476 protein-coding genes, 10 pseudogenes, 6 riboswitches and 1 other annotated feature (2 of these 493 cut by a window edge) are annotated in these 461,373 nt (G+C 37.8%); of the genes and pseudogenes, 349 read left to right on the top strand and 137 right to left on the bottom strand.

Going from position 1 to position 461,373, the window contains the following annotated elements:
* From LBYS11_RS14110 to LBYS11_RS14090, 5 genes are all read left to right on the top strand, one after another.
* Window positions 1-783 carry the end of a methylmalonyl-CoA mutase family protein gene (locus LBYS11_RS14110; protein ID WP_103118407.1) on the top strand. It extends 921 nt beyond the left edge of the window, so only the last 783 of its 1,704 coding nucleotides appear in the window; its start codon lies beyond the left edge, outside the window; the stop codon is at window positions 781-783.
* Window positions 780-2,933: a methylmalonyl-CoA mutase gene (gene scpA, locus LBYS11_RS14105; protein ID WP_004231201.1), complete on the top strand. Its 2,154-nt coding sequence runs from the start codon at window positions 780-782 to the stop codon at window positions 2,931-2,933. Before LBYS11_RS14110 ends, scpA begins: the two co-directional genes overlap by 4 nt.
* On the top strand, window positions 2,933-4,030 hold the full coding sequence (meaB, locus tag LBYS11_RS14100; protein WP_103118406.1) for a methylmalonyl Co-A mutase-associated GTPase MeaB: 1,098 nt from the start codon (window positions 2,933-2,935) through the stop codon (window positions 4,028-4,030). The genes scpA and meaB overlap by 1 nt, the downstream gene beginning before the upstream one ends.
* Window positions 4,031-4,191: 161 nt before the next feature.
* Window positions 4,192-4,632, top strand: a complete 441-nt coding sequence (locus LBYS11_RS14095) for a BrxA/BrxB family bacilliredoxin (protein WP_004231203.1) — start codon at window positions 4,192-4,194, stop codon at window positions 4,630-4,632.
* A 152-nt stretch (window positions 4,633-4,784) separates the two neighbouring features.
* Window positions 4,785-5,795, top strand: coding sequence for an aromatic acid exporter family protein (locus LBYS11_RS14090; protein ID WP_081010952.1), 1,011 nt, complete (start codon window positions 4,785-4,787; stop codon window positions 5,793-5,795).
* Window positions 5,796-5,817: 22 nt separating this feature from the next.
* Here LBYS11_RS14090 and prli42 read toward each other — a convergent pair whose 3' ends face one another.
* A complete protein-coding gene (gene prli42 / locus LBYS11_RS23985) occupies window positions 5,818-5,913 on the bottom strand; it encodes a stressosome-associated protein Prli42 (protein ID WP_009370219.1) in 96 nt (31 codons plus the stop codon).
* A 125-nt stretch (window positions 5,914-6,038) separates the two neighbouring features.
* Here prli42 and mce point away from each other — a divergent pair, with 125 nt between their 5' ends.
* The 6 genes from mce to LBYS11_RS14060 all read left to right on the top strand — a co-directional run bounded on the left by mce (window position 6,039) and on the right by LBYS11_RS14060 (window position 11,984).
* Entirely contained in the window at window positions 6,039-6,452 is a 414-nt protein-coding gene (gene mce, locus LBYS11_RS14085) for a methylmalonyl-CoA epimerase (protein WP_004231207.1), read from the top strand.
* A 5-nt stretch (window positions 6,453-6,457) separates the two neighbouring features.
* Complete coding sequence (locus LBYS11_RS14080) at window positions 6,458-8,005, top strand: acyl-CoA carboxylase subunit beta (RefSeq protein WP_009370220.1); 1,548 nt, start codon at window positions 6,458-6,460, stop codon at window positions 8,003-8,005.
* Between the two features lie 106 nt (window positions 8,006-8,111).
* Window positions 8,112-9,068: a hypothetical protein gene (locus LBYS11_RS14075; protein WP_103118405.1), complete on the top strand. Its 957-nt coding sequence runs from the start codon at window positions 8,112-8,114 to the stop codon at window positions 9,066-9,068.
* Between the two features lie 134 nt (window positions 9,069-9,202).
* Window positions 9,203-10,318, top strand: a complete 1,116-nt coding sequence (locus LBYS11_RS14070; RefSeq protein ID WP_048392312.1) for a M20/M25/M40 family metallo-hydrolase — start codon at window positions 9,203-9,205, stop codon at window positions 10,316-10,318.
* 23 nt (window positions 10,319-10,341) lie between these two features.
* Complete coding sequence (locus LBYS11_RS14065; protein ID WP_004231214.1) at window positions 10,342-10,830, top strand: chemotaxis protein CheW; 489 nt, start codon at window positions 10,342-10,344, stop codon at window positions 10,828-10,830.
* A 137-nt stretch (window positions 10,831-10,967) separates the two neighbouring features.
* Window positions 10,968-11,059, top strand: a riboswitch (cyclic di-GMP riboswitch).
* 43 nt (window positions 11,060-11,102) lie between these two features.
* Entirely contained in the window at window positions 11,103-11,984 is an 882-nt protein-coding gene (locus LBYS11_RS14060; protein ID WP_233732040.1) for an amidase, read from the top strand.
* A 45-nt stretch (window positions 11,985-12,029) separates the two neighbouring features.
* Here LBYS11_RS14060 and nspC read toward each other — a convergent pair whose 3' ends face one another.
* From nspC to LBYS11_RS14045, 3 genes are all read right to left on the bottom strand, one after another.
* Window positions 12,030-13,169 carry a carboxynorspermidine decarboxylase gene (gene nspC, locus LBYS11_RS14055; RefSeq protein ID WP_004231219.1) on the bottom strand — a complete coding sequence of 380 codons (1,140 nt, stop codon included), beginning with the start codon at window positions 13,167-13,169 and terminating at the stop codon, window positions 12,030-12,032.
* Window positions 13,166-14,395 (bottom strand): saccharopine dehydrogenase family protein, encoded by a 1,230-nt coding sequence (locus tag LBYS11_RS14050; protein ID WP_048392314.1) that lies wholly within the window; start codon window positions 14,393-14,395, stop codon window positions 13,166-13,168. The genes nspC and LBYS11_RS14050 overlap by 4 nt, the downstream gene beginning before the upstream one ends.
* A gap of 439 nt (window positions 14,396-14,834) precedes the next feature.
* A complete protein-coding gene (locus LBYS11_RS14045; RefSeq protein WP_054549177.1) occupies window positions 14,835-15,041 on the bottom strand; it encodes a hypothetical protein in 207 nt (68 codons plus the stop codon).
* A 202-nt stretch (window positions 15,042-15,243) separates the two neighbouring features.
* On the opposite strand from LBYS11_RS14045, the gene LBYS11_RS14040 reads away from it, so the two are divergent.
* From LBYS11_RS14040 to LBYS11_RS14030, 3 genes are all read left to right on the top strand, one after another.
* Window positions 15,244-16,956 carry a methyl-accepting chemotaxis protein gene (locus LBYS11_RS14040; protein WP_054549178.1) on the top strand — a complete coding sequence of 571 codons (1,713 nt, stop codon included), beginning with the start codon at window positions 15,244-15,246 and terminating at the stop codon, window positions 16,954-16,956.
* 105 nt (window positions 16,957-17,061) lie between these two features.
* On the top strand, window positions 17,062-17,790 hold the full coding sequence (locus tag LBYS11_RS14035; RefSeq protein WP_233732036.1) for a tetratricopeptide repeat protein: 729 nt from the start codon (window positions 17,062-17,064) through the stop codon (window positions 17,788-17,790).
* 102 nt (window positions 17,791-17,892) lie between these two features.
* A complete protein-coding gene (locus LBYS11_RS14030) occupies window positions 17,893-18,525 on the top strand; it encodes a LysE family translocator (RefSeq protein ID WP_048392317.1) in 633 nt (210 codons plus the stop codon).
* 30 nt (window positions 18,526-18,555) lie between these two features.
* On the opposite strand, the gene LBYS11_RS14025 is transcribed toward LBYS11_RS14030, so the two are convergent.
* Window positions 18,556-19,605 (bottom strand): Cj0069 family protein, encoded by a 1,050-nt coding sequence (locus LBYS11_RS14025; RefSeq protein WP_048392318.1) that lies wholly within the window; start codon window positions 19,603-19,605, stop codon window positions 18,556-18,558.
* 160 nt (window positions 19,606-19,765) lie between these two features.
* A complete protein-coding gene (locus tag LBYS11_RS14020; protein WP_103118402.1) occupies window positions 19,766-20,683 on the bottom strand; it encodes a DMT family transporter in 918 nt (305 codons plus the stop codon).
* Between the two features lie 106 nt (window positions 20,684-20,789).
* Between LBYS11_RS14020 and LBYS11_RS14015 the strand changes: the two genes are divergently transcribed.
* The 4 genes from LBYS11_RS14015 (at window position 20,790) to LBYS11_RS14005 (ending at window position 28,806) form a co-directional block, all read left to right on the top strand.
* Window positions 20,790-21,683 carry an AraC family transcriptional regulator gene (locus LBYS11_RS14015; RefSeq protein ID WP_103118401.1) on the top strand — a complete coding sequence of 298 codons (894 nt, stop codon included), beginning with the start codon at window positions 20,790-20,792 and terminating at the stop codon, window positions 21,681-21,683.
* Window positions 21,684-21,780: 97 nt separating this feature from the next.
* Window positions 21,781-22,824 carry a beta-carotene 15,15'-monooxygenase gene (locus LBYS11_RS14010; protein ID WP_103118400.1) on the top strand — a complete coding sequence of 348 codons (1,044 nt, stop codon included), beginning with the start codon at window positions 21,781-21,783 and terminating at the stop codon, window positions 22,822-22,824.
* Between the two features lie 473 nt (window positions 22,825-23,297).
* Window positions 23,298-23,468, top strand: a complete 171-nt coding sequence (locus LBYS11_RS23705; protein WP_233732034.1) for a hypothetical protein — start codon at window positions 23,298-23,300, stop codon at window positions 23,466-23,468.
* A 202-nt stretch (window positions 23,469-23,670) separates the two neighbouring features.
* Window positions 23,671-28,806: an ATP-binding protein gene (locus tag LBYS11_RS14005; protein ID WP_103118399.1), complete on the top strand. Its 5,136-nt coding sequence runs from the start codon at window positions 23,671-23,673 to the stop codon at window positions 28,804-28,806.
* A gap of 21 nt (window positions 28,807-28,827) precedes the next feature.
* Here LBYS11_RS14005 and LBYS11_RS14000 read toward each other — a convergent pair whose 3' ends face one another.
* Together LBYS11_RS14000 and LBYS11_RS13995 are read right to left on the bottom strand one after the other, a co-directional pair.
* Window positions 28,828-29,529 (bottom strand): response regulator transcription factor, encoded by a 702-nt coding sequence (locus LBYS11_RS14000; RefSeq protein ID WP_048392324.1) that lies wholly within the window; start codon window positions 29,527-29,529, stop codon window positions 28,828-28,830.
* A 176-nt stretch (window positions 29,530-29,705) separates the two neighbouring features.
* On the bottom strand, window positions 29,706-30,170 hold the full coding sequence (locus tag LBYS11_RS13995) for a hypothetical protein (RefSeq protein WP_103118398.1): 465 nt from the start codon (window positions 30,168-30,170) through the stop codon (window positions 29,706-29,708).
* A gap of 139 nt (window positions 30,171-30,309) precedes the next feature.
* Between LBYS11_RS13995 and LBYS11_RS13990 the strand changes: the two genes are divergently transcribed.
* The 6 genes from LBYS11_RS13990 to LBYS11_RS23980 all read left to right on the top strand — a co-directional run bounded on the left by LBYS11_RS13990 (window position 30,310) and on the right by LBYS11_RS23980 (window position 34,764).
* The gene (locus LBYS11_RS13990; protein ID WP_048392326.1) at window positions 30,310-30,492 is read left to right on the top strand and encodes a DUF4177 domain-containing protein; all 183 of its coding nucleotides are present in this window, start codon (window positions 30,310-30,312) and stop codon (window positions 30,490-30,492) included.
* A gap of 191 nt (window positions 30,493-30,683) precedes the next feature.
* The gene (bioD, locus tag LBYS11_RS13985) at window positions 30,684-31,388 is read left to right on the top strand and encodes a dethiobiotin synthase (protein ID WP_103118397.1); all 705 of its coding nucleotides are present in this window, start codon (window positions 30,684-30,686) and stop codon (window positions 31,386-31,388) included.
* Window positions 31,369-32,745, top strand: coding sequence for an adenosylmethionine--8-amino-7-oxononanoate transaminase (bioA, locus tag LBYS11_RS13980; protein ID WP_103118396.1), 1,377 nt, complete (start codon window positions 31,369-31,371; stop codon window positions 32,743-32,745). Before bioD ends, bioA begins: the two co-directional genes overlap by 20 nt.
* Window positions 32,738-33,331 carry a biotin transporter BioY gene (locus LBYS11_RS13975; protein WP_048392329.1) on the top strand — a complete coding sequence of 198 codons (594 nt, stop codon included), beginning with the start codon at window positions 32,738-32,740 and terminating at the stop codon, window positions 33,329-33,331. Before bioA ends, LBYS11_RS13975 begins: the two co-directional genes overlap by 8 nt.
* Window positions 33,328-34,323 (top strand): biotin synthase BioB, encoded by a 996-nt coding sequence (gene bioB / locus LBYS11_RS13970; protein ID WP_048392330.1) that lies wholly within the window; start codon window positions 33,328-33,330, stop codon window positions 34,321-34,323. Before LBYS11_RS13975 ends, bioB begins: the two co-directional genes overlap by 4 nt.
* A gap of 318 nt (window positions 34,324-34,641) precedes the next feature.
* On the top strand, window positions 34,642-34,764 hold the full coding sequence (locus LBYS11_RS23980; RefSeq protein ID WP_004231260.1) for a hypothetical protein: 123 nt from the start codon (window positions 34,642-34,644) through the stop codon (window positions 34,762-34,764).
* 41 nt (window positions 34,765-34,805) lie between these two features.
* On the opposite strand, the gene LBYS11_RS13965 is transcribed toward LBYS11_RS23980, so the two are convergent.
* Entirely contained in the window at window positions 34,806-35,393 is a 588-nt protein-coding gene (locus LBYS11_RS13965; RefSeq protein WP_103118395.1) for a LysE family transporter, read from the bottom strand.
* Window positions 35,394-35,506: 113 nt separating this feature from the next.
* Here LBYS11_RS13965 and LBYS11_RS13960 point away from each other — a divergent pair, with 113 nt between their 5' ends.
* Window positions 35,507-36,061, top strand: a complete 555-nt coding sequence (locus LBYS11_RS13960) for a helix-turn-helix domain-containing protein (RefSeq protein ID WP_054549190.1) — start codon at window positions 35,507-35,509, stop codon at window positions 36,059-36,061.
* Between the two features lie 42 nt (window positions 36,062-36,103).
* Here the strand turns inward: LBYS11_RS13960 and LBYS11_RS13955 are convergent, their stop codons facing one another.
* The gene (locus LBYS11_RS13955) at window positions 36,104-37,267 is read right to left on the bottom strand and encodes an aminotransferase-like domain-containing protein (protein WP_048392333.1); all 1,164 of its coding nucleotides are present in this window, start codon (window positions 37,265-37,267) and stop codon (window positions 36,104-36,106) included.
* Between the two features lie 128 nt (window positions 37,268-37,395).
* Here LBYS11_RS13955 and LBYS11_RS13950 point away from each other — a divergent pair, with 128 nt between their 5' ends.
* Genes LBYS11_RS13950 through LBYS11_RS13940 form a run of 3 tightly spaced genes read left to right on the top strand, consistent with a single transcriptional unit; the run spans window position 37,396 to window position 40,857 of the window.
* Window positions 37,396-38,793: an aminotransferase-like domain-containing protein gene (locus LBYS11_RS13950; protein ID WP_103118394.1), complete on the top strand. Its 1,398-nt coding sequence runs from the start codon at window positions 37,396-37,398 to the stop codon at window positions 38,791-38,793.
* Between the two features lie 48 nt (window positions 38,794-38,841).
* The gene (locus LBYS11_RS13945) at window positions 38,842-40,080 is read left to right on the top strand and encodes a DNA polymerase IV (RefSeq protein WP_103118393.1); all 1,239 of its coding nucleotides are present in this window, start codon (window positions 38,842-38,844) and stop codon (window positions 40,078-40,080) included.
* A gap of 24 nt (window positions 40,081-40,104) precedes the next feature.
* Window positions 40,105-40,857, top strand: a complete 753-nt coding sequence (locus tag LBYS11_RS13940; protein ID WP_066036236.1) for an alpha/beta fold hydrolase — start codon at window positions 40,105-40,107, stop codon at window positions 40,855-40,857.
* A 47-nt stretch (window positions 40,858-40,904) separates the two neighbouring features.
* Here the strand turns inward: LBYS11_RS13940 and LBYS11_RS13935 are convergent, their stop codons facing one another.
* From LBYS11_RS13935 to LBYS11_RS13925, 3 genes are read right to left on the bottom strand one after another with little or no spacing between them, the layout of a single operon-like run.
* Entirely contained in the window at window positions 40,905-41,759 is an 855-nt protein-coding gene (locus LBYS11_RS13935; RefSeq protein WP_054549191.1) for an SDR family oxidoreductase, read from the bottom strand.
* Window positions 41,756-42,784 carry a polysaccharide biosynthesis protein gene (locus LBYS11_RS13930; protein WP_054549192.1) on the bottom strand — a complete coding sequence of 343 codons (1,029 nt, stop codon included), beginning with the start codon at window positions 42,782-42,784 and terminating at the stop codon, window positions 41,756-41,758. Before LBYS11_RS13930 ends, LBYS11_RS13935 begins: the two co-directional genes overlap by 4 nt.
* Before the next feature lie 30 nt (window positions 42,785-42,814).
* Window positions 42,815-43,414, bottom strand: a complete 600-nt coding sequence (locus LBYS11_RS13925; RefSeq protein WP_016993848.1) for a glycosyltransferase family 2 protein — start codon at window positions 43,412-43,414, stop codon at window positions 42,815-42,817.
* Window positions 43,415-43,670: 256 nt separating this feature from the next.
* Between LBYS11_RS13925 and LBYS11_RS13920 the strand changes: the two genes are divergently transcribed.
* Both LBYS11_RS13920 and LBYS11_RS13915 read left to right on the top strand, forming a co-directional pair.
* Complete coding sequence (locus LBYS11_RS13920) at window positions 43,671-44,759, top strand: glycosyltransferase family 4 protein (RefSeq protein WP_103118392.1); 1,089 nt, start codon at window positions 43,671-43,673, stop codon at window positions 44,757-44,759.
* A gap of 118 nt (window positions 44,760-44,877) precedes the next feature.
* Window positions 44,878-45,318: a GNAT family N-acetyltransferase gene (locus LBYS11_RS13915; RefSeq protein WP_048392339.1), complete on the top strand. Its 441-nt coding sequence runs from the start codon at window positions 44,878-44,880 to the stop codon at window positions 45,316-45,318.
* A gap of 97 nt (window positions 45,319-45,415) precedes the next feature.
* On the opposite strand, the gene LBYS11_RS13910 is transcribed toward LBYS11_RS13915, so the two are convergent.
* The 5 genes from LBYS11_RS13910 to LBYS11_RS13890 all read right to left on the bottom strand — a co-directional run bounded on the left by LBYS11_RS13910 (window position 45,416) and on the right by LBYS11_RS13890 (window position 51,695).
* Entirely contained in the window at window positions 45,416-48,913 is a 3,498-nt protein-coding gene (locus LBYS11_RS13910; protein ID WP_103118391.1) for a S8 family peptidase, read from the bottom strand.
* Window positions 48,914-49,060: 147 nt separating this feature from the next.
* Window positions 49,061-49,897: an energy-coupling factor ABC transporter ATP-binding protein gene (locus tag LBYS11_RS13905; protein WP_103118390.1), complete on the bottom strand. Its 837-nt coding sequence runs from the start codon at window positions 49,895-49,897 to the stop codon at window positions 49,061-49,063.
* Window positions 49,894-50,667, bottom strand: a complete 774-nt coding sequence (gene cbiQ / locus LBYS11_RS13900) for a cobalt ECF transporter T component CbiQ (RefSeq protein WP_103118389.1) — start codon at window positions 50,665-50,667, stop codon at window positions 49,894-49,896. The genes LBYS11_RS13905 and cbiQ overlap by 4 nt, the downstream gene beginning before the upstream one ends.
* A 5-nt stretch (window positions 50,668-50,672) precedes the next feature.
* Window positions 50,673-50,945, bottom strand: a complete 273-nt coding sequence (locus LBYS11_RS13895; RefSeq protein ID WP_009370241.1) for an energy-coupling factor ABC transporter substrate-binding protein — start codon at window positions 50,943-50,945, stop codon at window positions 50,673-50,675.
* A 3-nt stretch (window positions 50,946-50,948) separates the two neighbouring features.
* Window positions 50,949-51,695, bottom strand: coding sequence for an energy-coupling factor ABC transporter permease (locus LBYS11_RS13890; RefSeq protein ID WP_048392343.1), 747 nt, complete (start codon window positions 51,693-51,695; stop codon window positions 50,949-50,951).
* Window positions 51,696-51,843: 148 nt separating this feature from the next.
* A riboswitch (cobalamin riboswitch) is annotated at window positions 51,844-52,029 on the bottom strand.
* Window positions 52,030-52,280: 251 nt separating this feature from the next.
* A riboswitch (cobalamin riboswitch) is annotated at window positions 52,281-52,463 on the top strand.
* Window positions 52,464-52,608: 145 nt separating this feature from the next.
* Between LBYS11_RS13890 and LBYS11_RS13885 the strand changes: the two genes are divergently transcribed.
* The 28 genes and pseudogenes from LBYS11_RS13885 to LBYS11_RS13750 all read left to right on the top strand — a co-directional run bounded on the left by LBYS11_RS13885 (window position 52,609) and on the right by LBYS11_RS13750 (window position 79,031).
* Window positions 52,609-52,980 carry a (2Fe-2S) ferredoxin domain-containing protein gene (locus tag LBYS11_RS13885; RefSeq protein WP_004231296.1) on the top strand — a complete coding sequence of 124 codons (372 nt, stop codon included), beginning with the start codon at window positions 52,609-52,611 and terminating at the stop codon, window positions 52,978-52,980.
* Between the two features lie 4 nt (window positions 52,981-52,984).
* Complete coding sequence (gene cobJ, locus LBYS11_RS13880; protein WP_103118388.1) at window positions 52,985-54,652, top strand: precorrin-3B C(17)-methyltransferase; 1,668 nt, start codon at window positions 52,985-52,987, stop codon at window positions 54,650-54,652.
* Window positions 54,653-54,666: 14 nt separating this feature from the next.
* Window positions 54,667-55,617: a sirohydrochlorin chelatase gene (locus LBYS11_RS13875; protein ID WP_103118387.1), complete on the top strand. Its 951-nt coding sequence runs from the start codon at window positions 54,667-54,669 to the stop codon at window positions 55,615-55,617.
* A complete protein-coding gene (gene cobK / locus LBYS11_RS13870) occupies window positions 55,614-56,375 on the top strand; it encodes a precorrin-6A reductase (protein ID WP_103118386.1) in 762 nt (253 codons plus the stop codon). Before LBYS11_RS13875 ends, cobK begins: the two co-directional genes overlap by 4 nt.
* Window positions 56,376-56,387: 12 nt before the next feature.
* Window positions 56,388-57,047 (top strand): precorrin-8X methylmutase, encoded by a 660-nt coding sequence (locus LBYS11_RS13865; RefSeq protein WP_004231303.1) that lies wholly within the window; start codon window positions 56,388-56,390, stop codon window positions 57,045-57,047.
* Complete coding sequence (locus LBYS11_RS13860) at window positions 57,047-58,180, top strand: cobalt-precorrin-5B (C(1))-methyltransferase (protein WP_054549201.1); 1,134 nt, start codon at window positions 57,047-57,049, stop codon at window positions 58,178-58,180. The genes LBYS11_RS13865 and LBYS11_RS13860 overlap by 1 nt, the downstream gene beginning before the upstream one ends.
* Complete coding sequence (cbiE, locus tag LBYS11_RS13855) at window positions 58,137-59,357, top strand: precorrin-6y C5,15-methyltransferase (decarboxylating) subunit CbiE (protein WP_103118385.1); 1,221 nt, start codon at window positions 58,137-58,139, stop codon at window positions 59,355-59,357. Before LBYS11_RS13860 ends, cbiE begins: the two co-directional genes overlap by 44 nt.
* Complete coding sequence (cobI, locus tag LBYS11_RS13850) at window positions 59,350-60,057, top strand: precorrin-2 C(20)-methyltransferase (RefSeq protein WP_004231310.1); 708 nt, start codon at window positions 59,350-59,352, stop codon at window positions 60,055-60,057. The genes cbiE and cobI overlap by 8 nt, the downstream gene beginning before the upstream one ends.
* Window positions 60,057-60,842, top strand: a complete 786-nt coding sequence (cobM, locus tag LBYS11_RS13845) for a precorrin-4 C(11)-methyltransferase (protein WP_004231312.1) — start codon at window positions 60,057-60,059, stop codon at window positions 60,840-60,842. The genes cobI and cobM overlap by 1 nt, the downstream gene beginning before the upstream one ends.
* Window positions 60,835-61,956, top strand: a complete 1,122-nt coding sequence (locus tag LBYS11_RS13840) for a cobalt-precorrin 5A hydrolase (RefSeq protein ID WP_103118384.1) — start codon at window positions 60,835-60,837, stop codon at window positions 61,954-61,956. Before cobM ends, LBYS11_RS13840 begins: the two co-directional genes overlap by 8 nt.
* A gap of 11 nt (window positions 61,957-61,967) precedes the next feature.
* A pseudogene (locus LBYS11_RS13835) lies at window positions 61,968-63,334 on the top strand (cobyrinate a,c-diamide synthase).
* Window positions 63,327-63,965: a precorrin-2 dehydrogenase/sirohydrochlorin ferrochelatase family protein gene (locus LBYS11_RS13830; RefSeq protein WP_009370253.1), complete on the top strand. Its 639-nt coding sequence runs from the start codon at window positions 63,327-63,329 to the stop codon at window positions 63,963-63,965. The pseudogene LBYS11_RS13835 and the gene LBYS11_RS13830 overlap by 8 nt, the downstream one beginning before the upstream one ends.
* Window positions 63,962-64,729, top strand: coding sequence for a uroporphyrinogen-III C-methyltransferase (cobA, locus tag LBYS11_RS13825; RefSeq protein WP_054549204.1), 768 nt, complete (start codon window positions 63,962-63,964; stop codon window positions 64,727-64,729). The genes LBYS11_RS13830 and cobA overlap by 4 nt, the downstream gene beginning before the upstream one ends.
* 33 nt (window positions 64,730-64,762) lie before the next feature.
* On the top strand, window positions 64,763-65,323 hold the full coding sequence (locus tag LBYS11_RS13820) for a nitroreductase family protein (protein WP_048392353.1): 561 nt from the start codon (window positions 64,763-64,765) through the stop codon (window positions 65,321-65,323).
* A 13-nt stretch (window positions 65,324-65,336) separates the two neighbouring features.
* Window positions 65,337-65,873: a cob(I)yrinic acid a,c-diamide adenosyltransferase gene (locus LBYS11_RS13815; protein ID WP_048392354.1), complete on the top strand. Its 537-nt coding sequence runs from the start codon at window positions 65,337-65,339 to the stop codon at window positions 65,871-65,873.
* Between the two features lie 88 nt (window positions 65,874-65,961).
* The gene (locus tag LBYS11_RS13810) at window positions 65,962-67,461 is read left to right on the top strand and encodes a cobyric acid synthase (protein WP_103118383.1); all 1,500 of its coding nucleotides are present in this window, start codon (window positions 65,962-65,964) and stop codon (window positions 67,459-67,461) included.
* Window positions 67,458-68,294 carry a class I SAM-dependent methyltransferase gene (locus tag LBYS11_RS13805; protein ID WP_103118382.1) on the top strand — a complete coding sequence of 279 codons (837 nt, stop codon included), beginning with the start codon at window positions 67,458-67,460 and terminating at the stop codon, window positions 68,292-68,294. Before LBYS11_RS13810 ends, LBYS11_RS13805 begins: the two co-directional genes overlap by 4 nt.
* 98 nt (window positions 68,295-68,392) lie before the next feature.
* On the top strand, window positions 68,393-69,325 hold the full coding sequence (rnz, locus tag LBYS11_RS13800) for a ribonuclease Z (RefSeq protein ID WP_103118381.1): 933 nt from the start codon (window positions 68,393-68,395) through the stop codon (window positions 69,323-69,325).
* Window positions 69,326-69,647: 322 nt separating this feature from the next.
* Window positions 69,648-71,642 (top strand): methyl-accepting chemotaxis protein, encoded by a 1,995-nt coding sequence (locus LBYS11_RS13795; protein ID WP_103118380.1) that lies wholly within the window; start codon window positions 69,648-69,650, stop codon window positions 71,640-71,642.
* Window positions 71,643-71,707: 65 nt separating this feature from the next.
* On the top strand, window positions 71,708-71,938 hold the full coding sequence (locus tag LBYS11_RS13790; RefSeq protein WP_009370265.1) for a hypothetical protein: 231 nt from the start codon (window positions 71,708-71,710) through the stop codon (window positions 71,936-71,938).
* Between the two features lie 115 nt (window positions 71,939-72,053).
* The gene (locus LBYS11_RS13785; RefSeq protein WP_103118379.1) at window positions 72,054-72,635 is read left to right on the top strand and encodes a TetR/AcrR family transcriptional regulator; all 582 of its coding nucleotides are present in this window, start codon (window positions 72,054-72,056) and stop codon (window positions 72,633-72,635) included.
* 81 nt (window positions 72,636-72,716) lie between these two features.
* Entirely contained in the window at window positions 72,717-74,096 is a 1,380-nt protein-coding gene (locus tag LBYS11_RS13780; RefSeq protein ID WP_103118378.1) for an MDR family MFS transporter, read from the top strand.
* A gap of 88 nt (window positions 74,097-74,184) precedes the next feature.
* Window positions 74,185-74,805, top strand: a complete 621-nt coding sequence (cdaS, locus tag LBYS11_RS13775; RefSeq protein ID WP_054549207.1) for a sporulation-specific diadenylate cyclase CdaS — start codon at window positions 74,185-74,187, stop codon at window positions 74,803-74,805.
* A gap of 100 nt (window positions 74,806-74,905) precedes the next feature.
* Window positions 74,906-75,349: a MarR family winged helix-turn-helix transcriptional regulator gene (locus tag LBYS11_RS13770; RefSeq protein WP_004231341.1), complete on the top strand. Its 444-nt coding sequence runs from the start codon at window positions 74,906-74,908 to the stop codon at window positions 75,347-75,349.
* A 58-nt stretch (window positions 75,350-75,407) separates the two neighbouring features.
* Window positions 75,408-76,349, top strand: a complete 942-nt coding sequence (locus tag LBYS11_RS13765) for a ring-cleaving dioxygenase (protein WP_103119093.1) — start codon at window positions 75,408-75,410, stop codon at window positions 76,347-76,349.
* A gap of 16 nt (window positions 76,350-76,365) precedes the next feature.
* Window positions 76,366-77,421 (top strand): LLM class flavin-dependent oxidoreductase, encoded by a 1,056-nt coding sequence (locus LBYS11_RS13760; RefSeq protein ID WP_103119092.1) that lies wholly within the window; start codon window positions 76,366-76,368, stop codon window positions 77,419-77,421.
* Between the two features lie 13 nt (window positions 77,422-77,434).
* Window positions 77,435-78,001, top strand: a complete 567-nt coding sequence (locus tag LBYS11_RS13755; protein WP_103118377.1) for an NADPH-dependent FMN reductase — start codon at window positions 77,435-77,437, stop codon at window positions 77,999-78,001.
* Window positions 78,002-78,356: 355 nt separating this feature from the next.
* Window positions 78,357-79,031: a serine/threonine protein kinase gene (locus tag LBYS11_RS13750; protein WP_103118376.1), complete on the top strand. Its 675-nt coding sequence runs from the start codon at window positions 78,357-78,359 to the stop codon at window positions 79,029-79,031.
* A gap of 371 nt (window positions 79,032-79,402) precedes the next feature.
* Here LBYS11_RS13750 and LBYS11_RS23700 read toward each other — a convergent pair whose 3' ends face one another.
* On the bottom strand, window positions 79,403-79,561 hold the full coding sequence (locus LBYS11_RS23700) for a hypothetical protein (protein ID WP_233732031.1): 159 nt from the start codon (window positions 79,559-79,561) through the stop codon (window positions 79,403-79,405).
* Window positions 79,562-79,785: 224 nt separating this feature from the next.
* Here LBYS11_RS23700 and LBYS11_RS13740 point away from each other — a divergent pair, with 224 nt between their 5' ends.
* Window positions 79,786-80,001 (top strand): DUF3955 domain-containing protein, encoded by a 216-nt coding sequence (locus tag LBYS11_RS13740; RefSeq protein WP_103118375.1) that lies wholly within the window; start codon window positions 79,786-79,788, stop codon window positions 79,999-80,001.
* Window positions 80,002-80,380: 379 nt separating this feature from the next.
* Entirely contained in the window at window positions 80,381-80,659 is a 279-nt protein-coding gene (locus LBYS11_RS13735; protein ID WP_103118374.1) for a YuzB family protein, read from the top strand.
* Between the two features lie 49 nt (window positions 80,660-80,708).
* Here LBYS11_RS13735 and namA read toward each other — a convergent pair whose 3' ends face one another.
* Window positions 80,709-81,719 carry an NADPH dehydrogenase NamA gene (gene namA, locus LBYS11_RS13730; RefSeq protein ID WP_103118373.1) on the bottom strand — a complete coding sequence of 337 codons (1,011 nt, stop codon included), beginning with the start codon at window positions 81,717-81,719 and terminating at the stop codon, window positions 80,709-80,711.
* A gap of 48 nt (window positions 81,720-81,767) precedes the next feature.
* Entirely contained in the window at window positions 81,768-82,571 is an 804-nt protein-coding gene (proC, locus tag LBYS11_RS13725; protein ID WP_004231357.1) for a pyrroline-5-carboxylate reductase, read from the bottom strand.
* Between the two features lie 347 nt (window positions 82,572-82,918).
* On the opposite strand from proC, the gene LBYS11_RS13720 reads away from it, so the two are divergent.
* The 16 genes from LBYS11_RS13720 to LBYS11_RS13645 all read left to right on the top strand — a co-directional run bounded on the left by LBYS11_RS13720 (window position 82,919) and on the right by LBYS11_RS13645 (window position 97,567).
* Window positions 82,919-83,908 carry an MBL fold metallo-hydrolase gene (locus LBYS11_RS13720; RefSeq protein ID WP_199768262.1) on the top strand — a complete coding sequence of 330 codons (990 nt, stop codon included), beginning with the start codon at window positions 82,919-82,921 and terminating at the stop codon, window positions 83,906-83,908.
* 8 nt (window positions 83,909-83,916) lie between these two features.
* The gene (locus LBYS11_RS13715; RefSeq protein WP_048392368.1) at window positions 83,917-84,672 is read left to right on the top strand and encodes an SDR family NAD(P)-dependent oxidoreductase; all 756 of its coding nucleotides are present in this window, start codon (window positions 83,917-83,919) and stop codon (window positions 84,670-84,672) included.
* Window positions 84,673-84,781: 109 nt separating this feature from the next.
* Window positions 84,782-85,576 carry a MerR family transcriptional regulator gene (locus tag LBYS11_RS13710; protein WP_004231362.1) on the top strand — a complete coding sequence of 265 codons (795 nt, stop codon included), beginning with the start codon at window positions 84,782-84,784 and terminating at the stop codon, window positions 85,574-85,576.
* 74 nt (window positions 85,577-85,650) lie between these two features.
* Complete coding sequence (locus LBYS11_RS13705) at window positions 85,651-86,457, top strand: CPBP family intramembrane glutamic endopeptidase (RefSeq protein ID WP_004231364.1); 807 nt, start codon at window positions 85,651-85,653, stop codon at window positions 86,455-86,457.
* 287 nt (window positions 86,458-86,744) lie between these two features.
* Entirely contained in the window at window positions 86,745-87,938 is a 1,194-nt protein-coding gene (locus LBYS11_RS13700; protein ID WP_004231366.1) for an argininosuccinate synthase, read from the top strand.
* Window positions 87,939-88,019: 81 nt separating this feature from the next.
* Window positions 88,020-89,399: an argininosuccinate lyase gene (gene argH / locus LBYS11_RS13695; RefSeq protein ID WP_009370279.1), complete on the top strand. Its 1,380-nt coding sequence runs from the start codon at window positions 88,020-88,022 to the stop codon at window positions 89,397-89,399.
* Window positions 89,400-89,601: 202 nt separating this feature from the next.
* Window positions 89,602-89,979, top strand: coding sequence for a carboxymuconolactone decarboxylase family protein (locus tag LBYS11_RS13690; RefSeq protein WP_048392371.1), 378 nt, complete (start codon window positions 89,602-89,604; stop codon window positions 89,977-89,979).
* A gap of 623 nt (window positions 89,980-90,602) precedes the next feature.
* Entirely contained in the window at window positions 90,603-90,980 is a 378-nt protein-coding gene (locus LBYS11_RS13685; protein ID WP_103118372.1) for a GntR family transcriptional regulator, read from the top strand.
* A 7-nt stretch (window positions 90,981-90,987) separates the two neighbouring features.
* A complete protein-coding gene (locus LBYS11_RS13680) occupies window positions 90,988-92,067 on the top strand; it encodes a DUF1648 domain-containing protein (RefSeq protein ID WP_103118371.1) in 1,080 nt (359 codons plus the stop codon).
* Between the two features lie 13 nt (window positions 92,068-92,080).
* Window positions 92,081-93,364: an alpha/beta hydrolase gene (locus LBYS11_RS13675; protein ID WP_103118370.1), complete on the top strand. Its 1,284-nt coding sequence runs from the start codon at window positions 92,081-92,083 to the stop codon at window positions 93,362-93,364.
* A gap of 11 nt (window positions 93,365-93,375) precedes the next feature.
* Window positions 93,376-93,690, top strand: a complete 315-nt coding sequence (locus LBYS11_RS13670) for a DUF3784 domain-containing protein (protein ID WP_054549218.1) — start codon at window positions 93,376-93,378, stop codon at window positions 93,688-93,690.
* A 224-nt stretch (window positions 93,691-93,914) separates the two neighbouring features.
* Complete coding sequence (locus tag LBYS11_RS13665; protein ID WP_048392374.1) at window positions 93,915-95,102, top strand: membrane protein; 1,188 nt, start codon at window positions 93,915-93,917, stop codon at window positions 95,100-95,102.
* Between the two features lie 17 nt (window positions 95,103-95,119).
* Window positions 95,120-96,292, top strand: a complete 1,173-nt coding sequence (locus LBYS11_RS13660; RefSeq protein WP_048392375.1) for an amidohydrolase — start codon at window positions 95,120-95,122, stop codon at window positions 96,290-96,292.
* A 137-nt stretch (window positions 96,293-96,429) separates the two neighbouring features.
* Complete coding sequence (locus tag LBYS11_RS24140; RefSeq protein WP_369823989.1) at window positions 96,430-96,552, top strand: YpzG family protein; 123 nt, start codon at window positions 96,430-96,432, stop codon at window positions 96,550-96,552.
* Between the two features lie 119 nt (window positions 96,553-96,671).
* Window positions 96,672-97,208, top strand: a complete 537-nt coding sequence (locus LBYS11_RS13650) for a hypothetical protein (protein WP_103118369.1) — start codon at window positions 96,672-96,674, stop codon at window positions 97,206-97,208.
* A gap of 20 nt (window positions 97,209-97,228) precedes the next feature.
* Entirely contained in the window at window positions 97,229-97,567 is a 339-nt protein-coding gene (locus LBYS11_RS13645) for a cupin domain-containing protein (protein ID WP_103118368.1), read from the top strand.
* Window positions 97,568-97,597: 30 nt separating this feature from the next.
* Here LBYS11_RS13645 and LBYS11_RS13640 read toward each other — a convergent pair whose 3' ends face one another.
* A complete protein-coding gene (locus LBYS11_RS13640; protein WP_199768261.1) occupies window positions 97,598-98,089 on the bottom strand; it encodes a GNAT family N-acetyltransferase in 492 nt (163 codons plus the stop codon).
* A gap of 69 nt (window positions 98,090-98,158) precedes the next feature.
* On the opposite strand from LBYS11_RS13640, the gene LBYS11_RS13635 reads away from it, so the two are divergent.
* The gene (locus LBYS11_RS13635) at window positions 98,159-98,587 is read left to right on the top strand and encodes an NUDIX hydrolase (protein ID WP_004231389.1); all 429 of its coding nucleotides are present in this window, start codon (window positions 98,159-98,161) and stop codon (window positions 98,585-98,587) included.
* Between the two features lie 52 nt (window positions 98,588-98,639).
* On the opposite strand, the gene LBYS11_RS13630 is transcribed toward LBYS11_RS13635, so the two are convergent.
* The 3 genes from LBYS11_RS13630 to mscL all read right to left on the bottom strand — a co-directional run bounded on the left by LBYS11_RS13630 (window position 98,640) and on the right by mscL (window position 101,762).
* Window positions 98,640-99,800, bottom strand: coding sequence for an aminotransferase class I/II-fold pyridoxal phosphate-dependent enzyme (locus tag LBYS11_RS13630; RefSeq protein ID WP_103118366.1), 1,161 nt, complete (start codon window positions 99,798-99,800; stop codon window positions 98,640-98,642).
* 3 nt (window positions 99,801-99,803) lie between these two features.
* The gene (locus tag LBYS11_RS13625) at window positions 99,804-100,919 is read right to left on the bottom strand and encodes a methionine biosynthesis PLP-dependent protein (protein WP_026023403.1); all 1,116 of its coding nucleotides are present in this window, start codon (window positions 100,917-100,919) and stop codon (window positions 99,804-99,806) included.
* A gap of 453 nt (window positions 100,920-101,372) precedes the next feature.
* Window positions 101,373-101,762, bottom strand: a complete 390-nt coding sequence (gene mscL, locus LBYS11_RS13620) for a large conductance mechanosensitive channel protein MscL (protein ID WP_009370295.1) — start codon at window positions 101,760-101,762, stop codon at window positions 101,373-101,375.
* Between the two features lie 204 nt (window positions 101,763-101,966).
* On the opposite strand from mscL, the gene LBYS11_RS13615 reads away from it, so the two are divergent.
* Window positions 101,967-102,665 carry a lytic transglycosylase domain-containing protein gene (locus tag LBYS11_RS13615; protein ID WP_016995260.1) on the top strand — a complete coding sequence of 233 codons (699 nt, stop codon included), beginning with the start codon at window positions 101,967-101,969 and terminating at the stop codon, window positions 102,663-102,665.
* Window positions 102,666-102,700: 35 nt separating this feature from the next.
* Here LBYS11_RS13615 and LBYS11_RS13610 read toward each other — a convergent pair whose 3' ends face one another.
* Window positions 102,701-102,958, bottom strand: a complete 258-nt coding sequence (locus LBYS11_RS13610; RefSeq protein WP_004231402.1) for a GlsB/YeaQ/YmgE family stress response membrane protein — start codon at window positions 102,956-102,958, stop codon at window positions 102,701-102,703.
* 803 nt (window positions 102,959-103,761) lie between these two features.
* Between LBYS11_RS13610 and LBYS11_RS13605 the strand changes: the two genes are divergently transcribed.
* The 17 genes from LBYS11_RS13605 to LBYS11_RS13525 all read left to right on the top strand — a co-directional run bounded on the left by LBYS11_RS13605 (window position 103,762) and on the right by LBYS11_RS13525 (window position 126,409).
* Window positions 103,762-104,937 (top strand): amino acid deaminase/aldolase, encoded by a 1,176-nt coding sequence (locus LBYS11_RS13605; RefSeq protein ID WP_103118365.1) that lies wholly within the window; start codon window positions 103,762-103,764, stop codon window positions 104,935-104,937.
* Window positions 104,925-106,247 (top strand): D-arabinono-1,4-lactone oxidase, encoded by a 1,323-nt coding sequence (locus tag LBYS11_RS13600; protein WP_054550477.1) that lies wholly within the window; start codon window positions 104,925-104,927, stop codon window positions 106,245-106,247. Before LBYS11_RS13605 ends, LBYS11_RS13600 begins: the two co-directional genes overlap by 13 nt.
* Before the next feature lie 369 nt (window positions 106,248-106,616).
* Window positions 106,617-108,287 carry a dihydroxy-acid dehydratase gene (ilvD, locus tag LBYS11_RS13595; protein WP_103118364.1) on the top strand — a complete coding sequence of 557 codons (1,671 nt, stop codon included), beginning with the start codon at window positions 106,617-106,619 and terminating at the stop codon, window positions 108,285-108,287.
* A gap of 485 nt (window positions 108,288-108,772) precedes the next feature.
* Window positions 108,773-110,566, top strand: a complete 1,794-nt coding sequence (gene ilvB / locus LBYS11_RS13590) for a biosynthetic-type acetolactate synthase large subunit (RefSeq protein ID WP_103118363.1) — start codon at window positions 108,773-108,775, stop codon at window positions 110,564-110,566.
* Window positions 110,535-111,050, top strand: a complete 516-nt coding sequence (gene ilvN, locus LBYS11_RS13585; protein ID WP_016991907.1) for an acetolactate synthase small subunit — start codon at window positions 110,535-110,537, stop codon at window positions 111,048-111,050. The genes ilvB and ilvN overlap by 32 nt, the downstream gene beginning before the upstream one ends.
* Before the next feature lie 86 nt (window positions 111,051-111,136).
* Complete coding sequence (ilvC, locus tag LBYS11_RS13580; protein WP_016991908.1) at window positions 111,137-112,171, top strand: ketol-acid reductoisomerase; 1,035 nt, start codon at window positions 111,137-111,139, stop codon at window positions 112,169-112,171.
* Complete coding sequence (locus tag LBYS11_RS13575; RefSeq protein ID WP_048392386.1) at window positions 112,158-113,693, top strand: 2-isopropylmalate synthase; 1,536 nt, start codon at window positions 112,158-112,160, stop codon at window positions 113,691-113,693. Before ilvC ends, LBYS11_RS13575 begins: the two co-directional genes overlap by 14 nt.
* A gap of 184 nt (window positions 113,694-113,877) precedes the next feature.
* A complete protein-coding gene (gene leuB, locus LBYS11_RS13570) occupies window positions 113,878-114,978 on the top strand; it encodes a 3-isopropylmalate dehydrogenase (protein WP_004231422.1) in 1,101 nt (366 codons plus the stop codon).
* A gap of 17 nt (window positions 114,979-114,995) precedes the next feature.
* Window positions 114,996-116,405, top strand: coding sequence for a 3-isopropylmalate dehydratase large subunit (gene leuC / locus LBYS11_RS13565; RefSeq protein WP_048392387.1), 1,410 nt, complete (start codon window positions 114,996-114,998; stop codon window positions 116,403-116,405).
* A gap of 33 nt (window positions 116,406-116,438) precedes the next feature.
* Window positions 116,439-117,029 (top strand): 3-isopropylmalate dehydratase small subunit, encoded by a 591-nt coding sequence (leuD, locus tag LBYS11_RS13560; protein WP_048392388.1) that lies wholly within the window; start codon window positions 116,439-116,441, stop codon window positions 117,027-117,029.
* 404 nt (window positions 117,030-117,433) lie between these two features.
* Window positions 117,434-118,318, top strand: coding sequence for a ribokinase (gene rbsK / locus LBYS11_RS13555; protein WP_066037795.1), 885 nt, complete (start codon window positions 117,434-117,436; stop codon window positions 118,316-118,318).
* Window positions 118,319-118,574: 256 nt separating this feature from the next.
* Window positions 118,575-120,425 (top strand): dynamin family protein, encoded by a 1,851-nt coding sequence (locus LBYS11_RS13550; RefSeq protein ID WP_103118362.1) that lies wholly within the window; start codon window positions 118,575-118,577, stop codon window positions 120,423-120,425.
* 104 nt (window positions 120,426-120,529) lie between these two features.
* Entirely contained in the window at window positions 120,530-121,750 is a 1,221-nt protein-coding gene (locus LBYS11_RS13545) for an RtcB family protein (RefSeq protein ID WP_054550473.1), read from the top strand.
* A 72-nt stretch (window positions 121,751-121,822) separates the two neighbouring features.
* Window positions 121,823-122,824 (top strand): LacI family DNA-binding transcriptional regulator, encoded by a 1,002-nt coding sequence (locus tag LBYS11_RS13540; RefSeq protein WP_231595618.1) that lies wholly within the window; start codon window positions 121,823-121,825, stop codon window positions 122,822-122,824.
* A gap of 100 nt (window positions 122,825-122,924) precedes the next feature.
* Window positions 122,925-124,346: an aldehyde dehydrogenase family protein gene (locus LBYS11_RS13535; RefSeq protein ID WP_103118361.1), complete on the top strand. Its 1,422-nt coding sequence runs from the start codon at window positions 122,925-122,927 to the stop codon at window positions 124,344-124,346.
* A gap of 27 nt (window positions 124,347-124,373) precedes the next feature.
* Window positions 124,374-125,219 carry an AhlS family quorum-quenching N-acyl homoserine lactonase gene (locus LBYS11_RS13530; RefSeq protein WP_048392394.1) on the top strand — a complete coding sequence of 282 codons (846 nt, stop codon included), beginning with the start codon at window positions 124,374-124,376 and terminating at the stop codon, window positions 125,217-125,219.
* A 17-nt stretch (window positions 125,220-125,236) separates the two neighbouring features.
* Window positions 125,237-126,409 carry an iron-containing alcohol dehydrogenase gene (locus LBYS11_RS13525; RefSeq protein ID WP_103118360.1) on the top strand — a complete coding sequence of 391 codons (1,173 nt, stop codon included), beginning with the start codon at window positions 125,237-125,239 and terminating at the stop codon, window positions 126,407-126,409.
* A gap of 119 nt (window positions 126,410-126,528) precedes the next feature.
* Here the strand turns inward: LBYS11_RS13525 and LBYS11_RS13520 are convergent, their stop codons facing one another.
* Window positions 126,529-127,038, bottom strand: coding sequence for a ferritin (locus LBYS11_RS13520; RefSeq protein ID WP_048392396.1), 510 nt, complete (start codon window positions 127,036-127,038; stop codon window positions 126,529-126,531).
* Window positions 127,039-127,237: 199 nt separating this feature from the next.
* The gene (locus LBYS11_RS13515; RefSeq protein WP_016994674.1) at window positions 127,238-127,999 is read right to left on the bottom strand and encodes a TerC family protein; all 762 of its coding nucleotides are present in this window, start codon (window positions 127,997-127,999) and stop codon (window positions 127,238-127,240) included.
* A 415-nt stretch (window positions 128,000-128,414) separates the two neighbouring features.
* Between LBYS11_RS13515 and LBYS11_RS13510 the strand changes: the two genes are divergently transcribed.
* Together LBYS11_RS13510 and LBYS11_RS13505 are read left to right on the top strand one after the other, a co-directional pair.
* Window positions 128,415-130,175, top strand: coding sequence for an ABC transporter ATP-binding protein (locus LBYS11_RS13510; RefSeq protein ID WP_054550469.1), 1,761 nt, complete (start codon window positions 128,415-128,417; stop codon window positions 130,173-130,175).
* Between the two features lie 296 nt (window positions 130,176-130,471).
* Window positions 130,472-130,891: an SRPBCC family protein gene (locus LBYS11_RS13505; protein ID WP_066037792.1), complete on the top strand. Its 420-nt coding sequence runs from the start codon at window positions 130,472-130,474 to the stop codon at window positions 130,889-130,891.
* Between the two features lie 39 nt (window positions 130,892-130,930).
* On the opposite strand, the gene LBYS11_RS13500 is transcribed toward LBYS11_RS13505, so the two are convergent.
* The 5 genes from LBYS11_RS13500 to LBYS11_RS13480 all read right to left on the bottom strand — a co-directional run bounded on the left by LBYS11_RS13500 (window position 130,931) and on the right by LBYS11_RS13480 (window position 136,008).
* Complete coding sequence (locus LBYS11_RS13500) at window positions 130,931-132,412, bottom strand: spore germination protein (RefSeq protein ID WP_048392399.1); 1,482 nt, start codon at window positions 132,410-132,412, stop codon at window positions 130,931-130,933.
* Complete coding sequence (locus LBYS11_RS13495; RefSeq protein WP_048392400.1) at window positions 132,412-133,536, bottom strand: GerAB/ArcD/ProY family transporter; 1,125 nt, start codon at window positions 133,534-133,536, stop codon at window positions 132,412-132,414. The genes LBYS11_RS13500 and LBYS11_RS13495 overlap by 1 nt, the downstream gene beginning before the upstream one ends.
* Before the next feature lie 148 nt (window positions 133,537-133,684).
* Window positions 133,685-134,575, bottom strand: a complete 891-nt coding sequence (locus LBYS11_RS13490) for an anti-sigma-V factor RsiV (protein ID WP_054550465.1) — start codon at window positions 134,573-134,575, stop codon at window positions 133,685-133,687.
* On the bottom strand, window positions 134,568-135,086 hold the full coding sequence (locus tag LBYS11_RS13485; protein ID WP_004230723.1) for an RNA polymerase sigma factor SigV: 519 nt from the start codon (window positions 135,084-135,086) through the stop codon (window positions 134,568-134,570). Before LBYS11_RS13485 ends, LBYS11_RS13490 begins: the two co-directional genes overlap by 8 nt.
* A gap of 154 nt (window positions 135,087-135,240) precedes the next feature.
* Window positions 135,241-136,008 (bottom strand): sulfite exporter TauE/SafE family protein, encoded by a 768-nt coding sequence (locus LBYS11_RS13480; RefSeq protein WP_048392402.1) that lies wholly within the window; start codon window positions 136,006-136,008, stop codon window positions 135,241-135,243.
* A 215-nt stretch (window positions 136,009-136,223) separates the two neighbouring features.
* Between LBYS11_RS13480 and LBYS11_RS13475 the strand changes: the two genes are divergently transcribed.
* From LBYS11_RS13475 to LBYS11_RS13450, 6 genes are all read left to right on the top strand, one after another.
* Window positions 136,224-136,649 carry a hypothetical protein gene (locus LBYS11_RS13475; RefSeq protein WP_048392403.1) on the top strand — a complete coding sequence of 142 codons (426 nt, stop codon included), beginning with the start codon at window positions 136,224-136,226 and terminating at the stop codon, window positions 136,647-136,649.
* Window positions 136,650-136,723: 74 nt separating this feature from the next.
* Window positions 136,724-137,719, top strand: coding sequence for an LLM class flavin-dependent oxidoreductase (locus LBYS11_RS13470; protein WP_103118359.1), 996 nt, complete (start codon window positions 136,724-136,726; stop codon window positions 137,717-137,719).
* A 711-nt stretch (window positions 137,720-138,430) separates the two neighbouring features.
* Window positions 138,431-138,820: a GntR family transcriptional regulator gene (locus LBYS11_RS13465; protein ID WP_004230719.1), complete on the top strand. Its 390-nt coding sequence runs from the start codon at window positions 138,431-138,433 to the stop codon at window positions 138,818-138,820.
* Entirely contained in the window at window positions 138,817-139,506 is a 690-nt protein-coding gene (locus LBYS11_RS13460; RefSeq protein ID WP_048392404.1) for an ABC transporter ATP-binding protein, read from the top strand. The genes LBYS11_RS13465 and LBYS11_RS13460 overlap by 4 nt, the downstream gene beginning before the upstream one ends.
* A complete protein-coding gene (locus tag LBYS11_RS13455; RefSeq protein WP_103118358.1) occupies window positions 139,503-140,330 on the top strand; it encodes a hypothetical protein in 828 nt (275 codons plus the stop codon). Before LBYS11_RS13460 ends, LBYS11_RS13455 begins: the two co-directional genes overlap by 4 nt.
* 13 nt (window positions 140,331-140,343) lie before the next feature.
* The gene (locus tag LBYS11_RS13450; protein ID WP_103118357.1) at window positions 140,344-141,558 is read left to right on the top strand and encodes a hypothetical protein; all 1,215 of its coding nucleotides are present in this window, start codon (window positions 140,344-140,346) and stop codon (window positions 141,556-141,558) included.
* A gap of 105 nt (window positions 141,559-141,663) precedes the next feature.
* On the opposite strand, the pseudogene LBYS11_RS13445 reads toward LBYS11_RS13450, so the two are convergent.
* Window positions 141,664-141,867, bottom strand: a pseudogene (locus LBYS11_RS13445) (radical SAM/CxCxxxxC motif protein YfkAB); the annotation flags it as partial.
* Window positions 141,868-142,089: 222 nt separating this feature from the next.
* Between LBYS11_RS13445 and yfkAB the strand changes: the two are divergent.
* Window positions 142,090-143,193 (top strand): radical SAM/CxCxxxxC motif protein YfkAB, encoded by a 1,104-nt coding sequence (gene yfkAB, locus LBYS11_RS13440; RefSeq protein ID WP_066037786.1) that lies wholly within the window; start codon window positions 142,090-142,092, stop codon window positions 143,191-143,193.
* A 282-nt stretch (window positions 143,194-143,475) separates the two neighbouring features.
* Here yfkAB and LBYS11_RS13435 read toward each other — a convergent pair whose 3' ends face one another.
* The gene (locus tag LBYS11_RS13435) at window positions 143,476-143,730 is read right to left on the bottom strand and encodes a hypothetical protein (RefSeq protein ID WP_066037785.1); all 255 of its coding nucleotides are present in this window, start codon (window positions 143,728-143,730) and stop codon (window positions 143,476-143,478) included.
* Between the two features lie 14 nt (window positions 143,731-143,744).
* A complete protein-coding gene (locus tag LBYS11_RS13430) occupies window positions 143,745-144,590 on the bottom strand; it encodes a hypothetical protein (RefSeq protein WP_103118356.1) in 846 nt (281 codons plus the stop codon).
* A gap of 62 nt (window positions 144,591-144,652) precedes the next feature.
* Here LBYS11_RS13430 and LBYS11_RS13425 point away from each other — a divergent pair, with 62 nt between their 5' ends.
* The 8 genes from LBYS11_RS13425 (at window position 144,653) to LBYS11_RS13390 (ending at window position 152,483) form a co-directional block, all read left to right on the top strand.
* A complete protein-coding gene (locus LBYS11_RS13425; protein ID WP_103118355.1) occupies window positions 144,653-145,357 on the top strand; it encodes a YjjG family noncanonical pyrimidine nucleotidase in 705 nt (234 codons plus the stop codon).
* Window positions 145,358-145,530: 173 nt separating this feature from the next.
* Complete coding sequence (gene nikA, locus LBYS11_RS13420) at window positions 145,531-147,126, top strand: nickel ABC transporter substrate-binding protein (RefSeq protein WP_233732028.1); 1,596 nt, start codon at window positions 145,531-145,533, stop codon at window positions 147,124-147,126.
* Window positions 147,127-147,131: 5 nt separating this feature from the next.
* On the top strand, window positions 147,132-148,073 hold the full coding sequence (locus tag LBYS11_RS13415; protein WP_103118353.1) for an ABC transporter permease: 942 nt from the start codon (window positions 147,132-147,134) through the stop codon (window positions 148,071-148,073).
* Window positions 148,073-148,876 (top strand): ABC transporter permease, encoded by an 804-nt coding sequence (locus tag LBYS11_RS13410; protein ID WP_103118352.1) that lies wholly within the window; start codon window positions 148,073-148,075, stop codon window positions 148,874-148,876. The genes LBYS11_RS13415 and LBYS11_RS13410 overlap by 1 nt, the downstream gene beginning before the upstream one ends.
* Before the next feature lie 17 nt (window positions 148,877-148,893).
* Window positions 148,894-149,766 carry an ABC transporter ATP-binding protein gene (locus LBYS11_RS13405; RefSeq protein ID WP_103118351.1) on the top strand — a complete coding sequence of 291 codons (873 nt, stop codon included), beginning with the start codon at window positions 148,894-148,896 and terminating at the stop codon, window positions 149,764-149,766.
* Window positions 149,760-150,572 carry an ABC transporter ATP-binding protein gene (locus tag LBYS11_RS13400; protein WP_048392412.1) on the top strand — a complete coding sequence of 271 codons (813 nt, stop codon included), beginning with the start codon at window positions 149,760-149,762 and terminating at the stop codon, window positions 150,570-150,572. Before LBYS11_RS13405 ends, LBYS11_RS13400 begins: the two co-directional genes overlap by 7 nt.
* Window positions 150,569-151,765 carry a staphylopine family metallophore export MFS transporter CntE gene (locus LBYS11_RS13395; RefSeq protein ID WP_103118350.1) on the top strand — a complete coding sequence of 399 codons (1,197 nt, stop codon included), beginning with the start codon at window positions 150,569-150,571 and terminating at the stop codon, window positions 151,763-151,765. The genes LBYS11_RS13400 and LBYS11_RS13395 overlap by 4 nt, the downstream gene beginning before the upstream one ends.
* A gap of 82 nt (window positions 151,766-151,847) precedes the next feature.
* Window positions 151,848-152,483, top strand: a complete 636-nt coding sequence (locus LBYS11_RS13390) for a 50S ribosomal protein L25/general stress protein Ctc (protein ID WP_103118349.1) — start codon at window positions 151,848-151,850, stop codon at window positions 152,481-152,483.
* 311 nt (window positions 152,484-152,794) lie between these two features.
* Here the strand turns inward: LBYS11_RS13390 and LBYS11_RS23100 are convergent, their stop codons facing one another.
* The 5 genes from LBYS11_RS23100 to LBYS11_RS13375 all read right to left on the bottom strand — a co-directional run bounded on the left by LBYS11_RS23100 (window position 152,795) and on the right by LBYS11_RS13375 (window position 154,644).
* A complete protein-coding gene (locus LBYS11_RS23100; protein ID WP_158651954.1) occupies window positions 152,795-152,950 on the bottom strand; it encodes a hypothetical protein in 156 nt (51 codons plus the stop codon).
* A 45-nt stretch (window positions 152,951-152,995) separates the two neighbouring features.
* Window positions 152,996-153,268, bottom strand: coding sequence for a hypothetical protein (locus LBYS11_RS23695; protein ID WP_233732025.1), 273 nt, complete (start codon window positions 153,266-153,268; stop codon window positions 152,996-152,998).
* Window positions 153,268-153,600: a DUF2812 domain-containing protein gene (locus LBYS11_RS23690; RefSeq protein WP_233732021.1), complete on the bottom strand. Its 333-nt coding sequence runs from the start codon at window positions 153,598-153,600 to the stop codon at window positions 153,268-153,270. The genes LBYS11_RS23695 and LBYS11_RS23690 overlap by 1 nt, the downstream gene beginning before the upstream one ends.
* Window positions 153,587-153,874 (bottom strand): PadR family transcriptional regulator, encoded by a 288-nt coding sequence (locus LBYS11_RS13380; RefSeq protein ID WP_054550495.1) that lies wholly within the window; start codon window positions 153,872-153,874, stop codon window positions 153,587-153,589. The genes LBYS11_RS23690 and LBYS11_RS13380 overlap by 14 nt, the downstream gene beginning before the upstream one ends.
* Window positions 153,875-154,017: 143 nt before the next feature.
* Window positions 154,018-154,644, bottom strand: a complete 627-nt coding sequence (locus LBYS11_RS13375; protein WP_004230690.1) for a YczE/YyaS/YitT family protein — start codon at window positions 154,642-154,644, stop codon at window positions 154,018-154,020.
* A 162-nt stretch (window positions 154,645-154,806) separates the two neighbouring features.
* Between LBYS11_RS13375 and LBYS11_RS13370 the strand changes: the two genes are divergently transcribed.
* Together LBYS11_RS13370 and ade are read left to right on the top strand one after the other, a co-directional pair.
* Window positions 154,807-155,229 carry a pyridoxamine 5'-phosphate oxidase family protein gene (locus LBYS11_RS13370; RefSeq protein WP_048392416.1) on the top strand — a complete coding sequence of 141 codons (423 nt, stop codon included), beginning with the start codon at window positions 154,807-154,809 and terminating at the stop codon, window positions 155,227-155,229.
* 95 nt (window positions 155,230-155,324) lie between these two features.
* The gene (gene ade, locus LBYS11_RS13365; RefSeq protein WP_103118348.1) at window positions 155,325-157,070 is read left to right on the top strand and encodes an adenine deaminase; all 1,746 of its coding nucleotides are present in this window, start codon (window positions 155,325-155,327) and stop codon (window positions 157,068-157,070) included.
* 178 nt (window positions 157,071-157,248) lie between these two features.
* Here the strand turns inward: ade and LBYS11_RS13360 are convergent, their stop codons facing one another.
* Together LBYS11_RS13360 and LBYS11_RS13355 are read right to left on the bottom strand one after the other, a co-directional pair.
* Window positions 157,249-158,043, bottom strand: a complete 795-nt coding sequence (locus LBYS11_RS13360; RefSeq protein ID WP_103118347.1) for an SDR family NAD(P)-dependent oxidoreductase — start codon at window positions 158,041-158,043, stop codon at window positions 157,249-157,251.
* A gap of 111 nt (window positions 158,044-158,154) precedes the next feature.
* Complete coding sequence (locus tag LBYS11_RS13355; protein ID WP_103118346.1) at window positions 158,155-159,165, bottom strand: helix-turn-helix domain-containing protein; 1,011 nt, start codon at window positions 159,163-159,165, stop codon at window positions 158,155-158,157.
* A 508-nt stretch (window positions 159,166-159,673) separates the two neighbouring features.
* Here LBYS11_RS13355 and LBYS11_RS13350 point away from each other — a divergent pair.
* Together LBYS11_RS13350 and LBYS11_RS13345 are read left to right on the top strand one after the other, a co-directional pair.
* Window positions 159,674-160,213 carry a flavodoxin family protein gene (locus tag LBYS11_RS13350; RefSeq protein ID WP_054550452.1) on the top strand — a complete coding sequence of 180 codons (540 nt, stop codon included), beginning with the start codon at window positions 159,674-159,676 and terminating at the stop codon, window positions 160,211-160,213.
* A gap of 261 nt (window positions 160,214-160,474) precedes the next feature.
* On the top strand, window positions 160,475-161,374 hold the full coding sequence (locus LBYS11_RS13345; protein ID WP_103119090.1) for a LysR family transcriptional regulator: 900 nt from the start codon (window positions 160,475-160,477) through the stop codon (window positions 161,372-161,374).
* 22 nt (window positions 161,375-161,396) lie between these two features.
* Here LBYS11_RS13345 and LBYS11_RS13340 read toward each other — a convergent pair whose 3' ends face one another.
* Both LBYS11_RS13340 and LBYS11_RS13335 read right to left on the bottom strand, forming a co-directional pair.
* Window positions 161,397-162,425 (bottom strand): S-layer homology domain-containing protein, encoded by a 1,029-nt coding sequence (locus LBYS11_RS13340; RefSeq protein ID WP_054550451.1) that lies wholly within the window; start codon window positions 162,423-162,425, stop codon window positions 161,397-161,399.
* Window positions 162,426-162,550: 125 nt separating this feature from the next.
* Window positions 162,551-163,288 (bottom strand): SDR family NAD(P)-dependent oxidoreductase, encoded by a 738-nt coding sequence (locus LBYS11_RS13335; protein WP_016991666.1) that lies wholly within the window; start codon window positions 163,286-163,288, stop codon window positions 162,551-162,553.
* A 160-nt stretch (window positions 163,289-163,448) separates the two neighbouring features.
* On the opposite strand from LBYS11_RS13335, the gene LBYS11_RS13330 reads away from it, so the two are divergent.
* The 15 genes and pseudogenes from LBYS11_RS13330 (at window position 163,449) to LBYS11_RS13265 (ending at window position 177,563) form a co-directional block, all read left to right on the top strand.
* On the top strand, window positions 163,449-164,057 hold the full coding sequence (locus tag LBYS11_RS13330) for a TetR/AcrR family transcriptional regulator (RefSeq protein WP_103118345.1): 609 nt from the start codon (window positions 163,449-163,451) through the stop codon (window positions 164,055-164,057).
* Window positions 164,058-164,262: 205 nt separating this feature from the next.
* Window positions 164,263-164,424, top strand: a complete 162-nt coding sequence (locus tag LBYS11_RS23290; RefSeq protein ID WP_004230657.1) for a hypothetical protein — start codon at window positions 164,263-164,265, stop codon at window positions 164,422-164,424.
* A 150-nt stretch (window positions 164,425-164,574) separates the two neighbouring features.
* The gene (locus LBYS11_RS13325; RefSeq protein WP_103118344.1) at window positions 164,575-165,489 is read left to right on the top strand and encodes a metal ABC transporter solute-binding protein, Zn/Mn family; all 915 of its coding nucleotides are present in this window, start codon (window positions 164,575-164,577) and stop codon (window positions 165,487-165,489) included.
* Between the two features lie 9 nt (window positions 165,490-165,498).
* Window positions 165,499-166,227, top strand: a complete 729-nt coding sequence (locus tag LBYS11_RS13320; RefSeq protein ID WP_103118343.1) for a metal ABC transporter ATP-binding protein — start codon at window positions 165,499-165,501, stop codon at window positions 166,225-166,227.
* Between the two features lie 11 nt (window positions 166,228-166,238).
* Window positions 166,239-167,111 carry a metal ABC transporter permease gene (locus LBYS11_RS13315; protein WP_054550447.1) on the top strand — a complete coding sequence of 291 codons (873 nt, stop codon included), beginning with the start codon at window positions 166,239-166,241 and terminating at the stop codon, window positions 167,109-167,111.
* Entirely contained in the window at window positions 167,108-167,977 is an 870-nt protein-coding gene (locus LBYS11_RS13310; RefSeq protein WP_048392426.1) for a metal ABC transporter permease, read from the top strand. Before LBYS11_RS13315 ends, LBYS11_RS13310 begins: the two co-directional genes overlap by 4 nt.
* 220 nt (window positions 167,978-168,197) lie before the next feature.
* Window positions 168,198-169,394 carry an MFS transporter gene (locus tag LBYS11_RS13305; RefSeq protein ID WP_103118342.1) on the top strand — a complete coding sequence of 399 codons (1,197 nt, stop codon included), beginning with the start codon at window positions 168,198-168,200 and terminating at the stop codon, window positions 169,392-169,394.
* Between the two features lie 149 nt (window positions 169,395-169,543).
* Window positions 169,544-170,197, top strand: a complete 654-nt coding sequence (locus LBYS11_RS13300) for an ArsR/SmtB family transcription factor (protein ID WP_103118341.1) — start codon at window positions 169,544-169,546, stop codon at window positions 170,195-170,197.
* A gap of 44 nt (window positions 170,198-170,241) precedes the next feature.
* Window positions 170,242-171,510 carry an MFS transporter gene (locus tag LBYS11_RS13295; RefSeq protein WP_103118340.1) on the top strand — a complete coding sequence of 423 codons (1,269 nt, stop codon included), beginning with the start codon at window positions 170,242-170,244 and terminating at the stop codon, window positions 171,508-171,510.
* A gap of 16 nt (window positions 171,511-171,526) precedes the next feature.
* Window positions 171,527-172,018, top strand: coding sequence for a kinase (locus LBYS11_RS13290; protein ID WP_048392706.1), 492 nt, complete (start codon window positions 171,527-171,529; stop codon window positions 172,016-172,018).
* Between the two features lie 407 nt (window positions 172,019-172,425).
* Window positions 172,426-173,214, top strand: a complete 789-nt coding sequence (locus LBYS11_RS13285; RefSeq protein WP_054550492.1) for a lipid II flippase Amj family protein — start codon at window positions 172,426-172,428, stop codon at window positions 173,212-173,214.
* 140 nt (window positions 173,215-173,354) lie between these two features.
* Window positions 173,355-174,029 carry a response regulator transcription factor gene (locus LBYS11_RS13280; protein WP_103118339.1) on the top strand — a complete coding sequence of 225 codons (675 nt, stop codon included), beginning with the start codon at window positions 173,355-173,357 and terminating at the stop codon, window positions 174,027-174,029.
* Window positions 174,026-175,423 (top strand): sensor histidine kinase, encoded by a 1,398-nt coding sequence (locus tag LBYS11_RS13275; RefSeq protein ID WP_103118338.1) that lies wholly within the window; start codon window positions 174,026-174,028, stop codon window positions 175,421-175,423. The genes LBYS11_RS13280 and LBYS11_RS13275 overlap by 4 nt, the downstream gene beginning before the upstream one ends.
* 152 nt (window positions 175,424-175,575) lie before the next feature.
* Complete coding sequence (locus LBYS11_RS13270; RefSeq protein ID WP_103118337.1) at window positions 175,576-176,514, top strand: alpha/beta hydrolase; 939 nt, start codon at window positions 175,576-175,578, stop codon at window positions 176,512-176,514.
* A 177-nt stretch (window positions 176,515-176,691) separates the two neighbouring features.
* A pseudogene (locus tag LBYS11_RS13265) lies at window positions 176,692-177,563 on the top strand (DMT family transporter).
* Between the two features lie 19 nt (window positions 177,564-177,582).
* Here LBYS11_RS13265 and LBYS11_RS13260 read toward each other — a convergent pair.
* Window positions 177,583-178,269, bottom strand: coding sequence for an ArsR/SmtB family transcription factor (locus LBYS11_RS13260; RefSeq protein WP_103118336.1), 687 nt, complete (start codon window positions 178,267-178,269; stop codon window positions 177,583-177,585).
* An 88-nt stretch (window positions 178,270-178,357) separates the two neighbouring features.
* Here LBYS11_RS13260 and LBYS11_RS13255 point away from each other — a divergent pair, with 88 nt between their 5' ends.
* The 4 genes from LBYS11_RS13255 to LBYS11_RS13240 all read left to right on the top strand — a co-directional run bounded on the left by LBYS11_RS13255 (window position 178,358) and on the right by LBYS11_RS13240 (window position 181,040).
* Window positions 178,358-178,666, top strand: a complete 309-nt coding sequence (locus LBYS11_RS13255; protein WP_016991657.1) for an antibiotic biosynthesis monooxygenase family protein — start codon at window positions 178,358-178,360, stop codon at window positions 178,664-178,666.
* 25 nt (window positions 178,667-178,691) lie between these two features.
* Window positions 178,692-179,522: a CbrC family protein gene (locus LBYS11_RS13250; protein WP_103118335.1), complete on the top strand. Its 831-nt coding sequence runs from the start codon at window positions 178,692-178,694 to the stop codon at window positions 179,520-179,522.
* A 24-nt stretch (window positions 179,523-179,546) separates the two neighbouring features.
* A complete protein-coding gene (locus LBYS11_RS13245) occupies window positions 179,547-180,656 on the top strand; it encodes a PA2928 family protein (RefSeq protein WP_103118334.1) in 1,110 nt (369 codons plus the stop codon).
* Window positions 180,657-180,749: 93 nt separating this feature from the next.
* Window positions 180,750-181,040 carry a hypothetical protein gene (locus LBYS11_RS13240; protein WP_048392436.1) on the top strand — a complete coding sequence of 97 codons (291 nt, stop codon included), beginning with the start codon at window positions 180,750-180,752 and terminating at the stop codon, window positions 181,038-181,040.
* A gap of 113 nt (window positions 181,041-181,153) precedes the next feature.
* Here LBYS11_RS13240 and rpoN read toward each other — a convergent pair whose 3' ends face one another.
* Window positions 181,154-182,473, bottom strand: coding sequence for an RNA polymerase factor sigma-54 (gene rpoN, locus LBYS11_RS13235; RefSeq protein ID WP_233732810.1), 1,320 nt, complete (start codon window positions 182,471-182,473; stop codon window positions 181,154-181,156).
* Between the two features lie 779 nt (window positions 182,474-183,252).
* Between rpoN and LBYS11_RS13230 the strand changes: the two genes are divergently transcribed.
* The 9 genes from LBYS11_RS13230 to LBYS11_RS13190 all read left to right on the top strand — a co-directional run bounded on the left by LBYS11_RS13230 (window position 183,253) and on the right by LBYS11_RS13190 (window position 193,393).
* Window positions 183,253-184,380, top strand: coding sequence for a sigma-54 interaction domain-containing protein (locus LBYS11_RS13230; protein WP_233732018.1), 1,128 nt, complete (start codon window positions 183,253-183,255; stop codon window positions 184,378-184,380).
* A 321-nt stretch (window positions 184,381-184,701) separates the two neighbouring features.
* Window positions 184,702-185,472 carry an SDR family NAD(P)-dependent oxidoreductase gene (locus LBYS11_RS13225; protein ID WP_103118333.1) on the top strand — a complete coding sequence of 257 codons (771 nt, stop codon included), beginning with the start codon at window positions 184,702-184,704 and terminating at the stop codon, window positions 185,470-185,472.
* A gap of 27 nt (window positions 185,473-185,499) precedes the next feature.
* Complete coding sequence (gene gcvPA / locus LBYS11_RS13220; protein WP_103118332.1) at window positions 185,500-186,888, top strand: aminomethyl-transferring glycine dehydrogenase subunit GcvPA; 1,389 nt, start codon at window positions 185,500-185,502, stop codon at window positions 186,886-186,888.
* A gap of 22 nt (window positions 186,889-186,910) precedes the next feature.
* On the top strand, window positions 186,911-188,494 hold the full coding sequence (gcvPB, locus tag LBYS11_RS13215; protein WP_103118331.1) for an aminomethyl-transferring glycine dehydrogenase subunit GcvPB: 1,584 nt from the start codon (window positions 186,911-186,913) through the stop codon (window positions 188,492-188,494).
* Between the two features lie 12 nt (window positions 188,495-188,506).
* The gene (locus LBYS11_RS13210) at window positions 188,507-189,253 is read left to right on the top strand and encodes an SDR family NAD(P)-dependent oxidoreductase (protein WP_103118330.1); all 747 of its coding nucleotides are present in this window, start codon (window positions 188,507-188,509) and stop codon (window positions 189,251-189,253) included.
* 20 nt (window positions 189,254-189,273) lie between these two features.
* Window positions 189,274-190,101, top strand: coding sequence for an ABC transporter substrate-binding protein (locus LBYS11_RS13205; RefSeq protein ID WP_103118329.1), 828 nt, complete (start codon window positions 189,274-189,276; stop codon window positions 190,099-190,101).
* A gap of 207 nt (window positions 190,102-190,308) precedes the next feature.
* Window positions 190,309-191,004: an amino acid ABC transporter permease gene (locus tag LBYS11_RS13200; RefSeq protein ID WP_048392444.1), complete on the top strand. Its 696-nt coding sequence runs from the start codon at window positions 190,309-190,311 to the stop codon at window positions 191,002-191,004.
* Window positions 190,979-191,701, top strand: coding sequence for an amino acid ABC transporter ATP-binding protein (locus LBYS11_RS13195; RefSeq protein ID WP_004230601.1), 723 nt, complete (start codon window positions 190,979-190,981; stop codon window positions 191,699-191,701). The genes LBYS11_RS13200 and LBYS11_RS13195 overlap by 26 nt, the downstream gene beginning before the upstream one ends.
* A 39-nt stretch (window positions 191,702-191,740) precedes the next feature.
* On the top strand, window positions 191,741-193,393 hold the full coding sequence (locus tag LBYS11_RS13190) for a M20/M25/M40 family metallo-hydrolase (protein WP_103118328.1): 1,653 nt from the start codon (window positions 191,741-191,743) through the stop codon (window positions 193,391-193,393).
* Window positions 193,394-193,903: 510 nt separating this feature from the next.
* Here the strand turns inward: LBYS11_RS13190 and LBYS11_RS13185 are convergent.
* Genes LBYS11_RS13185 through fdhF form a run of 3 tightly spaced genes read right to left on the bottom strand, consistent with a single transcriptional unit; the run spans window position 193,904 to window position 198,383 of the window.
* Window positions 193,904-194,950: an Mrp/NBP35 family ATP-binding protein gene (locus LBYS11_RS13185; protein WP_103118327.1), complete on the bottom strand. Its 1,047-nt coding sequence runs from the start codon at window positions 194,948-194,950 to the stop codon at window positions 193,904-193,906.
* 12 nt (window positions 194,951-194,962) lie between these two features.
* Window positions 194,963-195,442 carry a helical membrane plugin domain-containing protein gene (locus LBYS11_RS13180; RefSeq protein ID WP_048392447.1) on the bottom strand — a complete coding sequence of 160 codons (480 nt, stop codon included), beginning with the start codon at window positions 195,440-195,442 and terminating at the stop codon, window positions 194,963-194,965.
* 4 nt (window positions 195,443-195,446) lie between these two features.
* Entirely contained in the window at window positions 195,447-198,383 is a 2,937-nt protein-coding gene (fdhF, locus tag LBYS11_RS13175) for a formate dehydrogenase subunit alpha (RefSeq protein WP_103118326.1), read from the bottom strand.
* A gap of 574 nt (window positions 198,384-198,957) precedes the next feature.
* Here fdhF and LBYS11_RS13170 point away from each other — a divergent pair.
* The 3 genes from LBYS11_RS13170 to moaA are packed head-to-tail and all read left to right on the top strand — an operon-like array spanning window position 198,958 to window position 201,150.
* The gene (locus LBYS11_RS13170; protein WP_004230595.1) at window positions 198,958-199,305 is read left to right on the top strand and encodes a Na-translocating system protein MpsC family protein; all 348 of its coding nucleotides are present in this window, start codon (window positions 198,958-198,960) and stop codon (window positions 199,303-199,305) included.
* A gap of 12 nt (window positions 199,306-199,317) precedes the next feature.
* Window positions 199,318-200,133, top strand: coding sequence for a formate dehydrogenase accessory sulfurtransferase FdhD (gene fdhD, locus LBYS11_RS13165; RefSeq protein WP_004230594.1), 816 nt, complete (start codon window positions 199,318-199,320; stop codon window positions 200,131-200,133).
* Window positions 200,134-201,150 carry a GTP 3',8-cyclase MoaA gene (gene moaA / locus LBYS11_RS13160; RefSeq protein WP_103118325.1) on the top strand — a complete coding sequence of 339 codons (1,017 nt, stop codon included), beginning with the start codon at window positions 200,134-200,136 and terminating at the stop codon, window positions 201,148-201,150.
* A gap of 50 nt (window positions 201,151-201,200) precedes the next feature.
* Here moaA and moaC read toward each other — a convergent pair whose 3' ends face one another.
* From moaC to LBYS11_RS13145, 3 genes are read right to left on the bottom strand one after another with little or no spacing between them, the layout of a single operon-like run.
* On the bottom strand, window positions 201,201-201,683 hold the full coding sequence (moaC, locus tag LBYS11_RS13155) for a cyclic pyranopterin monophosphate synthase MoaC (RefSeq protein WP_048392450.1): 483 nt from the start codon (window positions 201,681-201,683) through the stop codon (window positions 201,201-201,203).
* Complete coding sequence (locus tag LBYS11_RS13150; protein WP_103118324.1) at window positions 201,676-202,266, bottom strand: molybdenum cofactor guanylyltransferase; 591 nt, start codon at window positions 202,264-202,266, stop codon at window positions 201,676-201,678. The genes moaC and LBYS11_RS13150 overlap by 8 nt, the downstream gene beginning before the upstream one ends.
* A complete protein-coding gene (locus tag LBYS11_RS13145; protein WP_103118323.1) occupies window positions 202,263-202,757 on the bottom strand; it encodes a MogA/MoaB family molybdenum cofactor biosynthesis protein in 495 nt (164 codons plus the stop codon). Before LBYS11_RS13145 ends, LBYS11_RS13150 begins: the two co-directional genes overlap by 4 nt.
* A gap of 107 nt (window positions 202,758-202,864) precedes the next feature.
* Between LBYS11_RS13145 and LBYS11_RS13140 the strand changes: the two genes are divergently transcribed.
* From LBYS11_RS13140 to moaD, 5 genes are read left to right on the top strand one after another with little or no spacing between them, the layout of a single operon-like run.
* A complete protein-coding gene (locus LBYS11_RS13140; protein WP_103118322.1) occupies window positions 202,865-203,881 on the top strand; it encodes a thiazole biosynthesis adenylyltransferase ThiF in 1,017 nt (338 codons plus the stop codon).
* Between the two features lie 13 nt (window positions 203,882-203,894).
* Complete coding sequence (gene glp / locus LBYS11_RS13135) at window positions 203,895-205,184, top strand: molybdopterin molybdotransferase MoeA (RefSeq protein ID WP_103118321.1); 1,290 nt, start codon at window positions 203,895-203,897, stop codon at window positions 205,182-205,184.
* The gene (mobB, locus tag LBYS11_RS13130) at window positions 205,154-205,672 is read left to right on the top strand and encodes a molybdopterin-guanine dinucleotide biosynthesis protein B (protein WP_103118320.1); all 519 of its coding nucleotides are present in this window, start codon (window positions 205,154-205,156) and stop codon (window positions 205,670-205,672) included. Before glp ends, mobB begins: the two co-directional genes overlap by 31 nt.
* Window positions 205,669-206,145, top strand: a complete 477-nt coding sequence (locus LBYS11_RS13125; RefSeq protein ID WP_048392456.1) for a molybdenum cofactor biosynthesis protein MoaE — start codon at window positions 205,669-205,671, stop codon at window positions 206,143-206,145. The genes mobB and LBYS11_RS13125 overlap by 4 nt, the downstream gene beginning before the upstream one ends.
* Window positions 206,142-206,375, top strand: a complete 234-nt coding sequence (gene moaD / locus LBYS11_RS13120; protein ID WP_004230585.1) for a molybdopterin converting factor subunit 1 — start codon at window positions 206,142-206,144, stop codon at window positions 206,373-206,375. Before LBYS11_RS13125 ends, moaD begins: the two co-directional genes overlap by 4 nt.
* A 37-nt stretch (window positions 206,376-206,412) precedes the next feature.
* On the opposite strand, the gene modB is transcribed toward moaD, so the two are convergent.
* A complete protein-coding gene (modB, locus tag LBYS11_RS13115; RefSeq protein WP_103118319.1) occupies window positions 206,413-207,069 on the bottom strand; it encodes a molybdate ABC transporter permease subunit in 657 nt (218 codons plus the stop codon).
* A 3-nt stretch (window positions 207,070-207,072) separates the two neighbouring features.
* Window positions 207,073-207,852 (bottom strand): molybdate ABC transporter substrate-binding protein, encoded by a 780-nt coding sequence (gene modA, locus LBYS11_RS13110; RefSeq protein WP_103118318.1) that lies wholly within the window; start codon window positions 207,850-207,852, stop codon window positions 207,073-207,075.
* A gap of 163 nt (window positions 207,853-208,015) precedes the next feature.
* Here modA and LBYS11_RS13105 point away from each other — a divergent pair, with 163 nt between their 5' ends.
* The 3 genes from LBYS11_RS13105 (at window position 208,016) to LBYS11_RS13090 (ending at window position 210,554) form a co-directional block, all read left to right on the top strand.
* Complete coding sequence (locus LBYS11_RS13105) at window positions 208,016-208,942, top strand: helix-turn-helix transcriptional regulator (RefSeq protein ID WP_004230582.1); 927 nt, start codon at window positions 208,016-208,018, stop codon at window positions 208,940-208,942.
* A 228-nt stretch (window positions 208,943-209,170) separates the two neighbouring features.
* Window positions 209,171-209,797, top strand: coding sequence for a trimeric intracellular cation channel family protein (locus LBYS11_RS13095; RefSeq protein WP_233732807.1), 627 nt, complete (start codon window positions 209,171-209,173; stop codon window positions 209,795-209,797).
* Window positions 209,798-209,852: 55 nt separating this feature from the next.
* Window positions 209,853-210,554 (top strand): SIR2 family NAD-dependent protein deacylase, encoded by a 702-nt coding sequence (locus LBYS11_RS13090; RefSeq protein WP_103118317.1) that lies wholly within the window; start codon window positions 209,853-209,855, stop codon window positions 210,552-210,554.
* Window positions 210,555-210,584: 30 nt separating this feature from the next.
* On the opposite strand, the gene LBYS11_RS13085 is transcribed toward LBYS11_RS13090, so the two are convergent.
* Genes LBYS11_RS13085 through crcB (LBYS11_RS13075) form a run of 3 tightly spaced genes read right to left on the bottom strand, consistent with a single transcriptional unit; the run spans window position 210,585 to window position 211,638 of the window.
* Window positions 210,585-210,932 (bottom strand): hypothetical protein, encoded by a 348-nt coding sequence (locus tag LBYS11_RS13085; protein WP_048392463.1) that lies wholly within the window; start codon window positions 210,930-210,932, stop codon window positions 210,585-210,587.
* Between the two features lie 14 nt (window positions 210,933-210,946).
* Window positions 210,947-211,276, bottom strand: a complete 330-nt coding sequence (gene crcB, locus LBYS11_RS13080) for a fluoride efflux transporter CrcB (protein ID WP_054550415.1) — start codon at window positions 211,274-211,276, stop codon at window positions 210,947-210,949.
* Window positions 211,273-211,638: a fluoride efflux transporter CrcB gene (gene crcB, locus LBYS11_RS13075; protein ID WP_103118316.1), complete on the bottom strand. Its 366-nt coding sequence runs from the start codon at window positions 211,636-211,638 to the stop codon at window positions 211,273-211,275. The genes crcB (LBYS11_RS13080) and crcB (LBYS11_RS13075) overlap by 4 nt, the downstream gene beginning before the upstream one ends.
* A gap of 913 nt (window positions 211,639-212,551) precedes the next feature.
* On the opposite strand from crcB (LBYS11_RS13075), the gene LBYS11_RS13070 reads away from it, so the two are divergent.
* Together LBYS11_RS13070 and LBYS11_RS13065 are read left to right on the top strand one after the other, a co-directional pair.
* The gene (locus LBYS11_RS13070) at window positions 212,552-214,294 is read left to right on the top strand and encodes an ABC transporter ATP-binding protein (protein WP_103118315.1); all 1,743 of its coding nucleotides are present in this window, start codon (window positions 212,552-212,554) and stop codon (window positions 214,292-214,294) included.
* Complete coding sequence (locus tag LBYS11_RS13065; protein WP_048392469.1) at window positions 214,291-216,024, top strand: ABC transporter ATP-binding protein; 1,734 nt, start codon at window positions 214,291-214,293, stop codon at window positions 216,022-216,024. The genes LBYS11_RS13070 and LBYS11_RS13065 overlap by 4 nt, the downstream gene beginning before the upstream one ends.
* A 44-nt stretch (window positions 216,025-216,068) precedes the next feature.
* Here LBYS11_RS13065 and LBYS11_RS13060 read toward each other — a convergent pair whose 3' ends face one another.
* Entirely contained in the window at window positions 216,069-216,437 is a 369-nt protein-coding gene (locus tag LBYS11_RS13060; RefSeq protein WP_103118314.1) for a hypothetical protein, read from the bottom strand.
* Between the two features lie 195 nt (window positions 216,438-216,632).
* Here LBYS11_RS13060 and LBYS11_RS13055 point away from each other — a divergent pair, with 195 nt between their 5' ends.
* From LBYS11_RS13055 to LBYS11_RS13035, 5 genes are all read left to right on the top strand, one after another.
* Complete coding sequence (locus LBYS11_RS13055) at window positions 216,633-217,136, top strand: RNA polymerase sigma factor (RefSeq protein WP_066037741.1); 504 nt, start codon at window positions 216,633-216,635, stop codon at window positions 217,134-217,136.
* Window positions 217,126-218,130 carry an anti sigma factor C-terminal domain-containing protein gene (locus LBYS11_RS13050; protein ID WP_233732013.1) on the top strand — a complete coding sequence of 335 codons (1,005 nt, stop codon included), beginning with the start codon at window positions 217,126-217,128 and terminating at the stop codon, window positions 218,128-218,130. Before LBYS11_RS13055 ends, LBYS11_RS13050 begins: the two co-directional genes overlap by 11 nt.
* Window positions 218,131-218,302: 172 nt before the next feature.
* The gene (locus tag LBYS11_RS13045; protein WP_048392472.1) at window positions 218,303-219,058 is read left to right on the top strand and encodes an SDR family NAD(P)-dependent oxidoreductase; all 756 of its coding nucleotides are present in this window, start codon (window positions 218,303-218,305) and stop codon (window positions 219,056-219,058) included.
* Between the two features lie 25 nt (window positions 219,059-219,083).
* On the top strand, window positions 219,084-219,512 hold the full coding sequence (locus LBYS11_RS13040) for a MarR family winged helix-turn-helix transcriptional regulator (protein WP_004230567.1): 429 nt from the start codon (window positions 219,084-219,086) through the stop codon (window positions 219,510-219,512).
* Between the two features lie 601 nt (window positions 219,513-220,113).
* Window positions 220,114-220,887 carry an IclR family transcriptional regulator gene (locus tag LBYS11_RS13035; protein WP_036077236.1) on the top strand — a complete coding sequence of 258 codons (774 nt, stop codon included), beginning with the start codon at window positions 220,114-220,116 and terminating at the stop codon, window positions 220,885-220,887.
* A gap of 27 nt (window positions 220,888-220,914) precedes the next feature.
* Here the strand turns inward: LBYS11_RS13035 and LBYS11_RS13030 are convergent, their stop codons facing one another.
* Both LBYS11_RS13030 and LBYS11_RS13025 read right to left on the bottom strand, forming a co-directional pair.
* Entirely contained in the window at window positions 220,915-222,114 is a 1,200-nt protein-coding gene (locus LBYS11_RS13030; RefSeq protein WP_103118313.1) for an aminotransferase class V-fold PLP-dependent enzyme, read from the bottom strand.
* A gap of 14 nt (window positions 222,115-222,128) precedes the next feature.
* Window positions 222,129-223,217 carry a M24 family metallopeptidase gene (locus tag LBYS11_RS13025; protein WP_103118312.1) on the bottom strand — a complete coding sequence of 363 codons (1,089 nt, stop codon included), beginning with the start codon at window positions 223,215-223,217 and terminating at the stop codon, window positions 222,129-222,131.
* Between the two features lie 292 nt (window positions 223,218-223,509).
* Here LBYS11_RS13025 and LBYS11_RS13020 point away from each other — a divergent pair, with 292 nt between their 5' ends.
* From LBYS11_RS13020 to LBYS11_RS13000, 5 genes and pseudogenes are all read left to right on the top strand, one after another.
* A complete protein-coding gene (locus LBYS11_RS13020) occupies window positions 223,510-224,445 on the top strand; it encodes an LCP family glycopolymer transferase (RefSeq protein WP_054550408.1) in 936 nt (311 codons plus the stop codon).
* 351 nt (window positions 224,446-224,796) lie between these two features.
* Window positions 224,797-224,907 (top strand): hypothetical protein, encoded by a 111-nt coding sequence (locus tag LBYS11_RS13015; RefSeq protein ID WP_004230560.1) that lies wholly within the window; start codon window positions 224,797-224,799, stop codon window positions 224,905-224,907.
* A 149-nt stretch (window positions 224,908-225,056) separates the two neighbouring features.
* A pseudogene (lepB, locus tag LBYS11_RS13010) lies at window positions 225,057-225,616 on the top strand (signal peptidase I).
* A gap of 399 nt (window positions 225,617-226,015) precedes the next feature.
* Window positions 226,016-226,115, top strand: a riboswitch (purine riboswitch).
* A 73-nt stretch (window positions 226,116-226,188) separates the two neighbouring features.
* Window positions 226,189-227,379, top strand: a complete 1,191-nt coding sequence (locus tag LBYS11_RS13005) for an MFS transporter (protein ID WP_009370354.1) — start codon at window positions 226,189-226,191, stop codon at window positions 227,377-227,379.
* A gap of 253 nt (window positions 227,380-227,632) precedes the next feature.
* Window positions 227,633-230,239 carry a cation-translocating P-type ATPase gene (locus LBYS11_RS13000; protein ID WP_103118310.1) on the top strand — a complete coding sequence of 869 codons (2,607 nt, stop codon included), beginning with the start codon at window positions 227,633-227,635 and terminating at the stop codon, window positions 230,237-230,239.
* Window positions 230,240-230,287: 48 nt separating this feature from the next.
* Here LBYS11_RS13000 and LBYS11_RS12995 read toward each other — a convergent pair whose 3' ends face one another.
* Window positions 230,288-230,770 carry a DUF3231 family protein gene (locus LBYS11_RS12995; RefSeq protein WP_048392480.1) on the bottom strand — a complete coding sequence of 161 codons (483 nt, stop codon included), beginning with the start codon at window positions 230,768-230,770 and terminating at the stop codon, window positions 230,288-230,290.
* A gap of 97 nt (window positions 230,771-230,867) precedes the next feature.
* Window positions 230,868-231,524, bottom strand: a complete 657-nt coding sequence (locus LBYS11_RS12990; RefSeq protein ID WP_349679724.1) for a cupin domain-containing protein — start codon at window positions 231,522-231,524, stop codon at window positions 230,868-230,870.
* A 239-nt stretch (window positions 231,525-231,763) separates the two neighbouring features.
* Between LBYS11_RS12990 and LBYS11_RS12985 the strand changes: the two genes are divergently transcribed.
* Genes LBYS11_RS12985 through LBYS11_RS12970 form a run of 4 tightly spaced genes read left to right on the top strand, consistent with a single transcriptional unit; the run spans window position 231,764 to window position 233,926 of the window.
* Window positions 231,764-231,985, top strand: coding sequence for a transcriptional regulator (locus LBYS11_RS12985; RefSeq protein ID WP_048392481.1), 222 nt, complete (start codon window positions 231,764-231,766; stop codon window positions 231,983-231,985).
* Window positions 231,982-233,241, top strand: coding sequence for a Y-family DNA polymerase (locus tag LBYS11_RS12980; RefSeq protein ID WP_103118309.1), 1,260 nt, complete (start codon window positions 231,982-231,984; stop codon window positions 233,239-233,241). The genes LBYS11_RS12985 and LBYS11_RS12980 overlap by 4 nt, the downstream gene beginning before the upstream one ends.
* Before the next feature lie 12 nt (window positions 233,242-233,253).
* Window positions 233,254-233,589 (top strand): YolD-like family protein, encoded by a 336-nt coding sequence (locus tag LBYS11_RS12975; protein ID WP_009370357.1) that lies wholly within the window; start codon window positions 233,254-233,256, stop codon window positions 233,587-233,589.
* Window positions 233,573-233,926, top strand: a complete 354-nt coding sequence (locus tag LBYS11_RS12970; RefSeq protein WP_009370358.1) for a YhjD family protein — start codon at window positions 233,573-233,575, stop codon at window positions 233,924-233,926. Before LBYS11_RS12975 ends, LBYS11_RS12970 begins: the two co-directional genes overlap by 17 nt.
* Window positions 233,927-233,987: 61 nt before the next feature.
* Here LBYS11_RS12970 and LBYS11_RS12965 read toward each other — a convergent pair whose 3' ends face one another.
* The 5 genes from LBYS11_RS12965 to LBYS11_RS12945 all read right to left on the bottom strand — a co-directional run bounded on the left by LBYS11_RS12965 (window position 233,988) and on the right by LBYS11_RS12945 (window position 236,740).
* Window positions 233,988-234,728 carry a hypothetical protein gene (locus LBYS11_RS12965; protein WP_103118308.1) on the bottom strand — a complete coding sequence of 247 codons (741 nt, stop codon included), beginning with the start codon at window positions 234,726-234,728 and terminating at the stop codon, window positions 233,988-233,990.
* 206 nt (window positions 234,729-234,934) lie between these two features.
* Window positions 234,935-235,411 carry a GNAT family N-acetyltransferase gene (locus tag LBYS11_RS12960; RefSeq protein ID WP_048392488.1) on the bottom strand — a complete coding sequence of 159 codons (477 nt, stop codon included), beginning with the start codon at window positions 235,409-235,411 and terminating at the stop codon, window positions 234,935-234,937.
* Between the two features lie 87 nt (window positions 235,412-235,498).
* Complete coding sequence (locus LBYS11_RS12955; protein ID WP_036076476.1) at window positions 235,499-235,783, bottom strand: hypothetical protein; 285 nt, start codon at window positions 235,781-235,783, stop codon at window positions 235,499-235,501.
* A 359-nt stretch (window positions 235,784-236,142) separates the two neighbouring features.
* Window positions 236,143-236,268, bottom strand: a complete 126-nt coding sequence (locus LBYS11_RS12950) for a YjcZ family sporulation protein (protein WP_103118307.1) — start codon at window positions 236,266-236,268, stop codon at window positions 236,143-236,145.
* A gap of 247 nt (window positions 236,269-236,515) precedes the next feature.
* The gene (locus LBYS11_RS12945; RefSeq protein WP_103118306.1) at window positions 236,516-236,740 is read right to left on the bottom strand and encodes a hypothetical protein; all 225 of its coding nucleotides are present in this window, start codon (window positions 236,738-236,740) and stop codon (window positions 236,516-236,518) included.
* Window positions 236,741-236,939: 199 nt separating this feature from the next.
* On the opposite strand from LBYS11_RS12945, the gene LBYS11_RS12940 reads away from it, so the two are divergent.
* The gene (locus tag LBYS11_RS12940) at window positions 236,940-237,920 is read left to right on the top strand and encodes a DUF2268 domain-containing putative Zn-dependent protease (protein ID WP_103118305.1); all 981 of its coding nucleotides are present in this window, start codon (window positions 236,940-236,942) and stop codon (window positions 237,918-237,920) included.
* A gap of 531 nt (window positions 237,921-238,451) precedes the next feature.
* Here LBYS11_RS12940 and LBYS11_RS12935 read toward each other — a convergent pair.
* Window positions 238,452-239,438: an SDR family oxidoreductase gene (locus LBYS11_RS12935; RefSeq protein ID WP_036076497.1), complete on the bottom strand. Its 987-nt coding sequence runs from the start codon at window positions 239,436-239,438 to the stop codon at window positions 238,452-238,454.
* 92 nt (window positions 239,439-239,530) lie between these two features.
* Between LBYS11_RS12935 and LBYS11_RS23285 the strand changes: the two genes are divergently transcribed.
* Window positions 239,531-239,701 carry a hypothetical protein gene (locus tag LBYS11_RS23285; RefSeq protein ID WP_167444824.1) on the top strand — a complete coding sequence of 57 codons (171 nt, stop codon included), beginning with the start codon at window positions 239,531-239,533 and terminating at the stop codon, window positions 239,699-239,701.
* A 68-nt stretch (window positions 239,702-239,769) separates the two neighbouring features.
* Here LBYS11_RS23285 and LBYS11_RS12930 read toward each other — a convergent pair whose 3' ends face one another.
* Entirely contained in the window at window positions 239,770-241,269 is a 1,500-nt protein-coding gene (locus LBYS11_RS12930) for an S-layer homology domain-containing protein (RefSeq protein ID WP_255409670.1), read from the bottom strand.
* A gap of 155 nt (window positions 241,270-241,424) precedes the next feature.
* Between LBYS11_RS12930 and LBYS11_RS24135 the strand changes: the two are divergent.
* The 9 genes and pseudogenes from LBYS11_RS24135 to LBYS11_RS12885 form a co-directional block, all read left to right on the top strand.
* Window positions 241,425-241,562: pseudogene (locus tag LBYS11_RS24135) on the top strand (hypothetical protein); the annotation flags it as partial.
* A 161-nt stretch (window positions 241,563-241,723) separates the two neighbouring features.
* Window positions 241,724-242,446: an SDR family NAD(P)-dependent oxidoreductase gene (locus LBYS11_RS12920; RefSeq protein ID WP_103118303.1), complete on the top strand. Its 723-nt coding sequence runs from the start codon at window positions 241,724-241,726 to the stop codon at window positions 242,444-242,446.
* Between the two features lie 335 nt (window positions 242,447-242,781).
* Complete coding sequence (locus tag LBYS11_RS12915) at window positions 242,782-243,330, top strand: hypothetical protein (RefSeq protein WP_036076496.1); 549 nt, start codon at window positions 242,782-242,784, stop codon at window positions 243,328-243,330.
* Window positions 243,331-243,701: 371 nt separating this feature from the next.
* On the top strand, window positions 243,702-244,763 hold the full coding sequence (locus tag LBYS11_RS12910) for a suppressor of fused domain protein (protein WP_103118302.1): 1,062 nt from the start codon (window positions 243,702-243,704) through the stop codon (window positions 244,761-244,763).
* A gap of 65 nt (window positions 244,764-244,828) precedes the next feature.
* The gene (locus tag LBYS11_RS12905; protein ID WP_103118301.1) at window positions 244,829-246,490 is read left to right on the top strand and encodes a DUF6138 family protein; all 1,662 of its coding nucleotides are present in this window, start codon (window positions 244,829-244,831) and stop codon (window positions 246,488-246,490) included.
* A gap of 13 nt (window positions 246,491-246,503) precedes the next feature.
* Window positions 246,504-247,199, top strand: coding sequence for a DUF4274 domain-containing protein (locus LBYS11_RS12900; protein ID WP_103118300.1), 696 nt, complete (start codon window positions 246,504-246,506; stop codon window positions 247,197-247,199).
* Window positions 247,200-247,216: 17 nt separating this feature from the next.
* A complete protein-coding gene (locus LBYS11_RS12895; RefSeq protein WP_103118299.1) occupies window positions 247,217-248,017 on the top strand; it encodes a hypothetical protein in 801 nt (266 codons plus the stop codon).
* Window positions 248,018-248,155: 138 nt separating this feature from the next.
* Window positions 248,156-248,623 carry a DUF4259 domain-containing protein gene (locus tag LBYS11_RS12890; protein ID WP_103118298.1) on the top strand — a complete coding sequence of 156 codons (468 nt, stop codon included), beginning with the start codon at window positions 248,156-248,158 and terminating at the stop codon, window positions 248,621-248,623.
* Between the two features lie 21 nt (window positions 248,624-248,644).
* Window positions 248,645-249,112 (top strand): hypothetical protein, encoded by a 468-nt coding sequence (locus tag LBYS11_RS12885; RefSeq protein WP_103118297.1) that lies wholly within the window; start codon window positions 248,645-248,647, stop codon window positions 249,110-249,112.
* Window positions 249,113-249,173: 61 nt separating this feature from the next.
* On the opposite strand, the gene LBYS11_RS12880 is transcribed toward LBYS11_RS12885, so the two are convergent.
* Both LBYS11_RS12880 and LBYS11_RS12875 read right to left on the bottom strand, forming a co-directional pair.
* Window positions 249,174-250,208: a YdcF family protein gene (locus LBYS11_RS12880; protein WP_048392508.1), complete on the bottom strand. Its 1,035-nt coding sequence runs from the start codon at window positions 250,206-250,208 to the stop codon at window positions 249,174-249,176.
* Window positions 250,209-250,324: 116 nt separating this feature from the next.
* The gene (locus tag LBYS11_RS12875) at window positions 250,325-251,491 is read right to left on the bottom strand and encodes an immunity 26/phosphotriesterase HocA family protein (protein WP_103118296.1); all 1,167 of its coding nucleotides are present in this window, start codon (window positions 251,489-251,491) and stop codon (window positions 250,325-250,327) included.
* A gap of 177 nt (window positions 251,492-251,668) precedes the next feature.
* On the opposite strand from LBYS11_RS12875, the gene LBYS11_RS12870 reads away from it, so the two are divergent.
* The 4 genes from LBYS11_RS12870 (at window position 251,669) to LBYS11_RS12855 (ending at window position 254,244) form a co-directional block, all read left to right on the top strand.
* Entirely contained in the window at window positions 251,669-252,109 is a 441-nt protein-coding gene (locus LBYS11_RS12870) for a GNAT family N-acetyltransferase (RefSeq protein ID WP_233732011.1), read from the top strand.
* A 12-nt stretch (window positions 252,110-252,121) separates the two neighbouring features.
* Window positions 252,122-252,613, top strand: a complete 492-nt coding sequence (locus LBYS11_RS12865) for a nucleoside 2-deoxyribosyltransferase (RefSeq protein ID WP_103118295.1) — start codon at window positions 252,122-252,124, stop codon at window positions 252,611-252,613.
* On the top strand, window positions 252,613-252,927 hold the full coding sequence (locus tag LBYS11_RS12860; RefSeq protein ID WP_004225046.1) for a YbjQ family protein: 315 nt from the start codon (window positions 252,613-252,615) through the stop codon (window positions 252,925-252,927). Before LBYS11_RS12865 ends, LBYS11_RS12860 begins: the two co-directional genes overlap by 1 nt.
* Window positions 252,928-253,299: 372 nt before the next feature.
* Window positions 253,300-254,244 carry a helix-turn-helix transcriptional regulator gene (locus tag LBYS11_RS12855; protein ID WP_233732001.1) on the top strand — a complete coding sequence of 315 codons (945 nt, stop codon included), beginning with the start codon at window positions 253,300-253,302 and terminating at the stop codon, window positions 254,242-254,244.
* 32 nt (window positions 254,245-254,276) lie between these two features.
* Here LBYS11_RS12855 and LBYS11_RS12850 read toward each other — a convergent pair whose 3' ends face one another.
* On the bottom strand, window positions 254,277-254,642 hold the full coding sequence (locus tag LBYS11_RS12850) for a DUF5301 domain-containing protein (RefSeq protein WP_233731998.1): 366 nt from the start codon (window positions 254,640-254,642) through the stop codon (window positions 254,277-254,279).
* Window positions 254,643-254,800: 158 nt separating this feature from the next.
* On the opposite strand from LBYS11_RS12850, the gene LBYS11_RS12845 reads away from it, so the two are divergent.
* The 6 genes from LBYS11_RS12845 to LBYS11_RS12820 all read left to right on the top strand — a co-directional run bounded on the left by LBYS11_RS12845 (window position 254,801) and on the right by LBYS11_RS12820 (window position 260,994).
* Window positions 254,801-256,489 carry an AAA family ATPase gene (locus LBYS11_RS12845; protein ID WP_103118292.1) on the top strand — a complete coding sequence of 563 codons (1,689 nt, stop codon included), beginning with the start codon at window positions 254,801-254,803 and terminating at the stop codon, window positions 256,487-256,489.
* A 198-nt stretch (window positions 256,490-256,687) separates the two neighbouring features.
* Window positions 256,688-257,197, top strand: coding sequence for a TetR/AcrR family transcriptional regulator (locus LBYS11_RS12840; protein ID WP_103118291.1), 510 nt, complete (start codon window positions 256,688-256,690; stop codon window positions 257,195-257,197).
* Window positions 257,198-257,289: 92 nt separating this feature from the next.
* Entirely contained in the window at window positions 257,290-257,709 is a 420-nt protein-coding gene (locus LBYS11_RS12835; RefSeq protein ID WP_103118290.1) for a DUF3995 domain-containing protein, read from the top strand.
* Window positions 257,710-257,753: 44 nt separating this feature from the next.
* The gene (locus LBYS11_RS12830) at window positions 257,754-258,371 is read left to right on the top strand and encodes a histidine phosphatase family protein (RefSeq protein ID WP_103118289.1); all 618 of its coding nucleotides are present in this window, start codon (window positions 257,754-257,756) and stop codon (window positions 258,369-258,371) included.
* Between the two features lie 78 nt (window positions 258,372-258,449).
* Complete coding sequence (locus LBYS11_RS12825; protein ID WP_103118288.1) at window positions 258,450-259,286, top strand: D-alanyl-D-alanine carboxypeptidase family protein; 837 nt, start codon at window positions 258,450-258,452, stop codon at window positions 259,284-259,286.
* 445 nt (window positions 259,287-259,731) lie between these two features.
* Window positions 259,732-260,994, top strand: a complete 1,263-nt coding sequence (locus tag LBYS11_RS12820; RefSeq protein ID WP_103118287.1) for a polysaccharide deacetylase family protein — start codon at window positions 259,732-259,734, stop codon at window positions 260,992-260,994.
* Between the two features lie 48 nt (window positions 260,995-261,042).
* On the opposite strand, the gene gltS is transcribed toward LBYS11_RS12820, so the two are convergent.
* Both gltS and hutG read right to left on the bottom strand, forming a co-directional pair.
* Window positions 261,043-262,227: a sodium/glutamate symporter gene (gltS, locus tag LBYS11_RS12815; RefSeq protein WP_048392524.1), complete on the bottom strand. Its 1,185-nt coding sequence runs from the start codon at window positions 262,225-262,227 to the stop codon at window positions 261,043-261,045.
* A complete protein-coding gene (gene hutG, locus LBYS11_RS12810) occupies window positions 262,224-263,189 on the bottom strand; it encodes a formimidoylglutamase (protein ID WP_054550383.1) in 966 nt (321 codons plus the stop codon). Before hutG ends, gltS begins: the two co-directional genes overlap by 4 nt.
* A gap of 140 nt (window positions 263,190-263,329) precedes the next feature.
* Here hutG and LBYS11_RS12805 point away from each other — a divergent pair, with 140 nt between their 5' ends.
* The 5 genes from LBYS11_RS12805 to LBYS11_RS12785 all read left to right on the top strand — a co-directional run bounded on the left by LBYS11_RS12805 (window position 263,330) and on the right by LBYS11_RS12785 (window position 267,940).
* A complete protein-coding gene (locus tag LBYS11_RS12805; RefSeq protein ID WP_103118286.1) occupies window positions 263,330-264,217 on the top strand; it encodes a LysR family transcriptional regulator in 888 nt (295 codons plus the stop codon).
* A 150-nt stretch (window positions 264,218-264,367) separates the two neighbouring features.
* On the top strand, window positions 264,368-265,603 hold the full coding sequence (locus tag LBYS11_RS12800) for an acyl-CoA dehydrogenase family protein (protein WP_103118285.1): 1,236 nt from the start codon (window positions 264,368-264,370) through the stop codon (window positions 265,601-265,603).
* The gene (locus tag LBYS11_RS12795; protein ID WP_048392531.1) at window positions 265,600-266,376 is read left to right on the top strand and encodes an SDR family oxidoreductase; all 777 of its coding nucleotides are present in this window, start codon (window positions 265,600-265,602) and stop codon (window positions 266,374-266,376) included. The genes LBYS11_RS12800 and LBYS11_RS12795 overlap by 4 nt, the downstream gene beginning before the upstream one ends.
* 13 nt (window positions 266,377-266,389) lie before the next feature.
* The gene (locus tag LBYS11_RS12790; RefSeq protein ID WP_103118284.1) at window positions 266,390-267,433 is read left to right on the top strand and encodes a phosphotransferase family protein; all 1,044 of its coding nucleotides are present in this window, start codon (window positions 266,390-266,392) and stop codon (window positions 267,431-267,433) included.
* Between the two features lie 291 nt (window positions 267,434-267,724).
* Complete coding sequence (locus LBYS11_RS12785; RefSeq protein ID WP_233731995.1) at window positions 267,725-267,940, top strand: DUF3955 domain-containing protein; 216 nt, start codon at window positions 267,725-267,727, stop codon at window positions 267,938-267,940.
* 36 nt (window positions 267,941-267,976) lie between these two features.
* Here the strand turns inward: LBYS11_RS12785 and LBYS11_RS12780 are convergent, their stop codons facing one another.
* Both LBYS11_RS12780 and LBYS11_RS12775 read right to left on the bottom strand, forming a co-directional pair.
* Window positions 267,977-268,462, bottom strand: a complete 486-nt coding sequence (locus LBYS11_RS12780; protein WP_103118282.1) for a tetratricopeptide repeat protein — start codon at window positions 268,460-268,462, stop codon at window positions 267,977-267,979.
* 30 nt (window positions 268,463-268,492) lie between these two features.
* Window positions 268,493-268,936 carry an SMI1/KNR4 family protein gene (locus tag LBYS11_RS12775; RefSeq protein WP_103118281.1) on the bottom strand — a complete coding sequence of 148 codons (444 nt, stop codon included), beginning with the start codon at window positions 268,934-268,936 and terminating at the stop codon, window positions 268,493-268,495.
* A gap of 185 nt (window positions 268,937-269,121) precedes the next feature.
* On the opposite strand from LBYS11_RS12775, the gene LBYS11_RS12770 reads away from it, so the two are divergent.
* The gene (locus LBYS11_RS12770; protein ID WP_103118280.1) at window positions 269,122-269,964 is read left to right on the top strand and encodes an alpha/beta fold hydrolase; all 843 of its coding nucleotides are present in this window, start codon (window positions 269,122-269,124) and stop codon (window positions 269,962-269,964) included.
* An 81-nt stretch (window positions 269,965-270,045) separates the two neighbouring features.
* On the opposite strand, the gene LBYS11_RS12765 is transcribed toward LBYS11_RS12770, so the two are convergent.
* From LBYS11_RS12765 to LBYS11_RS12755, 3 genes are all read right to left on the bottom strand, one after another.
* Window positions 270,046-270,468: a hypothetical protein gene (locus tag LBYS11_RS12765; RefSeq protein WP_103118279.1), complete on the bottom strand. Its 423-nt coding sequence runs from the start codon at window positions 270,466-270,468 to the stop codon at window positions 270,046-270,048.
* 142 nt (window positions 270,469-270,610) lie between these two features.
* On the bottom strand, window positions 270,611-271,186 hold the full coding sequence (locus LBYS11_RS12760) for a GNAT family N-acetyltransferase (RefSeq protein ID WP_048392543.1): 576 nt from the start codon (window positions 271,184-271,186) through the stop codon (window positions 270,611-270,613).
* Window positions 271,187-271,202: 16 nt separating this feature from the next.
* Window positions 271,203-272,069 (bottom strand): AraC family transcriptional regulator, encoded by an 867-nt coding sequence (locus LBYS11_RS12755; RefSeq protein WP_199768260.1) that lies wholly within the window; start codon window positions 272,067-272,069, stop codon window positions 271,203-271,205.
* 267 nt (window positions 272,070-272,336) lie between these two features.
* On the opposite strand from LBYS11_RS12755, the gene LBYS11_RS12750 reads away from it, so the two are divergent.
* On the top strand, window positions 272,337-273,092 hold the full coding sequence (locus tag LBYS11_RS12750; RefSeq protein WP_103118277.1) for a class I SAM-dependent methyltransferase: 756 nt from the start codon (window positions 272,337-272,339) through the stop codon (window positions 273,090-273,092).
* 47 nt (window positions 273,093-273,139) lie between these two features.
* Here the strand turns inward: LBYS11_RS12750 and LBYS11_RS12745 are convergent, their stop codons facing one another.
* Window positions 273,140-274,333 carry a Ger(x)C family spore germination protein gene (locus LBYS11_RS12745; RefSeq protein WP_103118276.1) on the bottom strand — a complete coding sequence of 398 codons (1,194 nt, stop codon included), beginning with the start codon at window positions 274,331-274,333 and terminating at the stop codon, window positions 273,140-273,142.
* A 122-nt stretch (window positions 274,334-274,455) separates the two neighbouring features.
* Here LBYS11_RS12745 and LBYS11_RS12740 point away from each other — a divergent pair, with 122 nt between their 5' ends.
* Window positions 274,456-274,785, top strand: a complete 330-nt coding sequence (locus LBYS11_RS12740) for a VOC family protein (RefSeq protein ID WP_103118275.1) — start codon at window positions 274,456-274,458, stop codon at window positions 274,783-274,785.
* 161 nt (window positions 274,786-274,946) lie between these two features.
* Here the strand turns inward: LBYS11_RS12740 and LBYS11_RS12735 are convergent, their stop codons facing one another.
* Window positions 274,947-275,861, bottom strand: a complete 915-nt coding sequence (locus LBYS11_RS12735; RefSeq protein ID WP_103118274.1) for a class I SAM-dependent methyltransferase — start codon at window positions 275,859-275,861, stop codon at window positions 274,947-274,949.
* Between the two features lie 134 nt (window positions 275,862-275,995).
* Here LBYS11_RS12735 and LBYS11_RS12730 point away from each other — a divergent pair, with 134 nt between their 5' ends.
* Window positions 275,996-276,430: a hypothetical protein gene (locus tag LBYS11_RS12730; protein ID WP_103118273.1), complete on the top strand. Its 435-nt coding sequence runs from the start codon at window positions 275,996-275,998 to the stop codon at window positions 276,428-276,430.
* Window positions 276,431-277,810: 1,380 nt separating this feature from the next.
* Here LBYS11_RS12730 and LBYS11_RS12725 read toward each other — a convergent pair.
* The 3 genes from LBYS11_RS12725 to LBYS11_RS12715 form a co-directional block, all read right to left on the bottom strand.
* On the bottom strand, window positions 277,811-278,545 hold the full coding sequence (locus LBYS11_RS12725) for a class I SAM-dependent methyltransferase (protein ID WP_103118272.1): 735 nt from the start codon (window positions 278,543-278,545) through the stop codon (window positions 277,811-277,813).
* Between the two features lie 294 nt (window positions 278,546-278,839).
* Entirely contained in the window at window positions 278,840-279,364 is a 525-nt protein-coding gene (locus LBYS11_RS12720) for a hypothetical protein (RefSeq protein WP_103118271.1), read from the bottom strand.
* A gap of 353 nt (window positions 279,365-279,717) precedes the next feature.
* Window positions 279,718-281,031 (bottom strand): VanZ family protein, encoded by a 1,314-nt coding sequence (locus tag LBYS11_RS12715; RefSeq protein ID WP_233731993.1) that lies wholly within the window; start codon window positions 281,029-281,031, stop codon window positions 279,718-279,720.
* Window positions 281,032-281,429: 398 nt separating this feature from the next.
* Between LBYS11_RS12715 and LBYS11_RS23280 the strand changes: the two genes are divergently transcribed.
* Window positions 281,430-281,591, top strand: a complete 162-nt coding sequence (locus LBYS11_RS23280) for a hypothetical protein (protein ID WP_199768259.1) — start codon at window positions 281,430-281,432, stop codon at window positions 281,589-281,591.
* Between the two features lie 463 nt (window positions 281,592-282,054).
* Here the strand turns inward: LBYS11_RS23280 and LBYS11_RS12710 are convergent, their stop codons facing one another.
* Window positions 282,055-282,516: a DinB family protein gene (locus tag LBYS11_RS12710; protein ID WP_048392558.1), complete on the bottom strand. Its 462-nt coding sequence runs from the start codon at window positions 282,514-282,516 to the stop codon at window positions 282,055-282,057.
* A 625-nt stretch (window positions 282,517-283,141) separates the two neighbouring features.
* Here LBYS11_RS12710 and LBYS11_RS12700 point away from each other — a divergent pair.
* The 3 genes from LBYS11_RS12700 to LBYS11_RS12690 all read left to right on the top strand — a co-directional run bounded on the left by LBYS11_RS12700 (window position 283,142) and on the right by LBYS11_RS12690 (window position 290,180).
* Complete coding sequence (locus LBYS11_RS12700; protein WP_054550367.1) at window positions 283,142-283,651, top strand: ClbS/DfsB family four-helix bundle protein; 510 nt, start codon at window positions 283,142-283,144, stop codon at window positions 283,649-283,651.
* 496 nt (window positions 283,652-284,147) lie between these two features.
* A complete protein-coding gene (locus tag LBYS11_RS12695) occupies window positions 284,148-285,989 on the top strand; it encodes an S-layer homology domain-containing protein (RefSeq protein ID WP_103118270.1) in 1,842 nt (613 codons plus the stop codon).
* Between the two features lie 63 nt (window positions 285,990-286,052).
* Window positions 286,053-290,180: a chitobiase/beta-hexosaminidase C-terminal domain-containing protein gene (locus LBYS11_RS12690; protein WP_103118269.1), complete on the top strand. Its 4,128-nt coding sequence runs from the start codon at window positions 286,053-286,055 to the stop codon at window positions 290,178-290,180.
* Window positions 290,181-290,238: 58 nt separating this feature from the next.
* Here LBYS11_RS12690 and LBYS11_RS12685 read toward each other — a convergent pair whose 3' ends face one another.
* The 6 genes from LBYS11_RS12685 to LBYS11_RS12655 form a co-directional block, all read right to left on the bottom strand.
* Entirely contained in the window at window positions 290,239-291,618 is a 1,380-nt protein-coding gene (locus LBYS11_RS12685) for a flagellin N-terminal helical domain-containing protein (protein ID WP_103118268.1), read from the bottom strand.
* Between the two features lie 208 nt (window positions 291,619-291,826).
* The gene (locus LBYS11_RS23685; protein ID WP_233731989.1) at window positions 291,827-291,967 is read right to left on the bottom strand and encodes a hypothetical protein; all 141 of its coding nucleotides are present in this window, start codon (window positions 291,965-291,967) and stop codon (window positions 291,827-291,829) included.
* An 886-nt stretch (window positions 291,968-292,853) separates the two neighbouring features.
* Window positions 292,854-293,243, bottom strand: coding sequence for a hypothetical protein (locus LBYS11_RS12670; RefSeq protein ID WP_048392570.1), 390 nt, complete (start codon window positions 293,241-293,243; stop codon window positions 292,854-292,856).
* Between the two features lie 284 nt (window positions 293,244-293,527).
* Entirely contained in the window at window positions 293,528-293,866 is a 339-nt protein-coding gene (locus tag LBYS11_RS12665; RefSeq protein ID WP_048392571.1) for a hypothetical protein, read from the bottom strand.
* An 847-nt stretch (window positions 293,867-294,713) separates the two neighbouring features.
* Window positions 294,714-295,946 carry an MFS transporter gene (locus LBYS11_RS12660; protein ID WP_103118267.1) on the bottom strand — a complete coding sequence of 411 codons (1,233 nt, stop codon included), beginning with the start codon at window positions 295,944-295,946 and terminating at the stop codon, window positions 294,714-294,716.
* A 73-nt stretch (window positions 295,947-296,019) separates the two neighbouring features.
* Window positions 296,020-296,649 (bottom strand): LysE family translocator, encoded by a 630-nt coding sequence (locus LBYS11_RS12655; protein ID WP_048392575.1) that lies wholly within the window; start codon window positions 296,647-296,649, stop codon window positions 296,020-296,022.
* A 236-nt stretch (window positions 296,650-296,885) separates the two neighbouring features.
* On the opposite strand from LBYS11_RS12655, the gene LBYS11_RS12650 reads away from it, so the two are divergent.
* On the top strand, window positions 296,886-297,566 hold the full coding sequence (locus LBYS11_RS12650) for a TraR/DksA C4-type zinc finger protein (protein ID WP_103119087.1): 681 nt from the start codon (window positions 296,886-296,888) through the stop codon (window positions 297,564-297,566).
* Between the two features lie 267 nt (window positions 297,567-297,833).
* Window positions 297,834-298,391 carry a hypothetical protein gene (locus LBYS11_RS12645; protein ID WP_103118266.1) on the top strand — a complete coding sequence of 186 codons (558 nt, stop codon included), beginning with the start codon at window positions 297,834-297,836 and terminating at the stop codon, window positions 298,389-298,391.
* 788 nt (window positions 298,392-299,179) lie between these two features.
* Here the strand turns inward: LBYS11_RS12645 and LBYS11_RS24085 are convergent.
* Window positions 299,180-299,557, bottom strand: coding sequence for a CBO0543 family protein (locus tag LBYS11_RS24085; RefSeq protein WP_304481706.1), 378 nt, complete (start codon window positions 299,555-299,557; stop codon window positions 299,180-299,182).
* Between the two features lie 336 nt (window positions 299,558-299,893).
* Between LBYS11_RS24085 and LBYS11_RS12635 the strand changes: the two genes are divergently transcribed.
* On the top strand, window positions 299,894-300,082 hold the full coding sequence (locus LBYS11_RS12635) for a hypothetical protein (protein WP_054550360.1): 189 nt from the start codon (window positions 299,894-299,896) through the stop codon (window positions 300,080-300,082).
* A 228-nt stretch (window positions 300,083-300,310) separates the two neighbouring features.
* Window positions 300,311-300,433, top strand: coding sequence for a hypothetical protein (locus LBYS11_RS23975; protein WP_255409618.1), 123 nt, complete (start codon window positions 300,311-300,313; stop codon window positions 300,431-300,433).
* Between the two features lie 169 nt (window positions 300,434-300,602).
* On the opposite strand, the gene catA is transcribed toward LBYS11_RS23975, so the two are convergent.
* A complete protein-coding gene (gene catA, locus LBYS11_RS12630) occupies window positions 300,603-301,253 on the bottom strand; it encodes a type A chloramphenicol O-acetyltransferase (protein ID WP_103118264.1) in 651 nt (216 codons plus the stop codon).
* A gap of 472 nt (window positions 301,254-301,725) precedes the next feature.
* Between catA and LBYS11_RS23275 the strand changes: the two genes are divergently transcribed.
* The 11 genes from LBYS11_RS23275 to LBYS11_RS12580 all read left to right on the top strand — a co-directional run bounded on the left by LBYS11_RS23275 (window position 301,726) and on the right by LBYS11_RS12580 (window position 311,122).
* Window positions 301,726-301,902 carry a hypothetical protein gene (locus LBYS11_RS23275; protein WP_199768258.1) on the top strand — a complete coding sequence of 59 codons (177 nt, stop codon included), beginning with the start codon at window positions 301,726-301,728 and terminating at the stop codon, window positions 301,900-301,902.
* Window positions 301,903-302,128: 226 nt separating this feature from the next.
* Window positions 302,129-302,611, top strand: a complete 483-nt coding sequence (locus LBYS11_RS12625; protein WP_233731988.1) for a hypothetical protein — start codon at window positions 302,129-302,131, stop codon at window positions 302,609-302,611.
* Window positions 302,612-303,321: 710 nt separating this feature from the next.
* Window positions 303,322-303,747: an acyl-CoA thioesterase gene (locus LBYS11_RS12620; protein WP_004225136.1), complete on the top strand. Its 426-nt coding sequence runs from the start codon at window positions 303,322-303,324 to the stop codon at window positions 303,745-303,747.
* Between the two features lie 11 nt (window positions 303,748-303,758).
* Window positions 303,759-304,133, top strand: a complete 375-nt coding sequence (locus tag LBYS11_RS12615; RefSeq protein ID WP_103118262.1) for a DUF423 domain-containing protein — start codon at window positions 303,759-303,761, stop codon at window positions 304,131-304,133.
* A gap of 162 nt (window positions 304,134-304,295) precedes the next feature.
* Window positions 304,296-305,627 carry an SPFH domain-containing protein gene (locus tag LBYS11_RS12610; protein WP_103118261.1) on the top strand — a complete coding sequence of 444 codons (1,332 nt, stop codon included), beginning with the start codon at window positions 304,296-304,298 and terminating at the stop codon, window positions 305,625-305,627.
* Between the two features lie 14 nt (window positions 305,628-305,641).
* Complete coding sequence (locus LBYS11_RS12605; RefSeq protein ID WP_048392586.1) at window positions 305,642-306,745, top strand: TFIIB-type zinc ribbon-containing protein; 1,104 nt, start codon at window positions 305,642-305,644, stop codon at window positions 306,743-306,745.
* A 443-nt stretch (window positions 306,746-307,188) separates the two neighbouring features.
* Entirely contained in the window at window positions 307,189-308,394 is a 1,206-nt protein-coding gene (locus LBYS11_RS12600; protein ID WP_036076413.1) for an EAL-associated domain-containing protein, read from the top strand.
* Between the two features lie 324 nt (window positions 308,395-308,718).
* Window positions 308,719-309,369 carry a copper amine oxidase N-terminal domain-containing protein gene (locus tag LBYS11_RS12595; protein ID WP_103118260.1) on the top strand — a complete coding sequence of 217 codons (651 nt, stop codon included), beginning with the start codon at window positions 308,719-308,721 and terminating at the stop codon, window positions 309,367-309,369.
* Between the two features lie 17 nt (window positions 309,370-309,386).
* Window positions 309,387-309,644, top strand: coding sequence for a hypothetical protein (locus tag LBYS11_RS12590; protein ID WP_054550292.1), 258 nt, complete (start codon window positions 309,387-309,389; stop codon window positions 309,642-309,644).
* A gap of 52 nt (window positions 309,645-309,696) precedes the next feature.
* The gene (locus LBYS11_RS12585) at window positions 309,697-310,578 is read left to right on the top strand and encodes an FAD:protein FMN transferase (protein WP_233731987.1); all 882 of its coding nucleotides are present in this window, start codon (window positions 309,697-309,699) and stop codon (window positions 310,576-310,578) included.
* On the top strand, window positions 310,568-311,122 hold the full coding sequence (locus LBYS11_RS12580) for a ferric reductase-like transmembrane domain-containing protein (protein WP_103118258.1): 555 nt from the start codon (window positions 310,568-310,570) through the stop codon (window positions 311,120-311,122). The genes LBYS11_RS12585 and LBYS11_RS12580 overlap by 11 nt, the downstream gene beginning before the upstream one ends.
* Before the next feature lie 115 nt (window positions 311,123-311,237).
* Here the strand turns inward: LBYS11_RS12580 and LBYS11_RS12575 are convergent, their stop codons facing one another.
* Complete coding sequence (locus tag LBYS11_RS12575) at window positions 311,238-312,497, bottom strand: sensor histidine kinase (protein ID WP_103118257.1); 1,260 nt, start codon at window positions 312,495-312,497, stop codon at window positions 311,238-311,240.
* Between the two features lies 1 nt (window position 312,498).
* The gene (locus tag LBYS11_RS12570; protein ID WP_036076407.1) at window positions 312,499-313,164 is read right to left on the bottom strand and encodes a response regulator transcription factor; all 666 of its coding nucleotides are present in this window, start codon (window positions 313,162-313,164) and stop codon (window positions 312,499-312,501) included.
* Between the two features lie 264 nt (window positions 313,165-313,428).
* Here LBYS11_RS12570 and LBYS11_RS12565 point away from each other — a divergent pair, with 264 nt between their 5' ends.
* Window positions 313,429-313,929, top strand: a complete 501-nt coding sequence (locus LBYS11_RS12565) for a hypothetical protein (protein ID WP_016992196.1) — start codon at window positions 313,429-313,431, stop codon at window positions 313,927-313,929.
* Window positions 313,930-314,636: 707 nt separating this feature from the next.
* Window positions 314,637-315,029: a RidA family protein gene (locus LBYS11_RS12560; RefSeq protein ID WP_103118256.1), complete on the top strand. Its 393-nt coding sequence runs from the start codon at window positions 314,637-314,639 to the stop codon at window positions 315,027-315,029.
* Window positions 315,030-315,082: 53 nt separating this feature from the next.
* Here the strand turns inward: LBYS11_RS12560 and LBYS11_RS12555 are convergent, their stop codons facing one another.
* Window positions 315,083-315,328 (bottom strand): hypothetical protein, encoded by a 246-nt coding sequence (locus tag LBYS11_RS12555; RefSeq protein WP_048392591.1) that lies wholly within the window; start codon window positions 315,326-315,328, stop codon window positions 315,083-315,085.
* A 428-nt stretch (window positions 315,329-315,756) separates the two neighbouring features.
* On the opposite strand from LBYS11_RS12555, the pseudogene LBYS11_RS12550 reads away from it, so the two are divergent.
* Window positions 315,757-316,610, top strand: a pseudogene (locus LBYS11_RS12550) (malate synthase).
* A gap of 358 nt (window positions 316,611-316,968) precedes the next feature.
* Here LBYS11_RS12550 and LBYS11_RS12545 read toward each other — a convergent pair.
* Both LBYS11_RS12545 and LBYS11_RS12540 read right to left on the bottom strand, forming a co-directional pair.
* The gene (locus LBYS11_RS12545) at window positions 316,969-318,015 is read right to left on the bottom strand and encodes a DUF418 domain-containing protein (RefSeq protein ID WP_103118255.1); all 1,047 of its coding nucleotides are present in this window, start codon (window positions 318,013-318,015) and stop codon (window positions 316,969-316,971) included.
* Window positions 318,016-318,105: 90 nt separating this feature from the next.
* Window positions 318,106-319,059, bottom strand: coding sequence for a helix-turn-helix transcriptional regulator (locus LBYS11_RS12540; protein ID WP_103118254.1), 954 nt, complete (start codon window positions 319,057-319,059; stop codon window positions 318,106-318,108).
* A gap of 100 nt (window positions 319,060-319,159) precedes the next feature.
* Between LBYS11_RS12540 and LBYS11_RS12535 the strand changes: the two genes are divergently transcribed.
* Window positions 319,160-319,690: a dihydrofolate reductase family protein gene (locus LBYS11_RS12535; RefSeq protein WP_048392599.1), complete on the top strand. Its 531-nt coding sequence runs from the start codon at window positions 319,160-319,162 to the stop codon at window positions 319,688-319,690.
* A gap of 14 nt (window positions 319,691-319,704) precedes the next feature.
* Here LBYS11_RS12535 and LBYS11_RS12530 read toward each other — a convergent pair whose 3' ends face one another.
* On the bottom strand, window positions 319,705-320,712 hold the full coding sequence (locus LBYS11_RS12530; RefSeq protein WP_103118253.1) for a serine hydrolase domain-containing protein: 1,008 nt from the start codon (window positions 320,710-320,712) through the stop codon (window positions 319,705-319,707).
* Between the two features lie 140 nt (window positions 320,713-320,852).
* Between LBYS11_RS12530 and LBYS11_RS12525 the strand changes: the two genes are divergently transcribed.
* Window positions 320,853-321,374 carry an AAA family ATPase gene (locus LBYS11_RS12525; protein WP_048392603.1) on the top strand — a complete coding sequence of 174 codons (522 nt, stop codon included), beginning with the start codon at window positions 320,853-320,855 and terminating at the stop codon, window positions 321,372-321,374.
* Between the two features lie 31 nt (window positions 321,375-321,405).
* On the opposite strand, the gene LBYS11_RS12520 is transcribed toward LBYS11_RS12525, so the two are convergent.
* On the bottom strand, window positions 321,406-322,227 hold the full coding sequence (locus tag LBYS11_RS12520; protein WP_004225181.1) for a non-homologous end joining protein Ku: 822 nt from the start codon (window positions 322,225-322,227) through the stop codon (window positions 321,406-321,408).
* A 106-nt stretch (window positions 322,228-322,333) separates the two neighbouring features.
* On the opposite strand from LBYS11_RS12520, the gene LBYS11_RS12515 reads away from it, so the two are divergent.
* Window positions 322,334-324,151: a DNA ligase D gene (locus tag LBYS11_RS12515; RefSeq protein ID WP_103118252.1), complete on the top strand. Its 1,818-nt coding sequence runs from the start codon at window positions 322,334-322,336 to the stop codon at window positions 324,149-324,151.
* A 193-nt stretch (window positions 324,152-324,344) separates the two neighbouring features.
* On the opposite strand, the gene LBYS11_RS12510 is transcribed toward LBYS11_RS12515, so the two are convergent.
* A complete protein-coding gene (locus tag LBYS11_RS12510; RefSeq protein WP_103118251.1) occupies window positions 324,345-325,307 on the bottom strand; it encodes an MBL fold metallo-hydrolase in 963 nt (320 codons plus the stop codon).
* 138 nt (window positions 325,308-325,445) lie between these two features.
* Between LBYS11_RS12510 and LBYS11_RS12505 the strand changes: the two genes are divergently transcribed.
* The 6 genes from LBYS11_RS12505 (at window position 325,446) to LBYS11_RS12480 (ending at window position 331,122) form a co-directional block, all read left to right on the top strand.
* The gene (locus LBYS11_RS12505) at window positions 325,446-326,921 is read left to right on the top strand and encodes a methyl-accepting chemotaxis protein (protein WP_103118250.1); all 1,476 of its coding nucleotides are present in this window, start codon (window positions 325,446-325,448) and stop codon (window positions 326,919-326,921) included.
* A gap of 271 nt (window positions 326,922-327,192) precedes the next feature.
* Window positions 327,193-327,666 carry a GNAT family N-acetyltransferase gene (locus tag LBYS11_RS12500; RefSeq protein WP_103118249.1) on the top strand — a complete coding sequence of 158 codons (474 nt, stop codon included), beginning with the start codon at window positions 327,193-327,195 and terminating at the stop codon, window positions 327,664-327,666.
* Between the two features lie 46 nt (window positions 327,667-327,712).
* Window positions 327,713-328,369 carry a hypothetical protein gene (locus LBYS11_RS12495; protein ID WP_103118248.1) on the top strand — a complete coding sequence of 219 codons (657 nt, stop codon included), beginning with the start codon at window positions 327,713-327,715 and terminating at the stop codon, window positions 328,367-328,369.
* Window positions 328,370-328,577: 208 nt separating this feature from the next.
* Complete coding sequence (locus LBYS11_RS12490; protein WP_103118247.1) at window positions 328,578-329,333, top strand: SDR family oxidoreductase; 756 nt, start codon at window positions 328,578-328,580, stop codon at window positions 329,331-329,333.
* 342 nt (window positions 329,334-329,675) lie between these two features.
* Window positions 329,676-330,560, top strand: coding sequence for a cation diffusion facilitator family transporter (locus LBYS11_RS12485; protein WP_103118246.1), 885 nt, complete (start codon window positions 329,676-329,678; stop codon window positions 330,558-330,560).
* A gap of 361 nt (window positions 330,561-330,921) precedes the next feature.
* Window positions 330,922-331,122: a cold-shock protein gene (locus LBYS11_RS12480; RefSeq protein ID WP_004225195.1), complete on the top strand. Its 201-nt coding sequence runs from the start codon at window positions 330,922-330,924 to the stop codon at window positions 331,120-331,122.
* A 208-nt stretch (window positions 331,123-331,330) separates the two neighbouring features.
* On the opposite strand, the gene LBYS11_RS12475 is transcribed toward LBYS11_RS12480, so the two are convergent.
* The 4 genes from LBYS11_RS12475 to LBYS11_RS12460 form a co-directional block, all read right to left on the bottom strand.
* Window positions 331,331-331,729 carry a hypothetical protein gene (locus tag LBYS11_RS12475; RefSeq protein ID WP_103118245.1) on the bottom strand — a complete coding sequence of 133 codons (399 nt, stop codon included), beginning with the start codon at window positions 331,727-331,729 and terminating at the stop codon, window positions 331,331-331,333.
* A gap of 199 nt (window positions 331,730-331,928) precedes the next feature.
* Window positions 331,929-332,045 carry a YjcZ family sporulation protein gene (locus tag LBYS11_RS12470; protein ID WP_004225198.1) on the bottom strand — a complete coding sequence of 39 codons (117 nt, stop codon included), beginning with the start codon at window positions 332,043-332,045 and terminating at the stop codon, window positions 331,929-331,931.
* Between the two features lie 351 nt (window positions 332,046-332,396).
* Complete coding sequence (locus LBYS11_RS12465; protein WP_048392622.1) at window positions 332,397-333,254, bottom strand: manganese catalase family protein; 858 nt, start codon at window positions 333,252-333,254, stop codon at window positions 332,397-332,399.
* Window positions 333,255-333,283: 29 nt separating this feature from the next.
* A complete protein-coding gene (locus LBYS11_RS12460; RefSeq protein ID WP_103118244.1) occupies window positions 333,284-333,793 on the bottom strand; it encodes a DUF3231 family protein in 510 nt (169 codons plus the stop codon).
* 272 nt (window positions 333,794-334,065) lie between these two features.
* On the opposite strand from LBYS11_RS12460, the gene LBYS11_RS23095 reads away from it, so the two are divergent.
* The 11 genes from LBYS11_RS23095 (at window position 334,066) to LBYS11_RS12415 (ending at window position 341,483) form a co-directional block, all read left to right on the top strand.
* Window positions 334,066-334,203: a hypothetical protein gene (locus LBYS11_RS23095; protein WP_155483390.1), complete on the top strand. Its 138-nt coding sequence runs from the start codon at window positions 334,066-334,068 to the stop codon at window positions 334,201-334,203.
* Between the two features lie 92 nt (window positions 334,204-334,295).
* Entirely contained in the window at window positions 334,296-335,141 is an 846-nt protein-coding gene (locus LBYS11_RS12455; protein WP_048392627.1) for an MBL fold metallo-hydrolase, read from the top strand.
* A gap of 345 nt (window positions 335,142-335,486) precedes the next feature.
* On the top strand, window positions 335,487-335,792 hold the full coding sequence (locus tag LBYS11_RS12450; protein WP_048392629.1) for a YfzA family protein: 306 nt from the start codon (window positions 335,487-335,489) through the stop codon (window positions 335,790-335,792).
* A 15-nt stretch (window positions 335,793-335,807) separates the two neighbouring features.
* Window positions 335,808-336,179, top strand: coding sequence for a GntR family transcriptional regulator (locus LBYS11_RS12445; RefSeq protein ID WP_004225203.1), 372 nt, complete (start codon window positions 335,808-335,810; stop codon window positions 336,177-336,179).
* Between the two features lie 5 nt (window positions 336,180-336,184).
* Window positions 336,185-337,051, top strand: a complete 867-nt coding sequence (locus LBYS11_RS12440) for an ABC transporter ATP-binding protein (RefSeq protein ID WP_103118243.1) — start codon at window positions 336,185-336,187, stop codon at window positions 337,049-337,051.
* On the top strand, window positions 337,044-337,649 hold the full coding sequence (locus tag LBYS11_RS12435) for an ABC-2 transporter permease (protein WP_054550271.1): 606 nt from the start codon (window positions 337,044-337,046) through the stop codon (window positions 337,647-337,649). Before LBYS11_RS12440 ends, LBYS11_RS12435 begins: the two co-directional genes overlap by 8 nt.
* A 268-nt stretch (window positions 337,650-337,917) precedes the next feature.
* Complete coding sequence (locus LBYS11_RS12430) at window positions 337,918-338,292, top strand: DUF6713 family protein (RefSeq protein ID WP_103119086.1); 375 nt, start codon at window positions 337,918-337,920, stop codon at window positions 338,290-338,292.
* Window positions 338,293-338,324: 32 nt separating this feature from the next.
* Window positions 338,325-338,756: a hypothetical protein gene (locus LBYS11_RS12425; protein ID WP_233731984.1), complete on the top strand. Its 432-nt coding sequence runs from the start codon at window positions 338,325-338,327 to the stop codon at window positions 338,754-338,756.
* 118 nt (window positions 338,757-338,874) lie between these two features.
* Window positions 338,875-339,045: a hypothetical protein gene (locus LBYS11_RS23270; protein ID WP_197078717.1), complete on the top strand. Its 171-nt coding sequence runs from the start codon at window positions 338,875-338,877 to the stop codon at window positions 339,043-339,045.
* 850 nt (window positions 339,046-339,895) lie between these two features.
* A complete protein-coding gene (locus tag LBYS11_RS12420) occupies window positions 339,896-340,747 on the top strand; it encodes a hypothetical protein (protein WP_103118242.1) in 852 nt (283 codons plus the stop codon).
* 304 nt (window positions 340,748-341,051) lie between these two features.
* Window positions 341,052-341,483, top strand: coding sequence for a GNAT family N-acetyltransferase (locus tag LBYS11_RS12415; protein WP_103118241.1), 432 nt, complete (start codon window positions 341,052-341,054; stop codon window positions 341,481-341,483).
* A gap of 130 nt (window positions 341,484-341,613) precedes the next feature.
* On the opposite strand, the gene LBYS11_RS12410 is transcribed toward LBYS11_RS12415, so the two are convergent.
* Window positions 341,614-342,555: a DMT family transporter gene (locus LBYS11_RS12410; protein WP_048392645.1), complete on the bottom strand. Its 942-nt coding sequence runs from the start codon at window positions 342,553-342,555 to the stop codon at window positions 341,614-341,616.
* A gap of 308 nt (window positions 342,556-342,863) precedes the next feature.
* Here LBYS11_RS12410 and LBYS11_RS12405 point away from each other — a divergent pair, with 308 nt between their 5' ends.
* Window positions 342,864-343,424, top strand: a complete 561-nt coding sequence (locus tag LBYS11_RS12405) for a hypothetical protein (RefSeq protein WP_103118240.1) — start codon at window positions 342,864-342,866, stop codon at window positions 343,422-343,424.
* 334 nt (window positions 343,425-343,758) lie between these two features.
* Here the strand turns inward: LBYS11_RS12405 and LBYS11_RS23680 are convergent, their stop codons facing one another.
* Window positions 343,759-343,923: a DUF2197 domain-containing protein gene (locus LBYS11_RS23680; RefSeq protein ID WP_103118239.1), complete on the bottom strand. Its 165-nt coding sequence runs from the start codon at window positions 343,921-343,923 to the stop codon at window positions 343,759-343,761.
* A gap of 28 nt (window positions 343,924-343,951) precedes the next feature.
* Window positions 343,952-344,581, bottom strand: a complete 630-nt coding sequence (locus tag LBYS11_RS12395) for a TetR/AcrR family transcriptional regulator (RefSeq protein WP_103118238.1) — start codon at window positions 344,579-344,581, stop codon at window positions 343,952-343,954.
* Window positions 344,582-344,772: 191 nt separating this feature from the next.
* Here LBYS11_RS12395 and LBYS11_RS23675 point away from each other — a divergent pair, with 191 nt between their 5' ends.
* The 3 genes from LBYS11_RS23675 to LBYS11_RS12380 all read left to right on the top strand — a co-directional run bounded on the left by LBYS11_RS23675 (window position 344,773) and on the right by LBYS11_RS12380 (window position 346,156).
* A complete protein-coding gene (locus LBYS11_RS23675; protein ID WP_103118237.1) occupies window positions 344,773-345,120 on the top strand; it encodes a hypothetical protein in 348 nt (115 codons plus the stop codon).
* Window positions 345,121-345,132: 12 nt separating this feature from the next.
* Window positions 345,133-345,537, top strand: coding sequence for a helix-turn-helix domain-containing protein (locus LBYS11_RS12385; RefSeq protein ID WP_053075698.1), 405 nt, complete (start codon window positions 345,133-345,135; stop codon window positions 345,535-345,537).
* A 229-nt stretch (window positions 345,538-345,766) separates the two neighbouring features.
* A complete protein-coding gene (locus LBYS11_RS12380) occupies window positions 345,767-346,156 on the top strand; it encodes a VOC family protein (protein WP_066037316.1) in 390 nt (129 codons plus the stop codon).
* 553 nt (window positions 346,157-346,709) lie between these two features.
* Here the strand turns inward: LBYS11_RS12380 and LBYS11_RS12375 are convergent.
* On the bottom strand, window positions 346,710-348,044 hold the full coding sequence (locus LBYS11_RS12375) for a type I restriction endonuclease (RefSeq protein WP_233731980.1): 1,335 nt from the start codon (window positions 348,042-348,044) through the stop codon (window positions 346,710-346,712).
* A gap of 476 nt (window positions 348,045-348,520) precedes the next feature.
* Here LBYS11_RS12375 and LBYS11_RS12370 point away from each other — a divergent pair, with 476 nt between their 5' ends.
* Window positions 348,521-348,841, top strand: coding sequence for a DUF1827 family protein (locus tag LBYS11_RS12370; protein WP_103118235.1), 321 nt, complete (start codon window positions 348,521-348,523; stop codon window positions 348,839-348,841).
* Between the two features lie 1,314 nt (window positions 348,842-350,155).
* Here the strand turns inward: LBYS11_RS12370 and LBYS11_RS12365 are convergent.
* Entirely contained in the window at window positions 350,156-350,458 is a 303-nt protein-coding gene (locus LBYS11_RS12365; protein WP_103118234.1) for a hypothetical protein, read from the bottom strand.
* A 919-nt stretch (window positions 350,459-351,377) separates the two neighbouring features.
* On the opposite strand from LBYS11_RS12365, the gene LBYS11_RS12355 reads away from it, so the two are divergent.
* From LBYS11_RS12355 to LBYS11_RS23670, 5 genes and pseudogenes are all read left to right on the top strand, one after another.
* Entirely contained in the window at window positions 351,378-351,977 is a 600-nt protein-coding gene (locus LBYS11_RS12355) for an undecaprenyl-diphosphatase (protein ID WP_103118233.1), read from the top strand.
* Between the two features lie 216 nt (window positions 351,978-352,193).
* Window positions 352,194-352,940 (top strand): hypothetical protein, encoded by a 747-nt coding sequence (locus tag LBYS11_RS12350; protein WP_103118232.1) that lies wholly within the window; start codon window positions 352,194-352,196, stop codon window positions 352,938-352,940.
* 61 nt (window positions 352,941-353,001) lie between these two features.
* Complete coding sequence (locus LBYS11_RS12345) at window positions 353,002-353,823, top strand: DUF2785 domain-containing protein (protein ID WP_103118231.1); 822 nt, start codon at window positions 353,002-353,004, stop codon at window positions 353,821-353,823.
* A gap of 104 nt (window positions 353,824-353,927) precedes the next feature.
* Window positions 353,928-354,740 (top strand): aminoglycoside adenylyltransferase domain-containing protein, encoded by an 813-nt coding sequence (locus LBYS11_RS12340; protein WP_103118230.1) that lies wholly within the window; start codon window positions 353,928-353,930, stop codon window positions 354,738-354,740.
* A 188-nt stretch (window positions 354,741-354,928) separates the two neighbouring features.
* Window positions 354,929-356,379, top strand: a pseudogene (locus LBYS11_RS23670) (IS3 family transposase); the annotation flags it as partial.
* A gap of 111 nt (window positions 356,380-356,490) precedes the next feature.
* Here the strand turns inward: LBYS11_RS23670 and LBYS11_RS12325 are convergent.
* Window positions 356,491-357,021, bottom strand: coding sequence for a hypothetical protein (locus LBYS11_RS12325; protein ID WP_048393132.1), 531 nt, complete (start codon window positions 357,019-357,021; stop codon window positions 356,491-356,493).
* Window positions 357,022-357,608: 587 nt separating this feature from the next.
* Here LBYS11_RS12325 and LBYS11_RS23265 point away from each other — a divergent pair.
* The gene (locus LBYS11_RS23265) at window positions 357,609-357,785 is read left to right on the top strand and encodes a hypothetical protein (protein WP_175400745.1); all 177 of its coding nucleotides are present in this window, start codon (window positions 357,609-357,611) and stop codon (window positions 357,783-357,785) included.
* A gap of 668 nt (window positions 357,786-358,453) precedes the next feature.
* Here LBYS11_RS23265 and LBYS11_RS12315 read toward each other — a convergent pair.
* The 5 genes from LBYS11_RS12315 to LBYS11_RS12295 form a co-directional block, all read right to left on the bottom strand.
* Window positions 358,454-359,632, bottom strand: a complete 1,179-nt coding sequence (locus LBYS11_RS12315; RefSeq protein WP_066037326.1) for a tyrosine-type recombinase/integrase — start codon at window positions 359,630-359,632, stop codon at window positions 358,454-358,456.
* A gap of 127 nt (window positions 359,633-359,759) precedes the next feature.
* Window positions 359,760-360,260 carry an ImmA/IrrE family metallo-endopeptidase gene (locus LBYS11_RS12310; protein WP_103118227.1) on the bottom strand — a complete coding sequence of 167 codons (501 nt, stop codon included), beginning with the start codon at window positions 360,258-360,260 and terminating at the stop codon, window positions 359,760-359,762.
* Window positions 360,261-360,382: 122 nt separating this feature from the next.
* Window positions 360,383-361,195: a DNA adenine methylase gene (locus LBYS11_RS12305; RefSeq protein ID WP_103118226.1), complete on the bottom strand. Its 813-nt coding sequence runs from the start codon at window positions 361,193-361,195 to the stop codon at window positions 360,383-360,385.
* Between the two features lie 49 nt (window positions 361,196-361,244).
* Window positions 361,245-363,020: an AAA family ATPase gene (locus LBYS11_RS12300; protein ID WP_103118225.1), complete on the bottom strand. Its 1,776-nt coding sequence runs from the start codon at window positions 363,018-363,020 to the stop codon at window positions 361,245-361,247.
* Window positions 363,021-363,243: 223 nt separating this feature from the next.
* The gene (locus tag LBYS11_RS12295; protein ID WP_103118224.1) at window positions 363,244-363,606 is read right to left on the bottom strand and encodes a helix-turn-helix domain-containing protein; all 363 of its coding nucleotides are present in this window, start codon (window positions 363,604-363,606) and stop codon (window positions 363,244-363,246) included.
* Between the two features lie 169 nt (window positions 363,607-363,775).
* On the opposite strand from LBYS11_RS12295, the gene LBYS11_RS12290 reads away from it, so the two are divergent.
* The 19 genes from LBYS11_RS12290 to LBYS11_RS12220 all read left to right on the top strand — a co-directional run bounded on the left by LBYS11_RS12290 (window position 363,776) and on the right by LBYS11_RS12220 (window position 372,952).
* A complete protein-coding gene (locus tag LBYS11_RS12290) occupies window positions 363,776-363,958 on the top strand; it encodes a helix-turn-helix transcriptional regulator (RefSeq protein WP_233731978.1) in 183 nt (60 codons plus the stop codon).
* Window positions 363,959-364,074: 116 nt separating this feature from the next.
* Entirely contained in the window at window positions 364,075-364,341 is a 267-nt protein-coding gene (locus LBYS11_RS12285; RefSeq protein ID WP_103118222.1) for a helix-turn-helix transcriptional regulator, read from the top strand.
* Between the two features lie 187 nt (window positions 364,342-364,528).
* A complete protein-coding gene (locus tag LBYS11_RS12280) occupies window positions 364,529-365,251 on the top strand; it encodes a Rha family transcriptional regulator (RefSeq protein WP_103118221.1) in 723 nt (240 codons plus the stop codon).
* A gap of 2 nt (window positions 365,252-365,253) precedes the next feature.
* Entirely contained in the window at window positions 365,254-365,553 is a 300-nt protein-coding gene (locus LBYS11_RS12275; protein ID WP_066037335.1) for a hypothetical protein, read from the top strand.
* A 135-nt stretch (window positions 365,554-365,688) separates the two neighbouring features.
* Window positions 365,689-365,967 carry a helix-turn-helix domain-containing protein gene (locus LBYS11_RS12270; protein ID WP_066037336.1) on the top strand — a complete coding sequence of 93 codons (279 nt, stop codon included), beginning with the start codon at window positions 365,689-365,691 and terminating at the stop codon, window positions 365,965-365,967.
* Window positions 365,955-366,230 carry a hypothetical protein gene (locus LBYS11_RS12265; protein WP_066037337.1) on the top strand — a complete coding sequence of 92 codons (276 nt, stop codon included), beginning with the start codon at window positions 365,955-365,957 and terminating at the stop codon, window positions 366,228-366,230. The genes LBYS11_RS12270 and LBYS11_RS12265 overlap by 13 nt, the downstream gene beginning before the upstream one ends.
* Before the next feature lie 60 nt (window positions 366,231-366,290).
* Window positions 366,291-366,425 (top strand): hypothetical protein, encoded by a 135-nt coding sequence (locus tag LBYS11_RS23970; RefSeq protein ID WP_255409617.1) that lies wholly within the window; start codon window positions 366,291-366,293, stop codon window positions 366,423-366,425.
* Window positions 366,426-366,618: 193 nt separating this feature from the next.
* Window positions 366,619-366,777, top strand: coding sequence for a hypothetical protein (locus LBYS11_RS23090; protein WP_158651953.1), 159 nt, complete (start codon window positions 366,619-366,621; stop codon window positions 366,775-366,777).
* A gap of 103 nt (window positions 366,778-366,880) precedes the next feature.
* Window positions 366,881-367,600, top strand: a complete 720-nt coding sequence (locus LBYS11_RS12260) for an ERF family protein (RefSeq protein WP_066037338.1) — start codon at window positions 366,881-366,883, stop codon at window positions 367,598-367,600.
* A 17-nt stretch (window positions 367,601-367,617) separates the two neighbouring features.
* Window positions 367,618-367,776, top strand: a complete 159-nt coding sequence (locus LBYS11_RS23665; RefSeq protein WP_233731977.1) for a hypothetical protein — start codon at window positions 367,618-367,620, stop codon at window positions 367,774-367,776.
* Window positions 367,777-367,790: 14 nt separating this feature from the next.
* Window positions 367,791-368,912 (top strand): hypothetical protein, encoded by a 1,122-nt coding sequence (locus LBYS11_RS12250; protein ID WP_066037339.1) that lies wholly within the window; start codon window positions 367,791-367,793, stop codon window positions 368,910-368,912.
* A complete protein-coding gene (locus tag LBYS11_RS12245; protein ID WP_199768256.1) occupies window positions 368,899-369,198 on the top strand; it encodes a DUF6877 family protein in 300 nt (99 codons plus the stop codon). Before LBYS11_RS12250 ends, LBYS11_RS12245 begins: the two co-directional genes overlap by 14 nt.
* Window positions 369,195-369,779 (top strand): single-stranded DNA-binding protein, encoded by a 585-nt coding sequence (gene ssb, locus LBYS11_RS12240; protein ID WP_066037340.1) that lies wholly within the window; start codon window positions 369,195-369,197, stop codon window positions 369,777-369,779. The genes LBYS11_RS12245 and ssb overlap by 4 nt, the downstream gene beginning before the upstream one ends.
* 12 nt (window positions 369,780-369,791) lie before the next feature.
* Window positions 369,792-369,968: a DUF6011 domain-containing protein gene (locus LBYS11_RS23660; RefSeq protein WP_233731975.1), complete on the top strand. Its 177-nt coding sequence runs from the start codon at window positions 369,792-369,794 to the stop codon at window positions 369,966-369,968.
* 1 nt (window position 369,969) lies between these two features.
* Window positions 369,970-370,515, top strand: a complete 546-nt coding sequence (locus tag LBYS11_RS12235) for a Holliday junction resolvase RecU (protein ID WP_066037341.1) — start codon at window positions 369,970-369,972, stop codon at window positions 370,513-370,515.
* A gap of 2 nt (window positions 370,516-370,517) precedes the next feature.
* Window positions 370,518-370,901: a hypothetical protein gene (locus LBYS11_RS12230; protein WP_103118220.1), complete on the top strand. Its 384-nt coding sequence runs from the start codon at window positions 370,518-370,520 to the stop codon at window positions 370,899-370,901.
* A 197-nt stretch (window positions 370,902-371,098) separates the two neighbouring features.
* Window positions 371,099-371,911 carry a DNA adenine methylase gene (locus tag LBYS11_RS12225; RefSeq protein ID WP_233731958.1) on the top strand — a complete coding sequence of 271 codons (813 nt, stop codon included), beginning with the start codon at window positions 371,099-371,101 and terminating at the stop codon, window positions 371,909-371,911.
* 44 nt (window positions 371,912-371,955) lie between these two features.
* Entirely contained in the window at window positions 371,956-372,129 is a 174-nt protein-coding gene (locus tag LBYS11_RS23085) for a hypothetical protein (protein WP_158651952.1), read from the top strand.
* Window positions 372,130-372,517: 388 nt separating this feature from the next.
* Window positions 372,518-372,952 (top strand): helix-turn-helix domain-containing protein, encoded by a 435-nt coding sequence (locus tag LBYS11_RS12220; protein ID WP_066037343.1) that lies wholly within the window; start codon window positions 372,518-372,520, stop codon window positions 372,950-372,952.
* Window positions 372,953-372,965: 13 nt separating this feature from the next.
* Here the strand turns inward: LBYS11_RS12220 and LBYS11_RS12215 are convergent, their stop codons facing one another.
* Window positions 372,966-373,787, bottom strand: coding sequence for a hypothetical protein (locus LBYS11_RS12215; protein WP_066037344.1), 822 nt, complete (start codon window positions 373,785-373,787; stop codon window positions 372,966-372,968).
* Between the two features lie 534 nt (window positions 373,788-374,321).
* Between LBYS11_RS12215 and LBYS11_RS12210 the strand changes: the two genes are divergently transcribed.
* The 40 genes from LBYS11_RS12210 (at window position 374,322) to LBYS11_RS12030 (ending at window position 400,913) form a co-directional block, all read left to right on the top strand.
* A complete protein-coding gene (locus tag LBYS11_RS12210; RefSeq protein WP_066037345.1) occupies window positions 374,322-374,525 on the top strand; it encodes an Acb2/Tad1 domain-containing protein in 204 nt (67 codons plus the stop codon).
* A 47-nt stretch (window positions 374,526-374,572) separates the two neighbouring features.
* A complete protein-coding gene (locus LBYS11_RS23080; protein ID WP_158651951.1) occupies window positions 374,573-374,731 on the top strand; it encodes a hypothetical protein in 159 nt (52 codons plus the stop codon).
* Window positions 374,732-374,811: 80 nt separating this feature from the next.
* The gene (locus LBYS11_RS12205; protein WP_066037346.1) at window positions 374,812-375,087 is read left to right on the top strand and encodes a hypothetical protein; all 276 of its coding nucleotides are present in this window, start codon (window positions 374,812-374,814) and stop codon (window positions 375,085-375,087) included.
* 206 nt (window positions 375,088-375,293) lie between these two features.
* Complete coding sequence (locus tag LBYS11_RS23260) at window positions 375,294-375,455, top strand: hypothetical protein (protein WP_175400746.1); 162 nt, start codon at window positions 375,294-375,296, stop codon at window positions 375,453-375,455.
* Window positions 375,456-375,690: 235 nt separating this feature from the next.
* Window positions 375,691-376,305: a hypothetical protein gene (locus LBYS11_RS12200; protein WP_066037347.1), complete on the top strand. Its 615-nt coding sequence runs from the start codon at window positions 375,691-375,693 to the stop codon at window positions 376,303-376,305.
* Window positions 376,306-376,493: 188 nt separating this feature from the next.
* Window positions 376,494-376,859, top strand: coding sequence for a hypothetical protein (locus tag LBYS11_RS12195; RefSeq protein WP_066037348.1), 366 nt, complete (start codon window positions 376,494-376,496; stop codon window positions 376,857-376,859).
* Between the two features lie 72 nt (window positions 376,860-376,931).
* The gene (locus LBYS11_RS12190) at window positions 376,932-377,894 is read left to right on the top strand and encodes a terminase small subunit (protein ID WP_083225356.1); all 963 of its coding nucleotides are present in this window, start codon (window positions 376,932-376,934) and stop codon (window positions 377,892-377,894) included.
* Complete coding sequence (gene terL, locus LBYS11_RS12185; RefSeq protein WP_368664809.1) at window positions 377,875-379,335, top strand: phage terminase large subunit; 1,461 nt, start codon at window positions 377,875-377,877, stop codon at window positions 379,333-379,335. The genes LBYS11_RS12190 and terL overlap by 20 nt, the downstream gene beginning before the upstream one ends.
* On the top strand, window positions 379,336-380,679 hold the full coding sequence (locus LBYS11_RS12180) for an anti-CBASS protein Acb1 family protein (protein ID WP_233731956.1): 1,344 nt from the start codon (window positions 379,336-379,338) through the stop codon (window positions 380,677-380,679).
* A complete protein-coding gene (locus LBYS11_RS12175) occupies window positions 380,672-381,451 on the top strand; it encodes a minor capsid protein (RefSeq protein ID WP_066037349.1) in 780 nt (259 codons plus the stop codon). The genes LBYS11_RS12180 and LBYS11_RS12175 overlap by 8 nt, the downstream gene beginning before the upstream one ends.
* A gap of 62 nt (window positions 381,452-381,513) precedes the next feature.
* On the top strand, window positions 381,514-382,599 hold the full coding sequence (locus LBYS11_RS12170; RefSeq protein ID WP_066037350.1) for a PIN domain-containing protein: 1,086 nt from the start codon (window positions 381,514-381,516) through the stop codon (window positions 382,597-382,599).
* A 48-nt stretch (window positions 382,600-382,647) separates the two neighbouring features.
* Window positions 382,648-383,727 (top strand): DUF2213 domain-containing protein, encoded by a 1,080-nt coding sequence (locus LBYS11_RS12165; protein ID WP_199768255.1) that lies wholly within the window; start codon window positions 382,648-382,650, stop codon window positions 383,725-383,727.
* 13 nt (window positions 383,728-383,740) lie between these two features.
* Entirely contained in the window at window positions 383,741-384,187 is a 447-nt protein-coding gene (locus LBYS11_RS12160) for a structural cement protein Gp24 (RefSeq protein WP_066037351.1), read from the top strand.
* A gap of 14 nt (window positions 384,188-384,201) precedes the next feature.
* The gene (locus tag LBYS11_RS12155; protein WP_066037352.1) at window positions 384,202-385,110 is read left to right on the top strand and encodes a DUF2184 domain-containing protein; all 909 of its coding nucleotides are present in this window, start codon (window positions 384,202-384,204) and stop codon (window positions 385,108-385,110) included.
* Between the two features lie 13 nt (window positions 385,111-385,123).
* Window positions 385,124-385,435: a hypothetical protein gene (locus tag LBYS11_RS12150; RefSeq protein ID WP_066037353.1), complete on the top strand. Its 312-nt coding sequence runs from the start codon at window positions 385,124-385,126 to the stop codon at window positions 385,433-385,435.
* 12 nt (window positions 385,436-385,447) lie between these two features.
* On the top strand, window positions 385,448-385,807 hold the full coding sequence (locus LBYS11_RS12145; protein WP_066037354.1) for a DUF4054 domain-containing protein: 360 nt from the start codon (window positions 385,448-385,450) through the stop codon (window positions 385,805-385,807).
* Window positions 385,807-386,271 carry a hypothetical protein gene (locus tag LBYS11_RS12140; protein WP_066037355.1) on the top strand — a complete coding sequence of 155 codons (465 nt, stop codon included), beginning with the start codon at window positions 385,807-385,809 and terminating at the stop codon, window positions 386,269-386,271. Before LBYS11_RS12145 ends, LBYS11_RS12140 begins: the two co-directional genes overlap by 1 nt.
* Window positions 386,271-386,618 carry a hypothetical protein gene (locus LBYS11_RS12135; protein ID WP_066037356.1) on the top strand — a complete coding sequence of 116 codons (348 nt, stop codon included), beginning with the start codon at window positions 386,271-386,273 and terminating at the stop codon, window positions 386,616-386,618. Before LBYS11_RS12140 ends, LBYS11_RS12135 begins: the two co-directional genes overlap by 1 nt.
* Window positions 386,609-387,091, top strand: a complete 483-nt coding sequence (locus LBYS11_RS12130) for a phage neck terminator protein (RefSeq protein ID WP_066037357.1) — start codon at window positions 386,609-386,611, stop codon at window positions 387,089-387,091. The genes LBYS11_RS12135 and LBYS11_RS12130 overlap by 10 nt, the downstream gene beginning before the upstream one ends.
* Before the next feature lie 4 nt (window positions 387,092-387,095).
* A complete protein-coding gene (locus tag LBYS11_RS12125; protein WP_066037358.1) occupies window positions 387,096-388,118 on the top strand; it encodes a DUF3383 family protein in 1,023 nt (340 codons plus the stop codon).
* 12 nt (window positions 388,119-388,130) lie between these two features.
* Window positions 388,131-388,523: a phage structural protein gene (locus LBYS11_RS12120; protein ID WP_066037359.1), complete on the top strand. Its 393-nt coding sequence runs from the start codon at window positions 388,131-388,133 to the stop codon at window positions 388,521-388,523.
* 5 nt (window positions 388,524-388,528) lie between these two features.
* Window positions 388,529-388,795, top strand: coding sequence for a hypothetical protein (locus tag LBYS11_RS12115; protein ID WP_066037360.1), 267 nt, complete (start codon window positions 388,529-388,531; stop codon window positions 388,793-388,795).
* 22 nt (window positions 388,796-388,817) lie between these two features.
* On the top strand, window positions 388,818-388,982 hold the full coding sequence (locus tag LBYS11_RS23655) for a hypothetical protein (RefSeq protein ID WP_175400748.1): 165 nt from the start codon (window positions 388,818-388,820) through the stop codon (window positions 388,980-388,982).
* On the top strand, window positions 388,979-391,021 hold the full coding sequence (locus tag LBYS11_RS12110; protein WP_066037361.1) for a phage tail tape measure protein: 2,043 nt from the start codon (window positions 388,979-388,981) through the stop codon (window positions 391,019-391,021). The genes LBYS11_RS23655 and LBYS11_RS12110 overlap by 4 nt, the downstream gene beginning before the upstream one ends.
* A 12-nt stretch (window positions 391,022-391,033) precedes the next feature.
* Window positions 391,034-391,555, top strand: coding sequence for a phage baseplate protein (locus tag LBYS11_RS12105; protein ID WP_066037362.1), 522 nt, complete (start codon window positions 391,034-391,036; stop codon window positions 391,553-391,555).
* Window positions 391,555-391,875 carry a phage baseplate plug family protein gene (locus LBYS11_RS12100; RefSeq protein WP_066037363.1) on the top strand — a complete coding sequence of 107 codons (321 nt, stop codon included), beginning with the start codon at window positions 391,555-391,557 and terminating at the stop codon, window positions 391,873-391,875. The genes LBYS11_RS12105 and LBYS11_RS12100 overlap by 1 nt, the downstream gene beginning before the upstream one ends.
* Entirely contained in the window at window positions 391,868-392,707 is an 840-nt protein-coding gene (locus LBYS11_RS12095) for a phage protein (protein WP_066037364.1), read from the top strand. Before LBYS11_RS12100 ends, LBYS11_RS12095 begins: the two co-directional genes overlap by 8 nt.
* Window positions 392,704-393,243, top strand: a complete 540-nt coding sequence (locus tag LBYS11_RS12090) for a Gp138 family membrane-puncturing spike protein (protein WP_066037365.1) — start codon at window positions 392,704-392,706, stop codon at window positions 393,241-393,243. Before LBYS11_RS12095 ends, LBYS11_RS12090 begins: the two co-directional genes overlap by 4 nt.
* An 11-nt stretch (window positions 393,244-393,254) precedes the next feature.
* Complete coding sequence (locus LBYS11_RS12085; protein WP_066037366.1) at window positions 393,255-393,611, top strand: contractile injection system sheath initiator; 357 nt, start codon at window positions 393,255-393,257, stop codon at window positions 393,609-393,611.
* Complete coding sequence (locus LBYS11_RS12080) at window positions 393,589-394,764, top strand: baseplate J/gp47 family protein (protein ID WP_066037367.1); 1,176 nt, start codon at window positions 393,589-393,591, stop codon at window positions 394,762-394,764. Before LBYS11_RS12085 ends, LBYS11_RS12080 begins: the two co-directional genes overlap by 23 nt.
* Window positions 394,757-395,425 (top strand): hypothetical protein, encoded by a 669-nt coding sequence (locus LBYS11_RS12075; RefSeq protein WP_066037368.1) that lies wholly within the window; start codon window positions 394,757-394,759, stop codon window positions 395,423-395,425. Before LBYS11_RS12080 ends, LBYS11_RS12075 begins: the two co-directional genes overlap by 8 nt.
* Window positions 395,422-395,730, top strand: a complete 309-nt coding sequence (locus tag LBYS11_RS12070; RefSeq protein WP_066037369.1) for a hypothetical protein — start codon at window positions 395,422-395,424, stop codon at window positions 395,728-395,730. The genes LBYS11_RS12075 and LBYS11_RS12070 overlap by 4 nt, the downstream gene beginning before the upstream one ends.
* Window positions 395,723-396,322: a hypothetical protein gene (locus LBYS11_RS12065; RefSeq protein ID WP_066037370.1), complete on the top strand. Its 600-nt coding sequence runs from the start codon at window positions 395,723-395,725 to the stop codon at window positions 396,320-396,322. Before LBYS11_RS12070 ends, LBYS11_RS12065 begins: the two co-directional genes overlap by 8 nt.
* 2 nt (window positions 396,323-396,324) lie before the next feature.
* Window positions 396,325-398,886 carry a sialidase family protein gene (locus LBYS11_RS12060; protein WP_066037371.1) on the top strand — a complete coding sequence of 854 codons (2,562 nt, stop codon included), beginning with the start codon at window positions 396,325-396,327 and terminating at the stop codon, window positions 398,884-398,886.
* Window positions 398,886-399,104 (top strand): XkdW family protein, encoded by a 219-nt coding sequence (locus tag LBYS11_RS12055; RefSeq protein WP_066037372.1) that lies wholly within the window; start codon window positions 398,886-398,888, stop codon window positions 399,102-399,104. The genes LBYS11_RS12060 and LBYS11_RS12055 overlap by 1 nt, the downstream gene beginning before the upstream one ends.
* The gene (locus tag LBYS11_RS12050; protein ID WP_066037373.1) at window positions 399,104-399,259 is read left to right on the top strand and encodes an XkdX family protein; all 156 of its coding nucleotides are present in this window, start codon (window positions 399,104-399,106) and stop codon (window positions 399,257-399,259) included. The genes LBYS11_RS12055 and LBYS11_RS12050 overlap by 1 nt, the downstream gene beginning before the upstream one ends.
* 79 nt (window positions 399,260-399,338) lie before the next feature.
* Window positions 399,339-399,521 carry a hypothetical protein gene (locus LBYS11_RS12045; RefSeq protein WP_066037374.1) on the top strand — a complete coding sequence of 61 codons (183 nt, stop codon included), beginning with the start codon at window positions 399,339-399,341 and terminating at the stop codon, window positions 399,519-399,521.
* A gap of 153 nt (window positions 399,522-399,674) precedes the next feature.
* Window positions 399,675-399,932: a hypothetical protein gene (locus LBYS11_RS12040; RefSeq protein WP_066037375.1), complete on the top strand. Its 258-nt coding sequence runs from the start codon at window positions 399,675-399,677 to the stop codon at window positions 399,930-399,932.
* 4 nt (window positions 399,933-399,936) lie between these two features.
* Entirely contained in the window at window positions 399,937-400,197 is a 261-nt protein-coding gene (locus tag LBYS11_RS12035; RefSeq protein WP_066037376.1) for a phage holin, read from the top strand.
* The gene (locus tag LBYS11_RS12030) at window positions 400,197-400,913 is read left to right on the top strand and encodes a peptidoglycan recognition protein family protein (protein ID WP_066037377.1); all 717 of its coding nucleotides are present in this window, start codon (window positions 400,197-400,199) and stop codon (window positions 400,911-400,913) included. Before LBYS11_RS12035 ends, LBYS11_RS12030 begins: the two co-directional genes overlap by 1 nt.
* A gap of 646 nt (window positions 400,914-401,559) precedes the next feature.
* On the opposite strand, the gene LBYS11_RS12020 is transcribed toward LBYS11_RS12030, so the two are convergent.
* Window positions 401,560-402,222: a hypothetical protein gene (locus tag LBYS11_RS12020; RefSeq protein ID WP_066037378.1), complete on the bottom strand. Its 663-nt coding sequence runs from the start codon at window positions 402,220-402,222 to the stop codon at window positions 401,560-401,562.
* A gap of 552 nt (window positions 402,223-402,774) precedes the next feature.
* Here LBYS11_RS12020 and acnA point away from each other — a divergent pair.
* A complete protein-coding gene (acnA, locus tag LBYS11_RS12015; protein ID WP_048393126.1) occupies window positions 402,775-405,480 on the top strand; it encodes an aconitate hydratase AcnA in 2,706 nt (901 codons plus the stop codon).
* A gap of 213 nt (window positions 405,481-405,693) precedes the next feature.
* Window positions 405,694-407,184: an S-layer homology domain-containing protein gene (locus LBYS11_RS12010; RefSeq protein ID WP_103118219.1), complete on the top strand. Its 1,491-nt coding sequence runs from the start codon at window positions 405,694-405,696 to the stop codon at window positions 407,182-407,184.
* Between the two features lie 54 nt (window positions 407,185-407,238).
* Here LBYS11_RS12010 and LBYS11_RS12005 read toward each other — a convergent pair whose 3' ends face one another.
* Window positions 407,239-407,823 carry a DJ-1/PfpI family protein gene (locus LBYS11_RS12005; RefSeq protein ID WP_066037380.1) on the bottom strand — a complete coding sequence of 195 codons (585 nt, stop codon included), beginning with the start codon at window positions 407,821-407,823 and terminating at the stop codon, window positions 407,239-407,241.
* Window positions 407,824-407,964: 141 nt separating this feature from the next.
* On the opposite strand from LBYS11_RS12005, the gene LBYS11_RS12000 reads away from it, so the two are divergent.
* The 4 genes from LBYS11_RS12000 to ileS all read left to right on the top strand — a co-directional run bounded on the left by LBYS11_RS12000 (window position 407,965) and on the right by ileS (window position 413,534).
* Entirely contained in the window at window positions 407,965-408,408 is a 444-nt protein-coding gene (locus tag LBYS11_RS12000) for an Lrp/AsnC family transcriptional regulator (protein ID WP_103118218.1), read from the top strand.
* 61 nt (window positions 408,409-408,469) lie between these two features.
* On the top strand, window positions 408,470-408,988 hold the full coding sequence (locus LBYS11_RS11995) for a sigma-70 family RNA polymerase sigma factor (protein ID WP_233731952.1): 519 nt from the start codon (window positions 408,470-408,472) through the stop codon (window positions 408,986-408,988).
* Entirely contained in the window at window positions 408,981-409,949 is a 969-nt protein-coding gene (locus LBYS11_RS11990) for a DUF3221 domain-containing protein (protein ID WP_103118217.1), read from the top strand. Before LBYS11_RS11995 ends, LBYS11_RS11990 begins: the two co-directional genes overlap by 8 nt.
* 192 nt (window positions 409,950-410,141) lie before the next feature.
* Window positions 410,142-410,380, top strand: a binding site (T-box leader).
* Window positions 410,381-410,441: 61 nt separating this feature from the next.
* On the top strand, window positions 410,442-413,534 hold the full coding sequence (gene ileS / locus LBYS11_RS11985; protein ID WP_103119083.1) for an isoleucine--tRNA ligase: 3,093 nt from the start codon (window positions 410,442-410,444) through the stop codon (window positions 413,532-413,534).
* Between the two features lie 42 nt (window positions 413,535-413,576).
* Here the strand turns inward: ileS and LBYS11_RS11980 are convergent, their stop codons facing one another.
* Entirely contained in the window at window positions 413,577-414,179 is a 603-nt protein-coding gene (locus LBYS11_RS11980; RefSeq protein WP_054550253.1) for a LysE/ArgO family amino acid transporter, read from the bottom strand.
* Between the two features lie 110 nt (window positions 414,180-414,289).
* On the opposite strand from LBYS11_RS11980, the pseudogene LBYS11_RS11975 reads away from it, so the two are divergent.
* Window positions 414,290-415,731: pseudogene (locus LBYS11_RS11975) on the top strand (PLP-dependent aminotransferase family protein).
* A 325-nt stretch (window positions 415,732-416,056) separates the two neighbouring features.
* A complete protein-coding gene (locus LBYS11_RS11970) occupies window positions 416,057-417,241 on the top strand; it encodes an oxalate decarboxylase family bicupin (RefSeq protein ID WP_103118216.1) in 1,185 nt (394 codons plus the stop codon).
* Window positions 417,242-417,277: 36 nt separating this feature from the next.
* Here LBYS11_RS11970 and LBYS11_RS11965 read toward each other — a convergent pair whose 3' ends face one another.
* On the bottom strand, window positions 417,278-418,429 hold the full coding sequence (locus LBYS11_RS11965; protein WP_103118215.1) for an MFS transporter: 1,152 nt from the start codon (window positions 418,427-418,429) through the stop codon (window positions 417,278-417,280).
* Between the two features lie 97 nt (window positions 418,430-418,526).
* Here LBYS11_RS11965 and yeiL point away from each other — a divergent pair, with 97 nt between their 5' ends.
* Window positions 418,527-419,189: a transcriptional regulator YeiL gene (gene yeiL / locus LBYS11_RS11960; RefSeq protein WP_054550251.1), complete on the top strand. Its 663-nt coding sequence runs from the start codon at window positions 418,527-418,529 to the stop codon at window positions 419,187-419,189.
* Window positions 419,190-419,284: 95 nt separating this feature from the next.
* On the opposite strand, the gene LBYS11_RS11955 is transcribed toward yeiL, so the two are convergent.
* Window positions 419,285-419,596: a hypothetical protein gene (locus tag LBYS11_RS11955; RefSeq protein ID WP_048393103.1), complete on the bottom strand. Its 312-nt coding sequence runs from the start codon at window positions 419,594-419,596 to the stop codon at window positions 419,285-419,287.
* A gap of 284 nt (window positions 419,597-419,880) precedes the next feature.
* Here LBYS11_RS11955 and LBYS11_RS11950 point away from each other — a divergent pair, with 284 nt between their 5' ends.
* Window positions 419,881-420,861, top strand: a complete 981-nt coding sequence (locus LBYS11_RS11950) for a diaminopimelate dehydrogenase (protein ID WP_103118214.1) — start codon at window positions 419,881-419,883, stop codon at window positions 420,859-420,861.
* 55 nt (window positions 420,862-420,916) lie between these two features.
* On the opposite strand, the gene LBYS11_RS23965 is transcribed toward LBYS11_RS11950, so the two are convergent.
* A complete protein-coding gene (locus LBYS11_RS23965; RefSeq protein ID WP_009371726.1) occupies window positions 420,917-421,045 on the bottom strand; it encodes a hypothetical protein in 129 nt (42 codons plus the stop codon).
* Window positions 421,046-421,332: 287 nt separating this feature from the next.
* Between LBYS11_RS23965 and LBYS11_RS11945 the strand changes: the two genes are divergently transcribed.
* The 15 genes and pseudogenes from LBYS11_RS11945 (at window position 421,333) to panF (ending at window position 437,785) form a co-directional block, all read left to right on the top strand.
* A complete protein-coding gene (locus LBYS11_RS11945) occupies window positions 421,333-424,521 on the top strand; it encodes a winged helix-turn-helix domain-containing protein (protein ID WP_103118213.1) in 3,189 nt (1,062 codons plus the stop codon).
* A gap of 190 nt (window positions 424,522-424,711) precedes the next feature.
* Window positions 424,712-425,530 carry an alpha/beta fold hydrolase gene (locus tag LBYS11_RS11940; protein ID WP_103118212.1) on the top strand — a complete coding sequence of 273 codons (819 nt, stop codon included), beginning with the start codon at window positions 424,712-424,714 and terminating at the stop codon, window positions 425,528-425,530.
* Between the two features lies 1 nt (window position 425,531).
* Window positions 425,532-426,065: a GNAT family N-acetyltransferase gene (locus LBYS11_RS11935; RefSeq protein WP_103118211.1), complete on the top strand. Its 534-nt coding sequence runs from the start codon at window positions 425,532-425,534 to the stop codon at window positions 426,063-426,065.
* Between the two features lie 356 nt (window positions 426,066-426,421).
* Complete coding sequence (locus LBYS11_RS11930) at window positions 426,422-427,657, top strand: substrate-binding domain-containing protein (protein WP_103118210.1); 1,236 nt, start codon at window positions 426,422-426,424, stop codon at window positions 427,655-427,657.
* A 60-nt stretch (window positions 427,658-427,717) separates the two neighbouring features.
* Entirely contained in the window at window positions 427,718-428,494 is a 777-nt protein-coding gene (locus LBYS11_RS11925; RefSeq protein ID WP_103118209.1) for an ABC transporter ATP-binding protein, read from the top strand.
* Window positions 428,469-429,176, top strand: a complete 708-nt coding sequence (locus LBYS11_RS11920; RefSeq protein ID WP_103118208.1) for an ABC transporter ATP-binding protein — start codon at window positions 428,469-428,471, stop codon at window positions 429,174-429,176. The genes LBYS11_RS11925 and LBYS11_RS11920 overlap by 26 nt, the downstream gene beginning before the upstream one ends.
* A gap of 16 nt (window positions 429,177-429,192) precedes the next feature.
* Complete coding sequence (locus tag LBYS11_RS11915; protein ID WP_004227888.1) at window positions 429,193-430,065, top strand: branched-chain amino acid ABC transporter permease; 873 nt, start codon at window positions 429,193-429,195, stop codon at window positions 430,063-430,065.
* Window positions 430,062-431,078, top strand: a complete 1,017-nt coding sequence (locus LBYS11_RS11910) for a branched-chain amino acid ABC transporter permease (protein ID WP_054550243.1) — start codon at window positions 430,062-430,064, stop codon at window positions 431,076-431,078. The genes LBYS11_RS11915 and LBYS11_RS11910 overlap by 4 nt, the downstream gene beginning before the upstream one ends.
* Window positions 431,075-432,078, top strand: a pseudogene (locus tag LBYS11_RS11905) (3-oxoacyl-ACP synthase). The gene LBYS11_RS11910 and the pseudogene LBYS11_RS11905 overlap by 4 nt, the downstream one beginning before the upstream one ends.
* 12 nt (window positions 432,079-432,090) lie before the next feature.
* A complete protein-coding gene (locus LBYS11_RS11900) occupies window positions 432,091-433,002 on the top strand; it encodes an intracellular short-chain-length polyhydroxyalkanoate depolymerase (RefSeq protein WP_103118207.1) in 912 nt (303 codons plus the stop codon).
* The gene (fabG, locus tag LBYS11_RS11895) at window positions 432,986-433,717 is read left to right on the top strand and encodes a 3-oxoacyl-ACP reductase FabG (RefSeq protein WP_048393085.1); all 732 of its coding nucleotides are present in this window, start codon (window positions 432,986-432,988) and stop codon (window positions 433,715-433,717) included. The genes LBYS11_RS11900 and fabG overlap by 17 nt, the downstream gene beginning before the upstream one ends.
* Before the next feature lie 15 nt (window positions 433,718-433,732).
* A pseudogene (locus tag LBYS11_RS11890) lies at window positions 433,733-435,207 on the top strand (class I adenylate-forming enzyme family protein).
* Window positions 435,208-435,268: 61 nt separating this feature from the next.
* Window positions 435,269-435,823: a short-chain dehydrogenase gene (locus tag LBYS11_RS11885; RefSeq protein ID WP_103118206.1), complete on the top strand. Its 555-nt coding sequence runs from the start codon at window positions 435,269-435,271 to the stop codon at window positions 435,821-435,823.
* A 253-nt stretch (window positions 435,824-436,076) separates the two neighbouring features.
* A complete protein-coding gene (locus LBYS11_RS11880) occupies window positions 436,077-436,340 on the top strand; it encodes a YhdT family protein (protein ID WP_004227902.1) in 264 nt (87 codons plus the stop codon).
* Window positions 436,340-437,785, top strand: a complete 1,446-nt coding sequence (gene panF, locus LBYS11_RS11875) for a sodium/pantothenate symporter (RefSeq protein ID WP_048393080.1) — start codon at window positions 436,340-436,342, stop codon at window positions 437,783-437,785. Before LBYS11_RS11880 ends, panF begins: the two co-directional genes overlap by 1 nt.
* Before the next feature lie 40 nt (window positions 437,786-437,825).
* On the opposite strand, the gene LBYS11_RS11870 is transcribed toward panF, so the two are convergent.
* Window positions 437,826-438,596, bottom strand: coding sequence for a TSUP family transporter (locus LBYS11_RS11870; protein ID WP_048393079.1), 771 nt, complete (start codon window positions 438,594-438,596; stop codon window positions 437,826-437,828).
* A 125-nt stretch (window positions 438,597-438,721) separates the two neighbouring features.
* Here LBYS11_RS11870 and LBYS11_RS11865 point away from each other — a divergent pair, with 125 nt between their 5' ends.
* Window positions 438,722-439,504: a TrmB family transcriptional regulator gene (locus tag LBYS11_RS11865; RefSeq protein ID WP_054550238.1), complete on the top strand. Its 783-nt coding sequence runs from the start codon at window positions 438,722-438,724 to the stop codon at window positions 439,502-439,504.
* A gap of 22 nt (window positions 439,505-439,526) precedes the next feature.
* Window positions 439,527-439,913 carry a hypothetical protein gene (locus LBYS11_RS11860; protein WP_103118205.1) on the top strand — a complete coding sequence of 129 codons (387 nt, stop codon included), beginning with the start codon at window positions 439,527-439,529 and terminating at the stop codon, window positions 439,911-439,913.
* Window positions 439,914-439,967: 54 nt separating this feature from the next.
* On the opposite strand, the gene LBYS11_RS11855 is transcribed toward LBYS11_RS11860, so the two are convergent.
* Window positions 439,968-440,339, bottom strand: a complete 372-nt coding sequence (locus LBYS11_RS11855; RefSeq protein WP_004227912.1) for a nucleotide excision repair endonuclease — start codon at window positions 440,337-440,339, stop codon at window positions 439,968-439,970.
* A 203-nt stretch (window positions 440,340-440,542) separates the two neighbouring features.
* A riboswitch (SAM riboswitch) is annotated at window positions 440,543-440,654 on the top strand.
* Window positions 440,655-440,777: 123 nt separating this feature from the next.
* Here LBYS11_RS11855 and metA point away from each other — a divergent pair.
* Entirely contained in the window at window positions 440,778-441,713 is a 936-nt protein-coding gene (gene metA / locus LBYS11_RS11850) for a homoserine O-acetyltransferase MetA (RefSeq protein ID WP_004227915.1), read from the top strand.
* 39 nt (window positions 441,714-441,752) lie between these two features.
* On the opposite strand, the gene LBYS11_RS11845 is transcribed toward metA, so the two are convergent.
* The 6 genes from LBYS11_RS11845 to plsY all read right to left on the bottom strand — a co-directional run bounded on the left by LBYS11_RS11845 (window position 441,753) and on the right by plsY (window position 447,041).
* A complete protein-coding gene (locus LBYS11_RS11845; RefSeq protein WP_103118204.1) occupies window positions 441,753-442,901 on the bottom strand; it encodes a GerAB/ArcD/ProY family transporter in 1,149 nt (382 codons plus the stop codon).
* 31 nt (window positions 442,902-442,932) lie between these two features.
* Window positions 442,933-443,166, bottom strand: a complete 234-nt coding sequence (locus tag LBYS11_RS11840) for a hypothetical protein (RefSeq protein WP_054550235.1) — start codon at window positions 443,164-443,166, stop codon at window positions 442,933-442,935.
* A gap of 4 nt (window positions 443,167-443,170) precedes the next feature.
* Window positions 443,171-444,370: a Ger(x)C family spore germination protein gene (locus tag LBYS11_RS11835; RefSeq protein ID WP_054550234.1), complete on the bottom strand. Its 1,200-nt coding sequence runs from the start codon at window positions 444,368-444,370 to the stop codon at window positions 443,171-443,173.
* 25 nt (window positions 444,371-444,395) lie between these two features.
* Window positions 444,396-445,940 carry a spore germination protein gene (locus LBYS11_RS11830; protein WP_054550233.1) on the bottom strand — a complete coding sequence of 515 codons (1,545 nt, stop codon included), beginning with the start codon at window positions 445,938-445,940 and terminating at the stop codon, window positions 444,396-444,398.
* 188 nt (window positions 445,941-446,128) lie between these two features.
* Window positions 446,129-446,419, bottom strand: coding sequence for a HesB/YadR/YfhF family protein (locus LBYS11_RS11825; RefSeq protein ID WP_048393071.1), 291 nt, complete (start codon window positions 446,417-446,419; stop codon window positions 446,129-446,131).
* Between the two features lie 19 nt (window positions 446,420-446,438).
* Entirely contained in the window at window positions 446,439-447,041 is a 603-nt protein-coding gene (plsY, locus tag LBYS11_RS11820) for a glycerol-3-phosphate 1-O-acyltransferase PlsY (protein ID WP_048393068.1), read from the bottom strand.
* Between the two features lie 561 nt (window positions 447,042-447,602).
* Here plsY and parE point away from each other — a divergent pair.
* The 7 genes from parE (at window position 447,603) to LBYS11_RS11785 (ending at window position 455,910) form a co-directional block, all read left to right on the top strand.
* Window positions 447,603-449,579, top strand: coding sequence for a DNA topoisomerase IV subunit B (gene parE / locus LBYS11_RS11815; protein ID WP_048393067.1), 1,977 nt, complete (start codon window positions 447,603-447,605; stop codon window positions 449,577-449,579).
* Window positions 449,576-452,014, top strand: a complete 2,439-nt coding sequence (gene parC / locus LBYS11_RS11810) for a DNA topoisomerase IV subunit A (protein ID WP_103118203.1) — start codon at window positions 449,576-449,578, stop codon at window positions 452,012-452,014. The genes parE and parC overlap by 4 nt, the downstream gene beginning before the upstream one ends.
* A gap of 108 nt (window positions 452,015-452,122) precedes the next feature.
* A riboswitch (TPP riboswitch) is annotated at window positions 452,123-452,233 on the top strand.
* A 153-nt stretch (window positions 452,234-452,386) separates the two neighbouring features.
* Window positions 452,387-453,382: an ABC transporter substrate-binding protein gene (locus LBYS11_RS11805; protein ID WP_103118202.1), complete on the top strand. Its 996-nt coding sequence runs from the start codon at window positions 452,387-452,389 to the stop codon at window positions 453,380-453,382.
* Between the two features lies 1 nt (window position 453,383).
* Window positions 453,384-453,674 (top strand): thiamine-binding protein, encoded by a 291-nt coding sequence (locus LBYS11_RS11800; protein WP_004227928.1) that lies wholly within the window; start codon window positions 453,384-453,386, stop codon window positions 453,672-453,674.
* Window positions 453,674-454,447, top strand: coding sequence for an ABC transporter permease (locus tag LBYS11_RS11795; RefSeq protein WP_048393064.1), 774 nt, complete (start codon window positions 453,674-453,676; stop codon window positions 454,445-454,447). Before LBYS11_RS11800 ends, LBYS11_RS11795 begins: the two co-directional genes overlap by 1 nt.
* Entirely contained in the window at window positions 454,422-455,171 is a 750-nt protein-coding gene (locus LBYS11_RS11790; RefSeq protein ID WP_103118201.1) for an ABC transporter ATP-binding protein, read from the top strand. The genes LBYS11_RS11795 and LBYS11_RS11790 overlap by 26 nt, the downstream gene beginning before the upstream one ends.
* The gene (locus LBYS11_RS11785; RefSeq protein WP_103118200.1) at window positions 455,161-455,910 is read left to right on the top strand and encodes a TatD family hydrolase; all 750 of its coding nucleotides are present in this window, start codon (window positions 455,161-455,163) and stop codon (window positions 455,908-455,910) included. The genes LBYS11_RS11790 and LBYS11_RS11785 overlap by 11 nt, the downstream gene beginning before the upstream one ends.
* Before the next feature lie 26 nt (window positions 455,911-455,936).
* Here the strand turns inward: LBYS11_RS11785 and LBYS11_RS23255 are convergent, their stop codons facing one another.
* The 5 genes from LBYS11_RS23255 to LBYS11_RS11765 all read right to left on the bottom strand — a co-directional run bounded on the left by LBYS11_RS23255 (window position 455,937) and on the right by LBYS11_RS11765 (window position 460,473).
* Window positions 455,937-456,113: a hypothetical protein gene (locus LBYS11_RS23255; RefSeq protein ID WP_197078724.1), complete on the bottom strand. Its 177-nt coding sequence runs from the start codon at window positions 456,111-456,113 to the stop codon at window positions 455,937-455,939.
* A 97-nt stretch (window positions 456,114-456,210) separates the two neighbouring features.
* Window positions 456,211-457,755: a solute symporter family protein gene (locus tag LBYS11_RS11780; protein ID WP_048393165.1), complete on the bottom strand. Its 1,545-nt coding sequence runs from the start codon at window positions 457,753-457,755 to the stop codon at window positions 456,211-456,213.
* 8 nt (window positions 457,756-457,763) lie between these two features.
* The gene (locus tag LBYS11_RS11775; protein WP_048393058.1) at window positions 457,764-458,102 is read right to left on the bottom strand and encodes a DUF485 domain-containing protein; all 339 of its coding nucleotides are present in this window, start codon (window positions 458,100-458,102) and stop codon (window positions 457,764-457,766) included.
* A 481-nt stretch (window positions 458,103-458,583) separates the two neighbouring features.
* Complete coding sequence (locus tag LBYS11_RS11770; RefSeq protein WP_016993894.1) at window positions 458,584-460,137, bottom strand: solute symporter family protein; 1,554 nt, start codon at window positions 460,135-460,137, stop codon at window positions 458,584-458,586.
* Window positions 460,138-460,473 carry a DUF485 domain-containing protein gene (locus LBYS11_RS11765; protein ID WP_004227946.1) on the bottom strand — a complete coding sequence of 112 codons (336 nt, stop codon included), beginning with the start codon at window positions 460,471-460,473 and terminating at the stop codon, window positions 460,138-460,140.
* 585 nt (window positions 460,474-461,058) lie between these two features.
* Here LBYS11_RS11765 and LBYS11_RS11760 point away from each other — a divergent pair.
* Window positions 461,059-461,373 carry the 5' portion of an SCO family protein gene (locus LBYS11_RS11760; protein WP_004227948.1) on the top strand. The gene runs 282 nt beyond the window's last position, so only the first 315 of its 597 coding nucleotides appear in the window; the start codon lies at window positions 461,059-461,061; its stop codon lies off the right edge, out of view.

Genomic DNA, 461,373 nt, shown 5'->3' with positions numbered 1-461,373 from the left:
ACAAAACCTACGGATCAATCCATTCGTATCGCTCGTAATGTATCATTAATTTTAAGAGAAGAAACAAATGTCTTAAAAGTAAAAGATCCAGCAGGGGGCTCTTACTTTATCGAGTCGTTAACAGCAGATTTTGTGAAAGAAGCATGGGCACTATTTTTAGACATCCAGGCAGCTGGCGGTATCGATGAATATACAGCCTCTGGCAAGCTTGCAGAAGAAGTGGAAGCATCCTATCAAAAACGCATCAAAGCTGCCCAAACACGTAAGCAATCATTAATTGGAACGAATATTTATGCTAATCCAGCTGATATTCTTGAACAGGATACAAATCCATTATTTGCTGATATTAAGCGTATCGCTGCTCCATTTGAGGACTTACGTGCAGACATGACAGCAGCAGATGTAAAAACAGGTATTTTAGCATTAGGATCATTAAAAAGCTCTAAACCACGCGCAGATTTTGTAGCGGGCTTCTTAAACACAGTGGGTCTTGTACCAGAAAAAAGTGAGCCAGTGACAACTGTAGAAGAGGCAGTAGCTTGGCTGAAGGCGACAGAGGCTAAGTATGTAGTGATTGCAGGCAATGATGATGATACAAAAGCATTTGTATCGGCCATTTTAGCTGAAAAACCAGCAAATGTGCTTGTAGATGTAGCGGGCAAATTTAAAGACGAAGAAGAAGCATGGTTAGCAAATGGCTTAAACGGCTTTATTTTCGCAGGACAAAACATCATTGAAAAATTACAGTCCGTGTTTGCGAGCATGAAGGAGGTCCAACGATGAGCAAGCCAAATTTTAATGCAGTAGAAATAGAAAAGGTTTTGACAGCTGAAGCACCTCAAGCGTCTGAAGACAAGTTCATGACAAATGAGGGGATTGAAATTAAAGATATTTACACAAAAGAAGATATTAAAGAGGCTAAACATCTAAATGATGTGGCAGGGATTGCACCCAACACACGTGGACCATACCCTACTATGTATGTAGCACGTCCATGGACGGTTCGGCAATACGCTGGTTTCTCAACTGCTGAAGAATCCAATGCCTTTTACAAACGAAATTTGGCCATGGGACAAAAAGGTCTTTCTGTCGCGTTTGATTTAGCAACACACCGAGGCTATGACTCTGATCATCCACGTGTAACAGGGGACGTAGGAAAAGCTGGGGTTGCGATTGACTCAGTTGAGGATATGAAAATCCTTTTCGATCAAATCCCGTTAGACCAAATGTCAGTTTCAATGACAATGAATGGTGCCGTATTACCCGTCCTTGCATTCTATATTGTAGCAGCAGAAGAACAAGGGGTAACGCCAGATCAATTAGCAGGTACTATTCAAAATGATATTTTAAAAGAATACATGGTGCGTAATACATATATTTACCCACCAGCTATGTCAATGAAAATCATTGCAGATATTTTTGAATATACAGCGAAGTATATGCCAAAATTTAACTCTATTTCAATTTCTGGTTACCATATTCAAGAAGCAGGCGCAACAAATGACATTGAGCTTGCCTATACATTAGCAGATGGCTTGGAGTATGTACGAACAGGATTAAAAGCAGGCATTGATATTGATGCATTTGCACCTCGCTTATCGTTCTTCTGGGCAATTGGTATGAACTATTACATGGAAGTTGCTAAAATGCGTGCAGCACGTCGTATTTGGGCACAAATGATGTCTACGTTTAACCCGAAAAATCCAAAGACATTAGCATTACGTACGCACTCCCAAACATCTGGCTGGTCATTAACTGAGCAAGATCCATTTAACAATGTTGCACGTACTTTAATCGAAGCAAATGCCTCTTCGATGGGACATACGCAATCCCTTCATACAAATGCATTAGATGAAGCGATTGCACTTCCAACAGATTTCTCAGCACGTATCGCGCGTAATACACAGTTATTTTTACAAGAGGAAACAGCGATGACAAAAGTCATTGATCCTTGGGGTGGTTCGTACTACGTAGAGAAATTAACAGAAGAAATTACGAAATCTGCTTGGGCGTTAATCGAAGAAATTGAAGCGCTTGGTGGTATGGCTAAAGCGATTGAAACGGGACTTCCAAAAATGAAGGTTGAGGAAGCTGCAGCAAAACGTCAAGCGAAAATTGATTCTAAAACAGAAACGATTGTTGGCGTGAATAAGTATCGCTTAGCAAAAGAAGAGCCAATCGATATTTTAGATATCGATAATACCATTGTTCGTCAAAAACAAATTGAACGTTTAGAAGCGATGAAGGCAGCTCGTGATGAAGCGGAAGTTCAAAAACATTTAGCTCGCTTAACGAAGGCGGCTCAAGATGGAGAAGAAAACCTGCTAGCGGTAGCAGTGGATGCAGCGCGCGCTCGTGCTTCTTTAGGTGAAATATCTGATGCGATTGAAGCAGTTTCTGGTCGTCATAAAGCGGTCATTCGTTCGATCTCTGGTGTTTACTCTGCAAACTTCTCTGATGAGGAGCAAATTGCGGAAGTGAAACAAATGACAGAAGAATTCCTTGAAAATGAAGGTCGTCGTCCGCGTATTTTAGTTGCTAAAATGGGACAAGATGGACATGACCGTGGTGCAAAGGTTGTCGCAACTGGTTATGCAGATTTAGGCTTTGACGTAGATATTTCTCCATTATTTATGACGCCTGCTGAGGCTGCTCAAATGGCTGTTGAAAATGATGTTCATGTTATTGGTGTGTCTTCACTAGCAGCAGGACATAAAACATTAGTGCCTGAATTGATAGCTGAGCTTGAAAAACTAGGTCGTGAAGATATTATCATTATTGTGGGTGGTGTTATACCAGCACAAGATTATGATTTCCTTTATAATGCTGGTGCAGTAGCCATTTTCGGACCAGGTACAGTGATTCCTGTATCCGCACAAAAAATTATTGAAGAAATCTACAAACGTTTAGGCTATGAGGAAGTGTCTGAATAATGGACAAAAATAAAGGAATGGAAGAAAGTGCGCTATTTGTCATGGACGGAGTAGAGGCGACTCACGACGGGATGCAATATGGTACACCCAAAAAGTTCCGAAAGAAAAAGGCAGACACTCTAAATGTAGGAGAGCTTGCACAACAAGTACGTGCGGGCTCTCGCACACATTTATCAAAAGCCATTACCCTCATTGAAAGTTCAAACGCTACCCATAAAGTACAGGCACAAGAACTATTGCAGGAGCTTCTTCCACATACAGGCAATAGTATCCGAATTGGCATAACAGGTGTGCCTGGGGCAGGAAAAAGCTCATTCATAGAGGCTTTCGGTACTATGCTTTGTGATATGGGGAAACGAGTTGCTGTTCTTGCCATTGATCCAAGTTCTTCTCTATCGGGAGGAAGTATACTTGGCGATAAAACGCGTATGGAAGAGCTCGTTAAGAAGCCTAGTGCATTTGTGCGTCCATCGCCATCGGCAGGTACCCTAGGGGGTGTTCACAAAAAGACACGAGAAACCATGTTAGTTTGTGAGGCAGCAGGCTATGATGTGATTTTAATTGAAACAGTGGGTGTTGGACAAAGTGAAACCTATGTCCGTGGCATGGTTGACTTCTTCCTGCTTCTTGTTTTAACAGGAGCGGGGGATGAATTGCAGGGCATGAAAAAAGGCATTATGGAATTAGCAGATGCAATTGTCGTGCATAAGGCGGATGGTGATAATGTACGTCTAGCTAAAAAAACGGTTGCAGAGTACAAACAAATTTTGCACTTTTTACAGCCTGCTACACCTGGTTGGATGTCAACTGCCATGCCTGTTAGTTCACTAGAAAATCGAGGACTTGATAAGGTTTGGGAAACAATTGGGGAATTCAAGCAAATCGTAGAAGCAAATCACTATTGGGCTACCCGACGCCAGCAACAAACAAAAGAATGGTTCCAATCGATGATTACCGATCATTTAATAGATATCTTTTATGGAAACCCGCAACGTAAAGCACAAGTACAACAGCTTGAACGTCAAATTTTAAGTGGACAGTTGACAGTTACACAAGGTGTGGATCGTTTATTTAGCGAGGAGCAGGAAGACAAGTAAACGAGTCTTATTGAAATCGTAGTAATTTCAACTGAAATGTGTTGAGCAAGTAGGTGCACAAATTGCTTGCAAACTGCTATGATAAGAGATGGATAAGCGTCAAAAATCTACTATCTGAAATATAACTAAATTGGCGCGAACTTGAAAGGAGCTATCGCTATATGAATATGGATTACGATTTATTTATGCAGGAAATTTTAAAAACAGCACGTGCTGAAATTGAGGCAGCTGGTTATGAACAATTAACAACACCAGAAGCTGTAGAAGAGGCGTTTGCTCGTCCAGGTACAACATTAGTAATGGTGAACTCAGTGTGTGGTTGTGCGGGTGGTATCGCTCGTCCAGCAGCAGCACAATGCGTTCATTATGATAAACGTCCAGACCATTTAGTAACAGTGTTTGCAGGGCAAGATAAAGAGGCAACTGCAGCAGCGCGTTACCATTTTGGAGAAGATCATCTACCTTCATCACCATCATTCGTTCTATTAAAAGACGGACAAGTTGTCGCAGAAGTGGGACGCTATGAAATTGAAGGGCATGACCCAATGTCAGTTGTGACAAATTTACAAGCAAACTTTGAAGAATATTGTGACGAGCTTTAAGTCTATTCTTGCATAAGAAAAATCATTTTCAATCAAGTAGAAAAGCCTCATAGATCATGCTATCTATGTAGGCTTCCTACTGATCCTCATGTATAGGTAGTTTCATTATTATTAAAATTTTTGTAATATTGGCTAAATAATTAGCTGAATGAGTGAAGAGTACTAAAGGATGGGAGGCAGTCGGCCTGAAGAAGTTTTCAATCGGCTATCGAACTTTAAAAACAGCAATTGGTGCGGCCATCGCTATTGCCATTGCACAGTATTTTGATTTAGCCTCATATGCATCTGCTGGTATTCTAACCATATTATGTGTGCAGCCAACAAAAAAGAAATCCATTTATGCAGCCTATACACGATTGGTTGCAAGTATTGTAGCAATGCTTTTTGCCTTTGTAAGCTTTGAGTTATTTGCTTATCATCCACTTACACTAGCAGGCATGCTTATACTCTTTATTCCTACTATTGTATCTTTAAAGGTTGCGGATGGATTTATCTCCAGTGTCGTGATTATTATGCATATTTACGCTGCTGAAGGTTATTCATTAACACTTGTTTATAATGAATTAGCGTTGATGGCTATCGGTTATGGAACAGGGATTGCCATTAATATGTATATGCCAGACATTCAAAAGGAATTAAATTACTACAGAGTCAAAATAGAGGAGCTATATAGTAAGATTTTTTTAGAAATTGCCAGCTATTTACGGCAAGGAGATACGTTGTGGAACGGCCAAGAAATTATCGATGCAATCAAAGCACTAGAAGAGGCAAAATCATTAGCGTTTAAAGATGTTCAAAACCATTTTACAAGACGTAAAAATGATTACTATGTATATTTCGATATGCGAGAGCAGCAGCTAGAAATTATCGAAAGAGTGCTACCCAAAGTGACGACATTACCTGTTATAGTACAAGAGGCTGAAATTGTGGCAGATTTTTTACAAGACCTAGGTGAGCATGTTCATTCGGGGAATACGGCTAGTCAGTATCGCGAAAAACTCGAACATGTTAAGCGCGATTTTTCTCAGCTTCCTTTACCACAAAGCCACGAGCAATTTATCGCTCAGGCAGCCCTCTATCAGTTTATAGAGGAAATGGACAGGTATTTAGAAATAAAGCAGTCATTTAAAGGGTTAAAGGCTAAAAAAGAGCGCCCACAGTAGTGTGGACGCCTCGTGCTTTGCCTTAAATTATCATAGATAATCCGAATGCTAGAGATGAGATTAGCATAATTGCGATCATACTATAAATAACGACTTTTTGAAATTTTTTATTACTCATATGCTCGTTCGCTCCTTCTTTTCTTATAAATAGTTTAGCAAATCTGAAAAATTTCTCAAGTAGTAGAGTTTTGACAAAAAAGTCTGTAAAATAGAGTATGTACCATAACAGAAGGAGATGTCACCATGGAGAAAGTAGACCATATTGGGATTGCAGTGCGCGATCTTGATGAACGCATTACATATTATACAGAAACTTTGGGCTTAAAGTTGATGAAAGTGGAAGAAGTAGAATCTCAACAGGTTCGTGTGGCATTTATCGATGCAGGGAACGTGAAAATCGAGCTATTAGAACCAATGAGTGATAAAAGTGCCATCCATGGTTTTATTGAAAAACGTGGAGAAGGAATTCATCATGTTGCGTTTGGTGTGACGGGAATTCGTGAACGAATGGCAGAGCTTCGTGAAAAAGGTGTACGTCTCTTATCCGAAGAGCCAGGGCCAGGTGCTGGAGGGGCAGAGGTTGCGTTTATGCATCCTAAATCCTCATTTGGGGTGTTATATGAATTATGTGATAAAAGTGGAAAAGGGGATAAGTGATTAGTATGGATATGTTCGACAAAATCAATGACTTGTATGACCGTAAAACGGTAATTGAACTTGGTGGTGGCTATGATCGCATCGATAAGCAGCATGAGAAGGGGAAACTTACTGCTCGTGAGCGTATAGACTTGTTGCTAGACGAAGGTACATTTTTCGAAATCAACCCATTTATTACACACCGTACAGTAGACTTCGGCATGGAAAAAATGGAGGGACCTGGTGATGGTGTCGTAACTGGATTCGGTAAAATTAACGGACGTCCAGTATACTTATTCTCTCAAGATTTCACAGTGTTTGGTGGGGCGCTTGGAGAAATGCATGCGAAAAAAATGGCAACAGTGATGGATCTAGCTGCTAAAAATGGTACACCATTTATCGGCATCAATGACTCAGGCGGTGCACGTATTCAAGAGGGTGTTCTTTCATTAGATGGCTATGGTCATATCTTCTACCGAAATGCCATTTATTCTGGTGTGATTCCACAAATCTCTGTGATTATGGGACCTTGTGCTGGTGGAGCTGTTTATTCTCCAGCTATTACTGACTTTATTCTAATGGTGGATAAGACATCTCAAATGTTCATTACAGGACCTAAAGTAATCGAAACGGTAACAGGAGAGAAAATTTCTGCTGAAGATTTAGGTGGTTCGAAAGTAAATAATGCGGTCAGTGGGAATGCTCATTTCCGTGCTCCTTCTGAAGAGGCAGCGATTGATGAAATTAAAAAACTACTAAGCTACTTACCACAAAACAATAAAGAAAAGGCACCTCGTCAAGCTAGACCTGAAGGGGATGACTACCGTCCAGAAATCGTAGATACAGTACCAATCGAAACAACACGTCCATATGATGTACGTAAAGTTGTTGAGCAAGTAGTGGATGAAGGTTCGTTCATGGAAGTACATGCAGAGTTTGCTAAAAACGTAGTAGTCGGTTTTGCACGTATTGCTGGCGAATCAGTTGGACTTGTTTGTAACCAACCAAAAGTTCTTGCTGGTGGCTTAGATATCGATTCTTCTGATAAAGCAGCTCGTTTCATTCGTACTTGTGATGCATACAATATCCCAATCATCACATTTGAAGACGTTTCTGGCTTCTTCCCAGGTGTTAAACAAGAACATGGTGGTATTATTCGTCATGGTGCGAAAATTCTTTATGCTTACTCAGAAGCGACTGTTCCAAAAATTACAGTGATTTTACGTAAAGCTTATGGAGGCGCTTACGTTGCGTTAAACTCTAAATCAATTGGTGCTGACCTTGTATTTGCATGGCCAAATGCTGAAATTGCTGTTATGGGTGCTGCTGGCGCAGCTAACATCATTTTTGCCCGTGAAATTGCAAAATCAGATGACCCAGAAGCAACTCGTGCAGCAAAAATCGAAGAATATAAAGAGAAATTTGCTAACCCATATGTTGCAGCATCTCGCGGTATGGTAGACGACGTAATCGATCCACGAGATACACGTATCAAGCTGATTCAAGGACTTGATATGCTGTCAAACAAACATGAAACACGTCCAGAGAAAAAGCACGGTAATATTCCTCTATAATAGTCATACAAGCCTAGCAGCTCAAAAGTTGCTAGGTTTTTCATTGCCAAAAAGTGAAACATTTTTGTATGTCATCCGTACTGATAGATATGAGGAGTTGAGATGAATGGAATGGCAGCAATTACAAACAGAGCAAGAAAAGATTCATGCACAACTTAGAAAAGCATCTAGATTAAACGAACAAAATCAGTTAATTGATGGGCAAATTAAACATACACAACAGGAAATAGACACTCATACAACAGCAGCACTCCACCAAATTCGATCCAAACTTGATAAATTGGATGGTTTCTCGTTTATGAATATGATTCGTACATGGACAGGGCAACAAGATGAACTGAGGGCAGAAAAAATTGATAAGGCGGCAGTACTTGAATTAAAGCTGAATGAAGCAAAGAAAATGCAAAATGATTTAGCAGAGGACAACGTGCAAGTGATGAATCAGCTTGCCCAGATTGATGAAAATGCGCTACAGCAATCACTTCAACAGGTCTACCTTAAAAAGAAGAAATATTTACAGATTCATGATGCTGCCCAAGCAGAAAGGCTAGAGCATTTAGCACATGAGGAAATGCTAACAAAGCAGCTCATTAGAGAAATTAAAGAGGCGGAGGAAGCGGGAGAAGTAGCTCTTACAAGGCTAGGGCAAGCAGCAGCTTCATTACATTCGGCCAATGGATATTCCACATGGGATACATTTTTTGGCGGTGGGCTGATTGCTACGCACTTAAAGCATGATGCACTCGATCAGTCTGAAAACTATTTACATAGTGCTCAAATTGCGTTACAACGGTTTCATAATGAATTATTAGATGTTCATGAAATGTCTACGAAATCGCTGCATATTGAAACAGATGGGTTTGTTAAGTTTGCTGATTACTTTTTTGATGATATTTTTTCAGCATGGTCTGTTCATTCTAAAATCTCGACAGCAAGGGAACAGGTCTCGCGTGTTCAAGATGATGTACATAATACGATTTGGCGCTTACAGGATAAACATAATAAAGCTGTCAACTACCTACAATCATTAGAAAAAGAAAAAGAGCTTATTTTCAATGACTAGGGAAAGTCTGAGATTTTTCTCAGACTTTTTATTTTGGTAGTATTGTTCAATGATTTCAACTCTTCTGACGTTGTGCTAAAATGATACATATACTATAACGTGGAAATACACGTAAACTAAGGGAGTTTTACAACATGACAAGTCGTTTAGTAGAAGAGTTTTTTGAGCTCGTACAAATTGATTCGGAAACAAAACATGAACAACTAATAGCACCAATTCTTGTAGATAAGTTAACTGCACTTGGATTTTCAGTGATTCAAGACGATGCACATACGCGTAATGGACATGGGGCAGGTAATATTATTGCCACATTAAAAGGCACATTGGATGTAGAGCCAATCTATTTCACTTCTCATATGGATACTGTCGTTCCAGGAAAAGGCATCAAACCGTCTTTACGTGAAGATGGCTATATCGTATCAGATGGTACGACGATTTTAGGTGCCGATGATAAAGCAGGACTAGCTGCTCTATTTGAGATGGTCAAACGTTTGAAAGAGCAAAATATTGCACATGGCGATATTGAATTTATTATTACGGCTGGTGAAGAAAGTGGCCTTGTTGGCGCTAAAGAGTTAGATCCAGCTAACATTAAAGCAAAATATGGATTTGCGGTTGATAGCGATGGCAAAGTTGGTGGTATCGTGACAGCAGCACCATTCCAAGCGAAAATTTTCACAAAGATTATTGGAAAAACGGCACATGCAGGGGTTGCTCCTGAAAAGGGCATTTCTGCCATAACAGTCGCATCAAAATGCATTGCTCAAATGAAACTAGGTCGTTTAGATGAAGAAACAACAGCGAATATTGGGCGTTTTGAAGGTGGACAAGCGACGAATATTGTTTGTGACGAAGTGACAATCCTTGCAGAAGCACGCTCTATAGACAAAGCTAAATTGGATGCGCAAACAAAGCATATGCAAGATACGTTTGAACAAGTAGCTGCTTCTTTAGGCGCACGTGCAGAGGTAGAAGTGAAGCTAATGTATCCAGGCTTCCGTGTAACGGAATCTGATAAAGTAGTTCAGGTAGCTATGGCTGCTGCACGCAATATTGATCGTACACCGACACTAGGCATTTCTGGTGGAGGCTCAGATGCAAACGTCATCGCAGGCTTTGGTATTCCTACAGTTAATTTATCTGTTGGATACGAGGATATCCATACAACAAATGAAAAAATACCAGTAGAAGAACTTGAAAAATTAGCAGATTTACTAGTAGAAATCGTCAAAGAATCGGCGAAAAACTAACAGTCGAATAAGGATGTGACCCTATGGAAAGTGTCAAAGCAGTCGTTTTTGCTTGTGGGACAGAGGAGTATGCTGTGCCTGTGGAGCAAGCGATTTCAATTGAAAAATTAGAGCAAGTAACACCTATTCCTCATTTACCTAACTATCTTCTAGGCTTTACAAGAATTCGCGGTGAGCTTGTACCTGTTCTTGATTTTGAACGCATACTGTACAATCGTTCATCGAATACAGCAACTGCTCGTATCATTGTGTTGAATACAGATGTTGTTAATTATGGATTACTTGTTACAGAAGCACGTGAAATTCTTGATTTCGATGAATCAGTACTTCAGCAATTGGGTCTAGTCAATTATAGTAAAACACGCTATTTTACTGCGGTAGCTAATCTTGAAAATCGAATGATAACATATGTTGATCCAAAAATACTGGTTAATTCATTAGAGGGCATTCGAGAAATTATCGATTATTTACACAAAATGCTTGAAAATGAAAAGGAAAACGTAGAGGCTTAAGTACTCTACGTTTTTTTATGTTTGAATAGTAAATTTAACCTGTATTTTGTCGTTTTTACGTGATCATACATGTGACAATTATGCATTATACCTACAGACAAACAATTGCTAACCGCGTATGATAATGATTAAGAAAAAACTGAAAAAGGCAAACTTCACCGAAAGGGAGGGACGCAAAGCCATGAGTCTAAACACTATAATTTCAGTGCAAGATTGTCAGGTTGCCAGGTTCTGTTCTAGGGGCCGTGGCGAGTAGAATGGAGTTAGTTCGTATGAAGAGACAATTAAAAGTATGGACCGCACTAATCGTCATCATGATTAGTTCATTAGCTTTATCAAGTGGAAAGGTTGATGCCATGTCTATACAGGAAAAGGCTACATGGCTGTGGGATACATCCCTCATCATGGATGACCAAGAAAAAATATTATTATTTTTAGAACATAACGATGTCAATAAAGTTTATCTGCAAATCGATCAAGGCATAGCGAGCAATGACTATAAGCATTTTATTAGTAACGCTTCTCACAGAGGTATTCGCATTTATGCATTGGATGGTGCTGCAAGCTGGGTTTCAGCTGAGGGTAGTCGAAGCCAAGACGAATTGTTTAATTGGTTACATACATATAATGAGAATTCAACTGAATCTGAGCAATTTTCTGGGGTTCACCTTGATGTAGAACCTTATTTAAATAGTGGATGGAGCTTACATCAAGCACAAACGATAGAATCCTATCAAGCACTAATAATGAAAGCAAGTGAGAAGGCAAGTCAGTTACAACTTACTTTAGAAGTAGATATGCCATTTTGGTTTGATGAAGTTCAGTATAATAACCAATTTGGAAAAGGGTTATTAGCTGATTGGGTCATTGACCATACGGATAGTGTGACGATCATGGCCTATCGTGATGCTGCAAAAGATATTATCTCTATTGTAGAACATGAAATCGCTTATGCTTCCACTGTGAATAAATCAATTGTAATTGGTGTAGAAACAGGCGCTTCAGAGGAAGGGGAAAATATTACTTTTTATGATAATGGAGAAGCCTTTATGAATGAACAGCTTATACTTGTTCAGCAACATTTTTCAAATAACGATGCTTTTTATGGAGTAGCCATTCATTATGTGGAGAATTGGATGACCATGCGTCCATAAAAAAAGTCCTTCCAGTGTTAAACTGGAAGGGCTTTTCTATTGGTATTAGGACAGTCGACCACTGTAGTCCTCGAATTTAAATTCACGAATGACTTTAATACCTTCTTCATCATTATAAGAAACGATAGATGGTAAGTTGACACCGTTAAACATATGGTTTTTCACCATTGAATAATGAGCCATATCTGTGAATACAAGACGATCACCTGGTTTTAATGGCTGTTCAAACGAATAATCGCCAATCACATCACCAGCTAGACATGTTAGTCCGCCTAAGCGATATGTGTGTGCTAATTCATTTGCTTGTCCAGAACCAATAATCATTGGACGGTAAGGCATTTCAAGTACATCAGGCATGTGACATGTTGCTGATGTATCTAAAATAGCAAGATCCATTCCATTTTCTTGAATATCTAGCACCGTTGCTACTAAATAACCTGTATTAAGGGCTACTGCTTCACCTGGCTCAAGATAAACAAGCAGGTTATACTTTTCTTGAATATAATTAATGATGTTCACAAGTTTTTCTACATCATAATCATCACGTGTAATATGGTGACCGCCACCGAAGTTTAACCATTTCATTTGGTGTAAAACATCACCAAATTTTTCCTCAACTACTTCAATAATACGCTCTAATGTATCAGAATTTTGTTCACACATCGCATGGAAGTGTAAGCCATCGATACCATCAAGCTGTGATTTATCAAAGTTAGCCAATGTTGTACCAAGGCGAGAGTTTGTGTAACAAGGATCATAAAGAGCTGTTTCAATTTCAGAGTATTCAGGATTCACACGAATACCACATTCAATTGTTTTACCAGCAGATTTAACTTTATCCTTGAACTGAGCCCATTGGTTAAATGAGTTAAATACGATGTGATCCACATAGCCTAGAAGCTCGTCCATTTCATGCTCAATATAAGCAGGTGCATAAACGTGAACTTCTTTGCCCATTTTTTCATAGCCAAGACGTGCCTCATGCAGTGAGCTAGATGTAATGCCCGCTAAATATTCCCCTACTAGTGGGAATGTTGAATGCATAGAGAAGCCTTTAAGGGCTAATAAAATGCGGCAGCCTGTTCGATCTTGAATTGATTTTAAAAGCTCAAGATTCTTTGTTAATAATCGCTCATCCACTACATAAGAAGGGGATGGAACTTTTGAAAAATCAATTGGTTTCATCGGCTTAATTCCTTTGCATCTAAATCAAGGTCTAATAATTCTGGGTTATGGCTTTCTTGCCATGGTAGACCCCATTTATTTAGTGCATCCATGAATGGATCTGGATTGAAATCTTCCACATTCCATACACCTGGTTTACGCCATTCACCGTTCATCACAAGCATTGCACCGATCATAGCTGGTACGCCAGTTGTATAAGAAATCGCTTGTGAACCAACCTCGTTGTAGCACTCTTCGTGGTCACATACGTTGTACACATAGTACGTTTTTTCTTTGCCATCTTTTAGACCGCGAATGATACAACCAATGTTTGTTTTACCTTTTGTACGTGGTCCAAGTGAAGCTGGATCTGGTAATACCGCTTTAAGGAAGTGGATTGGTTGAATCATTTGTCCTTCAAATTCGATTGGCTCAATTGACGTCATACCTACGTTTTCTAACACTTTTAAGTGTGTTAAGTATTTTTCAGAGAACGTCATCCAGAAGCGGATTTGTTTTAAACCTTTGATATTTTTTGCAAGGGATTCAAGCTCTTCATGGTATAGAAGGTAAATATCTTTTGGTCCGATTTCAGGTAGGTTATACACTTCTTTTTTCTCAAGTGGTGCAGTTTCAATCCACTCGCCTTCTTTCCAGTAACGACCATTCGCTGTAATTTCACGAATGTTAATTTCTGGGTTGAAGTTTGTTGCGAAATGATATCCATGATCTCCCGCATTGGCATCCACGATATCGATATAGTGGATTTCATCAAATTCATGTTTTTGTGCATGAGCTGTGAAAACGCCTGTTACACCTGGGTCAAAACCGCTTCCAAGTAATGCAGTTAAGCCAGCTTTTTCAAACTTCTCTTTATAAGCCCATTGCCATTTATATTCAAATTTTGCCGTTTCAGGTGGCTCGTAGTTTGCAGTATCCACATAGTGCACACCTGTCGCTAAGCAAGCATCCATAATCGTTAAGTCCTGATAAGGTAGAGCCACGTTAATCACTACATCTGGTCCGAAAGCTTTAATAAGCTCAATAACCTCTTCTGTATTGTCTGCGTCTACCTGTGCAGTATGAATTTTTGTTTTTCCGCCGTCTAGTTTTTCTTTTAGAGCGTCACATTTTGAAACAGTTCTACTTGCGATACAAATTTCCTCAAATACGTCCGAATTTTGAACACACTTGTGTACCACAACACTGGCAACTCCGCCAGCTCCGATAATCAATGCTTTACCCAATTGTCTACCCCCAAGTTCATATAAAGTATTGTCAAACAAGCTGATTATACAGAAAATTGATATACTACTCAATCATTGTTTTAAAATTTTCTACAAAAAATTTTATTTTTCTACAACAATTAGACGTATACGGAGGGGATTGCCTCGGAAAAGAAGGGAATCATGAATAAATCTACAACGCCATTTTAGTAAAAATAGCTGTTGTATAGACTTAAATAATTGGTGAAGTTTCATCACAATTCATCCAAGATACTACGACATCAAGTAAATATTTTTCTAAATGAATGTTTTGACATAGTATCTCTTCCGATTGACGATTTGATACCATCTACTAAATCATTTCTACTAACTTTACATAAAAAAATCCCTCTACATATAGAAAGGGAAGGAACCACATTAAACGTGCTACAGGTATCTGTGTACTGGAAAATGATGCATATTATTTCAGAAAACGATTGGATACTTGTTGTTTTTCTTCCCCCCATATATAGAAGAAAATCACAAGCAAAGTACTAAAAAAACCCATCACAAGAGCATACGTACTGAGGGCTACTCCCACTTGACTTTGCATGGCATAAATAAAAATGGCCCCTATTGTTAACAAGTTGCCTGTAACAATCGATACTAGATGAAAGCGTTTATTCATAGCAAGCCCTCCTATTAGATGAATTGGTAATGCTCAGGATTTAAGATAATTAACTTCAATTATCGCACAATTCAGAACTTTTTCCAATGTTTTTATCTTACTAGAATAATTAAAGATGCTTTTTTAATACATCTTTTTGTAGTATGATGAAACACAAAAGGAATATTCATAGATTATTACAAGAAAGGGGAGAGGATGGATCGTGAAATTACGCAATTCATTAACTTTTCAACTTGGGACGATTATCGCTGGTATTTTAGTGGTGATGCTAGGGATTACTTCGTTCGCTACATACATAACTGCTTACAATAAACTTTATGATGCTGCTGGTGTTGAGGCCTATGGCTGTGCCAATATTACGACAGGTTTGATCAATCCGCAACAATTGGACAAGGCCATTCAAGGCGACAAGGCTGTACAGGAAAGCATTGGGAACGATTTGAACTGGACAACAGGTCATAAAGATATTTTCCAAACACAATATATTTTATCGTTGGATGGCACATTATTAGCGCTTGATGATCATTTGGCTGAAAAAGGTTATGCCCCTGGTGATCAATTTTATTTAGATAAAGAAGCTATTGATATGTTGCTTACACATAAGCATCCAACATATTCACAGCCTTATACCTATGCAGGGATGGACCGTTTATCTGGCTATGCCCCTATTTTTAAAGACCATGATTCCAGTAAAGAAATTATTGCCATTAGTGTCATCGACTTTGATGCTAATATCGTGAAGGAGCGAACATGGGATGTTGTACGAAATGGGATTTTAATTAGTATTTTCCCTATGCTAATTGCTTCCATCATTACAGGCTTTTTAATTCGTCGTAAAGTAAGACCGATTAGTGTGCTGATTCAGCAGGCGAAAGAAATTGCCAATGGTAATTTAGCTGTACCTGAAACAAAAATTAACAGTAAAGATGAAGTAGCGGATTTAGCGAATACATTAAATCGAATGACAGCTAATTTACAAAATATGATTATGACGATGCGTTCCACTTCTAACACTTTAACGAATAACGCAGATGAAACCGCTTCCACCCTGAACGATATGAGCAATACCATTCAAGGTGTCGCTAATAATATCGAAGAGGTAACAAGTGCCGTGACGGCAGGGATGCACCATGCTGAAAATGCGACAGATGTTCTTACTTCTTTAGCGCAGGACCTTCAAATGATTCAAAGCAATACCAATAACAGTGCTGATAATGCTAGACAAACGATGGAATTAGCAACAGAGGGTGAGCGACTAGCAAAAGATATAAGCAATGATATGGCATTAATCCACAGCGGATCGGGTGAGGTACAACAAACAGTAGAAAACTTGGTTACATCTGCAACCAAAATTCAAACGATTACAACGTCTATTGCAAACATCGCATCACAAACAAATTTGCTAGCACTGAATGCTTCCATTGAAGCGGCTAGAGCAGGGGAGCATGGCAAAGGCTTTGCTATTGTTGCTGAGGAAGTACGGAAGCTTGCTGAGCAATCTAATCAAGAGGTATTGCAAGTTGAACAGCTTATTCAGGATATAATGAAGCATGTGCAGCAGGTCATGTCATCTACGAATGATAATACGCAATATATTGAAAAAGGAACAGAGACAGTACGTCTAACCGCACAATCTTTAGGAAATATTTCTACAGCAGTGGCTGCCACAGTAGAAGAAATGATTACCATTTCTAATGCTATGACCGCTGAAAACGAAAAATCTACACGTATTGTGCAGATGATTCAACAATTAACAGAATCTATTCGTGATATAGAAGAAACGATGAATATGATTACTGTCGCAGCACAGCAAACAACTGCAAGCATTGATGAGGTGGCACATGGCTCTAATGAAACAAATCACATGGCACACACACTCGAACAGCATGTAAAGGCGTTTAAATTAAAAGAATAATAGAAAGATTAGGACATGTTGGCTTTTGCTAATACTACTTAAATGGTAAACTAGCAATAAGATTTTTCTTTTGCGAAGGTGAGGATTTTAATGGTGGTAAAACAAATGAACGAGCAAGTTCAACAAGTCAATGACTTATTTTTGAGTGGTCAAGTAAAGGAAAGTTATCAACTAGCCAAAGAAATATTGGGCAATGATACAGCGATCGCAGAAGAGGCCTATCAAGTCATTCAGCAGCATGTGGCAATGCTAGAGGCAAATGGGTATGCAAATATGCCTCAGCCTACTGATGACAAAGCAAAGCAAAGTGTGGAACGTATAGATGGTTCATATCCAGAACGAGATGTTCTCGCAGCTTATATAGGTAGTCAGGATGATGAGCAATTTGGTAAAGTGGTCGATGAATTATTAGCAGGACCTATAGAAGCGCAGGCGAACGCCTACTATACAATGGCAGAATATTATGTCCTTGCAAAAGAACAGGATAAGGCATCAGTACAGTATGCGGAGGCAATCAAATTGCAGCCTAATAAGGCATTGTATTGGGGAGCATTTGCACAGTTTTTAAATCGTCACGAAGGTAGCCCTTATTCGGCATTAAGACTGATTGAAGAAGCAATACTCCTAGATGGAATGAATCCTCGTTGGCACTATATTCAAGGTAATATATTTTTCCAGCTAGTAGCAGCGACAAAAAATTTAAGCTATTTACCTGCCTTGGAAGAAGCATGGGAGAAAGCTGAAAAACGTTGTACAGCTAAGCAGGTCACATTGAAATTGGATTTGGAGAAGTCAAAAGATTTGTTAGCGCAATGGAAAAAGCAAATGCTCTAACAGGTATCTATTAATAATTATTTCCTTTCAAGTATAATTATGCTATAGTGAAACCATAAACGGACGTATGAAGCTTATCGATGACATGAAAGAAGTGTTTTTTTGAGTTTATATGTAGCGTATGTATTGGTAGGACTTGCCATTGCCATGCCTGTAGGAGCTATTACAGTAGAAATGACAAAGCAAGGACTCAAAAATGGTTTTATGCACGGCTGGGCAGTTGGACTTGGTGGCATGACCATTGATATTGTATTGGTTTTTGCTTTGTATATGGGACTAGCTTCCATCTTGGCTATGCCTTTAATTCAACTACCTATGTGGATTATTGGAGCGGGCTTTTTATTCTTGTTAGGCTATGATTCTATCAAGAACGCTGACCATGATATTACATTGGCAGGAGAAAAAGTAACCAAATCGTTTTTTGCCTCTTATTTTAACGGCTTACTAGTGGCCATTTCGCCTGGTAATCTTGTTTTTTGGGTCAACGTATTTGGTGTGGTGCTAGCAAAATCTTATGGACAAGGGGAGTCAACGAGCTTTTTAATTATTGCTGCTGGTGTTTTAAGTGGAATTTTACTCCACGATATCGGTTTGCTGACCATTGTCTCGGTTACTCGTAAAGCTATGAATCGGAAGATGATTAGGACATTTACCATTGTCGCAGGATTCTTATTGATTGGTTTTGCTTGTTATTTTATCTATGAATTTATACAAGGAATTAAGATTTATATATGAAAAGTGCGATCCCTAAAGATCGCACTTTTTTTATTGCGCAATAGCCTCAGTATGCTCTTTTAAACAAGCTAAAATTTCTTCTGCTACTTCATGCGCTAATGCTAGTTCTGAAGTAAAGCCAACACAAGAACAATTCATCTCACCTAAAATATAGCAATCTTCTCCGACTTCATTGGTATCTAGCATAAAGTCGGCTGTCCAGATTAGCGGTAAATCATAATTGCCTAGTAGGTTTGTTACTTGAGGGAGCTGCTTTAAAAAGTTTTGTACCAGCTCTTGCCAGTCTTCAGGTTTGTCATAGCGATATTGAGCGCCAGAGAATAGAGTTGCACTAAAGGCATCCTCGGTAGCAGCTGGTTTTTTATGTACGACGTGTACAGGATGATCGCGCAACATGAATAAGCGGATTTCGCCTTCTGTAATCCTTGGAAGAAAGCGCATATCGATTAACATACCATTCGTCCCTGTAATATACTGCTCACAAAATGTCATAAAGTCGCCAAGCTGCCAATATTCTACATGATTATCTTTTGCTTCAGTACATTTGATTTGTGCATCAAGTGGCACTTCAGTGATACCCTCTGCTAGCGGTTCCACCAATTTTACACGCCAAATACCTTCTCCAGTTGAACCACGATTTTGCTTCAAAACACGCTCTGTTAAAGCTAAGGAAGTAGGGAATTGTTTTTTGAATGCTTCGATTGTGTAGTAGGCAAATGTATCATCAGGTACTAAATTTGTTGTCGTCAGTTTTGATAATACGTCTTTTGAACCATAGCTAATCATGGCGTCTGGATGTGGCATCCCTATAACGCCAGCTTGGCATAGCTCGCGTAGCATAGCAAAGTACTCTTCCTCATGCTGTAAGTTGCCTGGGTTAATGCGAGATACATAGGCAATACCATGTTCCTTAACATAGTGAAAGATTTCCTGCTTTTTTGTGATATCAAAGAAGAGTACCTCTGCATCCTGTCCACGTTGCTGTAGCGCTTCCACCATTGGCATTGTATCTGGTCGATAGCCATCTGGGCCTTTATCTGTGCCGCCTTCCACCTCGAAAAAAATAACTTTTTTATCCATAAAATACCTCCTTATATCTGTTGTTATGTTCAGTATAGTAGACAAATAAGGAGAAAAGATAGATAAAATATGTAAATTTTATGTATAAATTCATATATTACTATCTCGGTAATAGGAGGTATTGACTATTAAAATTCATAACTCTCTTAATTTTCTGTTTTCAAGCTTGCTTTTTCTGAAATACTGTAAGGTATAAAATCATAAGAAGAATTAGCAATGTACCAATAAACTGATAGCCACCAAAAGCAATCTTTAACCACCAAACACTTGTGATGACAGCCATTAATGGTTCAAGACTACCTAGTAGGCTTGACTCCTTTGGTGAAAGATAGTGCAAGCTAGCAATATAAAACCAAAAAGCGAGCATTGTCCCAAAAATAACAATAAAGAGAAAATAGGCAATGGTTGAAAACGTCCAATCAGATAGATCGATAGCCCATGGTGGGTGAGCTATACTCATTACTATACCACCGATGATCATCGACCAGCCGACAACTAGTAATGAATGGAATTGCTGTAAAAGTGGGATGGCATAAATGGTATAAAATGCAACAGAAATACCAGATAAGATACCCCATAACACAGCCATTAAAGGAACGGACAATGTTGAAAAAGAACCGTTTGTTAATAATAAAAAGGTCCCCACAAGTGTAAGTGACACAGCTATACCATCCTGCTTTGTCAATGGACTTTGCCTCGTTAGAAAGTAATAAGCCATGATAAACAGTGGTGCTAAATATTGCAATAATGTGGCTACAGCTGAATTACCAATAGCGATTGACATCATATAGGTGTATTGGACAGCAAGCATGCCGAGTAGGCTAAATAAAATTTGTCTAAAAGCATTTTGCTTTGTGCGCCATATGACGAAAATGGATTCATGCCGATGGGTCATTTTATAAATAGCTATTAGTAACAGACCTGCTAAAAGTAAACGACTAGAAACAAGCCAGCCGACCTCTAAATTGTCCTGCTGAAATAGTCGTTGGGCAACGGTCCCTCCGATTCCCCAGAAACTTGCTCCAAGAATAACTAGTAGAAAGCCCAGTGTACGTTTATTTTGGATAATTTGATTCATCTGTTTACATCTCCTAAACTATCAATATAAGATGATTATAAAGTGATTAAGTGGAAATAAATATCGATTTAATCCAATAAAATATCAATATATTGAGGTGTTAGAGATGCCGTTAACACATATTAAAATTGCCAAGGATTTACAAGAATTAACCTTGCATGGAACAAAAGAATTTCCAGTTGCCTTGTATGAAACGATTATGCGATTAGAAAGCATGGATTTTCTACCTCTCCATTGGCATAAAGAAATACAATTTGTTTTTATAAAAAAGGGATGTGCTCAGTATCGAGTGGGGACCGACGTTTTTGTTTTGAACCAAGGCGAGGGGCTCTTTATTAATGCCTCTGGATTACATGAAGCAAAGCCTTATCAAATTGAGCAAGCGATCGTTTATTGTGTAAATGTAGATCCAAAGTTAATGGGGGGGCATGAGGGCAGTATCTTTTTCTCAAAATATGTAGAACCGTATATTACAAGAAATCGAATACCTTATGTCAAACTAACAGGAGAGTTGGCACAGAAAGTAGCAACGATTGCGGAATTAATGCGAGAGCAAACCGCTTTTTTTGAGTTAAAGGTACGGAGAGAGCTTCTATTTATTTGGGAATCCATGCTAACCCAATCCTTATTGACAGAACAAATAATGGATTCTGCCACTATTGTGCAGCATGAACGAGCAAAAGCTATGCTAGATTTTTTACATGCACATTATCAGCAGAAAATAGCATTAGAAGATTTAGCTAGCCATGTGTATATAAGTCGCGCTGAATGTAGTCGTTTTTTTAAGAAAATAGTGGGCATGACACAGTTTACCTATTTATGCCAATATCGACTGCGCAAAAGCATAGAATTATTGAAGGGTAATGAGCTATCGATAACAGAAATAGCTGTTAATACAGGCTTTAGTACCGTCAGTTATTATATTGAAAAGTTTAAAGAATACACTGGCTATCCGCCACATGTTTATCGTAAGAAGTTTTTAAGTGTGAAAAATAATTGAACGTGAATGGAAATAGGACCATCTTTTATTCTCAAATTCTATACAAGATGAACCATTTGGCATAAAGTAAAATTATTAGTAGAGAGGGGCATTGTGAATGATGGTCTTAAAAAGTAAGCAAAATATTTGGCTAGCCTTATTATTAGTGGTATTAGCGAGTAACTATACACTCTATAATACAGGATTTGGCACATCCCTTTTACCTATCGAAACAAATGGTGTTGTCATGGGCTCATTAATTGACTGTATTGTGGTGGTGCCTGTGCTATTTATGCTTTATAAAGGTAAATTTTCATTAAAGCAAGCCATCCTATTAGCTGCAGCTGGCTGTATTGCTGCACGTTTTATCATTCCTATGGAACACCTTCAGCCTTATGTGGCAGTGACATGGGCTGGCTTTGCGATTGAAGGGTCTATTATTCTATTAGAAATTATCCTAGTGGCAACACTTGTACGATACCTGCCAAAAATCCTAGGGGAAGTGCGGAGAAGCTCTTTACCAGATCTCTTTTCATTTTCAAAAGCTGTAGAAAAACATGCACCCAAGCATCCAGTTATTCAGATGATCTGTGCTGATTTATTAGTGCTTTATTATGGTTTCGCGAGTTGGAAAAGACAAGAACGACAAGGTTTATCTTTGCATAAAAATTCTAGCTATATCGCTTTTCAGCTCATGATTATTCATGGGATTGCTATTGAAACGATTGGTATTCACTGGTGGCTACATGAAAAGTCAATGATACTTTCCATTGTGTTGCTTGTTTTTAATATTTATTCAGTAATCTTCTTTCTTGCGGATATGCAGGCTATTCGCCTAAATCCTGTTTATGTCACAAATGATACATTGTACTTATCTCTGGGATTAATGAAACGTACTGAAATTCGTTTTGATCATATTGCTGAAATCATCGAAGACAAGGAGCGGTTAGAGGGAAAATTATCAAAAGATACGATAGACTTTATAGCACGTGATTTTGGTGAGGCCTATCCGCATTTTATTTTGAAAATGAAGGAGCCTGTGGAAGTAACGTTTATGCTAGGGATCAAGAAGCACTATAGTCACATAGCCATTAAAGCAGACCAGGTTCAAGAATTTAGACAAATGCTTGTAGAAGGAATGGCAATGAGCCAACATCATTAAAATTACTTATAAAAAAGTAGTAGTCAATGTTTTGTAATCAAAACATTGACTATTTTTTTATTGATTGATTTTAATACTATTTAAACTAATTTTAACCTTCGGATTTTATAGTTTTAATGTACTGAGAATGATTGATTTACAGGAGGGCTTTGTTTTAGCGAAAGATTGAGAAAATTGTATGCCTGAGATAAAAGGGGAAGTGTAATAACAGCACGAATTAGTACATGATTAAAAAACCGCAATGTTCAACAGGGCTATATGGAAGTTCCAATAACGAAGAGATCAATCAAATACAGTCTATGACAGAGCAACAGCCATCCTTTGGTATGTAGTGAACGGATTGAAATGACAAAATTCCAGCCTGCACTAGCAGAATTAAGGACAGAAAGACGATATGAGCAGATTACATATTATGTAGAAACACCAGATCACTTGTTCCAAAATTTTCTTTATTAAAAGGCGAAGCGCATTTATTGGAGAAATATTATAATAAGCTTATTGAACAACATACCATTTCTGACAGCATTACAAAAATTTTTATTCCCGTACATCCAATCGATGTTCTTAAAGAACAAGTAATGTTAGAAAATGAAAATGTAAGAGTAACAAAAGATACGAAAACAAAAACCTCTGCATCTTTCTAGTCGATCAAAATCTACGAGCAAGTATTCCTTTACTGGTGTTTTTTATGTAAAGGATATCCGTCCTACTATGATCGACACTACAACAAGTAAAGAGGAGTTATTGAGAAACGCTACTATCTGTTCATTCGAAGAGTAGCATTGCAAAAATATAAAGCGGTTACAAAGATGATAAATAACTAGCATAGAAGAGGAGGGATTGTGTATGAACGATTGCATTCTTTTACAGTCTAGTCAAGATTGGCATCTACAGAGAATGTATATGAAGAAGTTTAACAAACTGGTACTGGTAAAAAGTGTTCATCATAATTCAGCAGAGACAAGAGCCAAACTACAATATGAATTTTCCTTGTTTTCGAATGAGCAAAATCCTTGGTTATTAAAGCCAATAGCTATTGATTATATAGATGATCAATATGCAATCATCTATGAAAATTTTAATGGAGTCCCCTTAAAGCAATTCAGTAATAACTTGATTTCTTTGCATCAATTTCTCCAGATTGCCATTGACCTTGTCAATATTTGTATGAAAATGCAACAAAGTGGTTTACTTTATCTACACCTACATCCTAATCAAATCTTAATCAATCCTAATTCTTTAAAAATAAAACTATTAAGCTCTGAATTTAGTACAAAATATGATGTAGAATCTCCAGTTGTGATTGAAAATCCCTATGAACGACTAGAACAGCTACCCTATTATGCACCTGAGCAAACTGGCAGACTTCATTTAGAGGTAGACTATCGGACAGATTTATATGCACTGGGGACCATTTTTTACGAAATACTGGGCGGTCAATTGCCTTTTCAAGCAAAGGATGCTGTCGATTTGATTTATGAAATCATCACAAAAAAACCAGAACCATTGGTAAGTTTAGACAGTCGTTATCAATCATTGCTTTGGGAAATGATTGAAAAGCTATTAGCTAAAAACCCAGCTGATCGTTATCAAAGTGCCATTGGTTTGAGAGAGGATTTGCTACAAATCCAACAGAAACTTTTAGTAAACGAACCGCTTGAAAATTTCCTGCTTGGTGAACAGGATTTGCATCTGAATACGGGACTGTCTACTAAGCTTTATGGGAGAGAATCGCAATTCGCAGAGCTTTCCTCTGTTTTTCGTCAGGTTGCAAAAGGTGACAAAAAGATGGTTACGATATCAGGACAAGCAGGGTATGGAAAGTCCAAGTTAGTTCAAGAATTAAAGGGTGAAATAGCGGCCGCAAAAGGCTATCTTATTACAACTAAGTATGAGCAATTGCAATTAGAAAATGACTATTCCATTGTTATCCATCCTTTAAGGAGTTTATTGAAATTTATTTATATGGAAGGTGAAAGGTCTGTCCATTTATGGAAAAAATTATTTCAAGAGGTTAAATTAGTTGTGACAGATGAACTTATCCATCTATTACCTGAACTTAAATGGTTTGTGAAGGAGGAAGTACACTTCCAAAAAGAAGTTAGCCAAAATACAAAACAGCTCCATTCCTATACGTTTATATCGATTCAAAAAATTTTATTAACATTTGCTATGCAGAAGAAACCAGTTATATGGTTTGTAGATGATTTGCATTGGGCCAATCAAAGTACAGTTGAAATTATGACCCAAATTTTTGAGCAACACCGAGCAGGATACTTTATGATGATTGGTACATTCCGAGTGAATAAGGACAGCGCAGAGGAGGAAAATCAGCAAAGAACTTCTAGTTTTTCGAGCGGTCATCATATCCATTTACCCTTGCTTCAGGAACAACATGTTCAACAATGGTTGGAGGCATCTTTCCAGGCAAAGCCTCATACCATACAGATAATTGCCAAGCAATTATTTAATTTGACCAAAGGGAATCCGTTATTTGTGAAAGAGGCGTTTCGATCACTCCAGCAAGATAACACAATTTATTTTAATGCAACAACAAAAGAATGGGAGTTTAATCGTAAGAAATTTAATTTATCCCGATTGAACAACGAGCTACTTGTCTTTATTGAAACTAGAATGGCTAATTTAACAACAGAAGCCCATGAGATTTTACGCATAGTTGCATGTTTTGGTCAGCGCTTTGAATTTACAGATGTCTTAAAGCTCGTGTCCTTATCAGCTCAAGCGTTATTAAAACACCTGGAAACACTTGTTGAGAATGGCTTTATTATTCCGTTAGATGCCCATTATAAATGGGCAAGTACGTTAGAGCATGAAGGAATTTTACATACATTTTCTACCAAATTCCGATTTGTTCACGATCGTATTCAACAAGTAGCTTATCAGGACTTATCAGGGCAATTGCGTGCTAAATACCATTATCAAATTGGCCAGCTTTTAACAGATGACTCTCAAATGGCTGCAGATCATGATCGATTAAGCGAAATCGTCATGCATTTCAATTACAGTCGCCACTTATTGACTGGGGAAGAAAAGCAAAAGCTGGCTATCTGGAATTATCAACTCGGTATTGAGGCTAAAAGAATAGGGCTCTTTGATAATGCGCTAAAATTTTTTACAACTAGTAAAGAACTATTAACGCCTGATCATTGGGAGACTAGGAGAGAACAGTCGGTTAAATTATATGCAAATTTAGGTGAATGTGAATATTTAACTGGCCACTACGAACAATCGGAAATGCATTTAACAGAAGCTTTGCAGCACGCAGAGACAAAATTAGAAAAACTGATGATTAACAATTTGAAAACGGTATTATACATTGAGTCCGATAACCCTACTATTGGTCTAGAAGCAGGCTTGGCAGGTTTTCAAGTTGCGAATCTTAAAATTTCAGCATATCCTAAAAAGTCACAGCTTCTAAAAGAGTATCTATTGTTGAAATGGGCATTGCGACATATGTCTGACCAAGACTTGTTGCAGCATCCGCCAACGAATAGTAAAGAAATTGATATTTTGATTCATTTAATTATTAATATGACGGCAAGTGCTTTCCTATTAAATCCTAACTTAACAGGCATTCTTTTAATGAAAGGGCTGCGTTTACAGTTGAAGTATGGCGCTACATCGAAAAGCGGCATGGTATTGATTAACTATGCTATGCTTTTAAATGCAGGTTTTGCCAATATAAAAGAAGCCACACGCTTTGGCAAACTTGCCATCATTGTTGCGGATAACCAAGAAAGCATATATATCAAGGGCCATACTTATTATGTGTATGGCGTGTTTATCAGTCATTGGACAGAGCCCTATGAAACCAGTATTCAATATATTAATGAGGCTCAAGCAAAAAGCCAAGAGCTCGGCTTATATCATTTAGTATCCTCAGCATCATGTTTTATTGTCGCTATACGCCTTATTCAGGGTGTTAACCTAGAGGATTTACAACAAGAAATTAGACGACAACAAGATGAATTTTCTATTCATGCAAGTACCCTTTCGATTGACTTTTTAGCCGAAATGGGGAGATGGATGAATATCCTCCGCTCTCCTCATCATCCTGTACATTGGGCCTGTTCTATCACAATACAGGATCAGCCTGCTATTAAAATCATGCATTATTCAGTGCGTTTACAAATGTCCTTTTTATTAGCGGATGAAATACAAGGGAAAGCGATTCTGGTTGAATTAAAGAAGCTAAGTAAGGACAGCTATACATTACCAATCACCACAGTCTATTATTTTTATCGGGCCATGTGGCAATTTCACTTTCTGCATAGTCAAAATTGTCAGGTACAGGAGCAGAGGTTATTTTTAATGGATATACGTCAAAGCCTCAAGAAATTTAAGAAATGGGCTGTTTATTCTTCAGAAAATTATGAGCATCTCTATGCTTTATTAATGGCAGAGAATTACCGTTTACACAACAATGACAGTGAGGCAGAACTCTATTATGACCGAGCAATACGATTAGCAAGTATGAATGGTTTTGTCCAGGATACAGCCTTAGCATATGAACGAGCTGCTAACTATTATCTCGCAAAACAGCAAAAGAAAACGGCAAGGCATTATATATTGAATGGTATTCAAAGTATTGAAACGTGGGGAGCAGAAACAGTTGCTAGCAGATGGGCAAGAGAATATCAAGTGCATCGCAAACTGGAGAATCACAGTAGAGAATCACTCACGTTTGATATGATGACGGTTTTTGAAACGACTCAATCATTTGCAACAGCTATTCGTATGGAAGAATTACTGCATAAAATATTGTTTTCACTGTTAAAGCATGTGGGGGCAGATAGTGGCTATTTCATTCATAAACAGCAGCATGAATTATTGGTGTTAGCAAAGGCGGAAGCTGCGGAAAAAACATTTACGATGTATGATCAACAAAGTATGGAGAATTTTAATGCGAATATGCAATCGATTATACGCTATGTTCTTAATAGTAAAGAGCATGTGATTATCGACAATACACAAATAACACAGCATCCTCTTTTCTCCTATTCGACGGCTAAATCTATTCTTTGCCTGCCGATTATCCATCAAAATGAAATTATTTCGATATTGTATTTTGAGAATACTTTAATGACGAATGCCTTCCATCCATCTCATGTTCAGCTATTGAAAGTGATTGCGGCTCAAATTGCCGTTTCTTTTGAAAATGCGAAAATATATGGAGATTTAGAAAAACGTGTTCAGTTGCGTACTAGGGAGCTAGATGAGACGAATCGGCATTTGATAAAAATGAATGAACGTTTAGAAAAAAATGAACTGGAACGTAAAAAACTCTTGCATAGTATTTCCCATGAATTACGCTCCCCGTTAACCTCTACATTAGGGTATATAGAACTTATGCTAGAGGGCGTGATTGATGACGCAGTAGCCAGAAAGAAATATTTAATACGAAGTAAAGAAAGGCTATTATCATTAAATAACTTAATTCAAGATTTGTTTGATTTAGCAAATCTAGAAGCTGGTAGAGCAGAATTTTCTTTTACAGAGGTAAAGGCAAAGGAATTATTTTTACAAATGGCAACCCGTTATGAGGATGAAGTAAAACAATCAGGATTAACATTCAGTGCTCACTTTTACGGTCATGAAGAAGCTCAGCTACTGATTGATAAAACGCGAATCAATCAAGTGATTGAAAATATCATGACAAATGCAATGAAATATACATCAAATGGTGGTATTCAATTGTCCTTCCATGTAGAGGACAAGCACTTGATTTGTTCGATAGCAGATAGTGGCATTGGTATTGCTGAGAGTGATCTTCCCTTTATTTTTGATAGCTATTATCGAGCAACTAACACTCATGAAGCACATTCGCATGGCATTGGCTTAGCTATCTGTAAACAAATTGTTCGCCAGCATAATGGTGAGATTTTTGTTGAAAGTCTTGAAAATGAAGGAAGCATATTTAGCTTTACATTACCACTAGTTAAGGTATTGGCAAAAAATTAAAAAGGGGTGGTGAGTGTTTTCTTACTTCTCACCACTCTCTTTTTTATAAACGAATTGGTAGCCAAAACCTCTCACTGTTTGAATCCATTTCGGCTTTGAGGGGATATCTTCAATTTTACGACGAAGCGTACTAATATGGACAGATACGGTTTTCAAATCAGTGACACCGTCATAGCCCCACACATGATCAATGAGTTGATCGACACTAATCACTTGATTCGCATGCTCAATTAGAAAAAAGAGGAGTAGCTTCTCCTTCGTAAATAAATTTAAAAGCTGTCCATCCTTATAAACATTTTTCTCATCTAAATGTATGGACAGATTATCTATATGTACAATATTACTTTTCTTTGTTGGGTTTCTTCTTTTTAAATTTGCTTGGATACGGGCCAATAATTCTTTTGGAATAAATGGCTTTGTCATATAATCATCTGCCCCCACCTCAAAGCCCTCAAGTTTCTGTTCAATTAGATGATTGACGGTCACAAAAATGATAATGACATCCGATACATCACGGATTCTTTTGGCTAACTCGAAGCCTGTACCATCTGGTAAATTAACATCTAACAAGATTAAATCTGGTTGTTGCGTGACAGCGAGATGCCAGCCACTGGATAGAGATGATGCCTTTAATACATTATAGTTAGCATTAGCTAGCGTGAGCGATAAAACCTCCATAATATCTATATCATCTTCCACTATTAAAATTTTCTCGTTCGACATATCTATTAATCACCTTCCTATTTCAAATATACCAACTTTTGTCTAGGTTGGGAATTAGAAGACTTAGGACTCGAATGATTTTAGAATCCCTCATAACCTTAGTCAAAATAATCATGCAAGTTTACTAAAAAAATAAAGACTTCTATTTCCCATGAGAAAATGAAGTCTCTAAAAAATTAATCTAGGTGTGCGATAGCATGGAGTAGATCGTCACGGATGGCCTCCCAAAATTGCTGTTGAACACTATCACTGTACGTATAAAGCTCTTTATGTTGAACATGCTCATAGATGGCAGCAATCGTTTCTTGATGAAAAGAGAGACGATGGTTTAATAGCTCTCGTTCTTCTTCAATACAAAATAGTTTATAAATATCGGATAAGCGTTCAAACTTTGCTAATTTCTGTGTCATCACTTCATATTGTGTTTGATGAAAACGTCCTACGGCAGAAGTCATTGAGATTTTTGCCCGATGCTCTGCTTGTAATGTCCGATACTCCTCTTGACGGATGGCCACACGATACCAAAATTCATAACGATTAGGTAATTCTTTTAGTTCATAGGTAAGTAATGATTTTAAAATTGAATGCACTTGTTCATATGTATCGATGATCTTCGCTGGTTCTTTAAAAATGCCAAACATACTACCACCCCCATGTAGTTTAATACTACGAGTGAAGATTAAAATCCTTTAAAATAATCATAATATTCAAAAGCGAGAACCTGCTAATTATTGAAACCCTGACTCCGTAGTTACGTAAAGATTTACAGGGGGTGAGTGAATGTATGAGTATAAATTTGTACAAACACATTTAGGTAGCTTTTTTCAGGAATCTACCTATCGGAAAACAATCGAAGAATACGCGAAGCAAGGTTGGCGTTTAGTGCAAGTATTGCCGATTGCTTATAATGGTCATGGGAAACCAACAGACTATGAAATCATTTTTGAGAGATTATTATCATGACTATCAATGAACGCTAGATTCTTGCCATAAATGGTGGGAGTTTAGCGTTTTCTTATTTTAATACAAAATTTGCTGTTTTTATTAACAAAAATAGTGTATTCAGAAAAATATAGAAATAGCATTTACAAAACAAAAATATATGTGTTAACTTAAATATTGTTAATGGTTAACTTAAAAGAGGGAGGTTAACAATGCAACATTTTTGGGTTGTCGGTACAGATACGGATGTTGGGAAAACAATTGTCACCACCATGTTGATGTGTCATTTACAAAAACAAGGCTTGAAAGTTTCACCATACAAGCCTGTGCAAACAGGAGAGGTATACGAAAACGGTCGTGGCTATTATCATGATACAGCCATGTATGAAAAGTATTCCTTACAAAAGCTTCAACAAGAGCATCTCAATAGCTATTCATTTAGAGAAGCTGCATCGCCACATTTTGCTGCGCAACTGGAGGGGCAGCAAATTGATGTCAATGAGCTATTATTGCGGATTCAATTATTACAAGCGTCCTATGATGTTGTGATATGTGAAGGAGCGGGTGGGCTTTTTGTTCCTTTTACTGCTCCTCATGGGATGACGCTGCTTGATGTCATCGTTAGTAGCAAGCTGCCAGTAGTGCTTGTTACAAGGACATCCCTAGGGACGATTAATCACACATTATTAACAATAGAGGCATTGCGCTCTCGTGAAGTTGACGTTCTTGGCATAGTGTTTAATGGGAACACAGGTAGCAGTATGGAGCAAGATAATATACAAACGATTTTACAGTACCATCCCTTGCCCTATGCGATTATTCCAAAGCTACAAAATTTGTCACAGCTAATGGATTATGCCATGACGCACACCACACTGTTTGAAAGGTTTTTTAACTATGAAACAAGCATTAACTGATTTACAGCTAAGAGATTTACGTCATGTATGGCATCCATGCTCACAAATGAAGGACTATGAGGCATTTCCACCCATCGTCATAAAAAAGGGGCAAGGCGTGTGGCTTTATGACGAACATGATCAGCGTTATTTGGATGCTGTATCTTCTTGGTGGGTTAATTTATTTGGACATGCCAATCCGCGTATTAGCCAAGCTTTAAGTGAGCAAGCATTTACATTAGAGCATACAATCTTTGCTAATTTTACACATGAACCAGCCATACAATTGGCTGAAAAATTAACTGCATTAGCACCACAGGGATTACATAAAGTCTTTTTTGCCGATAATGGCTCATCTGCTATTGAAGTTGCACTGAAAATGAGCTTTCAATACCATATGCAGACGGGGAAACCAGCAAAAAAGCGCTTTCTCGCCTTGACGGATGCCTATCATGGAGAAACTATTGGTGCTTTATCCATAGGAGGGGTAGGGCTTTACAATGAAGTTTACCAGCCTCTGTTATTAGATACTGTTCGTGCCAAAGGGCCAGATTGCTTCCGCTGTCCATTTCAGGAAGATCCAGCAAGCTGTAATGCACCATGTAGTCAATTTGTTGAGGAACAACTTCAAGCGTATCATGAGGAAATCACGGCAGTTATTATTGAACCATTAATTCAGGCTGCAGCAGGTATGAAAATGTACCCACCTGTCTATTTACAGCGCTTACGGGCGTTGTGCTCACATTATGATGTGCACTTCATTGCAGATGAAATTGCTGTAGGTTTTGGTCGGACCGGTACATTATTTGCCTGTCAACAAGCGGACATCATGCCAGATTTTATGTGTTTATCAAAGGGGCTAACAGGTGGTTATTTACCTTTATCAGTTGTCTTAACGACGGAGCAAATCTATGACGCTTTTTATGATGATTACGGAACAATGAAGGCTTTTTTACATTCGCATAGCTATTCAGGCAATACTTTGGCCTGTCGTGTGGCACTAGAAGTATTAACGATGTTTCAAGAGGAACAAGTGATGGAGATGATTCAGCACAAGGGACAATACATGCGAGCGTTAGCCATGGAAGCTTTTTGTGATATGCCTTATGTGGGTGAATACCGACAAGTTGGTTTAGTGGGAGCGATTGAACTAGTAAAGGACCGGCGGACAAAGGAAGCGTTCACAAGTGAGGAGCGTATCGGCTATCAAATTTATCAACGGGCTTTAACGAAAGGCTTACTCATCAGACCGCTCGGCAATGTTCTGTATTTTATGCCACCTTATATTATTTCTGAAGAGGAAATGTCATTTATGATTCATACAACGAAAGAGACAATCGAACAATTTTTCCAGGACAGGGGGGCTAAGGGTGGGTAAGCGACAACAAACATTAGCGCTAGTCATGATTGCCATGTTTGCTGCTCTAACAGCAATCGGAGCTTTTGTTAAAATTCCATTGCCTGTCGTACCGTTTACATTACAAATTGTTTTTGTATTTTTAGCAGGCTGTTTATTGGGAAGTCGGAATGGTTTTTATAGTCAACTTGTCTATATCAGCGTGGGCTTAGTAGGCTTACCTGTTTTTACACAGGGTGGTGGTATCACATATGTCTTACAGCCAACTTTTGGTTATCTGATTGGCTTTGCCCTAGCCGCCTATGTGATTGGGTTCATTATTGAAAGGATTGAGACGCCGACGAAAAAGCATTTTATTGCAGCAACCATTATTGGGCTGGTTATTATTTATGCTGTGGCTGTTCCTTATTTGTATGTAGCATTGAATTTCTGGTTAGACATGAAGTCAAGCTGGTCACATGTGTTTGTTGTCGGCTTTTTAAGTAGTATTGTCGCTGATTTTTGCTTAGCTATTACATCAGCGCTATTAGCTGAGCGCTTGTATAAAGTATTTCAGTCAGCAAGAAATGTGAAATTTTCACACGTAGAGGGGGAGAATGTAATATGAATTATTACCAATTAGCACAAGAAGTTATTGCTGGAAAGATCATTAGCAATGAAGAGGCACTTGCCATATTAAATAGTGAGGATGATGAGCTATTACAGCTTATGGATGGTGCTTTTACGATTCGTCGTCATTATTATGGTAAAAAAGTTAAATTGAATATGATTATGAACGCCAAAAGCGGATATTGCCCCGAGGATTGTGGCTATTGCTCCCAGTCCTCTAAATCAACGGCTCCTATTGAGAAATACCCATTTATTACAAAAGAGGAAATTTTAGCAGGTGCAAAACGAGCGTTTGACAATAAGATTGGGACGTATTGTATTGTAGCCAGTGGTCGTGGGCCAACACGTAAGGATGTCAATGTCGTGAGTGAGGCGGTTGCTGAAATAAAAGAAAAGTATGGCTTGAAGGTTTGTGCCTGTCTTGGCTTACTAAAAGAAGAACAGGCACAGCAACTAAAGGAAGCGGGGGTGGATCGCTACAATCATAATTTAAATACATCGGAACGTCATCATTCCTTCATCACGACCTCACATACATATGAGGATCGTGTCAATACGGTAGAGATTGTGAAAAAGCATGGAATTTCACCTTGCTCGGGTGCCATTATTGGGATGAAGGAAACAAAAGAGGATGTCGTCAATATTGCACGCGCCCTCCATCAATTGGACGCTGATTCTATTCCTGTAAACTTTTTAAATGCAATTGATGGCACAAAGCTAGAAGGGACAAAGGATTTAAATCCCCGTTATTGTTTAAAGGTTTTAGCTTTATTCCGCTACATCAATCCGACAAAGGAAATCCGTATTTCGGGTGGTCGTGAAATCAATTTAGGCTCACTTCAGCCACTTGGTCTCTATGCAGCTAATAGTATTTTTGTTGGGGATTATTTAACAACAGCAGGACAGGAAGCGAATAGCGATTATCGCATGCTGGAGGATTTGGGCTTCGAAATTGAATTAACACATAAACAAGAAGAAGTATTTTGTTAAACTTATGACATGTAAATCTACTACTACAGCAAAAACCGTACTTTTGTACGGTTTTTTGGCTATAGATGAAAAGAGACGGATAGACCTACTTCACTGGCAGTGGATATACCTATAAAATCAAGGTTTTCACAAATTGTTCAATGAAAGCGTTTTGAAATTGAACAGTTTGTGAAGACCTTCACATAAAGCTTTCTTTTTGAAAAAATCAGCGTAAAATAAGAATCAAGTAAGGAATTGTTATAAAACAGTTGATAAGTCGTATCACAAATTTTGGTGGTTGTTATATTACAAAAATAATGAGTGAAGGGAGCTTTTCACATGTGGGTTATTACAGTTTTTGATAAAAAGGACGTTCGAATTTTTGAGTACGCGAGCAAAAATGAGGCAACAGAAGCTTTAGCAAAATTCAAGAAAAATGCCGTTTTAACGTATACAAAATAAGTTGCTGATAAAGCAGCCCTCTACCGACAGAGGGCTGTTTTTTAATGTACAACAATGGAAACAGCACTGTACATTAATAATAGTGCCATGATCATGTTAAATGGTTTTCGGTATTGCTGTAGTGCTTTTTGAAAAACGGAGCCACATAATGCCCAACTAAATGTACTGATTACCCCTATTAGCGCTAAAAAGAACGAGAAGAGTAGATAGCTTATGTAGGATGAGTAGTAGGGTAGGATGTAAGTTGCGACAACAGTAAGACCAAATAAAATACCTTTTGGGTTAATAAATTGAACGAACGCTCCTAAAAAAAATAGGTTTCGTTTTTTTTCTTCGTTGTCGTGATCCTCTATTTCTTTGCTTGTTAAAATTTTATAAGCCAGGTACAACATATAGCCTACACCAAATATGGTTAGGGGTAATTCAATGGCAGGTAAAATGTTTAACATGATCGTGTTAAAAAAGCTACTAAGACCAATAATGATGAAAAAACCAATCCCTACACCTAAACAGAATGGAATCGTTTTCGCTAAGCCATATTGTTTAGCAAAAACCATCGCCATAAAATTATTAGGGCCAGGTGTAAAGCTTGTAATGATGATAAATAATAAAAAGGAAAATACAGGCAAAACAATCCCTTCTTTCAAGTTGTATGATATAATGCACGAAATAGACTGTATAACGTCGGTCTTTTTATTATACAAAACGTGCGTTATATTGTACATGCAAGGAGGGCTTTTGGATGGAAGAAATTCATCTCGTCTTTGCGAGAAATTTAAAGGCAATTCGAGAAAGGGAGAAATTAAGCTTAGAGAAAGTTTCTCAGCTTAGTGGCGTGAGTAAAACGATGATTGGTCAAATTGAGAGGGGAGAATCCAGTCCAACTTTGACAACAATTTGGAAAATTGCAAATGGATTAAAGGTTTCGTTTACAGAGCTTATTCATCCTCCCCAACCTGAGACGGAGGTTATTCGCGGTAAAGAAATTCAAGTATTGAAGGAAGATCATGGCCGATATATGGTTTATCCTCATTTCCCCTATCAAAAGGATAGTCGTTTTGAAATATATACAATTGAAATCAAAGAAAATGGAACGTTAGATGCTGAGGCTCATCGAGAAGGAACGGAGGAATATATAACCGTTTTTGATGGGGAATTAATCATCCATATACAGGGGCAGGATTATCGATTAACAAGTGGTGATGCCATACGATTTAAGGCTGACCGTCCACACACATACAGCAATCCAGGTAGTACAGTAACACGACTTAGTATGACTATTTACTATCCACATTAAAAAACGTATAAACGCTTTTCACAGCGTTTATACGTTTTCGTTTTATAAAATACTAGCTAAACGTTTAATTCCCTCACGGATGACTTCAGGTGTTGCATTTGTATAGTTAAGACGCATTGTATTCACATTCGTTTTTGATGTGTAGAATGGATCGCCAGGCACGAAGGCTACCTTTTGTTCCATCGCTTTATTGAATACATCAAGGGCCGGTGTACCGTCCTTCATTGTTGCCCAAATGAACATGCCACCCTCAGGTCGAGTATATTCAACATGGGCAGGGAAAAACTCCTGCATAGCATCAAGCATCGCATCCGACTGATTTTTATATAAAGCAATAATTTTCTTTACATGTTCGGTATAATCATTACTTGCTAAGTAATCGTAGATAACATATTGTGAAAAAATATTAGTATGAAGATCAGACGCTTGCTTCGCTGTTTCAATATGCTGCAATAGCTCTTTGTTTTTTGTGATAATAAAGCCAAGACGCATGCCTGGTGTGACCGTTTTAGAGAAAGAACCTAGTAAAATACTATTTTCTAATTTTCCAGCACCGATATATGGAAGTGGCTCCCCTTGGAAACGTAGCTCCCCGTATGGATCATCCTCAATTAAAGCAACATCATATTTTGCCACTATTTCGCAAATTTGCTCACGCTTTTCTTTCGAATATGTGAGTCCTGTTGGGTTTTGGAAGTTCGGCACCGTATAAATGAATTTTACATTTGGTTGTTGTAGAGCACGCTCTAACTCTTCTAAGTTAAGACCATCATTTTCTAGCGTAACACCATGGAAAGTTGGCTCTGTTAAAGTAAAGGCTTGAATAGCCCCTAGGTAACCTGGCTCTTCGATGATAATGCCATCGCCTTTATTGATAAGTACTTTACCAATTAGTTCAAGCGCTTGCTGTGAACCTGTAGTAATAAAGACATCGTCAGCATGTACATCAAGTCCATGGACACGTTGATATTTCGCGGCAATATATTCACGCAATGGTGCATAACCCTGTGTGGATGAATATTGGAATAATCGGCTGCCATTTACTGTAATAGCATGGTCTACGGATGCTCTCAATGCATCAATCGGGAAAGAAATCGGGTTTGGAAGCCCGCCTGCAAAGGAAATAACGTCCTCGGCATCTGTCACTTTTAAAATATTTCGAATAAATGAGGATGGTGTTTTTAAGATTCTTTCAGAATATTGCATAATTATCGGTCCTTTTTTTCTGATTTTTTAAAAATTATATCATTGTCATCGTGTGCATACAATATTATCATTGTATGCAAGACAATTAAACTATTGTATGCAAATTAAGAGAAAGAAGGGCCTAGTGAATGCCTATTAATTCATTTGACGAGTATCCAATGAGTTGGAAGCCGGATATTAGCAATATTTCTGCTCCGTTATATATAGCCATCGCACATCAGCTAGAACAAGATATTAAGGATGGAAAGCTAGTACCAGGCACAAAATTGCCACCCCAGCGTGAATTAGCTGATTTTTTAGATGTGAATTTGAGTACGATTACAAGAGCCTTTAAGCTTTGTGGCCAAAAAGGATTAATTTATGCCTCGATTGGCAGCGGTACATTCGTTTCAACAGATGCGGCTAGCAATAAAATGTTACTGCCAACCAACCATGCCACACCTATCATTGAAATGGGCTCTGTTTTACCAGATAATTTTGTTAATGATGATATTACACGCTTTATGAAGAAAATGATAAACGAACCTAGTTTTAGCATGCTATTTCAATATGGACGACCTGAGGGCAATGCATGGCAAAACGAAGCCGTGATGAAGCTACTCGAACTAGTAAATTTTCAAACAGACCAGCCTATTCTTCTAGGAGCAGGTGGACAAAATGCCATTGTGGGAACCCTTGCAGCTTTATTTCAGCCAGGCGACCGCATTGGTACAGATCCAATTACCTATGCAGGCATTAAAACAGCTGCAAATATGCTTGGTATCCAGCTTGTGGCTATCCAACAATGTCAGGGTGAAATGACAAAAGAAGGATTACTATATGCTTGTAAAAATGAGCATATCAAAGGAATCTATGTGATCCCTGATTTTCATAACCCAACGACTCATACGATGTCAGTAGAAACAAGAAAAATGATTGCAGACGTGGCAAGACAGAAGGATTTGCTTGTGATCGAGGATGCTATCTATAGCTTTCTCAAGGAGCAACCGCTTGCTCCAATTGCTTCTTATGCACCCGATAAGGTTATTTACATTGCTAGCCTATCTAAAACACTATCACCTGGTTTACGATTATCCTTCCTTGTGACACCGCCTGCGCTACGTAAAAAAATAATGGAAACGCTCTATAATATCAACATTTCTGTTTCTCCTATCATGCTGGAGCTTGCAGCACGATTAATCCATGAAGGTGTTGCCAAAACGATATTAGAAAAACACCGAGCATATGCCAAGCAGCAAAATGCGCTTGTCGATCAGTATTTAGGGGATTATCACATATTAGGGGATGAGGAATGTATTTTTAGGTGGCTCCAATTGCCTGACAAATTTACGGGTGTTCAATTTGAATTGTTAGCTTCGAAAGCTGGTGTACAAGTCTATGCAGCGGAACGTTTTGCCGTAGGGAATACAAAGCCTGTCAATGCCGTTCGTTTAGCCATTGCAGCACCAGAATCTCAACTTGAGCAAGCGTTAATTATTTTAAAGGACCTTCTCGAAAGTAATGGTGATTATGCATTTGTTGATTAGAGGTTATGGGGCGTATAATAAGGCTAAGAAAGAAACGAGGTGATGAACATGGCATATAAAGGGCGTGTTATTTTGCATGTGGATATGAACAGTTTCTATGCTTCTGTGGAGCAAGCACATGACCCAAGTTTAAAGGGGAAGCCTATCGCAATTGCAGGGAACCCAAAGGAACGGCGTGGCATTTTAGTAACTTGTTCATATGAAGCAAGAGCGCTAGGCATTTATACAACTATGACTGTTCATGAAGCGAAGCGTAAATGTCCTGAGCTATTGTTATTACCTCCAGATTTTCAGAAGTATCGTCATGCATCTAAAGAAATGTTCACCATTCTTCGAAGCTATACACCATTAGTAGAGCCTGTTTCGATTGATGAGGGCTACTTGGATGTGACTGAGCTAAGCAAGGAACGGCATGCCTTAAGTATTGCCCAGGAAATACAAGCGCGCATTTTAGCTGAGCTGGATTTACCTTGTTCCATCGGTATTGCACCGAATAAATTTTTAGCGAAAACAGCCTCTGATATGAAGAAACCAATGGGGATTACCGTACTACGAATACGGGATATTGAACAGCAATTATGGCATCGTGAGGTTGTCAACATGCATGGGATTGGAGCAAGTACTGCTAAAAAATTAAATGCACAAGGCATCTTTACAATAGGTGATTTAGCTAAGACAGAAGAATTTAAAATGAAGCAAATTTTAGGGAAGAATGGGGTACGGCTTCGAGCAAGGGCCAATGGGGTGGATCAGCGCATGGTCGATCCTGAGGCAATCTTTGATACGAAAAGCGTTGGGAATTCAACAACATTACCAGAAGATGTAACAGATGTTCGTACACTTCATAAAACAATCGAAGGTCTATGTAAAAAAGTGGTGGAGCGTCTTGATGCCAAGCGCTTAGCAGGTTCAACTGTGAGCATTCAAATTCGGGATGCTGATTGGCATAATCATACACGTTCGAAAACAATGTCCAATGTCCTGTATCGTTATGATGAAATTTACGACATTGCTTGTACTTTATTTGATAAGCATTGGGATGAATCTCCTGTAAGATTACTTGGTGTAACGGTTTCCAATGTGGTGGATCGTAAAGATTATTCACAGCAATTATCGATATTTGATTTTCAGGAGCATGCGAAAGATGAACCGATTCTCAAGCTTGTCGATGAAATTGAGGGACGGTTTGGCAAGGGGATTATAAAACGTGGTGTAGATTTAGGGAAACGTTCCTCCTATCAATCCCAAACAAGCTTTAGTAAAGATTTTTTAGATGACCATGAATGAGAAAGAATGAAAGTAGGTGTATCTATGCAATACAAGGAGTATGGGGATGCTAACAATCCTTTCATGATGTTTATTCATGGAGGGGGCGTTGGAGGGTGGATGTGGGATCAGCAAGTTCACCATTTTTCCCATTATCACTGTGTTATACCTGAGCTAATGACACACAATCCATTTTCCATTGAACAAAGTGCGAAAGAGCTTCTTCTGCTTATTGAGAAAAAAGCCAAAGGGAAGCCTGTTATAGTAATTGGTTTCTCTTTAGGAGCGCAAATCGCTATTCAAATGCTAAGTCTACAGCCTAGTTTAATCGATTTTACGATCATCAATAGTGCGCTCGTGATACCCTCTCCTACTGTAGAAAGGATGCTTCAACCGTTTATTCGGCTGTCATTTCCGCTTATAAAAAATAAAACATTTGCGAAACTTCAAGCAAAAGCCCTGTACATTCAAGAAGATTATTTTGAGCGTTACTATCAAGAGAGTGCCACGATGAAAGTAGATACATTGATTCAAATTTTGCGAGAAAATATGTCGTTTTCCATCCCAGCTGACTTTAACAAAGCTCAAGGAAAGATTCTAATAACTGTGGGAGAAAAAGAGAAAAGCAACATGAGAAAATCTGCTAAAGCACTTGTGCGAAGTCATCCAAATAGCAAGGGTGTGTTATTGAAGAACATCGGTCACGGCGTCTCATTAGCCCAGCCTGCATTTTTTAATCGCTTTGTAGAGAATTGGATTAAGGATGGTCAATTACCTGAAGGGACAGTTATTCGGTAGGGGAACCCCATTACGAATCGTCATCCATAATGGAGTTGATGTATGGATCATTGAAAATAGTGAGGATATAAGTGTTTATGCTGCAATATCCATTCCTTCATCTCTATCATCATTTCTTCGTAGCTAGGGACAATAAATGAAAAGTCATTTCTTGTATTTATTAATGTTTTATTGATTTGAACAACGTGATGAGGAAGAATTTTTATACTGTTGTTCAAGAAGTGCTTATTAAATAGATGCAGTAGATCGTGTTTAGAAATATTTGTCGTATTGACGAGATGATAGAGTCCTGTTAAATCTTGTTGTGCAGCACGTTCAATGGCTTTAGCCAAAGTAAGTGTTGTCACTCCCGTCCAAATAGCACCCGAATAGCCATAGACGGGACTTTTTTGTTGCATAAACCAATTGAAGAGTCCGATGCCATCCTTTTTCAAATCAGGACCAATTATGGAATTACGAAATGTTATGTGCTTGTCGTTATTCACTTCCCCTATACCTTTGGTGCGGTCATAAAAGGTTTCCCCGTCTAGTACACTATTTTCATAGTAGGGAGCACTTTTGCCTGAAAATACGCAGTCGGTACTTAGATGAATAAGCTTTGTGTGTCGATTTTCAAGGAGAGATACAATGGCATGCGGTAAATAGCTATTCAGTAAAACACTTTGGGCAGGATGAGCCTCACAAGCATTGTTTAAAACACCAATACAATTAATGACGACATCTACCTCATTGTCTAGTAGTAGCGACCTTAAAAAATGGGAGTCTGTCACATCACCTGTTCTATTATTGCCATAGGGAAAAGGGGTTCGAGAGTATGTTGTTACATCATGCCCTTGTTCACATAAATAGATGGCAATGGTATGACCAGCCATGCCTGTAGCACCGAGCACTAAAAATTTCATGGTTTTCCTCCTGTCCAATGAAGGAGCTCTTCTTGTATAAGAGGCAATGTTAATAGCTTTACTTTAATGTCAGCCACACTTAATTGTTGGGTATTGTTCGAGTTATATTCATCCGTTAATGTAATTTTTGGAGAGCCTTCATCGAGGTATTTTCCATAATTTAAATCCCGATTATCCGCGGGGATTCGATAGAAATGGCCCATATCAATAGCTTTTGCCGCTTCTTCTTTCGTACATAATACTTCATACATTTTTTCTCCGTGCCGTGTTCCGATAATTTGCATGGCGTTGTTCGCTTGAAAGATCTCAAGTAAAGCCTGTGCTAAATTTGCTATTGTGGCAGCAGGTGATTTTTGCACCATAATATCCCCGTTTTGAGCATGCGAGAATGCGTACAATACCAATTCTACCGCTTCCTCAAGGCTCATCATAAAACGTGTCATATGAGGGTCCGTAATCGTTAAAGGTTTCCCAGCCTTTATTTGTTCAATGAATAATGGGATAACCGAGCCTCGTGAAGCCATGACATTACCGTATCGAGTGCCACAAATTAGGGTATGGTGAGGGTCAACCATTCGTGACTTTGCAATAAACGTTTTTTCCATCATTGCCTTGGATATACCCATCGCATTGACAGGGTACGCTGCCTTATCTGTTGACAGGCAAATGATTTTCTTGACGCCAGCTTGAATGGCGGCTGTTAGTACGTGATCTGTTCCTAAAATATTGGTTTTCACAGCTTCTAAGGGAAAAAATTCGCAGGAGGGAACTTGCTTGAGAGCGGCGGCATGAAATACATAGTCAACATTATACATCGCATTGTGAATGCTTTGAATATCGCGGACATCCCCGATATAAAATTTAATTTTTGTATGCTGATAGTGTTTTCGCATATCATCTTGCTTTTTTTCATCCCTTGAAAAAATCCGAATTTCCTTGATATCTGTATTTAAGAATCGCTTTAATACGGCGTTCCCGAAAGAGCCCGTGCCTCCAGTAATCAATAATATTTTATCTGTAAACATTGTATAGTTCGTTACACCTCCTGCATGCTATTATTTCAATCCTCTTTGATGTAGGTCACATTCTGAGTTCTCCCTAGGGTAGTTGTACCAATAAGCAAATTCGTTAGTATATTTACTTGTCGGATTTTTATCCATCAGGGCACAATTAAAATCCCAATCTCCTGCAATATCTTTGCGTATCGTAAATTTCGCATCTCCAATTAAACTTCTCCTGATAATCTTAAATTGCCCAGGTAAGGAATAGCGGTTGGATTCATCTTTAATAAAAGCAAAGCCATTTTTAATAATCATGTTGTAATAGTAAATATCAAATGTGCCATCCACTTGTGCTAGTACATTGCGAATAGCAGGTAAATAGTGGTCATCACTATCGATGATGGCTATATAATCTCCTGTTGCTTCTGCAATGCAGCGATTGTAGGCAACACTCGCACCTAAATTCGTTGGGTGAACGATGATTTTTAAAGCTGCACAGTTTTTCTGATAATCCTGTAAAATGGCTAGCGTATTGTCTGTAGATCCATCATCTACCACAATAATTTCATAGGCATATTCTTTTGGAATACTATCAAGCATCGTTACGATCCATTCTTCGCTATTAAATGCAGGTGATAAAAAACTAATCTTCATCTGATCCCTCCATTCTATGTTCATTAGTAGAGTTGTTCCATGTGACTGAGTAGATCCTTTAATACAATATGCGTAGACGTAGTGCTACTGTAGGCAATTGCTTATTTTAGGATGTTTTTAAGAGAGTGTTTTTAGATAGAATTTTTATGTTTACTAGAGATATGGCATAAGAAAGACGAAAATTTACTAACATAAGCACATTTAGCAAGAGAGGTCATAAACTAGCGAGAGCGCTTTTTTTAGAAAGAGGGATACGATGACAAAAAGGATAGCATTTATTTGTAGCGTAGAATCTTACAAACTTTCGGATGCCCATATTTTCAAAGATTTGTGTCTAGTGCCTATTTTGTTGGGGGAACATTTAGGCTATGAGGTCACTATTGTCACGACAGAAATGAATGAAGCTCTACTTCAACAAGTCTTTCCCACTGTAAAATTTGAGTCTGTACCATTTGAAGATGATTATGTGGTGAATATGAATGCCTATTTAGCCCAGCATGCAAGGGACATCGACATTGCCTTTGCTATTGGACCCTATCCATCCTATTTAGCTATTTTGAAAACCTATAAGCATTTTAATCCAAATGGCAAAATTTATATGAAATTAGATGTTAATCGATTTTGGCTAAATCGATTAAAAACCTATCCCTATTTTTTAGAGTTGTTGCAGCTTTGTGATCTCCTTACCTCTGAATGCATATCTATTCAAACAGCAATCAAAGACTTTTCACAATTGGATGTTAAACATATACCCAATGGTTTTTATGAACATTTCCCCACAGAGCCAGTGCCGTTTCACGAGAAAGAAAATAGAATTCTAACAGTTGGGCGATTGGATGCACCAGAGAAGCAAACAATTTTGACAGTCAAGGCATTTTTAGCAGCACAACTGCCAGATTGGGAGCTTCGTTTAGTAGGGCCGATGTCAGTCTCATTTCAAGAAGAGCTGAGACTATTACTAGATAGTCATCCGTTTGCCGCTCAAGTAACGATGGTAGGACCTATTGTTGATAAGGTCCAGCTAGAAGAGGAGTATCGTAAGGCTAAAATTTTTTGCTTAACGTCTTTAGTCGAATGCTATGCCCATGTCTTTGCGGAGGCAGCTAAAAATGGTTGCTATATCGTGACAACAGATGTGGATGGTGCTGCTGATATTACACAACAACAGCGTTTTGGTACAATCCATCCTACACATGATTGGGAGGCGATAGGTCGGACATTGCAACAAGTTGCAGCACAGGAATCATTATTGGCAGATACTTGTGTCCAGCTTCAAGCATTTGCCCGCAAGGAATTAAATTGGAGGCAGATCGTCAAGAAGGTTGCCAATTATTTAGGTGAATAAAAGTGAATCTTTTCTGGATTGAGAGGAGTATTCTTTTCTTTATACCAGTATTTCCTATATAATAAAAACTAGTTTTATAAAGCTAGACAATCATGGGTAGACACAAGGGGAGACTAGAATGGAAATACTACAAGCAACAATGGATGAACTAGAGGACTTAGCAAAACTGTTTGATGAATATCGTCAATTTTATGGAATTGAGTCAGATATAAGCAGTGCCAAGGCATTTTTACAATTACGATTGGCCTTGAAAGAATCCGTCATTTTTATCGCGCTGATGGATGACAAGATAATTGGATTTACACAATTATATCCAACATTTTCGTCCATTGCTTTACAGCGAGCCTATATTTTAAATGATATTTATGTAACAGAAGATGCTAGAGGCCTAGGGGTGGGCAAGGCATTGATGGAAAAGGTATTTCATTATTGTGAGCAACAGTATGCTCGCTATGTCACGTTACAAACGGCGGCTGATAATGTAAATGCACGTAAGCTTTATGAAAAGCTACAAATGAAGCAAGATGAATATTGTAATTATGTTAAATATTTTATGTAAGCCGAAGTGGTGAATCTCATCGTTGGATGAAAATGCTTCTTTCAGATCATAAATATCCCCTAGATCGTTTTGATCTAGGGGATATTTTTAATTCTAACTATTTTATTTCAAGCGTATAGGGTTGTGTGCTAGCTTTGCCATCAAACTCACTTACTTCAATATAGTATTTGCCTGCATCAAGCTCCAACGTACCAACCTCGGCATCACCAACACCATAAAGATCGAATGTTTTGACGGTTTTTCCGTTTGCATCTAACACTCGAATAACACCATCCAACGCTTTTTCTGTTTGGAGTGAGAAGAAGACTTCGCGTTTCTGATCGTTATTCCATTCAAAATAGTCTTTATCACCAAATGGTATACCTGCATTTAAATATTGCGTTGCAACCCATTTCTCATCCTTTTTCACAAGAACAGATGGCTTGCTAGGTACTCCATTTACTAATTTTGAATCCGCATCTTCATCCACATGCTTATGATCAAACAATGTTAATGTATAAGGCTGAATCGATACTTGGCCAAGCCCCATGCTGTTGACTAGAATAAAATAGCCTCGATCCTTCTTCGCCTTAAACGATGTATTTACATCGTTTGTACCCATCATTCCAAGTAACATTTCAAGAATATTATCACCTAAGCCAAATGGAATTTCTGTCTCCATTTCTTTGGCATCAATCTTCATATTGCCGTTCGTATCTTCGATAATAGCTCCTGCAAATTTCAAGTCCTTTTGCAGTTCTTTAGGTAGCTGAGCCAATTGTTCATTAGTAAAAGGAACTGAAGAAAGAAGCAGACTCATGACTTCATCATTGCCTTGTTGCTTATAGTAGTAATAATCTACATCATCTTGATAAATCAGGTGGTCTCTATAAGTAGTACCTGGTTGAATTTTTAGCGCTTTTGCTTCCTCATGATTGTTTGGATTGTACTCTGCTGGAATATCGCCTATTTTCTTTGTTTTCAATGTATAAGGTTCAACAGATCGTTCTCCAGCATTGACAACGGCTACCACGTATGTTTTGTCCTTTTTCAATGGTATGACCTTTGCATCGTCTTCGTTACCAGCTGAACCAAGTAGTAGTGCCAGTATACCAAGGTTATTAGTTAAGGAAGAAACGGGAATTAATTCTTTTGTTTCTTCATCATATTCAAACACTGTACCTGTCGGCATTTGGTTCATGCCTTTCAAAAAGCTGAAGCTATAAAGGGCGTCTTCCTTCGCTTTAAATAAGAAATAATCCTCATCATAATCTGTTTGGAAATAAGCTTTTTGATCGTCACCTATTTCAAAGCGGATTGCCTGCTTAATGATAGGGTCAACATTTTCTAGGTTGCCTGAAGCCGTAGGATTCAATAACATACTCATCAGGCTGTCAATTTCATTACGTTTTTTTATGTTGTTTTCTATAAGCGGTAATTGGCTCTCTGGAACATTTTCTTCGATCATGGCTTCATCTACAGGTAGACCATCCTCATCAGGTGGGAGGGAAACTACTTCACCTTTTAATGTGTAAGGGATCATCGATTCACTGATCGTTTCTTCTTTTTCGATGCCGCCACTAAAGAACATCTCCATAGAAAACTCGCTATTACTTTCATTAGATACACTTAAAACGTACTCTTGATCTGGAACAGCGTCGATAATCATACGAACCGGTTCACCTTTTGCTGTACCATAAGCGGTCTGCATTGGATAGGCTTCTTCTTCACCTTCATCATTTTCAGCTTGATCGATTTCTTCTGGTGGCACAGGATTAAAGTCATCTTTTAGATAAAGCTCCATAGAGGCAGTGACACCTGGAATTCCCGATAGATCAAATTGTAACGTCGTCGGTTTTTTGACAGAGAACGTGAAGTAATCTTGATCTTGTTGTTGATCTTTTGACAGTAATGTATAGTTTTTACCTGCTGTACTATATGGGAACTTTTTAATAGGCTCCATCGTAGACTTGTCTATTGTATCAATTGGCAAGTCCTTCGTCGTTTGTGCTGTAAAAATGTAAGTAGATTTGCCTTTTAAACTATAGCTTCCATTATGATCTTTGACACCAATGACAAGCGTTCCCTTTTGATTTGCTTTAAATAGATAACCTTCTTTTTTTCCTACGCGAACATCATTGACATGGATAGGCTCTACATCACCAATCCCGCTATTTGGGTAGAAATATAAATCAAAGGCATAGTCGTATTTGTCAGCGCCTTTTAATGTTAATTGAGCATATTCATTTTCTTCTAAATCGACTTTATACCATTTCTTTTCGTCTTGCTGTTCAAAAGCACCCTGTTCTGTATTTAGCTTATTTTTAGCAAGGATCTTGGCGTTCTTAATACGATCTTCCTTTGTCTCTGAATAATGCTTAGGCAATTTATTTAAATCAAATTGTAATGCTTTTACAGGATCAACTAATCCGTGACCATAAGTAAGATCATAGCCTTTCTCGCCCAAATCTTGTGCGGTCATTTCTAAAATCGCTTCTATTTGATGCGGTTTTAAAGATGGGTCTTTGGATTTAAGAAGAGAGGCGATACCTGCCACGACAGGAGAAGCCATGGATGTTCCACTAAACTTGACAAAAGATGATCCTTTCTTCGCATCATGAACGGTACTATAAATGTCTTCACCTGGTGCAACAATATCCACAGATGGTCCGTAATTGGAGTAGCTCGATAGTTTGTTACGTTCGTTTGTTGAACCAACACTAATGACACCTTCGAAAGAAGCGGGGAAGGAATATTCATCTGTCGATTCATTTCCTGCGGCCGCCACAATTGTAATCCCACTATCAATCGCTTTCTGCACGGCTTCCTTCATCAGGGGAGATTCACCATAGCCTCCTAGACTCATATTAATGACGTCAACGCCCTGCTCAATTGCATAAAGAATACCCTGTGCAATGATGAAATCATTAGCACCTTCTTTGCCGTTAAATACATCAATTGGCAGTAACTTTGCATTCGGATTAATCCCATGCCCACCTACGCCATTATCTTTTGCTGCGGCGATAATACCTGCCACATGTGTTCCGTGATCGCCTGAATAGGTAGTATTAGCAGGTGCTGCTGCATTATAGGGTGGGAGTACTTGTGACTTTAGATCGGGGTGTTTAAAATCTACACCAGAATCAATGACAGCAACTGTGACATCATGGTTGCCTGCTAATTCTAGTGCCTTATCCATTTGCAGTAAGTTTAAATGATACATCTCTTGTTTTTTAGGATCAGCTTCTTTATTAAAAGAATGATAGATGTAACTAGGAGATACACTTGATATTCCGTTTTGCTTTAAATAGTAAGAGACGGCTTTTTCGATCGATACGCCCTTATTTAGTTGTACAACATCATACCCTAATGAAGGAATGGAGCGGATGACCTTGGAGCCAATTTTTTTATGTACGTTTTTATCAAGACCTGAATGCTTGATAACAATTGTATCCTTACTCATCCATTTTTCTTCATTCTTCTCTGTTTGTTTCGCACTGTTTGCCAGCATGTTTTTCGCTTTATGCTGAGGTGCCTCAGCAAAGGCAGAAGCAGCAGGAACCATGAGTGCAGCAGATGCTACAACAGCGACTGATTTTTTATACCAACTTTTCAATTGTTATCTCTCCTTGGTGTTATAAATTAAATCTCGACTATATTAATACGGACAAAGATTAGAAAAGTTTCGTAATGGAGGAAAATTTTTCTTTGCTATTTTAACTTTTGGTAGGTATAACGAAAAAACCAAGCCTTGTTAAAAGCTTTAGATCTGTTCTATTAATTGTTGTAGCTCCTGCTTGGAACGAGGGATGTTGATATTTTCCTGCAATAGCTTCTTTTTTTGCAAAGCTATGACCATTTCAAAAATCCATGGACGTTCAAGATGCGCGCGATGTAACAATTCGTCTTCATAAAACAAGGTGATTGGATCACCGTTATAAATAATTTTTCCAGCCTCCATAACAATGATTAGATCTGCCCATTCATAGGCGAGAGGTATGTCATGGGTTGCTAGTAAAATGGATCTCTCACCATCATCTAATTTGGCTAAGTATTGTAATACTTGTGTAGCATAATAATTATCAAGACCGGCTGTTGGTTCATCTAACAAAAGGACAGAGGGCTCCATCGCTAAAACACCTGCCATTGCTACACGTTTTTTCTGACCTACGCTTAAAAAATGAATGGGTTTATCAAGCAAATCTTCCACTTCGGTTTGCGCAACGGCCCATGCTATTTTTTCTTCCGTTTTTTCAGTAGACCAGCCGAGATTCAATGGGCCAAATGCTATATCTTGCTTGACGGTCCCTGAAAAAAGCTGATGATCTGCATTCTGAAAAACAATGCCGACTTTTTGGCGTAGGGCCTTTAAAGCTTTTCGACTATATTCCAGATCGTTGCCTTCGAATACAATCGTCCCAGCTGTAGGTTTTAAAATACCGTTAAGATGCTGAAATAAAGTCGATTTTCCTGCGCCATTATGTCCGAGTATGGCGATTTTTTTACCTTTTGGAATGTCTAATGTAATATCTGACAACGCCTTCGTACCATCCGCATAGGCATAAGATAATTGGTTGAGTTCAAAATAAAATGCTGTCATGTAAAATACCCTCCATATACGATGAGGACTAGTAAAATAGCTGCCATGCCTAGCCAATTTTTCTTGCTATAAGAGCCCATCTCTTGCCAGTAGACGGCATCGCCTCCACGTGATTGCATGGCATTGTTGAGCTCTCGGCTACGCTGAAACATTTCCACAAATAATGCCACAATAAGCATGGAGACAGAGCGTAGCCATTGCATCGGTGAATGATAGCCAAGACGTGCTTGTTGGGCGAGATGTATATTTTGCATACTTTCTAAAAACATAAAAATAAAACGATAGGTTAGTTCGACGAGCTCCACTAATAAAGAGGGGAGTCGCCATTGTCGTAGCACATAACATATTCCTTGTACGGAAGTGGTTAGAATTAAAAAGTATAAACAACTAATGCTTCCAAGGACAATAAAGAACAGCTGTTGCGCTGCTAACACACTTGCATTCCCAATAAAGACAGTCCAATTCCTAAATGTAAACGACCAAATATGGGCAGGGAGTGCATTCGTTGATGATGTAAAGGAAAGTAAAATAGATACGAGACTTGTTAATAAGAAAAAGCTAGGTAGCAATAATAATTTGCCGTAGTATGCAAGCGGAATTTTTGCACCTAAAATGATAAAAGCACTCATTACAAAAAATGTAATGAGTGAAAGTCGTTCATCTCTCATGATGAGCGTTATGAGAAGTAGTCCAAGTGAAAATATCATTTTTTCTAGCGGATGAACGGACGCTAGCTTATTCAGATAGGCATACTTATCAATGAGTAACATAATGGTTAACCTTCTTTGTGTTTGCCACGCATATAGCCGATGAAGTAGCCAATAAAGCCAGCTCCTATAGCTGCCTGTAGCACGAATAATAAGCTTTCGATTTCACCACTTGGTGGCTCCCATAGACTTTCAAACCATGGTTCATATTCCGCATTGATTTCACCAATAGCTGCTTCTGCTTCTCCATCAGCACCACCAAATTCAGCACCTTTTTGTATGAATAAGGGAATGATGGCTAACAACACAACAATTGCTAATAACAATAAATTTTTTTTCATTTGTTAATGTGCCTCCTTTGTTGAGAAAACACGTAACGTTTTTAATTCGCTAACATTGTATTTTTTCAAGAAATTCATCACAATGACCGTTAAAATTCCTTCACTCACTGCTAAAGGAATTTGAGTTAAGGCAAAAATACCTGCAAACTTTGTAAAGGATGCCATAAAGCCTCCAACCTCTGAAGGAAAGGCTAGTGCTAGTTGTACAGAAGTCACAATGTATGTACCTAAATCACCAAGCATAGCTGCAAAGAATATGGCTAGTGAAAATGACAACCCTACTTTTTGAGCCCCTTTAAAGACAAAGTAAGCAATAAAAGGACCAACAATAGCCATAGAAAAGGCATTAGCCCCTAAAGTTGTAATTCCTCCATGAGCTAATAATAAAGATTGAAATAATAAAACGATTGTTCCAATTACACTCATTGCTAGAGGGCCAAAGAGTACTGTCCCAAGTCCTACACCAGTTGGGTGAGAGCAACTACCTGTAACTGAAGGGATTTTTAGGGCGGATAGCACAAAGGCAAAGGCTCCTGAAAGCCCCAAAAGCATTTTTGTTTCAGGATTTTCATCAATGGTTTTTCGAATAGAACGCAATCCTAGAATGATAAATGGGATAGAGATCACCCACCAAAAAATAGCCCATTCGATTGGTAAAAAACCTTCCATGATATGCATGGCAAAGGCACGTTTTGGCACGATTAAAAAGGCCAGTAAAAAATAACTAAGTTTCCACCATGATAATTTCAAAAAGCTTTCCTCCTAACTATTTAATAGATTTTTAGAATATTGCGTGCGTAATTAAAAAAAGCACTTCTCCTTAGGTGGAAAAGTGCATAGCTAAAAAAGCAAATAACAGTCTCATCTGCTAAGCCGCACACCTATCCTCGTAGGTTGAAACGATCACTTATTTTTCGGCAGGTCTCCTGGCTCTAGTTCAATGCTTTATAGGTCTTCCCATCCGTTGGACAGTGACATATTCTATAAAGCTCCCTATTACAGTGGCGGGACCGCGCCGGACTCAAACCGGCTTCCCTTTTAAGCAAAATGACAAGCACTTTGCACCGAAAAACATTCAAATTGTGAGATTTCACGACAAAGTGTAACATGAATTTCCATAAATATGCTATACCTTTTATGAAATTTTTTAAATTAAAGGTCAACGGTGAATATTCTGATAAAATTTTGTGCGCAAATTATATAGATTGTATAAATTTCATACCTAGTTCCATTCAAAATTGATAAATTTGTCATAAATTTTTAAAGAAATATTGAAATTTTAAAATAATAAGATATGATAAAGACAGTTTTCTATTTAAAATTCTACTAAAAATTTCATATAAAACGTCAATAAGTGCTCGAATAGCTCGAGATAATAGGGAAATTGGTGAAAATCCAATACAGCCCCCGCTACTGTAATAGCTGATGAAATCGCAAAGCCACTGGTACAAACTTGGGAAGGTGCGACAGTAAAATGAAGCTTAAGTCAGGAAACCTGCTTATTTGATTGTGCATGCAAACTTTTCGGAGGGAGAAGTTGAAGCGAAAGCGGGTACCTGTATTTCATTCTATTCGTTTTTATTTGGCTTCTACAAAACCTTTACTCTTCGTTATAGAGTAAAGGTTTTTCTTTTTCCAAAAAGCAAATGAGGGGAGACAGAAGATGACAACTTGGAATTTAGAGGGGATGAAAACACATCTCTTTATTTGCAATGGCAGTAGCTGCATGAAAAAGGATGGGGAGGAAATTACCTTAGCCATTCGAGATGAGATACAGCGGCAAGCACTCGATCAGGAAATACATACGACAAGAACGCGCTGTAATGGACGCTGCAAGGATGCTTGTGTGGTAATCGCTTATCCTCAAGGAAACTGGTATCGTGTGCCATCAACAGAGCATGCTAGAACACTAGTACAAGATTTACATCATGAATCCTTATACAACGAACATGTCTTTACACTTCGTGAAGGTACATTACAGCGTACTGCTCAAACAACTGCCATTAAAGGGATCGAAAAGGTGAAAGAGGGGTAACAACATGGCGCAAAAAGGAAAAATTTTCGTAGTAGGCTTTGGACCTGGAGATTTTAAGCATATTACGACACGTGCAGTAGAGGCTTTACAACAAAGTGATATGATTATAGGCTATAAAACCTATGTAGAGCTGATTCAAGATTTAGTAAGTGCAAAATCGATTGTTAGTACAGGCATGACAGAAGAAGTGTCGCGTGCACAGGAAGCCGTTCGTCAAGCCGAAGCAGGGAGCATCGTCTCAGTAATTTCGAGTGGTGATGCAGGCGTCTATGGCATGGCGGGTTTAGTCTATGAGGTGTTAATTGAGCTAGGCTGGACAGAAGCAACAGGAATTGAAGTAGAAATTGTTCCTGGGATTTCTGCGATTAATTCATGCGCTAGCATACTTGGTGCACCTATTATGCACGATGCTTGTACAATCAGTTTGAGTGACCATCTAACACCTTGGAATTTAATTGCAAAGCGTGTCGAGGCAGCTGCAATGGCGGACTTTGTCATTGCTTTATACAATCCTAAAAGTGGACGTCGAACAAGACAAATTGTCGAGGCTCAACGAATACTCTTAGAATATCGTTCGCCAGACACACCAGTAGGGCTTGTGAAAAGTGCCTATCGAGAACGTCAAGAAGTGACCATGACAACACTAGCAGAAATGCTAGAACATGATATTGGTATGTTGACAACTGTCATTATCGGGAATTCGTCAACATTTTTCTATGACAATAAGATGATTACGCCCCGCGGTTACCAACGTAAATATACCCTGGGTGAAGAGAAACAGCCATTACGTCCACATCAACGTTTACGCGAAGAAAATGAACCTTGGGCAATGAACCAAGAGACGGGAACAGCGCGAAATGACTTTACGGCTGACCCTAATGCAGGGCGCTTTAATAAACCCAGTATAGCCGTTACGCCAAAGCCGAAAAAAACAGCTCTTGAAATGGCTACAGCGGCACTTGCAATGGTAAAAGGGACAAGCGCAGTCAAAGTAACACCGAAGCTTGTACAGCAAAAAATAGAATCTATTTTTGAATTAGCAGTAAGTCCTGGTGTAGCCAATAAGTTTTTTACTCCCCAGCAAATGATGACGTTAGCGGAGGTCGTTGGGGATGAGGGGACGATGGAATACACACCAGATCATCAAATTCATTTGAAAATACCAACGACTGCCCCTGAACAGATCACAGAGAAATTACAGGAAGTAGGGTTTTTATTAGCCCCGATTGGTGATGTGTTATCACTGAAGGCTTGTGATTTTTGCTACGGTGAAAAGGCTGATTCAATACCATATGCAGAGGAAATACAAGAAAAACTAGGCGGTATGTCCTTACCGAAGACATTAAATATTGGCTTTAATGGCTGTGGTATGGCCTGTTATCGGGCTGTATTTGATGATATTGGCATCGTCTACCGCAAAAGTAAATTCGATGTCTTTATTGGAGCAAAACCAGTCGGTCGTACAGCACACGCAGCACAGCCTGTTGTAGAAGGGCTGGAGCCTGAGCAACTGATTCCACTCATTACAGATATTATTGAAGAATATAAAGCAAATGCTCATCCAAATGAACGCTTGTTTAAATATTTTAAACGTGTGAAAAAGATACTGCATTTTACGTATCAAGATATGTCTTCCAAAATAAAAGTAGAGCCAGCTCCGTGCGGCGACTAGTAAGGAGTAGAGAGATGAAAGCTATTTTATTTGTCGGCCATGGGAGCCGTTTAGCAGCAGGAAATGATGAGGTTCGTACATTTATCGAACAAATGACACCGCGTATTGATGAACAATTTTTAGTGGAAACTTGTTTCCTTGAATTTGCTTCACCTAACATCGAAGAAGGTATTACAAACTGTGTGAAAAAGGGAGCTACAGAGGTACATGTAATTCCAATCATTTTACTGCATGCAGGCCATTCAAAGCTGCATATTCCAGCGGAAATCGAGCATGCGCGTGAGCATTATCCAGCGATTACCTTCACATATGGTCAAACAATTGGTATCCATGATGAAATCTTTGCCATTTTACAAGATCGCCTAGCTGAAATTGGCTTTAATTCAGAACAAGAGCAGGAAGACACAGCGATTTTATTGATTGCACGAGGTGGCAGTGATCCATCTGCTAATGGTGATTTTTATAAAATTACGCGACTCTTATGGGAAAAACTACCCGTAAAATACGTAGAAAGTGCTTTTATGGGTGTCACAGATCCACGAGTTGAAGAAGGAATTGAACGTTGTGTCAAACTAGGTGCAAAAAAAATCATCATGTTACCATACTTTTTATTCACAGGCATTTTGATGGAACGCATGCATGGCATGTGTGAGAAGTTTAATGAACTTTATCCAGATTGTGATATTCAAATTGCTAACTATTTTGGCTACCATGAACGGTTACAAAATGTTTTATTAGAGCGTATTGAACAGGCAATCAACGGTACATCAACAGGTATGCAAGATCTAGAAGATTATCGCGCCTATGCGGCAGTACATGGACATGCACATCATCATCACCATCATGATCACGATCACGATCATGGACATGCGCATCATCATCACGACCATCACGATCACGATCATGGGCATGACCATCATGACCATGACCATCACCATCATCATGAAGAGGAGCCGGTAAAATGATTTTCATGTTAGCAGGGACAAGTGATGCAAGGGATCTAGCCCTAGCATTACAACGTGCAGGTTATGCGGTAACCGCTACGGTCGTCACTGAGTCGGCAGCCTCTAGTCTTGCTGACGTTGGCCTGCCACATTTAATCGGTAGACTGACAGCTGAGGAAATGGCGACCATCATGACAGAGCAGGGCTATCAATTGGTGGTAGATGCTTCTCATCCATTTGCGGAGGAAGCCTCTAAAAATGCGATGGCAGCGGCAAAGCAGGCAAAGATTCCTTATATTCGCTATGAAAGAGCTCATGAACATTATGCCCATCCTTTGATTACTGTTGTAAAGGATTATGAGGAGGCAGCTCAGCTAGCTGCAGAAAAACGCGGTGTCATTATGCTAACGACAGGTAGTAAAACACTCGCTACATTTACAAGGGTTTTACAGGGCTTAGAAAACACAAGAGTAATCGCTCGTATGCTTCCACGACTGGATAATATGGAAAAATGTGAGGCACTTGGCGTGGCGCAGCGAGATATTGTGGCTATTCAAGGTCCGTTTTCAAAGGAATTAAATGAAGCTCTATTTCGTCAATACGGAGTGACATTGATGATTACCAAGGAAAGCGGTAAAGTGGGCTCAGTTGATGAGAAGCTAGAGGCAGCTCTCGCATGCCAGATTGAAACGATTCTTATTGCACGACCAAATATACAGTACGGCCAACAATATTCAACATTTGAAGAAGTATTACAGGCTGTTGAACATACAATTTAGGAGGCATTTTCCATGGATTTTAAAACAGATTTTAAACCATTAACGGTAGACCCAGATAAAATTTACGATTACAGTTTCTCTATTATTGCAGAGGAAATGGGCGAGCATGACTTCTCAGAAGATGAATGGAAAGTTGTACGTCGCATTATCCATGCATCAGCTGATTTCGAGCTAGGTCGTAGTGTCATCATTACACCAGGTGCTATTGAAGCGGGTATCAAGTCTATTCTTGCAGGACGTCATGTCATTGCAGATGTGCAAATGATTGAAAGTGGCTCTGGTAAAAAGCGTTTCCAAAAACATGGTGGTGATTTGCATTGCTATATTGCGGATGAAGATGTATCAATAGAAGCGAAAAAACAAAATACAACACGTGCCATTATTTCGATGCAAAAGGCATCAAAATTACATGAAGGTGGTATTTATGCCATTGGTAATGCACCAACTGCATTGCTGGAATTGATTCGATTAATTAAAGAAGGGCTAGCAAAACCAGATTTAATTATCGGTATGCCTGTTGGTTTTGTGTCAGCAGCTGAGTCAAAAGAAGAGCTGCTTAAACTAGAAGGGATTCCGTACATTACAAATGTTGGTCGTAAAGGCGGTAGTACAGTGACGGTTGCTGCTTTAAATGCCATCTCACTTTTAGCGGACGAACAGGCGAAAAAATAATGGAGCGGAAGCCAAAAAAGGACCCCAAGGACATGCGTCACGGTTATACGACGGGAGCCTGTGCAACTGCTGTATCAAAGGCTGCACTGCTTGCCCTTATTACCAAGGAGGAGCAAGAGACAAGTACGATTCATTTACCTATTGGTCGAGATGCAACCTTTACAATTGAAAAATGCATATTTGAAGAAAATGCTGTCAGCTGTGAGACGATTAAAGATGCTGGTGATGATCCTGATGCGACCCATCAGGCACTCATCGTTGGCACAGTGAGCTGGGCAGATACACCTGGGATTCATTTAGATGGAGGTATTGGCGTCGGGCGTGTCACAAAGCCTGGCTTGCCAGTGCCTGTCGGAGAGGCAGCCATTAATCCTGTACCCCGTAAAATGATTTATAGCACGGTCCAAGGTGTGTTGGACGAATTTCACATTACACGAGGCGTGAATGTGGTGATTTCTGTACCTAAGGGTGAGGAGATTGCTAAAAAAACGTTAAATGGACGACTCGGTATACTTGGGGGCATCTCAATCTTAGGCACAAGGGGAACCGTCGTGCCTTTTTCGAGTTCTGCTTATATGGCCAGTATTGTCCAAGCCATCAGTGTAGCGAAAGAGGCTGGCTGTGAGCATTTAGTGGTGACAACAGGTGGACGAAGTGAGAAGTTTGCGATGAAACAATACCCACATCTAGCAGAAGAAGCGTTTATTGAAATGGGTGACTTTGTAGGTTTTACATTAAAGCATTGTAAGCGTCTAGGCATCAAACAAGTTTCACTCGTTGGGATGATGGGGAAATTTTCTAAAGTCGCACAAGGAGTCATGATGGTGCATTCCAAAAGTGCACCAATCGATTTTAATTTTTTAGCACAACTGGCAGAGGATATAGGGGCAGATAGAGAAACGATAGCACAAGTTCTGGAGGCAAATACAGCTTCACAAGTGGGTGAGATTATGATGGAGAAGGGCTATGATGCGTTCTTCCATCGTTTATGTGAGGCTTGCTGCTATTCCTCTATCCATCATATTAAGGGCGGTTTAACGCTTTCCACATCGATCTATTCGATGCAGGGACAATTATTAGGAAGGGCTGATGACATTGCATCGATCGATGAAGTTGATTGGGATCGGGGATAACGGATTAGCAAGCTTATTACCTCAATACCTTCAGTGGATTGAAGACTGTGAGGTACTTGTTGGTGGTGAGCGAGTACTTGATTTTTTCCCAGACTATAGGGGTGAAAAAATCCTGATAAAAGGAGGTCTTTCAACACTTGTTGAAAGATTGTCTGAAGAAACAAGAAATACCGTGATTCTTGCATCTGGAGATCCATTATTTTATGGCATCGGAGGCTACTTAGCAAAAAAGCTACAAATAGAGGTTTATCCATATATGAGCTCCGTCCAGCTGGCCTTTGCGAAAATGGGAGAGAGCTGGCAGGATGCTTACGTAACGAGTATTCATGGACGACCAATGAAGGGCCTGGCACAGCGAATTGATGGCAAAAAGAAAGTGGCACTTTTAACCGATGCAGAGAATAGTCCGAATGCTCTTGCTAAATATCTAAAGCATTTTGGTATGACGGAATATCGTGCGTTTGTCGCCGAAAATTTACAGGGCGACAACGAAAAAAGTGGCTGGTACTCGCTCGATGAAATGGAAGTTACTCATTTTTCTCCTTTAAATGTCGTGATTTTAAAACAAACAATAGCACCGAAACGCTACACGCTCGGGATTGATGATGAGGAATTTTCACAACGAAAGCCAGATAAAGGACTTATTACGAAGAAAGAAATTCGAGTTTTAAGTTTGCAAGCCATGCAGCTTCAACGGGATAGCATTATTTGGGATATTGGCACATGTACGGGATCAATGGCCATTGAGGCAGGAAAGCTTGCTCCTGAGGGACAGGTTTTTGCTGTAGAAAAAAATGCCCCTGATTTAGAAAACTGTCTTCAAAACCAACAAAAATTCCGAGTTGATATGACAGCTATTCATAGTAAAGCACCAGAGGGTTTAGACAACTTTCCAGACCCTGATGCCATTTTCATCGGTGGCACTGGGGGTGAAATGGTTGAGTTACTGCAGTTATGCTGTCAGCGTTTAAAGCAAAATGGGCGCATTGTCTTAAATGCGGCGACTATTGAAAATTTATATAAAGCTGTTGAGGCATTTAAAGCTTGTGGTTTTGCTGTTGACATTTTACAGGCTCAGCTGGCACGCAGTAAACCAATTTTAGATATGACACGCTTTGTTCCATTAAATCCAATATACATTATTTCCGCTTATCGAAAGGAAGAAAATCATGAGTAATCTAGGAATTTTATATGGCTTGGGCGTTGGTCCTGGCGATCCAGAATTAATTACAGTAAAGGCATTTCGAGTGATTCAGGAATCACCTGTTATTGCTTACCCAAAAAAACTAAAAGGCAGTAAAAGCTATGCCCATCGTATTGTAGATGTGTATATTAATCCAGAAGAAAAAGATATGCTTGGTCTTGTATTCCCAATGACAAAAGATGAGGCTGTTCTAGAACGTGAATGGACAAAGTCAGTAGAACTTGTCTACGAAAAATTACAAGCAGGCAAAGATGTAGCCTTTGTTACAGAGGGCGATCCATTATTGTATAGTACGTTTATTCATATGATGAAGCTAATGCAGGACAAGCATCCAGATGTCGAAATTCGCACGGTACCAGGGATTTCTTCGTTTAATGGCTCTGCATCACGCTTAGGCATTGCGTTAGCGGATGGTGATGATCGTGTTGCGATTATTCCTGCGTATGACAATTACGAAGCTATGCGTGAAGCGATTGAAACACATGATGCTGTTGTTTTTATTAAAGTGGCGAAAGTGATTGATTTAATGCTTGAAGTGCTACGCGATTTAGATTTATTAGATAAAGCATCCGTGGTGACAAAGGTAACATCTGATGAAGAAATCATTTGGGATGTGCGTGAGTTGGATGGTGTCGATTTAGAATATTTAACATTAATGGTGGTGCGTAAATAATGAAAAAAATCTATATTGTCGGCGCTGGTCCTGGTGATCCAGATTTAATTACAGTCAAAGGTTTACATATGTTACAAACAGCGGACGTTGTCATGTATACAGATTCTTTAGTGAGTGAGGACCTTATTGCGAAAGCTAGACCAGATGCGGAGGTCATTCGTACAGCTGGTATGCATTTGGAGGAAATGGTTGCTGTGATGGTGGACCGAGTCAATGCTGGTAAAACAGTGGCACGTATGCATACAGGTGACCCAGCGATGTATGGTGCCATTATGGAGCAAGTTGCGCTATTAAAAAAGGAAGGCATTGGGTATGAAGTCATTCCAGGAGTTAGCTCTGTATTTGCATCGGCCGCTGCAATCGGAGCTGAGCTAACAATTCCTGATCTAACACAAACCCTTATTCTAACACGTGCAGAGGGGCGCACACCTGTACCAGAATTTGAAAAGCTGCGTGATTTAGCGAGCCATCATTGTACAATTGCCTTATTCCTTAGTGCAACGCTGACGAAAAAAATTGTCAAAGAGCTACAAAGTGCTGGTTGGGCTGATGACACGCCTGTAGCAGTGATTCAACGAGCTTCATGGCCCGATCAAAAAATCGTACGAACAACTTTAATCGAATTAGATGAAGCGATGCGTGTGAATGGTATACGTAAGCATGCGATGATTTTAGCGGGCTGGGCATTAGACCCGAACATTCATGATAAAGATCAATATCGTTCGAAGTTATATGATGCAAGCTTTACACACGGCTTTAGAAAAGGTGTGAAGACAAGTGATTGAGTTACAAGAGGGTGTGTTACCAGAGGTTGATCAACGTAATCCTTATGCCGTTGTAGCCATTACGAAGCATGGTGTCCAAATAGGACGTCGTCTGCAGCAAACCTTTGCAGCAAGTGATTTATATTATATGAGTAAATTTGAACAAGGCGATGAAGAAGAAAAGCATATTCAACTATTTACAGGAACAGTGCGCCTGCTATTGCCAACACTTTTTAAGCAATATAAAGGGTTAATTTTAATTATTTCACTAGGGGCAGTTGTACGAATGATTGCGCCGATTTTAAAGGATAAAAAGACAGACCCTGGTGTTGTGGTGATTGATGATCGAGGGGAAAATGTTATTAGCGTATTATCAGGGCATTTAGGTGGTGCCAATGAGCTAACACACGAGGTGGCAGCTGCACTTGGTGCAAATCCGATTATTACAACGGCTTCTGATGTACAAAAGACGATTCCAGTTGATTTATTTGGAGCCCGCTTTGGCTGGGTATGGGATAGTGCGGATAAATTGACACCAGTTAGTGCATCTGTTGTAAATGAGGAACATGTAGCCATTGTACAGGAAACAGGCGAACGTGATTGGTGGATGCGTGAAACACCGATACCAGAGCAAATTAAAATCTATCCATCAACACAGGCAGCCATCCAAGCAACTCCCCATGCCACATTATTAATAACAGATCGAATCATTGAACCTGAAGAAGAGGTTCTTCTAGAAAACGGTGTTATTTATCGCCCAAAATCCATTGTGCTAGGAATGGGCTGTAACCGTGGTACATCTTTAGAGGAAATTGAACAAGTAATCGATGAAACCTTGGCAGAGCTAAAGCTTTCGAAAAAAAGTGTGAAAGCCTTATGCACGATTGATTTGAAGAAAGATGAGCAATGTTTCTTAGAGATTACGAAGAAATATGATTGGGAGTTCGTTACGTATACACCGGATGAATTAAATGAAATCGAATTTCCATCACCCTCTGAAACAGTCTTTAAATATACAGGTGCATACGGAGTGAGTGAACCAGCAGCTATGCGCTATGCACAGGTTCCATCACTTCTATTAGAGAAGAAAAAATCGGGTAATGCTACGATTTCAGTTGCTAGATACCTATTTTAAGGAGGAAGTCCATGCAAACAAATCGCTTTGTACTAGCTGGTACGGGTAGTGGTGTAGGCAAAACTACTTTTACCATTGGACTGATGAAGGCACTTCAAAACAAAGGGAACGTGGTGCAGGGCTTTAAATGCGGTCCTGATTATATCGACCCAACCTATCATACAGCTGTAACGGGCAGAGTATCACGTAATATTGATAGCTGGATGTTTTCACACGAAGCAGTCCGTGATATTGTGGCACGTGCAAGTATAGATGCAGATGTATCTATTATTGAAGGTGTGATGGGTTTTTATGACGGTAAAAGCCCTTTATCTGACGCTGGGTCTGCTGCTGATATTAGCGTAGTGACAGAGAGTCCTGTTATTTTAATTGTCAATTGTGCTAGCATGGCACGTAGCGTAGCAGCAGTTGTGAAAGGCTTCCAATTACTATCAGATAAGCCGAATATCGTTGGTGTTATTGCGAACCAGGTTGGTAGTGTCGGTCATTACGAAATTGCGAAGGCAGCTATTGAACAAGAATGCGGCATACCTGTTATTGGCTACCTAAAGCGTGAGGAAGGGATCGATATCCCGAGTCGTCATTTAGGGTTAGTACCTGCTATTGAAAGAGGAGAGCTAGATTCATTTTTGATAAACTAGGGAACCTGATGGCGGAAACGATTGATTTGGATCAATTAATACATTTAACAAAGGCTCCTATCTTGCAAGAATCAGGCCATTTATTTAGGGAGGAGCCTTCACGAAATATTTGTATAGCAGTTGCAAGAGATGCAGCTTTTAATTTTTATTATGAAGAAAACTTGGCTTTGTTACGTGCGAAAGGTGCGACACTACAGTTTTTCTCACCGCTTGCGAATGAGCCTGTACCAGCTGAAGCAGATGGCTTGTATATTGGTGGTGGCTTTCCTGAGGAATTTGCAGAGTCACTTGCTACCAATACAGTCGTTAAAGACTCTATTCGTCAAGTCATTGCTAAAGGTCTTCCAACATTAGCTGAGTGTGGGGGCTTTATGTATTTAACAGAGGCCATTACAAATAGCCATGGCGACCGCTATGACATGGTAGGGGTAATTCCTGGAGAAGTGGCGATGCAAACAAAACTAGCAGCACTTGGTTATCGTGAAATTTTTGGCACAGCCGATAATTTCTTAATTGGTGCTGAGGAACAAGCGAAGGGCCATGAGTTCCATTATTCCAAATATAGTGGTTCTCACAATACAGCAGCCTATGAAACGATTGGTCGTTTTGGCAAAAAGAAAGAAGGCTATCAAGAAGGAAATTTAGTGGCTGGCTATACTCATTTCCATTTTGTATCAAACCCAAAGCTAGTTGACAATTGGTTAACAGCTTGTAAGAAGGTGAAAAGTAATGACTAATTATTTTCCTATTCATATCAATCTAGAATATAAAACAGTTGTGATTGTAGGCGGGGGTCACGTGGCAACGCAGAAGGTAGCATCCCTGTTACCAGCAAAGGCAAACATCGTGATTGTCAGTCCAACCTTACATAACACATTACAGTCACTTGCAGAGTCAGGGCAAATTACTTGGAAGCAAAAGGAATTTGAACCTCGTGATTTAGATGACGCCATTCTCATTATCGCTGCAACGAATGTGACAGCAGTTAACGAAGCCGTTCAAGAAGCAGCACAGCATTGGCAATTAATCAACCGAACAGATAAACAAAGTGAAAGTGATTTTATTACGCCTGCTACTGTTCGCCGTGGTCCGTTGGTGGTAACTGTTTCGACATCGGGAGCAAGCCCAAGTCTAGCCCGCAAGATTAAAGCAGATTTAGAAGAGCAATTCGATGATGCTTATGATGACTATGTATGCTTTTTACAGCAAGCTCGATTAATGATTGCTGCTAAGTATGATAAAGGTCCACAAAGACGTGCGGCATTACAAGCATTGCTAGAGCCAAACATCCTTGAATGGACACGTCATGGTGAGATCGATCGACGAGAAGCATATTTACAACAACTATTGATGGGAGCAACGCAATGAAGGATGGAATCGTATATATCGTGGGAGCAGGTCCTGGCGATCCGAAGCTCATTACTGTGTATGGACTGGAATGTATTCAAAAGTCTGATGTAATTGCTTATGACCGTCTTGTAAATCCTAAATTGCTTGATTTTGCAAAAAAGGATGCGGAGCTAGTTTATTGTGGCAAATTACCTGGGAAGCATCATCTCATTCAAGAGGAAATAAATGCATTACTCGTTGAAAAAGCACAAGAAGGTAAAATTGTTACACGCCTAAAAGGTGGCGATCCCTTTGTTTTTGGACGTGGCGCGGAGGAAGCTGAAATATTAAAAAATCATGGCATTGCCTATGAAATCGTTCCGGGGATTACAGCAGGAATTGCAGCTCCTGCATACGCAGGAATTCCAGTTACACATAGAGACTTCGCGACAAGCTTTGCCCTTGTAACTGGACATGGTCGTGAAGAAAAAGGACAAGATTTTTTGAATTGGCCCGCTTTAGCTACGGGTATAGATACCGTTGCCTTTTATATGAGCGTTGGTAATATTGCCTACATTGCTCGCAAATTAATCGAAAATGGACGGAAGGCAACAACGCCAGTAGCGGTCATTGAGTGGGGAACAACTGCTCAGCAACGCACGATTACAGGGCCGCTAGATGAGATAGCCAGCATCATTGAGCGTGAAGGGTACCATAACCCTTCTATGATTGTTGTTGGCGAGGTTGTCAATGTACGGGAAAAAATTCAATGGTTTGAAGAGCAAGGTCTTACCTTTTCATAATCATTTCTTATAAGCGCACAAGGAGGAAGCACTATGACTGTCATTGAAGCATTAAAAAAACGTCGAGCAATTCGTAATTACACGACACAACCAGTAGAGAAAGAAAAAATTGAGCAAATTTTACAGGCAGCAACCTATGCACCAAATGACCGGATGCGTGAGCCCTGGCATTTTTATGTCATTCAAGATGAAGCCATGAAGCGTTATGAAGAAATGGCAAGTGCTTATTTACAAGAACGCTTTCCCACGAAGCCAAATTTAGTGGAAAGTTCATTAAAGGTTGTACAAACAACCCCTGTAGCCATTGTGGTGACAGCTGACATAGTAGAAGGGGACACAGATGCGACAGAAGATAATGTCTTTGCTGTATGTAGTGCCATTATGTCTATGTGGTTGACAGCAGAGGAGCTAGGTCTTGGCTTTGTTTGGCGTACACGTGGTGTTGGCCTTGTACATGATCCTCGTATGCATACGTTTATTGGTGCAAGCGACGCTCAAAAAGTAGTTGGTACAATATTTATTGGCTACCCACAGGAGCAAGAACAAACAGACAAGAAACGAACACCGTTTGCAGAAAAGACAACATGGCTGTAAGGAGGCTATCAGCATGGCAAGAAAAGGCTTGTTTTTAGTATATACAGGTGAGGGTAAGGGCAAAACGACAGCATCTCTTGGCGTTACATTGCGTGCAGTTGGTCGAGGCTTAAATGTGCGTTATCTGCAGTTTATCAAATCCCCAGAACGTACTTATGGAGAGCAAATTGCCCTTCGTAAGCTAGGCGTAGAAATGGAACAAATGGGCATAGGTTTTACATGGACAAAAACACCTGAGGAGCATCGAGCTGCATTAGCCAAGGCTTGGAAAAAAACGAAGGCAGCTCTACAGGATGACAGCATTGATTTATTGGTCTTAGATGAACTCAACAATGCCCTAGCGATCACCAAGTTTCCAATCGATGATGTCCTTCCCCTAGCAGAAGTCATCGAGGCAATCCAACACCGCCCTTCTACAATGCATTTGGTTGTCACAGGACGAAGTGCGAATCCAGCATTACTAGCAATGGCTGATTTAGTGTCAACCATTGAGGCGACAAAGCATTACTATGATGAAGGGATTCCAGCGGTGAAAGGGCTCGAATTTTAAAGCCCTTTACAATTGCTGGAGGAAATACACACGAAGCGAAAACGAATACATGCGTTCTGCCATAGAATAATTACGGAGGAGAGTGACTATGCCAGCAAAATCAATCATGATTCAAGGAACAGCTTCCGATGTTGGAAAAAGTATGATTTGTACTGCACTATGTCGTATATTTTCAGATGATGGACTGAAGGTAGTCCCATTTAAATCACAAAATATGGCTCTTAATTCATTTGTTACAAAGGATGGCGGTGAAATCGGCCGTGCACAAGGGGTACAGGCAGAGGCGGCTCGTGTTGTTGCAACGACAGATATGAACCCTATCTTGCTGAAACCGAAGCAAGATATGATGTCAGAGGTTATCGTTCATGGTAAGCATTTTTTAAATATGGATGCCAAAAGCTACCGCAATAATTTTGTGCAAGAAGCGATGCCAATCGTAGAAAAATCAGTTCGCACGCTTCAACATACATATGATGTTATTGTCCTAGAGGGCGCTGGTAGCCCAGCAGAAATTAACTTAAAGGATCGCGATATTGCGAATATGCGAATGGCTCATTTAGCAGATGCAGCGGTAGTCCTCGTTGCTGATATTGATCGTGGCGGTGTCTTTGCCTCGATTGTTGGTACACTGGCATTGTTAGATGAGGAAGAACGAGCACGTGTTAAGGGATTAATTATCAATAAGTTTAGAGGCATGCGTGAATTACTGGATGATGGTTTGGCATGGGTGGAGCGCGAAACTGGTATTCCGGTACTTGGTGTGATTCCTTATGTCGATGTCAATATTGAAGCAGAGGATTCTCTTGCATTATCGTCACTACGTTTTAAAAAACCAAAGCCAGGCGAATTTGCTGTAGATGTAGCCATGATTCGTTTACCTCGTATTTCAAACTTCACCGATATTGATCCATTTTTCGATGAGCCTGAGGTGGGTGTACGTTTAATTGGTCATGTCAATGAATTAGGTACACCAGATTTACTCATTCTGCCAGGAACGAAAAGTACAATGGATGATTTAGCTTGGCTAAAAGCACAGGGCTTCGATCAAGCCATCACACATTTACGTGAGTGCGGTACTAAAATTATTGGCATTTGTGGCGGTTTCCAAATGCTTGGTGAAACATTACTTGATCCAGAAGCAGTGGAGGGGAATGGTGAATCTGCAGATGGTCTTGGGCTATTACCGATGGAAACCATTTTTGTAGGCAATAAAAAAACGGTGCAAATGACAGGCGTAAGAGGGCAGGACATATTGACAGGCTATGAAATCCATCTAGGGCGTACAAAAATTTTACGTGGTGCGGTATCACCGTTTTTACTATTAGAGGATGGAAGAGAAGATGGTGCGGTTAGTCAAGATGAGCAAGTGATTGGCACATATTTCCACGGCTTGTTCCATAATCGTCCCTTTACCCGCCAACTCGTCAATGAAATACGAGTGAAAAAAGGGCTAGCAGCTTTACCAAGTGATGTGAAAAGTGACGCAGAACGAAGAGAAGATGCCTATAATATGTTAGCCGACCACGTTCGTGCAAATCTTGATATGAAAAAAATATATGAAATATTATCGTTAGAGGTATCTATATGACGAGAAAAGGACCGTTAGCCATTAACTATGAGGCATTATGGCAGGAAGGCATGAAGGACTGGCATGGCAATATGCCTGAACGAATGGTGAATGATCAGCTAGAGGAGCAATTTTGGGCCCAATCAGTGGCACGTAAAAAAGTGGGACAAACAGATCCTTATGCTGCATTGATTTTTCAGGAGCTTCAAAAAAAGATTGAACCTCAGCATTCTGTATTAGAAATTGGTCCTGGGTGGGGCAATTATACATTTCCATTAGCTGATAAAGTAAGGAAGCTCACATGTGTGGATAGCTCTGAAAGCATTTTGCATTACTTACAGCAGTGTATGCCGCAGGAGGAGCACGTTTCCTATATTCATGCAAAGTGGGAAAGTTTAGAGCATGATGAGATTGAACCACATGATATCGTCTTGGGCGTGAATTGTTTTTACCGAATGTATGAAATAAAAGCAGCTTTATATCACATGAATCGGCTGGCGAGAAAGCGTGCTATCATTGGGATGACGACAGGCCCCATTCAGCCACACTATGAAAAGTTATATGAAAAGTATGGTTATGACATTAAATTTCCGCGCAGAGATTATATCGAGTTTTTGAATCTACTCTATGAAATGGATATTTATGCGGATTGTCAGATTATCCCTCTAGAACGTGTCTATGAATATGAAAGCTATGAGCAGCTTGTGACAACGCAGAGTAAAAAAATATTAACGACGAATTTTCAGCGAGTCCATGTAGAAGAATCACTGCTACCTTTTATCGAAGAAAAGGATGGACGTTATTATTATCGTCATGATTTCCATGCGGCGCTTGTTTCATGGCAACCAAAATAATCAAGAAACCTTTGGAGAAACTGTACACCAAAGGTTTTTCTTATGGGAATGGATAAGGTACAATAAAATGATATAAATAAGAAGTGAGGTGGCTTATGTTGCAGCTACATTTTCTAGGGACAGGCGCAGGCATGCCTTCAAAAGAACGAAATACAAGTGCTCTGATGGTAAAGCTATTAGACGAAGTGAGTGAAATGTGGCTATTTGACTGTGGGGAGGCGACACAGCATCAAATCCTTCATACGTCGTTAAAGCCACGGAAAGTGACGAAAATATTTATTACACATTTACATGGGGATCATATTTTTGGACTTCCAGGCTTTTTAAGCTCGCGTTCCTTTCAAGGTGGGGATGAGCCGCTAACGATCTTCGGACCACCTGGCTTACAACAGTGGATTGAACAAACATTGGCCCTATCAAAAACCCATTTAACATATCCTTTACGCTTTGTAGAAGTACAAGAAGGCATTATTTTTGAGGATGCTCATTTTACAATTCATGCTAAGGAATTACGCCATGTTGTACCTTGCTATGGGTATCGTATCGAACAAAAGGATTTACCAGGCGAATTATTAATCGACAAAGCACAGGCACTTGGTGTTCCAAAGGGACCTTTACTAGGTCAATTAAAAAATGGCCACGATATTGTACTTGAAAATGGTGATGTGGTACTTGCGAAAGACGTGGTGGCACCAGCCAAAAAGGGCTTTACATTGTCAGTCTTAGGCGACACGAAATATTGTGAAGAAGCAATCCAATTATCAATGGGTGCTGATATCATTGTCCATGAAGCAACTTTTGATGGTACAACAACAGATTTAGCAGCAAGCTACGGTCATGCAACAAATGTGGAGGCAGCAAAAGTCGCACAGCAAGCTGGAGCACACTATTTATTATTAAATCATTTAAGCGCACGTTTTCTTCCATATGACTTACCTCAATTTTTAGCTGAAGCACAGGGGATTTTTCCGAATACATTCCTAACAGCTGATCAAGCCGTATATACATGGCAACATAATAAATTATTTTGATATAGTTATTAAGTAAGAAACATCTATTAGAGGAGATTCTTCTATAGATGTTTTTAGTTTATAGTCCTAAAGGTGTGTAGATAATTTTGTTTAAATATTACTGTTTAATCATGAGAATAATCCTTTTTTGCATGCCTCTACTAGTACAAAATAGTTAGATTTATCCTCCTGGCTTATCTATTTCGGAATTTTTACAAATTAATGACAATTTAAACTTCTTCAAAAATTATTATTTTATATTTAATAAATTGTTAATGAAATATATGGAAGTAATATTGTATGATGAAGTGGAAATAATCGTAATTTTTAGGGGGATCTCATCATGAGAAAGTCAATGAAATGGAAAATGCTTCTGGAGATTATGGGCATTGTGGTGTTCATTATAGCGGCATTTTCTATTTATGTTTATCAAGCTACATATAAAAGTGAAAAAAGCAATGGAGAAGCAATCGCCAACTCCATTGTCATGGGGTTGGAAGGAGCGATTCAATCTAGAGAAAAAGCAGAAGAAATTATGGAAAAAGAAATGATTGCCGAGTCTGTAATGGCTTCTTACATTATTGACAAAGGTGCTACATATGATGATTTAAAGGCCATTGCTGAGCGTGGTGGCATCGATGAGATTTGGAGTACAGATGATAAAGGGAATACAACGGTGACATCAGTAGCTCCAACTGTTGATTTTAACTTTGGCGCTGATCCAAACGGACAAGCTGCCGAATATATGCAACTTTTAGATGGAAGAGCGAAAGAAATTGTCCAAAAAGCACAAATTCGCGATGTCGATGATCAATTTTTCAAATTTGTCGGGGTAGGTAGCTGGAATCCGGCAACTCCACAAATTGTACAGGTGGCTCGCCATGGACAGCAGCTACTAGATTTAGAAGCAAGTATCGGCAGTGAATCTTATATCGATCAACTGAACAACTATTTATCCTCAACCGTATTATTCGCCGCTATTGTAGATGAAAAAGGCCAAGCCATTGCCGCTACAGCAAAACAAAATTTAGCGAATATTGGTTTTGAGCCAGCCCAATTTTCAGCACAAAAGTCGACTGAATTTTCAGGACGCTACGATGGCACACGTGTCACGCAATATGTAAAGCCATTATCAAACGGTACATACTTAGCTATTATTGTATCCAATGCTATCCTCTCACAAATTTTGGTAGGCACAATTGTAGCTTCATTGATCGTTGTCTGTGTGATTTTCTTCACTACGGGCCTGTCTATTTCAAAGCAAGTATCGCGTATTTTAAGCGTGCGCAATTCCTTAGAGGAAATTAGTAAAGGAGAAGCAGATTTAACCAAGCGTATTCCAATCCATGCAAAGGATGAGATTGGCCAATTAGTGACATCATTTAATGGGATGATGGATAATTTCCAACAAATTATGTGTGAGATAAAGCAAGGGGCCAATCAAATAAAAGAAGCTACCTATACAATTCAAGAAAATGCTCATGAAACACTTGAATCAGCCGCAATTATCCAAGGAGAATCTAGTCAGGTGGCTCAGGCCTCCTTTGCACAACAGAATAATACGGCAGACAGTGCGCATTCAATGGAGGAATTGGCGCGCAGCATTCAATATATTTCGGAATCCATAGCAGAAATTTCTAGTATTTCACGTAATACCGAGGAAAACGCAGATAATGGATTACAAATTATGCAGTCCTTACAAAAGCAATTAGTAACTGTTCATGAGAAAACGAATTTTGCGGTGATTGGAACACAGGAGCTTGAAAAACTATCTACAATGATCGGGGAATTTACCAATGTGATTACGGGAATTTCTGATCAAACGAATTTACTGGCATTAAATGCATCTATTGAAGCGGCGCGTGCTGGTGAAGCGGGGAAAGGCTTTGCCGTTGTAGCTGAAGAAGTTCGGAAATTAGCTGAAGATTCTAAGAGTGCGGCGGATAGAATCACCCAGGTGGTGATGAATGTCCAAAAGGAAACAGCCAATATTGTGGCAACCATCCAAGCAACAGCAGATGTCTTACATACAGGACGTGCTATCGTACAAGAAGCACAGCAATCGTTTGAAGGAATTCATAATGATGTACAGGTGTTAGCAACACAAGTGGATTTAGTATCAAGCTCCACTGAGGAAATTGCTGCTAGTACAGAGGAAGTAACAGCTACCATGGAAGATGTTTCGCTCTTGGCTAAGCAGACATCGCAAAGTGTTGATGCCGTTGCTCAAAAGGCTAAACATCAAGCGGAAAATATGGAGAGCATGACCGCATTTATCGACCAATTAAATACAACAGCGGCAAACCTCCAACTATCAGCAGGCAAATATAAAGTATAAAAGGAAAAATATAGTACGATAAATCACTAGATTCCCGTATAATTGAAAAAAGGGGTGTGGTTTAAATGAATCAACAAAAGATGCCGCCAGCATTATTACGATTAATCGTCATTTTTCCCAATGTGCTGAGCTATTTACTATTATTCGGTCTAATTATTTTTGTCATGACAAATTATGAAACATTAAAAGCAACAAATAATTTAACTGTGTGGATTATTTTTATTGTCGTATTAGCACCCGCTGCTGCCTACACGACTTTCAGCATCGTAAAGAAAATCCGAGCAGGGCATATGTAACTCACAAGTGTTGTTATTAGAGCATGTTCTAATAACAACACATTTTTTTTTGACAAATTGGGTTCAATCCTCTATATTTTTGTTAGTCATAACTAACATTTAGAGGGCGTGTAAAATGAAAAAAGATACAAAGGATAAAATTCTTGCCGCTGCAACAAGCTTAATGACTGAAAGGGGCTACTCCAATGTCTCTGTGAAAGACATTGCTTTAACTGCTGGAGTGAGTGAAATGACTGTTTTTCGTCATTTTGAAACAAAAATGGGGATTCTACAAGCTGTGCTAGATAGAAATTCTTATATTCCATACTTTGAACAGTTATTTGCTCGAGATTTATCAGGAAATCTAGTGAATGACTTACAGCAAATTGCTAACGCTTATCTAGCTTTTATGGAAAAAAATAAAGCGACATTTCTCATTACTACACAAGATAGAAGTATACTACCAGGAGTAATGGAGCTTATTTCGGATAGCCAAACCAAACAATTACTAAAATTATTGGAAGGTTATTTTCAAGTCCAAATCCAACAGAGAAAGATGAAGGATATTGATACAAATGGGCAGGCCACTGTTTTTTTAACGAGCCTTTTCGGTTTCTTTGTATCCAATGCATTTTGGGATGATCATTTTTTAAAAAACCAAAAGGAAAGTTTTGTTGATCATTTAGTAGCTACTTTTGTGGGTGGAGTCTGTATTTAATGCTCTACCCACAAAGCTTTCATATATTTTTTAAATAAAATGTTAGTTATAACTAACTAACAAATTAAAGGGGATTCAAACATGAAGGAAAAAAGAAATGTTATAGTAGCAATTTTACTATCTGCAGCATTTGTGTCCATTCTCAACCAGACTTTATTACTCATAGCTATGCCGCCCATTATGGAAGATTTTAAGATTCATGCTAACTTAGCACAATGGCTCACGACGGTTTATTTATTGACGAATGGAATTCTCATCCCCATTACAGCATTTCTAATCGGTCGTTTTTCAAATCGATTGCTGCTAATCGTTGCCCTCACGTTATTTAGTATCGGTACATTTTTAGGTGCCTTTGCACCAACTTTTACAATTTTGCTTCTCGCAAGAATTATTCAAGCAGCTGGAGCAGGGGTGATTATGCCGTTAATGCAAACGATTTTATTAACGATGTATCCAAAAGAAAAACGGGGTTCGATTATGGGGCTAGCGGGTCTTGTAACAGGTTTTGCGCCAGCAGTTGGCCCAACTTTATCTGGCTGGATTTTAGAACACCTTACATGGCGACATTTATTTTTTACTGTCCTACCTGTTTCGGTCATTGTGTTAACAGTAGCGACGATTTTTATGAAAAATGTAACGACTACAAAAGAGGGAAAGCTAGATGCTCTTTCAATCGTGTTCTCTTCATTAGGGTGGGGAGGTTTGTTATATGGTTTTAGTATTGCAGGAACAGCAGGCTTCCAGTCAATGCAGGTTGGTGTCACATTAGGGATGGGTGGGACGATGTTAGCTTTATTTATTAGGCGACAGCTACGATTACCCAAACCCATGCTTGAATTTCGTGTCTTTCAATCTACTATGTTCTCTATCACAACCTTCTTATCAAGTTTGGTCTATGCCATTATGATTGGTACACAAATACTATTAACCTTTTATATTCAAAACGTGCGTCAACTTTCTGCACTTGAAACAGGATTAGTTTTATTAATTGGTGCTCTAGTGATGGGCTTTATGTCTCCAGTGACAGGGAAGATTTTCGATAAAGTTGGAGGAAAGGGCTTAGCACTAGTAGGATTCACATGTATTTTTATTGGAACAAGTCTGCTTACAGTGATATCAATGAATACGAACCTTTTGCTACTGGCAGGGGTGTTTACGATGATTTCCTTTGGGATTTCAATGATTATGATGCCCCTAACAACGGCTGGCATGAATGCGTTACCTACATATTTAATGGCCCATGCAACAGCAATGACTAGCACATTGCGTATGGTTGGGGGTGCATTAGTGACGGCATTACTTGTAACCATCATGAGTACTGTGACTACTTTACAACATGAGTTGGGAGAAGCTGATGCGATGCTAAATGGTATTCGAACTGCTTTTATTGCCACAACGATTTTAAGTAGCATTGGACTACTATTGTCTCTATATGTAAGGAAAGGGCCAAGTACTCATTAACCTCTATTTCTAATACGCATAAAAATAGCCTAAATAGAGAAACTAAGGGGAGAAGAGGCTTCACGATTTTAGAAAAGAGGTGCTTTTTGTGGATCCAACAAATTGTGATTTTTCACCAATGAAAGAAACTTTAAAAGATGAGCTTCTCGAAGTGATCATGTCCTTACAGCAGAGTGTGCAGGAAATGGATACAGATGCAAATTGTCTCCTCGGTAATTTTGAAAAAATTAAAGAGAAGTTTATGACAATTGAAATGAAAGCTGCAACGTTCTATTTAAATTGTTATCTTTCCCCGTTTACTGAAAAGTATCCAGAGCTATCACACAGTGTGCAAAATATGTCTTTGAGAAGGCATGGTGGTTTAATTGTTATTCAAAGACAGGATGCTTTAGAGAATTTAATTCAGCCTGGTATTCATATTGGTGCAGATTTAACCCATTCTTTATTAGAATCTATTTTCTTCCCTGGTAATCCCCTTCACGATGGAGCGGTACTTGTCCATCAAAATCAAATTGAGTCAGCTGCCAATGTACTGCCATTGTCAGAGCGGTATACAGGGGAAAAGAAGTTAGGAACAAGACATCGTGCAGCGCTGGGATTGAGTGAGCAAAGTGATGCACTTGTAATGGTTGTATCAGAAGAAACGGGTAGAATTTCTTTTGCTCTTAAGGGCAATTTATATCCTGTTACAACACCTGGCATCATATAGGGGGTCTCCCTATGTTAAAAAAATATCTTGAATTCGAGATATTTTTCTTGCGGAAGTATCACTTGCGTGGTAAAGTGATAACTGAAGGGAGGGTGAAGTCATGAGAAATCATACACTAGGCACCTTAACGTGGATTCGGATGATGCGCTTTACAACGCAAAGTAATCAGTTATCGAATGAATTTTTAAAACGTTTCGACTTAACGACAGCACAATTTGATGTGTTAATCCAGATTAAAACATATGCCCCGATTACACAGTCTCAATTAGCAGAAAAAGTAACTGTAACACAAGGTGGCATGTCTCGCATGCTTGCCCGACTAGAAAAAGAGGGACTAATCGAGCGTAAACAAAATTGGAAGACGAAAACCATCTCATTGACATCAAAAGGGGAGCAAATGATTGATGCAGCAACACCTAGTCAACTTCACTTCCAGTCTTCGTTTTTTGAAGAAGTATTAACAGCTGAAGAAATTAAATCTTTATATATTGCGATGACAAAGCTTGAAAAACATAGTCGAGAAAAAAAATTGCCACCCGTGTAATTTTTTTTGTAAAATCACTTGCTTAGTCAAGTGAAAATAATGAGGAGGAACAATTATGATGAACAAATTAAGCGGACACCATCATATATCAATGCTAACGAAAAATGGTAAACAGAATAATCATTTCTACACAACTATTTTAGGGTTACGACGTGTGAAAAAAACGGTGAATCAAGACTCACCTTCCATGTATCACTTATTTTATGGAGACTTAACAGGAGCAGCAGGTACAGAATTAACATTTTTTGAAATGCCTGTTGCAGGACGTACAGTGCGAGGGACGAATGCTATTACGCGCATTGGCTTACTTGTACCTAGCTCCGAAAGCCTACTATATTGGAAAGAACGCTTTCAGCAGCTAGAGGTAGAACATAGCGAAATCACTACTTATGCAGGCAAAGAGGCTTTATTTTTTGAAGATCATGAAGGTTTACGGATGGTATTGTTAAACCACCAAGGACAAGAAACCCCTGCTCAATGGCAACCATGGGATGGAAATGATATACCGCAGGAACATCGTATTTTAGGCATGGGAACTATTGAAATCACTGTGCGATATTTATCAAGAACGGTCAATTTATTACAAGATTTATTTCACTATACAGTTATTGCAGAAAAGGACAAAGAAACGGTCCTACAATCGATAGAAGGGGAAGTGCTTGGCGAGATTGTTGTCAAAGAATTAGAAGGACCAAGCGAGAAACCTGGTAAAGGCAGTATTCACCATCTTGCGTTACGTGTTGCAACCGTTGAAGAATTACAGCAATGGGATACCAAAATTAAGGAGCTTGGATTGGATAGTACTGGTGTGGTTGATCGTTATTATTTCCAAAGTCTATATTTTAGAGATCGTAACGGTATTTTATTTGAAATGGCGACAGATGGGCCAGGGTTTACGGTAGATTCAGCAGTCGAAGAACTTGGCAAAGAGTTAGACCTCCCGCCATTTTTAGAAGAGAGACGTTCAGAAATTGAAGCTATTTTAGAACCGCTAGAATAAGGAGAGATAACACATGATGGAAAAATATCGTATTGATCAAGCACAAGGACTCGAATTCGGACTGTACTCTTTAGGTGATCATATCCCTAATCCGCTAACGGGCGAGCGTATTTCTGCTCAACAACGACTAAAAGAGCTAGTCGAGGCAAGTCAATTAGCAGAGCAAGCTGGAATTGATGTATTTGGCATAGGTGAAAGTCATCAGTCTTATTTTACAACACAGGCACATACGGTCGTGTTAGGTGCTATCGCACAAGCAACTTCGACCATTAAATTGTCTAGCTCCGCAACCGTATTAAGTGTTTCAGACCCTGTACGAGTATATGAGGATTTTGCCACAATTGATTTATTATCAGATGGTCGTGCAGAAATTGTAGCAGGACGTGGTTCACGTGTAGGTGCCTATCACTTATTAGGTGTTGATTTACAAGATTATGAAGAAATCTTTGAGGAAAAATTAGAGCTTCTTATGAAAATCAATGACGATGAGCTTGTGACTTGGGAAGGGCAATTTAGAGCACCTCTCCACCATGCACAAATTTTACCGCAGCCAAAAAACGGCTCGTTGCCAATATGGCGTGCGGTGGGTGGACCACCTGCCAGCGCCATTAAAGCAGGTTATATGGGCATTCCGATGATGCTTACAACATTAGGTGGACCTGCTATCAACTTTAAACCATCAGTGGATGCCTATCGCGAAGCGGCAGAGCGCAAAGGCTTTGACCCAAATGAATTACCTATTGCCACAACAAGCTTGTTTTATGTAGCAGACACAACAAAAGAGGCATTGCAGGGCATGTATCCACATTTAAACGGTGGTTTCCAAGCTATTCGTGGTGGGGGCTATCCAAAGCAACAATTTGCACAAGCGCCTGATACACGTGATGCTTTAATGGTGGGCAGTAAAGAGCAAATTATTGAAAAACTACTTTATCAATACGAACTATATGGCATGCAACGCTTTATGGCACAAATCGATTTTGGTGGCGTACCATTCGAAAAATTGATGAAAAATATTGAAATCATTGGTAATGATATAATTCCAGCGATAAAAAAACACACAGCAAAATAAGGAGTGGCTCATTATGAAAATTGTCGCACTTGCGGGTTCTATTGTCGGCTCAAAAACAAGAACAGCTACGCAAAAAATGGTCGAGATGTTACAAGAAAAATACCCACAGCATGAAGTAACATTACTAGATCTTGCTGACTATCAGCTAGTTTTTAGTGATGGACGTAATTACTTTGACTATGAAGGCGATACAAAATATGTGACGGAAACCATTATGGCTGCAGATGCAATCGTTATTGGGACGCCAACATTCCAAGCATCTATACCAGCTACATTAAAAAACATCTTTGACCTTTTACCTGTCAATGCCTTCCGCGATAAAGTCGTCAGTGTTATTGTTACAGCAGGTACATCCAAGCATTATTTAATGGTGGAACAGCAACTAAAGCCGATCCTTGCTTATATGAAAGCGCACATCGTACCGACCTATGTATTTATAGAAGAAAAGGATTTTTTACGTAAAGAAATTGTCAATGATGATGTCCTTTTTCGTTTAGAACGGTTAGCGGAGGATACCGTGATGGTTACAGAGGCTTTTGCAGTTATTCGAGCCAAAAAAGATGCTGAATATGATTTTTAAAGATTAATAGAAGAAACGCTGTGAAGTAGTCTGACACAGCGTTTCTTTTTGTGTCAAGGCTAGCTATAAGTTCGTGACAATCATGATAAAAATAAAACCCAAATCACTTTGAGTTTTTAATAAAGGTGGTTAAGGGTAAATAGAGGATAGAACTGGTTCTTCTGTAGCTAACAAAGCCGTATACTTTCATATGGAGAAATGGATATAGAAACTTCTAGTAGTTCCCAACGTTTTAAAATTAAAGAGTACGTGTAGGAAACTTGAGATTTGAATATTGTTAGGGGCGATATAGAATCCCTACTAAAGTAATTATATAGTGTAGTATACTTCAATGCAAATGATGGGAGAGATGGAAATGGAAAACGATTGGGATAAAGCTATAGGTTCTCTTTCTAAAATAAACGTTTATTCAAATCCAAATAACGAGCCGGTTACCATAAGTGGTGAAGCTGATGATTTGAAATGTATAGGTGTTGGGACAGATGCGGCTGTTTTTCAAGCTCTTTCCGCCCCAGCGTATGCATTTAAACTATATGCCAAAGACAAAGTGCACAAAGTAAAAGTTGAAGCAAATGTGTATCAAATACTTGGAGATTCACCTTTCTTTTCAACATGCTTTGCTTCACATGACGAATACCTTGTTTTAAGTTACGAAGAAGGAAAAACGCTTTTTGATTGCATTCTACAAGGTATTCACATTCCAAAACAGGTTATAAATGAAGTAGAGGATGCAAGAGAATATGTTCGGAAGAAGGGCCTTAACCCTCGTGATATTCATTTGAAAAATATTTTGCTACAGAATGGAAGGGCAAAAATAATTGATGTCTCTGAGTACACACTACAGGGTAATGATCATCGATGGGAGCATTTAAAAAAAGGATATGAGCAATACTATCATTTAATTGATGGAAATTCTGTGCCGTTTTGGTTAGTAGAAACAATACGAAAGTGGTATAACCAGCGTGGAAAGAATACTTCATACGAAGAGTTTACAAAAAATATTTTAAAGTTTCTATTAAAAAATAATTGAACTTACGGGAGCTACCTTTTACGAGATGCTTTAATAGAAATAAAGAAAACAGACAACAAAATTTCATTGACTGTTTTAAAAAATACTTATTCGCTTATAATAGTGGGTTTATCGAATGAGACAATATCAATAATATGGTCTAAACAAACAATCTGATAATGGAATAGCTCCTTGTAGGAATAGATATCGAGAGCTATAGTTCCTTTACTTATAAAATCTAAATAAGTTGATTTTGTAAAAAGACGTACTGAGTTACCCAAGAAATCATCTTCTTGATTGACAAAATGAAATGATTCGTCAAAAACAGTATAGGCTACATATGAATCGAATTCTATATGTATGACCGGTAATGTCTTATCAATTTCAATAGGTTAGACATCATTTATAGTATATTCCTCAAAACTTATATCCTCGCTTTCGGCGCTGACGGAAGCTCTAGAAATAGAAACTCTCAAAGAGTTTGTCCCTGGCTCTACTATATTATCTAAAAACAAATAACCTTTCCATTGCATTAAATCTTCATAGTTCATACAAATCACCCTTCCATATTATCACTTGAGATTATGGTCATTTTATAGTTAGAATTTCAAAATGTCAATTTTGAGATTGGTTGAATTAGAATAAAAATTTATTGATTATCAATAAAAAATGATTGACTTAGAATATATTTTGGATTTATGATTGTTACAGCGAGTTGTAGAAAGCTGCCGTGTAGGAATTAAACATAAAAATATTTAGGAGAGAAGAAAAAGTTATGAAAAAATATATTTTTGCATTAATGCCAATCATATTAGGCGTACTTAGTTTTTTAATCTTTATGGTGAAAGGGAGTAATGTAGCACCTGATGGTACATTAGAAGAACCATTCTTTCTTATTCCAATAGGATTTTTATTGTTATTTATTGGATTTATATGTGTAGTAGGGGTGGCGTTAAAATCGGTTATTAAAAAGACACAATACGTTAAATAAGAGATAAAACAACCAGGTCATACATAAGAGGCTTGGTTGTTTTTAATATTTACTTTATAAAAGCACTACATTTGTGTGGGAGTTTTGTTTACACGATGTATGGATCAGACTGATGATTTGATTGAACAACATAAATAGCTATTTTAGTTGACTGCAAAATTGTACTTGAAGGTTTTGCAAGATAAGTTTGTAACTACCTTTTTTAAGGCAGTCATCTTCGTTTAATGGTTGTACATTAATTTCATAAGAAAAACTTATGTTGATTGAGCTGAAAGATTAATAGTATTTTATGATAATCATTTTGCTTAACGCTACAGTTTTCATGAAGTTTATGGAATTGTGGTATGATTATTTTTAGAGAGTAGGGGGGTCAATAAACATGGTATTTTCTCTTTTTAAAAAAAAGAAGGAACCACAGCAGCTAAAAAATAGAGTGGAGTTTTGTATCACTAATTTAGCACTTGGTGCGGCAGATGCGTATGATGTATTAGTGGAACGGGATGATATTGAGATAGAGGAGTCTGGTTGTACATCCCATTGTGAAATCTGTGAGCAAGGTATTTTTGCAATAGTAAATGGAGAAGTCGTGACAGCAGATGACGCGGAGACATTGGTACAGGCTATTGATGAAGAATTAAAACAAAATCCACTTTTCTAATGAAAAAACAGCTTGCTGGAGCACAAGCTGTTTTTTGATGGAAATGTAATTACCAACCACGGACGTATTGTACGGGAGGCTGCACGTCTTCTCCTAGCTCTTTAGCTGCATGTAGTGCCCAGTAAGGGTCTCGTAATAAAACACGCGCTAAGAATATTAAATCTGCACGATTATTTTGGAGTATCTCTTCGGCTTGAATGGCTGTGGTAATAAGACCAACTGCACCAGTAGGAATATCGGCCCCATGCTTAATTGCTTCTGCATGTGGTACCTGATAGCCTGGAAAAACATTGATGGCTGCTGGTACAACGCCCCCTGTTGACACATCAACTAAATCAACACCCTGAGATTTCATCCAGCGGCTAAAAACAATAAAGTCATCCATTGTTGTACCATCTTCCGCATAATCTTCCGCAGAGACACGTACCAATAAAGGACCATCCCATACACTGCGAACAGCATCGATGACTTGACGTAGAATGCGATATCGATTTTCCTGTGAGCCCCCATATTGATCTTGACGTTTATTCGTAGCAGGTGATAAAAACTCGCTAATTAAATAGCCATGTGCGCCATGAATTTCTAGTACATCAAAGCCAGCCTTTGCGGCACGAATAGCTGCTTGTTTAAATGCCTCGATGACATAGTGAATGTCCTCTTCTGTCATTTCTGTTGGCGTTTTATAGTCTGAACTAAAGGCAATAGCTGATGGAGCAAAAATTTCGCCATCTACTGTTGCTTTGCGACCAGCATGTGCAAGCTGGATGCCTGTTTTAGCGCCGTACGCTTTCATCCCCTCAACTAATTGACTTAATCCTTCAATATGTGCATCATCCCAAATCCCTAAATCCTTATTTGAGATACGACCTTCTGGCACAACACCAGTAGCTTCTAAAATGATTAAGCCTACTTGACCAGCTGCACGTGTTGCATAATGGACCAAATGAAAGGGTGTTACCATGCCATCGTCTTGTGCTGAGTACATGCACATAGGTGCCATCACAACACGGTTTTTTAAGGTGATAGATTGCAATGTATAGGGTTCAAATAATTTACTCAAAATAAAGCCTCCTAATTCCTAGTGATACACTCTATTTTGCACATAATGCTACCCATTTGCAAGTGAACGAGATCGTGCCTCGGCTTCTTTAATGCAAGCTTCGATGGCTTCATTAAATTGATATTGCTCTAATGCCTGTATCCCTGCCTCCGTCGTGCCACCAGGACTCGTCACCTTTTTGCGTAAGACATCTGGTTCATCTAATGACTGCTTGAGCATCTCAGCTGTCCCCGCAAGTGTTTGAGTCATCAGCAAGCGCACCGTATCTTTCGATAAGCCTACCTTCGTCCCTACTCGTTCAAATGCTTCCATTAAATAATAGATATAGGCAGGGCCGCTACCTGAAAGGGCTGTGACTGCATGTAACTGATCTTCATCGACTTCAATAACGGAGCCAACAGCCTCTAATAACTGGAGGAATAGGATACGCTGGTCTGCAGATACCTCGTTATTGAATGCAATGCCACTTGCTGACATGCCGATTGTAGCGGAAGTATTCGGCATCACCCTTGCTACTGGGCGACTCCCTAAAAATTCTGTAATCGTATCAATCGCAATGCCTGCTAAAATAGATAGTACAGCAGTGTGCGCTGTAAGTTTAGGCTTTAAATCACACATAGCAGCAATAGCATCTTTTGGCTTCATCGCTAAGATAATCAGATCTGCCTGTTGAAAAATCGCAGGATCAAATACACAATGGACACCATATGTTTCATGTAAGAAATGTAAGCGTTCCTTGTCTGAGCGATTGGTGACGTAAATTTCCTGTGGTGTGAACACCTTTTGTTTAATCCAGCCTTGCATCAATGCTTCCGCCATTGAGCCTGCACCGATAAATAATATTTTTTTCATGAACAAAACCTCCAGTTCAAAATAAAAAAGCGCTCTCGTCCTTATCTAGAAGGACGAAAACGCTCTCGTTTCCGCGGTACCACCTTTGTTTGCCAATTGTTGGCACAACTCTTAGCCCTCTTATCGCAAGGGAAACGGTTATGTTTGCATAACTGCTCAGAAGTAGGTTCGGTAATGGGAGCGGGTGATGTTACTCTCAGCAAATGTAACACTCTCTAACACCTTCACCAGATACGTACTCGTCTTCTTCAACGCACATAAATAATTAGATTATTCAAAATTATAGTGAGGAATAGGCAACCTGTCAACAGGAGGATGACGAAAACAGAAAAAACTTGTAAAATAGAATGAATCAGTATTCACAAGTGCGTGAAAAGGGGGAGACAACTTTGTCTATATACAAAATAGAAATACCAACACCCTATGCAGTAGGGGATGTCAATGCATTTATTGTAAAAGGCGATGCACTTAGCATTTTTGATGTTGGCCCAAAAACAATGGAAGCCTATGATGCTTTAAAATGGGGGATTCGAGCAGCAGGCTTTGACATGCAAGATATTGAACAGGTTGTGTTAACCCATCATCATCCAGATCATGCGGGATGGGTCGATGCTTTTCCATATGCAGAAATTTTAGGGCATGCCTATAATGACAAATGGCTTCGTCATGATGAAGACTTTTTACGCTATCATGAACAATTTTACAGTGAACGTTTATTGGAGCATGGGGTACCACAAGAATATATTGCAAAAAGTGTCCATGTTCGTCGTGAATTGGAGCTTGTAGGGGAACGACCATTAACGCAAATTTTGGAAGATGGAGATGAAGTTCCTGGGCATCCAGGATTAAAGGCAATCGAAACATTAGGTCACGCACAAAGTCACTTCATTTTTTGGGATGAAAAAACTCATGATGTGATTGGTGGAGATTTATTGCTTGAAAAAATAACGCCCAATCCATTAATAGAGCCACCATTGGATCGTACTGTAGGACGTACAAAATCTTTACTACAATATAATGCATCCCTTGAAATTCTACGTCAATTACCTGTCAAAATGATGCATACAGGGCATGGAGCAGAGCTAGAGGATATTCCGTTGTTAATTGATAAACGATTAGAGCGACAGCACCAACAATCAATGAAAGTTTTTGAATTATTAGGCGATGATCAATTAACAGTTGTCCAAGTAACAAAACGCTTGTATCCGGCTATCTTCCAGCATCAGCTTGGTTTAACTTTATCTAAAACACTTGGTCATTTAGATTACCTAGAGGCCAATGAGTATATTACGTCAACAAAGACAGAAGCAGGTATCTATTTATTTCAAAGGAAGTAGGTTTATACATGAAACATCCTAACAAAACAATCTTTGTGACAGGAGCTACAAGTGGGGTTGGCTTAAAAATAACTGAATTACTAGTAGCTCAAGGGCATATCGTTTATGCCACAGGTCGCAATGCCGTTGCACTAAAGGTGCTAGAGCGTTTAGGTGCTCAAGTGATCCAAGCGGATTTAACCAATCTACATACACTTGATGATGTTTGTGCGCAGCTACCACCGATTGATGTAGCGATTCTTTCAGCAGGTGTAGGGAAGTTTGCTGTAGCCCCTGCTTTACAGGATGAGGATATTGCGCAAATGATCGAATTAAATGTTAGCGTACCCATTTATCTTGCCAAACGATTAGCCTCTAAGATGATAGAGCGCAAACAGGGCCATTTAATATTCATTGGTTCTCAGGCTGGGAAGGTGGCCACACCAAAAGCGAGTGTCTATGCTGCGACGAAACATGCTATTGTCGGTTTTACCAATGGATTGCGTATGGAATTAGCTCCGTACAATGTAAAAGTGACAGCCATCCATCCTGGTCCCATTGATACACCATTTTTAGATAAAGCCAATGATACAAGTGGCTACCGAGAATCCTTAGGGCGCTTTTTATTGTCAGCGGAGGAAGTAGCTCAAGAGACAGTGAAAACGATTGATCGTCCTGTTCGTGAGATTAATCTACCTAGAATTATGGGATTGTCGAGTAAATTGTATGCATTAGCCCCTGCGACCATTGAATGGCTAGGCAAATCATTTTTCCATAAGAAATAACAACATTTGAAACTGTAAACATGCTTCACGTGCATGTCTACGGTTTTTTCATATTTACATATAATTGTAGCTATAGTAGTAAAAAGAAAGAGTTGAAAAGGAGACATAGATGTATACAATTGGTCAAGTTGCAAAATTTCTAGGAGTTTCTAGAGATACCTTAAAATTTTATGAAGAAAAGGGGTTAGTAAAGCCCCAGCAAAATAGTGAAAATGGGTATAGAACATACAATCATTTTGATATATACGATATCACAACAATCAATTTTTATAGAGAAATTGATTTTGAAATCAAAAAGATTCAGGAATTGAGAAAAGGCAAGAGTATAGAGGGCATCCAATCATTGTTAGTAGAAAAAGAACAAGTAATGTTAGAGGAAATAGCTTATAAAAAGCTACAATTAAAAAAGCTCCAGCTTGTAAAAGAGGATTGTCAAAAAATTAGCCAATATCTAGGCACGTATACTATAAAGGAAATGAAACCATTAGAAATAATGGGCGTAATAGATCATTATACAGCCTATGATGAATATGATTCGCTAAAAGAAAATGCAGACAGTATAAAAAAAGCGGTAATTCTTACTTCTTTAAGAAGAGTTATTAGATTCGATGATAGCGGAATGCTCGAAAATAAATTTATGGTTGTCAGGAAAGTAGAAAATAGCGATCATCCAATTAAAGGTGAAGTTTTAGCGCATCCCAAATGTCTTTATACAGTTATTGAAGATGGGCGCTGGTCAACAGGTGGCAAAAATACAGACAATAAAGTAGAGGCTAGTATAAGAAAAGTAGCTAAGGAAAATGGCTATGAGCTTTTAGGGCTTGTTTATATCAACTTATTGCTTACCACTTATGAAGAAGGGCTTGAACGTATTTTTTTAGAAATGTATGTACCGATAAAATAAAGGCAAAATGGGTTTGACCTGTGAGCAACCCCTAGGTTTATGCTGAAGATATTCAGATGAAATGGGGGATCTACTTGCGTAGAAAAAAGAAATTAAAAAAACCAGTAGCAAGCTTTATTATTTTAACCAATATTATTTTTTGGCCACTTTTCTGTGTTGTAGGAGCCGTCAAGCTATTAGGCTATCCTACTTGGCTATTTGATACCGTACGCTGTCTATCGGCTTGGTCATCCACCTTTGCCTTTGCGTTACTATTTCCAAGAATCTATCCTGGGCAACGTTTTATACACTTTGTCAAACAAAAATTCAAAAACAAATTGTCACTTTCAGTAATTGTTTTAATCGTGATGATACAAACAGCTATCTTTATCATGATTTTGTTTCATATCATGAATAATTATGAAGAAACCTCTATTTTTACGCTGTCTTCATGGGGCATGCTCAGTTTTTATTTTGTTAAAACGCTTTTGTCAGGACCACTGGGTGAGGAGTTAGGATGGAGGGGCTTTGCACTGCTGGAGCTGCAAAAGAAGTATTCGCCATTAATAGCTTCAATTATCATAGGCTTTTGGTGGGGAATGTGGCATTTACCGATATGGCTTACAACAGGGTTTATGGGAATGGATTTGATCAAATATAGCTTCTTCTTTATGTTAACGATTATAGCTACAACCATCATCATGACAGTATTTTATACGATCAATCAGAATTTAATCATTCCTATTATTATTCATCAGCTCTTTAATTTTTTTATCGGCTCCATTAATGGAAACCTAATTGATTTAATTATGTATAATGCCATTTTATATTCGGCGGTGGCCGTTCTACTTATTTTGATTAATCCTAAAAAAGTATTGTATAAGATACAATCAGCCAAGTAACTAGAAAGAATCCAGTTTGTATCATGGATTCTTTTTTTCGTCCGTTGCTAAATTTATATAGTATACATTTATATATATAGTAAAAAAACGTTTTTTCGAGTGAATTGCCATGGATTTCTTGTCAACCTTATACAAGGAACGACTTACTTTTGACAATAAAAATAAAAGTCTATGAATTTATAAAAATACACTTGTATTTATTTTTATAACATGATACTATTCGTGTATAAACTTTTAAATGAATGTATAAACATACATATCGATAGAGCAATGGAGGCGCATTTTTAATGGCAAATAAAAAAGTAGTATTAGCTTATTCAGGTGGACTTGATACTTCGGTAGCAATTCCATGGTTAAAAGAACAAGGTTGGGACGTAATTGCAGTATGTCTTGACGTTGGCGAAGGGAAAGATCTTGAATTCGTAAAAAATAAAGCTCTTCAAGTAGGAGCGATTGAATCTTATATGGTGGATGCGAAAGACGAATTTGCTGAAGGGTATGCATTAATTTCTTTACAAGCACATACTTGGTATGAGCAAAAGTATCCATTAGTATCAGCACTTTCCCGTCCACTTATCTCGAAAAAACTAGTAGAGATTGCTAATCAAGTAGGCGCAGATGCTGTTGCGCATGGTTGCACAGGTAAAGGGAATGACCAAGTTCGTTTTGAAGTATCGATTAAAGCATTAAATCCAGATTTAGAGGTATTAGCACCAGTACGTGAGTGGGGCTGGAGCCGTGATGAGGAAATCGAATATGCAATGAAGCATAATGTACCGATTCCTGCAACATTGGATTCACCATTCTCAATCGACCAAAACCTATGGGGCCGTGCGAATGAAGCTGGCATCATGGAAGACCCATGGGTGTCACCACCAGAAGAAGCTTATGGCTTAACTGTTTCTGTTGAAAATGCACCGAATGAAGCAGAGTATGTGGAAATCGAGTTTGTAGCTGGTAAACCAGTAGCATTAAACGGAAAAGAAATGAAGCTTGCTGATTTAATTCAAGAATTAAATGCAGTAGCAGGTGCTCATGGTGTAGGACGTATCGATCACGTTGAAAATCGTTTAGTTGGTATTAAATCTCGTGAGGTTTATGAAATTCCAGGTGCAAAAGTGCTGTTAACAGCGCATAAAGAGCTTGAGGACTTAACGCTTGTAAAAGAATTAGCACACTTCAAGCCAGTAATCGAGAAAAAACTATCCGAATTAATTTACGACGGTCTATGGTTCTCACCATTACGTGATGCTCTGGAAGCATTCCTTGCGCAAACACAACAATATGTGAATGGTACAGTACGTGTGAAACTATTTAAAGGACATGCGATTGTAGAAGGACGTAAATCACCAAATTCATTATACAGTGAAAAGCTAGCAACATACTCGAAGGAAGATCAATTCAATCATGCTTCCGCTGTAGGCTTTATCGAGTTATGGGGTCTACCAACTGTAGTGAACTCATCTGTGAATAAAAAGTAATGTTGAACAAGCAAGGTGTGGTGAGGCATTTGTGCTTATACTACACCTTTTGATAAGTAATCGAGGAAAAGGTGAGCTGACATGACAAAACTTTGGGGTGGACGTTTCCAAAAATCAGCAGAAGCATGGGTAGACGAATTTGGCGCATCCATTGGCTTTGACCAGCAACTTGTGCTAGAGGACCTTGAAGGTAGTGTTGCACATGTCACAATGCTTGGTGCCACAGGAATTTTACCAGCAGCTGATGTAGAGGCCATACTAGGTGGTCTTGCCCAATTAAAAGATAAGGCAATCGCAGGTGAGCTTGAATTTAGCGTTGCCAATGAAGATATACACTTAAATTTAGAAAAAATGTTAATTGATTTAATAGGTCCTGTCGGTGGCAAACTACATACAGGACGTAGCCGAAATGACCAAGTAGCAACGGATATGCATCTTTTCTTGAAAAAGCGTGTGCAGGAAGCAATTGATTTAATTGTGACGTTCCAACAAACACTATTAGACAAAGCACAAGAGCATATTGAAACGATTGCACCAGGTTATACGCATCTACAACGTGCACAGCCAATCTCCTTTGCACACCATTTAATGGCTTATTTTTGGATGCTAGAGCGTGATAAACAACGTTTTACAGAATCCATAAAACGTATTGATATTTTACCTTTAGGTGCTGGGGCAATGGCAGGGACAACTTTCCCGATTGACCGTTTAAAATCAGCAGAGCTATTAGGGTTTAGCGAGGTTTACGCAAACTCCATGGATGCTGTAAGTGATCGTGATTTTATCGTGGAATTTTTAAGTCATTCCTCCTTACTTATGGCGCATTTATCACGCTTTGCTGAGGAAATTATTATCTGGTCTACAGATGAATTTAAATTTATCGAACTGGATGATGCCTTCTCAACAGGTTCTTCGATTATGCCACAAAAGAAAAACCCAGATATGGCAGAGCTTATTCGTGGTAAAACAGGGCGTGTTTATGGGAATCTAATGGGCTTATTAACGGTGTTAAAAGGCACACCATTAACATATAACAAAGATATGCAGGAGGACAAAGAGGGGATGTTTGACACTGTTCATACGATTCTTGGTTCACTTAAAATCTTTGAAGGTATGGTTCGTACAATGACTGTCAACACGGAACGCTTACATCAGGCTGTTCACGCTGATTTTTCAAATGCAACGGAGCTAGCAGATTACCTCGCTACAAAGGGGATGCCATTCCGTGAGGCACATGAGGTGACTGGTAAGCTTGTCTTTACATGTATTCAAAAGGGCATTTATTTATTAGACTTGCCATTGGAAGAAATGCAGCAAGAAAGTACGTTAATTGAAGCGGATATTTATGATGTACTAGCGCCAGAAGCTGCTGTTCGCCGCCGCCATTCCTTAGGTGGTACTGGCTTTGAACAAGTAAAAATCCAAATTGAAAAAGCGAAAGCCTGTCTTGTAGCCATTTAATTTTTGCGTGCATGTCCTTGTGACTTTTTGCATAGATATTCATTAAAGCTGTCCTGTGAGGCACTATGAAAACCTTTATCCTTTTTCACTGAGCCAGAGGGTGACGTGAAGAAGAGAACCTTACATATGTGAAGGACAATCCCCAATTCTGGAGACGCGGAATTGGGGTTTTTGTATAAGTAAATGTAGGAGGGATGAAGAAATGAATGAACGTTTTACAAAGGGGCTCGAAACAATTAAACAATATGTGACAGAAGAAGAAGCAGCACGGATGATTGAATCCGATGCATTAGCCGATATAGCACCCGATTTACGCAAAATGATTATTGAATTTGCTTACGGTGATGTCTATGCACGGCCTGGGCTGGATGCAAAGAGTCGAGCACTCGTCGTGATAACAGCGGTAGTTACACAAGGTGCTGCACCACAAACCAAAACGCATATTCAGCGTGGATTACATGCAGGCTTGACACAGACAGAAGTGGTCGAGGCACTTTTACAATTAGCACCCTACATCGGTTTTCCAAGAGTGCAAAATGCTTTAACGATAGCCCAACAACTCTTTGCAGAGAAAAGCTAAAGCATGTATAAAAAATAGAAGAAGGCTCATAATAAGAGAGGAACCACTTATTAATCTAATCTGATGGGGAGGATGCAGAATGAGTAGTAATAGTCAAACACCCAAAGACCAAGAATCTCAGGAAAGTCCGCCACAACTGTTGAAGGTTGAAGCTTCATAAATCTTAAGCCTAAAGGTGAAACAGAACATTCTGTTTTGCTATAGATTAAGAAGAAGTGTAAACCATATCAGTTAAAAATCAAATAGAAGCAATAAGTGTCCATGGATCCAGAATTATTCTGGGTCCTTTTTGTTTCTTATTTGGGGTCTAAGTACTCAAGATATCCGCTCTAAATGAAGTTCAAAGCGCTCCTAGGAAGGAGAACCCGCTCTAAATGAAGATTAAAGCGCTCCTAAGGAAGGGGGATCCGCTCTAAATGGAGTTCAAAGTGCTCCTAGGGGAGGAGAACCCGCTCTAAATGAAGTTTAAAGCACTACTAAGGGAAGGCTCCCGCACTTATTGTGAAAAAACCTCTACTCAACACCATAAAAAATTCCTTCATTTGACATTAAAGAAAATCTGTATTACTCTATACATAACAGATTTCTGTTTGGTTACAAGCAATACAGATTGGAGGGTTATTATGCAAATACAATTAGATCCAAACAGTGAATTGCAGCTATATAAACAATTGGCCAATCAAATAATAGAATGCATTGCGCAAGGTGTGCTGAAAAATGGTGATACTTTACCGTCTGTACGTTCGATGGCTACAGATCTAGGCATCAATGTTAGCACGGTCAGTAAAAGTTATCATGAGCTTGAAGAGAAGGGCTTAATTGAATTGAAGCCGAAAGCAAAAGCGGTCATTATTGGTGGTCAAAAGAGAGAGCTGGAAGAAACGGAGGTTGAAAAAGTCGAAAATGCCTTGAAGCCTATCATGGCGGAGGCTTTTGCGCGTGGCCTCGAGAAAGAGCAAATGACAAGTTTGTTCCAGCGAATTTTAAAACAATGGAAGTAGGGGTAGTATGCTTATAATTGTAGGCATCTTTATCATTGTCGGAATTATGGAAATGATGACACCACATTTAACAAGAAAAACACTTGTTTTTGGTGTTTCCATACCCGAACCTTATGTCAAACATCCACAATTAAAGCTGTGGAAGAAGCATTTTAGCCAAATCATCGCAGGGGTTGCTGGCTTATTCTTAGTAGGTCAAATCGCTCTCTATCTTTCACCTATACAAGAGGAGAAGGTATCTTTAATTTCCTTTATCCTTTTGTATGTCATGCTCCTTTTATCATCAGGTCTCTACATGAGCTATCATGCTAAAACAAAAAAATTAAAGGTGCAGGAGCAGTGGGAGGCACAAATAAAAACAGTATATGTGACAGATTTGTCTATCCGTCAGAAAGAGGAAACATTATCACCTATATTTTTTAGTGTACCCATTATCATCACACTTGCATTAATCGCTTTTACGTACATGAACTATGAGTCAATCCCTGAGGTTTTCGCAACACATTGGAATGGGGTAGGAGAGGTCGATGGTTGGACTCAAAAATCGCGGCTCTCAGTCATCAGTATGCCACTTATATTATTGGCAATACAAATTAGTTTTTTCATGATGAGTCAAGGCATGAAAAGTGCCAAAATTCAATTAAGTGCACAGGCCAAAGAAGCATCCATTCATCGGGAGTTAACTCAGCGGAAATACGGAAGCTGGTACCTGGCAGCCATTAATTTTAGTATGACAATTCTATTTGTTGTTTTACACTATACAACTGTTATTTTACAAGATCAAACGGCTCCCTACTTCTTCCCACTTTTTCTTGTCTTCAATGTCGTTACGTTTGGTGGTTTACTAGTGTTCATTTGGAAGCTCAGTAAAAGTAATGAACGTTTTGATGAGGTACATACAAATGAAACAGCTGCCACAGATGATCAATACTGGAAATGGGGTATTTTTTATTGCAATAAAAATGATCCATCCTTATTAGTGCCTAAAAAGTTCGGGATTGGTTGGACTGTAAATTTCGCGAACAAATGGTGTTACATCTTAATAGCGATTACGTTACTGCCAATTTTATTGGTGATTTTCATATAGAAAGGAAGATTAGATGAAAAAATGGTTATTGATTTGCTGTACAATTTTACTTTTAGCTGCCTGTGGGCAAAAAGAGGTCACTGCACAACATCAAGGAACAAAGGGGACAAATGCAATGAATGAACAGTTTATTGGAAAATGGGAAGGAACTATTGAAACGCCAAATGGACCATTACCGATTATTATCGATTTAAAGAAGGAAAGTGGTACATTATCCGTGCCAGCACAGGGCTTATCTAATTTTCCATTTCAAAGTGTGACGTATATAGGTGATAAAGTAAAAGTGTCCATAAATTTAAACGGCTCTGCTATTGCCATTAATGGCACAATCAAAAATGAACAAATAGAGGCTACATTTCAACAAAATGGTGGGAAATTTCCTTTAATACTAAAGGCTTATAAAGAGCAACCTGTTACCTATGACACATTAAAAATTCCCGTTCAAAACGGTAACTTAACGGTAGCTGTACAAAAGGCTTCTCCATCACCATCACCAGTGGCACTGATAATAGCAGGATCGGGGCCAACTGATAAAGATGGTAATTCCGCTTTGGCTGGAAAAAATAATAGCTTGAAAATGTTGGCCGAAGGTTTAGCACAACAGGGCATTGCGACGGTGCGTTATGATAAGCGAGGACTTGGTGACAATCAAGCGCTCTTAACAAAGGAAGAGGATGGAACGTTTGACCAATACGTTGATGATGCTGTACAAATTATCCAAACATTGATGGCTGATAAAGCCTACACAAGTGTCCATGTGATTGGTCATAGCGAAGGCTCACTCATTGGTTTGCTCGCGGCTCAAAAGACAGGCGTAGCATCCCTTGTCTCCATTGCCGGTGCAGGTAGATCGTTAGATGAAGTGCTTTTAGAGCAATTAAAAGGTCAATTAGCACCAAAGCTTTTTAATGAATCCACGAATATTTTGACAGCTTTAAAGCAAGGGGAGCAAGTGAAAAATATTTCGCCAGAGCTACAGGCCCTTTTCCGTCCATCTGTACAGCCTTTCCTGATTTCCTTGCTAAAATATCAACCTGCTAATGAGCTTGCAAAAGTAAAAAGCCGTGTATTGCTAGTACAAGGAACAACGGATTTACAAGTGAAGGAAGCCGATGCTGAGGCATTGAAGAAAGGCAAACAAGACTCAAAATTACTTTATCTAGCGGGTATGAATCACGTATTGAAAAAGGCACCGGCAGATCGCGCCAAAAACTTAGCAACCTATGCAGACCCTTCGCTGCCACTGCATGAAGAATTACTACCAGCAATTGAGCAATTTATTAAAAATGAAAAGTAGGATGATTAACCTTGGGAGTACTTGTCTATTTAATAATCATGCTGCCGTTTCTCATCTTCGCCATTGTTCTATCGCAAGGTAAAGGAGCTTTTCTACTTGAAGGCTTTCATACGATGGCACAGGAAGATAAAGAACAATATGATGAAAAGGCACTGGCAAGATTTATGGGAAAAATGATGTATGGCTACTGTTTTTGTGTCCTTTTATGGATACTAAACGAATTTTTCCATACACAATGGTTATTTCATGTAGGTCTTGTACTTTTTGTCGCCCTTACGATATTTTTATTGATCTATGCGAACACAGGTAATCGTTTCAAAAAATAGCATGTAAGAAAAAGTAGAACCATTTTATAATGGTTCTATTTTTTTGTAAGCGCTTTATGAAAATTCTTTAAAATCTAAATATTTGGAAAACCGTAATTTTAATGTCACGAATATGCTCGTTCATGCGCTGTTTTTCTCCTTTTCTGTAAAAATAGAATTTTAAGAATAATTAGTATTATTATAGATGACATTAAAAAATTACTAAGTTAGGAGAATTCTTTGATATGTCGCAAATGTTAGCACTGACGATAGTACTTGCTATTCTTTACATCGGAGATATCGTAGCAACAAGAACGAAGGCGTGGATTCCATCTGTGTTCGTCTGTGCGGTATTATTTTTAATTGGCTATTGGACATTCTTCCCGAAAGATATTGTTAGTATTGCCGGGATTGGTCCAGTCGTTGCCACGATGTTAATGTATTTATTAATTACGAATATGGGTACACTTCTGTCCCTTAAGGAATTGAAAAACCAGTGGAAAGCCATCGTTATTTCTTTAGCTGGTATTGTAGGCATCATCGCCATATTATTTACAATTGGTGCCTTGCTATTTGATTTAAAAACGATGATTGTTGCAGTTCCACCATTAGTCGGTGGTGTTGTGGCAGCGCTAGTGATGTCAGAAGGCGCTTCTGCAGCTGGCTTAGAGGATTTAGCCGTCTTTGCCATTGTAATTTATGTTATTCAAGGTTTTGCAGGATATCCCATCACGTCCATTGTATTGAAGCGTGAAGCAAAACGTTTATTAAAAGAACATCAGCAAGGGAATATACAATCGGTAACACAGGTAGAGGAAGATGTTGAACAGGCATCTGAGCAACCAAAATTATTTAGGAAAATTCCTACCAAGTACAATACAGAATACTTTAAATTTTTCCGTTTAGCGCTTGTTGGATTATTAGCGTATGGTACATCTACAGCATTAGCACCTGTTGTGACAGTCAATGCGTTAGTGCTATGCCTAGTGTTTGGTGTCCTTGCATCGACATTTGGTTTTTTAGAAAGACAACCATTGCAAAAAGCAAATGGCTTCGGTTTTGCCATTATGGGGTTAATGCTCTTTATATTTGATGGCTTAAAACAGGCTTCCCCTGAAATGCTGATGCGTATTATTGTGCCATTAGTAGTGTCTATTGTCTTAGCAGTCATTGGTATGTATATTTTCTCTTTCATCGCAGGAAAAGTTTTAAAGGTCAGCCCGAATTTAGCGTTTGCTGTATCCTTAACAGCGCTCTATGGGTTCCCAGCAGATTATATTTTAACGAATGAAGTAGTGAAATCGTCCACAGCCGATCAAAAAGAACGAGAAATGCTGTTAAGTCATATGTTACCACCGATGCTTGTGGGAGGTTTCATTAGTGTAACGATAACATCTGTGATTTTAGCGGGTATTTTTGTCAATTGGCTATAAAGAAGGAGAGAGTCAGCATGAATAAAATGAAAGAAATTATTGCGGAATTAAATAGTGAGCTTGTGGCAATTCGTCAAAAATTGCACAGTGAGCCAGAGCTTTCTTGGGAAGAATATGAAACAACGAATTATGTAGCAGCATATTTAGAGAACCTTGGTATTCCGTATAGACGAACAGAGCCAACAGGCATTATTGCGGAGTTAAAAGGGGGCAAGGAAGGAAAAACCGTTGCCTTACGTGCAGATATGGATGCATTATCAGTTTATGAAATACGAGAAGATATTCCGTATCGCTCTAAAACGGATGGTAAGATGCATGCCTGTGGTCATGATGCGCATACAGCCATGTTGCTGATTGCAGCTAAGACATTACATACGGTACAAGAAGAAATTGAGGGAACAGTTCGTTTTATTTTCCAGCCAGCGGAAGAAGTAGCTACAGGCGCAAAAGCGATGGTAGAGCAAGGAGCAATGAAAGGTGTAGATAACGTCTTTGGTATTCATATTTGGTCACAAATTGACACAGGGAAAATTCAGTGTAATAAAGGTCCTGCCTTTGCCTCTGCTGATATTTTCAAAGTGCGCTTTAAAGGGCAGGGCGGTCATGCCGCAGTCCCACATGATGCCATTGATGCCGTGATGATTGCTTCAACGTTTGCTTTGAATGTCCAAACAGTTGTGGCACGTACAGTCAATCCACTTCAACCTGCCGTTCTTACAATTGGAAAAATGGAGGTTGGCACACGCTTTAATGTAATTGCAGAAGATGCCATTTTAGAAGGGACTGTGCGTTGTTTTGATAAAGAGGTTCGTTCACATATCGAAACGCAAATTCGTCATTATGCTGACCAGATTGCCTCACTTTATGGTGGCACAGCAGAGGTCGTTTATGAATATGGTACACAAGCCGTCAACAATGATGTGGCGAGTGCCAGCTTAGTCGAGCGCCTTGCAGCTGAACATTTTGGCGCGGATGCTTATCATATTGATGATCCGACAATGGGTGGAGAAGACTTTAGCTTTTACTTAGATGAAGTACCTGGCTGTTTTGCTCTAGTAGGCTCAGGCAATACAGAAAAGGATACACGCTGGGCACATCATAACGGCCATTTTAATATCGATGAAGATGGTTTGCGCGTTGGAGCCGAATTATATGTACAATATGCGTTAACTTGGTTAAGCGAAAACTAATAAAGTGAAGTAACTAAGCTTCTTATGAAATTAGTATAAATTCACCTTAGCTGGTCATAATAAAGAAGATTTCACTTATGAAATCTATAATGATGAGGAGGATGAAAAATGAGTAGGTTCGAACAACTAGACCCCAAATCTCAAAAATCCACCGCAACTGGTCAAGGATTAAGCGATCAAAATCGCAAGTAAATGGTGAAACGGAGATTACTCTCCATAACCGTCTCTTGCGAAGTGAAGCAAAGGCCCGTCAGTTTTAATCATGCTAGAAAAGTAAGTGTCATCAAGCCCAGAAAAAATTCTGGGTTTTTCTTTATGACTAAGAAAGATGTATTATATTGTAAGGAAGTAATTTCTAACAGAAAAGGAGAGGAAAGCTATGATTAATCCTATTCCCATTTATCTACAGCAATTTGCAGGAAACGTCCAAATTATAGATAACGTTGAATCCCAGTTTCAGCTTCATTCTAGTGCAGGCAATGAACAATTTGAAATTTGGTATTACGGTGATTTGCTAATGATTGAAGGGGAGGAAATGCCTTATATTACAGGCTCAACCGCTAGAATCGTTGCTAAAGATCCTTTATCCGCCGAGGAAATTTTGCTCTTTGATGCGACTCTACATGGTTATAATGCGCTATTTTGTGAGGCGTATACAGAGAATCACCGTGACAACCGTCCTCTAGAAAAATATAATTTACCCGAAACAAAAGTCGTATTATCATTTTTCTATAACATCGACTATGACGGAGAAATAGACGACTATGAGGTAGATGAACAAGAAAATGTTCAACTTATAAATGGAGAAACCACTAACTGGGAAACGATTAAAAGAAATGGCTATGATGCATTTGCTTTTTATTTTAAAAAAGAAGATGGAACACTTTTAGCATTTGCTGAAGAAGAACTAGCCTAATAGGAAGGGATTTTCGCGAAATGCAACTCATACAATTTACACAAGATTTAGCAAATCCAATTCATCAATACCAATCCATCGATACATTTTATAGAAAAATCACGAAAACGGAAGTACCTACGACGATCGGTTTCATCTATATTGAGCAAGGCGGTGTGGTTGGTTTGCATGACGCCCCCATTCCACAGCTTTTTATCGTTATTAATGGAGAGGGATGGATTAGTGGTGAAGATGGTGAAAAAATCACGATAAAAACAGGACAGGGAGTACTATGGCATCAAGGACAGGCACATGAATCTGGTAGTATAACGGGCTTAACAGCACTTGTTATCCAAGCGGAGCAGATAAATCTTACATAAATAAAAGTGTAACGGTAGTTGCAAGAACCGTTACACTTTTTCATATTGTTTAACCAATTTAACTGTTTTAAGTAGATGGCCATCAAATTGTTCATCAAATTCTTCTATTGCTACAAATCCCTTTGCTTGATAAAAATGCATACCAAGTTTATTTTCTTTCTCTACACAAACAAATAAAGACGATAGATTTGGGAGCATGCGTAGTCCTTCCTGTAAAAGTGCAGTACCCACGCCCATACCATGCATATCAGGATGTAAATAAATCGCATGTAGCTCCGCCTCACCTTGTGTTACATTTGAAAAATTAGCAAAGCCTACTAGCCATTCATCAAAAATTGCAACGAGAAACGGACTATTGATAAGACGTTCGATTAATCGTTCTCGACTATAAGCTAGTTGTAAAAAACGATCTTGAATGTCACGTGGAATGATTCCTTCGTATGTATGATGCCAGCTTATTCTAGCAATTTCTTGTACAAAAGTAATGTCATTTTCTTGCATCTGTCGTATAATAAGTGTCAACACTTTTCACCTGCTATTCCAATTTTTCTCTTTATTGTAACATTCAATCATTCAAAGGGGGTCACTTTCATGCAAGTAATTGAAAAAGCTTTTGGCTATATCACGAGAACGCATGAGGATCAATTACAGGTACTCGTATTTGAACAGAATTCAGTTGGGGCAGGTATCCAGGTGCCCAAAGGTACGGTTGAGGAAGGGGAAACACCTTTAGATGCTGTGAAACGTGAAATGCTAGAAGAAACAGGTCTAACCACACTTGTCGTTCAAGCGCTAATAGCACAGGACTATTTTAATCATCCATCAGGTGTTTTACAGAAACGGTATTTTTATCATTTAACATCCGATGAAACACGGGATGCATGGCAACATCATCCAACAGGCTTAAACGAAGGGGATTTAATCTTTTCTTTCTATTGGATTTCAGCTGAGCAAGATGCCCTGCTAGCAAAGGGGCATGGCGATTATTTATACCGATTGTTAGCAAAGGTGAGAAATTGAACCTATTATAATAAAACCGCGTCAATTGGACGCGGTTTTTATGTTGATTCAATTAAGCCTTGGCAGCAATCTCTAGGGCTTGTGCAAAATCAGCAATTAAATCATCAACATGCTCAAGTCCTACAGAAAAACGTAGAAGACCATCTGTGATGCCTCGTTTAGCACGCTCTTCAGGCTCCATAGCAGCATGACTCATTTTTGCAGGGTAAGAAAGAATAGATTCTACTCCTCCAAGAGAGACCGCAAATACTGGAATTGTCATCGCCTCAACCAATGCCTTTGCAGCTGTATAGCTTGGTAGTCGGAAGGATAAAACGGCCCCAGGACTTGTGCTTTGACGTTGATGAATAGCGTAGCCAGGGTGTGAAGCAAGCCCTGGATAGTAGACCTGCTCAACTAGTGGATTGCTAGCCAAATAAACAGCAATTTTTTGTGCAGATTCAGCAGAACGACTAAAACGTACATCTGTTGTTTTGATGTTTTGTAGTAGTGTGAATGAATCCTGTACACCTAAAATATTACCGAATGAATTTTGGATAAAGTAGAGATCCTGACCTAGCTTTTCATCGGCAGTAACCGTTAAGCCAGCAATAATATCAGAATGTCCAGATAAAAACTTCGTTGCACTATGAATGACGACATCTACACCAAGTTCTAGTGGGCGTTGGTGTAACGGTGTCATAAAAGTATTATCCAAGAATGTAAGGCAGTGGTGTTGCTTGGCAAGCGCCACTACACCACGAATATCTGTAATGCCTAACGTTGGATTTGATGGTGTTTCCATATAAAGTAGTTTTGTAGCTGGCGTGATTGCTGCTTCTACAGCTGCTAGATCCGTAAAATCTACAAATGTATGGGAAATCCCAAAGCGCGGCAACACCTTTGTTACAAAACGATAGGTTCCACCATAAACATCCTCAGTCATGACGATATGATCTCCCTGCGATAACAGCATTAATGCTGCTGATACGGCAGCGATACCAGATGAAAATGCATGGGCACGAACGCCTCCCTCAAGCTCTGCTACAGCTTTTTCTAACGCATCTCTTGTAGGGTTGCCTGAACGAGCATAATCATATTCTCCAAATTCATCTATACTTTCTTGATGGAAAGTAGAGGACAGATACATCGGGACGTTAACAGCCCCTTTTTTATTACTATAGCCATCACGAACACCTGCGTGAATGAGGTTTGTTTCAATACGTTGCTTCATCAATTACGCCTCTTTTCTAAGGATATCAAACACTTGTCGTAAGTCTGCAATTAAATCTTCTGCTTCCTCAATGCCAACAGAGAAGCGTAATAAACGATCACAAACGCCACGCTCCACACGCTCTTCATAAGGCATATCTGCATGTGTTTGTGTAGCAGGATACGTAATAAAGCTTTCGACACCGCCAAGACTTTCAGCAAAAGTAATTAACTTTAAGTTACGAAGGAATGGGTCAATCCACTCAGGCTTTTGCAAGCGGAATGACAGCATGCCACCTTTTCCAGTATAAAGGACATCGGTCACTAACTCTTCTTCCTCTAAGTAAGCAGCAATCGCCTTCGCATTGGCATCATGTTGCTTTAAGCGTAGATGCATTGTTTTTAGACCACGAATAAGTAACCATGAATCCATAGCTCCTAACACCATGCCACTACCATTATGAATAAAGCCAATGCGTTCGGCTAATTCTGTGCCTTTAGCAACCACTAGCCCAGCTAAAACATCATTATGACCACCAATATACTTCGTTGCAGAATGAAGCACAATATCTGCGCCTAATTCAATAGGGCGTTGGAAGTAAGGCGTATAAAAAGTATTATCCACAATTAACCATGCCCCATGCTTATGTGCTAACTCCGCATACACTTGTAAATCAAACTCCTGCATAAGTGGATTTGTTGGTGTTTCAATAAATATTGCACGTGTATTTTCATTCATTAATGCTTCCACCTGTTCAACCGATTCAAATTTTGAATAAACAGGCTTAATATTATAAGTATCTTGGAAGAAATTAAAAAGTCTATATGTACCACCATATAAATCATCTGGCACGACTAATTCATCGCCTGGTTTAAATAGGGATAACACCAATTGAATGGCAGCCATCCCGGAACTACAGGCAAAGCCCATATCGCCACCCTCTAAATCAGCAATTCCTGCTTCTAAAAGAGCACGTGTTGGATTTTTTGTACGTGTATAGTCAAAACCAGTAGATTCACCAATCCCAGTATGTTTATAAGCAGTCGATAAATGAATGGGTGGGCTTACAGCTCCTGTTGCTGGGTCACTTAAATTACCAAGTTGTACAAGCTTTGTTTCAATACTTCTGTTTAATGTCATGACGTCACTCTTTTCTCCAATATTATTAAAAGCAACAACTTTTGCTTTCAATTTAATAGTATTCTCAATAATTGTTACCAATTTAACATGGATACTAAAGAAGAACAAGTTGATTTCTGAAAATTAGCTAGATTATTTATAGTTAATCACCTAGGAATAGTAGGAGATTCTAGAATAAAGATAGAGCTAAAGAGAGGATAGTTTCAAGTTAGCAGATACAAGATAGAAAGTAGCGGATAGAACGTGAAAAGTGATGGATAGAGCAGACAAAGTGGGGGATAGGTTTTGAAGTAGCGGTTAGAACGTGAAAAGTAGCGGATACAACGCGAAAAGTGGTGGATAGAGCAGACAAAGTAAGGGATAGGTTTGAAGTAGCGGTTAGAATACAAGTAAAGGAAACAAAATAAAAACATCTGCCTCCTTTAAATGAGAGACAGATGCTTTAACAACATGTTAGGCTTGTTCTTTTTTTAGCAAGTCGCGAATTTCTTTGAGAAGCTCTTCTTTGGCATCGAGTTCAGGTGCCGGTTCTTCCACGACTGCTTCTTCTTTTTTACGTGTGAGCTTTGTCATAATTCGTAAGGCCATAAAAATGGCAAATGCTATGATTAAAAAATCAATGATGGATTGTAGAAATACACCAAAATTGATTTGGGCTTCACCTGAGCCAAAAACAAAACTCTTTGTTAAATCAATACCACCTGTTAAAACACCGACTAATGGCATGATGATATTTTCAACTAAGGAGGTAACAATTTTACCGAAAGCACCACCAATGACTACTGCTACTGCTAGATCGACAATATTGCCTTTCATCGCAAATTCTTTAAAGTCTTTCCACAAAATAAATTCCTCCCTATTATTATCCAATAAACGAATCAATCTGTATTTTACTATATTTTTAGCAAACCTTTCAACTGCTTTCATGGTGGAAATGATGTACTTTCATAGATGTGGAAGACTTCATTCTTTCAAAATGAAAAGATATACTGCACATTACGGAAAATTTGGTAATATAGAAAAAGAATACTAGATTAGGTGTGACGTATGGCAAAGAAAAAGAATAACAAACCTCTGTTATCACCCGCGACAAAATTGGGTATGATAGCATTATTGATTCCAATTGCAATTACCGTGTATGTTCTCACATTTTTTGCTTGGAAGGAGCTTCAAACATTACCGATATTCGAAAAGCTTGTCCAGCAAAAGGCAATTGAGGAGATTCAACAGCATTTCGATATGAAAATTCCTGAGCAATACATTCCCGTTTATGTAGCTGCAGAAGAAAAATATGGTGTACCCTGGACATTACTTGCTGCGCATCATCGTATTGAAACACGGTTTTCTACGGTAAAATCAATGGTATCATCTGCTGGGGCAGAGGGGCATATGCAATTCATGCCCTGTACATTCGTTGGCTGGCAGCATCCCACATGCTCAGGTTTGGGAAAAGGAAGCATCACAAAAACTGAATTGATGAGTCCTGAGACGATTGCTAAATATGGAGGATATGGCGTTGACGCAAATGGGGATGGAATAGCTGATCCCTATGATATTGAGGATGCAGTATTTAGTGCTGCGAATTACTTATCCAAATACGGTGCTGCGACAGGGAATATTAAGAAAGCTGTTTACCAATACAACCATAGCGAGAAATATGTTGAGGATGTGTTATATTACTACCAGTTGTATGATGATTTTCACGATGAGCTCCAAGCAGCTGTTCTCTTACATGAAAAAAAATAAAGAGCCATCACATTGGATGGCTCTTCATTACATATTTAAGTTGCTTTACGCATACCTTTTAAAATAAGGCTGACGATAAAGATCAACACGATGGCACCGATTAGTGCTGGGAACACGTAGAAATCACTTACTCTCCAGCCCCAGTTCCCTAAAACCATACTACCAATCCAAGAACCGACAATCCCTGCAATAATATTCCCGATGATGCCGCCTGGTACATCTTTACCTAAAATGACGCCAGCTAGCCATCCAAGAATTCCTCCAATAATTAAATACCAAATGAAACTAATCATTACTTTCATCTCCTTAAATTTAAGATATAATGGCGATTACTTAGTTATACCCTGAATGGAGTAGATTAAACACTGTGATTTTGTTTAGTAATTATTACATGTTGTAAATAAGGCTGTAGACAAGTGAATGCAGCTCCTTTGCTGTGCTCACTTTATAGCTAATCCACCTGCATAAACTACCGTGAAAATGTCCACATTAACTACAATTACTTCTATATTGTACATACACCGATTATCGCTTACTTCTATAGTATGTTCATGTATTCAATTCGTACCAGAAATGCATGCAACGCCCAATCGCCAGTAACAATAAAAAACAGCCATTTAACTAAATTATTTACTACAATAACCTTTTCATTCGTGAAAAAATACATTATTTTTTATTGAAACAGAATGTCAATTCTATGTGCGATTCCTTATTTCTTTGGGAGAGTTTTTTGTGTAGAAAAAGAAAAATGGGTAAATTTCCACTTTTTAATAGTTTGAAAATTCTGTATAAAGGGATTATAATGTAGAAAAGGAGCGTGGTCATATGAATATGGCTGTTATGAAACGTTTAAATCGTCAAGGCTTTTTAATTGCTGGTTTGCATTTATTAGTAATGCTAAATCTTGCAGCTGATTTCTTATTCGCATCGTAACCAATTTAATAGAAAGGTGAATGAAATGTTTATCCCATATTAAAACAACCGTGTAGTCTTATTGTAAAACAGGCTCACGGTTGTTTTATTATGCTTAATTAACTGAAAAAAGGAATTATTCTGCTAAATGTCAAATACATAGTTTATACAAGGGAGTGATGAAATGACGTCAAGATTGGATCAAGCATTTTGTGATTTGGAAAGACCATTTGCATGGTTAGATTTAGATGCACTAGATAAAAATATACAAATGGTTCAAGATGCTTGTGGGGGAAAACAAATTCGTATTGCAACAAAATCGATTCGTTCTATTGAGGTCCTTCGTTATATACAAAAAAAACTTGTGAATGTTGTGGGGTTTATGACATTTACTGCAGCAGAGACCCTTTTTTTATTAGAGCAGCAGTTTGATGACTTATTGCTTGGCTATCCAGTAATGGAGGAAGCAACGATTCGTCGATTGTTGCATTTTGTAAAGGAGGGAAAAATCGTCACCTTTATGGTAGACAGACAAGAACATATCCAACTATTGGCGAAATTAGGACAAGAGATTGGCGTACGTGTACAGGTTTGTATTGATCTTAATGTTTCTAATGATTTTAAAGTATTGTATTTTGGAACAAAACGTTCGTCATTGTCTTCTCTTGAAACGTTGACACCTTTTTTACAAACCATTCAAAACACCCCTGTAATTGAAGTGGTAGGAGCGATGGGCTATGAGGCTCAAATAGCAGGGGTTGGCAATCGTCCTGCAAATGCTTTAAAAGGTAGAGTCATAGAAGCCATGCAAGTACAAGCCAAAAAGCAAGTAACGCAGTTTCGTCGATTAGCGATCGCCCATATCAAGGCTTATTTTCCAAATCTACGCTTTGTTAATGGTGGAGGATCAGGAAGTATGACGTACACCAATCAACAGAAGGAAGTAACGGAAATTACAGTTGGCTCGGCTTTTTATGCACCAGCATTGTTCGATCAATTTACACATTTACAGCTAGAAAAGGCTGCTGGATTTGCCTTACGTGTAACAAGAATGCCTGAAAAAAACATCGTTGTTTGTCATGGGGGAGGCTATACGGCTTCTGGAGCCATTGGAATGGATCGTTTGCCTGTATTCTATGACCCTACCACTTTTGCATATCTTAGCCTAGAAGGCGCAGGGGAAGTGCAAACACCTATTAAGGTCAAAGGGAAGAGTATCAATATTGGCGATACCATTTATTTTCGACATGCGAAGGCTGGAGAGCTTTGTGAGCGTTTTCAGGTCCTACATGTTATTCGCGGGGACAAGTATGCAGGACATTACACAACATATAGGGGGGATGGACAATGTTTTCTATAGAAAAATGGCGAAATGGTGAAAAGTGGACAAACTGGGCTGGTAATGTTATTTCCTATCCGAGTGAAATGTATTTACCACACTCTATTGATGAAGTTTCAGCAATTGTGAAGCATGCATGTCAATCAGGAAAGACAATCCGTGTCACAGGTGCTGCTCATTCTTTTAGCGCTGTGGCTATGCCTGAGCATATAGCAATTTCCTTACATAATCTGCGTGGATTAATCGCTGTGAATGAGGAAAGGCAGGAGGCAACATTATGGGCGGGGACCTACCTATATGAAATTGGACCAATGCTAGCGAAACACGGTTTTGCGTTAATCAATATGGGCGATATACAGGAGCAAACCATTGCAGGGGCAGTGTCAACTGGCACACATGGCACGGGGGTTACACTTGGTTCTCTATCGTCAGCTGTCCAGGCATGGGGATTTGTAGACGGTACTGGTACTTATCAGGAACATAGGAGAGGTATGGATGATTTATCTGAAGCGCTGCATGTATCTCTTGGGATGCTAGGTGTTCTGGTCAAAGTAACGATTAAGGTCATACCACTATATGGTTTGCATTATGTGGGGGCAAGAGAAACATTGACAAATGGTCTCTCGTTATTTGCGGAGGATATTCGTCAACATCGTCATGTGGAGTGGTTTTATTTCCCTGGTAGTGAAACAATTCAAGTAAAACGGATGAATGCGGTCGCGCCTGTTTATCAAAGTGAATGGAATAAAAAAATAGAAACGTTAAAGCTACAAATAGTAGAAAACGGGGCTTTCTTTGCGATGTCAGAGCTTTGTAAGTGGAAACCTGGTTTAAGTAGTGCCATGAGCAAGATAGCGGCTGCCAATGTGGTAGAAAGTGAAAAAGTAGGGATAAGCTATGAAATTTATCCCTCACCTCGTAGCGTGAAGTTTCAAGAGAGTGAATATGCCATCCCTTTATCACAGTTTGAAGCTTGTTTGGAGGAAATCCATGCAACCTTTAAAAAAGGGACTTTTAATGTTCATTTTCCTTTAGAGTGTCGAACAACTGCAGGCGAAGCAGGTTTTTTAAGTCCAACACAAGGGCGTGAGTCGGCTTTTATAGCCTTTCATATGTATAAGGGAATGGCAGAAGAGCCTTACTTTAAATGGGTGCATACATTGATGCAAAAATATGAAGGTCGTCCTCACTGGGGAAAACAACATCATTTAACAGCGCAAACGGTCTATGCGTTGTATCCAGAGATTGAAAAGTTTTTAAGCATTCGACACCAATACGATCCTGAACAAATATTTTTTACAGGATACTTAAAAAAGTTGTTTCTATTGTAAGCGTTATCTCTAGGATTGGATAACTTAGCTTATTCAAATATATGGGAATTTTTTATTTATCCATTTTTGTTTATTATTAAAAAATTAAAATTTGAACGAAATGTCAAAATTTTTATCAAAGCGAGATAAAACTGATGCTTAATCAGCATGTAAACGATTTCAATTTTGACAGATTTTTTGAATTGTTTAAACAATTCAAAAAATGGTGTTGACGAGACCTTTTTTTCGTACTATGATAACAACAATTTAACACGTTCGTTACAGCAGTAGTCGTCTAAGAGGCTATTACTCTATAAACAAAATTAAAAAGACAGAACATTTTGTCTATAGCAACGAACATAGTATGGATAGCAATGAGGGGCGTTTAAAATGAGAAGTGACATGATTAAAGTAGGCGTAGATCGAGCGCCACATCGAAGTCTTTTATATGCAACAGGCAAAGTAAAAGCAAAAGATCTAGGCAAACCATTTATTGGGGTTTGTAACTCTTATATCGACATAATACCAGGTCACGTTCATTTACGTACGTTCGCTGATGTAGTGAAAGAAGCTATTATTGAAGCGGGTGGTATTCCATTCGAATTTAATACTATTGGTGTCGATGATGGTATTGCAATGGGGCATATTGGTATGCGTTATTCCTTACCAAGTCGTGAAATTATAGCAGACTCTGCTGAAACAGTTATTAATGCACATTGGTTTGATGGCGTATTTTATATTCCAAACTGTGACAAAATTACACCAGGAATGCTTATGGCAGCAGTTCGTACGAATGTACCATCTATCTTTGTTTCAGGTGGTCCAATGGAGGCAGGCACTTCTGCAGCAGGGAAACAGCTTTCCTTAACATCTGTGTTTGAAGGTGTAGGAGCACACAAATCAGGAAAAATGTCTGCGGAAGAGCTGTTGGATATTGAGAATAATGCTTGTCCGACGTGTGGTTCATGCTCAGGCATGTTTACAGCAAATTCCATGAACTGCTTAATGGAAATGCTTGGTGTTGCTTTACCTGGAAATGGTACAATCGTTGCCACTTCTGAAGAGCGTCACAAGCTGATTAAAGAAGCAGCTAAGCAATTAATTCGCATGGTCAAGGAAGACGTTAAACCTCGCGATATTATTACAAAAGAGGCAATTGATGATGCTTTTGCTCTTGATATGGCAATGGGGGGCTCCACAAATACAGTTCTTCATACATTAGCAATTGCCAATGAAGCCGAAATAGATTACAACATTGAAGATATTAATAAAGTAGCGGAAAGAGTGCCTTATTTAGCAAAAATCATGCCTGCTTCAGATATTTCAATGGATGATATTAATAAAGCGGGTGGAGTAAGTGCCATTATTAATGAATTAACATCTATTCCAGGTGCTATTCATCCAGACCGTCCAACCGTAGCAGGCGTTACAATGGGTGAGCTTGTCAAAGATTATCACATCACGAATGATCAAGTCATTCGAACAAAAGACAATCCATATAGTGCTGTAGGTGGATTATCAGTTTTATTCGGTAACATCGCACCAGATGGCTCTGTTATTAAAGTTGGGGCCGTTGATCCTTCTATCAAAGTATTCAAGGGCGAGGCAATTGTCTTTGATTCACAAGAAGCAGCACAAGAAAACATTGATAATGGAACGGTGAAAGAGGGCCATGTAGTCGTCATTCGCTATGAAGGACCTAAGGGTGGCCCAGGGATGCCAGAAATGCTTGCACCAACATCTGCCATTCAAGGTCGAGGCCTTGGTACAAAGGTTGCATTAATTACAGATGGTCGTTTCTCAGGTGCATCTCGTGGTATTTCAATTGGCCATATTTCACCAGAAGCTGCTGAAGGCGGTCCAATCGCTTTAGTAGAAAACGGAGATATTATCGAAATTGATCTACCAAATCGTACGATTAATTTACAAGTTTCAGATGAAATTTTAGCTGAACGTCGTGCAAAATTACCAGTCTTTGAGCCAAAAATCAAACGTGGTTGGTTAGCAAGATATTCAAAATTAGTGACGAGCGCTTCCACTGGAGGCGTAATGAAAATTTAACAACTAGATAAATAAAAACGTTGATGAGGTTAAAGGTTCTAGAGCCTTGTATCTACCAGAGAGCCGGTCGTGCTGGAAGCCGGCGATACAACTAGATCCGACATCCCCTCGGAGTGGGCTATTAAACGTGTTTACACCATTAGATAGCTCCGGGCATAGTCGAAAGTGCTCGTTATTAATGAATAAATGTTTTATGGCACTATATTGGATGCGATGTCTTTCGCATTGGTGCATAAATGCTGTCATTTATTCGCGAGGTAGCAATTATTTGCTATAAAAAAGGGTGGTACCATGGAAAGTCTTTTTCATCCCTACGTAAGGTAGTTCTTTGCGTGTGGAGAAAAAGGCTTTTTATTATTTTCACGATGCAATTGAACAGCCTCTCAACGAAAAGGATGAGAGGAATAGTCAATCCAGCTATTGACACTTCACTAATCTACAACACTGATGTGTGAGTTTGAAAGAAATGAAGGAGGCATAATTTGATGAGTGCGAATGTTTCAATCAATGAACAAGAACAATTAGCTACAACAGCAACAGCTGAACAAACCTATCAAGCGAAGGACGGTGCAGATGTATTAGTGCAGGCATTGCACGATCAAGGGGTTGAAATTGTCTTTGGCTATCCAGGAGGAGCCGTATTACAAATTTATGATGCGATGTATAAAAACCCAATTCGCCATATTTTAACAAGACATGAACAGGGTGCTATTCATGCGGCCGAAGGCTATGCTCGTGTTTCAGGTAAAACGGGCGTTGTTATTGCCACAAGTGGACCTGGTGCAACAAACCTTGTAACAGGTATTGCGGATGCCATGATCGACTCTATTCCATTGGTTGTTTTTACAGGACAGGTTGCGACATCTGTGATCGGAACAGATGCTTTCCAAGAAGCCGATATTATGGGGATTACAACACCGATTACAAAGCACAACTATCAGGTGCAGGATGTCAATGATATTCCCCGCATTGTGAAGGAAGCTTTCCATATCGCTAGCACAGGTCGTAAGGGACCAGTTGTCGTGGATTTCCCAAAAAATGTTTCCCAAATGTTGTTTGATGTAGAGAATCCACCGCAAGCACCTGATGAAATTTATTTACCAGGCTATCAGCCAACATATAAACCAAATTATTTACAAGTCCAAAAGGCGATTCAAGCCATTTCATTGGCAAAAAACCCAATCATCTTAGCGGGTGCAGGTGTTCTTTTTGCGGATGCACGTGAGGAATTAACGACTTTCGCAGAAAAATATCGTATTCCAGTAACGAACACATTGCTAGGATTGGGCTCCATCCATGGTGAACATGACTTATTCCTTGGGATGGCAGGGATGCATGGTACAGCTACAGCAAATACAGCGATCACAAAATCGGATTTATTACTCAATATTGGGGCACGATTTGATGATCGTCTAACAGGTAATCTAGCTACATTTGCACCAAATGCAACGATTATCCATATCGATATTGATCCTGCTGAAATTGGCAAAAATGTACCGACAGATATTCCAATTGTTGCTGATGCCAAGGAGGCTTTAAAAGCACTATTGAAAAAGGATTTCCAAGGTCCTGATACAGCCGATTGGTTAGCTTATTTAAGGAATCATGCGATGGAATATCCGTTATGGTATTGCAAGGATACAAATACGCAAGAAATCCTACCACAAGAGGCATTGCAATTAGTGCACAAGGTAACTGAAGGTAATGCCATTGTGACGACAGATGTTGGGCAGCATCAAATGTGGGCAGCGCAATATTATCATTTAAATAATGATCATTCATGGGTAACGTCTGGTGGACTTGGTACGATGGGCTTCGGCTTCCCGGCCGCAATTGGCGCCCAATTTGCGAAGCCAGACAAAAAAGTTATTTCGATTGTAGGAGATGCAGGATTCCAAATGACGGCACAGGAGCTATCCATCCTACAGGAATTTAACTTACCAGTAAAAATAGTGATTTTGAATAATAGCTGTCTTGGCATGGTACGTCAATGGCAACAAACATTCTATGAAGAGCGCTATTCATCATCACTTATGCCGATCCAACCAGATTTTGTTAAGTTAGCTGATGCTTATAACATTAAAGGTTATCGTATTAACACAATCGATGAAGCAGAGTCTATTTTCCGTGAGGCACTGCTGTCTGATGAGCCAGTATTAATTGACTGTCGAGTGAAACAGCTTGAATGTGTTTACCCAATGGTAGCACCTGGCACAGGCTTACATGAAATGATTGGGGTGAAAAAAATTGAAGCGAGTAATTACCGTAACTGTGATTAACCAAAGTGGTGTATTAAACCGTTTGACAGGTTTATTGATGAAGCGTCAGTTCAATATTGAATCGATTACAGTAGGTCATACGGAGCAACCGAATTTTTCAAAGATGACCTTCGTAGTCAACATAGAGGACGAACGCAAAATTGAGCAACTAGTGAAACAGCTATCCAAGCAAATTGATGTGTTAAAGGTCAATGACATTACCGATAAATCGATTGTTCTGCGAGAGCTAGCACTAGTAAAGGTGATTTCCCCACCAAATTTACGTTTGGAAATGAATTCAATTGTTGAACCGTTCCGCGCCCAAATTATTGATACAGCCAAAAATGTTGTGACGTATCAAGTAGTAGGGCATCCAGAGAAGATTGATGCCTTTATCGAACTCATTCGACCATATGGCATTAAAGAACTTACACGTACAGGGGCAACTGCCTCCGTTCGTGAAACACAAAAAGTCTCAAACCCGCAGCTCTCTATTTTAAAATAGTTTGCATATAAAAATGAATAGCTTTATAGACAGAGCAAGTATCTAAAGCTATAAAAAACAAAACATATTCTAGGAGGAAATTAACAATGGCTACAATGTACTATGAGCAAAATATCAACGAGGACGTATTAAAAGGAAAGAAAATCGCAATTATCGGTTACGGTTCACAAGGTCATGCACATGCTTTAAACCTTAAAGAATCAGGTTTTGACGTGGTAGTAGGGGTTCGTCCAGGTGGATCCTTCGATGCGGCAAAAGCAGATGGTATTGACGTGAAAACAGTGGCTGAAGCAGCACAAGAAGCAGATGTTATCCAAATTCTACTACCAGATGAGCGCCAAAAAGCAGTTTATGAAGCGGAAATTGCGCCACATTTACAAGCTGGTAAAGCATTGATGTTTGCACACGGCTTCAATATCCATTTCGGTCAAATTACACCACCAGCAGACGTTGACGTATTTTTAGTAGCACCAAAAGGACCAGGACATCTAGTTCGTCGTCAATTCCAAGAAGGTGCTGGGGTACCCGGACTATTCGCTATTCACCAAGATGCTACAGGCCAAGCAAAAGATTTAGCACTTGCGTATGGTAAAGGAATCGGTGCTGCACGTGGTGGGCTTCTTGAAACAACATTCAAAGAAGAAACAGAGACAGATTTATTCGGTGAACAAGCGGTACTTTGTGGTGGTGCAACACAACTAGTAAGAGCAGGATTCGAAACATTAGTAGAAGCTGGTTATCAACCAGAATTAGCCTACTTTGAAACACTACATGAGCTTAAATTAATTGTTGACCTAATGTTTGAGGGCGGTATGGCAACAATGCGCTACTCAGTTTCAGATACAGCAGAGTGGGGAGATTATGTTGCAGGACCACGCATTATCGATGAGTCTGTAAAAGCTCGTATGAAAGACGTATTAACAGATATCCAAGATGGTACATTTGCTCGTCGTTGGATTCAAGAAAATGAAAATGGTCGTCCAGAATATACAAAATTCAAAGAAGCTGGTGCGAACCATCAAATCGAAGAAGTAGGCGCAAAACTACGTGCTATGATGCCATTCATCAACGAAGGTAAAGAAAAAGTTGTGAGAGAAGTGGCGACAAGTGCGAAAAATTGATATTTTCGATACTACGCTTCGCGATGGTGAACAATCTGCTGGGATCAACTTAAACACAGCCGAGAAGATTGAAATTGCCAAACAATTAGAGCGCCTTGGTGTGACAATTATAGAAGCAGGATTTCCTGCTTCGTCACCCGGTGACTTTGATGCAGTCCATCGCATTGCAGGTACAGTAAAAAATTCCATTGTGACGGGGCTAGCTCGCTGTATCCAAAAGGATATTGATGCTACATGGGAAGCGATAAAAGTAGCACAACAGCCACATATTCACATTTTTCTAGCCACATCACCTATTCATATGGAATACAAATTAAAAAAATCCCCTGAGCAAGTGGTGGAGCAAGCGGTAGAGGCTGTTAAATACGCTAAAAAGTACTTCCCACTTGTACAATGGTCTGCCGAGGATGCATTCCGCTCTGATCGTGAATTTTTAGTGCGAATTATGAACGAAGTGGTTGCTGCTGGTGCAACAACGATTAATGTTCCAGACACTGTAGGGTATGCATCCCCGCAAGAATATGGTGCATTATTTAAGTTCCTACTGGAAAATGTCAAAGGTGCTGACAAAGTGAAATTCTCTGCCCATTGTCATGATGATTTAGGGATGGCAACAGCTAACACGATTGCCGCAATAGAAAATGGTGCTGCACAAGTCGAAGGAACAATCAATGGTATCGGCGAACGCGCAGGTAATGTGGCACTCGAGGAAATTGCTGTAGCACTTCATATTCGCAAGGATATTTATCAGGTGCAAACGGGCATTCAGTTGCAAGAAATTAAACGTACGTCTCAATTAGTCAGTAAATTGACAAATGTTGTGATTCAGCCAAATAAAGCGATTGTAGGAAGAAATGCATTTGCACACGAATCGGGCATCCATCAAGACGGTGTCTTAAAAAATCCAGAAACCTATGAAATTATTTCACCTGCTTTAATCGGCGAAGGTGAGATTCCATTAGTTCTCGGGAAACATTCTGGTCGTGCAGCCTTCCGTGATCGTGCGGAAACAATGGGCTTCCATCTTTCTGATGAAAAGTTGAACAAAGCATTTGTGGAATTTAAAAAATTAGCTGATCGTAAAAAAGAAATTACAGAGGAAGATTTACTTACTCTTCTTACTGAGCAACAAGTTCAAGTAGAAGATGTACCACTCTTTGAGTTGAAAATGGTGCAGGTGCAATATGGTACTGAAAATATTCCTACAGCTACAGCCATTGTGCTTACACCTGAGGGACTAGAAAAAACCGTTGTAGCTACTGGCTCTGGTTCAGTAGAAGCGATTTTTAATACACTGGAGCAACTTGTACCTGGAGCTGTACATGTCATTGATTACCGTGTGACTTCGGTTGGCAAAGGACGAGATGCACTGGGTGAAGCGGTTATTAATATTCGCTATGATGAGGTTTCGACTACAGGCCGTAATTCCTCTCAAGATGTTTTAGAAGCATCGGCAAAAGCTTATTTAAATGCTATTAACCGTCATTTAATTCAAGCAAGCCTTCGCGCACATCCTGTATAGGTTTCTGAGGTAGTGAATTGTATGAAGTACCATTCACAAGTCGGATGCAATGATGTCATGGCGTATTGTATCAATTAACCAAAAATTACGCTTAGACGTAATGACTACGCTCACCTCGATAAAAGGTAGGTGAGCGTCTTTACTAAATTAGCGAATACGCTATACAAAGAAAGGTGTTTTGACGATGGAGAGAAAAATTACAGTACTTCCCGGTGATGGAATTGGGCCAGAGGTTGTTGCTTCTGCTGTACGTGTATTACAGGTGATTGGTAAACGATTTAATCATACATTTCATTTAGGATATGCAACAATTGGTGGTGCTGCGATCGACCAGCACAATAATCCATTACCGGATGAAACAATCGAGATGTGTGAAAATAGTGATGCGATTTTATTAGGAGCTGTAGGTGGTCCAAAGTGGGATCAAAACCCTCCTGAATTGCGCCCAGAGAAAGGGTTACTACGAATTCGGAAACACTTCGATTTATTTGCCAATCTACGTCCAGTAAAGGCGTTCCCGAGTTTACTAGATGCTTCACCATTAAAGCGTGAAGTGGCTGAGAACGTTGATTTAATGATTGTACGTGAACTAACAGGCGGCGTATACTTCGGGGAACCACGTATGCGTACTGAAAATGGCGCAATTGATACAACGGTTTACTCTAAAGCAGAGGTAGAGCGTATCGTTGAAAATGCCTTTGAACTAGCACGTTTACGTGGTGGCAAATTATGCTCTGTTGACAAGGCGAATGTGCTTGAAACAAGTCGCTTATGGCGTGAAGTTGTAGAAGCAAAGAAAAAAGAGTATCCAGATGTAATCGTAGAACATAACCTAGTAGACTCTGTCGCAATGAAACTTATTACAAATCCTGGACACTATGATGTAGTCGTTACTGAAAATATGTTTGGTGATATTTTAAGTGATGAAGCATCTGTTATTACTGGTTCTCTAGGTGTTTTACCATCCGCATCCATTCGTGGTGATAATTTTGGCTTATATGAACCAGTACATGGCTCCGCACCAGAAATTGCAGGGCAAGGTGTAGCAAATCCTGCTGCAACCATTTTATCCGTAGCGATGATGCTGCAATATTCATTTGGCTTAAAAGAAGAAGCAGCAGAAATTGAACGCGCGGTAAGTGCAGTATTTGATGATGGCTACTTTACAGCAGATCTTGCTCGTGACGGCAGTCGTATTTTATCAACTAATGAATGGACAGATAAGGTAATTAACGAAATTGATACTAGCTTTGTATCACAAAGTATTATGACAACATATATTTAAAGAAATAGGTGAAGACAATGGGTAAAAATATAATTGAAAAGATTTGGGATAAACATGTTGTTTATCAGGAAGAGGGCAAACCGGACCTGTTATATATTGATCTTCATTTAATTCATGAAGTAACATCTCCGCAAGCTTTTGAAGGGTTACGCATGAACGGACGTAAAGTGCGTCGTCCTGATTTAAGCTTTGCGACAATGGATCATAACGTACCAACAAAAAATTTACCAACTATCCATGATCCCATTGCGCGCAATCAAATCGAAACATTAGCTAAAAATGCTGAGGAATTTGGCGTTGAGTTAGCAGGCATGGGTCACCCTGACCAAGGGATTGTCCATGTGATTGGGCCAGAGCTTGGATTAACACAGCCTGGTAAAACCATTGTTTGTGGTGATTCTCATACATCGACTCACGGTGCCTTCGGGGCCATTGCATTTGGTATTGGAACATCAGAGGTGGAGCATGTATTATCGACGCAAACATTATGGCAAAATAAGCCGAAAACGATGGAGATTCGTGTTGAAGGGGAGCTACCAGTTGGGGTAGCGGCAAAGGATATTATTCTAGCCATCATTGCCAAGTTCGGAATAGGTGTTGGTACAGGACATATTGTGGAATTCACTGGAGAGGCTATCCACAAACTATCTATGGAAGAACGCATGACGATTTGTAATATGTCAATTGAGGCAGGCGCAAAAGCAGGGCTTATCTCACCTGACCAAACAACAGTCGATTATATTCGTGGACGCAAATATGCACCGCAGGGAGAAAAATTGGAAGAAGCAGCCGCTTACTGGTTAAGTCTTGCTTCAGACGAAGATGCAACGTACGATACGGTTCGTATTATAAAAGCTGAAGAAATTGAACCAATCATTACGTGGGGAACAAACCCATCGATGGGTACTGGTGTTTCTGGGCATGTTCCAACACAAGCAGATTATGAGGATGAATCAGACAAGGCGGCACTTCAAAAAGCACTTGCCTATATGGGCTTAGAGGAAGGCCAGCCATTAACATCCATTGACATCCAGCATGTCTTCATTGGCTCCTGTACAAACTCACGCATTAGTGATTTGCGTGCAGCTGCTGATGTCATCAAAGGGCGTAAGGTGCATGACAAGGTCACAGCCATCGTTGTCCCAGGCTCACATACAACGAAAAAACAAGCAGAGGCAGAAGGTTTAGATAAAATATTTATGGATGCAGGCTTTGAATGGCGAGAGTCTGGTTGCTCGATGTGTCTTGCGATGAATGATGACGTCGTACCAGCTGGAGAACGCTGTGCCTCTACCTCAAACCGCAACTTTGAAGGACGTCAGGGCGCTGGAGCTCGTACACATTTAGTGTCTCCACCAATGGCAGCAGCCGCTGCGATTGCAGGTCACTTCGTCGATGTACGTGAATTTGTGAAGGAAACAGTGTAAGTCTTGCTTTACTCGGGAAGGGATGATTGAAAAATGGAACCAATTAATATCGTAAATAGTGTCATCACACCACTTGATCGAAAAAATGTTGATACCGATCAAATTATTTCAAAAGAATTTCTAAAACGTATTGAGCGCACAGGTTTTGGACAGTTTTTATTTTACCATTGGCGTTTCGATGCACAAGGGAATGAAATAGCTGACTTTGTATTAAATAAACCTGAATTTAAAGAATCTAAAATTCTAGTGGCGCAAGATAATTTCGGCTGTGGCTCCTCTCGTGAACATGCACCATGGGCAATTTTAGATTACGGTTTTAACGTTGTGATTGCACCTTCTTTTGCAGATATTTTCCATAATAACTGCTTCAAAAACGGTATCTTACCGATTAAGCTAACAGAATCGGAATGTGATGCTATTTTAGCAAAAGGCTTAGCAAAGCCCTATAGTATGGAAGTAAATCTTGCAGAGCAAACCGTAACAGGGGAAGATGGTACAGTCTATCATTTTACAATTGACCCATACTATAAAGAAACGTTACTGAATGGCTGGGATGAAATCGCCTTAACCTTTAAATATGAGGACCACATTGCCGCATATGAGGCGAAGCGAGTAGCCTATTAATTGATATGACTGAAGACAAGTTTTATGTTGTCTTCAGTTTTTTTGTGTTTGTAGTGCATTTCCTATATGAAATTATTTATAATAAAGGAAACATCAAATGCGAAGGTGGCACTATGTTATCATTATAATAATATTTGTATATTAAAGGACAAATCCAGCCAGTTTTTGAAAGCGTCATCTCAAGCATTGCTTCGCATAACAGGAAGATAGCCTGAGTGACTAGATCGTTTTCATTTAACGAGTAAAAGAAGCTCGTATCGATTTACAGTAAGTGAAAGAATTTAGGGCATCCCTAAAACAGTCGATAGGTTTTTAGTTTATACGAATTTTTATATTGTTAAGCTACTGAAATGATACTACTCATTTCAGTTGTTTTTTGTTCAAAAGATGAAAGGTGGAATTCCATGATTACAGTTATAGGAAGTTTAAATATGGATTTAGTTGTACAAATGAATGCTTTTCCAAAGCAAGGGGAAACCATTCTAGGTAACTCGTTTCAAACAGTTCCAGGAGGAAAAGGGGCTAATCAAGCAGTTGCCGCAGCTCGTCTTGGCAGTGAGGTGGCGATGGTTGGCTGTTTAGGGAATGATCATTTTGGTGAGACATTACATGCTGCTTTACAGCAAGAGCAGATTCAGACAAACGCCATTGTAAAAAGCACCACTGCTCCTACAGGAATTGCTAATATACTTATTTACAATAACGATAATCGAATTGTTGTCGTACCTGGAGCTAATTATGACCTAAGCATATCCCATCTTGAAGCTTCAAAAGAGTTGATACAAAAAAGTCACTTGGTAATTATACAGCTTGAAATCCCTAAAGAGACGACAGCCCATGCCATTCATTTATGTAAAGAAGCGGGTGTTCCGATACTGTTAAACCCTGCTCCAGCAGCCAATTTTGATGTGCAGTGGATGGACGATATTACCTATTTAACACCTAACGAGACAGAATGTGCTGAAATTTTTAACGAGCCAGTGGAACAAGTTTTAGAAAAATATCCTAATAAATTAATCGTGACGCTAGGAAGTGATGGTGCACGTTATTTCGATGGCTCCTATCCAATTCATGTTCCAGGTTATATGACAACAGTCGTGGATACAACGGGCGCAGGTGATACCTTTAATGGTGCTTTAGCCTATGCTTTAGTAGAAGGGCAATCGTTGGATGAGGCTGTATATTTTGCTAATATCGCTGCTTCCTTATCTGTAGAGAAACTAGGTGCCCAAGGTGGAATGCCATTACTTGGAGCTGTTTATGCACGTATGGCTGGTTTGGAGGGATAGGACAAAGGTCAGCTATTCAGCAACCTTGGAGAGAAATCTCCAAGCCTAATACTTCTAAACTCATAGCTGGGACTATTCCCTTTAGTCTGTGTAGCAATCATATATGAAGCAGACAGGAAATAGGTGTAAGGATGAATTCCTATTTGTCGTATAAACGTATAAGTATATTGTCCTCTTTTCATCAATCCATGTATTAGAAAAGCCATAGTTTCATTTATAATGGTCTTATAGATACATACGAAAAGAGGTTTTGAGGATGACGAACATTGACAATACGCCAATCGAAAATACAACCTCAGCGAATAATATTTTGCCGCAATTTGTTGACCAACTACGACACTTGTATGGCATCATCGTCCAAAATACATATGTGAAAGATACAGCAAAACATTTAAATCGAATCATTCAAGATGCCAATAACCAGACGATGATTTTAATAGTTGGAAAAGAGCGGGTGGGCAAAACAACACTTGTGAATGGACTTCTAGGACGCGAAATATTATCGGTAGATGATCAGCATCCAACAAGTGTAAATACGTTTATACGCTACGGCGAGCAAGAAGAGATTAAAGCTTATTTTTTAGATGGTGTTGTCGCTGTATTTGATCTCAGTAAATTAGAGCTACTAACAACTGGCGATACGTTTGCTTCCCAGATTTTACGTGAACACTTAGATTACCTAGAAGTCTATTTGAAAAATGATTTATTAAAATCCGTGACAATAATTGATTCTGTGTCATTAGAAGCAGGCGGAGGAGAAATGGCTTATTTTTCAGAGGCGCTTATGAACCGTGTTGATGAAATTTTCTGGGTGTTACGCGCTGGTTCAATGGCAATGGATGCTGAACTTCTCTTGATTGAAACGTTAAAGAATAAAGGTGTTGAACCTTTATGTGTCATCAACGGCATCGATGATGAGGAACATGCCACAGCATTTATGGACTCTGAACAACAACGTATTGGTCATTTGATGAGTGATTTTATAGGGATTTCAGCAATTAATGCACTAGTAGCCAAACAAACAGACAGTCATGAGCTTTGGCAAAAAAGTCAGTATGATCAATTAATTGCTCACATTCATCGTGTGGCTGAAAATAGTGATAAAAAAACATATGCCATCCTAATTCGCTTCTTACAATGGCTTGAACGATTCCGCTTCGAATTAACTGTAATTCCACAACGAGATCCATTTCAATCTGCTGTAGAGAATATTGAAAAATATGCAGGCGATACCCAATATGAATATTCTCGCTATCAACGTGACTTAGCAATTGTCAAAGAATATGAGCAAGAATATGAACAGGTAGCGAACACGTTTAAACAGGTTCAAACACTGTATCAGCTATTACAAACGATAGCACAACATGATTATTTACACGATTCCAAGGTGGAAGAATTTACCGAAATTGCTGTGCACTATCAACAAATGTTGCGTGAATACCGCAACATGCACAGTGAGTATTTACGCGAATATGAGCGTTTAGATGCACAACATAAAAAAATTCATGGTAAAGGTCTTATGAAAGCTTTCTTTGGCCAACATACGCAAAATGAATTTTTCAAAGAGCGTGTTCAAAAACTAAATGAGCAGCAAGAGGTTTGTGTCGCCCAATATGCCAAGGTACAACAAGCAGAGGTTTCAATGCTACAGGCGATTCGAGATACCCAACCTTTTTTGATTGATTTAGTGAAAGTACGCATGAGCCGTATCGAACAAAAAGTACAGAAACTAAATCAACAGCGTGCAAAAGATAAGCGTCAGTTAAAGCGCTATGCTGAAAAATTAAATGAATTTTCTTGCTTAATCGAAGCACAGGGTTATATAAAAGAGCATCTTCAACCATTTTTAATGAATGAGCAAATGCCGTTGAAATCGAAGGATATTGCCATGCTTGAGGAAACTGTGCAGGCTATTTTAGCCATTGATTTATCAAACAATGGCTTACTCGCAAGAAGTCAAATGAATAATAAAATGGAAAGTATTGCAATACCTTTTGAGGTGCGAGAAAAATATCCCCTGCAAATGCTTGACTTAAGGGAAGAAGATGTAAAATCAAATGATATACCCGAAATACCTAAAAAATTAGTTGTACAATATGAAGATTAGGTTTTCACCAAACGTTCTAAAAGTAGCATGCTTTTAGAACGTTTTCTTTATGATATGAAACAAATCATTCCAGTTTTACGTATAAGTAGTAAGGAGGGATACACTTGATTGAAATAAATGGACGCTTCACGAATGCAAAAATCTTTGCGCAAACAGCATTACAAACAGCTGTGGATCAGATTCAAGAATTAACAGACCAGGCTTTTATGGCAGGCACTAAAGTACGTATTATGCCAGATTATCATGCGGGTAAAGGATGTGTCATTGGCACGACCATCCAATTGCAAGACCGTGTTGTACCCAATCTTGTCGGCATTGATGTGGGGTGTGGTGTATTTGTAGCACAACTTGACGTAACAACAGTTGATTTTGCTCAACTCGATGCCATCATTCGCACATATGTACCAAGTGGGCAGGATATTCATAAAGAAGTATCGCCAAGCCGACATTTTGTAGAGTTTGAAGGTAAACAATTTCGAGCAAGTGGCTTGAAAGACGACTATACGAACTTGTCATTAGGTACACTTGGGGGAGGCAACCATTTTATTGAACTTGCCAAAGATGAAGATGATCAGCACTATTTGCTCATCCATACGGGGTCACGCTATGTAGGGGCAAAGGTTGCTAATTGGCATCAAAAAAGAGCTTATGAAAATTTACGTCGAGAAGATTTGACAGAAAAAATAGAGGCAATGAAACAGCAAGGACGACAACAAGAGATTCAATCCATGATACAAGCCTATAAAGAACAAACACCGTTCGTTCCGAAAGACTTGTCATATTTAGAGGGGGAAGCTTTCCATGATTATATCCATGATATGAAGATTGCACAGCAATTTGCACGGATGAATCGTTGGACCATTGCAGAAACCATTGCTAAACAGATGGATTGGCATTTTACAGATACGTTTGATACGATTCATAACTATATCGATACAGAAACGATGACGCTTCGCAAAGGGGCTGTTCGTGCAAATAAAGATGAAAAGCTAGTTATTCCAATGAATATGCGGGATGGATCTCTGATTTGTATAGGGAAAGGCAATGCGGAATGGAATTATTCAGCCCCCCATGGAGCAGGACGCATGTTTTCACGACGCGCAGCGAAAAAAGCTTTGAATATGGCCGATTTTAAAGATACGATGCAGGGGATTTGGACAACATCAGTCAATGAAGAAACATTGGATGAGGCACCAATGGCCTATAAGCCGATGACAGAAATTACTTCTGCGATTAGGGAAACTGTAGATATTGTCAAAGTTATTAAACCTGTTTATAACTTTAAAGCGAGTGAAGCTGCAAAGCCATATGAGCGAAAGCGTTAAGGTAGAGAAGGAATCATCACTATAATCATTATTCTATAGATGATATAATATAGCTTCACAATGATGAAATGGGTGGTTTTTTTGGTATCTTCAAAAGATGTGGCGAAGCATGCTGGTGTCTCACAAACAACTGTATCTAGAGTATTGAATACACCAGAGCTTGTAAAGCCAAAAACAATTGAAAAAGTAATGCAGGCGATAGAGGAACTAAACTATGTGCCAAATGATATAGCAAGATCGCTTGTTCAGAAAAAAACAGGTATTATTACATTGATTTCGGGGCCCTTACACAACCCTTTTTTTGTTGATACAACTACAGCCATCGTGAATTATGTTAATGCACGTGGCTATAAAGTTAATGTCTATTTTGGCACAGAGGATAATCTTAATTCAATCTACAATGCCGTTTTAGAAACGAAAGCAGACGCAATTATATTGTCTTCTATGTTGTATCAAGATGATTTATTTTATAAACTAGAAAAACTAGCTATTCCATTTATTATGTTTAACCGTAAGCATAAAGAGAATAGACATTTTGTAGAAATTGATAATGTTCAAGCAGGTTACCTTGCGACCAAGCATGTCCTATCATTAGGGCATGACTCTTTATGTTGGATAGGGGGTCCACATCAAATGAGTACCTTCTATGGACGCTATCTGGGATTTGAACAAGCTTTACAGGATTATGGGCTAGATGCAAAATTAGTGCCTACTTTTTTAACGAACACCAATAAAATGGATATTGAACGTGCGTTTGCAGAGCTTTTACAACTCGAAAAAAGACCAACAGCTATTTGTGCTGCTACGGATGCCATTGCCATTGAAATATTGAATCTTTGTTTAGAGAGAGGTTTTCAGGTTCCGAGAGATTTTAATATCATTGGTATTGATAATGTAGAGCTTAGTAAACATCACTCTATTGCCTTAACAACTGTAGGTTTAACATCAGAAGAGAACTTAGGTTTTATTGCTATCGAAAAATTATTTGAGGTAATGGAGAAAAAAAGTACTTGCATTAGACAAACAGAGTCTGTTAAGATTTTCCCAAGAAATACAACGTGTAAAATAAACTGATAGACCATCAGTTTATTTTTTACACCAAAATGGTTACGTATTCATTTCTTTATTTTCTGAAATGAATACGTAACCATAAAAAGAAAGGAGTGAATTACGATTGAAAAAGGGCTTATGGATTAAAGGAGAATGGAAGATGACTGCTGAATGGATGGAGATCCAATCTCCCTATTCACAAGAGGTATTGGCACACTTTGCGATGGCCACTGAAAAAGATGTACAGGAGGCCATTGAAAGTGCGCATGCTGCAGCTCCTCAAATGGCTGCATTAACTGCTTTTCAACGAGCAGAGATTTTAGAGCAGTTATCCACCCTTTTTGCAGAAAATAGAGATGAAGCAGCAAGTATCATTGCAATGGAATCAGCCAAACCGTTAAAGTATGCTTACGCTGAAATTGATCGCACAGTTGAAACCTATAAATTTGCGGCAGAAGAAGCAAAGCGACTTACTGGTGAAATGGTTCCAATGGATGCATCAAAAAATGGAGAGGGGCGCTTTGCTTATACATTAAGAGAGCCAATCGGTGTTGTGGCAGCGATTACACCATTTAACTTTCCGCAAAATCTAGTAGCACACAAAGTTGGGCCAGCATTAGCTGCAGGCAATACGATTGTATTGAAACCTGCCACACAAACAGCGCTATCCGCCCATTTTTTGGCAAAATTATTGGCGCAAACAAATTTACCAGCAGGTGCCTTTAATCTTGTAACTGGACAAGGTAAATTAGTAGGCGATGCATTTTTAGCACATCCAAATGTTAAGATGATAACGTTTACAGGAAGTCCAGCGGTAGGGATTTCTCTACGCAATCGTGCAGGCTTGAAGAAAGTAACCTTAGAATTAGGTTCCAATGCAGGCGTAATTATCGATGAAGGGGTACAGCTAGAGCGTATTATGGATCGCATTGTGATGGGGGCCTTTTCCAACCAAGGTCAAGTCTGTATTTCTTTACAACGTATCTATGTCATGGAAAGTATGGTGGAGGAATTTTTAATTCGGCTGAAGGAAAAAATAGAGCAGCTTACAATTGGTGATCCAATGGATAATCAAACAGATCTTGCTATGATGATTTCACAAGCTGAACAACAGCGTGCTTATCAATGGATTAAAGAGGCAGTAGCTGAAGGGGCACAAGTAATTACAGGTGGTCACATTGACAATCATATTTTATTGCCCACTGTTTTATATAATGTTCAGCCACAGAGTCGTGTATCCTGTGAAGAAATTTTTGCACCTGTTGTTATCGTTAATACGGTATCCACCATTGATGAAGGGATAGCGGCTATCAATAATTCTCACTATGGCCTACAGGCAGGCATCTTCACTCCTTCTATTCAGACAGCTTTTCAGGCTACAAAAGCATTGCACGTTGGTGGAGTCATCATTAATGATGTACCTACTTATCGAGTAGATCACATGCCATATGGTGGTGTAAAGGAAAGCGGCACAGGCCGTGAAGGCATTAAATATGCGTTAGAAGAAATGACGGAAATGAAGCTAGTAATTTGGAATAACCAATAACTAATAATCACGAATGGAGATGGGAAAATGAAAATGATTAAACAACATCCAAAATTGTATGTGATGGACAATGGTACGATGCGAATGGATAAAAATTATATGATTGCGATGCACAATCCCGCAACCATCGATCATCCAAACCAGCCAAATGAATTTGTTGAATTCCCTGTTTATACAGTATTGATTGATCATCCAGAAGGCAAAATTCTATTTGATACTGCATGCAATCCAAACTCGATGGGTCCAGAAGGGCGATGGGGTGAATTTACGCAAAAAGCATTTCCTATTAATATGCCAGAAGAATGCTATTTACATCATCGTCTAGAAGAATTAAATGTTCGTCCAGAGGATATCAAATATGTTGTTGCTTCCCATTTGCATCTCGACCATGCAGGGTGCTTAGAACTCTTTACAAATGCCACAATTATTGTACAGGAAGATGAGTTTAATGGCACATTACAAACATATGCTAGAAACGTGAAAGACGGTGCCTATGTTTGGGGTGACATTGATATGTGGATTAAAAACAATCTACAATGGCGCTTAATCAAACGTGGCGAGGATCATGTAAAACTAGCTGAAGGGATACAAGTATTAAATTTTGGTAGTGGTCATGCTTGGGGAATGCTAGGTTTGCATATTCAAATGCCTGACACAGGTGGCATTATTTTAGCCTCAGATGCCATTTATACGGCAGAAAGCTTTGGGCCTCCTGTCAAGCCACCAGGCATTATCTACGATTCTGTAGGCTATAATTCAACAGTGGAACGGATTCGAAGACTAGCAAATGAAACAAATTCACAGGTATGGTTTGGCCATGATCCTATTCAATTTAAATCATTTAGAAAATCAACGGAAGGCTATTATGAATAGATAGGAGTAGAGAAGCCATGCATAAATTAACCTTTACGCCTGCTAGCTATACTGGCTGGGGCTGTTTGAGTCAGCTTCTGCTAGAGGTAAAGAAGTTTAACGCTCACAATATTTTGATCGTGACAGATCCATTATTAAAAGAAATAGGTCTAACGGACAATGTTGAAAAGCCTTTGATTGAGAAAGGCTATACAACGACCATTTATACGGATATTTCACCAGAGCCTCCGCTTGCAATTGGCGAAAAACTGGTTGATTTTACGAGAAAGCATCCATTTGATTTGGTGATTGGTGTAGGTGGGGGCAGTGCACTGGATTTAGCGAAGCTTGCCGCCGTATTAGCAAAACATGATGGAAAAGTTGCAGATTATTTAAACCTAACAGGAACGAAAACATTGGATAATAAGGGGTTACCTAAAATTTTAATTCCTACCACTTCTGGGACAGGCTCAGAGGTTACAAATATTTCTGTGCTATCACTGGATACGACCAAGGATGTTGTGACACATGATTATTTATTAGCGGATGTAGCGATTGTAGATCCTGCCTTAACGATTTCCTTACCATCGAAGGTAACGGCTGCGACTGGGGTAGACGCGTTAACTCATGCGATAGAAGCCTATGTATCAGTAAATGCGAATGCAGTAACAGATGCACTTGCACTACAAGCTATCCGTTTAATTAGCCAGTCAATACGAACAGCTGTCCATAATGGGCAAGACAAGCAAGCGCGCACAGATATGAGTTATGGCAGCTATTTAGCAGGGTTAGCCTTTTTCAATGCCGGTGTAGCAGGCGTCCATGCTTTAGCCTATCCCCTGGGAGGTCAGTTCCATATAGCTCATGGTGATTCCAATGCAGTACTATTACCATATGTCATGGGGTATATTCGTCAAAGCTGTGAAAAACGAATGAAAGATATTTTAGATGCCATGGGGATATCATCTTCCTATTTATCGCAAGAAGAGGCTTCCTATAAATGTGTTGACGCCTTACAACAACTCGTTCAAGATGTGAAAATTCCCTCAACATTACAAGGATTCAATATCCCTGCATCAGCACTTGAACAGCTAACAGAGGATGCTACAAAACAAACGCGTATTTTAGCGCGAAGTCCAATGCCATTAAAGCGTGAAGATATCTATCAAATCTATCAAGCTGCCTTTGATGGAGTGGTAAGGGAACCATAAAGAACCTGAGAAACGTTGATTTTTCAACGTTTCTCTTTTATTGCATCTTTTGAAAATCCCACAAGCAAGATAGATACCTAAAAAAATCTGCCTTAATGGCAGATTTTTTATAAGAAATATTATGCTTCTGTATCTGGTGTAAATGTACGTGTAGCCAATTCTGCATCTAGCATAAAGATTGCGTTTGAGTCAGTTTCGATACGCTCGATTTTACGAATTAATGTATCAAATGTAGATTCTTCTTCTACTTGCTCGTCGATAAACCATTTTAAGAAGGCCATTGTCGCATGCTCACGTTCATCTAAAGCAATGTCTGATAAATTGTAAATACGGCGTGTTACTTCTTTTTCGTGTGATAGAGCCGTTTTAAAGGCATCTAAAATGGATTCGAAATGATTGCCTGGGCTTTCAAAACCTTGAATTGTTGCGCGGTAGCCCATATCACTTAAGAAATTATAAAATTTCATGGCATGGAAGCGTTCTTCTTCTGCTTGTACTAAAAAGAAGTTAGCGAAGCCATCATAATCTTGATCTGTGCAATAGGCTGCCATTGCCATATAGGCATGCGCAGAGTAGAATTCAAAATTCATTTGTTCATTAAGAGCTGTGTGTAGTTTTTCAGATAACATAAAAGTTTTCCTCCTTTTGCAGTAAATGACTTCTTTACTAGTATACAGCGTAGAGGCAGTAACATACAAAAAATTTAATTTTTAAAGCAATTCATGCAAAAAATAATTGATATTCGTTCTCAATTAGAAAATAACTTCTTTTATATTTTTAAGAAAATAAAAAAATCGCCCCGATCGTAATCGAAGCGATTTTTCATTATTATTGTTCTTGTTTCTTTTGATTTTTGACACCGATTAGGTAGCCACCTAATGCGATAGCAATTAAGACAATCCAGAAAATAGCTTTCCAAAGAGTGGAGTGGGGGAATTCGTGTGGAATCACACCCAATTTTTCATGTGCTAATGTTAATACAGCTAATTTTACACCAACCCAGCCGACAATTAGGAAAGCAGCTGTTTCAAGTGATGGGAATTTGTCGAGAACCTTTACAAACCAACGAGCTGCGAAACGCATCATGATGACACCAATAATACCACCTAAGAACATTACTGCGAACTGACCTGCGTTAATACCGCCAATATCAAAATCACCGATATGTGGAAGTGTGACAGCAATGGCAACCGCCGCAAGAATAGAATCCACAGCAAATGCGATATCAGCAAGTTCTACTTTTACAACCGTCATCCAGAAGCCAGATTGTTTTTTCGGCTCTTGAATTTCTTCGGAGTTTTGAGATGCTTTCCGCGAATCATAAATATGCTTAATAGACATAAACAGTAGATAAGCGGCACCTATTGCTTGAATCTGCCAGAAATTAACGAGCGTTGTAATAAGGAATAATGCGGCAAAACGGAAAACAAATGCCCCCACCAAACCATACAATAAAGCTTTTTGTTGTTGTGCCTTTGGTAAATGCTTAACCATAACAGCCATTACGACGGCGTTGTCTGCTGCTAACAAACCTTCTAGTACAATTAATACGACAAGTACCCATGCGTATTCTAAAAATATTGCCTCCAAATTTATTGCCTCCTTTAATTGTTGAACAGAAATGAATGGCTTGCTAACTTATTCTTTCCCTATTTTAAGCAAAAGAAAAAGACCCCTGCCTAAAAAATAGGCAAAGGTCTTGCTAAGCAATTAACTGTTCGTTGCACAGAAAGTGTTCTGTGTGACAAGAAATGCCATCACACCCGATGGTAATATACCATGTAATGACGAATGTGAATCAGATGCTTCGATCGCATCTGCTAGCTACTCCCCTTTGACAATAAAGTCAAAAGCTATTCAATTCTTACTAACATAGTAACATGCAACATTTTAAAAGTAAATAAAAATATACTGCTATGGAGAAAAAATACTTTTCCGTTACGTTTGCACAAATGGTACTATTAAAAGATAGGCAAAATTTTTACAACTTAGAGAGGAGACAAACATGTATAGAAAATTTTTTTCCTACTACAAGCCACATAAACGATTGTTTGTCATCGATTTTTCGAGTGCCATTATTGTAGCAATCTTAGAGCTTGCGTTTCCATTGGCTGTTCAATGGTTTATCGATGAGTTATTGCCAACAGGGGATTGGGGCATGATCGTGAAAATAAGTGTCCTATTACTGCTTGTTTATGCCATTAGTACATTATTGAACTTTATCGTTAACTATTTAGGGCATAAACTAGGCATAAATATCGAAACGGATATGCGTCAGGAATTATTTACGCATGTACAAAGGCAATCTTTCCGATTCTTTGATAATACGAAAACAGGTCATATTATGAGTCGTATTACCAATGATTTGTTTGATATAGGCGAGTTTGCCCATCATGGACCAGAGGATCTCTTCATTGCAATCATGACCTTTGTTGGGGCCTTTGCCATTATGTTTAATGTCAATCCAACACTCGCTTTGATTGCAGCGATTATGGTGCCATTTTTAACATGGCTTGTGACATTTAGTAATATAAAAATGAACAATGCTTGGAAAACGATGTATGGCAAAATTGCTGATGTGAACGGACGTGTAGAGGATAGTGTATCTGGTGTCCGTGTTGTGAAATCCTTTACAAATGAAGATTTTGAAATTAAACGCTTTAAGGAGCAAAATGGATTTTTCCGTACGGCTAAATTATATGCCTATAAAATTATGGCAGGGACACACTCCAGTATTTACATGATGACGCGCCTCCTTACATTAATGGTGTTAGTGGTCGGCGCTTGGCTAAGCTTTAATGGGAAATTATCTTATGGGGAGCTAGTGAGCTTTGTTTTATATACGAATGTCCTGATTAAACCAATTGATAAAATTAGTGCTTTATTAGAGCTTTATCCGAAAGGAATGGCTGGCTTTAAGCGCTTCCGTGAATTAATTGAACAGGAGCCAGAAATTCAAGATCGTGAGGATGCAAAGGTTATAAAACATTTAGATGGAAATATTGCCTTCAATCACGTTCATTTTAATTATGATGCATCCAAACAGGTTTTACATGATATATCATTTGATGTAAAAGCTGGCCAAACTATTGCCTTTGTAGGGCCTTCGGGTGCTGGTAAAACTACAATCTGCTCATTGATTCCTCGATTTTATGAGGTGACAAAAGGCGCTATTACGATTGATGGTATCGATATACGTAATATGACACAAGCGTCATTACGTGCTCAAATTGGTATCGTACAGCAGGACGTCTTTTTATTTACAGGTACGATTCGTGAAAACATTGCCTATGGAAAATTAGATGCAAGTGAAGCGGAAATTCGAGAGGCAGCGAAAAAAGCACATCTAGAGGCATTTATTGCAGAGCTGCCCGATGGCTATGATACACAAATAGGTGAACGTGGCTTAAAATTATCAGGAGGACAAAAGCAACGACTAGCGATTGCTCGTATGTTCCTAAAGAACCCGCCTATCTTAATTTTAGACGAGGCAACCTCTGCCTTAGATACAGAAACAGAAATGATTATTCAGCAATCGTTAACAGAGCTTGCTGAAAATCGTACAACACTAGTTATTGCCCATCGACTGGCAACTATTCGCAATGCTGATCGTGTATTAGTTGTGACACCGAAGGGCATTGAAGAGGATGGTACCTATGATGAGCTAGTGGCTCAAAATGGGATTTTTGCAAAGCTTCATCATATTCAATTTCGCAAGGGACAAACAGAACAAAGCGTTCAGAAAGAGTTTGTGGAATTGACGTAAATGAAGGAGGGGGAGATTGTTTTTTTAAAACAATTTCCCTTTTTTGGTTGCTTCCCTAAGTTACTTGTACAACTGCTCATGTGGTAGCCAAAGGACACTGACATGCATAGTGAAGGTTTATTTGGAAAGAGGGAATCGATTGAAGGTAATGCCATCGAATATGCATAGGGTAACAGGTCAAATCTTTAATATGGAAAATGGAACATTCATTTATGAATCATAGAAGGAATGTTTAGCAGGTAAATCGAATAGAACATTACAGTTCACAATAAAGGTCATAAAATAGAGGTGAAGCAATGGATAACGAAAAAATTATCGGTCAAACGAAAAGTGTGGGTTTTCAAATCGGGGTTAGAAGGACATTTCCAATTTCGCAGGAGCAAGCATGGGCATTGATTACGACAACAGAAGGAGTACGTACATGGCTGGGGGAAGACACTTCAGTTATATTCGAACCTGGGTACAAATACCATTCAAAGACAGGGACAGGCGAAATCAGGATTGTTAAACCATTAGAGCAGCTTCGATTGACTTGGCAAAAGGAAGAGTGGTCAAAACCATCTACCGTACAAATACGTATTTTACCCAAAGAGCGTAATAAAACAACCATTAGCTTTCATCAAGAACATCTTTCTGATCAGACAGTACGAGAAGAAATGAAAGGTCATTGGGAAAGTGTACTGGACCTTATAAAAGAAAGAGTCCAAAATAGTTGAGCGAATAAAAATAGCATCCCTTCACAATCGATAGGGATGCTATTTGTTTTTATGTGGAGAATCTTTGTTCTCATGCCCTTTTGAAGTTCGTGTATAATCCTGAGGAGCAAGCGCTTTGTTCCGCTCTGTATAGCCTTTGGGTGATAATCGAAAGATGGATTTTTTAATGGTTGCCCAATTTAGATCTGTTGCTAGATTCATGTAAGAGTAGCCGTAAATTCGAATATTACTTAAATAAAGCAGTGTCAGGTATAAAGAAACAAAGAAGCCAAATAACCCGAAAAAGGCACTAGCAAAGATAAAGGCAACGCGTAATATGCTAACTGAAGTAACAAGTGACTGATTCACTAATGTAAAGGAAGCAATGGTAGAAATGGCGATGACAACGATCATTTCAGGACTCGTTACACCTGCTCGAATGGCTGCATCCCCAATAATTAATCCACCTACAACACTGATGGTCCCACCAATAACGGAAGGGAGACGCAAGCCTGCTTCACGAAATAATTCAAACATCAGCAACATCAGCAACATTTCAAGCGAAGAGGGGAGCGGTAAGCCAGCCTTCGCTTGCACGACGGTTGCGAGTAGTTGAAGCGGCAATTGGTTTTGGTGATAGGTTGTCAAGGCAAGCCAGAATGCAGGAAGTAGTAAGCCGATTAAAATACCAAATATTCTTAATAATCGTTCGAGTGAACTGAAAATAATAGGATATTCATTATCCTCAGCTGATTTCAGTAAGAGAAACAAATTGACAGGGGTAATGATGGCATAGGCGACGCCATCTACAAAAATAATAAAACGTCCTCTTGCTAAGGCCTGAACCGCATAATCAGGTCGTCCAGTATAATCAAACTTCGGAAAAAGCTTGGAATTTTTATTCACCCGTTCCATCAATAAATCGCCACTAAAAACAATATCTGTATCAACAGCAGCAAGCTGCTTTTTGATGCCATGTAAAATATCCATATCCACAATATCATCAAAATAAAGAATGGCTACCGTAGTTTTTGATCGTTTCCCAAGCTCCACTTTTTCCACACAAAATGAATTGGTCGGCAAACGTTTTCTTATAAGTGCGATATTGACGCGAATATCTTCAATGAAATTATCTCTGGGCCCTTTAACAAGAACCTCCATGCGCGTTTCTTCAGGCTGGCGATTCGGCTTTTGGGCAATATTGCTTGCATATAAAAGATTGTCTTCGTCAAAATACAACAACAAGAAGCCACTATAGACAAAAGTTATCAGCTGTTCCTTGTCTTGTACTTTTTGAATACTTGGAACATGAAGATGCCTTGCGATATTCTCTTCAAAGGGAACCTCATCCAAATGATCATATAAATATTGAATACGTTGAATAATCACTTCATTAAGCATTTGTTGATCAATCATAGCATCACACGTAATAAAGTGTACTTTCTGCTGATTAAACATATATTCCTGAAATTGAATATCTGCTGATTTTTGAAATAATTTTCTGAGCGTACTAAGATCTAGCGCTTGTTCTTGCTGAGGCATTATGATTCACCACTTTTCTTATCTTGTTTTTCAGTTTTCCCCTTTTTAGAAGATTTATCCGACAAGAAAGCTACGACTACGAAAAATATTGACAGTAAAAAGAAAAAAATAAAAGTGGCTGCCAGAATATAATTTCCTTTTACTTTTAAAAATAGGCTTTCATTTAGCATGATTAATGGTAAACAAAGAATAAAGAAGGGAGGAGCAAGCATTTGCCATATACGCTTGGGATCTCCTGTCATCTTCAATAAATCTGCCACAATGTACAAAAGGAAGCTAACACGAATAAAGGTTCCTGTCAGCCATTGATAAATGGAGAAAAAGTCAAGATGCTCGATATAGCGACCGATTGTCACTAATCCCCATTCTTCGTAGGCAGGATAGCGTTGCTTAGCCGCTTCATTCGGTCCAAATTCTGTAATGGCTCCAATTAAAGGTCCTAATGTCAGTCCTACTAAAATGGCCAGCATAATAGCAAAGTGGTACCAGCGAATACGTTCCTTAAATTGATGCTGTAAAAATAGCAACATTAAAAGCTCAATAAACCCTGATGCAGGGAAAATCATACCTCGCAAGACAGGCTGGAATCCATGTTCAAAAAATGGACGTAATAATTCATAATCTTTTACCTGCATGTTCGTAAAGGCCACGAAAAAGCCAAAGATAACTACTCCGAATAATACAAAAACGTTTAAAATGACGAGCGTCTGTAAGCTAGTCGTCACAAGAAGAATACACAGAATGACGTAGATAAATAGTAAGATAATTACAGGGGTTTGCGGTAAAAATGTAGTATTAATCCATTGCAGTGTTTCAACCATTGTAAAAGCTGCGATAATCATTAAAAAAATAGCAACTGTATAAATAACAATAGTAGAGCCAATTTTCCCGATTTTTGAATCGAGCCAATCTCGGATGGGCTCCTGATTAGATTTTGATTGAATATATACTAATAAAAATAGCCAAAAGAAAATAATTCCTCCAGCAAACAATACCGATAGCCAGCCATCTCTTTTGGCCACATCTAGTAGTGGAGGAATAATGGTTACATGATTTTTTAAGCCAATAACAGTCATTGATAGGAAGATGACATGTAAAATACTGATTGATCCTACACTTTTCATGTTGAAAACCCTCTAACATTGATTGATACATATTAGCTTTGACAAAAAAAGTCGGCTTTATAAGCAGAAAATGGTATGGTTTCATGAAAAAACGAGGTATTGGATGACACCATCATCCAATACCTCGTCATAGGAAAAGTAAGCTAAATTAATGAATATATTTTGTGCTTACAAGATCTTCTTTTAAGACATCTGTTGGGATTTCAAACTCTACAACGCCCATATAGCCAGGTGCCACTTCATATTTATCAAAGGAAATCACAAGCTTGCCTTTATCAGAAATGTAGAATTGCTGATCAGGTTTAATAGTTGTAAATTCCTCCATTAACTCTTCATCGGCAAGGCCAGCACCCTTTACCCAATAAACTTTATCTTGATTCGATTCAGCTATTTGTGTACGCATTTGTTCTTTAATATTTTCACTAATTGTTTCAATATAGTGTTGATCTTTAAAGAGCATAGGTAAAGTAATTAAAATTTCGTTTTCTTTATCGATCGTATCGTATTCCATCACCGTTGAAGAAGAAGCAACGGTATTCACTACATAGCGGCCAATCGACAAAATTTGTTCGTTATCAGTTTTGATTTCGTAGCCACTATCAATACCTAAATGACCACCGCCATTTAATTTTAAATCGCCCACTTCTGCCATAAATTCATCGTAAAGTGTCTTACCTTCTGCACGATATTTTTCATTTAATGTATTCGCCAGATCTTGATTTTCTAAGTTTTCAATAGAAGGTACTTTAATGTTGGCATCATAATTATCTTCAGCCACTTCATATTCTGTCCAAGTCAATACTTTTATCACACTACCAACCACGGGAATTTCTGAGAGTGTGCGTGCCATTGCAGGACTTACATTTAAACCAGCTGTAAATAGCATGGCTGCAGCGGCAGATCCAAGGACCCATTGAGGTGTACGATTTTTTTTCTTTTTTCGACCTTGCTTAAGTGCTTTTTCAACCACGAAGTCTAGCTCTTTTGGAATCGGGACTTTCATATATTGTTTTTCTAACTCCTGTAATTTTTTATCCATGTGCAGTTTCTCCCTTCACATCTTCCAATTGGATTTTCAATAGTTTTAATGCTTTATAAAGACGCGATTTGGCTGTACTCAATTTAATGTCGAGGATGTTCGCCACGTCAGCGAGTTTTAAATCCTCGAAATAATGGAGAATGACAACCTCTCGATACATTTGCGGGAGTTCATCCAACGCATGCTCCAAGTCAACATTCTCATAAACATCCTCTTGAGCAGGTGTTAAATATTGTAATGTATCATCATCTGTCACTTGTAAGCGTTTATGCTTACGTAAAAAATCTATGGCTGTACGGACAACTATTTTATAAAACCAGCTTTTCATATAGGTCACATTCTCAAGTCGATCTAATGAAAGCATGGCTTTTTGGATACTGTCTTGTACAACATCTAGTGCGTCCTGTTCATTTTTTGTATAGCTATACGCGAGCAAATAAAAACGCTCTTTTTGTTCTCGAATGAATTGGACAAACACCTCTTCATGTTGAAATGCATTTCTTGTTCTCATGTCCAAAGAAGCTCCTTTTTTAACATTGTCAAATTGTATACATTTACTAGACGTACGAGGAGAGGGAAAAAGTTGATACCATGAAAAAAACTTACCCCAATTGAGATAAGTTTGATCCTTCTATAGTATTGGCATACGTTAGTATAACGGCTGATCATGAAAAATAGTCATATGTATTTTTCAAGAGTAATAGAATGGTCACAACGATAAATAATTTACGTACATAGCCACTGCCGCGTTTAATGGCAAATTTTGAACCAACAATAGCTCCTGCAATTTGCGCAAGACCCATTGGTAGTCCATAGGCATAATTTATTTGTCCTAAGTATATAAACATAAGGAGGGCAGCTACATTACTGCCGAAATTTAAAAATTTGGCGTTTCCTGCTGATTGTAAAAAATCAAAGCCAACTATGAGAAAAGCAAAGAGTAGAAACGAGCCTGTCCCAGGACCTAAAAAGCCATCATAAAAGCCAATAAGTGTAATCACGAAAACAAAAATAATAGAACGCTTAGGGGTTAATTGTTTAAAGGTGGTCATACTGCCCCAGTCTTTTTTAAAGATGGTATAAATGGCAACGACTGCAAGCATAATCAGCATTAATGGCTTCAGTACACTTGGGTCCATTAAGTGGACAATCCAAGCACCCAGCATAGAGCCAAAAAAGACGAAGGGGAATAGCTTATAGACGGCTTTTATATCTAGTTTACCAGAGCGATAAAATGTCACTGTGCTAGTAAGGGAACCCATTGTACCTGCCAATTTATTGGTTGCTACTGCAGCAGAGGGAGGAAGGCCAACGAACATAAGAGCTGGTAATGAGATAAGCCCACCTCCTCCAACCACTGAATCAATAAAGGCTGCTAAAAAACCGAAGAGGATTAAAATTAATAAAATATTTACATCTAAATCAAAAGGCACAAAAGGTCATCTCTTTTCTATCATAATAATCTGATAGTAGCGAACTGAGGATAGGCTGTAAATACTCTAGCTGCTATTTTTTAATAGAAATAAATGAAGTGATTCAATAGGAAATGACGATAATTTCTACATAACTCAAAAAAATTCTACTTGGAGTCATTATTTTGATGTATTATGTAGATAATGGTGTTTTTACGTAAAGGGGACGTGATGACATGAGTTTAGGAAATCATATACGTGTATTTCTCTGTGTTGTGTTTATGGGAGTACTTGTAGGGTATGTCTTTAATGCAAAAAAAGATATAACAGATCATGAGTATATTGATACCGTAAAGGAAGGCTATTTGGAGAATTTTTCAGATGTCACAGTTCGAAATGCGTTTAATTACGCTTTTTATGAACCTTACTGGCGCTATTATGAAGCAAAAACTGGGGAGCAAGTTGTAGAATTGTCAGGTGATATTACGTTTCAAGACGAAAAAGGACATGCTATTCTCCAATTTGTCGTGAACGAACAAACGCAGCAATTTTCCCTAGAGGCAATGAAATTTAAAGAAGTCGTATTAAACCAGCAACAACAACAAAAGCTTGTTGGCATGGTCTATCACACTTGGGAAAAGAAACAACTAGCTTATGAGTAAGGTTTTTTATTTTGTAAATCATCCAAACTGTATTACAGTAAAAGGGGGAGCTAGAGACAGAGAGGATGTTTTACATGAGATTAAGTATTTTAGATCAAATGCCGATTCCAAAAGGTCATTCTGCAGAAGAGGCCTTCCAACGTACAGAACAGCTGGCATTGCTAGGTGAAGAGCTTGGCTATCACCGTATGTGGCTTGCTGAACACCATAATAGCCAGTCATTGGCGAGTTCAGCTCCTGAAGTAACTGCTGCTTTTTTAGCTGCTAAAACACAGCGGCTTCGCATTGGTACGGGTGGTGTCATGATGATGCATTATTCACCCTATAAGCTAGCAGAGGTCTTTAAAACATTATCGGGGCTGGCACCCAATCGTATTGATTTTGGTGTGGGGAGAGCTCCTGGTGGTGATCATGCCGCTATCTATGCCTTGGCAGAGGGAAGGCGACAACGCTTCACAGAACAGTATGATAAGCTAGAAATCATATTAAAACTAATGAATAATCAAAAAACAGGTGAACATGTCTATGATCAAGTCATTGCAGCTCCTGCTCATATTTCATTACCAGAGGCTTGGTTACTAGGTTCTAGTGGTCAGAGCGCAATGCAGGCTGGCCAGCTGGGAGTAGGCTATTCGTATGCACAATTTTTCACGGGCAATATGTCAAAGGATATCTTTGATGCCTATAAAGCCTATTTTACGCCTTCTTATTATATGGATAAACCACAAATCATTGTGACATATGCAGCAACAGTTGCCCCAACCCTAGAAGAAGCGGAATATTTAGCTAAACCGATTGATATTTCTCGTCTTCAATTAATGAAAGGGCAAATCATTCAAACAATGTCACCCGAAGAAGCGAAAGATTATCCATTAACTGAAATGGATAAATTGACGATTGACAATAATCGCAAGGCGAATCTTGTCGGGACACCCCAAGACATTGCTGCTTTTTTAAGCGCTGAGCAAGAACGCTATGGCTTTGATGAAGTGATGCTAAATTGCAATCAATATGAATTAGAAAGTCGTTTAAATACCTATAGATTCCTTGCAAAGGAATTAATTGGATAAGAGGAAAAGCCATATTCATCTGAATATGGCTTTTATGTATTTAGCTGAATTAGAATAACGGCTTTACAATTAGAAAAACCCGGAAATGAATTTCCGGGTCTGATTACCACTTACATTTTCTGCTCCATGACACACTGCCTCGCTTCCGCATAGGATCTTAAGATATTCCTAAGAAATCTGTACTTTAGCTTATTCAGTTTTGATGGTCCTTCTGAGTTATCGATCAATCGCACTCATCGGGTTAACCCTCCTAGTCATTGGATTTGAAGTGAAATCTTTAATAGTATAGCTCAACTTCTATTTCTTATACCTCTTGTGAACATAAAATATTTTTGTGCTAAAAAATAATTACAAGAAAACATACAGTCATTACCAGTTAACAATGAAGATAAAAACACTCGTCTGTTTGAAGAAAAGTATATTGGCATCCATGATGTACATGCTACTTGTACAACTGGCTGTGATTTTAATTATTGATAGATATTTCCATAAATGTGGTTGACTTAAAATGTGTATTAAGCATATAATACATTTCAAGAAGTGTATTAACTGTTTAATACATTTTTTTATTGTCGGTGTATTAAGCGCTTAATACACTGAGGTGTTAACGAGAGAAAAAATATGTCCATGTTGATAGGTGCAACCCATCATTCTACATACTGTGTATTAAGTGGTTAATACGCGGAATTAATTTTTGAGGAGTTGAGTTATTTGACTATAAATTTTAATAATCGGGACCCGGTGTATGTCCAAGTGATTCGGCATTTGAAAGAACAAATTGCCAAGGGATTTTATGAGCCAGGTCAGGAGATTCCATCCAGAAGGGAATTAGCCAATCAGTTAAAGATTAACCCAAATACTGCGCAACGAGCTTATAAGGAAATGGAGGAACAAGGATTGATTTTTACAGAGGGGAATATGCCTAGCTGCATTACGAAAGATGAAGCAGTCCTTAAAAATGTCCGTGAGGAATTGATTATCGAAGCGGTTGACTTATTTTTAGGCTCTATTAAATCTATCGATGTGCCTTTAGCCGAAGTATTGGAACTTGTAAAGAAAAAACATGATGCCGAAAGCGGAGAAGCGGAGGAATCGAAATGATAGAAGTAAAAAATGTTAACAAGAAATACGGCAGGAAACAGGTTTTAAAAGACATTTCTTTTACTGCAGAAAAAGGAGAGATTACTTGTTTAATAGGAATAAATGGTGTAGGTAAGACGACCATTATGAAAGCTATTATGGCGCTCACACCAATTAATAGTGGTGAAATTTTAATGGATGGAGAAAAAATCACAAAAGAAAGTTTTGAAAAAATAACCTTCATCCCAGACACAATAACGATGTTGCCACAAATGAAAATCAATGAAGCTTTTGCGTTCATGGCTGATTTTTATAAAAGCTGGAATCCTCAGAGGGCAGAAGAATTACTACAATTTTTTAAACTTGATCCGAATGAACGTATTGCTAACTTATCGAAAGGAAATACAGCAAAAGTGAATATGCTACTGGGATTGTCACTTGATGTCGATTATTTACTGATGGATGAACCATTCTCTGGCATTGATATTTTCTCTCGTGAGCAGATTGCAGAGGTGTTTACAAGCCATTTAATTGAAGAACGTGGTGTCATTATAACAACGCATGAAATTAGTGATATTGAGCATTTGATTGATAAAGCAGTCCTTATGGATGACGGTGCAGTATTGAGGGAATTTAGCGTGGAGGAAGTACGTGAAAATGAAGGGAAATCAGTGGTTGATGTGATGAGGGAGGTATATCGAGCATGAAAAACTATTTAAAACTTGTTAATTTTGAAGTAAATCGATTTTTTAAATTGTATTTGATTTTAATAGGCTTGACCATGCTCAGCCAGCTTATAGGAGCGGGAATTATCTCACAAACCTATATGAAAAATGCTAAACAGTTGATGGCAGAAAACCAGTTATCCATGAACCAGTATGTGGAGCAATACGGGACTTTTTCTTTCGATCGATTCACTGATTCAGAATGGTTTCTGCTGCCAATCTTTTTTTGTATCGCCATGTTGATGATTTATGTTTTCTTTATTTGGTATCGTGATTGGCTTGGTAAAAATACATTTATTTACAGATTATTCATGTTACCAACTGAAAGAATCGCTATTTATTTTGCGAAATTAACGACGATTATGCTTTTAGTTCTTGGCTTGATTGCTTTGCAAATCTTGCTAATTTTGATGGAAAAACAAATAGTGAATAAGATTATACCAATAGACCTCCAATCAAATTTCTCAATTTATGCTAGTTCTACTTTAAATATGTGGAGGTGGCTGTATCCGACTAGCTTTACAGAGTTTATCCTGGTATATGCACTTGGGTTACTTTTCGTGGCAGTAATATTTACCGCGATTTTAATTGAGCGAAGTTATGGTTTAAAAGGGATTTTTTACGCTATTTTTTATGGCTTACTGTCACTTGGGGTATTTTTTGCTCCAATCCTATTAGTTAATGTTTATACAAATTACTTTTACCCACTTGAAATTTTCTTAATGGTACTGGTAACGAGCATGATCGTTTTAGGCAGTGCCATTTGGATTGCGAATCATTTATTAAAATATAAAATCAGGGTCTAGAGGAGGTATAACAATGAAAAAATATTGGAAAACAATCAGTATTTGTTTCTTCATCGTGGTGTTTATCAGTTCTTACTATATCCAAAAAACAGCAATGGCTTCTAAAAATGATAGATCCTATAAAATTGAAACGATCAGCGGAAATAAGGAAGAAATCGAAAATCTTATTCTTCAAACAAGTTATCAGAGTAATGATCTTTATCATATGTTGTACATATCAAAGGATGGTTCCACGAATCCCAATAATCAGTCTTTTTTTAGAGATTTGATGGCACCGAATGAACCTATGATTCTTCGAAAATATATTGAGGAACACCGTAATTTTATGCGCGGGAAAGAATTTGATCCAAGAAAATATTATGAAGACAAATCACGTTTGATTTACACAACGTTTTTAGATGATGGTGGAAAAGAAGCTAGCAATGTCGTAACGCTTCAAATTGATATACTTGATAAAAATACAAATGACAGTTCTTCCTTTAAAATCGATATACCAGTTAAAGCAAGCTATGATTGGATTAATGTGAATAACGTTTACGTGGGAAATGGAAAAATAAATATATTAACAACCAACTATTTATCAGCCAATTATCTTATAAAAGGTAGGGAAGAGTTGCATGTCTATTCGATTGATGAGAACAAGAAGGAATTAGTAAAGGATGCCATCCTTGCAGAATTAGTGTCAGAAGAAAGAGGCACTTCCAGTATCCGTATTTTTAATGAATACAATACTACTACTCAAAACGAAAATTATTATTTATATATGGTAGAAAAATACAGTGATCGAAAAGAAGATACTGAGCTAGAAGTTATCTCTAGTCAAATATATCTCTATAATAATGCCAAGAATGAAGCAGAGGAATGGACTATGCCAGAAGAATTAAAACCCTATCGGAAGTCAATGCTGATTCATAAAGAAACGATATACATTCCTGTTTATTCAGCCAATGGACTAACATTGAACCGTTATCATATTGAAAAGAAGCAGTGGGAAGAACCCTTAACCCTTCAATATTCAAGCATTGCGAATGAGAATGATGCTCCATATTTACGTATAGCAGAGGGGAAATTTTATTTAGTATATCGTGTTTCTGATGGACAGTGGTTGTCTATCGTTGATTTACGTACAGGTGGATTGATTTATGAAGGGAAAATCATTTCCGAAGACAAAAAAAATCAAGAGGCGGATTCTTCTCTTAGGATCGAACAATTATATACGATGCATTAAAGAGCAGGCATAAGGACAACCTACAATTTATAACGCCATATGTAAAAGAAACTCCATGTTGATCAGTCTTTGTTCAACATGGAGTTTCTCTCGTTATCGATGAACTTATACACGAGCAGAGCCACTCACAAACGCGGCATCAGGATAATACATATTTTTTACAAGTACATTTGGCCCTAAGCATTTGACTGCTGGACAATGGCAGTTAAGCGATTTTGCCAATTCGGTTGCCATCCATTTATCAAAAATCAATGGTAGTTCGTCATGCACAATATTGCCGAGGGCTGGTGTGTCACCAAAGTCGGTAATTTAACTCCTTGTAATTACAAAGTGGCGCAAGAAAAATTAATTGTATAGAAGATAAAAGAGGATACGAAGATAGAGTTGTCAGAAATAGAGCAGATGTAAACAAAATAATAAAAAAGTTATAATAAAGATTAAGTTCGATTCCGAGATAATTTATAAATAAATGCACTTTAAAAATTATTTTATCTGTGCGAAAATTATAAGCATGGAAAGGAAGTTTTTTATATGTTTACAGTACAGAAAACTCATGATGAATGGGAAAGTTACCATGACATTGATAGGTATGGGAAATTAACTTTATCAAATATTGAATTTACTACAACACATTTATGTAATATGAGATGTTCGCATTGTGCAGTTGGCTACACATTATTAACCAAAGAATTACCAGCATTACCTACAGAAGAAATTATCCACAAGTTAGATGAGGTGGAAACTTTACGTACAATGAGTTTTACAGGTGGAGAACCTTTAATGACTAAAAAGGGAATAAAGGAAAATTTGTTACCACTTTTGAAATACGCTAAGGGTAGGGGAATTAAGACGCAAATTAATTCGAATTTAACTTTGCCTATGTCTCATTACGAATTAATTGCTCCTTATCTAGATGTTATGCACATATCGCATAACTGGTGTGATGAAAAAGAATTTGTTGAAACAGGCTTCGCTATGATGGATAAGCAACCTTCAATTGAATATAGAGGCAATTTATATCGTAATATTTTCGACAATGCAAGGGAACTTTCCAAAGGAGGGATGTTTGTATCAGCAGAAACAATGTTAAATCGTAATACTGTCCCCTATATGGAGAAAATTCATAATGAAGTGGCTAACGAAATGTTATGTAAGCGACATGAAATTCATCCTATGTATGCTAGTGACTTCGCTGAAAATTTAGAAGTTATTAGTTTGGAGGAATACAGAAAAGTTGTGAATGAAATTCTTGATTATAGAAATAAAGACATATGGGTATTGTTTGGTACATTGCCATTTTACCCTTGTAGTCAAGATGAGCGAGATTTAGCGTTAATCAAGCGAATCAATAGTGAACATAATATAACAATCAGAAATGATGTTGATGGACGATCAAGAATGAATTTAAATATTTTCACAGGGGATATATCGGTTACGGATTTCTCAGATGACGGTTCGGCTTTCGGAAATATAAAAAATGAATCATTACCTCAAATTTACGAACGGTGGTTAGATTCCAATATTTCTAAATCAATTAATTGCCACTGTCCAGCAGTCAAATGTTTAGGGCCAAATGTAATTGTAAAGAATATGTATTATCCTGATAAAACATTTATTAGTGGCTCAGTTAAATAATGAAATGAAGACCTCCATTGGAATAACCATTGGAGGTTTCTTAGGGATATACTATATAATTTTTCTACTCAGTTTAAATTTAAAAGTTTGTCAAAACACAATTTACTTGTACCTTAATACACAAAGACAAAGGCCTACAGCCTGTTATCACAGGCTTTGTGTCTTTGTAAGACCATTCTTTTTAAACAGTCGTTTTACTCTTTATCTGAATTTGAGGTTTTGTCATAAAATGTAACAAGAAATTGTTGGCTGATCTTAGTTTACTGACATGGTGTTGATTGATTAAACAGCAGTAGTACCCCAAAATATACTGATTCCAAAAGCTACTACTACTCCAGCAAAAATCCAACCCATAGCGTACTTCCTTAGTCTAAAGTTATTTATACTCAACATTAAAAAGCAAAAAGTCATAACAACTTGTATCCAAATTGGTCTATCAAAACTCTCTTTATGCCAAATGAAAGAATAAAGAACCCCGATAACCATAATAGACAGCACTACTAACGCAATTCTATTAAATATGCTAGACTTTTGCAAACCTATAAACCTCCTTAATATGGCTTTGTATTAAAATACCAATCACCAGTACCTCTTAATTGTTCATTCATACTAAAACCTGCAACGGAAGCAATTACTCTAACGTTATCGTTTCTAATTGCATGGTATTTTGTTCCATATCCTGTATCAACTAGACCCTTAGTTCTGTACTGATCATATGTGGTTTTCCCAGAAAATGTCTTAGATACTATAAGTGTGGCGAACCCTACAGCCCCAGCCCAATTTCCTATTACTGATGCAATTTGTTTTTTAGTAATTGCAGCTCCGATAATTCCTCCAATTGCAATAACACCACCAATTACTGTCACAATATCAGATACATCTGTGACCATTTTATCGAAATTGATTTTTGCAGTTGACATATAGACAGGTGTATAATCATCTGCTTTATAAGCACTAAATATAGGTTGGGAATCATCATTGACTTTAGTAGGGTCAACAAACTCTTCAAAAGATAATTCCACTTTTTCTCCGTCCATTATAGCAAAAGAATCACCTTCATTATATTCAAATGTATGAATTTTGTTACCAGTTGTAGTAGTTAACAACATTTTATCACCATTATATTCAATGTTAAAATCTGTTTCACCTTCATCATAAACTAATGTGAATGTTTGGCCAGATTCGGTAAAATTTAAGTTCTCTATATTAGAAAACTCATTCTCATTAGAAGCTGCAAACGTATTTTGTGTACCAGCCAATGATAATGGACCAGCTAAAAGTAATGCTGCGACTATGTTACCTGTAAGTATTTTTTTTGTGTGGACGGATAAGCATGTGTATAAAGCGCATACATGTTCTAATATTCTGTCATAGGGCATTTTACTGTTATTTTTCATAAAAAACGTTATCATGATATAGAGTAAATAGTCACAATGCATCGAAGAAAGTGGGAATGAACATGACGAAATATGAGATATTATTGTTTGACGTAGATGATACATTACTAGATTTTGATTTAGCTGAAAATGCAGCACTTGACCGCATGTTCAGAGAGGAAAAGATAGCCACTACGCCCGAGATGATTGCGCGCTACAAAGAAATTAATGAATCGATGTGGCGAGCTTTTGAGCGTGGGGAAATGACAAAAAATACACTACATAATACAAGGTTTGCGATTGCATTAAAGGAATTTGGGATGGAGGTCGATGGCGTCTACTTTGAATCGCTATTCCAAAAATACTTACAGGAAGCACATCATTATGTAGAGGGAGCCTATGAAGTCATCGCTCAACTAGCCAATCACTATCATTTGTATGTCGTATCAAATGGCGTAACGCTGACACAGAATAAACGACTAGTGGATGCCGATTTAGCACAATATTTTAAAGGCATCTTTATCTCCGAGCAAACGGGCTATCAAAAACCAATGCCTGCCTTTTTTGATTATGTATTTGAGCGGATTGAGCATTTTGATAAAGCTAAAACGCTTATAATCGGCGATTCTTTGACATCAGACATTAAAGGCGGATTGCTGTCAGGCATTGATACATGCTGGTTTAACATCCGCAATGTTGAAAATACGAGTGATATTGAACCGCATTATGAAATTAAAAAATTGCATGAGTTACATGAGCTATTGCATACAAAAATAGCACTATATTAAGACAGAAGGCACTTCCTTTGTTCCGTGGACAGAGGAGGTGTTTTTTTATGTCTTTAAGATTTATTTTTGAATATCTACTTTACAAAAAGTCATGAATCATTTAAAATTCGATTTTGAATGATAATAGTAATCATTACTATTTAAGTGAAGGGGAAAGTTTATTGAAAAAAATAATGAGTTTACTAGTTCTATTGATTGTGAGTGGAAGTATGCTTGTGGCCTGCGGAAATTCAGATGACAAGACAAAAAAAGACAAGGCAAAAGGTGAAAATGAACATGTTTTAACCATTTCTTGGCCAAAGGATATTGGAGAAGTAAATCCACACCTGTATGCACCAAATGAAATGTTTGCTCAGGCCATGATATACGATCCGCTTGTACGCTATGGAAATGATGGGCAAATAGAGCCAGGATTAGCAACAGCATGGGAAATGTCTCAAGACGGTAAGAGCTACATATTTACATTACGAGACAATGTCTTGTATTCAGACGGCTCTCAGCTTACGGCAGACAATGTTAAACGTAATATCGAAACTGTAGTGGAGAATATTGCACCGCATAGTTGGCTAGAAGTGGTGGCAGTCATTGATCGGGTAGAAGTCTTAGATAAGCTGAAATTACAGATTCATTTAAAAGAGCCTTACTATCCATTTTTACAGGAGTTAACGTTGATTCGTCCATTACGTATGTTAGGGGATAGTGGCTTCCCAGCAAGTGGGACAACCAAAGATGGCATTGAAAAAGCGGTTGGAACAGGTCCTTGGATTTTAACTGATTACAAGCAAGACAATTTTGCTGAGTTTTCACGTAATGAGCATTATTGGGGAGAGAAGCCTAAGCTAGAAAAAGTCATCGTCAAAATTATTCCTGATTCACAAGCACGTATGATGGCACTTGAAAAAGGAGATATTGATTTAATTTTCGGAAGTGGTCAATTAGCACCTGAGGAACTCCGAGTTTTGGAGAAAAATCCCCAATATCAAACGCTAATTTCTGAACCTTCCTCTACTAGAATACTATCTTTCAATTCAGACTATGGCGTGACGCAAGATAAAGATGTCAGACTTGCTTTGCAGTATGCTTTTGATCGACAAACAATTATGGAACATGTATTAAATGGCATTGAACAAGAGGCCAAGTCTTTATTTGCTCCAGGATTTCCGTATAGTGATATTCCATTTGAGTCTTACAGCTATGATTTAGAAAAAGCCCAGCAACTATTGGATAAAGCAGGCTGGATCTTTGAAGAAGGGGCTCCGTTTCGATCCAAAGACGGTCAAGCACTGACCATCACAATTCCATATAACAGTAATGACCAAGTGCATAAATCTATATTTGAATATTTACAGGGCGCATGGCGTGAATTAGGCGTAGATGTCAAATTGATTGGAGAAGAAGATCAACTTTTCCGAACGCGAAGTAAAACAGGTGAGTTCAATGTCATTATGAATGATACGTGGGGGGCACCTTATGATCCCCATATGTATTTACGAATGATGACGGGGGAAAAGCAAATTGGCCATTATGCGTTAAAAGGCACAGCACATTCAGAACAATTAGCAGCAAATATTGCGAAAGTGATTCGCTCAACTGATGAATCAGAGAGACAGAGCCTGTATGAAGCCATTTTACAAACCATTCATGAAGAGGCGATTTTCATGCCATTATCTTATCGGACAAATTATTTGGTGGCCAATCAACGTCTAGCCAATTTATCGTTTTCTATGCAGCAATTTGAAGTGCCGCTGAATCAATATGAGGTGAAGTAGTCAAAATGGTGCCATTTTTTGTTAAACGGATAGCAAGTATGTTACTGGCGTTGTTTGGTATTACCATCATCGCCTTTGGATTAATTCGCTTTATTCCTGTTGATCCTGTTGAAGCTTATTTTACAATCAATCAAATTCCTGCTACTGAAGAGGCCATGACAAGTATGCGTGAAGAAATGGGGCTAGATCAACCTTTGTGGATGCAATATATTGCTTGGCTCAGCCATGCATTGCAATTAGATTTTGGAACATCCTTTGTATCGAAAAAGGCCGTGGCAACAGAACTATTTCAACGCTTTGAGACAACATTACTTTTAGCGGTAACAGCATTGGTCATAATTATTGTCATTAGCTTTTCTATTGGCATTTGGTCTGCAAGAAAAAACGGTGGATGGCTCGATTGGTTTACACGTACAGCTATCTTTACAATTGCCTCTATGCCAAGTTTTTGGCTGGCCTTTCTCTTCATTTATACAGTGGCCTTGAAATGGGGCGTCTTACCACTCATGGGTTGGGGAAGTTTTGCTCATGTCATTTTACCATCGATAACACTGGCTTTAGGATTTATCCCTTATTACATTAGGCTCATCCGCTCAAGCATGAGAGAAGAAATGAAGAAACCGCATGTTCTATTTGCCCGTGCTAGAGGTGTAAAAGAAACGGTTATTTTGCGTACACATATTTTCAAAGGCATTTTACCACAACTTATCACATCCCTTGCCATGACCTGTGGAGGCCTATTAGGGGGTGCAGCGATTATTGAGAATGTTTTTGCCATTTCTGGCGTGGGACACTTTATTGTGGAGGCCATGTTAGCAAGGGACTACGCTGTACTACAAGCTTTTATAGTCATCATTGGGGGATTGTATATCACTATCAATTTTATAGCAGATATACTATGTGCGGTTGTTGATCCACGTGTCAGGCTGAAAGGAGGCGCTCTATAGTGAAAAAAAATTTGCCACTCATCATCAGTAGCTTGCTCGTACTCATGCTGGTGGTAATGGCTCTATTTGCTCCTTGGTTAGCGCCTCATGATCCTTATACAACAGATATAGCCAATAAATTACAGGGATTTTCTATGCATTACCCCTTAGGTACAGATCACCTGGGGCGCTGTGTGCTCTCTCGTTTATTATTTGGTACGCGCACCTCTCTGCTACTAGCCTCTGGCGTACTATTCATTACCTTAATCATTAGCATCATCGTAGGGTGTCTGGCAGGGTACATCGGTGGGCTGGTTGATCTAGTATTAATGCGTATTTGTGATGTTCTTCTCTCCATTCCTGATTTTATTTTTGCCCTTGTCATTGTAGGTGCGTTAGGTGGTGGCGTTAAAAATATGTTTGTGGCAATTTGTTTTGTGTCGTGGGTAGGTTTTGCGCGTATTATTCGCAATATGGTGCGTTCTTTAAAAGAAAGCACCTATGTACAATATGCACGGCTGACAGGTGTACCGAAACGAAAAATTATAAGGAGGCATATATTGCCGTTTGTCTTTCCACAAATATTTTTGTTAAAACTAATCGGGCTTGGCTCCACAATACTTTTAATTTCGGAGCTGTCGTTTTTAGGGCTAGGTGTTACGGCACCGATGGCAGAATGGGGCATGATGATTAATGATAGTAAAACCTATTTAATGAGTGAACCAACGCTTATGTTTATACCAGGTATCATGATCTCATTAACCGTTCTTATTTTTAATTGGTTTGGGGATGCCCTTCGTACGGCTATGGACGCCAAAGTATAAGAAGAAGAGGTGACAATATGTTAGAGATAAGGGATTTGTCAATTACGCTTCAAACAGCACAGGGACCTAAAAAAGTTGTGCAGCATGTTGATTTCCAGATTCCAACTGGTACAACGCTTGGTATTGTCGGGGAAAGTGGTAGCGGTAAAACGATGCTATGTTATGCCATCTTGCAACTGTTTCGGGAGTCCCGACACTATGGGGGAGACATTTTATTGGAAGGGCGTTCCTTACTGGGAATGGATGAACAGCAGTTGCGAGGCCTTCGGGGCAATGACGTGGCATGTATATTGCAGAATCCTATGGCTATGTTTAATCCTATTATAACAATAGGAGACCATATGATTGAAACAGTACAGGCACACCGATCGCTCAGTAAAAAACAAGCATTGCACATAGCAACTGAGCAACTTGCTTTTTTTCAATTGACCGATTCAAGACTGTTAAAAAAATATCCTCACGAGTTAAGCGGAGGCATGCTTCAACGTGTCATGATTGCCATGGCTATGAGTCTTCGTCCAAAGCTTTTGCTTGCAGATGAGCCAACAACAGCCCTTGATACGATGACACAGCTCAAGGTTTTAGAGGAATTGTCTCATTGTCAGCAACAATATCAGACAACGATGCTGATTGTGTCACATGATCTTGGCGTCATTGCCCGCATGGCAGATCAAATTGTTGTTATGCGAAGAGGGAAAATCATGGAATATGGTCCAGCCGAACGGCTATTACAAAACCCTGTTCATTCCTATACCAAAGCATTAGTCGCAGCTAAAAGGAAGGATGATCAACTTGAAAAACTTGTGGATAGCTGGTCAGGTGATACAAACGGAATTCTATATGAACTAGACATGAACTATTGGGTAAGACAGGAGGAAAACCGATGTTAGAAATCCAACAAGTATCTAAAACCTATCGAAAAAAGAGATTGTTTGGGGAACATGAAACAATAGAAGCTGTGAAAAATATGTCATTCACCTTGAAGCAAGGGGGTTGCTTAGCCATTGTCGGAGAGAGCGGTAGTGGCAAAACCACACTAGGAAAGCTGATAATAGGTATGGAAAAGCCAGATAGCGGTACCATTCACTTCGATCATATTAATCTAGCAACGACATCTAAAGAAGAGAAGAAGCTATTACAAAAAAATATTCAAATCGTTTTTCAAGATTGCCATAGTGCTGTGAATCCGAAAATGAAGATTCAAGACATCATTGCGGAGCCAATGAATTGTCATTTACAGTTGACAAAACAACAGCAGCTAGAAAAAATAAAGGAGCTTTTAGTACAGGTGGGACTATCTGAGAGAGATGCTCAAAAATACCCTCATCAATTAAGTGGTGGTCAGTTACAGCGAGTGACCATCGCAAGGGCGATAGCAACAGAGCCTAAGCTCATCATCTTAGATGAATCCATTAATAGCTTAGATATATTGGTACAAATCAGTATCCTAAAACTCCTGAAACAATTGCAACAGGAGAGAGGCTTCAGTTATTTATTTATTACTCACGATTTACACGCAGTTAGTTTGTTTGCAGATGAAGTAGCTGTTGTAGACCAGGGTGAAGTGGTGGAATTTCTTCATGATGTGTCTCAAATTCCATGTATGACCCATCCGATAAGCCAACGCTTATTAGCCTCTAGATTACCTATAAATCGTCAAGAAATTTCTTCGTTGCAAGGGGAGCAAGTCTCATGAAACTTCAGCCTTTATCCCTTCGCATGATGCAATTATATGGACTTGCGGTTATTTTTTTTACCGCCAATGCCGTGTTGACAGTTATTTTTCCATTAGAAGCAGCGGATGGGGGGTACTTGGAGGGGGAAATTGGAGTCATGATGGCCATGTATATGCTTGTTTGTATGCTATTAAGACCTTTTGCTGGCCAAATGGTCGCCAAGCATAGTCCTTATACGATTATGCAATGGCTGTTAGTAGGCCATGCACTTGCACTGCTTATCTATGTAATATTTGGTATTGATAGTGTCTTTTTAGTACGAGTCCTACAGGGTATCATCACCGCTTTCTTTTCTATGGCGATGCAGCTAGGTATTACAGTTGTCTTACACGACCATGATCGGGGGCAAGGCATGTCGATGTATTCCTTATCCAGTGTTGTACCTGGTTTATATGGACCTGCAGTAGCGCTACTCTTGTGGACGCAATTGGATAGTCAGGATTTATTAATCTTTGTGGTTATGTTGGCTCTTCTGCCACTACTGTTTTTTATTGGCTCCCCTTTACCAAAAGCAAAGGAAGACACAGAAGTTGTGACAACAAGAGAGCTGTTAGCCGCCATGAAGGGGGTAAAACAACACAAGGGGCTAGTCATATCAGCAATCGTTATGGTTCTTGGTGCTGCTATTTTTGGCGCCATCACCACCTTTTTACCATTGTTTATGCTGACTGAGGGAGTGGGGAATCCAGCTATTTATTTAACGTTACAGGCATTGGTCGTGGTGGGTAGTCGCTTTGTATTGCGACGCTCTATTCCTTCAGATGGACAATGGCATCCGAAATTTATTGCATGTGTGCTTTTCAGCTCCATATTGGGCACAACGTTGCTTGCTGTTTTACCTGAAATAGGATCTTTTGTCTATATTTCCGCTGTTTTCAATGGCCTTGCCTCAGCGATGCTATATCCGACAATTACTACATATATGTCGTTTGTTGTACCACAAGAATCGAGAAATGTTTTGCTAGGTTTATTTTTAGCTACCTATGATTTAGGCTTTGGGTTGGGCGGGTTTTTGATGGGCTTTATTGTGCAATTTACATCCTATATGGTCATGTTTATGGTTTGTACGGTTTTAGCGTTTATCGCACTCTGTGTTGTATTGCGTAACGGTAATCCCGAGAGGCAAATTATCACTACCATACTGACCAAATAATCGTGTGCTTGCTATGTATAAAATACAATAGAAAAGGCAAAACCTTTTATGAGACTAGTTTCCATGAAAGGGGAAATATTCGATGAATATGGTTTTAACTGCCAGTAAACGTCAAAAGGGACAACAATCTTCTTTAACACAACTTCGACAAAATGGGGGCATTCCAGGTGTGGTTTACGGCTTTCAAATGGAATCAACGGCAATTATGTTAGATGCGAGAGCCTTTGCAAAAATGTTAGCTACACACGGTACGAAAAGTGTTTTCCAATTAGATGTTGAAGGAAAACGCATTAATGCAGTTTTAACAGAGGTACAACGTTGTGCATTAAAAGGGAATGTTAAGCATGTGGATTTTAAATCAATCAATATGTCAGAGGAGCTAGAAGTGGATATTCCAGTGACTGTAATTGGGGATGCAGTTGGAGTTGCTGATGGCGGATTCCTGCTCCAGCCTAATCGTGAAGTGCGTATTAAAGTGAAGCCAACTGACATTCCAGAAACCATTGAAATAGATGTTACAAATGTTGCAATTGGGACTTCTCTATACGTCGGAGATATTCGTCAACAGTTCTCGTTTGATATTTTACAAGAGGATGACTACACACTGGTGACGATTACACCACCGGCTGCTGAAAACGTACAGGAAGATGATACAGTGGACGATACACCAGAAGTGATGGAAGCAACAGGACAAAATACTGCTGAACCAGAAGCATAAATGAAAGAGGAGCCTCCTTACACTACGTAAGGGGCTCCTCCTGTTGTTGAAAAAGATATGTCACTAGCAGAAAAAGACCTTTTAGCAAGGTGAGAGGTTGATTTCCGTTCCGCCAGCGTCCTTTCCAGGGGGCGTCCGATGAGCCGCTTCACTCACTTACGTTCGCTCCAGGGTCTCCTCTGTGACGCTAAATCCCCTAGGAGTGACGCTGGCTCCACTCCAATCAACCATTCTGAAAAATGTCTTTACTTTTTCATACTAGCATAGCGATCAAATAGCCCATTATCTGTATTCTTAGAGGGGATAAGTTCTTATTTCCAAGGTGGAGAAGTGATGCGTGACAACACCTCTTCATAAAGAGTAATGAACACCTTCACTTTATTGCCCACAGGAAAGCAAGTAGCCTTCAACAGAAATCCATTTTCACCTATCACAAAAATTCTATTGATTGTTTTGTTTTTCAACACTATGAGGAGCCTCCTTACACTACGTAAGGGGCTCCTTATTATTTGCTATAAAAATTGCTGTATGGATTTACGATAACGATAATAGAGTGTGATGTAAATACTACAAGTTGCTAAAAATAGCCATGGTGGAAGAAAGCGCATGATGGCAAAGGGTGTTTCAAATAAAAAAGCAAAAAGGAAGGCAGAACCTTCTTTATCCCATAAACCTGGGGTATAATATGCGCTTTTTATACTGAAAAAGGGAGCGACGTTATCGGTGCCATTAAAAATCATTAAGAAGATAAGTGAGAGTATTGCCCAATTGCTTGCATGTTTCATTAAACGTTTATATTTCGCAATGTGGGAATCATGATCTGAAAATAATTCATCATTACCATCTTTACTTTTTGTCCAATAAAAGTGCCATCATATGATTTTTCTTTTACTATACGCCAGCCAAAATCTTCATGTAATTGCTTATAGGTAGCTTTCTTTTCTTTGCGAAGCTCCTGCTGACAATCAATCCGAATAACTTGTTCAAGATTTTCAGTAGGCTGAAATGTATAAATACCTGCTGAGTTTATGTGAGAGCATAGCCAACCCTTGGCTAACATTTCGTTTAACCAACGCTCTTCCTTTTCGATATCAAAAAAGATTTTAAACTTTATCATGTTCGCCAGCTCCCTCGTATAAAGATAAAATGCGCTGCAATCTTTGTTGCTCTGCCGCTAATATTTCTAGACCCTCTTCTGTGGTTTGATAAACCTTGCGTCTTGTATCCTGGGTCTCAACAGGCGCGATCCAATGATATTTTAATAAATTTTCAATGGCTCCATACATAGTGCCAGCAGCAATCCTTACACTACCTGCGCTCATTTCCTCGATTTTTTGCATCATGGCATAGCCATGTAGCGGTTCACGTAAGGCAAGTAGAATATAATGCATGGTTTCGGATAAAGGTAATAATTTATGTTTTTTCACATCTTCACCTCAAATATACAGTTGGACTATATAGTTTGATTATATATAGTTGAACTGTATATTTCAACTGTAAAAAAGACAATGCAAAAATGCATTGTCTTTAAAGTTTAGACAACAGCGCTTTTCACGCCTGTCCATCGCATAAATAATTTTTCGTTATAGGATAAGGCAAATTGTACGATTGGTCCAAGCCCAAATGCCATAAATACCGTACCGATGCCTATAGGACCGCCAAGTAGGAAGCCAATGATTGCAACTGTTACTTCCATTGTTGTACGAGAGCGAGTCACACTCCAGCCAAGCTTATGAACCATCATCAGCATGAGTGTATCACGCGGTCCAATACCTAAATTTGCTACCATATACATTCCACAGCCCCAGCCTAGTAACACTAACCCTGTAAGGTAAGAAATAAGTTGCATCCAAAAACCATCAATATCAGGTAACCAATAGTTGAAAATATCAATAAAAATGCCTGCCAAAAACATATCGATAAACGTTCCAGGTAAAGGGAACTTTTTCGTAATCAGCATATCAAACGCTAAAATAGCAAGTCCCAAAATAATGGACCATGAACCGATTGATAGGCCTACTGTTTTTGTTAAGCCAATATGTAGTACATCCCATGAGCCCACTCCAAAGAGTTGGCCTTTAATTGTTAATGTGATACCAAAAGAAAGTACGATAATGCCTGTTATGAAAAACAAACAGCGCGTAAAAAAAGCTTGTTTCATTTTTAACCCTCATTCATTCGAAAATTCCTGTTGTCCATCCAGTTATTATAACAATAGATTTTCAATATGCCCGAAGATTGTCATTTCACATTTTTCAAAAAAGACCGTTTAGCTTTCTTGGGAGAGGGCAAAATAGATATATAGATGAAAGGATGGGATATTATGACTTCTGTACGTGATGAAATTCTAGAAGTGTTAAATCGAGAAAAGATTGGCACAATGGCGACTGTAGAAAATGGCAAACCTTACTCACGATACATGACATTCCAGCATGAAGATTTTGTATTGTATACAGTGACGAATAAGCATTCAGAAAAAATGGAAGAGCTGCGCAAAAACCCATATACCCATATTTTATATGGCTACGAAAATGGTGGCTTTGGTGATACGTATGTGGAAATAGAAGGCAAACTTACTGAAGTACATGAAGAAGGGATAAAAAATAAACTAGCCGAATTTTTTACAAGTATCTTTATTGGCAATCAGGATGAAATGGTGACATTAAAGATTGAGCCTATTCGTATGCGCTTGATGAATAAAAAAGGGCAACCACCTAAAGAGCTAGAATTTTCGAACGACCATTGATCAATGGTCGTTTTTTACTGATGTAGCGATAAATAGTTGCAATGGCTAGCATCTTTTTGGCATGATAGTTCTTAAAAGAAAAAGGAGTATAAGTTATGTCGATAAAATTACAGCAGCTAACACAAAATGTATTATCATCTCAAGGAAAAGTAGAGGCAGATTTTATACTGAGAAATGCGCAAATTGCGGATGTTTTTTCGTTAACATGGCAAAAAGCAGATATCGTCGTGAAGAATGGGATGATTGTGGCTCTAGATCGCACGAATAAGTTTCACGCTAAACAGGAAGAGGATGCGGCAGGAGGCTATGTCATTCCTGGTTTAATTGATGGTCATATACATATTGAGTCTTCTATGTTGACACCAGGGGAATTTAGTCGCGTTTTACTTCCTCATGGGATTACAACGGTAATGACAGATCCTCATGAGATCGCCAATGTTGCAGGAGCAGAAGGCATTCAATTTATGCTCGATGATGCACAAAAGGCAGATATGGATATTTTTGTGATGCTGCCATCAAGTGTGCCAGGTACACAGTTTGAAAATGCAGGCGCTACACTAACAGCTAAGGATTTGGCACCATTTCTACAACATGAACAGGTTCGTGGATTAGCTGAGGTGATGGATTTCCCAGCGGTATTAAATGGGCAAGAGGACATGCTTCAGAAAATTTTATTATCGCAGGAAGCAAATTTAGTCATTGATGGGCATTGTGCAGGCTTACAAAGCGAACAAATTACAGGCTATCGAGCTGCGGGTATTCACACAGATCATGAATGTGTAACGGCTGAGGAAGCCATTGACCGTGTAGAGCAGGGGATGTATGTGCTAATCCGAGAGGGCTCAGCCGCGAAAAACTTACGTGACTTATTGCCAGCTGTCCAGTCGCATAATGCTCGTCGCTTTGGATTTTGTACAGATGATAAATATGTGGATGAATTAATCGACGAAGGCAGCATCAATTATGATATCGCCATGGCAATAGCTGAAGGGATGCAACCATTGCAAGCAATCCAGTTAGCAACCGTTAACACCGCAGAATGCTATCGTTTATTAGATCGAGGTGTACTTGCACCAGGCTATAAGGCAGATTTTGTGTTAATAGAGAATTTGTCAACAATGCAGGCAAAGGCCGTATGGAAAAATGGGCAGAAAGTGGCTGAAAATGGTAAAATGCTGACAAATCATCAAGAGCCAGTTGTGCCTGCTCATATCCATCAATCTGTCCATTTACCAACCATTACAAAGGATAGGCTACAACTAGCATTCACAAAGGGTACAAAGGCAAATGTAATGGAGATTGTGCCGAATCAGCTAATTACCAATCATGTAATAATGGATGTACCTGTAAAGGATGGTGTTTTCGTCCCTTCTGTAGAACAAGATCTACTGAAACTAGCCGTCATCGAACGTCATCATCAGCTACACACGACAGGTTTAGGAATTGTTAAAGGCTTTGGCTTACAAAAAGGAGCAGTAGCCACAACAGTAGCTCATGATTCCCATAATGCCCTTGTTCTAGGAACAAATGATGAGGATATGGTCCTGGCGCTTACACGCATTCAGGAAATCCAAGGGGGCTTTGTGATCGTTGCGGATGGCCAAATTCTAGCGGAGATGCCATTAACCATTGGTGGCTTGATGACAGATGTACCAGCTCAACAGGCAAAGGAGCAGCTAGCAGGCTTGCACAGGGCATTAAAGACGCTTAATCCAACATTAGATTTCCATTTTCTACTAACGTTTTCTTTTGTGGCATTACCAGTTATTCCTACTTTAAAGCTAACAGATACAGGATTATTTGATGTGACAACCTTCCAGCATATCACGGTAGAAGCATAGACGGTAGAACGACCTAATTGCGGTAAGCGATTAGGTCGTTTATTATCATTCTGTATACCGTAATAAGGTAAATCTTTTTTTACGTCGTGGAATAATATATTTTCCCAGATGCTCCTTCTGCTCATTCATCGAGCAATATGCAGCCATGCGATTTATCGTCATGGAGACGAGGGGAATGTTAAAAAATTGTCGGTACCATACCACCATCCATACGAATTGGTGAACCTTTAAATGCAGATGCAAATGGACTACATACAAATGTAGTTATTCTCCCTATTTCGATGGGTTTGATAAATCTTTGGATTTCTGATTGAGGTAGGTTTGTCATCATAAATTCTCTCTCTTTCTCAGAAAAACTCATGTCTTTATTAGGAAACATACCATCAATTATTTGATACACATTCTCAGAGAGTGTTGGTCCTGGCATGATTGTATTAATTGTAACCTCTCTTCCTATTGTTAATTTAGATAGGCTTTTTGATAAAGATAATAGCATCGTTTTTGTCATGCAATATTGAGGCATTTGTCCCGAGGGTATAATTGCTTCTTCACTTGCAATAAAAATAATGCGACCAAAATTATTTTCCAACATTTTAGGCAAGTAAAATTTAGATAATCCATTTGCCGCAAGAACATTCGTACGAAAGTATTTTTCCCATGTATCATCATCAACATCTTCATAAGGCATAATTTCATAGATACCCATATTGTTCACTAAAATATCAATACAGGGATATTTTTCAAATAAAGCTTCTCTTTGATGTATATCAGCAATATCGGCTGTAGCATTTTGTGGAAAAGTAGATGGATAAGTTAATTTAATTTCATTTACAGTGCGTTGTACTTCTTCATCATTTCGTCCATTTATTAGTACGTTCACACCTTCTTTGGCTAGTTCGATAGCGATTGCTTTCCCTATACCTCTTGTAGATCCGGTCACTAAAGCTGTTTTATTGTTCAATCCTATATCCATATTACATTGCTCCTCTATCTATTCTGATTTTCTAAAGTGGATGTAAAAATAAAACTCCAACTTTTTTGAATGTCTGACTATTGCTATTGTGTTTCAAAATTTTATATTTATCTAATTTGTTCCTACATGTTTAGAACGCCAATTTGAAGGCGTATCACCTTCCCAAAGGTGGAAGGCACGGTAAAATGAGTTCTGATCTTCGTATCCAATCAGGAAGGCGACATCTTTAATATCAAGCGAGGGGTCTGCTAGATACTCGCGTGCCTGATCACGTCGAACTTGTGTTAACAAAAACTTAAAGCTCGTGCATTCGCTAGTAAGCCTGCGCTGCAAAGTACGGTCGCTCATTCCTAACTCGCTCGCGACTGTCTGTATGTCAGGGCGTCCTCCTGCTAAGCTACGTTTTATTATCCATTTAACCATCTCAGTGAAGGAGCTGCTAAGTTGGTGCTCATTCAACGATTGATCCAGCAGAGGGGTCAACATTTCCAGTAACTCTAAGTTATATGAGGCAAAGTGACGATCCAGATCCCCGCGGTGTATCGTCAACCGGTTACACGTGGCACCCATTTGGATACTGCAACCGAAATACTCTTCAAGGGTCTGTACATCGCCCATAGGATGTGAAAATTCAACTAACTTTGCTGCTATCGGTTGACCTGTCCCCCGACGTCCGAGCTCAAGAAGAAATGCAAGTGTGATACCAACTAGCATAGGTGGACCAGGTTGCTCAGTATAGGCCCAATCTAGTTCGATTGTACAATCCTCACCTTCCTCAGTGATACGCAAGCTTTCAGGCGGACACAGTTGTTTGTACCGTACCATTCTCTTTAACGCATCACGATAATCACGTGCATGGTAGGCTACTAGGACAGTAGGTGGGTAATGAGTTGGTTCAAAGCTAGTCGCTAGTTTGATGATTCCTTTAGCAGTGTCGTCAATGATATCGGAATAAGCCTGCCACATCGAAAAATATTGGGTTATAGAGACGACTGGTTCCTTAATAATAGTGATAGGTAGTCGTGCTTTTCGAACCACGTCTTGCGGGGCAATTCCTACTTGACGTAATCCTTCCCAAAATCCCAAAGGCATTTTAATACGATTAGAGGTATGTAACAACATCAATTTGAGGCTCCTTCATCATATATATTTATTGTTCATATCGTGATTTTTGCCCTGCTTTGTTTGAACGGGACAGTTTATATAGTATCTTTTCAATCACGCCTTGTAACTAGCAAACAGTGACTACTAACTTGCTATGTGCGACAAATTTTTAGAAAACAAGAATATTAATGCTTGGATCAATGCAATACTCTGTTAACTTTAGCACATCTTAATCACTATCATTCGCAGTATTCTTTTTTCTCTTTTACAATATCCTCGTTTCTTAAAAACTGAAGAGGCATTTTGATTTTTCTCAAGATATTTAATACAGAATAGGGTATAGAAGCTCAATACAGCAAAAAAATGTTTATATCTTTATCCATTTTGCAAAAGAGCAACCCCTTTGAAATCATTTTTTTCGATTGATTTTATCGAAATAATCATCTTTATCGAATTGTAATTTCATAATAAGATATAGGTATACGGGAACAATAGTAAAAACTTCAAGGAAACGGGGATATTCTAAATGTCAATAGCAGTTATTTATGGTGGCAATCGGTCGAATGGGAATGTAGAGACTTTAACAAAATTAGCCACTCAAGGCCTAATGATTGAAGAAATTTATCTAAAGGACTGTGTTATTCAGCCAATAATCGATAAGCGTCATGCTGCGGAAGGTTTCACAGATGTCAGCGATGATTATAACGCCGTCATTGACCGTATTCTTCCACATGATATTCTTATATTTTCTACGCCTATTTATTGGTATAGTATGACAGGAGCGATGAAGAACTTTATAGATCGATGGTCACAAACCTTAAGAGACCCGAATTATCCTGATTTTAAAGCATTAATGTCTTCTAAAAAAGCATATGTCATTGCAGTTGGTGGAGATGAGCCTTATATAAAGGGGTTACCAATGATTCAGCAATTTCAACATATTTTTGATTTTGTTGGGATAACCTTTGAGGGATATATTCTAGGAGAAGGAAACAAGCCAGGCGAGATCCTTCAAGATCTAAAAGCATTGTCTGCAGCTGATCATCTTAGAAAAGAATTACAATAAGTCGACCTTATTGGCTTTAGATGATATTGACTATTTTTATAGCACAATACAATGAAACGAATTTGGAGGGAAGAAGTCTCCAAATTCGTTTCTCTTTATATGATGAAAGGTTCTTTTGATGTTAGATATTTACTTGCGCTATTGGTAAATGCAGCCTTCTCTTTCTTTCAGCTACAAACTAGTGTATATTGGATTTTATTATCGAAAAGGATGAATGTTTCAACAAAAACTATCGAAGAAATAGATGAAGGGGTTCAAGTGATGGATATTAAGCAGCTTCAAACGTTTTTTACAGCAGCTGAAACATTAAGCTTTACACAGACAGCCCAGCTTCTTGACTACGCTCAATCGAGTATTACAGCTCAGATAAAAACATTAGAACAAGAGTTAGGTGTTCATCTTTTTGAGCGGCTTGGCAAGCGTATTATTCTCACAGAAGAGGGCAAGCGTCTACAGCATTATGCAAAAAAAATGCTTGAGCTAGACCGTGAAATGAAAAAAGCTATATCCAACGAGCAGGAGCAAGTCCTATTGAAGGTAGGAGCACAGGAAAGTCAGTGTGTCTATCGACTACCAAGTATTTTACAGCAATTTCAACAAGCACACCCGCAAGTGAAAATCATTTTCAAGCCTGTGCATACAACAGCTATTGCAAAGGATTTATTACAAGCTGGTAAACTTGATATTGCATTGATAACGGACACTTATCAGGAAACAGCCATGCTCAAGCGAGAGCGATTGATTCAGGAACAGCTTGTTTTTGTGAGTGCCCCCAAAGAAATTAGTCAGCCTCTATCGGCTCAACAAATTTCAACTGAAACGATGTTGTTAACAGAAACAGGGTGCTCCTATCGTAATCATTTAGAAGCACAGCTACAGCAAGAGGGTGTCAATCCCTTACAAATGATTGAATTCGCCAGTATTGAAGCAATCAAGCAATGTGTGATGGCAGGGTTAGGTATTACATTTTTACCTAAAATGGTTGTAGAGAAGGAGCTGGAAAGTGGGCAATTAATGGAAGTACCGTCCACAATTGATTTAGCGCCAATTTATACAGATATTGCATGGCATAAAGATAAGCATATGCATCCCTGTCTCGAAGATTTTATTGCCATCGCCAAACATAGCTATGAAGCTTTTAAGGATGAAAAAAGAGCCTGAATGATTCAGACTCTGTTACAAATTATTGCTGCTTGAGGGTACCCGAAAAATTGGTGCCTTCATTACGTTCAGCACGACAATCAATCTCGGACACCTTTAGGGCATTATTGGATAAACGTTCAAACTCGACAACACAACGATTGCCATTCGAGGATGTATTCATAAGGGCTTTCGTATTGCTTGTAATTGTGGCTGTGCCATTTACACTACCTGAAGCGGAGCCATCATTCGCCGTTAAAGCAATAGAAAAGCTCTTGTTTGTGGCATTGGAGATTATAGCATCACGGCGGTTAAACTCATTTGTACCCTTGCCCCATTTGTAGTAATAAGTATACACACCTTCCCATGCGCTTTTACTAGGAGTAGCCTGCTGTAATGATTTGTCGAGCTGGTTTTGAGCATTTTTTGCCCTATTATTTAAGGATACGTTGTTGGCATTCTCATGAATTGCTTGTGCATCCGCTGAAATTTCATAATAATTTCGTTCGTCCATACGATAGAGCATCGTAACAACTTGCGCACGGGTCATGTTGCTTGTCACGCCATAAAACTTTTGTAAATTACGCTCTTCATACTGTGGATTTAGCCCGGAAGAAATATAGGTATCAAGTAAAAATTGAATAGATTGATCTAAGCCCTTCTTACCGCTAGCTAAATGAGCAATAGCCTGTGCCACTACACCACGCTTCACAGTAGCCGCTCGGATTCGGTTGTCGAAATAGCCATTTAAAGGCACCCCATAGCTTGCGAGCTGGTTATAGAAATCATCCGACCAGTTTGCCGAAGGCGTTTGCTTTTTTAATTCGTCGATGGGCGTTTCAAGCTCATAAAAATTGGCTAATAATTTTGCTAATTGCTGTTCAGTAATGGTAGCATTCGGTTTAAATGTACCGTCTGTAAAGCCATTAACAATATCATATTCTTCTGCCCATAAAATAGCTTCATATGCATAATGATCCTTTGATACGTCCCGAAAGCCAGCAGCTTGTACATTGCCTGCACTAGCTATAATCAGAATAGAAAATAATAATGTACCTATTAATTTTTTCATTTGTTGTCTTCATCCTTTCTTGCTCGCTTTAGTAATAGTTTGCAGGAAATGGATAAAAACTGCAAATTTTTCTAGTGAAAAAATAATCGCTGCCCTTAGTCGGGTAGCGATTATTTTAAACGTCGTTATTGGGCTGTGTAGCCACCATCTACTGTTAATGTGTTCCCTGTCATAAACGTTGAATCGTCACATGCCATAAATAAAACAGCTTTCGCCATTTCCTCTGGTTGTCCTAGTCGTTGCATAGGTGTGATTTGACGTAATGGCTCCTTACTTTCTTCTGGGATAATTGGTGTATCAATAAAGCCTGGACATAGGGCATTGACACGAATCCCTCGCGTAGCAAATTCTAATGCTAATGAACGTGTTAAATTAATCACGCCTCCTTTTGCTGCATTATAAGCAGCTGATCCTGGCGAGCCAACCCAACCATACATCGAAGCAGTATTAACGATTGTACCACCATTCGCTTTTAGCATTTCTTTGATGGCAGCCTGCGCCATTAAAAATACACCATCTAAGTCTACATTTACAGTTTGACGCCATTCCGCATAAGGAAGCTCCTCAGTTGGCGTAACACGACCAATCCCTGCATTATTAAAAAGGACATCGACTTTGCCAAATGCCTCAATAGTTGTTTGATAAATAGCTGCTACTTCCTGTTCATCCGTTACATTTGCTTTGATAAACATGGCTTCTGCTCCTGTTGCCTGTAGTTCAGCTGCAAATGCTTGGCCTTTTTCCTCATTTAGGTCCACAAGCACCACTTTTGCACCTTCTGCTACAAATAATTGGGCTGTTGCAGCACCGATACCAGAAGCACCACCTGTAATAATTGCGACTTTATCTTGTAATTTCCCCATACATGACACTCCCTTAAACAAACTTTTTTCTTGCACACTGTGTAAATCACGGTGTACTTTTATTGTAAAACGCCTGAAAACGGAAACAATCATTAATGTCGTAGTAAATATCTAACTAGTAGACATATGTGCCTGAAATGTCTAAAAGGGGGAAGTAAAATTGCCAAAATGGACACAAAGACAAGAAAGAACCCGCCGTCATTTTTATGAAGCGTTTGTCGATTTAATGAAACAACATGGTTTTCAAGCCATTACAGTGAAGGATATTGTAGAACGAGCGGGCTATAACCGTAGTACCTTTTATGTGCATTTTCAAGATAAATTTGAACTAGCAGAGAATTTGCTAGAACAAATGCTGAATGGTCTGGAAGTGGCAGTAGGTGAACCCTACCTATATGGAGAAAAGGTATACACGACAAAATTGAAAGCACCATCCTTTAATATTATTCATTACATTTATAAGCACCGTTTGTTTTTCGAGCTGCTGAATGTGGAAGATACGATTCCTGGGTTGCACACCCGAATGCCCTTAACGATCACAAAAATTTATCAAGAGCAATTTAAATTTGAGACGATCAATCAGCAGCCTGTCAACATGAACATGTTCAAACATTATACTTCCTACGGCTTTTATGGATTGATGATGCAATGGATTGCAAGCGGCTATGAAAAATCAGAAGAAGCTTTAATCAAGGATATTATTGAATTAACAAAAACACATATTTATGCATTTGAATTTATAGGAAAGTCGCTGGAAAAAGAAAGATGAAAGTATATTAACATAAATCTATGTATTTTTATAAAAAATCTCTAATGTCTGCATTAGGGATTTTTTTGTTTGGGCTAAACTAATTTTTTTATAAGAAAAAAATTTTTTTAAAGAAATTTTCATAAAGTAGTTGAATTTTCTTTGTATTAAGCATATATTTTTCCTAAGGGAAACAAAATATCTCCAAAGAAAGAAGAGTGCGTGAATGAAAGATTTAGGTGATTTCAAGCTGACGATTCTTCCAATGGCCATTTTAATTATTTTAGCAATCGTATGGAAACTGACCGATTCAGTAGGCGCAGGTATGATGTTAATCCTTTTCTGGATGAGCTGGCGCCAGCTTATCAGGAAAATGAATATAAATTAAGGTATTGTGTGGAAAAAGTTGGGATATTAGTTGTATACGACTAGGGCGGGCATGACAAACGATTTACGGCTTGTCCGCCGATTGGTTACTTCGTAGTTTAGGCACTTTTTTCTAACAATTGCTTAAAAAAGAGAAAGTTGAGGTAGGAAAATGAAACAATGGTTAGGTGTGGTGATATTATCACTCTCATTTCTATTATTTGGCTGTTCAGCAGAAACAGAGGGTGAAAAAGAAGGCATTGTGGTTGCAACCACAGGACAAATTGCAGATGCGATTAAAGAAATCAGTGGTGATCATTTACAGGTATCAGCATTGATGGGTCCAGGCGTAGATCCCCATCTCTACAAGGCGACTCAAAGTGATTTATCGAAATTGGATAAAGCAGAAGTCATTTTTTATAATGGCTTACATTTAGAAGGACAAATGCTCGATATCTTTGAACAAATGGCGAAGGATAAAACGGTCTTGGCAGTGGGCGAGACATTAGATGAAAAGCAACTGCTTGCCAGTGATACGGATGCCATGCTCCATGATCCACATATTTGGTTTGATGTTGAGCTTTGGAAAGGTGTTGTCAAGGCAATCAGTACGCAGCTTCAGGAAGAATACCCTGAATTTAAAGAAGATTTTCAAACAAATGAAGCAGCTTACTTGAAAAAGCTGGATGATTTACAAAGCTACGCAGAAAAACGTGTGAATGAAATACCACAGCAACAAAGAATATTAGTAACGGCTCATGATGCATTCAATTACTTTGGCAGAAGTCAGGGATTTGAAGTACGTGGCTTGCAAGGGCTGAGTACGGATTCAGAGTATGGTGTGAAGGATGTTCAGGAGATGGTTGATTTCTTAGTAGAAAATAAGATTAAGGCTCTTTTTATAGAATCCAGTGTGTCCGATAAGGCAATGAAAGCTGTTATTGAAGGGGCTAAGGAGAAAGGTCACGACATTGTCATCGGTGGAGAATTATTCTCAGATGCTATGGGAGCTGAAGGAACAACAGAAGGTACGTATATAGGTATGTATCAACATAACATCGACACAATCGTCGATGCATTAAAGTAGGTGAAGAATATGTATGCATTAACAGTGGAAAATCTATCAGTGGCGTATGATAAAAAAACAGTATTAGAAAATGCCTGTGTAACAGTGCCTACAGGCCATTTAACTGCCATTATTGGCCCAAATGGTGCAGGGAAATCCACATTTTTAAAGGCCATTTTAAATCAGCTTCCTAATAAAGTAGGAAAGGTAGAAATTTTAGGGAAGGTGTTTGAGCCAAAGAGTTTAGTCGTAGGCTATGTGCCTCAGCGTAATGCGGTGGATTGGGATTTCCCAACAAATGCGTTGGATGTGGTGCTCATGGGGCGTTATGGCCATACAGGCTTATTTAAAAGAACGTCTAAGCAGGATAAAATTGTTGCTCGACAAGCTTTAGCAAGTGTTGGGATGCAGGATTTTGCAGAGCGTTCCATCGGGCAGCTTTCAGGAGGCCAGCAACAACGTGTATTCCTAGCTAGAGCCCTTGCACAAAATGCAGATATATATTTTTTAGATGAACCATTTGCAGGAGTAGATGCTGCGACAGAAAAAACGATTATTGATATTTTAAAGGATTTAAAGGCACAGGGAAAAAGTATTTTTGTTGTGCATCACGATCTTCAAACCGTCAAAGAATACTTTGACTATACGATTCTATTAAACAAAACGATTTTAGCATCAGGCGCAACGGAAGATGTTTTTACACCAGAGCAATTACAAAAAACATATGGTGGTAAACTTTTCATGATGCAGCATGTGTAAGGAGGGACATAATGTTAAGCGGTAACTTATTGTGGGTACTGAGTGGAACGATGTTACTTGGCATTGCAGCAGGCATCACAGGCACGTTCTCCTTCTTACAGAAACAAAGTCTAGTTGGGGATGCTGCTGCGCATGCAGCATTACCAGGTATTGCCCTTGCGTTCCTGCTAACAGGTCAAAAGGAATTGCCAATTTTAATGCTAGGAGCGGGCATTACATCTGCATTATCTGTGTATTGTATTCAATGGATTGTGTCATTTTCAAAAATGAAGGCTGACGCTGCCATTGGATTAGTCCTCACCGTATTTTTTGGTGTTGGTGTTGTATTTTTAACAGTGGTTAACCGTAGCCCACTGGGGAATCAGAGTGGTCTGAATAATTTTATTTTCGGTAAAGCAGCGACGATGACCAAGGCAGATTTAATGTGGCTCTTTATTAGTGCAACCATCATTATTGTGGTTAGTCTCTTGCTTTATAAGGAATGGAAGCTACTGATCTTTGATCCTGTTTATGCAAAAGGGATTGGCTTACCAATAGAGGCTTTAAAGGCAACATTAACTGTTTTAATTGTCATGACAATTGTTACAGGTATACAAGCTGTTGGCGTTATTTTAATGTCAGCTTTATTAATTATTCCTGCTGCCAGTGCCAAGTTATGGACAAAAAAATTGAGCACAATGCTCATTTTAAGTGCTGCGATTGGAGGTATCGCTGGCATAACAGGAACCTTTATTAGTGCGATTCGAACAGGGTTATCGACGGGTCCTATAATTGTCTTAGTGGCAGCAGGTATATTCTTTCTATCGTATTTTATAAGTCCAACTGGTCAAATTAGTAAATATCGTAGGAAAATGCAATTTCGAAAGCAGGGTGATGTAGGATGATCGAATTTTGGGTTGTATTCACGGGACTGTTAGTTGGGGTAACTTGTGGAATTGCAGGTGTCTTCCTCATCTTGCGTAGAATGTCCATGATTGCAGATGCGATCAGTCATACAGTGCTCTTTGGCATTGTGATGGCTTACCTTATTACCCAAACGTTGAATGGTTTTTGGATGTTGGTAGGTGCTGCGTTTGCAGGGATTTTAACAGCCTATCTTGTGCAATTATTACATTCTTCTGGTATTCAAGAAGACGCAGCGATAGGCGTAGTGTTTACATCTCTGTTTGCAGCAGGTGTTCTCCTCATCACCTTATTTGCAGGCAATGTGCACTTAGATGTTGAGCATGTTTTAATGGGAGAAATTGCTTTTGTTCCTTGGGATAAATGGACATTGCTTGGGCTGGCAATGCCTAAGGCAGTATGGATGCTCTTACTCGTCCTCGTCATTAATATTGCGTTCCTACTCCTATTCTTTAAAGAAATGAAGCTTGCAACGTTTGACCCTGTGTATGCAGCAACCATTGGCATTCCCGTTGTCTTTCTTCATTATGGCTTTATGACATCGATTTCGTTTACAACAGTGGCAGCTTTTGATAGTGTAGGGGCCATTTTAGTGGTTGCCATGTTGATTGGGCCAGCTGCTACCTCCTATTTAATCAGCAAGACGATTAAGCAAATGTTCGTCTATAGTATGCTCTTTGGAGCTGCTGCTTCCGTCATTGGCTATTATTTAGCGAAATTTTGGGATACCTCTATAGCAGGTATGATGGCAACAACAGTCGGCTTCATTTTTATCGTGACGTTCATCTGTCAAAAAATCGTTGAGCGTAGAAAAAAAGTACTTGTTCATAAACTAGAAACTTCTTAATGAAAAACGTCGTTTGATACGCCCATCAAACGATGTTTTTTCTTTTGAGGACAAGTTCAAACTTTTGAATGAGTACTACTTCTAGGAAAAATAGTATACTCGTTAAGATAAACTAGAAAGAGAACGAATAGTAGCATCTAGCAAATTTTTCTATATTTTTATGTACGAATATTTAAAATTTTGTTACGATAAATTTTACGATAGCAACAAGGAGAACAGCATGTGGAGAAATCGAAACGTATGGATTATTTTATTAGGTGAATTTGTCGTAGGTCTCGGCTTATGGGCTGGCATTATTGGCAATTTAGCCTTTATGCAAGAGGTAGTACCTTCTGACTTTCACAAATCATTAATTATTTCTTGTGGTATTTTAGCAGGCTTAGTTGTTGGTCCAATGGCAGGACGTATCATTGACCAATCGAAGAAAAAAACGGTTGTCCAGATGGCGAGTATCGGACGCATCATCAGTGTTTTATTTATGTTTATCGCACTTTATACTAATTCGGTCATTTGGATGATTCTATTTTTAATCACGCTGCAAATAGCGGCAGCATTATATATGCCTGCCTTGCAATCTATTATTCCCATGATTGCGAAGGAACAGGATTTAATTACATTAAATGCTTGGCAAATGAATGCGAGAACCATTTCAAGGATCATCGGTACAGCCGCTGCTGGATTTATGCTCAGTTTTTTTGAGTTAAAATGGTTATATATTATTTCATTTATTGTCTATTTAGGCATGTTTGTCATTACTAGTTTATTGCAATTGGATGAAGCATCTACTGAAACGATGACAAACAAAGAAAAAGGGAATTTTAAAGAAGTGTTACCGATGATCAAAGAGCATCCAGTCGTCTTGATGACGCTTGTCTTAATGTTAATTCCTACATTATTTTTAGGCTCTTTTAATTTAGTGATTATGAAAATATCTGAAATTCATCAATCTACCACAATTTCAGGATTATTGTATACGGTGGAAGGTATCGGATTTATGCTTGGTGCAGCTGGTTTGAAAATGATTGCTGACCGTGTACAAATGGGTACACTGCTTTTTTCATTAGCCTTTATTATCGGCTCAATGGAGCTCCTATTATTACTTGCAGAGACTCCATTTTTCGCTTTAGTGGCATTTGGCGTTTTTGGCTTTTCAGTTGGCTGTTTTTTCCCAACGACAATGGTAATTTTCCAAAAACAAGTACCCAAACAGTTTCATGGACGCTTTTTCTCATTCCGCAACATGATTGATTCCGTCGTCTTTCAAATCGTGCTTTTATCAACAGGTATGATGCTAGATTTAATTGGTTTAAGTGGTATGGGACTTGTTTTCGGAATCATAAGCTTAAGTTTAACCACTACTTTCTTATTTTACGCTAAGAAAAAGAAAGTCGTTATGCATGCACATTCAATCAATTAAAAAGGTAGAACATGTTTCTTCGGAAGCATGTTTTATTTGTGCATAAAAAATATTGATGTGTAGTAACAAATGATTGACAATGGTAAAATAAAACATTATTATTCAACTATTCAATTAATTTATTGAATAGTTGAGAGGGGTAAGTATTAATGAATGAGCGTAACTTAAGGGATTTGTTATATCAAGAATTCGCTAGAGTAGGAAAAAGTTTGTCTAGTCCTAAGCGATTGGAGATTCTCGATATTCTTTCTCAAGGTCGGAAGTCAGTTGAGACATTAGCCAAGAACACCGAAATGTCAGTGGCAAATGTATCTCAACATTTACAAACACTTTTGAACGCCCGATTAGTAAAATTTACAAAAGAGGGTAATTTTGTTATTTATGAATTAGCAGATGATGTGATAGCTGATTTTTTATCAACATTACATGCCTTATCTGAAAAGCAATTGATTCAGGTTCAGCAAATAAAAGAAGCATTTTTTAATGAGCACCTTGGTATAGAGGGAGTAACACTTGCCCAGCTTGTTACTCGTATGGAAAAAGGGGAGGTTTTATTGATAGATGTTCGCCCAAAAGAAGAGTTTGAAAAAGCGCATATTCCTGGAGCTGTTTCGATCCCTATTGAAGAGTTAGAGGAACAGCTATCTTCATTGCCAACCGATTTTGACATTGTGGCTTATTGTAGAGGCCCTTACTGCTTACTGTCGGCACAAGCTGTAAAAATGTTGAAAGCAAAAGGCATAAATGCTTTTCGGTTAAAAGAGGGTGTTCTAGAATGGAAAAATTTTACTGAAAATAAATAAAGTGTTTGAGCACTGATAAAGATTAATAGAAGGAAGGTTGAAAAATGGTTGAAAAATCTCAAGAGTCAATTGCGTCCTATATTGAGTCACCAGAAAAACTAAAAAACCTATATAGGCGTGTACTGATAGTTGTTAGCTTATCCCAAATTTTTGGGGGAGCTGGACTTGCGGCGGGTATTACGGTAGGCGCTCTACTGGCACAACAAATGCTTGGAACGGATGCCTATGCGGGTGTACCCTCTGCATTATTTACGTTAGGCTCTGCGGGTGCCGCTTTCATTGTAGGAAAACTATCACAGCGTTATGGTCGTCGTATAGGCTTATCAACAGGTTTTATAGTGGGTGGACTTGGTGCAATAGGTGTAGTCCTTGCTACTTTAATGAATAGTATTGTGTTATTGTTTGCCTCTCTATTAATCTATGGAGCTGGTACGGCAACTAATTTACAGGCACGCTACGCTGGGACAGATTTGGCCAATAATAAGCAACGTGCTACGGCGATTAGTACAACCATGCTTATGACCACATTTGGTGCTGTTTTAGGTCCGAATTTAGTAGAATGGATGGGAAAAGTGGCGCTGTCTATCGGTATTCCAGCTCTAGCGGGTCCATTTCTATTATCTGCTTTGGCCTTTATTATGGCGGGGCTTGTATTGTTTACTATGTTGCGTCCTGACCCGCTAGAAATAGCGAAAGCCATAGAGGCACATAAGCAAAAAATGAACAAAGAAAATCAAACACCATCCATGCCTATATCTAGCAATAAAAGAGGCCTAGCGGTAGGAGCAACAGTTATGGTTATGACACAAATTGTCATGGTGGCTATCATGACAATGACACCTGTACATATGAAACATCATGGACATGGATTAGCCGAGGTTGGTATTGTGATAGGGTTTCATGTAGGTGCTATGTATCTGCCATCACTTGTCACAGGTATTCTTGTTGATAAAATCGGACGTACAGCAATGAGTATAGCTTCAGGTATTACGTTGCTACTCGCTGGCGTAGTGGCTGCATTTGCACCAAGCGATTCAATGGTGTTACTCATTGTGGCACTTTCTTTACTGGGATTAGGTTGGAACTTTGGCTTAATTAGTGGAACTGCTCAAATTGTTGATGCGACGGAGCCTTCTACCCGTGCAAAAACACAGGGCAAGATGGATGTTTTTGTGGCATTGGCAGGTGCATCAGGTGGTGCGCTATCAGGTATGGTAGTGGCGAATTCAAGCTATGCAGTGTTGTCCTTAGCAGGAGGGCTATTGTCGTTAGTATTGATTCCTGTTGTCATTTGGTCTAGGAGAGCAGCTTAAAAAGGAGAAGGGGAAATTGGACTCTAAGCTAATTATTATTCGAGGAAATTCAGGTAGTGGGAAAACGACAATTGCAAAGAAACTTCAGCATCATCTTGGACATGGTACACTTTTGATTGCGCAAGATGTTGTCCGACGTGATATGTTAAAGGTGCATGATCGAGAAGGCAATCTTTCTATTGAATTAATTCGTCAAATCGCAGAGTATGGTAAAGGTCGTTGTGAAGTTGTCATTGTAGAAGGAATATTATATGCCAGTCGTTATGGAGCTATGTTAAAAGATTTAATCCACTTCTATGATCAGAAGGCCAATACTTATTATTTTGATTTATCTTTTGAGGAAACCGTTATTCGTCATCATTCTAGCTCCAAAAAAAATGACTTCGGGGAAGATTCTTTACGTGCTTGGTGGAATCCGCATGATTATCTTGGGGTGGATGGTGAAACGCTCCTGACGGAAGAGATGTCACAGGATGATCTATTAAAATTAATGGTAAAGCAACTGTAGAAGTAACAAAAAACTTACCCTCCTTAGGGTAAGTTTTTTCATAGTGTTGAAAAATTTCCGTGCAGGTTACATGCTTTCCTCTGGGCGAACACAGATCCGTTTAGAGGTTACCTGTATCGCTATTCAAGAAGATTCAAGTAGCCTTCAATTCTAACCCATTAAAATGTTTTTTAGAAAAATTTTTCAAATAAAACAAAGGTATTCACTACTCTTTATGGCGAGGGTAGTCACTCATCACTTCTCCACATTGGAAATAATCAACCTCTCGCCTTTTATAATTACCTTTTATGGCGTGGACAGCACATTTTTTCAATTGGAACTATTTTATTGAATAAGCGTTACAATATTAAATCGTTAGAAAGCAAAGAGTAGGTACATATGTGGATTTAATAACAGAAAAATTAATCATGATTGCTTTATTTATTTTAATCATTCATGCGATTGAAACGCTTGCATATGCAGTTCGTTTATCAGGAGCACGTGTCAAATTACTAGCTTCGGCTTTATCTCTTTTTAATGTAATGGTCATGGTGTCGAGGTTAGCCAATATGATGCAACAACCATTCACAGGGAGCCTTGTTGATACAGCACCTACGGATAATGCCATGACATTTGTAGAACATCAATTTCGACTAATTATTGGAGCGGCTTCGCTTGGAACAATAGTAGGAATCTTACTTATCCCCACCTTTGTAGCCATTTTTTCAAGAGCTATCGTTCATTTGGCTGAGGAAAGAGGTTCAATCCCGGCTTTATTGAAAAAGGGCTTTACATTTGACTATGTAAGACGGGGGATTAAGCATATTCATACACCAAATTTTAGTTATTTAAAAGGCATTCGTCTACAGGATATACCGATTAAATTATTTGTTATCAATATTGTTATTACAGCTATCTATACGATTGGCGTTTTATCTGCATTGTATGCCACATTATTAGTACCAGAATTAAAGACTACTGCTGTTATGGCATCTGGATTAATTAATGGCATTGCAACAATACTATTAATCCTATTCATTGACCCGAAAATATCCATTCTAGCAGATGATGTGATCAATAAGAGAGGAAGCTATCTAGACCTGAAAAGAATGTCTGTTATGATGATGTTCTCCAGATTTTTAGGAACCATTGTGGCACAGTTATTATTGATTCCAGGTGCTCATTACGTTGCATGGTTTGCAAAGTTAATTGCTTGATTAGAACCACTTCCTTTATGTTTTTAGGAAGTGGTTTTTTAGGCCACAGCAATTATCGTAAGGTGTGGTAGGGGAGAAGTAAAGAAATTATATAGTATAATGTGGGTGAATAATAGATTCGAAAAGAGGGGAACGGATGTATGCCGACGATACTTGTTGCGGATGATGATGCGAACATTCGTGAACTTGTTTGCCTTTTTCTGCGCAAAGACGGGTTCACTACAATGGAGGCAGGAGATGGTAAAGAAGCATTAGCCATCTACGGCTCAACACCTATTGATCTTGTTGTACTAGATATTATGATGCCAACGATGGATGGCTGGACACTATGTAAGGAGCTCCGCAAAACGAATACGGATCTTCCTCTACTGATGCTGACTGCAAGAGGGGAAACTTGGGAAAAAGTGAAGGGCTTTGAGCTTGGAACGGATGATTATTTAACAAAGCCATTTGATCCGTTAGAGCTAACTGTACGAGTAAAGGCACTTTTGAAGCGCTACAGGATTGGCCATTCGCAGACCATTCAACTTGGTCAAGTCACGCTGGACCGTCAGACCTATAAAATCATGAGAGGTAAAAATGTTATTTCACTACCGCTCAAGGAATTTGAATTATTATATAAGCTTGCCGAAACACCTGGACAAGTCTATACAAGAGAACAACTGATCGATCAAATTTGGGGGATTGATTATGCGGGAGATAATCGAACCATCGATGTACATATTAAGCGCCTGCGTGAGCGCTTCAACACCATCACTGATTTTCATATCGACACAATAAGGGGTCTGGGCTATAGGCTTGAGGTTGAGGAATGATTAAATCTTTATATACTCGCGTCGTTTTAATCTTTCTAGTTGCTGTCATTGGGGGAACGGTTATCTCTTTTTTCATGGCAACATGGGTATTTAAAGATAAATTAAATGAAAACTTGCAAATTCCCTTATTAAATTTTGGACAAGACATGGTACAAATTTTTGACACATTGCCATATCATGAAGCCGATCGTTTTATACGTGATATGCATCAGCTTGAATCCTATCATGTTCGCATTTATGAAGAAACAGGGCAGTTTACGGCTTACGGAAAGCTTCATGGCAATCAGTTAGCCCCTGTAACAATGGAACAAGTACAAGCTGTACTGGATGGAGAGGTCATTCAAGTAATTCCAAGTGGTATTTCATCCATACTTGTCGGCATACCTCTAACAACTGAAATGGGAACGAGAGCGATGTTTATCCAAACGATTGCTTTACCTTCAACCTCCTTTTCCATCAAGTTGATTCTGAATTTTGCTACTTATGCCCTTGTTATTGGAAGCGTTGTGTTTTTAGTTGCAGCGATGTTTTTAGTCAAGCCAATCAAAAAACTAACACAAGCAACTAAACATATTGCTGGTGGTGATTTCAATGTTGAATTAAATATTAAGCAATCAGGGGAGTTAGGTACGTTGGCTAAAAGCTTTGAAGATATGGCGGAGGAGTTACAGCAGCTAGAGCAAATGAGGAGAGATTTTGTCTCGAATGTGTCCCATGAGGTGCAGTCTCCACTTACCTCCATTTCTGGTTACGCATTAGCACTGAAACAAGTTGATGTATCGGATGACGAGAAACACCGTTATCTCGATATTATCATTTCGGAGGCCAATCGAATGTCTAAGATGAGTGATAGCCTTTTAAAGCTGAGCTTACTAGAATCAAAGACACAGCCAATGCATCTCGATACGTTCAGTCTAGATGAACAAATTAGACGTGTCATTGTCTTCCTCCAGCCACAATGGTCCTCTTGCAATATCGATTTTGAGCTCCAGTTGAAGGCTGTTCGCCTCATGGCTGATTACGATCAATTACATCAGGTATGGACAAATATTCTTACGAATAGTATTAAATTTTCAAGTCCTAATGATACGATTGAGATCAGCATGAAGCAAAGTGCAAATCATGTGATAGTCCGAATAACGGATAGAGGCATTGGGATTTCTTTAGAGGATCAGCAACGTATATTCGAACGGTTTTTCAAGGCCGATCGTTCCCATAGTCACAAGTATGAAGGAAGTGGAATGGGGCTTGCTATCGTGAAGCAAATCGTTTTACTACATCGAGGAGAAATTGAAGTCGAGAGTGAGCTTGGGCATGGAATGACAATGATTGTCAAATTACCTATTACCTTAAATGAAAGAGAGCATGTTACGACTCCTATAGAGATGTCGTAACATTTTTTTGTTGTTCATCTTGTGTTCATATTGTCGTCATTCGGAAGACATCTCTCTCCTTTATAGTTGCACTAACAGCTCAAAAGTAGCTGGAATAATCGTAGTAAAGGAGGAGGCACGAGTAAAGGTGAATCCCCCCTCGTGCATCAAACATGAAAAAATTTATGCGTGTTTTACTGAAATCAATGGCAGTCCTAGGTATATCCATTGTGGGGCTACTTGTCATTGTTTTTACAATAAACATTATTTGCAACAAAATAGAGCAAGGAAAAATAGAACCCTATGGTCAGCTCGTCTCCGTGAATGGGGAAAAAATGAATGTCACCATTCAAGGTAAGGGTGCTGAAACCATCGTATTACTACCAGGCTTCGGTACTGCAGCACCAACGCTCGACTTTAAGCCATTGATAGATGAACTAGCTCCCTATTATAAGATCGTTTCAATAGAGCCCTTTGGCTATGGCTTAAGTGAGGATACAGCTAAAGAACGAAGCACAGAGAATATTGTTAGTGAAATCCATGAAGCTTTACTGGAGTTAAAGATTGATCGGTATATGCTAATGGGACATTCGATAGCAGGCATCTATGGACTCGATTATGTTAATAAATATCCGAATGAGGTAACTGGATTTGTCGGGATTGATAGCAGTGTCCCTACACAGGGGGGGATGGACACGAAGTTTCCAATTAAGTCGTTACAGCTGCTAAAAAAATCAGGGATTGCAAGAATTCTTATAAAATTTTCAGATGATCCCTATGCAGGTCTTCCGTATGATGACGACACAAAAGAGCAAATTAGGATGATTACACTCAAAAACTTTTATAATACAAGCACTTCAAATGAATTAGAGCATATTAGCAAAAATTTCACGGCAGCCAAAACTCTTACATTCCCTAAAGATTTACCTCTTCTCTTATTTGTCCAAGCGAAAAGTGGTGGAGTTGAAAAGAACTGGATACCGCTGCATGAAGAACAAGTCAAACATTCCGTATACGGCAAAGTAATCACACTGGATGGGGATCATTACTTACACCATACAAAATCAGAGGAAATCGCAGACAACGTCAGATCGTTTATGCAAAATAAATAATCCATAGTATCTTACCTCTTTGCTTTTGGAGGTAAGATTTTTTAATACTATCCTCTTCCTTACGAAATCTTATAAAATCTTTCAATTGAGTTGTAATCCATACTTCGATGAGCATTGAAATACTTCCTGATTATAATGTACGTAGAACAATTATTCTATCAGGTAAGGAGCTATTGGATGAAAAATTATCAATTTATTGCTTTATTAGTAGTAACGACCTTTTTAATGGGTTCATCATTTGCCATTGTTAAATTAGGCTTACCGTATGCCTCGCCTTTATTATTAGCTGCACTTCGCTTTATATTGGCTGGTATAATCATGGCTATCGTTGTTATCATCTTGAAGAGACCTCATCCTATTACAAGGAGTGAGTGGTTCAAGTTATGCATGATCGGGCTCTTTCAAACAGCAGGTGTGATGGGGTGTATTTTTTTAAGTCTCCGCACCATTACGGCAAGTGAGTCTTCTATTTTAACATTTACAAACCCATTACTAGTTGTAATTTTTGCCACCATTTTTATGAAAGTGTCCTACCGTTTCTATCAATGGATCGGGGTTTTGTTTGGCTTAATCGGGGTGATGATTACGATGGGGGCACAAGTCGAATTGAAAGTAGGCATCCTTTTTGGCTTGCTATCAGCTGTTTTTTGGGCTACTGCCACCTTGTTAGTGAAAAAATGGGGTGTGTTATTTGATACGTGGGTTTTATCTGCTTATCAGATGCTATTTGGTGGCTTACTCTTATTACTAGGAAGCGCATTGTTAGAACAGCCATTTTTTATTGTGAATCCACAATCGTTATTGATTCTGTTGTGGCTTAGTATTTTTTCCTCGATCATACAATTTGCAGGGTGGTATTATCTTCTGCAAAATAGTGATCCAGGAAAAACAAGTGCCTATTTATTTTTAGCTCCTTTTTTGGCGTATTAACAGGCTGGGTGTTATTGGAAGAACCGTTAAAACCATCACTAATGGTTGGCGGCTTATTCATCATCATGGGCATTTATTTAGTAAACCGAACTTTTAGTGGAGAAAGGGCTAGGAGATAACCCCGTGCCCTTTCCTATTTTACAAATCTAAATGAAAGACCTCTTTAAAGCCTATTTTCCCTTTCTCCGTCACTTTAATGGCGCGAATAGAGGGAACTCGTAAAAGCCAACCAAGGTTGAAAAATTGATTTAATAGCTCACAGCCTAGTGCACCAGCTAAATGATAACGCCGTTCACTCCAATCTAAACAGGCATGAGAAAAGGATCGTCGTTTTCTCTTTAAAGCATTTAAATCGATTCCGAATGTCGTAAAAAATAATATGCCCTCATCTGTCAGGACAAATTGTTTACCCTCCAATGTAAGATAGCCTGCCTTGAGCATCGATTCCGTTAATTGGACACCCAATTTACCAGCAAGGTGATCATAGCAAGTTCTAGCATCCTGTAATAACTTGATTTGGCTCGATTGCTTTAATGAACGTACTTCAGGTGGTGGAGAGATGGCTAGGAATGACTCTAAAAATTGAGCAATGTCCTCACCAGCCAATTGAAAATAACGATGACGTCCCTGCTTTTCAACTTTTATCAGCTTTCCTTCTACTAATTTAGCAAGATGAAAGCTAGCAGTTTGTGGTTTGATGGCAGCCATATATGCTAGTTCACTAGCCGTATGAAAACGACCGTCCATCATACTAGCAAGTATGGTTGCCCTTGACGTTTCACCAAGAAGTGCCGCTATTTCTGCCATGTTTGGATTAATTCCCATTCTGTCACAATCCTTTCAGTGTCCTATATTTAGATTTTAGTCAAAGTCATTATGGTTTACAATAAAAGTAATAGAGGAGGAGAAATAAATGGAAACATATTATGCAGTGATTTTTACATCGCAAAGAACTGAGCAAGATGGGGATGGCTATGGCAAGATGGCTGACCTAATCGATGCCTTAGCACAGCAACAGCCTGGTTTCATTCGTGTTGAAAGTGTTAGAAATGAGGAAGGAAAGGGCATAACGGTGTCTTATTGGGAATCGCTAGAGGCTATCCAAGCATGGAAAGACAATGCCAAGCATTTAACAGCACAACAATTGGGTAAAGACAAATGGTACACAAACTATAAAGTGGAAATCTGCCAAATGATAAAAGATTATTCATTTGCCAAATAGCAAGTGAGAAGGAGGCTTATTTTTTATGACGATTGTGGAAGAATGGCACGAACTAAGACAAAAATTTAATCCTTCCAATCCGATAACCATTAATCAAATGCATATTTTTAAAGATCAATTAAAGCAGGTTCAACAAACAGAAGAAACATTAAGGATATTAGTAGAGGTCTACTGTTTACTTAGGATGTATCATGAGGCATATCAGTTATTTACTGTCATTATGAATAAAGACGATAAAAAGGATCGAAAAAAGTATGGCGTTCTCCAGACCTACATAGATAAACCAAATTCGGTGAATCCTCTGCTGCCAAGAAAAATTAGAGACCATCAGCAGCTTAAAACGAAAATTCCAACGTTTAAATATCTACCAAACCCTCTAGAGGCTGAAATTTTTGAAACAGATGAAATCGTTGTATGTGATTGTTGCGAGCAAGAAGTGGATGTCTATTATACTGGTGGTATTTATGCAATTGAGGAAGTAGATTATCTTTGTCCTTCCTGCATCCATAGTGGGGAAGCAGCTCAAAAATATGATGGTTCTTTCCAGCAAGACTTAATGGAGGATGAACAGGTTACGAACCCCAAGTTTGCTGAGGAAGTACTCTTTCGGACGCCTGGCTATGTAAGCTGGCAGGGCAATAATTGGGTGGCACATTGCTCTGACTATTGTGCGTTTATCGGCTATGTTGGTTGGCGTGATTTAGTAGAGCTAGGAATTGAGGATCAATTTGATAATTATACCGGCTTTTCAAAAGAAGAACTTTCTGCATCCTTAATGAACAATGGTCATCATCAAGGCTATTTATTTCAATGCTTGGAATGTGACCGTTATGTGCTTTATTCAGATTTTAGTTAGTCGTTGTTTGAGGGGGGTAGAGAAGTGGAACAATTTCTACAACGATATATCGATTCATGGCGTTTAAATGGTTGGCTTATCCACGATATTTTTTTCTGCATCGTGCTAGGTACGGGACTTCTACTATTTTTGTTTATCGTCATGAAACGAAAACGACTCGTTATTTCTAGCATTTTGCTCATTGCCTTTTTATTCGTCAGTAATCTATTAATGATTGTTTTTGGCTTAGCGGGGAGAGGCTTTCCCATTAAATCCGATTCGCCGATTTATACAGATGATTCACAAAGCATTGCTGTTCAAATGGTGCAAGGCTCAGAAAATAATGGGACATCGAATGGAATTACGCATTTAATCGCACATCATCTCCTAGTAGCTGTGAATTTACAAACAGGTGAAAAGCAATGGACAAAATCAGCTTCCTATAAAGAAACACTGCTTGGGGAATTTATGGGGGGTGTTCTTGTCCATCATCGTGATGATGAGTTTGGTCAATTATCCTTGGTAGATATGGAAACAGGCAAAGAACTACTTTCTGAAAAAGATTTTCGAACGCAACATCCGTCATTAATAGCGATATTGAGCAATAATGCACATCAAATGGCTGTCCTAGAGAACCATTTATATTTGGAAGGGGTCGATGGCAAATTCTATCGCTTTGATGGTAAAACATTAAGTGAGGATGCGAAGGCTCAAGATTACCTATCTGCCCGTTTTTTCATCGAGACAGAGTTGCCGGGCTATTTTGCTACACATCCACAGCCTGTAGAGGATTATCAGGCCATTCGCGATTTTAGTCAAGCTGTCCTAACCGAGCCAGCCATTCAAGCCTATGAAAATTTACAACCAAAAGTGGTGGATGTAGATATCATAGAAAAAACGGCTCTTGTTTCATATAGGCAAACACAGCGAGAAAGTGCTGAACACATGTTATTGCTCTATGATATGAACAAACATCAGGTATTGTGGGAACGCAATATTGGCATCATTAATTCCCAACAACAACAGCCCACTGTTCGGACATTAGAGAATAGCTACGTTATTCAAGCTGGTGATAGATTACTAGTATTCGATAAAGAAACGAAAAAGAGGTCTGTTCACTATCATCTACGTTGGAATCGTCCTATTGATGAGTGAAATCTACTGGAAAAATCGTTCTTTTTTTGATTCGCCAAAAAAGGAGTATAATTTAATAGGAAGAAACTCTTTTTAAAAGGACGGCGTGCAAATATGAATGAACAATTAGTAGATTGGATTATACGCTTTCAAAGGGATAAGGATATTGAAGCACTGGCCCATTTAAAAGATTATTGTTATGAGATGATCGAACCTTTGATGGAAGAATTTACGATGAAGTATGGCGAAGAAGCAGGCGAGTTATTACGCCTAAAGTGGGATAAACGATTTTATTTTATATTTACAAAATATCAAGTGAATGTAGGGCTACCTCTAGAGACATTTGTAAAAAATACGTATCGTTTTTATTTCATGCAGGTGTTACAAAAGGCTGGTTATAAGTGATCGAAAAAACCCTTCATTTGGGAACTGACTATCGTTTTTGAGACAGTCAATCCCATAATGAAGGGTATTTATTTTGTCTTTATACTCTTATAAGTAACTGATAATAAAGTTTTTTATAAATAAATGCGTTTAGATGAATTGGCTATGTTCAATTCTTTACGATATTTTGAAACTGTGCGTCGTGAAATTCGAATACCCTCAGTTTCTAATTTTTCAGTTAGTTGTTGATCTGATAAAGGAGTTTTTCTATTCTCATTTTCTACTAATTCTTTAATGCGACTTTTTATATAGGACACAGAATCAAGCTTTCCTGAATCGTTGATAATTCCTTTTGTAAATAAAGACTGGAGTGCAAAGATTCCATGTGGTGTACGGATAAATTTATTTTTAACCGCACGACTTATGGTGGATTCATGCATATTTAATGCTTGTGCAACATCTTTTAAACGCATAGGAGATAAGGCTTTTATTCCATGTTCAAAGAATGAAGCTTGTAAATCAAGAAGTAATCGTGTCAGGCTGTATAAAGTTTTATCACGTTGAGCTATTCCTTGCGTTAAAGCTATAATATCGTTCATGCATTGCTGGTAATAGGCATAATCTTCAACGGACTCTTTTAATAGATCTACGTAATCTTGATTAATTTCTATTTTAGGTAAAAACCGATTATTTAGTTCTATTATCCATTCTCCATTCAATTTGCTAATGATTATATCAGGTATAATATACGCGCTAGTAGCATTATTATCCAATGAAGCTGGGATGGGTTTTAGGTTTCTTATATATAGAATTGTTCGTTGAGTTTCTTCTATTGAAATGTCGTAAGTTGTACTTAACAATTTAATTGATAAATTAGCTACTTGTTCTAAATGATGTTGAATGAATGGAGCTGCAAATGGTGGGGCTTCTATATCATTGTAAATTTGAATTAATAAATACTCTTTCATATTTCTAACGCCAACGCCAAGAGGTTCGAATGTTTGTAATAGATCTAACAGTGTATTTATATGGTCTAAAGAGATGTTAAATGATTTAGCAACTTTGGATAAATCTACATTTAAAAATAGATGTTCATCGAGGTTATGTATGAAATATTTTAAAATTTCTCTGTCATGTGGTGTAAGATTTAGATGTAAAGGTATTTGATCGAGCAGTTGGGTAATATATGAATGTTGCTGTGTTAATCGAGTTTGAATGAAATCATACTGTTGCTTTTGCTTAGGTTGAATACCTTTTATGGACATTGTGGCAAGGTCTACAATATCCTTTGTGTGATTCATGTTTTTCTCAATGACAGTTAATAGTGGATTTTCATTTGATTTCTCATAAATATGTTGTTCTAATTCGGAGCTGGAGTATTGTAGTAGTTCCAATTGATGAATGAGTTCAGTTGTCAACGTTTGAGTAATTTGTTGTGAGACGTTTAAATTCATTTTCAAGGGAATCACCTCATTTTCTCTATGTAATGTTATTATTATCTAATCTACATATTTTGTCTATAATGGATCAGATATTTAGTAAAAAAACATAATGCTTAAAGGTAAATAGTTCTTACAATGAGTAGCAAAGCAGATAAAGATCAATGACGTTGTTGAATGAGATAAACTTCTTATTTAGAGGATGATATAGAATATAGACACAGTTATAAATGTTAGCTACACAGTCATGGAATGCCCCATTTAAAGTTAGATTTTCCTTTAACTTTTATGGGGCAATTCAATTTTGCATGGCATTTCTCATGCTCTATAATCCTAACTTGAAGAAAATTATAAAGGTAAGATGTAACTTTTGGCGAATTAAAAAAGATAAGATAATTAAATTAAACTTCCGTAAAAGGTGTAATTTTCATGAAACCTAATCTATTAACTATTTTACGGACTATTACGAGCTATTTTCACTATAAACAATTTGGCTATATTACTTTTTCGATTTTTGTGGGGGGAATATCATGTTGAATGCCGAAAAATTAGTGCAATCTATGCTGGATGCATTTGGTGAACTATTACAATTGGAAATGGCCTATTTCACTTCGAATGGTGAAGTTTTTATAGCAACGGAAGAATATAGAAAGCAAAAAGGGATACAGGTACACCTTCCGTTCTTTCAGAAGTATTATTCTAAATCTGTTCAATATTTACAAAAACCTGGTCAAATGAAAGTGTGTTCTGGTTGTAGGTTCCAAAATAACTGTCCATCTAAAGTCGAAATGCTAATGAATTTAGTAAAAGGAGATCGTCACTTCGGATATTTGACATTTGTCAGTTTTACAGATGAGGGGGAGAAAAAATTTTCATCTGAGCCGAAGGAATATCAGTATTGGTTAGCTCGGTTGGGAGATATGATTATTAATGCCTTGAACAACGAAGGATCCTATTTATTGCTTGAAAATAAAAAAGGATTTGATACGAAATATGTATTAGGCAACGCACCTCACTTACAACTTATAAAGAGTAAGTTAAGTAGTATTGCAAATAGCCCATCTTCAATTGTCATAACAGGAGAGACGGGAACAGGGAAAAGTTTATTAGCGAAATATATTCATTCAAATAGCATTACACACAAAGGGAAATTTATAGAGTTGAATTGTGCAAGCATTCCAGAAAACTTGTTTGAAAGCGAGTTGTTTGGCTATGATGAAGGGGCGTTTACAGGGGCTAGAAGAAAAGGGAAAATGGGCTATTTTGAAGTAGCAGATAAAGGTACTTTATTCCTCGATGAAATTACAGAATTACCATTACATTTACAAGCGAAGCTATTAACAGTTTTGCAAGATGGGCTTATTTATAGAGTCGGAGCAATTGAGCCTAGAAAAGTAAATGTAAGGATTATTGCTGCGACAAATAAACCTTTAGAAGATATGGTGAGAAAAGGTGAGTTTCGTTCGGATTTATATTATCGACTAAATGTGATCCCTTTAACATTACCTCCTTTAAAAGAAAGAACAGATGAAATAGAATATTTGATTGTAAAATTACTTGAAAAGATTCAGCATAAAACAGGGAAATTTATTAAAGATTTTTCGCAGGAATTTTTGGAGGAATTGAAATCATACTCTTGGCCAGGGAACATAAGAGAGTTAGAAAATGTATTAGAGTACAGTATGGTAATGGAAAATTCCCTACAATTAACAAGGGAAAGCTTACCGAAATATATCATCGAGAATAATCAAGCACAAAATCTTTATAGCAATTCTAATCTATTGAAAGATACGGAAATGGAGGTCATCTACCAAATGCTCTCTATATATGGAAATGACACTGCTGGAAAAGAACGTGTTGCTGAAGAATTAGGCATAAGTACAAGAACGCTTTATAGAAAACTAAAAAGTGTAAATTTATAGTTTAAGTTTGACACAAATACCTTGCTTTTAGAGATTTTTAAATTTCTCACCTCCTTAATGGGGAATTTAAAATGAACTTCCTAGGTATTTGTGTTTTTTTATGGCTAATTTTAATGACAAAAGTGACAACGGAATTGACAAAAATGGCAAAAAGGAAATTTAGTATACTTTTGAATCTTTTACTATACACATTTTGAAAACCTTTTAACGTCAGAACTTTCTGACATTTTGTAGATTAAAATTGTAAATGGATTTGTATTTCTACACTTGGCACGTATTTTGCTAGATATATAGTAAGCAAAGGGAAGGAGGAAGATTTATTTGGTAGATTATTTTGAATTGGAAGGTAAAGTGGCTGTGATTACAGGAGGGGCCTCAGGGATTGGCCTTGCAACAGCTAAATTATTAAGTGAGTTGGGAACTAAAACTGTGATTTTAGATATTGATCAACAAAAAGGTAAGGATACTGAAAAAAGCTTTCAAGAAGCTGGTTTAGATGTTGAGTTTTTAAAATGTGATGTAACGAATACACAAGATTGCAAAAGTGTGGCTGATTCTATACAGGAGAGATACGGAAAAGTAGATGTACTTTTTAATAATGCAGGCATTATCCGTAGAAAAACAGTGGTGGATTTAGAGGAAGCGGATTGGGATGCTGTTATTAATGTTTCTCTAAAAGGGGTCTATCTACTTTCGAAATACTTAATTCCACTCATGAGAGGAAATGGTGGCAGTATCATTAATACTGGTTCTGGGTGGGGAATCAAAGGTGGAGACAAAGCTGCATCTTACTGTGCTGCAAAAGCAGGGGTTGTAAATTTAACAAAGGCTATGGCTATTGATCATGGTCCAGAAAATATTCGCGTAAATTGCATTTGTCCTGGAGATACAGATACGCCATTACTTCGTGGAGAAGCAAAACAATTAAATATAGATGAATCAAGTTTCTTACGTAGTTCAGCTATTGATAGACCGTTAGCAAGATTAGGAACACCTGAAGATATTGCTAAAGGGGTACTATTCCTTGCAAGTAATTTATCTGCTTGGGTTACAGGAACGACATTAACAGTTGATGGTGGCGGCTTAGCCTAAAAATAATTATAGAGGGAGGCAAATTAAATGAGTAAAAAGGTCCATCCATATATCCCTAATATGGTATCTGAGGTAAAGCAAGAAATGTTAGATGAAATTGGTGTTCACTCCGTTGAGGAGCTTTATTCGTGTATTCCGGAGGATTTACATTTTAAAGGTACCATGAATATTCCAAAAGCTTTGAATGAATTAGAGTTACGACGCCATATTGAGGGTCTTTTAAATAAAAATGTAAGTACCAATGAATATATTAATTTTCTAGGAGCTGGTTGCTGGCAACACTTCATACCAGCCGTATGTGATGAAGTGAATCAACGTGCAGAGTTTTTAACAGCTTATGCAGGAGAGCCTTATGAGGATCATGGACGCTTTCAAGCATTATTTGAATATCAAAGCTTAATGGCGGAGCTTGTGGATATGGAAGTAGTGAATGTTCCTACATTCGATTGGGCCCAAGCTGCATCTACATCAATTCGTATGGCGAGTCGGATTACAAAGCGTACGAAAATATTACTTGCTAATACACTTTCTCCTGAACGCAGAAAAGTTATCACAAACTATGGTACACCACAGTTATCATTTGAAGGGATAAAATTCAATCTTAATACAGGATTAATGGACTTAGCCGATTTAGAAGCAAAGTTGTCAAACGAAGTTGCAGCTATTTACTTTGAAAATCCATCATATTTAGGTTTTATTGAGTCGCAAGGTCAGGAAATTTCACAACTTGCTAAAAAATATGGCGTACTTATGATAGTAGGAGTTGATCCAAGTTCCCTAGGGGTATTGGCACCACCAAGTCAATATGGAGCGGATATCGTCTGTGGAGATCTTCAACCATTAGGTATGCACATGAATTATAGTGGAGGGCAAGCTGGATTTATTGCAACATATAATGATCCAAAATTTGTTAATGAATATCCATCACGATTGTTCGGTATTATTCCGACTATAAAGAAAGGTGAATATGGTTTTGGTGACATTGCCTATGATCGTACGTCCTTTGCAGATAGAGAAAACGGTAAGGAGTCTGTAGGCACACAAACAGCTCTTTGGGGGATTACAGCAGGTGTGTATTTATCATTAATGGGACCAAATGGCATGTACGAGTTAGGTCAAGCCATTATGCAAAACAGTCAGTATGCAGTAATGCAATTGAATTCTATTAACAATATTCGGGGTTCAAGAATTACCTCTCCATTTTTCAAAGAGTTCATTATAGATTTTAACGATACAGGATTAACAGTAGAAGAAATAAATTCACGATTACTTGAGCAAAAAATCTTCGGTGGTAAAGACTTATCGTTGGAATTTCCTGAATACGGTCAAGCAGCACTTTATTGTGTAACGGAAGTTCACACTAAAGAGGATATTGATAAGTTAATCAATGCTTTAGCTACAATTGTTGGATATTAAATAGGGAGAAAGGAGTTTTAACGTGGATAAGATTCTAAGAGAGAATGTAAATAAAGATTTTCATCAAGCTAAATGGAATGAACCTATCATTTTTGAGTTACATCAATCAGGAGAAGTCGGAATAGAAGTTCCGCAACCTTCAAATGAGATTGTAGAAGCAGTCGGTGATGGTGTTTCATCCTTACCTCAGAAAATGAAAAGAGCAAATAAACCAAATTTACCCGAAATAGGACAAGCGCGGGTGTTACGACATTATGTAAGACTATCACAAGAAACATTAGGCTCTGATTTTAATGTTGAGATTGGACAAGGCACTTGTACGATGAAGTATATTCCAAAAATTAATGAATTGCTTATTCGTAATCCTAAAATAATGGAATTACATCCTTTACAAGAGGGTAGTACTGTCCAAGGAATGCTAGAAATCATTCACAATTTGGACTTAGCGATGCGTGAAATTTCGGGGATGGATTGTTTCTCTTTCCAACCAAGTGGTGGTACACAAGCATTGTTTGCGATGGCATCGATTGTACGCAAATATTTTGAAGTAAAAGGTGAAGCAGATCAACGTAATGAAATTATTACAACCATCTTCTCACACCCTTCTCAAGCAGCAACCGCAGTAGTAAAAGGGTATAAAATAATAACTATTCATCCAGATAAAAATGGTTTTCCGGATATTAATAAATTGAAAGAAGTTGTATCCGAAAGAACAGCTGGTTTTGTTGTAGCTAACCCTGAAGATACAGGGATTTATAATTCTAAAATTAAAGAATTTACGAAAATAGTGCATGATGTTGGTGGAATTTGTTACTACGATCAGGCAAATGCCAATGGACTGTTAGGAATCACACGTGCAAGAGAAGCAGGTTTTGACATGTGTTTTTTCAATCTACACAAAACATTTGCAGCACCTCACATGTGTGGAGGGCCAGCGACAGGGGCTCTTGGGGTCACAGAAGAATTAAAGCCTTATTTGCCAGGTCCAATTGTTGAGAAAGAGGGAGACCAATATGTGTTAAATGATCAATTAGAGCATTCGATTGGAAAAGTACGATCATTCCATGGGGTAGCTCAAACGATTTTGCGTTCTTATGCTTGGATTAGAGCTTTAGGCACAGATGGACTTAAAGCTGTGGCAGAAACAGCCGTATTAAATAACAATTATCTGTATAGTAAAGTATCAAAAATTCGTGGTGTAAGTGTGCCGTATATACAAGGGCAAAGATTAGAGCAAGTTCGTTATAGTTGGGAGCAGTTGGAGAAAGAAACAGGTGTTACAACAGAGGATGTACAGCGCCGAATGACTGACTTTGGTTTACATTACTGGACTAGTCATCATCCTTATATTGTTCCGCAACCATTTACACTTGAACCAACAGAATCTTATTCTAAGGCAGATTTAGATGAATATATTCAAGCGCTTGAGCAGATTTCTAAAGAAGCATACGAAACGCCAGAAATTGTTAAAGCAGCACCGCAAAATAGCACAATTCATCAGTTAATTGAAGCAGACTATTTAGATGACCCTTCTAAATGGTGTATTTCATGGAGGGTATATCTACAAAAGGTGAAAAATAAAAAAGAATTAATTAATAACCATTAGGGGGGTGTTTGAATGAGAACCAATCATAGAAGTTTAAAAAATAAGAGAGTAGTTATTACAGGAGGTGCTAGTGGTATAGGATTAGCCACAGCACAGCGTTTTATAGAAGAAGAATCGATAGTGGCTATTTTAGATATTAATAAAGAGGGTATTGAACAGTCGATAAAAGAAAATCCTGGAATTGCTAAAGGCTATGTAGTAGATGTAAGTAATCCTGAAAATGTAAACGCTGTTTTTGAGAACATAAAGAGAGATTTAGGTGGTGTAGATGTTTTTATTGCGAATGCAGGTATTAGCATTCGCAATAAGTTTCTTGATATTAGTCCTGAACAATGGAGTAAAGTATTAAACATTAATCTTAACGGGGTATTTTATACTTCACAAGCAGCCGCAAAAATTATGGTGGAGCAGGGCAAGGGTGTCATACTTATGACAGCGTCTACAAATGGAGTGACAGGACATCCATTCTATGCTGACTACAATGCTTCAAAAGCAGGGGTTAATCTTTTAGCACGAACAATGGCATTGGAGCTTGCTCCAAATATCCGAGTTAATACGATATGCCCTGGATACGTACTAACCCCTATGCAAATGGCTGAGTATACCCCAGATATGTTGGAAGTTGTAAATGAAGGTATCCCTCTGAAACGACATGCAGATCCTAAGGAAGTCGGAGCATTATACGCTTTCCTTGCTTCGGATGATTCATCTTATATTACCGGACAAACAATTGCTATTGATGGTGGAGAACTAGCTTAATTAAATGGAGGGGTTATTTGATGAAGAAAAATATATTCTATTTATTATTGGTGTTGGTTATTTCGCTAATGGCAGCATGTTCGGAAAATAAAACAAATACACAAGTTCCAGCTACTGCGGATGCAAAAAGTAAGGGTCAGGATAAAAGTGTAACAACAGAAATGAAATTGGTTAAGGATGGCAAGTTAACATTTGCAATGAGTGGTTTACTAAAACCATTAAATTATAAGGAAAATCAAGAATTAGTAGGCTTTGATGTTGAGATAGGGAAAGAAATTTCAAAAAGGATTGGCCTTGAAGCAAATCCTGTAACAAATCCATGGGAAACAATTATTCAAGGGTTACGAGGTAATAAATATGATGCCATTATTGGCAGTATGACAGCTACTGAGGAAAGGTCTAAACAGGTCGACTTTTCAATCCCTTATTATGTTTCAGGTGCTACAGTATTTATCTCGAGTGAAAATAAGGAGATTAAAACGGTAGAAGATTTAAAGGGAAAAACGATAGGCGTGATGCAAGCTAGTACGTATGTTGAAGATGCAAAGAAATATACAGATAAAATCAAAGAATTCCCTAGTGAAATCTATGCATTACAGGATCTTCCACCAGGTCGGCTAGATGCAGTAATTACTGATAGAATTGTTGGTATTTCAGCAATGCAAGAATCAGGATTGAAGATTCAAGCCTTAGGAGAGGTCATTAAAAGAGAAGAAATTGCAGTGGCGATTAATAAAGATAATGAAGTTTTATTAGAAGCGATTAATAAGGCGATTGAAGAGATGGTTAAGGATGGAACGTATAAAGAAATAAGTATGAAATGGTTTGGGAAAGACTTGTTAGAATAACTGTTAAAAATAGTGTGCCTAGTATGCTAAAGACGTACTAGGCATAGCTACTAATTGTTCTAAAATATTAAAATTGCAGACTAAATAGATGGAAAATTCTTTCTACTTTGCTTCCTACCAAAATCTAATTTTATTAATAAATTTTAGCTATCTATAGGAGAGTTTATCCTTTACGTCCACATACTTAAAAGAGGTTAGGTGATTAATATGGATTTTCTAACAAATGTAACATCTATATTCCAAAAGCATGGCATTGAGTTTTTAAAAGCGACAGTTTTAACGATTGAATTAACAATTGTTTCTTTATTTATTGCTTGTGTGATTGGGTTAGTGTTTGCCTTCTTCAAAGTATCCAATATAAAAATCTTGGAAAGTATTGCTAACGGCTACATTTTTGTTGTTCGAGGTATGCCATTAATCGTACAACTTATGTTCTTGTACTATGGTATTTCTAGTATTTTCACTTTATCAGACTTTGCAGCAGGATCCATTGCGCTGGGAATACATTCAGGAGCATATATTGCAGAAATTTTTCGTGGGTCCATTCAATCTATTGATAAAGGCCAAATGGAGGCTGGTCGATCATTAGGAATGACATATTTTAAAACAATGAGAAGAATTATTTTACCACAGAGTTTTAAAAGAGCTATTCCAGCATTAGCTAATCAATTTATCATAGGGTTAAAAGATTCGTCTTTAGTAGCTTATATCGCAGTATCAGAATTGTTTAACCATGCACTTTCAACTCAAGCATACAACTATATGCCTCTTGAAACATACTTTGTTGTGGGAATTTACTATTTAATTTTAGTCTTATTATTCACGCTGTTATTTAATAAACTTGAAAGTCGACTGGATGTTGGAAGGAGGAAAAAACGTGATAAAGTTGAAATCGCTTTCTAAATCATTTGGTGACTTAGAGGTTTTAAAAGGCATAAATCTTGAAATTAATAAATCAGAAGTGGTTGTTCTAATAGGGGCTAGTGGATCAGGGAAGAGCACTCTATTACGATGTATGAATTTTTTGGAGATATTAGATTCAGGTACGATAAGCATTAATGATGAGATTATTGATGTAAAAAGAACTAATTTAAATCATGTAAGAGAAAATATGGGGATGGTATTTCAACATTTCAATTTATTTCCCCATTTAAGTGTATTACAAAATGTAATAGAAGCACCAATTCAGGTGAAAAGGCAAAGTAAAGAGGAAGCGATTAAATTTGCTATGAATTTGTTAACACGAGTAGGTCTTGCTGATAAAGCCAATTACTATCCTGAACAACTATCTGGTGGTCAAAAACAACGAGTTGCTATTGCTAGAGCACTGGCAATGAATCCAAGTGTTATGTTATTTGATGAACCAACATCAGCATTGGATCCTGAGTTGGTAGGAGAAGTCTTAGAAACAATGAAAAACCTTGCTAAAGACGGAATGACGATGGTCGTCGTAACCCATGAAATGGGCTTTGCTAAGGAAGTTGCGGATAGGGTGATTATGTTAGCAGATGGCAAAATTATTGAAGAGGGCTCTCCAGTAGAAATTTTTAAAGCGCCAAAACAAGAAAGAACGATTAAGTTTTTGCAACAAGTTTTATAATTTTTATAATTATTATCTTTAATTAGGGGATGATGAGAGATGTTAAAAACGTATGAAGAAGTATTAAAGGTTACGAACGAACTTGTAAATATTGAAAGCATTGTTAATACTGAAGGGGAAATTAACATATCAAAGTCATTGGCTAAAACAATTTCTAATTTACCTTATTTCCTGAAAAATCCTAAATATGTGTTTACTTCACGAACAATAGATGATGAGGTTGAAAGGTACAATGTGTTTGCATTTGTAAAAGGTACTAAAGGAGATAGTAATAAAACGGTTGTGCTAATGGGACATACAGATACGGTGGGTATCGATGATTATAATAGTTTGAAAGAGAAGGCTTGTTTACCTAATGAACTTCATGATGCGTTAAAGGGTGAAAAAGTTCCGCCGTTGGTTCGAGAGCATTTAGAATCAAATGAATGGTTATTTGGAAGAGGAACACTTGATATGAAGAGCGGTGTTGCAAGCCATTATTATCTATTAAAATATTATTCTGAACACCCAGAGGAACTGAATGGGAATATCGTATTTTTTGCTGAATGCGATGAAGAGGATAGTTCTCATGGAGTATTGTCTGGTTTAAATGATTTAAAAATGTTAAAAGTAGAGCATGGATTTGATTACGCGGCATTAATAAACTCCGATTTTGTTGCTCCTAAGTATGAGGGGGATGAAAGTAGATATATATATAAAGGTAGCGTTGGTAAGCTACTCCCTTCTTTTTATATAACAGGGGTGGAAAGCCATGTAGGCTCTAGTTTTGAAGGAATCGACCCTAACTATATTGCTGCGGAGTTAACTAGACAAATTGCATATAACCCAGAGTTATGTGATAAATCGTTAGGAGAAACACCGATGCCACCTGTAAGTTTGAAGCAAACTGATTTTAAAGAGACTTATACAGTTCAGACAGCTCTTGCTTCATATGTATATTATAATTTCTTTGTACAATCATGGTCACCTAAAGATGTGTTAGAAAAGTTAAAAGTCCATGCTGAAATTGCATTTAATAATGCAATAGCTAATTTAAATAATCATTATAAGAGATATTGCGAAATTAGTGGGCAGGAATATACAAAATTGCCATGGAAGACGAGGGTATTATTCTATGAAGAATTAGAACAATCAATTATTGTTGAATATGGGGACAATTACAAAGAGCATATAAAAAATTTTAAACACGAATTATTAAAAAATAAAGAGTTAGATGTACGCATGTTTTCTGCAAAAGTGGTAGAAGAAGTTTGGAAGTGGACCAAGGATAAGAGTCCTGCAATCATTATTTTTTATTCTTCGTTGTACTCACCATGTGTAGAAGTAACTGGTAAAAATGAAAAAGAAAAAAATTTACTAACTGCTTTAGATTATGCAGTAGAAAAAGTTCAACCACATTATGATAAGCCTATTGTACAGAAAAATTATTTCCCTCATATTTGTGATATGAGTTGCGTGGCTATAAATGTCGATGAAGATAGTGTGAATTCAGTTGTTAACAATAACCCTAGCTGGAGAACTAAACATTATGTAAATTATGATGCCATTAGAGAACTAAATATCCCTGCAATCAATATTGGACCATATGGATATGATGCACATAATAGATATGAAAGAACAGAATTGAAATACACTATGGAAATAATGCCTAATTTAACAAAGCTAGTAATAGATAAATTACTTGAAAATTAAAGAGTTAATATTCATTTAAAGTAGCATCATGAACATGCAAAGGAGATAACTGCTGTAATGAATTAATATGACCTTCAATGACCTGTTCTACATGTTTTAGTGATTATAGAACGTTTCGGATCTAAGCGAGGGTTAGGTCAGAAACATCTCGATTGGGGGATGATTAATCGTGCCATTACGGGACGTCATTCCTTTTTTACTTCTTGTTGATAATACAAATTATAGAGTCTTAATCTATATGCAAGGTAACTTTTTCTGACAGATGATGTGATTGAAGAAGTGTACAAAAATGTAGACGCAATAATTTTTAAACTCTAATTTATTCTCATACTTGTTTGGCGGGGCTTTTACTTATCTTATTTTTTTCTTCTATATAATAACTTATTCTTGTTCACATAAAAAACACCTTCACGTTGATTGTTCGGGATGCTTATCCCCTTATTTCAACGTAAGGTGTTTTCATTTGTATCAGTTTTTAGATTAGTGCATGGTAAAAAAACAAATCAAGGGTTATTTATAGAGTAGATCTTCTGCTAAATGAGTAAACACTTCACCGATTATCGACACTTCATCATAGACCGAGGAACCTGTATTTTCCTCAGGTTGAGCAAAAGGAATTTGAGCGATTACATCTGTCTGTAATAAATCTGCTAATTGTTCGGCTCCGCCTTGTCCAAATAGATAGTTTTTTTGACCGTCAGCACCTTCAAAATAGGCCATGTTTTCAACAACACCAAGAATCCTGTGTTTCGTATGTTGCGCCATCAAGCCAGCACGAGATGCAACATGAGAAGCAGCAAGGTGCGGTGTTGTCACGATGATTTCTTGGGCTTGTGGAATCATCGCAGCCATATCAATTGCAACATCTCCTGTACCAGGTGGTAAATCGATGAGGAGGTAATCTAAATCTCCCCATAGCGTGTTGACAAGGAAATTGCGAATCCACTTATTGAGCATAGGACCACGCCACATAACAGGCTGGTTGTCATTTGTAAAAAAGCCCATCGACATTATTTTTACGCCGTTACGTTCTACTGGAATCGCCGTTTGATCAAGCATGGTAGGCTTTTGATCAATCTTCATCATGGCAGGGATACTGAAACCATAGATATCAGCATCTAAAATACCTACACGTTTGCCAAGACGAGCAAGTGCAACCGCTAAATTAATGGTCACTGTAGACTTTCCAACACCGCCTTTACCACTTGTAATGGCAATGAATTGAACACCAGAATTAGGCAGTAGCATGTTTGGCATTCCTTGTTCAGTTACATTTTTTGCTTGTAGAGAGGCGGTTAAAGTGCGACGCTCCTGATCTGTCATAGCACCAAAGCTAATGGTAACAGTGGAGGCACCAAGCGCTTGTAAGGCCTCCTCCACATCTTGCTGTATTTTTGCCTTTAACGGACATCCTGGTATGGTCAAAATAATATCCAGGGCTATATGGTTGTCATGTATTTGAATGTTTCGCACCATATTCAAATCTACAATACTCTGATGTAGCTCAGGATCATTTACCTGTTTCAATGTGTTTACAACATTTTCTTTTGTTAACATTTAGGAACCACCTTATTCTTTTAAGCCTTTGCCGAGTCCCTTTAAGAAATGAACCCCAAAATTGAGCGCACGATTGACATCTGGATCGTTTATCATTTTCATGAGCTTAAAGGCACTGACCTTTTCATTAGATTCAAGTGCTTTGCTTGCTTCATCTACGCCTGTATTTAAGCCTTCAATAAGCTTAGTCGTTGTTTCAGGATTGAGCTCCGTCAATGCTCCCGCAACACCCATTAAATTGTTAATGATATTGGTTACAGGCTTACGTGTTAATTGTCCAAGTGCAATATGTGCCACTTCCTCTTTGGCTTCAAGTAGCTTCATTGCTGCTTCTAGTGCACCGATATCATTTAATTCAGCCATAATACTAAACACCTGATTGACGGCTTCTTCATTTTCAGAAAGCAGTTCTTTTAGATTATCTAATTTTTGTTCTTTTAGTTGTTCTTCTGTTAATTGTTGTTTTTTAATGCCTGTAATGGGTACAGCCATGCTCTCACTCTCTTTCGTTTATGGTTGTTAAGTGAACGTAGCCAGGACGATTCCATTTTCGTTGTACCTCAACACCATTTTGAGGATGACGCTTTTTATAGCGTGGGTTTGTGCGAGGAAGTGGTGATTTACCTTTTGCTTTTAGCACTTCTACTCGTACTTTTGTTTGTTTATAAGCTGGTGTTGACGTATTCACATCTGCTGCAGGGCCAGTTAGGAAGTTGATGGCTGAATCTTTGCTAACAGAGTTCATTGGTAAGAATAATTCGTTTCCTTGTACGCGATCTGTAACAAGAGCATTTAGCTTCAAGGCACCATATGGAGACACTAAACGAAGTAGGGCTCCATCTGCAATGCCTCGTTCTTTCGCCAATTCTGGTGATACTTCAACGAAAATTTCAGGTACTTTCGATTGAATACCTTTCGATTTATTTGTTAGATTTCCTTCATGGAAGTGTTCAAGCATACGGCCATTATTAATATGACAATCGTATTGTGCTTCAAACTCAACAGGCTGCACCCAATCATTTAAAGCAAAACGAGCTTTCTTATCAGGGAAGTTAAAGCCATCTTCATATAATAATGGTGTATCTTTACCATCATGGCTACCCCAACAGAAGCTTCCCCAGCCTTCAAGAACATCATAGTTGGCTTGTGAGAAGAGGGGAGACAGGCTCGCCATTTCATCAAAAATGTCGCTTGGGTGATCATAATGCCAATCTGCCCCTAAACGACGAGCAACCGCTTGCAATATTTCCCAATCTGCTTTCGACTCACCAAGTGTTGGTAATACTTGATACAGGCGTTGAACACGACGTTCCGTATTCGTAAATGTACCTTCTTTTTCAAGCGAAGGCGCAGCAGGTAAAATCACATCTGCATATTGTGCTGTGCGTGATAGGAAACAATCTTGGACAACGAAAAAGTCAAGCTGTGAAAGCACCTCATCTACATGGTTGGCATTACAGTCAACAAGTGCCATATCTTCGCCCACTAAATACATCGCTTTCATTTTTCCTTCCATGATCGCATCTAACATTTGCATATTATTTCGACCAGGCTGTGGTTGAATAGGGACACCATAGGCTTTTTCGAATTTTGCACGTGCCTCGTCATCTGTGACTCTTTGATAGCCTGGCAATAGATTTGGAAGTGTCCCCATATCGCAGGCACCTTGCACATTGTTATGGCCGCGAAGTGGGTAGGCCCCAGCACCTGGACGACGATAGTTTCCAGTTGCTAAAAGTAAATTTGAAATCGCTGCGGATGTATAGGAGCCACCAGTATTTTGTGTTACACCCATGCCCCAAAGAACACATGTACCATCTGCATCACGAATCATTTCAGCTACTTCGATCAATGTTTCCTTACTAATACCAGTCATTTCTTGTGCATAATCAAGTGTATAGGTTGCAAGTACTTGTTTAAAATCATCATAATGAAGGACGTTTTCTTGAATAAACGCTTCATCATGCCAACCTTGATCAATGATATATTTGGTAACAGCCATTAACCAAACTTGGTCAGTACCTTGCTTTGGACGCATAAAAATGTCGGAACGCTCTGCCATTTCATGCTTACGAATATCAGCAACAATTAATTTCTGACCATGTAATTTATGTGCACGTTTCACACGTGTTGCTAAAACAGGATGTCCCTCAGCTGGATTAGCCCCAACAATAATGACAAGTCCAGCCTTAGCAATATCTTTGATCGTACCAGCATCTCCTCCCATGCCAACTGTACGTAATAAACCATCAGTTGCAGGAGATTGGCAATAACGAGAACAATTATCGACATCGTTTGTGCCAAATAATTGACGGGCCATTTTTTGAATTAAGTAATTCTCTTCATTTGTAATTTTAGAAGAGGAGATAAAGCCAACAGAACCTGGACCATATTGTTGTTGAATGCCACTTAGTTTTGTTGCAATTAAATCAAGTGCTTCATCCCACGATGATTCCACAAACTCATTATTTTTACGAATGAGTGGTTTTGTAATACGTTCCTCAGAATTGATAAAATCCCAGCCGAATTTCCCTTTGACACATGTAGAAATCGCATTTACTGGACCATCGGAAGGCTGTACTTTTAAAATTTTACGACCCTTTGTCCAAACTTCGAACGAGCAGCCCACACCACAGAAAGTACATACTGTTTTTGTTTTTTTGGTGCGCTTACTACGCATGGCTGCTTCCACTTCAGAAACGGCAAAAATACCGCTATAGCCTGGTTCAACTTCCTTAATCAAACTGATCATCGGATCTAACATATCCTGTTTGAGGCCAGTCATAAATCCAGCCTCTCCAAGCATGGATTTTTCCATTAAGGCATTACATGGACATACGGTTACGCATTGACCACAACTTACACAGGAAGAATCATTGATAGCAACGCCCGTATCCCAAATGACACGTGGTCTTTCTGCTTCCCAATCAAGGGACAATGTTTCATTTACCTGTAGATTTTGACAAACCTCTACGCACTGACCACAAGCGATACATTGGTTAGGATCGTATCGATAAAACGGATGTGACATGTCCACTTCATGAGGTTCAACTTTTGGTTGATAGGGATATTTTTGATGCTCGATTTCCATCATTTCGGCTGTATTGTGTAATGCACAATTGCCATTGTTGTTATCACAAACTGTACAATACAGTAAATGATTTTCGAGTAGACGGTCCATCGCTTCTGTTTGTGCCGCTTTTGCTTTGTCAGAAGTTAGGAATACATTCATGCCGTCTACTGCCTTTGTAGAGCAGGAACGAACTAATTGGCCATTCACTTCCACGATACATGTATCACATGTTTCAATGGGGTCAACAGCGGGCACATGACAAATCTGTGGATGCGGAATGTCATGTTGATTAATGGTATCAAGGATTGTAGCTCCTTCTTTTACTTTATACGGTACGCCATTAATATTAATTTGAGTCAAGGTAACTTCCTCCTTTTGCACTTTGAGACGAATCGGATAACATGGTACAGCTTAAGACAAAAGGGAATAACAAATCGAGTTGGTGATTGTTGAAAAGATTGTCTTGTTATCATTGTAATTCCCAATGGTTCTTGAAGCTACCTCAAAATAGGTAAATTGCTAGATCATAACATGTTATCCATGTCTCGGTTTTGAAAAAATAAAAAAATCCACCATGAAATTACATGTCCGAGACATGCTAATAATTCATGGTGGATAAAATTCTTAGCAGGTCTTGCTAAAAACTCAATCTACTTTTATTTTTTAATTACAATAGAATTCAACTATTAAAAACACTATGCAACATCGTAACATAGGGTTCAAAATAAATTAATTCCATTTGTGATATGAATATTATAGCCCTTTCCTTCAAAATGAACAATATTTATCATAAAATTTATTAAATGAGAATTATTATCAAAAAGTATTTTCTCTTTTATTTTTTTTAAAGTTGCTATATCATTAACAAACTGTAAGGGTGGCCTACATAACCATTTGCCTAAAAAAGTTTAATTATGATGGGAGAATCGTTGCTATGTCTAAAAAAATCCACGAATTTAATGACATGATTCGAAAGTTAAGAAAGGAAGTATTTGGTAAAGGTCCTGAACGTATTCATACTGTTTTTGTCGAGAATATGGCTGTATCTACCTTATACGGAAATATCACTCCGACAGAAAAATTTATTGCCAGTACACCAGAAGGGCTGAAAATGGTGCATGCTGCAAGGACGAGTATGATTCAAGATTTATATAGACAATCGCCACCAGAGGGTATGGAAGAATTGATGGGCAGCAAATTACTTCACTTATTTTCAGATATTAAAATTGAAGAGGATTTTGCGATTTCCGTCTTTGTTTTTGAAAAGCATATCAGTGAATAAAGGGGATGCCTTATGGATCGAGCAATGACAAGAAAAATTGTGCGTGTTGAAGGACAACGAGTGACAGAAATGGTTGATTTAATTGTTTCAGAATACGCTGTTACCGTAAAAATTAATCAGCAGGAATTTGTCACGATGGTCTGTACACCCGAGTATGTAGAAGATATGGTTATTGGCTACTTAGCTTCTGAACGAGTGATTCGTAGTTTTGAGGATATTGAGGAAATTTGGCACCAAGAGAAAGAGGGTTTTGTGCATATTAAAACAAAGCATATTAATCCTTATTACCAACAGACGCAAAACAAGCGCTATATTACGTCTTGCTGTGGGATGAGTCGACAAGGCTTTGTGTTTACGAACGATGCATTAGTAGCAAAAAAAATGGATCAAGTCCATGTGCAAATAACGACCGAAGATTGCTTCCGTTTAATGCATGCGATGCAGGATAGTGCCGATATTTTTAAGAAAACGGGTGGGGTGCATAATGCTGCACTATGTGATGTAAATGGCATCGTCCTAAGTCGCATGGATATTGGACGTCATAATGCTTTGGATAAAATTTACGGCTATTGCCTACGCAACAACATCCGTATGGAAGATAAAATTATCGTCTTTAGCGGACGAATATCATCGGAGATTTTACTAAAGGTTTCCAAAATAGGCTGTGCCATCGTGCTGTCTAAATCAGCACCCACAGAATTAGCATTGCAATTAGCAGAGCAGCTTGGTATTACGACGGTTGGCTTTATTCGGCAACAGACATTGAATATTTATACACATCCACAACGCATCCTATTACCAGCTAATGAATTGAAAGAAGGAGATTAGATGACGAATCTACAAGACCAATTACACAGACCGTTAAGAGATTTAAGAATATCCGTGACAGATCGTTGTAATTTTCGATGTCGCTATTGTATGCCAGCAGAAGTATTTGGTCCAGATTACGCATTTTTACCGTCTGATAAAATATTAAGTTTTGATGAAATTGAACGATTAGTAAAAATCTTTGTTTCATTGGGCGTGAAAAAAATACGGATTACAGGTGGGGAACCCTTACTACGTCGTGATTTGCCCGAATTAATTGCCCGTATTCACCGCATAAAAGGTGTAGAAGATATTGCTTTAACAACCAATGGCTCGTTATTAAAAAAATACGCACATTCATTGGCACAGGCAGGCTTAGCCCGAGTTTCTGTTAGTTTAGACTCGCTTGATGATGAGCGTTTTTTCGAGATGAATGGTCATAGAGGCAAGGTATTGCCAGTGTTAGAGGGAATTGAAAAGGCTGCAGAAGCGGGCTTACAAGTAAAAATTAATATGGTTGTTCAAAAAGGGAAAAACGAACAAGATATTGTTACCATGGCGCAGTTTTTTAAAGTAAAACAGCATATTCTACGCTTTATTGAATATATGGATGTAGGGAATTCGAACGGCTGGCGTTTGGATGATGTGGTGTCCAAAAAAGAGATTATTGAGCAAATCCATCGGTTTACGCCGTTACAACCAGTAGCGCCCAATTATAAAGGAGAGGTGGCAACGCGTTATCAGTATCAAGATGCTCAAGGTGAGATTGGTGTAATTTCATCTGTAACGGATTCATTTTGCTCCAATTGCTCACGTGCTCGTCTCTCTGCAGAAGGTTCATTATACACTTGTTTATTTGCAACAGAAGGCACGGATTTAAGGGAATTGTTACGTTCAGGGCAAGATGATGCTGCCATCATCAAGTGCATTACGAACGTTTGGGAAACAAGAAATGATCGTTATTCCGATGAACGCAATGAACAAACGATGGCAAAAAGGAAAACGTCAAAAATTGAAATGTCTCATATTGGGGGGTAGCGTGTAAAAAACAGAAAAAAATCGGCACAATAATGCCGAATTTTTTCTGTTTATTTATGCACAAAAGTGCCACTTTTCCCACCTGTTTTTTCAACAAGGTAAGTTTCTTTGATGACCATTGTCTTATCAACGGCTTTGCACATATCATAAAAAGTTAGTGCTGCGACAGACACAGCAGTGAGAGCTTCCATTTCAACACCCGTTTTTCCACTGCATTTAACAGTGGCTTGAATATGGAGCTCATAGCCATTCTCTGCTTTTTCATAGTCAAACTGGAAATCCGTACCCTGTAGCATGATGGGATGGCACATGGGAATAATATCAGCTGTTTTTTTAGCTCCCATTATCCCTGCAATTTGCGCAACTTGCGTCGGATCACCTTTTTTAATGCCACCTTGTTGGATGGCTTCATAGACCGCATCGGATAAAAGAATCGTACTGCGCGCAATGGCTGTACGTGTTGTGATTTCTTTTGCGGAGATATCGACCATTTTAGGACGACCTTCTTCGTTCCAGTGTGTAAAATTATTCATTATTAAACTCCTTTTTACTTGTTTGTGACCAGTCTTGTTGTGCGTTGATATTGATAAATGTTGAGCTATCGTCATCAAAAGGGACATAACAAACACGAAGTTGCTCTAAAAGCACTTTCATACTCCGTTTGTTTTGTGCCGTTAATTGTGTCGCCTTTGGTAAAGCAGTACGTCGATATAATGCAGCTAATGGCTGATCGCGTAGCCCTTGCGTCGGAACAATGGCATCATAAGTGTCATTAATCAGCCCTAACATTTTTTGGATAAATTCTGCATTCATATAAGGCATATCGCTTGCTACGACAAAAAACCATTCCACATCAGGATAGGCTGTCATGATATGATGCAAAGCAAAAAGAGGGCCTTGATGTGGCTGCTTTTCAATGACCCATTGGACATTTTCCTGTCCAAACTGATATTGTAAGTGCGCATTTGTAGCGATAATAAGAGGATCCAGCTGATTTTTTTGCAGGGCTATGAGACTATGTTTATATAATGGCTGTCCAGCAAACATCTCAAACATTTTTGGCTGACCATAGCGAGAGGATTGACCACCAGCTAACACAATACCAGCAATTTTCATAAGCGCTTCAGCTCTCCGACAAAATGTTGGACAGTAGGTACTATGAGCTTCGACATAGCCAAAGTCACCGCATTTGTGGAGCCTGGTAAAACATAAATGGCTGTTTGCTGAAGGCTTCCAGCGGTGGCACGACTAAACATCGCCTTTGGGCCAATTTCTTCATAGCTGAGCATTCGAAATAATTCACCAAACCCCATCATTTCTTTTTCAAACAGAGGCAGAATGGTGTCATAGGTTTGGTCTCTTGGTGTAAACCCTGTTCCACCCGTAACGATAATGGTATTAATTGTTGGATCGCTGCACCAATTTTTAACATGACGAGCGATATCGAGCGGTTCATCCTTTGTTAGTTGGTAGTCTACAACTTCAAATGCAGCTTCCTGTAGTAAGGACTGAATACGCTGACCAGCATGATCATCTGTCTTTGTGCGTGTATCACTGACCGTTAAAATGGCAACTTGAATTGGTTGTTGCTGATGTGTTGGATGCACAGTAAGACCTCCTTCAAATGCGTTTTTGCTAAAAAACATTGCTTTTATTATAATGCTATAAATGAAAAGGTCAAACGAAAATTCATAGAAAGAAAGGCCACATACGTATGCAAAATAGATATTCTAGACAACAATTATTTCACCCTATCGGACAAACTGGGCAACAATCCCTTCAGCAAAAACACGTCCTTATCATAGGTGCGGGGGCATTGGGGAGTGCTAGTGCAGAAGCGCTTGTGCGAGCAGGTATTGGCAGGCTGACACTCATTGATCGTGATTATGTAGAGTGGAGTAATTTACAAAGACAGCAATTATATACAGAGCTAGATGCACAAGAAAAAATGCCCAAAGTTATCGCAGCTAAAAAGCGTCTCCAACAAATAAACACAGAGGTAGAAATTCATGTCGGCATTATGGATGCTTGTACAGAGACCTTGCTACCATTACTAGAAGATGTTGATGTGATGGTCGATGCGACCGATAATTTTGATGTTCGTTTTGTCATGAATGACCTTGCGCAAAAATATCGTATTCCTTGGGTATATGGCTCTTGTGTTGGTAGTTATGGTGCGACTTACACGGTTGTACCAGGTAAAACGCCTTGTTTGCATTGTTTATTAAAGGTGATGCCCCATACAGGGATGACTTGTGATACCGTTGGCATTATTAGTCCAGCAGTTCAAATTGTTGCTGCTTATCAGGTGGCAGAGGTTTTCAAGCTGCTTGTTGGAGATGACAAGGCCTTACGAAAAAGCTACTTAACGTTTGATGTTTGGCAAAATCAACACTATGAAATCAATGTGGAGAAAATAAGGCAGGGTGATTGTCCATCTTGTGGCGACAAGCCGACCTATCCTTACTTATCCTACGAAAATCAAACGAAATTACAGATCCTTTGTGGCCGAGACGCGGTACAAATTCGACCACCAAAACCCATTTACTATTCGCTTGATCAGCTGGCAAATCAGCTCTGTTCCCACGGAGAAGTCCAGGTTAATCCTTATTTGCTATCTTGCCAAGCGGACGATTACCGAATCGTTATTTTCCAAGATGGGCGAGTTGTGATACATGGTATACAAGATATACAGAAAGCCAAAAGCATTTATTATCGTTTATTAGGTTAAGGGAGTGTACCAAATGGTAGAAAAAAGACAACCAATTCCTGTGGCAGAAGCCGTTCATCGTGTAATGGACTATGCCGTTCAAGCAAAAAAGGAGCATGTGTCATTAACGCAAGCACATGGACGCTTTATAGCACAAGCTATTAGAGCCGATCATGATGTACCTGCTTTTGATCGTTCACCGTATGATGGCTATGCCATTCGTTCCGTCGATAGCCAAGAGGCATCTTCACAGCATCCAGTCCGCTTTCAAGTCGTTGGAGAAATTGGCGCAGGCTATGTCTATGAAGACGTAGTTGGCGATCATCAAGCAGTCCGCATTATGACTGGGGCGCCGATACCGCAAGGATGTGATGCAGTGGTCATGCTAGAATTAACCCAAACATTCGAAGAAAATCATCAAAAGTATATGTCGATTAAACGACCTTTTGAAGCAGGTACTAATATTTCCTATAAAGGGGAAGATGTACAGCAAGGCGCAGTCCTCATTGAACAAGGCCAATATATTAACCCGGGTGTGATGGCCTTACTTGCTACTTTTGGCTATGAGCAAGTACCTGTTTATCGTAAAACAGTTATTGGTGTGCTTGCCACTGGTAGCGAATTACTAGAGCCAGGTGAAGCTTTACAGCCAGGCAAAATTCGCAATAGTAATGCCTATATGATAATGGCGCAAATTGAGCGTGCTGGGGCAGAAGTGAAATATTTCGGCAAGTTGAGCGATGATCTTACATTATGTATTGAAAACGTAGAAAAAGCCTTACAGGAAGTAGATATTTTAATTACAACGGGTGGCGTTTCCGTAGGTGATTATGATTATTTACCAGCTATTTATGAGGCGATCGATGCAAAGGTATTGTTTAATAAAATAGCGATGCGTCCAGGTAGTGTGACAACGGTTGCTGCTCGCAACGACAAATTATTATTTGGTCTTTCTGGTAATCCTTCAGCCTGCTATGTTGGCTTTGAGCTATTTGTACGTCCGATTATACGTTCTGCATATGGGCATACTCAACCACATTTACGCAGAGAGCAAGCGATTTTAGGGGCTGATTTTACAAAGCCAAATCCCTTTACACGCTTTGTACGTGCTCGTATCGAATATGAAAAAGGGAAGCTCGTAACTGTCCCATCTGGGTTCGATAAATCGAGTGCAGTTTCATCTTTAGCGACAGCTAATGCATTCATTGTTTTACCAGGTGGCTCTAGAGGCTATGAAAAGGGTATGCAAGTGGATGTCCTTTTGCTAGAAGATCTGCAAGGAAGTGAGTGGCCTTGGGACAATATCGAAAAATCTTACAGATAGTTGGCTATCAAAATAGTGGGAAAACAACATTGATGGAGCAATTGATCAAGCAGGCTACAATGGAAGGGCTAAGGGTAGGAACCATTAAGCATCATGGACATGGTGGAGTACCGACGATCGAAACTTCCAAGGATAGTAGTCGGCATGAGCAAGCAGGTGCGGTTGTTACAGCAGTGGAGGGGGCGGGTACTTTACGTATGAGTATCCACCAAAATAGCTGGCAATTGGCTGATATACTAGCGATTTATGAGTCCCTTCCACTGGATATCATGCTAATTGAAGGGTATAAAAATGAACATTATCCGAAGGTTGTGCTGCTGCGCACTGCACAGGATCAAGTACTACTACAGCAAGTAACCAATATCCTCTGTGTGATTTATTGGCCAAGCTGTCCGCTTGATCTATCCCTTGCAATCCCTGCTTTTTCGATTTATGAAGAATCACAATATATGGAATTTTTGTTGACAGAAATGAGGGGAAAACTATGACGACAGCGTTATTTGAAGTTATCGATCAACCAATAGATGTGGAGGAAGTAAGACAAAAAGTCCTTAGTCGAAATGCTGGAGCCATCACATTATTCATCGGTACAGTGCGTGAAATGACAAATGGTAAAAAAACGATGCATTTGGAATATCAAGCCTATCCAGCAATGGCGATTAAAATGTTTGAACAGATTGCAAAGGAAATACAAGAAGAGTGGCCAGAAGCAAAAGTGGCCATCACCCATCGTGTCGGTCATTTAGCTATTTCCGATATTGCCGTAGTGATTGCTGTGTCATCACCGCATCGTAAAATAGCTTATATGGCGAATGAATATGCAATTGATCGCATAAAACAAATCGTGCCCATATGGAAAAAAGAACATTGGGAGGACGGGACAGAGTGGATTGGTGATCAATTAGAAAATGTTCCCTATCCGCAAGGGAAACCAGCCATTCAGGAGGAGGAAAACCTGTGATTAACATTTTATTATTTGCTCACCTACAGGAAGCACTAGGTGAATCAAAGCTATCAGTAGAGCTGTCAGATGTGACAGTTGCGCAGTTAAAAGAGTGGATGGAAAAGCGCTACCCTCAGCTATCATTACAACAGATCATGACAGCGGTTAATGAAGAATTTGCAACGGATACGACGATTGTCAAATCTGGCGACACAATCGCCTTTATTCCACCGATCAGTGGGGGATAAGCAAAAAGAGGTAGTTGGCTTGAGCCAACTACCTCTTTTATACTTTCAGGATATGGATACTAAGAAGTAAAAGGAAGGAAATGGCGATCATACACAGAACCCATGTCCAGGCAAGGGGCATGTTTCCAGAATCGATGGCCATATATATTGCTAGCGGTGTTGTTTGTGTTTTCCCTGGAATATTTCCCGCAAACATAAGTGTCGCTCCAAACTCACCCAAAGCTCGTGTGAAGCTTAGAATCCCACCAGAAACAAGTGCCTTTAATGCAAGGGGAATGGACACGTAAAGAAAGACCTGCCATTCATTCGCCCCATCCACACGTGCTGCATTTTCAATATCTCGATCGACAGAGGCAAAGCCAGTTTTAGCTGATTGATACATTAATGGAAAGGCAACGATTGTAGAAGCGATGACGGCCGCCCACCATGTGAACATGATAGGTTGATCGAATAGCCAGATAATGATATCTCCTAACATACTATTTTTCCCGAAAATGACGATAAGCAGGAAACCGACTACTGTAGGAGGTAATACCAATGGTAATAGCAATACCGTTTCTAGCACTAGTTTACCTTTGAAATCATGGGTTGCCATCCATTTTCCCATTAAAATACCTGCTATAATAGCGATGATCCCTGCAACAAAAGCAATTTCGATCGAAAGCCTAAGTGGAGACCAAAAATCGGTACTCATCTTTTATTGAGCCCCTTTAAATCCATACTTTTCAAAGACATCCATAGCTTCAGCACTTTGTAAGAAGTGATAAAAATCCTCCGCCTCTTGCCCATGCTTACTAGCTTTTAGAACACCTACAGGATAAATAATCGGTGCGTGCATAGCATCATCGGCAGTTGCCACGACATTGACCTTATCAGAGACAAGGGCATCTGTTTTATAGACCATTCCCGCATCCACATTTTCTGTTTCTGTATAAGTAAGTACTTGACGTACATCTTTTGTATACACTACTTTTGATTCGAGTGAATCCCACAGTTGCATATTTTTTAATGTGTCCACACCATACTGCCCGGCAGGAACCGTTTCGGGCGTACCGAGTGCAATTTTTCCTGCTTGTTGTAAATCTTCAAAGGATTGAATTTGCTTTTCATTGCTTTTAGGCACGATTAATACTAAATCATTGGCTAAAAGATCCGTTCCTAGCTTTTGATCAATCATTTCTTTCGCTACAAGCGCATCAAATTTATCCTTTGCTGCTGAAAAGAAAAGGTCTGCAGGAGCACCTTGTAAAATTTGTTGCTGTAAAGCACCTGAACCTCCAAAGTTATAGAGGATTTTGATTGTATCGTGTTGTTGTTCATAAGTTGTTTTCAGTTCTTCTAAGGCATCCTGTAGACTAGCTGCCGCAGAAATTGTTAGTTCAACTGGTTCGTTTGTTGCCGCCTCTTGGTTACCACAGGCTGCTAATAGTCCAACTAGTACTAACAGTGTCGCAAATAAACGATAATATTTTTTCACGATGAGTATACTCCTTTTATTACTCGTTATAACAAGACATAACTAATTATAATCAGATATAAATAAAAAAGAAAGTTAGTAAGGGTAGAAAATGTCAAGATGTTCATAAGGCTATAAATACGTTACCATGTAAAATAGAGGCTTATAGGAGGAGAACTTTTACATGTCACAAGAACAATCCTATACGATTGAAGAGGTTGCACAATTATTAAAGGTTTCAAAATTAACAATTTATGATTTAGTGAAAAAGGGTGATTTGCCAGTTTTCCGCGTAGGACGGCAAATGCGGGTAGATCGTGCTGACTTGCAAACCTATATACAAAAACGAAAAACAGGTAGTATGCCAGCTGTGGCACAGGCTTCCATAGCCACTCCTACTAAAAATCATGCGAAAATTATAGTGAGTGGGCAAGATTTAGTATTAGATATTTTAGCAAAATATATCGAGAAACGACGATCTACGAAAGTATTACGCTCACATGAAGGTAGTTTTAATGGTGTAATGGCGTTGTATCACGGAGACTGTGATATTGCGAGTTTACATATGTTTGATGGGGATACAGGAGATTATAATACTCCTTATGTAAAAAAAATCTTTGTCAGCCATGCCTTTGTTCTCATCAATGTTGTATCACGTAAAGCAGGTTTCTATGTTCAAAAGGGGAATCCGCTGGAGATACGCACATTTGAAGATTTCCAAACAAAGACATTCACATTCATCAACCGTGAGAAAGGCTCAGGTGCTCGTACTCTGTTAGATGAGCAATTGCGCATTCACGGTATCGCTCCATCCACGATTGCAGGCTATACCCATGAAGAAATGAGCCACCTCGATGTCGCCTCTGCAGTTGCCAATGGACGTGCAGATGTTGGGATTGGCATTGAAAAAATCGCCAAGCTTATTCAGGTCGATTTTATACCAATGGTCACTGAACGTTACGATATTGTGTTATTAAAAACACCAGAAAATCAACCGCTCATCGATATGGTGAAGGAGATTTTAAATACACCTGATTTCCAATCGGAAGTAGCTGCATTAGGAGATTATGACATCTCTTTAATGGGCCAAGTCATGTATGAAACGCTATAATCAAAAATTCATATTGAGTTTAATAAAAAATCAATTACAATTCTAACTAGGAAATTTTATGGTCGTTGTGTCAATTAGTATGGCACAGCAGCTATATTCTTTTAGGATACATGGTGAGATGGATAAATTAGTAGGTACTACTGCTAGGATATTAGCCCACCATAAAATAGCTTGCGTACTCAATGCGCAACTATTTTATGGTGGGCTTTTTTGTATAGTAAAAAGGAGATGGATGATGTGACATGGTCAGTATTACATATCATTGGCATTATTGCCTACGCCATTAGTGGAGCATTTGTTGCGTTACAGGCCAACTATTCTTTTATTGGCATATTTGTGCTTGGTCTGACAACGTCTTATGGTGGTTCCATTATCCGCAATGTTGTACTGGATATCCCTGTGTCAGATATATGGGAACGGCAATCCTTATTAGTCGTTTTAGTCACGCTGACGACCATTTTATTTGTCAAAAGGAACTGGATTCATCATTGGAACCGCTGGGGCTATTTCTTTGATTCAATTGGCCTAGCTTCTTTCGCAATACAAGGCGGATTGTTAGCAAAAAGCTTACATCACGACCTAGGTATCATTATTATAGCGTCGATGTTTACTGGTGTTGGTGGAGGGATGGTTCGAGATTTGTTAGCTGGTAGAACACCGCTTGCATTAAGAGAAGAAATCCATGCTGTTCTCACATTTGTATGTGCCCTTTGTATATGGTTAGGGTGGGACAGCCCGCTTGAATTGTCAGTCATTGTTATTTTTATAGTAGTGATTCGCATGTTATCGGTGAATAATAAATTAAAATGGAAGCCTCCTTTTAAACATTCCTATAAGAATGCAGAGGAAAAATAGGCTGATTGTCGAAATAGGTGAAGGTAGTTTTAATTCGAAAAAAGGAGGGGGGAAAATGACAATAGAACGTTTACGTGAGTGGTTACTATCCTCAAATAATACAGTGATTCTAACAGGAGCGGGCATGTCAACGGAAAGTGGAGTTCCTGATTTCCGTTCAGCATCTGGTTGGTGGAAACAAATGGATCCAAGAACTGTCGCGACAACGGAAGCATTAACAGATCATTACTCATTATTTCATGAATTTTATAAAACACGTATCGAAAACCTAGAAAAGGTGGCTCCCCATGAGGGACATCATATATTAGCTGATTGGGAACGAAGAGGTTTAGTGTCTCTAATCGCTACTCAAAATGTGGATGGTTTTCACCAATTGGCAGGAAGTCAATCCGTCGAGGAGTTACATGGTTCGATCCGGTCTATTCGTTGTCATCGTTGCCAGCAGGCGGCTGTCATGGCAAGCTTCTTGAATAAGGCTAGTTGCGCCCATTGTGGTGGGAAACTTCGTCCAAATGTTGTGCTCTTCGGAGAAAGCCTGCCACAAGCAGGCTGGCACGGTTCTATGGCGGCAATTAAAACAGCTGAACTTGTCCTTGTCATTGGAACGAGTCTTGAGGTATATCCCGTCAACCAACTACCTATGATGACAACAGGAAAAACCGTGTATATTAATATGGATATTTCACAGCAGACAACCCCATTTGATCTGACAGTGAGGGGAAAAATAAAAGAAGTGTTGCAAAAACTTCAAATTTAAAAAAGGCGCCCTTGCAATTTCAAGTGGCGCCTAAAACATTTGAGGTAGAAATTCCCTCATGAATCGTTGATTTTTTCGTAACCATATCTTCAAAATCATGCGATGTGTTAACAGTTTATGCCTTTTATTTGGTCTCGCCTTTGCTTCTATGAGGCTCTGTAAAAGAATACAAGTTTCAGTTGCAAAAGCTTGAGGTTCAACGAGAACATCCAGCTTGTAATTAATTAACTGGGCTGTCTGAACCTTGGCAAGTAATTGCGCAAATTGTGTATTCATGGTAGCGTAATTTTCCTCTAATTCTAGGTCAATCAATGCATAGAGCGTTTGCTCTATTTCAACTTCTAATTCCTCCAATAACTCTTTTGACGGCTGTGTCACTAATTCACCCTCTTTTATACGACTAGATAACCAATAGCTGCACAAAGTACGCCAATTAGCAAGGTACTGGCAATATAGCTAATGGCTTGTCTCCATTTTTGTTGTTCTATAAGCTGTAGACATTCAAATCCAAAAGTAGAAAAAGTTGTGTAGGCTCCTAAAAAACCTATGCCCATTAATTGCCATAACCAATCACTAAGATGTAGGGCAAATAAGAAACCAAGCGCAAAGGAGCCTGTACAATTAATAATAAAAGTCGCCCATGGATAGGGATGTACAAGTAATTTTCCTAAATAAAATCTAGAAAGAGCGCCAAAAAATCCACCAATTCCAACTAAAATCATGCAATACGCCCCCTAGCAAGTCGTATTCCCAGCCATGTGCAAGCTAATCCACCTAAAACACTCACTATAACATAGAGTACAGCCTGTAGCCACTCGCTATTTTCTAGGAGTAATAGTGTCTCTAAGGAAAATGTCGAAAAGGTAGTAAAAGCTCCACAAAACCCTGTACCTACTCCTAGTACAATAGGTGTGCGTTTTATAAATGAAGTAAAAAGCCATGCTAAGCAAAAGCAGCCCAGTAAATTAATAAACAGTGTTGTGAATGGAAATATTTCTGTATTGGGAACGGCGAGACTCAGACTATATCGACAGATGGCACCAAGAATTCCACCAACTCCCACGGCTAGAAATGACCTCAACATAAAAACCCCTTACTGAAAATGACTATAATGAAAGTGTATCATGAGACAAAAATTTTAGAAATATTTCAATTCAAGTTATGTCCCAAAATCGATTGTTGAAATGTATATAGTGTATAGAAAGTTATAGATGTGCATGAAATAATATTTCAAAATATTATATGTGGAAAATGAAATATCTTTTATTACAAGGACAATTCTTTGTCCCTCTTATGTGTAGCCGTTGACGGAAAACCCGGTGACGGCTCATCCATAAACGGAAATCCCGACACTACTAAATAATAAATAACTAAATAATAATTAACTAAATAAAGATGATGATAAGCATATGGAAGGAGTGCAACAGACGCAAAAAGAATATTCTATTGTCTACTACTGGGTATCAAAATCACTAGTCGTGTATTTCAGTCTTTAGGTTAATGTTTGTGCCGTAGAATTATTGTAAGGTTATAGACAACACTGTAATTTTAAGCATGTTCTCCCTTTGATTCCTTAGAGCATTTCAATGCTTTAAAGCGCTAACTATTTCCTGAAAATGATAAAAAATAACAGGGTGATAGTTGACAAATATTTCTATAGTGTGATAATCTTCAAGAACACTATAACAAATAAACTAAAGGAGGGCATGACAATGTTAATTTTATCAGTATCAAATTCAATCACAGTTACATACATTGTCCGTGCCTAACGCTTTATTTACTATTGCAGAACTAGGTATGGAATTATCCTGCCTTTTATAAGAGACACTTACTCTTTTAGGGTATGTGTCTTTTTTTGTGCAAAAAAAGGTTGTAGTGCAAACAAAAAAGGAGTGTATGTATATGACAAAAACAGTTAGAAGAATGATTTTCAAAAAGGAATTTCTAGAAAGTGGGTAGTCATCCACAACAGCACGGAGGAAAGAAGGTTATGATGTATGTTTGATGTGTTAAGTAAATTAGGCTGGTTCTTTAAAAAATACTGGAAGCAATATACGGTGGCCATTGTTCTACTAATGGTTGCCAGTGGATTAGAGGTTGTCCCTCCCTATTTACTCGGTTCTATTATAGATCTATTGACAGCAGGAGAAATGACCCCAGCTATTTTAACAAAGTATGTCTTGATTTTTATTGGGATTATTATTGGGGGCTATTTATTAAATTTTGTGTGGCAATTCCGACTATTTGAAGGAGCTATCAACCTTGAGAAAATTTTACGTCGTAATTTAATGCAGCATTTTTTACGTATGACCCCAACATTTTATGAAAAAAACCGTACCGGTGACCTGATGGCACGTGCAACAAATGACTTGAATGCCGTATCCACGACAGCAGGTTTTGGCATTATGACGTTGATTGATTCAACGATTTATATGGGCTTTATCATTTTTGCGATGGGCTATATGATTTCGTGGAAGCTTACATTTTTTGCTATGTTACCAGTTCCTATTATGGCGATCCTCATTCAATATTTAGGGAAAATTGTTCATGAGCGATATATGAAGGCACAAGATGCTTTTGGGGAACTAAATGATAGTGTGCTAGAATCTGTAGCAGGAGTGCGAGTGGTGCGTGCCTATGTGCAGGAAAAAAAGGATGAGGCTAATTTTGCAGATATGAGTGAAGTTGTGTATGAGAAAAATATTCATACAGCGAAAATCAATGCTTTATTTGGTCCAATTACAAAAGTCGGAACAGGCATTAGCTATGTTGTAGCACTTGGTTACGGGGCTCATTTAGTGGCAACTGAGGCGATGACGGTTGGACAACTGGTCACGTTTAATGTTTATTTAGGTTTGGCTGTTTGGCCGATATTTGCGATTGGTGAGCTCATCAATGTTATGCAGCAGGGGAATGCCTCACTAGATCGCGTGCAGGAAACCTTGAACTACGAGGCGGATGTTCAAAATATTCCGAATCCACAAATGATTGCGACACCAAATGCGATTGGCTTTGATGCCTTAACATTCCAATATCCGATGAGTCAGGTGAAAAACCTACAGCAGATTTCACTTTCCTTGAAAAAAGGCCAAACGCTTGGCATTGTTGGCAAAACGGGAGCAGGTAAAACAACCTTCCTACGCCAATTATTGCGAGAATACCCAATCGGTCAGGGACAGCTTTCCATTGACGGTATCGATATTACCGCTCAAACGAAGGAGCAGATCCTCGATTGGATTGGTTATGTGCCACAAGATCATGTGTTATTCTCACGAACTATTCGTGAAAATATTTTATTTGGGAAAGAAGATGCAACACAAGCAGAGTTGCAGCAGGCGATACGTGCCGCGTATTTTGAAAAGGATTTAGACAATCTACCAATGGGCCTTGAAACACTTGTTGGAGAAAAGGGTGTCTCTCTTTCAGGCGGTCAAAAACAACGTGTATCTATTGCTCGTGCTTTAATTAAAAATCCTGAAATTTTAATGCTGGATGATTCACTTTCCGCTGTCGACGCGAAGACAGAGGCAAGAATTATTGAAAATATTCAGCGTGAACGTCAAGGTAAAACGACGATTATTACGACACATCGCTTGTCTGGTATTCAGCATGCCGATGTCATCATCGTACTGGATGATGGGCAAATTGTAGAGCAGGGAACACATGAGGAACTTCTTGCGCAACAAGGATGGTATAAAGAGCAATTTGACCGTCAGCAGCTAGAAGGAGGTGCCTCATGAGTACGAGTCAACGTTTAATGCGCTATGCGATGTATTTTAAAAAGCCGATACTATTAGGCTTATTCTTCCTAACAATTGCCGTATTCACGGAGCTTGTTGGACCGTTTATTGCGAAACATATTATTGATAATTACATGACAATCGGTCATATAGAAATCAAACCGATTACATGGTTGCTCATTGTGTATTTACTTTTAGCCATTGCAACAGCCATATTACGTTATTTTATGTATATTTATTTGCAAATTGGGGCAAACCGTGTTATCCAAAAATTACGTAAAGATGTCTTTGAACATATTCAAACTTTACCAATCCAATACTTTGACAATTTACCAGCGGGTAAAATTGTTGCGCGTGTAACAAACGATACAGAGGCAGTTCGGAATTTATATGTACAGGTACTATCCAATTTTGTGACGAGCTTCATTTCTATTTTTGGGGTGTATATAGCGCTCTTTATTTTAAATTGGAAAATGGCAATGCTTGCTTTAACCATGATTCCAATTGTTTATGTGTGGATGATTTTATATCGAAAATTTGCCTCTAAATATAACGATGTCATTCGTACAAAAATTGCAGATATTAATGCCATGATTAACGAATCCATTCAGGGCATGACAATTATTCAGGCGTTCCGTCGTGAGCAGCAAATGACGAAGGAATTTGATGACATGAATAATGAGCATTATGCGTATGAACGTAAGCTGCTGGTGCTTGATTCAGCTACATCCTTTAACCTTGTGAATACGCTAAGACTTATCATGTTTACGGTCTTTATTTTCTACTTTGGTACACGCTCATTCACAGCAACTGAAGTGATTACAGCAGGGACATTGTATGCATTTGTTGATTACTTAACAAAGCTATTTAATCCGATCACGAATATTGTGAACCAGTTTTCACAGCTTGAGCGTTCACTCATTGCAGGTAAACGTGTCTTTGAGGTGCTAGATACGAATGGTGAGCCTGTTTCTGAAAAGAGCATCCCACGATATAAAGGAAATGTGGTTTTCGAAGATGTTTCCTTTGCCTATAAAGATAATGAATATGTGCTGAAAAACCTGTCATTTGAAGCACATCAAGGTGAAACAATTGCCTTAGTTGGTCATACAGGTTCAGGGAAAAGTTCCATTATGAACTTGTTATTCCGCTTCTACGACCCATCAAAAGGCAAGATAACCATTGATGGCATTGATATTACTTCTGTTCCACGTCAAACGATGCGTGAACATATGGGTATTGTGCTACAGGACCCTTACTTATTTACGGGTACGATTGCATCCAATGTTAGCTTAAACAACCCGCGCATCTCTCACGAGAAAATAGAAGCTTCCTTAAATGCTGTAGGGGGAGAACGTGTTTTAGCTAATTTACCAAATGGCTATGAGGAACCAGTTATTGAGAAGGGCAGCACATTATCTTCAGGACAACGTCAGTTGATTTCGTTTGCACGCGCCCTGGCGTTTGATCCAGCAATTTTAATATTGGATGAAGCGACATCGAATATTGATACGGAAACGGAAGAAATTATTCAGCATGCGATGGATGTCCTGAAAAAAGGACGAACAACGTTTATTATTGCCCATCGACTTTCTACCATTAAAAATGCAGATCGTATTCTTGTACTTGATCGAGGAAAAATTGTAGAAAACGGCACACATGATGAACTGCTAGCGCTTGGCGGAATTTATGACAAGATGTATCAAATGCAGGCGAACTCCTTACAATAATAGCTTAAAAGCCCCACTTCAACTGTGAAGCGGGGCTTTTCTATTTATCTTACATATTTGAAGACATTGATAAAGAATAACAGGACAGACAGCGCTACAGCAATTCCACCACCAGACACGAAAAGCTCAAATAACCAGCGTGGTACATCCCAATACACCATCATCATGCCAACAAAAAGGAAGGGTAAACCGAGATTGTAAAGCCAGAACTGTGCTTTGGCGAGACCTGTCTCCGCAGCATTTTTATAAGTCGAATAAATTAAACCAATGAATCCAGTAGTCAGCCAACCTACCACACCAATATGAGCATGTGTCGCTTTCCATTGAAGTTGAACCGTATAATGCATAAACAGGCCAAAAGCAAAAGCAATTAATAAATAAAAGACTGAAACCTTTATCCATTTAGCACCCATTATCCACAACTCCTTTCTTGAAAGTGATTTTAGCTAGCTGCTACAGTATATTCTTGTCAAATTAAAAAGATGCTTGTATGTATTTGAAAATAAATGTTGTTGGTTTTCATTAAACTAAAATATTTAATGAGAACTTTTTGTAATATGTAAACTTTTCATGGAGTTCTGCGTTGTATAGGCAGAAGGGAGGTGGACATGGTAAAGCAATCAATGAATGCGTTTCTACAGCAAGCAGGAACGCTGCTATATCGTTATTTGAGAAAACGAGGATTAGCCCATGAGGATGCAGAAGATATCGTCCAAGATACATGTTATAAATTTTTATTACATAAAAATGGAATTCAGTCAGACAAAGTAATGAGTTGGTTATATCGTGTAGCAACCAATCAATTTTATGATCTCAAGAGAAAAGAAACACGTCATCCAACAACAGAATTAGAGGAAGTTCAATTGACTTCATTCATTCATATTCCTGAGATCCAGATGCTAAAGAAAGAAAAATTAAAGGACATACAGAACACACTGGAAACGCTATCCATTTTGCATCAGGAATTATTAATCCTGAAATATGAGCTGGGATTATCGTATAAGGAAATTTCAGCCTTGATGAATAAGAATGAAAACACACTAAAAACGCATGTCAGACGTGCTAGGGAAGAATTTACTGAACGATTTAAGGAGGATATTCATGATGAATAATGAAGAAAATGAATTTTTGTTTGATGATAGACAAACGAAAAAAATAATGAGAAAGGCAAGGTTTTGGTCAACAGTCAAAATGATTGGGATTACATTAATCGTTACCCCCGTTGTGCTAATAGCATTATGGTATGGGCTGAGGGCTTTATCGTTAAATAGTGCGCAAAAAGTAATGGATGATATTCATTTATTTAACGAAATAAGTGGGTCCAATGTCCAAATTAGTAATCAGGTTTATGACGATCATTTGCTGGGAGGGAAAATAACAACAACAACCTATAAGGTGCTTGGAGATCAGCATCGGCCATATATTTGGCAGCCTATCAAAAGCGATTATAATTTATTTGGAACGCTTACACGGACGGCCATTTCTAGCCCCATCCAAATAGAAGGTTCAGAATCACTGGCCGAAACATATCAATTCGAACGGTTTAATGACTACACAGGTGACCGAGAAATGTTTTTTTATCATCCAAGGATTTCCTACGACCATTATCAAGATAATATTAGTGAACTGCATCAATTGGAGAAAAATACTTTAGTAGAAATAGCTATTTCTTTTGATGATGCCTATGATTTTGGTGAAATTAAAAGCAAGCTACCTTCTGAAGTACAAGTAGATTGGTGGTGGGTGGATGCCTATACAGATGATACACTAGATTTTTTTAAGCAAGGACAGAATACTATTTCAGCCAATGATCCATACATTTATGGCTTTCAATCAGAGCAATCCAAACCAAAACCCCGACGCTCTTCAAACGACGAAGTTGAGACCTTTATTCGAAACATTGAGCTTCTGCGTAAAAGCAAGAACTTTGAGTGGGAAACAAACCAGGTTTATCAAGCTTTAGTAGGGGGAAATGGCACCTTGGAGAAAAGTGATGTGAAAATAAGTGGGGCTGTAGTAACTGGTACTCCAGAGCAATTGCAGTCTTTACAAGGACAAACCTACATTAAAGGGTCTATATTTGGGGTAATATCAAATCAGAAATAGAGCGCTGGAAAAGAGAATCAGCACAATCATGTAAAAAGATCAATTTTAGAAAAGCTTATTTTGGATGAACCCTTCTCCAGAATAGGCTCTTTTATCGGAAGCAATTTAGTTTAAAATTAAATAGTTTAGTGTTAAACTATTAACAGATAAACAAGAAGGAGATGTTGTTGCAATGGGTAAACTACAAAACAAAGTGGTCATCATTACTGGTGGTGCAGGTGGTATTGGTAGTGGAATGGCAAAAGCTATGGTAAAGGAAGGGGCGATTGTTACAATTGTTGACTTAAATGCAGAAGCAGGCGAGGCAATGGCAAAAGAATTACAAGCAATGTCTCCGAAGTCTATGTTTTTACAGGCTAATCTAATGGAACGCGACCAATTACCAAAAATTATTGATACAGTCGTAGAAAAATACGGTAAACTAGATGTGCTAGTTAATAACGCTCATGCTGCTAAACAAGTTACAATAGAAGAAACTACACAAGCAGATCTTGATTTGTCATTTGGAACAGGTTTTTATCCAACCTTCTATTTAATGCAAGCAGCCCTACCGCATTTAAAAGAAACTAAGGGTAATATTATTAACTTTGCATCTGGAGCAGGCATTCAAGGTCATGAAACACAGGCTGCTTATGCCGCTGCCAAGGAAGCCATTCGTGGTATTTCCCGTGTTGCCGCAAATGAATGGGGACGTTTTGGTATTAATGTCAATATCATTAGTCCGCTTGCTGATTCACCAGGTGTACAAGCATGGGCAAAAGCACAGCCAGAGTATTATGAAGCGGTGAGAAGTAAAATCCCGTTAGGCCGTTTTGGTGATATTGAGCAAGATATTGGTCGAGTAGCTGTTTTCTTAGCTTCTGACGATTCTCAATACATTACAGGTCAAACGATTATGGTGGATGGAGGCTCACTAATGCTTCATTAATTCTCAGCGTTTGAGGAGGATTTTTTTGAAACAGACAAATATTTTTAAACTGATTCATATGATTGAACAGGTGAACAATGCGAATATTATACGTTTTACAAAAGCGTTCCCATATCCTTTAGGAATTTCACCAATTTTAGTTTTAAATGAGCTACATGTCAAAGGCCCACAAAAACAAGCCGAATTAGCTGAGACAATCGGCTATACAAAAGGTGCTATGACGAGCATTGCTGAAAAGCTGGTCAAGCTTGGATTAGCAGAAAGACTATATGATCCATCGGACCGCCGCACCATTCGCTTACAAATTACAGATGAGGGTCAAAGTGCTTTAGCAAAGGCTCAATCTATCGGAAAAGAGGTCTTTGTACAGCTTTTTGAAGTATTAGATGATGAGGAAATTGCCCAATACTTGCGGATTCAAGAAAAATTAGTACAGGGTATCCAGCAGAAATAACCATGTAAAAAAATCAACCTACCTTTTAAGAGGTGGGTTGATTTTTCTTTGTTTAGGCGGATAACTGGCGGATAAAACTCAAAATGTGACGGATAAAAAGAGGAATCTAGCGGATAGCCTTCTTTTTTGCGTGATAGAATGGCTCTAAGTGGATAGAATGTCCAAACTGGCGGATAAAACTCAAAATGTGACGGATAAAAAGAGGAATCTAGTGGATAGCCTTCTTTTTTTGGGTGATAGAATGGCTCTAAGTGGATAGAATGTCCAAACTGGCGGATAAAACTCAAAATGTGACGGATAAAAAGAGGAATCTAGCGGATAGCCTTCTTTTTCTGCATGATAGAATGGCTCTAAGTGGATAGAATGTCCAAACTGGCGGATAAAACTCAAAATGTGACGGATAGAAAGAGGATTCTGGCGGATAGCCTTCTTTTTTTGCGTGATAGCCATGCTCAGCACAATCCGAATGTCCATATGAACTGCTTGAAATGAAATAGTTCATTTAAAATCTAATTGTAAAATAGTTGAATTTATTGAAAATTGTCCGTCTTCATTTTATAATCAAAATACGGTTCTATTATAGAGACATTTGAGGTGTGAAATGACATTAAAAACATTAGATAACTCATTGGAGGTACTGAAATATTTTAATAAGGAAAATCCTACATGGGGTGTTCGTGAGCTAGCAAAAGAGATGGATATTAGTCACTCCATTATTTATCGGATTTTAGCAACCTTCGAAAAACAAGGCTTTCTTATTCAAAATCCTGAGACAAAAAAATATGAATTAGGGCTTCGCTTTCTAGAATATGGCCAGATGGTTAAAGATAAATTAAATCTTTCTGACTTTGTTTTACCAATTATGATCAACCTTGCAGATACCATCAAAGAATCCGTATTTTTAACATGGCTGGATGGAACAGATGGTGTCACAGTAGAAATAGCTGAGAGCTCTCAAACCATTAAGTTTTCAGTGTCGATTGGCACGCGGACACCACTACATATCGGGGCATCTTGTAAAGTCATCATGGCTTATCTACCTGAAGAGAGAAAAAAGGAGATCATGGAGCATGGGATGAAAAGATTAACTCCTGAAACCATTACTGACCCTGATGAAATGTTAGCCGATTTAGAAAAAATACAACAGCAAGGCTGGTGCTTTTCAACAGGAGAGTACTCTCATTCAGTATTTGGGCTAGGTGTACCTCTTTTTAATAGTAAAAAAGAAGTCATTGCCTCTTTAACAATTGCTGGCCCTATTTATCGTAAGCCAACAGAGGAGAAGTTACCTGATATGGTGAATGTTCTTCAATATGGAGCGATGAATATTCAACGGTATTTCGATCAATACAGCTTTAAATTATATCATGAATAAGCATGAAAAAGAGGCTCAAGATAGACATTAACTATCTTGAGCCTTTGCTTGGATTTTTTTCATGATGGATACGGCCTTGTCAATTTCTTCAAACGTATTAAAATAGTGTGGTGAAAAACGGGCCATTTTAGAGATTTGATTGCGTTCCATAATGGTATTTGCCATAAATGTGCCAGCTTCAATGATGACCCCATGCTCTGCTAAAGCATTGGTTAGCTCATCTGGTGACAGCCCTTCAATGTTAAACGGCGTAATCGATAATCGATGAGCACTATTTTGAGGACCATATAAGACAATGCCTGGAATGGTTGCAAGCTGTTCAATTAAATAGTTTGTTAGCTGCTTTACACGATCATATATGTGGTGGATACCGATATTGTTCGCATAATCAATAGCTGCCCCTAAGCCGAAAATACTTGGAATGATCGGACAACCTGGCTCAAAACGTTTAGCTGTTTCTACAAAAGAATAGGCATTGTTTTGATAATCCCACTGGGTGCTGCCCCAGCCAATCATAATAGGTGTCAATGTTGGAATGAGTGCTTCTCGTACGTATAAAATACCTGATCCTTCAGGGCCGCGTAGCCATTTTCGTCCACATGCAACTAGAAAGTCACAGCCAAGCTCTGCAACATTCATTGGTGTTAAACCAAGTGTTTGATTGGCATTCATCAATGTTAGTACATGGTGTTGCTGGGCGAGCTGACATATTTCTTTGGCGGGCTGGAGTGCCCCAGCAGCGTTAGACATATGGGCAAAGGTAATCAATTTTGTTTGTGGTGTGATGAGTTGCTCAAGTGCATATAAATCTACCATATATTCATCATTGGTTTCTAACACCTTCAGCTGAACCCCTTGCTGCTGAAGGGCAAGCCAAGGCACATAGTTACTCAACATTTCTGTGTCGAGCACTATGACCTCATCTCCCTGTTTCCATTGCAAGCCACCTGCGACATAATTAATCGCCACTGAACCGTTTGGCACAAAGGCAATCTCCTCTTTTGTTGCGCCGATGAACAATGCTGCTTTTTCTCGAATACGCTCTACTTGCGCATACGTTTCTTGACGAAAAGAGGGCAAGTAGGGACCAATACTTGCTTGTTTTTGGAGATAGCTAGTCATTTCATCCACTACTGGCTGTGGCATGGCAGATGCAGCAGCTGTGTTTAGATAAATATAGTGTTCAAGTAGCGGCATATCCTGTTGTATTTTCCTCATATCGATCATTGTACACACCAACCTTATAAAATGATTAATTCTTTCGAATAGGTCATTAAATTTTCGTAACCATTTTCTGTGACGATTAAATTATCCTCGATACGAACACCACCAACATCCTGCACATAGATACCTGGCTCCACGGTAAAGGCCATGCCTGGCTTTAACACTAGCTGATTACGCTGCATCATATAAGGCTCTTCATGTGCACTTAAACCAATGCCATGGCCAAGTCGGTGTGTGAAAGAATTGCCATAGCCGGCATCGCGAATAATGTCTCTTGCCAGATCATCAATGGCATGAGCTGTCATACCTGGTTTTATGGCTGCTATGGCTGTTTCATTTGCTTGCTTCACAATGCTATAAATTGTTTTGAGCGTTGGAGAAACTTCTCCTAAAGCAACTGTTCTAGTCATATCCGCCACATAGCCCTTATAAATCGCGCCAAAATCTATGACGATTAATTCACCTGTCTCTATTTTCTTTGTGCTCGCTCTACCATGAGGAAGTGCACCTCGATAACCAGAAGCAACAATGGTTCCAAAAGGTGTTCCCTCTGATCCACGTCGTCTCATTTCATATTCTAATTGGGCTGCGACTTCCATCTCTGAAATACCAGCTTGAATAATCGGTAATGTGGCTGCAAGACTTTCTTCGACAATCTGTACAGCCTGACGCATGAGGGCTATTTCGTGTTCATCTTTTTCCATACGTATATCACGAATGGTTTCACCGATATTACATAAAGTGTCATATGTAAGGTTTTCGATAGCTTTCTGTTCCTTCACGCGCATGGTGTCAAACTCAATGGCAAGTGTCTGCGCTGTTCCTAGTTCTTTTTTTAGTTGCTGGATGGCCTGTGACGGTCCTTCCTCATCCGAATAGGATAGGATTGTCCCTCCATTACCCAAGTCAACTTTTGTTAATTCTACTTGTGGAACGAGAAAGTATAATTGATGATGAGCAGTAATAGCGACTACTGTTAGGCGTTCACTTTGCTTTAACTGAAGACCTGTAAAATAATACATGTTTGACCCTGGCACTAGCACTGCTACATCAATTGACTGTTGCTGCATACGGGAAACGAGCTGCTCTCTTCTTTTTTGAAACATTGAGTGATTCCTCCTAAAAACGTTTCTATTATAGAGACGTTGTATCTGAAAAATAGTATATATCAACAATAATGAATTTTCAATAAATTAAGATAGCACCATTTTGATAGAGGGCAATGAATGTAAAAGGAAGATAATTGACAAATGAGGGAATAGTATGTTGTAAATTTAGTAAATACTAGTGTACGTCTTTTTTTCGTTCATTATGCATATAAGTAGACTAGATAAACTTTTTTCCAACTTAATACGTCAAAAAGAGGGGCAAAATTGTTAAGCAAGAAAGGACTTATGTATGGAAAAAAACATGAAACGCTCAAAAGAGAAAAAGAGCAAGAAAAAATTATGGCTGTGGATTGTTGGTAGCCTATTAGCAATTTTTTTAATTTTTATAGGTACTGCCTACTTTACCATCCAAAAAACTATGAATAAAATAAATACACCACTTATTCAAACAACAGATGCAGCACAACCAGAAGAAAAAACAGTGATTAAAAAAGATCCCTTTTCGGTTCTAATGCTTGGGGTCGATGAACGTAAAGATGATAGTGGACGTTCCGATACCATGATTGTAATCACTGTAAATCCTGAAAAGCAGACGATGAAAATGCTTAGTATACCCCGTGATACTCGAACAGAAATCGTTGGTCATGATACGGTAGATAAGATTAATCATGCCTATGCCTTTGGAGGCGTCCCTATGGCTGTGGATACGGTCGAAAATTTTTTAGATATACCCATTGATTATTATGTATTTATTAATATGGAGGGCTTTTTACAAATTATTGATACGCTGGGTGGCGTAACAATCGATAATGATATGGATTTAACCTTTGACGAATACCATTATCCAAAGGGAGAAATCACATTAGATGGTAATGAGGCCCTTATTTTTTCTCGTATTCGTTATGAAGATCCTCGAGGTGATTTTGGACGCCAAATTCGACAACGTCAAATCATTGAAGCGGTGATGAAAAAAGCCTCCACACCATCAACATTATTAAAAGCAACTGATATGTTGAATGTACTAGGCGACAATGTTCGCATGAACTTTTCGGTGAAGGACCTTATTCAGCTGCAAAGTATTTATAAAAAAATGGATAAGGATATTGAGCAGTTATCGTTCGAACAGGGAGACGGTGAAAGGATTAACCGCATTTGGTACTATATTCCGAATGAGGCAGAGCTTCAAAAAATACAAACAGATTTAAAAAACCATTTACAAAAGTAAGTAAGCAAGTTGCTTACAAATGTCGCATACTAGTTGTAAACTTTTTGGCCACGAAGGGAGGGAGATGAATGAATGGGAGGACCCAGGTGCTGAGGTATACAGCGCTGAATCATTGCATGCAAAGCTATGTACCTAAACGTAAAGTGCGAAAAAATCCAGTCCAATCAGCAATAAGAGGCCTACAAGTATTATGTTTAAAATTATTTATGTAAGGGATAAAAAATCATTCAGGTAGGGTGCATGCCTAGTTGAATGATTTTTTTGCTGTTATTCATCATTTTTCGATATTTCTTGAAATATCAGAAAATTAAGTGTATACTGACATTAGAAATGGTTAAAGGAGTGATTGTGATGATTGTAGGCACAATTTTATTAGCATTTGCATTACCAGTGGGTATCGTATTAGCAGTAGATTTATTAAACGAGCAGCATCACTCTGCTACACAAACTAACCATTCATAACGTTGAAACAGTAAAATATCAATTTCTAGACAATGTTACTTTGTAGCCTTGTCTATTTTTCTATGAATAGGAAACAATTTGTGTGATTCATTCGTCAATAATAGTGAGAAAATGTTATACTATTAAAAAAACAGTATCGGGGAATGAGCATGCAAGCGGAAAAAACATCCAATCTTAAAAAGAAATATTATCCTACATCAAAATTATTGTCATTACAGCTGTTGTTGTTTTTGGCTGTAAGCAATTCTTATTTGCGCCGATTAAAGTACAGGGAGCATCTATGTATCCAACTTATCACGATAAGGATATTATTATTGTAAGCAAAACAAGTAAAATTGAGCGTTTTGATCAAATTGTTTTCCAATCTCCTGTCGAAGATGAGTTATATATTAAACGTGTCATCGGTCTTCCAGGGGATAAAGTGGAAATGAAAGATGATGTATTGTACGTCAATGGCAAAGCATATAAAGAAGATTATGTGAACCGTCAAACGGATGATCCTAATCAATTACGCATTACGGAAAACTTTACATTGGAACAATTAGTGAATGAAAAAGAAGTGCCAGAGGGCATGTATTTTGTGCTTGGTGACAATCGCCTAAAAAGTAGTGACAGTCGCCATTATGGTTTAATTTCAGAGGATGCTGTATATGGTGAATCGAAATTAATACTATATCCATTTAGTCATTTTCATATTGGCTCAAAATGATGAAAAAAGAGGTCACTCCATTGAGTAGCCTCTTTTTTATTGTTGGGGTAAATCGGTACAGCTTTTATAAGTGGGATAATAGACACAAATCCTTGAATTTTCAACGGTTTCCTTGATGGGCGATGGCTTACTTTTCATGGGAGATTGCATTGCTGGTTCTTCATTTGTGAACGCTTCTTCTACTAATTCTACGCCATAAAATAGTATTAAAAAATAGCAGACAAATCCTACTATACGCAAACAATCACCTCGTAAAATAGTTATTGTATGTTTATATATATGGTCAAATTCGTCGAAATATAAGCAGAAAATCGAAATTTTCTCTTGCCAAAAAGATTTTTAGAGGCAATGAATTCTATGAAAAAAGCTATTGTCAATGAAATTTTGATGTGCTACTATAGCTAAAGTAAATATTTGATCTGTATAACCTCAATAATATGGATTGAGGGTCTCTACCAGGAACCATAAAATCCTGACTACAAAACTTTGCTTCATTTTTGTAGTCAGGATTTTTTTAGTTTGTTTTAAAACAATCTCCTACAAAAATGAACGGTATCGAAGGGGAGATTACGATGAATTGGAGAGTTTATATTCTTGCTGTGACTACCTTTGCAGTAGGGTTAGTTGAATTAATTGTTGGTGGAATCCTGCCAAATATTGCAGAGGATTTAGATGTGTCTTTAGCGACAGCAGGACAATTAATTACTATTTTTGCACTTGTTTATGCGATTTCTGCGCCTGTCCTACTATCCTTGACAGCCAAGGTGGAACGGAAGCGCTTATTCCTTATTTCTTTATTTATTTTTACGTTAGGAAATCTAATGACCTTCTTTAGTACAACGTTTATCATTGTGCTAATCGCACGTATTTTCACAGCTATGAGTACAGCGTTAGTGATTGTTTTATCATTAACGATTACAACTAAAATCGTAGAGCCTCGCCATCGTGCTAAAGCACTGGGGCTTGTTTTTATGGGTGTAAGTTCTGCGCTGGTGATCGGTGTGCCAATGGGTATTTTTATTACAGAAGCGTTTGGCTGGCGAGCTGTATTTTTAGGTATTAGTATCCTATCAACGATTTCAATGATATTAATTGCTTTATTACTTGAAAAAATGCCAATTGGAGAAGTAGTGCCACTCAAGGCGCAAATTAAATCGCTGGCGAATTTAAAAATCCTGACAGCACAGTTAACTACCCTATTTATGCTAGCGGGCCATTACATGCTCTACGCCTATTTAACACCATTTTTAGTAGAGGCATTTGATATGAATGCTTCATGGATTAGTATTTGTTACTTAATCTTTGGTATTGCCTCTGTTAGTGGAAATGCTGTAGGTGGATGGGTGAGTGATAAAATTGGCACAAGTAAAGCCATTATTTTAATTGTCTCAGCTTTTGCCATTGTCTTATTTAGTATTCCTTATACAATTATTGCCCTTCCACTGTTTTTAGTATTTACGGTTTTATGGGGTGCGTTGAGCTGGGCACTGACACCGCCATTACAAAATTACTTAATTCAGGCGGATCCTCAATCATCGGATATTCAGCAAAGCTTAAATACAGCTGCCCTGCAAATTGGTATTTCTATCGGATCAGCAGTTGGTGGCGCAATGTTTGCTTGGACAGGGTCCGTTATGCACCTAGCTAGCTTTGGTACGATTCTAGTTCTTTGTGCATTAGGCTGCGCGATCTTTTCTATTAAAAGGGCACCTCTTGGACAGGAGCAGCACGTAGATTATCAGTCAGCACATCATCATTCATAATCGAACGATAGCCCTGAAAGGTATTGGGAAAGCCATCCCAATACCTTTTTAATTGGTTTGCATGAATCTATTTTCGTACACTTCCCAAAATTAAATTCTCTATGGTTTCTTAGCATACTCTAATTACCTATGGAATAGATTGTTGTAGTTAATGAATTTACAGATTTGAGGAGTTTGAGATTTTAAGAGCGAATATTATTTTTAAGAAAAATAGTAGGAGACTTTCAAATCTTGTAAATGGAAGGAGAACTCAATGACTGAATATCATCAACAATCAACTGCTGAAGTCATGAAGATATTGAACGTCACCACGCAAGGTTTGACTGATGATGACGTCCAAAAGAGGCAACAAGTCTATGGCTATAATGTATTAGAGGAAGGGAAAAAGACAAGTACGTTGGCTGTTTTTATGGGCCAATTCAAAGATTTATTGGTCATCATTTTACTCGTTGCTGCCTTCGTTTCCTTTCTACTAGGAGAAGTAGAAAGCACCATTGTGATCATGATTGTGGTTATTTTAAATGCCATTTTAGGTACAGTGCAGCATGTGAAGGCCGAACAATCATTAGATAATCTGAAAGCATTGACCTCTCCCATTGCCAAGGTCATGCGTCATAATCAACTAGTAGAAATTCCTTCTGAAGAAATTGTAGTAGGGGACCTTCTGATGTTGGAGGCGGGAGATTATATTAATGCGGATGGAAGACTACTAGAAAGCCATAATTTACACATCAACGAAAGCTCTCTTACAGGCGAATCAATTGCTGTGGCAAAAAGTACCGACCCCATTCGGAAGCAGAATATCACCATTGCGGATAAGAAAAATATGGTGTACTCAGGAAGCTTTGTGACCAATGGACGTGGCATCGTGATGGTTACGGCAATTGGGATGCAGACGGAAATCGGAAAAATTGCGAACTTACTCGATACAGCCAAGGAAAAGAAAACGCCATTACAAATTAGTCTCGATCAATTCGGTGAAAAATTAGCCTTAGGGATTACGCTGATTTGTTTAGCAATCTTTACGATTGATCTTATCCGAGGACGAGCCTTAGTAGAATCCTTTATGTTTGCTGTATCTCTTGCTGTGGCGGCTATCCCTGAGGCTTTAAGTTCTATCGTGACCATCGTATTAGCTTTTGGCACCCAAAAGATGGCAAAGGAAAATGCGATCATCCGCAAGCTTTATGCTGTGGAAAGCTTGGGGAGTGTATCGGTCATCTGTTCTGATAAAACAGGTACTTTAACAGAAAATAAAATGGTGGTACAGGAAGTTTTTGTGGACCAGAAGAAAATTCCTCATGATTGGCTCAATCCAATAAATCCAGTGGAAAAAGAACTAATGGTAAAAGCGCTTTTATGTAGTGACGCTGTCGAGCGTGACCACAAAGAAATTGGTGATCCTACAGAAATTGCGCTCGTGAAATTGGGGAAACAGTATGGGTTAGATGAATTGAAGATACGTGAGCAATATCCACGATTGGCTGAAATTCCATTTGATTCGACGAGGAAGCTTATGAGCACTGTCAATCAGATGGACAAGCAGCCCATCATGATTACCAAAGGGGCTCTGGATGTACTCTTACCAAAAGTGACACGAATCAAAACATCAACAGGTATTTTTGAGATAACCCCGCAGCATCGCCAGAAAATCGAGGCGGTGAATCGTGATTTTTCTATGAATGGTTTAAGGGTGTTAGCCATTGCTTATAAGGAGGTATTGCCTCTACAAAAAGTCGATCCACGAGTGGAACGAGATTTAATCTTTGTCGGCTTAGTAGCGATGATGGACCCTCCAAGAAAAGAGTCGAAAGAGGCTGTGGAAAGCTGTATAAAGGCAGGTATTAAACCCGTCATGATTACAGGAGACCATAAAATTACAGCAACCGCGATTGCCGAACAAATTGGTATTTTGCAAAATCCAGCTGAAGCTATAGAGGGACATGCGCTCGAAGGCTTAACTGATCAAGAGCTGCAAGAGAAAGTACAGGATTATTCTGTTTATGCCCGTGTTACACCAGCCCAAAAAATTCGAATTGTTAAAGCATGGCAGGATAAAGGACATGTGGTTGCCATGACAGGAGACGGTGTCAATGATGGACCTGCTTTGAAGCAAGCAGATATTGGGGTGGCTATGGGCGTAACAGGCACAGAGGTTGCAAAAGATGCCTCATCCATGATTTTAACGGATGACAATTTTTCAACAATTGTTAAAGCAATCGCCAATGGCCGTAGCATCTATACAAATATTAAAAATGCCATTCTGTTCTTATTATCTGGAAATGCAGGCGCTATTTTTGTCGTGTTATATGCAACGGTTCTGGGCTTACCTGTTCCGTTTGCACCTGTCCATCTTCTATTCATCAACTTATTAACAGATAGTCTGCCTGCTATTGCCATCGGTTTAGAGCCAAATAATAAGAAAACAATGAAGGACAAGCCTAGAAACATTCATACTCCTTTATTAAATAAAAAATTTACCACACAAGTTGTGCTTGAAGGGATATTAATCGCCATCTCCACCATTATTGCGTTTCAAATCGGTTTATCGACAGGCGATACGTTAACAGCAAGCACGATGGCCTTTACAACACTATGCCTGTCAAGGTTAGTGCATGGCTTTAATTCTCGATCCAAACAATCCATCTTTGCGATTGGTGTATTTTCGAATAAATATACGTGGTTCGCCTTTATCATTGGTGTGCTAAGTTTACACATGGTCTTATTTATGCCGATGCTTACAACGGTCTTTGAGGTAGCTCCATTAACACCAGCACAGCTAGGCTTTATTTATAGCCTATCGGTGTTACCATTCCTAGTCAATCAATGGTATAAGCTACTGTTCGTGAGAAATCGATAAAGATTAAAAAAAGAAGCTTCCGTTAGTTATTAAAACGGAGGCTTCTTTTTAGTGTGTAGAGGCTAATAACCAGCCTTTACTCTTACTTAGGTCAATCAATCTCGCTCCAAGTAGCGCATAACGCATATGGAGTTCACTATATTTGGTTAGATGTGTTTTCTTTACTGCCAGCTCTAAAGCTTGGCTTACGGCAATCAAAGAAGAGGCAATATTCATCGATAAAATAGCACTTATTTCGCCATCATTAATGAAAGATTTCCCACGAATATCCGTTATTTTCATTTTACTGTATTCTATTGATGCTGTTGGTGCCAGCACACCGTTTTCCTTTAATAGCAGTGTTAGCTGTTTATTTTCCTCTTTTAAACATTGAATAAATTCCAATGTAAGGATTTTTAAGTTTTTATCACGCGTATGCTTAAAAAAAGCATGACTGGAAGCAATATAGCCTTGATTGATCCCAAGCTGTGACCAAAGCTTGAAAACCTCCTTAAATCGTAGCGATGCTAGATTTTCATTTATCATTGTCATCCTGACACTTCCTAACTCTTAGGTTGATTTAAGATTAGGATGTAGCAGTAAATGACATTCTATTCATCTTTTACAATAAAAAATGTATAAGAGGTCGCTAATAGTAGGTGCCATAAGGGTACATAGGAGGGTAACGATAGGGATAAGGGTATGGACATGGTTTCATATATTGCTGTGGCATGGTTGGTTTATAAGGGGCTTGATCGGTTGCTGATTGGACACGATTGCAGCCTTTTGCTGGTCCGATATAAGTCGTAGGAACAATCGGTGCAATCGTTTTCTTCCATTGTTCTTCATCTAAACAATACGTATGGGCCATAATATTGGCTGGTGTGAATTTTAAGATATCAGAGCCTAAAATGACCTCTGGCGTTGGCGCATCAAAAATAGCAAGTAGATGCGTGTCATCTTCTGTGGCTACTTCATAATGCCACCAGCCCTGTGGTACATTCGCAACCTGCCCAGGCTTGATAGGATAGTTTTGAATTTTCTTGGTAAAGGGATTCAATATAGAAACCGTTGCTGCTCCTGCAATACAATAGACAAGCTCTGCAGCATTTTGATGGTAATGTGGCTCGATGACATTGTCTTTACTTAAAAAAATATCAAGCAAAGATGTATTTTCTAATGTATTTAATTGTTCCACACCGAGAATATTAATGTAATTTCGGGAGTCTTTTTTAAAAAGCGTACTTTTATTGACATCAAAAGTGAACGCTGCAGAAGGGGAGTTATAATCGATATTTGAGCTGATACTTACATCCTTTCTCATATAAATTGAGCTATTCATCATCATAGATTATGTTTTAGGTACTTCTAGACTTACACAAATGCCTAGCTACAGTCAGCCTCTGTCTGGAAAAAAATTAGCTAAAATTACCACTTCTATTTCAGAACATACGTGCGTATAATAAAAACACAAACGTTTGTTCTTAGTTATCAAAAACTCTGTTCAACATGAACGCAAACAGAGTCAGTAAAGGAGCATTCAACATGAAAGAACAGTTGATAAAAGCCATGCATCGTCACCAAATCGTTCACATGATGTATATAGCGAAATCAGGTGCCATTACGAAAAGGCGCGTGAAAATTATCCACATTAAAGGTGATTCCTTTACCGCCTTTTGTTTTACAAGGCTAGCGAAGCGTACGTTTCATATTAACAATGTTCTAGCACTTCTGCCCATTCTCCAACGGGAGTCTGAGGTGATATGAATTACAACGACTTCCCACAGAAAGATATTTTTTGTATTGATATGAAGTGCTTTTATGCAAGCTGTATTGCCATGCTAGAAGGGCTAGATGTGCTGACAGATCCAATTGCTATCATCGGTAATTTTGAACAACCTGGTAGTATTGTGCTGGCTGCATCACCAGTGATGAAAGAAAAATTTAACATTAAAACAGGGAATCGGCGTTATGAAATTCCCAAACATCCAGATATTAAGTTGTTTGAACCAAAAATGTCCTTTTTTCTAGAGATGTCCATGGCCATTACGCGTCTGATTGCACAATATGTCCCTCCAGAGGCGATCCATGTTTATAGTGTGGATGAAAGCTTTATAGATCTAACAGGCACGGAGCAACTTTGGGGTTCGCCTGAGCAGGTAGCCAAATTGATTCAGGAAGACATCTATGAAAAGTTTCGCATTCCGTCCGCCATTGGCATGGGACCAAACATGTTGATGGCTAAATTAGCATTAGATTTAGAGGCAAAAAAAACAGGCTTTGCCAAATGGACCTATGCCGATGTCCCAACAAAGCTTTGGCCAGTGCGTCCTTTATCTGATATGTGGGGGATTGGGAAACAGATGGCAGCCAATTTAAATGCGATGGGCATTCAAACAGTCGGTGGATTAGCCCATGCCGATTTAGCCGAATTAGAAAAGCGCTTTGGTATTATGGGTAATCAATACTATTACCATGCATGGGGCATTGATCTCTCCACATTAGGTGAGCCATTGGTGAACAATGCGGCATTAAGCTTTGGGAAGGGCCAAATGCTCATGAAGGATTATCACACACGAAAGGATATTGCAGTTGTACTCCTAGAAATGTGTGAGGATGTGATGCGACGTACACGGGAAGCAGGCTATGTCGGGCGGACTGTTAGCTTGGGGCTCTCTTACAGTCGCAATGCGATGACGAAGGGGTTCCATCGCTCAAGAACCATCGAAAGTCCAACCAATGAGACCCTTGTTATGTATCAGACTTGTCTGGACTTACTAGATGAGCATTTTGCGGGTGAGCCAGCGCGTCAATTATCTGTTGGACTGACAAATTTAGAGGCAGAGCGTAGTATTCAGCTTGATTTATTTGATGAGCGTAAGGACCAGCGACAGGTCATTGGTCATGTCATGGATGCGATTCGTAGAAAATATGGAGTGGTGGCCTTATTACGCGCAGCCTCCTATACCAGCGCTGGTACAGCTATTTCACGGAATCGCTTAGTGGGCGGGCATTTAGCATAAGGAGTGGAAAAAATGATAAGAGATAGAGGAACGATGAAATGGACAGCGATGATGCTACCAGAGCATTTAATGCTTTTGAAGGCATGGAAACAAGAGGTGTTGACAGAGTTGCCTCGGGAACATGCTGAATGGGAGCTTGAAGAATTACAGCAAATAATCACACAAGCATTCACACAGCATAACTATATTATGTTAACTATATGGGAACATGGTAACTATGTGCAATGGGGAGGTACCATTCAAGCGATGAACGAGGACCAGCTGCTACTAGAAACCATTACCACAACGAAGCACATCCCGTTAAGATACATTTATGCTGCTCGTATAGAAGATGATGGATGTGATTAATGGAGAGCAACGACGATTATTACATCAATATTTGCTGCTTGATTTAGCTGTGAAATCCTTACAGCACGATCTAACAGTGGCGGAGCATTTTAAGATGAAGCGTGTATTTTTACCTGCTATGGATGCTTTATTAAAGCAGCTACACAAAGATTATTTTCAATTAAAACGTCAGCTCGCCCAACAAAAAATACGATTAGTTGGCTGGCATCGAATTGATGATTATTTTAGTGATGTGCAGGTGGCTACCGCAGGCAATGATGAGGTACTACGCTATGCCAATCAAGCGTTAAAAACACAAGTCGAAGAGCTAATGAATAAACATTTACACAATGCCTAGGCTTACGTCTACGACGAAAAAGCCAAAAGCTGATGACAGGAGTGGTCAGCTTTTGGCGGCTTTATTTCTCGATAGGTTTCACATCAATTTGCTCAACAAGAAACTCATTGTTAGTACGATTAAATTGATAGGTAATACGAACATCGGCTACATAAATAGGTGAGATGCCAATCGATCCAGGGATGTTTAACATTATTTTTTGATTTTCTACTGTATAAATAACCACACCACCGAAAGCAAGTTGCGCTTGATTGATATCTGGTACTGGATCAAAGTCATAATCAAATGTAGATTCTTTTCCCTGTGCTTTCATCGTAATCGCTAATGTGCCATCATCTTTTTTCGTAATCGTTGATTCAATAGTATGTGCAACGATGTCTTCATAATGTTGGACATTCATCTCCGATAAATCCTCTCCATTTACCACATGAATCTCATAGTGATTGAGGCCTGTCCCTCGTCCAGTTTGGATAATAATAGCAGCCTCTTCCTTATGATCATTTGTCAGATCTGTATAGAATAACTGAGGTTTAGTTCCTGTATCAGGGATTGTCCAGTCAAAATTTTTCCGCTTACCACCAATATCTAAAGTTACCTCTGTAATTTCATTTTGTGCTTCATTTCGTGCAAATAATTTCACCTTCTCATCATCGGAAACGGCGATCAATGGAGCCTCATGCTGTATCTCCAGCTGTGATGAGACCTGTTCAGCAGGGGTGTTTACTGTCTCATTTGGAACAGTAACACTACATCCAGCTAGTAGAGAAATTCCTAATAACCATAGCCACATCTCTTTTTTCAATGTCTAGTTCCACCTTTTCTATAGCTAATTGACTTTATTATACTGTATAAACATGCCCCATAGCAGTTGAATTCGTGAAGGAAAAGCTTATATGCCAGGGAGTGGAGGTGTAACAATGAAATTCTTAGAGATGGTAGGGGAAAATAGAATTCCATTGTTTGTAAGGTACGTCTCGCATTTTGAAAAGCAAATGAGTGACGATTTCTTTACAATGGCAAATTCATAACGATTTGCTCACCAATAGGTCCCATTCTTCTTTCTCCATGATCCATAAAGCCCACTTTGACATATAAATTCTGTGCAGCTATATTTTTATGATTGACGACTAACACTACTTCATTACATTCTTTAAACTCCTGCTTCACAAAATCAGCAAGTGCAGACATAGCCTTTTTAGCATAGCCCCTACCTTGCTGCTGATGATCGATGGACAGGGCAGTTAGTAACATTGCCTGAGGATTACTAGAATATTGTTGGACTCTGTCCGTTGCATGAAGCACAAAAAAGCCGACAGGTACGCCACCACTTAAAATCACAATTGGATACTGTCCGACCTTCTCGATTGAAATCTCTTGAGGAAGTGCCGTAAATTGGTGTTGTTCTTCAGGTAATTCAAAACGATTTAACTGCTCTACATAGCTTTCAGAGAAATGTACTAACTCAATATTCGTTGTTTCTTGCATAAAAAAGCCCCCTTTTCTAATAGTTTAACCAGAGAACAAACGTTCGTCAAGGGGGCTTGTATTAAAATAATGTGGGGGTAGGTCATTTTAACTTAAAAGGGTACCAAAAAGTAAAATAAAAGAAATACTAATCATCACAATAAGTGTAATGACCATTGTTAAAATTCCTCGAAGCAAGGTCGTTAAATTTTTAACATTTTTCATACCGACCAGGCTTAGGTAGAAACAGGCAATAGACAAGAGTAGTGTCAACAGTAATGGATGGAAATGAAGATAGGTGTCAAAGAAGTCTTTCATTGAACCTGATAGAAAAAATAATAGAATACAGCCCAAAGATAAGATAAATGACCAGAGATTCAAATTAATTCCCATTGTTTTCCTCCTTCCTATAAAAACGAATTTGTTGTAGGAATGTTCCGATGATTCCGCTTGATAGGGAAAAGGAGAAACTAAATGTGTGTTGCTAGAACAGGGTCACTCGGACGAAAGTGACCCCAAGTACCAAAAGGAGTGTAAAGTAAAGTTACAAGAACTTTACACTACTATTATTATGTGAAGCTAGCGGTTTAAGATAGTTATCTATCTAAATTACTAACTTTTAATTGTGAGTAAAAATAAATGAGCTAGAAAAAAACGAAAAGGGAGGAGATTTGAATAGCTGTGGTAGTGATTCATGCTAAAAAGGCTTTAGCTTCTGTAATGGAACAGAGGCTAAAGCCTGAGACGATCAATTAACACATGAAGCTAGCACCAACGATAATAAGAAGGATGAATAGTACAACAATAAGCACGAATGTAGAGCTATTGCCGCTTCCATTGTCCCCGCCACAGTAATTATTGAAATTACAGTAACTCATGAAACACACCTCCTTTCTTTCTTTTAAAGTATGTATTGGACAAAAGGGGGGTATTAGCGAGTAGAGAAAAAATGAGTTGTCCCTTCATTCGGGAATAAAGCGGTGCAAGCTTTACTTTATTATTATGATGGAATAGTAGCTTGAGTTAGTTGTTAGCCTGTATAGCATCAAGAATAATGAAACAAATACTACTAATTGTTTTGGTATTCAACACGATGTAAAAAAACATCCGTTCTAGGATGTTTTTTTAGTATAACGGCTGCTGCGTATGACAAGGGGGGAAGCCGTTCACATTATGAATCATATGAAGGTCGTATTGATTTAAGGCAAATTGACTTTGATACAAATATTCAAGAACAAGCAGTTTTCCTCCTGATACGCCACAGAGGACACCAGAAGTTCCTTGACCATTTGTAAAAGAAACACCAACAGGCTGACCGATTAAATACGGAATTTTATGTTGCCAAGGCACAATAGCCACTCCTTTCACTATAATATATGAAAGGCGTAGCTAGAGGTTCTTACCTTCACAAAATCGTACACTCCGTTTGTGGAGATGCTAACTAAATACTGACAAATCAATCATTCTTTCATTACTATTTTTATGGTAATATAAGTTATATATGGGGTTATAAAGAATTTTTAGTTATTAACGATTGGGAGGAGAATGGATGAAATTTAAAAAGGGAATCACCTTTATTCTAGGTCTCTTACTACTTATGCTTGCTGCCTGTACACCAACAGAAAAAAGTGAGAGCCAACTTCATGAGAAAAAGCAAATAACAGATGATGAAGAGATGGTGTTCTCATTTGAGCACCCTCAAACCAAACAAAAATACAAAATCATTCATGCCAATCAACTGTTTTATCCGTATATGGAAAAGGTCAAAGAGAATCCGAATCTTTCAAGCTCGGAAACTCTGGATCTGTATAAAAAGGAAGTTATTCAACCGATCTACCAGGATTGTTTTGAAAATGGGGAATATTATCATATGGCAGAAACTCTGCTTAATACGGTTCCTAGCAGGCTAACAGAAATACAAATGGTGAGTGAAAAAATGGAAACACATAAAGCAGAAATCAATCAACTCATTCAAGAATCGCTATTGAAATCCGCAGACCTCTTACCCTCTCAAAGCGATGTAGCTGTTTGTGTATTCCCTTCAGCAACCAATAATAGAATACCCTTCGCAGTAGGAGCGGGCAAAATCATCCTCCCGCTTTATCTAAATGTTTTGGATGATGGTATAAAGTCAACTGTTGCTCACGAATACCATCACAGCGTTTGGGCGGAAAAATATTTAAATAAAGATGTCGGAGCTTCGGTATTGGATAGTATCGTCTTTGAAGGAAAAGCGGTCATGTTTGAAAAAAACGTTTATCCTGACTACGGCTATACAGCAAAGAATGTAACTTACAACAAGGAATTATGGTCTAAAGTAGAACCTGATTTACATAAGTACGACAGTAATCGTACCTCAGACATCTTATATGGTGGAAAAGGGTTACCGAAAAATTATGGTTACAGTGAAGGCTATAAGATGGTTAAAAACTATCTTGACTTGCATCCTGAACAAACACCAGAGGATTGGACAGCCTTAAGTGCACAAGAAATTTTCGAAGAAGGAAAATACTTGGAACACTATCAATAACTATTTTATGACACTTATTTGTGAGAGTACAAAATTAAAGAGCACTTTTACTGATTACAACATGAACTAGTAAAACATGCAGCATAATGATAGGACTTTCTCAATCGAAAAAACAAACAATAAGTCACTACGGTTTTAAATCGCAGTGGCTTATCTAATGCCGCACAGTCCTATTAGGATGATTGGAATGAGGAGAACCTTCCCAAGAACAATGCAACGGCTTTTAATGAATTAAAACTTGGGGAAATCTCCAACTAAACAGAGTATGTAAAAAGGGATAGCATTGTACAAAAACATCTTGGGGGCGATGTTAAAGGTGCTATCCCGACATTAATGTATGTGAAAGAACTTATAAACATTACCACTGTAAGTAAATTGAAAAGTAATTGAAATAAGGGTGTAAAGCTTTTATTATAGGTATAATCCTAGGCATCATGGATAAAAAAGGTGGATTTTCCTTGTCTGCTATGGATGAATTTATATTTTCATTTAATAGAAAATTTTTAGTACATATTTTAAATATAATGTCGATTATGAATTGGTTGATTCGCCACCATCTACATGCAAGACTTGCCCTGTAACATGCCTCGAATCATCTGATGCTAAATAGACAAAAGTAGGGGCGACTTCAAAGGGCTGAGCCATTCGGTTAAATAAATTAGTTCCATGTAAGGCGTTTTCATCAGAGGAAAAGCTAGAAGGAATAAGTGGTGTCCAAATACGGCCAGGGGCTATCGCGTTGACACGAATCTGTTTTTTGGCAACGCTTTTAGCTAGGGAACGAGTCCAGCCTACGATAGCCGCCTTTGTAGCAGAATAATCGATGAGTAAAGGTTCTCCTGCATAAGCCACAACGGAGGCAGTGCCAATAATGGAGCTTCCTGCTCGTAAATAAGGGAGAGCGGCTTTTGTCGTATAGAAGTGAGCATATACATTTAATTTAAAGGTTTCATCAAACTGTTCATCCGTGATGTCTGTCAGCTCATTTTGCTGAAATTGAATCCCAACATGGTTACATAAAATATCCAATTGACCAAAAGTGTTCATCGTTTCGGAAACAATGTCTACACATTGTTTTTTAAAGCGAAGATCTCCAGGAAGCAGCAGACATTTTTGTCCTAATTCTTCAACTCTTTTTTTCGTTCTTAGCGCATCTTCATGCTCATCTAGATAAGCAATGGCCACATCGGCCTCTTCTTTCGCAAAGGCAATGGCAGCAGCTGCACCCATCCCGCTATCACCCCCAGTAATAAGCGCAACTTTTCCCTTTAATTTACCACTCCCTTTATAATGAGGATTTTCTATGATGGGCTTAGGAACCATTAAGCTTTCCAATCCCGGTTGGCGTAATTGTCTTTGTTCAGGTTGAGTAAGTGGCACTTCTTTATATTGCGTAATCTTCCCATAGACAGGATATTGCGGGTATGGATCTTCCTTTTTATTGTCCTCAAACCACTTTTGATAAAAGTGGATTTGTGCTAATAATTCACGATAGTCCTTGTCATTCGGATTAGTAATAACCAATCCCTCCTTTTCCACATATACTATGAAAGTTTAGCTTTTTGTGTTAAACATCCAAACAAGCAGTGAAGGAAACAGGAGGACTGAAAATGGAGGTTGAATTTTTCCCAGAAGTTACGCGATTATTAGAAAATGAAGCGTCTACACTTGAGATCCATTATTTGAATGACACCTGGTTAACACCAACCATTGGCGTAAGACCACCTTATTATAGCTACCCAATCTACGAGTCATATTATCCGATTTGGGACAATGAATAAACTGTAAACGAAGAAGCCATCTGATGCTGAAAAAACAACACCAGATGGCTTCTTTATTTATAAGAATATTAATAATTTTTAATCTCTTCGAAAGTCCCGAACGTTGCATCCCGTAGATTAATTGAACCATATATATTTTTCTTCCCATCAATCACTAGCACCTTTGGATGCATGTATTGTCTGGGAATACTTGATTTTTGTCCGTCCGTTTTGTGGAATGCTAAAATTTGTTGCAATGTCACATCATCGGTATACGTAAATCCACCGAAATCATCATTATAGGTATGGAAAGGTACCGGCCGAATGATAGGTAAATAATAAAATGTGCGATCTTTTAGTACTTTTCCTTCCAATAGAACATCTCCATTATTTGTTACTGTGTAACGCTTATCACCGATATGATTCATGGCATCTGTATCAGATACCATCACACCTTGATAGTCGAAATAATATCGGTAATGCACCGTCTTGGGTGTTCTTATAATTTCTTCATTTTTCATAGATAATACATTTCCATTGATTGTATGCTCTATTATGCCAGAATCACTGTTTATGAAATACATAGATATACCTTGTTTATCTAAATATCCTGCTTCTGATCCATATTCTTTTCCTGTATCTAATAATTTGTAATGCGCATCTGTAAAACTATGCATTAAGAAAAGGTTCATATTGATATATCCATGTTGACCTGGAATGTATTTTTTTACAATGGAGAAAGCATTTGATTGCATAAATTGATTTCTTAGCTGTAATCGTGATTCGTGAGGACGACCAAAAAGGCTAGTCCCGTCAATTAGCACTTCTTCGTCGATGGCAAAGTTTCCATCATAGCGTGCATAAATATGAAGAAGAGAATTAGAAAAGGACACATGTAAATGGGATTTATTGATCGTTGTTACATTTGAAATTTTTTGAAATCCTAGCTCTTCAGCTGTTTTTTCAAAATGAATAACATGGTGATTGCGCTCAATTAATTTGATTGTTCTTGATAAAAAAGAAGCAAACTGCACACGTGTCACACTGTTTTTGGGATTGAAAGTATCTACATTGGAAATGCCTAAAGCATTAAGTGCCTCTATATAGGGTCTAGCTTCTTTATTTGCTTTCTGTATATCCACTACATCACTTTGCAAATCATAGGCATAGTCAATCAATGAATAGTTTCGGGCTAATACCATAAGTCGGTTTAACGTTAGTGCCATTTGTTCTCGTGTCATGTGATTATATGGATTTAGGCGTCCATTTTCTCCTTTAAAGATGCCATTATCGTAAAGTAAAGTTGAATACTTTAGCAATTCACGATCCTTCACACGAAGGGGCATATCCATAAAACGATCCATTTCCTCCCAATTTTTATCAACCTTCGCTATGCCGTTCTGTTCGATATATCGTCCCATCATTACGACAACTTGACCACGAGTAATCGTCGTGTTTGGGGAAAAAGTTGTCGGTGTTGTTCCCTTAATAATATTTCTTTTTGTTAGATCCTGTACTTCTTGTTGCATTTGATTCGGCAGTTTTTTTATATCATCAAAGCCACTTGCAGAGACAGAAATGAGATTCATTAAAAAAACGAAACAGAATAAAACGAACATTATTGTATAAATAAGCTTTCTTTTCATCTTTCACCTGCTTTAACCAATATCCACAAAATGATAGCATGTTTAAACAGATAAATTCTATTGGTAATGAATAACAAATATAAAGTAACCCAGAGCTAACTAGATTTATAAATGCTACTGGTATTAAAGAAATAATTATTGTTGGTTTATTTGCAGAAGGCTGTGTAACTGCAACTACTTTAGGTTCTCTTCACAATAATTTGCAGTGGCAAGTTCAAGTGATAAAAAGAGATTAATAGCATTAAATACGTTAAGATCAAATAAGGTGAAAGTTATTCATTCTTTTCAGTTAGTAGCGATAATTTTGAAAGGCAGAAATTCCTTTCACTTAAGAATATATTAATCGGCAACAAGCTACAGGTTTTCATTACATTTTGTCATGAGAAAGGATGGTAATATGAGTAGGAATTTTATTATCTTTGGAGCTAGCCAAGGATTGGGAGATGCATTTGTTAAGGGGTTACCTGTCAAAGGAGATACAGTATGGATGGTAGCACGAACGAGACCCAATAGTTTAGAGCTAAATGATGGAGTAAATCGTCACTGGCTATCCATTGATCTGTCTAGTCAACAACAAATTTCCACTTTAAAAGAAGTGTTACAAGGCATTCCGCTCGATGTATTAATTTATAATGTGGGTGTATGGGAAAAGCATGGTTTTGAAGATGATTATACATTTGATAAGGATGAAGTAGAGGATATTTCGAAATTAATCAATATCAATCTAACTTCTACTATTACATATATTCAGGCACTTTTACCCAACTTAAGACAAGCGAAGCAGGGAAAGGTTATTTTAATTGGATCTACAGCAGGCTTAGATCACACAAACAATGCACAAGTTTCATTTGTCACATCTAAATTCGGCGTAAGGGGCATTACAAATGCACTGCGTGAACATTTAAGGAAAGATAAAATTTCTGTCACATGCATTAATCCTGGTGAACTGGCAGCAGAAGTACCCTATGAAGAAGGAGCGGAAAAAGCCATTCATTTATATGAAGGTACACGAATCCCCGTACAAGATATTGTCTCTCTTGTGCAATGTGTAATTAATCTATCAGCAGTCTCCTGTGTAAAAGAAATTAATGTCCCAGCCATAACGGATTTAAATGCATGATTACTCAGTGAACGCTACTCAATATTGAGTAGCGTCTTTTAATAAAAAGGACAAATAGATTCCGTGCCTTAGAAAAAATTTTCACGACCCCTTCACACATAACACTACAATTAAGCTCATATAAATAAAGGTAGTAAAAAAATCAACATCCTTTCATCGTCATAACCAATTCTAAAAATACTTCCAGCCTATTAAATCTTAAGAAAATCTTCAGGTTCTACTAGGAAATATTTAAGATTCGCTGTGTATAATTATAAAAAAAGGAAATTCACGAAACCATTTGAAGATTTAAAACGTATTGGTAGTAGGAGAGAGAATATTAAGTAGGTGAAGATATGGCACATACGATTTACATAGTATTAACCAAAACAGGGACGTTATTATCAAAAGCGATCGGCATGTATACGGGCAAGGAGATGAATCATGCATCCATAGCCTTTGATGAGGGGCTATTTGAAATGTATAGCTTTGGTCGAAGGCAATTGAACAATCCGTTAAGTGGGGGCTTTTTACGAGAGGATGCAGAAAGAGGGCTATTTGAGTGTGCGGATTGTGTTATTTATCGCTGTCGTATATCACATTATCAATATTTAGACATGATGAAAATTGTCCGTTATATGTACTGGAATCGAGATCGCTATAAATATAATTTTATCGGACTTTTTGGTGTGGTGATGCAAAAGGAAGTGAGACGTGAGCGTGCTTATTTTTGTTCCCAGTTTGTAGCGACGCTACTAAAGGTGGGAGGGCTAAAAATATATCAAAACCCAGCATTAATGACGCCTCATTGCCTAGCGCAATTACCGTATTTAGAGAAAGTATTTGCAGGGAAATTGGCAGATTATTTACAAACGGTTCGTGAGCCAGCTATGCTATATGGTTAAGATGCACTACCTGACGTTTAAATAGTAAAATAGACACTCATGCGACAATCTTCTATTTTGTAAGAGGATTGTCTTTTTATCTTTCAGCGAAAAACACCCTTCTTTATCAGTGGTGCGATAAATGTACAAATTGTATTTTTTGATTCAATGGTGTCCCGATACTTTTCGAGCAAGCTCGAAAAAAATGAACGCAATTACGCTAAGGCGTCATCAATATTAGTCATATTTACCCCATATAGAATGTCAATAAACCTAGTTGCTGGAAACTGGAAAATGAGTCCTATTCCTGTTAAAAGAGTCACCATAAAATTGCTATCATAAATAATAGATACGTACGTTCTACGAGTGATATCAGCAAGGAGGATATGGAAATGAGTGATGAAATAGCAGCAGTTGGCTGGGATGCGATTGATCAGGCATTAGCACAGGTATATGGTGAGCAGGAGCCAAAGCATTATGGAACTTTGATTCCCTATTCACTGGGAGGACAAGATCCTTTAGATGGAATTAGTGTTTATAAAAGCGAAACATCCATTCCGCATTGGCATTTTGTTACATATGGCTTCTCGGAACTATATGAAAAGGAATTTGAAAACAAGGACTATAGTGGATATGGATTTGAATTAACATTTCGACTAGTACGTCAACTAGATGAGGACGAGCCACCTGCTTGGGCATTGAATTTACTACAGAATATGGGCAGATATGTGTTTAATAGTGGTAATGTATTTAGAGCGGGAGATTATTTGGATGCAAATGGTCCGATTTGCCTCGATGCCGACACACAATTAACGGCACTAGCCTTTACACATGATCCAGAGCTTGCTGAAATCGATACACCAAATGGCAAGATGGAGTTTATCCAAATGGTCGGTATTTCAGAGGATGAGTTAGAAGCGATGCAGACATGGAATACACTTGGTGTACTACAGGCTGGCATGAAGCAAATACCAAGCTATACTACGGATTTAACAAGAACTTCTCTCCTACAAAATCCTGAAGTTGCCGAGGCAGTTGTGCGAGGAATGGAGGAAGATGGCTCTAATACGGGGTTTCTTTTCGTAGATCAACTTGCTTGGGAAGTAGAAAAAAAGAGCTGGTTTAACAAACCGTCTAATGTTGTTCAACTTGGAGCAAAGCAAGCAGCTGTCATTAGTAAATTATTACGTGGACGTATTCTGAAAGATAAAGATCTTACCTTAGTCGGTCAACAAATAACGATAATATTTAAAGCAGGCCCTCAAATAGGCTATTCAGAGAATGGTCAAGAGAATACGATCACATTGAACAAGGCAGCGGTAGAAGAATTAAGTCAGAGGCTGATACCGCAAGAAAGTCAATTCACTATTTCTTCTTTAGCTGGTGTAAGTTTTCAAATTTTGAAGACACATATTAAAAATCAAGAAGGAGCGGTTGTGAAAACAATCGGATAAGATGGATCTCTCGCTAAGGCTTTAGCGGGAGATTTTTCTCTAACAATAGAAAGGGAGGATGTACAGTGAAGCAGTGTGTAGAGCATTTTCTAGCGGCTGTGTGGGAGCAAATCACGGCTGTTTATCAACAAGAGAGTAAACGAATAACAGGGCTGAAAGAGCAAAGTAGGTTACAAGCAGGCATCCTTCAATATTTGAAAGTTGCCTGGAAAAAAGGAAAAAGTCCTAATGGCACAATCTTTATAGATGTTTATGAGCCATTTAGTTGGAGTGATAGCTCCTATAAGGTGGAAGCGGGTTCATACATACAAGAATTTACAGATGTCCAGCATATTGAAGAGCTTTTTAGTGCTTTATGTACTAAAACAGAGGAAGTATTTCAATCTGAGCAATACGGTCCCCGATTTTTTGATTACTGCTTTGAGGTTGTGCTGGAATTTGAACATGATAAAACGGTGCTTCATTATCAAAAGGAGCTGTTGAATAATCGTAAACTAGCGTCAACGAAACAAGTGCTGGCAAGCTTTATAGAAACAAAGGTGATGGCAGAGCTACCAGTAAGACCAAGTGACAATGATGAATTTTTCCTTGCGAAGCATTTGGTCAATCCACATTTTTTCCATCAAACAGCTGAGGAAGTCGAACCACTTATTCATCGGCTTCAAGAAAAGCATCGGGCGAATAAAGAACGTTTAGACAAATGGATTTATTATTATACAATGGCCTTTAAGCAGTGGGCAGAGGAGCATTTTTTAACGCACTATTTTGAACAAGCAGGCGATTATAGGAAAGAGTGGGTATTGAAAACAGAGGACTCGGTACAACAACTAGAGAAGGAAAAACTAGATTTCTTTCTTTATGTCGCGTTGAAGATTGGTCAAAAAGAGCCAGCCAGTCGATTAGAATACTTGGAACTTGCGAAGCAGCTTGGCTCGCTGCAGGCAGCTAATTATTTGGAAAAAGGAAGCGGTCGTTTTGAAAGTATAAGAAAGCGGGATGTATTCGAAGGACAGGCAAATGATATTTTACAAACGATTGATATACGAGTGATGGTAGAAGAGGAAAACGCTTATCGTGAAGCCCTTTACTATATCATTCAACTGCTACAAGAAGGTTTTCCAAAGGGCTATAAGCTGACTTTAAAGAGTAAAGCGAAAAATTATCTTCCTATTAAAAAGTTAGCTAAATCAAAGCTTCATCAATTTTTCGCCAATTGCCTACAATATCCAAATCTTTTCCCTTTATTAGCGGACTATGCCCAGCTTGCTATGGAGGAATTTGCTTGGTATCAGGATGTTGAGCCGAGTGAAAAATCAGCTATGCCCAGCACCTATGCGGTTTTTGGATTAGGACTTTATAGCAAGGATTATTTTCCACTTGTTCAACGATATATGTTACTCGTTGATACAGAGCATCAATCCGTGCAAGATGCTTATGCGGAAGCCTTTCTTGAAGCACATGGCTTATCAGTAGAGATGATGCCTGTGTTTGTAGCTATTTTACTTGGTGCAAGTGAATCAGCTAAGCCAATAAAGAACATTGACATCATGGATTTAGATTTGCTCGTGGCACTCGGACAAGAACTTGAAAAGAAAGCAGATTATCAGCGTCCATTTGTTTTATATCGAATATTCGGTAGTTCCAAGAAGCTTGCTCAGCGACTAAAGCAAGAATCAGCACCAATAAGGGATGAACTTGAGAAATTACTGCAATGGATGGATTCCTGAAGGGGGTAGACGAATGGAATGGACGGAAGTGAGTAAATCCAAGGATTTAGAGGTCGTTCGGGAGGCCCTTACTAAATTAGATGTAAATGAGCGAGATGCACGTGGGAGAACACCATTGATGCTTTTTATAACAAATCGAATGCCACATGAAGGAATCAAGCTTCTTTTGGCACAGCATATAGACTTGGAGGCACGAGATAAGCTTGGTGATACAGCACTGAAAAAAGCGGTAAAGTTTAAGCAGAAAGAAGTGATTTCTTTACTACTTGCAAAGGGTGTAAATTTATCTGAGCCAGAGGGGATTACCGCTACAGCTTGGTTTGCGGCAAGGGAGCATGCAAGAATCGCTGATATATTGGTAGATACACCAGGTGCAATCCGTCTAACTTTGAATGCACAAGAACAACAGCAAGCTGATGCCATTTTATACGAGGATTCTCTCAATACAATGTGCCAGCGCATAAGCAAGGTATCATCAGCTGTTATTTTACATGCCATTGTCAATAGCTATAACTGGGATGATGGCCCCGAGCCTATGCTCGCAGCATTAGCTAATCCAGTTTGTGCCCCTATTACCATGATAGACATGTTTGAGCTAATGGAAGGAGAATATTGGCTAGCACTAACAGAGGAAGAGATAGCGAGTTCCGATTGGAAGCGACCATGGAAAGAGATGGCACTAGCCTTACAAGAAAAATTAAAGTGCTAGCTAGCGAGGAGAGAGTAATGGACCAAAAAGCAAGGAAAATATTAATGCAAACCTATTGGCAATCTGGTGGATGGCGTTCAGGTGTTTATACCTATACAGAAGAAGATTTTCAATATGCTAAAAGTAAGGGCTTGATGTTTGATCGATTAACGATTTCCCATGATGAATGTGTACAAAGATTGCAACAGCTTCATGAGAAATTCTTAACAAAGGAGCTTGTGGTAAAGGCATTTTTGCATAGCTTATCGACGCGCAAAGTACATTTACGCAGTGCCTTATCGAGCTGGGCTCTTACGCATGATTTACCAATGCATACGTATGATGAACAACCTGTGGCATTGGTCTCCTATAGTGGCTGTGGCTACTGTAATGAGCAGAAAATCATGTCCAATGATACGTATGTCAATGAAGATTTAAATGTGCTTAATTTTGAACGCATCAAGTGGGGAGGAGTTCGCCTCAATTGGCTCATCTATTGTTTACTAGACTTAGAATGCCTAGTGAAAGAACAAGAAGCATTGAATGTAAGTGAGGATGACGTAGCCATCTTAAAACAGATGGTAGCAGCAATAGAATCCTGTAACGACACAGATGCAGCTAGACAGCTTGAAAAGCGCTGGAAAGATGTTTTCAAGTCCAATCAACATGAACGAGATGTGGTCATGGAAATCTGGGGTTATGCGGGACTACTAGTATCAAAGGATGATTATCGCAAGGAGCGTGGACGTGGAACTGATTTTATGTCAATGGCGACTTGGAGAGGACAGGATGGCTATTCACAGGAAAAGATGAAGTTTTACTTTGGCTCCTACCTATAAAGCTGAGGATTATTGCTATAGCAAAGGAATTTTAAGAGCGGCTACTATAATGAACAGCTGCCATGGTCATGCACTAATAATGTGCAGATTTTACTTTTACCAGAGCTTTACTAGAATAAGAAAGAGAGGTGCAGTGAGATGGGGGCTTGGGGATACAAAGCATTGGAAAGTGATGAAGGTTTAGATGTAGTGGCGTTTTTGCGGGAGTATATGGAACAGCATAAGGAATCCAATCAGCTAACTTTATCGGAAATTGTACAGGCCATGAAACAGCAAGGCTTTTTTGGTAAAACATTGGAGGATATAGATTTTTTCTACGATATGAGTGCCTTGGCTTTGGCAGAGCTTTATAGTCAATATCTGAATACGGGAACCATTTATGGTCAAGAAAGTAAGGATAGACAAATACAATGGGTAGTAGATGAAAGCTCTTTGACATTTATATTGCGGTATCTACAGGACATTAGAGATGAAGTACCTGATCAACATGGTAGTAGAGAGATTGTAGAATTATGGCAAGAGTCCAAGAGTTGGCCAGAATGGCAGTCCAACTTAGCCTATCTTATTCAGACGGTGGAACAAGCGATTAACCGTTTGCCACAATAAAAATAAATGGAGTGATTGGAAATGACCTATGATTTTTGGATGATGGCTTCCATCATGGAGTTGGTTGAATATCCAGATGAGACAAGTGATGACTATATAGCACATCCAACTTTACAGACGATCATGGATGTGCTTGAAATCCAAGTACCGATAGCAGAGATTTACGAACGTTATTTTGGTCAATCCATTCATACAGGACATGTTTTAGTATTTGCGAATAAGCAGCAACCACATGTCTGTGTGGTACTTGATACTTATCGAGATCCGCTCGATCAGCTGGATTTAATTCAATTTGGCTGGAGAGTGAACACAAAAGATGTTCACCTAGTAAGACAGCTGACACGAAAACTATTTGATAATTGTGATGAGGGGATTCGCTATGAGGAAGGTCAATCCATTCTCTATCAGGTATTACAAGAACAACGCTATCCTCGAAAACTTTACTATGAGACATTATATGAACAACAGCTGAAGAAATTTTGGGTATGATAGCATCAAAAAGGATTCGTAACACTTTCTATAAAAAGTGTACGAATCCATTTCTTAGAACCTATACAAAGAAAAAGCTGAATAGAGATAGCGCAATCGAAATGATTACAATAGGTCCAATCATTTTCATATGTCGTTTTCGTGCCATTACAACAATCGCTACATATTCACGAATCATCGCATTTGGCCAATAATAAAAAGCTGTCTTAGAGCCAATGCCCTGACTATCTAAGCCCGCAAGTCTTGCATAAATACCCGCACGAAAAAGATGGAAATTATTCGTGGTGAAAATACTGTTATAGGCCTCACCCTGTTTCCGATCATCCATGAGCTGCTTAGAAAATAACATATTTTGATAGGTATTCACAGAGCGGTTCTCCTGAAGTGTATGCTCAATGGGAATGCCTTTTTCTATTGCATATCGTTGCATCGCTTCAGCTTCGGGTAGATTTTCATCAGGACCTTGTCCACCAGAGAAAATAATGGTAGGTGGAGTAGTCACTGCTGCTTGCTTATGATAGAAGTCAATTGCCTTTTGAATTCTACTAGCTAAAAGTGGAGGCACCTTATCATTAATTAATCCACTGCCTAGTACAATAATAAAATCTTGATTCAATCGAGGGCGATTGAATTGGTAGAGAAAATAAGCAGATAAAAAATTGGATAAATGGATAAAAAAATAAAACGTAATGAGTGAAATTCCACCAAAAATGGGCTGGAGGTGGACTGAAAACAAACTCGCTGGATTGATAATCGGTAATAGGATAAAAAGTAAAATGCCAATCGCCACAAGTAATGTTAAGGAATTGGCTAAACGTCTACCTTCTCGCTTCATTAATACTCTCGCATTTAAAAATAAACCAAACATTAAAGCAACAATACCAAAAGGAATTAAAATGAAAAGAGCAATCAGTGGAATAATGACAATAAGCCTTAAAAAGTAATGGTCAGATGCTAAAGATAGAATGACGCAGAATAGCAGAAATGAACAGACAAATAGATTAAATAATAGTCCGTTGATCATTTTTCTTGGGTCTTTAAAGTAAGAAATAAGAAAAACGATGAAAAGAATCAGTGGAATAATGCCAAAATACATACAAAATGCACCTCTAGTGATGGAAGTTGGTTAATGATATCTCTATATTATAAGTAATTATTGGATGAAATCAACCATCGATGAAAAAGTGGAGGGGGAGCATCTAGAAGCTCCCTCTATTTTTTGTGTGTACGATGATAGGTTTTATTGAGGTAATGAATATATTGGGTGCGGGTCAATCCACCCGTTTGGCGATTAAAGTCATCGTAGGAGATATCATCTGGAAAACTAAATTCAGCGAGTGCCCGCTGACGATCTTCGCGGAAGTGTGGATGATCTAGCGACTCTGTTACAATTCCTTCCTCTTGCTTCAACCAATCACTGGCAACGCCTGCATAGACACCATGATTGGTAAAACGGCTAGCTGTTTGATAGGAGGTGGAAGGTGCAGGTTTACTAATTGTTCCTGTCCCCCAGGATAGACGATATCGAGGCTCTTTCCCATAGTTTAGTGTCACGCCATAGCCCATTGGAAATACAATATCGGATTCTGTTAACATTTTATGGCCTATCTTTTCATAGCATCCTCGCATAAAATGGTCATCCATCACAATATGGGTTTGAGGGGCCAATGGAGCAGATATGATTTCCTCAAGAGAAGGCGGGCGCTCTGTCGTTGTCAACAAATAGGGCCGTACAAACAATGGCATTGTCATTACATTATGCCAAATACTATCTTCTCCAAAAAGATGATCCTTTTGCATTTGACGTAAATCGCCAATGACAAGCACATAGCCATCTACAAATAAATCGATTTCTACACGAAAAATATCACCTGGCACAGTCTTATAGCGTAGACTTTTCATCTTGGTTAGCTTTTCTAGCTTGTCTGAGTAATCAGCAGGAAGCTGGGAGGGAAATTGCTCTAACCAATTCAAGAGAGCCGACTTAGTCGTTAAATGCTCAAAGCCTGTTAATGGTAGCTGGTAATATGTTTTAGTGTTACGAGCTGTGATATAGCTAGATGGGTGGTTTTCATTACCTAGACCAACAGAAAAAACAACGCCTGCAGCTTTCACAGCGGAGATATTGGTATAATTCAATTTCTTTTCTTTTCCACGCGCAGTTTGAGGGACAATGACTTCACGATTACGTGTTAAAATGTCGACATCCGCTTCTTGGTAGCTATGCTCATTCACGAAAATTCTTTTTTTAATGAGATCGCCTTCAAGGCAAATAAAATAATCCTCTCGAATCGGAATCGTTTCCCAATGTGCTTCTAAAGTATGTAGGCCGAAATAGGGGCGCAATGAATTCGTTAACCAACTAGTAAATGGTGTCAATCGAATTTCCTCCTAGCTATTGTTTTGTATTTTGGTCAAGTATACTGAATTTGGTGGGTGTCGAAAATAGCTTAGATGGAAAATAGTTACTTTTATGCAGTGATAATAATTGCTTTTGGAGCAGATGCCTACCTTTTTCTTCAGGCTATAGAACTGCTATAATGACAGACAGAGGTGATGAATATGCATATTGTGACGATTGAAGGCATACCCTATGCTTGGCTTGAACAATTACAAGAAATCCACGCTCACGTTTTTGATGGAGCAAATTTGCCACTCGAAAAGCTAGAAAAGAAAGAAGGCCTTCTTTGCATATTGGCAGTGGAAGGTGACACATTGATCGGCTTTAAACTAGGCTACCCACAACCAGATGATATTTTTTATAGTTGGTTGGGTGGCGTTCATGTAGCACATCGCGGTCAGGGAATTGCAAGTCAATTAATGAAACAACAGCATGAGCATATCAAGACTTTAGGCTTTCACAAAGTTCGTACATACGGAAGAAATACATTCAAAGCCATGCTCATTACCAACCTCAAGCATGGTTTCGATATACTATCAACATTTATTGATGAAAAAGGCAGACATAAAATTATATTTGAAAAAACAATTGATTAAGGAGTTTTATACATGAAAGCATATTTAGCAAATGGGTTATTTTCGTTAGGCGATCGTTTTGTAAATGAACAATTGGCAGCAGCTATTCGCGAGGCAGTACCAGGCATCGCATTATATGTACCTCAGGAGAATGAGGCCATCAATGATAAATCTGCCTATGCAGATAGTTTAGCGATTGCCCAAGCAGATTTAGAGATGCTACAAGATAGCGATGTTCTGATAGCTGTATTAGATGGGGTGGAAATTGATTCAGGCGTTGCCGCAGAGATAGGTGCGTTTTCGATGCTGAATCGTCCCATTGTTGGGGTGCTAACAGATGTTCGTCAGCAAGGGCGGGACAATATGCAAAAAATAGAGGCACTGATCCGAGATGGGCTAGAGAATCAGTTTGTTTATCGTAATTTATTTGTTGTGGGGTTAATTAAACGCAATGGCGTGATTACATCTTCTATTGAAGAGGCTGTGAAAGCCATACAAAAACTACAGAACGGGGAGGCATCATGATGCTATTAGCTACATCAGACATGGTGGCAGGAAAAGATATCATGGAAACATTAGGGCTAGTGAAAGGGAATTCTGTTCAATCTAGAAATATTGGTCGTGACATGATAGCAGGTCTTCGCAATATTGTCGGTGGAGAAATGAAGGAGTATGCGGAGATGCTTGTGCGCTCTCGTGAAATTGCCACAGAGGCAATGGTAGAGGAAGCCAAACAATTAGGTGCAGATGCAGTTGTAGGCGTTCGTTATGCTACTTCATCTGTCATGGATGGTACATCCGAAGTATTGGTATATGGAACAGCTGTAAAATTCAAATAAAAGAGTACAAGGACTTTCATTCAATGGAAGTCCTTTTTCAATGGTTAAAAAGTGACACATTCATCTAAAATGCTGTAAAATTTTAGTTAATTATGTCAAAAATACAGTCTATTGTGCTGCTTGAATGGTGATTTATTATAGGATGCGTATAGTACAAATTATACCAATAAAGTAGAAGTTTTATCTTGATTCAGTTTATAGATAATGAGATGAATGCACAAATGGAGTGGGTGTCAAAACACCAACTGAATCAAGATAAAAGCCCAAGCGGAGGTCACAGATTTTGAAGAGAAAGCTTTTTGAGCAACTCGCAAAAAATCTGGGCGCAATCAGTAGAAGGGCTATTTATGGCCAATATACTGCAAGCTGGGCATGATAGAAGAAAGAGTGGGATATATGGTAGATTCACAACAAGGCAAAGGCTATCGCGTACTATCGATGTTTGATCGATTGATGGATGGCCAAGGAATCAACAAGAAGCAAGAAGCATTGACACATCAGGTTGGTGAAAAAACCATACAACGGGATATCGATGAAATTCGTACGTATCTGGAAAAGGCTAAGCTAGATTACCATTTACAATATGTACGTACAGAAAAAGTGTATAAATTAATGCATAAAAAAAACAATCGTTTATCTAAAGAACAGGTACTAGTCATCGTTAAAATACTGATTGCCTCAAAAGCACTCGTAAAATCGGATATCGGTGAGATCGTTAATCAACTTCTCTCACGTGTAGCAGACGATCAACTGTTATTAAATGAAAAAATTGTATATGAAGATATCCATCAAAACAAGTCATTATTGTCCTTGATATGGGGAATTTCAACAGCCATACAAAAGAGAAAGGTCATTACAATTGATTATTTACAGGAGGGTGAAGCGATTCCAACTACAAAAATTTTAAAGCCGCTCGCTGTTATCTTTTCAACACATTATTTTTATTTAATAGGAAATAATCAAGAAACCCCAACTGTTTACAGAATGGATCGTATTCAGCATTTTCGTGAAATGACTATCCATTTTGAATTTCCATCTGTACATCCATTACAAGTAGAGGACACTAATGACCTTACTCATATCCGTCTTCTCTATAAAGGCCGTTCTCCTCAAATAGTCTACAATCGTTTCCCAACAGCCCACCTAGTTTCACAAAACAATCATGAATATGTTTTTGAGGCAGAAGTGTTAGAATATGGCGTGAAAGAGTGGTTGTTAAGTCAAGGAGCCGATATGGAGGTATTAGAGCCAATTGAACTGAGAGAAGAGATCATTGAGACCTTACAAGCTATGCAGCAAAATTATCGTTACATATAAAAACCCGTGTATACATGCACGGGTTTTTACGCTTACTGAAACAATTGTTTGATAAATGTCATATCGATATCCTTAGTGAGCTTATAATCTTTCATGTAATTTTCCTCATATAAATACACGAATAAATGCTTGTCATCATCTAAACGCAAGCCAATTTCCCTGTTGTCATTAATTGAGAGTGTTAGCCAGTATGCTTCATGAGAATCAGAATTCGAAAACCACACCTTTTTTAAAGGTAGGTCCTTGAATGGCTGCATAATTTGATTGATTTCTGCTGCGTCAGTAATCGTTACTGTTTTTTCATCTGAGGAACGAATAATTTCAATCTCATGAATTTCCTCCATTTCGAGACGTTCTGTTACCTCTGTTGTAAAATCAGTGTCTCGTGTTAACAGCATTGTCGAGATATACAGAATAAGTAGTGGTAGTAAAATGCCTAGAAGTAGTTTGTATCTTTTTTCATGCTCGTCTCCTTAAATTCTAAAAATTCACACATATGTATTCTTTTCCACGCTATAATTGAGCATATACTGAAATGATGAAGGAAGGCAATTAAATGACACATAATCATGAAGAAAAAGAACTATTTTATCCAAGTGGAATCATCATGTATCGAGGTGGCGTCAAGAAGAATGATTTCGGTCATGATATTTATGACGGCAAAGGCACGCTATTTGATCAAGAGGGAGAATTATTATTCGAGGGTGAATTCGTCAATCATATGAAGCAAGGCAATGGCATTATGTATTTGAAAGGACAACTCATTTATCAGGGTGAATTCATACAAAATAAAAAACAGGGTCATGGCATTTTATATAAGGATGGTCATATCCATTATGAAGGTCATTTTCGCAATGATTTAATGGATGGCTATGGTGTTTTATATTATGAAGAAGAAGTAATTCGCCCTTATCAAACGCTACGAGCACAGTATCCACATTTAAATCAACCACAGTATGAGGGTGACTTTGTCCATGGCATGAAAAAGGGAAAAGGCAAGCAATACTATCCAAATGGATTTTTACAATATGAGGGCGATTTTATTTGGCATCATATGCAAGGGGCTGGGAAGCTATATTATCCTACGGAATCACCAACAGCTGAGGAGCTTGCACGTGGTGTAACTAATCTCCACTATGAAGGTCATTTCTTTGAGGACCTAAAGCATGGTAAAGGCAAAGTATATTCTAGGAATGGAATTTTAGAAGCGGAAGGGCAATTTAAAGAGGATATGATGACAGGGCAAGGAACGCTCTATTATACCAATGGGCAAGCTTCCTATATTGGTGACCTCGTTCAAGGCAAAAAACATGGACGAGGTGATTATTATAATGAAGAAGGCAAAATTATCTATAGTGGTGAATTTATTAACGATGAGCGGTTACGCATTACACCTGAAGTCGAGCAAGAGATTGCCAAGCTACAAAAACAATTAGATAGTCTTGTAGGTCTTCCGAATGCAAAGAAGGAATTACATAATTTAATAAACTTTATTAAAATTCAAAGTCTGCGGGTGGATCATGGTTTAACAAGCTTTCCTATTACGTATCACCTTGTCTTCTCGGGCAATCCAGGCACAGGTAAAACAACAGTGGCACGCATTATTGGCCAAATCTACAAGCATCTTGGCGTCCTTTCAAGTGGGCATTTTGTGGAAACAGATCGTGCAGGGTTAGTCGCTGGCTATGTTGGACAAACAGCGTTAAAGGTTCAGGAAGTCGTTAACAAAGCAAAGGGCGGGGTACTTTTTATTGATGAAGCCTATTCATTAATGAATGATAAACAGGATGCATTTGGGAAGGAAGCTATTGATAGTTTATTAAAGGCTATGGAGGATCTACGTGATGACTTAGTAATTATCGTTGCGGGCTATACAGAGCTAATAGAAGATTTTTTACAATCTAATCCAGGCTTTAAATCTCGCTTTAATCATTTTGTTCAATTTGATAATTTTAGCACGGATGAACTCTATGATATTTTTGCGATGCTTTGTCAAACGAACGATTATCAATTTGGCGAAGCATTTGCCCAACATATGAAAACACAGCTACGTCATATACCAATTGAAACCATCCCTAATTTCTCGAATGGTCGTTATATTCGAAACTTGTTTGAAAAACTAGTGACGATCCAATCAAACCGATTGATTCAACAGGCAACAATCTCGAGAGAAGAACTCATGACATTTGAGGAGCAGGATATTTTACAGGGCATTGCAGAAAAGTTGTTTGACAATACTTTTTAAGACAAGGAGTAAATTCATGAAAAAGCTATTAGTGTTTATTTTAGTGTGTGCATGTATTTTACCACGACTAGTAACAGTTCATGTTACAGTGAATAATCATATTAATGTACGCCATAAAAACGATAAAAGTTGATGAGTGATGTATAAAGTGGTAATATAAGACAAAACATACGCTAACGTATTTTTTGGAGGGCAATTATGCAAGTAACGAAAGAGGATTGGATTAGAGCGGGTCTAGAGCAATTAGCAGAAGCGGGGATTCATAAAGTTCGTATTGAAGCACTTGCTCGATCGTTAAACATTAGTAAAGGTAGCTTTTATCATTATTTTCGTGATCGTCAACAACTTTTAGATGCCATGCTAGACTATTGGGAAAACCACGCAACAAAGGCCATTATTCAAAATATGGAGCAAGTTGATGCTACTTTAGAGCAGCTTTTACGGATAAGTTTTCACAAAAATAAAAAGATGGAGATAGGCATTTATGCTTGGGCCAAATATGATTCAGATGTCGCAAAGCGTATCGTTCAAATAGAGGAGCAGCGAATAGCCTGTGTGGCGACACTCTATCAAAAAAGTGGTATCAGTATAGACGAATCCACTGATCGTGCAAGATTAGCTTATTTAACCTATATAGGCTGGACGACACGATTTGAAGCCAATCCTCATTTCGATCTTGAAAAAATGATTAAGCTGTTAATACAGTAAGAAGGTCTCTCAGAGCTAACATGGGCTTTGAGGGACTATATTTAACGCTAGAACATACGGTAGCGTATGTAAATGTGAAGAGGAGGTAGAACATGTTTATTTTATCAATTGTCGCAGTGGGACTATTAGGGCTCATGAGTATCCTACATATTTATTGGGCCTTTGGTGGTCGATGGGGTACAGAAGCTGTTATTCCTATGAAAGAAGGCAGCCAACAAGCGGTTTTTACGCCGAGAAAATGGGGAACGCTCTTTGTTGCAATGCTGTTGATGCTAGCAAGTGGTATCATCCTTGTTCAAGGAGGCTTCATGCCATTTTTTCAAGCCTCTATTTTTTCAAAAGTAGGAAGTATCGTTTGTGCGCTAGTATTTTTGCTACGAGCAATTGGTGATTTTAAGTATGTTGGTATTTTTAAAACGATTAAGCATTCCACATTTGCTCAAAATGATTCAAAATGGTATAGTCCTTTATGCTTGTTTCTTAGCTTTGTTTATGTGCTGGTGTTAGTTTAACAGCAATAATACTTTAACAGGGGGAGCAGAATGGGGGATATAAAATGGAGCAAATGATCTACTTACTTCGCCATGGTGAGACGAATTATAATACACAAGGGAGATATCAAGGACAGCTTGATTCACCACTCACTGAGCGTGGTCGGGAGCAGGTTCAGCAAAATGCGCGCATGCTGAAATCACTCATTGGCGATGCAGATGAATGGACCATCCTATCAAGTCCAATGGGAAGAGCCATGCAAAGCACAGCCATACTTTGTGAAACACTGGGCTATGATAGCAACAAGGTGAGGCAGGATTCACGTTTAACAGAGGTTGCTGTGGGACAATGGGCTGGATTAACCATGGCGGAAATACAGCAACAATGGCCTGCCTTGTTAACGAACACAGATGCCTTCAATTGGTATTTTCGTGCACCAGATGGGGAAACCTATGAAGCCGTTGTAAGCAGATTAACTGCTTTGCTTGAAACGATTCAACCACTTTCAAAAGTGATTGTTGTCTCGCATGGCTTAACTGGTCGTATTTTACGCGGCGTCTATGCAAGTCTAAGCAAAGAAGAGACGCTCAAGTTAGAGGTTTCTCAAGATGTAATGTTCAAATTAACAAATAAAGAGATTACAAGAATTAGTTCAAATTTCGATGATGATTTTTACCTGTGAAAATATTTGAGCGCATCCCATTTTTCTCAAGGAATATTCAGAAATGCCGCCTCTTATAATGTGTAGGAGGCGTTTTTTATGAAAAAGTGGATGTTAGTAGGCTGTATTTGTATCATGGTTTTCTTATTTTATTATACAAGCAGAACATATGAATTCACGCATCTAGAACTGCCATCATTACATAGTCAAAATGCTTTGTTACTCAATGAACAGGGCGATGTATTATACGAAAAAAATGCGGATGCTATTATTTATCCTGCATCTTTAACAAAGATCATGACAGCCATCGTTGCCATAGAGATGACAGATAATTTACAAACTCAAACCATTGTAGAGCCCCAAACGATTGCGAACTATACGGCACAAAATGCTTCGATGGCAGGCTTTCAAGCAGGAGATTTTGTCACGATGGAGGATTTATTGTATGGTACACTCCTTGCCTCAGGTGCCGATGCAACAGGAACACTTGCAGATGCTGTCGCTGGCAGTGAGGACAAATTTGTCACGTTGATGAATAACAAGGCGCAAGAATTAGGCATGCATGACACACATTTTGTTAATACCAGTGGCCTACATGATGAGGCACATGTATCCACCGTGCGGGATATCAGCAAGCTTCTGCGATATGCATTAGAAAATCCTACCTTTTATCAAATATTTACCTCAAAAAACTACACAACCTATGTTCCCAATCAATTAATCATCACAAACTCATTATTTACAAAATTACCGGGTCTAGACAGTCCGATAATAGGTGGAAAAACAGGCTATACCCCAGAAGCAGGACTGTGTCTGGCGACCATAATCGAGAAAGAAGGGAAATCTTTTTTATTCATTACAACCAATGCTCCTAGCTATATATGGAACCCACCCCCACATATTGAAGATGCCCTAACGGCCTTCGAAGCTTTATAGCAGGAAAAATAATGAAAAAACCTCAACTTTTTCATGGTTCCTAACGTCTTAATAGAAAGGGGGATTATATAGCTGAGGTTCGGTGGTGGATAACCAGCTTTTTATAGGAACCATCAAATACGGGGAGAGCCCGCTCCCAGTAAGGAGAAGGTCACTCACCTAAGTCCATAGGCCGTTTAGCAGCATGAGAAAAAGGAGCTAACACAAAATCTACAAAATAAGCCACCATCATTTAATTATCATAACCTATGCATAGTTTCTCAGTAAAAAGGGAAGGAGGAATGTATAAGTATTTACTAAAATATGAATTTTAGCAGCATCGTAAAAGGGAATCTAGTTGATTATTACTATTTTATGGCAGGGTTGTTTACTCTATAATAAAAGTTAAATCTTAGCAATTTTTTAGCAAACAGACATGGAAGACATCTAAGGGCGGTGTAGAACAATGAAAAAATTTTTACCCTTTGCCATCGTTTTGACGTTTATGATGTGCATCTTGGCAGGGCAACTTTCAGTAAATGCTGAAGGGTCAGTGGTGATTCACAAGGTAGTCAAAGATACGGTTATTTTTGAAGAAGCTTCTACGAATAGTGCGGAGATCGGGGAACTTTCGAAGGGTAGCTTTGTTTCAGTAACAAAAGTAAGTAAAGGTTGGACACATATTCAAACGCCAGAGCAGGAGGGCTATGTCACATCTGATGCTTTAGTCAAGTTGAAGTCTGAGGGATACCTAGTGATTCAAAAGGGTGGTACAACATTATTTACAGCCCCAAGTCAACATGCCCAGCATGTAGGACAGCTCTATGAAGGACGAATAATTTATGTATATGGCACAGCACCTGGTGGTTGGTCTTTCGTTCAATATGGCGAGGAGATAGGATATGTAGCGACAAACGCATTAAAAAAACCAGCTCCAACGAAGAAAAAAATTAATGCTGTTGCTGGTGCTGAATTACGTTTAACAGCTAATCCAAACGGAGAAGTTCTTGGTACACTTCCCAATAAAACAACTGTCCAGTATTACATAACACTTGCTGGTTGGGCTTATGTAGAAGCAGGCGACCTAAAAGGGTATGTCAAAGCTTCTGAGCTAGCCGATATTCAGTTAATAGATAATAAAGTTTATAATAAAGGCGTGCCAGTAGCGAAAGGCGCAAAAAAACGGGTAGCCTTAACATTTGATGATGGGCCAGATGCTAAGGTGACACCACAAATTTTGGCAACGTTAAAGAAATACGATGCCAAGGCTACATTCTTTATGGTAGGTAAAAATGTGTCAAGAAATGCTGCAATCGTTAAACAAGTCTATGAAGCAGGGCATGAAATCGGAAACCATACCTTGAGCCATAAAAAATTAACGACCTTATCAATAGCAGGCGTTAAACAAGAAGTCAATGGTACAAGTAACGCTATTTATGCAGCCATCGGGCAGTATCCAACTGTTTTCCGCCCACCCTATGGGGCGACCAATGACCAAGTACGTTCTGTCATGACAATCCCCTCGATTTTGTGGTCGATTGATACACTGGATTGGAAACATCACAATCCAGATAAAATTTTAGCGTATGTCAAAGCCTCTGTAAAAGATGGGAGTATTATTCTAATGCACGATATCCATCAAACGACAGCCAATGGTTTAGAAAATGTTATTCTTTATTTACAAAAACAAGGCTATGAATTTGTTACAGTAAGTGAGATATTACAATAATAGAAAAGCTTTGCAATCGTCTACTCAGAACGAATGCAAAGCTCTTTTTTATTTAAATAAATTGATAGTCGTAATAATAATAGGAATCCCAAATACGTCAATTAAAAATGCGCCGACAATCGGTACGACAAGAAAGGCTTTTTTAGAAGGACCGAAGCGTTGCACAACGGCTGACATATTAGCCATGGCATTTGGTGTTGCGCCTAGACCATGTCCTGCAAAACCTGCTACCATAACAGCAGCATCGTAGTTTTTGCCAAGTAATTTAAATAACACAAAAATACTAAATACAACAATAAAGAATACTTGCGCAAAAACAATGATGAATAATGGTAGTGCCAAATCAGCAATTTCCCATAATTTAATACTCATGAGAGCCATGGAAAGGAATACACCTAATGTGACATCTCCAATTAATGAGATGCTTTTCATATTAATGGCTTCAGGTTTGAATTTATCCATAATATTGCGCACTAATACAGCCACAAACATTGCTCCTACATAGCCAGGTAGAACGAAACCTGTTGCTTCTGAGAATAGTGTGCCGACGTACGTACCAACAGCCATACAGAAAGTAATTAATAAGACTTGTGTAAAGAACGAATCCGATGTAATTTGCTCATGTTTATTTTCATATTCGACTTCTTCCGATTCTTGTTCATCTGGTGTTAAATTATATTTACCTACTAAATATTTGACAATTGGACCACCAATTAAGCCACCAGCAACTAGACCACATGTTGCGGCAGCAGCACCAATTGTCATAGCTGAAGAAATCCCTAAATCTTCTAAGGTTTGGCCAAATGCAGCTGCAGCGCCATGACCACCCTCCATAGAAACGGCACCCGCCATCATACCGATTAAAGGATGGATCCCCATAAGTGAGGCCAGAGATACCCCAATGACATTTTGCATTAACGCTAGGAAGCCACATGCTAGCCAGTAGATAATCAGTAATTTACCACCGAGCTTTACAAGTTTAAAGCTTGCACCTAAGCCAATTGTCGTAAAGAAAGTAATCATAAATAAGCTTTGTAAAGAAGTATCAAGTGATATTTCTAAAATACCCGTTGTTTTTAAGATAGTGGCAAGAGCAGCGAACAATAAACCACCAACCACTGGTGCTGGGATACAGAAACGCTTTAAAAAGCCTATTTTATTGATAAGAAAGCTTCCTAATGCAAAGAGTGCAACAGCTAGGAATACCGTTGTAATTTGATTAATTTCGATCATGAACCTTGCCCCCTAAGTAAGTTGTTCAGTGCCTCATATACAAAATAGGCACCTAATTTCACTGTACGTCCGTTTTCATCTAATAACGGATTGACCTCACATATATCAAATGAATGGGTGTGAGGGTGTGAAGTGACTTGTTGCAAAATTGAGCGCACAGTCGATGGGTCAAGCCCAAACGGTGATGGAGCACTTACACCTGGAGCAAATGCTGCATTCAATACATCCATACATAATGTTAAAAGAATATAATCATGCTTATCCATAAAATGTTGTAATGCATCCGTTAATTGTTGTTGGTAGGCTACCGTCATTTGATCCTCATAAACATACTTCACGTTCAATTCATCAGCTTTTTCGAAAAGTTCTCTTGTATTGCCGTAGCGTTGAATACCAACAACAAAATAGTCAGCGTGTGGATCCTGCTCTAAAATTTGACGGAACATCGTACCTGACGAAGGTTGTTCATCATATGGTCGTAAATCAAAGTGAGCATCTATATTGATGATGCCGATTTTAGCTTCCTTTGGTAGAGCAGAACGAACACCTAAATAATGGCCATACAGCGTTTCATGCCCGCCACCTAGCACCACACATGATATGTTTTTTTGTAGTACTGTTGCTACGACTTCACCAAGCTCACGTTGCGCCTCCTCTAAAGCATGGTTTAGACAAACGATATTGCCAACATCAATAATTTGCTGATCGTCCTCAAATGTCCACGGTAAGCTGGCTAAGCCTTCTCGTAGGGCGTTTGGACCATTTGCTGCCCCTACACGGCCTTGATTTCGACGTACCCCTTCATCGCAGATAAAGCCAACGAGAGCAGCACTTTTCTTATCTGAAGCGCTTACATCATTAATCGCAACTCTTTTTACTTGTTGATGTAAACGAAAGCTGCTTGTATTTGTCGTTGAATCTATTCGGCCTTTCCATTGTTTTTGATCGGTCATTGTGTACATAAACTTATCAACCCCATTGTGAATATTATTGTAGAAAAAGTATTGTTGTAATTCATTATATATTCACATAATTATAATTACTAATATATAATTAATATTAATCTATAGCTTTTAACTATAAATCTGGGAGGTATCTATAGGTGGACATAAAACAATTACACTATTTTATCGCTGTTTCAGAACAGATGAATTTCTCAAAAGCCGCAGAAAGACTGCATATTTCGCAGCCTTCCTTAAGTAATGCGATCAAAAAATTAGAACAAGAGATTGGCTCCCCTTTATTAGAGAGAAATACTAGAAATCTGCAATTAACAGAAGCTGGAGAGTTACTTTTTGAACGAGCAAAAGTTATTGTAAAAAATATGGAAGTGCTAAAAATCGAAATGGATGAAGTGATTGTTCATGGCACGAGAGACATCACCATTGGTGTCATGGAATCTATTAAGCATTGGCTGCCAAAGGTAATCGCCAACTATAAAAAAGACTATCCTCACATGAAAATTCACTTAGTCGATATTTTAGGTAGTAAGCGGGTGAAAAAATCCTTGAAAAGCTATAAAACTCATTTAATCATCACCAATCAGCTAATGGATGATCCAGAGTTGGAAGTTCAAACTTTATATGAAGAACGGTTGGTCGCAGTATTACCTTTACATCATCCGTTAGCCCAAAAGGATATTTTAACCATCTCAGATATTTGTGAAGAACCATTTATTATTAGTACCGAGGGCTTTCAAACAAGACGAGATATCTTAACGTCATTTGAACAGGCTGGTAAAAACATCAATATTCAATTTGAAATTGAGCGTTTTGAAACCGCTGTATCGCTTGTACGAGAACATTTAGGAGTGACCATATTACCTGAAAATTACTTGCAAGGACCGACTGCCAAAACGATTGTAAAAAAAGAAATAGAGGGTCTGAATTTAAGTCGCAATGTCTATCTAGTGTACTTAAAAAACCGTCATTTACCATTAGCCATCCGACAATTACTGAAGGATATAGTACAGTTTTTTGAAAATAAATGATGTAAGTCCATAGTAATGAATTTTCTCTTTTATTAGAAAATTCAAAAATAGAACATTGCTTTACTAGAAAAATAGCGGTAACATTTATTGTAAGAATGAAAATGAACATTCATTCATTTTGCGAAGTTCAAGCAAAGGGGGTATCTTCTAATGAATTTTTCCTATAGTGAAAAAGTTGAGAAGTTACAGGACAAGCTGAAGAATTTTATGGAGCAATACATTTATCCAAATGAGGCCGTTTATGCTGCACAGGTTGAGGCAATGGAGGATCGTTGGGGAGCGATTCCACCGATTATGGAGGAGCTGAAACAGAAGGCGCAACAGGCAGGTTTGTGGAATTTATTTTTACCAGATAGTGAATATGGGGCAGGTTTAACCAACTTAGAATATGCACCTTTATGTGAAATCATGGGCCGTTCACTTCTGGCCCCCGAGGTGTTTAACTGTAATGCACCTGACACAGGCAATATGGAAGTACTTGTACGCTATGGAACGGCACAGCAAAAAAAACAGTGGCTAGATCCATTATTACGAGGTGAAATACGGTCCTGCTTTGCGATGACGGAGCCAGCCGTTGCATCCAGTGATGCTACAAATATTGAGGCAAGCATTGAACGCGATGGAGATGAATACATTTTAAATGGCCATAAATGGTGGACAACTGGTGCTGGGGATCCTCGCTGTAGGGTGGCTATTTTTATGGGCAAGCATAAAGATACAACGGCTCCTATCCATGAGCAGCAGTCTATGATTCTTGTACCGATGGATACACCAGGAGTAAAAGTGGAGCGTATGCTAACGGCTTTTGGCTACGACCATGCGCCAGAAGGACATGGTGAGGTTACATTTACCAATGTGCGTGTACCGGTGGAAAATATTTTATGGGGTGAAGGTAAAGGCTTTGCCATTGCGCAAGGCAGACTAGGACCAGGTAGAATTCATCATTGTATGCGTCTTATTGGTGCCGCAGAGCGTGCATTAGAGGAAATGTGTGTACGTGTACAAGCGCGACAGGCATTTCATCGACCACTAGCAGATCAAGGGGTAATGCGGGAGCGCATTGCAGAATCTCGGATGGATATTGAGCAAGCAAGACTTTTAACATTGAAGGCTGCTTATATGATGGACACAGTAGGCAACAAAGAGGCAAAAGCTGAAATTGCTATGATTAAGGTAGTTGCTCCAAATATGGCACTCAGAGTCATTGATCGAGCTATCCAAGCATTTGGTGCTGCTGGGGTAGGTCCCGATACTACGCTTGCTGCACAATGGGCGAATTCTCGTACATTACGTTTAGCGGATGGACCAGATGAGGTGCATCGTAATACCATTGCTAAACTAGAATTGAAAAAGCATGCCAACAAACAAGAGGAGCTGGTGAAATGACGGTCCTAGAGTTATTTAGCTTAAAAGGTAAAACAGCGATTGTGACAGGTGGAGGACGTGGACTCGGTGCGCAAATTGCTCAAGGATTTGCAGAGGCTGGAGCCAATGTGGTCTTATGCTCACGAAAGGTGGAGGCATGTGAGGAGGTTGCCGCAGGACTCGAAAAGCTTGGTGTTCAAGCATTAGCTCTAGCCTGTGATGTCACAAAGCCTGAGGATATTGCCAATGTGGTAGCCCAAACGATTACAACATTTGGTAGAATTGATATTTTAGTCAATAACAGTGGCGCATCATGGGGAACACCTGCCATTGATATGCCCTACGAAGCCTGGCAAAAAGTATTTGATGTCAATGTCAACGGGACATTTTTATTCAGCCAAGCCGTTGGCAAAATTATGCTAGAGCAGAAAAGCGGCAAAATCATTAATATTGCTTCTATTGCTGGACTAGGTGGGACGCTACCAGCCTTTATGGATACGATTGCCTATAACGCGAGTAAAGGGGCTGTCATTACTTTAACGAAGGATTTAGCCGTCAAATGGGGGCCACATGGAGTCAATGTCAACGCTATTGCACCAGGTTTTTTCCCTACGAAAATGTCCAATGTCTTAATCGAACGTGGACAAGACTATTTGATGGGTGTTACACCGTTGAAACGCTTAGGCTCCGAAAATGATTTGAAGGGCGTAGCTTTATTTTTAGCAGCACCAGCTTCGGACTATGTAACAGGGGATGTCATTGTAGTAGATGGGGGCATGAGCTCCATTATTTAAGGAGGGAAATAGAATGGATACGATGCAAGTAAGGTCAAGTGAACGTTTGGATGTTGATAAACTACATGCCTTTTTAGAGAGTTATTTCACTGAGCTTCCACAGGGGAAGCTTGAAATAGCACAATTTAGTGCAGGGCATTCCAATTTGACGTATTGTTTAAAAATAGCTGATTTTGAAGCTGTTCTACGTCGTCCTCCGCTTGGACCAGTTGCCAAAAAAGCGCATGATATGAAGCGGGAATTTACGATTTTATCGGCACTGCATCCATTTTTACCATCGGTTCCAAAACCATATGTCTATGTAGAGGATCGAGACATTATCGGTAGTGATTTCTTTTTAATGGAGCGCAAAAAAGGAATCGTCCTTGATACACATTTTCCAAAAGGCACAGAACCAACAGAGGAGCTAGCACGTCAATTGTCCGAACTGATGGTTGATTCTTTAGTTGCATTACATGCTATTCCTTATCAGGACACTCCGTTAAAGGATATCGTGAAGCCTGAGGGATTTCTTGAAAGACAAGTGTATGGCTGGATTGAGCGTTATGAAAATGCGAAAACAGCAGAACATGCAGAAGTAGCGATGTTAACAGAGTGGTTAAAAAACAATCTTCCGTCCAATCATGAGGCAACCATTATTCATTATGATTATAAATTGAATAATGCAATGTTCTCTGAGGACTATACCGAAATGATTGGCCTTTTTGATTGGGAGATGGCAACAGTAGGGGACCCACTTGCTGATGTTGGTGTAGCAATGAGTTATTGGATGCAAGCGGATGACCCGAAGATGCTATTATATGCACTTGGTGAACCACCAGTAACTGTATTACCAGGCTTTTATACCCGACAGCAATTTATTGATCGTTATGCAGAGAAAAGTGGGCGAGATGTGTCAGCTATTCATTATTACTGTACATTTGCTTATTTTAAATTAGCCGTTATTTGTCAGCAAATCTATTATCGCTATGTTCAAGGACAAACGCAGGATGATCGCTTTGCTCAGATGGATAAAATGGTCGCTGCCCTCATACAACAAGCTTCTCAATCAATATGATTTTATGGAAAAACGGTTACTTTTAATAAAGTAGCTGTTTTTTTATAGCCCATTATAACAGATTATCCGACATTAATTTATATAATTATTTATACTAACTCGCACAAAATTTACTCAAAAAACATAATAAATCACGTACAAGAAATTAAAAGAGGAGGGAACGTTTGTTCTTTTAGGCGGGAGTGTTAATCAATAACTATTTATTGTTTTTCGATAAAAAATAATTGACTTGCAATAAAAATAACGCTATCATCAATTACAACAAGGATTTAACAAATGGAGGAAGAAATAATGGGGAAATATTTACTTGCCACAATTCCGATGATCATGGGGATCGTATGTTTATTTATAAAAGGCCTTATAGGAGATGAAATACTAGCAGATGGTACGATAGTAGAGAAAAACTTCTTTTTAATTCCAATGAGCTATTTATTTTTCTTTAGCGGTATACTTACATTCTTGATTATGGCGTTATCTTCTACATTCAAAAAGCAATCTTCCATATAATAATGCTAAAAACAGGCTCTAAATAGGGCCTGTTTTTTATAACCATGTTTGATCTAGCTTATCACTGTAGTAGTGAATAGCTTTTTTATAATCTTGAATGCCTTGATGATTGGCTGTGCGTAATATCGTGTTCAATAATGTTTCCATTGATTTTGCATGTTCGCCAAGATTATAGAGTGTCATGGCATAGAAGACCTTGATATGCTCAGCCTTGGGGAACTCTTGAATGGCTTGTTCAAAGATCCGTTTTGCTTGCTCGTATTGTCCTATAGTCCGATAGGTGCTCCCTAAACCAAGATAGGCATCCACTAAAACTTCTGGTTCTAGCCCCAACTTTATCGCTTCTTCGTAGTGCGGAACAGCCTCTTTTTCCTGCCCTAAAGAATCAAATGTCCAAGCACATTGAAAGTGATAATAAGCATTTTGAGGCTGTTCCTTGACCAGTGCCACCATACATTGATTTGCTTCCTCAAGCTGTCCGTTTTTTCTTAATGTAAGTATGTGTTCTAATTGTTTGTCCATTATATTTAACCTCTTCTTTACTTAAGTAACTTACCATTCATAAAAACAATCTTCTATCAGCAACTCAAATGAATCAGCTATTCGCTTAATTTCTCCACAATCATGATCGCAAATAAAAACATGGCCTGATGGATCGATGAAAATGGGATTACCCCCACCATCCATTGAAATAACATAGCTCGTTTCTAAAACATTTGGAGATAAGAACTCTTTATATTGTTGACGGAAATCCAGTGTTAAATCGACAACGGTTTCGTTTCCTAGACTTGAGCCGTTAGAAAAAGCATGGATTGCTATACCTGCATATGCCCCACCAAACGTTTTAATGAACGCTACGTAGTCGCTGTGAAATTGTACATGAAGTTGTTGCTGTGCCTCTATTATTTCCCTTTGACTTGCAGGTTTACCCACTAACGTTTGATGCTTCTCATTAAATAAAAATAACCGCAAACGCTTTATTAGATCTTCCTTCATAGACATTCTCCTTTTATTCAGTATACACGATCCTTCATTGCTAGGAATCTGTGGGAATGATATTGTTAATGTAAATAATAACATCTACTGGGGTGATAGAATGCTAGAGCGTTCAATGGAAAAAACACGGGAAAACCAAGAGGGAAGGGAGTGATGATACAAAAATAGAAAAGAGGATTAAGAAAATGACATATCAAAAACTTATGTGTGATGGATTTGAATTAAACTATTGTATAAAGGGGCAAGGCCAACCAATTTTAGTGGTGGGGAGTAGTGTTTATTATCCACGTCTGTTCTCAGAAGACTTTTATCAACATTTCCAGGTGATTTTTTTAGATCATCGAGGTTTTGGTAAGCCAGCTCAAGCATTTACGCAAGAAGATTACACATTAAACAAAATAGTGAAGGATATGGAGTATGCGAGACAAATCCTACAGCTAGATAATTTAATAGTTTTAGGACATTCAGGACATGCATTTATGGCAATGGCGTATGCCACAGCTTATCCCCAGCATGTTCAAAAACTCGTACTCTTAAATACAGCAACATCGAATAGTCAAGAAAGACAGCAACAAAGCTTGTCTTATTTTGAGGCACATGCAAGTATGGAGCGTAAACATCAATTTGCGCACGAAATAGCCTTATTGGAACAGGATCTAAAGAAGGAGCCTGAACGACGCTTTGTTCATATGTGTATTCGTATGGGGGCGCATAGTTTTTATGATTTTATGTTCAATGCTACCTCTATGTGGGATAACGTTCATCCGAATATGGAAATTATTGATTATCTATGGGGAGTAGCTTTTGCGGAGCAGAACCTTTTACAACAAATGCTACAAGTTAACAAGCCAATTTTTTTAGGTCTAGGCAGGTATGATTATTTAGTAGCCCCTATTTCATTATGGGATGCAGTAGATCATATTCCCTATGTAAAGAAAGTCATTTTTGAAAAAAGTGGTCATAATCCTATGTTTGAAGAGCCTGTATTTTTTAATGAACAACTAATTCAATGGATAAACGAGGGGTAGTCGAATGGCTGGTTATGCTTGTATAGCAATTAACCAGCCTATTTTAATAATAAAAAGAGAAAAGCCAAAGTATCAACTACCTCAACAAGTTTTACGTATTGCATCAATGTTTTGACAGTCCATAATGACAGTCCGTGCCATATCATCGATTTGAAGGAAGTACCCGCAGCAGCTTTGCGGAATAAGATAAATAAAGTATATTCCTAGAAATTGGCTGCCATCTGAGAGGTATACATCTACTAAAGTCCCTGGTTCAAAACATTCTAAGTGACTACAAATACAGCTTTGACAATGCTTTTCAATTTGATTTTGTTTCTGATATTTTTTTTCAAATTGGGGACTATTATAATATTTTATTTTATAAGAATCTTCCTCAATAATAGGATGATCTACGCTGGGAGAGTGACCAAAGTAAACATTCTTTGAGTCACAATAGCATTTAGAAAATTTATGATAATTGTTAAATTCCCAATTCATTCGTGTTAAATATCTGTTTCCATCCATTTCTAAAACGCTCCTTTATGATTACAATGTCATGCTAGCATGAGTCATCTATTTCTAGTCTATGTTAAAGAGCCCTTTAGGAGATGGTAAAATGTCCATTTATCTGTACAATATAAGAAAAGACTAAACTAATTAGTAGAGTTTAGTCTTTCAAGTTGTAATCGCCTTTCAATAAGCCATATATCTCTAAATCAACAACACCCTTACCAGACCATAATGAAGCTTGTCTCAAAAGACCTTCTTTTAAAAATCCATTTTTTAACAGAACCTTTTTCGAGGGTTCATTTAAAGGCATGACTTCTGCCTGTATTCGATTAACATTTACCTCTTCCAATAAAAATTTTACGATTGTTGCAACTGCCTCTGATGCAATGCCTTTTCCCCAGGATGCTTCAGCTAAATAGTAACCGATTGTTACCATATCTACTTTTTGATTAAAGTCCATCGCTTCGATAATCCCTACTAGTTTTTCACGCTGTGATATTTCGAAGATCCCCCATTTAATCCTGCTTTTCTTCGTATAATCACGTTCAAAATGGCCAATCATTTTTTGAACGGTTTGAAGGTTATGTTTTGGGATGATGCCACAATACTCAAATACCTTGTCATTATCATAAATAGCAAATAGCTCTTGTATATGTGAGTCTTCAATTTTTTTAAATTGTAAATTAGCTGAATGTAGGGTAGGGAACTGCTTAAATACTTTCTCAATAATCATCGACCTTGCTCCTTTATTATTCTTTAATGGGAATGTAGATTTTCATTTTCATCTCCTGTGGATAGATCGATTGCATGACATCCGTTATTTCAAAATCAGGACCTGTATCGCGCTCATAATTAGAATTCGGCAACCATACTCCGTAAATGAAACGTCTTGTATTTTGAATTCCTTCCGCAGTACCATTCAATGTAAATTCTGCATATTTACCAGCAGGAATTTCAAGGTGGGTGAAGCCTTTCTCTAATTGCTCCTCAAAGATTTCGACTTCCTCTCCTACAATAAAAGAAAACCGGCCATCCTCCTGAAAGTTTGTAGAAATGCCATACGCCATATTAGGGGCTACCTTATGGGAGATTCGTTCATAATATTGCTGCTGACCAAAATCCAAATAAAAGCTAGGGATTTCTGCATAGTATTGTTCGTCTTGTAAGGACGTTTTGTATTCATAGCCTGTAATACGTTTTTTAGATAAGTGAAGTATTTCCGGTCGCTGCATAGGGAGTTCTCCTTCCAGTTTATAATCCAAAAAGTTTATTTTGGTTTGAAATGGTATGGAGTTGGCTCCTTTTCGGTATTTAGCAGGTGTGACACCAAAATACTGAACAAATGCCCGTGTAAATGCCTCCTGAGAACCATATTGAAAGTTGATTGCAATCTCAAGTATATTCTGCGTTGTTGTTGCTAATAAGGAAGCTGCTTCAGAAAGCCTCCTGTTGCGAATATACTGCTGCACAGAAAAACCTGTAATGGCTTGGAAAAGGCGTTGGAAATGAAATGCTGAAAAGTAAGACTGAGAAGAAATATCTGTAATCGTTAACTTTTCACGTAGGTTTTTCTCAATAAACTCTATGGCGTTTTGAATTCTTTCAAAATAATCCATACCATCATCCTTTCTTAACTCAATGGTACCGTTTAATGGGAAGGGTTTTTTGATAATTTGTGCTAATTTGTACATTAAATTGTAATGTATAGGAAATCAATAGAAACATTGATTAAAACAACAAATAAATGTATAATTTAACTAAATTTACAAGAAAGTGAGTGATAGATGATGATAGTCAGCTCTGTTTTCCCATTGAATATAATTAAGGTGCGGGAGAATAAATAGATTAGTTGATTTCTTCCGCAAACAATCGGAGGAGAATATATGTACAAAAATTACGGACCGTTAAGCACAGCACTTTATGATTTTACGAAACCAGTTGGATACTCGCTTGGTGGAGATATTGAATATTATCTAGAACGACTGCAAGGTGTAAAGGGGAAGATTCTAGAAGCAGGGGTTGGTTCTGGACGTTTCTATATTCCTTTTATGGAAAAAGGCTTTGATATAGAGGGAATGGATCATTCCCCAGAAATGCTAGCATCCTGTCGAAAAAGATGCCAAGAACGCGGATTGACGCCAGTGCTGTATGAAGGGAATGTTTGCCAATTTACCTTATGTCAACAATACGAAGCCATTGTTATGCCTACAGGCTCATTTTGTTTAATTGAAAATCATCAAGAAGCACTATCAGCTTTAACCTCTATGTATCAGCACCTTGTCCCTGGTGGGAGACTCCTCGTAGATTTATTACTTCCTACAGACTGGAAAACAGGAGAAATTACGACATCTTACCATCAAATTTCACAAGATGAAGGAATTGCCCTTGAAAGAAAATCGATTACCATGAATTGGGTGGAGCAATATACGCTGATGGTTTTAAAATATGAGAAGTGGCAACAAGGCACATTAAGTGATACGGAACTACAAAAGTTTTTATTACGCTGGTATGGAATTGAAGAATTTAAGCTTCTATTACAAAGTGTTGGCTTTTCTGCAATAACTTGTTCTGCGAATTATAAGTTCCTTCAACAACCAACTGAAGAAACGTCACTCATAACGTTTGAAGCGGTACGTTAATTAAAATGACCAGTACTCAATAAAAGAGTACTGGTCATTTTTACGAATTAGTCAAGCTTTAATTTTGTTGCAGTTCCTACTCCTTTTGTATGCACATTGACTTCAATTTGAACTTCAAGATTAGGGTAGAGGGTTTGCCAGTTCTTTTTAATTCGATTCCATGCTCGATAGTCCTCTCGGTGTAATACATTACTAAATTTTAATAAATCGGCTTGATAGGTTTGTTGAATTGTTTGAAGCGTACGTTCTAATCGTTCCTTGATTTGTTTGCTCGTTTCTTTATTTAAAGCATCGATGGTTTTTGATTTTGTTAAATCCAAAGAGCAACTTACCTCTGCAACGTTTTGCTCAATATCAAGTTTAATGGAAATCGAGGGTACATCATTTTGAAAATGACCCGTCATTTTAGTAGAAGAATTAATAATTTCTGTTGAGATTTTCCCTTCTTCAGGACAAGCAATAATTTCAAATGTACTTTTTATATTATTATTTAAAAAATTATAGTCTCTGCTTTCTTGTTCTGATAAATAGCCGATGAGCTTATAATTTTTAAAAATAGCCAGTCCACCATATTTTAATTGTGCAGGGCTATCAATTTTTTCTATATTCGAGTTAAAATCTCCAGCATCTGCATCACCGTATATATGAATAGAGGGTAAGACGGCACTATGATCAATACTGCCTAACGATTGAATTAAATCATCAAGAATAACAGATTCTGTTGTGCCCAATACTGCTTCAGAAACCTTTAATGATTTAAACATTTTGCTAGCAGGCACATCCTCTAAAGGGGTTAAAACACTTAATATTTCTTGTGCAGTCGAATCATGAGAAACAATAAAGTTAAAATCACTTCGTCCTTCTGGGTCTCTTTGAAATAAATCTAAAATGCTATTCATACCTTCCTCTGCCATTTCTTCACCAATAATAATAATTTGGGCATGCGCATAATAAGGCTTTCTAGGTGTTAGCGCTGTTAATTTTCGAATGGCATCAAATAATGATTTACCTTTTGCATGGTGGGTAAAAACAGGGACTTGAATGCCAGATGCTTTGTTCGAAGCCACTTGACTTGGATTAACAATCTGAACAGAAATTTCGAATTGCTCGTCCGATTTATCCACACCAACAGCCGTAACAATAGCTAGTTCGTTTAACTCCCGCTTATTCCAGCATCCACCTAGTAAAAGAAGTACTGACAGCAATAGGATGAATGATACCTTGTGTTTAATGGTGGACACCTCCTCCAGGAAAAGAAGACATTTCGGATACTATTAAGGATAAGCAAAAGACAGGCAAAATAATCAATAATGAAAATCTCAATGAATCTTTTTGAAGGAGAATAAAATGAAGAAAACAAACTGTGAAATGGAGGGCTAAATGGTATGAGGAAATACTCGGATTTAAGCTTCAATATATAGAAGAGGGCGCAGCAGTTATGAAAATCACTGAACAATCCCCCACGGTCATTTGCTTAGTAAAAGCTAAGGAGCATCAGCCATGTCATTTTCCAGACAATCACTTTGGTGTGGGGAAATATGTGAACTTCCTCTCTCAAAATATTGAAGAGACCTATTTATTTCTAGTGGATCATCATGTTCAGGTCGAGGCTTTAGAAGGAGAAGGGGACACCAAATTTTTTACCTTCTATGACCCTGATGGGAATCCTTTAGGTGTTTGTCAATCATTATAAGCGGGTCACTGCGTTAACAGTGACCCTAGTAACAAATCTAGGAGGTGTAAGGCTAATTAGCTTTACACTACTATAGTATACTAATTCTCTATATTGAAATAGTTAATTGCCTGGGTAATAAAAAGAAAATTTAGAATTTTATAAAATCGAATGGGATGGACCTATTTTTTAACAATATGCATGTAATGGATAGTTTCAAAAGCACATAAGTAATCTGTTCGATTTTGAAAATACAGCTCTTGAATCGCTGTAGGAGATAGATGTTCATATATAAGCAAACCTAATCGATCTAGCATCCTCTCCATGTCCTCATAAGCATAGCATGATTTCATTGGTTCACCACCAACTGCGGCCATTTTGACCATGTTTTCCACTCTATTGGAGAGTCCTTTTTCCGTGAAGAGTGTTTCATCACCATAATCCAAAACAATGGAACTACCTGATGGAACTAAGGCAAATAGATGATTGAGTAAACTTGCTAATTCATCTTTTGTTAAATAATAGGACACACCTAACAGACTAAAAAATGTTTTTTTAGATTGAAAGCCTTGCTCTGAAAATAATTGAGATTGAAATTGCTTTGTAAAATCCATCGGTACAAAATGCAGATAATTCAAGAGGGGGAGAGAAGCTTCCTGTAATCTTTTCATTTTTGATTCCTGTGTTGTGGGATAATCCACCTCAAAAATTTCCAGCATGGTTTGTCCTTGCTCCTGACGATAGGGAAAAGTATCAAAGCCAGCACCTAAGATGACATATTGCTCGACACCAAGCTGTATTTCGCTATGCAAGACCCTTTCACAATAAGCAGCACGTGCCAAAGGAGTCGGTGAGAGTTGAACTTGTGTTATCCATTTTATTAATTCCTTTGAATCGTCTTTAAATTTTGTAGCGATATCTTTATTAAAAAATTCAATGCCTTGTATCAAATTAGCTTGGATATTTTGATATTCTTCTTGTGAAATCAATTCTTTGGCTATATAATCATCAAAAATTTTCGGCGTATCAAATTGGCTATGGTAGACTCTACTAAAGGCAGCAACTAATGAAGTGATACTAGATTCCTGTTGATTCATACCAACACTCCTTAACAAAAAATAGGATTCCCCTGGCCAGGAGAATCCTATTATATATAATATTTATTGAAATGTAAATTTTAGCATAAAAACATTTTTTTGTCAAGTTTTAGGTACTGAGAAAGAGGAGTAATATGAAAAAATTTAAAATAGGCTTATCTTTACTCTTAGCAGTAATTGTTAGTGTTATGCTCATTACATGGAAAGATCAAAGCTATTCTGCTATTGATCTATTAGAAAATGCTAATTTTCATGTGGAAAATTCCACTGTTACGCTACATCGTATAGATACAGATACAGAAGCTATCTTTTCTGAAATGAAAATATCAAAAGAAACACAGCAAGAATTGATACAGTCTTTTCAACAGGCAACATTCAAAAAAACAGCCATAAAAACTATTGATTACGATTACCGAATGACAATTTCACTCAGTACAAGCTACCCGATGTTCATTGATTCTAAAAATAAAATATTGGTTCTCCTTAACACAAATGAAAGCTTTGAACTGATAAAAGATCACGCTTTTTTTAGTCTTTTAGAAAAAGCAATGGAAGATTCACAGAATTAGTTAGTATCCAACACAAGCTAAATAAGTAGGGATACAGCATAGATCTTCCCTGTGAATTATGTAGATGAACCAACTGGGAATGGTGAATTTCACACCTCCTTTTATAGTGACCATTCTGATGAAGAACTCGGTATCTGATATGAGGTAAAAATAAAGGCACACAACAATTTAACTGGAGTGTCACGGCTTCGGAAGGGAAAATATGGGCTAAAGGTAGAGTAGCTGCTGAAGGATAAATATCTTTACTGGAAAAAGAAGCCTATATAAGTCAGAGGAGCGTGTGCTATAGATGGAGCTGACGGCGTGTTTGATTTGCCATTTAATTAGTAGAGTAAAAAATTTTTAAGAATGTGTAACTTTTTAAAACATCAGCCGTCTAACTCATCAGTAGAATACAAAGAACTAAAGCAAACTAGTAACATTCACTTTTCACAAAAGGGCCAGGATTCACATTTTTTCGTGTTTCCTGGTCTTTTTGTGGTGGTAGTCCTATAATTTAACGAAAAAATAAAGAATTTATGAAACCTTTAGCCTGTTCATTCGTATTGTAATTTGAATCTAAAGCTAGACAAGATTTAGTAAGATTCACTTTCACTTAAAAGACTAGAGCTTACATCATCATGTGAGAGTCTAGTCTTTTTTGTATGGTTGTTCAGATATTGTTCATTATAATATGTTAATCTGTGAATGAAGATATTTCATAGTCTTCAACCTAAACGCAAAATGGCCAGTTCTCTTTAAAAGAGTGACTGGTCTTTTTGTTTAATGTTCCTTTACAGACGTGTTTCTTCAGCATATTTTATGAATAGCACGAAAAAGTTAGTAACTTCACCTATCATAGTTAAAACCATAGAGACCTGTATGGTTGTAACAGCCATGTCTTGCTTTCCCATCACCAAGCGAGAATGATGAAGTGGATTTCACCCTTTCAGCAGAAATTTTTCAGTTAGAGCAGGGAGAGCATTGTTATCAATTTCAGTTTGTAGAAACATACTTTAAATTATGTGAAAATAGCAAACAGTCACCCACCCATACATTGGGGCTGTCATTGGTAAATGACCCTGTGTCATGAGCTACGTTCAGTCATTTTCATTATTTCTTATTTTAATGAAACTAAGAAAGACTTAAAATTTGATAGAATGATTTATTTTCTCGAAAAAGCATTAATTCCCCCTAAAATCCTATTGGAAAATATTTTAACTTGTTCAGCGCCTCAAGTTGTCGTAGTATTATAACGAATCAAAACTAAGTAAGTTAGTAAGATTCACTTTCACAATAAAACCAGGTGCTCCCCAAAAGAGAGCATCTGGTTTTTTGTTTATATACGATATAGCTGTATACTTAGCGATACCCGATCCATATTGCCTAAGCACACAGTGATTATTTTTTCTCAGCTACAATGATTAAAAACATAGGTCTCCGTAGTTCATCTTGCATGTCCGGAATATTTTTTAGCATTTCCTCTGAAGGCATAGGTTCCTTCACCGCACTTATCGTAAATCCAGCTTGTATTAAGACATTCATATAAGTAGACAGTGTGCGATGGTATTTAATAACATTTTCGGTAAGGAAGGTCGTTTCTCGAATGCCTTCTGTCTGATAATGATCAACTGCCCAATGCAGGCGGTTGCCATTCTCATCGTAGACCCAATCTTGTTCATTGCGTGATGTGTATATAGGATGCTCTACAGAGAAGACAAATGAACCATTAGGTTTTAGATAAGCATAAACCTTCTTACAAAGTGCTTCGAAGGATTGTACATAGTGAATCGCTAATGAACTAATTACTACATCAAATTGAGAAGCGGAGAAATGGATATCTTCGATCGGCATCTTTAAATAGGTAATAAAAGGATCATTCGTTTTTTCCTGCGCTTTTTGCAGCATTTTTTCTGATAAATCCACACCAATTACTGATTTTGCCTGTTGTTCACGGGCATAGCGACAATGCCAGCCGAAGCCACAGCCTAGATCAAGTACGGTCTTATCCTGGAAATCTGGAAGAAGTGCTTTTAATACGTGCCATTCACCTGCCGCGTCTAGTCCTTGAACAGAACGTGGCATTTTTTCATATTCGGAAAAGAAATTGATTTCATCATATTTATTTTGTTTCATGTATAGAACACTCCTATCAATTAAGTTCGCCCCCTAAATCTACTGACAACCTAGGAGGCTAGCTATCTTCTTCTAACCATTGTTCCACCTCATGTAACTATTTTTTTTACTATAACACATGATCATTCAGGCGTACCTAAAAAATAGGAGAAGAACAGACTTGGCGTCACTTGATTATGAGTAAGAAATAAATAATAAGTATTAGAGGAAGCTGAATACACTCCTCGTCAAATCAAAAAGATCCCATCTCTAAAATTTAGAGATGAGAGCTAATGTCCTTTATATACTTTTAATCTAACCACTCAATTGAACAATCGTTAAGGAGCGGTTAGCATAACTAGCGACGAAGGAATCTGAAGCTGCACTGGCTCCCACCAAATCCCCTGCGGCTAATGTAGCTTGGACCACATAGGCCGAGCTACTTCTATTGACAACATTAAAGACTGCAATGCCGTTTAGAAAAATCGGTTGACCATTGACGGTAATGCTAACTGTGAAAAATGGTTGATCAGGATCAGGGGCTGCTGTTGCTTGCGCATTAATCGAAATGGTGATTTGATAGACACCGTCATTTTGAACGACCAATTCATTCCCAGATGGGCTAACCGTAACATTTGATAGCGCACCAACCACTTGGAAAGTGACGGGTGTTGGATCAGGTGATAAAGGGCCCAATGTATCTCCTCTAAGGGATCCGTACGCTAAAACACTTCGATCTGGTGAAGGGACAGGAACAACAGGACCAGGAAGTGCAACAATTTTTGGAAAATATTTCATTTCATTTGGACAACAGTTCTGACATGTATGTTTACCGAACATTCTCTAACCCTCCTCTATGCTCTCAATATAAATATTATATTCAACTCTCTTATCTTTAATTGAACGGACACCTAGGCTACAGATTAGATAAAATCTAAAAACACTAGTATTTTTAAGTAGTTATTTGTTGATGGTGTCCATTTTGTTAGAAGTATTCCAAAGTTTGAGATGTTATTTCAACTCATATAAAAAGAAAGCCCAGTATCAAGTCTGGGCTTTCCTTAGTTAGCGGTATCAAAAAAGCTACTTTCTCGCCTGAATCAAGGTGAACCAACTTTTTCCATTTAATGTACCAGAAACTCTGTATATGGGTTGATAGAAATCTTTTGTATCATACATATACGAGAGCTCTATTAAATCGACAGTAAGCTGATCGCCTTTTTTATCGACAGTTCTTCTTCTGTTACGAGTGCATTATATTTTATCTGTGGAAATTTGCCATTTTTAATTCGCTCATACACCTCTGCAGGTGACAAAATATTTACTTCACGGATCAATTGATGCTCATGAATATTATACGATAATGAATACAAACTACCATCTGGCTTCAAACCGAGCTCTACCTCACCAAGCCAATAATCTTGGTTCAATTCAGCTTGGTCAGGAAGCGTCCATTCAAATACGCCATTATCCAAAGCTGTAAACTCCCCATCTTTAGGAAGGAGAGAAAGCTTATCCATCATACTCTTTGCCTTCTTCACAAGTGTCTCTTGCACAGCTAAGGAAGGTTGCACGGGCGTATAAAGATCGTCTGTTAGCGACCAATTTCCCTCTGAATTAATAAATAGCGTATACGAGTTCTCGGCTTTATCTTTCAATAAGAGCTCACGATCACCACTAATATCCTGCCGACTTAACTCTGATAAATCAAATTTCTTTTGCAACAAAGTCTCAACTTCATCTGTATGAATTATTTTTTTATACACGGGGGCAACGGTAGATGCTGTATGTAAATCTAATGAGGTTGTTACATCAACATCCGACATATTTGATTTTGTGTAGGCATTAATTGCTAAATGACCAAATTCCTGTTGAGCGTAGACAATCATCATGCCAATAAAAATCAAACCCATCATGAGAGGAATGGCTAGGTTACCGATCAAACTTTTCATTTTTATTTTTTTATGCTGAACAATGGAAGATCCTAGTCTATAGAACTGGTATCCAATAATCCCACCAAGCGAGTTGTTGATTAAGTCATCAAGCTCGAAAATCCCTGCTCCTGTAAGTGTTTGATACGTTTCAATGGATAAGGTTGCCATCACCACTACAGGAAGAAGCCATTTAAACAATTTAAATTTAGAGAAAAGTAAAGGTAAGAAAATGCCTAGTGGCACAAACATTAAAATGTTAAAAATACAATTTTGAAGATCACGTAACGAGTATTTCTTCCATGCATCTATATAGCCACTAAATGGTTGTAGATTCATTTGCATGAAATGGGAAGAACCACGCCCAAAAATCGTTAGTTCACACACAAATACAATATAGCCGATAAAGAGTGCTACAAGTATCAGTTGCTTAAAGTTTATTTTTTTTCGATTTGACTGATGTTTTTTATGATAGAGGAAATAATAAAGTCCAATAAGTAAGAACTCAGCACCAACTATAAGGATGACTGGCAACATTAAAATTCGAATGTTATTCATAATATCTGTAACGCCCAAGACAAGATGCTCCTAACTATGTTAATCTATTGTCGACTTTTCTTATTGTAAATGGTAATTATTAATAATTATTGAGAAAAATTATGAAGATTTCTTAAGATTTTGTAGCATACCTAATTGAGGGAAAATGCTTTTATTTTCCGTGAAAAAGGGGAGGAACAGTCTAGGGATTATCAACAAAGTTTGTGAAAATTGCACGTTTAGAGGCAAAGATAAACCTTGCTGTTTCGATTTATCAGCATAATTTTATGGGCAATAAAGTATAGGTAGGCGTTTTTTATAAGACTTCCGTTGTATTGTCTTGTCAGTCCTTGTAATCAAAATTGACATAAACAATTGTCAGAAAATATCAATATACCCTATAATAAATAAAAAAGCTGAGAATAAGAGGTGAACTTATGGGGAAACCAGTAGATTACAATCTATTTCCGGGTTATCAAAACACACTTGACTCCAGACTTGATGAACGTAAAGAAGAATTTATTGAGGAACTAGAAAGAGCAAAAATTGATGGACATATACTTGAATTTGAGAAAGCACCAGAAGAATTGCCCCAATAGTAAGAGCAAAGCATCTTGAAAAAAGATGCTTTTTTCTTTTGTTTGGAGCTTGTTTATATGTATAAATTGGGCTTTTCACTGCAAGGAGCTCTTCCTTTTTAAGCGATAATAATTGAGAGAAATGTCAATAATCAATAGGATGTAGAGTACACTAAATACATTTAAAATTAACGAAGGCAGAGGGAAAATGACCTCTCTAATCAATATTAACCAAATAGTGGTTGATACTAAAACAATCGCATCCAATAAAATAACCATAGTATGTTTGTAAGCTTTAAAAATAAAATTAAATACAACTAGCCTTACTATAAGTGGCGTTGTTAAGAAAAATGAATAGATCTGTGTAATTTCTTCAAGGCTCACATGCATCTCCCTTTGGTGTTATTTGAGTTAAATAAGCGGCAGCACATAAAAATAGGACTATTAACAGTAGTCCTATTTTAAGAGTATAGCATATAAATGTCTATTTTTCCATTTTACGTAAATAGGCGAGCTGTCCAATATGATAGGCATTATGGGTAGCGGCATTAGATATGATGGCCCACCATTGCGCCTTCACAGGGAACCCATTTACGATAGATAAAAGTTGCTCTTCCTCAATTAATTCTTGCCACGTAAGTAGGATATGTAATAACTTTTCTTTTAATTCATAGAAAGTTACCTCCTCTTTAACTAGAAACGTATTCGCATTATTTGTTTGCGAAGGAGCCTTCACTTGATTTTCTCGATACCGTATTTGCCAAATTTCATTCCAGTAGATTAGATGCTGGACAATTTCAGCCATACTATGGCTAGAAGAATCGGGTTTCCAAAAGGCTTCTGCTTCAGATAACCCTTCTACGACTTCAGAAAATGAGATATACCAACTTGGGTCATTTGCATTAGCTAAAAGTTGATCTAACAAAATGGTCTTCGCCTCCATCATTCACGTTCCTTTCTTCAAAGTAATTTATTGAATAGTATAACATTTTAAGTTTTAATATACCGATAAAATAGTAGTTCTGACTAGCTTTTATGAATGCAACAATAAAAAAGCTGCAGCTTATTAGAGCTACAGCAAATATAGATGCGGATTTTAACACTAGTTAAAACAGGCAAATCAGCTTCTATTTTCAGCTTTTTCCGATTCTTCTTTTTTACTTCTGAGTAGTAATGCCATGAATAAGAAACTGGCCACCCAAAAGGCAAAGAATAAATTTTCTAGCAAAGCCCAATGACCATTTTTAATATAATTCCAAATGGTTGTAAATAAAAAAATAATGATGAAGAATGCGATATATAAGCATTTTCCGAATGTAGTCACTTCAAGCACCTCTATTATTAATCATCACACATAAGAAAAGAAGAACGTAATAAAACCCTCTGTTTCACTCGTTATGGGTAATACACTCAAGGTTAGTGTGTGTAAATTTTGGTTACTTATACATCCACCGAAAAAATAGAAGGTAACACTTACCATATAACAACTTTTTTAAAAAAAATTTCAAAATTAGCGTATTCGCGTTATGTTAGACTGAACTTAAGAAATAGGTGGAAGGGACGGAAATAGAGTGAGACAGTATGCCAACAAAGAAGAATTGATTAGTACGATTAACGAAAAGTATAAAAAATATATTGCCGAATTTCATGATATACCAGAAATCTTGAAAAACAAACGGATTAAAGAAGTTGATAAAACGCCGTCTGAAAATCTTTCTTATCAACTTGGTTGGATAAATCTTTTGCTTCACTGGGAGCAAAAAGAACAAAAGGGCGAAGAAGTACATACACCTGCAGAAGGCTATAAATGGAATAATCTAAGTGGATTGTATAACTCTTTTTATAAACAATACGGAGAGTACTCTTTGAAGGAACAACAATCAATGCTTAATGAAGCTGTCAATCATTTATGTGAGTGGTTAAATACCCTTTCAGAAAAGGAATTATTTGAAGTTGATCAAAGACGATGGGCAAAAACACAAGCTAATTGGCCTGTTTGGAAATGGGTTCATATTAACTCAGTTGCTCCATTTACAAATTTCAGAACCAAAATTCGTAAATGGAAGAAGATGAACCTTTAAAAGATTAGATGTTCCTTACTATTTGACTTTAGCCTTCCACAAATGGAGGGCTTTTTATTATCCACTATGACAACAAGTGCGATGGGTTATGGTACGTTTTACTGTATCTCGATGCTTCCTATGAAGGAGGTGGAAGGGAATCAGTCAAGCAACAATCTTTCAGCGAGCTGCTATTATGGTGTCATGTCAGTCCTTCTCTACAAAAGTAGTGAAGTTTTTTTATGCCGCCGGAACTGAGCTGGTACATTAGCTCATACGAAAATGTAATTACATAATATAAAACTACTATTCGAATGACTATTGTAAAAGATAAATATGTACTATTTTACATAGAATTTAGAATATTCATATTAAATAACAAAGTATTTATTATTTTTCTGTTAAAATTATTATGTTAAACAATATTTTGGTATTGTTTGATAATTACCAGTAATTTTGTTAAGAGGATTTAAAACTTATCTTTACTAAACAGGAATAGGGAGGGATTACTCAAAGTATGAGTAAATGGGGAAAATCCAAGTATTTAAACGCATTAACAGCTTCAGCGGTAGTGGTAGCACCTATTACATCTGAAGCCAGTAGTTTTAAGGATGTTCAGCGAACGCATCCATTTTATGAAGAAATTAAAAATTTAAATAATCGTGGGATTATTAAGGGATTTAAAGATGGGACATTTAAACCCGAACAAAACTTAACGCGTGGTCAAGCCGCTAAAATTATTGCAGGTGTTTTAGAACTGGATACATCAAATGTGAGCAATCCAAACTTTAAAGATATTCCTACTAATCATCTATATTTTGGTGCAATTGCTGCCTTAAGGCAAGAGGGAATTATTGATGGCTATGAAGATGGTACATTTCGTCAGCATGAATTTATTCAACGTAACCATGTAGCAAAAATTTTAGCGAATGCTTTTAAATTAAAAGCTTCTAATACGAATTCATTACCATTCACTGATGTGCGTGTAGAATACAAAGATGCGATTACTGCTTTATATGAAAACAACGTAACGACAGGTAAGACAGCTACCTTATTTGATGGATCTTCAAATGTAACACGTGGTCAAATGGCGGCATTTATTACTCGTTCAGAAGGTATTGTTAATCCTCCTACTCAACCTTCTCAAAGTGTAACGTTTAAAGTTGAGGAATATACAGCAAATGAATTAGCTATTCATGGTAAGACTTATTTATTTGGTGATTCAGTAAAGTCAATTTTTACAGCTGAAAACAAAACCGCACTAACAGGGGCAAAAATTACAGCTACTATCGAAAATGGGACCATAACAAAAGTAAATACGATTGTTTTAAATCAGACAGATCCAGAAAAAAAGGAAGTTGTATTTAATACAAATGCAACGCTCGATTCTATTACGATTAATGCAGATAATATGACGGTTAAAAATGTAACGGTTACAGGAAATGTAATTATAACTTCAAATGTTAAAACTAAAATTGAATTTGATGGTGTCACACTTGCAGGCGATTTAATTATAGCCAATCCGAGTGATGAGGCAATGGCTTCTTTAGAAAGCGAAAAGCAACGTACACCTGTATTGAAAATTAAAAATTCGCGAGCTGGAAAAGTACAAGTTAAGCGTAACTTTTCCATAGTGTCAGACACGACGATTCCAGAACTTATCATAACAGGTAACATATCCGCTATAAGTATTGATGGAGCAGCAACGAAGGTAATAATTGAATCTACGGCAAAGCTGAATATGACTGGGAATGTAAAGTTTGAACAATTATTGCTTCCAGTAGCAGTAAAATTATTATTGAACGTGGATGGTGTAATGAATGATTTAACGGTGTTAAATGCTGATACTCGACTCACAATTAGTTCAGGTTTACGCATTAATAACTTAACAATTCCTGCAGGCTCTACAGTAACAAATATTATTACTAACTTTACCTCCGTTGCTTCCCAAATTAAAGCAATTATTGGAGGCTCTTCGCCAAGTACGGGGGGCTCAGACACAGGGGGAGGAAATGTGACGCCTGATCCGGTTATCCCACCAGAAAAAGGGAATGAATTTCATGTAAAGAATGCTGAGGAATTAAAACAAGCACTAAATAAAGCTAAAGTAGGAGACTTAATTAAGTTAACAGCTCCAGTGACTGCAGATGTAACGCTAACAGATTTAGTAGTAATAGATTTGAATGGTCATACCTTGAATGGGAATGTAACGCTAACTGCACCAACAGCTTCAGGGAGGTACTCTTTAATGCCATCTGGTAGTACAGGTACTATTTCGGGGGATTTAATCATTTTTGCACCGAATGTAACCCTCTCTTTAGATGGGTTAACCGTTGTAGGGAACACAGTAATTGAATAATAACTTCCATGTAAAACCTAAGGAAAAGATTATTTTAGACTAAAATCATAAGGAGCTAAGCGAATGAAGAAATATGAATGTAATGTCGTTACCAAAATAGCGTTATCATTTTTACTTGTAATCTCTATGATTTCACCTTACTTCACAGTTGTAAAGGCCGAAACGACAGAAGCAATTGGAGTGGGGGAAGCGGTCAATCAATTTGATCCAACCGCAGTAAAGAGTAATGTTACTGTAGAGGGATATATAGTAGGGTTTGCTAAAAGTGAAACTTCATATTCTGTGATAGCAGATAGTGACACAAATATTGCGATTGCTGATACACCAGATGAAACAGATGTCACGAAAATGCTGTATATTCAATTACCAAGCTCCTATAGAGCCAATTTTGGATTATTTACTAACCCAAGTAATCTCGGGAAAAAAGTTAGAATAACAGGTTCACTGGAAAAATATTTTGGCAACCATGCAGGGCTAAAATCACCAACTTCAATGGAGTTTGTTGGGGACGATACTACTGAACCAAATCCTCCCGAGACAGCAACAATTGCCGAAGCTCGTGCAGCTGTTGGAACAGACCGCACAGTTCAAATTCAAGGGACGGTTACGACATTACCTGGTAGCTGGGGAGGCAAGGCCTTCTATGTACAGGATGAGACAGCAGGGGTATATGTCTTCTCTAGTTCTGCAGAAGCAGGGAGCTTAGCTGTTGGAGATATTGTCGGCATCACAGGGAAAACTAGTTTATATAGTGGAGAAGTTCAATTTAATTCACCGACAATTGAACGGATTTCTACAGGGACGGCACCTACACCGCAGACAGTAAATTTACCGATTGCGGATGATAGCACACAAGGAAGATTAATCACACTTGAAAATGTGAAGATTAAAGATTTAGCGCCATCTGGTACGTATGGTACATTTGAATTTAAAGCAGTCGATGCAGCAAATAACGAGCTGTTAATTCGCCATGATAACCGTACAGGCTATCAGTTCTCTCAGTTTGAAGCAGATGGTTTCAATAACAATGATGTCATCACAGTGACAGGGATTGCGTCAATTTTTAACGGGACATATCAATTAAAAACGTTAAGCGCGGAAAGCTTCCAATTAGTATCAAACTATGAGCCAACACAAGTAGAGAATATTAAGGCTTTACCAGCAACAGGCGAAGTTTATGCAGGAACGAAAGTAACATTATCTACAAATACCCCAAATGCAACCATCTATTACACAATCGATGGTTCTGAACCGTCAGTAGCTAGTGAGGTTTATGATGCAGCAGCGGGGATTGTTATAAATGAAGCCATGACTATAAAAGCATTTGCTACTGCAACAGGCCTAGACGATAGTGACATTGCATCCTTTAATTATACGGTTAAAGAAGAGCCAACTGTTATATCCATTACGGAAGCTCGTAATAAAGAAATCGGGCAAACTGTTATCGTATCAGGGATCGTGACAGCAAAATTAGAAACGGCTACAGCGCACATTCAAGATGAAGATGGGGCGGCGATAGCCATTTATCCTGTGGATAGTCTTGCCGCAAATGTCGGTGATCGAGTGACGGTGCAAGGACGAGTAGATGAATATAGCGGTCTAAAGCAATTAACGAATATTTCACTTGTTGGTATGCCTGTTCCTTCGACAATACCAGAGCCACATCTTATTAAAAGTAATGAGGTTGCGGAAGACAATGAATCGAAACTAGTTACAATTAAAAATGTTACCGTTACTGGTTCGGGTCAAAACTTTACAGGTACTGACGAAGTAGGCCCATTTGCTATTTACGATAAAACAAGAGATTCTGGTTTAGTGAGTGGAAAAACGTATGGGGAAATTACAGGGATTGTTGGTCAATATACAAACCATCAATTGCTCCCTCTTCGCGTTATTGAAGATGTAACAAAGGTGCAGGATATCAAAGCTTCTCACGTCGGGGGCGTAACAGCTGGCACGAAAGTCTCCCTTTCTACAATGACTGAAGGAGCAACGATTTATTACACAGTGGATGGCTCAACGCCAACAACAGCTAGTGCAAAGTATACAGAGGAAATCCTTGTTAATAAACCAATGACGCTTAAAGCGATTGCAGTGAAAGAAGGTTTAACGAACAGTGCAATTGCTACATTTGTTTATGAAATTATTGATACTAAAAATGCCAAGATTAGCGATATTCAAGGGGCAAGCCATAAATCACCATATGTCGATTTAACAGTAAATGATGTGGCAGGAATTGTAACATTCGTTTTAAATTCAACTAGCTTTATTATGCAAGAAAACGAGTCGTCATTTGATGGCGTAAAATCAACTGCTATCAAAGTAAATAAGACAGGACATAATGTAGCAGTAGGGGACGTTATTAACGTTTCAGGAAATGTAGTTGAGGCGGGTGGCAACTCTCGATTGACAGATACACAAATTGCAGCAACAAATATTACAAAAACAGGTACAGCAGGAACTCCAGAAGCCCTTGTGATAGGGGAGGATCTGTTGCCACCAAATAAAATTATCGATAATGATAGTTTTGCAATTTTTGACCCACAAGAAGATGGCATCGATTTTTGGGAATCTATCGAGTATATGCTGGTATCATTCCCAGAAGCGAGAGTAATAGGACCGATTTATAATAATGATTCTCCAATTGTTGTACCGAGCACAACTAATAATACATTCAATGTGAATGGTGGTTTAAATATAGCGGCCGATGATTATAACCCAGAAAAAATTATGCTTGAAGGGGTAGCAGGGAAAAACTATGATTCAGGTGATCGTTTTAATGATGCCCTTATCGGATTTGTAGAGAATTTTACAGATGGCTATCGACTGAACACAAATAAAGTCTTCCCAGAAGTGACAAAAGCGAATCTTCAGCAAGAAGTGACTCATCTTGAACCAGTAGCGGACAAGTTAAATGTCGCTTCCTATAATATCGAAAACTTTTCAAATAATCCTGCCAATACATCAAACGAAAAAGTAGCCAGAATAGCAGCGACATTTGTGAATAATATGAAATCACCAGATATTATTACATTAGTCGAAGTTCAAGATAATGATGGACAAACCGATTCAGGAAATGCAGATGCATCGGAAAGCTACATGCGATTAATTCATGCAATTAAAGCTGCGGGTGGTCCTGCGTATGATTGGATTGATGTCATGCCAATTAACAATACAGTAGGTGGTGCACCTGGCGGTAATATTCGTGTAGGTTACCTATATAATCCAGAACGTGTTTCATTAGTGTCAGGTATAAAAGGGATGGGTGACCAAACCAATACGTGGACAGCAGATGGAAGCCTCGCTTTAAATCCTGGCTTTGTTGATCCATCAAAATTTGTAGATACACGAAAACCAATTGCAGCCGAATTTGAATTCCAGAAAGAACGTGTAGTGATTATCGGAGCTCACCTAAATTCTAAAGGTGGAGATGGTTCACTTTGGGGACCAACTCAGCCACCAGTGCTAGAATCAGTAAAGAAACGTATTCAGCTTGCTCAAGCCATCAATGATTTTATCGATGAAGGACTTGCCATTAATCCAGATTTAAATATCATTGTAGCAGGGGACATGAATGACTTTGAATTCACACCAGCTCTTCAAACGTTAAAGGGTGATGTTTTAACGAATATGATAGATAAGGCCCCGGAGCAAGATCGTTTTACGTACTTCTTCCAAGGAAACAATCAAGTGTTGGATCATATTTTAGTTTCGAATAAGCTTGCTGACGTTACAGAAATTGACTTGATTCATATAAATGCGAACTTTACAGAAGCACAAGGCCGTGCATCAGATCATGACCCAGTATTAGTTCAAATTGATTTGAAAGCAGACAATGAGGAAATACCAACACCAATAACACCTGAAAATGTATACAATTTTGATAACTACAAAACAGGTAAACTGATCATGAATCGCCCAAGCATTTCGCTGTCGTTAGGGAAAAATACGAATATTAAAAATGGAATTGCGGTATTTAGTCAATATGCTGAATTCCATGGGGAAGGATTTGCGGATAAAACAGTAACGATTAGTCCAAAAAAAGGAAATGCGATTATTGACTTTAAAGGTACGAAAATTGGTGAAATTATTATCGAAGGAAAAAATGTAAAAGAAATACGAAATTTACCTGATGGAGCGACCATTACGTATACTAAAGGGGCTTCGGCAGAGGAAATTGAATTTAAGTAGTATCTAAAAAACAATCCAGCACTAGTCTATATTGATTTGGTGCTGGGTTGTTTGCTAATTAACCTAATATGTTCAGAATTCCCTGGCTCATTTGATTAATTTGCGCCATCATCGATTGAGATGATTGCAAAAGAACTTGATCTTTTTTCAATTTAGACGTTTCTTTTGCTATATCCGAATCACGTAAAGTTGATTCAGCTTTCATTAAGTTTTCTTCAGCGTTTTTAACGTTATTGTAGGCATGTTCAAACATATTTTGATATGCACCTATAGTTGATCTTGCAGATGACACTCTCTTAATTGCATTTTCAATAATAGTAATTGCTGAATTTGCATTCTCTTGAGAATTAACAGATAGAGGATCGATATTTAGTTGCTCTACCGTTACGTTAGGTATTAATACTTTAACACTTTGTCCAGTATTACTCCCTACTTGTATATCTAAATGTAAGAACAAATCTTTTTCTTTCCCTGGTTCACCAAAAACATTAAGTTCAAACACTCCACTACCATTACTTGGCCAATTCAAACCATAATTCTCAGGTCTAAAATCGTATATATATAATTTTCCACCATCAGAAGCTAACTGTGAAAAGTGCTTTACAAAATTTGTTGCGCCATTTGGTAGAGTATTCGAATTAGGTGGAGTTGGATCATATACGAATCCTGGCTGACCATAGGCTGTTTCAATTATCTTGTTGACTAAATCAGTCCCGTTTGTAATTGTACTCACATCCACTTCCATTACCGGATTAGAATCATTTAATCTTGATGTATCTGGATTACCATTTACAAATTTAATACTATAGGCTTGATTACAAGTACAACAAGTATAGTTAACTCCTTCTCCATTTAACTTAGCTACATCACTAGCTGAGTTAATATTGCTAAAATCAATAATAGCGCTAGCATAATCAATTGAATTATATGTATATTTATCCGTTATTCCACCACTAGTTGTAACTTGTTGAACATATTGAGCTAAAGAACCAGATGTTATACTATTTCCATTTTTATCTTTCGTTCCAGCAAGCAAAACCATACCATTAAATTCCGTATTAGAGGCAATATCACTTAGTCCTTTTATGATTTGGTCCACCTCTTGTTGAACCTTTTGCCTATCGCCATCTGTTAAAGTATCATTTGAAGCTTGCACTGCAAGTTCTCTAAGTCGCTGTAGATTAGGATCTAACATATTTGCTAAGGCTCCATCAGCTGTGTTAATTAAAGACAATCCATCTTGAATGTTCTCCCCAGCTTGATTCAACCCTCGAATTTGCGCACGCATTTTTTCACTAATAGTTAAACCGGCAGCATCGTCAGCAGCTTGATTGATTTTATAGCCTGAAGAAAGTTTATTTAATGTTTTATTAATTTCCGAATTTGTTTGGTTATATCGATTTTGTGTAAACAAGCCTTGATTGTATTGAATCCGCATTTTCTAGCCCCTTTAAATATCTGTATTAGTAAAATAATACTGCAAAATTCTACTATAGTCCATTAATTTGTGTGTAATTAGTTTTATTGTGTTAGGAAAATAGTCATTAATTATTCTAGGTTGATTTAATCGAATAATATCATTTCAAATGAATTTGGCTGAAGCGAAAATTTTATTGTTAAAATGCACTTCAACTAAATAAACGCAACTAATTACTCAATAACATGGCGTCAATAATAACTGCAATAATGAGTAGAACTACAATACCCCAAACGAATTTTTCAGCTGCGCGTATGTTTTCTTCGTTTGTGACTTTGTTTTGGACTTCCTTTCGTACTCTCTCTGACACTTCTCTCTTTTTTCTCGTTAAAGTATCTTCAAAAATCGTATTACAATATTCACATTTTACAAATACTAAACCATCTCTATATACTTTCTTAAAAGGGTTACTGGCTAAACAATTAGGACAATTATTCATTTGTATTCACCTCAATATATCTATCTACTATTTACCATTTTAGGAAAATTAACATGTTTTGTACATAAAAATAAAAATCGGTAATCGATTTAATAGCAGACTATTTAACCTTCTTTATGGAAGTACCTGTAAAAATAGGACAGATATATTAAACTGTGCAGTAATAGTATCAGTATGCTCTTTATTCAAACTTGAACCTGACAAAGTACAAATATAGGTTTGTCACCTTACTTTTTACACATAAGAATATGAAGTACTAACAAATCCCTCTAATCTCACCATTCCAATTTCCTTAGAGCAAAAACTCGACCAAATCAATACTTTTGTGCAGATGAAAGAATGAATGACTATGGGAAACGAAAAAAGCATTGCAACGAAGCAATGCTAAGTACGTGGAGTTTTTGACAACCTTACTACATTAAAAACAAAGCCTATAACTCCACAAATAAAGAAAATATAGGCTACTAGTATGGACATAACTTCTAAATTGTTAGTGAATATCCTGTATCCTCCTAAAGTAAATAAAGCCAAACTGCCAACCGAACTAAGTAATATTTTATTTTTGTCAGTCAACACACACACCTCCAAATAATGGAATGTATATAGGTTAACACAAAATGTATTTTTAGTTAACCTATTCTATGTTTATTGGTGAGTGTCATAAAAACAAAGAAACTTTACTGTACACTTTGAATAAAATGTTCAGCAAGGAAGAGGATTCTTGCTGAACATTACTATAAATATAATAATTTTTTTATTAATTAATAAAATTTTGAGGAATACATTCACGAACACCAGAATTTCTCAATGAGTTAAATAAAGCTGCACTGATTCTTAAAATAACAAAGTTATCAGTGCCATTTTCTAATTCATAGATCACAAAGTATGAATTATCAACTGTAAAAATACATTTTCGTTCTAATTCAAATCCAGGTGGTACAGGAGGAAGATTGAAACGTGGTACAACTAAAGGTGTATCTCCTTCATCTCTGATAAAATCAAAAGTTTGTTGGTCAATCTCATAGATATTAACTGGATCAATCTCCACACCTTTTTCTGGAATTGTAATTTCATCTTCAACTAATACGAAAAAGCGTTCGTTTCGAAAATTGAAAAGACCTCTTGCCCCAATTTCAAATGATGCCATTTTATATTCACCTCCTATTCTCTAAATATCTTATTCATATCAAATCCAGTTGTTTGGACATTAAGGAGGGGGGAGTGAAAAATAGTTTCTGGTCTGAAGTCATTAGAAGCTAATTATAGGGTGAGATAGATTTATAATTTCGGATATGAATGAGGATTAGCTGGACAATTTGAAGTTCATGTCAGAAAGAATGTGCTGTAAGGAGTGACAAGCTGGAGGTAAATGAATGAATATGGAAAGCCCTATACACTGGTATAGGGCTTTTATAATCTTAACATTAAATTCTAAAGAATCTGTGTTAATTCTGAGTTCACAAACCGTTGGGCAGCAATAATTACACCTGAAGCTGTTCGTCCATAAACGCTATATATTCCACCATTTTGATTTGGAATAATTTCAACTTCATATTGTGCTCCAACTACACCAGGAGTTACAAAAGTAGAACCATTCGCAATAGCGGCAAAAGGAGTTGTTGATAATAATTGTCTTGACCCATCTAGTCTAAAAACTCTTACTACGCCAGTTAATAATCCTCCCGTAAGGTTAAGAATTTTGACACGAACACTAGCTGCATTAGCTGGTTGATTTCCTGTATTTTCAATTGGGCCAGTAGTTAAACTCATTTATTTCACCTCCAAATAAACAAAATTTGTATAATCTGCAGATTATATTTTCATAGTATGTAGTATTCTGTATACTCTCTAGTCTTATTAATCATTTCTATAAATTAAAGAAAAGTGTGAGTTGGTTTAGTAAGCAATGCGAAGTATGTAAGTGAAGGTTAACCTATTTCTCATGACATAGTACCTTAGTAGAACATCGAATAGTGGAGCTATTGAACAATATGAGGAAAGTAACTAGTGTCACTGGGTTGGTAGTGACCCTAAAATGAGAGAGGCAGTGACGGTCAACTAACGCCACAAACGAATAAGTGCGTGCGATACACACAATTATTAATTTGCAATTAAAGATACATAAAAAAAAGCCGTAGCGTTTGCAGACGCTACAGCTCGAATTGGTTGATGCCTTTAAAGACAATCTAGTAAACGTAGTATTTCGTAACTTAGGAGGACGAAACTATGTTAACAGGCAAACAACAGTTACTAAAGATGGCTGAAACAATCGAGGAGGCAAGGTAGTCAGTAACGAAAGCTGATAACAATAGCTAAATTGGAGTGATTGAATCAACATTACCAAAGGCATATGATGCAACTGTTGTATACAGGAAATTATCGAATTAAGGAAATGGTGCAAAAGCGCATTTCGATAGTGCATCAGGATAGAGAGGTTGAAGTATTTCATAGATTGCTTGATGGGAAAGCCAAGTACGACAACAAATGATGAAGTAGCCGAGAGACTACTTCTTATAAGATATTCCTAAAAGTATTTTTAATCGGAATTATTTTAGTATGAGATCTGGATAAACTATGTGCTTTCAAATAAGGTCATTCAGTCTAGAGCTCTTTATTTTTATGCCATTTCATTGGTTTTTTCAATATCCTCTACTTTGATAAACTTTAAGACAACAAACAGGAGAATAAATCCTAATACACCTGCCGTAATATAGCTGGCATGGAGATAATTTTTCATGACAAGTGACATAATAGGAGGACCTGCTGCAACCCCTATAAATCGTGCCGAGCTGTAAAAAGAGGATACGGTTCCTCTTAACTCTTTTCTAATATTGTCAGTAATAATTGTGTCAAGTGCGGGCAATAGTGCACCAATAGCAATCCCCACTATACTCGTAACGACTAATAAAAGAATCAGTTTTTTACTTGTAAACCCAACAAAGACAATACTGACAGACATTGCAATCAAGGAGGCAATGATTATTTTTTTAATCCTTCCTAGGTTTCCTTTAATTTTTCGACCAGATATAAATGAAGCTATACAAAGTAATAAAAGCGGGATGGCCAAGACAAACCCTTTTTTAATCCCTTTTATATCATGAACTTTTTCGAGGTTTTCTGATAAGAAAAATAGCATACTAAATAATATGAGCATCACAAGGACCCCGTTAAGGAATACGGTATATAACCATTTTCCTTCCTCCTTGAAAACTTTTTTTGTATTCCGTAAAAACTCTTTGAGCTTCAATGGTTCATCATCATCTTTAGGAGCTTTAACGAAGAAAAAAATTAGTACAATTGAAATCAAACTAAGCGCTGAAATGGAGAAGAAGGGAAGGAACCATAAAAACGCAGCAAATATTGATCCTAAAATGGGACTTAACACTTTCCCAAACGTATTAGACGTTTCAATTATCCCTAATGTAGAACTTATTTTTTCGTCATCATCCTGGTAAAGATCACCTACAAGAGGCAATACGATCGGCATTGCACCAGCGGCCCCAATTCCCTGAATAATTCTTCCAGCGATAATCATTGCGTAGGGGTCATCCATTTTCCATGAAGCAAATCCAGCAATCAGACCACCGATTAAAGCTAAAATTAAGCTTGGTAATATGACCATTCTTCTGCCGAAGCGGTCCGATAAATAGCCAGCTACGGGGATCAGAAAAATAGCTGCGACTGAATAGCTTGTTATGATCATGCTCGACTGAAATGATGTGATCCCGACCTTATCCTCCAGTATAGGGAGCACGGGAATAAGCATTGAATTTCCAAGTGTCATGATGAGTGGAATAGAAGTCAAACTTACAATACACCAGACACTTACATTAACCTTCTCTTGGTCCATTACCACACCTCGACTAATATTCTTTTAAAGGTATGGTTTCCTTTCGTGTTTATTTTATGCGCTGTCGGTGAGTTTATTGGAATAACACTTGGTAAGCCTGCATCCCAAAGTAGATCCCGAAACCAATCATTAATAAGGCTGAGATAAAAGAGACCGTTTTCAAAAGCTGTATAGATAATAATTTTCGAGCGACACTGGATAAAAAGGCATAAATAAAATCTACAAAAATAATGCCCATTAAAATGGCGATACTCACCAAAATGATTTCATACCCTGTTGAGATACCAGCCGTTTTTGCGAGTATGGAGCCGTATATTCCCAGCCAGAAAAGGATGGTTAGCGGATTCAAAAAAGACATGAAAAATCCAGTCATGAGGGATTGTCTCAGTCGTGTCCTTTTCCCTGTTTTCGAATCCATCTCAATTTTATGTAGCGACAGTAAATTTTCGATACCGGTGTACAAAAGAACAAAACAGCCGAAGGACCAAAGGATTGTTTTTAACCAGATGGAATTGATAAATTGGCCAATTCCAAAATATACGATAAACATATAGATAATGTCAGTCGCTATGGCACCAAGACTAAAAAACCATGCATGAAAAAAGCCATTTTTTAAACCTGTATTCAATAGGACAGTCTTAACAGGTCCAATTGTTGCAGCCATTGATATGCCTAAAAAGATAAAGGTAAATATAGAATCCATAAAATAGCCTCCAATAATCAAATGTAATTGCATTTTATTCGAAGGCAATAACTTTTAGGACAATCTAAAAGGGCATAAAAAAACATGCGGATTTAATATGTCCTTATCACAAGCTAAACTAATTATATATAGCATATTTATCAAAGAATATAGTTTCGTTTTTGTCTTTAAATTTATCCTTTAAAACAAATAATTCAATCAAATTCGTTCATAATAATGAAAAGGACGTGATGACTATTCTAAATGAAAAGAAGATATCAAAGCTAAAAAATATGTTAATTGAGCAAAAACACTCGCTCCAACGAAGAATGGATACAGATGATGAATATTTAGAACGAGGTAGTTTACGGGATTCTGTTGATGAGCTGTCAACAATCGATAATCATCCAGCAGATCTGGGTACCGAATTATACGAGCGTGAAAAAGATATGGCGTTAAAAGTCCATGACAATGATGAGTTAGCAAAAGTAAATACGGCCTTACAAAAGATTGAGGATGGTACCTATGGCGTATGTGAAGTTTGTCAACAAGATATCCCATATGATCGATTGGTGGCACTGCCTTATACCTCTTTTTGTATTGAACATACTGCAAAAGACGTTCCAACAGATCGACCGGTTGAAGAGCAAGTGATGCTTCCTCCAGTAGACAATTCTTTTGCTGGCCGAGATGATAAGGATGATATTCATGATTATGAAGATATGTTTCAAGTTGTGGCGAAATATGGAACTTCTGAAACACCTTCCGATTTTGAAGGGGATTTTGAAGATTATGATGAATTATATGAAGATCCTGAAGAAATTGCCGTTAATGACGAATGGGATTCATACCATATCTCTGAAACAGATGAATTAACACGCCAAGTTTCCATTCAGGAAGTAGAACACGCGAGAAAGTTTGATTATTTAGAGGATTAAATGTGGGATTCAATAAAATAGGCGCAATTGTTATAAATGAGTGCTTTAATAAACATACATGGCCAGCCCATATATTTTAAGAGAAAAGATATTACCCCAGTTTACATGTTTTATTAAGAATAATATGTAAAAAATAAATTATTTCCTTGTTAAAAAGATCACTTAATATAGTGGTCTTTTTATAATTAATCCATAAAGGTTTAGTAAAATTGTCTATTTCATTTGTCCCTTCATTGAATAATGTATTAAAACAAGGAGGATGATAAAATGGGTTTCGACAATTTTAATAGAAGTGAAAAGGAACCAACTAATAAAAGAATTAGCAGAATTCATGATGATTGTGAAGAAAGTTGTAATAACAAAAATATCCATCAAGGAGTACAGGTACCACAAGAACCTTTAGGTACAGGTCTTCCAGGGTTTGCTTATATTTATGATACCACTGCTCAACCAGGTATCCCGAATAATGGTTCCGTTACTTTCAATACAAATGGTAATATTACTCCTGCAGGGTTTGTAACACATGTACCAGGAACAGCACCTATCATTATAAATCAAACGGGTATTTATCTTATTACCTACGAGGTGTTTGTTACAGGTGGCCCTAATGCATTTGCTCTTTTCAATGGCGACAACCAAATAGCCGGTTCCAATTATGGAGACAATTCTGGTAACTTGGAAAATGGTCAAGTAATAACGACTTTAAATTCATCGGATGTTCTTACATTGAGAAATATTCATCCAAACCCAACAGCTTTATTAAATTTAGTTATTCCTGACATTCTAGTTATCAGCGCGTCTATTGTCATTTTAAGATTAGCATAAAGCTTTTATTGCGAGTCACATCTAATAGGTGTGGCTTTTTGCATTTATAGATTGGTTTTGAAATTTGAAAGTGAACTGCACCCCATTGTTACATTGGGTCTAACAATTGGGGTGCAGTTCAAAATAGGGTGTTTTTAAGCTTATTCAGAGAAATCATTGTAGACAATTTCGCTGGCGGGGTGGGGCAAGTACAGGGATTGAAATGGCTACTGGAGACCGTTTTATACTTTCGACACTAGTAAAAGAAGAAAAAAAGTAATTGATATTGTGAATTAGGGTTTTAGAGCCACATGAATTATATGCAGGACAAAGATTCCCAAGTAACTATAACGCAAACGGGTCTAAATACTGAAAAAGGAGCAAATAAAGCGTGTCGGAAATGTGCCTCCTGACTTGCCAGAGGCTCTTGTAAGAGAGATTTACCTGAAATGTGGCTAGCAGCAGTCGATATACTGTGAATATATTAAAGAAAATTTGAAGGAGTAAATCGAATGAAAAAGTGTAAGAAATGCAAAATCACTTCGAATTAAAGATATTATTCAGTAATATAAATAAAAAACTGACAACTAATGTGCCAGTAAATAGAGAGAGGTTACCTACCTTTATGTTTATTTATAGACTTTTGAACTTTGATATTCCTAATATACTCTTTACGTTCATCTTCAGTCGTTTGTTGCTAATTGATTTTTTTACTTTAACTTGTTTGAAATGTAGAGATTTAAATACTGCATAATATAAGAAAATTACATAGTAAATAAAAAAGCCGCAGCGTCATCACACGTTACAGCTTATATTTTTATATTTATTTTTATTAAAAATTTGTAATACCAGTACAAAAATAGATAAGGGAACAAATACGAGAAAAACGTCAGGTAGACATTCCAACCGTTTTCGTAAATTACTCTTCCGAAATAAAAGAAAATCATTTCTAAAAAAGTAGTGAACAACGACATTAAAAAGATAATCAAATAAGCTCTGTTAAATTTTTTTATGAAGTAGATTAAGTAACATCCCAAGACTGGGTAAATCCCTAAATCAAAAGGTAATGTAGCTATATGTTTCTGATTAGGAAAAGGTAGTACTTCCCAAAAATCATAATAAAAACCTATGGCATTTATTATATAAGCAGAAACACTAAAATATGGAGCAAATAAAAAGAGTAACATTTTATCTCTCTTATAAAGGTGCAGTATACCTATAATCCAAGGAATTAGAAAGGCCAAAAGTAGATGCAGGATCATTTTTTTCATTCCTTTGATTTTATTATAAATATGTACTTAATCGCTTTTTATTAAACAGCGTGAGTTTAAGGAAAAATGTGAAAAAATGTGCAGTAATTGCCTTTTGTGCGTTATGAAGAGTGGAAGAAAAAATTTAATGGTGAGGTATAGTAAGACCGAATATACACAATCATCTGTTGTTTCTTTCAAGGCTGTTCTTGCAGTTATAAGTGAAAATAGTGTATTATAGCTTTCATGTTGTAAACAAAAAGGACGGATGTAATGAAATATAATAAGACAGTTATGCTAAAGCTTATAAATGAACATCGAACATTGCATGATGAATTAAAAAAACTAAAATCTGAAATGGGTTTAGAGAAAAATTTCGCAGTAAAGGCATTGTATCATTCATTTGTTGCAGAAGATGGTCCTTATATGAAAGAATATCAGGATTTAGAGCGATTACAATAAATGTAGTGCCACTAACAAAATTGTTGGCAAGATAAGTAATAATTTTTAGTCCGAGAATTTAATACTAAGTTTGTGATTGAGCCATTCATTTTGAGTGGCTTTTTATTCTGTTTTTTTACTGGCAGACGCTATAAAGAACGATAGGAAATACACGTTTGAACAGTTTAGGGATTCTTACAGATCACTAAATTGGGCAAGCAGGAAAATACAAAAGAATAAATACTTGAAATGTATGAAAATGAAAAGGGTAACCGCCTGAAAGTTGAAAGGGAATTGGAAAACCTTAAAACAATGATTGGCTATGCGAAAACGCAGATGCAAGGAGCATTGAACTCAATTGGTATTGGTTAATCGATTACTAGAAAGATATTGTTCAGTAACTTGAGTGGATATAGAAGGAAAGCAGAAAGACAATAATCAGATACAAGGAACAGAAATAAGGCACATATACTACCCTGTTTTCCTACAGGTTAGTAAAAAACACCAACTAAAAGAGATTAGTCAGTGTTTCGTGTTTTATTTATATAAGAAACTCTAGTTTATTTTCTACAAGAGTCTGAAATCTATCCATAAATAGAGCTGCATGGTAACCATCGCAGACAGAATGATGAACCTGCAAGGATAAAGGTAAATAAATATTACTAGTTTTATTGATAAACCTACCTGCAGTGATTATCGGCAAACAATAATTTGGGCTATTATTCACGTTTAAGTTAAAACCAGTAAAAGAAGTCCATGGAATCATAGAAATATTGACGACATTTTCAGGTATCGGTGTTTTAGGAAACAGTTTTCCTGTACCATTGTACTTCTCAGTATCGGAAATATAGTTCTCATAAAACTTTTTAAAACCTTCATCTGTATTTGTATAAATGGCTGAAAATAACTCTGATGTCTTATCAAAGATAGTATACATTGGGACTACCTTATCCCAGTAGCCAAACTCTCCAGCAGAATTAAAGTTCATTCTAAAATGTTTATTTGAATTTGCCACGTGAGTAATTAAAAAGATGAATACAGGATAGAATTTATATCCCTTATCTTTTGTAATTTTATAAAGTTCAGTAATTTCAATATTTCTGGTGATGCTAAAGCTCGTTTGTTGATTTAAGAAATGATTGAAAATTTCTTTTCGTTCCCAATTATTAATATCAATTTTATTGAATTTCATCTTATAAAGCCTCCTAAAATTTAAAATCTAGATAATTTTAGGAAGCTAATTTGACTGCTTTTTTCATAAGATCATTCCTTTAATTTTATATAAGTCAATCTTAACATATTATTACGGTTTCGATTATTAATTTAGATTAGCATAGAGAGCTTAAACTGCTAATCAAAAAGCTACTGCACAATATGAGAAATCGTCTTCAGGGAGGGCATCTTTGGAAAATTCTAATATTTCTTCGCCGAAAAACACAATAGATAGTAGTATTAGTACAATTAAAACGGCTCACTAAAGTCTGGATGTCATCACTTGATACAAGGGTTCGTAAGTCACATAGAAAGCTAGATGGTCAGAAAGCTGATAATGAAGGCTACTAACATTATGGTATGGGGCATTGCATCGATGGATAGTCAGTGTCGCTGGCACAAAATATATATGGAATGGCAAGTTACCAGAGTATCGATGAGGCAGAGACTACATGGACGATATCTACCAAAAGCAATCGGCTGTTCGTATTGATGCTTATATGTCTGATTTAGGGTTAAATTACAAACAAGCTTTTAATAAGGCGTACAAAGAGGTGAAGCCTCCACGTGTTGTAGTACCATTCGTAAGTTACGAGGAATGGAGTCAACAATTTAGCAGTAGAGGGTGAGTGTAGTTGGATAGGAAGTAGTTATTCCTAGGAATAAGTTTTTAGATATTTATGTTAAAAACGATATTGAAAATTAACACTTAAAAATCGTAAAGACATGTCGGAAATGGTACGCTTGACATAACAGTAATCATAGTAACTATTTCGTACCGTATTGTTAAAAAACAAAATGTAACTTCGTAGCTTAGGAAAGGATGTGTGATATATGGACAAAAGAAACTCAATAATGGAAACATATTTTAATACAAAGGATATTGCTAAACGTAATGTATTATTAAAACAATTAGTATTTGACTTGCCTGAGAACGGAAAGGACTTTTTTCTCAAAGTATATAAAAAAGAGAGATATTTGGATATGCGGCTAACTGCGATTAGAGGATATGCTGCCTATGCAAGCGAAGAAGAAGTTGCGATTTTAATGAAAAGGATGTTGGAAATCTTAAAAAGGCGACCAGAAAGTACACCATATAATTATCAGGAATACGAAATCTTGCGTTCATCTTTTCTGATACCTTATTTATTGGAAAAATATCAATACGACTGTTTCAAAAAATTTAATGAACAGTTAAAAAAACAGTACGACGCTATGCCTGAAGTTTTCAAAGGAATTTTTACATGTGACGATAAAGGGGAACATATTCAACTAATTTCCCCAGCAGTAGTACAGAAAAAGATTGAAGATTTCATGCAAAGTGAAGGATGTATCTAATGGATTTTGCACCCAAATGATATATTGGAGATTTATGGATTTTTTCCTGTATTAGTCTATTAGCTATTGTAATTATATCATCTCGCATTGCACATTCAACCTTTGCAAAGAAGGAAGATTGGGTAGGAAAGCTGTTAACAAGTGTGTTTGCTAATATAGGTATGTTTACTTTTGTCATGGGTCTATTTAGAAGGATGGAAAAGAGCGAGTGAATTGCTGTCATATGTAAATGTATTAATTGCTATAGGTTCATTCGTAATGATGTTTTTTATTGCCTTTTTTATAATTTTTGGATAGTCAATAAAATAATAAATGAATAAAAGACAACTCTGTGTGTGAACTGCCCCGTAAAGTTAGATTGTTGTTTAACTTTTACGGGGCAGTTCTAATAAAGTGATGAGTGGTTTTTCTCAATCATATTTATCGAAAACTTATAAACTAAAACCTTTTTTTGCTTCGAATTCCATTGTTAAAAAAAATTACATTTTTGATTTCCAGTACCTGACCAGTATCTTTTATTTTAAACTTTTGTACCCCAAATAAGTGGGGTACAACGGGTAAAAACAGAAAAAACATTTTTCACCAAATATTTTTCTGAATCTAATTTCAAATTTTTTTAAATTACAATTTATTAACTTTTTCTAATCAGTAGAGCAAAAACCCCACCAAATCAACACTTTTGCGCTATAATGTAGGACGAGGTGAAGAAAATGTTTGTGAGTGAGAAACAGATTGAAATACGGTACGCAGAGACAGACCAGATGGGCGTGGTGTACCATGCGAACTATATTATTTGGATGGAAATTGGGCGTACCCAGCTTGTAAGTGATGCGGGCTTTGAGTATGCTGCCTTAGAAAAAGATGGCTATGTATCGCCAGTGATGGATTTATCGATTTCGTATAAAGCAGCCATGCATTATGGACAAGTGGCGACGGTGCGCACTTGGGTAGAAAAGCATGATCGTTTACGAACGACGTATGGCTATGAAATTTTACATGAGGATGGCACGGTAGCAGCCACAGCTCAATCCGTACATATTCTTGCGCATAAGGATACATTGCGACCGGTATCATTAAGTAAGATTGACCCAGCTTGGGATGCCAAATATAAAGAAATTGCCGTAGAGGCAAAATAGGAGAACAATAGATGGAAATGTTTATAGCTTTAGGCGCTATTTTAGCAGCTCTTGGTGTTGTTTTAGGTGCTTTTGGTGCACATGCACTCAAGGATAAGTTTGCCTCACCGCATTATGCAGCCATTTGGGAAACGGCTGTGCAATATCAGATGTATCATGCTTTAGGGATTCTAGCCCTTGGCATTCTATCCAATGATGCATTTTTAGGAAGCTCTAGTTTGCTTTCTTGGGCAGGCTACTTGATGTTTACAGGGATTGTATTCTTCTCTGGTAGTCTATATGTGCTAGCCGTGACAGGTGTGAAAAAGCTAGGTGCGATAACGCCAATTGGTGGCATGTTATTTATTGTTGCGTGGGTGCTTGTTATAATTGCTGCCTTATCCTGATACAGAAAAAGTAACGAGAACGTTCTGATGATTTTTATCATAGGAGCTTCTCGTTTTTTTGTTGATAGGAAGAAAATGAAACAATTTGTCTGATTTTGCGTATTACATAGTATGAAGAGATGTTAAAATAAGCTAAACATCAATGTGAAGGTGGGAATATTTATGGGTTTATTGAAAGCAGGCGTAGGGGCATTAACAGGTGTTTTAGAGGATCAATGGCGTGAATATTTTTATTGTGAGGCATTATCCTCAGATGTTCTAGTAACTAAGGGTATTAAACGCACTTCTAAACGAGGTTCAAATAGAGGAAATGACAACATTATTAGCAATGGCTCGATTATTGCCATCAATGAAGGGCAATGTATGATGATTGTTGAACAGGGGAAGGTTGTAGAGTTTTCTTCAGAAGCTGGGGAATATGTCTATGATACATCTACAGAGCCTTCGATTATGTATGGCTCAGATTTATCTCATGGCATTATGGAAACATTTAAACAGATAGGCAAGCGTTTTACATTTGGTGGAGAACCTGCTAAAGATCAGCGAGTTTATTATTTTAATAAAAAGGAGATTGTTGGCAATAAATATGGTACTCCCGCACCAATTCCATTCCGTGTTATTGATCGTAATATCGGATTAGATATCGACATTGCCATTCGTTGTCATGGTGAGTATTCTTATAGAATCATTGATCCGTTATTATTCTATACAAATGTATGTGGAAATGTAGAGCGTGAATATACGAGAGAGGCCATTGATAGCCAGTTAAAATCAGAATTAATGACAGCGTTACAGCCAGCCTTTGCACAAATTTCAGCAAGTGGCGTTCGTTATAGTGAAATACCTGCGCATACGGTTGCGTTAGCAGACGCACTCAATAAGGTATTATCAGAAAAGTGGCTTGCTACACGTGGTTTAGCTGTTGTGTCATTTGGGATTAGTACCCTAAAGGCTTCTGAGGAAGACGAAGCCATGATAAAACAACTACAACGCAATGCGGTTATGCGTGATCCAGGTATGGCTGCTGCCCATTTAACAGGCGCTCAGGCAGAAGCGATGATTGCAGCTGCTAACAATGATGGTGGCGCTATGGCAGGCTTTATGGGGATGAATATGGCTGCACAAGCAGGTGGAGTCAATGCTGGTCAGCTTTATCAAATGAATGAGCAAAATAAGCAAGCGCAAATGGCTCAGGCTGCGATGCAAAATCAATCAGCCAAAGCATCTGGTACATGGACATGTGCATGTGGTCATGACAACACAGGGAAATTCTGTTCAAATTGTGGCGCAGCAAAACCAGCGGAAGAGGGCTGGACATGTACATGTGGAGCGGTGAATAAAGGAAAGTTTTGTAGCGAGTGTGGCTCTAAAAAACCAGCTGGTGCTTTACTCTATGCATGCGATAAATGTGGGTGGGCACCAGAGGACCCTGCCAATCCGCCTAAATTCTGTCCAGAATGCGGCGATGTTTTTGATGAAAAGGATGTCAAGTAAGGAGATGATGACCTATGTCAACGCAAGAAGTTGAACATGTCAAACAAGTAAAGCTTGACTTTGATGCGGAATGTCCATCCTGTAGTGCATCAATTGAGTTTAATCCTGCTACAGGTAAGCTGACCTGTCCGTATTGTGGATTTGAATCTGAAATTGCAACCCCTGAGCAAGAAGAGGAAAAGGTTGCACAGGAAATGGACTTCTTAAAAGCAGAGGAACGTGGGAATTTCAATTGGGGCGTGGAGAAGAAAACAGTTATTTGTAAAGCTTGCGCGGCCGAGACAATTTATGATGCTCTGCAGGTCGCTGACAGTTGTCCTTACTGCGGCTCAAATCAGGTCATGGAAGCGAGCGCTGAAAATACGCTTGCTCCCAATGGCGTATGTGCTTTTGAAGTAACGGATAAGCAGGCAGGCGAACATTTTCAGAAATGGATCAAAGGTCGATGGTTTACACCAAAGGCTGCCAAAATAAGTGCAAAGCCTGATGCCTTTAAAGGGGTATACCTCCCGTATTGGACGTTTGATTCAAAAACAAGCTCCAGATACTCCGCAAGATATGGACGACATCGAACGGTTACGGATAAAGATGGTAAAACGCATACTGAAACGGATTGGTATTCAACAAGTGGGTTTTATCAGGAATTTATAGACGATCATTTAGTGAGTGCCACAACACGCTATGATCGAGATATGATGCGAAAAATTGAACCATTTAATCTTCTTAATAATAAGGCCTATAAACCTCAATATGTAGCTGGATTTTTATCAGAGCGTTACAGTGTTGGTTTGCAGGATGGCTGGAGCCAAGCAAAAAGTGAAATCCATGATCACCTCCATGCGCAGATTACATCCAAAATCCGTTGGGAAAATAGGGCGGATGTAGTATCCAATCTACGCTTTTCCACAAACCATGATGATATTACATACAAATATTTAATGTTACCGATTTGGTTATCTTCTTTCCGCTATAAGGAGAAGATTTACCGCTTTATGGTGAATGGACAAACGGGTCGAGTTGGTGGTAATGCCCCTATTTCACCGCTTCGGGTGACAATTGCAGTTATTTTATCATTAGCAGTAATCGCTCTGATTTGGTATTTCTTTATGTCTGAATAATAATAAACAGTATGCCAGTAGGAGCCTCTTATTGTCCTTTTGGGATACTGTTTTTTTCATAAAATTGTCCTTAAATACTGGGTAAATGACTGAATTAATTGACTGGTATAGGATAATCATCATCCATTATCACGGCTGTCATTGCGTCAAGTTGCATAGATTAAAGGGAGAGTAAAATATCAGAACAGCCTTGGTTGGACAAAAGCATAACGTTGCAAGATGGTGTAACAAGCAACCTACTATGTAGGAAAGTCGTTAGAAATAATGCAATTATGGTGGTTAAAAATTAGGACGGATTTCCATTAATGATGAGAAGTGAAGTTGCGATTTTACTTTAAACAACTTATTATACAGTCAGAGAGCATTTTTTAAGCTAGTCATGATAAATGTAATGTTATTTTTGAATAACAATGAAAACGTTATTCATATTGGAGGTTTCGATGATGGACGCAATTGAAGTGTTAACAAATTTAGATCAAATACATGGGTATTATCAACCGATATTTAGCGCAGATGCGCATACGGTGATTGCCTACGAAATTTCCGGATATCTACAAATTCAAGGTCAGCAAATTAATTTAAAGGATTTTGTCAACAATGAAGATATTCCAGAAGAATATCGAATTGATATGGAACATAAAATTTTACATGCGGCATTAGCCAAAATTGATGAAATTGCACCAGAAATTGATATTTATATCCCAAGCAATCCAAATTTATTGATGCAAGATTTTGGTGAAAGTCATTTTAATATTATCCAACAATATATAGAGGAAAAAGATTTACAGCGTATCGTACTTGTGGTATCAGAGCATCGTTTTATAGGGGATATTAACAAATTACATCACGCCCTACGCTATTTTACGACGTTTGGGGTAAAAATTGCCGTTCAGGAAGTAGGAGCCGAAAGTCATTTAGAGCATATTGCGCTATTGGCACCACATATCTTAAAGGTCAATACACGTGATTTAAATTACGATTCTTGGTCTGCTCAATCGGACATGATTTCTGCCATTGGTAGCCTAGCTTATAAAATTGGAGCAAATCTATTATTTGAAGATATTGAAACGGTTTATCAGCTACAATTTGCTTGGAAAAATGGCGGTAGATTTTATCAAGGGCCATACCTAGCAAATCCAGCTATGACTTTTGTTGATAAGGATATATTAAAGGAACGTTTTAAAAAAGAATGCCAGCAATTTATTACTTCCGAAAAGAAAATGCTGGAGGCGCAATATTTGCAGTTGAAAAAATTAAGGGAGGAATTAGAGGCGATTGTTCACCGTGTGAAACCAACAAGCGACAATGTCTCCCATTTAGAGTATTTAGCTGAATTATTGGATAACTACTCCTTCCGTCTCTATATTTGTAATGAGGATGGGTTCCAGTTAACGCCTAACGTTATGCGAATTGATGGGAATTGGGAGCTACAGCCACGTGCCATCAATAAAAATTGGAGCTGGCGCCCTTATTTCCTTCAAACGATTATCAAAATGCGCAACGATCAAAGTGGGGAAATCTCTGAATTGTATCGGGATATTGAAACAGGAGAAATTACAAGAACATTCTCCATTGCGATCAACGAGCATGAATATTTGTTTGTTGACCTTTCCTATGACTATCTTTATGAGCATAAAATCTTTAGATAATATTAGTAATTTCTTTAGTGACAACATTTAATGGGTACAAATTGCAATTCGATCTATTTATTTTAATTAAATGTATTAGGTATTATGGGGAAGAATCCTAAAAGCCTAGTAAAATACTGAAGTTGCCTTCTATATTTGCAGAAGGCAATTTTTTTTGATTTCAATCAAGAATGCTATTTAAGTTCTCATAGAAAATTAACTACCTCTATCGAAACAAAAATGGCAGTCTATACATTTGTTAAATTTGTAATGAATGATTTTGTTTTTTCAGTATTTTTTCATTTAGCTTAATTAAGATGGAAATATCATAAAGGAGCTGAAAAAATGAGGATTATCAAAATACTGCTAATTATTAGTTTAATTTGGCCATTTGTTGATGCCAACATAGCAAATGCGGATGATGAAGAAGATTATAAAAAATACGAGGGTGATGTTCATAAAAAGCACAATGATGATTATGATGATGACGAGGAAGATGATGATTATGATTATGATTATTATAAAGAAGAGGATGAATATGAATATTATGACCAAAGATACCCTGAAACAAATAGTAATACATGGAATATTTGGACGAGATCGACTTATGTAAATAAAGGAGAGTTACCCCTAAAAGAAGCGAAAGAAATTCAATTAAAACTAGAAAATAATAATAATACAGTGTCACTTTACTTGATTCCTTTAGATGGTGAAATATATGTGCCAGGTAAAATTGTTGCTGAACTTTTAGGTGCAAAAGTAGTTAATTATGATAATAGTAAAATATTGGAAATTAATAAAGCTGGTACAGAACTAATTTTTCGTGCGGGGACAAATGTTGTGTACTATAACGAGATAAAAACACCTTTACCAGCTGTTACATTTTACTTGAATGATAATATATATGTTCCAATTAGTGTAATTTCAAATGGTTTGGGCTATGTGGCTGAATGGCAAGAAATGAATAACGCTGTTGTATTGAAGTTATTAAAATAAAAAAGGGAGATGATTGAATGAAAGATCAAAAGAAAGCTAAATGGATATTAGGCACTTCTGGAGTAATATTATCTTCTTTACTATTAACGCAATTTAATAATGTTCCATCAGATATAAACATAGCTGATCTAAATTTGACAAATGAACAATCAAAAAAAATGTCAGACCGAGAAAAGGAACTTGTTCAATTAGATTGGACAAATTTTGAAATTGTAGGAGTGAATCAACTACAACAAAATAAAATTCGTACCGATCGAACTACCAAACGATCCTAAACTTAGTTTGAAGTGGAGTTGAAGTTGCTTGGATACCCTTTCATTAAACACGATGAATACAAACTTTTATATTGAAATTGCTGGAACGCAAAAAATGGATTGGAAAGACAAAGTGGTGAAATGGTTGCAATACGTTGCAAGAGAGTGGTCGAGATTTGAGCCAAATAATGAGTTAAATCAAATTAATCAACTAAAGGTAGGAGAAATAGGTAGAATTTCTCCTGCATTATATGATTGTTTAAAAGCAGCAGACAACTATTATACATTAACTAATAATATATTTTCTCCGTATTTAAAATTACATTTAGAACAACATGGGTATGATCGATCCTTTCCTTTTCAAGAATCAACGTATAAGGCAATACAAATAGAAAAAAAGACAAATAAGCCATTTCTTTTTTTGGATCACAATGAAGTTTTAAAAACGGATAATCAATTAATTGATTTAGGTGGATTTGCCAAAGGATACGTAGTTGAAAAAATAGCTGATTGGCTTAGACAGGTTTCTCCAGAGTTTGGAATTGTAGATGGTGGTGGAGATATGAAAATGTGGTCGTCAGGCAAAAAGACATGGACCATTGGGATTGCTCATCCATTTCATATACACGAAGAGATCAGTTCAATTAGAATTCAAAATGGAGCAATTGCCACATCGAATCGTATATTCAGAAGTTGGAAACAGCAGGGGAAAGAAAAGCATCACTTATTAGATGGAAGAACCGGAGAGGTAATCATTAGCCCAATCCTTCAAACAACGATAATAACAAACTCATTATGTCAAGCAGAAGTGGCAACAAAACTGGCTTTTTTATTAAATGAACAAGAATTACAAGTATGGTTTGACAAACTACAGATGCCTTGTACTTGCTTAATAGCAAAAGATGATGGAAGTATATATTGGCTGAAAGGAGGAGAAAAATTAGATGTTATTTAGTACTTGGGAATGGATTCGATTATTAGGGCTTTTAAGTTATTTTTACTTCAGTATGTCAATTTTTTTTGGTTTACTAAGGAAATCTTCTACTCTCAAGTCCAATAAAAACTTATACTTTCAATTACATCAAATGAGTGGATGGATGGGATTTATAACTGTTATTGTACATTTACTTTTACTAATGATTGATCAATACGAACCCTATACTATTTCTGAAATCGTATTACCTTTTAGCGCTAACTATCAGGCATTGTTGTCTGGGCTAGGAACCATAGCTTTTTATTTATTTTTAATAGTTCTTTTAACATCAGATATATGGATAAATAAAATGAACTTTTCACTTTGGAAGAAGATACATTTTCTTGTTTTACCTGCTTGGATATTATCACTTATTCATGGGCTATTCATTGGTACTGACTCTAATCAAATGTTGGTAATTTTATTTTATAGCAGTACGGTAATGGTTATAATTACCGCACTACTTGTAAGATTGATGAGTGATGGATTTAAGAAGAAAGATCAAAAGCAAGGGGTTAGCAAGTAAGCGGTGCATGAATGGATGAAAGGCAGTTTCTCCATGTTAGCTAGACTGCCAAAGTAGCTCAAAAAAATAAACTAGTTGAATGGCACTACTGATACATGGAATGCCATTCTATGGTTTATCCATCATGTAACGATTTAGTATAAAGAGGAAATTGAATACAAAATGTTGTACCTTTTTCCAATTCGCTTTGAACTGTGAGTGTTCCTCCGTGATCTTGAACAATAGAATCAGCTATAGCAAGTCCTAGTCCTGTTCCGTTTCTGTTTCTCACAGCATCACTCCGGAAAAATCTATCAAAAATAAAAGGGAGGTCTTCCTTAGAAATCCCAATGCCTGTATCTTCAATGTAGATATATATCATTTTATCAGTTTGTAAAAGCTTTAGATAGATTGATCCTCTTTGTGTGTACTGAGCGGCATTATCTAATAATATATAAATTAATTCAGTTATATTATTTGAATTTCCAATAAATTCAACATTAGGTTGGATTTCTGTTTCGAAAACGATTGATTTCGGTAACGCTCTTTTAAACTTCCTACTAATCGTTAGTAGCAAATCTGTTAAGGAGATTTTTTCTTTAGTTGAATCAATACGATTTTTGTCATGTCGGGCTAAAAATAATAGTTTATCTAATAGCTCTTTCATTAACTCTGCTTCATGCTTTAAATCTTCGATTAATTCTTTACCGAAATCACTCATATTACTAGCTTCATCAGATTCTAAAATATCGAGTGAACTATAAAATACGCTTAGCGGTGTTCTTAACTCATGAGAAGCATCTGAAACAAAGCTTTTCTGTTTTTCAAGTGCATGTTGAATGGGAATCATGGCTTTTCCTGCCATGTAGTAACTTAAGAATCCAATTATTATTGTAAAAATTATAATTAAAACAATAAACAGTAAGATCATTTTTTGAAAAAAATGATATTGTGATGTGGTCGATTTGCCTATAACAATATATCCAAGGAATTCATCGTTCGGCTGAATGGGTTTCGATAAAATTAAAAGATGTTTATCGCGCCACTTAATATTTTTTACAAAACGTTTAGAAGGATCTTCCGTTCGAATGATTTTTTCTAGGTCTTTAAATAAACCTTGATAGTTTTCGTCACCGTGGACTAGTATCTGGTCTTTTGTATAAATATAGTAAAAATACATACCATTTGGGTTAAATTCTAATTTCCCTTCATTATCATTTTTGTGCTCAAAAAAGTCATGATATTGTTCTTTATAATAAGTTTCTAGTTCTTCTATTTGTTGATAATCCATTAGTTGAACTAATGAAAAATATAGAATAATAAGAAAAGCAAAGAAAAAGCCTATAAAATAAATGGAGTTAAATAAAGTTAGTTTTTTACGAGTTTTCTTAAACATGCTACCTCACTCTGTATCCTATTCCTCTAATGTTTTCAATAATGGATTTTGGACGATTATGATCGATTTTTTTACGAACTAATTTTACTAACGCATCAAGGTTGTTGTTAGTCATTTCATGATCAAAGCCCCATACTTGTGTGTAAATTTGTTCTCTAGTAAGAATGATGCCTTTGTTGATAAAAAGGTACTCTAACAATAAAAATTCGTTTTTAGTTAATAGTATTTCTTGATTATCTTTAAAAAGTGTTCTGGAATCCAAATATAACTTTAAATCATCAATTTGAATGATTTGATGAATGGATTTATTTTTTCTTCTTAAAATGGCACGTATTCTAGCTAAGAGTTCTTCCATTTTAAATGGTTTAACAACATAATCGTCAGCACCTGCATCTAATCCGCAGATGATGTCATTGCAATCATCCTTTGCTGTTAGTATTAAAATGCCACCTTCATAACCATTTCTTCTAGCTTCTTTGCACACATCAATACCGCTTATTTCTGGCATCATCCAATCTAAAATGACTAGATCGTATGTATGAAACAGTATGTATTCTAATGCATGCTGACCATTATCTACAGCATCCACCTGATGAAATTCTTTTTGAATGATGTGAACAATGTTTTTTCTTAATCGATTATCATCTTCTGCTATCAGTATTTTCAACGAAGCTCCTCCTACCTTTTTTATATTCAATATAACTAATTTATAACAACATTATGAAATCCACCTGAATTTTTTGTGCGACCAATCTTCTACTTATTCTAAGCCAAAAAAGAAATTTAAATTAAATATCGTAATTTTTTCTAGTACCGTTTTTCAGATTTTTTTCATATTGGTTGCTTAGACTAATGTTGAACCTCAATATGGAAGGAGATCTCCTATGCGATATTTAAAAATGTTTGGGATAGTATTGGTAGTTATGTTTTTTTGTATGATGTAAATCCCATTTATGCAGATGATATTTTTGAAGGAAAAGATGAGTATGATGAGGGTAACGGTAGACAACAACACGAAGAAGGGCGTTATGAGGACCTTGGTGAATTAATTGGTTGGTGTACATTCATAGGAATTGGTGCAGCGGGTATGATTTTTCCTATTAGAACTTTCTTGAAGTCTGTAACTCGTACTTTCCCACAATCTAAAGGGCTATATTTATACGTAGCAAAGTTAATAGGTAGATATCATATTCTTTTTGGCACAATGGCATTGTTGTTAGGTATTGGTCATGGGATAATCATGTACTTTAATGAGGGTGAATTGGAGAATGAAGGAATTATTGGCTTAATTGCAATTATTCTTTTATCAATTACTGCTATTATAGGAATGAATTTATTCAACTATAGAAAAAATCGAAGCTTGCGAACAATCCATATCTCAATAGCGGCATTAAGTGTTATTACAGGAGGGATTCATATTTTTATCTCTTAATTATGTAAACATGACTCGGCTCATAATTACTAAGCTTAACATTTTTGTTGCATACTGCATTCATTTTCTATATTTGTTGTATAAACAATGCTTAGACAAAGAATCTCTAGTATTTGAGCTTAAAGCAAAAGGATCGCATTAGGGAAGTGTGCTGTGTAATTATATTTAAGTTTATAGTTCTTGTATTGGCTATGGTATATTTCCGTATAAGAATTCTACACCTCAGCATTACTTGCAGATGAATTAAAACTAGCTGTAATGCAGGTGGACAAAACTTATCCAACATAAGTGCGACTCGACCCCAAATAACTAAAAAACTAGGTACCGCCAAAGAGGGGTACCTAGTTCTATTATGAAAGGGACACTTGGGATGGAGTGACCCTAGTAACAATTTCGGAGGTGTAAGGCTAATTTAGCTTTACACTACTATATATATGTTGTGATTGCTATGGTTGAATAGTTAATTGCCTGAGAAATAATCGATGAAATGCAAAAGAGTTTGGGTATTTCATTGATTGTCTAGGATAGAAATGGTAAAGTGAACATAACTTTAGGGACAAGGAGGAGAATTCATATGAAAAAAAGAGCTATTCGTTTTTTAAGCATGGGTATAGGGTTCTCCACAGCTGTTTTTTTCTAAAATCAACAAACAAGGGATAAGTCTGCCCTTTTTTAGAAAAAAATACAATCCTAAAGGAGAAAAGAATATGAAAACAAACATAGTACGTAAAAATCCAATGCAGGTACCTAGCCCTGTTGGAAAGTATAGCCACATCACAATCATTCCGAAAGATGCAACAATGTATGCATTCTCTGGACAAATTGGGGTTGATCAAGATGATCAACTGCCAGTAGATTTAATTGAACAAACCACCAATACATTTAAAAATATTGGAGCGCTTTTAGCGACTGAGGGATTAGATGCTTCTCATGTGGTAAAGGTGAATATATGGGCGACGGAGGAGATTGATTGGCATCATTTCTATCAGCAATGGGAAGTAATGTTTGGTCATTCCTATCCCTCTATGACTATTGCTTATGTATCTGCATTGGGGCTACCAGATATAAAAATAGAGATTGAACTTTGGGCTGCTAAATAGCCTAAAAAACGACAATATCCATGTGGTATTGTCGTTTTTGTGTACAGACGGTATTAACGTAACATCCTTTTTAATTGTTTCATTTCATAATTTAATTCGTCAATTTGCTTTTGTAGTTTGTCAATATCATTGCTATTACTTTCAATTTCCTTCAACTCATCCTCTAGAGCAAGACCAGCCGCAATGGTCGCTAGAGCGTCTCCAAGTGTTGTAATCGCCCCCGCAATGACAGCCAACTTAGCTGCTTGACTCACGGATTCCAATCCCTCATTATTCCGATTACCTTTATTTTGCTTCATATAATCCTCCCTACAAAAAAGGGTATTATTTGCATTGTATGCTAAGAATAAGAAACAGGTGAAGAATTTATGGGCATCAAATAGGTAACAAGGAAAAGTTGGATTTTATAAGGCGTTTTTTAGAAGTTTATGGTCTTTTCTAACAGGATTCTAATGACATTCAGAGAATAAATAAATATTTTAACTCATGTAAAAATGTGTTGTCAATAATAAATTTGTAATTTTATTAAAAAATGTTATAATAGTCTTACGATCATTTTTTTTTATAAACGTATTTCGAATTCCGATGTCCTATTTTGCAGAAAGAATTTGGATACGTTTTTTTATTTTTAAACAGAAGAAAAATTCGAAATTGTTTTAAAGAAGTTATTTGAAATTTTACTATCTAATAGTAACTTAATTTTTATTCCATAAGGAGGACTAGATGAATGAATCTAATTAATAAGAAAGTTACACACAAGCGTTTTGGCATAGGTAGTATAGTTAATCAAAATGATTCAAGTATTGAAATACATTTTGCATCAGAAAATAAAAGGTTTGTTTTTCCAGATGTATTTGGAAAGCACCTAACAATACATGATAAAAGTGATGCTAAGTTACTTGAGGAAATTATACAAAAAAAGAAATTGAACGAAAAGAAGAAGAATCGCGGATGGAAGAGGCCAAAGAACTTCAACGGAAAGAACTCTTGCTTCGCTTGGAACACGAAAAACTTATGAGTAATCATAAACTTCATCCCGCATCACAGATGGTTTTTTGGTGTGATTCAGAGGAACAGAATAGTTCTGTTTCAGAGTGGAATGTTTTTTCAGGTATATTAAAGAGTGGTAATAATAAAGGGAAGCCAAACAAGCCGAGCCGCTTGCACCAAAATAGCGCTGTCCTTTTAACAGCAAGAGATTCCAGCCAGCCTGAAAGTGATAGACGCATCTTAGGTGTCTATATGGTGAATGAAAAATTCGTCGGCAAGCTGTGTGAAGATGGACATATTCCTGCTCATTCAAAATACAGAATTCAACTGACAGAACAGGAGTCGGATCAGTTACTTTTCTGGCAATATTATATCAATGAAAAATTCCCCGAAAAAATGACATGGAAGACAGGGAAATATCGTTATTTCGAAAATTTATGGATGGCTCAAATTTTACTTGATATCATTTCGTTGAAAAGTGACCCAAAAGAACTGGAGTTGGCACAACAATTCTTTAAACATTTTTGTAAAATGAATCAGCTAACAGTTCAAGAAATTCCCAAACCTGATGGCGCATTAACCCGTATTTAGTACAGTGAACCAATTATCAAGATGAAGAGCTATACTTGCTTGCAAGAGAAAAATAATGGTAATGAATACAAGTCACTGGATTTTAAAATCCAGTGACTTGTATGTTTATGTCCCAGTAACTTTATTAGCTTTTAATACCTATTCCCCACAAAGTAACCCCAATGATTCACTTATTAGATGTAATAAAAGTAAAAAAACAGCGTTAATAATGGCTTAACGCTGTTTTTAAATTAGTCACTTTGGTGACTAAATAAAATGGGGATGTGTTTCTTGCTGAAGATATGAGCAAAGATGGAAAGCGAGTAGGGTACATTACCAATATATGATGTTTACCACCAAGCTGATAGGTGTTTATCCTTTACGATAAATAATCTTTCGTACTTTGTCGTAGGGGAGGAATTGTCCAATATGTCCCGATTCGCCATAGCCATTCCATAGGGCCAAAGCGGAAAAAGTATAGCCATAGCTTACTAAAGAGCAATTGGCAACCATAAATGCCTAGACAAATCCACAAAGATTCAAGATAGCGAAGTTGTCCAATTAAACCGAAAGTATGGCCAATTAAGAGAATGAGCGCTGTTTGCCCCAGGTAATTAGTCAAGGCCATGCGCCCATATGCTTTTAACGGTGCCAATAGTCGCTGGAACAAAGTGCTTTGTAATAATAGGATGATTGTTCCCATGTAAAAGGCAGAAGCGAATGGGCTAAACTGTAGTCCAATTAATGAAAATTGCTCAATATTTGTAATATGAGCCGCTAGCTGATCCTTGGGCAAATGCTGGATATTAACAAGAGGCTCAGGGACATACTGCCATTGATAAAACCAGCTAGCCATGCTTATAAAGCCCATTACAATCGTCACGAACATGATTTTATTTCGATGTAACGAGATATTTTCAAATAAATGATATTGACCAGCAGCTAGACCAAGCAAAATCAGTGGAAATGGCATTAAAATTTTTAGACCAAAATAGGCAGTGATGGCTAATAGGATGAATCCAAGGATGAGATTGATGTCTTTGCGCATTTTATAAAAAGGTAAGGCTACAAAGCCAAAGATAGCATAGACAGTTAAGGCTTCACCTGGTTGGAAATAAAAATGCACTAGCCCCATAAACAGTAAAATCAAAAGCCTACGACTAAATAAGGCATAGGCTTTTTCGCCCCTTGCCTGTGCGCGTGAAATAAAGAGATAGAATCCTATTCCAAATAAAAATGAAAAAATGATAAAAAATTTACCCTCTACAAAAAGTGTCAGAAAGCGGTTATAGGCAATATCGTTTGCCAATTCAGGTGGTTCAATCCACATTAATGAGGGGATATTGACTAAAATAATGCCCAGTAAGGCGAACCCTCTTAAATAATCTAATGTGTCAATTCGTTTATTACTGTTGGTCGGTTGCAACGTATATCTCCTCCTTCAAGACCAATTATAAGGAAGATCTTTTAAAAGTAGTAACGATGAATGTTACGTGAATCTAACAAAATTGTCATCTTATAGAGGCTCTATTGGCTCAGTGTAAATCGCTAATAGCTCATATGCATGCTGACGTATAAGCTGAATTAGTGTGTACGGTTCTTTGACAATCGCATGTTGACCAAGGCGAAAGAAAAGGGAGCTATTAAAGTGGAGCTCATGTTGATCGATAATCGTATCGATATAGCCTGTTCCATCACTATGTCGAACAACCGCTTTTTCAAGATGGGGCTCACTTAAACATTGACGAACGCCCTCGCTTGATAATTCTACATATAACCGAATAGGCTGCTGAGGCTCATAGTCAGTTTCAAGCCATTGCTGCAAATTCATCGTCGTTTTATGGTTTGCTTCACTAATTTTTATCCCTTTAATTCGATCTACACGGAAGAGTAATATTCTTTCATTTGATAGCAGTAGCGCAGGCATATACCATAAGCCATCATGAGCGTACACGCCAATAGGCTGGATATGCTTAGAGGTGATACCAGATTTCGATTCATACTGGATATGCAATTGTGATTGGTTAATGATAGCCTCTAAAACGTCTGTTAAGAGTGGTGTTGTAATGGCTCTTTTAGGGTTCCAAAAGGCAATATAGGATTGCAGCGTATCCACCTTTTTCTTGGCTTCCTTCTGTAAGGATTCATACAGTTTTTGAGAGACAGACTTCATTTCAGTATTAAAGGGTAAATCACGATAATAGTGCAAAGACTGGAATGCAAAGAAAATGGCGACCGCCTCTTCCTCAGTAAATAATATCGGGGGGAGAATGGCATTGGATAGCACCGTATAGCCCCCATGTCTTCCTTGTTCCGCGTAAATGGGTAGCCCCATATCACTTAAATCCAAAAGGTAACGATGCACCGTTCGCACGGAAATATGGAAGGTGTCGGCAATTTCCTGCGCTGTAAATTTCTTTTTCACACTGACGAATAGCAAAATATCAATTAATCGTTTAGCTTTGGTCATATTTTTTCACCTTTTTATTTAATCATGCCAATAGTTGTCATGTTTTATATTTAGTATAGAGATTGTACAAGAGATTTTCAAAAGAAGAGGAGCTGACGTAATGTCACGAGAAATACTGGTATTTATTGCAGGGAGTTTAGATGGATTTATTGCCAAGGAAAATGATGATCTACAGTGGCTAGAGGAAACAGAGGGAGAGGGTGATAATGGCTACGCTGATATGTATCAAACTATTGATACCGTCATTATGGGAAAACGAACATATGATTATATCCTAGAACATCTTAAACCGTTCCCTTATCCTGATAAAAAATGCTATGTGTTTTCAACAACTCAAACTGGAGAAAATGAGCATGTGACGTTTATCCAAGAGGATGTCATCACATTTACTCAACGTTTAAAAGAGCAAGAAGGCACAAAGATTTGGATGGTAGGGGGAGGGGACCTTCTAGATGCTTTTTTACAGGAGCGGCTAATTGACGAATGGATTATTACGATTACACCCCATTTACTAGGCTCAGGGATACCCTTGTTTAAATCTCCCCGTCCATTCGAAAACTTAAGGCTATTGGAAACAAAACGATATGGTCAAATGGTACAACTACATTATGAGGTAAGGAAAGAGGCTTGAATCAAGCCTCTTCTTTATTGGATAAAGGAACGATAGATTTCTCCTAAGAGACCTTGCATTTGATGTACGCCTGTATCGGTGTTAGTCATGGCAACAAAGCCTTTGCCTAGGTGGGGGTAGGCCACTAGCATACATTGATAGCCAACGCCCCAGCCAAGCGAGGATATTTCAAGCTGCTCACCAGCACCGTCAAGAAATACACCAAGGCCCATCCATTCTTTACAGCCCTGAGGACGAATTAGCTCATGGATTGAAGCTAAACCAAGTGTACCCTTTCCCTTTAAGGCCTGCATTACCTCTTGTAATAATTTTGCTAGATCTGACGGTGTTGTCCATAATCCACAAGCTGCATCATACGGGTAAATAGGGTATCTTTGTGCTGTTAGGGTGCCATCTTTCTGATGACCACTTGCTGTATTGGCAGTTGGGACTGCGGAAGAAAAAAAGCTATTTGTCATGGCTAGTGGTCGGAAAATCACGTCTGTCATGAGTGTTGAAAAACTTGAGCCTGTTGTATCCTCAATCAGCAATTGAACAATGCAAAAGCCAGCATCTGAATAGTGAAATTCTTGCTCAGCCTCAAAAGTACTATCGATTGGTATGGAACAATAAGGAGTTGTACCTTTTAATAAGTCGACCATCGAAGGCCTCTGCCATCGTGAATGTAAGGGAGAGAAGCTGCCTTTAGGGTCAATAATTCCGGCCTGATGACTTAACAAATGTCGTAATGTTACTTTTTTTCCCTGAGTGTAGCTATGATCTGGCATCTTCCAAGATGTGAGCTTTTGATTAATATCCTCATCTAAATCTACTATACCTTGCTCGACCAGCTTCATCACTAAAATGCTTGTAACTAGTTTACTAATTGAACAGGCATTGAAGATGGTTTCGGTATTGATTCTGTTAGTTTTCCCGACCTCTAATAGACCAAAGCACTCTGCCTTCTGAAGCTCACCATCCTTTATATAGGCAATGCTGAGGCCAGCTATTTGTTGTTGCGACATTTGCTCATGTATTGTCATGAATAAAGATCTCCTAGTTTTTCCTTTATTATACCATAATTAGGAACGAATGTTCTTGGAAAACTATCGTTATGTCAGCTGAAATCTATTGTATAATAAAGGAATTATTTCTACAAAGGTACATACAATGGAGGGGTTTTGTGACAAAAGCGTTTCCACAAAAAATACATATCATTGGGTCCGTTGGCAGTGGGAAAACAACATTGGCGAGGAAGTTATCTAAAACCTTGCAGATTCCTTATTATGAGCTTGATAATGTGGCATGGATGCGAAAGGAATCAGGGGATATTCTAAGAACAGATGAAGAAAAAAAGGAGCACTTACAAACCATTCTCCAAACGAACAGTTGGATTATAGAGGGGATCCATCAGGAGAAGTGGGTTGTTGATAGCTTCCAGCAAGCTGATTGCATTATCTTTCTCGATACGCCTTATAAAATTCGAGTCTTTCGTATAATAAAAAGATTTATAAAACAAAAAATGGGCTTCGAAAAAGCTCACTATCAACCTACTTTTTCGATCTTTTTTAAAATGTTTCGTTGGAATAAACGCTTTGAAAGGGTAGGAAAGCCTAAATTCTTTAAACAGCAACATGCTGTATTGGCTAAACTTTTAATGATTCAGCGCAAAAAGGATTTAGATTCCTATTTTCGACAATTCTAAAGCGTATCCCGATGTCAGGATACGCTTGTTCTTAAGCATTTTTCTTTGTACGTGTAGTCCGTTTTCTTGTAGCGGGCTTTTTTGTTTTTTCTAAAGAGGCCTGTAGAGCTGTCATTAAATCCGTGACATTTTCAGGAATTGGACGTTGTTTATCGCTTGTAGATATCGTATTTGTAGCTTTCTTTTCTTCAATTAGTTCTAATAAAGCATTGCGGTAATCATCTGTATATTTTTCAGGGTTGAATGTAGTTGTTAGTTGTTCCACTAACATGAGGGCTGTATCGAGCTCCTTTTGTACTACATCCTGTTCACTTGGAATATTAGGGACATCGCCAATGCTTCTTACCTCATCTGGATAGTGAATTGTTTCCATCACAAGGGCATTTTGATAAACACGCACAATGGCAAGCTGCTCTTTAGAGCGGATAACGATTTTGGCAATGCCAATTTTCCCTGATTGTTCTAATGTTTTTCGTAACAATGAATAGGCTTTGGCTCCCGTCGAATCGGGTGATAAAAAATAGGTGCGTTCAAAATAGATGGGATCGATTTCAGTTAATTGCACAAAATCAATAATTTCCACAGCCTTATCTTCATTTTCCTTACGCAAGTTTTCTAAATCCTCTTGATCCAACACAACAAATTTATTTTTGGCATATTCATAAGCCTTCACGATATCCTCATCTGTTACCTCTTGGTTACAGCCCTCACAAACCTTTTTATAGCTAATCGGCGTATGGCAGTCTTTGTGAAGCTGACGCAATTTGACATCTTTATTTTCAGTTGCAGCATGTAGTTTCACAGGAATATTAACAAGTCCAAAGGAAATACTGCCTTTCCACACTGTATGCATTGTTGTCACCTCGTTTTTCTTACTATGATGTATTTTGAGGTTTTTTATGTATCTTAAAATGAAATCTTCAAACACTGAATATAAAAAGCAAAGTAGGTATAGCGGAATGAAACCAATGCTTTTATCCGAAACAAACGATATTCCTAGTGGAGATGAATGGCTATTTGAAACAAAATATGATGGTTTTCGCTGCTTATTAGTTTGGGATGAGGAGCCGAAGCTCATTAGCAGAAATGGACGACATTTAAATCACTTGTTTCCCGAAATTTTAGCTTTTTGTCAGCAAATATATACATCCATCCAAACCTTTTTACCCCTAACCTTGGATGGGGAGTTAGTTTATTTACGCAATCATTATAAAAGTGATTTTGCCGTTGTTCAGAAGAGGGGGAGAATGCAAAATCAAGACGTGATTCAGGAACATGCTCATTCATGTCCTTTTCACTATCTAGCATTTGATGTTTTAACCCTTAAAGGAGAATCTCTCCAAAACCACTATTTAAAAACGCGTAAGGAGCAATTGGTCAAGCTTGCTACGAAGTTCAAATGGCCAAGCGTAAACTATGAGAATCCAACGCCTATCCAAGTCATACATGGTAGTGAGGAGCATGAGAGCTTATGGCAGTCCATCAAGCTTTACAATGGGGAAGGCATTGTAGCTAAGAAGAAAACAAGTAAATGGCTTGAAAACATACGATCAAATCATTGGTTAAAGATAAAAAATTGGCGTTATGTCACAGTCATTGTCACACAATATGACCATAGCAATAGTTATTTTCATGGTGCAGTTTTTGAGGACAATGAATTACGAGAAGTCGTTACGTTTAAGCATGGTATGACAGAAGAAGAGCATCAAACACTTGTCAAATTCTTTCAGACTAATGGACTGCGTAAAAAGGAGCTATGGGCACTTGAGCCTTCGATTTGTGTTGATATTGCCTGTATTGATTTTGATGGTAGTAAGCTTCGGGAACCTAGATTTCATGCCTTTCGATTAGAGATATCACCTGAGGAATGTCATTGGCTGCACATGCAACGTCAACTGTATCCTATCCCTGATTCAGTTGCTATCACACATCCAGACAAGCCTGTATGGCCGAATATGGGTATTACAAAGGATCAATACTTGTTCTATTTGCAAAATATTTCGCCCTATTTAATGCCTTTTCTAAAGGATCGCCCTCTAACGCTAATACGCTATCCACATGGTGTTCCAGGCGAAAGTTTTTATCAAAAAAGTAAACCAGAAAAAATGCCTAATTTTGTGGCAACAGCTGTGATGGATGATATTGATTATATCGTGTGTAATAACTTGGAAACGTTATTGTGGCTTGGAAATCAGCTGGCATTAGAGTTCCACATTCCATTTCAAACACATCATTCTTCGTACCCGACAGAAATCGTTTTCGACTTAGATCCTCCCTCAGTACAAGATTTTTCATTAGCCGTTTCAGGAGCACTTGATTTAAAGAACATTATTGATTATTTTCAGCTCCAATCCTTTGTCAAAACATCAGGTGGAAAAGGTTTACAGCTGTATATTCCTTTACCCGCAAATACATTTACTTATGAAGAGGTACGTATATTTACAGAGTTTGTTTGTCGCTTTTTATGTGAGCAAAAGCCAAATTTATATACAATTGAGCGTTTAAAAAAGAATCGTCATGAAAAATTATATTTAGATTATGTACAACATGCAGAGGGCAAGACTATCATTGCCCCGTATTCCACTCGTGGCAATGAAATGGGTTTAGTAGCAACACCGCTTCTATGGGAGGAGGTCAATGAAAACCTAACGCCAACACTTTTTACGATTCCCTTTGTCATGGAGCGCATGAAAAAAATGAGCAATCCCTTTCAATTATTTCGTGAAGTAGGGGAGCAACAAAATTTTCAAGCAGTTCTAGATCAATTAAAGGCATGAGGACACTTATGGAGATAGGGAAAGCATGGACAGGCATAAGCGCAGTGCGATGTAAAGCGAGCGGTTCACCTGAAAAAAGAGCGCCTTCCGATGTAAAAGGGCAGGTTTTACAAAAAGCTTGCATTGACCAGTACTATAAGCGCTTCTAAAAAAGAGGTGTCCCCAATGTCATTGGGAACACCTCTTATTGCCGTTAAAGTGGAATCTGCGCATTTGCTTTTTCGAGATAATCCAGTATGCCCATTGCGGACACGATGGTATCGAATGGGATGGTTTGATAGACAGGATGATCGGACGGAATGTCGTTTTCCTGTAGATAGTTAAATAAAAGTTCCTTTAAGCGAGCATCTAAGTAGTGAACTTGTTCTTGGAACTGGCTGGATGCTGCTTGCGCTTTTCTACCTTCTTCTAAAAAGAGTGGTGTCCAATAGCGCACCTGACGGTAGGCTTCAGCTGGATTTTTATAAGCCCCATAGTGACCGAAGTACAATTCACTTGCTTGTAGCTTTTCGTACAATTTTAAGGATTGTTCCATTGTTTCAGGGTTGTATTGATTTGGAGAGGTGGACGGAATGATTAAATCAATTGCTTCCTCATCCATTTCGGGATAGCGAACACCTGTTGTATCTCCTACAAACAAGCCATTTGTTGCGGAATAAAGCATTGAAACATGATGCTTAGCATGCCCCTCAGTATGATAAAACGTTAAATGATGTTGACCTAATTGTAAACGCTGTTCGTGAAGAACTTCAATAATTCTTGTAGCGTCAATGGGTACAATTGGATCAAAAAGGCGGTCAAATTCAGCGCCATAAACCCCTTTAGCACTGCGGATAAGACGACTGGGATCAATCATGTGGGCTGCGCCTCGTGGATGAACCACTAATTTAGCATTGGGACAGCTTTGCAAAAATAACCCTGCTCCGCCTGCATGGTCTAAATGAATATGTGTCACGATGACATAGTCTATATCCTCTACGGCAATATTTAATTTCTGTAACCCTTCCATAATATAAGGTACGGATGGACTGGCCGAAGTTTCGATAAGAGCAATCTTTTCATCGATTAATAGATAGGAGCTTGTTCGCTGCTCTCGACCTAAATCATGTGTATCGATACAGTAGAAATTTGGTGCGATTTGTTGGACGCTAGTCAATTCAATTTCCCCCTTTTATTTCAAAAATAAGCTAATTCTGCTTATAAATGCAATATTTAGCTACAAAAAGTAGTTGTTATACTATATAATAATAGAAAATTAAACTGAATGTCTATTCATTTTTTTAGGGGGATAGTAATGGAGCATAAAATTCGTTATGATACACGGAAAGTTCATCGTGTAAATTTGGCTATTATCTCAATTTTGGCCATTTTAATATGTGGACCAATGATTCTATCAAAGGGCTTGCATTTTTTATTTATTGGGCTAGCTGTCATTGCCTTGGCAGTATGTAATTATTTTTTACCTATTAAAACGTATGTCAAAGGCTTTATTTTTGGCCTCATTCCATCAAGTGTTGTGTTTACCCTATTTTTGCTTGATAGCTTTTCATTAAATAAACATTATATTTTACTGTGCACAGTGGCCATCATTGCTCTGTATTTTAAAAAAGAATTGATTGTCTTCTTTGGAATTCTAACAAATCTTAGTTTTTTCATTTTATATCTGGTCAACTCGTCATCATTGTTAGGGCCATTCGATGACACCATTGTCTTTGTGACACTTTTGGCGATTATGAATGGGGTCATTATTGCCTTTTATTTGCTGGCAAAATGGGGGAATGAACTGATTCAACATGCAGAAATTCAGCAAAATGAAGTACAAGCATCCTTCAATCAATTACAAAATACGTTTCAGGAAATTGAAAAGAGCAGTCAGGCATTAGACATGCATGTCACGCAATTCCAACAAACCATGCAGAGGATCTCTGGCTCTAGTAAGCAAATTTTAGTAGCGACAGAGGATATATCTGCAAGTATTCAGCAGGAGGTATCTAGTTTACAAATGATTAATGGCACTATGGGCGACTCGGTTCATTTTGTCAATAAAACTTTGACGATCTCAAAGGATACGGTCGCTAAATCTACTGAGCTACAACAAGAAGTATTAGCGGGATGGGATAAAATGCAGGATGCAATGACTCAAATGAGCGTTATGAGTCATGCAATGGCCTCAACTGCGGAAACTGTCAACGAGCTACAACATAGCCTACAAACAGTGGATAGTCTTTTAAAGGGGATTACCCATATTGCAGAACAGACTAATTTATTGGCATTAAATGCTGCGATAGAAGCGGCTAGAGCGGGGGAGCATGGTAAAGGATTTGCGATTGTTGCAGATGAAGTACGTAAGCTAGCAGAGGAAAGCGCTGCAATTACTGTCAGCATTACCAATGTGACGAAAACCTTGTTTGAAAAATCAACAGAGGCTCATCAACGCTCTGATGACGGTGAAAAGGCGCTACAGTATGGAGAACAGCTTTTACAGGATGTCAGTCATTTCTTTAATAGTTTAAAGGATTCTTTTACGGAAACGAATACAGATTTAACAAGAGGGATGCATGAATTAAGCAGTGCCATCTCACAATTCGGGGTAATCCAAATGCAAATTGAAAAACTGAATCACATGACCGAGCAAAATGCGGCTTCTACTGGTGCTATTCTACATTCAGTGGAGGACGAAAATCAGCTTCTAGTAAGCATGACAGATACGACAAATCATATTCAGGCTTTAAGTAACACGTTAAAGGCATTAGTGATGGCAAAGGTATAATAGAACCATTGATATTGAAATAAATGGTAGGGTAAAATAAGAGTAGGATTAACCTTCCTAGATGGAGGGTATAGAGATAGTATTCATCTACATTGTTTTATCCATATCTGGTTGTGGTGATTGTTTTTGAGTTTGTATGAGCCTCAGCACAATAACTTAAATATGCATTTGTAGTGGGGTATGCTATGGTGATTGTCACCATTTATATATTAGCTGTAGATACATTCAGGCCATAAATCAGTTGTATGACTTGAAAAGGAGGACGGATTCCATGAACATTCGTAGTGTACAGAGTTCAGATTACTATACTTTATCTCCATTGATTAATGAGTGGTGGGGTGGTAGGAATATGTCAGACAAGCTGCCTAAATTATTTTTTGATCACTTTACAAATACAAGCCTTATTATGGAGAAGGATGGCGAAATTATTGGCTTCCTCATTGGCTTTTTATCGCAGTCCAAAACAAATGAAGCGTTCATCCATTTTGTTGGGGTCCATCCTGATTACAGAAAACAGAATATTGCAAAAAGATTATATGATGTATTCTTTCATGTGGTGAAGCAATACCATCGAAATATTGTGAAATGTGTCACGTCGCCTATTAATGAAGTATCCATCGCCTTCCATACGAATCTGGGTTTTAGAATGGAAAAAGGTGACAAAGTGTTAGATAATATGTCCATTCATAGTAATTATGGTGGTGAAAATCAAGATCGTGTGTTGTTTTATAAAATTCTACCGTAATTTACTTTCGATAGTTGGCATATAGTCCCGAATAAGGGGGCTATACATGTTTATTAAAAGGTTATTTACGTTATGGTTTCTACTTTTAAGCATTGTTTGTGGTGCATTTTTCTTTTTGGCAAATGCACCTATTCAATATGCTGAAAAAACCAATGTTTCTATGTCACAGCCTAGTAATGATGAATTATTGCGTTATATTCAGCAATATCAATTTTTAATTAGTGAGATTTCCTATACATTGCGCAAAGAATCCTATAGCTTTCTATTAGATTATGGAATTTTACCTAATGGAAAAATAGAGCTCCTTGTGTCATTACCCGACAAGGTCGATCACAAGACAAAGCAACATATAGAAGAAACAATGCTGGACGTTATCAAAGCTAATGAATTAAACCCCATCTCTTTTCAAATAACGTTAAAGCAACTCTATGAGCCAGTAGAAGCGATCTCAACTCGGCTAAGTTATAATGATGTCATGGCCAATCTATTTGAGGCGATGTTTGCAGAAAATTTTGGCACTTTCAGCATTGACCATAGTATGACGTCTGAGGAAATTCAAGTAAGAATTAATTTAACACAAGAGAAAAATCACAAGGCTAAAAAGAAGGCTCAACAGTTAGCGGAAGATACGATAAAGCAGCATCAATTTGATGTAGAGACCTTTTCTATTGATGTTCAAAATACGATGAAAACTTTAGATTAAAAAATAATTCAGATTAGATGAAGAGGGGAATACATACTCTACATGTGACAAACTCTGTATCTTTTTCTTTTATAGGTGTGTGTCAAGGTATGATGGTCATTTTCAAAGAAGTGCAGTGTAAGGGTTTTGATTTCTAAAAACGGAGCGGACCATTATGGTGATGCTCTTTTTTTATTAATAATCTCAATAACCATGGGGGTAAAAAGAAATGAATAAAACACAACATAAAATAGCAATCATTACGGGTGCAAGCCACCCTCAAGATATTGGAACAGCTATTTGTAGAAGATTGGCTACGGATGGTGTCAATGTTTTTTTCACACACTGGCATGCTAATCGTAAGTGGATAGGAGAATTCAAACAGGAAATTTTGAGTAAGGGTGTTTCATGTGAAGAATTGTCGATTGATTTATCAGATTCCCAAGCTCCAAAAACGATACTCCAAACGGTTTTCGAAAAAATGGGTGTACCTTCCATTTTAGTGAATAATGCTGCCCATTCAGCACAAGATGGTTATCTAGCATTAGATGCTCAAACATTAGACGAGCATTACGCGGTGAATATAAGGTCAACCCTACTACTTTGTGTGGAATTTGCACGTCTTTTTGAAAAAGCTAATTTAAACTCAGGGAGAATTATTAATATGACTTCTGGTCAAGATTTAGGTCCTATGATGGGAGAGCTAGCCTATGTGGCAACGAAAGGGGCAATTTCAGCCTTTACTAGATCATTAGCACAGGAGCTAGCACCGCTGGGCATTACCGTCAATGCTGTCAATCCAGGGCCAACAGATTCTACATGGATGAATGATGAGATTAGAAGTTATCTGTTACCCAAATTTCCAATGGGGCGGATTGGGACACCAGTGGATGTGGCCAAGGTGATTAGCTTTCTTGCTAGCGAGGAGGCTACATGGATAACTGGTCAAATAATCCACTCAGAGGGCGGATTTTTAAGAGGATAATTGATTAAAAGCCTTGCTTCAGTTGTGGCAAGGCTTTTCTACGTGCTTATAAGTACGTAAAAAGGGTCACTCCCGAAATTGGAAATGACCAAGGTTTGTTAGGTGTGTTCGTTGGAGGAAAAAATCTTAAAGAACAGATACACTACTATTTTATTCGGTTAGTATAATAATTTCTAGGCTTTAAACCAGTGACAGCGTATCTTCCTAAGGGCTTTATTTTTTCCCCACATCAACACTTTTATAGTCCTCCTACTTATGTATAGCAAGGCAAAAAGGTTGCTGTAGACCCACTCGATGTTGGGTTGTTATGATGATGATGTACGTAAGTGGGAGGTAAGTGAATTGGAAGCAGAAAGATATAATAATCTTAAATTAGGTGAACGTGGTGCCATTATCAGTATTATTGCATATATAATTTTATCCATCATAAAAGTTGGCATTGGTTACTTGAGTGGTTCAGAAGCTTTAAAAGCTGATGGTTTGAATAATACGACAGATATTATTGCCTCTATTGCAGTACTTATTGGGCTAAAGCTTTCACAAAAACCAGCAGATCATGATCATCGCTATGGTCATTGGAAAAGTGAAACCATTGCATCAATGGTCGCTTCATTTATTATGATGGCCGTTGGTATTCAAGTATTGGTCGGTGGTTTTTCTTCCATTTTTCAAGGTGGAAAAGAATCGCCGGATATGGTCGCAGCCTATGTAGGGATAGGATCAGCATTGGTGATGTATTTAGTCTATCGTTACAACAAACAATTGGCTAAAAAAATCAATAGTAAAGCCGTTATGGCTGCAGCTAAAGATAATTTGTCAGACGCTTGGGTAAGTATTGGAACCGCTGTAGGAATTTTAGGGTCACAACTACATATGCCTTGGTTAGATACGGGTACTGCCATTGTCGTAGGTTTCATCATTTGTAAAACAGCTTGGGAGATTTTCAAGGAAGCCTCTCATGAACTATCGGATGGATTTGATGAGAAAATTCTTCAAACATACAAAGAGATTATTTTAAAAATAGATGGTGTTAAAGGATTGAAAGAAATCAGAGGAAGAAATTATGGGAATAATGAGGTAATTGATGTCGTTATACTTGTAGATGCAAAGTTAGATATCACGAAAGCGCATGATGTTGCTTCGGTTGTTGAAAAAAATATGGTGGAAGAGCAAGGGGTTTATGAAGTGCATGTCCATGTAGAGCCTAAGGATGCAAAGGGCAAATAAGTCCTAAAATGTAATATTCAGCTTCAAAAAATATACGGATTAATGAGGTAGGGAATGTCGCTATTGAAATACAAAAACAATTGCCTCTAGCTACTTAATGGCGGTGAAATAACTAATTTTAACCTTTAAAAATGCTGGTACGTGCAGGTTTTAGCCTTCATTGATAAAAAAATTCACTTTACACTGGACTAATACGATTTTTTATCATATACTGTATGTAATAGAATCTTTCTTAAAGAAATAATAAATTCACATATTACAAAGAGTAATCGTGTTTTGTTAGTTACTTTTTGTAATATGTGAATTTTTTTCTTTGGAAGTAGTATGATTTTATTTAATAACATTATTGGAGGTCATTTAAATGACACAAGGTACAGTAAAATGGTTTAACGCAGAAAAAGGTTTTGGTTTCATCGAAGTAGAAGGCGGACAAGACGTATTCGCTCACTTCTCAGCTATCCAAGGTGAAGGTTTCAAATCACTTGAAGAAGGTCAAAAAGTTGAATTCACAGTTGAAGAAGGTCAACGTGGACCACAAGCTGCTAACATCGTTAAACTTTAATTTTTAAATGAAGAAAAACATTCTTAAATAGAGTGGTTTCAGTAGACAAAGTCGATTTTTTCGACTTTGTCTTTATTTTTTTTCATTACATTTCAAATCGGGAAATACATTTGTTACTTGCCTATTCTCGATGAAAGAAGTGAGGATATGAGGTTTTACCAAGAAGAATGTAAAAGCAACACGAGGGAGTTTGTTCAGTATGATCTGTTTACAAATCAAAACTACCTAAAATCATAAAATCTACAATCACGCCACTTACTGGATTTTCCGATCCTAATACATTAATTCCTAATACTGTCACACCACTAATATTTGTAATATTAGCAGAGACATATTTCCCACTAATATTCTTCTCTCTCATTTGAACTCTCGGTCTTAAGTTTATCGTTGGATTTGTCGAGTATACACTTGCAACTGCATAGTCAATAGTAGTTAAAAGAGCATTGCCATTCGCTAATGCATTGTCTGTAAAATATAATGTGGCTATTCCATTTGCATCAGAGGTAGCTTGTCCATAAACGATGCGCTTTACTTTTTTTGGATTTGCATCTCCTGCTTTAAACACCTGCATGACAGTTGGGGCAAGTGTAATAAAATCAATGCTCATAGGCATTCTCCTTTGTTATTTTTAGCCCAAATTATGCTTGATATATTCTATGAACTGTTTGTTAGATTAGTACACTAAGCAACAAACTTCCTACATACATTCTTATATGCAACAAAGTAAGTAGTAAAAAAGGGTCACCAGGGTGTAAGACGACCCTTTGATCATAGCATGAATATTTGAGGATAATAGAAGGTAATTATTAATGATATAAGAAAGTAGCACCAGCAATAATTAAAAGAATAAAGAGGACAACAATTAGAGCGAATGATAAATTATCATGCTTGCCATAGTTTGAACCGTAAACTTCATATCCCATATGAAAGTCCCTCCTTTCGAAAATCTAGAATATGTAAAGTATAGAAAGCTTCAGGCAAAATAATCTCCTTTAAAACGAAGTTTATATAAATATTTAAGGGTCACTCGGCTGAAAGTGACCCTAAGTAACAATTCGGGAGGTACATGTTAAACTAGATTAGCTTAACACTACTATTTATATGAAAAGTTAACTCATTGTGCATAGTTTATTGCCTTTAAAATAAAAATAAGACTATGACGGTCAACCAACGTCACAGTCTATGCGATACACTTATTAATAGTTTGTGTAAATACAGTCTATTTTTACATTCAAAAAGCCGCAGCGTCGACAAACGCTACAGCTAAAAGTATTTTAGTTATTCATATCCTTCAGGCCAGGACTGTGTTCATTTGGCATCTCTGGCATAACAGGTACTGGGAATCCTTCTGGTGGAGGGGTCACATTTAATTCTCCACCATTTCTACTTGGAGTTTGTCCTTGAAAGATTTCCCCGATACGAGTTGGATCTAATCTAAAGTTAAATTGAGCATTGTGATAACCCATTTCAACAAACTTTCTACACTCTGGGTATTTGTTGATATCGTAGTTCGGTACAGGGAATAATTTTCCCCAATCTACCCCTAAAGTTTCTAATGCTTTGGCAAATGCATTTTGATGAGCATTGTCACGAACAATTAGAAAAGCAAGTGTTTCTCTAAATGTCTGATTAGAGCTCATCTCATATATACGTGTCTTTTGAAGTACACCCGTTGACTCCAATACTAAATTATCCAATAAATCTGCAATAAGGTTTCCATGTGCATAAACCCACGAACCATTCCAGGGATTACCTGCTGCATCTACAGGCAAAGATGATTGTGCACCCACAATATAATGGTGTGGATTGGCATGTTTAACTGCCTCATCTAAAGGTGCTTGGTCCATGCCGTTATTTCCAGGAGCAGAGGATTCCCCAGAATCATTTAGTAATTGGTTGATTGTATTTTGTACAAGTTCAACGTGTGCAATTTCTTCTAAGAAAACACCCCGTAATAAATCACGATATTGGGTTTCTTTGCCTCTAAAATTAGAGCTTTGAAAAAAGTACTGCATCATGGTTCTCATTTCACCATAATGACCACCAAGTATTTCTTGCATTACTCGTGCTGCTTGAGGATCTGGTTTGTCAGGTTTAATAATGTTTATCAATTCTTCTTTATAATAATACATTTACTTTCCTCAATTCAGGGGAATAGTCTTTATTTTTCAGGATAATTAACATGTAATGGTGGTGGTACAAGCCAGCCTTTATTTTTGTTTAAACGTAAAAGTTTTGCGCCAAGCTGAGCTTTAGCCATATGGAATTGCCCAAACATTAATGCGACATCTTCACGAGTAGAAGTGCCCATTGCCTGACTACATGCAACTAATCCAGCTGCAACGTCAGCAGTAAGGGCAGCGCTTATTTCTGGATCATTAAACTTTGCACCTGGAGGAATATCTTCAAGTCTTGCTACAGGTCTCTCAGGTGATGCAGGAGGTAGTGCGATCCCGTTTGTTTTTAGAATTTTTTCTAATTGCTTTACTTCTTCCCTGCATGTTTCGATGATATCTTCAATAATTTTTTTAAGATCTTCATCACCAGCATGATTATAAAACGTTTGATAGCCAGAAATCATGCCATAGTCTGCAATTAAACCCGACCAAACACTAAATACCTCACCATAATGCAACGGTTCATCTTTTGGATTTCCACCAAGAATACCCATCTGTACACATCCTTTTCTTATTATTCGCCATTAAAGCCATGTTAGTATGGCTGAAAAAATAAGTAAAATTCACTTTTAATAAAATTTTTAATGTAAAAATTAAAAGAAGCCACAGAGAAAGAAATCTCTGCAGCTCTTTAAGTAGTGAAACACTACGCACTTATAGAATGGGTGTTTTCTGTTTAGTTATACGTTTAATGTAGCTTTGAAAAAGTGAAAAGTATAGATTTTCTTAAGGAAGGCCACTTTAAAGCATATTGGAGGTGAGTGTTTTGACAAAAGAAAAGCAAAAGAATGAAGTAGAGCAAGAAGAAATAGCAATGGAATTTAATCCTGAAGAATTAGAAGCAGTAAAAGAGGAACAAGAGCAACAGAAAGAACAGCCCTTCAATAAAAAAGAAAAGAAGTAAGAAGGTAAGTATGCCATCATTAATGGTTGTGGCATTTCCATATAGTTTATGCTTGAACCTCCAATGACTTAATTGAAAGAAGATGATTTAAAATGGACAAGAATTTGAATTACGGGGACGATTATAAATTTATCCCAGCAACTTCTGTTGGAAGCGGTGTAGGTATAGACATATTACCTGATTTATATCAATACACGATTCAAATTGTAAATATTGTACTTTATGGTGAACCGCAGATGAAAGATTTTGTGCTAATAGATGCGGGGATGCCCAAAAGTGCGGATGAGATCATTTCAGTTGTTGAAGAACGTTATGGTTCTAAGTCTCGACCGAAGGCAATCATACTGACTCACGGTCATTTTGATCATGTCGGAGGAATCATAGAATTAATAGAGCGGTGGGATGTTCCTGTCTATGCGCATACATTGGAAATACCCTTTTTATCTGGAAAACAAAATTATCCCGAGCCTGATCCAACGGTAAATAACGGCTTGGTTGCTAAAATGTCACCTATTTTTCCAAATGAAGCTATAAATTTAGGTGGTAACCTCAAAGTTTTACCTTCTGATGGTAGTGTTCCATTTATGGCAGGTTTCAGATGGATTCATACGCCTGGCCATTCACCAGGGCATATATCTTTATTCCGTGAGAAGGATAAGGTGCTTATTGCTGGAGATGCATTTGTTACGGTCAAACAAGAATCTCTTTATAAGGTGATTACGCAGACAAAAGAAATCAGTGGTCCCCCTCAATATTTTACAACAGATTGGCTGGCTGCTCGAGCATCTATCGAAAAATTAGCAATACTAAAACCTTCAGTTGCCATCACAGGGCACGGATTACCAATGAAGGGCGAAGAGCTGACAAGCAACCTAAAAAAACTTGTCGATGATTTTGAACAAATCGCACTACCCAAGCAGGGCAAATATTTAAATTAATCACGTAAGGAAAAAACAAAGAAAAAGCCGCAGCGTCGTCACACGCTACAGCCATTGTCTTGCCAATTTAGTCAGATGATTCATTATATCATAAATTATCAGATTGCAACTGCAGAATGAACATATTTGAATGACAAGACACAATGAGTGGCCAAGTTGTTAATAGGAGCCTGTTTTGATAATAGCTATCAAAACAGGCTCCTTCTTTGTATTGAATGTCATAGATCATTTCATGGTATAAAATTTCCTTTTTAAAAAAAGTGGTTGAACAAATTTTTTATTTGTGTATATAATGTTTATATAGTATATATACAATATAATGAATTTGTGGGGGGAATTGTTTAAGTGATAGGCACTGAAAAAGCGGATGAAAGTAATCTGTTAAAACGATGGATCATCACTATTGGTATATTTTTAATTGTTCAATTGATCTTTATCGCGGTCGATGGCACTGCTCTTGAGCCGAACATGAACGATAGTAATAATTTAGTTGCCAGAATGGGAAGATGGATTTTAGATTCGAGGCTTTTCACCGAATGGATAACGCCTTATTCCTTTCCTTTTTTTAATATGTTCATCACAATCCATGTTATTGCTATACTGATTGCAGCACTAGGGAATATTATTTCAACGATATTCTCAAAAAAATAAAGAAGAGGGATTGGCATGCAAATAATTATTTCGAACAGTTCAAAGGAGCCAATTTATGAACAAATTACGAATCAAATTAAATCACTTATTTTAGCAGGTGAACTACAGGAGGGCACAGCTATACCTTCCATGCGTAACCTCGCAAAGGATTTACAAATTAGTGTAATAACGACAAAACGGGCTTATGAAGAATTGGAGAAGGCGGGCTTTATCTATTCCATTGTTGGTAAAGGATCTTTTGTAGCGGAGCAAAATTTGGAGGTTATACGGGAAAAGAAGCTGAAGGTTATTGAGGAACAGCTAAGTGCGGTCATTGCGAATAGCAGAGAAATAGGCCTGTCACTTGATGAGCTAAAGGAATTATTGAAGATTTTATACGAGGAGTGAAAGGGATGGAAAATGTAGTTGAATTAAAGAATGTCACAAAGAGGTTCAAGGGCTTTTCCGTAAATCATATAAATTTACAGGTAAAGCGAGGCTTTGTAACGGGTTTCATTGGAGCAAATGGAGCTGGTAAGTCTACAACGATAAAAACGATGATGAATCTATTAAGGCCAGATGCTGGAGAAGTAAAGCTTTTCGGATTAGACTACAAGACGCATGAGAAGGAGATTAAACAGCGCATTGGGTTTGTATACGATGGCAATATATTTTTTGAAGGGTTGAACTTAAAAGATATAAAACGTATAGTTGCACCTGCTTACAAACGCTGGGACGATACAATATTTTATCAATACGTAGAACAATTCGAATTACCACTTAACAAAGCAATAAAAACATTTTCTAAAGGGATGCAAATGAAGGCTTCATTAGCAATAGCCCTCTCACATCATGCAGAGCTAATCATTATGGATGAGCCGACAGCAGGATTAGATCCCATTTTTAGACGGGAGCTGTTAGATCTATTACAGGAATTAATGGTTGATGGCAATCGCACTATTTTCTTTTCTACGCACATTACAACTGATTTAGATCGTATCGCAGATTACATAGCTTTTATACAGAAAGGGGAATTAGTATTTAATCAATCTATACACGATGTAGCTGAAAACTATGCGCTCGTTAAAGGTGAGTTGAATCTACTTGATAGAGACACTGAAAAAGCATTTGTCCATGTTCATCGTGCATCCACAGGATTTGAAGCATTAACGGATAATATTAAAGCAGCGAAAAATATTTTCGGAGACACAGTTATTATTGAACGTGCCTCTCTGGAAGATATCATGTATTACTTTAAAGGAGGCCTCCATCATGCTTAACTTAATTAAACGCGATGTCATACTACAGAAAAGGCAGCTATTGCTTTTTATTCCTTTTATCTTAGTTTTTATTTTGTTGGGGGCACCACCCGTTTTAATTTTTCTGGTCGCCAGTATTTTTATTCCCTTTAACACGTATGCATACGATGAAAAAGTTGAGACGAACATATTATTAAACTCCTTGCCATACACACGTACAGAAATTATCGCATCCCGCTATCTTGGAGCGATTGTCTATATGATTTTATCCATAGGTGTTACAAGTCTAGCGCTGCTAGCTTTCAATAAACATTTTACGGTATCTGACATTGCCATTGGTAGTGGCTTATTCTTACTATTTGCTGCGCTTACCTTCCCATTATTTCAGATTTTTAAACAGGGTTATATTACAACGGTTATACTTATTAGCTTTATCCTCTTAACTTGGATTTCAAGACCGATTGCGTTGTATATGAATGAACACTTAACAACAATTATTGATTTTGTTGATAATACATCCGTTACGGTTTTATATACAGGGGCGACGTTTTTTATTATGCTAATCTATATTATTTCTTGGGGGATTACACATATTATTTATCAACGAAAAGCCTTCTGATTGTGTGCTTTTGTTTACTTCTAGCAAGGAAAGTGGTCAATTTTAGAATGGTGCCCACTTGATAAAATATCATTTGGAACTAAATGTAAGATGGATTTAAATGTCTTTATGCAAAAATGAATGAAGTAAAAAGGTTATATTGCTTAATATAAGGGAAAAAATGAAAGCCTCCATATGCCTACAAATCGACATATTTAGGCATGTTTACTTAGTATTTCGAAAGTGGTTTTATAGTAATATTTGGTATATAGTCTGTAGGAGGTTTTATATGCCTGATTTATTACTCGTTCTTTTTTTATTTAACTTTTCTTTATTTCTTTTGCACGAAATGGATGCAATAAGACGCTCTGAGTGGCGATTGTTTATAATACTTAAAGATATGGAAGATTCAAAGGCTTATAAAGTATTCACTTTTATTCACCTGTTTCTATACGTATTAATCCTTTCCTTACTTTTCAGTCAGTATCAAACCATCATTTTTTGGGTCCTTGATCTATTCTTTATCATTCATGCAATCCTGCATTTATTTTTTGAAAGGCATCCTCGAAATGAATTTAAAAATAGCTTTTCAAGATCCATTATTTATCCAATGGGGGTCCTTTCTGTAATACATTTAGTATTATTAATTAATATTTCTACTTAATTGTATTATAAAGGAAGTTTTCAGCTAGTAATTTGCAGAAAATTATTCCAATTTGTTGGTTTTCTGCTTATTATAAAGATGGAGGTGATTATCAGATGTATAGTAATACGGCAAATATGTTGAAGCAAACGAACAATCTTATCAATGCGTTGAAAAAATTAAAACAAAATCTATCTTTTGTGAAATTGTATATTAATAGCGATAGAATACTGGCAATCTATTTTTTAAGTAATGCGTATAGTGATTTTAATTTATTTAAAACAATTTATTTATCTGTAACACCTGGTGATCAAACGATTGATAAGTTTTTACAGGAGTATGAAAAATTCTTTGTAGAAGTGAATAAATACTTAGAGGTCTTTAATGATGATAGCGTTGTCGAGGATAGACTTCATAAGGAAGTTTTGTTTGCGATTAATGAATTAGAAAGATATTTGTTAAATCTGTTAGATGTGTATAGATAAAAAGTTAGACATTCCTTATTTCTGAGGGGTGTCTTTTATTTTAAAGAAGCTTCTTAGATAAAGCCTCTCTGGTTGTAGGGAGAAATGAATAAGAAATGTTAAGGGATGGGAGAAAAATATGATTAGAAAAATTGAAATGGGTTTGTTTGTAATTGGAGTAGTAATGGCCTTAATAGGTATGCCTTATTTATTGGGGTATTCAACGAATGAATGTTTAAAATATCCTCTCTATCTAGGGTTAATATTAATGGTTGCCACTCTCCCTGTAACAATATCCAAAAGAAAGTAATCCATTGAGATTTAAATACTTGGTGTCTAGAGATTGTAGAGGCACACTTGTGATATTGATCCTAAAGAGTAGTATTATTCATATGTAACGAGTTATCTTGCTGATACGTTCTATAAAAATGATTTTAAGTAATAGAAAATTAAACAGTCACAAAAGTATTAAACAAAAATGCTATCTTGCTTTGAAACCTAATTTTAAAGAGAGACAACACTAAATGATGAAGAAATAAATACATACATTGTTAAAATAACAAAATGAATGCAAGAAAATAAGAAGCTCCATATAACTAAAGAAATACTACTCAAATCCCCTGGATAACTTTCTGCAGCTGTAAATCAAATACCTCCCATAAAAAGCACAGTCACCCATTGGATACAATAAGTTAAGAAAAGTACGATTACAAAATAAACAATATACGATAAAGTAAGAAAAATGTCTTATGAACTATTCCAGTCTCCTCCAACAATAATGATATTACTTAGTTGCACATTTCTAAAAGTAATGCTCCTTCCATTTATGAAGAAGAGAAGTAGAAAAAGGAAAAAATTACATATATAAAATAAGGTGAGACATTGTTAAGATTTGATAGGTAAAGTATTCGATGGAATTGGAATAGAACGCTAGTTAGTCATTATAAACTTTAAAAAATGGTACATAGGTCTAAACTTAGGGACAATTAAAAAAGTAGTCAAAATAAAATATAGGAGCAAAAATGGCAGTACTTACGTAATAAAGAAAGGAAAAACAGAGCTGATAATTGAGAATAGACAAACTATTGTAGAGAAATTATCCGAACTTTTCTTAGTGCGACCATAGCTTTTAGAGGTTTGTAAAAGGAAGGAAGTATTTTATGAAAAATCAATTGATACGAATAATCGCTATCGCTCTACTTGGTGTGTGTGTATATATTAATATGTACGAAATAGATGAATTAGGGTTGATGCAATTTTTTGCATATGTTGGCTTATTAGGTTTTACTTTTGCGGTGGGTATTCCAATTATCTTTATTAAAAATAAGATTAGTTTATCCAAAAAATTTGGTTTGTTGTTTTTAAGTATGATTATCGCAGCAATAATTCCTTTATTGGGATTTGGAAATTTAAAATATATCCTTGAAGAACATTTAATGAATAAAGAGATGAATAAAGTTGTAAATCAATATAATGTAAATTTGCAAACTGATGAGGTGTTTTTAACCTTTCAAAATCATCTTCTCGTTGGAAAAAGAGATGATTTGCTTGGAAGTATAGACATAACACTATTGGTTTATAATGCCGTAGGGAAAGAAACGAAAAGAATTAAAATAACGGAATTAGCAAAAGCAGCCGTTCCTTATCTGCCCCTTACTGATAAAGAAAAGGAAACAACTTATTTTGATGGTATGAAGACACAAGGAAATACATATGACCTTTGGGAAAAAATAGATGATAACGACATACAACTATTTTTTAGATACGTTACAACGGAAGTTCCTGAGGATTATCAACCTGAACCAGATATGCCAGCCGATGCAAAGGACATAAAGTTCCATTATGACATCACCTATTCACCGGTTTTAGATGAGAACGGGGAATTTGTTTTTAGTTCGGATACTTTCCATTTATATAAAAGCAACGACTCAATTCGAGTTAGCTACAAAGCTTCGGGCATTGAAGCGATTGTTGCTCCAAATACTGCAGTGTTAGTGAACGAAATCAAGTAAAGATTACATACATTGCTAAGTACAACATGAAGCCAGTAGAGTGTTAGCGGCAAATCCACAAACGTAACTAGTATGAATATACTAAGTAACAACAAAGCCTAGGTACTCAAATTAATGTTGAGCCTGGGCATTTTTTTCGTGATTTATTTATCTAACGAACGTCTTGTTTTTCGAAATTTCAAATAAATGAATGACCACAACCTAATAAAGTGGTAAAGTATAGAAAAAGTGAATGGAGAATTATGTAATGGAAAAACTGAAGAAGGTTGAATAGGTTGAATTAAAACATTTTTTAAGTGAATATATGCAAGGACTGAACGCTTTTGTACTTACTGAAGAGCAAAAACAATTTTCTGCACTGCCGAGCAATTTTGAGGAAATTAATGAAGGACAGCATCGCATTGTAATTCTAAGTGAAAATACACCTGTTGGTTTCTTTCTCCTAAATGCAAATGAACGAGTTAAGAAATATTCTACGAATAGAAATGCGATGCTATTATCTGCATTATCAATTAATCATACAGAACAAGGGAAGGGCTATGCAAAACAAGGAATGACATTACTAGCTGAGTTTGTTAAAGCAGAATTTCCTAATTGTGATGAAATTGTTTTAGTTGTAGACAAAGCTAATATTCCAGCACAGAAACTATATGTAAAAGTAGGGTTTGAAGATACGAATGAAAGGCTAATAGGACGTATCGGCGAAGAAATAATCATGAGGCAATTCATAAAATAAAGTTAGACCACCATTGTCACCAGAGTTTATGCTACATTTTGTAGATGAACTCTGGTTTTATGTTTTGGGGAAATGTCGCATCCATTCTTGAAAAAGAGTTTCATCGATCAAGATTAGCAAAGAAAATTATTTAAAATATCCTGATTAAAAATACACCGGCTATCATCACCATTAAACCAATTATTTGTAATGGTTGAATTCGATTCTTTAGCGAGTTAAACAATCCGAATTGCTGTACCAGCAAGCTACCAGTGATTTGACCGAATAAAGCAAGAACTACAGTTTGGCCATTTCCAATTTGATTGACAAGAAATACATTGATGAGAACATAAGATCCTCCTAAGATCCCGCCAATCCATATCCACCAGGGAGCAGCTTGTTTAAAAGGCTCTTTAATACTTGTGTAAGATCGATCTTTTAACCCAACAATTATAATCAAGGTAATAGTACCAACAAAGAATGAAACAAGGGCAGCATGAGAAGAAGAGTGAAGAACTTTTCCTAATTGTCCATTAACAGCGATTTGGATAGCTAGTAACATTCCTGCTAGAATCCCTACTATGCGCCAAATCCATAGATTCCGCACACTCTCCTTATTTGTTTGGGGAGAATACTGTTCATTTTTCTTGCTTCGTATAGCTGTAGCTAAAAGGACGCCTAGTAAGACTAGTAATATGCCAAAGATTCGATTCCATCCAAAGGAATATTGTGTTGCATTAAACCAGCCATTATGATCGATTAACATACTCATGAGAGTCATGCCAAAGATCGGTAGGATAGTTGTTTGCACACTTCCCAATTTAGGAAACAAGAGAATGTTAGTAGTTATCGCAATAGCGCCACCAATTCCCCCCAACCAAATATAGATAGGTTGGTTCAACAATAAATCTAATGGAATCCCCAGTGATGAACCACTACTTACTAATGTAATAGTTAAGAAGATGACACCAACAGCGAAGGAAATCATTGAAGCTAAAAAAGGAGAAATCACAAACTTTCTTAATTGAGCATTAATGGCTGTTTGCACAGCAAGAATAGCTCCAATACTTATAGCCAAAAGTACTGCAAACATAAAAATTCATCACAACCTTTGTTGAAGAAAATGTAAAGAAAAAGAAATGTAAAACAACGCATGTTTGATTATATCAAAGTACGTGTTGAATTTTATAAAATTAAGCACTGAACACTAAGTAAGAAATAGATTTTATTTATATGATGTGGAACTTCACCAAACACATTAAGATAACGATAAAAAATCAGTTTCTCAAAAAAGAAATGATTTTTCATGTATAGAAGCGGTTAAGAAATAGAGCTTTATGTTAATAAAGTATAGTGTAATCTCTTCATATTCTGTATATTGGTGTATGAGGAGGAGATTTAATGGCAAGAAAATGGATACTACCATTATTTATATTACTAGGTGTTTTGATCTCTGGTTGTAGTGAGGGTCAGGAAAAAGGTAGCAAAGATGGTGGAGATGTAGAAGTAACTATTCCAGCTCTATTTTTTGAGGGTCAGGACATTGATTCTGTTATTTCAAAGGCAAAAAGCAGTGGGATGAAGGAAGTCAGTAAGAATGATGATGGTTCTTTAACTTATAAAATGTCTGAAACAGAACATAAAGAAATGATGAAAGGTTTAAAAGAAGGCATTCTAGCAAGTGTAGAAGAGCTTAAAGCAAGTGAAGAGTTCAAATCAATTAAAGATGTAACCTATGACAAGTCTTTTTCAGAATTCACTTTATCTGTAAACAAAGAAGAATTTGATAATAGTCTTGACACCATGGCCTCATTGGGGCTAGCTTTAACAGGTATGTACTATCAATTATTTAATGGTGTGGATGAAAAGGATTATAAAGTCAAAGTAATTTTTAAAGATGAATCAAATGGAGATGTAATTAACACGATAGTTTATCCAGATGATTTAAACAAGAAAAAATGATCGGAAGAGCACCTAACATAGGTGTTCTTTTTAAATGCTTTGAGTGCAATCGAGTTGGGCAGTAGTAGTTGTTCCTGATTCTTGATGGCTTTTTATTTTTGCAAAGGTTTTGTGTTCAAAGTAGAATGTCAGCAGCAAATTCTTAATGCAAACATGGATAGGCATAAGAAAATGATAGAATTTGTTTTGAGAAACGACTGACGATAGCATAGATGTAAGTAGAGATAGAACAAAATGATTCCACAAAGCCCAGATACTCATTAATTTTGAGCCTGGGCTTTATACTTATTTAACTTGTAATCCCTTTTATTATTCTCAAGATCTGCTGAAGGAGCTATCTAAAGAAATTTTTAATAGCATCCATACGAATTTTGCTATAACAATCTTCGCAACGAAAAATCTTATCGGTTCTTTCCTTTAACTGTCTAAATCTCAGTGACCCCTCGTATACTCTGAATTTATTTCTACAACTAGAACAAATTACCTCATAGTAATGCATAGCTATCCTCCTCAAGTTTTCTGACATATTACTTTTTAGTTGATTTATCGAATATTGTAATCAGTTCTCTCGTATATTCCTCAACATTTAACTGGGGATTTCTCATTAATTCAATAGTGAATCCGTCAATGGAATTTCGTATCGTTAACGCCATTACTCTTGAAGCCAATTTGGTGAATTCTCGGAAGACACCCGCATGCATTCCTAGTGTAAGTATGTTTTCAATGGGTAGAAAAATAGTATCATCATGATCCGCCGCAAATCGAAGTTTGCCATCAGCAATTCTTTCATTAGAAACAATTTCAATGACAGCGAAAACATGTTGCCGATTTTCATCTATGAATCTAAGGTTTGATTCAATATAAATGCTAAGCATATCTATAGGAGATTTTTGATTTTCGATTAGAGGAGCAGTATAAGCTTGACACGCCATATAGTAATCATAAATTACTTGCTCTAACAATTCCCCCTTACTAGCAAAGTGATAGGAGATAACCCCCTTACTGATTTGTGCACGTTTTGCAATTTGACCTAAAGAAGCTTGAGCGTAACCCACCTCTGCAATGGTTTCAATAGCACATTCTACAATTTGAGTTCTACGAGCTTTTTCAATAAATGACATTTCTTTTTGATTAGTTGTTTTATTTTTTTTACTCATGTATTTATTTTAGCACGGTTGTACTAATTAAGCGATTAAAAAACATTTAGAGAGGTTCCTAAATGGAGGCTTTTCTTTTACTTTGAAATGTCAAGGGCTAGACTAGGGCGTTTCGTGAGGAAGATTATGATACTTGAGCTTAATGGAACTATTTCTTATCTGTTGACATGGAGTCGGCTCCATCTTTTAAGATGAATGAAATCAAAGAATGGAGTGATGGGATGGTAATTTTGACAACTATACTAATTGTGTTATATGCGGTTTTAATAGGAGTGGCAGGGATAAAAAAATGGAAAGAAGTTGGATTTGAAGTACGAACATTCATATTTGTTATCATATCAATTAGTATTCTCTTAATATTATGTATACCAAGCAAAGGTTGGTTATTTATATTACTGATAATTGCGTTTATCTTGTTACATATACTAGCAGTTATAGAAGGGAGGTTAACAAATGGACGAATTACTTTCAGCCATCATATCATTCGTTTCATTTTCCATTGTATAATTACCCTAATGGTTTATAAATTTATATTATAGAAGGAGATTTTAATGAAAATTGGTGAATTTGCAATATGTACTGGTCTTAGTAAAGATACTATTCGTTATTATGAAAAAATGAATTTATTGCAACCGGAAATTAAAAATAAGCACCGCTATTATAACAAGAAAGACATTGATACAGTGGAAGCAATTCTTAAACTTAAACAAACGGGATTTTCTCTTCAAGAAATCAAAATGCTTTTTGATTGGTCGGGAAATATTGATCAAAATAAAAAACTGACAAAAGAAGAAATACAAAATCTGCTTGAAATAAAAGTTATATTCCAAGAAAAGTATGAGCAGATGTTACAAAGAGAACATCAGCTTAAACAAATTAAACAGGTTTTATTAAATATAGATAATAAAATAAAGCACCTTTTAGAGAAAAATAAAGAAGAAAATTGCTGGTTTTAACGATGTGTTTAGAAAATAAAGAAAAAGAATGTACCAATAATTAAAGCTGTTTGACGTTCTAATTGAACGTTTGAAACGAACGTCTGAAGGTGAGAAACAATATTTTAAGCTGCTTCTATTTAGTTATTTCTAAAAGTGTTGTTTTTTTATCGGGTAGGTGTGCAAGAAGGAATAGTAGAATATCACGTTGAAATAGAAGTAGAAATAAATTAGTAAGGAGGATGTATTTGTGACTAGCCATGACTATAAATCACCAATAAAAAACAGAATCGGCGGTGTATTTGTTCCAGTTCGTAACCTAGAGAAAGCAAAAGAATGGTACAGAAAAATACTTGGTTTGGAAGGGGGAGAAGAATATTTTGGACATTTATTCGTGGTACCCATGAAAGGTACCGCTGGATTAATTTTAGATTCCATGCCAAAGTGGAGAAAAGAAGATGGTGATATTACCACTTACCAAGTTCCATCAATTCAGCTTTTGACCGATGATATTGAAGCTTCTTATCAATTTATGAAAGAGAATAATGTTGAACTGGTTACAGAGATTCAGGATAATTTTTATTTTGTGTTCAAAGATTTAGATGGCAATTTACTAATGATTTGTAAAGAAACTACTTAAAAAAATGCGAAAATCTCTTTGGACTACTGGAAAGAAAGTGGGGAGTCAATAGCAGCTGAATATGCATTGTACAAAGTGATAAACGACAAACAATTCAAGATTGATGATAAATTAATCAAGTTTTACATGACATTAAAAGCGTACTAGCGAGGAGAAGATAGACAATTAATTAAGTTAACCGAGGATTAATCGAAAGAAAAAGGTCACTTCTATTAAAAGTGACCAGAAATGCTTATTTATGCTTTATTAAAACTCTAGGGGATTAGGTGTTTATACGATTTTATTGAATTTTAATATTTCCTTTATATGTTGCAAAGTAAATACCTGCATCAGGATCGTATGCATAATCAAATCTTGTTAGGTATCCTGCGTATTTAAAATCTCCATCCCATTCAACATGATAAATTTGTCCAGGTGGAAACGTTGAAGTTCTTGTAAAATTATAAATCAGATGTTTTTTACTTTTTGTTATTAAACAACCATCTATATAACTTATTCTATTTTTTAGTGTAACTTCTGATTAATAAATGAGTAGTATTACTAATATGGCGCTTTAAAAAAACTTCTCTGTGTCTTCTATTCTAGAAATAAGGTTAGGTATATCTCTAAACGAAAGGTTATTTAGACAACTTTTTAAGAAGTATGTTGTTTCATTATTCTTTTTATTTAATCGAGAACCTAATCGGGCGTTAATAAAACCTGTCTCTTTGAGAATAGGGTTTTCATCCAAAAACCTTGCTATTTCGTTAGATTTAACGGTATATAGTTTTATATCTTCCATTTGATTAACATACTGACCTACTAAATACCCAACAATCATAGAACCCTGGGTTACAACGGAAGAAATAAAGAAATCACTTAATGGGTTACCTTTTTCAACTGAGTATTCTTCTGATGTTAACTTCAATAATTTTATGTAAGAATCTGGATTGGGTAATACAATTGTTACTCCCTCAAACTCTTCAAATTTCCCTAGTGAATCAATTTCATCCTGAGTGTAGTAAACCTTTTTCTCTTCTTTTGTAATACCTTCTATACTAGTACTGGCAATCTCTTGAGAAGATCGTGAAGTATCTATATTAAATTTTTCACTAATTACTTCAGATATTGCCTCTTGAATACTCTTCACTATTAAAGGGCGAGAGGTGTTTATAAACTGCTGAGTTACCTTAAATTTAAACCGTTCTTTAATAACAAATTTGATAAAATCATCATTTGGGGATTCAAAAATTTCTTTAATTACAGATTTAAATGATTGAAAATATATTAGCGATTCGGCAAGTGTTTTTACGGTTTCTTCATCATACAGATTTTTAGAAAACTTAATCAGATTTTCAAAATCTTCTTCATTATGATTTATAATATTGAAGATAAAAAAGGGCTTAGAATCCATTATATTTGAGTTATTTAAATCAGTAAAAAAGTGATACTCAATTCCGTTTGTTAAAATCCCTAATTTAACACTTGGAAATGTACTGAAATATCTACTTAATTGTGGGGCACTTTTATTGATTTTCGTATTGATCGATTTTGCCTCAATAAAAATTCGAGGTTGCCCATTGATAGAAATAGCATAATCTACTTTTTCATTTTTTTTATGAAAATCAGCTGTGAATTCTGGAGTAACTTCTTGGGGGCTATAGGTATCGTAACCTAACCCTTTAAGTAATGGTAAAACAAGAAATTGTTTTGTAGATTCTTCGTTTTTAATCAGTTCACTATTCTCGGATATTACATTGTTTAATACTTCTATTGTTTCTTTAAGATTCATTTGTACCCTCTCCCTTTGTGTTTGAATTAATGCACAGCAACTATTTTGTACACTGTAGTCAAATAGATTATCTTCCCTGGCCAAGTGAAGTTTGCTTCCTGAATAAAAATTTTTCAATAGAGTATAAGTATTTAATCCATTTATATATTAGTAGTCAATAATTCTTGCGTAAATATACCTATATTCATTATAAAAATATAGCATAAATAAATAATATTTCCAATAGAGGTAACATCCTTAATTAATACTTGTTTTTCAAGCTTCTTACTCTTGTGTACCTCTTCTTTCAAAAAATTTTGTATATAAGTATCCTAGATTGAATGATATTTTGTTCAGAAGTTGTACAGGTAGAAGTGTTAATCTAAAAAAGCAATACTCCGACGACAAAAAAGCCCAGGTACTCAATTAATTATGAGCCTGGATTTTTTTGTTTTTAATATTTTAAATCTTAGTTCTTATAGTAATTAGAAGAAGGAATTTAATCACTATCATATAACAAAGTTTTTTTATTTTTATAAATTTCTCCTTGCTAAAGAGCGAATGTTTGTTCTAATATAAATACAAACAAACGTTCCGTAGAAGGAGAGGTCAAAATGGCGAAAATATATAATTTTCCAACTAAAGCATTTCGAGATATAACAAAAGAAAGAGTCGATGTTGTAACTATTGCTTCTGGTTTTATGGGTGGTGTTGTAAAGGTATATGAATGTGAAGGGACAGTCATTATTCATAGTGAAAATAAGAAATCCAGCCATGCTAGTATTTCAAATGATCTTGGTCAGGTTAAAGAATGGGAGATTAGATATGCAATAGAACATATTTTAAAAAGAGGCCTTACAGAAGTGAATATAAAAGTTAGTAATACAGGAGTTGTTCATATTCGTAATAAAGATATTAATTCACTTTCTCAGTAAAGTCAGGTCACTTATAAAATAATATGAGTACTGGTTATATCGTTAATGGTCTTTTTAAAACGTAGTTTGCAACTATCCCTTCGACTGTTAGAGCTTTAATTAAGTAAATTTAATGTACATTATAATAACCGCATTATGGTTCTTTTTGTTTAATTACGAAAAAGTTAATTATAGTTCTAAAAGTAGAAGTTGTAGCACAAAAGCTCTTACCGTTGTGATTTCTACTTATATCTGTCAAGGTGAAGTTTTTATTATTTTCTTCTTGTGCGAATTTTAATCAAAAATAAATGTATCCTAGTTCGTATCCTACATTATGCTCCAGTTAGATACACTGCATTAGACAGGTATAGAAACCCTCATTATTACAAATCCTTGATATTATGCACATCAAAAAAATAAAAATATCAGGATAGAAACCAGGACAAAGTTGTGCTTGTAGTTCCTTTTTTATAATTCCTTTATTTTTCAAGGGATGGGGAGGGGCTAACCTACAGGTCAATTGGAGCTAGCTATTTGATAGTAAATGTTTAGTACCAGGAGGTGTTTATATTGTAAAGAACTCAACTAATTTGGTTTGAGCAAAAGGAACAAACTGAATTGATCATTAGTAAAATGCCAAGCCACAAAGTGTATGTTGAGCCATTCGGGGGGGCAGATAATGTTATCTCTCGGAAACCAAGAATGAATCAAGAGCTATAAAACGATATTGATGGATTAGTAGTGAATTTTATTATTCAGAGTATCGAGAATACAGAGCGTTTGATTGAGACATGTCAACAACTATCATACAGCAGAGAACTGTACGATAAATGGCGAAAAAACCTTTGCCAACAAATCCATTCTGGAGGGCCGTTAATTGTTTTACTTAAACAGAGCAGCAATATCTAAAGGTAAAGTTGAAGAAGTACCTAATACAGGTTGGCAGCACAGTACCAGCTCGTGTCAAAATCCAGCAAAGAATTTATAAATGCATGTAAGGCCATTAGAGATTATGCAAAACGCAAGCAAGTTATAATAATCAAACACCAAGAATACAAAGAAATCACAACTAAGTACGATTCGAAAGATGCCTTATTTTATATTGATTCCAATCTTTCATGAAATTAATAAAGGCTGGCGTGTTGAAAAACATCAAACTTTTAAGCAAGTGGTGGGTCGACAAAACGTAGGAGCAGATACTAGAGCGGCATTAGGATAGTTAATAAACAAAAGAGTAAAGTATATTTATTAAATTTTTAGTCAGAAAAAAGAGAAAGCCTAGCTTTCTCTTAGGTAGATTAAAAGGTTATTGAACATATTTAAAAATTGATAATCCTAATATGGTGTTGGGTAAGGTAAAGGGTCACGATACAAATTGCCTTGATAAACTGCAGAATTACCGTAAATTACCTCTTGCACAGCTAGATAACCACGGTACAAGTAACCATTCATTGGTCTTTCGTAATATTGAGGTTCAACTGCACAATAACTAACACTTTTACATGGTAAAAGTACATTTTTTACAAATATTGTGTCAGGTGCAGAAGTTGCCTCGGTAGTTTCTGGAACAGCGATAAATGAAACTAATAGTAAAGCGCACATTGAAAGAGCAACCCAAAGATTTCTAAACTTTTTCATTTCATTATCTCCTTTGAAGTTATTTTATTACAAATTCTATTATATTATCTAAATATTTGAAATACAAGTAATAAATAGGAAATTAAGATAAAATCAAACCAACATATTAACAATTGTTAATAATGAAGATTTATTTGGCGAGTAGTATGAAATTTAGGCTATCAGATAATAATTAGTTTGTTTTATTAAACCATTTATGTTACGTCATAAACTGGGTTGGCTACCTAACAAATTAGAGTATCACAGAACCTATATCATAGGTTTTAAAGGAGAAACAGACGAAAGTTATACTTTCATGCTAACAAAGAATAGTATGTAAGATTAGTAAATAACAATAAAGAAATGGTTGTTAGGAAAAGAGAATTAAAGAGATATTTCAAGGATGGTTGTTTACAGTTTCTAACTACACAATATGAGGAACATGCTTGAAAGATATGGAATGGTAAACGTTTAACTTTTTTCTTTTTTGGGTTTAACAAAGTAAGAAATGAGCATTACAGAAACGCCCATAGATATGTATAGTAGTGTCAACAGATTGATTTGGAATAACTGAATCATATTCAAAGAAACCAGATAATCTTGAATCCAGTTATCGTCAAAGTAATGCCAAAAATAAATATGATATATCTCTTTGTAGAATGTATTTTCAACACATGACAACCCCCGAGGCTAGGATAACATAAACTGGTAAATATTTCACTATTCAGATTGAGTCAATATACATTATGAATATGTAAAATAAACACGTTCACTTGTACGTGTATGTCAGAAACGAGCAATTGATACAACTAATCATAAAGGCTTTCAAATCAAAGTGACAATAATGTTAGCTTAAGCAATTAATTGTCACCTTTTACGATGGTTTAAAGATACATTTTTTCTTAACATAGCTTTATTAAGCTATAAAGGAGAGAATGTCTTGAATATATTAGAAATAAATAATGATTTATTTAGAATGCTTAATAGTCTAGGAAAAGAATTTCAATTCTTCAATTTACCAATGATTATTATTGCTGAATACACAGTTATTTTCTTAGCTATTTTTGTTATTCTGTTCTGGTTTACCAAAGATAGAGAAAATAAAATAATGCTCATGTGCGCAAGCATAGCTTTCGTTTTGGCTGAAATTATAGGGAAATTTGCAGGGTTATTACATTTTAATCGCCAACCATTTGCTGTCCTTTCGAATACAAATCAGTTGATAGAAAAAGCAATAAATAATTCATTTCCAAGCGATCATACCATATTATTTTTTTCATTCTGTATGTCCTTTTGGTTATTTAAAAAAGGAAAATGGATTCTATGGATTTTGCTTGCTATATTAGTCGGAATTTCACGTATTTGGGTAGGAGTTCATTATCCATTAGATGTAATGGTAGGTGCTCTTATTGGAATTACTTCTGCAATAATAATTTACTTTACACTTCCGAAATTAACACTAATAAAAAATGGAATTACCAAATATGAATCCATTGAAAAAGTAATTAGAAGAAAATTCCATAAAACAAATCTAATGTAAAACAATATTAAAGGTCACGTCTAAAATTAAAGTGTACCCTCTACAAAGGGTACACTTTAAAACAGGTGTGACTTTTTCTTTTGCTTTGAAAACATCAAACAGCCAAAACGCTATGAGTTGAGATGGCAGGGTTTGGTGATGTTTTGAAAGTGGAATTTGTAGAAAATTGTTCCAATTTATTATCTCTCAGATTATGATTTAGTGGGAGGTTAAATAATGTCAGATAAAATTAAAAACATTTTTATTGGAATCATATTTTTTGTTGTCCTAATTTTAGGGACATCATTCGTAATTGATACAATATTGATCGATGGATTAAAAGTTGATAATGGACTTATAGGTAGTATAGTGGGTGGGATAATAGGAATGGTAGGCGTAATTGTAACTACTTATTTCATTATCGAAGCAAACAAAAAATCAGTGGAGGATTCGTTAAAAAAACAAGATAAGCAGGCAAGGGATAGAGATTACATTGCATTAATCCTTACCAAAGCAGAGGAGTTGAACCATGAAATTATAAAATCTACTCAAATCTACAAAAAAATAATGGATAATTTCAGAATTACTAAAACACACCAAATCTTAATTAACACATATGAGGATAGATTTTCTTTAAAACGTAAAGATGACGGAATTTATGATATGGCTAAAAGGGATTTGGTCGAAAACAATCTGAAACTCGAAAAACTGCGAAACGAATTAACAGTTTGTTTAAATACTTTAATTATAAAAAATATTTACATCGGAATTTTATCAGACCAAATTAATGGTTACGAACATACAGTTAATCAGAATATCGAAATAATAATTAATAGTTTAGATTCAATAGGTAATTTAAATGAACTAGAAGAAACGTTCCGATGGCAAAATAAGTATTACATAAATGATTCAAATAAATTACTAAAAGATTTGAATGATTTTGTTGTAGAAAAACTGAGCGAATTAAGAAAAGGCGTAAGTTGAATACTTTACTAATCAATAAAGGGTTGATTTCAAACAAATTTTTCTAATAGGAGCGTGTAAAATGAATTTAAAAGAAAAGTTGATATTAATAAAAGAAAATGGGTACCAAGCACCTCCCGATAGATTTCAGTTGATACTAGAAATGATAAATAACATTGGCTCTTTGGATGCCCAACTACGTGATGAGCTAATTTATACAACCTTATCACACTGGATTCCTGATAAATCTCTCACCGCAAACGAACTAGAACAACTTTTACCGGTTGTTTTGGATAAAAACCATTTGCTTTTTAAGCTTGGTGAAACAAATACAGACTCTGTCTTCACTCGGTCTTTCTCCATGCTAGTCATACCGCTCCTCTTAACGAGGCATAGAGAATCACCATTTCTCCCAAGAGAGCAAATTCATCACATAAAAGAGAAAGTATTTTACAATGTACAAGAAGAGCGAGATTACCGTGGGTATGATGAAGAAAAAGGCTGGGCTCATGCCATAGCCCATGCAGCAGATGCTTTAGATGATTTGGTTCAATGTTCCGAACTGGATAAAAGCGACCTCTTAACTATCCTCGATTTGGTTTACGAAAAGATGACTATAACAGAGCGAATTTACTCCGATGGGGAAGATGAGAGAATGGTCAAATCCATAATTAGTGTTTTAAATAGAAAAATACTTAGTCAGACTTGTGTAGAGCAGTGGATTCAAAGTTTTGGTGATGTGGAGAAAAATTCAGAATTTCTCCCTGCCTTTAAGCAAAAAAATAATATAAAGAACTTTTTGAAAAGTTTATACTTTCGAGTTAAATTTTACAAAGCGGATGCCGTTCTCTGCTCCACTATCGAGCAGACATTATATAAAGTAGAAAAAGTATACTATTCCTAATTTAAAAAGTGTCGAATAAAAAAAGAATATCTTCATAATGAAAAGAGAATTATATTATTTATTTAGTAATATAAGTATTGGTTAGAATTAAAAGGAGAGGTTCTGTGGATTCTAAAGTTCCTATCCAAGTTCAAAGTTTTTTAAATGAATATTTATTGTTATTTGAAAATCAAATTCCTAATACACTGGATGCATTATATTTACATGGTTCAATTGCTCTTCATGCTTACATAGAAGGTTCCAGTGATATTGACTTTATTGCTGTTGTAAATCGATCCCTAACTGAATCAGATGTGAAAATAATATCTGATCTTCATGAAAAACTAAATCAAAAATATAAGAAAACAGTAATGGATGGGTGTTATTTACTAGATAAAGATTTTGGTAAGAAACAATCTGAGATAAAGAATTGTTTATACGTAAATGAAGGTAAAACAAAATGGAGTAATGATTGTACTAACCCTATTACTTGGTGGATTTTAAAAAACAAAGGAATCACTATAAAGGGTTCAGATGTTACCACATTAGTTTTTAATGTTGATGAAAGTATATTAATTGAATATGTTTTAGAAAATATGAATACCTATTGGTTAAATCGATTGAAGACAATAAAAAAATATAAGACCATAGCTCTTCTGTTACCAAATAAATTTGTCGATATGGAAGTAGAGTGGTCTATTACAGGGATGTTACGTCAATTTTATACACTTAGAGAATGCGATATTGTTTCAAAGGTAGATGCTAGTAAATATGCAATCAATCATATACCAGAAAGATGGCATAACCTTATAAAAGAAGCTATTAGTATTAGAGAAGGATTGAACATACGTTATTATAAATCTAAAAAACAACGTATTGATGATACTATCCAATTCATGAATTACATACTTGATGCTTGCAATAGTATTGAGAAATAATAAACGAATAAATGTTTAAATGTGATATATGTTACAAACATTATATACGTTACAAATTAGGTAGTAAAAAAATTTATCTTGTAAAATGGGAGGCAGGACGGTGCGGTAAGGTTTTCCTCCCTTGGTATTTATAAATTACTAATTATTAGGGAAAGACAGACCGACCTGCGCCGAGCAAATTAGTTCGGACTTTTCATAGATGGAAAATGAGATTTGAGGCAAGTGGACGTGAAGGATTACAAGAAGCTACTTCATGTAAGTTCTATTCAAAAGAGTTAAAATTAGCGGCAGTGGAGGACTACATTCAACAAAGTTATTCACAGATGGAGGTGTAGGCGAAATACGAGATTAGCAGTACCTCCGTTTTAAAAAGCTGGGTAAAAAAGTATACTAGTCATAGTGAAATAAAAGATTCAGGTAAAGGAATGAGTCAAGCTATGACAGAAGGAAGAAAGACAACTTTTGAAGAACGTATTGAGATTGTCGAGTACTGTTTGAAGCACCAGAAAAATTATCAGTTGGCAGCGCACACCTATGGTGTTTCGTATCAATAGGTATATCAATGGACGAAGAAATTTGAAACAAACGGTGAAGAGGGATTACGTGATCGTCGTGGTCGCACAAAAGATGAAGTCGAATTAACCGTTGAGGAGAAATTGAAATTAGATATTCAACGTATTGAACGTGAAAATGAACGTTTACGTGCAGAAAATTTATTTTTAAAAAAGTTAGAGGAAAAATCGAAAGGAGGCGTCGTTAAGCCAAATACGTCTACAGCAACGCTATTTAGCGATTCAAGAATTACATCGAGAGGAAGAACTTTCGATTCTTTTACTATGTGAAATAGCTGATGTTTCCTATAAGTGGCTAAGTCGCAAGCCTTCTAACAGAGAGGTTGAAAATGAAGCAATTTTAAAGGACATTCATCTCCTTTACCAACAAGTAGATGGTTTACGGCTATCGTCGTACAACGTTGACCATCAATCGTCAGCGAAAAGAAAATAATCAAACGATGGTTAGCGAAAAGCGTATTTATCGTTTAATGCAGATTAGTGGATTGAAGTCTGTTATTCGTAGAAAGCGCAAGCCTTATCGTAAATCCCCAGCACATCATGTGGCGGAGAACGTATTAAATCGAGCATTTACATCGAAAAAGCCAAATGAAAAATGGTGTACAGATGTCACAGAGTTTAAGTATGGAAATGGGAAAAAAGCTTATTTAAGTGCAATTATCGATTTATATGATGGTTCAATTGTGAGTTATGTGTTCGGTCATTCGAATAATAATTCCCTTGTTTTCAAAACAATAAAATCAGCTATTCAATCATTACAATCAGGCGAACAGCCATTAATACATAGTGATCGAGGTTTTCAATATACATCGAAGGAATTTAGGCGAATAGTGGAAACTGCCAATATGACACAGAGTATGTCCCGTATTGATCGATGTATTGATAACGGACCAATTGAATCATTTTGGGGCACATTGAAGTGTGAGAAGTATTATTTACATAAGTACAATTCATATGAAGAGTTAAAACTAGCGATTGATGATTATATTCATTTTTATAATTACTATCGTTATCAGAAACGATTAAGCGGCTTGAGTCCGTTAGAATTCAGGACTCAAGCCGCTTAATACATTTTTATTATTTCCACTGTCTACTTGACGGGGGCAGTTCAACATGCCGTCTTGGTCTAAATAATTTTTCTAGAGTAGTAGGATAAGAAATGATTTATGATTACCATATTAATATTTCCTTTTTGTAATTAATCCGAATTCATATATAGCTTCTAACTTACCATTATAAAATTCTAAACTTACCCTAGAATTTTCTTCTACACCGTTTTCTCCCTTATAATTAAGTTTATCTCCATCTTTGTGTAAGGCACCGTATCCTACGATTTCTTTTACGGTTTCTTCACTCATACCTACTTTGAGCTTTCGAAACTTTTCGGGCGTAATGGTTGAGATTTGTTTTATTGGCTTTTCTTCATCTGAAAAAAACAATTCTATGGATTGTCCAATTACCAATAATCCTATTATACTAATCAAAATTAGTGCGATTTTTTTCGGCCATTTTGATGGAGTCACTTCTCTATAATAGTAGGTTCTACTTTCTGACTCTCTTACTGTTTCCGAATGATTAAATTCTATATGAGTTTCTATTGTATAATCTTCTGATACTGCACCACAATATTCACACACGTATATTTCAGTGTTTTCTTTGTGAAACTTTTTATATGAGTTTGTAGCTAAACAGTTAGGGCAATTTTTCATAAATACCCCTCCTTTACTTTTAATGGACTATTTACCATTTTAGGAAAATTTATTATGTTTGTACATATCAAAAAAGCACAGGTACTTAGTATTTGTGCCTGGGCTTTTTTCATTCTTTTAACAGAAAGACTGAGATAGCATAAATACCCTTGTTCATATAACAAACTTTTATTTTATAATTTAATAAAGTTTAGATATAGTATCAATAATAAAATAAAGGATCATAAGTCCTATCACAATTGCTAGAGCCTTACCTGAAGATTTTTCTTTTTGCACATCATTTTGGACTTCGTTTCGTACTCTCTCCGACACTTCTCTCGTTTTTCTCTTTGTAATATCTTCAAAAATCGTATTACAATATACACATTTCACAAATACTAAACCATCTCTATATACTTTCTTAAAAGGATTACTGGCTAAACAATTAGGACAATTATTCATTTATATTCACCTCAATATATCTAACTACTATTTACCATTTTAGGTAATTAGATATGTTTTGTACATAGAAATAAAAGTATGTCATCGATTTTATGGAGGGGAATTAACCTAAAATGTAGAAATATCTATAAAAAGGGGTGTGGATTATGAATTACGATATAATAGTACCAGTAAAATTTTTATTCAAACGCAAGCCTGACAATGTACCAATTATAGGTTTATCAAGCTTACATTTAACACACGGTGAACATGAAGCACTAACAGACGATGTTGCTCTAAACCTTTTAAGAGCACAGGGTTACAACGTAATCAGAATGATCTAAAGAGATGAAAATATTATAAGTATTAACTTCAAAGAAAGGTTTTAAAGGCTGTCAAATATGATAGCCTATAATAAAAACACCAACAAAGAAAGAGCCCAGACACATGGATCGTGATGAATTTGATTTAGAAGAAATTTCAAAATCATAACTGAAGCAGTGAGAGAAATCAAACAAAATTCTTTAGCATCTACAAACAAGATAAACCACTAGAAGGTACCATTATAAAAATGTATTAATTATAGTAGAAAATTGTTTGTATAGTAATAAATCAAAATAAAAATGCCACAGATTGTGTCAAAGAAATAATATTAACTTTAAAGGAATTTATATTGTTCTTTCCTTATAAGAAAGTACCTGTTCAAACCTCCTTTATATACATTTTTACAAACTGAGGTACACATTTTACAAAAAGTCCGCGTACCCCAGTTTGTACCCCACATCATACCCCAGTTAAATACATTTAGATAGGCTTCGTTAGATAGGTATAGAAACCTTCATTAATACAAAACCTTGATATTATGCACATCAAAAAATTAAAAACATCAGGATAGAAACCAAGGTCATAAGTTATGCTTATCAACACTATGTATTGAAACCCCTTGATATCAAAGGGGTGGGGGAGGTTCGGTGTAAACCGTACCTCAATTCGTACCCCACTTTTAATAGTTTTAGAGAGATTTATCAAAATGAAGGAATTGACTCATTACTTGCATCGCTTGTTTTTCTCTTTCAGCGAAGGAATGTGCATATGTTTTCAAGAGGGTAGATGTAGTCATACCAAGAATTTTGGCAATCGTTGTAGGCGGTGTACCAGATGCAATTGAAATTGTAGCAAAGGTATGTCGTAATCCATGTGGGGAAATAAATTTTGCCCCATGTAACTCATGCATACGTAACAAAGTTAATGCCGCAGCATTTTGATTCAGTGGATGACATGTTTTACTAATGAAAACTAAATCATCCACTGCATGTTGTATACCGTAGGCTAGCTTCCTTTCAATACACCATTTACGGTATTGTTCCAGCTGTTCTGCTAAATTATCAGTCATATCAATTGTCCTGATACTATTTAGTGTTTTTGCTGACCGCTCTCCATGAACGTCTCTAGTGCGACTTATATTTATTAATTTATTTTTAAAATCAATTTCTGACCAACGTAAAGCCCCAGCTTCGCCCCGCCGCATTCCTGTAGCCGCAAGAAGGGATATTAAAGTATATCTAGTAATATCACAAGATTCTTTTACGCAGCGCAATAAATATGCTAACTCTGTAGATGTTAAATAATTTCCTTCTACTTCGTCAGTATTTTGCTTCTCCGCACGTGGTAAATCAGCCTTTGCAATTCGATTTTTATCTATTATTTCATCTTCTACAGCAGCATTTATACAACCTATAAAAAAATTATGGTATGTTACAATACTTTTTGGTGCAGCGATAGGTATTAATCTATCAATAAATTGTGATTGATAAATACTTTTTGTTAGACGTGAAAGTTTATGATGACCAATGAATGGGTGAATATAAGAATCAATGATATTACGATAAGTTTTAGGGGTAGTTCCTTTCCATTTTGATTTTTTGCGATCAAAATAAATTTCTACCCATTGTGAAACCGTCATATTATCATTTAAAGCAATCTTTTCTCCACCATTTAAAATGGTACTTTTAATAGCAATGAGAGCTCTTTCAGCGGCAAGGATAGTATCAAATCTATATTTTGATTTCTCTCTACGCTTACCGTTATGATCGTAATATTTGTAACGGTAAGCATATTTCTTTTTCTTATCGGCATCAATGTACCAATAAATATCCTCTTTTTTTGTAGTGTTTAATTGATATCTAGCCATTTTATCCACTTCCTATCTAACTAACCCGGACAGGCATATTAGCGTATAGGACAACTATTTACATCACTCCTTTCACAGTGGTAGCTAAAGCGGTTAACATGCTCTTATGACCTGTCCTTATCACTCATCATCTCATATTTATAAAAGTCAGATTATGCAACCTCTGCATAATCTGCTTATTGTTATATTGTGTTAATCTCCTGAAAGCAAAATCGTATTCAACGTTAAAGATTTGCATTACCTTCATAATCGTTTGTTCTGTATGATTATGTATTGACAATGACTCCAACATAAAAGTAGGAATACAAGCGTGGTACATAAAATTGTTGGCCTTGAATTCCTGGTACTCACGAAATAGGGGATACATATGAAATTGATCACCTGTATGTAACAGAACATGTGATAGCTCATGGCAAAAGTCTTGCCATTGTAGCTGTGGCGATTGATTTTCATTAAGAAAAATATAATGCCGTCCATTAATAAATAAGGCCTGACTCTTATCTGGCCAATAAAAAACTTTTAATCCCATTCTAAAAGCCACTTCTTCAACATGCAGCAGGGTAGGGTCTGTAATGCCCAAGCGAGTGTAGAATTGTTGAACATAATCTTCAAGATGTGTATAGTGCATGTAAATCAACCCCTAAAAAGACAATAAAAAGGAACGTGTGTTCTATTTTAATATACAATAAAACCCCACTTTTGAAAAGCGAGGTTACAAAGTTTTTAAATACAAAGAAATATCTTTTGGATCTACTTTTTTGAAAAGAAAATAAATTCTTCTCCTTTAATTGGCTTGGCAATTGAGTAATTCAAACAATATTGATGTGGTTTATAGTTTTTATACATTTTTTCCACTTGTTCAGCTATATCATAAGTTAAGATCCAATAACGATTTCTCATTAATTTCTTAATAGTTTTAGCTAATTCAACATGATCATCATGTTCATAAAAATTTGTATATAGATCTGGTCCTTTCACATAGTATGGGGGATCAAAAAATGTAAGTGAGTTTCTCGTGTGCTTAATAACCTTAGAGATAAAATGCTTTGCATCTTCATTATAAACTTTTATATCATTAGCCCTAGCTGCGATCGCATTTATGCGTTTAATTATTGTAACTTTATTAAAACGACAATCCAGTTTATAATCCCCATTTTGATCTTTTCCGCCGATTACACCGGCCTTTATAATCCCAGAACGATTTGTACGATTTAAAAAAAGGGTAGAGAAGGCCAAGTCTAACTCATAGGCAGTATCTTTGTTCAATTGAACTTCTCTTTGCCTATACCATTCTTCTATTGTGATTTCTGTATTTTCTATAAGATTAATAAGTGCTTCATGATTAGTTACTATTGTATTCCAAAGTGCATAAATACTTCTATCATAGTCATTAATTATAATCCGTCGTACATCATTATTTAATAAGAGCCTAAGAGCTACAGCTGCCCCCCCTGCAAAAGGTTCAATATATGTTGTTATGTTATTTTCTTTTACTAAATATTGAATATATCTATATGTTTTATTTTTTCCACCAGGATAACGTAAGGGAGAAGGATTAGTCATGCTATCACCTCACTTTAATTAAAAAATGCTTTTGGATGATTTAGAACGTCTAAGGCCAGATGTTTTTTCTTATACCGTGAGCTAGAGCGGTTTTCTTAAACATAATTCTAAAATCTTTAAAAAATGAATTTATTATATTATTATTAGCTGGATCTTTGACCCAAAATTTAAATAACTCACTAAAGAAATATTGATGCTCGTTAAATAATTCTTTATATTCTTCTCTTCTTTTCCCTTTAGTAGATTCGGAATTTTCTGTTAAACGTTGTATTTCTTTTTCTATTTCTTCATGTTTTGACAAAATATCTCTTCGTACTACACTTTTTTGATATCCATTTTTAATAACCATGCTTGTAGCATCCCAAAAATCTTTATAATAGTCTTTTTTCTCTTCAAAAACATCTGCTAAATAGCTCAATAAGAGCGCCTCTGGATTTTTATTACCAGGAAGAACGATGATGTTATTGCTTAAAGATTTTCGAGAATGCTGATCACCATCTAAAATACAAATTGATCGTAAAAAATTATTTGACAATATATAGTCGCTAAATATATTATAAAGTGCTTCTGAGCTTAAACTTGCGTCGACAATATGAACCGAATTAACCACCGTTGGGAAAAAATCTGTGTGGGCTTCTGCATAGTAATCAAGTAAAACTTTTAATAACATCCTCGCCTCAGCATCTTCAGTGAAAATTGGGATTTTACTATTTTGATTCATTTGCATAGCTGTTTGCTCTTGTAAGAACATTTTTATTGATATTATATCTAAATCCTTGTTAAATGGAACAACAGTATTACCTGAATCTAATAAATATATAACATTATCTTTCATTTCTAAAGCGTACTCTAAAAGTGAAAGACTGTGGCTTGTACCAATAAATTGAATTCTGTATTTCAGGGAAAAATCACGTATTATTTTTAATAATTTAAGCTGATATGACGGATGGAGTGTAGCATCAATCTCATCAATTAAAAGAATGCTCTCAATTGGACGGGTGTCCTCAGTTTGATTAGTTTCAAAATAATATTTTAAAGATACTAAGGCAGTTATAATCATATATAGATTATCTTCTCCAGCTGAAATAGTATTTGAGTCTACTCCTTGAATATCAGATACAAAGTCAGCCCTATGTTTTATATTTGCTACTTTATGGTATGTATTTTCAATAACTTGAATACCAGTGAATTTGTTAAATATTTCATTAATTTCCTGTTGGTAATTTTGAGGCAACTTTTGCTTAATATTTTGTAATTTTAGATCACGAATTTCTTTATTTAAAATGGCCTCAACGGTTGCTAAATGCTCATCAGGTATTTTTTGTTCTAATAATTTTTTTATTCTTTCAACATCAATATCACTATATTCACCATACGAAATTAACCTAGATAAACCTAAATAAATTATAGGCATTTCAGGTAGTTTATCAGAACTAGACTTTTTATAGGCTGGTTTTAGTGAATATCTATCTGAACTTTGAGAATTATGTTTTCTAAACTCCAGTGTAGTATCATCTGTATAAGTTACATCAAATAATTTACCTTTATGGTTAGGTGCAGGGTCATTATATTCTTTATCCCCACGTGTAAGCGATTCAATCTTAGGATTCATTAATGTATTAATATCTTGGATAATATTTAAACAATCCTGAACATCTTTTTTTACCTTGGTTTTTACAACTTTTTGATATGAATTACTTACTAAGTATAATATTGACGTTTTGCATGTTCCATTTGTACCAGAAATTAAATTAATATTTTCACTAAAATCAAATGGTATATTTTCAATTTTTCTATATTTAAAAATATCTAATTTTTTTACCATAAAGCTCACTCCCTAGTCTAAATACAATTTATTATATAGTTAATTTCACTTGTGTGAATATACCTATAAAAATGATAAAAAAAAACTGAAAAATGGATAACAATAACAAAGATGACGCTTTTAAAGGACATGTATTAAGCATGTCCTTCTAAGTGATAATTTTATTTACTTTTAAATTTTTTTTAAATAGTTTATTTAGCTTTTTTTTTAAAATGATTAAACCTTACAATTCTCCATTATCCTTCAAAATCTCCCACATCTTTCGAAGCTTCTCCAAATCCTCTTCCTTCGACTTCGGCAACTCCTTGTACCATTTTTGCAGGGTAGGGTTGTTGGCGAAAGCCTGGAACTCAGCTTCGTCTTTTTCTTGTTGAGAAAGTTGTTCAGATTTATCTGTATTACCAAGTAAATAATCAGTTGTTACATTGAAATAGCTCGCTATTTTTTGTAGTAATTTAAAATCAGGCTCTCTTTTCCCTGTTTCATATTTGGACAATGCAGAATATGTAATGTCTAATGAATTAGCTAAATGTTCTCGACTAATATTTTCTTGTTCTCTCAGCTTTTTTAACCGTTCATGAAACATTAGAGCCCTCCTTTATGTATTTATTTAATTTATTTTACACTCATTGTCCAATAAATAATTTATTTTGGACAAAATGTGTAAAAATATTTGACTTTGGACAAAATGTCTATTATATTTAGTTCAAGGACAAAATGTCCAAATGAAATGAGGTGAAAGTATGCGGGTTTATTTGAAAGAACTTCGCATGAATAAAAATTTAAGCGTAGAACAAATGGCTCAACTATTAGATATTTCGCAGTCACACTACTATAAAATAGAAAGTGGTGTTAGAAATCCTAATTTTTTGCTTGCTGGAAAAATAGCATCTCTATTTGACTGTAGTGTAGATGAAATTTTTTTGGTAATGAATTAGACAAAACGTCTAATTTTTGTAGAGCTGAAAGAGTAATTTAGATTTTTTACTTTATCCTTCCTCATAGCTCACGAAGCGGTAGCAACGCTAATCCAACAACGAAAGGGGGTGTGAGCATGACTAAATCAAAGCGTAAAAAGAAACGCAAAGAGCAGTTTCCTTCACAGCAATTTCGAAATCTTAAAGGTTCTAAACGCGAACGAATGATTGCTGAACGAAAAGCCAAGGGTCTTTCACAGGGACAACTCGGAAAATTAATTGGTTGTTCAACTGCTCTGATTAGTCATTTAGAGCTTGGACGAGCTAATCCAAATATAGAGCTTTCAATACAACTAGAACAGGTTCTAGAAACACCATTTTTTGAATTGTTCCCAGACTTATAAAAAAGTTCTTGACTTGAGGTTGTCTCCTTTTTTCCAATTTTAAAGTTAAATACACTTCGTTGGATAAGTCAAACTCGTAAATGAAGTTAAATACATCAGAATACATCAAGATAATAAGCGAGTTAATTCCAAAAATGTAAAAATTCCAATTTCTATAATAAATAGTATTAGAGAAGGAGGTCTCAAAATGAATCAATTATCAAGGAATATCCCGAGTACAGAAGTTGCAGAAATGGTCGGACGTGACCATAACGAAGTCTTGAAAGATGTGAGGCGCATTATTGCTCAATTAGGAGAGGGGAATTTACCCCAGTCCTATTTCATCGAATCTACTTATACAAATAGTCAAAATAAGCAGCAACCCTGCTTCTTGTTAACTAAGAAGGGGTGCGAATTATATGGCACTCGCATGACTGGCAAAAAGGGCACACAATTCGCGGTTAAATACATCGAACGCTTCAATGAAATGGAGCAACATATTGAAAAGCAACTATCACAAGATCCTATCACATTAGCGCTTGAATCAGCGTTAAATACGCGGAAGCAATTGCAGAGCATCCAAATGGAAGTTGTTGAAGTTAAAGAAACTGTACAAAACCTTGTTGTCACAATGCGTATTGATGGCAATCAAGAAGCGCAGATAAGTAAGCGTGGCCGAGAAGTTGTGATAGCTGCGTTAGGCGGCAAAGAATCGAATGCCTATAAAAAAATAAGCCGTCAAGTATTTTCCGCTTTTTGGAGAGATTTCAAAAATCACTTTGAAGTCCCACGTTATGGAGAAATTCCTAAAACACGTTTTGCTGAAAGTATCAAATTTATCTCCATGTGGCAGCAATCTACTACGCTGAGAATGGAGATTAACGCATACAACCAACAAGCGTTAAAACTTGTTGAAGGTGGTGCCAAGTAACTGTGATTAAAAATGATACGGACATTACTCAATTAGTTCTGGAGAACGCTGGCGTTTCTAAAAAGGAATTGTTAGAAAGATACGACCAAATAGTACAAGCAACCGTTAGGCAACGAACACTTTATTGGGATATCGATGATCTAGTTCGAGAAACTAGATTTAGTAAAGCGTCATTAGAAAAATATATTCTTTGCGATCCTCGAATTAGGGAGCACCAAAGACAAATAGGTTCAAGATATAAGCGAGTTTGGTTAGCAGAGCCAACAGCAAAAATAATTGATGAAATTCTCAACAATAATTAAAAATACAACTACCCGGACAGGTATGTATAAGAGATCGGGGCAAACAATCTCATATCTCAACTATAAAGATAACTTAATAGAGAAACCATGCGTGGTAAGCATAATATGCACTTTCTGCATAAGGAGGTGATTTCATTGCATGTAGATGTTGGAGAGTTAATCAGAAAGTGCCGCAAGAAAGCAAAATTATCACAGGAAGCCTTTGCGGAACTTATGCATACTACGCAATCAACTATCAGTCGTATCGAGCAAAATATCATCGCTTGCGAAGTTAATTTTTTAGCCAGAACTGCCGCAATTACAAATTCTCAAGACACAGTAGTAGCAGCATTATTTAGCGCAGATGCAGCAGTGCAGTTTTTACAGACAGTACCAATGTTTATAGGAGGAGGAATTTTCAATTGGATCATGTAAAGAAATTGGAGTTAGAGATAGCCGCAAAGAAAGCATGCATTGAGGATTTACAAGGAGCCATGGCATTTCATAGACAGCACGGTACATACAACTTAGCAGCTGAATGTGCTTGGCGGATTAAAAAGGCAGAACATGCTATCAGACGTTTAGAAGTCCAGCTACAAGATAACAAAAATTTTGGTGGGTTAATTCAAGATTTTAGTAGGCGAGGTATTTCCCTAAAGGTGGTGAAGAAACTTGCTAATGAAAATATTAAAAGTTAATAAATGGAGTAATTTGTCATTGCAAGAACGCTTAGTGTCAGTAGGGAAGTGGTGGTCAGCATGGTGAAATGGCTAGTGAATTATTTGTATATGCCAGATGACGGCCGGGATCAAGAACATAAGGAGTTCTGTGTGAAATGCGGAATTGTCATGGTTGCTATTGGCGTACCAATCATTATTGCTTGCTGGCAATAAAAAAGCTGCTTAATCGTTGGCGCGATTAAACAGCAGAACTAAATTAGTCTCAATAATTATATCACAAAACTAGATGATTGCGAGTACGATACTCGCTCTCGTCAAGCAGTCTATAACCCGTTCCTCCCCTTGACGGATTGCTTTGCAGTTATAGGCTGCTTGATGGGATTCCATCAGAAAGTAGGTGATTGAAATGCGTATTGTTTTCTTCAAGCGTTTATCAGATCAGAAAGAATTTCGATTTTTACAAGTAAAGAACACAGGGCTTGAAGGAATCGCTAAAGATGGAGAAGTTGTGACGTTGAAATTTGCAGAACGTTCCACGATTTATTCACAGGCCTATACAAAGTAAAAACCACTGTTTGCGGCAGTGGTCTAAAAAATTATTCGAAATAATAGTTACTTTGTATTTTACGCCCAAGACTTCAAAAAATCAACTAGCTAGGAGGAAGAATATGCTTTTTTCCGAGAGTAATGTCAATATTTCGGCAGCATTAGCTAAAGCATGGGCTACTATTCAAACACCAAAACATAATGCAAAAGTAAATGTTCGCACCAAAAATGGTGGTTCATATACGTTTGAATACACGGATCTCAATGGCATTTTAGATGCTGTCAGACCTATATTTGTTCAAAATCATTTATCCATCATTCAGAACAGCTATACAACCGTTGAAGGCAATTTAACCATGGCTTGTGTAGAAACCATATTCCTGCATGAATCAGGAGAGTATGTGAAATCTTATCCACTCAAATTTCCAGCAGCCAACAGCATGCAAGATTTCGGTGGTCAGATTACTTATATGAAGCGCTATAGCTTGTCGGCTATGTTAGGGCTGGCTACCGAGAAGGATGATGATGCAAATGGAGCGAGCGGAAACGATTATCAATATATGAATCAGGCTCCTCCAAAACAGCCAAGTAACATTGGTCAGCCACAGCAGCAAAAAAATCAACCAAATCACACAGGTTTAAGGACTCAGGAACAGTTCAATGAAATAGCAAAATTGTTGAGTGAAGTTGCCACAGCATATGGTTCCGATCCTAACACAGTTTATAACGGTGCTATGCAGAGATGCAAAATCCCTGATAAGAATTCAGATTTATTAACAATGAAAGAAGCAGATAGCTTAATTCAATATTTACGCGCTATCAAGATGCAAGTGCCTCAATGAATTCTGTACCGCACAGAGTGTTGTTACCACATTGGATTTTTGAACAGGCGGCAGACGATGAAAAGGAAGTATATCGCCTTGTACGCCGGTACATATGGCAGAGCTACCCTGATTACAAGTTGATCGAAATCAAAGGCAGTTTTGCCATTTGTAAGCGAACAGATGGATTTTTATAAGGAGGGCAAACCAAATGTTTACAACAGGAAATACAACAGTGGATGCAATTGGACAGATGCATTTAGAAGGGAATGTCATCCCACATACTTGGTATGAAAGCATCCGATTAAGCACAGGTAAGCCTGATTTAATTGCTATCACATTGCTCAGTGAAATTGTTTATTGGTATCGCCCTACACATGTGAAAGAAGAGGCATCAGGGCGTTTACTGGGCATAAAAAAGAAGTTTAAAGCGGATGCGCTACAACGTTCTTATGATAGCTTTGTTGAACAATTTGGCTTTAGCAAAAAACAAGTCAGAGAAGCCATGGATCGTTTGGAGCAACTTGGTTTAATTTCTCGTGATTTTCGGACAATCACATCAAATGGAACAAATTTATCCAATGTATTATTTATCGATTTAAACATAGGACTTTTAGAGGGTATTACCTTTTTAGGTAATAGGGTGTTACCCAAAAAGGAAAGAGGGTATTGCCCAAATGGGAAAGAGGGTGTTACCGATATGGGCAATAGGGTATTACCCAAACGGGAAACACCTATTGCCCCTGAGGGTAATACGTATACAGAGATTACTACAGAGATTACAAATACAGAGATTACTAAAAAGAATACTAGTCGCAAACGAGTTTACGACGAATCTTCTGTTGAATATCAATTAGCAAATAGGCTTTATGAAAGAATTCTTGCTAACGATGCCAATTTTAAAAAGCCAAATTTGAATAGCTGGGCTGATCATATTCGTCTCATGATGGAACGAGATCAACGGACAGCTCAACAAATTGAATACTTAATTGACTGGTCACAAAACAACAGCTTCTGGCAATCAAATATTCTTTCAACCAAAAAACTACGTGAAAAAGCAACCACATTAATCCTTCAAATCAAAGGGGAAAGGGAGAAAGCTAACGGAAGTATTCCTCCGCAATATCAACGGGTGCGGAGAGAGATTGTTCCACAATGGTTTAAAGAGCGGCAACTTAAAAAACCACAAAATGGAGAAATCATCGAATCATCAATACTTATTACGGATGTAGAGGCGGAGCCGTCGGAAGAACAGAAAGCTTACTTTGAAGCAGAACGACAAAAAATCTTAGCAACGCTAGGGAAGGTGGAAGAAAAATTTGAGCAGACATGAAGAACATATGAAAATGCGTGACCATTTCGCCAAGGTTGCTCAGGCTAAAGGTACTTTTACTAATGGCACTGACCAAGCACTGGTACGGGCAGTGACACATGATGAAGTAGCGAAGCGTATTAACCAGCTTGTCAGTGATTATCAGTTCCCGCTTCCAGTCCTACAAGACGTACAGAAGCGGTTAAGTGACAGCAACTGCCCCCATTATGCAATGCAACAACTTAGATATTTAGAAAACAATGTGCATGCTGGTATCGCCAAAAAACGGGAGGATTCAAACAAATGATTAATCGTGTTGTATTAGTTGGACGTCTTACAAAAGATCCTGAGTTACGTTACACACCGAACGGGATTGCATCTTGCCGCTTCACAGTAGCCATTAACCGTACATTTGCCAATCAAAATGGTGAGCGTGATGCAGATTTTATTAACTGCCAAGCATGGCGTAAAGCAGCTGAAAATCTAGCAAACTATCAGCGCAAAGGGGCACTGATTGGTTTAGAGGGACGTATTCAAACACATAGTTACGAGGATCAGAATGGACAAAGAGTGTATACCACAACGGTTGTAGCGGACAGTATCCAATTTTTAGAGTCACGTAGTCAAGCTAGTGGTCAACAGCAGCCTAATTCATATTCATCACAACAGCAACAACCTCAATATGGCGGACAAGCTTACGGCAACAACCAGCCAAACTATGCCGGCGGGCAATCACAGCAACAATTCGCTGGTCCTATGCCAGGGCAAGGTGCTTATCAGCAAAATCAGCTGCCTATGAATCAACCTGGCTATACAAGAGTAGATGAGGACCCATTTGCGAATAGTCGGGGACCGATAGAAGTGTCTGACGATGATTTGCCATTTTAGGAGGCTGATAGTATGAGTCGTTGTAAAAGATGCAACAGACCCTTAAAAAATGGGGAATCAATTGTAAGACAGTATGGGGTTACTTGCTGGAAGCGGCACTTGGATGATCTTGAGCAAGAGTTTTTGAAGAACCAGCTCACCATTTATGACTTGCTAGAGGCAGAAAATCATGAAGAAATGAGGGCGTAGAATGTTTCATACTCAGACAATTAAACAACGTGCAAAATCAACAACACATGCCAATCGAGGTAAATTTTTAGAACGTATCATTGACATGGCTAATACAAAATATCGTAATGCAGGTTTAGCAGATATTCGTAAAATTCCAACCCCTGTGCAAATTACAAAGGATAAGGGCTCTCAAATAGAGGGACGGAAGGAAAAGCCTGTATGGGTGGACTACGCAGGTGTCTGCAATGGACGAGCAGTCGTATTTGATGCAAAGGAAACGAAGGGAAAAAGTTTTCCGCTCCAAAACTTACATGATCATCAGTACGAACTACTCCGCTCCTGGTACGAAAAAGGCGCTATCACATTTTTGCTTGTGTATTTCAGCGAGTTAGATAAATACTATCGTTTACCATTTCCACCGCTTCAAGCAGCGTGGCATACAGCTAAAAATGGTGGGCGCAAATCTATTCCGATTGAAACATTTGAAGAACATGCAAGCGAAGCTGTATCGATGGACGGCTATACATTGCACTACTTGCTACCATTTATCGAAAGTAGGTGGTGAGTATGTTTCAGGGAAAATGTATTGATACGGGTGGTTCTACTAATCTCACAAAAGGTGAACTTTACTATCTTTTCCCACATGGCGGTCATGCATATTGTGCTAGCCGCTTCCCTAGACCTGGGTCTCACTTTGGGGCCTACCAAGAGAATCACTTTGAGCTAGTGGATGCTGTTGTTGATGCGCCAGCTAAAGTACTTAATAAATATTTGGCACGTGTAGTGAAGCCACCCTCACATTTTTATCTGATCGATGAGGAATACATCATTACGGAGCCAAGAGCAGATGGATACTACAGTGTGCTTTTTAAGCATCGTCCAGATGGTCCTCCAATTGGCGCATATAAACGTACGGAATGTTTTGAGCGTATTGTGCTTTTTGAAGAATGAGCAACAGACATAGCTAGTGTATTAGAAGCGGCTACAGTGAACGAAAAGCTGGAAAAGGTGCAAGAAACGGTAGAAATGGTGGACGATATGCCTGCAATAATGAATGCGCCTGTCAAAAAGCAAAAATATGAGCAGTTGAGCTTGTTTTGAGATAACGAACACAAGAAAGAAAATGTTCAGTAACAGGAGGTGAGTTTTTGAAGCGAATCTTAAATTATGTAGGCTCGAAATGGAATATGGCCAGATGGATAGTTAGCCAAATGCCTGAGCATGAAGTATATCTTGAACCATTCTTCGGTAGTGGTGCTGTCTTATTTAATAAACCAGCTGCACGTATTGAAACAGTGAATGATTTAGATGGTAACATCGTCAATCTGTTCAAGGTTATCCGTGAACAACCTGACGCATTAGCAAGGGCAATTGAGCTTACACCATACTCACGCCAAGAGTATTATCAGGCATTTGATTCGTTAGAAAGTGATTTATCAGAACTTGAACGTGCTCGAGTATTCCTGGTGCGCTGTTGGATGGCGAGAGGCGGTAAAACATCCGACAGAACAGGTTGGCGGCACAATATAGATACAGTTACAGTTAATGCTTTACCTGATTGGATAGGGCTTCCTAACACAATTTTAGAGGCAACGAACAGACTTAAAAGGGTACAAATTGAGAACCAGGATGCAGCTACATTAATTGAACGTTACAACCGTGATGATTGCTTAATTTATGCTGATCCACCGTATTTACTAGAAACCCGTACTAAACGTCATTATGCTCACGAAATGAAAGATTCAGAGCATGAAAAATTACTACTAACTTTAAATAAACATCAAGGATTCGTTCTTTTAAGTGGTTATGATAGTGACTTATATAATGATCTGTTACAAGGTTGGAGTAAATTAACGAAGATGGCCACAACTGAAGCAGCTACTTCAAAGCAAGAAGTTCTATGGTTGAATCCAGCTTTTACCGAACGGAGTAAGCAGTTGAACATTTTTGAAGTAATTTAGTTACTGCACAATATGAGGAAATTGTTAAGGGGAAGGTGATAAAAATGAATGTATATTGGCTATGCAGTTGTGGAAATGCAAATAAATTTGAAGCTAAAGAATTGTTGGTTTTTACATCAGAACAAACAGAAAAATTCATAGGTATTGATAATTGCATTAAGTGTAATAAACGACATGAATTTAATTTAGAACTAAAAATATCAGACCGAAATGAATGAACAATATGAGAATTAAACGATATACCTTAAGGGGCCAGAGCAACCGTTACTACAGCTGAGCCGCACATTGCGGCTAAATGTCCAACAACAAGTACCAAACACTCATACCAAAAGTTATTTTTCATATCAACCACCGTCCTTTTCATTTTTGCTAATAAAAGCAACTGTAATGTTACTAACAACACAAGTAAGGCTACTAGCTCTGCTCCTGGTCTCTTAAAGTATATCTAGATACATTATATAGCAAATGTTTAATGCTTTTCCATTATTAACTCTTCTAAAAATGAAAAAGCCGCAGCGTCGTCACACGCTACAGCTCGAATTGGTTTATGCCCTATAATGGCTTGTCTGATAACGGTATTATATCACAACTTAGGAGGGCAAACCTATGTTAACAGGGCAAACAACAGTTACAAAAGAGAATTTACTTCAGTGGATTGAGAATTATCGATGGATGGTTGAAACGATCGAGGAAGCAAGGCAGCCAGTAGCGAAAGTTGATAACAATAGCTACATTGGGGCGAAAACAGCTATGTATGGCATAGAAGCGACATTACCAAAGGCTAGTGGAGGTACAAGTGATCCAGTGTATACAGAAGTACAACGTCGTGTATATTCTCTAAATTATCGAATTAAGGAATATGAGCAAAAGATTGCAGAGGTGCAAAACCGTATTCCTCTTGTAACTGGTGACAGAGAGGTTGAAGTACTTCACAGATTGCTTGATGGGGATAGTATGCGTGCTATTGGTAAACACATGAATTTATCAAGTACAACAATTTTTAGAATTAGAAATACGATATTAATTAAAATGTTAAAGTAGCCATATGGCTACTTTAATTTTTTTGTTTATCTTTATCATAGTATTTAAGATGTTTATATTTCATATCTAACAAAATGGCTATCTCTACTTTTTCATTGATATTCACGGGAACACTTATTTCTTGAGAAGGGTTACGAGTAATTTTCTTCTTTCTGTTCATCATTGGTATTAAAGTATAATAACTTGCTAAAACATAAATTATCATTGCAATAAACATATAATAATATGCAGAGTTATCAACATTGATATTTTTATTATCCTCAACGGGTTTAAATGCTTCTTCATTTGGTTGTATTAAATGAGATTCAATATTTTGAATTCTCTTTTCTAAATATTCCGTATAATTATTACTCTCGTTAGCACTAAATGTAGTATAAAATAATAACAACATTGTAACAAGAAATGTTAAAAAGTTTGTAATTGCACTCAAATTAGTTATCGCATTTTGATCTAAATCACTATCTAGAAATGACTTTTTCATAGGTGAAGTAAAAACAAAGAGTAAAATTATCGAAGCAATAAAAGATATAATCATTGCTAATATTAAACCAATAAAATTTACCCAAATTTTCGTTATAATCCACACAAAAATAAGAGATAAAGCTGGTACAAAAATACCAGCGAGACCTATTTGACAAACTAACATAACAAATTGTTTCTTAGTAACAATTCTTTTTTTAGACATTATGTATTGTGCTAGTAACAATGAAAGTATAATAACCAAATAAAAAAGAGATGTTGCTATGTCTATGGTATGGATAATATATACCCAGACTGAAATAGTTATTAATAAAAGAAATATTAAGAGTATATTTTTCATTATCTTATTTATCATATTTTACCTCCTATTATTTACTATATACCGGTTTAATTTTCATGAAAAGTTATAATTACCATTTGATGTAACAAAAAGAACAAATGTAAAACATGTAGCATGTTTTGTGATAGAAAAAATATGATGTAAACTCGGAGGTAGGTCGGTGCGGTAATGTTTTCCTCTCTTGGTATTTATAAATTACTAATTATTAGGGAAAGAAAGACCGACGACCGACCCGCGCTGAGCAAACTTGTTCGGAGCAAGACATACATGGCCGGCCCATATTTTTTAAGAGATATAGGGAACAGGCAAATAAACTGAAGGAGTGGTTTATATGTGAACTTCGTCCACTTTCCATAATTTCAGTCAAACTTACTACATCAACAAGTGCACGGAAATGACTATAAAATTAGAACACAATTCGTTACAAAATAACGTGGTGTCGCTCTACCACGAGTCAGAAAAGAGCACTCGAAAATAGGATTACCACAATATCAAAGCTTTCATCTTATGATGGAAGCTTTTTCTTATGCATTCGGAAGGAGAAAACAAATGAAACCACAAATTGAAAACAACTTTATGTATCATGCACCAAAAGAGGGACAACCAGCAAAGTATGAGGCTATTCGCGAAAAGGCGAAAGAGCTTGCTTACCTAATCGATGAAGAATGTCCAAACAGCCGTGAGAAATCAGTTGCTATGACTAACCTCGAAACTGCTGTAATGTGGGCTAACGCTTCAATTGCACGTAATTAAGAGCCCTTCACAGGGCTTTTGCTTTTACTTATAGAGGTGGTGTATTAATGGCAAAAAGATTGTTATGGCTATATGTAATAGGAAACATGTTCAATCATGTACTTTCTCTATTACTAGGGTATGAGCGTGATGTTTATGCTCTATCGTCAATATGGATTGCCATTGCTGTAATTGCAATTTGTGAGTCCATTGAGAAAAAGAAATAAGAGCCAAACGTTACAAGAGGGGCTTTTATTATGCAAGAAATACCTTTCGCTTTATCATAAAGTAAAAGAGAGGTGATTACATGCAGCTTTTAAAACCAGAAAAAGCGTATTTTAGTGAAAGTGCCATTAGTCATTTGAAGGAAAAATATAATATACCACCAGATTTTGCTGATAAAATGTTACAATCAAAAATTCAACAAGTCCTGCAGTTTACAGGAAAAGACAATTGGTATTGGGAACAAATAGTTTTTAAAGAGACTAACGGAAGTATTTTTCTATGCAATGACTCGGAAGAATATGGGCTACCTAAAGAATTATATTTAGGAGATGCTACTGATATTGTTTGTCTAGTTTAAGAAATCAAGCCTGCATCAATGTGATGAGGCTTTTTCTTTATCCGTTTTTTACTATACATAGGTAATGAGGTATGTTTATATTTTTTTTATAAGAAAAAAGTTTATTTGTCTTGTCAGACCTAATAATCAAATGTATCTAAATGAATTGTCAGAAAATATCAATATATTCTATAATGAGTAAAAATTTGAGAATTTGAGGTGATTATTTGGGTAAACCAGTAGATTACAATCTATTTCCAGCCTATCAAGACTCCCTAGATTCCAGACTCGATGAATGTAAAAAAGACTATATTGAAGAACTAGAAAAAGTGAAAAATGAGGGTTTTGTATTAAAATTTGAAGAAGCTACTGACGAATCGCCCCCTTAAAGCATCTCTTACTTATCGAGGTGTTTTTTATTTTGCTTTGAAAACTGCATCAAACAGCCATACAAATAAAAAGGACTGGTTTACGGGTGACCAAGTATCTCAGGAGTATTAGATACCGAGGAGCGCTGGCATGTACTAGTAACCGATAGGGCAGGGTTTGGTGTGGTTTTGAGAGTAAGAATATATATGGTATCATCTCCAATTTTTAGGTATGATAAATTGAGAGGTGAGGTCATTGGAGTGGAGAAATAGAGATTGGAAATGGGTAACAGGAATTTTAATAGGTATCATTATTCTTTTAGTAGCTACAATTTTCGCTAAGAATACGGGAATCGAAGTGAACTTTAGTATTATCTCTAGTGCTGTGTCAATTGCATTAGCTTTGGTAGCAATATTTTTTGCTTTTAAACAAGATAGTGATAACCGTAGGGGAAATGATAATTTAGAAGCAACTTTGCAAGGTATTAGCAAGGAAGTTGGTTCAGTGAAAAATCATGTAGTCCAAATTACTAAAACTGATATACAAGAAATTAAAGAAAAAACATATGAAACAACAAAGTTAGATGAACAGAAATCGACATATACCAAAGAAGAAGTGGACTCACTTATTAAGGATACAATATCAGCTTTTAGTGATGAAATTGAAGAGAAAGTAGACAATAATCTATATTTAGATTCATCGCAACATCCAACGAGGGAAGATATTTTAAAACGAGCTTTAGAAGAAATTATAAGGAGAAATGGAAGGTTTAGCTCTGTTGAGAGGATTCAAATTGAATTGAAAGAATTCTATAATATAGAAATGGAGAAGAAAGATATATTTGCATTTTACAAGAAATATGTTAAGTAATTCTATTTTGAATCTGACACCCTTCGGGGTGTTTTTATTTTGCCCTGAAAAGTGAGTATCGAACAATTTCCCCCTTTAACTGCTAGGGCAACGGTACTTACTTTTGAGAGTGGAATAATTTAAAAAAGTGTAAAATTCGACAATCAGGACATAATAATTATGTAAAATAATTTATTGGAGTGATAATTATGCCTGTTAATACATCGTTCAGTTTTGATGTAGATAGTAAAAGAAACTTAATTGATCCTATTAAGGAAAAAGTTACTGAGATGCTTGAAACATATTTCAAACATTTAGCTCGAGGAAATGAAGGTTATGCTAGGGTTGAAAAATTAGATATAGAAGGAACTAAATTTAAAGCAAAAATCCTGATTAGACACAAACATCGAACTAATGGAATCACCATTTATGCAGCAAAAACATACGTGGAGCTTGATACTGATGTTTTCAATCCAGATTTAGAAGATCTTAAAATATGTATTGATACTCCTTTAGGAAAAATTTGTGCAACAACAGATGATTTATTTAGATTAATTGCAGGAGTTATAAAATAAGTAAAGAGCTGATATATCAGCTCTTTTTTCTTTTTTGTAATAAACAAATAATGGAGGTGGTGCATGTGAGATATGGCTAGAGCAAGAGATCCAAGACGTGACCAAGCATATGACATTTACAAAGCCCATAATGGTGATATAAAGCTTAAGGATATAGCAGAGCAACTTGGTGTATCTGAGGGAACTGTACGTGGGTGGAAAAACAAAGATAGCTGGGATGATCGTCTTGAAGCGGAACCGAATGGAACGTTCCAATCAAAACAGCCGAAAAATACGGAACGTTCCGTAAAAAAGAAAACGAAAAAAATGCAACGTAGCAAAGAAACGCCAGAAGCGGAACCACAAGCAACTGTACAGTTTGAAATCGTCCCCAGTGACGGTCTCAATAGTCAACAGTTGCTTTTTTGTTTGTACTACACAAAGTATTGGAATGCCACGAAAGCATACCAAAAAGTGTATGGATGTGACTACGCTTCAGCAATGAGTAACGGCAGCCGATTGATAAGAAATGATAAGGTTCGAAAGGAGATTCATCGATTGAAGGCAGAATTAGCAAACGGTATTATGCTGGATGCACGCCAGGTCTTACAAAAGTACATTGACATTGCATTTGCTGACATCACCGATTTTGTGGACTTCGGCATGCGTGAAGTGGAGGAGCCTATGCTAGATGGCATGGGGGGCGTAATCTTAGATAAGGATGGAAACCCACGAATGCAGACATACAAGGTAAATACAGTGCACTTCCATGATGCCACAGAGGTAGATGGCACGATCATAACCGAGGTCAAAAAAGGCAAGGATGGTATCAGTGTGAAGCTTGCTGACAAAATGGCAGCACTTGCAATGCTTTCAAAGTACACCGATTTATTAAGTGATGAACAGCTAAAAAGGTTACGTGAAGAAAAATTAAAAGTAGACATTGCAAAAGTACGTTCTGAAACAAAAGGTGCTGGAGGTGGCAACACCACAGGCGTTGATTTAAGTAATTTAACGACGGAGGAGTTGAGAGCCATTGCTAATTCTAAGCGATGAGGAAATGAGCGCATTGGAAAACGAAGCGGACAAAGAACTTGCACGCCGCTTCTACCGTGATTATGTTGAATATGTACATCACGGCCATTATGAGCACTTTCGTCATACTGAATTAATTTGTGATGTGCTCCAACGTGTGGCCGATGGTGAACAGTTATCTATATTAATAGAGATGCCACCACGACATGGCAAAAGTATGACGGTAACAGAATCATTTCCGTCGTTTTATTTAGGGAAAAATCCTGATAAAAGGGTAATAGCTGCTGCCTATTCGGATGGGTTAGCAACTAAATTTGGTCGTCTAAACCGTAATAAATTCAATGAGTTTTCAAATGAACTATTTAAAGTGCAATTATCTGAATCCAATGCAGCTACAAAAGATTGGGGAATTCAAGATAGAAGGGGCGGAATGATTTCAACCGGTATAGGTGGTTCTATTACTGGTCAAGGCGCAGACTTGATGATTATTGATGACCCAATCAAAAATATGAAAGAAGCTATGTCGCAAACAATAAGAGATAGTATTTGGGATGAATGGGAAGCTACTTTATCAACACGTCTACACGATGGGGCTTCCTTAATAGTTATCATGACACGGTGGCATGAGGATGATTTAATTGGCCGTTTGCTAGCTCGTAGTCCTCGTAAATGGATTAGGTTGCGCTTACCTGCAATTGCAGAGGATGAAAATGATTTATTAGGACGTAAGATAGGTGAACCATTATGCCGCGAATTGGGTTATGACGAAAATTGGGCGAATGATAAAAAAACCGAGGTTGGTAGTCGTACTTGGAATGCATTGTACCAACAACGTCCATCTCCGGCGGGCGGATCTATCTTTAAGCGAGCGTGGATGAAATATTATGTTCGTACAAAGGAACAAAAGCAAGAATGGGGCTTAAGTGATGAAGTCCTTGTATTACCAACCCATTTTGATAAGATGGCTCAATCTTGGGATTGTACTTTTAAAGGCACCGATACAAGCGACTTTGTGGCCGGAGGTGTTTGGGGACGTAAGAAAGCACAATATTTCTTACTGGATGTAGATCATAGGCGAATGGGATTTGCTGAAACGATGAAAGCAATTCGTGCCATGTCCGATAAATGGCCCAATGCAAGAAGTAAATATATAGAGGATAAGGCAAACGGTTCAGCTATCATCGAAATGCTAAAGGATGAAATTAGCGGTATTGTTCCAGTAGACCCTAATGGCGGTAAGGAGGCACGTGCAAATGCGGTGTCTCCTTTATTTGAGGCCGGTAATGTTTATTTACCTCATCCAAATATGTGTCCATGGGTCGAGGACCTCGTAGAAGAGCTTGTTTCATTCCCTAATGCTGCTCATGATGATTTAGTTGATATGACAACTCAAGCATTAAATCAACTATATACAAACAATTCTAATCCGATTGTTCGCTATAAAAATCTATTAGGAAAGTAGGTGAGAACGATAAAAACGATTGACCAAGCTAAACAATTTAAAGAGGACTTTATGCAAGGTAACGGCAAGGCTAATCATAAAGATAAGTTGACTCGTCAAGTTGCTGGCGTTGGACGCAAATTAACTCATGATGAAATTACAAACTTATATGGTGATAGTCGTATTGTTCAGAATATCATCGATATACCTGCCGAGGACATGACACGTAATTGGTTTACATTGCGTATGAAAGATGAAAAATTAGCACGTAACATTATGAGTAAGCTTGCTGACCTAAAAGCTAAGAAAGCATTTAAAGAAATGTTCACTTATGACCGTCTCCGTGGAGATGGTTTTATTAGTTTAGGAGTAACCCAAGCCTCCAAATTCGAATTAAGCGAAGAATTGAAAATGGATAAATTATATTCAGTGGATTATTTGCATGCTTTCAGCTCATTGAAGGTAAATGAATTCTTGATCAATGAGGATGTATTTGATATTAAATACGGCCAATTAGAAAAATTACGTATTAATCGGGCATCTAGCCATGGGATGCAGACACAAACAACAGAATCATCTGTACACGTTTCACGTTTGCTCCATAGCCAGACAAGGCGATTTGAAGGGGAAGCGCAAGGACGTTCACTCCTAGAGCCGTTATATGACATTCTGACGGTTTTTGACACGTCTGTATGGTCAGTTGGTCAAATACTTCATGATTTTACGTTCAAAGTTTATAAATCAAACGATATTGAGAACCTATCAACGCAGGATAAGCAACAACTTTCTATGATTATGGACTTCATGTTCCGTACTGAAGCATTAGCCATAATAGCGGCTGATGAGGATCTAACAAAACAAGGCACATCAGTTTCAGGTATCAAGGATTTACTCGATTTTGTTTGGGATTTATTATCCGGTGCTGCTAGGATGCCTAAAACGGTTATCAAAGGTCAAGAATCAGGTACCATTACTGGTGCTCAATACGATGTGATGAACTACTACTCTCGCATCGTGGCAGACCAAGAAAATGAAATGAAGCCCCATTTAGAAAAACTTATTCGTATGTTAATGATGGCTGAGAAAGAGCTGGGGGGACGTATAGACCCCGAATCCTTAGAGTGGGAAATACAATTTAATCCTCTTTGGAACGTTGATGCTAAGACGGATGCTGAAATACGTAAGTTAGTTGCTGAAACGGATCAGATTTACTTACTCAATAATATTATTACCGCTGATGAAATCCGCGAGGCACGCTTTGGTCAGTTTGGGTTATCAGATACTCTTAAATTCAGTGGAGATGAAGCTGATTTGAAGAATCTTGCTGATAAAGTATACAAAGGGTATCGTGACCGCCATGAGTAAAAAGGTTCCGATAACACGTTTCCCAGATGCGGCAGCCGTTACGTACAGTCGAGACATCCGAAAGATGTTACTTGAATTAGGAGATGAAACCTTTAAGCAGTTAGAAAAGTATGTAGTGCCACTATTAAACGATCAAAGGCAGGACTCAAGAGAATACTTAGTTGATGGGATATTCGACAACGTTAAACGAATGTTTAAAGCATTAGCGAAGAAGGCTTCAAAGTCGTTCAGTGAGCGAAGAAGGCTTTCGGCAGCTAAAAAGTTTGTAAATAGCGTTAATCGGTTTAATAGACATAACATTGCTAATCAACTTGCTGTAAGAGGGATTGATCTAGCGCAACGAGAACCATGGTTAGAGACATTCCTAGTCAATAAAATCAACGATAATGTGACCTACATCAAGAATATTGAGGATGATTACCGAAACGAGGTTGAGAATGTCGTTCGAAAAGGCGTTCAGGAAGGGCAATCTATCAAACAGATACGTCAGTCCATACTAGAACAAGTGGATATTGCTGAAAGTAGAGCGCAATTCTTAGCTGTTGACCAAGCAGGATCAATACTAGGTCAGATGACGGCCGAAAGGCATCAGAGTATAGGTATTGAAAAATTCGAATGGTATGATTCGGCTGATGAACGAGTACGAAAATCACACAAAGATCTTAACGGAAAGATATTTTCATACGATGATCCACCTACTGTAAATGGTCGTAAGGTGTTGCCTGGTGAGGATTATCGTTGTAGGTGTGTGGCGATTCCTGTTTTTGATTAACTTTGACTAATATAACCTAATGAAGTTAAAATTAATTTTAATGAATTTAGGGGGGATTAATTATGCATTTATTTTTAGATACTACTGTCTTTTATGATGATCCTTTTTTACAAAAGCCGCACATGAAAAATCTTTTGAATATCTTTAAGCAACATGATTTTAAAGTTTATGTTTCGAGTGTTGTATTAATGGAAACTAGACATCATTATGAGGAGAAAGTAAGAGAAAACATTAATTCTTTTAATAAATCTGCTAAATATTTACAAGATAAGCACCGTGGTTACTTTAGAGATATATACCAAGATGTGGAAAAAGAAGTTGAATATTGCAGAGATAGGTTTGATAGATATTACACTAATTCTGAACAGATTATTGTATTGGAATATGATAATAATTTATTACCTGAATTGGTCAATAGATCTATTTATAGGATAAAGCCGTTCACTGAAAAAAAACAAGAATTTAGGGATGGAATAATTTGGCTTACCTATGCGCGTTACGCTGAGGAAAATTGTTTAGAAAATTGCATATTTATTACTAATAATTCTACAGACTATCTAAATAAACAAGAACTACACAAGGATTTACAGAAAGATACAACTAGAATAAATATTTTCCAACAACCATACGGAGTTCTTTATTCAAAACTTTTAGAACCTTATGTTGAAACAAATGAACAATTTAAAGAATTTGTGAAGAAATGGAATGAAATGGACAGTTTAGTTAGACACGATATCTTAAGTAAGGTGTTAGAAAAAGAAGAAGTTCAAAATGAGATAAGGAATTACATTACAGAATATATAGAAAAAAGTACTTTCAGAGAACTATATTTCTTTGGTAAAGGAGAAGGAAAATCAAAATTATTAAACATAGAACAAGTGACTTTGGAGCAAGGGAATTTTAGTATTATTAGTGGAAATTTAACTTTCAATGGAGAAATTGAATTAACATCCTCTACAGAAGATGTAATATTCTTACAAGATAATCAAACTAAAACAGAAATAAATGAAGTAGAGTTAGAAATGTATTTTACTTGTGATTTTAATAGTGAAACTTATGAAATGACGAACTTTATAATAAATTCACATTACAATTTAAAAAATGTTCAAGAAGAAATGGCGCATGCCATTGCATCTCAACATTTGTAAAGAGTTGTGTTAACAACTCTCTTTTTATTTTTGAAAGGGGGTGAAACATTGAAACTGCAACGTTACGACACATCTTATATTAAAGACTACATGGAAACACCAGAAGGGTATTTAACGGTTAATGTACCGATTACTCGTCCTGGTGTTTTTCCATATCAACGACAAGACGGCACAGTCCAAATGGAGGCAAAGTTGCCTGATGAAATATTCAGTGACAGAACCATTCGTTCAGCCCGCTCTAAGCCCGTTACTGACGGCCATCCTAATGAGCCAGTAACAATTGATAACTATCAAGCCTATGCAAAAGGTATGAGCCATACAGATTCTCGTGTAGAGGATTTCAAACTCTATATTTCGTTAACTGTAACAGATAAGGCTCTCATTGAAAAAATTCACGAGGGGTACAACGAAATTAGTATTGGCTTCTTATCGGATGTTGTTGCAGAAAGTGGAACATATAACGGTGATCAGTACGAATATGTACAGCGTAATGTTGAAATTAATCACATAGCGATTGTTGAAAAAGGACGAGCAGGTCCCGAGGTTGCTATAAGGGCAGATTCAGACGCATGGCAAATCGATGAAAAAGAAGGAGGAAACACTGAGATGGCAAAAATCAAAATTGAAGGTGTCGAGTATGAGGTAGACCCAGCAGTAAAAGCACATATTGAAGCTTTAAAAGCAAAAGAGGAAACAGCAAAGGTGAAAGGCGATAGTGCTGATGCTTTGCAAGGTCGTCTGGATGCATTAGAGGTTAAATTACAATCCAAAGATCAAGAGATTGCAACTTTAAAAGAAAAATTCTTCTCTGCTGATGAATTAGATAAGAAAGTAGAAGAGCGAGTGGCTTTAATTAATGCGTCACAGCCGATTCTAGGTGATTCATTCGATTTTACAGGCAAATCAGAGAGGGAGATTAAAGAAGCCGTTATATCGGCTGCAAAAGCGGAATTTAAAGGTGATGGTAAGTCAGATGACTATATCAACGCCTTTTTTGATGCAACTGTGGAGCAAGTACAATCAAATGGCTTTTCAAGCACAGGTCACAATAGTGCTTACACTGGGGATGCATCAAGTAATAAAGAATTAGAAGAACTAAAAAATCAACGCTTAAATATGCGAAATTAAGGAGGGCCATTTCATGCCTATTACAAATTATCCTGATTATATGCAGCCGGCAGGGAAAGCTGGACAATTATCTAGTTATCAAGATTACACAGCGGACACATACGCTGTTGAACAAACAGTACCATTTGGTGCAGCAGTACAATTAAACGCAACAGGCACAGCAATTAAGCCTATTGCCACTGGTGGCACAGTAATCGGTATTGCTTTAGCTCAAAATATCCATGATTGGGTAGAAAAGAAAGACGATCAAAACTATCCAGTAGGTGAACCGGCAGCGATTGTTAAGCGTGGCCGGATTTTTGTTGTGGCAGGCGGTGACGTCATTAATGGTCAAGCTGTTACAGTGGACCCAACTACTCAAAAATTCACTGTAGATGGGGAAATTGGCATCAACGGTGCAGTATTCAAAGCCAATGCCTCAGCAAATCAATTAGTCGAAATCGAAATTAACTTACCATAAGGGGGAAACTTTACATGACAATTCAAGCATATCGCGGAGATGCTTTAATCCGCCCACAAGACTTAAACGCAATTGATAAGCGTGTCTATGAACCACACGCATCAGAGTTAAAGGCTCGATCTATTTTTTCTTTAAAAACTGATATTCCAGCAGGTGCGAAAACGTATAGCTATGATGTTTTAACACGTTCAGGCGCTGCTAAAATTCTAGCTCCGGGTGCAACTGATGTGCCTTTAGTAGATGCGGATTTAACAGAAGAAACGGTGAAAATCTATTCCATTGCTGCAGCTTTTAATATTTCTATTTTTGAAGTACGCGAAGCTGAAATGGCAGGACGCCCGATTGACGTCACAAAGGCAGATACAGTACGTAAGGCAATTGCCGAGAAAGAAAATCAGGTTGCTTTTTCAGGTGATAAAAAACATGGTATTAAGGGATTAACAGATTCCGTAGGCATTCAAGTGTATGCAACTCCACAAAATAATGGAGGTACTTCAACAAAATGGGCTGATAAAACAGGTGAGGAAATCATTGACGACATTATCGAAGCAAAATCAAAAGTCGATATGTTAAACGGCCATGAGGCTGATACTTTACTTTTAACACCTGAAGCAAAGAAACAACTTCAAAAGAAAGTGTATAACGAATTTACGAAGCAAACTGCTCTTCAATATCTACAATCAGAAAATATGTTCAAACGTATCGAAACAATTAATGATTTAAAAGGTAAAGGTTTAGCCAATACTGATTGTTTCGTAGTTCTTGATTCTTCTCCTGACGTTGCGGAACTAGGTATTCCGTTAGATATTACACGTCATCCGCAAGAATACGCATTCCCGAATACCAAAGTACCTTTTGAAGAGCGTACTACAGGCTTAATCATTCGTTATCCAATGGCTATTTGCCGTGCGGATGGAATTTAAGGGGGAATAATTGATGTTAGTTCAAAACAAAGGAAATCACTCCTATACTGCCAACGGTTTAACGCTTAACCCAGGTACAAATAAAGTGGATGAGAAGGATTTTGAACGTTTTCTTACTCATCCATTAATGAAGCACCTTGAATCTAAAGGTGAATTTGCCTATGATAGCGAAAAAACAAGACCAACAGCAAAGGACACGATTGCAATGATTGAAGATGCATTTGATATTGAAATGTTGGAGGCCTTAAAAGAAGAAGAGGACAGAAAAACTGTACTGGATGCTATTGATAAACGCATTTTAGAATTGAAAAATCCCGAAAAATAGGAGGGATTCACAATGTTATTAACTTCAATTGAGCGTATTCGTATGCTTAGTGATGAATTTACTTCTATATCTGACGAACGATTAACAATGTGCATTGAGGATGCTTCCCTTGAAGTGTCCTCTTTGCCTGTTCCAGAGTTATATCAAGAGCGTTTAGCACGTTACTTAGCTGCTCACTTAGTAGTTTTAAGTGTAGCCAAGGACCAATCCGTAATCCGTGAAAAAGTCGACGTGATTGAACGTCAATACAGTGATCCGAACAAAAATATTGGTTTGCTTGGAACAAAATATGGTCAAGAATATCAACGAATTATGGATGAGTTGGCTGATCAATTAAAACCAAAGAAATCAATTAATTTGGTGGTGCTGTAATGTGTAGTGTAAGGATAAGGGGTACAAATCGTATTCCTCAATTAATTCAATCATTGAGTGAATTAGCAGGGTATGAGATTGAAGTCGGTATTTTTGGGAGTGATGACTCTTTTTATGCCATGATTGCAGCTGTACATGAGTTTGGTATCACCATCCGTAAAGAAAGAGGTGCCATAGTGATTCCTGAACGTTCTTTTTTGAGGTCTACATTTGATGAAAAGAATGGTGAATGGGCCAAATTCGTGAAAAAACAACTACCTAAACTATTGGATGGACAAATGAACGCTCGTACTATTTGTGAACGATTGGGGGCAAAGATGGTAGGGGATATTCAAAGGAAACTCACACAATTAGATGATCCGCCTAATGCTCCGTCAACAATCGCTCAAAAAGGGTCTAGTAATCCATTAATTGATAAAGGTGGTTTACGTATGAGAATCACCTACAAGGTGGTGAGTCGTTAATGCCAGAAAAAATGTTATTTGCATCCGTAATTCATGATCAAGGAGTACCCTTTATTGCTCATTTACAGGATGAGGGTGGTTATGTAGACGGTGAATGGGCAGAAGGCAAAGAAACACCTACAGAATTAACGGGAATCATCCTTCCTCTTAGCAACGATGACTTAAAATATGCTGAAAACGGTACTTATACCGTGAAAGAAAAGAAATTGTTAACAGTTGATCACATACCGGAAGGCACAAAGGTTGAGTACAATAACCAAAAATACGCTGTACAAGCTTTCAAAGACTTTTCAGCTTATACAGATGTGAATATTTACTTGATGAGGTGGCGAGAAAAGTGGATTTAATTAAATTAATTCGCAAACAGCTCTCGGACGACACTGATTTAACAATTATAAGGGCAGATCAAACAGGTGATATACCAAAATTACCTTATGCCACTTATAAAGTAATAGGTGACCGCAAAGGAGTAGGGCAAGTAGATGTATCCCACGTTAATAAGCCTGATGCCTTATCAGAAACTCGAATACAAGAACGCAATGCAACTATTTCTTTTAACACTTATGGAACTTCGCATGATAACGCTTTTGAAGTAGCTACTCAACTTCGGAAGTGGTTTGAGTGGCGAGGTTCTTTATTTTTAGATGAAATCAATGTTGCCATTGTAAATCTAACTGATGTAACAAACCGTACTACCTTTTTGTTAGATTCCTATGATGAAAAGTGGGGATTTGATGTAATCATTCGTTATCTTGATATTGAAGAACACGATATTGATTACTTCGACAAAGTAGAAGTAGAAATGAAATTAGGAAGGTGATTAAATGCGCTATGTTGATGTGCAAATTTCAAGAGAGACAAAGCCGATTTCTGAAAAAGGTTTTGGATTATCATTGTTATTAGCGACTAGTAAAGCTATAGATTACAAGGAATATACAGGGATAGAAAGTGTAGCAGAGGATTTTGAAGAAACAACAAATGAATATAAATTACTATCTCGTATGTTTGGTCAAAATCCGAGGCCAGCGGAAATTGCTGTTTTTGGTGTTGCTTATGATTCAGCAACGGCAGAGCCAACTGCCTTAATATCATCTCTAAACGAATTAATTAAAACACACAACGACTTCTATTATGTTGTAAGTCCAGAGCAAGGAGATGAGGAAATCACTGCCTTAGCTGAATGGACTAATACTAAAGATAAAATTTATGGTGCTACAACGTCAAATGTTGAGCTAGCTGAAAAGTTAAGAGGATTATATGATAATGCATTCCTTGTAGTTCATGATCAACCTAATACGTATGTAGCTGAAGGGCTTATTGGTGTTTGTGCACCAAAGAAAATTGGGGCATACACATGGACATTCAAAAATGTACAAGGTGTACCTGCTGTAAAGTATGACAATACAATGATTAATCGTATTCATGCTGCAAACGCTTCTACTTACATTAATGAAGCAGGGTTGTTATTGAACTCGAAAGGGGTAGCAACTAGTGGTGAGTTCATTGATGTTATTCAAGCAACGCATTATCTTAAAGCACGTATGGCTGAAAGCGTATTTAGATTGCTTGCATTGAGAGACAAAGTTCCAGGTACCGATACAGGTATTGGTTTAGCTGTTGCAGAGGTGGAAAGCGTACTTGCTTCGACAGTAGAAAATACAACAACTGGAGAAGGCATTATTGCCCGAGATGACGCAGGTAATCCAATGTATACAATAACTTTTCCTAGAAGGAAAGATATTCCAAAAAATACCCTAGCACAACGTATTTTGCCCGATATTCAATGGACGGCTACTATTTCAGGAGCGTTCGAAAAAGTGCAAATACGTGGTGTATTAACTGTTTAAGGAGAGGTTTAGATGGCAGAAACTTTTAATTTTAAAGACACTGTAGCGATTGTTGGTGGCATAATCCTTACTGGTTTTATGGATGGCACTCCAATCGAAGCTGAGAAGAATGAAGATACATTTAGTCAACATGTAGGCGCTGATGGTTCTGTTACTTACAATGAATCAGCAGACGAAACAGGTACCTTCACATTTACATTAAAACAAGATTCAAGTGTAGTACCTATGCTAGATGCGTTATTAAAATCAAAGGAATCATTCAATGTGTCACTAAATGATGCTAAACGTAAGAAACGTGTGAACGGTTTAGATTGTCGTTTTGCGAAGAACCCAAATTTTTCCCGTGGAGCAGAAGTAGAAGGCGTCGAATACACGATTTTAGCAGCACAATATAAGGAGGATTAATTCAAATGGCATTTACACCAAAAACAAAAGAATTTACGTCAACAGCCGGTAATGATTACACATTCCAAAATGTACCTAATTCAAAGCAAGCTGAAATTATGGATGAGGGTACAGGATTACATGGGAAAGTTCTAAATTCAAGAATGATGCCCCTTATGCTAAAGCATGTGGTAGTTATTCCAAATGAATTAAACATGGATGATTTTGAAACATGGGAGGAGTTAGAGGAGGTCACTAACGCAGCCTTTAACTTTCTTCGAACAGGAAAGTAATAAAATAAAAAATCTTTCAGGGATGCAAAGCATCCCTTCTTTTTATGAAAAAGCAGCAGGCGAAAAATGGTGGAAGTACGTAATTGGGTATCACTATAAAATTGATCCACATTCGGTGGAAGATTGGGATAACGATACTATTTTAGAAACACTCGCATCCTTAAAAATGCTAGGGGTGATCAAATGAGTAGCGCTATGCGTGACATGTTTGTAGGTATATATTTCCGCGATGAAGCAACAGCAACCTTACAACACTTAAATCAGGTCATGGATAACATTGAGGATGAAATAGTTAGTGTTGGCCAAGGATTAACACATACAGCACAAGGTTTTAACCATTTCGGTCAAACAGGTCATACAGCTTCACAACACGTTGCAAACGGATTAAATACTGCTGAAACAGAGGCCGGACAATTAAATCAAGAAGTACAACATGTTAGCAAAACATTAAATGGTTTTAAATCAATGATGCGTGGTCTTGTAGGGATTGTTGCAGGTGTTTTTGCTGTTAATAAGGTTAAAGAGTTTGGATTAAGTGCAATTGAAGCAGCCGCAGGTTTCCAAGCAATGGATGCACAATTTGAGCAAGTTTTCTCGGATGCACAACAACATGCATCTGAGGGACTGAATAAAATTGCAAAAGATACTGGGATGCTACCAGAAAGGCTTAAAGGTAGTTTCACTCAAATAGCAGCGTTTGCCAAAACAACTGGAGCGGACACTGCAGATGCTTTGTCTTTAACAGAGCGAGCGACTTTGGCTGCTGCCGATAGTGCTGCATTTTATGACCGATCTATTGAAGAAGTAATTGAAAATATGCAATCATTTTTAAAAGGGAACTTCGAAAATGATGCGGCATTAGGTATTTCAGCAACAGAAACTACACGTAATGCTAAAGCAAATGAACTGTATGGTAAATCATTCACTAAATTAAGCGAATCCCAAAAGCAACTAACTTTAATGGCCATGGTTGAGGATGGTAACAAATTGTCAGGGGCGATGGGACAAGCATCACGTGAAGCAGATGCTTATGAAAACCAATTAGGGAATTTAAAGCAATCTTGGACGAATTTAAAAGGGAAAATTGGTGGCCCACTCTTACAACCATTTGTTGATGGTATGGCTTCTACGTCACAGTGGATCGAAAACCTAGATACTGATAAGTTAGTCAGTAAAATAGATCGAGTAGTTTCTTTTGTGGGTACAGCTAAAGATACTTTCATGTCATTGGTTAATGGTTCAGGTAATGTATCCAATTTATGGCAAAATTTTGGTCTACCTAAAGAGACTAGTGATAATATCGCTTCATTTGCAGACACAATGAGTAGTACAGTGGCTGTGGGAATTAACGTTGCAAGTGTTGCCTTCGATGGTTTTAAAACTGGAGTTAGTTGGCTTATACAAAATAAAGAATTAGTAATAGCTGCCACAGCGGGTATTGCGGGTGGTTTTGCCGTAATGAAAACAATCTCATTTGTAAAAACAGCATTAGATTTATTTAAAGCCAGTACAATTGCCTCTACTTTTGCTACCCAAGGCTTTAACGCAGCTTTGAGAGCTAATCCAATAGGAATGGTTGTGACCGCCGTCGGTCTACTAATTTCTGGAGGGATACTGTTATATCAAAATTGGGAGACCGTTAAAACAAAAGCTATACAACTATGGCAAGTTATTGATAACAACCCTATATTATCTTTTTTAGCAGGACCTATAAAAGGGTTGATTTCTGCAGGTATCACAATTTATAAAAATTGGGACACGATAACTAGTAATTTCAATAAATTCAAAAATGCTATCACAAATTTTAAACTCCCAAAATGGGTTTCATCAATTGGTAGTACTATAGGCAAAGCAGCCGGTGCAGTAGGTAATTTTATTAGTGGTTCTCATGCTACTGGGCTTGAACGTGTACCTTATGATGGCTATGTGGCTGAACTGCATAAAGATGAATCTGTTTTGACTGCAAATCAATCGAATATGTTACGTCGTGCTGGGATTTTAAGTCAAGGTAGTTCCGGTACTCCAGAATTAAATATAGATAATAATGGCGGTTCTACTACAGGGATACCTCAGGCCACTAATGTTGAAAGTGGAAACAACGCTTCTAATAGTGGTGGTGGACATCAATTTAATTTTTATATTTCAGGAACTAATGCCATCGATATTGGCCGAGAAGTACGTGAAATCATCAGTGATATTATTGATACAGAAATGCAAACAACGTAGGGGGGGCATGTAATGCCATATATTAAGGATGTTTTAATTGATGTTATTACGAAGGTATCTATGCCAGAATCTTCAACAGCTACGGAGCATGCACTTGAAGATGGTGAGCAGATAACTGACCATGTGAAAAGCAACCCTACAACAATTTCATTGACGGGTGTAATTCTTGATGGTACTGAAGCAAAAGTCTTGAAGTTACGTCAATACCGAGAAAAAGGTGTTATTTTTGATTTTGATTACATGACATCATTAAAACATGTAATCATTACTGATTTTAACCGCGATTATGAAGCCAAAATTAAAGACGGCTATGCTTTCACAATGACTCTGAAACAAATAAAAGTCGCTAAAGTCGGTAAGTTCGTAAGTGTTTCTATCCCAGTTAAAAAACAAACAAAACCTGTAACAAAAAAAGGGCGTCAGCAGACGAAAAAGACACCTACTACAACAACAAAATCCAATAAAGAGAAATATACAACACCACCTAAGAGTTCATCAAGTGGTGGTTGGGCAGCAATGGAGGGGCGTAAGTAATGGATGAATATATTGACATTGATAAAAATGAGATACCTTATTCCTTTGAAATAGAGTTAGCTGGTGAAGTATTTGAAATTGAAATCAACTACAATCAAACACATGATTTTTTCACTGTGGATCTATTCAAGGATGATGGTGTTTTGGTTATTGGAGAAAAACTAATCCTTAATCGCCCTTTGTTCAGAAACCATGTCAACATAGAATTGCCAAAAGTACAAATAATTCCTAAAGACCGAGCTAATTCAGTTACTCGTATTACCTACGATAATCTGAACGAGACGGTCTTTTTGTACGTGGTAGGTGAATCAGATGAGTAATTTATATATGCGTAAAACTACATTTTTAGTGGGTGGCAGAGAAATTACAGATCCATTAACTATTAAATTTAGTGTTCCTTTTGGTGATAACGAAAAAGTTGATACAATTGATATCCAAGTTTACAACCTTAAAGATGAAACCATTAATTCTATTTCTACTAATCAAGCAGCTATTTTAAGTGCTGGTTACATTGATGATAATGGAGTGATTTTTAGTGGTTCACTAAAGAAAAAAGAAACGAAGTGGGAAGGGCTAGATAAAATCACAACATTCAAATGCATTGATTGTAGTTTGGACTATACAAACGGTGTTGTAAAACGGACATACGGACGAAACACCCATGCATCACTTATATTGCGAGAATTGGCTCGAGATGCAGGTCTTGCGATTGGTGATATAGATTTACCAATCGACTTTATTTATCGTTCTGGCAAAACTCTTAATGGAAAGATTAAGTTTCAAATTGCTGAAATTGCGAAAGATTGTAAGGCAAAACAGTATGTAAATAAAAATCGACTTTATGTACGTGATCGAGCTAAAGGTGACAAAATAGGGCTGGATATATCGAAAGAAACTGGCTTGATTGATGAACCGGAGGAAGTCGAAGAGGAAGTAAAGGATGAGAAAAAGTCTAAATCCAAGAGTCCAAAGAAGAAAAAGTTAAAAGGCTACAAAATTAAGTTGTTGTTAAATCATAAAATCACAACAGATGTCATTATTAAACTTACATCTAGAAAAGTTAGTGGAGTATTCCGTGTATCAAAAGGTGAGCATAAGGGGGATACGTCTGGAACAGAGTACTATACGGTATGTGAGGTGGTGCCAGTATGACGAAAACATCAATGACACAATTCGTGAGTGAAAACATTGAGGAAAATTTGATGAATATGAATACATGCCTAATATGCGAAGTACTTGAAATAGACATGAATTTGTATAAAGCTGATGTTCTTCCTAAAAATGATCCAGAAGCAACGCCAATTTTAGATGTGCCTATAGCATTTCATCAAACAGACCAATTTACTATTCAAATCCCATACAAAAAAGGAGACAAAGTGCTCGTTGTATGCTCACAAGCTGATATTGATCCAATTATGTTTGGTGGAGGAGAAGCTTCTAGTCGCTCATTTAGTGCTGACGACGCTCTAATAATAGGTGGCCTGAATCTTTTTAACACACCGATACAAAATGAACATCCTAATGACGTAGTAATTGGTTCGAAAGATTTCTCTACAAAAATAGTTATAAATGAAGTTGGAGAAATAAGTATAAAATCTTCTAAGTTTAAAGTCGAAGCTGATGATATAGAGTTTGTTGGTGGTACTATCACTGCTAATGGTGAAGATTTAACTACTGATTTAGTGTAAGGGGGGATTACATGCATACCCTTAAATATAACGATAATGGAGATTGGGTGCTAAACGAGCTTGTATATGGTGATGACCAGTTAATTCAAAACTATAAGCAATTATTACGGACCCGAGTAACAGAATGGATGTTTGATGATTTCCATGGTTTTAGACGAGATGTAATCGAAAAAAAACTACCGAATAAAAAGGAAATTGTACAAGCTATGCACGATTGCTTGTATCAAGAACCTCGAACAGCAGAGGTACTTAGTGTGGAATATGAATTTAATCGTATTAAAAGGTTTTTATCTATTAACTTTAGAGTTCGTACTACAAATGGCAAGGAGATAGGAGGGGAAGCAGTTGTTAACCAAATATGGGTTTAAAAGAATGCGCACAGCAGATTACTTACCGATAATTCAAGAGTTAGCAAGAGAATTGTTTGGTGAGGATGCTGACCTATCAGACCTTACTCCTTTAGGAAAATTTATTTATCTGATGGCACAGCAAAAAGCTGAAGATAATGAGGAACTCGAACAAGTTTATAATGCTCGTTTTGTTGATACATCAGAAGGAGCATCATTAGATGCTAATGTTAAACGTGTAATTACTCGCAAACGGTGGACTAAAGCAACTGGTGAGGTCATTGTCAATTTAGACAAAGGCGCAAAGATTAATATAGGTGATTTATTTCGAACAAAGTACAATGTGTATTTTAAAGCGTTAGAGGCCATAGACGCTATTGAAGACGGAAGCTACCGTGTAAGTGTAGGGGCCCTCGAATATGGCGTTATAGGTAATGTAGAACCTAATGATATTTCTATTATTGTAAATCCTCAATCAGGCATCAATTCGGTAACGAATCAAGATGCTTTTTTTAATGGTCAAGATGAAGAAATGGACGAAAAATTACAAGATCGTTATTACGAATCATTGGGAAAGCTAGGCTCTAGGCGTGTTGAATCTATTGAAGCGAATGTACTTGATGACGTTGAAGGAGTACGTGCTGCTGTTGTGATTGAAAATGACACAAATGTTGAAGATGCAGATGGCCGCCCTCCAAATTCGTTCGAAACGGTGGTATTAGGTGGCCTAGATGAAGACATTGCAATGGCTATATTCCGTAAAAAGGGCGGAGGAATTCGTGCATATGGGTCAACTGTTTTTACCTATACAGACAACAGAGGTATTGTGCATGAAATAGGTTTTACACGTGCCTCAACCGTCAGTGTATATGTAAGGGTATATATCAAAAAAAATAACCAATTCCCAATAAACGGTGACGATTTAGCCGTTGCTCATATTGTTAAATATATTGGCGGAACATACAATGACGAAGTTTATCCAGGTGTAGGCATGAGTAAAGATGTTGTTTGTACGAAAGCAGAAGCTCGTATTTCATCAATTGATGGAGTTGATGATGTAAGAGTAGAGTTTTCAACAGATGGAGTTACTTTTGAACCACATAATGTAGTCATTGCATTTCCTGAAGTTGCAGAAACTGATGAGAGTAAAATTGAGGTGATGAACCTTGTCTAATCAACGATTGCAGACATTACTTGATCGGATGCCTCGCCAATATGCAAGGGATGAGGATAGTAATAACTATAAACTCCTAAAGATAATTGCATCTAATAGTGTTGAAAACTTAGCTATACAACAGACCATTTTAAAGTATTGGGATGTAGATCAAGCTGAGGGGTACGGATTAGATAGACTTGGGAAAGATGAGGGCATTTCTCGTGGTAGCTGGGACGATGAGGAGTATCGCAAAATGATAAAAATACAGTGTCTCCTCAATCTATCCGAGGGTGACATTGAAACAATGAATCAAATCATGGATGCTTATATGGGTCATGATTTTATTGGCTTTGAGGAAGGTTGGCGAGAGTTTGAGCCAGCTACATTGTTACTTAATGTCCGTGCATCTGCTAAAACAATACCTGATTCCTTAATCAAGAAAATAAAGGTTGCTGGAGTTGGAATTTATATTTTTTTAAATGAATTAAATGAATTTTTGATACTTCACGGTGGCACCTATGCATGGCAAATAAACCATAAAATTTGTGGCCGTTTTAAAACAGCAAGAACTCATGGTGCACTTGGAAATGAAGTATTAATTGTTTCAAATAATGCTTATGGTTTCATTATGAACAATCGAGTTTGTGGAAGATTTAGAGCAGGAGGTGTGAGGAGTTGAACGAAATACAGCCTTTGATGATAGATTTAACTCAACAATTTTTAAGTAACCTTGTTGTAGGTGCAAAGATAACGATTGATGGAGTCGTTTATGACAAAGAAATCTATCATACTAGCACAAAGTATGGATTAAGAAAGTATGTGAAATTAACTCTGGAACAAGGCTTGGTTACACGTGCTGCTTTAGTAGATAGTTATGGGCGTGAATTGTATGTAAAAACAATGAACTATCAAAAAGGTTCACAGGGATATGTTATCGCATTTCCTCTACAACTCGAGGTGAAGGAAGTGAAAGTAAGTGAGTAAACTAATGAATGGTGAAATACCTTTAAATTTCAAAAAGAATCCCTATGAGCGTACCCAATGGCATGATGATATTAAAGATCCAGTCACAGGCGAAATTATAGATGATGGAACACCGTTCATGTCAGAGTTTGCAAATAACTTTGAGTGGGGAATTTTTAACGCATATCGCTTTATGATTGAAATATATCGGCAAATGGAGCGTATGCGTGTGCAATTGGAATTGGACGGGCGAGTACCTGGGAACTCTGGGACATTTGCAGATGTTTTAGATGGCAGCTCAAACAAAATAAGCTTGGATAAAGCCTTAACGGACATTATTGAGGCTGTTGAAATAGGCACAACTACTTTAAAAGTGGCTAGTATGGATGGTTTTACACCATTTACACAAGTCACTATTTTTGATGATGAACACATTGAGGACGTTGTGATCACTGAGGTAGGAACAAACACTATCAAGGTGCAAGCTTTGAAAAATGCGTACAAAAAAGGGGCTAAAGTGGCTCGTAGTAATGTAGCAATTGACATTGTGAATGCTGAAATGGGCGTAGGAGATTGGCAAACATATAGCGTTGAATTGGTGGAGGTGGTTTAAGAATGGTACAGCATTATTACGATAAATTTAATACGATAACCAATTATACTTATTCACAAGGCCCATGGAGTAGCGAAGCTGGTTGGACGCCAATGACATTTTGGGATTTGTATAGAAACTATACATTTTATAATCAGAATGGGAGTTATGGTGTATCTAATCAGATAGGGTACAGCGTACCACTTAATATAGGTGACGTAGCCTATAGAATAAGCGGTTCAACTTTGCAGAGATTTACTATCTATGCGCAAAACGAAGGTAACTTATCGGGGGCATCGCATAATGTAACAATAGCGGAAAAAAAGGCGAGTGAGGTCACGTCAGTACCGAGTTACAACAAAGGTTCACTAGTGCAATCTAACATCGTGGCCGAGAATGGCACATATCCGAGCAACGGTAGGCACAGTGATGGTTATTGGTACGTTAGAGGCGCTGAAGTGGTTGGTGAGCCTGGAACGATAACGACGTCCGCAATCACATACGAAAACACAGGCGGCAGAAAAGTCACACGACTAAGCAATGGGTGGCTTGTTATGGTTGCAGCGAATAAAGCTGTAGGTACAGTGTATTGGCATGTATCTAAAGACGGCGGTACTACGTGGTCTGAATTATGCTATAACAATGGCAACTGGGCCGCGCACTTTTCGATAGCTAGTTATGGTACAAACGTGTATACAGCCGTGGCGACTAGTGGTGGCCTGATTGGGGTCGTGAAATTTGATGCCGCAACTGTTAGTAACGCAGTACAACCCGTTGTAGTCCTCACACCATCAGGGCAGACAGGCGTCAATTCGATGGCAATTGCTACAGACCCATTAAACGGTGCAATCCACCTACTGTGGGTAGCTAAAACAACGACGTATCCAAACTCGTGGAATTTACGTTATACCAAGAGTACCAATGGCGGTAGTACGTGGGACGGTGCTGCAAATACAACCCAATTGAACGCAAGTACAACTAACTACTCATACGTTGATCTGGTAGTAAGAAATGGTGTGCCGATTGCATTAAGTCAACATTACAATCAGTCAATTGGCACTTATACCATATATTCTCATGTTATCAATAGCAGTAATGGTTCATCTGTAAATTACGAAGTGTTTGCTCACAGTTTACCGCTAGGCAAACTATCGTTAGCAGTAGACAAAAACGGGGTTTTACATGCCGTTTGTAGCGTCTACACAAGCGCTAGCAATTCGACATACAACGTGGTATACAGCCGTAGTGTTGACGCGGGCGTTACTTGGGGCGGAACTAAATATCTAACCAATTCCGTAGGTGGTAAACATAGCCACGATGCTACTATTTCGGTAGACGCCTCTAATAAACTTGTAGTTGTAATGTCTACAAGCGCCCTCATACAAAGTGATGGTTATAACGACATTGCAAGTTTTTACAGTAGTAACGGCGGTGATAGTTGGACACAAGGTGAATTTGTCGCCACATCTAGTATAGACAACCTAACAGTGCCTTTCGTAGTTTATGACCCTACGTTTTCGGTAACATTGCAAAACTCGCCCGCCACACTATATATACAAAACATCAGTGGAGCTTCTAATGCACCTCGTCCGATGTTTAGAGGGACATTAAGTATCAACAAAGTGCCATCAGTTACCCTAATATCACCTTCTGACAATCAGACGTTGTATGAAAACGATACAATAAACATCACAGGCGATGCTTATGATGCAGACAAAGATCAATCAGTAACAGTTTTCTACCAAATTAATGGGGACCAAAGAAAAGTCTTAGCAACTAATGTCAGTCAGAAACAAATTACTTTATCTAAGCAGCTCACATTTAAAGATGGCAAGTTGTTTGATGGTGAAACGGTACTTACTGGAACACTTACTGAAGGTGTAGCCCACACATTGAAAGTATGGGCAGTAGATAATGAAAATGGCCAGTCTGCTACTATTGAGCGAACATTTTATGTCGTACCTAACCGAGCTCCACTTTTATCGGTAGATGCCATTGTGCCAAGTGGAATTATTAATACTGATAAATTTAAAATCAGTGGTACAGTATCAGATCAGGACGCTAATTCCAATCTTAAAGTAAATTATCGAATTAATGGAGCAAATCCAATTGAAATTTATGATGGCGCAGGTGGGACTTGGGAGTTTGAGGTATCACTTGGCCAGCTACAAGTCAGCGAAAATTTAATCGTTGTTGAGGTAATTGACAACTATGGTGCAAAAACAAGTAAAACGATTAAACTCAATAAAAATGCGGTCAAAACGCCTATTTTGCAATCTGTAGCGAGGTATAAGATTTCCCCTCCTAAAGGTTCGGCAAGAGGCGTTTTAATATTTGTACAACGTGACGAGGAATTGGATTTAAAAGTTGAATTATCAATGACATTGGTTGGCGAGCAGGAGCAATATATATTACTTGAAGCAGACCCGGACAACATCGTACCTGTTACTGATGGGATTGTGGAAGATGAATACTACCATGAAACTGTAGAGCCAAAGGACAATATCATCCTTAAATTAACCACAACTAGACCCAACATAAATATTGACAATAAAGTTTATTTAATTATGGGGGTGGTTGAATAATGCAAAGACGTAGAAGATTACCTGATGGTTCATGGGGTCCGCTTGAAAAAGTGGGTTCAATACCTACTACAGAAGATCAAGTAATGTCTTTAGGTGAACAACTGGCACAAGAAAAAATGAAGAATATACAAAAAGACCTCCTGATTAATAGCTTAGGTTCACAGCTAACCCAAGTAAAATTAGATGTAATTTCAATAATGAAGGGTGATGGTGAATAATGGAGTTTTGGCAAATCGCTTTTATGTTCAAGTGGGTGACTGCTGAACAATTAAGAATTGCTGTAAAAACGGAGGACAATCCGTTTGGTGAGATTACACCTGAACAATACAAAGCTATAACAAAACAAGAATTCGAGACGCAGGCAGAAGCTTAGCGTTATTTTTATTGTCTTAAATAAAAGGGAAAACTTGTATTTTGTCGAAGTGTAATGTGATAAGGAGGGCGAGTTTACTATGAAATATCAGATTGAATATATCTATGGTGATTTGCATGAAGAAAAAAGTGGAATAGTTACTGTAGAGGCAGTTATTCCGGAAAATTCAACAGCTGCAGAACAAAATGAAATTTTTAAACCACTAATAGCAAAAAAAACGGGACATTTCGATGCGAAAATAATGACCTATGAAGAACTTTAATTATTTTATTTTAACACTCTCAACAGAGAGTGTTTTTTATTTCATTTAAATGCTAGGAGAGCAATCGAGATGTGCAAAAAATGGTACATGTTAATGAATCTCGATGCTCCTCATAGCTTTTTATTTTAAGTGGCGAAGGAGAGGGAATAGGGCATGAGTCAAGAAACAACCTTTCAACAAGCAGTTACTGTGGCTGATCATGAAAGACGATTGCAGGAACTAGAAAAAGACGTATCAACAATTAAGCCAATTGTGTACAACACAGCTTCAAGTGTTAAACAAATCGAAAAATCTGTTGAAAAAATGGAACAGAACAGTGACAAAATCAAAGGTTATTTTTTAGCTGCTGCAATTAGTGGTGTCGTTGGAGTTTTATTTATTGCATTACAAAATTCTATTTTTGGAGGATAATTTAATGAAAATCAACTGGAAAGTACGTTTAAAACACAAACCATTTTTAGTATCACTTTTTGCATTTTTGTTATTACTTGTTCAACAAGTAACAGCAGCATTTGGATACAGTTTACCTGAAGCAGTTGGCGAACAAGCCACTGCTATTTTTAATACCATTTTAAGTATTTTGATTTTGCTAGGGATTGTCGTTGATCCTACAACAAGTGATGTCAGCGATAGTGTTCAAGCATTAAAATATGAAAAACCAAAGGATGATGAATAATGGCTTATATGTTCAAACAAACCTTTCTACCAGCAAATAAATACTCAATCAAGGCGCCATATACAATGGTGCCTCAATATATCACAGTACACAACACAGCTAATGATGCACCTGCACTTAACGAAATTGAATATATGATTAAAAACAACAACCAAGTATCTTATCATGTTGCTGTAGATGATAAAGAAGTCATTCAAGCTATTCCATTCAACCGAAGTGCTTGGCATTGTGGAGATGGCGGCGGTAGCACCGACCCTAATTCACACAAAAAAGGCAACCGAATATCTATTGGGATAGAAATTTGCTACAGCAAAAGTGGTGGTGTTCGCTATGGAGTGGCAGAGGAAAACGCAGTTCAATACATTGCAAAGCTTTTAAAGCAATACGGATGGAGTATTGAGCGAGTTAAGAAGCATCAGGATTGGAACGGAAAGTATTGTCCGCACCGTATATTGGCAGAAAATCGTTGGAATAGTTTCTTGAAACGAATTGAAGAAGCAATGAAGCCGATGGAAATAGGAAAACCAACAGAAAAGGATGAGGATATTATGAAATTCACTAACTCAACAACTAAAGCAGCAGTACGTGATTACATTAAACAGGCTGTAGATAAAGGGAAAATTGATAAGTCATGGCTTGAAAATTTTGACCGAGGTACTATGACAGGTGGGGATTTTGAAGGTTTGAAGATTATTATTGAGCAGCGTAGTAAATAATGCTCGTTTCCGTAAATTCGCTAAAACCAGCAAAGCTAAAATTTAGCCGAGCTGGTCTTTTTGTTTAACATTATACTATTAAGAAGTATAAAAGTAGTAAAAAACAAAAAATAAATACACCAATAAATATTAAATTAAAGGTATCTATATTTTTTTGATTATACTCTGGCGGTTGTTCGAGTGTAGTTGTAAAAATCTTTTGTGAAGGCAAAGCCTCATCAACAATTTTCTCCTTCGAAATTGGTGTTTTTTCAATTACAGAATTGCAATATTCACATACATATAAACAGTAACCATCTTTATTTACTTCTTCAAATGAATTATTGGCTAAACAATTAGGGCAATTTATCAATTACATTTTCCTCTCTGCTCATATCTGCTATTTCCCATTTTAGGAAAATCAGGATGTTTTGTATATAGAAATAAAAGTTAATATTCTATTTAAGAAGAAATCGCTAAACAAATCGTTATCAAGGTTGAGAGACGTGACGTGGATGGAGCCAATGCTACATTGTAAAGTTCAATATTTAGAGAAAACCGTATCAGGATCATTAAGAATTGTATCGTTTAAGGGTTTTGATTTTGATAAAGTTCCAGAAGCTATAAACTAAAACCAGGCGCTCGAATGAGTACCTGGTTAATTTTTTTATTTTAATACAGCATCATTTAACAAGACATTAAATTGTTCGACTTTACTTTCATCTGAATAGTCTTTCTTTAACACGTAGTTAGAAATAATCCCTTCCACTGTTATTTGTTGTCCAACTGTTAGTTCAGCTTCTTGATCTAAATCAATTACTGCAAAGTTTGTTATTTCTTCTGGATAAACCCCAAGGAAAAAATCTTCTTTATTCTTATCTTTATCAAAGAGCTCATCGTAATCAATGAACTCGTAGTTTTCAATGTCTCTATTGCCCATATAGATAATAAACTTATCAGCACGTATAGCAGTAGTTGAACCTTCTCTTCTTCTTTTTTGACCAATATTTGAACTTTCAAATACAAATTCAGTGATTACACCAGAAGCAGTTGCTTTCCTACCAAGTAAATCAAAATCATCTTCAAATTGTTTTCCATTTTTATGGCCAAGAATAATCATATCCACCAATTTTTCATCTTTTACAGTAAGTAGTTTATTTGTAAAATCCGCTATTGTTTTCCCTTCTAAATTTTCATCTATAAATTGTTTGCTTTGTTCTTCTAATGATACTTTCTTCACAGTTTCTTTTGGTTTTGAGGATTCACTTTCACCGCATCCAGTTAGTGCTAGTGTAAAAATAAGTGATGCACTTAAAATGAGTTTCTTCATATAAATATTTGCTCCTTGTATGAGTTGTAATAATAAAATTGTATCAATATTGGAAGGTTTTGTCAGTAATATAAATGTAGATTAATATAGTTTTTAAATAGCCATATTATGTGGGATCTTTTTGTTTAACTGCGAAGAATTTAATTATAATCTTAAAGTAGAAGTAAGTATTCTACATAATTTTTGTTATGATTTCTACTATTAATATGTACCTGTCCGGGTGAAGGTTGTATTATTTTCTACTGGGGTACACATTTTACAAAAAGTCCGCGTACCCCAGTTTGTACCCCACATCGTACCCCAGTTAAATACATTTAGATAGGCTTCGTTAGACAGGTATAGAAACCCACATTAATACAAAACCTTGATATTATGCACATCAAAAAATTAAAAACATCAAGATAGAAACCAAGGTCATAAGTTATGCTTATCAAAAAAGATAATATTAATGTAATTTACTTATGAATATAAATGCGCTATCATGGGTATTGGAGAAAAGATGCTACACATTTTTAAAGCCTTTTCAAAAAGATATATTAGGGGGATCCGCAAATGGCACAAGGTAATTTACACAACAGCCGTGCATCATTCGAAGTGAATGGTAAAACTTACAATTACTATGACTTAGCTGCGATTGAAAAAGCTGGCGTTGCAAAAGTTTCAAACCTTCCTTACTCAATTAAAGTATTATTAGAATCTGTTTTACGTCAATATGATGCTTATGTAATTAAAGAAGAACACGTAAACGAATTAGCAAAATGGGGTAACGGTGCTGACCCAGAGGCAGAAGTACCATTCAAACCTTCTCGTGTTGTATTACAAGACTTTACTGGTGTACCAGTAGTTGTTGACCTTGCATCTCTTCGTTCTGCAATGAAAGAAATGGGCGGCGACCCAAGCAAAATCAACCCTGCTATTCCAGTTGACCTTGTAATTGACCACTCAGTACAAGTTGACAAATATGGTAATGCATCTGCATTACAAGCAAACATGGACCTAGAATTTGAACGTAACGCTGAGCGTTATAACTTCTTAAAATGGGCTCAAACTGCTTACAATAACTTCCGTGCTGTACCACCAGCAACAGGTATCGTTCACCAAGTAAACTTAGAGTACTTAGCTCCAGTTGTACACGTAAACGAAAATGCTGACGGCACATTCGAAACATTCCCAGATTCAGTAGTAGGTACTGACTCTCATACAACAATGATCAACGGTATCGGCGTTCTTGGATGGGGCGTAGGTGGTATCGAAGCTGAAGCAGGTATGCTTGGTCAGCCTTCATACTTCCCAATTCCAGAAGTTATCGGTGTTAAATTAGTTGGCGATCTTCCAAACGGAACAACTGCTACTGACTTAGCATTAAAAGTAACACAAGTATTACGTCAACGTGGCGTAGTTGGTAAATTCGTTGAGTTCTTCGGACCTGGCGTATCTAAATTACCACTAGCTGACCGTGCGACAATCTCTAACATGGCTCCTGAATATGGTGCTACATGTGGTTACTTCGCAATCGACGAAGAATCATTAAACTACATGCGTTTGACTGGTCGTGACGAAGAGCACATTGCGGTTGTAGAAGCTTACCTAAAAGCGAACCACATGTTCTTTGATCCAACATTAGAGCCAGTTTACACAGACGTTTTAGAAGTAAACTTAGCTGAAATCGAACCAAACCTTTCTGGTCCTAAACGTCCACAAGACTTAATTCCACTATCTCAAATGCGTTCTCGTTACAAAGAAGCAGTAGTGGCACCACAAGGTACACAAGGTTTCGGTTTAACAGAAGATGAATTCGAAAAAACTTCTGTAGCGAAATTCGCTGAAGGCGATGTAGAAATTCCAACAGGTGCTGTTGCGATTGCTGCAATCACTTCTTGTACAAATACTTCTAACCCATACGTATTAATTGCTGCGGGCTTAGTGGCGAAAAAAGCTGTAGAAAAAGGTCTAACAGTGCCGAAATGGGTAAAAACTTCTTTAGCACCAGGGTCTAAAGTTGTAACTGGTTACCTTGAAGATTCAGGTTTACAAACATACCTTGACCAAATCGGTTTCAACACTGTAGGTTACGGTTGTACAACATGTATCGGTAACTCAGGTCCATTATTACCTGAAATCGAAGAAGCAATTAAAGCAAATGACTTATTCGTAACTTCAGTTCTTTCTGGTAACCGTAACTTTGAAGGTCGTGTACACCCACTTGTAAAAGCTAACTACTTAGCTTCACCACCACTTGTTGTTGCTTACGCACTTGCTGGTACAGTGGATATCGATCTACAAAAAGATTCATTCGGTAAAGACAAAGATGGTAACGAAGTATTCTTCGCTGATATCTGGCCATCAACTGAAGAAGTTAATGCAGTATTAGGTACTGTTGTTAACCGTGAGTTATTCCAAAAAGAATACGAAACTGTATTCACAGCGAACGAAAAATGGAATGCAATTGAAACATCAACTGAGTCTCTATACACATTTGATGACAAATCAACTTACATCCAAAACCCACCATTCTTCCAAGGTCTTGCAAAAGAGCCAGAAGCTATTAAAGGCTTAGACGGCTTACGCATTATGGCGAAGTTCGGTGACTCAATCACAACTGACCATATTTCTCCAGCTGGTGCAATCGGTAAAGATACACCTGCAGGTAAATATTTAATTGAAAACGGTGTTGCAATCCGTGACTTCAACTCTTACGGTTCTCGTCGTGGTAACCACGAAGTAATGATGCGTGGTACATTTGCAAACATCCGTATCCGTAACCAAGTTGCTCCTGGTACAGAGGGTGGATTCACTACTTACTGGCCAACAGGCGAAGTAGAGTACATCTATGACGCATGTATGAAATACCAAGAGCAAGGTACTGGCTTAGTCGTACTTGCTGGTAACGACTACGGTATGGGTTCTTCTCGTGACTGGGCTGCGAAAGGTACATTCCTACTTGGCGTGAAAACTGTTATCGCACAATCTTACGAGCGTATCCACCGTTCTAACCTAGTAATGATGGGTGTTCTTCCACTTCAATTTATGCCAGGTGAATCTGCTGATACATTAGGCTTAACTGGTAAAGAAGAAATCTCTGTTAACATTACTGACAACGTAAAACCACGTGAAATCTTAACAGTAACTGCTAAATCTGAAGACGGCACAGTTAAAACTTTCCAAGCTTTAGCTCGTTTCGACTCAGAAGTAGAGGTAGACTACTACCGCCATGGTGGTATCCTACAAATGGTTCTACGCGCAAAAGCTGCTGAGTAATCATCACCATAAAACCGATCTCTTAGGAGGTCGGTTTTTTTATTTATTAAGAGAGTGTTGGATAGAAGTGACCAAAATATGTATAAATAGCACCAAATGACGGATTTAATGGATAATTATAATTTAATTTCCAATGAACCTAGCATTTTTCCAATTCTTTCGCTAAAATTAATAGGTAAGCATTAAATTTACATAAACGGGGGACGATTGATTATGACAAAGAAAAAACATAAGTTTTATACAGCGGCAACAGCTGCAATGGCGGTTACTGCTGTTGCGGTAGTACCTGTATCGGCGGCTAGTCCATTTTCAGATGTGAGTGAGGATTATGCGCATTTTAATAGTATTTCTACATTGCATGCAGCAGACATCATTAATGGTTTTCCAGATGGTACATTTAAGCCTTCAAAGGATGTGACACGTGGACAAGCAGCAAAGATGATAGCAAGTGCTTTTCATCTAACTACAACGGATACGGCTGTCGAGAATCCGAATTTCAAGGATGTCGACTCATCTAGCCCATACTATAAAGCGATTGTTACATTAGTTAATCTTGGCGTTGTACAAGGCTATGAGGATGATACATTCCGTCCAGATGACACAATTACTCGTGGTCAAATGGCATTAATGGTAGCAGAGGCTGCAGGTTTAACAGCAGAAGGTAAAAGTCCATTCACAGATGTACAGCAAGATAGTCCATTTGCAGATGCAGTAACAGCTCTGTATGAGGCAGGCATTGCGAAGGGTGTAACTGCCACAGAATTTGGTGTAGATAAAAATGTTACTCGTGGTCAGTTAGCAACATTTATTGTGAACGCATTAGGCTTAGCTGAGGATACGCAGCCTACAACAGAAGTAAAAGAGGAAGAGCCTAAAGAGGAGCAAGTAACAGAAGAACAACCTACTACAACAAAGGATAGTGCTTTGTTAGAGGAAGTATTTACGAAAACATTAGCCAAGCAAAAAGAGCTAAAAAGCATGAAGGCTACCATGACGATCTCTCAGACAGTAGAGGCAAACGATGGTAAGGAAACCATGAAAATGGATTCTAAAGGCAACATGAAGATGGAAATTGTTACAGAGCCAATGCAATTCTTTGCTGATGGTTCAATGGCTTTAACAGATCCAACAAGTGGTGAAGCGATTAATTTGCCAATTAAAATGTATATGACGGCTAAAGATGGTATGTATATGTATGAGGCAGAACAAAAGGCCTGGGTAAAGTTCCCGAAACAATTATTTGAAGATGTACTGAGCCAAACAGGGATGCAGCCAGATGCAACTGAACAATTGGAGATGCTACAAGCATTTGCTGAAGATTTTACATTAGTAGAATCAGCAAACCGTTATGAATTAACATTAAAAGGCTCTGGCGATAAATTCACAGAGCTAGTGAAGCAGCAGCTTGGCGCAATGGATTTAGGAATGGAAGCGGATCTAGAGGCACAATTAGGCAATATTTCCTTTGATGGTCTCACATATAAATTATTGATTAATAAAGAAACATTCGATGTAGAAGAAATTGCTATGGACATGACATTAAAGATGCAAGTAGAAGGCAATTCGATCAAAACAAGACAGCAAACAACGATCAAATATCATGATTTCAATGCGGTAACGACAATTACGATTCCAAAAGATGTGCTAGACAATGCAAAGGAAATGGATTTAAGTGCATCAGAAACAGCACCAGTAAGTAAATAATACAAAAAGTAGGTTTATGCCAAGTATATTGGTATAAGCCTACTTTTTTATGCTTTAGTGGAAGCCCATTAATTCTTTTACTTTCGCTGTGTTTGGAGCAGATGTTAGAGTTTCTAGTAAGCGAAAGGCAACATCAAAGGCTGTTCCTGGATTGGAGGAGGTGATGATATGATCAGTTTGCACAATGCGCTCGTTGACAATTGCTGCACCATAGCCCTTTAGCTGTGCTAAACGTTTACTTGTTGGATGATTATAGGTTGTTGCTTGACGATGCTGAAGAATTCCACTGTGGCCTAAAATAAGAGAAGCTACACAGATTGTTGCAATCGGTTTTTTCTGTTCATCAAAGTGACGAACGACTGCCTGAAATTCCTCGCTAAACGCATCCTCATAAAAACCGGCTTCCTCAAAGCCTCCAGGAATCGCTAATGCATCAAAATCCTCTAATACAATTTCATGGAGCAATTTTTCAGGAGTGACTTTAAAATTCCAGGTGCATTGCAGCTGTTCATGCAGGCCGACCGTAACCACATCTGTTGTACCATCACCTTCCCACTTATTCCAGCCGAGCACATCAGTAAAGACGCTTGCCTCCACCGCTTCAAAGCCATTTGCTAATAGTAACAATATTTTTTTCATGTTTGATTTGCCTCCTTTATTGATATTATTGTAAACAAAAGGGAGAAAAGATTACATACGTTGTATAATGGATTTTAGGTAAAAAACTTTATTTGAAAAGGTATTATGTCATAAATAATTTATTTAGAAAGGTGAAGGACCATGGATCATATTGATACACAAATATTACAGCAGTTACAGCAAAATGCCAAAATCTCTATGAAGGAATTAGCCACTACCGTTCATTTATCCTCTCCTGCCGTTATTGAAAGAATCAGAAAGCTAGAGGAGCAGGGTGTGATTGAGGGCTATCATGCAAAGGTAAATCTGAAAAAGATGGAGCGTACGATTGAAGCCATTATTTTATTTAAGTCCATTGATTGTAAAAGTCTTTCTTCATTTTGTAATGCTCATCCTGATGTTTTGGCATGTTATCGAGTGGCTGGGGAAATTAGCTATATTGTTAAATTAGCGACCTATTCAGTAGAAACATTAGAACAATTTATTGATGCGGCTATGCCCTATGGCACACCTTCTACTAATATCGTGTTATCTTCAACGGAAAAACAAGTGATTACACCATTTACTGACAATGATTTGGAGTAAATGACAAAAAAAGCAAACCTCGAAGCCGGGAGCACCGTTTATAGGGTAGAGAGGAGGAAGAATGTTGCTAATTCATGAACTGGAAAAAATAATGGAACAGCATACAGAGAGGCTTATTCGTCTTGCCTTTTACTATGTGAGAGATTTACAAAGTGCTGAAGATATCGTACAGGATGTCTTTATTAAATTCTATGATAATCAGCAAAACTATGAGGAACGTGGGGAGCTAAAGGCGTATTTATCGAAATTAGTTAGTAATCGAAGTAAAGATTATTTACGCAGCTGGACCTATCGGAAAATTCAAGTGCAACAGAAGATTTTTCCGCAGCAAACCGTTATGAGAAGAGATATGCTTGTACAGCATGATGAACGTACTTTGATTGAAAATGCGATTCTAGCTCTCCCTTTCAAACAGCGAGAGGTCATTATACATTTTTATTTTGAAGAAATGCCTGTGGTAGATATTGCAGAGCTGTTAACGATTCCTGAAAGCACCGTCAAAACAAGGCTACGTCGTGGGCGAGAGTTATTGAAGCTACAATTACAGCATGTTGAATGGGAGGTGCTCCTGCATGAGTAAAATGGATGCTCGCGTAGTAAAGGATTTATCAGAAAGTAAAAAGCGTGTGATGACAAATGTGGTTCAGCATTTACAGCAACGCCAAGAAAAAAAATCTGCAAAACGCTGGACATATGGTGTTTTGGCTATGATTTTAAGTGTCTGCATAGGGCTGTTTATATATCAGCAATATAATGAACAACAACAGCAAGCTTCTACTATTCCACCCGTATTAGATGAGCGGATTTTAGAGCTATATTTACAACTTGATTCTTTTATGAACGGAAAGAATCGTTTATATAAGGCAAGTTTTGATAATTTTTTATATTTTGAATCGACCTTTGCTTATGCGCAATCGAAAAAACTAGTACCTACACAAGAGCAAGTAGATAAGGCACTCGAACAGTTCATGGAAGAGTGGAGCTATGAGGATGATACTCGGCCAACTTATGATAAGTTTCTGCAAATGTTGCAAGTCACAAACGAAGGGTTTATAGAGAACTATGGCAAGCCAATTGCCTATAAAATGGCTACATTTGACTTGTTATGGGAGGCAAGCCAAGCCGATTATAAGGATGTAAGTAGTCCCATTCGTACATGGTTTGTCGAGCAAGAAGCCATGAATTATTTAGAACAACATTATCATAAAGACATTGCTTCCTTACGAGAAAAATATAAAATCCCTGAAAAGGACAGCCAAATGAAGCTCATCAGAAGTGGAACCGTCTTAGCGATCAAGGAACATGAATTTTTAGTTGTCTCAGGCGTCTTGGCTAGCGAGGTTGGGCAAAAATCTGTCGATGAATTAGTGCAAAAACATAGTAATGGTACATGGTTTCCTCTAGTGGATGTCCCGCAAACACTATCAGTTGGTGATCGAGTAGAAGTTCAATATAGACAGTCGATTGGGAACGATGACGCTCAGCCATTCATTGATTATAAGGATATCGTAGAAATGAAAATAGTAAAGGAATCTCCCTAACAAGAAGCTAGACATTCTCGTGCTATTCAATAGTAAAACATTGCTGAAGAGCTTTTTGATTCAAACCATTCAACAGCCACAATATGCTGATCTCCATTAAAGTATTGCCACTTGTCTCAACGAAATTTTTTAAGATTGTCCACCGTTGACAGACAATTGGTAATTTGCTAAGATGAAGGACAATAAAAGCATACAAATTCGTTGATGAGAAAGAGTAGTGTTTCATTTTGTTCTACAGAGAGCCGACATTTGGTGGAAGTCGGTGTGCAGGTGTTACATGAAAATCCTCTCTGAGAAGATTAGCTGAATGGAGTAAGCTAATCCGGGTGTCTACCGTTAAAAAGAACACGTATGATTGTACGTTGCTGAGTGCTATTGGCCATCGTGTCAATAGAATTAGGGTGGTATTCGCGGTTAACCCCGTCCCTTTTCCTTGGGACGGGGTTTTTTGTATGCCTTTTATACAAATTTGCTTGTATAGGAGGAACTAATATGCAGAAAGAACAAAAGAAAGAAACAACGGTTGAACGAGAAACAAGGATTCGTACATTATGGGCGCAAGAAGGGACCTTCGCCAAATCCGTAAGTAATCGTGCTGAACAGCAGCCCTTTGTATTTTATGAGGGACCCCCAACAGCGAATGGTTTACCACATGTTGGCCATGCATTTGGTAGAACCATAAAAGATGTGGTGGCACGTTATAAAACAATGCAAGGCTATTTAGTTGAACGCAAAGCAGGTTGGGATACACATGGGTTGCCTGTGGAATTAGGGGTAGAAAAGGCATTAGGAATCTCAGGAAAGCAGGAGATTGAGAACTATGGGGTGGAGCAATTTATTCAAGCATGTAAGAAGAGCGTTTTTACCTATGAGCAAAAATGGCGTACTTTTACAGAGCAGCTTGGCTACTGGCTTGACATGGATGATCCTTACCTAACATTAAGTAATGACTATATTGAATCTGTGTGGCATATTTTAAGCCATGTTCACAAGGAAAAACTGTTATACAAAGGACATCGCGTTTCACCTTATTGCCCTAGCTGTCAAACTTCCTTAAGCTCTCATGAGGTGGCACAGGGCTATAAGGATGTTAAGGATTTATCCGTTACTGCAATGTTTAAGCTAGAGGATCGAGACGAATATATCTTAGGCTGGACAACGACGCCTTGGACATTACCAGCCAATGTAGCCTTGGCTATGAATCCTGCTCTTCGATATGTCCGTGTAAGGCATGCAAACAACATCTATATACTAGCCAAATCATTGGTATCAAAGGTTTTTTCAGAGCCTGTAGAAATATTAAGTGAGCATGACGGACAGGAGTTTGCAGGTGTTTCCTATATATCGCCATTTTCCTATGTAACCGTCGATAAAGGGCATATCATTGTCATGGCAGATTATGTGACAGAGCATAGTGGAACAGGAATTGTACACATAGCACCTGCTTATGGAGAGGACGATTATAAAACGGTACAGCAACATGGCTTGTCCTTTGTCAATGTAGTTGATCTTAAAGGCTGTTATACAGAAGCGGTACCTGAGCTTGTTGGACGATTTGTGAAAGATTGTGATGTCGATATCATTAAAATGCTTGCAGCAAAAGAGCTTTTATTTGCTAAAGAAAAATATGAGCATAGCTATCCGCATTGCTGGCGCTGTGATTCACCATTATTGTACTATGCAACAGATAGCTGGTTTATCAAAATGTCGGCATTAAAAGAGCAGCTTTTACAAAATAATCAGCATGTGACATGGTACCCTAGCCATATTAAGGATGGACGATTTGGCAACTTCCTAGAAAACTTAGTGGATTGGAATATTAGTCGTAATCGTTATTGGGGGACACCACTCAATGTGTGGATCTGTCAGGATTGTAATCATGAGGAGGCACCTAACAGTGTTGCTGCGCTACAACAATTAGCCAAAGGAGCTGTCAATGAACAATTAGAGCTCCATAAGCCATTTATAGATGCTATTGTCTGTACCTGTCCTGTCTGCCAGGGCGACATGAAACGTACGCCTGAAGTTATCGATGTTTGGTTTGACAGTGGCTCGATGCCATTTGCCCAACAGCATTATCCTTTTGAAGACGTAGCGAACTTTCATCATCAGTTTCCAGCAGATGTGGTCATTGAGGGCATCGACCAAACGCGAGGATTTTTCTATAGCTTATTAGCAGTATCGACCTTGTTTACAGGAAAACCACCTTATAAAAATGTGCTATCGTTAGGGCATGTACTCGATGAGCATGGACAGAAGATGTCCAAAAGTAAAGGCAATGCATTAGAGCCTGTTGAGTTAATCCAGGAGTATGGAGCAGATGCTCTACGTTGGGCATTTTTAGTTGATAGCTCACCATGGAATCCAAAGCGTTTTTCGAAGAAAATTGTCTTAGATGCGAAATCTAAGCTGGTGGATACACTCGACAATACGTTTAAATTTTATGACATGTATGCCCAGATCGATAATTTTACGTATGATGCTACAAATACAGGTACACGTTCACAGCTAGATCATTGGATATTGTCCCGCTTACATCACACTATCCAGCTTGTCACAACCTCTATGGATGATTATCAATTTACACAGGCTACAAGGGAAATTGGTCAATTGGTGGAAGAGTTAAGCAATTGGTATATACGTCGTTCACGTGCTAGATTTTGGGCAAATGGAATGACAGCAGATAAACGAGGTGCACTTAGCACACTTTACGAGGCACTGACATCCATTTGTCAATTAATAGCACCGTTTACACCATTTATAGCAGAGGATATCTACCGTCAACTATGTGGAAAAAGTGTTCATCTTGAGGAATATCCAATATTCGACGATCAACTAGTGGATGTGAAGCTTGAACAAGAAATGGCAACGGTCTTAACAGTTGTGGAACTTGGACGTAGTATTCGCAATAGTCAGGGAATAAAGGTCAAGCAGCCTTTAAGTGAACTCATTGTTGCCCTAAAAGGTGAACTGTCGGATTACCAAGCCTATAGCGAACTCATTCAGGATGAGTTAAACATCAAAGCTTGTAGATGGACACATGATTTTTTAGCCTATGAAAGCGTGCATTATAAATTGAATTTTAAAACAGCGGGAGCGGCATTTGGTCCAAAGGTTCATCAAGTAAAAGAGTATGTGTTGGCATTAACAGAGGAAGAGAAACAAAGGCTACAACATCATGAAACTGTGGATCTCATGATGGACGGTCAACAGCTAACATTATTAAGAGAACATGTAATAGCTGAATCAATCGTCAAGGACCATTATATTTTAGCGGAGGATAGCACTTGCCGTGTCTTGATGAGTGTTCAACTTACAGAGAGCTTACTACAAGAAGGGCAAATACGAGAATTAATTCGTACAATACAAGATGCACGAAAAAAATGGCAGCTACCAGTGGCGCAATATGTATCGATTGCCTTTAATGGTAGTGCAGGGGTACTTTTCATGATTCAGCAGCACGAAGCTTTATTACAAGAAAATGTATTAGTCAAAGCTATTCATTATGGTGAGCAATGGTCTCATGCAAAATCCATTGAGACGGCATTGTTTAATGAAAAGCTCACTTTATTTGTTTCTCTATAAAAGAAAAGCTCAGGGTTACCTCCTGAGCTTTTTCTATGTACGTTAAAATAAGCCACTTGCCAGATAACATGCTGTGGCCCAAATAAAGACGGCGGAGCATTTATTAAATAGTCGCATCAATTTTCCAGAGCCGTCTAGTTTTTTGAACGAGGCGCCAGTCAATGTGAGACCGAAAAACCATAGCCAGGAAATGAACACACAAGCAACAGTGAACATTATTTGCTCGGTTCCACTATATTTTAATGCGCTAGTACCAATAACACCGATTGTATCTAAAATAGCATGTGGATTTAGAAGTGATACAGAGAGTGCGAAGAGAATTTGTTTTTTTATAGGCAATGCTTCGCTATTTTCAGTGTTTGCTGGATTTGAACGCCAAATGCTATAGCCCATGTAAAGTAAAAAAATAATACCAATAGTCATTAAAGTGATACGCAACCATTCAAACTGTAGAACAATTAATGACAGACCGAATACCGCAAGTAGAATAAGCAGTGTATCACAGATCGCAGCAGTCACACCTGCTGGCAAAGCGCGTAATAAACTTGGTTGTGTAGCACCTTGTGAAAAAACAAAAACATTTTGTACACCTAATGGCAAAATGAGTCCAAATGCTAAAATGATCCCATGAAGAAAAGCTTCCAATGACCATTCCTCCTTTCTTTACTTATTTTAGATATGGTATAACTAAAAGAAAACGACCAATTGGATGGTTTTTTATCCACCCAATTTCATTGCATGGAAGGAGAAGGAACATGAGCTGGCAGCCGAATAGACGAAGTGATAATACATTACAGCAGCAGATTGTACAGTGGATAACAGCCAATGTGGAGCGAGGAGACTGGGCGGCAGGGACAAAACTACCTACCCAAAGACAGCTGGCCATGCAGTTCGATGTGAATCGTAGCACAGTTCAGCAGGCTTTGGAGGAATTAAAAGCAATGGGCATTCTTGAAGCAAAGGTAGGCTCTGGTGTTTATGTTACGCACAATTCCTGGCATGCATTAATCCAACAAACACAGCCGAATTGGCAAACTTATATCGAAACAAGCATCCACAAGCCAAACTACCACACCATCCAATTAATTAACGAATACGAACAGCGCGAGGATGTAATTCGTTTAGGAACGGGAGAGCTAGCACCCAGTTTGTTGCCTACCGAGGAAATAGAAGCTTCACTGCGAGAGCTATCCTTTCAACCGAAAGCATTAGGCTACTCTTCGCCACAAGGTAATGATCAGCTTCGTAAAGCTATTTGTAAATATGTTCAAAAAGAGGCATTCCTGCTGAACCTCAAAACGTCTGTATTGTTTCAGGTGCACTTCAGGCACTACAATTAATTGCTGTTGGCTTATTAGAGCAAGGGTCTATTGTGTTTCAGGAGCCAACCTCCTACTTAAATTCTGTTCACCCTTTTCAGTCAGTTGGCATGCAAATGATTAGCATTGAACGCGATGTACAGCTTGCTCAAACATTAGCGCAAAGGAAACGAAAGAAACAAGCCGTGTTTTATGCCATTCCTACTTTACATAATCCAACAGGTCATGTATGGACAACAAGAGAAAAAGAACAGCTATATGAAGCTTGTCAGGCATCACGGATTCCAATTGTAGAAGATGATGTTTATCATGAATTGCTTTTTGAAGAGGCATCACCGCCGCTTAAGGCCATGGATAATAGCGGACAAGTTCTTTATATTGGCAGCGTCTCTAAAACCTTAAGCCCAGGGTTACGCATTGGCTGGCTCATCGGTCCAACCACTGTGATTGAGCGATTAGCCGATATAAAAATGCAAACAGACTATGGCTCAAGTGCCATTTCTCAGGAAATTGTCCTACATTGGCTGCAATCAGGAAAATATGAAAAGCATCTCGCAGGATTACGTCAACAATTACAGGAGCGAGCCGATTTTACGGAACAGCTTTTAAAGGAGAAGTTTACAGATGTGGCGAATTGGAGCAAACCAAGGGGAGGCTTTTATATTTGGCTCAAGTTTCATGAGCCGCTTGTAGATAAAGACTTCTTTATGAAGCTGTTGCAGCGGCAAGTATTAATCAATCCCGGCTATATCTATGATCCACAAGATCATCATCATATTCGTCTATCCTACGCCTATGCAACCTATGAAGAATTACAGGAAGGCTTACAAATCCTACATGAATGTGTGGTGGAGGCTATTGGACGAAAGAGTAAATAAGGGCTTGTCCTGAAGTTAGGGAAACGAGAGAAGGTTGCTCTAAGTGATCAAAGAAGTGAGAAACCCGCTCTAAAGTGGTTGAGAAACGATCAAACAAGTAAGGAATCCACTCCAAAGTAGATGAGAAGTGATCAAACAACTGAAGAACCCGCTCGAAAATTAGCGAAAAGTGATCAATATAGCAAGCTCCTCTCTCAATAAAGTATCTATGCTTAGTAGCCAACCCACTGCCAGAAAAGAAAGTGAATAATCCAAGCTGTGTATCCATACATTTTAGAAGAATAGAAGTATTTTATTTTGATTACAAACATAAAGAGGTGAACGATTGGAAAATTTGCCACCGGGTTATTTTCAGGTGCCTCAGCCTATTCGAGGTGATGGGGCTGGAGGGGTGGATAAGGGGCCACGGGATATTATGAGGGACTTAGAAAACCCTGATATGCTAGTGCCACCAACGACTGATGCGGGTTTGATTCCTAATTTACGATTCTCGTTTTCAGACACGCATATGACCTTAAATCAAGGTGGGTGGTCACGGGAAATTACGGTTCGTGAATTACCGATTGCTACGACTTTGGCGGGTGTGAATATGAGTTTGACACCAGGGGGCGTACGTGAGCTGCACTGGCATCAACAGGCAGAGTGGTCTTATATGCTGCTTGGTCATGCTCGCATTACAGCTGTCGATCAGAATGGTTGTAACTTTATAGCGGATGTGGGACCCGGTGATTTATGGTATTTTCCACCTGGCATTCCTCATTCCATTCAAGGACTTGAGGATGGCTGTGAATTCTTATTAGTATTTGATGATGGGCATTTCTCCGATCTGAACACACTGTCAATTTCAGATTGGTTTGCTCATACGCCAAAAGAAGTGTTATCAGCGAATTTTGGGGTTCCTATTCATGCTTTCGATCACATCCCGAGTGAACAGGTATATATTTATCAGGATCGGGTTCCGGGGCCAATTGATTCTCAGAAAGTGCAATCTCCTTATGGGGAGGTTCCGCAAACCTTTAAACATCGTCTGTTGGCACAGCCTCCATTAAAAACACCTGGAGGCAGTGTGCGCATTGTCGATTCGACTAATTTCCCAATTTCTAAAAATATCGCGGCTGCACTGGTGGAAATTGAGCCAGGGGCGATGCGGGAGTTGCATTGGCATCCTAACAACGATGAATGGCAATATTATCTGCAAGGAAAAGGCCGTATGACAGTTTTCACAGGGAATGGAACGGCTCGAACATTTGATTATCGGGCGGGAGATGTTGGCTATGTCCCATTTGCGACGGGGCATTATATTGAAAATACTGGAACAGAGCCATTATGGTTTTTAGAAATGTTTAAAAGTGATCGATTCCAGGATGTATCCTTAAATCAATGGATGGCGTTAACGCCGACAGAATTGGTGCAAAGTAATTTACAGGTCGGTCCTGAGCTGCTTGAGGCTCTCAGAAAAGAAAAATGGCCGGTTGTAAAATATCCTGGTTTTTCCTATTATCCGAAATAATTAAAGCAGGTGGGAAGTTCTCCACCTGCTTTTTGTTTAATATTGATATTTTTTGCGTGTCATTAGCAAAATAGCGATGGCTGGTATTGTACAAATGAGCATGGCTGCGAAGGACAGACCTGGTGATATTTCGTATAAATAGCCACCTAAAAATGTAAGGATGGCGGTACTTAAGCCCATAGCTAATGCAGAGTATAAACCTTGTGCATTGGGGATTTGTTCCTTTGGTAGCGCTTTTGTTAAGTAGCGAATAAAGGCAAAATGGGCTAATGCAAAGGATAATGCGTGCAAGGTTTGAGAAGCGATAAATACCCAGACATTTGGGAACAAAAAGATAAGTAACCAACGTAGGGAAGAGCCGCTCGCTGCTAAGAGTAATAAGGATGATGAGCGCCATTTCGTCAATAACGTATCAGCCTTCATAAAGTAAAGAATTTCGCAAATAACAGCGATATTAATAATCATACCCATATAGAATGGATCAACCTGTAAATCTTCTAAATAAATATAACCGTAGCTATAATAGGAGGCATGTGCACCCTGTAGCAAGATTACGATGAATAAAACAATCGGGAAGCCTTTGATAGTCCATAGTGTTTTCATCGACAATGATTTTGCACGCTGTTCTTTTGTTGGTACTACGAGTAATTCCTTTGGTGTTGCTAATTGTTGCATAAGTAACATGCCCACCAACCCTATAATCATGCTCCAGAAGATGATGTTCTTTCCAAAAATGCCTGTCAGCATACTAATAATTAAAACAGCGATGACAAAGCCAAATGAACCATAGGAACGGCTTTTACCATAATGAATATTGCCATACTGCACAAGCGTAGCGGCACTGCTTTCCACAGCAGGTAATAGCGCTGGGTAAAAAACACTAAATAAAATGGTCACGATTAATAATGCTGTAAAGCCTGTGCTTGGAATATAGAGCAAGGCAGTTAGCAACGAGCCTATTGCTAAAATTGTAATGAGTCGTTTATTGTGTACGTATTTTGCAAGTGTTGGGAAGAAGAAGAGATTGGATGTGGCACGAGCTAGGAGCCCACAGCCCATCACTACACTTGCCTGCGAGACGGTTAGATGTTTCGCATCCACCAGCCAACCTGTCCAGTAGGGTAAGAAAATGCCCCAAGTGATAAAAAATGTAAAGAAATTCTGAGAAAGCCATCGTTGATTGTTCATATAATTTCCGTACCTCCATTAACTATGTTGAATAATAGCATGTTCATCGCTACAATAATGTGAGATATCTCATATTTTTTATAGGAGAGAGTAAAAAATGCATATTTTAACAGCTGAAGCCCGTACCCATTATCTTGAAAAATATCCGATCGATGATTTTTTCTCATTTGATATCAATCCCTATTTAGAAGTCCGCCAGTTTGACAAGGGGGAGTGGATCTTCCAGGAAGGCTCCTTTCCAGACACCGTGTATTACATGATAGAAGGAAAGGCGAAGCTCTATATGACACATAAAAATGGCAAGGTTTCACTTATTGAATACCTAGAGGCTCCTCTTTTTATGGGGGAAATTGAATTGTTAAATGAGGCTAGGTATACAAAGGGGATACAAACCGTCACCAAAACAATTTGCTATTCGATTACACAGTCATGTAAGGAGAAGTTACTTGCGGATGCTTTGTTTTTACGTAGACTTTGTGTATTTTTAGGGGAAAAAGCGACAAAAATGACATCTAAATATACACAAAATCAGGCCTATCCGCTGGAAAATCGCTTAGCAGCCTTTATCCAATTATCAGCCGACCAAGGTGTCTACAAGGAAAAACATACGGAAATCTGCGAATATTTAGGGGTCTCTTATCGCCATTTACTATATGTCTTGGCACAGTTTTGTGATGAAAGGATATTGGAAAAGCGTAAGACAGGCTACCAAATTATTGATAAAAATCGTCTCGCACAACTGGCACAGGAAGTACTATGAAAACAACCATTCCATAAAGGTTGTCTATTAGTGCAGATCAGCTGAGGGAATTAATTCAATTTTATAAGTTATAAATTAAAAAGGATTTGACTTCTTTAAATGAAGTCAAATCCATTTTTGTTGTATTCACTTTTTTTAATTAACCAGCGAGCGATATCCTTACCACTATGGTAAAAGTCCACTTCATTTACCTTGTTTTTTTGGATGGAGAGGTCAGGGATGTTTTCTAAAACGTCAAAAGGTAAAACGCCGATACATAAATGATTATTTGTTGGAAAATCTCCTTGTTGCTTACTGCCACTTTGTATCGATTCACTATGCTTGTTCATTGAGTTTTGTGTCATATGGAATGCAAGTAGTTCTCCTTGTGCCAATGCTGTGCTTGATGAGTAACCAGTACTTTTCATTCAACATGCCCCCTTTTGTCGTTACAGTTATTGTACAAGACTAAGTGGGAAAATAGCCGTTATTTACAAGCCTTTTACAATAACTTTAAGGTTCATGGAAAATTTAGTGATTTGTAACCGTATTCATACCATTATGGGATAAAAACCATAGAAAACTGATATAAATTCTTTTTAAAAAACTCATACTCAAACTATTGTGAATTTTTCTAACACGAAGTATTATTGTAATTAGATTTAACGTGAAAGTTTTCACAAAGTCGCGAAATCGTTAGGAGGAATTTTTAATGAGTGCAATTCGAGTAGGTATTGTAGGATATGGAAATTTAGGACGTGGTGTGGAGTATGCCATTTCACAAAATCCAGATATGGAATTAGTAGCAGTGTTCACACGACGTGATCCTTCAACAGTAAACGTAGCAAGCAATGCAAGCGTATATTTAGTAGATGACGCTGAAAAATTCCAAAACGACATTGATGTTATGATTTTATGTGGTGGTTCTGCAACAGATTTACCAGAGCAAGGTCCACATTTTGCACAATGGTTTAATACAATTGATAGCTTCGATACACATGCGAAAATTCCTGAATTTTTCGATGCTGTAGATGCAGCGGCACAAAAATCTGGTAAAGTATCTGTTATCTCAGTTGGTTGGGATCCAGGTCTATTCTCTTTAAATCGTCTACTTGGAGAATCAGTATTACCAGTTGGTACAACATATACATTCTGGGGCGATGGCCTAAGTCAAGGACATTCAGATGCTGTTCGTCGTATTGAAGGCGTAAAAAAAGCTGTTCAATACACATTACCGATAAAAGAAGCGGTAGAACGAGTTCGTAACGGTGAAAACCCTGAACTAACAACACGTGAAAAACATGCACGTGAATGTTGGGTTGTATTAGAAGAAGGTGCAGATGCAACAAAGGTTGAACAAGAAATTGTCACAATGCCTAACTATTTCGATGAATATGACACAACAGTGAACTTCATTTCTGAAGATGAATTTAAAGCAAATCATACTGGTATGCCACATGGTGGTTTTGTCATTCGCAGTGGTGACAGTGGTGCAAACGATAAACAAATTCTCGAATTCTCATTAAAACTGGACAGTAATCCAAACTTTACATCTAGCGTATTAGTGGCTTATGCACGTGCAGCACACCGTTTAAGTCAAGCGGGTGATAAAGGTGCGAAAACAGTATTTGATATCCCATTCAGCCTACTTTCGCCAAAATCAGCTGCTGAATTACGTAAAGAATTACTATAAACGTAGCTAATAATCCCGATTATCATTGAGTTGATAATCGGGAATTTTTTTAAGCCTAATTTTTTGCTAAAAGTAATGCTTCCTTTATAGCAAGAATAGCCTTTCTAGTTGCCACTGTTAAATTTTCTTTCATAAATGGTACTAAGTCTTTTGGAATTGCAATAACCACATATCCATACTTCACTCAAATTCCTTCGCTCGGTAAAGCAGTTCCATTATAATCGGAACTCGTATAATCTCTATATTTAAAGGCGGTTCATTTAGCCACTTTCCTTCTAAATTTTAGTAATATAACAGGATACTAAAATTGGGAAGAAAATACCAACTAAATTCTACTTCCATCCCACAAGCAAAAAATGGGGATAAAATCTATAAAAATACATAAAAAATATGGTAAACTGTCAATAATTTAATAATCTGAATTTTTGTAGAAATTTTTGTAACCTTACAAAATATGGAGGTTATGTTTATATGACAGCAGATATTATTATTCAATCAAAATGTATGGCCCCCAATCCATCCACGCATTGTATTAATAGAGCAACACTAATGCGAACGCTAAAGAAAAGTCATCATCATACTTGTACTTTCTTGCATAGTGGAGCAGGGTACGGTAAAACAACCATTCTAACTCAATTTCTTGCAACCGAATCAAGTACGTTTTCTTGGTATAGTATTTCTGATGAAGATGATAATTTATTACCCTTTTTGAGGCACCTCTTTTTTAGTATACAGCGCGTCGTACCGAATTTTGGTCATACATTTGATGGGTGGAACCAATTATCGCGCTTTCCAAAAATGGATGAGCTCAATCGATGGTATAAGCTTTTTGTCAATTGCCTCTGCGATATAGATGAGCCTCTTCTCATCGTGATTGACGATTTTCACCTAGTAGATCATGTTTTTCCTATTAATTATTTCATGGAAAAAATCATTGAATTTGCTCCACCCAGCATTCATTTTATTTTGGCTTCCAGAACACTACCCAATTGGGATATTATGAGGAAATTAAAGCTACAAAAAAGATGGCTCGTTATAAAAGAGGACGAACTGGCATTTTCAACTGAGGAGATTGCAGTGTTTTTTGAAGAATATGTAGATGTACATTTATCCGAGGCTGAAATGAAAAAAGTATTAGAGATCACTGAAGGCTGGGCCATTAGCATTTCCTTATTGGCAGAGCAATGGCATCATGCTTCGCTAGATCATTGGCTGACGATTCCCACAAATGAGCTATTCACATATTTATCAGAGGAAGTTTATAGTAGGATGACTGCTACTGAGCAGGAGACCATCTTAAAATTGGCGATTTTTCCTACCTTTTCTGCGGAGCTATTAAAAGCGTTTTATGGCGCTGAGATTGTGCAAATGCTGAATGCATTAACTCAGCGTCATTTATTTATCCAACCTGTGACAACAGATGGCTACTATCGTTTTCATGCATTGTTTAGTCGATTTTTAGAAATGAAATGGCGACAGTATCCAACACAACATGCGGACCTTCATAAACAAGCAGCATTGTATTATGTAGAACATCAAAATATTCAAGCTGTCCTGTATCATGCCTTTAAAACGAATGATCATCATTTTTGCGGAGAGCTCCTACAGCTTCATGCAGAATCAATCGTACGGGCTGGTCAATTTGAATGGTTGCTCGAAAAAATCAATCGATTTAGTGCACAGGAAAAAGATAAATTTTATAAATTAAATTATTTTGAGGGTGAATGTCATCGCTACCGAGCTTATTATGAGAAAGCGAAACAATCCTATGAAAAATGTGCAATCCTCGCACAGCAGCAGCGGGATCACCTATTTATGACAAAGTCACAAGCTGGGATAGCCCATATTTACTTAGACACCATTCAACCTGCTTTAGCAGAGCCATATCTCGAGAAAGCATTAGAGCTAGCGAAACATACACCATTGCGCAAAGAGGAATTACTAGAACTTCAACGGCAATACGCTGAAAATTTAGTGAATCTAGGGAAGGCCAAGGGTGCACAGCTCTTTATGGAGGACGTCGCATTGCCAGAGGATGTCATACAGCGAGCAAATGTTGATGTACGTGTTTTACTACGAACAGGACAACTACGGGAGGCCAAGGAGTTATTAGCGCAGCGCCTTGAATTACCGCCTCAGCTTGTTGCAACCCATCGAGAAAGTGAACTGCTGGCAGCTTTCGTTTATGCACTGTTAGGTCAAGGCAAAGAAGCCTGGTATGCTGCCCAGCATGGTATTCGAAGAGGATTAAAAGAGAAGTCTATTTTCATAGAGGCGGTTGGCTATATCAGAAAGGCTCATGCTCTGCTGTTAATGGATTTCCCAGATCATTATGGGGCATGTCAAGCCTATGAAAAAGCGTTGACCCTCATGAATGCCATTAATATTTCTCGTGTGAAGGCGGAGCCATATATGGGTTTAGCCATTGTCAAACATTTGTTAGGAGATATGGTAGCGGCTAAGAAATACTTAGCACTGGGCTTACAGGAAACGGAGCAAGTTCAAGATGCTTGGATGACAGCGCTTATTCTTTTAGCAGAAGTAAAAATAATACTTTCTGAGCAAGAAATAGGGAGAGCGAAGCAATTATTAAAGAAGACACAGCAACTATTTCACGAGTGCGGTGATCGCAATGGCTTGATGCATGTCTTATTTTATCAATCAATGATTGCCCTGAAAGAGTGTAATAAGAAGCCGTTTCAACAGTATTTTCAACAGTTTGCACAACTATGTGTCTCAAATGGCTATGAATACTTCTTACAAAGGCCAACGATACTTGGTCCGAGCAATCGAATGGTTTTTTACGAGCTATTGCAATATAGTCAAAAATGCCAGATGGAGCATCCAGCTATATTAGCTTTGCAAAATCATTTTCAGGTCGAGGATAGTATTAGTTATCCGCATGATGAAATACAGATAAATCTTTTCGGGAGTTTAAATTTAATTCGTACACAACGAAAGCTGGAAGACAAAGAATGGCAACGTGATAAATCAAAGGAATTATTCGTATATCTCTACTGCCATCGCCATCGCTTTACACCAAAGGAAGAAATAGCACAGGCATTATGGCCAGATCGTAGTGTCGAGTCCTTGGATCGTGATTTTAAGGTGGTGTTAAATACGTTACTTAAAGTGTTGGAGCCGCAACGACATGCAAGACAAGAGAGCTTTTTCATTCAGCGGAAAAATAATATGTATCAGTTACAAAATATTGCTTTTCTCCAAATTGATGTTGAACGTTTTCACTATTATTACAGCTTAGGAATCGACGAATTTGATCCACAGCTGTCCAATGAGTGGCTCTTATTAGCAGAAGCGAGCTATACGGACTTGCTCTATGCGGAAAAAAAGCAAATCGACTGGCTTACGCAGGACCGTGAAAAACTACAATTTTTATATATCGAAGTCTTGGAACGACTAGCACAAAATGCAACAAGACAACAGCAATATAAAAAAGCCATTTTTTTCGCAGAAAAGATGTTACGCGAAGATGCACTCTGGGAGGAAGCGTATCGCCTGCTCATGTACAGCCACTACCAACTCCAAAACCGCTCCCTGGCCTTAAAATGGTATGAAAAATGTGTCCAACAATTACAACAGGAGCTAAACACAACCCCGATGGAATCCACCATGACGGTCTATGACTTGATAATGGGTTAGCCAGTGTTGTTTAGGCTAAGCGAAGTGATTCGAACTGCTCCTAAGTAATGTGAAAACGCTCCAACAGAGGGGGTGCCCCTCCTAGTCAAAGCGCTCATTCTATGAGGAACTCACTCATAAACTATGTCAATCCGCTCCAACAGTGGGGTAGACAATACTATAAAAATGTAACCTATATGGAGGAACAACAATGCCATTTTGTCAGACGAAAAAAGCGAATATTTACTACGAAATAATTGGAACAGGGATACCTATCATCATGCTACATGGTTTTTCTCCTGATCATCGTTTGATGAAGGGCTGTATGGAGCCTGTTTTTAAAGAACGTGAAGGGTGGAAACGTATTTATCTGGATCTTCCAGGAATGGGGAAGACAACAGACTATTCATCAATTCAAAACTCGGATGAAATGCTAGAAGCGATTATCGAATTGATACACACAATCATTCCGCAAGAATCATACCTGTTGGTTGGTGAATCTTATGGTGGCTATTTAGCGCGCGGTATTATGAGGAAATCAGTGGATCAACTTTTAGGTACTGCCTTTATTTGCCCTCTTATCATTCCTGAAAAAGAACAACGTACGGTGCCACCGCATTGTATTGTACAAACAGACACTGCTTTTTTATCAACATTAAGTCAGCAGGAGCAAGATGACTTTATGGCTAATCAAGTTGTCTTAGATGCCTATAATTGGGAGCGTTATTCAACAGAGGTGTTGGCAGGGTGTAATCTAGCGGATCAGGCATTTTTAGAAAAAATTCAGCAAAGCTACGGATTTTCCTTTGCCGTTGACGAAAAGTCCTTTGATAAGCCAAGTCTCTTTTTGCTTGGTAAACAAGATTCTGTGGTTGGCTATAAGGACGCGTTTTCACTTCTAGAAAAGTTCCCCAGAGCAACCTTTGCAATCTTAGATAGTGCTGGTCACAATTTGCAGATCGAACAACCTGAATTGTTTACCGAGCTGATGAGTGAATGGTTGAATCGTGTAGAGGGAGCGATGGATTAAAGTGATACTTGCAAATGATAAATTATTTTTAAGAGAATTCAGGCAGCAAGACTGGGTTGATGTGCATAAATATGCCTCTCAGGAGGTTGTTTGTAGGTATCAAACATGGGGACCGAATTCAGAAGAGGATACAAAAGAATTCATTCAGGATGCTCTCGATGAAGCAACACAAACACCAAGGGAACGATATGTTTTTGCTATTATTCATCAAGAAACATTAATAGGTGCGGTAGAAATCATGATTAGGGATTTTGTAAATGAAGTCGGGGAAATTGGCTATATCGTGAACCCTGATTATTGGGGTAAGGGAATAGCAACGCAGAGTGCTAAATTGATGATGACTTTCGGCTTTGAAACATTAAAGCTCCATCGTATTTATGCAACATGCGACCCTCGAAATATTGGATCATCCAAAGTATTAGAGAAAATAGGAATGTCAAAGGAAGGAATATTACGTGAAAACATGTTAATGAAAGATGGCGTTTGGCGAGATTCATTATTGTATAGTATATTGAAACAGGAATGGTTATCATGAAGCGTACGATTAAAAGTCATCTTTATTTAGGGGTATAAAGCTATGCAGAAGGAAAAGAGCAATAAGAATCCGATGTATCACTGCAATTAATGCAGTAGGGAAAGAGAAACGAATTATAAGAAAAAAATAGATGTGGACTCTAAAAAGCAAGAATGTTGATTTCTAAACATTCTTGCTTTTTGTTTTAAGAAATGTTGTTTTAGTTGCCATTCTGCTTCGCTCCCTTTTCGGGACAGAGCTAGGTGGCTCATATTTTAGCCATTTAGCTTGTAACTAATTTGTAACTGGACTTTTATATAGTGTTGTCATAGCAAGAAAGCGCTTTCTAGGGAGCTTATTTTGAAGGGGGATATGGGATGAGGAAGCAGTGGTATTGGTTTCTTTTAGTGATGTTGGCTGTGGTGTTGGTGGCTTGTAATGGGGATACGAAAGACGGCGCAACGGAAGCGGATTCTTCTGATGGGGAGACGAAGGCGGTTACTGCGGAAGGCGGCACAATTAAGATTGGTGTACTTGCATCGTTAACTGGGGCGCTTGAGTCATATGGGAAGCAGACGCAGCGAGGATTTGATTTAGGAATTGAGTATGCAACAGGGGGCACGATGGAGGTCAATGGTAAGAAAATAGAAATTGTATATGAGGATACCGAAACAAAGCCAGAGGTGGCTGTGCAAAAAGCGACAAAGCTTTTAGAAGATGATCAGGTTGATTTTTTAGTGGGCTCTTCAAGCTCGGGTGATACGCTCGCTGTTCTACCGCTTGCCGAGGAGTATGAAAAAATTATGGTGGTAGAGCCTGCAGTGGCTGACAGTATTACAGGTTCAGAGTTCAATGAGTATATTTTCCGAACAGGTCGTAATTCATCACAGGATGCCTATGCGGCAGCAGCGGCTATTGCAGGCAAAGGTGTGAAAATTGCTACATTTGCGCCAGATTATTCGTTTGGCTGGGATGGTGTGAATGCCTTTAAAACGGCAGCGGAGAAATTAGGGGCTGAAATTGTACTAGAGGAGTATGCAGATCCTGCCGCAACAGATTTTACTTCCAATTTGCAAAAAGTGATTGATGCGAAGCCAGACTATTTGTTTGTGGTTTGGGCGGGGGCAAATTCACCATGGAATCAAATTGCAGATCTTAAAATTCAAGAAAAAGGCATTAAAATTTCGACGGGTGCGCCGGATATTATTGCGCTTCAATTTATGAATCCATTGGTTGGGATGGAAGGCTTCTCGGTGTATTATCATACACTTCCTCAAAATGATGTCAATCAATGGTTAGTAGATGAACATCAAAAACGTTTCAATGAAGTGCCCGACTTATTTACTCCTGGCGGCATGTCTGCGGCGATTGCTATTGTGGAGGCATTGAAACAATCGGATGGGGATGCAGACGCCAACAAGTTAATCGACGTTATGGAAGGTATGTCCTTTGAAACACCAAAAGGGACAATGACATTCCGTGAAGAGGATCACCAGGCTCTACAATCCATGTATTCGATTCGCTTAGAGCAACAAGATGGTGTGGATTATCCAGTACCAGTACTTATTCGGGAGCTTAGTCCTGAAGAGACAGCACCTCCCGTTATGAATTAAAGAATTGAGAGGCAGCATAGCTGTCTCTCTACATAAATGTGAGAAGGAAGGGAGTAGAGAATGGAGCCTATATTATATACAGATAATTTAACAATTCGTTTTGGGGGACATACGGCTGTAGATGGCGTTAATTTTCAAATGCCTGAGAAGCATTTAAAGTCCATTATTGGGCCGAATGGTGCTGGGAAAACAACCTTCTTTAATTTGATTAGTGGTGAGCTAAAGCCAACTGCAGGTGATGTTTATTTTAAAGGTCAATCACTTGCACAAAAGTCGGCCATTGAAAGAACTCGAATGGGATTGGGACGATCTTTTCAGATTACCAATGTTTTTCCAAACTTAACGGTTCTCGAAAATGTTCGTTTAGCCGTCCAATCCAAGGAGAGAATTCGTTATCAGCTATTCCGCCATTACAAAAGCTATCAGGCGATTACGGACAAAGCGGAGGAGTTATTGGCACTTGTGTTACTCGACAATAAACGAGATGCCCTGACAACAATGCTATCCCATGGAGAGAAAAGAAAGCTTGAGATTGCCATGCTACTCGCATTAGATACAGAAATTCTACTGCTCGATGAACCCACTGCAGGGATGTCATTAGAGGAAGTACCTACGATTTTAGAAATTATTCGAAGCATAAAACAGCAGGGGGATAAAACCATTTTGCTCATTGAACACAAAATGGATATGATTTTGGATTTATCGGATTCTATTATGGTGTTGTTCAATGGTCAGCTATTAGCAGATGGCTCACCAGAGGAAATTATGAATAATGATACTGTGCAACATGCATATTTAGGAGGGCTGTACGATGACCACCTTACTGACATTGAATGAGGTTCACACGCACATTGGTCAATATCATATTTTGCAGGGCGTTAATTTTGAAGCGAAGGAGGGGCAGGTGACTGTACTGCTCGGACGCAATGGCGCAGGGAAAACGACCACCCTGAAAACAATAATGGGTTTAACGCCTGCAACAAAGGGTGACATTGCCTTTCGCTCCCAATCGATTAAAAAAAGTCCTACCTATAAGGTGGCGAAATTAGGAATCGGCTATGTACCTGAAAATCAAGGGATTTTTGCAGATTTAACGGTAGAGGAAAACATGAAGGTAGCGATGCGCAAGGAGGATACAGCCACATTAGAGCGACAGCAATATGTGCTAGAGCTGTTTCCTGATTTAAAGAAGTTTTGGAAAAAGGCTGGTGGGCATTTATCGGGTGGTCAAAAGCAAATGCTGTCCATGGCTAGAGCCTTTATCAATGATAGCCAATTAATATTGATAGATGAGCCTTCCAAGGGACTTGCTCCGATAGTTGTGGAAAAAGTGATGGAAGCGATTGTGGAAATGAAAAAGAAAACGTCCATTGTTCTAGTGGAGCAAAACTTTATAATGGCTAGTCGAATTGGTGATACCTATACATTAATCGATGATGGTAGAACAGTAAATTCGGGCAATATGCAGGATTTGATTTATGATGAAGAGCTAAAACGCAAGTATCTTGGCATTGGATAGAGGGGGGTGACTATCATTGGAGCTATTGGTCAATTTAATCATTAATGGCTTGGCCACTGGGATGTTAATTTTTCTGCTAGCAGCTGGTTTGACATTAATTTTCGGTTTAATGGATGTATTGAATTTTGCGCATGGTGGGCTCTTTGTTTGGGGGGCCTATGCGGGCATCTTTACCTATATGTTGACAGAAAGTTTTATCGTTGGGATTATAGGCGCGATTGTGACTGGAGCGTTGCTTGGACTGCTGACAGAGAAATTCATTATTACGCCTGTTTACGGCAATCATATTCAACAAATTTTAATTACCTTAGGGCTGATGCTCGTTTTGCAGGAGCTTATTAAGGTGGTCTTTGGACCAAATGGGGTGGCAGTAAAAACACCAAGTTATTTAGCAGGAAGCTGGGAAATTGGTGATGTGATCATCATTAAATATCGTTTATTTATTATTGTCATAGGGTTTGTGATTTTTGGTATTTTCCAATACATGCTGAAGCGCACGAAGATTGGCTTGATCGTTCGGGCTGGGGTGCAGGATAAGGAAATGGCGCAGGCTCTCGGTATTCATATTAAGCGTGTATTTTTATACGTCTTTATGGTGGGCGCTGCTCTGGCGGCACTTAGTGGCATGTTGATGGCTCCCTATTCAGGTGTGATTTATGCGGAAATGGGCATGGAGTATGCCATTTTAGGCTTTATTGTTGTGGTAATTGGCGGTATGGGTAGTTTTTCCGGCTCCCTGCTTGCAGCGATTTTAGTAGGGCTAGCAGGTAGCTTTATGGCTTATTATGTCCCTGTGCTGTCACTGGCGGTCAATATGATTTTAATGGCCATCGTTTTAATTTTCCGTCCTCAGGGGCTGTTTGCGATGCGAAAGGAGCGGACATCATGAACAACAAAATATCTTTACGAGCTTTCGCTTTTATCCTGTTACTTATCATTTTTATTATCCTTCCTTTTGTCAATGATTCAAGGACACTACTTATTTTACTCACACAAATCTTTATTTTTGGGATATTGGCAATGAGCTATGATATTTTACTAGGCTATACAGGCATCGTCTCCTTTGGGCACGCCATGTTCTTCGGCATTGGTGCCTACACAACAGCAGTCATGCTTAAGCAGATGGATCACACACTCTTGATCTTTGTACTGTCCATCGTGATTGGTATGCTACTAGCAGGCTTCATTAGCTTTTTAGTAGGTTTATTAACCTTACGCTTAAAAAGTCATTTTTTTGCGATGCTGACGCTAGCCTTTTCGGGGTTATTTTTAGTCTTAGCTGAAAAGTGGCGCTCTGTTACGTATGGCAATGATGGCTTTACATTCAGAGCACCTGATCTATTTAGAGATCGAATGACCTTCTATTTCTTTGTGCTAGCAAGCTTGGTGGTCATCTTTTTGGCGCTCTATCGCTTTGTTAATTCACCAACAGGTCGTATTTTAATTGCCGTTCGTGAAAATGAACAGCGGACGAAATCATTAGGCTTTAATACGTTGCACTATAAAGTCATTGCCTCAGTTGTGGCAGGCATTGTAGCAAGTTTTGCTGGCTCCTTATATGCAGTGTCATTGCGCTTCGTTAACACGAGTGTGATGGCCATGGATATTACGCTGGATGCATTGTTAATGACGATTATCGGTGGGGTTGGTACTTTAGTGGGGCCGTTATTAGGCTCGGCGGTCATTGAATATGCGCAACATGCACTGTCGGGGCTTGCACGAGATTATCCTATTTTCGAACGTTGGATTATCTTCTTCGGGATTCTCTATATTTTAGCCGTTATCTTCTTCCCAAAAGGTATTATTGGCTCATTAAGATTGCTCTTTTGGAAGTGGCGAGGAAGGCTAAAGCAACGAAAAACGACAGGTCCCTTGCCTCAGGAAAAGGAGCGATTTGAATGACAGTTGGTATTGTTAGTACAGGTATTTATCTACCTCAACAGAAGATGACATCGCAGGAAATTGCGGCTCTTTCCAATATTCCTGAGGCCATTATCCGTCAAAAAATGGGCATTCATGAAAAGCCAATTCCTGATAAGTCTGATCATACCGTGCAAATGGGTATATGGGCAGCACAGGAGGCGATTCAAAAAGCAAATATAGACCCTAAGGATATTGATGTTGTCATCTATATGGGGGAGGAGCATAAGGAATATCCACTCTGGACAGCCTCCATAAAAATGCAGGAGGAGCTTGGTGCTGTGAATGCATGGGCATTTGATGTGCAATTACGCTGTGGCACTACAATTATGGCGTTGAAAGTGGCGAAAAGCCTAATGGCCTCAGATGACACCATACGAACCATTCTATTAGCAGGTGGTTATCGTAATGTTGATTTTATCGATTACAGCAATCCCCGAACGCGCTTTATGTACAATTTAGCGGCTGGTGGAGGGGCCATGTTATTACAAAAAAACTATGAAAAAATTTGCTACTAGAGGCAGATATTATAACGGATGGTTCTTTCTCAGAGGATGTAGTCGTGCCAGTCGGGGGAACGAAAAATCCATTAACCCCAACCCATTTAACCGAAAATTTATATAAGCTTGACGTTTTGGACCCCATTGGGATGAAGGAGCGGCTAGAACAAAAATCTTTAAGCAATTTTTTGAAGGTCATTCGCAGTTCTTTAGCGAAAAGTGGATACAGTGACGATCAGCTAGATTATTTAGCGATGTTGCACATGAAAAGATCTGCACATGATTATATTTTAACGGAGCTTGGCTTACAGCAGGAGCAGTCTATTTATTTGCAAGACTATGGACATATAGGTCAGATCGATCAAATATTGTCCCTACAGCTAGCACAGGAGCAAAAGCAAATTCAAGCAGGCGATATTGTGACGCTTGTTAGTGCTGGCATTGGCTATGTATGGGGAGCTATCACAATACGTTGGGGATAAGGGGGAAATGGCATGGTAAAAACGATTCAACTAGCAAATGGAGAAACAATGGCCTATCGCAAGCGATCAGGTGGAGGTCATCCTTTAGTGTTGGTACATGGCAATATGACATCTTCTAAGCATTGGGATATTCTGATGGATGCTTTAGACGAGAAATACACCATTTACGCGATAGATTTACGTGGTTTTGGTGAATCATCCTATCTTAAGCCAATTACTGCTATTAAAGATTTTAGTGATGATGTCAAACTATTTGTGGATGCACTGCAACTGCAAAGCTTTGATATGATTGGCTGGTCAACAGGTGGAGCTGTCTGTATGCAGTTTGCAGCAAATTATCCAGGACACTGTCAACGACTAATTTTACTTGCGTCTGCTTCTACACGTGGTTATCCATTTTACACGGATTTAGGAACAGGCAATCCAGCCTCCTTTAAGCGAGCCTATCATTATGAGGAGGTATTGGTGGATACATCCAAAACAAAGCTTATTCAAGGCTTCTACGATGAAAAAAATGCGGAAGGCTTACAGTCTATATGGAATGCATTAATTTATACGCATCATCGACCAAACGAGGGAAAGTATCAAGAATATGTAGAGGATATGCTTACACAGCGCAATTTAGCAGAAGTATATCATGCACTCAATACATTTAATATAAGCGCTGTTGACAATGAGGTGGCAAAAGGCTCTCGGGAGGCCATGTTGCTTCATATCCCAATTTTAGTGCTCCGAGGGGATCGTGATTTGGTGATTACAGAGGAAATGAATGCAGAGATATTACATGATTTAGGCAAAACAGCACAGTTTGTAAGCCTAAAAAATTGTGGGCATTCGCCGTTGGTCGACGATTTAGCACAATTGACAGCTGAAATTGAAGCCTTTTTAGAAATTGGAGGAAGACAGTATGCGTTTGAACAATAAAGTGGCTATCATTACAGGCGCTGCAAATGGTATTGGCTATGCGGCTGCTGAGCGTTTTATCGAGGAGGGGGCATGGGTGTTTATCGCCGATTATGACGATAAAGCAGGCATTCTAGCAGCACAACAACTAGGCGAAAATGCTGTATTTATACAAGTAGATGTTGCAAGTAGAGAGAGCGTTAATCAGCTGGTGACGGCAGTGATCGAACAGGCAGGACGGATTGATATTTTAGTGAATAATGCGGGGATTACAAGAGACGCGATGCTGACAAAAATGACGGAGGATCAATTTCAGCAGGTACTAGATGTCAATTTGACAGGTGTCTTCCATTGTACACAGGAGGTCATTCCCTATATGGTGGCAGCAGGTGGAGGCAAAATTATAAATACATCCTCAGTTAGTGGAGTATATGGCAATGTTGGTCAAACCAATTATGCAGCGACAAAAGCAGCGATTGTAGGTATGACAAAAACATGGGCGAAGGAATTAGGGCGTAAGGGGATTAATGTTAATGCAGTGGCACCTGGCTTTACAGAAACAGATATGGTCAAAAAAATGCCTGAAAATATTTTGGCTCAAATGCGATCAATCGTCCCCCTACAACGCCTAGGGACACCACGTGATATTGCCAATGCCTATTTATTTTTAGCATCTGATGAGGCCTCCTATGTTCATGGGCATACTCTGCATGTGGATGGCGCAATAATGATGTGATAGGGGGTAGTCAAGATGTTTGTTGAGCAAGAATGGATTTTAAAACGTGCAGCTTTAACACCTCACCACATCGCCTTAATTAATTTAACATCAAAGGAACAATGGACCTACCAGCAATTATCTGAGGAAATCGGCAAATGGAGTCAATTTTTCGAACGGCAGCAGCTACAAAAGGGAAGTAGAGTCGCTGTTTTTGCGAAAAATCATATCCAATTGTTTGCTGTTTTATTTGCCTGTGGGCTACGTGGGCTCATTTATGTACCGTTAAATTGGCGCTTAAGCAAGGAGGAGCTAACACAAATTTTGGAGGATGCGACTCCTGCTATCCTATTATACGAAGAGGATAGTCATTGTCCCTTAGTTTTAGAAAAAATGTTTTCACTTCATGTTAGCCAGCATGAGAAGGAGATACAACCAAGTAGGCAAGACGTGGATGTGGATGATCCATGGTTAATGATTTATACAGGAGGCACGACGGGTCAGCCAAAGGGGGTAGTGTTATCCTTTCAGTCGGTCAATTGGAATGCCATGAATACTATTATTAGCTGGGGTTTACATGCTCAAGATCGGACATTAAATTATATGCCGATGTTTCATACTGGTGGCTTAAATGCTTTATGCATTCCCTTACTGATGGCGGGAGGAACGGTCATTATTGGCGATAAATTTGATGCAGAAGAGGCACTGCAAGCAACGAACCAATATCAAACGACAATTTCTCTTTTGTGCCAACTATGTATCAAGCAATGATTGCTACGAAGTATTTTCAGGAAAATCAATTTCCTTCCATGAAGGTATTTTTATCTGGCGGTGCCCCGTGCCCTCATCCTATTTACGATGCTTTTTATAATAAGGGATTATTTTTTAAAGAGGGATATGGTTTAACAGAAGCAGGACCCAATAATTTTTATATTGACCGAGAGCGTGCCTATGCAAAAAAGGGGGCTGTCGGGAAAAGCATGCAATTCAATGAAGCTAAAATCATCAGTCATACAGGAAAAAGCTGTGCACCTGGAGAAGTAGGAGAGCTATTGGTAAGAGGGAAGCATATGTTTCGCTTTTACTGGAATAACAAGCAAGAAACTGCCAATATCCTGCAAGATGGCTGGTTGAAAACAGGGGATTTAGCGATGATGGATGCGGAAGGCGATTTTTATATTGTTGGGCGTAGAAAAGAAATGATAATTTCAGGTGGTGAAAATATCTATCCTCAGGAAGTAGAACAATGTCTACTACGGCATCCAGATGTGCGGGAGGTGGCCGTGATTGGTGTAGGTGATGACTATTGGGGTGAGATCGTGACAGCTTTTATTGTTTGTCCCCACCAAGTAGCCTCTCTAATAGATGATCTTAATGAGCTATGTCATCAACAATTAGGACGTTATAAGATTCCAAAACAAATGATTTTCTTAGACGAACTACCGAAAACAAGCGTTGGTAAAATCGATAAAAAGGCATTGTATAGGCTTGTCGACTCATCTATCTGTTAAGTATGATGAGAAGGAAGAAACGCTCGTCTTTCTAAATCCGAAATAAGAGAGGGACACATAAATGGCCCACGCATTAGTTATTGGTGGAACAGGGATGTTGGCTGACACATCCCTTTGGTTAGTGAATGATGGCTACCATGTCTCAGTAATTGGACGTAGTGCCCATCGAATGGAAGATTTGCGAAATAGAACAACCAAACCCGCCCTTCTAACGCCGATTTTAGTTGATTATTGTAATATAGCCTTATTAAAAGAGAAGCTAGAAGAAACGCTTAAGCATAATGGGCCCATTGAATTGGTCGTTGCTTGGATTCATTCCTATGCGGACACTACATTAGAGAACATCTCCAATGTAATTTCAATAGAGAATAATGGGGAATGGAAACTGTTTCATGTGTTGGGGAGTAAGGCGAATTTAAGTGAAGTCCAAGAGAAATTGAAGCTCCCTGCTCGTTCGCAATACAGGCAAATCCAGCTAGGTTTTATGATAGAAGAAGGTCATGCGAGATGGCTTACGCATGAGGAAATATCGCAAGGTGTCGTTGCTGCTATTCAACAGGATCAACCTATCCATATCGTCGGGACGCTACAACCTTGGGAAAAGCGACCATTATAAACTAACTAACCTTCGTCTAACTAGATGGACGAAGGTTTTTACTTATCTCCATTATCAGTTTGTTGTAGATGTCTACATAATTGTGAGGGATAGTTAGGTTTGTGTGAAAAACGTCAGGATCAAGCAACTTTCTTCTCCTTACCTTTTACTTAGTATAACAAAATCATTTCCATATAACTTATCCTTATTTACTCACATCTCTTCCCATCAGACCGACATATCAGTAAAATAGAGTAGGTTAGGGGGATTACATGTGAAAGATCAACGCTTTAAAATAGCGCATCGAGAGGCGCTTATCGGAATTGGACTCGTCCTTGTCAACTTTGCGATTTGGTTTGGCTTTGCCTATGGATTAGGTTCAGGAGATCCAAGAAATTATACGTATGTATTTGGTTTTCCTGCCTGGTTTTTCTATAGCTGTATCGCTGGGACAGGCTTTATGATCCTTCTTATCTGGATTGTGATGAAACTCTTTTTCAAAGAGGTACCATTCGATGATGAGGAGGTGGATCGCTAATGCATTGGCAAGTTGTATTTCCATTGCTATTATTTTTAATTATTATTTTTGGAATCGGTATTTGGGCCAATAAGCATGTCCGCTCCTCTAATTCATTCCTGCAGGAGTATTTCCTAGGTGGTCGTGAAATGGGTGGTTTTATCCTTGCAATGACGATGATTGCTACATATGGCAGTGCGAGTAGTTTTATCGGAGGACCGGGTGTAGCCTATACAAAAGGACTTGGGTGGGTATTACTGGCAATGGCTCAGCTACCAGCAGGTTATTTTGTACTCATGATTTTAGGGAAAAAATTCGCCATTATTGCTCGTCGTTACCAGGCCATTACGTTAATCGACTTTTTACGTGAACGCTACAAAAGCCATGTCATTGTTATTTTATCAGCCATTAGCATCATTGTTTTCTTATTTTCGGCTATGATGGCTCAATGGGTTGGGGGTGCACGCTTAATTGAGTCATTAACTGGCTTAAGCTACACAGCAGCACTGTTTATTTTTGCGATTTCCGTGTTAGTATATGTGATTATCGGAGGCTTCCGTGCGGTTGCACTTACAGATACGGTCCAAGGTTCAATTATGGTGATTGGTACAATTATTTTATTAATCGGCACCATTGTGGCAGGTGGAGGCATCGACAATATAATGGCCTCACTGGTCGCTGAAAATCCTGACTTTGTGTCACCATTTGGCGCACAAGGAGATTTAACGCCTCTGTATGTCTCAACATTTTGGATTCTCATTGGTGTAGGGGTTGTAGGACTTCCGCAAATTGCGGTTCGTGCGATGAGCTATAAGGATTCCAAAAGTATGCATCAAGCGATTCTTATTGGCACGATTGCCATAGGGACAATCATGTTTGGCATGCATTTAATTGGGGTGTTAGCCCGACCTGTCTTACCGGGCATTGAGATTGGTGATAAAGTCATGCCGCTCCTGACGTTGAAGGTATTACCGCCATTTTTAGCAGGAATCGTTTTAGCTGCACCAATGGCTGCGACAATGTCTACGGTTAATGCTTTACTAATGCTTGTCAGCTCTACAGTTGTCAAAGATATCTATTTAAATTATATGAAGCCGAAAGCTAGTGATGCAGAGATAAAGCGTGCAAGCTTTATTGTAACAACAGTCATTGGCCTAGCCGTTGTCATCTTTGCACTCAATCCACCTGATTTATTAGTGTGGTTGAACTTATTTGCCTTCGGTGGACTAGAGGCTGTCTTTATTTGGACAGTCGTTTTAGGATTGTATTGGAAAAAAGCGAATAAATACGGAGCGATTGCGTCAATGATTTCAGGCATGTTGTTGTATATTATGATTGATCGGTTTTATCCTTCTGTCTTTGGTATGCATACAGTCACGATACCAATTGTCGCATCCTTCTTTATTTTTGTGATTGTCAGTTTGTCCACTAGTCATAAATTTAAAAACGAAAAGCTTATGATTTAACGCCAAAACGCCACAGATTTCAAATTCTGTGGCGTTTATTTTAATGCATCATAAAATCATAGGCATTTTTCGCAAGTAATGTCATTGTAACGACAATAAATAGTGTGCGGACAAAGCCACTTCCTTTCTTGATTGCCATCCGTGAGCCAAGCATAGCCCCACCAATTTGCGCAATGCCCATGACTAGACCATAAACATAATGAATTTGACCTAAGTAAGCAAACATACAAACACCAGCCACATTACTCGCCAAATTTAAAAACTTCGCATTACCAGCCGCCTTTAAAAAATCGAAGCCTACCAATAAGAAGCTAAAGATTAAAAACGACCCTGTGCCAGGACCAAGAAATCCATCATAAAAACCAATAGCAAATAATAGCAGCATAAATAAAAACAAATGTTTTTTAGATAGATTTTTTACGGTAGAGACGGCACCCCAATCCTTTTTAAAGATCGTATATACCCCAACAGCCGCCAGCATAACAAGCATTAATGGCTTTAGTAATGCTGGATTAATCAGATGCACAGTCCAAGCACCACATAATGATCCGATAAATGCTAGTGGAAAATATTTGAGGACAGAGCGAATGTCCAGCTGGCCAGAACGATAGAAAGAAATAGAGGAAGTGAGCGAGCCCATAGCTCCTGCTAGTTTGTTCGTGGCAACCGCAGCAGCTGGATTGAGCCCAACAAATAGTAAGGCTGGTAGTGAAATTAAACCGCCCCCTCCCACTACTGAGTCAACAAAAGCCGCCAGAAATCCAAAAGAAATTAATAGTATGAGAATATGTACATCGATTTCAAACAACATATGACACCTCTTTATAATTAGTTACTACTGAAATAGTAACTAATTTTATTTACGCTGTAAACCCCATTTTTTCATTGGCAAATCTTCACATTGGTAGCCTATAATAAAGATAATGGAGGGATTACATGGAGGAATTAATCACCCAGCTGAAAGAAATGGGTTTTACAGAATATGAAGCGAAGGCCTATACGGCACTTGTTCAGCAAAGTCATGTCAGTGCTTATCAGGTTAGTAAAAATTCTGGCATACCACGTGCAAGAGTGTATGATATTTTAAATATCCTTGTAGAAAAGGGCATCGTGTTAAAAGAAGAGACCGCAGAACAAACGACCTATTCGGCAATGCCTGTGTCTGTGTTCTTACAGCAAATGCAACAGCGCTGGGAGTCGAATTTTACGTCTATAAGCGGGAAATTAGAGAAATTAGAGGAAAAAGTACAGGAAGCTGAGCCTAAAGTGGTCATGCTGAAGGGCAAGGAATCCATTATCAACTATTGTCAGTCACTTCTAAAGAAGGCGAAGAAAAAAGTGATGCTGTCGATGTGGGAAGATATGTATGATGCCTTACGTGAAGATTTGCAAGAGGTGGCGCTGCATGTTCCTGTTCATGGCATTACGTTGTATGTAGGAGAGCATCTCGCCTCAATTGACCAGCATAGAGCCACACATTATACAAAAAAAGCGTCTACACCGCATTGGTTTATCTTATCGATAGATGGTCAGGAAATGATTTATGGTCATTCTCCATCTACCCAAGAGACGGCCTTTATCACCAATGATCCGGTTCATATTTATTTGTTAGAGGATTATATATGGCATGATGTGCTCATCAATCGGTTAGTAAAACGTGATGATCAGGAGTTAGAAGACTGGATTGCTAAGGAGCGTAAAGCTTTTTTCTTAGAATAGTCGTATAAGGAAGGGGAGGAACTTGAAAAAATTCGTGTTGCTAGGTTTAATGAGCCTACTAATGCTAGGAGCCTGTAATGCTACACCACCTACCGATCCACCAACGATTCATGAGCTAACGGTTGTCCCAGATAATGTCCAGAAAAATATCGTTTCTAATGAAAGAATACAACTATTGCATGAAAAGGATGCTCCATATTACCTTGTTTATTATTCAAAAGGGAATGTATTGGCAAGTATTACAGCTGAGGGAAATAGGCTTATTATCCAGTTAGAAGAAGGCAGCGAGCAAAGGAAAGAGGCTCAACCCTATGTTTTTAAAATCACCGTCAAGAATCCTGAGCTGGATACCATTGATTTGCGAATAAACGGTCAGAGTACGCCAATTGATCGTATGACCATTATGTGATAAAAGAAACCGAAATCCCTTTAGAAATGAGATTTCGGTTTCTTTACGTGATGTCTAATAAAAGACTTTGTCTACGTTATATTTAGAGCGGAAAGTATTAATCGCATATGTTTCGTAAATTTCACGTTCCATTGGATCTTCTACTTCATAGACTTCAATTTTGAACACTTCATCACGATGGTTTTTCATCGGAGATACATTATCCTCGAAATGTTTTTTAATACGTTGACGAATTTTACGTGCTTTCCCAACAAACAATAGCTCATTCTTGTCATTATAGAATAAGAAAATGCCGCCTTTATCACGTGTGATTTTATGGAAGTCAATAAAACCAAAGTAAGGTGTGATCGGCACATCACCTGGTTTTAAATCTTGTTCACGTTGACGGATTACTAGATCTGGTTTTGGAAATTCAATTTTAATCAAACTATTCACGTTCCTCTCTCTTACTAAAAGTATATGGTAACATAATTACGGCATGTTTACCATAAATTTTAAATGTAGAAACCCCACAGATAGCAAGCTTAGTGTACATCAAATGACCAAGAAACATGCGCGTGAATCACAAAATATTCTATGAATTATTGATATTCTAACAAGTTCATGTTACAATTCAAGATAATTAAATAATCTTATCAAGAGAAGCTGAGGGATTTGGCCCGATGACGCTTCAGCAACCTCTAACAATCGTTAGAAAGGTGCTAATTCCAGCAAAGGATTTTTTCCTTTGAGAGATAAGAGTGGACGTGAAAAAAATCCTTCTCATTCTATCTCGTATGGAATGAGGAGGATTTTTTAATTTCGTTGCATCCTACGCAAGCAAGATTTGCTAAAAGAGAGTGATTATAGAGAGGGGAAAGCAAGATGCCAATTAATATTCCGAAAAATTTACCAGCTGGAGAACATTTACGTGAGGAAAAAATCTTCGTCATGGAAGAAGATCGTGCGAAAACACAGCAAATCCGTCCATTAAATATATTAATATTAAATTTAATGCCTGAAAAAGAAAAAACAGAGCTCCAATTATTACGTTTATTGGGGAATACACCATTACAAGTCAATATTACCTTTTTGAATACAGCCACACACGAGTCTAAAAATGTGAGTAAATCCCATTTGCAGCTTTTCTACACAACGTTCAATCAGATTCGACACCGACGCTATGATGGTATGATTATAACTGGTGCGCCAGTAGAAAAAATGGCTTTTGAAGAGGTCAACTATTGGCAGGAAATTTCAGAAATTATGGATTGGTCTAAAAAGAATGTGACATCCGTGCTACATATATGTTGGGGGGCACAGGCTGCATTGTATCATCATTATGGCATTGGGAAGGTTGAGCTTTCTGCTAAATGCTCAGGCGTCTATTCCCATGTGATTACAGATTTAACTGTAGATTTGGTACGTGGCTTTAGTGATTTATTTACTGCACCTCATTCACGCTATACATCTGTTTCGATTGACGAGGTTCGCAATCATCCAGATCTACGATTATTATCCTATTCAGAGGATGCTGGGGTATTTATTGTACAATCAAAAGATAATAAAAATATTATGATTACGGGGCATCTAGAGTATGATGCGACAACGCTAGCCGATGAATATAGTCGCGATGTGGCGAAGGGCATAGATATCGCCGTTCCTGTAAACTACTTCCCGAATGACGATCCGACACAAGTGCCGATGAATACATGGCGTGCCCATACGCATCTATTATTCTCTAACTGGTTGAACTACTATGTTTACCAAGAAACACCATATGAATGGGATTTTGTAGATGAAATCGAATATCATATTTAATTAATAAAAAGTCTAATTTCTTTTCTAGCTTAGAAGAAATTAGACTTTTTGATTGTCATCTTCTGTTTCCTGCTGAGGTGTTTCGTTTTTTTGAGCCTTGGATTTACGATTGCGAATAACTACCACAATCAACAAAAGTATGGGTAATAAAATGGTGAAAATAAAGGAAAAGATTGGCCAAATTTCATTATTATAATTAGTAGAATGCACAATATCTGGATGAACAATTTGAGAAAGTCCAATGACAATTATACCCATCGGTATAATAAGCGGACGATGATCCTTAATCTTCAAAATTTGTGCAAGGCCAACAACGGTCGTATAGAAATACATAAATGTACGAATATATATAGACGTAATCCACATAAATGCCATAATGATTTCTATGCGCTGTAAAAAATTCCCTATAGATATTCTTTGCGCTAAGGCATAGCTAGGAAATGTCCTTGATGCAGTGTTTTCAGGACCTAATACAAGAATCGATAGGACAATCAACGTAACTAAGACGATTCCGCCAAGGATTGCCCCAATATATAGCCCTTTCTGTGCAGACGGCTGTACATTGACGCCAGTAGGATAGAGCATCAATAATACAATTAATGGAAAGGAAAAGATACTCATAAAGCGTGCAATACTATAAAACATAGATGCTTTGGTCGCTTCTAGTAGAGGCTGAATATTCTCAAATGTAATTTGAGGGGTAATACTAATGACGAAAAAAATAAAAATAAAGATAAACAATGGGAAGAGGATTTCTGCCGAACGGGCAAAGGTCTCAATCCCTAAATAAGCGGCATACATAATAAGGATACTGAACAGTAGGGCAAATGCTAATGTCGGTGTCTCTGGCATAACTTCCGTTTTCATGAAAATACCGATAAAATAAAGTAATTCTCCAGCCGAAAGAAAGGTCATAATCAGGAAACAAATCGCTGTGATTTTCCCGAAAAAACGCCCAAGAATTTTTTCATTGGCCTCGATAAAGTTTAGGGACGGTGTTTGATTGGCCAGTGTTAAAAATAATTTTAGAACCAGTAAACTGAGCAGAACACCAATGCTTGCCGCTATCCAAGCATCTTGCTTAGAGGCACCAGTAATACTCGAAGGGATAATTAAAATCGCTGTACCGATAGAATAGAGAAAGGTAACGATTGTAAACTGTCTTGAACTAATTATCTCTTTTTCCATCAAGCTACCCTCCGTTTCTCAGTCCATCTTTCTATTTTGTGAATGACACAATGTAATCCCTAATCGGTGTGAAGATAAAGGTAATCAAATCTAATGGGCTAGGAATATGGATTTTAAGGGCAATCCCCATATTTAAAGCCGTTCCAATAAATAGCAAAAAGGAGAATACAATAATGGCTTTTCTATCCTGTTGCTTTTTTAGCTTTGGAATAAAAACAAGAGCAACAATGATTGCAATAATCAAGATAGCTACTGCTAGTACCATCTCATTACTCCTCCTTTGGCTTGTTTAATAATGAATTTTGCATCGTACCTGAACCTTGGGTTGTTACCTTTACATGAACAGCCACTGCTAAATCTGGAAAAATGGAAGTCCAGTCATCCTTAATTTTTTTCCACTGCTTTGGATCTGCCCGATGTAGGGCATCCCCAAATCCAAAAACATCGACTTCATATTGCTGTTGAATTTTCTCTACTGTTTTTTCAATGCGGTCATCAATCCCCTGGGCTGTTTTTTTATTAACGTAATCAATCGATTTATTTTTGGTAAGATCGATATCACATTCGACCTCTCCAACATTCTGCTCTACATTAATATGGACATCGATTTTCGGTTTCCCGTTTTTAAATGACCCTTTCACCTTTGTAGTGGATTGGGTGATTTCAGTAGACAAGGTCCCTTTATTAGGACAGGCGATGATTTCTATCGTACTTTGAATTTTGTCATTAAGAAAACTAATACTTTTGCTTTCGCTTTCAGTCAGTAGCCCTATATATTTATCCCCTTTAAATACTGCTAAACCTGTATAACGTAATAGCACAGGTGTTTTAACACGTTGCACATTTGTTTGATCTACACCTAATTTCTTATCGCCATGAACTTCAATAGCAGAAATTAACGCCCCTTTATGCTTATTGGTTAACGTATTGACTAATTCATCAATATTAACAGCTATCGTGGAGCCCCAAGCCTTTTCAGAGACATCAAGGGAATTCAAGATTTTATTTGCAGGAACTTTTTCGATGGGTGTTAGTACATTTAATACTTCCTTCGCTGTTGCTTCGTGAGACATAATGACGTCGAAATCCTTACGAAATTCATGGTCCCTTACAATTAAATCAAGTGCATCACTAATGCCTTCTTTCGCGAGATCTTCCCCTAATACAACCACTTGAAGGTGGGCAAAATAAGGTTTTCGAGCTGCAATAGTCGTCATTTTCCGAATGGCTTCAAAGATGGTCTCGCCTCTCGAATGATAGCTAACGACAGGAGAGCGTTGAGTGGAAGCTTGGCGCACTGAGACTTCACTAGGATCAACAATTTGAACTGTAATTTCATATTCCTCATCTATTTTGTCAATGCCAAATGCTACGACTATGGCCAATTCATTTAATTCACGCTTACTCCAGCAGCCACTTAACAGTATTGTGAGGATACATAGTAAGCAAATCCAGTTTATTTTTGCCATATTTCATTCCTCATTTATCCAGTTGTTATTTCCTGCTTTTTACATTGATATATTTATGTCCTCTAACAATATTTTTTTGATTGACCAAACGAGGTCGTGTAAGTAACTTTCTACGCGGGAACAGCAGAAACGCATCCTTCTGATCCTGTAATACCAACGGTGCGAATGGGCTTAAATAAGGTACACCAAATGAACGAATGCTACATAGATGAAGAATAATTAGCATAATGCCAAACATTACACCGAATAAACCAAACATAGCAGCTAAAATCATTAATGGGAAACGTAGTACACGAATCGTATTCGATAAGCCATAGGCAGGGAATAGAAAGCTACAAATCGCTGTTAAGGCTACAATAATTACCATTACAGCGGAAACGACGCCTGCATCAACTGCTGCCTGACCAATAACTAAAGTACCTACGATGGATACCGCAGGACCGATTGTTCGAGGCATACGAAGTCCAGCTTCCCTTAAGACCTCAAAGGCAACCTCCATAATAAGCGCTTCTACTACTGCAGGAAAGGGTACGCCTTCCCTTTGTGAAGCAATGCTAATTAACATGGGTGTCGGTAGCATTTCCTGATGAAAGGTAGTAATCGCCACATACAAGGATGGTGCTACTAATGCTAGACTGATACCAAAGAAACGCAAGATACGTACAAGTGAGCTAATCATCCAATGCTGATAATAATCTTCTGCTGATTGTAAAAAGGATGTAAATAGCGCTGGAACGACTAAGACAAAAGGTGTGCCATCAACTAGAATCGCCACTTTGCCATCTAATAATTCACCTGCGATGACATCAGGTCGTTCAGAGTTGTAGACGGTAGGAAACATAGAGTTTTTTGAGTCTTGAATAAAATCCTCAATATAGCCACTTTCCAGAATGCCATCAATATTAATACGATCTAATCGAGCCAATACCTCTGCGACGATTTTGTCACTGGCGATGCCATTTATATACATCACTGCTACATCTGTTTGTGTCACATCTCCGATAACGCGTGATTTTATCCAGAGATTCGGACTTTTTATTTTGCGACGAATGAGCGCTGTATTCGTACGCAAGGTTTCCGTAAAGGATTCCCTCGGTCCGCGAATTACGGATTCCGTCGATGGCTCTGTGACAGCTCGATCCTTGGCACTTCTAGTACTTGTCACAATCCCTTCGGCAAAGCCATCTAATAAAATAACCGTTTCACCATTGAGAATGGCATTGTAGAGTGTTGTGAAATGCTCAATATTCGTCACATCGCCTACCGTTAAATAGGAATTCCGAACATATTGATTAATGGTTGTTATTTCAATATCTTGTTCTTCTTCAATATTTGCCATCAGTTTATCGATAACAGAATCAGAAATAGTCGTTTTATCCGATAAGCCATCAATGGAAATAATGGCGAGGCTATGGGGATCAGTTTCTCCAATCGCAATTTCACGTATGATAATATCATTACTATGCCCTAGTGATTGTTGAATGATTTTTATATTTTTAGATAGGGAAGTATACAATAAATCGTTCGTTGTATGGGATGGGGAGGTCTCGTTATTGTTAGACATGGACATGTGTTTTCCTCCTCAAATGGTCGTTCATTACCTTTAGAATGGACAATTTTTTTGAGAGATAAACGAAAGAGATATGAAAAATCTAGCTATTTGTGGCAATATCACATTCCTTGCAACTTTCGTGTGTCTTGTTTTGTAATAAATAAAAAAACAGTCTGTCCTTTCATGTATGGAAAGGACAGACTGCTTTATGTACGATAGTCGTATTGTAATTCATCATTACTTGTATCAACATCAACATGTAAATTGTGATCGTTAAAGAACCAAAGATCTTTCTCATCAATGTAATAGATAACACCATCAATTTCTGTTTGCACACCTATGGCAATAGGTTCCTCACGTGTCATTCCTAGTGAAAAGCCTTCGTGAAACGGACTTGAGCCACCATAACGTGCATAAAAACGAATTGTATCACCAGGTTCAACTTCCATTTCATGTTTGAACCATTGTAGGGCTTCATCTGTCAATGCAATATTCATTTCAAATGCTCCTCTCTTCCTACAGCCATTTTACCTTTGGTTCGGTGCCGTTTTTAATACGAGCAATATTGGCACGGTGACGATAAATAATAAAGGTAAATAAAAAGGCTACCAAGATGCCTAATGCAAAGTCACCTGTAATAAAATAATAAACGATTGCATAGATAAGCGCTACTAAAGCGGCTATCATTGATGTTAAGCTGACGATTTTTGTGATTTTTAATGTCACAATAAAGGTAATAAATAGTAGGACAAAGAGTGGCCAAGAATAGCCTAATAATACACCAGCTGACGTTGCCACAGCTTTCCCACCACGGAAGTTGGCAAAGATCGGGAACATATGACCGATAACAGCGACAAGACCCAGTAATAAAGAGTGGAGTGTAGTATCAGAGAAAACAGGAAGTGTCACGAGTAAGACAGCGGCAGTTCCTTTTAAGACATCCATCACCGTAACAATAATACCAGCCTTTTTCCCTAATGTTCTAAAAGTATTGGTCGCACCAAGATTACCGCTCCCGTGTTCACGAATATCGGTATTATAAAAAATTTTGCCTATCCATAATCCAGAAGGTATAGAGCCGATTAGATAAGCACATAAAATAATAAGTCCATTGATCATAGTTGGACTCCTTTCATTCATAGTCCATCACTTGGTACTAATAGTTTGTAACAAGTATTTTACACTTTTTCTTGCTAATCTACAATGTTATGAAGGAGATTTCATCCGAAGTCTTGAATCAATACAAAAGAGAATCTATTAGTGAGGACTAGGCTTTTAGACATAAATTTGTAGGAAGCACTAAAACCTTTATAAAAATATAGGCAAAATGGCAATTTTGTCAATCGCTCATTCCTTTGGTAGAATAGAAGTCTAACTTTATCCTGTTTAATCGCAAGGCACGAGTTAGTGTGCTTTTATTTGCAAGCATCACAACTTTATTTTGCAACTAAGTAGGCTTCAATGCGTCAAATGATGATGGAAGCTAGAAGCAGTCTGTCTTGCTCAAATACCAATTTTAAGCAACTGTTGAAGATGTTTACTATTAATAAAAAAGATCAAAACTGTGAGCAAATTTTAAAATTTTATTGGACCTGTCGCTAGCTATTGACAGGAAATGCTATTATTATTAGGATGAGAACATAAATAGAACATGTGTTTGTTTTTTGGAGGGGAATTTTTTTGACGAATAAACAGTCACCTAGCGTCTATAATGATGACGCTATACAAGTATTAGAAGGATTAGAAGCGGTACGCAAACGACCTGGCATGTATATCGGTTCTACGGATGGCCGTGGACTTCATCACCTTGTGTATGAAATCGTAGATAATGCGGTGGATGAAGCACTGGCTGGCTTTGGATCTCATATTATTGTCACAATTCATAAAGATCAAAGTATGAGTGTGCGCGACTTTGGCCGTGGGATGCCAACCGGTATGCATAAAATGGGCAAACCGACACCAGAAATTATTTTTACAGTGCTACACGCTGGTGGTAAATTTGGTCAAGGTGGCTATAAAACAAGTGGAGGTTTACATGGTGTTGGTTCTTCCGTTGTGAATGCGCTCTCAACATTTTTAGAGGTGACAATCCATCGCGATGGTAAAAAGTATCGTCAACGCTTTGAACATGGTGGACAGCCTGTCACAACACTTGAAAATATTGGGCAGACCAAGCAGACAGGAACGCTTGTTCATTTCCTACCAGATGAAACGATCTTCTCTGTCACAAAATTCAATTATGATACGTTAGCAGAACGATTACGTGAATCAGCCTTTTTATTAAAGGGCTTAAAAATTGAATTAATTGATGAGCGCGAGGAAGGCAAGAGCGATGTGTTCTTTTATGAGAATGGCATCGAGGCTTTCGTTGCGTATTTGAATGAGGAAAAAGATGTCCTTCATCCAGTAAAATATGTAGAAGGCGTACAGGATGAAATCGAAGTAGAGTTCGCTTTCCAGTATAACGATGGTTATTCAGAAACGATTTTATCATTCGTTAATAATGTCCGTACACGTGATGGTGGTACACATGAAACGGGTGCAAAGGCAGCATTGACACGTGTCTTTAATGAATATGCAAGAAAAATTGGCCTATTAAAGGACAAAGATAAAAACCTTGAGGGGACAGATATTCGTGAGGGCTTAGCAGCGATCGTGTCTGTTCGTATCCCTGAGCATTTACTGCAATTTGAAGGACAAACAAAGGGCAAGCTTGGGACAAGTGAAGCTCGTTCTGCAGTAGATAGTGTAGTGTCTGAGCAAATTTTGTATGTGCTAGAGGAAAATGCAGAGTTATCAGCTTCTCTTGTTCGTAAAGCGATTCGAGCGCAGCAAGTGCGTGAAGCAGCTCGTAAAGCGCGTGAGGATGCACGAAATGGCAAGAAAAACAAAAAGGGTAGTACGATTTTATCTGGAAAATTAACGCCAGCTCAGTCACGTAATGCGGCAAAAAATGAGCTGTATTTAGTCGAGGGTGATTCTGCGGGTGGCTCTGCTAAACAAGGTCGTGACCGTACATTCCAAGCGATTCTGCCATTGCGCGGGAAAGTAATCAACACAGAAAAAGCCAAGCTACAGGATATTATGAAAAACGAAGAAATTTCAACGATTATCCATGCGATTGGGGCAGGTGTTGGTACGGATTTTGCGGTGGAGGATTCTGCCTACAATAAAGTAGTCATCATGACCGATGCGGATACGGATGGGGCACATATTCAAGTCTTGCTATTAACATTCTTCTATCGTTATATGCGTCCGCTCATTGAGTCTGGGAAAGTCTATATCGCACTACCGCCGCTTTATAAAGTCTCAAGAGGTACAGGGAAAAAAGAAGTCATTGAATATGCTTGGACAGAAAGTGATTTACAAAAGGCCATCAAGAAGGTTGGAAAGGGTTACATATTACAGCGCTATAAAGGTCTTGGTGAGATGAATGCAGACCAACTGTGGGACACAACGATGAACCCTGAAACACGGACATTGATTCGTGTCACAATCGAGGATGGTGCACGAGCGGAGAGACGTGTCACGACGTTAATGGGTGATAAGGTGGAACCACGTCGTAAATGGATCGAAGCCAATGTAGACTTCGGTATGGAGGATGATTCTAACATTTTAGAGAATGAATTCATCCAACAAGAGGAGGACCAAGCATGAGTAGTACAGAAAAGTTTCAAGATTTACCGTTAGAAGAAGTAATGGGTGACCGTTTTGGTCGCTATAGTAAATATATTATTCAAGACCGCGCGTTGCCTGATGCACGTGACGGTCTTAAACCAGTACAGCGCCGTATTTTATATGCGATGTTTACGGAAGGCAACACACATGATAAGCCGTTCCGTAAATCCGCAAAAACAGTGGGTAATGTAATTGGTAACTATCATCCGCACGGCGATAGCTCTGTGTATGAAGCGATGGTACGGATGAGTCAGGACTGGAAGGCACGTCATATGCTTATTGAGATGCACGGGAACAATGGCTCGGTAGATGGCGATCCTCCAGCTGCAATGCGTTATACAGAGGCGAGACTATCAGCTATTGCCGCTGAAATGCTACGAGATATTGGCAAGAAAACGGTCGAATTTGTGCCAAACTTTGATGATCAGGATATGGAGCCAACTGTATTACCAGCACGTTTTCCTAACCTTTTAGTCAATGGCTCTACAGGAATTTCCGCTGGTTATGCGACAGATATTCCGCCACATGCCTTAGATGAAGTACTGGATGCTGTGTTGATGCGCTTAGACAAGCCTAATGTTACTGTAGATGAATTGATGACGGTGATTAAAGGACCTGATTTCCCAACGGGTGGAATCATTCAAGGTGTTGATGGCATTAAAAAGGCGTATGAAACAGGTCGTGGTAAAATCATCGTCCGTGCACAAGCAGTTGTTGAACCAATTAAGGGTGGTAAAGAGCAAATTGTTATCACTGAGTTACCATATGATGTAAATAAAGCGAATCTTGTGAAAAAAATTGATGAGCAACGTGTAGATAAACGACTAGAAGGCATTGCAGAAATTCGAGATGAATCAGACCGTACAGGCTTACGTGTCGTAATTGAGCTGAAAAAGGATGTACCAGGACAAGGAATTTTACAGTACTTGTTTAAAACAACGGATTTACAGGTAGCTTATAATTTTAATATGATTGCCATTCATAATCGTCGTCCAACGATGATGACATTGCCATTATTGCTAGATGCGTATATTGCCCATCAAAAAGAAGTGGTAACAAACCGTTCTATTTATGATTTGCAAAAGGCAAAGGATCGTTCCCATATTGTAGATGGATTAATTAAAGCCCTTTCCATTTTAGATGAAGTCATTGCGACGATTCGTTCTTCAAATGATAAGAAGGATGCGAAGCTTAATTTACAAGCAAAGTTTGATTTTACAGAGGTACAGGCAGAGGCCATTGTAAGCCTGCAATTATATCGTTTAACGAATACGGATATTACAGAGCTTCGTCAGGAACAGGACGAGTTAAATAAGCTAATTGCGAAGCTAGAGGGGATTCTGCAAAGTGAGGCTAAGCTTGTGCGTGTTATTAAACAAGAGTTGCTAGATATTAAGAAACGCTTTACAGAGCCTCGCCGCTCGAAGATTGAGCAAGAAATTGAAGAAATTAAAATTACATTGGATGTCCTTGTGCCAAGTGAAGAGGTTGTCGTAACAGTAACGAAGGATGGTTATATTAAACGTACATCCACACGTTCTCATGCCGCTTCAAACGGGCAAGATTTTGCCATGAAGGATTCAGATTATTTATTGTATGAAGCAAACTTAAATACACAGCACCATCTACTGCTTTTCACAAATCGAGGCAATTATATTTATCAGCCTGTTCATGAGCTGCCTGATATACGCTGGAAGGATCTCGGCCAGCATATTTCAAGTATTGTACCAACAGGGGAAGATGAATCGATTATTGCGGTTTATGGTTTCGAAACATTTGACCAACCAAATACGTATGTCTTCACAGCCACAAAAGATGGCCAAATTAAGCGCTCACCACTCGCAGACTATGCGGTAACGCGTTATTCAAAGCCAATTAAAACGATGAATGTCAAGGCTGGTGATGCGATGATCTATGCATCATTTGTAACAGATGACGTGGAGCTGATGCTCACAACGGATACAGCCTATGCGATTCGTTTCCCAATGGAGGAACTACCTGTGACAGGTGTGAAAACAGGTGGTGTGAAAGGGATCACACTAAAAGATGGAGAAGCCTTAGTTGGAGTCAATGTATTACAGCCTGATGTTACCCACTATGTAGTGATTGTGACACAGCGTGGGGCCGTGAAGAAAATGAATGTCGCTGAAGTTGAAGTAGCAAGTCGTGCAAAACGTGGACTAAAAGTATTAACAGAGTTAAAAGCAAACCCTCACCGAATTGTGGCAGTTGTTCAAGCAACAGACGAGGAGCAGGTTGTGATTGAAACTGAAAAAGGTGTTCAAGAGATGATTGACGTACAAGCATTGTCTCGTGCGGATCGCCATTCCAATGGTTCATTTAAAGTGGATATTGCAACAGATGGAGCAATTTCTCATGTTGTAACAGCCAAAAAAGAACAGAAACCAAGCTAAAAGCATGCCCAGCCTCTTAGGAGCGCTGGGCTTTAAGCTCTATTCAAAAATAGCACCTTGTCATTTAAGTGAAACTATGGGTATAATAATCATCGAAAAGTTCATAGCGAAAGAATGTAGGGGGGCTAGTAATTGCTAGCTGAGATTGTGTCCGGTAGACGCTGACCCTTTGAACCTGATTTGGCTCGTACCAGCGTAGGGAACATCTATTCAAAAAGCAAAGTTTTGAAGATTGATTGCAATACGTCTGGGAGGAATCCTAGGCGTTTTTTTATGTTTTCAAGCAACAGCTTGCCAACATTGTATACGCTTTCTTCTGGTGACAACATTCATTCATGAACACTTTCATATTACAAACTGGGAGGCTTTCGCATGAAAAAATGGTTTTTTATTTTATTGGCAGCACTATTGACATTAGTAGGCTGTAGTGACAAGGATGACAAGCAGGCTGCAGACAAGCTGAAAAAGGTGTCTGTGGTACTGGATTGGACGCCGAATACAAATCATACAGGACTATATGTTGCCAAAAAACTCGGTTATTTTGAGGAACAGGGTTTAGATGTTGATATTATTATGCCTGGTGAGGCGGGCGCAGATCAGCTTGTTGCTTCTGGAAAGGCGGATTTTGGCGTGAGCTATCAGGAAGGCATAACACAGGCACGAGTCCAAGATGTGCCGCTGGTCTCCATCGCAGCAATTATACAGCATAATACATCTGGCTTTGCTTCTATTGCTTCGAAGGGCATTACATCACCAAAGGATTTTGAAGGTAAAACCTATGGTGGTTGGGGCGCACCATTAGAGCAAGCCGTTTTACAATCACTCATGCAAAAAGAAAAGGCAGATATTAATAAGCTAGATATCGTCAATGCAGGGGATTTAGATTTCTTCACAATGATGGAAAAAGATATAGATTTTGCTTGGATTTATTATGCATGGACTGGGATTGAGGCTGAGCTGCGTGGGGAAAAGATTAATATGCTATATCTTACAGATTATAGTGATCAATTGGATTATTATACGCCAGTTTTAGCTACAAATGAAAAAATGATACAGGACAACCCGGATGTAGTCAAAGCCTTTGTGGCAGCTGCATCGAAGGGCTATGAATACGCAATTGAAAACCCAAGTGAAGCGGCTGATATTTTAATCGAAGCGGCCCCTGATTTAGATAAAGCGTTAGTGCATAAAAGTCAGGAATGGCTGGCTGATAAATATCAGGATGATGCCAAGCAATGGGGAGAGCAAAAGCTTTCTGTGTGGGAAAATTACGCGAAATGGATGTCTAGCAATCAAGTATTAGAGGGCGAATTTGATGCGAAAAAAGCCTTTACTAATGATTTCTTACCTAAAAAGGAGGCCAAATAAGATGGCAAATTCATTAATCAGTGTACAAATCATTCCGAAGACAGAGAAATATGAAGATGTTATACCATATGTCGATGCAGCAATTGCGGTGATCGATGCTTCTGGGGTGAAATATGAGGTACATCCATTGGAAACAACGATGGAGGGTGAGCTTTCAACATTGCTCCAAATCATTGAAAAAATGAATGAGAAGATGATCGAACTTGGTGCCATTAATGTCATTACACAAGTGAAAATTTTATATCAGCCAACGGGTATTACGATGGATACATTAACGGAGAAATATCAGTAATGAAACGTGCATTACAGAAGGGAAGGACGATAATTTTTATCGCCTTCCTCTTGTTCATATGGGAACTAATCGTGCGGTTTGCTGAAGTTCCTCATTGGTTAGTACCCACACCAAGTAGTATTTTGTCAGAAGCCATCCAGTCGTATCAAACCTTTCTACCACATGCATTCGCTACAGTACAATTAGCTCTACTAGGATTAGCCATTGGCATCGCTTGTGGGCTAACGGTGGCAATAGTGTTGCATCGATTTACATTTATTCGAGAACTGTTTTATCCAATTCTTATTATGTCGCAGAATGTTCCTATTCTAGTCTTGGCACCGCTCCTTATTATTTGGTTTGGCTTTGGCTTATTACCGAAGCTTATCATTATCTGTCTTGTGTGCTTTTTCCCGATTGTCATTGCAGCGATGGATGGATTTAGACAAACTGCTCCAGAATTAAAGCATTATTTTGCCATGGTTGGTGCTACAAGGGCACAAACCTTTTGGAAGCTGGAATGGCCTTATGCCTATCCCGCTATTTTTTCAGGCATTAAAATTGCGGCTACATATAGTGTGATGGGGGCTGTGATTGCGGAGTGGCTTGGTGCAAAAAAGGGTATTGGTGTTTACATGACCCTAGCCCAATCCTCCTTCCGTACGGATCGCGTATTTGTGGCAATTTTTGCGATTGTTCTCTTGAGCTTACTATTGTTTAGTGGTATTCGTTTAATTGAAAAATTCATGGTGAAGGGAAGAGGCTATCATGCTCAGCATTCAAAACATCGCTAAATCCTTCGATGCGCTCAAAGTCCTTGATCAACTTTCTTTTGACGTCAAGGATGGAGAGTTTGTGGCCATCGTTGGTCCTTCAGGCAGTGGTAAAAGTACACTTTTTCAATTAATTGGTGGTGTTTCGCCAATTGACCAAGGAGCCATTTTATTAAATGGAGAGGATATCCAACAAAAAAAAGGAACGATTGGCTATATGCCACAGCAGCCATGTCTATTACCCTGGCGTACAATAGTAGAAAATGTCACGCTTGTAGAGGAATTACAACATAAACCAAATGTTGAACGTGCCAAGGAATGGTTAGAAAAGGTTGGTCTTGCCTCTTTTATCCATGCCTACCCGAACGAACTGTCTGGAGGCATGCAGCAGCGTGTGTCCTTTATTCGAGCAATGGTCAGTGATAAGCCGATTTTATGCTTAGACGAACCATTTTCTGCGTTGGATGAATTTACTCGACTGGAAATGCAAGCATGGCTTTTATCTATCTGGGAAGAGTACCGCAAATCCATTCTATTTGTTACACATAGTATTGAGGAAGCTCTCTTTTTAGCAGATCGCATACTTGTTTTAACCAAACGTCCAGCTACCGTTAAAAAGGAAATCATCGTGCCGTTTGAGAGACCTCGGAAAGAGGAAATTCGACATTCTGCAGCATTCACAGCGTTAAAGCAACAATTATTTATGTATTTACAGGAGGAAAAGGGTGATATGTATGTTGATTGATGCGCATATTCATTTGGATCAGTACACTGATGAGGAAATTCCTTCCTTATTAGAAGAAGTGAAAGCTGTAATCGCGGTTAGTATGCAATTTTCCTCTTGTGAAAGAACGTTGCGTTTATCGAATAGCTATCAGCAAGTAAAGGCTGCATTTGGCTTTCATCCTGAACAGCCTTTACTAAGTCCAAATGATGAGACAGCTTTATTTGATTGGATTCATTCGCATCAGGATGATATGGTTGCTATTGGTGAGGTGGGTCTACCTTATTATTTAAAACAAGAGCAAGCGATTGATGAACGTCCCTATGTGGCGCTATTAGAGCGTTTTGTTGTATTGGCGAAGGAACTGGACAAGCCAATTGTGTTACACGCAGTATATGAGGACGCCCATATTGTGTGTGATTTGCTGGAAAAACATCAGCTTCACGAAGCCCATTTTCATTGGTTTAAAGGGGATGAAGCTATTGTGAAGCGCATGATAGAGCGTGGTTATTTTATTTCCATTACGCCAGATTGCTTGTACGAAGAGGAAATTCAACAGCTAATTCATGCTTATCCCATTGAACTAATGATGGTAGAAACGGATGGTCCTTGGCCGTTTGAGGGACCGTTTACGAAGAAGCGTACATCTCCCTGGATGATGCACTCAACGATTGAGGTGATTGCCTCCATCAAAGGGCTATCAACACAGGAAGTGGCCAAAATTATTACGCAAAACACGAAAACATTTTATCGGCTTTAATAAGAAAAAGCAGTATAGGGTACGAGTTATTCGTCCTTATACTGCTTTTTATATTTCGTATAATCATGCTCCAATTTTTCGTTTTTTGTTTTCGTTAGACGTTCATGTGTACTAAAAGAGATAGATTGTCGTTTTTTTTCAACATCTTTACCAACTGTGCGTTTAATGTGCATCCGTTTCTTTTTAGCTTTAGATTGTGACATGAGCATCGCCTCCAATTCATTTTTAATTCTATAGTAGCGAATAGGGAAGAAAAAGTAAAACCTCGTAAGCAAGATACTTACGAGGCTGTCGAGTGTATTAGTGAGATACGTCCTGTACAGAAATACCTGTGTTTGCTTTAACGTCAACTTCACGATACTTCGCATCATCTGTTTCTTTAGAAAGTAATGTGCCGATGAAACCACCAAGGAAACCAAGTGGTACAGAGATTAAGGCTGGGTTCGTTAACATAATTAAAGGATCACCAACGAAAATTGCCTTACCTTCAACTGGATTCCAAACGTTTGGAGACATAGCAACTAATACTAACGCAGAGATTAAACCTGTTAACATCGCAGTAACAGCACCCGCTGTATTAAAGCGTTTCCAATAAATTGTGTAGATGATAACTGGAAGGTTAGCAGATCCTGCGATACAGAATGCTAAAGATACTAAGAATGCAACGTTTAATGTTTGTGCACCAAGTGCTAATAGGATAGAAATAACAGCGATTGTAATCGAACCGATACGAGCTGCAAGAACTTGCTCTTTTTCTGTAATTTTACCCTTTTTGATAATTTGTCCATAAATATCATGAGATAGGGCAGATGCACCAGAAAGTACAAGACCTGCTACTACCGCTAAAATTGTTGCGAATGCTACTGCACAAACGAATGAGAATAGAATGTCGCCACCAAGTGCTTCCGCAAGAAGTGGGGCAGCCATGTTACCTGCAGCGTTTGCTGCGATAATATCTTCTTTCCCAACGAATGCTGCTGCACCGAAGCCTAAGAAAATTGTTAGAACGTAGAAGATACCTACGATCCAAGTAGCCCAAATAACAGATGAACGAGCTGTTTTCGCGTCTTTTACTGTGAAGAAACGCATTAAGATATGTGGAAGACCCGCAGTACCTAATACTAACGCAATTAACATAGAGATTGTATCAAGTCCATTTGTATATTTAAGACCTGGGTTTAAATAAGCAGCTCCACTGTCAGTAACCGTTGTCATTTCTTTAAACATTGTAGAGATACTGAAGCCAAACTCTTTTAATACTAAGAACGAAATAATAACTGTACCCAACATTAAAAGACAAGCTTTAATAATTTGTACCCAAGATGTTGCTGTCATACCACCGAATAGTACGTAAGTAGTCATCATGAATCCTACGATTAATACGGCGATCCAATAGTCGATTCCTAAAAGTAATTGAATAAGTGCTCCTGCACCAACTAGTTGTGCAATCATGTAGAATAAAACAATTGTAATAGTGCTTAAAGCAGCTGTTCCACGGACTTTGGCGTTATCAAAGCGCGCTGTAATCATGTCAGCTAATGTAAATTTCCCAAGGTTACGTAATGGCTCAGCAACGATATATAATACCACTAAGTAAGCTACTAAATAACCAATAGAGAAGAAGAATCCATCAAATCCAAATAATGCTACAGCACCAGCGATACCCAAGAAGGATGCTGCTGATAAGTAGTCACCAGCGATAGCTAGTCCATTTTGCCAGCCTGTTAAGCCACCACCAGCAGTATAGAAATCACTTGCTGAAGATGTACGTTTAGATGCCCACCATGTAATAACTAATGTTAAACCAACAATGGCTACGAAGAAGAATATGGCTGTAAGACTCATTCCGTTACTCATCGGCGGCCACCTCCGTTCTCGTATTCAGCGATAATCGCTTTTGCTTCTCTATCGAAGCTGTTTGCCTTTGCTACATATAAATGACATAACCCCCATGTCATGATGAAAAGACCTGCTGCATAGATCCACACCCAAGTAATTTCCCCAAATGCCTTTTGGTGTAGAATTGTCGTGTACGATGTCAGAATTGGTAACAACATGTATGCCGATAAAAATATGGCAGTCATTGACCAAAGAAAAGAGTTCTTTCTTCGTACAAGAGACTTAAATGATTCTTGATTTGCAATTGAATCATAGTCAATCACGATACCTTTTTTTGCTTGATTGTTCGCCATTAACATTCCCCATTTTGTGTATATTTTTTCTACCTCAAGACTTGATTTTGCTAGTTTAGTGAATTCACATTTTCATTTTATGTAACAGTTCACAAAATTGCAATACATTTCAGAAAAATTATGTAAAAAAAATTTTTCAGAAAATACTCCTAAGAGAGAAAAAATGGCGCAAAGCCAAGAATATAAAGGGTTTTAGAAAATTCAGATAAATAAATGAAGTGAAGAGAAATCTAGATTCTTAACAAAAAATGAAGGGTAAATTTACAAAAAAATCTTGTTTTTTCAATTAAAAATAAACACTATTTACCTAGTGAAAATTGGATTTTTTCTGTTTTTTGGAAGTAAAATAATATTGTTCGATAAATAAATTGGTAGATATTGAATAACAAAAAAGGCGAAAAACTCGACCAAAAATCGAATTTTTTGCCTATTTTTTTGCATTTTTTGAATTGAGATTCATTATGCAGGAGGTGTATAAATATTAATGTGAAATATCAGAGACAGACACGCCTGTATTTGCTTTCACACGAATTTCTTTATAAATACGTTCTGCTTCTTCCTGTGGCACTTTGTTAGATGAAAGAACAGTACCTAAGTATCCAGCAATAAAGCCTAATGGAATTGTAATAATCGCTGGAACAGCAAGTGGCACAAGGGGTTGTCCAACAAAGATAGCCGCACCTTCAACAGGGCTCCACACATTTGGTCCCATTGCTCCTAAAATTAAACATGATACTAACCCCGTTACCATCGCAGTTACAGCACCTGTAGAATTAAATTTCTTCCAATAGATTGTATAAAGGATTACAGGTAGGTTTGCTGACGCACCGATACAAAAGGCGAATGATACTAGGAATGAAACGTTTAAGCTTTGTGCAAACAGAGCGAGAATTATAGACACGATCGCAATTGAGATAGAGCCTGTACGAGCTGCTACTACCTGTTGCTTCTCTGTTAATTTACCGCCCTTAATGATTTCTCCATAAATATCATGAGAAATGGCTGAAGCCCCTGTTAGTACTAAACCAGAAACAACGGCTAAAATAGTCGCAAATGCCACTGCGCCGATAAATGCCATCAATACATCTCCACCTAAGTAATGCGCAAGTAGCGGAGCAGCTGTATTACCAGCCTTACTTTCAGCAAGAATTTGATCTAAACCTACAAAGTTTAATGCACCGAACCCTAAGAAAATTGTTAATGAAAAGAAAATAGCTGTAATCCAAGTTGTCCAAGAAATAGAGGCACGTGCTGTCTTTGCATCCTTTACTGTAAAGAAACGCATTAAAATATGTGGTAAACCAGATGTTCCTAAAACTAAAGCCATCATCATCGAAACGGAGTCGATTGTGCTTGTATACTTAATTCCAGGTACAAGGAACTTTTCGCCATGATCTACTGCAATTGTGTCGAACATCTTCATAAGAGAGAAGTCAAATTTCATTAACACTAAAACCGCTAATAAACCTGTTCCGAATAATAATAGACTTGCTTTAATGATTTGCACCCAAGAAGTCGCTGTCATACCACCAAACAATACATAAGTTGTCATCATAACACCGACAATTAAAACGGCAATCCAATACTCAATACCGAATAATAGCTTAATCAATGCACCAGCACCAACTAGCTGTGCAATCATATAAAGAATTACGATAATAATGGTCCCAGACGCTGCCACACCACGAATTCGCTTTTCATTAAAACGAGCCGTTAACATATCTGCTAACGTGTAGCGGCCTAAGTTTCGCATTGGCTCAGCAATGACATAAAGCAGCACTAAATTCGCTACTACATAGCCTACAGAGAAGAAGAAACCATCAAAGCCAGTTAAGGCAATTGCACCAGACACCCCAAGAAAGGCTGCCGCAGATAAATAGTCACCAGCAATCGCAAAGCCGTTTTGCCACCCCTTTAAACCACCACCAGCAGTGTAAAAATCAGCCGCAGAAGATGTACGCTTTGCTGCAATATAAGTAACAACAAGTGTTAAGCCAACAATAGCTAAAAAGAAACCTATAGATACGATATTCATTTATTTTCCACCTTTCGCCTGATACTCTGCAAGAACAGCGGCTGCAGCTTTATCGAATGAAGCAGCTTTTTTTACATATACTGTACAAAGCACAATGGTCATGATAAATAATCCTGCAGAATAAACCCATACACCCGTAATATTTCCGAAGAATTTTTGTTGTAGTACAGGCTGGAAAGCAAGAATCGGAAGCAGGATATAAAGAATTAAAAACACTGCTGTAATCGAGAAAAGAAAGGTATTTTTCTTTTTTACAAAGCTATTAAACGATTCCATTGCTTCAATTGCATGATAATCAATTGATTGGGCCTGTTTTTTGCTTGAAACATTCGCCATTATTATTCCCCCTAAAGTTATATATTTCTGTTTTAAACGACATATTTCTTTTTCGTTCGTCGTTATATTCACTTATTTTATGGGGGAGAATCCTATAATGCAATACTAAATTTTGAGTTTTTATAATTTTTAGTCACTTCTGTTTTGTGGAAATAACATAGAAATAATAAGGATTTATTAGAAAAATTCTGTTTAAAAGAGCGTGTAGTTTTCTGATGAAATAATATTGTTAAAATAGTTTGTTGTTGATAAAAATGAATGTAGGAGAAAATACAAACATAAAAGAGAATTTTCTGTATTTTATTATTCTGCTATTAAATTCCATGGGAGCTTGTTAAGTAGAAAAAATTTGTTATATAACAATTATCTGAGGTTTTGGGAAATAACGAAAATGATAAAAAAAAGCTATGAAAAAATTTTTAAAAAGGATGTGTCATTTGGAAGAATTAGTGAGGAGGAATTCCAGAATCAGTTAATGTTCACATGTTATACAAATAGCCATCTGGGTGTAAGTCCATTATCTTGTGTTTAGCTTCTATAATGAATAAAATAAGGTGATGAAATGAAGGGAAGTGGGCACCACTAATGACAAAGAAAAGTATATTGCTAGTTTTAGTTCTAGCATTTAGTAGCATTCTAGCTGCTTGCGGTAGTTACAAGTTTGAACCAACATTAAATCTCGAGGTTCAAGATTTCACAGTAACGAATCAAAAAAATGAACAAGTGACCCTAGATGATCTTAAAGGTAAGCCTTGGCTAGCCATGTTTATTTTTACAAACTGTACGACAATCTGTCCACCCATGACATTTAATATGACAGAGGTTCAACAAGCACTACAGGATGAAGGCCTTGAAGATTATCAAATTGTGGCATTTAGCGTCGATCCAGAAGTGGATAAG

The organism is Lysinibacillus sp. YS11 (genome assembly GCF_002896375.1).
Lineage (GTDB): Bacteria > Bacillota > Bacilli > Bacillales_A > Planococcaceae > Lysinibacillus > Lysinibacillus capsici.
This window is presented reverse-complemented; position numbering and strand designations above follow the sequence as displayed.

What these genes read in the sequence shown, in the direction of transcription:
- LBYS11_RS11900 (WP_103118207.1), top strand. Translation starts at nt 432,091, where the DNA reads ATGGTAAAAACGATTCAACTAGCAAATGGAGAAACAATGGCCTATCGC.
- LBYS11_RS13375 (WP_004230690.1), bottom strand. Translation starts at nt 154,644, where the DNA reads ATGAAACAAGCTTTTTTTACGCGCTGTTTGTTTTTCATAACAGGCATT.
- LBYS11_RS12350 (WP_103118232.1), top strand. Translation starts at nt 352,194, where the DNA reads ATGTCAGATAAAATTAAAAACATTTTTATTGGAATCATATTTTTTGTT.
- LBYS11_RS11995 (WP_233731952.1), top strand. Translation starts at nt 408,470, where the DNA reads ATGTTGCTAATTCATGAACTGGAAAAAATAATGGAACAGCATACAGAG.
- LBYS11_RS13525 (WP_103118360.1), top strand. Translation starts at nt 125,237, where the DNA reads ATGCATAAATTAACCTTTACGCCTGCTAGCTATACTGGCTGGGGCTGT.
- LBYS11_RS13510 (WP_054550469.1), top strand. Translation starts at nt 128,415, where the DNA reads ATGTATAGAAAATTTTTTTCCTACTACAAGCCACATAAACGATTGTTT.
- LBYS11_RS12325 (WP_048393132.1), bottom strand. Translation starts at nt 357,021, where the DNA reads ATGAAAAATTGCCCTAACTGTTTAGCTACAAACTCATATAAAAAGTTT.
- LBYS11_RS13345 (WP_103119090.1), top strand. Translation starts at nt 160,475, where the DNA reads ATGGATATTAAGCAGCTTCAAACGTTTTTTACAGCAGCTGAAACATTA.
- LBYS11_RS11885 (WP_103118206.1), top strand. Translation starts at nt 435,269, where the DNA reads ATGGCCCACGCATTAGTTATTGGTGGAACAGGGATGTTGGCTGACACA.
- LBYS11_RS13045 (WP_048392472.1), top strand. Translation starts at nt 218,303, where the DNA reads ATGGGTAAACTACAAAACAAAGTGGTCATCATTACTGGTGGTGCAGGT.
- LBYS11_RS11910 (WP_054550243.1), top strand. Translation starts at nt 430,062, where the DNA reads ATGAACAACAAAATATCTTTACGAGCTTTCGCTTTTATCCTGTTACTT.
- LBYS11_RS12195 (WP_066037348.1), top strand. Translation starts at nt 376,494, where the DNA reads ATGCCTGTTAATACATCGTTCAGTTTTGATGTAGATAGTAAAAGAAAC.
- LBYS11_RS13785 (WP_103118379.1), top strand. Translation starts at nt 72,054, where the DNA reads ATGAAAAAAGATACAAAGGATAAAATTCTTGCCGCTGCAACAAGCTTA.
- LBYS11_RS14015 (WP_103118401.1), top strand. Translation starts at nt 20,790, where the DNA reads ATGCCGTTAACACATATTAAAATTGCCAAGGATTTACAAGAATTAACC.
- LBYS11_RS11990 (WP_103118217.1), top strand. Translation starts at nt 408,981, where the DNA reads ATGAGTAAAATGGATGCTCGCGTAGTAAAGGATTTATCAGAAAGTAAA.
- LBYS11_RS12090 (WP_066037365.1), top strand. Translation starts at nt 392,704, where the DNA reads ATGACGAAAACATCAATGACACAATTCGTGAGTGAAAACATTGAGGAA.
- LBYS11_RS13275 (WP_103118338.1), top strand. Translation starts at nt 174,026, where the DNA reads ATGATTAAATCTTTATATACTCGCGTCGTTTTAATCTTTCTAGTTGCT.
- LBYS11_RS12010 (WP_103118219.1), top strand. Translation starts at nt 405,694, where the DNA reads ATGACAAAGAAAAAACATAAGTTTTATACAGCGGCAACAGCTGCAATG.
- bioA (WP_103118396.1), top strand. Translation starts at nt 31,369, where the DNA reads ATGAAACAAGCATTAACTGATTTACAGCTAAGAGATTTACGTCATGTA.
- LBYS11_RS13050 (WP_233732013.1), top strand. Translation starts at nt 217,126, where the DNA reads ATGATGAATAATGAAGAAAATGAATTTTTGTTTGATGATAGACAAACG.
- LBYS11_RS13520 (WP_048392396.1), bottom strand. Translation starts at nt 127,038, where the DNA reads ATGTTATCTGAAAAACTACACACAGCTCTTAATGAACAAATGAATTTT.
- LBYS11_RS12940 (WP_103118305.1), top strand. Translation starts at nt 236,940, where the DNA reads ATGAAATTTAAAAAGGGAATCACCTTTATTCTAGGTCTCTTACTACTT.
- hutG (WP_054550383.1), bottom strand. Translation starts at nt 263,189, where the DNA reads ATGTACACAATGACCGATCAAAAACAATGGAAAGGCCGAATAGATTCA.
- LBYS11_RS12560 (WP_103118256.1), top strand. Translation starts at nt 314,637, where the DNA reads ATGAAAACAAACATAGTACGTAAAAATCCAATGCAGGTACCTAGCCCT.
- LBYS11_RS13820 (WP_048392353.1), top strand. Translation starts at nt 64,763, where the DNA reads ATGACTGTCATTGAAGCATTAAAAAAACGTCGAGCAATTCGTAATTAC.
- LBYS11_RS13805 (WP_103118382.1), top strand. Translation starts at nt 67,458, where the DNA reads ATGACGAGAAAAGGACCGTTAGCCATTAACTATGAGGCATTATGGCAG.
- LBYS11_RS12780 (WP_103118282.1), bottom strand. Translation starts at nt 268,462, where the DNA reads ATGGACAAACAATTAGAACACATACTTACATTAAGAAAAAACGGACAG.
- LBYS11_RS13680 (WP_103118371.1), top strand. Translation starts at nt 90,988, where the DNA reads ATGCTTATAATTGTAGGCATCTTTATCATTGTCGGAATTATGGAAATG.
- LBYS11_RS12190 (WP_083225356.1), top strand. Translation starts at nt 376,932, where the DNA reads ATGGCTAGAGCAAGAGATCCAAGACGTGACCAAGCATATGACATTTAC.
- LBYS11_RS12730 (WP_103118273.1), top strand. Translation starts at nt 275,996, where the DNA reads ATGAAAAAATTTAAAATAGGCTTATCTTTACTCTTAGCAGTAATTGTT.
- LBYS11_RS12135 (WP_066037356.1), top strand. Translation starts at nt 386,271, where the DNA reads ATGCCAGAAAAAATGTTATTTGCATCCGTAATTCATGATCAAGGAGTA.
- LBYS11_RS11865 (WP_054550238.1), top strand. Translation starts at nt 438,722, where the DNA reads ATGGAGGAATTAATCACCCAGCTGAAAGAAATGGGTTTTACAGAATAT.
- LBYS11_RS13260 (WP_103118336.1), bottom strand. Translation starts at nt 178,269, where the DNA reads ATGGGAATTAATCCAAACATGGCAGAAATAGCGGCACTTCTTGGTGAA.
- LBYS11_RS12895 (WP_103118299.1), top strand. Translation starts at nt 247,217, where the DNA reads ATGGACCAAAAAGCAAGGAAAATATTAATGCAAACCTATTGGCAATCT.
- LBYS11_RS23675 (WP_103118237.1), top strand. Translation starts at nt 344,773, where the DNA reads ATGAATGAAATCAAAGAATGGAGTGATGGGATGGTAATTTTGACAACT.
- LBYS11_RS12795 (WP_048392531.1), top strand. Translation starts at nt 265,600, where the DNA reads ATGACGGTCCTAGAGTTATTTAGCTTAAAAGGTAAAACAGCGATTGTG.
- yeiL (WP_054550251.1), top strand. Translation starts at nt 418,527, where the DNA reads ATGCATATTTTAACAGCTGAAGCCCGTACCCATTATCTTGAAAAATAT.
- LBYS11_RS13860 (WP_054549201.1), top strand. Translation starts at nt 57,047, where the DNA reads ATGGAGCGGAAGCCAAAAAAGGACCCCAAGGACATGCGTCACGGTTAT.
- LBYS11_RS13170 (WP_004230595.1), top strand. Translation starts at nt 198,958, where the DNA reads ATGTCTAAAAAAATCCACGAATTTAATGACATGATTCGAAAGTTAAGA.
- LBYS11_RS12175 (WP_066037349.1), top strand. Translation starts at nt 380,672, where the DNA reads ATGAGTAAAAAGGTTCCGATAACACGTTTCCCAGATGCGGCAGCCGTT.
- LBYS11_RS13390 (WP_103118349.1), top strand. Translation starts at nt 151,848, where the DNA reads ATGAATATGGTTTTAACTGCCAGTAAACGTCAAAAGGGACAACAATCT.
- LBYS11_RS23280 (WP_199768259.1), top strand. Translation starts at nt 281,430, where the DNA reads ATGGGGAAACCAGTAGATTACAATCTATTTCCGGGTTATCAAAACACA.
- LBYS11_RS12850 (WP_233731998.1), bottom strand. Translation starts at nt 254,642, where the DNA reads ATGCTGTTAACACGAGACACTGATTTTACAACAGAGGTAACAGAACGT.
- LBYS11_RS12530 (WP_103118253.1), bottom strand. Translation starts at nt 320,712, where the DNA reads ATGACAATACATGAGCAAATGTCGCAACAACAAATAGCTGGCCTCAGC.
- LBYS11_RS12210 (WP_066037345.1), top strand. Translation starts at nt 374,322, where the DNA reads ATGAAACCACAAATTGAAAACAACTTTATGTATCATGCACCAAAAGAG.
- LBYS11_RS12555 (WP_048392591.1), bottom strand. Translation starts at nt 315,328, where the DNA reads ATGAAGCAAAATAAAGGTAATCGGAATAATGAGGGATTGGAATCCGTG.
- LBYS11_RS11775 (WP_048393058.1), bottom strand. Translation starts at nt 458,102, where the DNA reads ATGGCGAACAATCAAGCAAAAAAAGGTATCGTGATTGACTATGATTCA.
- LBYS11_RS13030 (WP_103118313.1), bottom strand. Translation starts at nt 222,114, where the DNA reads ATGATCGATATGAGGAAAATACAACAGGATATGCCGCTACTTGAACAC.
- LBYS11_RS13320 (WP_103118343.1), top strand. Translation starts at nt 165,499, where the DNA reads ATGTATGCATTAACAGTGGAAAATCTATCAGTGGCGTATGATAAAAAA.
- LBYS11_RS11925 (WP_103118209.1), top strand. Translation starts at nt 427,718, where the DNA reads ATGGAGCCTATATTATATACAGATAATTTAACAATTCGTTTTGGGGGA.
- LBYS11_RS13415 (WP_103118353.1), top strand. Translation starts at nt 147,132, where the DNA reads ATGGTGCCATTTTTTGTTAAACGGATAGCAAGTATGTTACTGGCGTTG.
- LBYS11_RS12235 (WP_066037341.1), top strand. Translation starts at nt 369,970, where the DNA reads ATGTTTCATACTCAGACAATTAAACAACGTGCAAAATCAACAACACAT.
- LBYS11_RS13280 (WP_103118339.1), top strand. Translation starts at nt 173,355, where the DNA reads ATGCCGACGATACTTGTTGCGGATGATGATGCGAACATTCGTGAACTT.
- LBYS11_RS23655 (WP_175400748.1), top strand. Translation starts at nt 388,818, where the DNA reads ATGCAAAGCATCCCTTCTTTTTATGAAAAAGCAGCAGGCGAAAAATGG.
- LBYS11_RS13830 (WP_009370253.1), top strand. Translation starts at nt 63,327, where the DNA reads ATGACTAATTATTTTCCTATTCATATCAATCTAGAATATAAAACAGTT.
- LBYS11_RS13270 (WP_103118337.1), top strand. Translation starts at nt 175,576, where the DNA reads ATGAAAAAATTTATGCGTGTTTTACTGAAATCAATGGCAGTCCTAGGT.
- LBYS11_RS11940 (WP_103118212.1), top strand. Translation starts at nt 424,712, where the DNA reads ATGCCATTTTGTCAGACGAAAAAAGCGAATATTTACTACGAAATAATT.
- LBYS11_RS12100 (WP_066037363.1), top strand. Translation starts at nt 391,555, where the DNA reads ATGGATGAATATATTGACATTGATAAAAATGAGATACCTTATTCCTTT.
- LBYS11_RS13635 (WP_004231389.1), top strand. Translation starts at nt 98,159, where the DNA reads ATGCAAGTAATTGAAAAAGCTTTTGGCTATATCACGAGAACGCATGAG.
- LBYS11_RS12370 (WP_103118235.1), top strand. Translation starts at nt 348,521, where the DNA reads ATGGCGAAAATATATAATTTTCCAACTAAAGCATTTCGAGATATAACA.
- LBYS11_RS12160 (WP_066037351.1), top strand. Translation starts at nt 383,741, where the DNA reads ATGCCTATTACAAATTATCCTGATTATATGCAGCCGGCAGGGAAAGCT.
- crcB (WP_054550415.1), bottom strand. Translation starts at nt 211,276, where the DNA reads ATGATTTTAGTTGGAATTGGTGGATTTTTTGGCGCTCTTTCTAGATTT.
- LBYS11_RS12605 (WP_048392586.1), top strand. Translation starts at nt 305,642, where the DNA reads ATGTCAACGCAAGAAGTTGAACATGTCAAACAAGTAAAGCTTGACTTT.
- LBYS11_RS13405 (WP_103118351.1), top strand. Translation starts at nt 148,894, where the DNA reads ATGTTAGAGATAAGGGATTTGTCAATTACGCTTCAAACAGCACAGGGA.
- LBYS11_RS13650 (WP_103118369.1), top strand. Translation starts at nt 96,672, where the DNA reads ATGATTAATCCTATTCCCATTTATCTACAGCAATTTGCAGGAAACGTC.
- LBYS11_RS13875 (WP_103118387.1), top strand. Translation starts at nt 54,667, where the DNA reads ATGAAAGCTATTTTATTTGTCGGCCATGGGAGCCGTTTAGCAGCAGGA.
- LBYS11_RS11955 (WP_048393103.1), bottom strand. Translation starts at nt 419,596, where the DNA reads ATGAAAAGTACTGGTTACTCATCAAGCACAGCATTGGCACAAGGAGAA.
- LBYS11_RS11870 (WP_048393079.1), bottom strand. Translation starts at nt 438,596, where the DNA reads ATGTTGTTTGAAATCGATGTACATATTCTCATACTATTAATTTCTTTT.
- LBYS11_RS13750 (WP_103118376.1), top strand. Translation starts at nt 78,357, where the DNA reads ATGGAAAACGATTGGGATAAAGCTATAGGTTCTCTTTCTAAAATAAAC.
- LBYS11_RS13600 (WP_054550477.1), top strand. Translation starts at nt 104,925, where the DNA reads ATGTTTTCTATAGAAAAATGGCGAAATGGTGAAAAGTGGACAAACTGG.
- cobM (WP_004231312.1), top strand. Translation starts at nt 60,057, where the DNA reads ATGAAAAAAATCTATATTGTCGGCGCTGGTCCTGGTGATCCAGATTTA.
- nikA (WP_233732028.1), top strand. Translation starts at nt 145,531, where the DNA reads ATGAGTTTACTAGTTCTATTGATTGTGAGTGGAAGTATGCTTGTGGCC.
- LBYS11_RS12215 (WP_066037344.1), bottom strand. Translation starts at nt 373,787, where the DNA reads ATGATAAATAAGATAATGAAAAATATACTCTTAATATTTCTTTTATTA.
- LBYS11_RS12205 (WP_066037346.1), top strand. Translation starts at nt 374,812, where the DNA reads ATGCAGCTTTTAAAACCAGAAAAAGCGTATTTTAGTGAAAGTGCCATT.
- LBYS11_RS11780 (WP_048393165.1), bottom strand. Translation starts at nt 457,755, where the DNA reads ATGAGTCTTACAGCCATATTCTTCTTCGTAGCCATTGTTGGTTTAACA.
- LBYS11_RS12845 (WP_103118292.1), top strand. Translation starts at nt 254,801, where the DNA reads ATGACACATAATCATGAAGAAAAAGAACTATTTTATCCAAGTGGAATC.
- LBYS11_RS12755 (WP_199768260.1), bottom strand. Translation starts at nt 272,069, where the DNA reads ATGGATTATTTTGAAAGAATTCAAAACGCCATAGAGTTTATTGAGAAA.
- LBYS11_RS12420 (WP_103118242.1), top strand. Translation starts at nt 339,896, where the DNA reads ATGAAAAATCAATTGATACGAATAATCGCTATCGCTCTACTTGGTGTG.
- LBYS11_RS12105 (WP_066037362.1), top strand. Translation starts at nt 391,034, where the DNA reads ATGCCATATATTAAGGATGTTTTAATTGATGTTATTACGAAGGTATCT.
- LBYS11_RS13025 (WP_103118312.1), bottom strand. Translation starts at nt 223,217, where the DNA reads ATGTTTCAAAAAAGAAGAGAGCAGCTCGTTTCCCGTATGCAGCAACAG.
- LBYS11_RS23090 (WP_158651953.1), top strand. Translation starts at nt 366,619, where the DNA reads ATGCGTATTGTTTTCTTCAAGCGTTTATCAGATCAGAAAGAATTTCGA.
- LBYS11_RS11945 (WP_103118213.1), top strand. Translation starts at nt 421,333, where the DNA reads ATGACAGCAGATATTATTATTCAATCAAAATGTATGGCCCCCAATCCA.
- LBYS11_RS12170 (WP_066037350.1), top strand. Translation starts at nt 381,514, where the DNA reads ATGCATTTATTTTTAGATACTACTGTCTTTTATGATGATCCTTTTTTA.
- LBYS11_RS12790 (WP_103118284.1), top strand. Translation starts at nt 266,390, where the DNA reads ATGGATACGATGCAAGTAAGGTCAAGTGAACGTTTGGATGTTGATAAA.
- LBYS11_RS14095 (WP_004231203.1), top strand. Translation starts at nt 4,192, where the DNA reads ATGAATATGGATTACGATTTATTTATGCAGGAAATTTTAAAAACAGCA.
- LBYS11_RS13665 (WP_048392374.1), top strand. Translation starts at nt 93,915, where the DNA reads ATGTCGCAAATGTTAGCACTGACGATAGTACTTGCTATTCTTTACATC.
- LBYS11_RS12460 (WP_103118244.1), bottom strand. Translation starts at nt 333,793, where the DNA reads ATGGGTATTCTTGGTGGAAATCCAAAAGATGAACCGTTGCATTATGGT.
- LBYS11_RS13495 (WP_048392400.1), bottom strand. Translation starts at nt 133,536, where the DNA reads ATGAAAAGTGTAGGATCAATCAGTATTTTACATGTCATCTTCCTATCA.
- LBYS11_RS13500 (WP_048392399.1), bottom strand. Translation starts at nt 132,412, where the DNA reads ATGCCTCAGCAAGAACAAGCGCTAGATCTTAGTACGCTCAGAAAATTA.
- LBYS11_RS13990 (WP_048392326.1), top strand. Translation starts at nt 30,310, where the DNA reads ATGTATGAGTATAAATTTGTACAAACACATTTAGGTAGCTTTTTTCAG.
- LBYS11_RS12720 (WP_103118271.1), bottom strand. Translation starts at nt 279,364, where the DNA reads ATGTTCGGTAAACATACATGTCAGAACTGTTGTCCAAATGAAATGAAA.
- LBYS11_RS12495 (WP_103118248.1), top strand. Translation starts at nt 327,713, where the DNA reads ATGTTTATTAAAAGGTTATTTACGTTATGGTTTCTACTTTTAAGCATT.
- LBYS11_RS12315 (WP_066037326.1), bottom strand. Translation starts at nt 359,632, where the DNA reads ATGGCTAGATATCAATTAAACACTACAAAAAAAGAGGATATTTATTGG.
- LBYS11_RS12415 (WP_103118241.1), top strand. Translation starts at nt 341,052, where the DNA reads ATGCAAGGACTGAACGCTTTTGTACTTACTGAAGAGCAAAAACAATTT.
- ilvC (WP_016991908.1), top strand. Translation starts at nt 111,137, where the DNA reads ATGGCTACAATGTACTATGAGCAAAATATCAACGAGGACGTATTAAAA.
- LBYS11_RS13700 (WP_004231366.1), top strand. Translation starts at nt 86,745, where the DNA reads ATGGCAAATAAAAAAGTAGTATTAGCTTATTCAGGTGGACTTGATACT.
- LBYS11_RS12465 (WP_048392622.1), bottom strand. Translation starts at nt 333,254, where the DNA reads ATGTATTATTATAAAGAAGAATTGATAAACATTATTAAACCTGACAAA.
- LBYS11_RS12305 (WP_103118226.1), bottom strand. Translation starts at nt 361,195, where the DNA reads ATGACTAATCCTTCTCCCTTACGTTATCCTGGTGGAAAAAATAAAACA.
- LBYS11_RS13255 (WP_016991657.1), top strand. Translation starts at nt 178,358, where the DNA reads ATGGAAACATATTATGCAGTGATTTTTACATCGCAAAGAACTGAGCAA.
- LBYS11_RS13460 (WP_048392404.1), top strand. Translation starts at nt 138,817, where the DNA reads ATGATAGAAGTAAAAAATGTTAACAAGAAATACGGCAGGAAACAGGTT.
- leuB (WP_004231422.1), top strand. Translation starts at nt 113,878, where the DNA reads ATGGAGAGAAAAATTACAGTACTTCCCGGTGATGGAATTGGGCCAGAG.
- gcvPA (WP_103118332.1), top strand. Translation starts at nt 185,500, where the DNA reads ATGAGTAAAAAGGTCCATCCATATATCCCTAATATGGTATCTGAGGTA.
- gltS (WP_048392524.1), bottom strand. Translation starts at nt 262,227, where the DNA reads ATGATCGAAATTAATCAAATTACAACGGTATTCCTAGCTGTTGCACTC.
- crcB (WP_103118316.1), bottom strand. Translation starts at nt 211,638, where the DNA reads ATGTTGAGGTCATTTCTAGCCGTGGGAGTTGGTGGAATTCTTGGTGCC.
- LBYS11_RS12880 (WP_048392508.1), bottom strand. Translation starts at nt 250,208, where the DNA reads ATGTATTTTGGCATTATTCCACTGATTCTTTTCATCGTTTTTCTTATT.
- LBYS11_RS12645 (WP_103118266.1), top strand. Translation starts at nt 297,834, where the DNA reads ATGGGTTTCGACAATTTTAATAGAAGTGAAAAGGAACCAACTAATAAA.
- LBYS11_RS12060 (WP_066037371.1), top strand. Translation starts at nt 396,325, where the DNA reads ATGGTACAGCATTATTACGATAAATTTAATACGATAACCAATTATACT.
- LBYS11_RS12690 (WP_103118269.1), top strand. Translation starts at nt 286,053, where the DNA reads ATGAAGAAATATGAATGTAATGTCGTTACCAAAATAGCGTTATCATTT.
- LBYS11_RS13055 (WP_066037741.1), top strand. Translation starts at nt 216,633, where the DNA reads ATGGTAAAGCAATCAATGAATGCGTTTCTACAGCAAGCAGGAACGCTG.
- LBYS11_RS13765 (WP_103119093.1), top strand. Translation starts at nt 75,408, where the DNA reads ATGAACAAATTAAGCGGACACCATCATATATCAATGCTAACGAAAAAT.
- LBYS11_RS11830 (WP_054550233.1), bottom strand. Translation starts at nt 445,940, where the DNA reads ATGTCCATGTCTAACAATAACGAGACCTCCCCATCCCATACAACGAAC.
- LBYS11_RS12345 (WP_103118231.1), top strand. Translation starts at nt 353,002, where the DNA reads ATGAATTTAAAAGAAAAGTTGATATTAATAAAAGAAAATGGGTACCAA.
- LBYS11_RS12445 (WP_004225203.1), top strand. Translation starts at nt 335,808, where the DNA reads ATGCAAATAATTATTTCGAACAGTTCAAAGGAGCCAATTTATGAACAA.
- LBYS11_RS13925 (WP_016993848.1), bottom strand. Translation starts at nt 43,414, where the DNA reads ATGAAGATTAGTTTTTTATCACCTGCATTTAATAGCGAAGAATGGATC.
- LBYS11_RS12230 (WP_103118220.1), top strand. Translation starts at nt 370,518, where the DNA reads ATGTTTCAGGGAAAATGTATTGATACGGGTGGTTCTACTAATCTCACA.
- LBYS11_RS12055 (WP_066037372.1), top strand. Translation starts at nt 398,886, where the DNA reads ATGCAAAGACGTAGAAGATTACCTGATGGTTCATGGGGTCCGCTTGAA.
- panF (WP_048393080.1), top strand. Translation starts at nt 436,340, where the DNA reads ATGCATTGGCAAGTTGTATTTCCATTGCTATTATTTTTAATTATTATT.
- LBYS11_RS12155 (WP_066037352.1), top strand. Translation starts at nt 384,202, where the DNA reads ATGACAATTCAAGCATATCGCGGAGATGCTTTAATCCGCCCACAAGAC.
- LBYS11_RS14020 (WP_103118402.1), bottom strand. Translation starts at nt 20,683, where the DNA reads ATGAATCAAATTATCCAAAATAAACGTACACTGGGCTTTCTACTAGTT.
- ileS (WP_103119083.1), top strand. Translation starts at nt 410,442, where the DNA reads ATGCAGAAAGAACAAAAGAAAGAAACAACGGTTGAACGAGAAACAAGG.
- LBYS11_RS11835 (WP_054550234.1), bottom strand. Translation starts at nt 444,370, where the DNA reads ATGGCAAAAATAAACTGGATTTGCTTACTATGTATCCTCACAATACTG.
- LBYS11_RS14010 (WP_103118400.1), top strand. Translation starts at nt 21,781, where the DNA reads ATGATGGTCTTAAAAAGTAAGCAAAATATTTGGCTAGCCTTATTATTA.
- LBYS11_RS14070 (WP_048392312.1), top strand. Translation starts at nt 9,203, where the DNA reads ATGACAAGTCGTTTAGTAGAAGAGTTTTTTGAGCTCGTACAAATTGAT.
- LBYS11_RS13095 (WP_233732807.1), top strand. Translation starts at nt 209,171, where the DNA reads ATGGATGATGTGACATGGTCAGTATTACATATCATTGGCATTATTGCC.
- LBYS11_RS12595 (WP_103118260.1), top strand. Translation starts at nt 308,719, where the DNA reads ATGAGGATTATCAAAATACTGCTAATTATTAGTTTAATTTGGCCATTT.
- LBYS11_RS12770 (WP_103118280.1), top strand. Translation starts at nt 269,122, where the DNA reads ATGACATATCAAAAACTTATGTGTGATGGATTTGAATTAAACTATTGT.
- rpoN (WP_233732810.1), bottom strand. Translation starts at nt 182,473, where the DNA reads ATGAATTTAAACGTCTCACAACAAATTACTCAAACGTTGACAACTGAA.
- LBYS11_RS23980 (WP_004231260.1), top strand. Translation starts at nt 34,642, where the DNA reads ATGTGGGTTATTACAGTTTTTGATAAAAAGGACGTTCGAATTTTTGAG.
- LBYS11_RS13185 (WP_103118327.1), bottom strand. Translation starts at nt 194,950, where the DNA reads ATGTTAACAAAAGAAAATGTTGTAAACACATTGAAACAGGTAAATGAT.
- LBYS11_RS13250 (WP_103118335.1), top strand. Translation starts at nt 178,692, where the DNA reads ATGACGATTGTGGAAGAATGGCACGAACTAAGACAAAAATTTAATCCT.
- LBYS11_RS12725 (WP_103118272.1), bottom strand. Translation starts at nt 278,545, where the DNA reads ATGAAACAAAATAAATATGATGAAATCAATTTCTTTTCCGAATATGAA.
- LBYS11_RS11770 (WP_016993894.1), bottom strand. Translation starts at nt 460,137, where the DNA reads ATGAATATCGTATCTATAGGTTTCTTTTTAGCTATTGTTGGCTTAACA.
- LBYS11_RS13490 (WP_054550465.1), bottom strand. Translation starts at nt 134,575, where the DNA reads ATGGATAAAAAATTACAGGAGTTAGAAAAACAATATATGAAAGTCCCG.
- LBYS11_RS12760 (WP_048392543.1), bottom strand. Translation starts at nt 271,186, where the DNA reads ATGATTATTGAGAAAGTATTTAAGCAGTTCCCTACCCTACATTCAGCT.
- LBYS11_RS12785 (WP_233731995.1), top strand. Translation starts at nt 267,725, where the DNA reads ATGGGGAAATATTTACTTGCCACAATTCCGATGATCATGGGGATCGTA.
- LBYS11_RS23660 (WP_233731975.1), top strand. Translation starts at nt 369,792, where the DNA reads ATGAGTCGTTGTAAAAGATGCAACAGACCCTTAAAAAATGGGGAATCA.
- LBYS11_RS12575 (WP_103118257.1), bottom strand. Translation starts at nt 312,497, where the DNA reads ATGTTTAAGAAAACTCGTAAAAAACTAACTTTATTTAACTCCATTTAT.
- LBYS11_RS12830 (WP_103118289.1), top strand. Translation starts at nt 257,754, where the DNA reads ATGGAGCAAATGATCTACTTACTTCGCCATGGTGAGACGAATTATAAT.
- scpA (WP_004231201.1), top strand. Translation starts at nt 780, where the DNA reads ATGAGCAAGCCAAATTTTAATGCAGTAGAAATAGAAAAGGTTTTGACA.
- LBYS11_RS13300 (WP_103118341.1), top strand. Translation starts at nt 169,544, where the DNA reads ATGAATGAGCGTAACTTAAGGGATTTGTTATATCAAGAATTCGCTAGA.
- LBYS11_RS12145 (WP_066037354.1), top strand. Translation starts at nt 385,448, where the DNA reads ATGTTATTAACTTCAATTGAGCGTATTCGTATGCTTAGTGATGAATTT.
- LBYS11_RS12610 (WP_103118261.1), top strand. Translation starts at nt 304,296, where the DNA reads ATGGGTTTATTGAAAGCAGGCGTAGGGGCATTAACAGGTGTTTTAGAG.
- LBYS11_RS13210 (WP_103118330.1), top strand. Translation starts at nt 188,507, where the DNA reads ATGAGAACCAATCATAGAAGTTTAAAAAATAAGAGAGTAGTTATTACA.
- LBYS11_RS13475 (WP_048392403.1), top strand. Translation starts at nt 136,224, where the DNA reads ATGAGTTTAGGAAATCATATACGTGTATTTCTCTGTGTTGTGTTTATG.
- LBYS11_RS13105 (WP_004230582.1), top strand. Translation starts at nt 208,016, where the DNA reads ATGTCACAAGAACAATCCTATACGATTGAAGAGGTTGCACAATTATTA.
- LBYS11_RS12440 (WP_103118243.1), top strand. Translation starts at nt 336,185, where the DNA reads ATGGAAAATGTAGTTGAATTAAAGAATGTCACAAAGAGGTTCAAGGGC.
- LBYS11_RS11845 (WP_103118204.1), bottom strand. Translation starts at nt 442,901, where the DNA reads ATGGAAAAAGAGATAATTAGTTCAAGACAGTTTACAATCGTTACCTTT.
- LBYS11_RS13370 (WP_048392416.1), top strand. Translation starts at nt 154,807, where the DNA reads ATGACTTCTGTACGTGATGAAATTCTAGAAGTGTTAAATCGAGAAAAG.
- LBYS11_RS13285 (WP_054550492.1), top strand. Translation starts at nt 172,426, where the DNA reads ATGATTGCTTTATTTATTTTAATCATTCATGCGATTGAAACGCTTGCA.
- LBYS11_RS11795 (WP_048393064.1), top strand. Translation starts at nt 453,674, where the DNA reads ATGAAACGTGCATTACAGAAGGGAAGGACGATAATTTTTATCGCCTTC.
- LBYS11_RS13350 (WP_054550452.1), top strand. Translation starts at nt 159,674, where the DNA reads ATGTCAATAGCAGTTATTTATGGTGGCAATCGGTCGAATGGGAATGTA.
- LBYS11_RS14065 (WP_004231214.1), top strand. Translation starts at nt 10,342, where the DNA reads ATGGAAAGTGTCAAAGCAGTCGTTTTTGCTTGTGGGACAGAGGAGTAT.
- fdhD (WP_004230594.1), top strand. Translation starts at nt 199,318, where the DNA reads ATGGATCGAGCAATGACAAGAAAAATTGTGCGTGTTGAAGGACAACGA.
- LBYS11_RS13035 (WP_036077236.1), top strand. Translation starts at nt 220,114, where the DNA reads ATGACATTAAAAACATTAGATAACTCATTGGAGGTACTGAAATATTTT.
- nspC (WP_004231219.1), bottom strand. Translation starts at nt 13,169, where the DNA reads ATGAAACCAATTGATTTTTCAAAAGTTCCATCCCCTTCTTATGTAGTG.
- LBYS11_RS13940 (WP_066036236.1), top strand. Translation starts at nt 40,105, where the DNA reads ATGCAATACAAGGAGTATGGGGATGCTAACAATCCTTTCATGATGTTT.
- LBYS11_RS11785 (WP_103118200.1), top strand. Translation starts at nt 455,161, where the DNA reads ATGTTGATTGATGCGCATATTCATTTGGATCAGTACACTGATGAGGAA.
- LBYS11_RS12870 (WP_233732011.1), top strand. Translation starts at nt 251,669, where the DNA reads ATGAATATGCATATTGTGACGATTGAAGGCATACCCTATGCTTGGCTT.
- yfkAB (WP_066037786.1), top strand. Translation starts at nt 142,090, where the DNA reads ATGTTTACAGTACAGAAAACTCATGATGAATGGGAAAGTTACCATGAC.
- LBYS11_RS13015 (WP_004230560.1), top strand. Translation starts at nt 224,797, where the DNA reads ATGATTGTAGGCACAATTTTATTAGCATTTGCATTACCAGTGGGTATC.
- LBYS11_RS23695 (WP_233732025.1), bottom strand. Translation starts at nt 153,268, where the DNA reads ATGAAACATGCAAGCAATTGGGCAATACTCTCACTTATCTTCTTAATG.
- LBYS11_RS13625 (WP_026023403.1), bottom strand. Translation starts at nt 100,919, where the DNA reads ATGACATTAAACAGAAGTATTGAAACAAAGCTTGTACAACTTGGTAAT.
- LBYS11_RS13950 (WP_103118394.1), top strand. Translation starts at nt 37,396, where the DNA reads ATGCCTATTAATTCATTTGACGAGTATCCAATGAGTTGGAAGCCGGAT.
- LBYS11_RS12620 (WP_004225136.1), top strand. Translation starts at nt 303,322, where the DNA reads ATGTTTGTGAGTGAGAAACAGATTGAAATACGGTACGCAGAGACAGAC.
- rbsK (WP_066037795.1), top strand. Translation starts at nt 117,434, where the DNA reads ATGATTACAGTTATAGGAAGTTTAAATATGGATTTAGTTGTACAAATG.
- LBYS11_RS13995 (WP_103118398.1), bottom strand. Translation starts at nt 30,170, where the DNA reads ATGTTTGGCATTTTTAAAGAACCAGCGAAGATCATCGATACATATGAA.
- LBYS11_RS13485 (WP_004230723.1), bottom strand. Translation starts at nt 135,086, where the DNA reads ATGAGAACAAGAAATGCATTTCAACATGAAGAGGTGTTTGTCCAATTC.
- LBYS11_RS14005 (WP_103118399.1), top strand. Translation starts at nt 23,671, where the DNA reads ATGAACGATTGCATTCTTTTACAGTCTAGTCAAGATTGGCATCTACAG.
- LBYS11_RS12750 (WP_103118277.1), top strand. Translation starts at nt 272,337, where the DNA reads ATGTACAAAAATTACGGACCGTTAAGCACAGCACTTTATGATTTTACG.
- LBYS11_RS12655 (WP_048392575.1), bottom strand. Translation starts at nt 296,649, where the DNA reads ATGGATTCTATATTTACCTTTATCTTTTTAGGCATATCAATGGCTGCA.
- LBYS11_RS13710 (WP_004231362.1), top strand. Translation starts at nt 84,782, where the DNA reads ATGTATACAATTGGTCAAGTTGCAAAATTTCTAGGAGTTTCTAGAGAT.
- LBYS11_RS12540 (WP_103118254.1), bottom strand. Translation starts at nt 319,059, where the DNA reads ATGACCAAAGCTAAACGATTAATTGATATTTTGCTATTCGTCAGTGTG.
- mce (WP_004231207.1), top strand. Translation starts at nt 6,039, where the DNA reads ATGGAGAAAGTAGACCATATTGGGATTGCAGTGCGCGATCTTGATGAA.
- LBYS11_RS13125 (WP_048392456.1), top strand. Translation starts at nt 205,669, where the DNA reads ATGACGACAGCGTTATTTGAAGTTATCGATCAACCAATAGATGTGGAG.
- LBYS11_RS12960 (WP_048392488.1), bottom strand. Translation starts at nt 235,411, where the DNA reads ATGCAAGAAACAACGAATATTGAGTTAGTACATTTCTCTGAAAGCTAT.
- LBYS11_RS13000 (WP_103118310.1), top strand. Translation starts at nt 227,633, where the DNA reads ATGACTGAATATCATCAACAATCAACTGCTGAAGTCATGAAGATATTG.
- cobK (WP_103118386.1), top strand. Translation starts at nt 55,614, where the DNA reads ATGATTTTCATGTTAGCAGGGACAAGTGATGCAAGGGATCTAGCCCTA.
- LBYS11_RS14035 (WP_233732036.1), top strand. Translation starts at nt 17,062, where the DNA reads ATGAACGAGCAAGTTCAACAAGTCAATGACTTATTTTTGAGTGGTCAA.
- LBYS11_RS12580 (WP_103118258.1), top strand. Translation starts at nt 310,568, where the DNA reads ATGTTATTTAGTACTTGGGAATGGATTCGATTATTAGGGCTTTTAAGT.
- LBYS11_RS23265 (WP_175400745.1), top strand. Translation starts at nt 357,609, where the DNA reads ATGAATTACGATATAATAGTACCAGTAAAATTTTTATTCAAACGCAAG.
- LBYS11_RS23680 (WP_103118239.1), bottom strand. Translation starts at nt 343,923, where the DNA reads ATGCATTACTATGAGGTAATTTGTTCTAGTTGTAGAAATAAATTCAGA.
- LBYS11_RS11840 (WP_054550235.1), bottom strand. Translation starts at nt 443,166, where the DNA reads ATGGTACTAGCAGTAGCTATCTTGATTATTGCAATCATTGTTGCTCTT.
- catA (WP_103118264.1), bottom strand. Translation starts at nt 301,253, where the DNA reads ATGAAATTCAATAAAATTGATATTAATAATTGGGAACGAAAAGAAATT.
- LBYS11_RS13065 (WP_048392469.1), top strand. Translation starts at nt 214,291, where the DNA reads ATGAGTACGAGTCAACGTTTAATGCGCTATGCGATGTATTTTAAAAAG.
- cbiQ (WP_103118389.1), bottom strand. Translation starts at nt 50,667, where the DNA reads ATGTTACTCATTGATAAGTATGCCTATCTGAATAAGCTAGCGTCCGTT.
- LBYS11_RS13550 (WP_103118362.1), top strand. Translation starts at nt 118,575, where the DNA reads ATGACGAACATTGACAATACGCCAATCGAAAATACAACCTCAGCGAAT.
- LBYS11_RS12470 (WP_004225198.1), bottom strand. Translation starts at nt 332,045, where the DNA reads ATGGGATATGAAGTTTACGGTTCAAACTATGGCAAGCATGATAATTTA.
- LBYS11_RS12840 (WP_103118291.1), top strand. Translation starts at nt 256,688, where the DNA reads ATGCAAGTAACGAAAGAGGATTGGATTAGAGCGGGTCTAGAGCAATTA.
- LBYS11_RS12140 (WP_066037355.1), top strand. Translation starts at nt 385,807, where the DNA reads ATGTGTAGTGTAAGGATAAGGGGTACAAATCGTATTCCTCAATTAATT.
- LBYS11_RS12860 (WP_004225046.1), top strand. Translation starts at nt 252,613, where the DNA reads ATGCTATTAGCTACATCAGACATGGTGGCAGGAAAAGATATCATGGAA.
- LBYS11_RS23085 (WP_158651952.1), top strand. Translation starts at nt 371,956, where the DNA reads ATGAATGTATATTGGCTATGCAGTTGTGGAAATGCAAATAAATTTGAA.
- LBYS11_RS13810 (WP_103118383.1), top strand. Translation starts at nt 65,962, where the DNA reads ATGCCAGCAAAATCAATCATGATTCAAGGAACAGCTTCCGATGTTGGA.
- moaA (WP_103118325.1), top strand. Translation starts at nt 200,134, where the DNA reads ATGACGAATCTACAAGACCAATTACACAGACCGTTAAGAGATTTAAGA.
- LBYS11_RS12660 (WP_103118267.1), bottom strand. Translation starts at nt 295,946, where the DNA reads ATGGACCAAGAGAAGGTTAATGTAAGTGTCTGGTGTATTGTAAGTTTG.
- LBYS11_RS14080 (WP_009370220.1), top strand. Translation starts at nt 6,458, where the DNA reads ATGGATATGTTCGACAAAATCAATGACTTGTATGACCGTAAAACGGTA.
- ade (WP_103118348.1), top strand. Translation starts at nt 155,325, where the DNA reads ATGTCGATAAAATTACAGCAGCTAACACAAAATGTATTATCATCTCAA.
- LBYS11_RS12980 (WP_103118309.1), top strand. Translation starts at nt 231,982, where the DNA reads ATGAATTACAACGACTTCCCACAGAAAGATATTTTTTGTATTGATATG.
- LBYS11_RS13400 (WP_048392412.1), top strand. Translation starts at nt 149,760, where the DNA reads ATGTTAGAAATCCAACAAGTATCTAAAACCTATCGAAAAAAGAGATTG.
- LBYS11_RS13455 (WP_103118358.1), top strand. Translation starts at nt 139,503, where the DNA reads ATGAAAAACTATTTAAAACTTGTTAATTTTGAAGTAAATCGATTTTTT.
- LBYS11_RS13905 (WP_103118390.1), bottom strand. Translation starts at nt 49,897, where the DNA reads ATGACAGCATTTTATTTTGAACTCAACCAATTATCTTATGCCTATGCG.
- LBYS11_RS13470 (WP_103118359.1), top strand. Translation starts at nt 136,724, where the DNA reads ATGAGATTAAGTATTTTAGATCAAATGCCGATTCCAAAAGGTCATTCT.
- LBYS11_RS12250 (WP_066037339.1), top strand. Translation starts at nt 367,791, where the DNA reads ATGTTTACAACAGGAAATACAACAGTGGATGCAATTGGACAGATGCAT.
- LBYS11_RS12930 (WP_255409670.1), bottom strand. Translation starts at nt 241,269, where the DNA reads ATGAATCTCATTTCTGTCTCTGCAAGTGGCTTTGATGATATAAAAAAA.
- LBYS11_RS12125 (WP_066037358.1), top strand. Translation starts at nt 387,096, where the DNA reads ATGCGCTATGTTGATGTGCAAATTTCAAGAGAGACAAAGCCGATTTCT.
- LBYS11_RS12365 (WP_103118234.1), bottom strand. Translation starts at nt 350,458, where the DNA reads ATGAAAAAGTTTAGAAATCTTTGGGTTGCTCTTTCAATGTGCGCTTTA.
- LBYS11_RS13340 (WP_054550451.1), bottom strand. Translation starts at nt 162,425, where the DNA reads ATGAAAAAATTAATAGGTACATTATTATTTTCTATTCTGATTATAGCT.
- LBYS11_RS12150 (WP_066037353.1), top strand. Translation starts at nt 385,124, where the DNA reads ATGTTAGTTCAAAACAAAGGAAATCACTCCTATACTGCCAACGGTTTA.
- cobA (WP_054549204.1), top strand. Translation starts at nt 63,962, where the DNA reads ATGAAGGATGGAATCGTATATATCGTGGGAGCAGGTCCTGGCGATCCG.
- LBYS11_RS12005 (WP_066037380.1), bottom strand. Translation starts at nt 407,823, where the DNA reads ATGAAAAAAATATTGTTACTATTAGCAAATGGCTTTGAAGCGGTGGAG.
- LBYS11_RS14000 (WP_048392324.1), bottom strand. Translation starts at nt 29,529, where the DNA reads ATGTCGAACGAGAAAATTTTAATAGTGGAAGATGATATAGATATTATG.
- LBYS11_RS12035 (WP_066037376.1), top strand. Translation starts at nt 399,937, where the DNA reads ATGAAAATCAACTGGAAAGTACGTTTAAAACACAAACCATTTTTAGTA.
- LBYS11_RS11790 (WP_103118201.1), top strand. Translation starts at nt 454,422, where the DNA reads ATGCTCAGCATTCAAAACATCGCTAAATCCTTCGATGCGCTCAAAGTC.
- cobI (WP_004231310.1), top strand. Translation starts at nt 59,350, where the DNA reads ATGAGTAATCTAGGAATTTTATATGGCTTGGGCGTTGGTCCTGGCGAT.
- LBYS11_RS12515 (WP_103118252.1), top strand. Translation starts at nt 322,334, where the DNA reads ATGAAACCAATGCTTTTATCCGAAACAAACGATATTCCTAGTGGAGAT.
- LBYS11_RS12480 (WP_004225195.1), top strand. Translation starts at nt 330,922, where the DNA reads ATGACACAAGGTACAGTAAAATGGTTTAACGCAGAAAAAGGTTTTGGT.
- LBYS11_RS13945 (WP_103118393.1), top strand. Translation starts at nt 38,842, where the DNA reads ATGGCATATAAAGGGCGTGTTATTTTGCATGTGGATATGAACAGTTTC.
- LBYS11_RS13660 (WP_048392375.1), top strand. Translation starts at nt 95,120, where the DNA reads ATGAATAAAATGAAAGAAATTATTGCGGAATTAAATAGTGAGCTTGTG.
- LBYS11_RS13380 (WP_054550495.1), bottom strand. Translation starts at nt 153,874, where the DNA reads ATGCATTATATTCTACTTGCCTTACGTGAACCGCTACATGGCTATGCC.
- LBYS11_RS11920 (WP_103118208.1), top strand. Translation starts at nt 428,469, where the DNA reads ATGACCACCTTACTGACATTGAATGAGGTTCACACGCACATTGGTCAA.
- LBYS11_RS13060 (WP_103118314.1), bottom strand. Translation starts at nt 216,437, where the DNA reads ATGGGTGCTAAATGGATAAAGGTTTCAGTCTTTTATTTATTAATTGCT.
- LBYS11_RS12835 (WP_103118290.1), top strand. Translation starts at nt 257,290, where the DNA reads ATGTTTATTTTATCAATTGTCGCAGTGGGACTATTAGGGCTCATGAGT.
- LBYS11_RS11965 (WP_103118215.1), bottom strand. Translation starts at nt 418,429, where the DNA reads ATGAACAATCAACGATGGCTTTCTCAGAATTTCTTTACATTTTTTATC.
- LBYS11_RS12865 (WP_103118295.1), top strand. Translation starts at nt 252,122, where the DNA reads ATGAAAGCATATTTAGCAAATGGGTTATTTTCGTTAGGCGATCGTTTT.
- LBYS11_RS12685 (WP_103118268.1), bottom strand. Translation starts at nt 291,618, where the DNA reads ATGCGGATTCAATACAATCAAGGCTTGTTTACACAAAATCGATATAAC.
- LBYS11_RS12490 (WP_103118247.1), top strand. Translation starts at nt 328,578, where the DNA reads ATGAATAAAACACAACATAAAATAGCAATCATTACGGGTGCAAGCCAC.
- LBYS11_RS12295 (WP_103118224.1), bottom strand. Translation starts at nt 363,606, where the DNA reads ATGTTTCATGAACGGTTAAAAAAGCTGAGAGAACAAGAAAATATTAGT.
- LBYS11_RS13915 (WP_048392339.1), top strand. Translation starts at nt 44,878, where the DNA reads ATGGAAATACTACAAGCAACAATGGATGAACTAGAGGACTTAGCAAAA.
- LBYS11_RS13780 (WP_103118378.1), top strand. Translation starts at nt 72,717, where the DNA reads ATGAAGGAAAAAAGAAATGTTATAGTAGCAATTTTACTATCTGCAGCA.
- LBYS11_RS12900 (WP_103118300.1), top strand. Translation starts at nt 246,504, where the DNA reads ATGGAATGGACGGAAGTGAGTAAATCCAAGGATTTAGAGGTCGTTCGG.
- LBYS11_RS12955 (WP_036076476.1), bottom strand. Translation starts at nt 235,783, where the DNA reads ATGGGAATTAATTTGAATCTCTGGTCATTTATCTTATCTTTGGGCTGT.
- LBYS11_RS12885 (WP_103118297.1), top strand. Translation starts at nt 248,645, where the DNA reads ATGACCTATGATTTTTGGATGATGGCTTCCATCATGGAGTTGGTTGAA.
- LBYS11_RS12915 (WP_036076496.1), top strand. Translation starts at nt 242,782, where the DNA reads ATGGCACATACGATTTACATAGTATTAACCAAAACAGGGACGTTATTA.
- LBYS11_RS13790 (WP_009370265.1), top strand. Translation starts at nt 71,708, where the DNA reads ATGAATCAACAAAAGATGCCGCCAGCATTATTACGATTAATCGTCATT.
- LBYS11_RS12590 (WP_054550292.1), top strand. Translation starts at nt 309,387, where the DNA reads ATGAAAGATCAAAAGAAAGCTAAATGGATATTAGGCACTTCTGGAGTA.
- LBYS11_RS12995 (WP_048392480.1), bottom strand. Translation starts at nt 230,770, where the DNA reads ATGACAATGATAAATGAAAATCTAGCATCGCTACGATTTAAGGAGGTT.
- ilvB (WP_103118363.1), top strand. Translation starts at nt 108,773, where the DNA reads ATGAGTGCGAATGTTTCAATCAATGAACAAGAACAATTAGCTACAACA.
- LBYS11_RS12395 (WP_103118238.1), bottom strand. Translation starts at nt 344,581, where the DNA reads ATGAGTAAAAAAAATAAAACAACTAATCAAAAAGAAATGTCATTTATT.
- LBYS11_RS13885 (WP_004231296.1), top strand. Translation starts at nt 52,609, where the DNA reads ATGACAACTTGGAATTTAGAGGGGATGAAAACACATCTCTTTATTTGC.
- LBYS11_RS12505 (WP_103118250.1), top strand. Translation starts at nt 325,446, where the DNA reads ATGGAGCATAAAATTCGTTATGATACACGGAAAGTTCATCGTGTAAAT.
- LBYS11_RS12475 (WP_103118245.1), bottom strand. Translation starts at nt 331,729, where the DNA reads ATGAGCATTGATTTTATTACACTTGCCCCAACTGTCATGCAGGTGTTT.
- LBYS11_RS12710 (WP_048392558.1), bottom strand. Translation starts at nt 282,516, where the DNA reads ATGATGGAGGCGAAGACCATTTTGTTAGATCAACTTTTAGCTAATGCA.
- LBYS11_RS12890 (WP_103118298.1), top strand. Translation starts at nt 248,156, where the DNA reads ATGGGGGCTTGGGGATACAAAGCATTGGAAAGTGATGAAGGTTTAGAT.
- LBYS11_RS12910 (WP_103118302.1), top strand. Translation starts at nt 243,702, where the DNA reads ATGAGTGATGAAATAGCAGCAGTTGGCTGGGATGCGATTGATCAGGCA.
- LBYS11_RS13685 (WP_103118372.1), top strand. Translation starts at nt 90,603, where the DNA reads ATGCAAATACAATTAGATCCAAACAGTGAATTGCAGCTATATAAACAA.
- LBYS11_RS14045 (WP_054549177.1), bottom strand. Translation starts at nt 15,041, where the DNA reads ATGAATAAACGCTTTCATCTAGTATCGATTGTTACAGGCAACTTGTTA.
- LBYS11_RS12085 (WP_066037366.1), top strand. Translation starts at nt 393,255, where the DNA reads ATGCATACCCTTAAATATAACGATAATGGAGATTGGGTGCTAAACGAG.
- LBYS11_RS13295 (WP_103118340.1), top strand. Translation starts at nt 170,242, where the DNA reads ATGGTTGAAAAATCTCAAGAGTCAATTGCGTCCTATATTGAGTCACCA.
- LBYS11_RS12045 (WP_066037374.1), top strand. Translation starts at nt 399,339, where the DNA reads ATGAAATATCAGATTGAATATATCTATGGTGATTTGCATGAAGAAAAA.
- LBYS11_RS14025 (WP_048392318.1), bottom strand. Translation starts at nt 19,605, where the DNA reads ATGGATAAAAAAGTTATTTTTTTCGAGGTGGAAGGCGGCACAGATAAA.
- LBYS11_RS13450 (WP_103118357.1), top strand. Translation starts at nt 140,344, where the DNA reads ATGAAAAAATATTGGAAAACAATCAGTATTTGTTTCTTCATCGTGGTG.
- LBYS11_RS13720 (WP_199768262.1), top strand. Translation starts at nt 82,919, where the DNA reads ATGAATCAGTATTCACAAGTGCGTGAAAAGGGGGAGACAACTTTGTCT.
- plsY (WP_048393068.1), bottom strand. Translation starts at nt 447,041, where the DNA reads ATGATCAATGGACTTATTATTTTATGTGCTTATCTAATCGGCTCTATA.
- LBYS11_RS12670 (WP_048392570.1), bottom strand. Translation starts at nt 293,243, where the DNA reads ATGGCATCATTTGAAATTGGGGCAAGAGGTCTTTTCAATTTTCGAAAC.
- bioB (WP_048392330.1), top strand. Translation starts at nt 33,328, where the DNA reads ATGAATTATTACCAATTAGCACAAGAAGTTATTGCTGGAAAGATCATT.
- LBYS11_RS12535 (WP_048392599.1), top strand. Translation starts at nt 319,160, where the DNA reads ATGTCACGAGAAATACTGGTATTTATTGCAGGGAGTTTAGATGGATTT.
- LBYS11_RS13920 (WP_103118392.1), top strand. Translation starts at nt 43,671, where the DNA reads ATGACAAAAAGGATAGCATTTATTTGTAGCGTAGAATCTTACAAACTT.
- leuC (WP_048392387.1), top strand. Translation starts at nt 114,996, where the DNA reads ATGGGTAAAAATATAATTGAAAAGATTTGGGATAAACATGTTGTTTAT.
- LBYS11_RS13310 (WP_048392426.1), top strand. Translation starts at nt 167,108, where the DNA reads ATGATCGAATTTTGGGTTGTATTCACGGGACTGTTAGTTGGGGTAACT.
- LBYS11_RS12855 (WP_233732001.1), top strand. Translation starts at nt 253,300, where the DNA reads ATGATAGAAGAAAGAGTGGGATATATGGTAGATTCACAACAAGGCAAA.
- LBYS11_RS11800 (WP_004227928.1), top strand. Translation starts at nt 453,384, where the DNA reads ATGGCAAATTCATTAATCAGTGTACAAATCATTCCGAAGACAGAGAAA.
- leuD (WP_048392388.1), top strand. Translation starts at nt 116,439, where the DNA reads ATGGAACCAATTAATATCGTAAATAGTGTCATCACACCACTTGATCGA.
- LBYS11_RS13615 (WP_016995260.1), top strand. Translation starts at nt 101,967, where the DNA reads ATGGCAAAGAAAAAGAATAACAAACCTCTGTTATCACCCGCGACAAAA.
- LBYS11_RS13740 (WP_103118375.1), top strand. Translation starts at nt 79,786, where the DNA reads ATGAAAAAATATATTTTTGCATTAATGCCAATCATATTAGGCGTACTT.
- LBYS11_RS12975 (WP_009370357.1), top strand. Translation starts at nt 233,254, where the DNA reads ATGATAAGAGATAGAGGAACGATGAAATGGACAGCGATGATGCTACCA.
- LBYS11_RS12115 (WP_066037360.1), top strand. Translation starts at nt 388,529, where the DNA reads ATGGCATTTACACCAAAAACAAAAGAATTTACGTCAACAGCCGGTAAT.
- LBYS11_RS12410 (WP_048392645.1), bottom strand. Translation starts at nt 342,555, where the DNA reads ATGTTTGCAGTACTTTTGGCTATAAGTATTGGAGCTATTCTTGCTGTG.
- LBYS11_RS12110 (WP_066037361.1), top strand. Translation starts at nt 388,979, where the DNA reads ATGAGTAGCGCTATGCGTGACATGTTTGTAGGTATATATTTCCGCGAT.
- LBYS11_RS13960 (WP_054549190.1), top strand. Translation starts at nt 35,507, where the DNA reads ATGGAAGAAATTCATCTCGTCTTTGCGAGAAATTTAAAGGCAATTCGA.
- LBYS11_RS13735 (WP_103118374.1), top strand. Translation starts at nt 80,381, where the DNA reads ATGGTATTTTCTCTTTTTAAAAAAAAGAAGGAACCACAGCAGCTAAAA.
- LBYS11_RS23975 (WP_255409618.1), top strand. Translation starts at nt 300,311, where the DNA reads ATGTATGAAAATGAAAAGGGTAACCGCCTGAAAGTTGAAAGGGAATTG.
- LBYS11_RS12520 (WP_004225181.1), bottom strand. Translation starts at nt 322,227, where the DNA reads ATGCATACAGTGTGGAAAGGCAGTATTTCCTTTGGACTTGTTAATATT.
- LBYS11_RS13930 (WP_054549192.1), bottom strand. Translation starts at nt 42,784, where the DNA reads ATGTTTACAGATAAAATATTATTGATTACTGGAGGCACGGGCTCTTTC.
- LBYS11_RS12500 (WP_103118249.1), top strand. Translation starts at nt 327,193, where the DNA reads ATGAACATTCGTAGTGTACAGAGTTCAGATTACTATACTTTATCTCCA.
- LBYS11_RS13675 (WP_103118370.1), top strand. Translation starts at nt 92,081, where the DNA reads ATGAAAAAATGGTTATTGATTTGCTGTACAATTTTACTTTTAGCTGCC.
- LBYS11_RS13690 (WP_048392371.1), top strand. Translation starts at nt 89,602, where the DNA reads ATGAATGAACGTTTTACAAAGGGGCTCGAAACAATTAAACAATATGTG.
- LBYS11_RS23285 (WP_167444824.1), top strand. Translation starts at nt 239,531, where the DNA reads ATGGAGGTTGAATTTTTCCCAGAAGTTACGCGATTATTAGAAAATGAA.
- LBYS11_RS12280 (WP_103118221.1), top strand. Translation starts at nt 364,529, where the DNA reads ATGAATCAATTATCAAGGAATATCCCGAGTACAGAAGTTGCAGAAATG.
- LBYS11_RS13645 (WP_103118368.1), top strand. Translation starts at nt 97,229, where the DNA reads ATGCAACTCATACAATTTACACAAGATTTAGCAAATCCAATTCATCAA.
- LBYS11_RS23700 (WP_233732031.1), bottom strand. Translation starts at nt 79,561, where the DNA reads ATGAACTATGAAGATTTAATGCAATGGAAAGGTTATTTGTTTTTAGAT.
- LBYS11_RS13230 (WP_233732018.1), top strand. Translation starts at nt 183,253, where the DNA reads ATGAATTTAGTAAAAGGAGATCGTCACTTCGGATATTTGACATTTGTC.
- LBYS11_RS13190 (WP_103118328.1), top strand. Translation starts at nt 191,741, where the DNA reads ATGTTAAAAACGTATGAAGAAGTATTAAAGGTTACGAACGAACTTGTA.
- LBYS11_RS13240 (WP_048392436.1), top strand. Translation starts at nt 180,750, where the DNA reads ATGAATGAACAATTAGTAGATTGGATTATACGCTTTCAAAGGGATAAG.
- LBYS11_RS11930 (WP_103118210.1), top strand. Translation starts at nt 426,422, where the DNA reads ATGAGGAAGCAGTGGTATTGGTTTCTTTTAGTGATGTTGGCTGTGGTG.
- LBYS11_RS12985 (WP_048392481.1), top strand. Translation starts at nt 231,764, where the DNA reads ATGAAAGAACAGTTGATAAAAGCCATGCATCGTCACCAAATCGTTCAC.
- LBYS11_RS13770 (WP_004231341.1), top strand. Translation starts at nt 74,906, where the DNA reads ATGAGAAATCATACACTAGGCACCTTAACGTGGATTCGGATGATGCGC.
- LBYS11_RS23690 (WP_233732021.1), bottom strand. Translation starts at nt 153,600, where the DNA reads ATGATAAAGTTTAAAATCTTTTTTGATATCGAAAAGGAAGAGCGTTGG.
- LBYS11_RS12260 (WP_066037338.1), top strand. Translation starts at nt 366,881, where the DNA reads ATGCTTTTTTCCGAGAGTAATGTCAATATTTCGGCAGCATTAGCTAAA.
- LBYS11_RS12600 (WP_036076413.1), top strand. Translation starts at nt 307,189, where the DNA reads ATGGACGCAATTGAAGTGTTAACAAATTTAGATCAAATACATGGGTAT.
- ilvD (WP_103118364.1), top strand. Translation starts at nt 106,617, where the DNA reads ATGAGAAGTGACATGATTAAAGTAGGCGTAGATCGAGCGCCACATCGA.
- acnA (WP_048393126.1), top strand. Translation starts at nt 402,775, where the DNA reads ATGGCACAAGGTAATTTACACAACAGCCGTGCATCATTCGAAGTGAAT.
- LBYS11_RS12455 (WP_048392627.1), top strand. Translation starts at nt 334,296, where the DNA reads ATGGACAAGAATTTGAATTACGGGGACGATTATAAATTTATCCCAGCA.
- LBYS11_RS13610 (WP_004231402.1), bottom strand. Translation starts at nt 102,958, where the DNA reads ATGATTAGTTTCATTTGGTATTTAATTATTGGAGGAATTCTTGGATGG.
- LBYS11_RS12635 (WP_054550360.1), top strand. Translation starts at nt 299,894, where the DNA reads ATGAAATATAATAAGACAGTTATGCTAAAGCTTATAAATGAACATCGA.
- LBYS11_RS23255 (WP_197078724.1), bottom strand. Translation starts at nt 456,113, where the DNA reads ATGTCACAATCTAAAGCTAAAAAGAAACGGATGCACATTAAACGCACA.
- LBYS11_RS12050 (WP_066037373.1), top strand. Translation starts at nt 399,104, where the DNA reads ATGGAGTTTTGGCAAATCGCTTTTATGTTCAAGTGGGTGACTGCTGAA.
- glp (WP_103118321.1), top strand. Translation starts at nt 203,895, where the DNA reads ATGGTAGAAAAAAGACAACCAATTCCTGTGGCAGAAGCCGTTCATCGT.
- LBYS11_RS13865 (WP_004231303.1), top strand. Translation starts at nt 56,388, where the DNA reads ATGGATTTTAAAACAGATTTTAAACCATTAACGGTAGACCCAGATAAA.
- LBYS11_RS12385 (WP_053075698.1), top strand. Translation starts at nt 345,133, where the DNA reads ATGAAAATTGGTGAATTTGCAATATGTACTGGTCTTAGTAAAGATACT.
- meaB (WP_103118406.1), top strand. Translation starts at nt 2,933, where the DNA reads ATGGACAAAAATAAAGGAATGGAAGAAAGTGCGCTATTTGTCATGGAC.
- LBYS11_RS12000 (WP_103118218.1), top strand. Translation starts at nt 407,965, where the DNA reads ATGGATCATATTGATACACAAATATTACAGCAGTTACAGCAAAATGCC.
- LBYS11_RS12095 (WP_066037364.1), top strand. Translation starts at nt 391,868, where the DNA reads ATGAGTAATTTATATATGCGTAAAACTACATTTTTAGTGGGTGGCAGA.
- LBYS11_RS14060 (WP_233732040.1), top strand. Translation starts at nt 11,103, where the DNA reads ATGAAGAGACAATTAAAAGTATGGACCGCACTAATCGTCATCATGATT.
- parC (WP_103118203.1), top strand. Translation starts at nt 449,576, where the DNA reads ATGAGTAGTACAGAAAAGTTTCAAGATTTACCGTTAGAAGAAGTAATG.
- LBYS11_RS12695 (WP_103118270.1), top strand. Translation starts at nt 284,148, where the DNA reads ATGAGTAAATGGGGAAAATCCAAGTATTTAAACGCATTAACAGCTTCA.
- LBYS11_RS13355 (WP_103118346.1), bottom strand. Translation starts at nt 159,165, where the DNA reads ATGTTGTTACATACCTCTAATCGTATTAAAATGCCTTTGGGATTTTGG.
- LBYS11_RS12120 (WP_066037359.1), top strand. Translation starts at nt 388,131, where the DNA reads ATGGCAGAAACTTTTAATTTTAAAGACACTGTAGCGATTGTTGGTGGC.
- LBYS11_RS23970 (WP_255409617.1), top strand. Translation starts at nt 366,291, where the DNA reads ATGGTGAAATGGCTAGTGAATTATTTGTATATGCCAGATGACGGCCGG.
- LBYS11_RS13005 (WP_009370354.1), top strand. Translation starts at nt 226,189, where the DNA reads ATGAATTGGAGAGTTTATATTCTTGCTGTGACTACCTTTGCAGTAGGG.
- LBYS11_RS13150 (WP_103118324.1), bottom strand. Translation starts at nt 202,266, where the DNA reads ATGAAAATTGCTGGTATTGTGTTAGCTGGTGGTCAATCCTCTCGCTAT.
- LBYS11_RS13430 (WP_103118356.1), bottom strand. Translation starts at nt 144,590, where the DNA reads ATGAAAAATAACAGTAAAATGCCCTATGACAGAATATTAGAACATGTA.
- LBYS11_RS13895 (WP_009370241.1), bottom strand. Translation starts at nt 50,945, where the DNA reads ATGAAAAAAAATTTATTGTTATTAGCAATTGTTGTGTTGTTAGCCATC.
- LBYS11_RS13605 (WP_103118365.1), top strand. Translation starts at nt 103,762, where the DNA reads ATGACGTCAAGATTGGATCAAGCATTTTGTGATTTGGAAAGACCATTT.
- LBYS11_RS11950 (WP_103118214.1), top strand. Translation starts at nt 419,881, where the DNA reads ATGAGTGCAATTCGAGTAGGTATTGTAGGATATGGAAATTTAGGACGT.
- LBYS11_RS12800 (WP_103118285.1), top strand. Translation starts at nt 264,368, where the DNA reads ATGAATTTTTCCTATAGTGAAAAAGTTGAGAAGTTACAGGACAAGCTG.
- LBYS11_RS23080 (WP_158651951.1), top strand. Translation starts at nt 374,573, where the DNA reads ATGGCAAAAAGATTGTTATGGCTATATGTAATAGGAAACATGTTCAAT.
- prli42 (WP_009370219.1), bottom strand. Translation starts at nt 5,913, where the DNA reads ATGAGTAATAAAAAATTTCAAAAAGTCGTTATTTATAGTATGATCGCA.
- LBYS11_RS12920 (WP_103118303.1), top strand. Translation starts at nt 241,724, where the DNA reads ATGAGTAGGAATTTTATTATCTTTGGAGCTAGCCAAGGATTGGGAGAT.
- LBYS11_RS13630 (WP_103118366.1), bottom strand. Translation starts at nt 99,800, where the DNA reads ATGAAGCAACGTATTGAAACAAACCTCATTCACGCAGGTGTTCGTGAT.
- LBYS11_RS13755 (WP_103118377.1), top strand. Translation starts at nt 77,435, where the DNA reads ATGAAAATTGTCGCACTTGCGGGTTCTATTGTCGGCTCAAAAACAAGA.
- LBYS11_RS13140 (WP_103118322.1), top strand. Translation starts at nt 202,865, where the DNA reads ATGCAAAATAGATATTCTAGACAACAATTATTTCACCCTATCGGACAA.
- LBYS11_RS13335 (WP_016991666.1), bottom strand. Translation starts at nt 163,288, where the DNA reads ATGGGGAAATTACAAGATAAAGTCGCAATTATTACAGGTGGTGCTTCT.
- LBYS11_RS12020 (WP_066037378.1), bottom strand. Translation starts at nt 402,222, where the DNA reads ATGAAGAAACTCATTTTAAGTGCATCACTTATTTTTACACTAGCACTA.
- LBYS11_RS12285 (WP_103118222.1), top strand. Translation starts at nt 364,075, where the DNA reads ATGACTAAATCAAAGCGTAAAAAGAAACGCAAAGAGCAGTTTCCTTCA.
- argH (WP_009370279.1), top strand. Translation starts at nt 88,020, where the DNA reads ATGACAAAACTTTGGGGTGGACGTTTCCAAAAATCAGCAGAAGCATGG.
- LBYS11_RS11765 (WP_004227946.1), bottom strand. Translation starts at nt 460,473, where the DNA reads ATGGCGAATGTTTCAAGCAAAAAACAGGCCCAATCAATTGATTATCAT.
- LBYS11_RS13200 (WP_048392444.1), top strand. Translation starts at nt 190,309, where the DNA reads ATGGATTTTCTAACAAATGTAACATCTATATTCCAAAAGCATGGCATT.
- fabG (WP_048393085.1), top strand. Translation starts at nt 432,986, where the DNA reads ATGCGTTTGAACAATAAAGTGGCTATCATTACAGGCGCTGCAAATGGT.
- LBYS11_RS11805 (WP_103118202.1), top strand. Translation starts at nt 452,387, where the DNA reads ATGAAAAAATGGTTTTTTATTTTATTGGCAGCACTATTGACATTAGTA.
- LBYS11_RS12735 (WP_103118274.1), bottom strand. Translation starts at nt 275,861, where the DNA reads ATGAATCAACAGGAATCTAGTATCACTTCATTAGTTGCTGCCTTTAGT.
- LBYS11_RS13795 (WP_103118380.1), top strand. Translation starts at nt 69,648, where the DNA reads ATGAGAAAGTCAATGAAATGGAAAATGCTTCTGGAGATTATGGGCATT.
- LBYS11_RS12615 (WP_103118262.1), top strand. Translation starts at nt 303,759, where the DNA reads ATGGAAATGTTTATAGCTTTAGGCGCTATTTTAGCAGCTCTTGGTGTT.
- LBYS11_RS12765 (WP_103118279.1), bottom strand. Translation starts at nt 270,468, where the DNA reads ATGGATGGAAACAGATATTTAACACGAATGAATTGGGAATTTAACAAT.
- LBYS11_RS12970 (WP_009370358.1), top strand. Translation starts at nt 233,573, where the DNA reads ATGATGGATGTGATTAATGGAGAGCAACGACGATTATTACATCAATAT.
- cobJ (WP_103118388.1), top strand. Translation starts at nt 52,985, where the DNA reads ATGGCGCAAAAAGGAAAAATTTTCGTAGTAGGCTTTGGACCTGGAGAT.
- LBYS11_RS13425 (WP_103118355.1), top strand. Translation starts at nt 144,653, where the DNA reads ATGACGAAATATGAGATATTATTGTTTGACGTAGATGATACATTACTA.
- LBYS11_RS13205 (WP_103118329.1), top strand. Translation starts at nt 189,274, where the DNA reads ATGAAGAAAAATATATTCTATTTATTATTGGTGTTGGTTATTTCGCTA.
- LBYS11_RS13815 (WP_048392354.1), top strand. Translation starts at nt 65,337, where the DNA reads ATGGCAAGAAAAGGCTTGTTTTTAGTATATACAGGTGAGGGTAAGGGC.
- LBYS11_RS12220 (WP_066037343.1), top strand. Translation starts at nt 372,518, where the DNA reads ATGTTAACAGGGCAAACAACAGTTACAAAAGAGAATTTACTTCAGTGG.
- LBYS11_RS24085 (WP_304481706.1), bottom strand. Translation starts at nt 299,557, where the DNA reads ATGTTACTCTTTTTATTTGCTCCATATTTTAGTGTTTCTGCTTATATA.
- LBYS11_RS11825 (WP_048393071.1), bottom strand. Translation starts at nt 446,419, where the DNA reads ATGAATATTGCATTGACAGATGAAGCCCTACAATGGTTCAAACATGAA.
- LBYS11_RS12950 (WP_103118307.1), bottom strand. Translation starts at nt 236,268, where the DNA reads ATGAGTTACTGTAATTTCAATAATTACTGTGGCGGGGACAATGGAAGC.
- LBYS11_RS12435 (WP_054550271.1), top strand. Translation starts at nt 337,044, where the DNA reads ATGCTTAACTTAATTAAACGCGATGTCATACTACAGAAAAGGCAGCTA.
- moaC (WP_048392450.1), bottom strand. Translation starts at nt 201,683, where the DNA reads ATGAATAATTTTACACACTGGAACGAAGAAGGTCGTCCTAAAATGGTC.
- LBYS11_RS13360 (WP_103118347.1), bottom strand. Translation starts at nt 158,043, where the DNA reads ATGGATATAGGATTGAACAATAAAACAGCTTTAGTGACCGGATCTACA.
- LBYS11_RS13070 (WP_103118315.1), top strand. Translation starts at nt 212,552, where the DNA reads ATGTTTGATGTGTTAAGTAAATTAGGCTGGTTCTTTAAAAAATACTGG.
- LBYS11_RS12430 (WP_103119086.1), top strand. Translation starts at nt 337,918, where the DNA reads ATGCCTGATTTATTACTCGTTCTTTTTTTATTTAACTTTTCTTTATTT.
- LBYS11_RS13955 (WP_048392333.1), bottom strand. Translation starts at nt 37,267, where the DNA reads ATGCAATATTCTGAAAGAATCTTAAAAACACCATCCTCATTTATTCGA.
- LBYS11_RS12625 (WP_233731988.1), top strand. Translation starts at nt 302,129, where the DNA reads ATGGAAACATATTTTAATACAAAGGATATTGCTAAACGTAATGTATTA.
- LBYS11_RS13090 (WP_103118317.1), top strand. Translation starts at nt 209,853, where the DNA reads ATGACAATAGAACGTTTACGTGAGTGGTTACTATCCTCAAATAATACA.
- LBYS11_RS12665 (WP_048392571.1), bottom strand. Translation starts at nt 293,866, where the DNA reads ATGAGTTTAACTACTGGCCCAATTGAAAATACAGGAAATCAACCAGCT.
- LBYS11_RS12585 (WP_233731987.1), top strand. Translation starts at nt 309,697, where the DNA reads ATGAATACAAACTTTTATATTGAAATTGCTGGAACGCAAAAAATGGAT.
- LBYS11_RS13020 (WP_054550408.1), top strand. Translation starts at nt 223,510, where the DNA reads ATGGAAAAAAACATGAAACGCTCAAAAGAGAAAAAGAGCAAGAAAAAA.
- LBYS11_RS13315 (WP_054550447.1), top strand. Translation starts at nt 166,239, where the DNA reads ATGTTAAGCGGTAACTTATTGTGGGTACTGAGTGGAACGATGTTACTT.
- bioD (WP_103118397.1), top strand. Translation starts at nt 30,684, where the DNA reads ATGCAACATTTTTGGGTTGTCGGTACAGATACGGATGTTGGGAAAACA.
- ssb (WP_066037340.1), top strand. Translation starts at nt 369,195, where the DNA reads ATGATTAATCGTGTTGTATTAGTTGGACGTCTTACAAAAGATCCTGAG.
- LBYS11_RS13180 (WP_048392447.1), bottom strand. Translation starts at nt 195,442, where the DNA reads ATGGCTGTACCCATTACAGGCATTAAAAAACAACAATTAACAGAAGAA.
- metA (WP_004227915.1), top strand. Translation starts at nt 440,778, where the DNA reads ATGCCAATTAATATTCCGAAAAATTTACCAGCTGGAGAACATTTACGT.
- LBYS11_RS13935 (WP_054549191.1), bottom strand. Translation starts at nt 41,759, where the DNA reads ATGAAATTTTTAGTGCTCGGTGCTACAGGCATGGCTGGTCATACCATT.
- LBYS11_RS13760 (WP_103119092.1), top strand. Translation starts at nt 76,366, where the DNA reads ATGGAAAAATATCGTATTGATCAAGCACAAGGACTCGAATTCGGACTG.
- LBYS11_RS12775 (WP_103118281.1), bottom strand. Translation starts at nt 268,936, where the DNA reads ATGAAGGAAGATCTAATAAAGCGTTTGCGGTTATTTTTATTTAATGAG.
- LBYS11_RS13305 (WP_103118342.1), top strand. Translation starts at nt 168,198, where the DNA reads ATGTGGAGAAATCGAAACGTATGGATTATTTTATTAGGTGAATTTGTC.
- LBYS11_RS13395 (WP_103118350.1), top strand. Translation starts at nt 150,569, where the DNA reads ATGAAACTTCAGCCTTTATCCCTTCGCATGATGCAATTATATGGACTT.
- LBYS11_RS13715 (WP_048392368.1), top strand. Translation starts at nt 83,917, where the DNA reads ATGAAACATCCTAACAAAACAATCTTTGTGACAGGAGCTACAAGTGGG.
- LBYS11_RS23275 (WP_199768258.1), top strand. Translation starts at nt 301,726, where the DNA reads ATGGACGATATCTACCAAAAGCAATCGGCTGTTCGTATTGATGCTTAT.
- LBYS11_RS12300 (WP_103118225.1), bottom strand. Translation starts at nt 363,020, where the DNA reads ATGGTAAAAAAATTAGATATTTTTAAATATAGAAAAATTGAAAATATA.
- LBYS11_RS12040 (WP_066037375.1), top strand. Translation starts at nt 399,675, where the DNA reads ATGAGTCAAGAAACAACCTTTCAACAAGCAGTTACTGTGGCTGATCAT.
- LBYS11_RS13530 (WP_048392394.1), top strand. Translation starts at nt 124,374, where the DNA reads ATGAAAATGATTAAACAACATCCAAAATTGTATGTGATGGACAATGGT.
- modB (WP_103118319.1), bottom strand. Translation starts at nt 207,069, where the DNA reads ATGAGTACCGATTTTTGGTCTCCACTTAGGCTTTCGATCGAAATTGCT.
- LBYS11_RS12030 (WP_066037377.1), top strand. Translation starts at nt 400,197, where the DNA reads ATGGCTTATATGTTCAAACAAACCTTTCTACCAGCAAATAAATACTCA.
- LBYS11_RS12825 (WP_103118288.1), top strand. Translation starts at nt 258,450, where the DNA reads ATGAAAAAGTGGATGTTAGTAGGCTGTATTTGTATCATGGTTTTCTTA.
- LBYS11_RS14075 (WP_103118405.1), top strand. Translation starts at nt 8,112, where the DNA reads ATGGAATGGCAGCAATTACAAACAGAGCAAGAAAAGATTCATGCACAA.
- cbiE (WP_103118385.1), top strand. Translation starts at nt 58,137, where the DNA reads ATGACATTGCATCGATCGATGAAGTTGATTGGGATCGGGGATAACGGA.
- proC (WP_004231357.1), bottom strand. Translation starts at nt 82,571, where the DNA reads ATGAAAAAAATATTATTTATCGGTGCAGGCTCAATGGCGGAAGCATTG.
- LBYS11_RS23290 (WP_004230657.1), top strand. Translation starts at nt 164,263, where the DNA reads ATGAAAGATTTAGGTGATTTCAAGCTGACGATTCTTCCAATGGCCATT.
- LBYS11_RS23270 (WP_197078717.1), top strand. Translation starts at nt 338,875, where the DNA reads ATGATTAGAAAAATTGAAATGGGTTTGTTTGTAATTGGAGTAGTAATG.
- LBYS11_RS13325 (WP_103118344.1), top strand. Translation starts at nt 164,575, where the DNA reads ATGAAACAATGGTTAGGTGTGGTGATATTATCACTCTCATTTCTATTA.
- LBYS11_RS12310 (WP_103118227.1), bottom strand. Translation starts at nt 360,260, where the DNA reads ATGCACTATACACATCTTGAAGATTATGTTCAACAATTCTACACTCGC.
- LBYS11_RS12405 (WP_103118240.1), top strand. Translation starts at nt 342,864, where the DNA reads ATGGCAAGAAAATGGATACTACCATTATTTATATTACTAGGTGTTTTG.
- LBYS11_RS13505 (WP_066037792.1), top strand. Translation starts at nt 130,472, where the DNA reads ATGGATAACGAAAAAATTATCGGTCAAACGAAAAGTGTGGGTTTTCAA.
- LBYS11_RS12820 (WP_103118287.1), top strand. Translation starts at nt 259,732, where the DNA reads ATGAAAAAATTTTTACCCTTTGCCATCGTTTTGACGTTTATGATGTGC.